Origin of the sequence: Leucobacter viscericola (genome assembly GCF_011299575.1) — a bacterium.
Taxonomy (GTDB): Bacteria; Actinomycetota; Actinomycetes; order Actinomycetales; family Microbacteriaceae; genus Leucobacter; species Leucobacter viscericola.
This window is the reverse complement of record NZ_CP049863.1, coordinates 801,152-1,262,524: the sequence shown is the minus strand read 5'-3', so window position 1 is coordinate 1,262,524 and position 461,373 is coordinate 801,152. Positions and strand designations below refer to the sequence as shown.

Here is a 461,373-nt window from a genome sequence, read left to right as displayed (position 1 = left end):
CCGCGCGCACGTAGTCGGTAATGGTGCGCTCGATGTCTTCGGGGGAGAGCTCGCGCGGCACCAGAGGCGAGATCGGCGCCTTCACCGGACTGGGGGCGACAAGGCCCGGGTGTGCGGCGTAACGACCGGCGTGCAGAATCTGCAGCGCGATCCTGCCGCCCGCCCCGTGCACGGCCTCGGTGATCACGCGGTGCTCGTTGGCCTCAGCCTCGGTTGTCAGCATCGCGGCCCCGGGGGTGAGCTGCCCCTCTTCGTTCGGAGAGATGCCACCCGTCACGATGAGCGCGGCTCCGCCCGCCGCGCGCTCGCGATAGAAGGCGGCCATGCGCTCGAAACCACCCGGTATCTCTTCGAGTCCGAGGTGCATGGATCCCATGAGGATCCGGTTTGGAAGTGTTACGAAGCCCAGGTCGAGCGGAGTGAAAAGCTGCGGGTAAGTCTGCGCTGACATGGTTCCCTTGCTGGTTCGGGTCACGGTTGGTGATCCCGAACCTAGCGGGGAATCGCGGCGGCTGTCGAGCGCCTAGTGGTGAGCCTACAAAATCTCACCCGACGCCTCAATGCGCGGTGAACGCATCGTGGCCTTATGAACGCGCAAAAGGTCACGATGCGTTCACCGCATAAGGGTGAGGAGTGTTTAATGCCCGGGCGTGGAGGTTGAAGTGGGGGCTGCGCCAACGGCTGAACGATCGGCGGCCACCCGCTCGGCCTCGACAATCGGCGCCGGGGCACCGTGGTCGAGAGCCGTCATCATGGACTCGTCGAAGGGAGCGCGGCCCGCGAGCACCTCGACGAGTTGCTGTTTGTCGACACTCTTGGTCCAGGTGCCAACGAGCACGGTCGCGACGGCGTTGCCGGTGAAGTTGGTGAGCGCACGGGCCTCCGACATAAAGCGATCAATGCCGACGATCAGGCCGACGCCGTCCACGAGGTCGGGTCGGTGTGACTGCAGTCCACCAGCCAGCGTCGCGATCCCGGCTCCCGTGACACCGGCGGCGCCCTTCGACGCGATGATCATGAAGACAAGCAGCGAGATCTGTTCGCCGAGTTCCAGCGGCTTGCCCATGGCGGTTGCCACGAACAACGCGGCCATCGTCAGGTAGATCGCGGTGCCGTCGAGGTTGAAGGAATACCCGGTCGGCACGGTCACACCGACGACGGGCTTGGAGACCCCGAGGTGCTCCATCTTGGCGATGAGGCGCGGCAGGGCCGGCTCAGAAGACGAGGTCGAGAAGATGAGCAGGTACTCGCGGGCGAGGTACTTCATGAGGCGGAAGATGCTGACGCGAGACACGGTCCACAGCAGCGAGCCAAGCACCACCACGATAAACAGGATGCAGGTGATGTAGAAGGCGATCATGAGCGTTGCCATGCTCACGATGGCCTGGAAGCCAGTGGAGCCGACCACGGCCGCAATCGCGCCGAACGCGCCCACCGGGGCCACCCACATGATCATGGTGAGCAGGCGGAACACAAGCACCTGAATCTGGCCGATGGCGGTCAGGATCGGCTTACCAGCCTCGCCCATCTTCTGGAGGGCAAAGCCGGTCAGCAGCGCCACAAACAGGGTCTGCAGAATGTTGCCCGCCGTCAGTGAGGAGAGCAGGGAGGTCGGGATGATCCCCATGAGAAATGACTGCGTGCCGCTCTCAGCCGCGCCAGCGGTTGCCGGAGCGTCGTAGTGCATGTTGCTCAGGTCGAGGCCAGCACCCGGGTGGATGAGGTTACCAACGAACAGGCCGATCCCGAGCGCAAACGTCGACATGACCACAAAGTAGCCGAGCGCAAGACCGCCGACCTTACCGATGGTGGCGGCCTTTGCGACCGAGCCAACACCGAGGGCGATCGTGCAGAAGATGACGGGCGCGATCATCATCTTGATGAGGGCCACGAAGGCGTCGCCGAGCGGTTTGAGAGACTTCGCGAACTCCGGAACCGTGAGGCCAACGATCGCGCCACCGACGACCGCAATGATCACTGCGATGTAGAGATAGTGGGATCTGTCGATCCCTCTGCGCTTTTTGACGTTGCCTGCTGGCTGGATTGCGGGCGCTTGTGCCACGACGACTCCTTTGTGGGAATGGCTGGTTGCTGTTGTTAGTTTGCGGGTGCGCGGGTGCCAGGGACGTGTTGTGGTCATAGTGTTCGCAACGGGTGTGAGTTAGTTGAGGTGGCGGTGGCGATGACAGAATGAAGCAATGCGGGAATGGAGCGTTGCCACACGGTTTTTTATGGGAGTGTTATCGCTGACCCTGCTGGCTGTTGTGGCGCTCACGCTCGCGCTCTATCTGGACGCAACCAGGCAGGCGGTGCACACCGCACAGGAGCGCACCGCCTCACTCTCGGCGGCGCTCGCGGTTGATCCCTTTGTGATCGAGGCAGTGCAGGCCCCGCACCCGACTGAGCTGTTGCAGCCCTTCGCAGAGGCAGTCATGTCGGCGAGCAGCGTTGATTTTGTGACGTTCATGGACACCGACCGCACCCGCTACACGCACCGGTACAAGTCGGAGATCGGCGGCACCTTTGCGGGCCCCATCGACGAGGCACTCAAGCACGGTACGGTCAATCAAACGAATAATGGCCCGCTTGGGGTGACGATCCGCGGCATCACGCCAATCTATGGCGAGAGCGGCGCTGTTGTCGCGCTCGTTTCAACCGGGGTGACCGTTGAGCACAGCAACCTCTTATTGCTGCAACGAATCCCGCTCATTCTTGGGATCGCGGGCACGATGCTCGTGGCTGGCGCCATCATGGCGTTCGGGATCCGCCGCTATCTGCGGCGTGTGACCTTCGGGCGTGGACCCGAGCAGATCGGCCAAATGTACGCCTTCTACGACGCAGTGTTGCACACCGTTGATGATGGCATGCTGCTGCTCGGGCGCAGTGGTGATCTGGTGCTGTACAACGATCGAGCGCGAGAGCTACTGGGCTCTGCGCTGCGCGTCTCTCAGGTTGCTACCAAAGCCAGATCGCGCAGGCGTGCGCCGGTAGGGGAGTTGCCCGTCGAGCTGCGTGAGGTGCTTGCGAGCGGTGAAACCGTTGAGGACGAGGTCGTCACACTCGGCGACCGGGTGCTGCTCGTGAGTCACCGGCCGGTTGTTGGTGACGAGTCGACCGGCGGCTCGGCCCGCTCGCTTGGCACGCTGGTTGTGCTGCGGGATCGCACGGAACTCTTGAAGCTCACCTCTGAGCTGGACTCGCTGCACACGATGTCGGATGCCCTCCGCTCGCAAACGCACGAGCATGCCAACCGTCTGCACACGATGGTGACGCTGTTCGAACTCGGGCGGGGCGAGGAAGCGGTTCGATTCGCGGCTGCTGATGTGAAGGTGGATCAAGAGCTCACCGATCGGGTGCTGGAATCCATCGATGAGCCCGTGCTCGCCGCGTTGCTGCTTGGCAAGAGCGCTCAGGCCTCTGAGAGGGGAATTGAGCTCAGCATTGTTGCGGATGGCCGCATTGCCGCCGGGAGTTTTGATGTGCAGGACGCGGTGACGATCCTCGGCAACCTCATCGACAACGCGATGGATGCGGCGGGTGAGCAAGAGATGGCCGAGCGCCGCTGGGTCGAGATTGAGATGCTCGCGTCACCCGAAGAACTTGTAGTGAGAGTCACCGATGGTGGGGCCGGGTTGGGTGGCGTCGCGCCTGAACAGGTGCTGCGGCGCGGATACACCAAAAAGAGTGACGGGAGCGGGGGCGCGTCTGTTCGGGGCGTCGGTCTCGCGCTTGTGCACCAGGCAGTGCGCCGTTCCGGGGGAACACTGCAGCTGGAGGACGGGGTAGCTGCCAATGAGGGCGCCCGATTTACCGTTGTGCTGCCCACCAGTGCAGCCGATCTTGTCGAGGATGACATGAGTAGTGAACGAAGGGATCAACGCTGATGCGAACACTGCGCGTACTGATTGTTGAAGATGAAGCGATGACCGCCGAAGCGCACGCGGCCTATGTTGGGCGCGTCGAAGGTTTTGAGGTTGCAGGCATCGCGGGCTCGGGGGCGGAGGCCCTCAGATTGCTCGCTCCCGGAGCTGGTGCGGACGTCGACGTTGTGTTGCTCGACATGAATCTGCCTGACTTTAACGGGATGGAACTTGCGCGCCGCATTCGGGCCGCTTCGCTTCGAGTTGACATCATCGCGGTCACGGCCGTGCGCGAGCTCGAGACCGTGCGCGAGGCGATCTCGTTTGGTGTTGTGCAGTACATTCTGAAGCCGTTTAGCTTTGTGATGTTTGCTGACAAGCTCGCGAGCTATCGTCGTTTTGCTGCCGAGCTGAGCGGCGACTCGTTAGAAACCGGATCGCAGCAGTCGGTGCTGCAGGGTGACATCGACGCGGCCCTGTCGGGGCTTCGCGGGACTGCCGGTGGTGATCTGCCGAAGGGGCTCTCGCCAGAGACGCTCGGTGCCGTGGTCGGTTACCTGCAGTCAGTTGAGGCTGCGGTCTCTGCCGGAGAACTAACCGAGGGGCTCGGGATCTCGCGCATTACCGCACGACGCTACCTGGAGTACCTCACCAGCACGCGTCAGGTTTCGCGGGAGCCGCGCTACGGCACCCCTGGTCGCCCCGAGCTTGAGTACCGCTGGACGCCCTCGACCCTGCAGTGACGGACGTACCCCTCCCGGCCCGCCCTCCCGCCCTTGCCAAATGGGGGTCAGTTTCTGGCACTAAGGCCGGGTTTTCTACCAGAAACTGACCCGAACTTTGGGGGTGCAGGGTAAGCCTGGGGTAGAGAAAACAAAAGAGGGGGTGGGGCCGAAGCCCCACCCCCTCTTTCACATCTGCGACTTAGAGAGCGCGGATGTTGGTTGCCTGCAGGCCCTTCTGGCCCTGCTCGACATCAAATTCTACGCGCTGCTCTTCGAACAGGTCGCGGCGGCCGTTGCCAGCAATCGCGCTGAAGTGCGCGAAAACGTCGGCTGAGCCATCATCGGGGGCGATGAATCCAAAGCCCTTTTCGGAGTTGAACCATTTCACAGTGCCAGTGGCCATCTGTATTTCCTTCGTGTTGCTGACCGCGATGCGGTCTTTGTGTGCCACGGCGACGGTGCCGACGTGGAGACTGGTAGCGTGCTGCTCAATGGCAACAAATAAAACGTGCTTTGGTTTCCCAACGTTCGGCATTACTGGTCTTACGGCCTGAGCCTACCCTATGCCGGAGCGGCGCGACAGGATCGTGACCTTCTTGTGTCATTTGAGTGTCACATTGTTTCACTTCCGCGGTTTGACAGTCCGTAAAGTAGGCGTATGCTGACTTATGGTCAAGGTGACTATAAGTGTCAGTCGGGTTGAGCGAGGGAGCGCCGTGCAGTACGAGAGTGCAAGTGTGAGCGAGCGTCGTACGCTGCCGCCCGCCGTTGCGGTCTCGACCGTGGCCTTTGCCCTCACCCCACCCGCGGGGGCGGCCCTTGACTCATCTATGTCACGGGGATCTGATTCCACCTCGCTGTGGATCCCGCTAGTTCGGCGCACCCGTGCCCCATTCCACGGGATGTGGGCATTGCCCGGCGGGCCAACTCGCTGGGACGAGACCCTCGCGGGTACCGCGCTCCGCACCCTTCACGACGCGGTGCTGAGGGCCCCCGGGTACCTCGAACAGCTCTACTCGTTCGGCGGGGTCGAACGTTCGGCGCAAGCGCAGCGTTTGGTTACGATCGCCTACTGGGCGCTTTACGGAGAGGGCGATCTCGCCGCCGATCCCGTCGTCGCGCCTGCAAGTGAGAAAAGCGGTGCACAGGTGGGGCGCTGGGACGATCCGAGTGGCGACCCCGCGCAGCTCCCCGGGGCGGACCGCGCGGAGCCGGACTCGAACGTGGCCTGGTTCTCAGCAGACCACCTGCCTGAACTGGCCTTTGACCACGGAGACATCGTTGCCTACGCGCTCTCACGATTGCGTTCCAAGACCGAGTACTCAACGGTCGCACACCGCTTTCTTGGACGGGAGTTTACGCTCGCCCAACTGCGCCAGGTGCACGAGGCCGTGCGCGGGCAGACCGTTGATCCCGCGAATTTTCGCAGGCAGGCACTCGCGCAGGGGTACCTCGTGGATACGGGCGAGCGCGAAACCGGCACCCACTATCGGCCGGCCAGGCTGTACCGATTCGCGGCGGAGGTTGATCCTTCAGCAGGCACACCAGACGCGTTGTTCCCGCAGCAAGCGACTCAAACTCAAGCACCCCAAAATCAAGCACCCCAAAATCAAGCATCCCCAAACCAATCATCCTCGAGGAGCAGGCCATGACGAGCGTGCACGAACTCATCCGCACCGCCGCGCAGCAGGAGGCATCGAGAAACAACACCGTGTCTCGAAAACCAATCGCGCTGCGAGCGACGGGGGTCTCCAGCTGTGATTCTGGGCTGGTTCGGGATCCCTGGGCGATTGACCGCGCGCCCGGATATGGGCCGGGGGCGTCACTCGACGACACCGTTCCCGGGAGTGCACCGCGGCAAGGGCCGCTGCCCGAGCGGTACACGAGCGCCTCGGATGACGAGCTGCGGCAGTGGATCGTCGCGGCGAAAGAGCAGCTGGGCGATCGCGTCCAGATTCTCGGCCACTTCTACCAGCGCGACGAGATCATCGAGCACGCCGACTTCGTGGGTGACTCATTCATGCTTGCTCAGGCCGCAAAAGATCACCCCGAAGCCGAGGCGTTTGTGTTCTGCGGGGTGCACTTTATGGCCGAGACCGCAGACATACTTTCTGGCCCAGAGCAAGCGGTGATCCTGCCCAACCTCGCGGCCGGCTGTTCAATGGCAGATATGGCGACGATCGACCAGGTTGAGGACTGCTGGCGAGACCTGATGGCCGCGCTCGATGAACCGTCGCGGGAAGACGGGTTGCAGCCCGTGATCCCGGTGACCTACATGAACTCCTCAGCCGCGATCAAGGCGTTCTGCGGGCGTAACGGCGGTATTGTCTGCACCTCCTCGAACGCGCGCACGGTGCTCGAGTGGGCGTTCGAACGCGGGCAGCGGGTGGTGTTTTTCCCGGATCAGCACCTGGGCCGTAACACGGCGAAAGACATGGGGATAGCTGAAGAGCTGATGCCGCTGTGGCGCCCACACCTTGCCCTCGGCGGTAACACCGCCCAGCAGCTGCGTGATGCGCGGGTGATCCTGTGGAACGGATTTTGCTCCGTGCACAAACGCTTCACCGTCGCGCAGATCGAAAAGGCGCGTGCTGACTACCCGGGGGTGCGGGTCATCGTGCACCCTGAGTGCCCGGCAGCGGTGGTTGAAGCCGCCGATGGCGCAGGATCGACCGAGTACATTCGCAAGCAGATCGAGGCGGCAGCACCCGGAGACGTGATTGCGGTCGGCACCGAGATCAACCTCGTCAACCGGCTACAACAGCAGCACCCGGAACTCACTGTATTCTGCCTTGACCCGGTTGTCTGCCCCTGTTCGACGATGTATCGGATCCACCCGGCCTACCTTGCCTGGACACTCGAGGGGTTGCTCGCGGGAGAGCAGCCCAATCGGGTGTCTGTGTCAGACGAAGTTTCTCGAGACTCGCGGGTGGCTCTCGAGCGGATGCTTGCGGCCCGCCCGTGATACTGGTTCTCGGGTCTGGCGTGGCAGGACTCTCCTGCGCGCTTGAGGCCGCGCGTTCTGGCGCGCACGTCACACTCGTCACGCCGGGGAGGGTTCTCGGGGATTCGGGTTCTCTCGCTCGCGAGCTTGCGGGCGGTAACACGGCGCTCGCGCAGGGTGGGATCGCCGCCGCCATCGGTGTCGGTGACAGTGTTGCTGACCACGTGACCGATACCGTGGCCGCCGGTGCGGGGCTTGTGGATCTGCAAGCGACCGAGGTTCTCGCGCTTGAGGGTGTGGGTGCGGTGCGTGCGCTGCTCGCCGAGGGTTTTGACGTTGACCGTGAGGCGAACGGTGCACCGCGGCTGGGGTTGGAGGGGGCGCACGGCGCCTCGCGCATTGTGCACGCTGGCGGTGACCGCACGGGCGCGATCCTGCACGCATTTTTGACAGCGCAAGTGCTTAAGGCCGTGGCCGACGGGCAGATCGAGCTGGTGGAGGCACACCGCGTGGTATCGCTTCTGAAACACGACGGTGTTGTCTCGGGCGCGGTACTTGAACCGGTTGACGGGGGTGAGGATCGCGGACCCCGAATGACCCTCACCGCTGACGCGGTGGTGATTGCGACAGGCGGGTACGCCGCTCTGTATCCGCGCACCTCGAACCACGCGGGGGCACGAGGCGAGGGAATTGTGCTCGCGGCTCGCGCCGGAGCGGTGGTCGCGGATCTTGAGTTTGTGCAGTTTCACCCGACAGTTCTTGCCGGTACCGGGAGTCTCGTTTCTGAGGCGGTTCGCGGAGCGGGTGCGCTGCTTCTTGACGGCTCGGGGAAGCGGTTTATGCCGGGGGTGCACCCGGGCGCCGAACTTGCTCCGCGTGATGTTGTTTCGCGTGAAATACACCGTGTGTTGCGGGGCCGCGGAGACTCCGCGGTGTGGCTCGACGCGACCAACATCGAGCGTGAGGGCGGCACCGGAACACTGTCGCGTCGTTTCCCCGGGATCTCGGCGGCGGTCGCCGATCAGGGTTTCGACTGGGCCCACGAGCCGATCCCCGTTTCTCCAGCGGCGCACTACACGATGGGAGGTGTGTTGAGTGACCTTTACGGACGCAGCAGCCTGCCTGGGCTGTATGTTGTGGGTGAGGCCGCCTCGACCGGGGTGCACGGCGCAAATCGTCTTGCCTCGAACTCGCTCCTTGAGGGGCTCGTGTTTGGGGCACGCGCTGGTCGTGAAGCGAGCCGGGCAGGGCTTGGGTCGTGGGAGCTGAGCGGTGAGGGTGCCCGAAGCCTGGTGAGTGCGTCGCAGTTGGCGCTGATTGGTGTCCCGTCCGACGGCGAAGGAACACCAGGCCGCCTTTCGCTAGAGTGCGAGTCGCCGGAACACCCCTGCACGAACCGCGACTCCTGCCTGGAGACGGCCCTTACCAACGGACTCGGCATCGAACGCGACGCAGAGGGGCTGGCAGAGGCGGGGAAGCTTATTGGGCTGCATCGCGGGCCCGACGCGGAACTCGCGGCGATGATCCACACCGCGGCGAGCGCGCGCACCGAGTCTCGCGGAGCCCACCAGCGCCGAGACTTCCCCGGTTCTGACCCGGAACAGGCATCCCGCCGCGCATTTCGTTTCGTTCAGTCATCGTCCCTACACACCACCGGCGTCCCCGAGCTGAGGAGCTTTTCATCGTGCTGACCCGTCACACTATTGAGTCTGTTGTGAGCACCGCGCTCGCGGAGGATGCTCCCTGGGGAGACCTCACGGCAGAGCTCGCGATTCCCGCGGATGCTCTCATCGAAGCACGCCTGGTCGCACGCGAACCCGGAGTGTTTGCGGGTGGCGCGCTGGTTGCCGAGTCGTTCCGGCAGGTCGACCCGCGTATTCGGGTGACGGCGCTCGCCGCCGACGGGATTTCGTTTGCGGCGGGGGATGTGCTCGCTCGGGTTGCGGGCCCCGCGCGCGGAGTGCTCACGGGGGAGCGAGTCGCCCTCAACTTTTCTCAGCGCATGAGTGGTGTTGCAACTTTGACCGCCCAGTTTGTCGAGGCGGTGGCTGGCACTCGCGCGCGAATAGCCGACACGCGAAAGACCACCCCGGGCCTGCGCGCCCTGGAGAAACACGCGGTGCTTGTAGGGGGCGGAACAAACCACCGCTTCAGTCTCTCTGACGCGATCATGGTGAAAGACAACCACCTGATCGCGCTCGGCGCTGTCGATGCCGAGACAACCACTGCCGCGCTACGGGGACTTCGTGAACGTGCAGGGCACACGACCGCGGTGATCGTTGAGGTGGATCGCCTTGATCAGATTGAACCGGTGCTCGCGGCGAACGTCACTGGTGTGCTGCTCGATAACTTCTCCACTTCTGACCTTGAGGCCGGTGTTCGGATGATCGGTGGTCGTGCCATTGCCGAGGCAAGCGGCGGTGTTTCGCTTGCGACGGTCGCCGCCATCGCGGCGACCGGAGTGGACGTGATTTCCGTAGGCCAGCTGACCCACGGCGCCCGTGCGCTTGACCTCGGTCTCGACGCCGATTGAGTGGAGGTGCGAGATGACGGGGCAAACGTTGCGGTCTTCTGAGATTGCAGTTGGCGAGAAAACTGCCGGATCTGGCTATCTCGATGCGGCGGCGACTGCTCCGCTGCGGATTGAAGCTCGCTCCGCCATGATCGCCGCGTTTGATGACGCGGTGAACCCATCCAGTGTGCACTCACCTGGCTCCCGCGCTCGCCAGCTCGTCGAACAGGCCCGCTCTGAGATCGCAGACGCGCTCGGGGCAAGAGCAAACGAAGTCGTTTTCACCTCGGGTGGAACCGAAGCGAATAACCTCGCCGTGATCGGGCTCGCTCTTGCGAGCCCGCGAGGTCGACACATCGTCACCACATCAATCGAGCACCCCTCAGTGCTTGAAAGCTGTCGCTATCTGGAACGGGTGTTCGGCTTCGAGCTCACACTGCTGCCAATCGACGCCACGGGCAGGGTTGACCCGGGGGAGGTGGCCTCGGCGCTGCGCGCAGACACGACCCTGCTATCGGTCGGTCTCGCCAACGCAGAAATCGGCACGGTTCAAGCAATCCAGGAGATCGCAGAGCACGCTCGACTTCTCGGGGTTCCAGTGCACACGGATGCAGTGCAGGCGGCCGCCTCACTCCCCGTGTCTTTCGCACCGACAGCTGGCTCATGGCCAGGTGCCTCGGTCGGCGCGATGACCATCGCCTCCCACAAGTTCGGTGGCCCTCAGGGGATGGGGGCGCTGCTCGTGCGTCGAAACCTTCCCTTGGAGCCGATCCTGCACGGTGGCGGCCAGGAGGGCGGAGCCCGCTCGGGCACCGAGAACGTCGTCGGCATCGTCGGTTTCGCGGCTGCCCTGACCGCGAGCCGTAAAGATGTCGGCACCCGAGCCCTCGCGCTTGCCGAGTGCCGAGACGAGCTTCTTGAGAGGGTACTCGCTGAAGTGCCGGGAGTGCGGCTGACGGGGGACCCGATCGAGCGTCTGCCGGGCCACGCCTCCTTTGTCGTGCCGGGGGTCAGCGGTGAGTCGCTGCTTGTAGCGCTCGACGTTGCAGGCTTTGCCGTGTCCTCTGGCTCTGCGTGTGCTGCCGGGAAGGACGAACCGTCGCCGGTGCTGTTGGCGCTCGGTATGGAGCCGACCCTCGCCCAAACCGCAATTCGATTTACACTCCCGAACCCCCTCAGCAGCCAGGCGATCGAGAGGATCGTGGAGATTCTGGGAGCTGAAGTGATGGCCGCGCGCGGGACGAGAACACCTGGCATGTGAGCAGTCCCGTCGCTAAGCGGCATGAGCTGACTCGAGAAACCTTGTGTAGAGGGGCATCTCGCTCAGCCTCCGAACCATGAGGGTGAGTTCGTGGTCCGGGTCGATGCTGAGTGCCTCCGCGATGTGTTTGCGCGAAACCGTTTGTGTGCCTGTGAGCCACCACACCCAAGCGCTCAGGGCAAGGAGGCCTGGTCGATCCTGCCGGGGTGTTTCCGAGATGAGGGTGAGCAGTCGGCTGCGAATGATCGCGAGGCGCTCTCGGTCGCTGAAATCTGGGCAGATGCTGCTGAGCATGCGCCGAATCGACCACCCGACCCGCGGCACGGTGTGTTCTCCCGTGTCGAGATCAATGGCGATGCCAGTGAACGCTTCGGGTGACATGTCTTGTGCGAGCTCACACGGAAACTCCGGACGGGTGAGTATGCCGAGTGTAAGCAGCAGCCAGCGATCGGGGGTGTTCGCGGTTCGAATAAGGCGCGCTTTCAACTCTGAACTCAGGGGAACACTCTCGTTTCTGAGCGCACGAGTCACCTCTGCGGTGTCGCGAAACCAGGAGGGGAATGGTGCGGCGGTGGAGACGTTATGCTGCTCTGCCGTGCGTGGAGGTGCGCTCGTTCCCTGCTCATGCACAACAAACCGCTCGAGCGCGTCAAGCGCGGTTGCAACCGCAGTTATCTGGGCAGCGCTGGCCTCTGGTATCACTCCCATGTCGGCCAGTTTGGGTTGAGACACGCCCCTCACCCTGGCCTCCAGAGTAATCGGGCTCTCCTCTATTGCGCTGAGCGGATGGCCCGCGCGAGGGGCCGCAGAATCTCGGTAGCTGGCCCAACCGTCTGGGGCGACGCAGCACAGCTCACGCAGCCGAATATCATCGCGACCAAGATGCTGCTCTAACCGACGGGCGAACTTGCGCCACGGCGTGCCACCTGAACTGACAAACGTCTGTTCAGAGGCAATGGCAATGCCTGGGGACGCATCGGAGTTGCCCACCGCGCCCGCTGATTGGAGCACGGAACTGATGAACTCGAGGAGCGAAGGGACATCGTCTGCATCTTCGTTGGTGGGGAGGTCAATGCGTGCAGCACTGCCCGAACGCTTCCCTGAAAAGAACACAATAAAAATGCTGTTGGTCGCTGTAAACCCCGCAAGCTGTGGCAGGGCAGCAAGAAAGTCTGCTGTCGTTTCGCACTTCAAGACACGAGGGGAAGTGGTGGGATCGGTGAGGGTTGGTTCGTTCATGCTTCGATCCTGCGCTGTCGGAAGAGCCTAAAAGAGGTTGTCCACAGCGAGAGGGTCGAATCGTGTCAAAACTGCCTGATCCGGGTATCTGTGAGCGAAGGTCGAAACCAAAAGAACGCAACGGATCCGCAAGCAAAAACGTGGTGGTGGCGCGTTTAGCAACCACCACCACGTCATTCCTGGCCTAGGCCCGAGTGCGTCGGCGCTTCAGCGCCAGCAACGCTGCACCGGAAGCCAGCGCAAGCACTGCCAACGCCGGAGCGAATAGGTCGTTTCCACTTGCACCGGTCACAGACAGACCCTTTTTCGGAGGGATCACATTGCTCACGTTGTGGGTCGTTGAAGACGGCGGAGTCTCGTAGCTCGGGTCTCCGGGAACTTCGCTTCGTGCGACGACAACGTTGTTGATCGTTGCACCTGAAGCGGCATCCTGGTTCACCACAACCGAGTAAGTGATTGAAGCGGCGGCCCCTGCCGCGAGGCTGCCATTCCAGGTAAGTGTGTTCCCACTCATCTCAGGTGCCTCTCCCGCTGAAGAGCTTGGAGATCCAGACAGGGTGGTGCTTTGCAGGACTGACTCGAGATTGTCCTCCACTGTCACGTCGTCAAGTTCAACGCCGGTGATGTTGGTTACAACGAGCGTGTACTTGACCTTATCGCCGGGTTTGACCGTTGATCCTGAAACAGGATCGGAGAATTTCTCGACCTTAATTTGGGCGACCGGGTTTTCGGTCACTGAGCAGAGCCCCGGCACACAATTAGGCTGTTCTTCACCAGCAGCGTAAGCGGTATTGGCAAGCTTGAGGTCGCCGAGCGGAGCCTCCATGACGCTGGTCGAATACGTCAGATCCACGGGGGAGCCGAGCGGAAGGTCGGCGCCTGTCCACGTCCAGCCGGTCGAGCCCGGCGAGAAGGTGCCGAGGTTGCCCGTTGCCTGTAGATCTGTGAGCGGTGCGGATGCATCATCGGTCACGTTCGAGAGATCATCGAACACAACAGCCGACCACGTGCTCGCTGCTAACCCCGCCGTGATCTCTTGGGGTGCCGAGTAGGGCACGGGAGTCACCTTGATCGTGTAATCGACCTTTTCACCGGGATTGAGTGTTGCCCCGGCGGCGTGATCCGTCTGCTTCAGAATTTGATATCCCGGAACGTCGGTGGTCGCTGCCACGTTTGCGTCGATGTACGTCCAGTTATCAATCATGCGGTTATTGCCCCAGGTGCCACCGTTAGTGGTGTCGCCGGGGCCGGGGTTCGCGAGAGTTGCATTGGCGCAAGTGCCAACACCCCAGGCGTGAACACCACCCGTGGAATCGGTGCCGCCAGCAGCAGAGGTGAGCGCCGGGGTTGCAGAACAGCTGAGGAGGGCCTGAGTGTTGTACTGCGGATCGTTGATCAGTTCATCGTTCCAGAAAATTCGGGTGCGGTTCTCGGCAGGTCCGTTGAGCCTCGTGATTTCGATTCCGCCGGTGAGAAACTCAAGGTCACCGTCGATAAAGTGCACCTCGCCAACCCGGTCAATGCTGAGGCGAACGGCAAGGGGAGTGTTCACCGGAATGGTTGCGCCGAGCCCATCCAGCCCATCGAAGTCGACCGTGGTTGCCCCACTCGTTGTGGCGACAGCCGGGATCTCGCGATCGACGTCATCCGTGAAGACACCGTTGTTGTTCGTGTCAACCTGCAGCTTGACGGGTCCCTCATAGTTCTGCATGTCGAATACAATCTGGCCGTTGCGAGACCCCGGTGAGGAGTGCTGAAAGGACAGCGATGCAACCTGAGGATCAAGAATCGGGCGAATCATCCAGGTCGTCTGCCCGGTATCCGGGAGCGTGACGGTTGCTGGGAGGTCTGCGGCGGGCTGCTCAAAGAAAACCTTGTACGGCTGGTAGCTGCAGCCTGAGTCCTCAACAAACGCAACCGGTGGCGGATCAGCCGGAAGTACACCGATGCTGCGGTAGATCGGTTGGCAGGTCTCAGTATTGACCATGCCAAACGCGTTCGCGAGGTACACAGAGTCGATGCCGTTGAGCTGGCGCCGATCCACTTTGTACTGGTAGCCGTACTCGGTCTGGTACCAGAGGCTGAGGATCGGCACTCCAAGGGTCTGCGGAACGCGCAACTCGTCGCGCATATGAAACTTGTCGCTCCACGTGCGTCCCTCAATCGGGGTCGCACCGTTGAGTGCTTGGATGGTCCAGCGCATCGTGACTCGCGTCTGGAACACCGTGGAAGTCGGGTCAGAAGAGCTGATAGTGGTCGCGTACACGCCGTCCACCGGGGCGACCTCGGTGAAGAGGCACGAAGAGTTGTTCGGGGGAACCTGCTTGATGTTGGTGCACTCGGTCGAGGCGCCGGACGGCGTGATCACGGTTATGACAGGATCGCCAATTCCGGCGAACACCGTTTCGCGCTTGACGAAGCTGGAGGAGTAGGTCTCACCGGCTTTTACATACGTGTAAAAGGTCTGTTTTGACTTCACCGTCGCGTTGGTCGCGTTTTGTGCGGCGTGAGCGGGTGCGCCCGGCAGAATAACCGCCAGCAACGCACAAATGACCACGCACACGATGCCCAGCATCGCTGCTGATCCCGTTGCGCTTTTTGTGGTGTCCACTTGTAAGGTCCCTTCGAACGTCTTTGGTCATCCATGCATTGGGGAGAACCAGACTCAGGGATCAAGGAGTGCCAAGGGTTGCGAGCAAATTCAAGTTTGCTCGCAACCCAGACAATTCCCCGAACATTCCAACAGGCAAGAAGTCCCCCAACTTCTGACCAGCAAGCGAACTGTTTGTGTCGCCGACACGATCTTATCGCGATTTTGAGAGGGCACAGAAGAATTTCATCGGGCTTACTTCTGGAAAGGAAAAGTAATAAAATCGCGGCGCATAAAACTGGGCCACTTAACTTACGTGATTCACGGGCACCACTTACGAGCGCTGCGCCTCCACCTGCTTCAGGTCAGCTTCGAGGGCGACCCAGCCGAGCATGGCGCACTTCACCCGCATCACAAACTTCGAAACACCCTGCAAAGCGACGGCGTCGCCGAGCAGATCCTCGTCGGGCTCACCCTCTCCGCGGGCCTGAATCATCTCGCGAAACGCGTCGATCCTGAGCTGCGCATCGGCCAGCGAAAGCTTCTCGTCGCGAACAAGCTGCGCGAGAATCGACGCGGAGGCCATCGAGATTGAGCAGCCCTGCCCCTCCCACGCGAGCCCGGTTACGAGTCCCGATTCCGGGTCGACGGCGATCGACAGATCGATCTCATCGCCGCAGCTCGGGTTGAACTCGTGGTGTGAAGCCGTGATGTCTTCAGCACCGGCAGCAAGTTCACCCTTGCCGATGGGGCGTTTCGAGTGATCGAGAATAACCTCTTGGTACAGTCCATCAAGTGCGCTCACGCCGCCACCTCCACGCCAAAGTACCGCTGGGCGCCGCGGAGCGCGTCGAGAAAACGATCAACCTCGTCCTCGGTAGTGGTCAGGTGCACACTTGCTCGTGTGCTTGATGTGATGCCGAGCGCGCGGTGCAGCGGTTGGGCACAGTGGTGACCGACACGCACGAGCACCCCCTGCTCATCCAAAAACTGCCCAACGTCGTGCGCATGCAGGCCGTCAACGGACACGGCAGCGAGCGCCACGCGCTGCGCGGGATCTGCCGAACCAAGCAAACGCAAACCGGGGGTGGCGAGGATCCCCTCAACCAATCTCGTTACCAGCTCGTGCTCGCGAGCAGCCGCGCGCTGCATGCCAACCGCCTCAGAGAACGCAACGGCTGCCCCGAGGCCAACAACCTGAGACACCGGCTGTGTGCCGGGCTCAAAGCGCAGCGGGGGAGGCATGAACTCTGCGGTCTCCATCGTGACGCGGGTGATCGCGGATCCGCCGGTGCGCGACGGGGGCAGCGCCTCGAGGGCCTCGGGGCGACCGTAGAGCACGCCGATCCCGTTTGGTCCCAGCATCTTGTGACCTGAGAACGCGGCAAAATCGACGCCGAGCGCCTCGAAATCGACTGGAATGTGCGGCACCGACTGGCACGCATCGAGCACGGTGATCGCACCAACCGCGCGAGCCAACTCGGCGAGTTCGGCGACGGGGGCGACGTAACCCGTCACGTTTGAGACGTGCGCAAACGCAAAAATGCGGGTGCGCGAGCTGAGCGCCTCGCGCGCGTCGTCGAGGGTCCAGGTGCCGTCCTCGCGCACCGGAATGTAGCGGAGCGTGGCACCCGTTTTTACGGCCAGTCGCTGCCAGGGGATCAAATTAGCGTGGTGCTCGGCCTCGGTGATGAGGATCTCATCTCCCGCGCCAAGTCGATACCGCTCGCTGCCCGCAACGCCCAGCCCCAGGTTCGCCTCGCCGATCCCGAGCGCGACAATGTTGAGGGCGTCAGTCGCGTTCTCTGCCCACACGATCTGCTCGGGGGTCGAAGCTCCGACAAAGGAGGCAACGGCCGCGCGAGCGCCCTCAAAAGCCGCCGTTGCTGCGCCGACCGCACCGCTTGTGCCGCGATGCACGGCAGAGTTTGCGGTCTCAAGAAACACGCGCTCGGCATCAAGCACCGCACCCGGCCGTTGCGAAGTCGCCGCGGCGTCAAGATAGGCGACGGTTCGCCCATCTTCGCGGGGTGGTGCGTTGAAATAAGGAAAGGCCGCGCGCAGTTCGGCGACCTCAGCGGGGCTGAGCGAAGGCATAACTCCCATTCTTTCACCTGGCGGTGATACCGGGAAGTGTAACGGCCTGGGAATCGCGTCTATTCCGGAGGGGGATCCCGCGCTATTCAGCCCAGCGGGGTCACTTGCACACAGTGCGCGGCGAAAACACTATGCCGAAGTGACCCGCGTCGAGGGGGCCGCTACACTCAAGCTCTGTGATGGCCTCGATTGTGTATGAAGTGTTGCAGCTTGCCGGGATCCTGGCCTTCGCCATCTCTGGAGCCCTGGTTGGGGTGCGACGCCGACTCGACATTCTTGGGGTAGTGGTCGTTGGCGCGTCGACGGGTGTTGGCGGCGGGATCCTGCGCGACATGCTGCTCGGGGTGCATCCGCCGTTGTCGTTTTTGCACTGGCAGAATCTGACGGTCGCGATTGTGGGCTCGCTCGTGGTGTTCTACCTGCACCCGAGTGTGACGCGCATTCGCCACTTCGAGGTTGTGTTTGACGCCTTCGGCCTGGGGCTGTTCTCGGCAAACGGTGCGGCGGTCGCCTACATCTCGGGGCAGAGCACACTTACGTCGATCCTCGTTGGCGTCATTACCGCGATTGGCGGAGGAGTGATTCGTGACGTGCTCGTGAACACGGTGCCGGGTGTGCTCACCCGCGAGCTCTATGCGGTCTCCGCGCTGCTCGGCGCGGGAGCAGCCGTCGCGGTTCTGGCGCTCGGCGGCGACGCGACACTCGCCTCATTGATCGGTGGCGCACTCGCGATCACGCTGCGCCTCACCTCGGTGGCACGCGGCTGGCACCTGCCGAGACCTAAAATGAGCGGCGGCTCGAAGGCGTAAGCAGCCAGTTTGTGGCGCCAGCGAGAGTCACGAGGATCGCGGCCCCCAGCGGCAGCAGCATGGCGGTCGGCACGTCTACGTTTTCAGCGACGGCACCCGTGATTGCGGCCGCAAGCGACTGGCCGAGCATGATGCCGGAACCGAGCATCGTCATGACGGTTGCGGATCGCCCGATCGGGCTGCGCTCCGCCCCAAAACTGTAGAGCGTCACGAGCAGCGGGCCGATCCCGATTCCCGTGAGTGCGAGGCTCATAAGAACCGTGCCGATGCTGTCGGCTGTCGCGAGCAGAGACTCGCCCGCCAGCAAGAACAGCGCGAACCCCAGCCAGCGGTGCCGCAGCGTGAACTTGGGGGAGAAGAGCGCCACGCAGAGGGCGAGGATCGCCGACCCGACCCCCATCACACCGTAAAGCAGACCCGCCGACTCGGCTGATCCGCGCTCCTGCATAAACGCGGTGAGCGAGGTGAACGTCGACCCAAAGACCAGGCCGACCGCAAAGATGCCGAGCACCACAACGAGCAGCGTGGGGCGCACGAGCTCGGAAGCCGGTGCGAGTGTTGCCGCCCGCTCCGCCCGCGAACGAGCGGGGGCACTCGTGTGGTGCAGGGCAAACGCCACAACAAACACGAGGGTCAGGATCGCGGCGCCCGCGACCGGGGCCCACGCGCCAACCGTGGTTGCGAGCAACCCAACAACCACCGGGCCGAAGACAAACACCATCTCGTCGGCGGCCGATTCGTAGGCGAGCACGGTCGAGATGGTGCGCGGTCGGCGCTCGGCCGGCAGGGCCGTCTGGATGATCGACACCAGACGCGACCGCGACATTGGCGAAGTCTGCGGGCCCGAAGCGCCGGTGACGAACGCGACCGCAAGCATGACCCAGTTGGGCGAGTCGCTGTAGGCCACCCAGGCGAGTGTGCCGAGGGCTGCGCTGTTGACCACGGCCGCAAGCAGCAGCGTCGGCCGCTGCCCAAAGCGGTCTGCGGCCGCCCCGATCAGTGGGCCGATGAGCGCGGCGCCAATACCAACGAGCGCCGAGCTGAGCCCCGCCAGCTCAACAGAGCCGCGCACCGACACCACCAGCGTCAGCACGCCGATCACCATCATGGCGAACGGCAGTCGCGAGACGAATGCAAGCGGGAAGTAGCCCAGGCCCGTCTTCGAAAGAAGGGTGACGGGAGCGGGATCGCCTTGAGCGCTGGATTGGTTACGGGGCATAGCCGACCAAGCCTAGCAGCGTGCCTACTTCAGCGTGACGCCCTGATCCGTCAAGAACTTCTTAAACTCCGCAGCATCGGTGATGCTGCCCGAGTAGCGGGTGCCGTTCACGACGACCGTTGGTGTGCCAGAGACTGTGAGGGTGGGATCCTGCGCGTTTGGCACCGGGTTGCTCAGAAGCCACGAGCTCAGCCCCTTGGCGAAGGGCACGTAGGTCTCTTTGGTGATGCAGGACTGTGTCGTGTCGCTGAGACCACCCGTGGCCTTGTTCAGCGTTGAAATGAGCTGTTTGTTGTCGGGGCCAGTGGTGCCTTCTTCGGGCTGGTTGTTGGCGTCGAGCAGCGTGGTGTGGGTTTTCCACGCGAGTTCTGGCTGCGTGTCAACAACACAGGCGAGCGCTGCTGAGGCGCGGGAGGAGTAGTAGCTGCCCTGCGAAGCACCGTCAAGGAACGTCAACGGGCGTAGTTCGAGACTTGTGTCTCCACCCGCAAGCGCCGACTCAATGGTGTCGAGGTTGGTGGCTTCGAATGCCCCGCACGCTGGGCACATGTAGTCGACGTAGAGCTGAATCTGGTTCTTCGGGGCAGCGCTTCCACCTGTCAGGCTGGTGTCGGGAGTAGCGCCGTTAGAGGGCGCAGCAGAGGTCGCCACTTCGCCGCCACCGGCCGAGCCGCCAAGAAATAGAACGCCACCGCTCGCCATGTTCGACGGCCACTTCGCGTCGATTCCTTGGGACGACGTTGCGCCGTTTGAGCTGCCGGCCTCCTGCTTGACGGTGTCCACGATGGTTCCTCCGAGAACAAGCAATCCGACAACAACCGCCGCCAAAATCGACAGGACGCCGGAACCGAGCCCAACGATGCTGGGCGCTAGGGGACGCTGCTTCAAGATGAGGGCCGTGATGCCGAGTCCGATCGCAATGATTGCGAGTCCGATTCCCAAAATCACAAACGCGGCACCGTAAAAAATACCAACCACTGTTGACAGCAGCGAGAGCAGCCCCGCGGCCATGGCCGAAATCGCGAATCCGCGGCCATTGTTGCTGCTCGGCGCTGTCGCATACGGGTGCGGCGGCGGGGTGGACACTGTGGGCATCTCCGGGGTGCTCATAACAAGACATTGTGTCAGGGCAACCGCACCGGCACCTGGCAACTCCCGGCTGCGCGTACCATTGAACTATGCTTCTGCTCGCTGCGACCCCAATCGGAAACCTGGGGGACGCCTCACTTCGCCTCCGCGAAACACTGGCCGAGGCCAAAGTTATTGCGGCCGAAGACACCCGCCACACGATTCAGTTGATGCGGCTGCTCGGCATCGAAAATCGCCCCGAACTCATCGCTCTCCACGATCACAACGAACACGAGCGTGCTGCGGCCCTGGTTGATCGCGCGGCGACCGAAGACATTGTGCTTGTGAGTGATGCAGGCATGCCAACCGTGTCGGATCCCGGATTTCGAGTCGTGCAACTCGCTGCTGAGCGTGGTGTTGAGGTAACCGTGATCCCCGGGCCAAGCGCCGTCGTGACCGCTCTCGCGGTGGCGGGGCTGCCAACGGATCGTTTTGCCTTCGAAGGATTTTTGCCACGCAAGTCGGGGGAGCGATCCCGAACCCTGCGCGACCTCGCAACGGAGCGCCGCACCCTCGTCTTTTTTGAGGCCCCGGCAAGACTCGCGGCTAGCCTAAGCGACCTCGCGGTCGCATTCGGTGAGGATCGGCCAGCCGCGGTCTGCCGCGAACTCACAAAAATGCACGAAGAGGTTCGACGCGGCCCACTCGCTGAGCTTGCAGGCTGGGCGAGCGAGGGTGTGCGCGGCGAGATTGTGCTCGTTGTGGGTGGAGCGCCCGAGACCGTGGTGTCTGCCGACGATGCCCTTTCAGAGGTACAGCGGCTCGTTGAAGCGGGGGAGCGCCTGAAAGACGCCGCCCGAACTGTTGCTGAAGCAACGGGCCTGTCGTCGCGGGAATTGTACGCGGCTGCCCTTGCGGCACGCGACGCTTGAGACCTCATGAACACCCACGTGAAACAAGGAGTACTGGCGTGAATCGTGCAGCTACAACCCCCAACGCAGAACTCGCACGGACGCGGATCAAGATTGAGCTCTGGCGGGTAGCCCTGCCCGTGCTCTGGTTCGGCATGATCGCGGCGATCTCGTTTATCGAGGCCCCGCTGAAATTTCAGGCACCCGGAATCACGATCCCGCTTGGGCTCGGGATCGGCCGCCTCGTGTTTGCGACCCTCAACATCGTGGAGGGAGTGATTCTGTTGGCGCTCACCCTGCTCTCGTTCTGGCCCGAGAGTGCCCGCATCGCGGGGTCGCGACTGCTCGTCTGGTTCGGACTTGTGTTCGTGTTCGCGGCGAAGGTCGCGTTTGTGCGACCACCCCTGAACGCCCGCACTGATGAGGTGCTCGCGGGAGCCGCACCGGGGCAATCGCCGTGGCACTACATCTATATCGCCTGCGACGTGGCCACGATGGTGCTCGTGCTGGTGCTCGCGGTGATGGCGGCGCGGTCGATTCTGCGGACCGTCGCGCCCGCAAAAAAGTGAGCGTTACCGTGGCTGTACCCAGCCTGTCCTCAGGCAAATGATAAGCAAATGCGAGAGACTTGGTGACGACCTGCGCTTCTCGCGCAAGCTATCTACGTTAGGACTCCCGTGAAGCGCACGCGCACACTGATCCCCGTCGCACTTGTCGCAGCTCTGCTTTTGAGCGGTTGCGCGGCTGGCGGCACCACCAAAGACGCTAGCGGCAAGGAATGTCTGCCGAGCGGCGAAGCGAGCAACGCCGTTAAGGTGTCTGGCGAGGTCGGTAAAGACCTGAAGCTCACCTCCAAGACTCCGGTGAAGTCTAAGGAGAGCCAGCGCACGGTCATGGAAGAGGGCAAGGGCGACCTTCCTAAGTCGACCGAGTCGATCAACGTGGCCATGACTATCTTCAGCGGTGTTGACGGCAAGGTTATTCAGCAGGCTCCGGAGAGCGCAGTGCCGGTCGCGAAAGACGGCCTGAGTGCATGGGCATACGACGCATTCCGCTGCGCTATTCCCGGCCAGGAGATCGCGCTTGTAACTCCGGTGAAGGAAGTTACTGGCGGCCAGGATCCCGCAAACGCAGGTCTTGAGGGTGTCAAGAACACCGACTCGCTCGTGATGGTCATGAAGTTTGGCAAGATCGCTAAGGCTGAGGGCACCGAGAAGACTGCCGAGACCTGCGACAAGCTGAAGCCGCGTGACAAGAAGTACCCCGAGGTTGATCTGGGCGACGGTAAGTCGGAGCCCAAGATCACGATCCCCAAGTGCATCGAGCCTCCGAAGGACCTTGAGATCAAGGTTTTGAAAGAGGGCAAGGGCGCCACAATTAAAGAGGGCGACAAGGTCATGACCAACTACGTTGGTGTTGACTGGAACGGTGCAGTGCGCTTCGACGGCAACTGGACCGCAACGGGAGTCGAGTTCGACACCACCAAGGGTGCACTCATCGAAGGCTTCACCGCCGCGATGGTCGGACAGAAGATTGGTTCTATCGTTCAGGTGACCGTGCCGCCTGAGCAGGGTTACAAGGACGGAATGACCCGCACCTTCGTTCTGGAGCTTGTCTCCGAAGCGAAGTAATACAGCTGGTTGATTGAGTGCCCGGGAGTGAAAACTCCCGGGCTTTTTTTTGTCGGTGGTGCCACGCAGAAGCCTGACAGAATGGAGCTATGAAGCGTGTTGTGATTCTGGGGTCCACCGGTTCGATTGGCGAGCAGGCCCTCGATGTGATTCGCAAGAACCCCTCGAAGTTTCAGATCGTGGGACTCGTCGCAGGCAGCCAAGCTGATCGCATGCAGCAGCAGGCTGAAGAGTTTAATGTCGAGCACACGGCGCTCGGAGCGGTCGATGCTGAGGCGCTGATCCGCGACGTGCCCGCCGACGTCGTGCTGAACGGGATCACTGGCTCCATCGGACTTGGTCCCACGATCGCTGCGCTCAAGGCCGGGCGCACGCTCGCTCTCGCCAACAAAGAATCGCTGATCGTTGGTGGCGACCTGGTCACGGGCCTTGCTGCCCCGGGCCAGATCGTGGCGGTTGACTCCGAGCACTCCGCGATCGCTCAGGCCCTTCGATCCGGGCAGAGCGACGAAGTGCGCAGGCTTGTGCTGACCGCGTCGGGCGGGCCGTTCCGCGGCCGATCCCGGGACTCGCTGCGCGAGGTGACTCCCGCCGAGGCGCTGAATCATCCCACCTGGAACATGGGCCGGGTGGTCACGACGAACTCTGCGACCCTCATCAATAAGGGGCTAGAGGTGATTGAGGCCCACCTGCTGTTTGGGGTGTCGTACTCGAGCATCGACGTGGTTGTTCACCCACAGTCCATCGTGCACTCGATGGTTGAATTTATCGACGGATCCACGATCCTGCAGGCATCCCGACCCGACATGCGGCTTCCCATCGCCCTCGGGCTGAGCTGGCCCGAGCGAATTGCCGGGGCCGTTGAACCGCTCGACTGGTCGACGGCCGCGACCTGGGAGTTCGCGCCGCTTGATTCCGAGGCGTTTCCCGCGGTTGATCTCGCGAAGGCCGTGGGACGCGCGAGGCAGACCTTCCCCGCCGTCTACAACGCGGCGAACGAGGAGGCCGTTGACGCTTTCCACGAGGGGCGCATCGGATTTCTCGACATCGTTGACACCGTGCAAGACGTGTTAGAGACGCACTCGGCACCAGACACGCTCACTCTTGAGACTCTGCTTGACGCCGAGCGCTGGGCGCGTGAGGCGGCGCAGAAAGTAATTGCCGCGCGGACGAGCTAAGCCACTGCAACCACACAGCAGCAAGGGCTAATCTAAGACAGTGATTGAAGTGCTGCTCTATGTGTTCGGGATCCTGATCATCGTGATCGGGCTCGCCGTTTCGATCGCCCTGCACGAGATCGGACACCTAGTGCCGGCCAAACTCTTCGGAGTAAAGGTCACGCAGTACATGGTTGGTTTCGGTAAGACCATCTGGTCGAAGCGCAAGGGCGAAACCGAGTACGGGGTCAAGCTGATCCCGCTCGGCGGTTACGTTGCCATGACCGGCATGTACCCGCCTAAAAAGCCCGGGGAGGCTGCACGCGCGTCAACAACCGGGTTCTTAAACTCCGTTGTGCAGGAGGGCGCAACCCGCGCACGCGGGTCTGTCGAGCACGCCGACATCGTGTCTGAGCTCGAGCGCATCGGCGACGTTGAGCCGACCGAGCTGCGTCACGGCCTCGCTGGCATGGTCGACGACGCGCGCGAGGCAAGCGCGGAGACCATCGCGGAGGGTGAGGATCACCGCACGTTCTACCGGCTTCCAGTCTGGAAAAAGATCGTCGTGATGCTCGGCGGGCCGGTCATGAACCTGATCCTTGCGTTTGTGTTCTTCGGAATCGTACTCGTTGGATTTGGTGTGCCACAGAACAGCACAACCCTCGGCGCGATTAACGAGTGCCTGGTGCCCGCGTCAAGCACCGCCACGAAGTGTGGCAGCGGCGATCCTGCTGCCCCCGCCGCGGAGGCTGGGCTGCTGCCGGGCGACAAGCTGATTTCGGTGGACGGTGCTCCGGTTGAGAACTGGGAAGCGTTCCGCACGCTCGTGAGTGAGTCTCCGGGTAAAGACCTCAGCGTGATCGTCGAGCGTACCGACAAAGCGGGGGAGACCTCGAAGGTTGAGCTTCAGCTCACGCCCGTCGCAAACGAGCGCCAGGCGACCGACGCCGACGGTAATGTCAAGGTCGACGCAGACGGCAAGCCCGTTTACGAAACGGTCGGCATGATTGGCGCGACTCCCGCCTCAGAGATGGTGCCGCAGTCGATCGCTGAGGTCGGGCCGTACGTTGGCGACAACATCTCTCGAGTCGTGGGTATGGTGCTGCACCTGCCGCAGCGCATGGTCGACATTTGGAACGCGGCCTTCGGCAGTGAAGCGCGTGATCCTAACGGGCCGATGAGCGTCGTCGGAGTGGGGCGCCTCGCGGGCGAGATCGTGAGCGTCGACGACGCGCCTGTCGCCGCACGCGCGCAGGTGATGTTCAGCCTGCTGGGATCACTGAACGTGGCACTGTTTGTGTTCAACCTGATCCCGCTGATGCCGCTCGACGGTGGGCACATCGCCGGTGCACTCTATGAGGGCCTGAAGCGAGGGATCGCGCGGCTGCGCCGCAAGCCCGATCCCGGCCCCATCGACACCGCCAAGATGGTGCCAATCACCTTCGCGGTTGTGGTGGTCGGCGGATTTATGACGCTGCTGCTTGTGTACGCAGACCTGGTGAAGCCGGTCTCGTTCTTCGAGTAGCCCGGGGTTCTAGCGGTTCTGGCGGCTATTTCGGCAGGACGGTGACGTCCGGGCCGAGGATCGCTGACGACGCCTCGACCTGCTGGGCCGCAGAGACCCCGAAGGTCGTGCGGGCGAGCAACTCGTCGGCTCCTGCCAGCGGTGTGATGCTCAGATTGTTGCGCGCGAGTAGGTCGTTCGCCGCTTCTTGGGCGGGTGTCCAGTCGTAGTGCATGTAGGTGAGCACCGCGGTGGGCTTTGTTACCTGCACGGTGTCGCCGTCTTTGGTGAGTTCAAACCCCGCGATCACACCGGTGCGCTGATCGAGCGTGAGCTGTGTGTTCAGCATGTTGCCGATTGAGTACCAGACGAGCGTTTTGCCGCCGTCCGCGCGGTTGAGCCAGGTGGTCGGCTGCAGCACGTGCGGTCCGGTGCCGATGATCACGTCGGCCCCGAGGTCTGCCACTTTTTGGGCAAAGCCGCGCTGCTGGTCGTTGACCTCGTGCGAATCCTCGGTGCCCCAGTGCGCAGACACGATGACCACGTCGGCCGTCTCGCGCGCCTTCGCCATGAGCTGCTGCACGAGGGCGTCGTTGCTCATGAGATTGAGCGAAACATCGTCGATCGGCGCGTTTGAGTACTCCGCAAACGAGACGAGCGCGATCCTGATGCCGTCTTTTTCAACGACGGGGACGACCTGCTGCTCCTCCGCGCTGCGGTTTGCTCCCGACACAAACGAGGGTTGCAGAGCGTCCCAGGCGTTTCTTGTCGCGGCGATGCCGGCGGTTCCCTTGTCTGCCGTGTGGTTCGTGGCCGTGTTGACCAGGTCGCAGCCCGCGGCGCCGTGCAGGTCTCGTGCGAACTCTGTTGGTGCGTTGAACGTGGGGTATCCGCTGATTCCGAAATCGACGCCCGCCGTTGGCACCTCGAGGTTGCAGAAGGTGAGGTCTGCCGCGTCGAGCTCTGGTTTGATGCCCTCAAAGAACGGGGCGTAGTTGTAGCTGCCGTCTGCCTGGAGCGCATTTGCGTTGACCGAGTCGTGCGGCAGCATGTCGCCCATCGCGATGACCTTCACCGGTTTGGGGCCTGCGGGCGTGGTGGGAGTTGGGGTTGGGGTTGTGGCCGGTTTTGGGGATGGCGATTTCGTCGCGGCCGTTGTGGTGGGCTCGGAGGTGCCGGTGTTGAGCAGGGCGAAGGCGGTGCCTCCTGCGGCCAAAATCAGCACAAGCGCTGCGCCCGCGCCGATGAGGATCTTGGTGCGGCGCGACATTCTTGAGGGTTTTGTTTGGGGGTGAGGATCCGGCGCGCCCTCTGCGGGAGTGTTGTTTGCGCCGGGCTGATCCTGATCCACCATGTTGACCAGGATAGCTGGCGGGGTGTGCGCACCAACTCATCAGCCGGTGCTGACATCTCAGCCGGATGGAAAGGGGCTGTTTGAGCCGGTAGGTGTGCGAGTGCCGGCTGACATGCTGCGGCTAGCGCTCTTCGTGTGGAACTGGCACTCGGTGAAGCACGTAGGGGCCGGGTAACATCGGGGACGTGGCTTATTCAGAACGTTTTCCGGTGACGCGGGTCTCGCTCGCCGTGGCACTCATAGTGGGAGTCACCGCGGGTCTTACCGCGTGCGCGGCGGAGCCCGCAAAGACCGCGAAACCCACGTCACAGGCGCCGGATCCTGAACCAACTCGTACTGCGGAGCCAACGAAGCCGGCCGAGCCCGCCTTCGACAAGACGGCGCATTCTGTTGACGATCCGATGTCGATCTGGGTAGTCAGCAACAAACTGCGGCCGCTGAACCCTATTGATTTTGAGGCCAGTGACCTCGTCATACCTGCGGGGGTTGAGAACGAGTTCAACCAACCGCTGCGGGAGCCCGCCGCGCGTGCCGCCGAGGCGATGACGGCTGCCGCGGCAGATGCTGGGGTGCCGGTGCGGATCATCAGCGCCTACCGCGACTACGGCACGCAGGTTGCGCTCTACAACAGTTACGTGGCGCGTGACGGCCAGGCCGCCGCCGACACGTATTCGGCCCGGCCGGGACACTCCGAACACCAGACTGGACTGGTCATCGACCTCGACGACCACGGCTCTTGTTATCTGATGGGCTGCTTTGGCGAGACCCCTGCTGGCAAGTGGCTCGCCGAACATGCGGCCGAATACGGCTTCATCGTGAGGTATCCAGAAGGTAAAGAAGCAATCACGGGATTTATGCCCGAACCCTGGCACTTCCGTTACGTGGGGCCAGAACTCGCAGCCGAAATGCGCTCTACCGGCATCGTTACCCTGGAGGAATTCTTCGACCTGCCAGCGGCCCCAGGTTACGCCGAGTAGAATTGCGGGCGTGGCAGCAGTCAATTTAGGAATGCCGAAGGTCCCCGAAGTTCTTGCGCCGCGGCGCAAGTCGCGTGAGATCAAAGTCGGTTCAGTTATGGTCGGCGGCAACGCGCCGGTGTCGGTGCAGTCGATGACCACCACTCCAACGACCGATATTAACGCGACCCTGCAGCAAATTGCAGAGCTCACGGCGTCGGGATGCGACATCGTGCGTGTCGCCTGTCCGTCGCGAGACGACGCCGAGGCGCTCCCCATCATCGCGATGAAGAGCCAGATTCCGGTGATCGCCGACATCCACTTCCAGCCGAACTACGTGTTCGCGGCGATCGACGCCGGCTGCGCGGCTGTGCGCGTGAACCCGGGCAACATTCGCAAGTTCGATGACCAGATCGCGGAGATCGCCAAGCGCGCCAAGGCCGCGGGCACGTCGATCAGGATCGGCGTGAACGCCGGATCGCTCGATCCTCGTCTGCTGCAGAAGTACGGCAAGGCCACCCCCGAAGCGCTCGTGGAGAGTGCTGTGTGGGAGGCGTCGCTGTTCGAAGAGCACGACTTCCACGACTTCAAGATTTCGGTGAAGCACAACGATCCGATCGTGATGGTGAAGGCGTACCGCCTGCTCGCTGAGCGCGGCGACTGGCCGCTGCACCTCGGTGTGACCGAGGCGGGCCCCGCGTTCCAGGGCACGATCAAGAGTGCAACCGCGTTTGGCATCTTGCTTTCTGAAGGTATTGGCGACACGATTCGTGTCTCGCTTTCGGCCCCGCCGGTCGAAGAGGTGAAGGTCGGCCTGCAGATCCTGCAGTCCCTGAATCTGCGCGAGCGCAAGCTCGAGATCGTGTCGTGCCCGTCGTGTGGGCGTGCACAGGTCGACGTGTACACGCTCGCCGAAGAGGTCACGAAGGGCCTCGAAGGCATGAGCGTGCCGCTGCGCGTTGCTGTGATGGGCTGTGTCGTGAACGGACCGGGCGAGGCTCGCGAGGCTGACCTCGGTGTCGCATCAGGCAACGGCAAGGGACAGATCTTTGTGAAGGGTGAGGTCATCAAGACCGTGCCCGAGAGCGAGATTGTCGCGACGCTGATCGAAGAGGCGAACCGTATCGCCGCAGAGATGCCCGCGTCTGAGTCGGGCACACCCGACGTGTACACGCCGTAGCTCTACGGGGCCTGATCGATTCTTGCAAGGCTGAGTCGGCCTTGCAGCCTCGAGTCTACACTTCACCGCCGAGCCTGCGCTTCACCGCCGAACCTGCGGTTAGGAACTGCAAGCTCGGCCGTGAGCTGCCGGCTCGGCTACGGGGTGCGGGCTCGGAGGTGAGGTGCAGGCTCAGCCATGAGCGGCAGGCTCGGCAAATTGTGTCCTGAGTTTGGTGGAGTCGAACGATACGTGGATTCTGTTGACCTTCGGGCTGGTATAGGCTGGCAGCACTCTTGAATATAGGCCGCTGAGCTGTGGCGGGAGAGTCCGGGGCTTGTACCCGGCGCCGAAGGAGCAACACCTCCCCGGGAATCTCTCAGGCACCCGTACCGCTATGGCAAGGCAACTCTGGAAAGTAGCTTGCGTCATCCGTGACGCTGGCTCACCGACGGTGCAAGGAAGCTCCGAACAACATCGAAGCTTTCGAATCTCTCAGGTTCCCAACAGAGTGGGGAGGATCACCATCAGTCGCGCCCGCGCGACGCTACCACTGGAGATCCTTTGAGCATCACGCCCACCACTCGCACCTTCGCCGATCGACACATCGGCGTCACCGAGGTGAACGACACCGCCACCATGCTGGCTCGGCTCGGCTACGGCAGCCTCGAAGAGCTCGTTGATGCGGCAGTGCCGGGATCGATCCGGCGCGACGACGCGCTCCAACTCGACGATGGGCTGAGTGAAGAGCAGATCCTCGCCCGGCTTCGTGGGTTCGCGGATCGCAATACCGTGCACACCCAGATGATCGGCCAGGGCTTCTACGACACCCACACACCGCCCGTGATTCGGCGCAACGTGCTAGAGAGCCCGGCCTGGTACACGGCCTACACGCCCTACCAGCCCGAGATCTCGCAGGGCCGCCTCGAAGCACTGCTGAACTTCCAAACGATGGTTTCCGACCTCACCGGGCTCAAGATTGCCAACGCCTCGATGCTCGACGAATCCTCCGCGACCGCCGAGGCCGTGCTGCTCATGCGGCGGGCGAACAAAAAAGCACCCGCGACGGCGAAGACGGTGCTCGACGCGAACCTCTTTCCGCAGACCATCGCGGTTGTGCTCGGCCGGGCTGAGGCGCTGGGTATCGAGGTTGAGGTCGCGGACCTCACCCAGGGGTTGCCCGACGGAGACATCAGCGGAATTGTGCTGCAGCAGCCCGGCAACGATGGTGCGGTGGTGGATCACGCCGCGGTGATTGCGGCGGCGAAGGATCGCGGCGCCATGGTGACCGTGGTCGCGGATCTGCTCGCTCTCACACTCATCACGCCTCCCGGCGAGCAGGGTGCTGATGTGGCGGTCGGCAACACGCAGCGATTCGGAGTGCCGCTCTTCTTTGGCGGGCCGCACGCGGCATATCTCGCGATTCGCGAGGGGCTCGAGCGCTCGCTGCCAGGGCGACTGGTCGGCGTCTCGAAAGACTCAGCCGGTGCCCCCGCGTACCGCCTCGCACTGCAGACCCGCGAGCAGCACATCCGCCGTGAGCGCGCGACGAGTAACATCTGCACCGCGCAGGCGCTGCTCGCGATCACCGCCTCGATGTACGCCGTTTACCACGGTGCAGACGGGCTGAAGGGGATCGCCGAGCGGGCCCACGCGCACGCCCGCACACTGGCTGACGCACTCAGCGCGGCGGGGATCCCGCTCGCCTCCGGCTCCTTTTTCGACACCGTGCTCGCAACGGTGCCCGGTCGCGCAGACGAGATCATCGCACGCGCGGCGGCTTCGGGGATCAACCTGCGTCGCGTCGACGCGGACACCGTTGGCATCTCGACCGACGAGACCACCACCGACGCACACATCGACGCGGTCGCTGAGGCGTTTGGGGTGACGGTCACTGTGCGCGCAACCCCCGGCGACTACGGCTTCGACCCCGCGCTCGTGCGCACGAGTGACTACCTGACCCACCCGATCTTCCACTCGATCCGCTCCGAGACGCAGATGATGCGCTACCTGCGCAGACTCGCGGATCGTGATCTCGCGCTGGACCGCACGATGATCCCGCTCGGATCCTGCACCATGAAACTCAACTCCGCAGCCGAGATGGAGTCGATCTCGTGGCCGGAGTTTGCGGGGATCCACCCCTACGTGCCGGCCGAGCAGAGCGCGGGGTGGCGCGAGCTGATTGCCGAGCTCGAAGCTTGGCTCGTTGAGATCACGGGGTACGCCGGAGTTTCGGTGCAGCCCAACTCGGGCGCCCAGGGTGAGTACGCCGGGCTGCACGCGATTCGCGGGTACCACCTCGCAAACGGCGATGCGGGGCGCGACGTCTGCCTGATCCCGGCTTCCGCCCACGGCACCAACGCCGCCTCGGCGGTACTCGCAGGCATGCGGGTGGTTGTCGTGAAGAACACGGAGACCGGCCTGATCGACATCGCAGACCTCACCGAAAAGATCGAGGCGAACCGCGACGCGCTCGCTGCGATCATGATTACCTACCCCTCGACCTACGGGGTGTACGACGCTGACGTGCGTGATGTCTGCGAACTGGTGCACGCCGCGGGCGGGCAGGTCTACATTGACGGCGCCAACATGAACGCGCTGGTGGGGCTCGCGCAGCCCGGACGCTTCGGTGGCGACGTGTCTCACCTCAACCTGCACAAGACGTTTGCGATCCCGCACGGTGGTGGCGGGCCGGGTGTCGGGCCGATCGGTGTGGCCGAGCACCTGCTGCCGTTCCTGCCGTCTGACCCGACAGTCGCCGAACAGGCGGGCGGCGCCCCCGTTGTGGCGACGCTCTTCGGCTCGGCGGGAGTGCTGCCGATCTCGTACGCGTACATCGCGATGATGGGCGGCGCGGGGCTGACGCAGGCGACCGAGACCGCGCTGCTGAACGCGAACTACATTGCCTCCCGACTCACGGACGTGTTCCCCGTGCTGTTCACCGGCAACCACGGACTCGTCGCTCACGAGTGCATCCTCGATCTGCGGGAGCTCACCGCCCAGTCGGGGGTGACCGCCGAGGACGTCGCGAAGCGCCTCATCGACTTCGGATTCCATGCGCCGACGCTCGCGTTCCCGGTGCCGGGCACGCTGATGGTGGAACCTACGGAATCGGAGGATCTCGGCGAGATCGAGCGGTTTATCGAGGCGATGCGCACGATCCGCGCCGAAATCGATCAGGTGATCGCGGGCGACCTCACGCTTGAGGCCTCGCCGCTGCGGAACGCACCGCACACCGCCGCTGCGGTCACCGCGAACGACTGGGATCGTGCTTACTCGCGCGAGCAGGCCGCGTACCCAGTGGCGCGGCTGCGCGCTGACAAGTATTTTCCGCCGGTGGGCAGGATCGACAACGCGCACGGCGACCGCAACCTCGTGTGTTCGTGCCCACCGCCAGAGGCTTTTGAAGGGACCGCATCATGACTGACTCGACTTCACCAGCGACCGCCACGTTGAAGACCACTGCGTTGCACGCCGAGCACCAGAAGCTCGACGCGCACTTCACCGACTTTGGTGGCTGGGACATGCCCCTGCGTTACGGTTCGGAGCTCGCCGAGCACCGCGCCGTGCGCGAGGCTGCTGGCCTGTTCGATCTCTCGCACATGGGCGAGGTGTGGGTCGAGGGCCCCGACGCCGTGGCGTTTATGAACACCGCGCTTGTGGGAAACTTTGCCGTGGTCGCGGTTGGGCGAGCGAAGTACTCGCTGCTCTGCGCCGAGGACGGCGGCATCATCGACGATCTCATCTGCTATCGACGTGCCGACGACAAGTTCTTGGTTGTGCCTAACGCGGGCAACGCTTTGGTTGTGGCGGCGGCGCTTGTCGAACGAGCTGCCGGTTTTGACGTGGAGGTGCGCGATGTCTCTGCCGAGACCAGCCTGATCGCGGTGCAGGGGTCGAACGCGGTGGTGATCCTGCGGGGGCTCATTGCGGCTGAGCAGCAGACTGCCCTCGACATGAAGTACTACTCCGCCGAAGACGCCAACGTTGCTGGCATTGACGTGCTGCTCGCCCGCACTGGTTACACGGGCGAAGACGGCTTCGAGCTGTACGTGCCGAACGCGCGGGCCGTCGAGCTGTGGCAAGCGTTGCTCTCGGCTGGTGAGCCGATTGGGCTGATCCCAGCGGGACTCGCGACGCGGGACTCCCTGCGGCTTGAGGCAGGCATGCCGCTGTACGGCAACGAACTTAACCTCACGATCAACCCGTTTGAGGCTGGTCTCGGGGAGTGGTCTCGTTCAAAAAGCCCGAGCAGTTTGTGGGGCGCGCGGCGCTGGAAGCCGTGCAAGAGGCCGGGCCCGAGCGGGTACTCGTGGGGCTGCGCGGCTCCGGGCGGCGCGCCGGCCGCGGGGGTTACGCGGTGGTCTCGGGCGACGAGGTCGTTGGCGAGATTACGAGCGGCCTGCTGAGCCCGACCCTTGAGTATCCGATCGCGCTCGCCTATGTAAAGCCCGAGTTCGCGGAGCCGGGCACCGCACTCGACGTCGATCTGCGCGGTAAGCCGCAGCCCTTTGAGGTCGTCACACTGCCGTTCTACACGCGGTCGGCGTAACAACGCCGCGCCGATCCTCACCCCTTCTTCATCAACCCAAACCACACAGAAAAGAGCAACACATGAGCACGGTACGCAGCGGACTGAAGTACTCCGTCGAGCACGAGTGGATCAACGACGAGAGCCCCGCCGTGGTGGGTGTCTCGGAGGTCGCGGTCGACGCGCTTGGTGAGGTCGTCTACGTCGAACTGCCCGAGGTTGGCGCCACTGTCACCGCGGGCGAGGTCTGCGGCGAGATCGAGTCGACCAAGTCGACCTCAGAGCTGTATTCGCCCGCAACGGGTGAGGTTATCGAGGTGAACGACGCGGCCGTCGCTGACCCGGCGATGATCAACGCGGAGCCCTACGGCACCGGCTGGCTGTTCAAAGTCGCCGTTACCGAGCTGGGTCCGCTGCAGACGCCAGAGGAATATGCCGCGGCGAACGACGCCGAGGTTTCGTAGACCAAGATAGGGCGGTGAAGCGCTGTGGCAATCAGCACGTTTGACCTATTCAGTGTGGGGATCGGTCCTTCCAGCTCCCACACGGTGGGGCCGATGCGTGCGGCCCAGCGGTTTGTCGCGGAGCTGCAGCGTGCGGGCAAGCTGGGCTTGGCCGCCGCGCTCGAGGTCGACCTCTACGGATCGCTCGCGGCGACGGGGCAGGGGCACGGCACGTTTCCTGCGGTATTGCTTGGGCTCGAGGGGTTTGATCCCGCGCTGATTCTGCCGGAGGAAGTTGAGAGCGCAACCGCTCGAATTGAAGCGGAAGGCACCCTGCGGCTGGGGGCTCAGCTGGCTGCCGGGGATCCTGCCCCCGAAATCACCTTTGGCATGAACGACCTGGTGCTTCGCCCGCTCACCGTGTTGCCGCGGCACACAAACGGTATGCGATTTCGCGTGAGTGATGCGGCGGGCGAGGTTCTCGACGAGCAGACGTACTTCTCGGTCGGCGGCGGGTTTGTGATCCGGGAGGGCGAAGAAACCGAGGCCGAAACGGAGCTCGCTTCGCGCAACGCCGAGCAGCCGTACCCGTTCACCACGGGTGCCGAGTTGCTGTCGCACGCTGAGGGGAGTGGGCTGTCGATCGCCGAGATCATGCTCGCGAACGAGTTGGTGGTGCGCAGCGAAAATGAGGTGCGTGCGGGGCTGGCTCACATCTGGGACGTGATGGAGCAGTGCAAGGACAACGCGCTGCTGCGAACCGGGGTGCTGCCTGGAGGGCTGAACGTGCGGCGTCGCGCGCCCGAGTGGCATCGACGGTTGCGGGAGCAGGATCCGGATCGAGATCCGCGATTCTGGCAGGAGTGGGCGAACCTCGTGGCGCTCGCCGTCAACGAGGAGAACGCTTCGGGCGGGCGCGTGGTGACGGCTCCCACGAACGGAGCCGCGGGGATCATTCCGGCCGTGCTGTTTTACGCGACGCACTACGTGCCCTTTGCCGAGGGAGGCAAGGCGCGAGTTGTTGCCGACTTTTTGCTCACCGCGGCTGCCATCGGGGTGCTGTACAAGGAGCAGGCCTCGATCTCCGGAGCCGAGGTCGGTTGCCAGGGAGAGGTGGGATCGGCCTCGTCTATGGCCGCCGCGGGGCTCGCCCACGCACTCGGTGGGACTCCCGCGCAGGTCGAGAACGCGGCCGAGATCGCGATGGAGCACAACCTCGGGCTCACCTGCGACCCGGTGGGAGGGCTCGTGCAGATCCCGTGCATTGAACGGAACGCAATTGCCGCTTCGAAGGCGATCAACGCCGCCAAGATGGCGCTCATGGGTGACGGCACGCATCACGTCAGCCTTGATCAGGCGATCGTGACCATGCGCGAAACCGGGCGCGACATGAGTGACATGTACAAGGAGACCGCGCGGGGTGGACTCGCGGTGAACGTCGTGGAGTGTTAGCGGGGTGTGGCGCGATCGCTTGCCTAGACTGAGAGCGTGGAGAAGCTGACGAACGAAACCCTGACTGAAGAGCTGAACGAGGCCATCACCTCACTAATGACCGAGGCTGGCATCACGGAGCAGCGCGGCCTGATCCGGCGCATTCTGGCGGCGGGAATCGGGCTTGGCCAAGATGACGCTGGTCGACTCGATCTCAAGATCACTTCGGCCGCGATCGAAGAGATGCGTGCGGCTTTTCGGCTGTTTGCGCCGCACCACGGCGTGCCCAAGGTCTCCATATTCGGATCGGCGCGCACGCACTCCAACGACCCGTTGTGGCTGAGCGCTGAGGCAACCGCGCGGGGGCTCGCCGACCAGGGCTGGTTTGTGGTGACCGGGGCCGGCCCTGGCATCATGGAGGCTGCCGCCACCGGCGCGGGTTCTGAGCACTCACTTGGTGTGTCGATCCGGCTGCCATTTGAGGAGCACCCCAACGCGACCGTGGCCGAGAAGGATCGCCTTGTTTCGATGAAGTACTTCTTCACCCGCAAGCTGATGCTGGTGAAAGAGTCGAGTGGGTTCGTCTGCCTGCCCGGCGGCTTTGGCACACTGGACGAGACCCTGGAACTGCTGACGCTGCAGCAGACCGGCAAGATGATCCCTGTCCCAATTGTGCTGCTTGATCGGCCCGGCGGGAGCTTCTGGCGGGGCTTCGCGCAGTTTGCAATGAAAGAAATGGCCGGAACCGGCATGATCTCCATCGACGATCTTGACCGTGTGCTCATCACCGATTCGGTTGAGGAGGCCATCGCCGAGATCACCGGCTTCTGGCGCAACTATGACTCGCTGCGCTGGGCGGGGGATCGCCTGATCCTTCGGTTGCACAGAGAACTGAATGACGCAGAAATGGCTAGTTTGAATGAACACTTCTCAGGCCTGTGCCTTGATGGTGGCATCGAACGAACCGAGCCGCTTGAGGTGGAGCACGACGAGCGCGATTTGCTGGGCCTCCCGCGCATCATCCTCACTCCGCGCCCCAGGGCGGTCGGCGAACTGCACCGCCTCATCCGCGCGATCAACCAGTTTGGGTAGTGGCGCCCACCCTCCCTCGCCTCGAAAAGCCATGAACTCGTCGAGAAGCCATCACGCACGATGGCCTCTCGACGAGTTCATGGCTTCTCAGCGGGAGCGGGAGCGGGAGCGGGGCGGGGCGGGGAACCGCTAGTTCTTCTTAAGCCACTCGTCGGCGATCGCGCCGAAATCGTCTCCCGCTGCAATGCGGCCATTCATGTGCATCAGGTCTTCGGTTGTGAGCGAAGCCGAAACCTCATTGAGCGTTTTGACGACCTCTTTGTTCGCGGAGTCCTTGCGAATGACCGGAAGAATGTTCGCGGGCAAAAACAGGCCCTTGTCGTCGACAAGTGTGACGAACTTTGACTTCTCGATCGCGGGGTCGGTGCTGAACAGATCGCCAACCTGAGCTTGCCCGTTCTGCAGCGCCGAGAGCGTGAGCGGGCCGCCGGCGTCGAGCACCTTGAACTCCTTGAACGAGAGGCCGTACTCCTTTTCGAGCCCGGGAAGTCCGACGTAACGCGACTTCCACTCGGCAGGCCCCGCGAGCACCAGCTCGCCCGCAACTGGTTTGAGGTCTGAAATGTTCACCAGCTTGTGCTGCTTCGCAACCTTTTGGTCCACGACCAGAACGTCGGTGTTTTCTGCCTTGGAGGCGTCAAGCACCTCAATGCCCTCGGGGGAGAGCAGCTTTTCGAGTTGAGAGTCGATGGTGGATCGGTCTGAGGCGTCAGCGTCTGCGTCAAGTTCGCCCAGCAGGTACCCGTTGTACTCGGGGAGCAGGCTGATGGAGCCATCGCGCAGTGCCTCCATGTATACCTCGCGGCTGCCAATGTTGAGTTTTTCTTCGACCTTGATACCGGCGTTCTGCAGCGCGTGTGAGTAGATCGTGGCGATCAGCTGGCTCTCTGCGAAATCTGCTGAGCCGACGACAACGGTGTCGCCGTTTGCTGAGCCGCCACCGCTCGTCGCCATTGGATCGCTGCCGCTGCACGACGTCAGCATCAGCGCGGCCGAGACCACGGCGATGGTGGTGAGGGTTCTCTTCTTCAAAGTGTTCATGCTGTTTCCTTGTATGTGAGGGGAGGGATGGTTAGACAACCTGAATCGCCGTCGTCGCCGACTCGAACTGAACCGCCGCTGTTGGTCGTTTCTGTTTGCGTGTGAGCCCGGGAGAGATGAAGAACTTACCGATGACTGAGAACGAGAGCTCTAAGAGGATCGCCAGCGCCGCGAGCAGGATCGCGCCGCTTGCCATCTCGGCGTAGTCGTTGGCTGCGCGCCCATCGATAATGAACCGCCCGAGACCGTCGAGCGAGACGTACGCTGCGACCGTGGCCGTGGATACAACCTGCAGGGTCGCACCGCGAACACCGGAGAGCGCGAGGGGAAGCGCGCAGGGCATCTCGATCTTCCAGATGATTTCGCTCGTTGAGTAGCCCATGCCCCTGGCTGCGTCGATGACCGAGCGGTCGATCGCGCGGATCCCGCTCGCGACCCCACTGAGAATCGGAGGAACCGCGAGCAGCACCAACACGACAAGAGACGGAATGACAAACGCGAGGCTGTTGCTGATCTTGGGCGCGAGCAGCAGCACGAGCAAGATCAACAGGCCGAGTGTGGGGAGCGCGCGCATCGCGTTGACCGACCCCATGATGAGGCTCTCGCCCTTGCCGGTATGGCCAACATACATGCCGAGCGGCACCGCTATGAGTATGGCAATGACGAGCGTGATGGCCGAGTACACCAGGTGCATGAGCGTCTGAAACGGGATCGATCCCGGTCCCGACCAGTGCGCCGGATCTGTGAGCCAAGCAAAGATGTCCATCGTTACAGAGCTCCTTTCTGACCCCAGGGGGTCATCACCTTGCCGAGCAGCACCAGCAGTCGGTCAAGCACAAGCGCAAGGAGTAGACACGCGACGAGCCCCACGACGATCGGCACGTACAGGTGTCGGGTGAATCCCATGGTGAAGAGTGACCCCAGCTGCGCAATGCCGATGACCGCCGCCATCGTGACGATCGAGATGTTCGACACCACCACCACTCGCAAGCCGCTCAACACAGCCGGAATGGCAATGGGAAGCTGGATTTTGAAGAAGGTCTGCGCGCGAGTGAAGCCAATGCCGGTGGCGGCCTGCACCGCGTCGGGTGACACCGAGTCGAGCCCATCCGCGACCACTCTGGCGAGAAGCGCAACCGTGTAGATGACCAGCGCAACGACAATGTTCATCGGGTTGAGCACCTGCGTGCCCAGCAGCTTCGGCAGCAAGATGAAGAGCGCGAGCGAGGGGATCGTATAGAACAACCCCGTGCCACCAATGATGGTCGGGTACCACCTGCGATGTGTGAAGGCGAGGTAGCCCAGCGGGATCGATAGTACGAGGCCGATCACGGTGGGGAGCAGCGTGAGCCAGAGATGCGCGAGCGTGAGATCACCAATGAGCGTGAGGTTGTTTGTGATCCAATCAAGGTTCATGCGAGGGTTTCTTCCACCCGGAGCGATTGTGTCGCGCGCTGCACCACAAACTCGGAGGTGAGGGTTCCGAGGTACTGCTCGTTGCTGTCGATAACGATCGCTCGCCCATTGGGGCTCGCCAGTGAAGCGTCAAGAAGCTCCCGGAAGTTGCCGGTGGCCTGTTGCACCGTCACGGAGAGATCGATGTCTTCTACCCGAAGGTGTCGTTCTCCGGCGAGCGTCCACCCGAGCGGGCGATCACTGTCGTCGCAGGCAACCACCCATGAGTCGTGCAGGTGGGTCGGCGCGAGATCCCCGAGCCGCAGTGAGGGAGAGCTGTCGAGCAGAAGTGTCGAGATTTCCTCGAAGTTCAACGCGTGGTATCCGCGTGACTCCCCGAGGAAATCTGCCACAAACTGGCTTGCGGGGTGAGCGAGGATCTCCGAAGGGGAGCCGATCTGAGCCAGAACACCACCCTCTTGCAGCACCACGATCTGGTCGCCCAGCTTCAGCGCCTCGTCGATGTCGTGGGTCACCATCACAATGGTCTTCGCGAGGTTGGCCTGAATCTTGAGAAACTCCGCCTGGAGCTGCTTGCGCACAATTGGATCAACGGCGCTGAATGGTTCGTCCATCAGCATGAACGGAGGATCTGCTGCGAGGGCTCGGGCGACCCCGACCCTCTGCTGCTGGCCTCCCGACAGCTGCCAGGGGTAACGGTTGGCGTAACTTTCATCGAGGCCCACGAGGGTCAGCAGCTCAAGTGCACGCTCGCGGCTGGCCTTCTTCTCGCGTTTCTCAAGAAAGGGAACCGCGCAGACGTTGTCGAGCACCGTCTGGTGCGGGAAGAGCCCCGCATTCTGAATGACGTACCCGATCTTGCGCCGCATGCGAATTGTGTCTGTCTTGGCGTTGTCTTCGCCGTCGAGCAGGATCGATCCCGAACTCTGTTCGATGAGGCGATTCACCATGCGGAGGGTGGTCGTCTTTCCGCAGCCCGAAGGGCCAACTAGCACCGTGATTTTGCCGGTGGGGGCGGTGAACGACAGATTCGAAACTGCGGTGTGGCCGTTGTCGTAGGTCTTCACGACGTTCTTGAACTCAATCATGCTGACATCTTTGTCTTTCTATTTCACTGAACGATTTTTGCGTCTGGCTATCGTGCTTCTCGTATGCAAGTATTGCACCTAGCGAAAAAGTACATTTTCATAATGTAGCAAATGCTGGCGCTCGTCAAGCGATCCAGACATGTCTGAACAGGAAGCAACATGATCACCCTCCCCACACAGTTGACCGCGGAAGACGTGGTTTCGATCGCCAAGGGCGCACGAGTGCAGGTGTCAGCTCAGGCAAGAAAAAACATCGAAGCGCACTACGAAACAGCCAATAGGATCGCCGAGCAGCAACCCGTGTACGGCCGTTCAACCGGGGTTGGGGCGAACCGAACCGCATCCGCGGCAGCGGATCCTGAAACCCACGGCATGAACCTTTTGCGCAGCCATGCGGTAGATGCGGGACCGGCAGTCGGAGAAGAGCGAACTCGCGCGATGCTTGCGGTTCGGCTGAACCAGCTCTTGTACCCCGGTTCGGGCATAGCGCCCTCTGTGATTGACGGCCTCGAACGTATGCTCTCGGCCAATGCCCTGCCCGAAATTCGAAGGTACGGGGGCATCGGAACAGGCGACCTCCCCGCGCTGGCGAGCACCGCGCTCGCGCTGGCGGGAGAGCGCCCCACCAGTGCGACGTTTGAGCCGATTGGCCCGATACGTTCAGACAGTGCGCTTCCGTTCATGAGTTCCAGCGCTTTCACGCTCGGCGGTGCGGCTCTGATTTCAGCTCGCCTTGCGCGTGTGGTCAACGCCGCAATCGCTGCGTTTGTGCTTTCCGCCTGGGCGATTCAGGCCAACCCGTCCGCCTTTTCGCGGCAGGCAGCGACCGCCGTTGCGAGTCCCGACTCTGCGGAGAATGCGGCCCTTATCGCGGCTCTGCTCGGAGATACGGCGTGGGATCCCGCTCGCATTCAAGACCCGTTTGCGTTCAGGGGATTTCTGCCCATCATCAGCGTGCTTTCGAGCAGTGTTCACCGGCTATCGCAGGCGACAGAGACGTTGATGAATAGCGCTCAAGAGAACCCGCGCTTCTTCGAGGAGTCTGGCAGTGCGGTTCACCACGGCGCCTTTTTCGAGGCGTGGCTTGCGCACGAGCTTGACGCGACCGCGATGGGGCTTGCTCAGTCGGCACCCATGGTGCTCGCCAGACTGCGGTTTCTTAACGATGACGCCTTCACTGGGCTACCGAGATTCCTGGCACCGAGCCGTGGTGGTTCGTCGGGAACCATGGTGCTTGAGTATCTTGCGGCAAGCGCGATGGGGGAGGTGCTGGTCGGCGCAACTCCGGCGTCGACGCACAGCGCGGTGCTGTCTTGCGGCGTTGAAGAGGACGCCACCTTTGCGCCAACCGCGCTCGGCAAGCTTGAGCGGGCGGTTGAGGGGTACGAGGTGATGGTGGCGGCTGAGATTGTCACTGCGGTGCGCGCGCTCCGCCTCAAGGGGGTCACTGACGCCGCCGAATCGCAGGCGCTTGCCGCGCTGATGGAGCTTGTGCGGCAGCTGCCGTCGGGCGCCGAGGATCGGGATCTTCGAGTGGACATGGACGCTGCCAGAACACTGATCCCGGCGTTCGCCCGGGTGGTTTCGGGCCTTGCTGCCGACGTGCTGCCAGCTGATTGAACCCTAGAATGGGGAACCGGGGAGTCTCGATCGGTTCCCTCATGATGAGGAGGTCGGCGGTGCCCGAAGAAAATGAAGTCGCTTCGGTGGCTTCAGCCACAGCGCACGGACCCCAGTCGGTGCATCGTGCACTTGAGATTCTGACTCTGGTGGCCGAGCGTGAGCCCATTGGCCTGAGCGATCTCGCTCGCGCGAGCCAGTTGCCGGCTAGCACCGCAATGAGAATGCTGCGTGCGCTCGAGCAGTGGTCGTATGTCTGGCGCACCGACGATGGCAGGTACGCCCTCGGGTCGCGCTTTATTGACTCGCGCGTTCCCGCGGTGACCAGTCGCGACTCGAACCTTCTTGATCTCTCCGGGCCGGTTATGGCGAAGCTCACCGAAGAGACTCTGGAGTCGAGCTACCTCGCTATTCCCACTCCCTCGAACACCTGCACCTTTTTGCGAGAGGTGCAGAGCCCCCTACCGATTCGTCACGTTGGGTTCGACGGCTGGGTCGGGCGGACCGCGTCACTTGACCGTTCGGCGGCGGGAGAAGTGTTTGCCGAGCGGACACCCGAGACCGGATACGTCGTACGAGAAGCTGTTGATGACCCGGACGCGACGGTTGTTGCCGCCCCCGTGTTTGGCGAGGGCGGCACTATCATCGCAGCGCTGAGTGTTGCGGGCCCGACGTTTCGTATGAGTCCCGAGCGAGTCGAGCTGGCGGGTCGCGCCGTGACGCGGGCCGCCGATGCCCTCGCCGCTCTGGTCTCAGCCTAGGCCGGAACCTTCGCCGCCCCCACATACTCGGCGAGGTGCTCGCCGGTGATGGTGGACTTCGACGCAACGAGATCTTGCGGGGTGCCCTCGAAGACGACCGCGCCACCCTGCTGACCGGCACCCGGGCCGATGTCGATGATCCAGTCGGCGTGGGCCATGACGGCCTGGTGGTGCTCGATGACGATGACACTCTTGCCCGCATCGACCAGGCGGTCGAGCAGGCCGAGCAGCTGCTCGACGTCTGCGAGGTGCAGGCCCGTGGTGGGCTCGTCGAGCACGTAGACCTCGGCATCGTCGAGCATGTGGATCGCAAGCTTGAGGCGCTGGCGCTCACCGCCCGAGAGGGTCGAGAGGGGCTGCCCGAGGGTGAGGTATCCGAGCCCCACGTCGACGAGGCCGCTGAGAATCTTTACTGCCTTGGGAACCTTGGACTCTGCTGCGGCAAAGAAGTCGCGCGCGTCGGCCATGCTGAGGTCGAGCACCTCGGCGATGTTCTTGCCGCCGAGCTTGTACTCAAGCACCTCTGCCGCGAAGCGCTTGCCCTCGCAGACCTCGCAGGGGCTTTCCATCGTGGCCATCATGCCGAGGTCGGTGAAGATGATTCCCGCGCCCTTGCACTCGGGGCAGGCGCCCTCAGAGTTTGCGCTGAACAGAGCGGGCTTCACCCCGTTTGCCTTCGCAAATGCCGTGCGCACGGGGTCAAGCAGGCCCGTATAGGTTGCTGGATTCGAGCGGCGCGAACCCTTGATTGCGCCCTGGTCTACCGCGACAACCTCTTCTCGGCCCGACACGTTGCCGTGAATGAGCGAGCTCTTGCCCGAGCCGGCAACGCCGGTGATGACACACAGCACACCGAGCGGAATGTCGACGTCAACGTTCTTGAGGTTGTGCTGCTGTGCCCCGCGCACCTCGATCGTTCCGGTCGCGGCGCGTGTGCTGCTCTTCAGCTGTGCCCGATCGTCGAGGTGTTTGCCGGTGAGGGTGTCTGAGGCGCGCAGGTCTTCGACCGTGCCCTCAAAACAGATCTCTCCACCGTTGGCTCCGGCACGAGGTCCCAGATCTACAACGTGGTCGCCGATCGCGATCATCTCGGGTTTGTGCTCGACCACCAGCACGGTGTTGCCCTTGTCGCGCAGCTTGAGCAGCAGCTGGTTCATGCGCTGGATGTCGTGCGGGTGCAGGCCAATCGAGGGCTCATCGAACACGTAGGTTGCGTCGGTGATGCTTGAGCCCAGGTGGCGGATCATCTTTGTGCGCTGGGACTCACCACCCGACAGGGTGCCGGTCGGGCGATCGAGGCTCAGGTAGCCGAGACCGATCTGCACGAAGGAGTCGAGGGTGTCGAGCAGCTTCGCGATCAGCGGGGCCAGACCGGGATCTTCAATGCCACGAACCCACTCGGCGAGGTCTGAGATCTGCATCGCGCAGGCATCGGCGATGCTGACACCCTCGATCTTCGAGGATCGTGCGGTTTCGTTCAGGCGAGTGCCATCGCACCCGGGGCAGGCAGTGAACACAATCGCGCGATCCACAAAGGCGCGAATGTGGGACTGCATTGCCTCTTTGTCTTTCGACAGCATCGACTTCTGAATTCTGGGAATCAGGCCCTCGTAGGTGACGTTGACCCCGTCGGCTTTTACCTTGGTGGGTTCCTTATGAAGCAGTGTCTCAAGCTCGTCGGCGGTGAAGTCGCGGATCGCCTTGTCCATGGGCAGCATCACCGCAAAGATGCGACCGTACCAGCCGTCCATACTGAAGCCCGGCACCTTGAGAGCACCATCGGAGAGGGACTTCTCTGCGTCATACAGCTCGTCGAGGGCGAAGTCGCTGACGGTGCCGCGCCCCTCACACTCCGGGCACATTCCGCCCAGAATCTCGAAGCTGCGACGCTCCTTGATGGTCTTGCCGCCCTTCTCAAGGGTGACGGCACCGGCACCGCTGATCGAGGCCACGTTAAATGAGAACGCGTTGGGGGAGCCAATGCGAGGCGAGCCCAGCCGCGAGAACACGATGCGCAGCATGGCGTTCACATCGGTAGCGGTGCCGACCGTTGAGCGCGGGTTTGCCCCCATGCGCTCTTGATCCACAATGATTGCCGTGGTGAGCCCCTCGAGCACGTCGACGTCTGGTCGACTTTGGCTCGGCATGAAGCCCTGTACAAAGGCGCTGTAGGTCTCGTTAATCAGACGCTGCGATTCGGCCGCGATGGTCGCAAACACGAGAGAGCTCTTGCCCGATCCTGACACCCCGGTGAACACCGTGAGGCGCCGTTTGGGCAGATCGACGCTCACGTTTTTGAGATTGTGTTCGCGGGCGCCCTGCACGCGAATCCGGTCGTGGGAATCGGCGGGGTGGAGTGCAGCGACACCGGATGCCTGCTCGTGATTGCTCATGAGAAATAGGGTATCGCGGGCCACCGACAAAGGGGATTTGAACGGGCCGGAAAGACCCCGAATTGCTAGGCTCATGACATGGGTGAATCGGGGGTTCGGGCTCGAGTGAGCGAAGTGCGCCCGCTGCAGTTCGCCTCGGCACTCATCGTGTGTCTGGCCGCGCCCGCGTGGTTTGTGCTGCACTTGATCTGGCTCGGGATTGCGCTCGCCGCAGCCGGGCTGCTGCTTGCCTGGCTCTCAGTGCGTCGGGGCACGCCGCGCGAGTCTCAACACGAGCACCACATGGCAGAGGGAAAGCGGCCGCCCTCGCTGCTGCGGGACCTCTCGCTGATTGTGGTGGGGCTCGCCATCGTGCGACTCATTCCGCTCGCGGCGCACCTCGACAACTGGTCAATGGTGAAGTTCACGCTTGCGCTGGGCGGGGCTGTTATTGTGCCCTACCTGATCTCTCGATACATCTACAGGGATCGCGCGACGGGTTTTCCGTGGCGTGCCGGCGGGAAGTGGGGTCGGCTGCACTGGAGCTGGCTGCTGGCCGTGCTGGTTCTGGGGTGGCTGATTCTGCCCAGTTACTTTATTGGCTCGGGGGTCTATCAAAACTGGCCGGAGGTCACGAGCCCTGACCTTATTGCCCGGCTCTTTGTGGGAGTTGGTGCGGTCGGGATCTGGGACGAACTCTTTTTCATTTGCACGGTGTTTGCCCTGCTGCTGCGCCATTTTCCGGTGTGGCTCGCAAACGCGCTGCAGGCGGTCGTATTTGTGTCGTTTTTGTGGGAGCTCGGATACCGCGCGTGGGGTCCGCTGCTCACGATCCCATTCGCGCTCGTGCAGGGATACATTTTTCTGCGAACCCGCTCGCTCGGCTACGTCGTGACCGTGCACCTGCTCTTTGACGCCGTCGTGTTTGCGGTGCTTGTCCACGCCCACAACCCGGACCTGTTCAACATATTTCCGCTGCTCCCATAATCCACACTCGAATAGTCAAGCCCCAAAATCTAGCTAGCTTATCTAGTGAGTCTTCGATACGCTCGTTGCGTGACGAGCCACCCAGAATCCAGCAGCCAGACTCTTACGAGGCACGCCTCTGCCCCGCAGAGCGTTGACATTGAAGTCATCTCAAATGTCACCGATTTGCTGGTGCAGCGAGGCAACGATGCCCCGAATCACATCGCATTTGAACGACGCGAGCGAGAGGCGCCGCTCGACGAGCCGTGGACGCAGGTCACCACCCGGGAGTTCATGAACGAGGTGATGGCCCTTGCTAAGGGCATCATCGCCAGCGGTATAGATGCCGGTGACACCGTCGTAATTATGGCTCCTACGCAGTACCTGTGGGCCGTCGCCGACCAGGCCGCTCTGTTCGCCGGGGCTGTTGTTGTGCCGGTGTACGACACCGCTACCGTCCAACAGCTCAGTGTGATCGTTGCAGACGCACAGCCGAAACTGGCTTTTGTTGGGGCGGAGACTCACCGCGAGCGACTCACTCGGGCGATGACAGCGGCTGGGTTGGAACAAGATCCGTCTGCCCCCAACCAGGTGTGGGTCATGGATGACCGATCCGAACACTCGTTGCAGGGGCTGATCGAACGAGGGACCGACATCTCAGACCTCGAGCTGCAGGGCAGACGAGAGCACGCAACCCTCGACGATGTCGCAACCATCGTTTACACCTCGGGCACGACGGGAGACCCAAAGGGTGCCGTCATTACCCACCGCAACCTGGTGGGGCAGGTGATGAACACCGCTGCCGCCTACTCAGAGGTCGTCAAAGAGACCGGAAACACGATCCTCTTTTTGCCGCTCACTCACGTGCTGGGGCGAGCGCTTCAGCTCATCTGCATTGCGAACGGCATGCGGATCGCGCACCTTTCAGACCCCAAAGAGGTGGTGCAGGCGCTCGCGATCCTGAAGCCAACCTTTCTTGTTGTTGTGCCGAGGGTGCTCGAGAAGATCGAGGGGGCAGCGGCTGCCGCGGCCCGTGAGAAGCGAGTGCAGCCGCTGTGGCGGGCCGCGCATCGCGCCGCCGTCGCCTGGGGTGAGTTTCTCGAGGCGGCGGATCGGGATCACACGCTTCGGCCCCCGCTGTCGCTGCGTCTGCGTCGAGCAGCATTTGACCGCATCTTCTATCAGCGTCTTCGTGCGGTAATGGGTGGCCGCATCGAATACCTGCTCTCGGGAGCCGCGACCCTTCGCCCGGAACTCGCGCGGTTTTTCCGCGGCATTGGGGTGCCCGTGATCGAGGGATACGGCCTCACCGAAACCACCGCGCCACTCACGGGAGGGCGCCCGGGGTCTCTCGTTGCCGGATCTGTTGGCCCGCCGCTGCCGGGCAACTCGGTCAGGATCGCCGAGAACGGTGAGGTGCTCGCGCAGGGAGTGGGTGTGTTCGCCGGATACCGCAACCCCGCGCACAACGCTGACGCTTTTGTCGACGGTTACTTCCGCACCGGCGACCTCGGGTGGTTGAGCACCGACGGTTCGCTCACGCTGGTCGGTCGTTTGAAGCACGTGATCGTCACCTCCACCGGGCGAACCATCTCACCCGAGCACTGGGAGCAGGCGGTCGAAACACATCCGCTCGTGGCTCACGCCGTTCTTGTTGGCACTGATCGCCCGTTTCTCACCGGGCTGCTTGTTGTTGATGCGGAGGCGGTGACCGAGTGGTTTAGGGATCGCGGAGACGCCCCGCCCGCTGCCCTGCAACAGGCGGGGATAACGATCTGCCGGGACGGGCGCCTCACCGAGCAGCTCTCGGCCGCGGTTGACGCGGCCAACGCGGGCAGCCAGCCCTCGGAGCGGGTGAGCACGTGGGCCGCGATCTTTGTGGGGGAGAATCAACTCGCCGAGTTTGTCACCCCCACAATGAAGCTGAAACGGCAGGCGCTGCTGCAGCAAACAGGCGAAGTGATCGAAGAGTTGTATGCCTCACAGGGACACCGGGGATGAGGTCAGGGGAAATGGGGGAGAACGCTGTGACGCAAAAAGCTTTGGCGCAGAACAAAGAAATAAAGCGCTCGTTGGTGCTCATCGTGATCGCCATTGTGCTGGGGGTGCTGCTTGGGTTTGCGGGTAGCCATCACGGCTGGACGCTCGGCGGATCCAGTGCGCTCCCCGGCTTTGCGCTCGCCGTGATCGCCGCGTTTGTGGTGCAGTGGCTCGCCTACATTCCGGCGGCAATTGCCCAGACCGACCGCTACTTCGACGCGACGGGTGCACTCACCTATATCTCGGTCACGATTTTGCTGCTGGTGCTCTCGCCGGGACTGGATCCGCGCAGCATTATTCTCGGCGCTCTTGTGATTGTGTGGGCCGCTCGCCTTGGCAGCTTCTTGTTCATGCGCAATCGACGCTCGGGGCGCGACGATCGCTTCGACGAGATCAAGACCTCGAAGATTCGGTTCTTGGGTGTCTGGACCGTGCAGGGGTTGTGGGTAAGCCTCACGGCCGCCGCCGCGTGGATCTCCATCACGTCGTCTGAACGCGCCCCGCTCGACTGGACGACCTGGGTAGGGCTCGCCATCTGGGTGGTCGGTTTCGGCATTGAGGTGACGGCTGATCTGCAAAAGAACCGCTTCAAGGCCGATCCCGGAAACAAGGGTAAATTCATCCAGTCGGGGCTGTGGTCGGTCTCACGGCACCCCAATTACTTTGGTGAGATCTTGCTGTGGGTTGGAGTGCTCGTCATCGCGCTGCCAGCGCTGCAGGGTTGGCAGTGGATCGCACTGCTGTCGCCCGTGTTTGTGATCGTGCTGCTGACCAGGGTGAGCGGGATCCCGCTGCTCGAAGAGAAGGCGCAGCGAAAGTGGGGCGACGATCCCGAATACCAGGCCTATCGAGCCAGTACGTCGGTTCTTGTGCCTCTGCCGAAGTCGCGGCGAGGATCGCCGAGCCCCTCGAACACGAACTAACCTGCGAGCAGCGCGGCGATCCTGCGCACGGCGAACTCGTAACCCTGCACGCCGCAGCCAACGATGACGCAGCTCGCGATACCCGAAACGTAGGAGTGGTGGCGGAACTCTTCGCGCGCGTGCACGTTTGAGATGTGCACCTCGGCAACGGGCAGCGCTGCGGCAGAGAGGGCATCGCGCAGCACAACGGAGGTGTGTGTGAGCCCACCCGGGTTGATGATGATCGCGGCGCAGTCCTCACGCGCAGCGTGGATCGCGTCGATAAGCACACCCTCGTGGTTGCTCTGCACCGCACGCACTGACAGGCCAAACTCAGCGGCGACACGAGCGGTAAGCGCTTCGACGTCAGCGAGGGTTTCGGAACCGTACACCTCGGGCTCGCGGGTTCCGAGCATGTTGAGGTTCGGGCCATTCACCAACAGGATCTGCCTGGTCATTGTTTCGCCCCTACTCGTCTGTGCGCGGATACATCTAAGCGTATCCTCTTGGAGATGAGAAGAACCGCCAATACGGCGCTCATAGCTGTGGCCGCAAGATGATTCCGCTTAAGGGTTGACAGCCATGGTTATGATGCCGGGAGTCGACATATTTCCGAGCGAGTCCGAGACAACGTAGCTTCTGCTCCAGTCGACTGCCGTCGAGTAGGGTAACCAAACTGACAGTACGTGTGTGCTTGTGTCGAACGACATCGTAAGATCAACGTCTGACCCAAGAGGCCCTGCCGCTGGGAAGACAACCGAACTCTGAACGCCTGGGGTGCCTGGATCCAGGTCGAAAGTGGACCAATCGACAACTGCGTTCGGTGCAGTAGGTGTGAGACCGACGGTGTTCATGTCGAGAAAAAGGCGGTATCCGTCTGGGTCAAACTCGGCCTGAGTCATCACAACATCGACGCCCTGGAAAGGTGGAACTGGAATTGTGGGCAGACCAATCGATGCAACGTTTGATTCCTGTCCCGTGCTATCGCGAAGTGTGTAACTTGGTAATGCGCTAGGGGGAGAAGTGGTACTGACCGTTACAGTTAGCACCCCAGTGGAGGTCGGTGTGCCAAAGGAGTAGCCGCTCGGAACATTGGTCACAGCAAAAGTCGACCAGTCGATAACCGCGTCTTTATTGGTTGTCGAGATGGCGAGCTTTGAGAGATCTACCGTCAACTCGCATGAAGTGGCCCCGGCCTCGCAGGAACCAGTCCAGTCGGCGCCTGTGATATCGACGGCTGTTACCACGCCGGGTGTCGTAGGAGGTGGCGTAGTTGGCGGTGGCGTCGTTGATGGAGGTGTCGTTGGTGTCGCCGTTGGAGGGCACTGAGTCGCGGCGTTCGCCGCGGGAGGCGGTGTCATGATAGTGACTCCTCCTGCCAGTAGGCAGAGGGTTAGCAGTGCGATTCCGCCCTTAAGTTTGTGACGCGACACAATCACGTAGGCAGCGATACCTGCAATAACGAAAAGTATTCCTGCGGCGATGAGGGGCGAACCAGAAGAGCCTGTTTCTGCAAGCTGAGGGCAGTCCAAAATGGGCCTCCTTGACCATGAGACAAGCGAAGCCAGTGCTCCGTTGTGCGAACCGTTTGGGTAACTATACTTCAGTTAAACCTGGAAGTTTACATGTTAGGTAAATTTTAGGCTTTGCGATGTAAGCTCAGCAAGCTTGACATTTCTCGTCAATGCCTAGTGGGGACTGGGCTGAGAAATGCTGCGTGAGTGAGATCGGGGAATCTCACTTATTTCTAGGGGAATGTACGCTTCTGTCGAACTTGGGGAGTTCGACGGTGAGCAGCATGCAATGAAGGGTTTGGAACTCAATGACCGCTGCCTATTCGCGGCCTAAAAACACTCGTTTCTGGGCGGGAGTCTGTGCGATTCTCGTTGCGGTTGCGGGTCTAAATATCGGAACATCGGCGGCGTTCGCGGCCGATCCCGCGTCTCTGACGGTATCCATTACCGCTGATACGCCCAGCGCTCAGACCGGCACCAACGCGAGCTTCACCATCGGATACTCGTGTGTTGGCACGGTCCCCTGTGAGGGAGCGGTCATCAAGGTACCGCTACCGCAGTACGTTGATGCGAGCGCACCTTCCTGGGGATACAACTGGTGGCATACTCCCGCACTCACCAACTCACCCGATGTTGCCTCGTCGAGCGTCGACTTCGACGGAACCGCTCAGTTCACGATGAAGGCGTCCTTGCCCGCGGGTTCTACAGGGTCGTTGGGCATCAGAATGACCCCCACGACACAGACGACACCAGACGGCGCAACCCTGAACGTTCAGGTGAACGGGAGCGGCAGCAATCTGGCGCCCAGCACTGCCAGTGCAGCAATGACCCTCAGCGCTCCCGAACACACGCTGTCGGCTCAGCTCTATGGAAGTAGTTTCTTCTATTACCTGGACCAGGATGTCACTTTCAACGGCTACATTGGGCTTCAGGATCCCTCTGCCGTAGGTGTCGAAGGACTTGACACACTCTCGACCTACAAAATGACGCTGCCCGCAGGCGCGCAGTTTGTCTCTGCGGAGCCCGCGGCAAGTAACGTCACCGGCAACGTCGTGACGTGGGAAAATCTGCCGGGAAACAACAATAGCTTTCAACCGGGCCAGCGAAGCGTCAGTATGAAGGTGCGGTTTCCCTCTACCGTGTTCAACGATCGCCAGAACATCCAAATTCTGACCGAGGGTGCAGGTACGTCCGTGTCGGGTAAGCCGATGACAGTGTCGCGCAATGACAGCTTTATGCTCGAGACCTTCGTCGAGAAGATTCAGCCCTACTTGCAGGTATCCACCTCGAGCTACAGCTACATTGATAACAGCGTAGCGAGGGGTGTGCCGTACTCGTTCAGCCTCTACCTGAACAACTACAACAGCACAACGGCTGCGGCGAACGCCTATGTTGCCGCTGACTTGCCCGCGGCCTTTATCTTCACGAGCACGTACATGAACGCTGGCGAAACGTTGCGCTGGAAGGCCGCTTCGGGCGCGACTGGAAGCTACACCGCCTCAGACTCCGAGCAGGTGACGCTGCAGACACTGGGTCTGCCGGAAGACGCGAAACTCACCCACGTCGAGATTGACTATGGTGCGCTCGAACCGGTGTCGAGCCGCTCGACCGGGTTGAACGGGGTCACAACAGACCCTGCTGTGACGAGCGTGCAACTGTGTGCAACGGCGACGCTCACCTCAGCAAGTGGCACAACGTACCCGGCTTCGGGTTGCGGCAGCTACAAGGTTGTTGATCCCTTCATCTACGCGAGTGTGTATCTGCAGGGGCCCTCGGGGTCGACCGTGTACCGGCCCGGTGACACCGTGGAGTGGAACTCGTACATTGGCAATGGTTCGCCCGGGGGTAAGGCCCTTCAGCCCGTCGTTGCCTTCGTTATTCCCAAGGGCACAAAGCTCGCCGACAACCCAGTCAAGTGGGGCAGTTCTGAGTGGGGATGCACCCCCACGGCGGGTTATGAGAACCCGACCACCTCGGTTGAAAAGAACGCCGTCGACGGTCAAGACGTGCTGACCATCACTTGGCCGGGAGCACCGGCGCTTGAGCCAAACGCCTCTCTCAACTGTGGTCTTGTTATAAGCACCGTGGTTACCACGGCTCCCGCTGGCCAAATCTCAGCGGGTTTGTACCTTGGTGATGCAGGTGGACCCATTAGCACCACTCCGTTCGCGAGCTACGTGCCGCTCGACTCCGCTGCATCCCAGTGGGACGGCATTGTGCGCGATGATCGCGGTGTGCTGCCCGGCGGTAGCGCAAACTCCATCGCCTTCCGTGGGGCCGCGACAGCTCCCACGGGTACCGGCGCTTCGTTGAGTTCCACCCTCTCGGTAAAGGGCTCGCTCGATACCGACTTTGTCACCGCGCCGATCGTCGGAAAGACCGAGGCCGGTAGCGACGTAACCTACCGCCTGCCGATCTCGAACACCGGTAACGTGGCGCTCAACGGGGTCGTGCTCTACGACATTCTGCCCTTCGTTGGTGACACCGGCGTCAGCGCGGCTGCTGCATCGATTCCGCGCGGGTCGCAGTTCGCCCCGGTGCTGCAGGGTGCCGTGACGGTTCCCGCTGGGTTCAGTGTTGAGTACTCTGAGTCAACGAACCCGTGCCGCCCCGAGGTGAACCCAACGGCGATCAACTGCGTAGACGATTGGACGGCGACCCCGAGCGACTTCGGCACCGTGCGTGCGCTGAAATTTGTGCAAGACACTGGCACCTCACTTCCCGCGGGGGAGCAGGCGACCTTTGACTGGTCCATGCAGATTGGCCAGGACGTGCCCGCCGCACAGACCGCCTTCAACTCCGTCGCCTTCTCGGCGGTGCGTGAAGACACGGGCGCCGCGTTTGTTGCCGAGCCAACACCGGTGGGTGTGACCCTCAGCGTGTCGGATCTGGCGGTTAGCATGACCGGTAAGACCGGCACTCCAGACTCTGAGATTCCGCTCCCGCTGACCGTGACCAACAACGGTCCGAGTGATTCTCCGGCAACCGTGAAGGTGACCTCGACCCCTGAGTTCCCACTCAGCATCGACGGGGCGACCACTCGCGACGCGAACGTCCCTGCGGCCGCCGCGGCGCCGGAGTGGAACTGTGAAGCTCAGGGTGATGACGTGACCTGCACCTCAACCGGTCCGCTCGCCTCGGGAAGCTCGGCAACACTGCCACTGCACCTCACTCTTGGGGCAGACGGCGAGACCGGCACGGTAAGCGCTTCTGTTACGGGCCCCGTGCCCGATCCCGCGCTCGACAACAACTCGACCGAGGCAGAGTTCATCGCGGCCGAAGAGCCGCCAATTCCGCCGACGGACCCGCCCACGACGCCTCCGACGAACCCGCCGACGAACCCGCCAACAGTGCCCCCGACCGGTGGCCCGGGCGCGTCGACGGGGCCGGGAGCGACTCCCGGAACCGGTGGGCTCTCCGTTACGGGCGGCGCACCGCTCTGGGGCAGCGTGATTGCCGGGGCCGTTCTTCTCGGTGTCGGCGCGACGCTCGTGCTGTTGCGGCGCCGTCGGAGTTCAAACGAGCCAAGCAACGCTCAGGACTGACCCTTCGCGGCAGCGCACACTTTGCGCTGCCGCGAAGGCCCAGTTAGCGTTGTGGGGTGACTGAACAGCCCATGCAGCCCTTGACACAGAAGAACTCTGATTCGAGCACGTTTCGAGACAAACCGGTGTCGTTTGTGCGTCGAAGCGGTCGGATGACCCCGTCGCAGGAGCGCGCGTGGGCAGAACACCACAGCAAGTACGTGATCGACGTGCCGCGGGGACTTGCCGCGACCAGCGTCGCTGAGGGATCCACGCTCGATCTTGAAGCGCTGTACGGTCGTGAGGCCCCGCTTGTTGTTGAGGTGGGATCTGGTCAGGGGCACGCGATCCTGCACGCATCCACGGAACACCCCGAGAAGAATTTTCTCGCTGTTGAGGTGTTTCGGGCCGGCCTCGCACGCACGATCATTCGCGCGGAGGCTGCGGAGCTGACGAACCTCCGGCTGGCCGAGGTGAATGCTCCCGAGCTCCTTGAGAAAGGATTGCCAGCAGGTTCCGTCGACGAGCTGTGGGTGTTCTTCCCTGACCCGTGGGCAAAGGTGCGGCACCAGAAGCGTCGCCTGGTGAACTCGGATTTTGCGAGGATCGCGGCGCAGGCGTTGCGCCCCGGCGGCATGCTGCGGCTCGCAACCGACTGGGAAGACTACGCCGAGCAGATGCGTGAGGTGCTCGACGCGGCCCCCGATTTTGCGCGCGACTTCTCGGGAGACTGGGCCGAACGATTCGACGGCCGGGTGCTTACCGCCTTCGAACAAAAGGGTGCGGCGAAGGGGCGCGCGATCCGCGATCTCGCTTACCGTCGGGCGTAGTTCTGGCCTTCGCCGCTAGGCAGCGCGTCTGACGACCTGCGCTGTGGGCAGATCGCCCGAGAACTTGTCGCCGAGATCGACATAGAACTGCCACTTGAAGAGGTCAGTCGGCACCAGATTGTCGGGCGGATCGCAGCGAACCGTTGAACCGTTTGCTGTACAGCCGGCCGAGGCGCGATCCAGGCGTACTCCGGCCGGAAGGGTGACGAGAACGTCGTAGTTTCCCGGGTTTCCTGAGCGGTCAAACCCGACGGAGAGCAGCAGGCGTGCCCCCGTGTTTCCGGCTGCGTAGTTGTCAGGAGTGTCGCTCCACTCGACGCTGTGGATGCCGTCTGGAAGACCCGCTTGGTTGTTCTCTGTTGACTCTGCAGTGCCAGGTGTCTGAGGTGATGCCTCGCGGGGACTCGCATCGGAGTCAGCTTGGTTGTCGCTGGGCGGTCGTGTCTGGTCAGGGCCTGCTGATGGACTCTGCTGCGAAGCCGCCTGCGGTGGGGCTTGCGACTCACCAGTGTTCGGTTGCAGAAACACAAGGAGGAACGCCGCGGCCGCGAGGAGTGCCACGATCGAAGCACCTCCCGTGATGGTGCGCGCTGAAACAGCTGGCCCGCGACGAACCACGTCGGCAGCCTGGTTCTTGGGCGTGAGCTCGGCCGCTTGCGCCGACCCGGCTTGGTCAGTCAGCGCAGCCCCGCCGGTTGCCGCGATCCCAATGATGACCAGTGACGGCAGCCTGAGGGCTCGCATGCGTCGAAGTGTCTGGTCACACGATGCACAGTGCTGCAGGTGGGCCGAGATTTTGCCTTCCCGTCGCGCTGAGATCTGCTCTCTCGCATAACTCGCGAGGTAATCAATGCGGGTGTCGCTGCAGGTGTGTGACTCCTTGGTGACCTCAACGAGGTACCGGGTGCGCAGCCCCTGGCGCGCGCGAAAAGCGGCGCTCACCACAGCGCGCTCGCTGATCCCGAGCCGCGTTGCAATCTCTGTGACGCGGCAACCCTCTATTGTTGTCAGGCGCAGGATCGACTGCGACCGAGCGCTCAGCGATTGGAAGGCGCGAGCGGCGGCGTCTTCGTCCCACGTGCCGTCGTGATCCGGGCTGCTCACTGCCTCGAGCATCTCATCCGCGAGTTCTTCGATGAAGGGGGTGGGGACCTCGGTTGAGTGGCGTTTTGCCTGACGGAATGCCTCGTTTCTGATGCACACCTTGGCGTATGACTCGAGCTTTTCGGGGGCTGGCCCTTTGCCCCTTCGAATCATTCCGACCACCTGCACGTACGCCTCGGCGACGATGTCTTCGGAGCGATCCCGATCGTGCGTGAGTGACACGGCAAAGTTCACGAGCCCGGCCCGCGACGTCGTAAAAAACGCGGTGAGTTGCTCTTCAGTAGCAAGCACAATGTTGGCTTCTGACACGATCATTCGCCCCCCGGCAATGGTAAAACTTGCCCCAGAACGGGGCATCGAAGTTTTCTCTGCAAGCGAGGTCAGGCTATACGACCGGATAATGAGAGGCAAACTCGCCTATTGTGGCAGTGGGGTACTGGCCGGGGAGGCCAAAACTTTTCCTGCAAAAAATCGGAACCAAACGGTTTATGCGAACTCTTGTGTGTGAGGGGCTTTGTGGAGCGCGCAGATTTGCGGCTCAGCGAGTTGCCCCAGCAAGAACCCCTAAGTCGTGGATCCAAGGAAAGGCAGCCATGAAGTTTGAACGATCGAGGCGCAAACCCTCCAGCTTACGTAAGGGCGTTGGGCGAGCCGCGATGGGCGTGCTGGTAGCGACTGTGATGTTTGCGGGCGCGCTCCTTCCCAGCGCATCGGCCGAAGCTGCCGAAGTCCACGCGATTGACCCGGCCTCCGTCGTCATCACTAACGTGACAACTCCGGGATCCCCGCTGCTCGTGCGCCAGGTCACACAGATCGACCTCGACTGGAGCTTGCAGGGGCTGAACGCCACCGCGGGTGATACTTTCTCGATGCAGCTGCCGAAAACCTTCCAGGCAACCGCCGGTGTCATCGACCTGAAGGTTGCCGGTGGCACCGAGTCTGCTGGCACCTGCACCCTGTCGCCGATCACCAGCACCGCCGGCCCCAAGCTCGTGTGTGTGCTGAGCGACTACGTCGACACACACGATAACGTGCACGGTTCGCTGTGGGTTCGTGTTGACGCGGTGGCTGAGACCACGGAGTCGAACGTGAGCATTCTTGTTGATGGAAATCCCGTGGTTGTGGCGTTGCCAGAGGGCTCAGCAATCGGGCCGCAGGATTTTGGTCCCGTTCCCTCAGATCCTGCAAAGCGTGGCTATTTTGCAAACCCCGAACGCTCGGCTATCAAGTGGGTCATTGAGGTTCCCGGGTCGTTTGCTGGCCAGGTAAACCCGCTTATTGTTCAAGACACGTTTGCGAACGGGTTGACCCTCGTCACCTCGGGCGCGCAGGCTCCGAAGCTAGAGAGCATCGAGGCAAGCCAGGCGGGCTGGAACGCCCAGAACTGGGTCGGAGTGGCGGCGAGCCAGTGGGCGCTGGTGCCGCAGGATGCGCACTCATTTACGGCCACCCTGCAGCAGCCGATCCAGCAGGATCGTGTTTACCGACTCTCGTACGTGACGGCAGTGGATCACCCCGGCAACCTTGTTCTGGGGGATGTGTTTGACAACTCAGCAACGCTCAACGGCGTCACTCGAAGCACGTCGGTTGAATACAAAACCGTTGGCGGCGGCAACGCGCAGGGCAGCGGACGAGGCGGATTTGTGATCGCAAAACAAAACCTCGCCGGAAACGGTGCCGCTGAGGTGCCCTCCACAACGACCTATCGGGTGACCGCAACCATTACGGAGCCGGGCGGCGCTCCCCACGACGTCGACATCAACCTGAGCGCCGGGGGATCCGCCGAGGGCGTGAGCGATCTGCCCGAGGGCACCACGGTTCATCTGGAAGAGGTCGTGCCGACAAACACGCCCGATTACGTGTGGGAAGCACCGAAGTTCTCATCTACCACGAACCCGAACGTCGTCATTTCTGCGGACGGTACCTCCGTTGATTTCCAGGTCGTCAGCGACGGCACGTTCCGCTTCTCGCTGGTGAACACCGTCACAAAGGTCACCAAACCCGAGAGCTTCGCTATCGGTGACTACACGTGGATCGACGCGAATCGCGACGGCCTGCAAGACCCGAGCGAAAAGGTGCTTCCGGGGGTCACAGTTACCCTCGCTGACGCGAACGGGGATCCGGTTACCGATCTTGCCGGAGAAAAAGTGCAGCCAACGCTGACCGATGCGAACGGCTACTACCACTTCGATAATCTCCCCGCGGGGCAATACACGGTTCACTTTGCCGCTCCAGAGGGGTATACAACCACCACTCAAGCGGCGGGAACCGACCCCAAGATTGATTCAAACGCGGATCAGAAGACCGGCTGGACATCGGCCTTCGAACTCGGGGTGGCGCAGGGCAACACCACCCCGGCAGAGCCGAGTGACGGTGTCACCGCTCACTACATCGACCGCACCATCGACGCTGGGTTTTTTGTCAAAGACAAGCAAGAACCCGGCAACGGCTGGGTTGAGATCGTCAAAGACGATGGGCGAGTTGTCGTGAAACCCGGAGAGCTGCTCAATTACTCTCTCATTGTTTCCAACAAGAGTGGGCTCACCGCGAAGCAGGTTCAGGTTCGTGACGTGTTGCCCGCAAACGTCGACCTGATCTCGACCTCAATCGTCGGGGTGGTTTCGGTCGACAATCCGCTTGCGCTTGAGTGGGATCTGGGCGACGTCGCTGCCGGTGAAACCCGAACGATTGTTGTGACGGTGCGAGTTCACGCGGGGCTGCCCGGAGACACCCGGATCGTCAACACGGCAACCGTTACCACCCAGGGCGAGTGTGTGGACCGTCCCGAAACCCCAACCAACGAGTGCAAATCGACCGACATTGACCGCACGGCGGCCGGGGTGTGGATCTTGAAGACGGACAACTCCGACACGGTTCGCCCGGGCGGCAACCTCACCTACGACATCACGGTCGGAAACTCGTCTGACGCGAGTAGCGTGAGCGACGCAACGGTCACCGACAAGCTGCCCGCGAACGTCAGTTTTGTTTCGGCGACGGACGGCGGAACATACAACGCCACTACCCGTGGTGTGACCTGGACCGGAGTCAATCTGCAGCCCAGCGAGTCACGGGTGATGCACGTGACGGTTCGAGTGAATGACGCAGCACACGGTTCCGTGGTCAACACGGCCAAGGTGAAAGCGGCTGAGTGCGATGGTGCCGGTGGTGACGAGGCTTGCTCCTCGACCGACCGCACGACGGTAAAAGACGCTCCTCTCGCGATGACCGGCTCGTCAGACCTGGCGGGAATGCTGGTGTCAGTGCTGCTCATGTGCGTAGCCGGTGGGGCAGCGCTAGTGATCGGGAAATCCCGTCGCAGGATGGCTATTCGCTCGCGCGTTTGATGGTGGTGAGGCGCAACTCAACACGGGGAGGGAAACATGACCAGGGTCAATCACAATCAACTCGCCTACCTGCGGCGGGCAGAGCGGGCCCGTGAGGGACTGCAACTCATCCCTGAGAGCGCCAACCAGCTTGGGTTTGTCGGGCGGCACGATCGGCTTGTTGCCGATAGTGTGCCGCTCGACGAAATTCCCTCGCGCATGGAAGACCTGGAACCAACTGGCACCTCAGCCGTCGACTTTGCCGTGCCGAGGTTTCTGCTCTCGTTATATAACGTGGTTCGTGACGACCGACACTCCCAGCCAGCGGCGGGTGGCGACGATCCAACACCGAAGCGACTGTGGAAAGCCGCGATGGCGGAGGCCGAGTGGGACGTTGACGCGTATCACCAGCACCAGGAGTTGCTTGCGCACCTGCAACAACGACGGCTCGGTCCCGGTGCGCTAGCGCTCGTGTCAGATCCGATAGAAGTGCGTTCGTAGCCGAACACAAGGGAGGGCGCTTGGGCGGCGCGCACTCTACGATAAACCCATGACCGAAAACGCAGCAGGGTCGGGTCGGAGCATCGCACAGCGCCTGGATGCTCTCCCGTTTACGCGCAAACACGGTCGAGTGCTCACCGGATCAGGGATCGGGTGGGCGCTCGACGCCATGGATGTCGGCCTCATCTCCTTTATTCTTGCCGCTCTCACGCAGCAGTGGGGCATCACAAAGGGAGAGGGCGGCCTGATCGCCTCGATCGGATTCGCAGGCATGGCCGTGGGGGCAAGCCTTGGCGGGTTACTCGCGGATCGGATCGGCCGCCGCCAGGTGTTTGCGCTCACCCTGCTTGTTTACGGTGTCGCGACAGGGGCGAGTGCCCTTGCGGGTGGCATCGTCGCGCTGCTGGTTCTGCGCTTTTTCGTTGGGCTCGGGCTGGGAGCCGAGCTTCCCGTCGCCTCAACGTACGTGAGCGAGTTCGCGCCCGCGCGCATGCGGGGCAGGCTCATCGTAATTCTCGAGGCGTTCTGGGCCGTTGGGTGGACCGCCGCGGCCGTGATCGGCTACTTCGTTGTCCCGGTGTCTGATGACGGTTGGCGCTGGGCCTTCGCGATCGGCGCCGTTCCCGCGATGTACGCGCTCGCGGTGCGCTGGGGGTTGCCGGAGTCGCCGCGCTGGTTGCTCGGCAAAGGACGCGCAGCGGAGGCCGAGCGGATCGTCGCCTCGTTTGAGCAGCAGGCGGCGGTTCGGGATCACGCGGCAAGTCTCGGCCCGAAGGATGCTGAGCCCGCCCCCGCTCTGGCTCCTCTAGCCAAGGGCGGCAGGATCGCTGCCCTCTGGGCAACCGAGTTCCGATCCCGCACCATCTCGATTTGGGTGGTCTGGTTCTGTGTGAACTTCGCGTACTACGGTGCGTTCATCTGGATCCCGAGCATTCTCGTCGATGCCGGGTTCAGCCTCGTGCGCTCATTCGGGTTCACCCTGATCATTACGCTCGCGCAGCTGCCGGGGTACGCCGTTGCGGCCTGGCTCATTGAAAGATGGGGGCGGCGACTCACGCTGTCGGTGTTCTTGATGGGGTCCGCGGTGTCTGCGGTCGTGTTTGGCACCGTGCACGCGGAGGCAGCGATCATCGCCTCGGGCATGGCACTCTCGTTCTTCAACCTTGGCGCCTGGGGTGCGCTTTACGCGGTTACCCCCGAACTGTATCCGACCTCTTTGCGGGCAACCGGTGCGGGCTGGGCAGCCGGGATCGGCAGGATCGCTTCGATCATTGCTCCCTTGCTCGTGCCGGTGCTGCTGCTCGCTGGGGGAGCCGGTCTCACCTTTGTGGTGTTCGCGGTGTTCTTCTTGATCGCCGCCACCGCGACCTGGGGACTCGTGGATCGCGGCGGAAAGGCCCTCGACGACCGGTAGGGGCGCCTGTGCTTGTGCTCCCTCTCCCTCTCCCATCCTGTCAGCCGGTACTCACACATCAGCCGGATCTGGAGGGGCAAGTCTGACCGGTTGAGATGCCAGTACCGGCTGGAATGCGCACATCCATGGATTTGCGGCCGAGCGCCGTCGAGTCACCGCGGGGGATCGGCGGCGAGTAGGCTTCTAGGAATAGCTCCACCGCGTGACCCCCGCGCGACTGATCCTTGAAGGTGAGGAAACAAGCGTGACGGCAGTGCGTTCTTTTCCCGTGGCCGGGTTTTTGCTCGCTTTGGGATCGGCCGCGAGTTTTGCGCTGTCGGGTACCTTCGCGAGTGCCCTCATGTCTGCCGGGTGGAGCCCGGGAGCCGCGGTGACCCTGCGGATCGCCTTCGCCGCGCTAGTGCTCGCGGTGCCCACGATCCTGATGCTGCGCGGCAAGTGGGGCAGTGTGCGTCGTGCGTGGGCGCCCCTTCTGCTCTTTGGGTTGCTCGCTGTAGTCGCCTGCCAGCTCGCGTTTTTTATGGCGGTGGAGTTCATTCCACCGAGCCTCGCGCTGCTGATTGAATTTCTGGGACCCGTGATGCTCGTGTTCTGGTTCTGGGCGCGCACGCGGGTGCGGCCATCGAGCATTACACTGCTCGGCGCGGGCATCGCGGTTCTTGGTCTCGTCGCGGTTTCTGGAGTGGCAACGGGTGGTGGGCTTCACCCGCTCGGCATCCTGTTCGCCCTTATCGCGGCGGTGGGCAACGCGGCCTACTTCGCTGCGGCGGCATCTGCTGACCACGGGATCCCGCCGCTCCCGTTCGTTGGACTCGGACTCGGTATCGGGGCAATCGGCCTGATCGTGGTGAGCGCGACTGGGCTGCTTCCCTTTACCGTGACGAGCAACCCTGCGGTGCTCCTTAATGTTGAGGTCTCGCCGCTCCTCGTGGTTGCGGGACTTGTGCTGATCTCGACCGTCGTCTCGTATGTGCTGGGGGTTGCCGCCGCCCGCCGTCTCGGGGCGACCGTTGCGAGTTTTGCCGGCTATTCAGAGCCGCTGTTCGGGATCGTGTGGCCCATCGTGCTGCTCGCGATTGTGCCGACGGGCCTGCAATGGTTTGGAGCCGGGCTTGTGATCCTCGGCGTGGTGGCGGTGAAGCTGGGGGAGTTGCGGCCGGTTGAAAAGCGGGTTGTGGCTCAGTCGAACTGAAGAACCGCCATGACGGCCTTGTGGTCACTGTTCCCTGCAGAAAAGACGCGATTCTCCAGGGGAGTGAAACCCCGCTTAAGGATGTGGTCGATCCTCGCCAGGGGAACATCCGTTGGCCAGGTGAATCCCCACGATAGATCGGACTGGTGCGGCTCATCCACGGTGTCAAGGATCGCTGTCATCGCCGGGTCAAAGCTTGTGGCGTTGAAGTCGCCCATCACGATGACACGTTCGGCCTGATCCTTCGGAATCAGGTCACCCAGGTTTTGCAGCATGGTGTCGCGCTCCTGCTGGTCTCCCGGTCGGAATGAGGCAGCGTGGATGACGTAGACACTTACTGCCCCGGACGGGGTGATGACGTCTGCTGACAGTGCTCGTTTCCACCCGAGGCCCAGCTCAAGAGGCTGCTCGAGTTCTAAGGGGTAGACGCTCCATAGCCCCACGGTGCCGACCGTGTACGAATATGGGTGAGACTCCGCGAGCTCTTCGGCCGCGGCTTCGCGATCGTCTCCGGCAAGCTCGACGAGCGCGATGATCTGGGCCCCCGTAGCGGCGAGATCTCGCGCCGACTGTGCGGCTGAACTTGATGACCCCTCCACGTTGTGCGAGGCGACAGTGAGTTGACGCTCAGCGGGGGCGGAGGCCGTGTTGTTTCCGAGGGGGATCAGCACGGATCCGACCAGGATGCCCCACACGACGGTTGGTAGTAGAACAAAGACCCAGGCTCGTTTGTTTCTCGCGAGAAGCGCACCAACTCCAAGGAGCGGGAGAAACCAGCCGAGCCAGGGCAGGGATGTCGCGACAATGGTGCCGACGGAGCCCGGAAGCGCCGAGTGCAGCGCAATCAACAGAGTGAGCACACCGGACACGATCGCAATGGTCCACGTCAGCGCTACGCGTGGACGGCGGGAACCGGGGCCGGAGCTGCCCGTGGGTGGAGGTGCGACTACCAACGACCGTGCACAGAACTTCGAATGAGGCGGTCATAGATGTCGCGCACACCCGCGGTGAACTGGTCACCGAGCTCGGGCACAAACCCCGCTTGCGCGTTGTTTCGCGACTGCTCTGCGTTGCGTGCACCGGGAATGACGGTGGTGATGCCGGGCTGCTGCCAGAGCCATGCAATAGCTGCTTGAGCCGGTGAGGTGCCCCGCGGGGCTAGTTCATTTACCAGAGAGGTGAACTCGCCCGCGGCCGCGATCCCCGTTGCGAATTCAACCCCCGAGAAGGTTTCGCCAACGTCAAACGCTTCTCCTGCGCGGTTATAGGTGCGGTGATCATTCGCGGCGAAGGTCGTGTCTGCGGTGTAGCGTCCTGACAGCAAGCCAGAGGCGAGAGGAACGCGGGCGATGACCCCAACACCCGCTGCTGCTGCGACGGGGAGAACCTCGTCGATTGGCTTAAGCCTGAAGGCGTTCGCGATCAACTGCACGGTCGCGACACCCGGGTGCTTGATCGCCTCAAGTGCCTCGGCGGTGGTTTCAACGCTCACGCCGTAGTTGGCGATCGCACCCTCGTCGACCAGGGTGTCGAGTGCGTCATAGACGGCGGGGGTGGAGTACACCGGCGTCGGTGGGCAGTGCAGCTGCACGAGGTCAAGCTGATCCACCCCGAGATTGGCGCGGGAGCGATCGATCCACTGCCTGAAATTCGCCAGCTTGTAGTTCTCCGGGACCTGATCCTGTCGGCGGCCCATTTTTGTTGCGACGGTGATGCGCCCGCGCAGATCGTTGCTGTCGAGAAAACGGCTGATGAGCTGTTCGCTGCGACCATCACCGTAGACGTCAGCGGTATCGAAGAAGGTGACGCCGTTTTCAACCGCCGCTGCGAGCACGGCGAAGGCGTCGGCTTCCGACACATCACCCCAGTCTGCACCGAGCTGCCAGGTGCCGAGACCCACTACCGAGGCCAGCTTTGGTGAACGACCGAGTCGTCGCTGTTCCATGTCGGTCATGTCCATCCTCCGTCGAGAGTCGCCGTGTTTTGGGTGCTCCGCGTCGGTTGGGCCCCTTCTCAACCGTACTCCTCGCTAGCTCCTAGTTCGTTGTGGCTCAACGCCCGGTTACCCTGCGTGACCGCCACCGTGCCCCGAGCACCACAGCAGCTGAGGCAAAGAGGGCAACTCCTGCCCCCAGTAAGGGTGACATGTTGGTGCCTGTATCGGAGAGCCTGCCCGTTCCAGTGTTTTGGCCGGGATTCGGGGGCTCGTTGGAGGGCGGGGGCGGTGTGGGGCGTGGCGAGGGTGGCGGAGGTGTCTCGATTGTGGCCAACAAGAAGTCTTGGCCGGTCAAAACTTCGCCCGCGGCGGTAAGGATCACGGAGCGAGTCGCGCTGCCAGAGACCCGATAGCCCGGAAGCGGTGTCGCCGTGATGGTGTAGTTGCCCGGCTGCAGATGACCAAAATCGTATTCCCCGGCCTGATTCGTCGTTGCCGTGGAAGTGTCGTTCGGGCCAGATAGCGTGAGTTTCGCTTCGCCGATCGGTTTGCCGTCGGCCGTGACCTTGCCACTGACGAGGCCCAGACGGGCGAGTTCGAAGTTCACGTCGTTGACATCGCTGCCCTCCACCGCGTGTGTGCGCGTTGATGGGCCGACCGGTACCCATCCCTCGGGAGATTGAATGCTAACCACGTAGCTTCCGCTCGAAAGACCTGGAAATTCATAACCGCCAGATCCATTGGTCACCGTGGTTGCCGTGTAGCCGCCGGGCCCGGTCACCATGACGTGAACACCGGGTGTCCCCGTCCCCGCCGTGGTGACTGTGCCAGACAGGGTTGGTAGGGCCACAGCGATGAAGTCGGCGTTGGTGACCGGATCCTCAGAGGAACCGTCAATCACGATAGGTGAGGGATTCGACACAATCGAGTAGCCGTCCGGCAGATCCACTGTCAGCTGATGCGTGCCGACCGGCACCTCGTCAAAGAGGTAGCTTCCGTCGGGCCCTGTGACCACAGAACTGCCTCCCGGAAAGGTCACCGTCGCGCCAGAAATGGGTTTCCCGTCGGTGTCTTGCACCGTTCCTGAGACCGCGACCGGAATAATGTCGCGCACTGCAAAGTCGACAACTGCGTCACTGGTCGAGAGATCTGCTGGCTTATTGGTTGCGCCGTCAACAATCATGCCGTCTGGAGCGGTCACGTATACCGTGTACCCGGCGCTTGCTTGCACCCCGGGGAAGGCGTAAGTGCCGCCTGGACCGGTCGTTGTTGTGCCGACCACGGTCCCGTTCCCGTCGGTGAGGGTCAGCGTCACACCACTGCCATCGCCGCTCTGGGTTGAAACCGTTCCCGTAACATCTCGCGCGAGTGAGGCGAACCAGGTCTGATACACCGGCAGTCCGCTGCGGCGCTGGAAAACGAACGTCAATACGCTCACCGGGGTACTCGGCTCAAACCAGGCAGCGGACCCCTCCGTGTCTTGGGAGGCAGCGTTTCCCGTGAGGGTAAGTGTTGCCGGATCCCAGCTGGGCACATCACTTGCGCTACCCGTACAGGAGGGCTTGCCCGTCACCCCTGGTGCGCAGTAGTTAAAACCGCCCCTGAATCCGAGCTGTGCGGCATTGAGGGTATTGCCATCCGGGCCGATCGCGCGAATCTGCACCTGATCGGCATCGATGTCGCCAAGCACAAAGGTCCAGTTGCTCGTTGGGGTCGGTTGGGCGAAGGTGTACGTCGTCGTAGAAGCTCCGGCTGGTGTGTCGGCTTTTGGCCGCAGATTGAGGTAGGGGCGGTCGCGGCTCGTTCCGTACTTGGCGCCAACGGGGGTGCCCTGGGCCAACCAGGTGCTTGCTCCCGAGATCACCCCCACCTGGCCACTGCGCGAATCAGTGTTCATCTGAGCTGAGATGTCTGGTGTGCTCGAGATCTGTACCGAGGACGTGTAGTTGCCGCCGGATCCCGTTAGCGCGGTCCAATCGGCCCAGCGGCTCGTTGTTGCTGCTGAGGCTGAGGTTCCGCTCGCACTCAGAACCAGCCCGGTCACCGCGAGCAGAGCACTCCATCGTCTCCCCAAAGACTTCATAGCGACATAGTATGCGCGAGAAACAAATAATCGCAATTGCTATATTTATCGCCGTATTGTGCGGGGCTGGCGGTTGCCGTACCTGCTCACGTACGGGGCGCGAAACCCCTAGCGCTTACGCTGGTGCCGTGTAAAGATAGCGCCATGCCAGCCACTGTGAACTCAGACAACTTTGTCCGTGCCGAAAACGATCGCATGCTTCACGACCTGCAGCGCGACTCGGGAGGGGCGAATCTCTTCCTGCACAATCGTCAACCGGCCGCGATCGACAAGCAGACCGTCATACGACTGAATCGTGACACGCTTTACAGCTTCGCGGTGGTCGATATCTCGCAGGGGGCGACGTTCACGATCCCTGAATACGGGGACCGGTATCTTTCGGCCATGGTGGTGAACCAAGACCACCTCATTAACAAAACCTTTCACGCTCCCGGAACACACGAGCTGACGGTTGAGCAGTTTGATTCGCCCTATGTTGTGCTGGCGGTGCGAACACTTGTGGATCCGAATGATCCTGCTGACCTGGCCGCCGTTGCCGAGATTCAGGATCAACTAGAGCTCAGCAGCAATTCCGCGATTCCGTTTGAGATGCCAGACTACGACGAGAAATCGTTCACCGAGACGCGCAATGCGCTCTTGAGTCTTGCGAGCAACCTCACCGGGTTCGACCGCACATTCGGATCCCGCGACGAGGTTGATCCGGTCAGGCATCTCATCGGCACCGCGGCCGGATGGGGCGGATTGCCGTCGAGTGAAGCAAGCTACATCGGAGTGAACCCCAAGCTGCCGCCCGGCAAGTACGAACTCACCGTTGCCGATGTGCCCGTCGACGGCTTCTGGTCGATCTCCGTCTACAACGCAGCTGGCTATTTTGAGCCCAATGAAACCGGGGTCTACACGATCAATAACATCACGGGCGAGCACAACGCGGACGGCTCCGTTACCGTGCGATTCGGCGATTGGCCGTCCGGCACCGCCAATGCTATTCCGACGCCGGACGGCTGGAATTACCTGGTGCGGCTGTATCGCCCGCGTGCAGAGATTCTCGACGGCAGTTGGGTTTTTCCGTCGATCCAGCCGGGATAACCACTGGGCTACGCGTACAACGGTGAAACATTCACATGGAGGTGCTCGTGACGGGCCCGCCGGATCTCAGCGAACGTACTCGCGCCCATAATCGCTAGACACTTGAGACAAATAGTCGGTGTAACGACGATTCCCAATGGCCGGGCCGTCACACGACACCAAGCCCTTAATCAGAGAATCGAGCTCTTCCGCGTCCACCGGCGCTTCGGGGGCCAGAAAGCGCAGGGACTTCGTAAGGGGGAGCACAAGCCCACGTGGTGCGTTGACAACCGCGGCACGCACGCCGATCGCGTCACGGATCCTGCGTATGAGCGTCCCAAACTCGAATGTCTCGGGGCCGCCAGCGTCGTGAACACCGTCCTCATTGCTGCTGGCGAGACGCACCATGAGGTCGGCAACGTCTTCAACGTGGGTCGGTCTGATCGGGTACTTCCCGTCACCCGGCACCGTGAACACATGCAGTCGGCGCAATAGCCAGGCGATGTTGTTCAGCAGCACTTCTTTCCCGCCGAACATCACTGCGGGCCGCACGATCGCGTAGCTCAGGCCGCTCGACCGCACCAGCTCTTCCATTTCTGCTTTGCCGCGATGATACGAATACGGGGAGTCGAGTGCGGGGTGCATCACACTCACTTGCACGATACGGCGAACCCCTGCCGCGGCCGCGGCGCTGATGAGCGCAGAGCTGCGCGCCACAGCGATGTCGTGCCCGCCGTGCGCGGCGGGATGGCGCTCCCAATAAGTGTTGTAGAACGTGTCTACACCTTTGAAGGCGGCGGCGAGAAGGTCGGGATCGCTGAACGCGTAGGGGAACGCCTCGATCGGATCGGCAATCGCTTCGGGATTGCGGGTGATGGTGCGTACCTGCCGCCCGTTCTGAAGCAGGCGCTGTGCGATGTAAGAGCCCGAGTTTCCACCGGCTCCGGTGACGAGGTCAATGGCCATGTTCCTCCGTAGCGCTGCTGCGTCTACAGAGTAGCAAGGCATACTGGATGGCATGCCTCAAGTTGTCGCTCGTGCGTGGGTTCCCGTCGAGCCGCAGGTCGCGTTTATGGTGTCTCAGATGACGGGGGAGCCTCGCCTGCGTTGGGATCCGTTCATCAGAAAGCAGTACCTGATTGATGCAGATAAGCCGGGCAAAGGCGTGAAAACCTACACCCGAGCCAGGGTCGGGCTGCGCATGGTCAGCGAGTACTCTTCGTTCCGGTTCCCGGTGAGCGTCGGGATGACGATGGTGGAAGGGCCCTGGTTTTTCTCGGTGTTCGGTGGTGGCTGGCGATTCACCCCGGAAACTCGCGACGGGATACCCGGAACCGCGACCGTCTGGAAGTACACGTTCACTATTCGGCCGGCCTGGCTGCGACCCATCGCAGACCGCATCGGCAAGGTGGTGCTCGGACGCGAGATCGAGGCGCGCATTCAGGCATTCGCGAGGGCCTGTGAGGATCCGCGGGTGCTCGACACCCTCTAGAACGTAGCTGGGTCTATCCGACGCCGCCAGTGTCGACGGAAAGCAAAAGCGGGAGCCAGGCCACTGGCCTAACTCCCGCTGAAAGTGTTGCATCTTGCGACTGACTCGAAACAAACGCCTCGACTCATCGCAATGGTGCCCCCGGAGGGATTCGAACCCCCGACCTACGGTACCGGAAACCGGCGCTCTATCCCCTGAGCTACGGAGGCGAGCATTGCAACCCGTCCAGCCTAGCGCAAGTAGACTGGACGATTGTGACGCCACAAGAACTCGCCGAAGCCCTTGCCCAGATCCTCAATGACATCATCGCCGCACGCGGTGGTGACGACGCGAGCGACATCGTCGTAACCGCGCAGGACACGGCAGTTGACCGACCCAAGAACCGTGAGCACGGCGATTGGGCATCGAACGCCGCGATGAAGTTCGCGAAGCGTCTCGGCCAGAACCCGCGCGAACTCGCGACCGAAATCGCAGAGCGTGCCGCCGCGATTGAGGGTGTTGCGAAGGCCGAGATCGCTGGCCCCGGCTTTATTAACATCACCCTCGATGCCGCGAGCGCTGGTGAGACCGCGCGTCGCGTCGTCGAGCAGGGTGAGCAGTACGGCCGCAGTGACACGCTCGCTGGCCAGCACATCAACCTCGAGTTTGTTTCGGCCAACCCCACGGGTCCTCTGCACATGGGGCACACCCGCTGGGCGGCGCTCGGCGATTCGACCGCACGCGTGCTGCGCGCTGCCGGTGCTGACGTGACCACCGAGTACTACATCAATGACGCGGGCGCCCAGATGAACAAGTTTGGGCGTTCGGTACTCGCTGCCGCCCTCGGCGAAGAGGCTCCGGAAGACGCTTACCCGGGCGCCTACATCGGTGAGCTCGGTCGCCAGGTGCGCGAGCAGATCCCGAACCTGCCTGAAATCGCAGCGCAGGATCGCGACGAAGCCCTTGAGCAGGCGCAGGAGCTCGGCTACCAGCTGCAGCTTGCCGAGATCAAGGACTCCCTCGAGCGCTTCAACGTGCACTTCGACGTCTACTTCTCCGAGCGCTCGCTGCACGCACCCGGAGCAAATGGCGAGCTCAGCCCGATTGAGGCCGCGATCGGCCGCCTGCGCGAGCAGGGCCACGTCTTCGAAGAAGACGACGCTATCTGGGTGCGCACGACAGATTTTGGCGACGACAAAGACCGTGTCTTCACCCGCGGCAACGGCATCTTCACCTACTTCGCGGCAGACGCTGCCTACTATCTCTCCAAGAAGGATCGTGGCTTCGGCGAAAAGATCTACCTCTTGGGAGCAGATCACCACGGTTACATCGGTCGCCTCACCGCAATCGCGGGCGCCGCAGGCGACAACACCGAAACCGACATCTCGGTGCTCATCGGTCAGCTGGTGAACCTCAACGGCGCAAAGCTCTCGAAGCGCGCGGGCAACATTATCGAGCTCAACGATCTGCTCGAGTGGCTCGGCAGTGACGCGCTGCGCTACTGGCTCGCCCGTTACCCGGCAGATTCGCCGCTCTCGCTCGACGGTGAGAAAGTTCGCAGCCGCACCAACGATAACCCGGTCTTCTACGTGCAGTACGCCCACGCGCGCACCTGCGCTGTTGACCGCAATGCGGCCGCGGCGGGCATCGACCGCTCGGCCTTTGCGCCCGAGCTTCTCACGCACCCGACCGAGGCTGAACTGCTCGGCAAGCTGCAGCAGTACCCCGGCATTGTCGCTGGTGCCGCCGAGCTGCGCGAACCGCACCGCATCGCGCGCTTCCTTGAAGAGCTTTCCGCCTCATACCACCGCTGGTACGACAACTGCCGGGTGATCCCGCTCGGTGATGCTCCCGTTGAGGACTTGCACCGGACTCGCCTCTGGCTGAACGATGCCGCCGGTCAGGTGCTGCGCAACGGACTCGATCTTCTCGGGGTTTCCGCACCCGAGCGTCTGTAGACTGCCTGGTCAGAGCACACAGTCAAGGCACGAAGGAGAGCACGATGGCCGAGCGCAAACCGCGGTGGTGGCTGCGAATCTTGAGTGTGGTTGTGGTGCTCGGGGTGCTGATCGGTGGTGCAGAGTTTGCTCTGCGCATGATCATCCCCGGAGTCATCGAGGGGGTCGTGCGCGGGCAGCTGCACCTCACCGCCGACCATCCTGTGGAGGTTGAGCTGGGCGGATCCGCGTTGCTCAGCGCGGTGCAAGGGGGAGTTGGAGACGTCACGATCAACATCGACAAGGTCCCGCTTCTCGACGGGGTCGAGACCGACGCCACCTTCCACGCCGCGAAGGTTCCGTTTAATCCGCTGTCCGGCAAGATCAGCGATGGAACCGTCGAGCTCGTTGTGCCAAAAGATCAGCTGGGCAACGTTGTGAAGATGGTCACGAGTGGTGTCGCGCAGACGGGTGAGGTGCAGGGCGGATCGCTGGCGGTCGGCCGCTCGGTCGAACTGTTTGGCCAGCAGGTTGGCCTGACAGCAAAGATCGGCCTCAAGGTGAAAGATGGGGCGGTCGAGATTGAGCCTCAAGGGGTGAACGCGGCAGGATTCGACCTGAACGCTGAGCAGCTTGCTGCCGCAACGGGCACGCTGCTTGACCCGATCCTGAAACCACAAACGGTGTGCGTGAAGGATCAACTTCCAGCGGGCGTCACTCTGACTGACATTACGCTTTCGAGCACGGGTTCCGCGCGCATCACCGCGGACCTCAGCCCCGGTATCTTCTCCGACCCCAAGCAGCAGGCGAAGGGGAGTTGCGGGTAAGGATCCCTTCGCGTCATGAGGCCGCGGTGGGGTAGGAGTTATGCTCCCTGAACCGGCCCCGAGCTTTTGTTCATTAGCCGGACGATCCATTTCGTTTTGGCAAGAATGAGAAGTCCGATGCTCACCGAAATAATGGATCCAACGACTGCATTTGCCACTAATTCAAGCATCCAGAATCCATAAGAATCTATGCCGGTGAAGCTAATCGGGGCAACGATATTCAGCACCACGACAACGGAGCACATCCAGGCATACGTTCGTCTCGGATTCAGTGTGACTTCGGTGCGGGACTTGATCACCCTGAAAGTCAGAAATCCAGCGGAGGGAATCAGTGCGCTGAGAAAGACGATGAGTGGGTTGCCAAAGAAACGAAAGGCAAAGTGGCCGTAGGGGTCGTTTCCAAACACCAGATAATGCAGGAGCAGGTTTGCCGCGAGCGATGTTACGGCGGCAACCGCTATCCCTAGTGGCGCCGTGATACTGTTCTTCACTTGATGCGTTCACTCCTCGGCAGGTTGCGGGCGCGGTCCGCTCTCGTGTAGCTATCCCAGGCGCTCGATAATTTTAGCTAACCCCGTGCTTATGGAACGCTGAAGAACCCACGATTCTCCGTCTTGCCTCACAACCCCGCGACCCGCAGCGCCAACCAGGCCGTCGCCCGGTCGTCGGCCTGGTCCATCGACAGGCCGGTGAGTTCCTCGACGCGCCTGATTCGCGCCACGAGCGTCTGCCGGTGCACGCCGAGCCGCTCTGCGCTGCGCCGGTGAGCGCCGTGCTCGGCCAGAAACACGCGCAGTGTTTGGGCAAGTTCACCGGGCTCTCCAGCGTCGTCAAACAGGGGCGAAAGCACACGCGCCAGCTGATCCCGCGGTGAACCGTTGAGTGCCCGCAGCACAAGGTCAACCGTGGGCAGGCGCGAGAAGCTGAGCACCCGCTGCCCCTCTTCGAGCGCCGTGTCGAGTGCCTGCCTGGCCTGCACCGCGCTGCGGTTCAGCTGTTCAGTCGGTGCAGGATCACCGAGCCCCAGGGCCACCAGCCCGCCCATGGATTCGAACGCCTGCACCCGTGAGGCGAGTTCCGCAGCCAGATCGTCGCGCACGAACCCTCGAATGCCGTCGGACTCCGCCGCGAAGATGTGCTCAGCTCCAAGCTCATCGAACCACCTGCGCAGCGCTCGTTCGAGGTCAACCGTGCGGGTGCGTGCACCAAGAGAGAAGCCGGTCAGGCTGCGTTCGTGAACACCCCAGCGGCGCAGCAGTGCCTGCGCCGAGTCGCCGCCGCCGATCAGGATCTCGTAGAGCGCCCCGCGACCCAGGCGCTCTGTGCGCGAGGGATCGTGGGTTCGCAGCAGCAGGTCGAATAGTGCCGCGGCCTGTGTCGCGAGGTCGCGGGATCGGCTGGTTGAGCTGGAGCGAGTCGCGATGACGAGGTAACCGGCCAGATCCCGATCCGATCCGACCTGATGCACCTGCAAGCCCTCGTGCCGCACACGAACGGGGCGGCCAAGTGCCACCGCGACGGCGTCAGAGATGTGCAACCGCCCGGCCCCTGCGCTCGCGATGAGCTGCCCCTGTGCGTCCAAGAGCACCGCCCAACCGTCGATTCGACGGGCAAGTTCGGCGATAACGGCGGTCACACCACCTCTACGGGCGACCTGAGTGAGCACGTTCATTCCGGCCGCGACGAGGCGATCGGAGGCGGCCCGATCCTCTGCGATGAGGGCAGCGAGTGTTGCGTGTAGTGCGACCTGATCGACCCTCGCGCCGAGTATCCCGGTCATGCGGTGCTCAGCTAATAATGCACGCAGTGCAGCGGAATTCTCGTGGCTCACAAAAACGGCGTTGACCAGGGGATCCTCGACCGAGTTTGTGTACTCAAGGCGGCGCTGCAGCTCGGTGGTCGATCCCGTCACGAGCGTCACGTAGTCGGGGTTTCCCACCACAACAAACGCTTCGATGTGAGCGACGCCGTCAATGCGCGTGCGGTCCGTGACACGATGCTGCAGACACTCGCCCCCGACCGCCCGAACGATGGCCTGCAGATCAAGTGACATGCAGTGAGTGTACCAGCTGGCGAACTTGGTTCTAAAAAATAGACATTTGGCACAGTGACAATGTGCGAATTTGCTACGTAACATCATCCTCGTCACCGCTCGTGGCGAGAACATGCCATGTGGCTCGCCACGAGTGGGTGCTCACGTAACAGCGCTCTGCCGCAGCGAGGTCTGTAGCAACGCACTCAGTAACAAAGGAGTTCCCATGAAAGCCGTGATCTTCCGCGATCCCGCAACCCGCGCCGAAATCGCCGACGTCACCCTCGCCGCCCCCAAGGCTGGTGAGGTGCGAGTGAAGATCGCGGCGGCGGGTGTCTGCCACTCCGATCTGCACGTCAAGCGCGGTGAGTGGGACGCCCCAGCGCCGATGGTGATGGGCCACGAGGGCTCGGGGGTTGTCACCGAACTCGGTGAGGGTGTCACCTCACTCGCGGTTGGCGATCACGTTGTGCTGAGCTGGGTGCCGCCGTGCGGGGAATGTCGCTACTGCCTGCAGGGACACGAAGCGCGTTGCCAGAAGGTGGCGACCGTGGTCGCGCCGAAGGGTGTGCTCTTCGACGGCACCTCGCGGCTGAGCCTGGGAGAGGAGCCACTGCACCACTACCTCGGCGTTTCCTCGTTTGCTGAAGAAACGATTGTGCCTGCATCCGGCGCCATCAAGGTTCGTGACGACGCTCCGCTCGACGTCATCGCCGTGGTTGGTTGCGCGGTCGCCACTGGTGTTGGTGCCGTGCTCAACACCGCCGCCGTCGAGCCCGGCGCGACAGTCGTTGTGATCGGTTGCGGCGGAGTCGGCCTCAACGTTGTGCAGGGTGCGAAGCTTGCGGGTGCCGAGCGCATCATCGCTGTCGATGTTGTCCCAGAGAAGACCACGATGGCGCTGCAGTTCGGCGCAACCGACCGCATCGACGCCTCTGAACGCGACGCGGTTGAGCAGCTCTTTGAGATCCTGCCAGACGGCGCCGACTATGTGTTTGACGCCATCGGGCGCACCTCAACCACCGAACAGGCCATTCAGATGCTCGGTCTCGGTGGTGCGGCTGTGATTGTGGGCCTGCCCCCGACCGGCGCCAAGGCCTCGTTTGAGCCGCTTGTGCTCGCCGAAGCGGATCAGCGGATCCTCGGCTCGAACTACGGTTCGGTGCGTCCCTCCATCGATATTCCGGCCCTGGTCGACCGTTACATGGACGGGCAGCTGATGCTTGATCCACTCATCTCGGGCCGCCGCCCGCTCGATGAGGCGGCCGAAGCGCTCGACGACCTTGAAGCTGGCGGCGTACTGCGCACGTTGCTGATTCCATAACAGACCCCACACTATTCACGTCACTCAAAGGAGAGATGTCATGACTCAAACAACCGAACGAAAGGTCGATGCCGGCCTGCGGGAAGGGGTGATGTCGGGCCCCGAACTCGCGGCCCAGGCCATCGCCAGCATCGCCCCCAGTGCCGTCATCGCCTTTACGGCGGCTGCGATCTTCCTCGGCGCAGGCAACGGCACCATGTCGGCCTTCTTGCTCGCCACGATCGTGATCCTCTGCGTGGGCTACATCGTGTCGATGTTTGCGCGCCAGCACGCCTCGGCGGGATCGCTTTACACCTACGTCGCAAAGGGCCTCGGCCCGACCGGCGCGTTTGCGGCCGGTGTTGCGCTGCTCATCGGTTCGTGGGGGATCGCGGCCGGCTCGCTCGGTGGAGCGGTTTCGTATGCCTCAGACCTGCTGCAGATCTTCGGGGTTCCGGCCACCGGAACCGTGTGGTTGATTGTGCTCGCCATTGTGATCGGTGGGCTCGCCACGTTCTTCACGATCCGCGGCATTCGCATCTCGGCCCGCATCTCGCTCGTGCTTGAGCTCGTCTCCGTGTTCATCATCATGGTGCTGCTCATCTGCTCGCTCGTGTGGCTCGGGCCTGACGCGTGGGATCCCTCGCAGTTCTCGTTCGAGGGTGTGCCGTTCCAGGGCGTCGCCGCAGGCATGGTGCTGGGCATCCTCGGGTTTGTCGGTTTCTCTTCTGCCGATGCGCTGGGTCGCGAAGCCCGCAACCCGCACACCGCGATCCCGCGCGCGATCATGTGGAGCGCCGTGGTTGTTGGTGTGCTCTACGTGTTCGCCGCCTACACGCAGATCGCGGTGCTCGGTGACGAACTGGGCGAGGTCGCGAGCCCGCTGCAGGCGATCAACGAGCGGATTGGCATGCCGGCGTGGTTCGCACCGATCCTGGTCTTTGGTGTTGCCGCCTCGTTCTTCGCGGTTGTTGTCGCTCCGCTGAACGTGGTTGGGCGCATCGTCTACGTCATGGGCAAGGAAGGCGTCGTGCCCGAGCGCTTCGGTCGCACCCACGAGACACACCTCACGCCGCACCGCGTGCTGCTCATTGCCGGGCCGGCGGCGATCCTGCTCGACGTTATTCTGCTACTCATGGGAACGCACCCCATGGACATCACCGTGTGGGTCGACACCTACGGCACCTACGGGTACATGGTCGCGTACGCACTCGTGGCGATTGCCGGGGTTGTGTACACGAGGCGCAAGGGCATGAAGAACACACTCGTGTGGATCTGCGCCGTTGTGGCGGTCGTCGCGATGGCGTACGTGTTTGTCGCCAACGTGTACCCCGTTCCAGCGTTTCCAATCAACGTGATTCCCTACCTCTTTGTTGCGACCATGCTGATCGCGTTTGCGCGATTCTGGTGGATCAAGGCGAATCGTCCCGAGGTTCTCAATAACGTCGGCAATACGCACACCGAGATGCTTGAGGGTGTGGGCTAGTCATTTTCTTGCACGACCCCATCGCGCCCGCTGGACTTCGGTCTGGCGGGCGCGTTTGCAAGCCGGATAGATCACCCACAATTCACCCTCAGATCACCTTTTTCCTCCTTCAAGTGCGAAGTGCGTCGGAGTAGAGTCGGGGGACCCAGTGGTAACCCGGTGGGTCGGAACGAGAGAACGGATGCGATCGATGTGCACACGAGTTGTATGGCCAGACGCTAACGGATCGGTGATTGTCGGACGAAACATGGACTTCCACATGGATCTCCTGACGAACCTCTGGAAGATGCCTCGAGGAATGAAGCGCACGGACGGCGCCAATGGCACCCTCACCTGGACTTCGAAGTACGGCAGTATCATCGCGACCGCGTTTGATCTCATCGCGACTGACGGAATGAACGAGGAAGGCTTCGCCGGACACATCCTGTGGCTCGTTGAGTCGGACTATGGCAAGCCAGATGCCAACGCCACTCAGCTGAGCCAGGCCGTCTGGCTGCAGTACTACCTTGACAACTTCGCTACCGTCGCCGAGGCCGTCGAATGGACAAAGAGCTCGCAGGTTGAGATTGCGCAGCTCTTCGATCCCACCGGCCATCTCGTCCCTACGCTCCACCTCGCCATCAACGATGCAACCGGGGACTCTGCGATCATCGAGTACGTCGAGGGTAAGCCCAAGGTCTACCACAGCCGCGACTATCAGGTCATGACCAACTCCCCGACGTTCGATAAGCAGCTCGAGCTCGTGAAGCAGGTCGAGGGCCTCGGTGGTGACAAACCACTCCCCGGGTCGACACTCGCGAGCGATCGCTTCGCGCGGGCCTCGTACTATGTCGCGCACCAGGTGCAGCCGAAGACGCAGATCGATGCGATGTCGGCCATGTTCAGCATTATCCGCAACGCTGCGCAGCCATTCCGCACCCCAGAACCGGGCAAGCCTGACGCGTCGCAAACGATCTGGCAGGTCGTGCTTGACCTCACCAATAAGCGCTACGCATTCGAGTCAACGACGCGGCCAAACATCGTCTGGGTCGACCTCGACAAAGTGAGCTTCAATGAGGGTACGAAGGTGCTCAAGCTCGACCTGGTGGGTCGGCTCGCTCTCGAGGGGGGTGTCACGGGTGACGCCAGTCACAAGTTCACCGACCCGGGGGAGCTGACCGAGGATCTCCTCGCTGTCGGCCTCGATGCGCTTGAGCTGGTGGCGCGGAAGCAGGATGAGTTCGCCAAGGTAAAGAAAGCCGTGCAAGAGCTGGTCGGTACGCACACGCCCGCGTAGAGACGGGCCACGCGGCTCTCTCACACAACCCATCGCGCCCGCTGGACTTCGGTCTAGCGGGCGCGTTTGTATTATGCTGAAAGTTCGTAATATGAATACATACTTACATTAGGAGAATCGATGAAGATTCAACACCTCTTGCCCGTCGCTGCCATCGTCGCAGCGCTTGCCTTGAGCGGTTGTGTTACGAACACTGAGGGCGAAGTTCAGGGAGGTACTGAACGCGTCAGTGTTGAGGTTGATAAAGCGGCGAGCGAGTTGGTGCCGGCCGACATCAAAAAGAGCGGCGAGATTGTGATCGGTACTCACACGCCATACCCGCCGAACGAGTACCGCGATGAAAAGAACAACTACGCGGGGTGGGCCGTGATCCTCACCGAGGCCGTCGTGTCGAAGCTGGGACTGAAGCCCGTGTGGCAAGAATCGTCGTTCGAGACGATCATCCCCAACATTCAAGAGGGCGCCATGGATATGGGATCGGCCTCGTTTACCGACAACAAGGAACGGCAGAAGGTCGTCGACTTTGTGAACTACTACGAGGCCGGTGTGCTCTGGGTGGCGCCCACGGGAGAGCCGGTCGACCCGAATGACGCATGCGGCCACGTGATTGCCGTCAAACAGGGTTCGTTCCAGCACCTCGACGAACTGCCGGCAAAGTCAAAGAAGTGCGAGTCAGAGGGTAAAAAGCCCATTGAAATGGTGCCGTTTGACGATCAAGCCCAGGTCACCAATGCGGTGCGACTGGGCAAGGCCGAGGCTTTCTCTGCCGATTCGCCCGTCTCCCTCGACGCGATCGCACAGAGCAACGACCAGCTTGAGCCGTCTGGCGAGGCGTTCGACATGACACCCTACGGTTTTGTGGTCGACAAGGGTTCACCCATGGGCGAGGCTCTGCAGAAGGCGCTGCAATCGCTCATCGACGACGGCACCTACACGAAGATCCTCAAAGACGCGGGTGTCGAAGCCGGCGGGGTGACAAAAGCGACGATCAACGCGGGGTAGTTACGCGTTCCAGAGATCGCGGTAGTAATTGAGCCGATCTCGGTCAGGATCGCAGCCGTACGTGCTCCAAAAAAGATCCTCGTTGTGGGTGGCGTAGTTCCACCCCAGCGACATCGTCGCTGCGGCGAGATCGGCCCAGCGATCCGCAAGACCCAGGCGGGCGAGGTCAACATGCGCAGCGAACTCGCCTGCGTTTCCAATCAGCGTGTTGGGGGCGCAGGCGTCGCCGTGGCACACCACGAGCTTGTCTATCGAGGGCGCCTGCTGGAGTGACTCCGGCACGTCGGCTCCCGTTGCGATGACCTCCGCGATCCTGGTCTCGACGCCCCAGTCAAACGGGCACGATGCTGTCGGCAGTGAGTGCAGGGCGCGAAGCCCCTCGGCAATCGTCCTCACGGCGTCATCGGGTCGGGCGAGCCACACCGAATCAACGGCAGAGCGGCCTGGAAGAGCTTGTGTGATCAGTAATTCGGAGCCGTCGTTCTCAATGAGATCAAGGACCTCGGGGGCAGGATGTCTGCCGCGAAGCCACTCGAGCCGTTCTGCCTCGGCTGCCAGCGACTCACCGGATCCCGCCGGGTTCCACTTGATGAACCGAGGCTGCCCACTCTCAACTCGCCCAGTGAGCCCGCCGGCCCTGTTGAGCCACACCAGAGTGACCGGAGCGCCCGCCGCATCCAGCATTGCCTGCGGCACAGGGTGGCCGGGGGCAGGGGCACTCGCGAGGCTCATGGCAGGAGCGTATCATCGCGGTTTATACGTAACAAAAGCTGGCGATTCCGCGAGGGCAACGCTAGCCTTCATATATGAGTAATGGTGCTGATACGAAACGTAATAGAGGAATCTTGACCCCCGAGCAGCTGCGGCAGTGGGACGAGGAGCTTGCGTCGGATCCCGCCGCGCGTCTGGCAATGAACGCCGTGACGCGCACCGCGATCGACGAGGTGGCGCTCGACCGCGAGCGTTTGCTGAACGTGCCGCTCAGCATGTCACACCGCCTCGACAATTGGGAGGCGTCAGACCAGAAGCGTTCTGGGCGCTGCTGGCTGTTCGCTGCGCTCAACCTGCTGCGCTCCGACGCCCGCAAGAAGCTCAACGTGAAGAACTTCGAGTTCAGCCAGAACCACGCGATGTACTGGGACAAGATCGAACGGGCGAACTACTTTCTCGAAGACATGATTGGCCTGGCCGAAACTGCGCCCGATGATCGTGTCACCATGTTTTTGCTCGGCAACGTGCTCGACGACGGTGGCCAGTGGAACATGGAGGTTGCCGTCTTCGAGAAGCACGGTGTTGTGCCGAAGGCGCTGATGCCCGAGACTGAGTCCTCCTCGAACACCTCCCGCATGAACGACTCGCTGCGCACGCTGCTGCGTAAAGGCGCCCGCCTGCTGCGCGAGGCCGTCGCGGCCGGGCAAACCGAAGCCGAAGTGACCGCGCTGAAGCAGTCGATCCTGCGCGACGCCCACCGCGTGCTCACGATCCACCTCGGAGTGCCACCGCAGAACTTCGAGTGGCGCTGGAACGACGACGACACCTTCCACGAGGGCGGCAACTTCACGCCGCAGAGTTTCTTGGCAGAGTTCACCGACATCACACTCAGCGACTACGTCTGCCTCATCGACGATCCCCGCGCGGAGCACCCCAAGGGCCGCGGTTACACCGTTGCGCACCTCGGCAACGTGGTGGGTGGGGATCCCGTGCTCTACCTCAACACCGACACTGACACGATGAAGCGTCTCGCGGCCGAGACGATCGTCGCGGGGGAGCCCGTTTGGTTTGGCTGCGACGTGGATCCGCAGATGGAATCGAAGCAGGGCGTGTGGTCTGCGAACCTCATCGACTACTCCGCTGTCTACGGCGTCGACCTCGCCACCACAAAGGAAGATCGTGTGCGCTACGGCGACTCGGCGATGACCCACGCCATGCTCTTCACCGGCGTTGACCTTGTCGACAGCACACCCCGCCGCTGGCGCGTCGAGAACAGTTGGGGCATCGAGAAGTTCGACAAGGGATTCTGCACGATGGACGACTCATGGTTCGACGAGTACGTGTTCGAGGTTGTCGTCCACAAGGATCGCCTGCCCGCCGAGCTGCGCGAGGCGCTGACGGCGACTCCCACGGCGCTCGATCCGTGGGACCCGATGGGGGCGCTGGCCTAGAGCGACTCGCGTATCAGGGATCCGATGTCGCGCATCGAGGCGAGCACCCCGTCGCGGGCATCGGATCCCGAACGCCAGTTTGCGATAGCGGCGTAGGCGATGCGGCGGTCGCGCGACATCACGAGCCCCATATCGGCCCGCACAGTCGAGATGGTGCCGGTTTTGTTCCACAGCCACACGTCGCGGTCGTACTCGTAGTGGGCGAGCGGATCGAGCCCAAACGCCGAGGCCACCATCGACAGATCCATGCCCGCGCCGAGCCAGCGCTGCAGCGTATCGCTTGAGGTGGGGGAGAGATCCTCACCCCGCACCGTGCGAGCCACAAACCGCACCAACTCGGACGCGTTTGCGCGGGAGAGTGTGGTCGGCGAGCCGACCGGGTGCGGCCAGCGCACGATGTCGTCGAGCGACGAGTGCGCGTAGCCCAGCGCGCGGGTGTGCGCCTGCACTACTGGCAATCCGATCACCCGGCAGAGCGTGTTGGTGGCGGCATTGTCGCTGACCGCGCCGATCAGCGCGGCAACGTCGTAGAGCGAGAGGGCGTCGGCCTGCAGCAGGTACCAGAGCCCCGAGTTGTCCATCCACTCGACGGGCCGCCGCGTGACACGCTCTTCGAGGGAGCGTGTGCCTGCGTCGGCCTCAGTGAGCAGCCGGTGTAGCAGAAAGACCTTGCCGATGCTGGCGGTGTTCAGCACACGCTCGGGTTCGACACGAAGCAGTTCCTCGCCCGAGTCGATGTCGAGGGCGAGCACCGACCACTGTGTTTCGTGGTCGGAGAACAGGTCAACGCTCACGCGGCCGCATCCTCGCGAGCACGACCGGTCACCGCGAAGCGAATTTGCTCGCCAATCTCACGCATGGTGTCAATCACAGGCACACGCAGATCGGTGTCGAGGCCCTTCCAGTTTGCGGCGACCGCGTAGGCGACCGATCCGCGCGGCCCCGAAACAAAGCCGATGTCGACCCGTGCGAAGTCGGTGCTGCCGGTTTTGTTGCGAAGCTGCACACCCTGATAATCGGGGCCGAGGTGCGCGAGGGAATCGACGGAGAACGCGTCCGCGACGAGGGTGGTGTCGGCGTTCGAGCCGAGCCACTCGAGTACGCGGGCGCTCACCGCTGCGGAGACCACGTCTCCTGCCGCGAGCCGTCGCATGACATCGGCGAGTTCGCGGGCGGTTCCGTAGGAGGGTGTCCACGGCAACTCGGGTGTGCGCTCGTCGCGCAGGTAGTCGTGCAGCGCGGTGTCGCGGTACCCGAGATCGGGTGCCACCTGACGAACGGTCTCCAGACCGCACAGGTGGATCAGTGCGTTTGTCGCGAGGTTGTCACTGAACGCGCCAACGAGCAGCGCCATGTCAGCAACACACAGGTCTTTGTCGCGCATCAGGTACAGCAGTCCAGAGTCTGCGACCCCGTACTCGTCAGGTACGGCGACTCGCTGGTCAAGGCTCAGCGTTCCCGCTTCGATTCGCCGCGCGACCTCGACAAGCAGAAACACCTTGCCGATGCTCGCCGTCTCGCACTGCGTGTCCGGTTCGTACTCGAGCAGCGGATCCCCACTCGTTCCGTGCACTACTCGGATACTCCACTTTGCGCGAGGATCGAGGGGCGGCAGCACCATCTCGGGAGTCACGCGTGGCCCCCTGCGACGGTGAGCCGCGGGCTATCGCCGCTCGCGTCGAGTCTGCCATCCACGTTCAACGGAACGGTGAGTGCCTCGGGATCGTGACCGAACCCCTGCTCCCACAACACCGGGATGCCTCGGTCGCCCAGGTACTCGTGCATGAGGTCACGGATCTCGTCTGACTCGCCGCACTCGTACCAGGAGCCGAGCACGATGCCCTCGGCCGCAGCGAGGCGCCCAGCGCGCTCCAGCTGAATCAGCAGGTTGTCGAGTCTGTAGACCTCCTCGCTGATGTCCTCCAGAAACAGGATTCCGGGCGCCTTTTCCGGTGTGAGAAGTGCGCCGATCCCTGCCCCGAGCAGACTGAGATTGCCTCCGGTGAAGCGAGCCTCCGCAACACCCGGCGCGAGAATCTCGGTCTTTGGGCCGATGATTTCGCGGCCGCCCCAGGGTTCGAACAGCCAGCGGTGCACGTCTTCGCGAACAAACTCAGAGTTGCGAAACACATCCGTGCCAGCCATCGGGCAGAAGAGGCCGGCTACATCGAGGTGCGCGCTGAACGCCTCGTGCAGCGCTGTGACGTCCGAAGAACCGGTGAGTAACTTCGGTCGCCCGTCGCGCCGCGTAGCTCCGGCCGCCATGTCGTCCCAGTTGATGCCGTCGAGCAGCCGCATGGCGCCGTAACCGCCGCGCAGGCAGACCACGGCGTCGATATTGGGATCGCACCAGGCGTTCACCAGGTCGGCCCTGCGGTTGGCGTCGGTGCCCGCGAGGTGCCGCGAGCGCGGGTGCCGGTCGAGCACGTGCTCGCCGACAACCACGTTGAGTCCCCACGCTTCGTGGTACTTGACCGTGCGGTTGAGGCTCGTTCGGGTGCTGGGGCCCGAGGCGCCGATGATGGCGACCGTGTCGCCCGCTTGAAGCGGAGCGGACTCGAGGTAGGCGTGGCGGTCTAGGGTCATGACACCTTCTCCAAAACGCTGGGGCAGCGGCGAGTAGTTCGCGAGTGTACGGGTGCTTCGGGCTCAGCAGCACCTCTTCCGTGGTGCCCTGCTCCACGATTTCGCCGTGATACATCACCGCAACACGGTCCGCGATGTTCCACGCGAGACCGAGGTCGTGGGTGATGACGAGCGCGGAGAGCCCGAGTCGCTTCTTGAGTGAGAGCAGCAGGCCGAGAATCTCGCCGCGCACCGAAGCGTCAAGCGACGCCACGGGTTCGTCGGCGATGAGCATCTCGGGGTGCAGCGCGAGCGCACCGGCGATGACCACACGCTGCCGCTGCCCACCCGAGAGCTCTTGCGGGATCGCCCCAAAGTACTGTTCGGGTGGCGATAACTCCGCATCAACGAGGCTCTGCGCGACGCGTGCCTTTTCGTCGGTGGTCAGGCCCTGAACTCGCAGACCCTCTGCCACCGACTCGTAGACGCTGAGCTTCGGGTTGAGCGCGGCAGAGGGATCCTGCAGCACGAGCTGCACACTGCGGCGGAAGAGCTTCAGCGCCTTCCCCTTCTCGGGCAGGGGTTTGCCCAGGAAGCGAATGTCGCTGCCCTGGTCTGTCGGTTGCAGGCCCATGAGCGCGCGGGCGAGCGTGGTCTTGCCCGATCCTGACTGACCAACGAGCACCACAATCTCACCGCGGTGCACCTCAAGATCAACGTCGCGCACCGCGTGATGGCCGCCCGAACCGTGGTAGGTGACGTTCACGCCCTTGGCAGAGAGCAGCACCTCGTCGCTGGGTTTCGATTCGCCCGGTTCCTCTGCCCCGGCACCGTGTCGAGTGACCGGCCGCAAGCGCGAGGCGGGATCACCGATCGTCGGGAACGCGTCCGCGAGTTTGCGGGTGTACGGCTCGTTGGGCTCCGTACAGATCATGCGCGCCTCGCCCACCTCAACGAGCTCACCGTTGCGCATGACCGCGATGCGGTCGCAGGCGGTGGCGAGCACCGAGAGATCGTGGCTGATCATGAGCAGCGAGATGCCGCGCTCGGCAACGAGCCGCGAGATCATATCGAGGATCTGCTTCTGCACGATCACGTCGAGCGCCGTCGTTGGCTCGTCGGCGATGATGATCTCGGGTTCGCAGGCGAGCGCCATCGCGATCATGATGCGCTGTTTTTGGCCGCCCGAGAGCTCGTGCGGGTACGACTTCATCTTCTGCGTTGGCAGATCGACGATCTCGAGGAGCTCGCGCACCCGGGACTCGCGCGCCTGCGAGGTGCGCCAACGGTCGGTGACGTGGGTCTCGAGAGCCTCAAGAATCTGATCGCCAACGGTGTGCACCGGGTTGAGCGAGTGCATGGCGCCCTGGAACACGATGGAGGCCTGCGCCCAGCGCACGGCGCGCAGTTCGCCAAAGTTGAGCTTGGCCACGTCGGTGTCGCCGATGAGCACACGACCGTCGAGGCGCGCATTCTTTGGCAGCAGGCGCAGCGCGCTCATCGCGAGCGTTGACTTGCCCGACCCAGATTCGCCCGCGATCCCGAGTGTGCCACCAGCGGGCAACTCAAGCGACACCGACTTTACTGCGGAAACCTCACCGCGGCCGTTCTCGCCGGAGGTGCGATAGGTGATCGAAACGTCTTCAAATGTGAGCTTCGGCATGGCTTAGCGGCTCCTCAGCGTTGGGTTGACGATGTTCTCGACCGCGCGCCCCATGAGGGTAAACGCGAGCACAACCAGCACAATGGCGATACCGGGGGTCAGCACGTACCACCAGTAGCCGCTTGTTGCAGCTGAGACATCCATCGAGTTTTTCAGGATCGAGCCCCACGACTGCACGGTGGGATCGCCGAGTCCCAGGAATGACAGCGTTGACTCTGCGATGATTGCGGAACCCACGGTCAGCGTCGTGTTTGCCAGAACCAGCGGCAGCACACCGGGCAGGAGGTGCTTCACGATGATGTGCCAGTGGCCCGCGCCCAGTGCCCGGGATCGCTCGATGTAATCTCGGGACTCGACCGTAAGGGTCTGCGAGCGCACCACACGCGCGGTGCCCGCCCACGAGGTGAGGCCAATCGCGATGATGATGGTGAGCACACCCCGGCTCAGCACGGAAGAAAGCACAATCGCGAGGATCAGTGCGGGCAGCACGAGGAAGAAGTCGATGCCGCGCATCAGCACGCTCCCAGTGAAGCCGGTGAAGTGACCGGCGGCGATGCCCACGAGTGTGCCGATGAGCATTGACATCGCGGTAGCTGCGAGGCCAACCAGCAGCGAGACGCGAGCGCCCCACACCATGCGCACCCAGAGCTCGCGCCCCTGGTGGTCGGTGCCGAGCAGGTGCTCCCACGACGGGGGAGCGAAGCGCTCCTGGTCAACAAGCTTCGTGACATCGAGCATCTGCACGGGTGCGATGACTGGTGCGAGAATGGCGATGAGCGCCACGAGCACAAGGAAGCCGAGGCCAATCATGCCGGCGCGGTGGTGCCGAAATTGCCGCCAGAAGTTGAGGAGCGCATCTCGGCGCCTGGCCCAGGTGATCTGCCGTGGGGAGCGCTGTCGCGAGGAGCGCTGCTGAGGTGACCCCTCGGGGGCGGAGGGTTCTGGTTTAGTGGCGATGATGGTCATGCTCGCCTCACTCTCGGGTCAAGCTGACGGTAAATGAGATCAGCAATGAAATTCATGGCGATGATGATGGTTGAGAACACAACAAAGGTGCCCTGCAGCAGTGGCAGGTCGGGGCCGGTTATGGCCTCAAACGTGAGCTTGCCAAGGCCGGGCCACGAGAAGACGGTCTCAACGGTCACCGCCCCGGCAATGAGGCCACCTAAATGCATGAAGATGAGGGTCACCGTTGGCAGCATGGCGTTGGGCACCGCGTGGCGGCGACGAACCTGCACGTCACGCAGGCCCTTTGCGCGTGCGGTCGTGAGGTAGTCGGCGCTCATCTCTTCCACGAGCGAGCTGCGCATCACCATCAGGTACTGCGCGTAAACCACCGCGACCATCGTGATGACCGGCAGCACCATGTGCGATGCGATGTCGATGCTCGCACCCAAAAAGTCGGTTGGCGGGTTTGGGGATCGCATGCCGCCGGTTGGGAACCAGTGCAGGGTGCCACCAAACACCATGAGCAGGATCAGACCGAGCCAGAACGTCGGAACCGACCACAGCACGAGTGAGCTTGACGAGACGAACTTGTCGAAGCGCGAGCCGTGCTTCCACGCGGCCTTCTGGCCAAGCCAGAGACCAAGTACAATCGCGAGGATCGCGGCGGTGCCGGTGAGCAGAATCGTTGGCCAGAAGTATTGAGCAATGAGGCTCGAGACCGAGGTCTTGTAGACGTAGCTCTCACCAAAGTTGAGAGTGAACACGTTGACGAGGTAGTCGATGAACTGCTGCCAGAGCGGTTTGTTCAGACCAAACTGCTCGCGCAGCATGTCCATCTGTTCCGGTGACATCGAACGCTGTTTTGCGATCGACGCGACGGGATCACCCGGCAAGATTTTGAACGCGAAGAACCCGAGGACGATAACCATTCCCAGGCTGATTGCTGCTCCGCCCAGCTTCGAAAACAGGTAGCGGATCGCAGATGTGTCGCGGGTGTGCTCTTCTGCGTGAGCGCTGGTGGCTATGGCCGTTGTGGAGGGCGGCACTGAGTTTGACATGTGAGGGCTCCTGAAAGAGTGGTGGCGGAGGGGCCGCAGCTTGTCTGCCGCGACCCCACCGCTGAATTACTCGACGTCTGCGCTGTTCTTGCGACGGACGAGGTAGAAGATGACACCGCCGATGACGACGACGAGAACGACTCCGCCGGCGATCAGAAGCCCGGTGGTGGCGCCCTGACCGGAGGTCGAGGAGCTGCCCTCAACCGGAGCAACCGTCAAGAAGCCCCAGTAGCCAGCCTGGTTTGCGATGATGCCGCCGTCCTTTGGCTGCGTCGTGAACCCATCGAAACGGTCGGAGCGGTAGGCCTCAAGCCCGTTCTTGTACCAGGTCGCAATCTGCACCGTGTCGGTGTAGTTCATCGCGAGCATGTCGTGCACAATCTTCTGGCGCTTGCCCTCGTCGAGCTCGGAACGCTGCTCCTTGTAGAGCTTGTCGAACTCGGGATTGCAGTAGCCGTCCTGCGTGGTGCCGCCGGTGCCGTCTTCGTTGGTCGGCAGGTTCATGCAGGTGTTGATGCCGAGCTGGTAATCGGGATCGGGGTTCACGGACCAGCCGGTAAACATCATGTCGAAGTCGGCCTTCATCGATCGCGTGCTTGAGGTGTCGCTGTCGGTGGACTCGACGTTCAGCTTGATGCCAATGTCTTTCATCCACGGCACGAGGAACTCTGCGGTGGCCTGCTCGACCGGTTCGGTCGCGGTGACGAGGAAGTTAATCTCGAGCTTCTTGCCGTCCTTTTCCCGGATGCCGTCGGAACCGACAACCCAGCCGGCCTTGTCGAGCTTTGCCTTGGCGGCTGCGGGATCGAACTTCACGATTGCCGGATCATCGTCGGAAAGGTGCCACTTTGGGAACGATGACGGAATGAAGCTGGTTGCGCTGACGCCCTGCCCATCCAACACCTTGTCGAGCAGCGTTTTGGTGTCGGTGCCGAGGCGGATGGCCTGGCGAACTTCGACGTCGCGCAGTGCCGGATTGCCGGTGCCGTACTCCTTGCCATCACGAGTCTTGTAGCCGGGGTTGATGGTGAGGGAAGCGTAGCGGCGGCCAAGACCCGAGTGTGTTGTGATGCCGTCGACACCCTCGAGTGCCTTGAACTGAGTCGGTTCGAGATCGGAGACGAAGTCGACGTCGCCCGCCTTGAGCGCCTGCACCTTCGCGTCAGAGCTCGTGTAATAGACGTACTGCAGCTTGTCGACCTTGGGGGCGCCGCGCCAGAAGTTGGGGTTGGCCTTCAGTGTGATCGACTCGTTTGCCTTGTAGCTCTCAAGCAGGAATGATCCTGAGCCAACTACATCGGAATCGTTCATAAACTCTGCGGGCTTATCGATCTTCTCCCAGACGTGCTTTGGCACGATCGGGATCTCGGAACCCGGGTTGGGGGCCTGGGGCTCCTTCATGTTGATAACGACGGTCAAGTCGTCGGGGGCCTCAACGGAGGCGAAGTTTGTGACGAGGTTGCCGTTTGCGGTGCCGAGCTCGGGCACGTTCATCATCTGCTCGTAGGTGTACTTGACGTCGGCCGAGGTGATGGGCTTGCCGTCCGACCACTTCATGTCTTTGTGGAGGGTGTAGACCCACTTCTTGCCGCCGTCTTCGGTGGACCATTTTTCGGCGAGGCCCTCGGTGGGGGAGCCGTCTTCCGCGCTGTTCTGCACGAGCGACTCGTACATGTAGCGGATCGTGTTTGTGGGGAGGAGGTAGATCGAAATGAACGGGTTGAAGGAGTCGACAAACCCGGAGGTCGCGATACGGAACGTTGAGGCGTCCGCGTCTGATGTTGTTTCAGCCTGAACCACGGGCGAGGCGAAGGCCGTTGCTGGTGCGACTGCCAGGGCCCCGCATGCGATTGCTGCACCAGCGGCGAGCAAGCGGAGCCGTTTTTTCTTTAGAGGAGTGTGCATTCGTTGCATCCCTTCGGTTTCGACCGCATTCGACATTGATGTGGGGCCGGTGGACACCATGCAACCCTAAAAATTCGAAATGGTCAAGTTATTTGAGTCGTATCTTGTTGGTTTGATGAAGTTGTTGCGGGTATGGGTATTGGTCTTATCTTGTGAAGAGCAGGTGCGAGAAATTGTTTAAAAAGCTGGGTTGTCTAACAAAATGGCCACAAAGAAACATGTGCGATTGATTTCGAGTTGGCCTGTATGTTGCGCGAAATAATGTGCATGATGCGTTACGTATGATGCTTCATGTGTTTGCTTTTATGTTTCGTATAAAAACACCGACCGTCAGTATTCGGTCAGAGGGGAGCGCAGCACCTCCGTGAGCAGTTTGATTCGCTGGGGCAAAGACTCCGTGACAATGTGCTCGTTGAGTGCGTGGGCGCCGCCGCCGAGCGGGCCAAAGCCGTCAACGGTGGGGACTCCGAGACTGCCAATGAGATTTGTGTCGCCAGCGCCCGCGGCCGGGCGCCCTTCGACTGTCTGCCCGATCCTCTCGCCAGCCGTGTGGATGGCGCCAAGGAGCGCTTGATCTTCTAGAGAAGCGCTCCACGCCGGTCGACTACTCAGGGTTTCGACCTCGATGCGTGTGTGTGCTCGAATGGTCGGGAGGGTTCTGATGGCTGTCAGCACCTGGGCTTCCGTGGCGGCGTCGACAAACCTGAGCCCGATCTCAGCGCGCGCCTCCTCCGGAACGACGTTTGCGAGGCGGCCCCCCTGTATCGTGCCGACGTTGCAGAGCACTGGAGTATCGAGCGTGGGGTCTGCGGTGAGCGCGCGGATCGCGAGTAGCTGGTCAACTAGTTCATCGATGGCCGAAGCCCCGAGCTCCGGGTTGAGCGCGGCGTGTGCGGATCGCCCGAACACTCGCAGCATCAGTCGTGTGCTCCCGCGTCTTCCCACCTTGAGTGCCCCGTCGGGGTGGGGCGACTCAAAGCCGATTGCCGCCCGTGCGTCGGCGACGTGCTCTCGAATAAAGTGCTGCGAGGTGGGGGAGCCCACCTCCTCATCGCAGGTGAGAATGATTCTGACGGGGTGTTTGGGCCTGCCGCCGACGTGTTCGAGTGCCGCACACATGACGGCGATCCCGCTCTTCATGTCGTAGATCCCGGGGCCCGTGATGGTGCCCTCACCCACGTGCCACGGGATCTGGGAATCCAGGGTTCCCACCGGCCAGACCGTGTCGGTGTGCCCAACGAGCAGAAGGGGGCGGCCCTCGCCCGGAAAATCGGCGACCAGGTTGGTGCCCGCCTCGGTTTCCAGGAGTCGCACTGAGCCTCCGATGCGACGGAGGCGTTCGGCGATGGGGGCCGTGACCTGAGCGCTGCGCTCCCGGTCGTAAGAGGGCGACTCGATCTCTACGAGGGTTCGGAGAAACTCGAACTCGGAAGTAACTGCGGCCACCATTGCCTGCATTGTGCTCATGGTTATGAAACGTATCTTAGGCTTGCTTGTGGTGCAACTCCCTTATAGCATCGACATATTCACTGAAGAATCTGGATGTATAGGAAACGTATGTTGTTACCAGCAGTAGCCAATTTCGCATCTGAAGCATCGGCTGTGGGTGACTCTGCGGGTGCTCTTGTGAGTCGCGAACTGCGCGGTCACGAGGAGTTTCGAGCTGCTGCGGAGCTGTACGTCAGAGTATTCCAGTACCGCGCTCCCGAGTTCGCCCTGAATCCAAATCTCTTGAGCGCGATTGCCCAAAACGGCGGGTCAGCCGTGGGTGTCTTCACCCCGCGGGACGAGATGATCGGCTTCGCATACGGCTTTGCCGGGCGAGACGCGCATCAGAACGACTTTCATTATTCGCAGGCCGCGACCGTAGATCCCCGTTTCCAGGGAAAGGGTGTGGGGCGCCTGCTCAAACTTCAGCAGGCTCGAGTTGCTGAGCGGTGGGGCCATCAGACAATGCGCTGGACGTTCGACCCGACGCTGGCCCGAAATGCTCACTTTAATTTTGACTCGCTCGGTGCAGTGGGCATCGATTTTCTGCCGAGCTATTACTCGCGGCCGGGTTCTGACCGCATTCTTGTTGAGTGGACGCTCGCCGGGCGCCAGACACTGCGTGTGCCCGCGCAGGCACCGGGAGCACACGTTGCGCCCTCCCTCGGAGCAGCTGATTGGGGATTTGTTCGCGAGGACGGCGAGGCTCAGTGGATCGCCTTTCCCGCTGTTCCCGTGCAGAATGAGGCTGAGGCTGCCCGCGTGAGTGAACGGCTGGCAAAGGCGCTTCAGCAGGCATTTTTATCGGGTCGAGTGCTGATCCGATGCGCTCGACTCAACGACGATACCGCAGCGTACCTCGCTGTGCCAGGAACACGGGAGGAAACCGTATGACTGAAAAAACACCCGGCGCAGGTGCAGCCGCCCCGGGCAAGGTAGGCCGATCGCTCAGCTCCCCGGGGGATCGGTTCGGGGAGCAGTTTCGCGCGAATCTCTCGGCTGAGAATATTCAGTCGCGGGTCATCGAAAGCGAGCTGCGATCGCTCAAACTCACGCTTGAAGAACTGGCGGCGACCGGAGAAGTGCCGCGAGCCGCCGCGCTCATACTGGGGGCTCGACGCCGCTACATCGGCGGAGAGGGAAAGGGTGCGGCGTACGCGCAGCTCCTCAACGCTGACCTGTCGGCGACGCTGTCGAACGTGTTTGTGATTGACAATAGAGGCCTCACCCCCCTCACCGTGCTGACCGATGTGCGCGCGAGTGATGTGCTCGTGGTCTTTTCAATGAGGCGCTATCGCAAAGAAACCGTGCGTCTCGGCCGCCTCTTTCACGAGGCAGGCGGGCAGCTTGTGGTGATCACCGATAGCGACGACGCTCCGCTTGCAGGTCTCGCGAGCGCACTGATCCGCGTGCACACCGAGTCGGCATCCTACGCCGACTCGCCAACCGCAGTCGCAGCTGTCTGCCACCTGCTCAGCACACTCACGACGGCAAGCGCAAAGGGTGCGCGCCGCCGACTCGCTGATCGTGACCGCTACGCAGCTGATCTCGCGCTGTACCTGCCCGAAGACGACCAGGAGGGTAAATAAATGCGAATTGAACGAGTCCGGCTGCTGAAGCTCCGAATTCCGCTGCTGCACAGCTTCGAGACCAGTTCCCACCGGAAATCGGGCATCGAACACATTCTTGTTGAGTTCAGTGACGCCGACGGAACGATCGGGTGGGGTGAGATCGCCTCTCCCAACGATCCATTCTTCTGTTCCGAAACGACCGAGACTACCTGGTTTGTCGCTGAGCGCTACCTTGTGCCCCTCGTTCTTGGAGTCGAGTGGGATCACCCCGAGCAGCTCGAGGCCGCCTGGTCGAAGGTGCGCGGGCACGAGTTTGCGAAGGCGGGCTTTTCGGGGGCCGCCTGGGATCTCGTTGCGAAGCGCGACGGTGTTTCGCTGTCGAAGGCGCTCGGGGGCACACGCAGCGAGGTTGTTGCCGGGGTGTCGCTCGGGATCGAAAAAACGATCGATGAACTGCTCGCCCAGGTTCAGGCGCAGTTGGACGCGGGATACGGTCGGGTGAAGCTCAAGATCGCGCCCGGGTGGGACGTCGATGTCATCACCGCCGTGCGTTCTGCTTTTCCCGATGTTGATCTCCACGTTGACGCAAACGCGGCGTACCCGAGCACGGAGCAATCATTCCAGACCTTCCAAGCGCTTGATGCGTTTGGTCTCACCATGTTTGAACAGCCCTTTGCGATGCGTGACTTTCTTGCGCATGCGGAACTGCAGCAGCGGGTGGAGACACCAATCTGCCTTGATGAGTCGATTGTGACCATCGAAGATATTGAAACGATGCTTCGGCTCGATGCGGGGCGCGTTGTGAACATCAAAGTGTCGCGTATGGCTGGGCTCACCCAGGCGCGACGGGCGCACGACGTCACCGCTAACGCCGGGATACCCGTGTGGTGCGGAGGCATGCACGAATTTGGGATCGGGCGCTCGGCCAACCTCGCCATCTCCTCCCTGCCTAACTTTCTGTTTCCATCTGACGTGTCTGGTTCCGACAAGTATTTTGCTCGCGACATCGTGGAGCCTCCCATCCGAGCGAGCGAGGGGGTTGTGCCCGTGCCAACGAATCCAGGGATCGGCCTCACCGTTGACAGCGAGTGGATGCTCGAAAACGCTGGCTGGGTGTTCGACTCGGCGGATGCAGCCGAAACAAAGAACGCGGCACTGCTGATCGGAGTGGCCTCATGACCCGCTATCCCGTTATCGATGGCCACAACGACCTCGCCTGGGCCTGCCGAGAGACGCGCGATTACGCGGTCGCAGGTCTTGACGGTGCGGTACCAACACTCCATACCGACCTGCCGCGCCTCCGCGCAGGCAACGTCGCGGGCCAGTTCTGGTCGGTGTGGGTGGATCCGGTGCTTGAGGGCGCCGAGCAGGTTGTTGCGACGCTCGAACAGATCGACTTCGTGCAGCGCTTCGTCAATGCCTACCCCGACCAGCTGCGGCTGGTGAACACGGCTGCCGAGGCGCGGGAGGCGATGTCAAGCCGACGGATCGCGTCTTTGATCGGTGTCGAAGGCGGTGCGCAGCTTGGTGGATCGCTCGCCACGCTTCGCCAGTACGCTCGTCTCGGTGCGAGGTACCTCACACTCACGTGGTCCCGCACAATCGACTGGGCGGACTCCGCGACCGATACCGCTCAGCACGAGGGCCTCACGGATTTCGGGCGAGGTGTGGTTCGCGAGATGAACCGCATCGGCATGCTCGTCGATCTTGCTCACGTTGCTCCCGCAACCATGCGCGACGCGCTTGAGGTCAGCGAGCGCCCCGTCATGGTGAGTCACTCTGCGGCCTGGGCGCTGTGCAAACACAATCGAAACGTTCCCGATGACGTGTTGACCAGCATTGGTGAGCGCGACGGAGTCGTGATGGTTGCCTTTGTTCCCTCGTTCCTCTCTGAAGAACGCCGACTGTGGGTGGAGGCGGGCCAAGAGGGCGCCGCACCGCCCGTCGGCATCTCTGATCTCGCCGACCACATTGACCACGTGCGTGAGGTCGCTGGCGTGCACGCCGTGGGTCTCGGCGCCGATTACGACGGAACCGACGCGATGCCGGTTGGTCTCGAAGACGTTTCGGGGTACCCGCGACTCTTTGCGGAGCTTGAACGCCGTGGCTGGAACGAGAGCGAACTTCTCGGGCTGGGCCGCGACAACGTGTTGCGGGTCCTCGAAGCTTCTGACGGCGACTATCGAGACTTCATTGCCGGTAACGCGGGTGATCCTGAACCTCTCGTGATTGCGCCCGCGATCGACACAACAACTTTGAAAGAAGGATGACCGTGGTAACTGCACCCCGAGTGCTCGTTGTAGTGAACTCTCCGGGATCGGGGCCGCGGCGCCTCGCTACCTGGTTGACGGAAGCCGGCATCGAGATTGTCACGGAGGTGGGCAAAGACGGGCTCTCTGAAACCCTCAGCGGTGTGCACGGCCTCGTGCTTCTTGGTGGTGGCCTCATGCCCGACGACTACGAACAGGCGCCGTGGTTGCACACCGAGCGAAAACTGGTTGACGAGGCTATCGCTCGGGATCTGCCAACCCTCGGCATTTGCCTGGGCGCGCAGGTGATCGCCGACGTAGCCGGGGGAGAAGTGCGCGCCAACTTCGGGCCAAAGGAGCGCGGCAGCACCATGATCTACACAAACGCTGCGGGCGCGAGTGATCCGCTGCTCCGCTCGCTTGGCAGTGGCGCGCCGATGATCGAGAATCACCAAGACATGATCACGCGTCTGCCCGAGACCGCGACCCTGCTGGCCTCGAGCGACGCCATCGAGAACCAGGCGTTTGTTATTGGCGAGCACGTGCGAGGGGTGCAGTACCACCCGGAGGCTGCCGCGGCGGATCTCGCGAACTGGGACGACGCAGCACTGAGCGAGGAGGGCTACGATCCCGCCCAGCTCGCCGCGCTCGCACAGGCAAACGACGCCGCCAACACCGCTGCCAGCCGCGAGATGATCGACGCGTTTGCTCGCGAGGTACACGAGTGGGCTCGGAGCCAAGCGTGACGGCGACCCAGCTCGATCGAACGATTGCCCCTCAGCTGGCCGAGTCTGCTCTTCTTGCGGCCTTCGAAGCGCACAATCTGCGTTCTTCTCCAGCTGCGCTCGCCGCCGTGTTCGACGAGAGCGGCGTCATCGCCTGGAAGGCTTCGGGATCACCACGAAACGACGGTGTGCCAACCTCGCGCGACACGGTTTTTCGAATCGCCTCGATGTCGAAGAGTTTTCTCGCCGCGGCGCTGCTCGCGCTTCGTGATGAGGGGGCGTTGGATCTCGATCGCGCCGTGACCGATTACGTCCCGGGAATCCGATGTGTGCTGAACGGAAACGAGGAATCGGTTTCGCTTAGGCAGCTCATCACCAACTGCTCGGGGCTTGCCGAAGACAATGCCTGGGGCGACCGTATGCTCGGCGCGCGTCGGGAAGACATCGCTGCGCTCGCCGCCGAAGGACTGCTGCTGACGGCGGAGCCAGGGGAGAAGTATCAGTATTCCAACCTTGGAATGTCTTTTGTCGCGCGGGCGATCGAAACGGTGAGTGGCCAGACGCTTGAACAGTTTGTAGAGTCGCGGTTTCTCGAGCCGCTGGGGCTTTCCAACACGAGATATGACGTCGAGGCTTACGTGGACGGCACATCGGTTGCCGCGGGATTTCGCAACTTCGATGACGGCGAGACCTATATAGAGGAGCCGTTTGTCGGATCGGGGGCCCTTGCCTGCATCGGTGGGCTCTTCAGCACTGTCGACGACGTTGCTCGGTGGGCGGCTTTTGTGGCGTCAGCGTTCACCGATCGGCCGCAGCACACCGAGGTGCTTTCTGCGCGCAGCCGCCGCGAGATGCAGCGCATCGCAACGGTCATTCCTGACGGCGAGGATCGGCCGGATCGCCAGCTCGAGGCAGTCGGTTACGGCATGGGGCTCGTTATTGAGCACGACCGGCGCTTTGGGCGAATCGTGCAGCACTCCGGCGGTCTACCGGGTTTTTCCTCGCACATGCGGTGGCATCTCGCAACTGGTCTCGGAGTGGTGGCGTTTGGCAACTCGGATCGTTTCGAAGCCTGGGGCCTCGCCACTCGTGCGCTCACTGAGACGCTCACGAGCGCGGACGCACCCGCCGACACCGTGCAACCCTGGGCGGCCACACTCGAGGCCGCCGCACGCATTGACCGCGCACTGCAGGCGGGGTCGTCGTTCTCCGAGGTCGGCGAAGTCTTCGCCGAGAACGTGATGCGAGACCTGCCCCCTGAGGTGCGCGAGCGGCAGCTGAGCGAGGCTCTCGAACAGCTCGGTGCGGTCTTGCCGGCGCAGAACGAACTCAGCGCGAGAGCGCGAAGCTCGGCGATGCCCGCTGAACTGCGCTGGGTCATCGCGTGTGAGCGCGGCAATCTTGAGTGCTTCATCCGACTCGTTGGCCTGAGTAACCCACTCGTGCAAACGCTCACCGTCGCTGCCCAAAGCCAACCACTCCCGAAGGAGAATGCAACGATATGAAGACTCAACACGTAGTTGTGGTTGGCGGAGGGCTCATCGGTCTGAGCACTGCGTATGCCCTGCTGAGGGACGGGCACCGCGTCACCATCATTGATAGGGACAGGCTCGGCAGTGGCGCCGCGAAGGGCAACGCCGGTGAACTCACACCGCAGCAGGTGGGGCCGCTCGCCTCACCCCACACCGCAAAAGACATCATCCGTGGGGTGTTTACTCGCACCTCGTATCTCTCTATTGAGCCCCTGCAACTGCCGCGCCTAGCGCTCTTCGGTCTGGGGTTCCTTCGTGCCTCCGGCGCCACCCGATCGGCGAGGGGTGCCGCCGCGCTCGCCCAGTTCTCGGGCGAAATTCTCCCTTCACTGCAGCGCATGGCCGCGGACGGGATCGACGTTTCTGGCGGTGGTGACGGCTACCTCATGACCAGCTCGGTCGAGGCAGAGCTGCAGGCGGCGCACGCCTCCTACCGTCGTCGCGCAGAAAAAGGCTGGGGCGAGGCGCCCGGCGCGATTCTTCGCGGCACACAACTCGCGGATCAAGAACCCGCGCTCGCATCAGGCGTTGCTGCCGGATTCATGCTGCCGGGCGAGTTCTCGCTCGATCCGATCACGTTTGTTGAGAGCCTCATCGCGCACCTCAAAACCAACGGCGCTGAGATTCGTGAGGGGCTCACTGCCGAGCGACTCGGTGATGGTGCCAGTGTTGTGTGCCGGGCCTTTGACGGCAGCAAAACAACCATCCGCGGAGACAAGCTTGTGCTCGCTGCGGGCGCCTGGACGACCCCGATCCTGCGCAAATCACGCGTGCGCTCGGCCCCGGTGGTTTCGGGCAAGGGCTACAGCTTCACGGTTCCGGTTGAGCAGATGCCAAACACGCTCGTGCACTCAATGGATCGCCACTGCGTTGCGATTCCGATGCACGGTCGCCTGCGCATCGTCGGCATGATGGAGTTCGGCAGCCACCCCGAACACCTGAACCGCCAAAAACTTGAGGTGCTCACCCGGGCGGCCTCGGGTGTTATCTCCGGTGCCGATTGGCAGAACCGCACGGAGGAGTGGGTCGGTGCTCGCCCAATGACCGCCGACGGGATGCCGCTGCTTGGCGCGATCCCCAACCGCCACGAGGTGCTGGTGGCCGCCGGACACAACATGCACGGCCTCTCGCTCGGACCTGTCACGGGAGAGGTGCTCGCTGACCTCGTCGCAGGCCGAGAACCGGTTGTCGCGGGCAAGCCACTCGACCTGCGTCCGTTCGCCATTAACCGCTAGCCATACCCACACCGATTCATATTCCCAGCTCCGGGCGCGGCATCCACTAGAATTATTTCGTTCGACCGCGGGTGAACCCCGCTGCCGCACGGCTTCAGGGGCCAATCCGGGTCCGCTCGCCAATTTCTGCGCCGCACAAACAGTGCGTCAGGCGCGTTGCCTTGCCGAGACTATGGGAACCCACCCAAGGAAACTCAGACTCATGACTCTTGAAGCGAATCCGGTCCAGCTTGTGACTGACCCCAACGCCATTGACCCGCGCGTATTCCCGCCGACCGCGCGTCGTGGCCGTGAGTGCCAGCAGCTGAAGCTCGGTGGCATCCGCGCAACCGAGCTGACCCAGCAGTTTGGCTCGCCGCTCTATGTGGTCGACGAAGACGCCGCCCGCGCTCGTGCTCGCGAAATTCGTGAGGCGTTGCAGTCCGAGGCCCGTCGTGTCGGCACCGAGGCCACTGTCTACTACGCCAGCAAGGCATTCTTGTGCGTTGAGGTTGCCCGCTGGATGGCTGAGGAAGGCCTCGCCATCGACGTTGCGAGCGGCGGCGAACTCGCAGTTGCGCTCAAAGCGGGGGTTGATCCCGCGAGGATCGGCTTCCACGGCAACAACAAGTCGGTCGACGAGATCGTGCGCGCTGTCAACGCCGGCGTCGGCACGATTGTGATCGACAGCGAGATCGAGACCGAGCGCGTTGCAGAGGCAGCTGCCGCGGCTGGCCGTGTGCAGCGAGTCCGCCTGCGTGTGAACAGCGGTGTGCACGCGTCAACCCACGCGTTCCTCGCGACCTCTCACGAGGACCAGAAGTTTGGTCAGCCGCTCGCCGAAGCCCCGCGTCTGGTGAGTGCGATCCTGAACCACAGCAGCCTCGACTTTGTTGGCCTGCACTGCCACATCGGCTCCCAGATTTTCGCGACGGAGGGGTTCAGAGAATCCGCCCGTCGCCTGCTCAGCGTCTACGGCGAACTCGCCGAGATTGCGGGCCGCCCGATCCCCGAACTCAACCTGGGTGGCGGCTTTGGCATCGCCTACACCAGCGACGAAGCAGACAACGCCCCCGAGGTAGCCGTGATCGCGCGCGAGCTCGCTGACATCGTGGCGCAGAGCGCGCAGGATCTCGGTATTGCTCTGCCGAAGCTCGCGTTTGAGCCGGGCCGCGCCGTCATCGGCCAGGCTGGCGTCACGCTCTACACGGTCGGCACGACAAAGCCGGTGCAGCTTGCCGGCAGCGACGCCGAACAAGATCCCGCCGACGCGGGTTACGAGCAACGACTGTACGTGAGTGTCGACGGCGGCATGAGCGACAACGCCCGCCCCGCTCTCTACGGTGCCGACTACCAGGTGCGCATCGCGAACCGGGTCAGCGACGCCGCTCCCGCGCTCGTGCGGGTTGTCGGAAAGCACTGCGAGTCCGGCGATGTTGTGGTGCAGCGTGATGTGCTTCCCGGTGATGTGCAGCCCGGAGACGTCCTCGCGGTTGCCGCGACCGGCGCCTACTGCTGGTCACTCGCGAGCAACTACAACTACGTGCCTCGCCCCCGGTTGTTGCACTGCGTGACGGCGAAGCCCGCGTGATCGTGCGCGGCGAGACCGAAGACGATTTACTTGCACGGAGCGTCTGAGTTCAGATGCTGGTGAAGAACGGAGAAACGAATTGAACGGATACCGCGATCTTCGCGTGGCACTGCTGGGCTGTGGCTCGGTCGGAGCCCAGGTAGCCAGGCTGATCCTAGAGCACGGTGATGAGCTTGCCGCTCGTGCCGGGGCTCGGCTGACGCTCGCCGGAATCGCGGTGCGCAATATCGATTCTCCGCGTGACGTGGACCTGCCGCGGGAGCTCTTCACAACCGACGCTGAGAGGCTCGTGCAGAGCGCCGACATCGTGATCGAGCTGATGGGCGGCATTGAGCCCGCCAAGACGCTGATCCTTGAGGCGCTGCAGGGCGGTGCCGATGTGGTCACGGCGAACAAGGCGCTGCTTGCCGCGCACGGCCGCGAACTCGCGGACGCCGCAGAGCAGGTCGGTGCCCAGCTCTCCTACGAGGCCGCGGTCGCCGCAGCGATCCCGATCCTGCGCCCACTGCGCGAGAGCCTCGCTGGTGACCACATCACCCGGCTGCTCGGCATCGTCAACGGCTCCACCAACTACATTCTCGACCGCATGGATCGCTTCGGTGACAGCGCCGAAGACGCGATGCGGGTGGCTGCTGAGCTCGGTTACCTCGAGGCGGATCCCACCCTCGACGTCGAGGGCTACGACGCTGCGCAGAAGGCGACGATCCTCGCGAGCATCGCGTTCCACACCGAGGTTCCTGTTGAGGCCGTGTACCGCGAGGGCATCGCCGACATCACCCTGGCGCAGATCGAGACCGCAAAGCAGGCGGGCTACGTGATCAAGCTGCTCGCGATCGCCGAGCGCATCACCTCCGCTGACGGCACCGACGGAGTCTCCGCTCGGGTCTACCCGGCGCTGATCAACCGCGATCACCCGCTCGCTGCCGTGCACGGCGGCAAAAACGCGGTGTTCGTTGAGGCCGAGGCCGCTGGAGAGCTGATGTTCTACGGTGCCGGCGCCGGTGGCGCCGAGACCGCATCGGCCGTGATGGGCGATCTGGTTTCAGCCGCGCGACGCCACGTGATTGGTGGCCCAGGGCTGCCCGGATCGCTGCACGCCGAACTGCCGATCCTTCCGGTTGGCGAGGTGAGTACCGCCTACCAGATCATGCTTGATGTTCAGGATCAGCCGGGTGTGCTCGCGGCAATCGCCGGCATCTTGGCCGAGCACGGCGTCTCCGCGGCGAGCGTGACCCAGTCCGTCGCCGAAGACGCCGCTGGCCAGGCAACCCTGGTGATCGGCACGCACGTCGCACGCGAGGCTGACCTCGCTGCCACCGTTGAAGCGCTGCGCGCAAGCAGCTTTGTTGTAGGTGTGACCAGCATGCTGCGTCTCGAGGGCCAGGCATGAGCGCCCCCCGCACGGTAAAGACCTACGTTCCCGCGACGAGCGCGAACCTCGGGCCCGGTTTCGACACACTCGGTATCGCGCTCGCGTACGGCGACGAGCTGACCGCGGTGACCCGCGACACTCCCGGTGCAACCGTCACCGTAACGGGGGTAGGGGAGGGCGAGGTGCCCACCGACGAGACGAACCTTGTGGTGCGTGCCGTGGCTCACGTCTTCGAAAGCCTGGGGCGCGACATGCCCGGGCTCAACATCTCGGCCCACAATCGCATTCCGCACGGCCGCGGCATGGGATCCTCGGGTTCCGCCATCGTCTCCGGTGTGATGATCGCGAAGGGTTTGCTCGAGAGCGACCCGGATCAGCCGCTCGTGCTGAGCGAGGAAGAGCTGTTGGCGTTCGCGACGGAGCTTGAGGGGCACCCAGACAACGTCGCCCCGGCACTCTTCGGCGGGCTGACTATTGCCTGGACAAACGAAACCGGTCCGAAGTTCAAGCGACTCATGGTGCATCGCGGGGTCTTCCCACTTGTGCTCGTTCCCAGCTTCACCATGTCGACAGCCCTCGCGCGCAGCCTGCAGCCAAAGCAGGTGCCTCACGAGGACGCGGTGTTTAACGTGTCGCGATCCGCGCTGCTGATCGCCGCACTCACGCAGAGCCCCGAATTGCTGCTTGAAGCAACCGAGGATCGCCTGCATCAGAACTACCGCGGCGAGGCCATGCCGCAGACGCGTGACCTTATTTCTGAGTTGCGCGCGGCAGGGTATCCGGCGGTTGTGTCTGGTGCCGGTCCGTCAGTGCTGGTGCTGGCGAACGGGCCCGCTGAGCGACTTGCCGCCGCCGACCTGGTGGCCGCACGTGGAGACGATTGGCGGGTTTTGCTCCTTGCGGTTGACTCCAAGGGTGCTACAGTGGAGACGATTCCCGCGTAGCTGCGCACTCACGATGAGTTGTGTGCCAACCCTTCTTGGGGCGGCGTCAGCGAGAGTGAAGAACTCCATGTATGTGGTGTTTGTTTGACACTCAGGGTGGTGAATCGTTTTCCTCACCGACTATTAGCTCGGTGATCCCGACGCACATCTGTGCACCCCCGTCTGGAGGAGAAGCCAAGTGAGTGCTTTCTTCTGGCGGCGTTCCGAGAGGAAGAAAACCATGGAACAAACTACCGAAGACACAAACTCCACTCCCGCGGCTGAGCCTGCAGAGGCAACGGAGGCCGCGCCCGTGCGTCGTCGCACGTCGCGTCGCGCAACGGCATCCGCGGGAACCCCCGCTGCCGATGCGGCCGCTGAGGCTCAGGCAGCTCCCGCTGCTGAGGCTGCGCCCGCTGAGGAGGCTCCGAAGAAGCGTGTGACTCGCACTCGCAAGAAGGCTGTTGAGGCTCCTGCTGAGGACGCGGCTCCCGCCGCCGAGGCTGCTGCGACCGAGGCACCTGCTGCTGAGGCTGCGCCCGCTGAGGAGGCTCCGAAGAAGCGCGTGACTCGCACTCGCAAGAAAGCCGTTGAGGCTCCTGCTGAGGATGCGGCTCCCGCCGCTGAGGCTGCTGCGACTGAGGCGCCTGCTGCTGAGGCTGCGCCCGCCGCCGAGACCGCGGAGGCTCCCGCCGCACCCGCGCGCCGCACCCGTGGCCGCCGTGTTCAGGCTGAGGCTCCCGCGGCTGAGGCCGCTGCCGCAGAAGAGGCCGCGAAGAACGAAGACGCTTCAGACAAGGAGCAGGCCGCTTCCTCTGACACCGAGGGCGAAGCCGCCGCTTCGAAGAACGCCGCGAACGAGTCCGAGTCCGGCTCCGATGGTGGTCGCACACGCAACCGTCGTGGACGCGGGCAGAAGGCCGAGGCTGAGGCCCCCGCCGCAGACTCCGAGCAGGCTTCGGGTGATTCCGACGACAGCAAGAATCGCAACCAGGGCCAGAACGGTAACCGCAACGGCAACGCGGGTCGCAACAGCGATAAGGCTGCGGACGAAAGCGCGACGCGCTCCAGCCGCACCCGTCAGCGTGACCGCAAGCGCCGTGGCCAGGGCGACGACTTCGAGCCCGAGATCGCAGAAGACGACGTGCTGCTGCCCATCGCGGGCATTCTTGACGTGCTCGATAACTACGCGTTTGTGCGCACGAGCGGCTACCTGCCCGGCACGAGCGACGTCTACGTCTCGCTTGGTCAGGTGAAGAAGTACAGCCTGCGCCGCGGTGATGCAGTGGTCGGCTCGATCCGCCAGCCCCGCGAGGGCGAGGGCAGCAGCCGCCAGAAGTACAACGCGATCGTTAAGGTCGACTCGATCAACGGTCGTGCCGTTGACGAGGACGAGAAGCGCGTCGACATTGCCGACATGACGCCGATCTTCCCGCAGGAGCGCCTGCGCATGGAGCTGGCTCCGCACCAGATGATCGGCCGCAGCGTTGATCTCGTTGCGCCGATCGGCCTCGGCCAGCGCGGAGTGCTCATTCTGCCGGCGCAGATCCCGGCAACCCGCGTCTTCGACGAGATCGCAGCAGCGGTCACCGAAAACAAGCCGGATGCTCACCTGATGATGGTGCTCTCCAACGCTCTGCCCGAAGAGGTCACGCAGCTGCAGCGCACGATCCGCGGCGAGGTTATCGCGGCAACGTTCGACCGCTCGGCTGAAGACCACACCACGATCGCCGAGCTCGCTGTAGATCGCGCGCGTCGACTCGTGGAGCTTGGGCACGACGTTGTTATTCTGCTCGACTCGCTCAACCGTCTGGCCCGCGCCTACGCGCAGACCCAGCCCGGTGGCGGACGCGGAACCAGCGAGTCCGCCGATGAGTACGCACTCGCACAGATCAAGCGCCTGCTCTCCGCTGCTCGCAACGTTGAGAACGGTGGGTCACTCACCATCCTCGCGACCGCGCTCACCAAGACGAAGGTCGACTCCGACAAGGTGCTGTTGCGTGAGGTTCGCCAGGTGGTCAACAGCGAGGTTCGTTTCGTTGAGACTGCCATCGGCCAGACCCCGATGGTTGACATCGCTGCGTCACACACCCAGCACGCGAGCGCGATGCTCGGCGAGGACGAGGCAAAGGCCCTCGGCACGGTGAGGATCGCTCTCGCTGAGAACGGTGCCTCCGCCAAGGTGCTTGAGCGCGTTCGTGCGGCGTCTTCAAACGCTGCGCTGCTCGCCGATATTCAGCGCTCCGGGCGACTCTCTTAGTTCTTTCCCTGGCCCTGGGCAGCTCACGCGAGCTGCCCAGGGCCATCCTGCATGAAGTCGCAGGATTAACGGTAGAGAATAGAAACATAATTGGTTCTGCGCCCGCCGCTGCAGAATGATGAGAGGCCACCAATGTTTGAACAGGTCGAAACGCTGCTCGCTGAACACGCTCAGCTGCAGGAAGAACTTGCCGATCCCGCGCTGCACGCTGACGCAGCGCGCGCGAAGAAGGTCAACCGCCGCTACGCCGAGCTGAGCAAGATCAAGGCTGCGCACGAGAGCTGGCAGCAGCTTGGTGAGGACCTTGAGGCAGCGCGCGAGCTCGCGAAGGAAGACGAGGCGTTTGCCGAAGAGATTCCTGAGCTGGAGACGTCGCTTGCTGAGGCCCAAGAGAAGGTCCGCCGCCTCCTCATTCCGCGCGACCCCGACGACGCCCGCGACGTGATCCTCGAGATCAAGGGTGGCGAGGGCGGCGCCGAGTCGGCGCTGTTCGGCGCTGACCTGCTGCGTATGTACATGTACTACGCGGAGTCCAAGGGCTGGAAAACCGAGATGCTCGAGAAAGATGAGAGCGATCTTGGTGGTTACAAGAACGTGCAGATCGCGATCAAGTCGAACGCGACCGACCCGTCGCAGGGCGTGTGGGCTCACCTGAAGTACGAGGGTGGTGTGCACCGCGTGCAGCGTGTGCCCGTCACTGAGTCGCAGGGACGCATTCACACCTCTACGACCGGTGTGCTGGTCTACCCCGAGGTTGACGCTCCCGAAGAGGTCGAGATTAGCCAGAACGATCTGAAGATCGATGTCTACCGCTCGAGCGGCCCTGGTGGCCAGTCCGTGAACACGACGGACTCAGCCGTGCGCATCACCCACGTCCCGACCGGCATCGTTGTCGCAATGCAGAACGAAAAGTCGCAGCTGCAGAACCGTGAAGCCGGCATGCGCGTGCTCCGCGCCCGCCTGCTCGCCCGCAAGCAGGAAGAGGCTGCGGCAGAGGCAAGCGCACACCGCTCGAGCCAGATCCGCACCATGGATCGTTCTGAGCGCATTCGCACCTACAACTTCCCGGAGAACCGCATCGCGGATCACCGCACCGGATTCAAGGCCTACAACCTTGACGCGGTCATGGACGGCGCCCTTGGCCCCGTCATCGACTCCTGCATTCAGGCCGACGAAGAGGCGCGCCTGGCGGACCTGGGTTCGTAGCGCGTTTTCGCCGCACCTCAGCCGGTGCTCACATCTCAGCCGGTCAGAATCGCTCGATTCTGACCGGCTGACGTGTCTGTACCGGCTGGGGTGCCTAGCTGTAGTCGGCGGTCACTGCTTTGGTGACCCCATCTAAGGTGATCCTGCCACCGTGCGGCACGATCCACTGGGGCCTCGTGTGCCCAAACGGCACTCCAACACAGATCACTGCCTCGGAGTTGTACCTCGCCACCTGATCGATGATGGTGTCGCGCTGTGCTGCGCGCAGCTGATTCCGCTGCTGTCTGGCGCCACGAGCCGCGTCTAGACCTGCCACCGGAGGTCGTGCCACCATGACTCCGGCGACAACCTCGAGAATGCCACGTTCGCCGAGCGCGCGAACCCAACGCATGACCTGGTCGGCATCGGGGAGCACCTCGCTTGTCTCGAGCAGCAGGATTGTGCCCTCGAGATCGGCTGCGGAAGGTAAGCGACCCGCAATTGCGATCTGATCAATAACCTCGATGCAGCCACCCCAGGTCGAACCCTCCACGACGCGTTGGGGTCCAGCCCACACCCACGGCTCAGTTGCCTCGCGAGTGCCGCTCTCTCGGAGCGCTCGGGGATCCGCCCAGTCAATGCCAAAGTCTTCGGAATCGCCCGGTTCGGTCAGGTCAATGCTTCCGCCGTCGAGCAGCGCCGCGCGCAACGAACGCAGATGCACCTCATCGATCCTGGGCCCTGCACCGAGATGCACCTGCGTGGACCCGCCGTAGTAGCTGGGCACCCCGAGTTGCCAGAGCAAGTTGTGCAGGTTTGTGTTGTCGCTGTACCCAAGAAAAGGTTTGGGGTTCTCTGCGAGTACCCGAGTGTCGAGATGTGGGATCACCGTGATCTGGTCGTCACCGCCAATCGTCGCGAGTACCGCCTTGATACTGGTGTCCGCAAAGGCAGCGGTGAAGTCGGCGGCCCGAGCCTCGGCGCTCGCGCCCAGTTGACGGGTCGTGGGGTACTCGACCGGGATCAGTCCGGTCGCCTCGCGAAGGCGCGTCATTGCTTGCTCGTGCACGGCTTCTGAAACTGCTGGGGCGGCAAACGCGGGGGAAAGGATCGCGACTCGATCTCCGGGGGAGGCCTTTGGGAGAGAGGCAAACTGTTGAGGGGCCATAGTGTCACCATATTGGCTTCTGAGGATGGGGTGTCTAGTTCTCGCAGAATTGGTCTGGTCGGTGTCTGACCCACCCGCTACGCTGAATCCATGTCAGACGCATCCTCAACGACCAAGGCCCCGCTCGTGGGCCCACTCGTCACGCTTCGCGCACCACAAAGCAGCGACCTCGCGCCGCTCACCGCGATCCTCGCCGAGCCCGAGGTGTCGCTGTGGTGGGTCGGCTACAACCCGGAGCGGGTGCAAGCGGAGTTCATCGACGAGCCCGAAATCTCCCGCATCATCGAGGTCGAGGGGGAGTGCGCGGGCGCCATGTTTGTGCTTCGGGGAGATGATCCCGAGTACCCGACGACGGTCATGCACCTGTTCATCGGAACCCGCTTCCGCGGCCGCCGCATCGGCGAGGAAGCCCTCGCGCTCGCGATCCGCAGCGAGTTTGCCGACGGGATCACGCGCGTCACCCTCGATCCAAACGCCAACAACGCGGGGGCCATTCGCAGTTACGAGCGGCTCGGATTCCAGCGCATCGGCATTCTGCGCGACTATCAGGTGCGGCCCGGCGGGCACCTCGAAGACGCGCTCTTCATGGACCTGACCCGCAGCGACTTTCCCCAGGGGCCGCCAATGCCACCGCGCGATTGAAACATTCCGACCGAGAGGTCACGCTAGCCCCGCACCGCCACCGACCGGAGTAAGATAGCCAGAATGCGAACCGCCACCCGACCCCTGCTCCCGTGGGTGGTCTGGGGTGTTGCGGCGATCGCATACGCGGTTGCGATCATCAACCGTTCCTCGCTCGCGGCCCTTGGCCCGGCGGCTCAGGATCACTTCGGCATCGACGCCACGACACTCGCGGCGTTCCCCGTCATCCAGCTGATTGTGTATGCGGGATTGCAGATCCCTGTCGGCGTGATGCTCGATCGCTGGGGTTCGACGGTGTTGATCCTGTCGGGTGGTGTGCTCATGATCGTCGGCCAGGTCGTCATGGCGACCGTTGCCGATGTGCGCCTTGCGATCCTCGCCCGCGTGCTCGTCGGAGCGGGGGATGCGTGCACGTTTATCAGCGTGATGCGGTTGTTGCCGGAGTGGTTTGCGCTGCGCCAGCTTGCAACGCTCGGGCAGCTCACGGGTCTCATCGGGCAGGCGGGGCAGCTTATTTCGGTGATCCCACTCGCGTGGGCGGTCAGCACCTTTGGCTGGGTGACAGGCTTTGGTGGGATCGCGGCGACTGGCCTGTTGGTCACTCTGCTTGCCACTGTCGTGCTGCGGGATCGGCCCGGTGAAGGAACCGCGTTTGAACGAATGACAGGGCGCCGAGGGCGACTCACCAATGAGGCGCGCTCGCTGGCCAACTCGCCGACCACGGGCACCTCGCTCATCGGCCCTCCCGCCACAGAAATGATGGCGATTCAGACCGCTGACGCCGCCAACCCCAAACCGAAGCGCATCTGGGACGGTCCCGTGCGGTTCTGGGTGAAGACCCGCCGGCTGCTGAGCCTGCCCGGAGTGCGGCTGTCGTATTGGGTTCACTTCACCTCACCGTTCGCCGCCAACGTGTTTCTGCTGCTGTGGGGCACCCCGTTCCTGACGGGCGGTGTGGGGCTCAGCCCCGCCGCGGCGAGTGGTTTGCTCTCGCTGACGGTGCTGTCATCGATGTTCGCGGGGCTGCTCCTCGGCCCGATTAGCTCCCGCTTTATCGAGCGCAGAGTGTGGATCAACGTCGGCATCACACTCGCCATCGCAGCAGTGTGGATCACCGTCATCCTGTGGGATGGTGCCCCGCCCGTCTGGGTCTTGATTGTGCTGCTCGTGGTGATGCCACTGGGCGGGCCTGCCTCGATGATCGCGTTCGAGGTGTCGCGATCCCACACACCTCGCAGCTTTATCGGGTTCGGTACCGGCCTCGTCAACACGGCCGGTTTCACCGCCTCGCTGCTTGTGATTCTGTTCATCGGTCTGGTGCTCGACTGGCAGGGGGCAGGATCACCCGAGAACTACTCGCTCGGCGCGTTTAAGGTCGCGTTCGCCGTGCAGATCCCTCTCTGGGCGCTGGGCCTCACGATGATTGTTGTGGAGCAGCGAAAAACCAAACGCTGGATGCAGGAGCACGGCCGCAAGCTGCGCTAGCTCACGAGTTCAACGACTGTTCATTATTCGTTCTATTCCGAGTATGCCGTTCTCGTAATTGCCGGACACCTTCACCTGGTGTGCTGTGAGTGTCGCAAATTTCGACACCGCAGCGGGACAACCCGCCTCCCCCGAAAGGCACACCTATGCGTATCCGTTTCACGAGCGCCCTCGGAATCCTCGCCATTGGCGCCCTCGCACTCACCGCGTGTTCAACTCCCGCCGAGGCAGACCCGTCAGCCTCCGATCCGAACGCTCCCATCACCTTTGCCGCGACGCCGCTGGGCGACGATCCAACAGCGGAGAACCCCATTCAGGCGTTCGCTGCACTCGTCGAGGAGGAGACCGGGCGCAAGGTCGAAATCGTTGACGTGCCCGACTACACCGCGGTTGTTGAGGCCATCCGCAACCACCACGTTGACATCGGTTTCATGAGCGGCTTTCCCTCTGCTCTCGCCGTCAACACCGGTGAAGTCGACGCGCTCATTGCCTGGCCCGGCAATGACGAACCGGTGTCAACCTGTCTGGTGCTCGATAACTCAAAACTGAAGACGCTCAAGGACATCACCCCAGAAACGGTGGTTGCGTTCGCGGATCCCGCGTCAAGCTCGGGCTACTTCATGCCGGTGGCGATGCTGCACGAGGCGGGCCTGGAAAAAGACAAAGACTACAAGGCGATGTTCTCCGGCGGACACGACATGAGCTTTACCGCGCTCAAAGAGGGCCAGGCTGACGTTGCCTGCACCTCGACGATCTTCCCGAAGATGGCGGGGCAGGGTAACGCGATGTTCCCCTTTGCAAAGGGAGAGACTCGGTCCATCGGTGAGAGCGCCTCGATGCCCGTTTCGGTGGCGGTGCTCGCCGACCAAAACCTCGCGAGCGACAAGCGCGAACTGCTGCTCAAGTCCCTGCCCGATGTCTTTACCACAAAAAACAGCAAGCGTCTCGGCGCGATGATGGAGGCCATGCAGGGTACAAAGCCTGTGCTCGAGCCGAAGAAAGAGATGTTCCAGCCGTTCGTTGACATCGCCGCAATCGCCGGCGTAGATATCTCGGACCTCGGATAGGTCGAGGGATCCACAATGTCTATGACACTCAGCAAGCCCGTGGCTAACGACGTGCACGCCCCAAACCCCAACACCGATGAGATCAGGCAGCAGCTTCCGCTGGTTTCCGTGCGCAACCTCAAGGTTGCCTACAACGAAGACGCTGTGGTGCTTGACGGCGTCGACCTCGAACTGTTTCCCGGTGAGATGGTCGCCCTGTTGGGCTCTTCGGGATCCGGCAAGTCAACCCTGATGAAGAGCCTCACCGGATTCGCACCCGTCAGTGGTGGCGAAGCGCGGGTCGTGGGGTTTGACCTCAAGAACCTGCAGCGTGGACAGTTGCGCGACGTGCGGGCCTCGGTCGGACAGGTGTTCCAGCAATTCAATCTCGTCGGTCGGCTGAGTGTGCTCACGAACGTGCTGACGGGTGCACTGCACAACGCGGGTCCGCTGAACCTCGTCGGTGGTTTTACGAGCGCACACCGTAAGCGGGCGCTGGAACTGTTGGATCGGGTCGGGATCGCACACAAAGCAAAGGATCAGGCCCGAACGCTCTCGGGAGGCCAGCAGCAGCGGGTCGCCATCGCTCGAGCCCTCATGCAGAGCCCGAAGCTCATTCTTGCTGATGAGCCGGTCGCCTCGCTCGATCCGAAGATGTCCCACTCGGTGCTCGAGCTGTTACAGCAGATCGCCCGTGAAGACGGCATCCCCGTGCTGGTGAGCCTCCACGTGCTGCCGCTCGCGCTGCAGCACTCGGACCGCATCATCGGCCTCCGGCACGGCGAGGTGCTCGTCTCGGCCCCTACCCGTCAGCTCGACGCAGCGGCACTCCAGCCGCTCTACGAGCACGATGCTGAGGAGGGTGACGCTGATGGTGCTCTCGCCGCCTGACACGGATCGTAAGAACAAATCCCAGCGCCCGCAGCTTGATGCTGCCAAGCGTGTGCGCCTCGAGCGCGCCTTCCGGGTGCCGCGCGCTCGCTTTATGCTCGGGCTGCCACTGGTTGTGCTGATCCTCATCTGGTCGTTCGTCGGAGCAAAGTTCGACTTCGCCAAGCTCGGTGAGGGCTCCGTGAACATGGTGACGTTCATCTCGCGCATGTTTCCGCCGACGTGGGAGAAATTCGGCACGATCGTGTCGCTGCTCATTGAGACCCTGCAGATGGCGGTTGTGGGCACTGCGCTCGGAGCCGTGCTGTCTTTGGTGGTCGCATTTGGGGCGGCCTCCAACATCGCACCCAAGTGGCTGTACTACCCAACACGCTGGTTAATGAACGTCATCCGCTCCCTGCCAGACCTGGTGTTTGCGCTGATGTTCGTCTCGGCGGTCGGGCTCGGCCCGTTCGCGGGCATTCTCGCAATGACCGTTGGATCGATCGGATCGATCGGCAAGGTTTTCGCCGAAGCGATGGAATCCGTTGACGACGGACCGATGACCGCGATGCGCGCGGTGGGAGCCTCACAGCGTCAGATCACCCAGTACGGTGTGCTGCCGCAGGCGGCCCCGCTTCTGGTCTCCTACACACTCCTGCTCTTTGAGGGCAACGTGCGCGGCGCGACGATCCTCGGCATGGTGGGCGCCGGAGGCATCGGCCTCGAACTCACCACGGCGATGAAGATGTATGACTACGGTCACCTCAGCGCCATCGTTATCTGCATCATCGTGCTCGTGACGGTCATCGACCAGCTGAGCGCCATCATTCGAAGGAAGATCACATGACACTCATCGACAACACCACTGCTCACTCTCTGCTCAAAAGCTCGGAGACGGGATCGCGCGAGATCCCACTCACCCCGCCCGTCAACCTGCGTGATCTGGGAGGGATTCCGGTACTGGGAGGCCGAGTCCGTGAAGGGTTCGCGATCCGCGCCGATGACCTCGCAACAGCAAGCGCGGGTTACGTTGACGGGCTCGTAAACGGTGGGTTGCGGGCCGTGATCGATCTGCGCTCGCAGGACGAGCTTGACATTACCGGGCGCGGCCCGCTTGGCGCGCAGAGCGCGGTGAGCCACCACCACGTGCCACTGATGGCGAACATCGGAAGCGCCGCGGGTGGCGTGGGCGGCTCCAACAGCACTGATGCTCACAAAAACATGATGGATCAAAGCACCTACGGATCCATGTACCTGCGAATGTTTGAGACCGCCGCACCGCAGATCGTGACCGCACTCGCGGTCATCGCTCATGCGCCGGGGGCCGTCGCGTTCCACTGCGCCGCAGGTCAGGATCGCACGGGTGTGCTGGCAGCTTCGCTGTTGCTGGCGCTCGGCGCGAGCCGGGAAAGTGTGGTTGCCGACTATGTGGTAACCGGTCAGAATTCCGAGGCGATCCAGCAGCGCATCTCGCCCGTGCTTGCGCCGCTTATTCAGCGGATGGGGTTTGACCTGAATGAGGCCGTTCGCGCGGCAACCCGTAAGGCTTTCTCGGAGGCTCCCATGCACGAGGCGCTCGACACACTCACCGAGCGCTACGGGGATCCGCTTCAGCCGCTGCGAGCAGAGGGTCTCACTGACACGCTGGTTGAGGCCCTGCGTGCACGAGCACTCGCGCCAGCGCGTGGCTGACACGGCTGTTGAGCGTCGCCCGGGACGGCCTCGAACGCAGACGCTCGACGAGCGTGTGCTGGAGGGCGTCTCGGCCTTGCTCGAATCGGGCGAGACGCTATCTGTGCGAAGAGTAGTTGAGGCGAGCGGAGTGAGTAAAGCGGCGATCTATCGCAGGTGGCCGGGAATCACAGAGCTGATCGCGGCGGCACTGGATCGTGGCCGCACGCCCTACGGCATCAGTCTTTCGGGAGACCTCCTCGAGAATCTGCTTGAGGCGTTTTCAAGCGATGGCGCCGAGGTTGGCTACTCCGAGGAGAGGCTGCGCACAAGGCTACGGCTTTCGCTCGCGGATCGGGATCTGCAGCAGACCTATTGGAACTCTCACATCACTCGACGACGGGCGGGCCTGCTGGAACTGCTGCAGCTCGGCGTCGCGAGAGGGGAGCTGCGAGCGGATCTCGATTTCGACGCGTGCTGCGACCTGATCACCGGCGTGTTTTACTACCAGGTCGTGGTGCGGGGCGACTCGCTCAGTGACCCCGCGACCCGCGACCGCTGCCGAGCGGCCCTGAGAGTCGCCTGGCGCGGCATGCTGAACCCGGGCTAGGGCGCGCTAGATTACGTAAAAGTCCGCGGCGTCGGGCATCTCGGCCGGGGCGCCGCGGCGCGGGCGACCGTGGGCCGGGATCCCTACGAGCGTCGTCCATGGGGGAGCCGAGTGCACCACAACCGCGTTGGCGCCCACAGCGCTGTCGTGGCCGAGCTCGATATTGCCGAGTAGCTTTGCGCCAGCCCCGAGGATCACGCGATCCCCAATTGTGGGGTGGCGTTTGCCGCCGTGGTGGCCCGTTCCGCCGAGTGTGACCCCGTGGTAAATGAGTACGTCGTCGCCAACAACCGCGGTCTCGCCGATAACAACACCCATGCCGTGGTCGATGAACAGTCGGCGACCGATCGTGGCACCGGGGTGAATTTCAATCCCGGTAAAGAATCTTGTGACCTGCGAGATCGCTCGCGGCAAGAACCGACGGCCGCGGTTCCAGAGCTTGTGCGACACCCGGTGCCACCACACGGCGTGCAACCCGGAGTACACAAAAAACACCTCAAGCGACCCGCGCGCTGCAGGATCGTGCGCGCGGGCCGCCGAGATGTCTTCGCGAATGCGAGAAAAAATGCTCACATGGTCCTTTTCAAATGCTTCCGTCATCCTGCGCGAGCTTGCGAGTCGCAGGATCTACCACCTGATTCTGCGACTCGTCCCTCGCGCAGAATGACAAGCGGTTAAACCGCGAGATCCTCGAAGAGTACCGTCGAGAAGTAGCGCTCGCCAAAGTCTGGCACAACCACAACGATCTTCTTGCCAGCATTCTCGGGGCGCTTTGCGACCTCGGTCGCAGCCCACACCGCGGCACCACCCGAGATGCCCGCGAGGATGCCCTCATCGGTACCGAGTGCACGAGCCTTCGCGATTGAATCGGCGAGTGTCACATCGATGACCTCGTCGTACACGTCGCGATCCAGAATGTCGGGCACAAAGTTCGCGCCCAGCCCCTGAATCTTGTGGGGCCGGCCTTGCCCTCGGTCAGCAGGGGCGAGTCGATGGGCTCAACCGCGATCACCTTGACGTTCGGGTTCTGCTCCTTGAGATACCCACCCGCTCCGGTAATGGTGCCACCGGTGCCGATGCCTGCAACAAAGATGTCGACGCTGCCGTCGGTGTCGTTCCAGATCTCTGGGCCAGTGGTGGCGCGGTGGATCGCGGGGTTCGCCGGGTTGCCAAACTGCTTCGCGAGCACTGCGCCCGGAGTGTTCGCCGCGATCTCCTCGGCCTTCGCAACCGCGCCCTTCATGCCGAGGGGGCCCTCGGTGAGCACAATCTCGGCGCCGTACGCTGCGAGCAGCTTGCGGCGCTCAACGCTCATGGTCTCGGGCATGGTCAGGATCACGCGGTAACCGCGGGCGGCTCCGACAAACGCGAGCGCGATTCCGGTGTTGCCACTCGTGCCCTCGACGATCGTGCCGCCGGGCTTCAACTCGCCCGAGGCCTCGGCCGCATCAATAATTGCGATGCCGATGCGATCCTTCACGCTGCCCGCCGGGTTGTAGAACTCGAGCTTTGCGTAGACGTCAGCGGCCGCGCCGTCGGTGACGCGGTTCAGCCGCACCAGTGGGGTGTTGCCGAATGCCTGCGTAATGTTTTCGTACGTCCGTGCCATGAGAGGCTCCTTCGAGTGCTCGACCAAAAATCCTTCACAAACTATAGCGTCAGCTTATCTGAGGATTATTCCCACGTTATGTACTGTGACGAAGCATGACCTGGGATATGGCAGAGTGGAGCGGTGACACACGACCTGAACACGCTGCTCGAAGAAATCCGTGCTGAACTGGCCGAAGCCGGCATCGAGGATCCGGTAGCCGACGCCGAGCTCATCGTCGGACACGTGCTGCAAGAATCTCGCGGTCGTGTGCAGGCGCTCGCCGTGATGGGGTCCGCAGTGACTGCCCAGCAGGCGGACGCGATCCGCGATCTCGCAGGGGAGCGCGCTTACCGCGTGCCGCTCCAGCACCTCACTGGAAAGGCGCCGTTCCGCGGTATCGAGCTGGCGGTTGGGCCAGGGGTGTTTATCCCGAGGCCAGAAACGGAGTCTGTCGCGCAGTTCGCCATCGATGCGCTGCAGCAGGTTCCAAGCGCTGAACCCATCGCCGTGGACCTCTGCACCGGCAGCGGCGCGATCGCGCTCTCACTCGCGAACGAGGTGCCCACCGCTCGAGTGTGGGCAGTCGAGAAGAGCGTCGAAGCGCACGCCTGGGCCAGTCGCAACGTGACCGCGCTCGGTGGGGGCCGCGTCGAACTGACGCTGGGCGACATTGCGGATCTCGACCGCCGAGACTGGGAATCCACGCAGCTTAGTCGATCCTTCGCGCCGCTGCGGGGTCGAGTCAATGTGCTCGTTTCGAACCCGCCATACGTGCCGGCAGACATGGTGCCCCGGGATCCTGAAGTTCGGGATCACGACCCCGAGCTCGCGCTCTACGGAGGCGCCGACGGCCTCGATATTGTGCGCATTATTAGTCGTGTAGCGCGGGATCTGCTCGTGCCGGGAGGCCTGCTCGTGCTTGAGCACGCTGAACTGCAGGGGCGCATGATCCGGGATCTGCTTACCGCTGATGGCTGGCGCGCGGCCGCGACCCACCAGGACCTCACCGGCCGCGATCGCACCACTACTGCAATTGCAAACGACGACTAAAGGGATTTGCATAAGCAACGTGCCCTAAACTTGCGAGTTATGGCCGAGGTCTTTGACTGCTCTGATAGTTCCCAGCTGCTTTCGGGTACCCGCACTGCGCGGCACGCCCTTGGGCGGGGTGAACTTGTTGTTCTCCCCACCGACACTGTGTACGGGGTCGCGGCTGACGCGTTCAGTCCCGACGCCGTGCAGCGGCTGCTCGACGCGAAGGGGCGCGGCAGGCAGTCGCCGCCGCCGGTACTGATCCCGAACTCTGCGACGCTCGCAGCGCTCGCGGCAGAGGTGACAACTCCTCTGAGTCAGCTGGCCGAGGCCTTCTGGCCCGGTGCGCTCACCATCATTACGCAGGCAAACCCATCGCTGAGCTGGGATCTCGGTGACACGGGCGGCACGGTGGCGCTGCGGATCCCGAACCACCCCCTCGCGCTTGAGCTGCTGCGGGAAACCGGGCCTCTCGCGGTCTCGTCCGCAAACAAAAACGGCGAACCGGCCGGGCGCACCGCCGAGGCCGCGCGCGAAATGCTCGGAGATTCGGTTGCGGTCTACCTCGAAGCTGGTGAGAGCGACGGCGACGGTCTCGCCTCGACGATCATCGATGCAACCAAGCTCACTGAAGAGGGCGGTAGTCTGCGCGTCTTGCGCCAAGGGGCCGTCAGTCGCGAGGCGATCGCTGAGCTGCTGCCAAAGGTGACGATCGAAGAGTAACCATGGCGTACCTCATCGCGTTTTTGATAGCGGCGGCTGTGACCGCGGTGGCATCCTTTGTGGTGCTCCGCCTCAGCCGACGCTTCAAGCTCGCGCCCGAGGTGAGGGCCCGCGACGTACACAGCACTCCCACGCCCCGGCTCGGCGGCATCGCCATGCTGCTCGGAGTCTTCGCCGCGTTCGGGATCGCTGGAACGCAGAGCGAATTCGCCTCTCTCTTCGAGGGAAGCAGCGAGGTCTGGGCGCTCATGGGCGCCTGCGCCATTGTTGCCGGGGTCGGAATTCTCGACGACTTGCTTGACCTCGACTGGATGATCAAGCTTGCGGCCCAGCTTGCGGCCACGGGGTTGCTTGCCGTGAACGGCTTGCAGATCATCTCGCTGCCGTTTGGCGACACGAGGGTTGTCGCGTCCCCTGCCGTGAACTTTGTGCTCACAGTTTTCTTGATGACGCTCGTCATGAACGCGGTGAACTTTGTTGATGGCCTTGACGGTTTAGTGGCGGGCGTCGCGATCATCGCAAACTCGGTCTTCTTTATCTACACGAGGCTGCTGACCCAGCAGGTTGGGGCTGACGAGTCCGTCACGTTTGCCAGCCTTATCGCCGCCGTACTGGTCGGAATCTGCGTTGGTTTCATCCCCTTCAATTGGCACCGGGCGCGCATGTTTATGGGAGACACCGGTGCGCTCCTCGTTGGCCTGCTCATGGCGACCTCGACAGTCTCAGTTACGGGACAGCTCACCCCCGGCGTTCTCGATATGAATCTGGTGCTCGCGAGCTACGTGCCGATCATTCTTCCGATTGCCGTACTCGCGCTGCCTCTCATCGACTTCTCGCTCGCTGTGATCCGGCGCCTGAAGGCGGGCAAGAGCCCGTTCACCGCGGATCGCCTTCACCTGCACCACCGATTGCTCGATATGGGTCACTCGCCGCTGCAAGCGGTGCTGATCTTCTACCTCGGCACTGCGGCTCTCTCCGTGGCCATGTTGCTCGTGTTTACGACGCAGGCCTTCCTCTGGCCGATTATTGTGCTCGTCGTTGGGGGAGTGGCGACTCTGCTGATGCTGCTGTTCCCCGCCGAGCGAGTGCGTGACGCAGCTGCTCAGCGGGGCTTGATAACGTTGAAGCGCACAAAACCACAGAAGCTCGCGAAGCCCGCACCCGGCTCCGCAAACGAAAGGACCGTCGAGTGACTACTCCCGCGCTGCCCGAGTCGAATGAGTCGGGAACCGGGACGATGCCCACCTCCCAGCCGATCCTGTTGCGCGCGCTGCGCTGGGGCATCATTGCCACCGTTGCGCTCATCGTAATTTTTGCTGTGATTGGGTGGCTCGTGGCCGACTCCCGAGGACTTATCGGTGGGGTGCTCGGTGCCGCCATCGGAGGTGTGCTGCTTGGCATTACGGTCGGCAGCATCGCATTCGCGAATCGGTTTATCGAGAGCCCCTCGTACATCATCATTTTCTTCAGCATTGTGCTGGGCTCGTGGGTCGTGAAGTTTATTGGATTTATCGTCGCAGCCGTTCTTCTGCGCGATCAGCCCTGGCTTGATCCGACGATTATGTTCTTTGGAATCATCTCCGGAGTGCTTGTTTCGGTCATCATTGACGTGCTCGTGGTGACGAAATCACGCATTCCTTACGTTTCTGACGCACCCGAATCCTGATTTCGGTTTCGTTTGACCTCAAAACATTGTTAGGATTGTGCTTGTCCCTGCCAGGCCGCTGAATAGTGGTGTGTCTAGAAGTGCCGGGGGCACGACCATCGTTCGACGAAGTGCAGACTTGAGCTGTACCCCGAATCAGGAGAATGGCGCTGTTCGCAAACGCTACGCAATTCGTGACCTCCAGTCTGCTGGCCTCTGGGGATGGTGAGTTCCATCCGCCGTCTCTGAGCGAGTTCTACCCCGAGGCGCTTTGGTTCGAGGGCACCCCCTTTGAAATCAACCGGATCATGCTGATCCGCATCATCATGACAGTGGTGCTGCTCGTGCTGTTCTGGCTCGGAACCCGCCGCATGCGCGTGATTCCGACCCGCGGCCAGTCGCTCACCGAAATGGCGATGGACTTCGTGCGCATCAATATTGCAGAGGATCTCCTCGGCAAGAAAGATGGCCGCCGCTTCCTGCCGCTCTTGATGACGATGTTCTTCCTGATCCTGGCGTTCAACATCACGGGCATCATCCCGTTCATGAATATCGCCGGTTCTTCGGTCGTTGGCTTCCCGATCGTGCTTGCCGTGATCTCTTACGTCATGTTCATTTATGCAGGCGTCAAGAAGAGCCCCGGCAAGTTCTTCAAGAACTCGCTGTTCCCGGCCGGTGTGCCATGGGTCATGTACATCATCGTGACCCCGATCGAGCTGCTGTCGACGTTCATTATGCGTCCAATCACGCTCGCACTGCGACTCCTCATGAACATGCTCGTCGGCCACCTCCTGCTGGTGCTGTTCTTCGCGGCGACGCAGTTCTTCCTCTTCAGCGCAGACGGGCTCTTCAAGCTGTTCGGTGTTGGCACCTTCGCCTTTGGGTTTGCCTTCACCCTCTTTGAGATCCTGGTTGCCGCGCTGCAGGCCTACGTCTTTACACTTCTCACCGCTGTCTACATCCAGCTCGCGCTGGCTGAAGAGCACTAACCAATCGGGTTCGGCCTCCGCCGCACTCAAATACGGAAGGAAACACACACTGTGTCTGTTCTCGCTGAAATCAATGGCAACATCGCAACCGTCGGTTACGGTCTCGCTGCTATCGGCCCCGCTATCGGCGTGGGTATCGTTGTTGGCAAGACGATCGAGGGTGTTGCTCGTCAGCCCGAGCTCGCTGGCCGTCTCCAGGTCCTGATGTGGATCGGTATCGCCTTCACCGAGATGCTCGCGCTGATCGGTATCGCTACTTACTTCATCTTCCAGGGCTAATCCACCTCCTCAAGTCTCGAAAGGGAGGCACTGATGCTCAACGCAGTGATCTTTGCCGCTGCTGAGGAAGGCGCGGCTCAAAACCCGCTGCTTCCGGCTACATACGACATCGTCTGGTCGGCAGTCTGCTTCGTCATCATTCTCGTTGCGTTCTGGAAGATCTTCCTTCCGAAGCTCACGGCGATGCTCGACGCACGCGCAGAAGCCATCGAAGGTAACATCGCTAAGGCAGACGAGGCACAGGCTAAGGCCGAAGCCGCGCTGCAGGAGTACACCGCGCAGCTCGCAGGTGCTCGCCAGGAAGCTGGCGAGATCCGCGATTCAGCTCGCTCCGACGCCACCAAGATCGTGGCAAAGGCCAAGGAAGATGCGACTGTCGAGCAGGCACGCATCACCCAGGCCGCCCAGGCTCAGATTGAGGCAGAGCGCCAGAGCGCCGCTGTCTCGCTGCGCAAGGACGTCGGATCGCTCGCAATCGACCTCGCCTCCGGCGTTGTCGGCGTGTCTCTCTCGGACGATCAGAAGGCCTCCGCGCTGGTTGATCGCTTCCTCGCTGATCTCGAAGCTTCAGAGAAGGCAGCCAAGTAATGGGCAGCGCGTCACGCGAGGCTCTCGCCAAGGCCCGGGCCTCGCTGCAGGGGCGGCTCAGCAAGACTGCCGGCAGCGAATTGCTCGAGGCTGCCGACCGTATCGCTCAGGCACCCGCTCTCGTAGCTGTGCTGGGTGATGCTTCGGCAACGACCGAGAGCAAGACCCAGCTTGTAGAGCGCCTCTTTGGGTCGCTCTCAGCTGGCGCGCGTGGCGTTCTCGTCGCTGCGGTCACTGAAGCCTGGTCAAACACTGATGAGTTCGTCGCCGGTGTCGAAGAGCTTGGCCTTCGCGCCGAGGCTCTCACCAACGCCGAACTTCCTGAAGAGTTGCTCGCGGTTGCCGATCTGGTTGATCGCAGCCACGAGCTCCAGCTCAGCCTCGGCAGCAAGCTGATCGAAGCAGAAGGCAAGGTCAGCCTCGTACAGCGTCTGCTCGCGGGCAAGGCTTCTGCCTCCGCAATCTCGGTGGTAAGTCACCTTGCAGCCAACCCGCGTGGTCGTCGTCTCGACGTAGCACTGCGCCAGGCTGCTCGTGTCGCGGCGGATCAGGAGGGCTTCGAGCTCGCCACCGTCACCGTTGCAGCCCCGCTTTCAGCTGAGCAGCAGGAGCGTCTCGCACGTCTTCTGCAGCAATCTGCAGGTCGCCCGGTTAAGGTCACCACTGTGATCGAACCCGATCTTCTTGGCGGTGTGCGTATTCAGCTCGCTGACGACATCATCGACGGCAGCGTCCGGGCACGCTTGGACGACCTCCGACAGCAGCTCGCGGCTTAGGCCTTTACTTCAATTACCGGGGGCGAAACCTCCGGAACAGACAGAGGAAACGAAATGGCAGAACTCTCAATCAGCCCGGACGAGATCCGCGACGCGCTGAAAGACTTCGCAGCGTCATACGAACCGGCTCAGGCTGACAAGACCGAGGTCGGAACAGTCGTAGACGCTGCCGACGGCATTGCACACGTTGCAGGCCTTCCCGGCGTCATGGCCAACGAGCTCGTCCGCTTTGCAGACGGCACGCTTGGCCTTGCGCAGAACCTTGACGAAGACGAAATCGGCGTTGTTGTACTCGGTGAGTTCACCGACGTCGCCGAGGGACAGCCGGTCACCCGCACCGGTGAGGTGCTCTCGGTTCCCGTGGGCGAGGGTTACCTCGGCCGCGTGGTTGACCCCCTCGGCAAGCCGATTGACGGCCTTGGCGAGATCGCAAACATCGAGGGCCGTCGTGCACTCGAGCTGCAGGCGCCCGGCGTTATGCAGCGTAAGTCGGTTCACGAGCCGCTGCAGACCGGTATCAAGGCAATCGACGCCATGATCCCCGTCGGCCGCGGTCAGCGTCAGCTGATCATTGGTGACCGCCAGACCGGTAAGACCGCTATCGCGATCGACACCATCATCAACCAGAAGGCGAACTGGGAGTCGGGCGACGTCACCAAGCAGGTACGTTGCATCTACGTTGCGATCGGCCAGAAGGGCTCGACCATTGCTTCCGTAAAGGGCGCACTGGAAGACGCAGGCGCCATGGAGTACACCACGATCGTGGCTTCTCCCGCGTCAGACCCCGCAGGCTTCAAGTACCTTGCTCCCTACACCGGCTCGGCTATCGGCCAGCACTGGATGTACGACGGCAAGCACGTACTCATCATTTTTGATGATCTCTCCAAGCAGGCTGAGGCCTACCGTGCGGTATCGCTTCTGCTGCGTCGTCCGCCGGGCCGCGAGGCTTACCCCGGTGACGTCTTCTACTTGCACTCGCGCCTGCTGGAGCGTTGTGCAAAGCTCTCCGACGAGCTCGGTGCAGGCTCGATGACGGGACTCCCAATCATCGAGACCAAGGCAAACGACGTTTCTGCGTACATTCCGACCAACGTGATCTCGATCACCGACGGCCAGATCTTCCTGCAGTCGGACCTCTTCAACGCGAACCAGCGCCCCGCCGTTGACGTTGGCATCTCGGTGTCTCGTGTTGGTGGCGACGCTCAGGTGAAGTCGATCAAGAAGGTATCCGGCACGCTCAAGCTTGAGCTCGCTCAGTACCGTTCGCTCGAGGCCTTCGCGATGTTCGCATCCGACCTTGACCCGACGAGCCGTCGCCAGCTTGCACGCGGTGCTCGCCTCACCGAGCTACTCAAGCAGCCGCAGTACACTCCGTACCCGGTTGAAGAGCAGACTGTGTCGATCTGGGCTGGCACCAAGGGCTTCCTTGATGACGTCCCAGTGGAAGATATTCTCCGCTTCGAGCGTGAGTTCCTCGACTACCTGTCGCGCAACTCAGAAGCGCTGAACACGCTGCGTAAGACCAACGTGCTCGACGACGACATCGTCGCTGAGCTCGAGGCAAAGATCGAGAAGTTCAAGAGCGAGTTCCGCACCTCGGCAGGTCAGTCGCTTGCTGAGCAGTTCGACACGCTCGATGAGGCCGAGATCAAGCAGGAGCAGCTGGTCGTTTCCAAGAAGTAGGGAATCTCGGTGGGGGTGAAAGCCCCCACCGATCCCGAACCTTTGATTACCAGCCAGCCCCGACCGAAACAGGAGAGACATGGGAGCGCAACTTCGGGTCTACCGGCAGAAGATTCGTTCTGCCCAGACGACCAAGAAGATTACCCGTGCGATGGAGCTGATCGCGGCATCTCGCATTCAAAAGGCGAAGGCGCGTGTTGAGGCTTCGACGCCGTACGCGACCGCGATCACTCGCGCCGTCTCGGCCGTCGCCACACACTCGAACACGGATCATCCTCTACTCGTTGAGGCAGAGAAGGTCGAGCGGGCAGCCGTCGTTATTTTCACCTCGGATCGCGGCCTCGCCGGCGCCTTCAACTCGCAGGTTCTGCGGGAAGCAGAGGAGCTCAGCGAGCTGCTTCGCGAAGAGGGCAAAGACGTGGTGTACTACCTGATCGGCCGTAAGGCTCAGGGGTACTTCTCGTTCCGCCGTCGCGCTTCCGAGCGTGTATGGACGGGTGACACCGAGAACCCGGGCTTCGAGACAGGTAAAGAGGTTGCTGACGCGCTTCTTGACGTCTTTGCGCGTTCGGCTGAAGAAGGCGGTGCACAAGAGATTCACCTCGTGTACAACCGCCTCATCAGCATGGTCACCCAGCTGCCTCAGGTGCACCGACTTCTGCCCCTGCAGATCGTCGAGGGTGTTGCCGAGGCCACTGACGCGCCCGAGCCGCTGTACGAGTTCGAGCCAGACGCGGACGCGGTTCTTGGGCAGCTTCTGCCCGCCTACATCGAGTCGCGCGTGTTCAACGCGATGCTCGAGTCGGCTGCCGCAAAGCACGCTGCAACGCAGAAGGCGATGAAGTCCGCGAGCGACAACGCAGACACGCTTATTCGCGACTACACTCGCCTCGCAAACAACGCGCGCCAGGCAGAGATCACCCAGCAGATTTCCGAGATTGTGGGCGGCGCTGACGCGCTGTCCGGCTAAACGCTACGAAGAGAGAGAATCATGACCGAAACCGCCGCAGTGGCGACACAGGTTGTCGGGCGGATCGCTCGAGTAACCGGGCCCGTCGTCGATATTGAGTTCCCGCACGATGCGATTCCCGCCGTGTACAACAAGCTCGAGACCTCCATCAGCCTTGGTGAGGGCCAGGAGTCGTTCACGCTTGTGCTCGAGGTTGCACAGCACCTCGGTGACAACCTTGTTCGCGCGATCGCGCTGAAGCCGACTGACGGACTTGTCCGCGGCCAGGACGTCGTCGACACCGGTGGCCCCATCACGGTGCCCGTTGGCGACATCACCAAGGGCAAGGTATTCGACGTTGCAGGCAACGTACTGAACCTGCCTGACGGCGAGAAGATCGAGGTTTCCGAGCGCTGGAGCATCCACCGCACGCCCCCGGCCTTCGATCAGCTTGAGTCGAAGACTCAGCTCTTCGAAACCGGCATCAAGGTCATCGACCTCTTGACCCCCTACGTACAGGGTGGCAAGATTGGTCTGTTCGGTGGTGCCGGTGTTGGCAAGACCGTTCTGATCCAGGAGATGATCCAGCGTGTTGCGCAGGATCACGGTGGTGTGTCGGTGTTCGCCGGTGTTGGTGAGCGTACCCGTGAGGGTAACGACCTGATCCACGAGATGGAAGAAGCGGGCGTCTTCGACAAGACCGCGCTTGTGTTCGGCCAGATGGATGAGCCGCCGGGAACGCGTCTTCGCGTCGCTCTGTCGGCACTGACCATGGCGGAGTACTTCCGTGATGTTCAGAAGCAGGACGTGTTGCTCTTCATCGACAACATCTTCCGCTTCACGCAGGCCGGTTCAGAGGTTTCGACGCTGCTCGGCCGTATGCCCTCCGCTGTGGGCTATCAGCCGAACCTCGCCGACGAGATGGGCATCCTCCAGGAGCGCATCACCTCGACCCGCGGTCACTCGATCACCTCGCTGCAGGCGATCTACGTTCCCGCCGATGACTACACCGACCCGGCTCCCGCCACGACGTTCGCGCACCTTGATGCAACGACCGAGCTGTCGCGTGAGATCGCGTCGAAGGGTCTGTACCCGGCTGTGGATCCGCTGACCTCAACCTCGCGTATTCTTGATCCCCGCTACTTGGGCGAGGACCACTACCGCGTGGCCACCACGGTCAAGCAGATTCTGCAGAAGAACAAGGAACTCCAGGAGATCATCGCGATCCTCGGTGTCGATGAGCTTTCTGAAGAAGACAAGATCACCGTAGCGCGCGCACGTCGCATCCAGCAGTTCCTCTCGCAGAACACCTACATGGCGAAGAAGTTCACCGGTGTTGAGGGTTCGACCGTTCCGCTCAAGGACACGATCGAGTCGTTCGACGCTATTGCCAAGGGTGAGTTCGACCACGTTGCTGAGCAGGCGTTCTTCAACGTCGGTGGCATCAGCGATGTCGAAGAGAACTGGGCAAAGATGCAGAAAGAACTGGGCTAATCATGGCCGAACTCAACGTGAGTGTCGTCTCAGCTGAGCGACGTGTCTGGGAGGGCGCTGCCACCCAGATCATTGCGAAGACCACTGAAGGCGAGATCGGTATTCTTGCGGGGCACCAGCCCATGCTTGCGATCCTCGCCGAGGGTGAGATTCGTGTGACCACTGCCAGCGGAGAGAAGATCGCCGTGGACGCAGCGGGAGGATTCCTCTCGGTTGACCACAACACAGTGACTATTGTCGCCGGTAAGGCAGCTGTCGCTTAGAGCAAAACGCGCCAGCGTTTTGCTGCGACAGCTGGTGGCGCCACTGCGCCAGGTCGCGGCTTAAAGCCGTCGATGGTGGTGAAGGCCGCACGCTCCTCGGAGCGTGCGGCCTTTCGTCTTTGACTCAGCAGTTGCCGATAGCCTGGAGGCACCATGCAGATTCTTCTCCCGCCCTCTGAGACTAAGCGCCCCGGGGGAGTAGGGATCCTGAACCTCAGTGACCTGCGCGCCGCCGGTGTGCTGGGTGACGCTCGTGAGAGTGTTCGCGCCGCACTTGAGGCCCTCAGCTCAGACGCAGAGGCCGCTGTGAAGCCACTCAAGCTCGGGGTGAAGAACCGCGATGAACTCGAGCACAATCTCAGGCTGCGGGAGAGCGGGGTGATGCCCGCCATCGAGCGTTACACGGGCGTACTCTATGACGCCCTCGATGTGTCGAGTCTCGAAGCTGACGCCCGTGGCTGGCTGAACGCGCACGTTTTCGTGCAGTCCGCGCTCTTCGGGCTTGTTGGTGCGGGGGATCCGATTCCCGCGTACCGGCTTTCCGCGAGCTCGCGGCTGCCAGGCCTGGACACTAGTCTGAAGGCCGCCTGGCGCGTTGCTCATCAGGGAATCGATTGGGCTGCGCAGGGCTGGATCCTTGACCTGCGTTCCAAAGACTACGCGGAACTCGCGCCGCTGCCCGAGGGAGCCGGCGCTGCGCTGCACGTGGCTCAGCGTGGTGCGGACGGAGAGGTGCGCGCCCTGAATCACTTCAATAAGGCAGCGAAGGGGGATCTGGTGCGTCGGCTCGCGCTTGCCCGGCCTGAGATTGCGGGAGAGGACGACCTCGTCGCCTGGGCTGTGGAAGCTGGAATAGATCTGACGAGAAGCGGACTCGACGGCCAGCTCACCCTGTTAACCGACCTCGGGGCCCCTGTTTCAGGGTCGAATGACCGGGCAACGACCGGGTCGCGATAGGATACTCGGGTGCCTAAGGGGAATCTACTGTGACTGCGCGGGGTGAGAACGCCACCCGTAAGCGGCTGCGCTATCGCGAAAACTGCGATCTTGAGATCGAGCTTTCGTGGTTTGGGCTCACCGACGTAGGCCTCCGTCGCGAGACGAACCAAGACAGCTTCGTGACCATTCCGCCGATTTTTGCGGTAGCCGATGGTATGGGCGGCCACTCCGCGGGCGAGATTGCGTCGGCCGCGGTCGTTCGGCGCCTCGCTGAGCTCGGTGGGAGCAGAACCGTATCCGAAAAGGATATTGATGGTGTGCTCGGTGACGCGGTAGACGACATCGAACTCGACGCGGGCGAGACCGAGCTGGGTGCGGGAACGACCGTTACGGGCGTTGTTATCGGCACCGAGGCCAGTGAGCCGACGTGGAAGGTCTTCAATATCGGAGACTCGCGTGTGTACCAGTACTTTAAGGGCGCGCTGAGCCAGGTCACTGTTGACCACTCGGTCGTCCAGCACCTCATCGACACCGGTGCGATCACCGAAGAAGAGGCAGAGGTTCACCCGCACGCCAACGTGATTACCCGCGCAGTCGGGTTTAATGAGGCTCCCGTGCCCGATTACACCTCGCTTGCACTGATCCCTGGCCAGCGGATCCTCATCTGCTCAGACGGGCTCACCAAAGAGCTCACCGATATCGGGATCCAGCACTTTCTCGCGAACGCGCGTACCGCTGAGGGGGCTGCTCGGTCCCTCGTGAAGCAGGCGCTTGACAACGCTGGGCGCGACAACGTGACCGTGATTGTGATCGACGTGCACGCGGTGGGTGACGTGATCGATACCGGCAGCATTGAGGCTGCGGGGATCGAGCTCGACTAGCTGGAGACCCAGCGCTGGTTTCATGTCAGCCGGTACAGACACGTCAGCCGGTTGGGATCCCAGGATCCCAACCGGCTGAGCTGTCAGTACCGGCTGACGTGCCGAGAGTGCATCGCGTGGACTACGCGCTAGCGGCAAACGCTTCGTCGAGCACTGAGATGACATCGTGGATCAGCTCGTCGCTCATCTTGAGCGAGGGCAAGAAGCGGATGCCCTGGTTGTAAGCGCCCGTGCTGAGCAGCAGTACGCCACGTTGGGCGGCAGCGTTGATCACGCTGGCAACCATGTCAGGATCGGCCTCGAGTGTGCCGGGCTTTACGATTTCGACGGCGAGCATTGCGCCCTTGCCGCGGACCTCTGCGATGCAGCTGTATTTTGCCTGCAGCTGCTTCAGCCCGGCGCCGAAGGTAGCCTCGATGCGCTTCGCCTCTTCAAGCAGATTCAGCTCCTCGATCTGTTCAAACACCGCGACAGCCGCGGCGCACGAGACCGGGTTGCCACCGAAGGTGCCGCCCAGACCGCCGGGCTGCGACTTGTCCATGATCTCGGCGCGACCGGTGATGCCTGCGAGGGGAGTCCACCCGCGATGCCCTTTGCCGAGAGCACGATGTCTGGGGTGACACCAAACTGCTCGATCGAGAACATGGTGCCGGTGCGAGCCATGCCAGCCTGCACCTCGTCTGCGATGAACACGATGCCGTTTGCGCGGCACCACTCGGCGAGCGCCGGAAGGTAACCGTCTGCGGGAACAATGAAGCCGCCCTCGCCCTGGATCGGTTCGACGACGAGGCAGGCGAGATCCTCAGCCCCTGCTGTCTTTTCGAGGTAGGCAATCGTGCGTGCAGCGGCCTCTGCGCCGCTCAGCCCGTCGTGCAGCGGGTACGAGTTCGGGGCCTTGTAGACGTCGCTCGCGCGGGGGCCATAGCCGAGTGCGTAGGGGGCTGCCTTGAAGTTCATGGTTGAGGTCAGCATGGTGCGGCCGTGGTAGGCCTGCTCGAGCACGGCAACACCGGGACGGCCGGTGTACTTGCGGGCGATCTTGACGCCGTTCTCGACGGCCTCGGCGCCCGAGTTCATGAGGAGCGTTTTGTAGCCCTCGCCGCCGGCCACACTCGCGGCGAGGTGCTCGGCGACCTGCACGTAGGGCTCGTAGGGGGTCATCGTAAACAGGGTGTGGGTGACCTTGTTGAGCTGCGCTGTAGCTGCTGCAACCACCGCGTCGTCGGTGTGGCCGATAGTGGTGACGCCGATCCCGCCGCACACATCGATGATGTGGTTACCGTCAACGTCGACGATGATCGAGTCGTGCGCGCGGTCGATGTACACCGGCAGCACACTGTGCACACCCGGTGGCACAACGGCCTTGCGGCGTTCCTGGAGCTCGCGAGAGCGAGGCCCGGGAATCTCGGTGACCAGACGACGCTCCTGTGGGATCGAGTCTTGGTCGGTAGGAACTGTAGGGCTTAGGGTCGCTTCAGTCATGAGATCGATCCTACTCCGGGAGTACAGGGGCAACGGTGAGTTTGTTCCTACAAAGTTCTGTTCGCCGCTGAATCTCTAGACTGTGAGCATGAACGGGCTGCACGAGTACAGGGTCGGCGTTGAGTGGCGTGGCAATCGTGGCACCGGCACAAGCGGGTATCGGGATTACGGTCGCGAGTTGTTGATCCACGCCGCGAACAAAGAGCCGCTGGAAGGATCGGCCGATCCCACCTTTCACGGGAACGCCGAGCGGTGGAATCCCGAGGAACTGCTCGTGGCCGCGCTCGCCCAGTGCCACATGCTATCTTACCTGCACATGGCCGTGCGCGAGGGAGTTGTGGTGACCGGTTACACCGACGAGGCAACGGGAACCATGCAGCAGCGAGGCCTGGGTGGTGCCTTTACCGAGGTGGTGCTTCGGCCACGGGTCACGGTTGCAGACGTGTCGATGGTGGAAGCAGCGCGTGCCGCCCATGCCGAAGCCCGCGAGCACTGCTTCATTGCAAACTCCGTAAACTTTCCGGTGCGTCACGAGCCCGAGATCGTGGTGGCGGGCCCAGAAAACGACTCAGATTCCAGCCCGCTGTAACACGGAGCGTCTGTGTCGGTGGTTCCCAATACAATGGACCCCATGGCCAAGCCCGATTCGTTCTTCCTCACCACGCCCATCTTCTACGTGAATGATGCCCCGCACATTGGGCACGCCTACACGGAGGTCGCGGCAGACGTGCTCGCACGCTGGCACCGTCAGGCGGGTGACGACACCTGGTTCTTGACCGGCACTGACGAGCACGGGCAGAAGATCCTGCGCACGGCAACGGCAAACGGTGTTGAGCCGAAGGAGTGGGCGGATCGCCTCGTCGAGTCATCGTGGAAACCCCTGCTGAACACGATCAACATCTCGAACGACGACTTCATTCGCACGACAGAGCCGCGGCACGAGGCCGGCGTTGCCAAGTTCCTGCAGAAGCTCTACGACGACGGGCACGTGTACGCGGGCGAGTTCGAGGCGCTGTACTGCGTCGGCTGTGAGGAATTCAAGCCGAAGAGTGAGATCGTCGACGGCACAGGAGAATTCGAAGGCCAGAAGGTCTGCGCGATCCACTCGAAGCCTCTCGAACTGCTGCAGGAGAAGAACTACTTCTTCAAGATGAGCGCGTTTCAGGATCGGCTGCTCGCGCTTTACGAAGAGCGCCCTGACTTCGTGCAGCCCGCGAGCGCGCGCAACGAGGTTGTCGCGTTTGTGCAGCAGGGCCTTGAAGATCTCTCGATCTCACGCACCTCGTTCGACTGGGGAATTCCGATTCCGTGGGACGACGCCCACGTCACCTATGTCTGGTTCGACGCGCTGCTCAACTACGTCACCGCGACCGGTTACGGTGCCAACGACGAAGAGTTTGCGAGGCGCTGGCCAGGCACCCACATCGTGGGCAAAGACATCCTGCGCTTCCACGCGGTCATCTGGCCTGCGATGCTGATGGCTGCGGGGCTTGAGGTGCCGGATCACGTCTTCGCTCATGGCTGGCTGCTCGTTGGCGGCGAGAAGATGTCGAAGTCGAAGCTCACGGGTATTGCTCCCAACGAGATCACCGACACATTCGGGGCAGACGCGTTCCGCTACTACTTCATGCGCGCGATCTCGTTTGGTCACGACGGCTCGTTCAGTTGGGAAGACCTTGCTGCTCGCTACCAGGCAGAACTCGCGAACGGTTTCGGCAACCTTGCCAGTCGTGTGCTCGCGATGAACGCGAAGTACTTCGAGGGTCGTGTGCCCGAGCCGGGCGAAGAGCTCGCGGCAGACGCGGCGATTCGGGAGCTCGCGGCCTCCGCGGCCACCCGGGCCGACGCGCACATCGAGGCGTTTGCGATCCACGAGTCCATTGCGGCCGTGTGGGAGCTGGTCGATGCACTCAACGGGTACATCACCGAGCAAGAGCCGTGGGTGCTCGCTAAAGATCCCGCGCAGCGTGATCGTCTGGCCCGCGTGCTGTACACGACCACCGAGGGGCTTCGTGCGCTTGCCGTGCTGCTCTCGCCCGTGCTGCCCGAGGCAACGGCGAAGCTGTGGTTCGCGCTTGGGGCTAAAGAGACCCTGGGCGCACTGTCTGCGCAGCCGATTCGCGAGGCAGGAGTCTGGGGCAAGCTTGTGCCGGGCACCACTCAGCACTCGCTTGCCGTGCTCTTCCCGCGCATCGAGACCGAGGCAAAAGAGTGAGTAGCGAGATGCCTCCCGCGGGGCTGCGCAAGCGACACCAGACGGAAGGCCGAGATTTGACTCGGCCCGCCAGCCCTGAGCCCTTGCCCTTTGCGGTCTACGACAACCACGCTCACCTCGAGTTCGAGGACGGTTTCGACCAGCTTGACCCAACGGAGTCGCTGGACCTGGCGGCTGCCGTTGGAGTGCGCGGCGTCGTACAGGTCGGTACAGACCTGGAGACGAGCCGATGGAGCGCTGCGCTCGCGCAGCACGACCCGCGAGTGCTCGCCGCGGTTGCGCTGCACCCGAACGAGGCGCCAAAGCTCTTTGAGCAGGGGCAACTGAGCGCGCACCTTTCCGAGATCTCTCGTCTTGCAGCACAGCCGCGCGTGCGAGCTGTTGGCGAGACGGGACTCGATTTCTTCCGCACGGGAGAAGACGGTCGTGCCGCGCAGATCGAGTCCTTCGAGACCCACATCGAGATTGCGAAGGCCAACAAGATTGCGCTGCAGATTCACGACCGTGATGCGCACGACGAGGTTGTGGCGACGCTGAAGCGTGTTGGTGCCCCCGAAAAGACGGTGTTCCACTGCTTCTCGGGTGATGCCAAACTCGCCCGCATCTGCAACGACAACGGCTGGTACATGTCGTTTGCGGGAACCATGACCTTCAAGAACGCACCGACGCTGCGCGAAGCGCTCAGCGTTGCAAAACCCGAGCTGACCCTCACTGAGACCGACTCGCCGTTCTTGACGCCAGAACCGTTCCGCGGCCGGCCAAATGCCCCCTACCTGTTGCCGCACACCGTCAGGCGCATGGCCGACACCCTCGACGAAGACCTTGAGGCCGTGTGCGCGCGCGTCGCGGCCAACACCGAGCGCGTGTATGGCAGCTGGGATCCCGCGGAGGCGGGGGAGGTCGCCGCATGAGCGATGAGCCGAGCGTAGCCGCCAGCCAGGAGGGGGCTGACAGCGCTGCCGCGTTGCTGGGTCCCCGCGAGGTTCGCGAACTTGCAGAGCGCCTCGGCGTTTCGCCGACCAAAAAACTCGGTCAGAACTTCGTCATCGACCCCAACACTGTCCGCAAAATCGTGCGGCTTGCGGGGGTACAGGCTGGTGACCAGGTCATTGAGGTTGGTCCGGGACTCGGATCGCTCACACTCGGGATCACCGAGGCCGGCGCCAACGTAACAGCGGTAGAGATCGATCACCGTCTGGCCGCCGAACTGCCCACAACCGTGAGTCAGATGCAGCCGGACGCTGCGAAGCGACTGCGGGTCATCCGCAGTGATGCGCTGGAAGTCACCGCTGAACAGCTGGAACTGGCAGGCACGGGTGAGGCGGCCCAGGCGGGCCCCGAGATTCTCGTCGCTAACCTGCCCTACAACGTCTCGGTGCCGATTCTGATGCACCTGCTCGAACTGATCCCCGCGCTTCGCGGCGGACTCGTGATGGTGCAGGCCGAAGTCGGGCATCGCATCGCCGCCGGCCCGGGCTCAAAGGAGTACGGATCGCCCAGCGCCAAAGCGGCGTGGTACGGCGAGTGGCGGATCGCCGGAACGGTCAGCAGGCGCATCTTCTGGCCGGTGCCCGGCGTCGACTCGGTTCTGGTCTCGTATGAGCGGCGTGGCGAGCCGCGGGGCACGAAAGCGGAGCGTCAGCTCACGTTCGAGCTCGTCAACGCAGCTTTTGCGCAGCGTCGCAAAATGTTGAGGCAGGCGCTGCAGCCCGTGCTCGGTCAACTGGAGCAAACCGTTTCGGTACTAGAGGCCGCGGGGGTTGAGCCGACTGCCCGCGCGGAGCAACTCAGCATCGTCGAGTTTCTAGCAATCGCCCGAGCGCACGCTCTGGTCATTTAGGCAGTCAGCATTGCGCTAGCGTGGTAGCTATGGGGACAAAACAGCGACGATCAGTGACCGTGAGGGCACCGGGCAAGATCAATGTGTTTTTTCGAGTGGGGGCCCTGCAAGACGACGGCTACCACGATGTCGCTTCCCTGTATCAGGCTGTCTCGCTGTTCGAAGAGGTCACCGCGACCGAGTCGAATGAGTTCTCGGTTCGGTTCGGTGGCCCCGTAGACGTGAGCGGGATCCCACTCGACGATTCCAACCTGGCGCTTCGCGCGGCCAAAATGCTTGCCGCGCACACCGGTTACACCGGGGGAGTCGAATTGAGTGTACTCAAACGAGTCCCCGTCGCTGGCGGCATGGGGGGTGGATCCGCTGACGCAGCAGCTGCGCTGCTTGCCTGCGACGAGCTGTGGGGTACGGGGGTCGGCCGATCCACGCTGCATGCTCTGGCCGCGAAGCTCGGAGCCGACGTGCCGTTTGCGCTCGAGGGCGGCACCGCCGTCGGAACCGGTCGCGGTGATGAGCTGAGCCCGGCGCTCGCAAAGGGCAGCTTTCACTGGGTACTTGCGCTTCCCGACACGGGTCTCAGCACGCCGGTCGTGTACCGCACGCTCGACCAGCACCGCGAAGATCACTATGGCGACCTGGGCCCGCAGCCCGAGTACGTGAAGGTCGACACCGAGGTGCTGCAGGCCGTGCGTGTTGGCGATGCCGCGACGCTCGCCGAGGCGATGCACAACGACCTGCAGGTTGCCGCGCTGCGGCTGGCCCCTGAACTGATCGAAGTGCTCGAACTGGGGGAGTCGCGCGGGGCGCTCTCTGGCATTGTGTCTGGATCCGGGCCGACCCTGGCCTTTCTCGTGAGTGACGCGCAAGAGGCAGCAGAACTTAAGGGAGTGCTGACCCGTGCCGGTCACCGCGCACTCACCGTCACGGGCCCCGTCGTGGGTGCTCGGGTGCTCGACACTCACTGAGAAACCCGGGAATAGTGACACGCGCCAGGTGGTTGCACCTGGCGTGAGTGAAACGATCCGCGTTGATATCTGGTCCGACATTGCCTGCCCCTGGTGCTACCTGGGCAAGCACCGCTTTGAGAACGGCGTAGCTGCGTTCCAAGAGCAGCACCCCGACGTCAACGTTGTGGTTGAAAGCCACAGCTTCGAGCTGGCACCCGATACGCCGCTCGACTTCGCGGGGAGTGAGGTCGACTTCCTTGTGAAGCACAAGGGCATGCCCGCCGCGCAGGTCGAGCAGATGCTCACTCAGATGACCGAGATGGCTGCCAGCGAAGAGACCGTCTTTGACTTCAGTAAAGTGAAGCACGCGAACACCAGGCGTGCCCACCGGGTGCTGCATCTCGCGAAGGATCGTGGGCTGCAGGAGCCGATGAAGGAGCGCCTCTTCCGCGCCTATTTTGAGCAGGGCGAAGACATGTCGGATCCCGACTCGCTTGCCCGTCTTGGTGCAGAGGTTGGACTTGATCCAGAAGAGGTACGCGCTGCGCTCGACAGCGAGGAATACGGTGAGGCCGTTGACCGCGACATCACTCGGGCCCAGATGCTCGGGGTAACCGGGGTGCCCTTCTTTCTGATCGAGGAAAAGTACGGTGTGTCTGGCGCGCAGTCAGCGGAAGCTTTTGCGGGAGCATTCGAGCAGGTGCTCGGACTCGTGCGCGGCGAAGAAACAGTTCAGAAGTAAGTTGATACGGGAGTTCAATATGACAAATCAGGATAGTGCGGTTGATACCAAGGCTGCTGCAGCAGCGGCTCCGGTTTTGGACGCGGAGGCCGGTCTTGCCTCGGCGGCGGCCTTCGCGAGTGCAGAGAGCCAGGAGATCTTGAACCTGCTGAGTGACAGCGAGGGCGGATCCTGCTGCGGTGGGGGCTGCTGCAGCGTCTAGCGAATAGGGTTCTGCTGGGTGGCACCCTGAATGTCCGAGGGTATGGATAGGCTGAGCACATCACTCTTCCAAACCCGGAGGTCAGAAGCCGATGCAGTCGTCTGGTCTAACTCAACCGACCGATTCACCCGAGCTCGAAGACGCGAGCCGCAACCCCAAAGCCAAAAAACGACCGCGACGAAGGCTTCGGCGCGCACTGCTGATTGTGCTGAGCACCGTTGTGGTGATCGCACTTGCCGCCATCGGGTTTGGAACGTGGACGGTCACGCGATCCTTTCCGCAGGTATCGGGCGAAATCGCGGTCGCCGCTGCACAGGGCGGTGAGGGACTCCGATCTGATGTCACCGTGCAGAGGGACGAGCGCGGCATTGCCACGATCACTGCAGAAAACACGGGTGACCTGTTCTTTGCGCAGGGATTTGTGCACGCGCAGGATAGGTTCTGGGAGATGGACTTCCGGAGGCACATGACCGCTGGGCGGCTCTCGGAGCTGTTTGGTGAGTCCCAACTCGGCACTGACAAGTTTCTGCGCACGCTTGGCTGGCATCGCATCGCCGAAAAAGAGGTTGATGCGCTGCCCGCCGAAACACGCGCCTTCTATCAGTCATACGCAGACGGGGTGAACGCCTACCTGAAGGAACGGCAAGGTTCGGGGTTGTCTCTCGAGTACGCGGTTCTCGGGCTGCAGAACGCAGATTACACACCCGAACCGTGGACACCGGCGGACTCCGTCGCCTGGTTTAAGGCGATGGCTTGGGATCTGCGCACAAACATCGAAGACGAAACCGAACGCGCGCTGCTGGCCCAGAAGCTGGACACTCCAACGCTCAAGCAGCTGTATCCGGAGTACCCGTTTGGCGAGCACCCCGTTATCCTTGCGGATGACCCGGCGGGCGCCGCGGTCATGTCGGAAGCCAAAAAGGAGCCCTCCGGGGTTGAAACGGTGGCGGCCGCAGACGTCAGCTCGCTGACCGACGCAGTCGATCAGGTTGACGAGATGGTGGCCGACCAGGGCGAAGGGGTGGGTTCGAACTCCTGGGTCGTCGCCGGGGAGCACACCGCAACCGGTAAACCCCTGCTGGCGAACGATCCCCACCTCGGGGCCGCCCTCCCATCGGTCTGGACGCAGATGCAGCTTCGGTGCAAAACCGTCACCGCGGAATGCCCCTTCGACGTTGCAGGGTTTAGTTTCTCGGGTCTGCCCGGAATCGTGATTGGGCACAACCAGCACGTTGCCTGGGGCTTCACGAACCTCACCACGGACGTCGCCGACCTATATGTCGAGAGGGTGTCGGGCGAGAACTATTTGCAAGACGGCAAACAGCACCCAATCGAAACTCGCGAGGAAACGATCAAGGTGGCCGGCGGCAAAGATGTGCCGTTGACGGTGCGCTCGACAGGGCACGGACCCATCGTGTCGGGGCTGACACCTGATTTCACGGCGATCGCTGACAACCCGCGTGTGGGGGATGGTGTGGGTGCGGCGGAGAAAGCCGTGGAACCGTCAGCTGGGGCGCAGTCGGAGGGCGACGAATACGCGCTCAGCCTTCGCTGGACGGCTCTCGACGTGACCACCACCCCTGAAGCGATCTTTAAGCTCAACACCGCCACGAACTTCACTCAATTTCGGGCCGCCGCGAAGCTCTTTGACGTACCAGCGCAGAATCTCATCTACGCGGACCTAGAGGGCAACATCGGTTACCAGGCTCCGGGCAAGCTGCCAATACGCGGAGCCGGGGACGGCTGGCTGCCGCAACCCGGTTGGGACAGTGCCTACGACTGGCAGGGGTTCATCCCGTTTGAGGATCAACCGACCACCTACAACCCCAAGTCGGGGTATGTCGTCACCGCAAACAATGCGATCGTGAACGACAACTACCCGTACTTCCTCAGCCGTGACTGGGACTACGGCTACCGGGCCGCGCGCATCGTGGAACTCCTTGAAAACAAGATCGACAAGGGGCCAGTGACCGCAAAAGACATGGCGCAGATCCAGATGGATAACCAGTTCCCGGCAGCGAAATCCCTGCAACAGGCCTACGCGAATGTCTCGGTTGACGATGGTGACGTGAACAAGGCCCTCAGCATGTTGAAAGACTGGAACGGGCAGAACGATCCTGATTCCGCCGCTGCCGCATTTGCGAACGTTCTCTGGCGGCACGTGACCGCGCAGATGGTCGATGAGTTTGACGTGGATGTGCCGCGAAGCAGCCAATCGAGGTTTGCGGTTGTGTTCGAGCAACAACTGAACGATCCCGAATCGAAGTGGTGGCAGAGCGCAAAGAATGGCAACGCAAGCAACCGGCAAGAGTTCTTTGAACTCGCCGCGAAGCAGGCGTATAAAGAGCTCGTCAAGCTACAGGGCGACAACCCCAAAAACTGGAACTGGGGCAAACTCCACGCTCTGTCGCTGACGAGCGGAACCTTCGGGCAGAGCGGTATCGCTCCGATCGAGTGGCTGTTCAACCGCGGCCCCTACTCCGTCGGCGGAGGATCGGGTGTGGTGAATGCGACGGGCTGGTCGCTCGATGACGGCTACGAGACGACCACCGTGCCGTCGATGCGAACCGTTATGGATCCGAGTGACTGGGACGCCTCGACCTGGCAAAATCTCACCGGGCAGAGCGGCCACGCCTTCAGCTCGAACTACACCGATCAGACGGAGGGCTGGGCCAAGGGAGAACAATACGGGTGGGCCTTCTCGCCAGGAGCGGTGAAGGCCACGACCACAAACACGCTCGTGCTTCGCCCAGCAACTGATTAGGGAGAGCTACTGCGGCCCAAACAGCCCCTTACTGTACTTGGTGAGCACTTTGTAAGCTTCGGCGAAGGTCTGGGGCGGGTGCGCCTTTTCTGCGGGGGTGCCAAACATCTCGACGAGTAACCCAATGAGTCCGCGGGCAGGCGGGCTCAACGGGCGATCGGGGGAGGCGTCAGCCGGATGCGGGCCAACCTCGGGGTTCGGTGGCACGTACGCGGGGTGCGTCTGCGGCCAGTCTGCGATGTGACGGGGCACCTTTCGATTGAACGCCCCGAACAGTGAGGGAGCCCCGTTGTCTCGCCGGGTGAGCGGCTCGAGCCCAAAACGCTCGGAGAGCGTTGCGGCGAGAGCGCCGTGGTGCATCGGCTCAGAAAACACGGTGCCGCGCTCGGTGTGCGCTGACACAAATATCGCTGGCACACGGCAGCCGAGCCGATCGAAAGTGAACCCCATTTCGCCCGCCCCGCTGCTGTCGGGTGGCGTTGCCTCTGGTGGCGGAATGTGGTCGTAGGTGCCACCGTGCTCATCAAAGGTAATGAGAAGCGCAGTATTGAGGTAGTTCGAGCCGACCTCGGCAGTTGAGGAGCGAATTGCAGAGTAGATCTCGTGAATGAGTGCGTCACCCGCGCGCACATCTGACACTGCCCCGTTGTAGATCTCGTGCCCGTCGACGCCGTCTTCGCGAATGCGCCCCACGGGCGGGTGAAAATCGTTGTGGTCGAAGATCATGCGCGGCTCAACAAAGGCATACGCGGGCAGGTTGCCGGACTTCACATCCTCATGAAACTGCCGCATCGTTGCGAAGTGCTCGGTGTTCCAGAACTCGCGCAGTGCGGGCGCGTGAATAAAGCCGGTGAATGAGACGAGCTGCATCTCGTCGAAGTAGATCCGCCAGGTGAGTCCGGCTTCTTCAAGCCGGTTGAAGACGGTGGGGGTTGGGGGCGCGTCTAGCCATTTCCGGTAGCCGCCGCCACCCATGTTGGTGACAAAGCCGTGCGAGGTCGACGCGTGAAAGAAACTGCGATTGCAGAACGTCTGGCTTGGCACGGCACAGTGCCAGTGGTCGTAGACACCAAACTCGCGGGCGAGCGTAGAAATTACGGGCAGCATCTCGGGTGTGAAGGATCCCATGATCTGATCGCGCTCACGCGCTGACGGTTTTCGCCGCTCGCGCCCCTCGAAATCGACCTCGTAGTCGAGCACAAAGCCCCGCATGTCGGGCTTCGCGCCGGGCTTTGGTGCGTTGAAGGGCGCGGTCATATCGACGACCTCTTTGCCGCGATTGTGCTCGTCGAGGCGACCGAAGAGTTGCGTGTTGACGTGAGGGTACTCTTCGCCGGGATCGGGATCCGGCAACCCCATAATTACATCGGTCGGCCCGCGATAGGTGTGCGCGGGCACCACTGTGCCGTCTGCGGCGGTGTTGGAGTAATTGCCAAAGGCCAGCCCCTCAAAACCGCCGCTCTTCGGGGGATCGTCTGGGGTGTACAGGTGACCGAGCAGGTTATCGAAGGATCGATTCTCGCCCATCACAACGACAAGATGGTCAAACCCTGGCTCGCTGCGGGGCTTAGGGATCGCGAACTCTTCAGGAATGTAGGGAGATCCGCCGGACTGGCGCTGGGACGCGAGAACAGCTGCGCCGCCGATCCCACCACCCACTGCGATTCCCGCGGCGAGGATCCCGCCGGTCTTCAGGAACCCGCGTCGGCTGGGGGAAGCCGCTTGTGGTTGCTCCGGGGGAGCGTCGGCAAGAGTTTGTTGCGGCTCATCCTCGTGCTCCGATGCGCTCACGATCCCCCCCCCTACCTTCGATCAGCCAACGCTCTTCACTCTTCCATATTTTCCGCCAGCTGTGTCGGGCAGATTTCGAAGTCAGCCGCGTGAACTACGCTTGAGACGTTATGGCACATCTTCTTGGGGCAGAGTCCCTACATCTCGAGGTTCCGACGAAGGTCGTGTTCGACTCAGTGACGCTTGGCGTTGCCGAGGGCGATCGCATCGGCATTGTGGGCCGCAACGGCGACGGCAAATCTAGCCTGCTCATGATGCTGGCCGGGAGGCGCGATCCCGACGGCGGCAAGGTGACTATGCGCGGTGGCACCACGATCGGGGTGCTCGACCAGGCCGATGTGTTCGCGGGCGGTGAGACCGTCGGGAACGCCATCGTTGGCGACCGTCCCGAATACGAGTGGGCCGGAGATTCGCGCACCCGCGAGGTGATCGCTGGACTCGTAAAAGATCTCGCCTGGGACGCACCCGTCGACTCGCTCTCCGGCGGGCAGCGCCGCCGTGTTGCCCTCGCACGCCTGTTGGTGGGGGACTGGGAGATTCTTGCTCTTGACGAGCCCACGAACCACCTCGACGTTGAGGCGATTGCGTGGCTCGCGAACCACCTGAAGCGCCGCTGGCCAAACGGGCAGGGTGCACTGTTGGTCGTCACTCACGATCGCTGGTTTCTCGACGAGGTCTGCAACGCAACCTGGGAGGTGCACGACCGCATCGTCGAGCCGTTTGAGGGCGGCTACGCGGCGTATATTCTGCAGCGGGTCGAGCGGGATCGCCAGGCCGCGACCATCGAGCAGAAGCGACAGAACCTTGCTCGGAAGGAGCTAGCTTGGCTGCGCCGTGGCGCTCCGGCACGCACGGCCAAGCCGAAATTCCGTATCGACGCGGCAAACGAGCTCATCGCCGATGTGCCCGAGATTCGGGATCGTGTTTCTCTGCAGTCGATGGCCGTTGCGCGCCTCGGCAAAGAGGTGGTGAACATTGTGGACGCGGGTGTCGCCTACGGTGAGCGGCAGGTGCTCGAAGACGTGACCTGGCTACTCGCGCCGGGTGAGCGCACCGGAATTCTCGGGGTCAACGGTGCCGGCAAATCAACGCTGCTCGGGCTGATTTCGGGCGATGTTGAGCCGACTTCCGGTCGAGTAAAGCGCGGCAAGACCGTAAAGATCGCGACGCTCACGCAGCAGCTTGATGAGCTCGAAGAACACCTGAACGATCCCGTGCGCGTGGTGATCTCGCGACTGCGCACGAGCTTTACCGTTGGCACCGGCTCGAAAGCTCAGGAGCTCACCCCCGGTCAGCTGCTTGAACAGATGGGCTTCGCGAGCGCACAGCTGTCGACCCCGGTGAAGGATCTCTCGGGTGGCCAGAAGCGACGCCTGCAGCTGCTGCTGATCCTGCTCGATCAACCCAACGTGCTCATTCTCGATGAGCCAACCAACGACCTCGACACCGACATGCTCGCGGCGATGGAGGATCTGCTCGACTCTTGGCCCGGCACCCTGATCGTGGTGTCGCACGACCGTTACTTCTTGGAGCGTGTCACTGATCAGCAGTACGCGATCCTGCAGCATCACCTGCGGCACTTGCCCGGTGGCGTCGACGAATACTTGAAGCTGCGGAATGCTGAAGAGCGGGCGAACGAGGCCTCGGGCCAGGTCGCCGCGCCCACAGCAGCGGCAGCAACAGCGACAGCGGGATCCGCGAGCCTCGCACTTGGCGGATCAGAGCGCCGCGCCGTCGAGAAAGAACAGCAGGCGGTAGAGCGTCGACTCGCGAAACTTGACGGCGAGATCAAGAAGCTGCACGCGCGCATGGCCGATCACGACCAGAGCGACTACGCGGGCCTCGGCGCGATTGGTGACGAGCTGCGAGCGACCGAGACTGAGGTCGGCGAGCTTGAAGAGCGCTGGCTGGAGATTTCGGAACAGCTTTCCTGACTCCTCACGTCTCACACCTCCCGCGGAACGGGGAGGTGGCGGTACAGTGAACGCAACGCTCCACAACAGGGGTGGCGAGCGCTGAGGGGGAGCATCGTGTTGATCGCAGCAATGATTTTGGCGGGGATCGCCGCACTCTTGCACGTCTACATCTTTGTGATGGAGTCGATCACCTGGACGAGCCGCAAGACCCGGGCGACCTTCGGCATCAGCGAGCAAGAGGCCGAGGCCACCCGCGAGATGGCCTTCAACCAGGGGTTCTACAACCTGTTTCTCGCTATCGTGACCGCGGTCGGGGTGATCCTGCTCGCCATCGGACAGGTGCCTGCGGGCGCAGCACTCACTTTTGCCGGTGTTGGGTCGATGGCCGCGGCGGCGACAGTGCTCCTGCTGTCATCGCCAGACAAACGGGGAGCGGCCCTCAAACAGGGCACGATTCCGCTCGTAGCGGTTATTCTGCTCATCATCGCCGTTGCGATGTAGGCTCGAAATGATCTCGCGGGCGGCACCGCGCCACGTCGAAACAGAGGTTTTTATGCAGCCCATGACCAGCACCGAAATCCAGCTTGCAGCGCGTCCCACCGGGTGGCCGACGCACGACAACTTTCACGTCGCGACCGTTGAACTCGGCGATCTGAAACCCGGCGAGGTGCGTGTTGCCAACGCGTACGTCTCCGTTGATCCTTACATGCGTGGCCGCATGAACGACGTGCGCAGCTACGTCGCCCCGTACGCGATTGGCGAGCGGATCACCGGGGGAGCAATCGGCCGGGTCATCGCGTCTGCCGCAGACACCCTTCCAGTGGGAACCGTGGTGTTGCACCAGCACGGTTGGTCCGACGTGATCCAGGCCGATGCGGCAACGTTCCGCGCGGTGCCCGAGCTAGAGGGTGTGCCCCTTTCGCTCTACCTACACATCTTAGGGATGACGGGGCTGACGGCGTACGTTGGTCTCACTCGGATCGCGCAGATGCGCGAGGGCGACACCGTGTTTATCTCGGGGGCTGCCGGTGCGGTCGGCACTGCCGCTGGACAGATTGCGCGGTTGCTGGGCGCGAAGCGGGTCATCGGATCAGCGGGCAGCCCCGAAAAGGTGCGGCTACTCACCGAGAAGTACGGCTACGACACGGCCCTGAACTACAGGGACGCGCCGATCCGCAAGCAGCTTGCTGAGGCGGTACCCGAGGGCATCGACGTGTACTTCGACAACGTCGGTGGAGACCACCTCGAGGCGGCGCTCGACATGATGAACGACGGCGGACGACTCGCGCTCTGCGGTGCAATCACCGCCTACAACTCGACCGAGCGTGTGCCGGGCCCCGACAACATGGCAAACATCATCACCCGTGCACTTTCGATTCGCGGTTTCACGCTCTCGGCGCACCTCGACCTGTCCGCCGAGTTCAACGCTCGCATGACCGAGTGGTTTGCTGCAGGCAAGATTGCCTACGATGAGACCGTTGTCGACGGCATTGAGCACACGGTCGACGCGTTTATCGACATGATGCGCGGGGCCAACACGGGCAAGATGCTCGTGCGAACAGGTGAGTAACACGAAGCCGCAGACCTGGGCGTCGCGCCTGCTCGGCAAGCCCGGGTCCGTCTCGTTCAAGCGCTTCGCCAAGGCGACACCGTTCACCACCGAAGCGAGTCAGGTTGCGGCCGAAGCACTCGGTCTGCAGCCCTTCTCCGAGCAGCAGTTGGCAACCCGGGCCCTGCTCGCGGGTCACGCGATCGAGATGGACACGGGCGAGGGCAAGACCCTGGTCGGTGCGCTCGCCGCGGCCGGTCACGTTCAAAACGGGCGTAGCGTGCACGTGCTGTCCGTCAACGACTACCTCGCGCGGCGAGATGCGGAGTGGATGGGGCCGTTCTACGCGGCCCTCAATATGACGGTCGCGTGGATCGGGCAACAGACGAGCCACGCAGAACGCCAGCGGGCCTACCAGTGCGACGTTGTGTACGCACCGGTCAGCGAGATCGGGTTCGACGTGCTGCGTGACAGGTTCGCCGTCTCGCAGGCAGCTCGTGTGAACCCGACCCGAGACGTTGCGATCGTTGACGAGGCCGACGCCGTGATGATCGACGAGGCGATGGTTCCGCTGGTGCTTGCCGGAAGCAGCGGGCACGTCGCTGAGGAGTTCACCGAGGCAACCCACCTGGTCGCTGGTTTGGAGCAGGACACACACTTTGTGGTCAGCTCAGACAGGGCGGTTGCGACTCTCACGGACGAGGGGCTCGAACACCTCGAGGGTGCCCTCGGTGGCATTAGCCTGTACGCTGCGGCCCACATGGATCGGCTAACCGCCATTAATCTCGCTCTGCACGCGCGAGTTGCCCTGATTCGCGACGTCGATTACCTCGTGGAGAACGGCAGCATCCGACTTATCAACGCGAGCAGAGGCCGTGTCTCCGAGCTGCAGCGCTGGCCAGACGGGTTACACGCGGCACTCGAAGCGAAGGAGGGCCTCGCCGCCACCCCCGCCGGAGTGGTGCTCGACACCATGACCGTGCACGAACTACTGCGTGGCTACGAGACCCTCTCGGGCATGAGCGGCACGATCCTCGCCGTTGCGGAAGAGCTCGAAGATTCTTATGGACTCAAATCTGGCAGGATCGAGCGGCACGTTCCCAACCAGCGCGTTGACGAGCCAGACCGCGTGTTTTTGACGGAGGCCGAAAAGTGGGCGGCTCTGGTCGACGAGATCAGCCGCAGGCACGGTACCGGCCAGCCGATTCTCGTCGGCACCCGAAGTGTCGCCGAGTCGGAGCAGCTCGCCGAGCGGCTCCGCGAGGCCGCGATCCCGAACCGACTTCTCAACGCGAAGAACGACGCAGAAGAGGCGACGGTCATTGCGAAAGCGGGTGAATACGGTGCCGTGACCATTTCAACCCAGATGTCTGGCCGCGGAACCGACATCCGTTTGGGTGGGCCAGATGAGCACGACCGCGATCGTGTTGTCAGCCTCGGCGGTCTTGCGGTGCTGGCCGCGGGGCGCGATGAGTCCGGGCGGCTCGATGCTCAGTTGCGCGGGCGCTCGGGCAGGCAGGGCGATCCCGGATCGAGCACGGTCTTTGTGTCGCTCGAAGATGATCTCGTGCAGCACAACGCTCCAGATCACCTGCTCAAGCAGGTGGAGGCTCAGGGAGATGCGCTTGCCCCGCGGGATCGGCGGCAGATCGTCGACACCGCCCAGCGGATCGCAGAGGGCATTCGCCAGGATCGCCACAGGGCAACCCAGGAGTACAACCGGGCGATATCGGAGCAGCGAGCCACCGTGCTCGCGGTGCGCGACAGGGTCGAGCATCACGGACTTGGGCTGACAAAGCTCGGTGAGTTGATCCCGGAGCACCTCGCCGAGCTTGATGCTGCTCGCGGCGAGCAGGCCGTTGCGGAGACCACGCGGCTCGCCACACTGCATTTTCTCGACAGCGAGTGGACCCGGCACCTAGCCGAGCTGCAAGAGGTTCGCGACGGTATTCACCTGCGTTCGCTCGGCGGGCAGGATCCGGTGCAGGAGTTTCACATCACAGCGCTTCGGGCGTTCGAGGGATTCTTTGACGCCGCGTTCGAACGAGCCGCCGAATTTATGCTCGGGCTGAGCGCGGAAGACGTCGGAAAAGATGTCGAAGAGCTTGGGCTGATCCGCCCCTCAGCAACCTGGACCTACATGACCCACGATGATCCCTTTGGCAGCACGGGAGACCGTTTTGCCAGGAACCTTGGGCGGCTGTGGCGTACCCGGGTGATGGGTGCCGAGTAGTCCCACAAAGCAAGGAATCTCGATAGCCTGAGGTGAGTGTGCCGCCGCGCACAGATCTGCCCGAAAGGAATCCCTATGGTGTATCGAGTTCAAGGTGTTGTTGTTCGCGAGAAAAACGCGCCCGCGACCATCGAAACGGTGTTGGTGCCGGATCCGGGCCCGGGGGAGGCCGTCGTTGACATCATCACGAGCGGCGTCTGCCACACCGACCTGCACTACAAGCAGGGCGGCATCAACGACGAGTTCCCGTTTCTGCTGGGCCACGAGGCCACCGGCCGGGTTGCGGCGGTTGGCGAGGGTGTGACCGAGGTCGCGGTGGGGGATCGCGTGATCCTCAACTGGCGTGCCGTGTGTGGGCAGTGCCGCGCGTGTGCCAAGGGCCAGCCGCAGTACTGCTTCGCAACGCACAACGCTAAGCAGAAGATGACGCTCGAAGACGGCACGGAATTGTCTGCCGCACTCGGCATTGGTGCGTTCATCGAGAAGACGCTTGTCGCGGCGGGTCAGTGCACGAAGATCGATGAGGAGTCGGACGCCGCGGCAGTCGGGCTGCTCGGCTGCGGTGTGATGGCCGGGATCGGCGCTGCGATGAACACGGGCGAGATCAAGCGAGGCGAGTCCGTCGCTGTGATCGGCTGCGGTGGTGTGGGTACGGCCGCGATTGCGGGCGCTCAGCTCGCAGGGGCCACGACCATCATCGCTGTTGACATCGACGACGCAAAGCTTGAGCAGGCGAAGCGCTTTGGCGCGACGCACACCGTCAACTCGCGCTCGCTAGACGCGGTTGAGGCGATCCGGGAGCACACCGGCGGGTTCGGTGCCGACGTGGTGATTGACGCGGTCGGTCGCCCTGAAACCTACAAGCAGGCGTTCTACGCGCGGGATCTTGCGGGGCGGGTGGTGCTGGTCGGCGTGCCAACCCCAGAGATGCAGCTTGAGCTGCCGCTGCTTGATGTGTTTGGTCGTGGCGGATCGCTGAAGTCGTCGTGGTACGGCGATTGCCTGCCGAGTCGGGACTTCGCCATGCTGATTGATCAGTACAAGCTGGGTCGCCTCGACCTCGATGGGTTTGTGACCGAGCGCATTGGTCTTGGTGATGTTGAAGCTGCCTTCGCCCGCATGGGCGACGGCACCGTACTGCGATCGGTGGTGGAGCTGTAATGGCGGCACGAATTGAGGGCCACGTTACGAGCGGCACGTTCTCGCTCGACGGTGGCACCTGGGACGTTGACAATAACGTTTGGATCGTCGGCGACGACTCCGAGGTCGTAGTTATCGACCCCGCGCACGATGCCGCGGAGATCGCCGACGCGGTTGGCACACGTCGTGTTGCCGCGATCCTACTGACGCACGGGCACGACGACCACATTCGTGCCGCGCGCGAGGCTGCAGAGCTGCTGCGGGCACCGATCTACCTGCACCCCGCTGACCGGATGCTGTGGGACGCCGTCTACGAGGAAGCTCCCGACGCCGAGCTCGCCGACGGTCAGGTCATTCCGATCGCGGGGATCGAACTGACTGCCGTGCACACGCCGGGGCACTCGCCGGGCTCGACGAGTTTCGTTGCGCCGGCGCTCGGCGCGGTGTTTACCGGAGACACCCTGTTTCAGGGCGGGCCGGGCGCGACGGGTCGCTCGTACAGCGATTTCCCGACGATCATCGATTCGATTCGGGATCGGCTGCTCGTGCTGGCGCCCGAGACCGTCGTGCACACGGGCCACGGCGACACGACCACGATTGGGGCGGAGGCTCCGCACCTAGCGGAGTGGATCGCGCGGGGTCACTGAGCGGCGCTTCTGTGCGGTGGGTGGTCTACGCCCCGAGCTTGGCGGCTATCGAGGAAAGTACTTCCTCGGGTGAAGCCGCCGTGTCGTAGACCGCCACCATGACCCGGTTGGCGCCGGGGGTAGTGCCGGGCTTCGCAAGCCACGGCGTAAACGACGACACGAGCTGGCGGAGGTCCCTGCAGAGCAGCGGCACCACATCGGGGTGGGGATCGCGCAGCCACTGGCGCAGCGTCGTGTTGTGCACGGCGACAAGACCCGCTGCCAGAGCTGGGGTCGCCCATGCTGCTGCCTCGGCGGGTAGCGCTGCCTGCAGGTAGCGGGCAAACACCCGCTCGTAGCGGTGCGTTATGACAAGCTCGCGGTCGCGCAGCGAGGGGGTGAGACGCATGAGTTCGAAGCGGAGCCGCGCGGCCTCTGGATCCCGAACCAAAAGGCGAAGCACGTCGGCGGTTCCCTCCACCACCGCCTCTGCTGGCGGCAGCGTGGTCGAATCGAGAAAGCGCTCGAGCTGGGTGAGCGCGTGGTCGTGATCCGCGAACACCACGTCGTCCTTGCTGCCAAAGCGGCGAAAGAACGTGCTGCGACTCATGCCGACGGCTTCGGCGAGGTCTTCGGCAGTTGTGCTGTCGTATCCCTTCTCGGTGAGGCGGCGGATCGCGGCGACCGAGTTCTCGGGAGCATTGTCTTTTGCTGACGCTGCGGGCGGCTGGTTTGTGACCATACGGTGAAGTTAGCACAGTGGTGAATTTGGGACTTGGTTTCACGCAATATTTCACAAAATTAGCCACTATTTAACCTCAAACAACTTGACCTGACACCGAGTCTCAGGCATTCTCAAGGGAGGAACCGCTATCGATCAGCGGGATCACCGAGAGAGGATCACCTGTGTTGCACGCGAAGACAGAATCGATTGCCCCCGGCACCCTGGAACCCGAATACGAGCTCTGGGAGCCGATTGATGCGGACGTAGCGGGCAGCTTCAGTGGTATTTCGAGCGAGGATCGCGCCTACCGCGACAGGGCTCGCGCGTTTGTGCAGCAAGAGGTGAAACCCGTGATTGCGGGGTACTGGGATCGCGCGGAGTACCCGCTGAACCTCGCGAAGCGGCTTGGCGATCTCGACCTGCTGCGTGACGGTATCGACGTGCCGGGGTTTCCGAAGCAGAGCCTGCTCGCCGCCGGGCTCACCACCATGGAGCTAGCAAGGGGAGACGGTTCGATCGCGACCATCGTCGCCGTGCAGGGCGCGCTGGCCCTGCGGTCAATCGCCGCCTGCGGTTCTGAGGAGCAGCGGAGCCGCTGGCTTGAGCCCCTTGCTCGCGGACAAGAACTGGGCGCCTTTGCGCTCACCGAGCCCACTCACGGTTCGGACTCGGTATCGCTCGAGACAACCGCCGAGACCACAAGCGATGGTTTTGTGATCAACGGCCACAAGAAGTGGATCGGCTCGGGCAGCGTCGGGCAGATAACGGTGGTCTGGGCTCGTGGCGATGACGGCCAGGTGCAGGGATTCCTGGTGCCCCAGGATGCGCCCGGCTATAACGCAACGACCATCGAGGGCAAAGCCTCACTGCGTGCAATCTGGCAGGCGGAGATTGAGCTCGACAACGTGCGCGTCGCTGCAGACGCGAAGATGCCCGGTGCGAACTCCTTTAAGGACACCTCGCGGATCCTGCGGGCCACCCGCCTCGGCGTTGCCTGGGCGGCGCTCGGCCACGCAACCGCGGTCTACGAAACCTCCGTGCACTACGCGAAGCAGCGTGTGCAGTTCGGGCGCCCGCTCGCGGCATCACAGATTGTGCAGGCCCGACTCGCTGAGATGCTGAGCCAGCTCACCTCGGTGCAAACGCTGCTGATGCAGTTGACCCGCGCAGAAGACGCGGGCGAGCTGACCGGGCCCGGCGCATCGCTCGGTAAGTACACGGCGACCCGCACCGCGCGCGCCATGTGCGCCAACGCGAGAGACCTGCTCGGGGGCAACGGGATCCTGCTCGAAAATCGCGTGGCCAGACACTTTGCAGACATCGAGTCGATCCACACCTACGAGGGCACTGAAACCGTTCAGGCTCTCATTATCGGCCGCGAGATCACGGGTGTCTCGGCGTTTGTGTAGGAGCCTCCCGCTTACTTCGTAGAGAGGTCCTCGGCATCTTCGCCCATGCCGGGCAGCTCTACGGCACTTGTGATCGGTTGACCCTCACGAATCAGGGCGCGCTTGCGCAACTGCCAGGCAATGGCGAGGATAGCGAACCAGATGGGCGTGTAGAGCAGCGGTTCGCGGGTGTCTTGGGCCTGCAACATTGTGAAGATGATGAAGGCGAAGAACGCGAGCACTATCCACGGGGCAATTTTCGGGAGCGGAGCCTTGAATGTAGAGGAGGCGTGCCGCTCCGGGAACTTGCGGATGTAGCTCAGGTAGCTGACCAGAATCATGCTCCAGACAAACAGGATCAGGGCAGAAGCCACCGAGCTCACGAAGGTAAAGGCCTCGATGGCGCTTTCGCCCGCGAGCAAGATAGGTGTGGCCGAGAAGAGAAACACGCATGAAAAGAAGACCGCGCGGCGAGGCACCCCTCGAGCATCGGTCAGCGCAAACTTATGCGGTGCGTGGCCGTCTTGTGCAAGCGCGTGCATCATGCGGGTGCCCGAGTAAAAGCCTGAGTTGGCACTTGAAGCGGCCGAAGTGAGTACAACAAAGTTGATCGCGAGTGCTGCAGCACCGAGACCCGCGTAAGCGAGGGTGGTGACGAAGGGGCTGGCTTCGGGGTCGAGATCACGCCAGGGTGTGATTGCCATGATCACGGTGAGTGCACCGATGTAGAAAATGATCACGCGCAGCACGATCGAGTTGACGGCCTTCGGCAGGTTGCGGTGCGGATCCTTCGTTTCGGCCGCCGCTGTGCCAATCAGCTCAACGCCGATGAACGAGAAAATACCGAGTTGGAAACCGAGCAAAAAGCCGCCTACCCCGAACGGAAACAGCCCACCGTCGTTGAAGAGGTTTGCGAGAGAGGCACTCGTGCCGGTATCGGGATTGCGGAACCCTGAGACAAGAAGCACAACGCCGGTAACGATAAGTCCCAAAATCGCCACAATCTTGATGAGAGCAAACCAGAACTCGAATTCGCCGAAGAACTTCACCGGCTGCAAATTCAGAATGGTGAGAAAGGCGGCGGCGATAACGGCGGGAAGCCAGCTCGGTATCGCGGCATTGAACGTGGACACGTAGACAGTGATCGCGATGATGTCAGCGACACAGATCGTCACCCAGGTGAACCAGTAGGTCCAGGAGACGAAGAATCCTGCCCAGGGGCCGATGAGGTCTTTCGCAATGTCACCGAAGGTCTTGTAATTCAGATTCGACAGCAGGATCTCGCCGAGCGCGCGCATGACAAAAAACATCATGCAGCCGATCACCGCGTAGATGAACAGGACCGAGGGGCCAGTGAGGCTGATGATCTTGCCGGAGCCGAGGAAGAGCCCGGTGCCGATCGCACCACCGATGGCGATGAGCTGGAGATGGCGGTTTGAGAGACCTCGCTCTAGCTTTACATGCTCTTTTTGCGGGGTTGAGTTCGACACGTCAGACTCTGCTTCCTGTGCATGCGGCGGGATATGCCTACGTGTTTCGGGCGTTGTGTGCCGCTAATAGATAGTCTGCATCTTCAGGTAAAAAGACGCACTAGAAATCATCTTATCGGCCAGATGTTGCTTAACGAACTTGAGCTGCGGTCCAGTAGGCTTTCGACTCGCTGCGTCAGTTCAGGTTTGGCACCTGTCTCGTGGCGTAATCTCAAGGGCATGAAAAGCGAGGGCAATATGGGCGAGCAGGGCGCGGGTTTTGATCTCATCGAAGCGAGCATTGAGGAAGTGCTTGACGCGTTTCGTCGAGGCGAAATTACGAGCAGCTGGCTGACTGAGGCGTATCTCGAGCGCATCGAGGCCTACGACCGTGGCGAGCAGGGGCTCAACGCGATCCCCGTGCCGAACCCCGACGCACTCGCGCAGGCGGCCGAATCCGATCGTCATTGGCGTGAGGGAACCGCCCGTCCGCTCGAGGGAGTGCCCTTCACCGTCAAGGATTCCTACATGGTCAAGGGCCTGACCGTTGCTTCGGGATCACCGGCCTTCAAGAACCTGGTCGCCCAGTGGGACGCATTCTCCGTCGAAAAACTGCGCGAGGCAGGTGCCGTGCTGATCGGCAAAACCAACATGCCTCCCATGGCTGATGGCGGCATGCAGCGTGGTGTGTACGGCCGTGCCGAAAGCCCCTACAACCGCGATTTCCTCGCCGCAGCCTACGCATCGGGATCGTCGAACGGTTCCGGCGTCTCGACCGCAGCAAACCTCGCCGTGTTTGGCATGGGGGAGGAGACCGTGTCTTCGGGCCGCAGCCCCGCCTCAAACAACGGTCTGTGCGCGTACACACCCTCGTGGGGTGTCCTGTCGATCCGTGGCAACTGGCCGCTGTTCCCCGCCCGCGATGTGGTCGTGCCGCACACCCGCTCGGTGCCAGACATGCTGCGCCTGCTCGACGTGCTCGTGCAAGACGACGAAGTGACTCGCGGAGATTTCTGGCGCAACCAGTCGGTCGTGGAGCTGCCGAAGCCGAGCGCGCACAGGCCTGCTTCTTACCTCGATGTCGTGGATCCTGACCAGCTGCGCGGCAAGCGCTTCGCTGTGCCCGCGATGTACCTGGGGCAGGATCCGAACTTCCCGATCGAGGTGCGACCGTCGGTGCTCGAGCAATTCGCGCTTGCGAAAGCAAGGCTCGAGGAGCTCGGCGCCGAGGTTGTGGTGACCGACTTCCCCCTCATCGAACAGTACGAGGGTGATCGTCCCGGGCAAGAGAACGTCGGCGAGCTCGGTGTGCTGCCCGAGGGGTGGATGGATACCGAGTTCACCCACTTCCTTGGTTTCGGGTGGGACGACTTCTTGCGGGCGAACGGCGATCCCGCGATCCCGAACCTGGGGGTTGTGGATCCGGATCAAATCTTCCCGCAGCCTCCCGGTGCGCTGCCCGACCGCTACGAAGAGGTTGAGGACTACGAGAACCGCTACCGCGCGACCGTGGCTGCCGCGCGCGAGGGCATCTCGGATCCGCGCGAGCGCTCCGATTTTGCTGCCGGGCTGCGGGCGCTCGTGCAACTGCGCGAGGACCTGTTCGAGTCCTGGCTGAAAGAGCGCGGCTTCGACGCTGTGGTGTTCCCGGCGAACGCCGATGTTGGAGCCGCGAACGCTGATGTTGATCAGGCAGCTGCGGATCGTGCCTGGGCGAACGGTGTGTTCTTCTCAAACGGCAACTACGCTCTGCGTCACCTCGGTATTCCGTCCATCACTGTGTCGATGGGATTGATGAGCGACATCGGCATGCCGGTCGGGCTTACGTTTGCCGGTGCTGCCTATTCGGACCCAACGCTGCTCGGGTACGCCGCGGCGTTTGAGTCGGGCGGGTCGGGATCGATGCGCGTCGCGCCGGAGCAGTATTCATAGATTTCCGGCGAGTGCGAAGCAAGGGCCAATCACAATGAGCCATGACGCGGCGGCAGCGATGAGGATGCCGATGCCCCATTGCCGAAGAGCGGGAATGAACGCAAGTACGAGTCCGATGACTGCCGGGATTGCGAAGTAGAAAACAAACCCGACTGTTCCTCCGGAGAACGGGAATCCTAAGGTTGAAGAAATCATGAGCAACCCGAAAAGCACTGCGTAACCACCGCAGCCGATCCCCACGCCACCCCCGACAGAGCCGCCTCCTGGTTTTCCAGGGTCTGGACGCGGAAACTCCGGGTGCGTTGGAGGCACCTCAGGAGGCTGGGAATTCAAAGGCCTCCCATGAAAGCAAGGCAGGGCCCAAGCGCAATCAACCAGGATGCGGCTGAAACGATAAGTAGACCGATACCCCACCGCCGTGAGGTCGGAATAATCGCGAGCACGAGCCCGATAACGGCTGGGATCGCGAAGTAGAGAATGTATCCCGTGTTGGTGCTGGTAAATATCATTCCCGAAACCCCGGGGGCAAAAATGAGCAGAAACAGCAGTACGTAGCTACCGCAGCCAACTCCCATACCGCCAAGAATCGAGCCGCCTCCGGGTTTACCGGGCTCAGGCGTTGGGGACACTGGAGGGGTTGGGGGCACCTCAGGCGGATAGAAGCTCATGCTCGGTCCTTTCAGTTGAGAATCGAAGTTTGCCGCGCTTCGCAAGCAACACAACTCGCACGAGCAAGATCGGGATCGTCACCAGCAAAAACAGCTGCGGTCTCGTCAGGCCGATCCAGGCAACCTCGTTGCCGCGCACAAACTCTACGAAGAATCGGAAGATCGCGTACGCGCCGATGTAGAGCGTCAGAATCTCGCCCGGCGCGATGCTGAGACGCCGCAACCACCACCAGATCAGGGCGAAGGCAATCGCGTGAAACACGATCTCGTAGACAAAACTCGGGTGTAGGCCGACGCCCGCCGGTGAGCCCAACCTGGCGGCGGTTTCGGGATCCAACACGATGCCCCAGTCGCCGCCCGTGGGGCTGCCCGGCCGTTCGGTGAACAGGCACCCGATCCGGCCAATTGCGAGCGCTAGCGCTACGGCGGGTGCGAAGAGATCGCCGGTGCGCTCGCGATACCCGACGATTCGCTTGGCGATGTGGACTCCGAGCCAGGCGCCAACCAGGGCGCTCAAGATAGAGGCGTTGCCGCGCAGCAGCTGCTCACCCAGGTTGAGGTTTTGTGAGGGGTCGAGGTGCTGTGCCCAGGTGCCGAGCCGCGACAGCACCGCGGCTCCCAGCAGGGCACCGAGAACCAAGTAGGGGATCCTCGGATCACGCACGTGGCGGCGACGGGCCTCGATTAAGAACACCACACCACCCGCAAACAGCCCGAGCGCCACGAACGCACTGTGCGTGTCGAGGGGCGGTCCAAAACCGAGCAGGTCATCGAGATGTGGAAACACGCTGTCTTAGCCCCCGAGAATCCGCGCCCACAGCATGATCCAGAACGGGATCGCAACCGCGGCACCGACGGCCAGCACACTCAGGTAGGCCAGCACCAGCCTCGTGTCACCGAGCTTGCACTTCGAACGCATCAGCCCGCCGCGCCGTGCTCGCGTGTATCCCGCGATCGCGATGATTGCGAAACCGAGTAGCGCGACAGGGCCGAGCACACAGGTGATCAATGCGACGGTGGCGTGCACGCACAGTCGCAGCGGATCAAACGGGGGAGCAGGATCGCCGACGCTCTCGTCGTAACTGCCGAGAGGTGGCATGTGCGCGGTCATCGTTTGGTCTTCGACTTCACTGGGATGAGCCGAGAAGGATCCGATGTGAACGGTGGCGGCTGTATCGTTGCGGTTTCGTCGACTGCCCCCTTCACGCCCGTCGCGGTTGAGAGCCTGCGGGCACCGAGCGGGGCCCACGCCTGCACCGCGCAGAACGGTGCACACTGGTGCATGTTGGAGCCGTCGCTCGCCGCCTCCTCGTTCACCGTCGCGACGTGCACGCAACACTGAGTCAGGCGCTCCTCGATCATGGTGCTGATGTCCATGAACGGTTTCACCGTGATGCGCTTCACGCGCTCTCCCAAGAACTTGCGAAGGCGGCCGTGCTGGCCCGGAAGCGCCGAGGTTGCGAGGGCCGTGAGTGTGCCAATGCCGAGGTCGCAGGCCGTACACACGTCGCGCCAGATCCCCGCAATTGAAGGGTGCGACAGCGAAGACTGCTCGCTGAAGAGGTCAAGCAGCGACTGCTTCACATTCTCTTTGAGCTTTTTGTTGATGTCGCTGTCCGCGATGCGGTTCGCGATCAGATCGGGCTCTAGATCGAGAAACTGCTTGAGGCGGTCATGGCCCACGATCGCGGTGAGGGATCGCCACTCGTCAGAATCATCGCGCAGCATGTAGCCGACCGAGCAGCAGTGCGGGTGACTGCACGGCAACGCCGTGAGATCGCGCCAGGTGACCTTGCCGTTGGTCTGCGGTTCGAGGCGTGAGAGCACCCCGCCGTGTGTGAGCCGGTTCATGGGGTCCACACCGGCTGACCGACCCGAGCCAAAGACTGGCTGGATCGTGACCCCGCCCACGTACGGGGTCACCATTGCGCGCTCGATGACCGCACCGATCTCGTGGTCGTTGACGCCGAGCGTGGCGGTCATCGTCAGCGTCGTGAACACGCCCGCTGCGGAGAGGCGCTCAAGCGCGCGATCCTTGAACCGGCGAATGTCGGCACCGCGGTGAAACTTTGACGACTCCGGTTCTTCGCCGTCGAACTGCAGGTAGATTTCGACGCGCTCGCGGTGCTTCTTGAGAACCTCAACAAAAGCGTCGTCGTTCGCAATACGCAGACCGTTCGAGTTGATCAGGATCCTGACCACCGGGCGAGCGACGAGGTGATCGAGTAGTTGCTCTAACCAGGGGTACAGCGTTGGTTCGCCGCCTGAGAGCATCAACACATCGATGCGGTTGTTTTCGCGGGCCAAACGCTGATCGACCGAGGCGAGTACCTCGGCGAGTGGCGCGACGGCGCTCGCCGCCGGGCTCGACTCGGCGAAACAGGTGGGGCACTTGAGGTTGCAGTGATCTGTGATGTCTTGCAACAGGATGCAGGTGTGCTGCGTCTGCATCTCGGGCAGGCCGTCTTCGTAGGCCGAAGGCACTGGCTTGAAGTTGCCAGCCAGATCGGGAGTGTGCACCTTCGTTGGGGCAGTCCACTCTTCGAGATAGCTCAGGATCTCGGCTGACTCGTCGTACAGCGTTCGCTGCAGGCCGTGTGTGCGACAGCCACGCTCAAGCCAAATGACGCCGTCGCGATCCGCAAGCCAGCCGGAAAGCCGCTCGACTTCAGCAAGTGGCCGATCCGGATCTTCCTCGTGACAACGCGGGCAAAATGCGTTGACGTAGCGGTGGACTCGGTAGTCGCGGAGTGGCATTCCCGCAGTTTGCTGTGGCATACCTAAACGTTAGTCCAGAGTGGGCAGTGTGATCGGTTCTGTGCTCGGAGATTCGAAGCGGTCAACGCTCGCGGCAAGGCGGCGGAGCAGCGCGGCGAGTCTGTCTCGCTCGGAGCGGGGGAGGCCCGCGAGTAGCTGCTCTTCGGCGTCGCTGAGGCGCGTCATAGCCGCGTCGACGAGGGTTTGGCCCTGCTGGGTCATCTCAACGAGCACACCTCGCCCGTCGTTGGGGTCGGTAAGTCGCCGCACGAGATCGCGCGAGGCCATGCGGTCGATTCGGTTAGTCATGGTGCCGCTTGACACCATGGTTTGCTGCACGAGTGTCTTAGGGCTCTGCCGGTAGGGCTCACCGCCGCGTCTCAGCACCGCAAGCACGTCGAACTCCCAGGAACTCAAACCTGAGCGTTCGAACGCGTGCGCCCTGGCACGGTCGAGGTGCTTTGCGATGCGCGAAAGGCGCGAGAAAACCGAGAGCGGAGCAAGATCTAGGTCGGGGCGCGCCCTGCTCCAGTCGGCAATAATGCGGTCGACCTCGTCCTCGTGTTTCATTGTTCTATTATCGGGGTGCGGGGTGGTCCACGCGAGCCCCTGGAATCTGGCAGACTATACGAGTGCAATATCAGCACGATCCGCCTTGGTGTAATGGCAGCACGACAGCCTTTGGAGCTGTTAGGTCCAGGTTCGAGTCCTGGGGGCGGAGCTGTTAAAAAGGGCTCCGCCCTTTTTAACAGCTCCGTGCAGCGCTCACAAGCGCTGTCAGAACACTGTGAAGCACAGCTTCTCCGTGTGTCGGGAGCCGAGGAGCGGGAATTACGGGAGCTCCGGCAAGGTGTAGGACCCTAAGAGAGGCAAGCTCAAATGGCAGAACGCTCACTCGCGGTTGTGATCCTTGCAGCAGGGCAGGGAACACGCATGAAATCTTCGCTTCCGAAGGTGCTGCATCGCATCGGCGGACGCTCGCTCATCGCTCACGTGCTCGACACTGCGGCCGCGGTCTCACCGCAGCAGGTGATCGCGGTTGTGCGGCACGAGCGAGAGCGCGTTACCGAGGCGATCCTCGATCACGCACCAGACACCGTTATGGTCGGCCAAGACGAGGTGCCCGGCACCGGTCGCGCGGTTGAGCAGGCACTGGCCGCTCTCCCCGCCGATTTCGACGGTTCCGTCGTTGTGCTCTCGGGCGACGTTCCGCTCATTGACGCCGCAACGATCGATCGACTCGTGAAGGGCCACCTCGAAGACGGCAGGGCAATGACGATGCTCTCCGCGATCTACGACAACCCGACCGGGCTCGGACGCATTCTGCGCGACTCCGAGGGCGCCGTCACCGGCATCGTCGAGGAGAAGGACGCGAGTGAGGCGCAACGCCGCATCACCGAGATCAACGGCGGAATCTACGTTTTTGCGCGCCGCGACATTGAGCGTGCGCTCTCCGAGATCGACACGAACAACGCCCAGGCCGAAAAATACTTGACCGACGCAGCCGCGCGCATCCTTGCGAGTGGTGGCCGTGTTGAAGCGGTTGCGACGAACGATCCGTGGCTCATTGCAGGCGTAAACGATCGCGTGCAGCTTGCTGATGCGGGACGCGAGCTCAATGCACGAATCGTGCGCGATCACCAGCGCGCGGGCGTGACGATCCAGGATCCGACCACAACGTGGATCGACGCTGACGTTTCGATCCAACCCGATACCGAGATCCTGCCCGGCACCTATCTGCACGGTGCGACCTCGATTGCAACGGGAGCCATCATCGGGCCCGACACAACGCTGGTCGACTGCGAGGTCGGCGAGGGCGTGCACATTCGCCGCAGTGAGGCCACACTCGCGGTGTTCGCTGCAAACTCGCAGGTGGGGCCGTTCAGCTACATTCGCCCGGGCACCGAGCTCGGAGAGGGTGGCAAGCTGGGCGCCTTTGTCGAGGCAAAAAACGCAAAGATCGGCGACGGCAGCAAGGTGCCCCACCTTTCCTACGTTGGGGACGCTCAGATCGGTGCTGATGCCAATATCGGTGCGGGCACGATCTTTGCAAACTACGACGGTGTGAAGAAGCACCTGACCGTTGTCGGCGACGGAGTGCGCGTTGGGTCGAAAAATGTGCTCATCGCTCCGGTTACCATTGAAGATGGTGCATACACGGCGGCGGGCACGGTGGTTCGCAAGACGGTTCCGGCAGGATCCCTCGCCATGAGTGTTGCTCCGCAGCGCAATATTGAGGGTTGGGTCGCCGAGAATCGGCCCGGCACCAGCACCGCGGCCGCAGCCGAACGTGCACAACGAGCTAACAACGACGAACACTAATAACTCCACACAACCACGGTGAAAATAGCTGAGATGGGAAACGGGCGCCGATGAGCAACATCGAGATGACTGGGCAGAAGAAACTCGTGTTGATTACGGGCCGGGCGTACCCCGAGCTCGCCGAGCAGGTGGCCGCCGAACTCGGCGCCGAACTTGTTCCGACCGACGCGCGCACGTTTGCGAACGGTGAGCTGTACGCCCGCTTCGACGAGAGCGTACGCGGATCCGACGCTTTTGTGATCCAGTCGCACACCTTCCCGATCAATGAGTGGCTCATGGAGCAGCTCATTATGGTTGACGCGCTCAAGCGTGCCTCGGCAAAGCGCATCACCGTCGTGGCGCCGTTCTACCCCTACTCCCGCCAAGACAAGAAGGGTCGCGGCCGCGAGCCCATCTCTGCGCGCCTCATCGCTGACCTCTTCAAGGCAGCTGGCGCGCACCGCATCATGTCGGTAGACCTGCACGCATCGCAGATCCAGGGCTTCTTCGACGGCCCAGTCGACCACCTCTTTGCCATGCCCGTGCTGCTCGAGCACTTCCGCAAGACCATCGATCGCGACGACCTCACCGTTGTCTCGCCCGATATGGGCCGCGTGCGCGTTGCCGACATCTGGAGCGACAAGCTCGGCGCACCCCTTGCGATCATTCACAAGCGTCGCGATCCTCTCGTGCCGAACCAGGTTTCGGTTCACGAGATTGTTGGTGACGTGAAGGATCGCTGGTGCGTTGTTGTCGACGACATGATCGACACGGGCGGCACCATTGCGAAGGCAGCTGAGGCCCTGAAGAAGAGCGGAGCCCGCGGCGTAACAATCGCGTGCACCCACGCGATCTTCTCAGGCAAGGCAACCGAGTACCTCTCTCAGGACTTCATCGACCAGGTTGTTGTCACCGACACGCTGCCGGTTGGCCCCGAGAAGCGCTTCGAGAAGCTGACCGTGCTGCCGATCGCCCCGCTGCTCGCAAAGGCCATCCACGAGGTCTTCGAAGACGGCTCCGTGACCTCGATGTTTGAGGGCGCAGCTTAACCAGCTTTGAACTGCGAGCGTCCAGCTTAGCGACGAGAGGCCTCCAAAACCACGCGTTGGTTTGGGGGCCTTTCGTTATTTATCTGGGCACTCGTCGCAGCGGGATTCAAGGTCGCCCGCGTCTGGAAGGATAGACGAGTGGATGAGCTGCTGTTTGTACTTGTTTCGGCCCTGTTGGTCATTGCCGCTGCGACCGTGTTTGGCCCGCGGCTCGGTATCGCGGCGCCACTCATTCTGGTTGCGGTGGGGGTTGGCGCGAGTTTTCTGCCGTTATTCGCCGACGTCGAGATCGATCCCGAGTGGATCCTCGCGGGTGTACTGCCGCCGCTGCTCTACTCGGCGGCCGTGTCGATGCCGGCCATGAACTTCAGGCGAGAGTTCGCTGCGATCAGCGGACTCTCGATTGTGCTGGTTGTCGGCACCTCGCTGGTGCTCGGGCTCTTTTTTATGCTGGTGATCCCGGGCCTCGGCTTCGCCTGGGGAGTCGCGCTCGGCGCCATCGTCAGCCCGACCGACGCTGTGGCAACCTCGATCGTGAAGCGTACCTCGGTGTCGAAGCGTGTGGTCGCGATTCTTGAGGGCGAGAGCCTACTGAACGACGCGACTGCCCTGGTGCTGCTTCGCACCGCAATTGTGGCTGCCGCCGCATCATTCTCGTTCTGGGGCACAGTCGGTACCTTCTCCTACTCCGTCGTGGTCGCCGTGGTCATAGGTGGTGTGGCCGGTTGGCTGAATCTCGTCGTTCGCAAGCGCGTGACCGACGCGACCGTCAACACGGTCATTTCGTTTGCGGTGCCGTTTGTGGCTTCGGTGCCGACCGAACTGCTTGGCGGCTCGGGGCTGGTTGCGGCCGTTGTTGCCGGGCTGGTGACCGGGATCAGGGCACCACGCATCATCTCGGCGCAGAACCGCCTCTCCGATTCCCAAAACTGGCGAACGGTCGAGCTCGTGCTCGAGGGTGTCGTTTTTCTGACGATGGGCCTGCAGATTCGATCCATTGTGATGAGCGTGCAAGCGGATCACGCGGGTGTTGCCCCCGCCATTCTGATTGCGTTGGGCGCACTCCTGCTGACGATTATTGTCCGTGCGGCCTACGTTGCTCCGCTGCTCCAGGGGCTGTCGCGACGTGCCCGCAGGGGAGCGGAGCGTCAAGACCAGCTGCAGAGCTTCGGCCAGAAGGTTGAGACGAGTGAGGGTCGACAGGAGACGCTCGAGAAGTTTGCTGCGAAGGGGCGGCAGGTCTCGGAGAAGGACCTGGACAGGTTCATCCGTCGTGTTCGACGGGGCATCGCTGACATGGACTACTTCTTGCGCGCACCGCTTGGCTGGAGGGACGGCACTGCCGTCGTGTGGGCGGGCATGCGCGGTGCCGTTACCGTTGCCGCGGCGCAGACGCTCCCGCCAGAGACCCCGCAGCGCTCGGTACTCGTGCTTATTGCCTTTGCGGTCGCGCTGCTCTCGCTCCTCATTCAGGGCGGAACCGTGGGACCCCTGCTGCGAAAGATTGCTCCAGCAGTTGACGACTCGGCTACGAGTACCCAGCTGGACAGTGAGCGAACCGAGATTTACGAACTGATGCGATCCTGCGTGAGTGACATCCCGAAGCCGGTGCATTCCGAAGACAGTCCCAAGATGGAGCGGTTCTCTGCCGAAAAGCGGTACCGGCTCGAGGTGCTCAAAGCGCAGCGGGCGGCGCTTCTCGACGCGCGTGACAACGGTATCTTCGACGCTGAGGTGCTCGCCAAAGAACTCGCAAATCTTGACGCGTCACAGATCGCGATCGAAATGCGCGGCTGACTCGGCTCGAAACCCGAGCTGGCTAGACGGCGTAGAGCAACTGCAGTTCGTTCGAGGGACACTGCAGGGATACCCGCGCGAATCCCTCGGTGTCGGGTGACACCCAGTCGCCAGGCAAGAACTTCGAGGAGTTACTGCAGATGACGGTGCCGTGGCCGCTCACGAGCGCCACGTCAACCGCACAATCCACGAGGGTGGGGAGCAGTGCGCGCTCCAGATCTTCCACCTGGATGTCGTTGCCGACAACGCCCATGCGCTGCCCGTCAACCTCTGCCGGAACGGCAAAGGTCATCACGTACGATTCGACACCCAAATAATCGATGTAGGGGCCAACAAGCGCCGGCTCGCCCTCCTGGAACGCGCGAATGAACCACTGATGGTGGTCGTAGTCGTAGTACCTGTCGGCACCCGGCACCACCCCAAAGGAGTACCTCGCGAAACGGGATTCGTCTTCGCGAACCCACCACTCAAGGTGACCGTTTTCGGTGCCCAGGGCGGAGTGGGCAAGGATCAAACCGCAGCCGTCGATGGAGTCGTTTTCGGCGAGGAAGCGTGTTGCCACGGTCTTCAATTTGCGACGAACTGACTCACTGAGGTCAAGAATGCCCGCGGAATCGCGCCGCAGAAAACCGAGTAGCTCGTCGTGCAGTGCATCGAGGTGGCTAAAGCGCTCAGCGAACCAGCTCTCGAGCTGTTCGAGCGTGCGCTGCACGGCCATTGGCGCCGTCATAGTGCGGTCTCCATCGCTGCCGGGCGAGACCCTCGATGGAGCGCGAGCTTGCCATCAATAATCAGCCTCATGTTGCCCCTGACGTGCTCAACAGCGAGGCGCTGGGCCTCATCGGGTTGCTGCTGCTCGACCGCCATAACAATGGCGAGGTGCTGCGTGAAGGCGTGCTGCGGCGAAGCTGAGCAAATCGCGTCGCACCAGAGAAACGGCGAGAGCTCAGACTGCAGGCGCTGCTCGGAGGTCAGTAGGCGCTGCGATTGGCTGAGCACGGCGATCTCAAAGTGGAAGCGGCTGTCTGCCATCGATCGATCACGAACACTGCGAGCTTCGCGCGCCTGAAACGCGAACTCTGCCAAGCGAGTGCTGTTCGTTGGGGGAGTGCGCTCCGCCGCGAGGCGGGAGGCCATACCTGAAACGGCTGCGTGCTCATCAAAGAAGTCGCGCAGGGCGACCAGACTTGTGCGCTTGAGTGAAGCCTGCAGCTCGTCGTTGGAGGGGAACGGTGGCAGCACAACAAAGGTGCCACCGTTGCGGCCCCGTCGTGTCTCGACGATCCCCTCGGCCCGCAGCTCCGCGAGCGCCTTTCTGAGCGTCGCAACCGCGACCCCGAACTGATTCGCAAGTTCGGCCTCCGGTGGCAGCCGCTCGCCCACGCTGAGCATGCCCATCGAGATCGCTGAGGCAATGCGCTCGGCGATCCCCCCGATATTGGGGGCGTGCGATGGGCTCATGAGCGATGGCGGCTGCACCAGAGTCCTGGCCTACGCGCCGGTGTCGAAGTTGAGCGCCTCGGCAATGAGCGTCTCTTGCTCCACAGCGTGAACCTTTGCGGAACCGGTCGACGGAGCTGCAGAGGCCGCACGAGACACCACACGAATGCGATCGTTTGCGAGGTGCTTTGACAGCTCAAGTGAGATGAACGGCCAGGCTCCCTGGTTCTCCGGTTCGTCTTGCACCCAAACGAGTTCTGCACCCGAGTACTGTGCAAGCACTCGACCCAGCTGCGGAGCCGGGATCGGGTAGAACTGCTCGACCCGAACGAGGGCGATACGAGGATCCGGGTTCTTGTCGAGCGCAACCCGCAGATCGTAGTAGGTCTTGCCCGACACCAGGATCACGCGCTCAACGGCCGCTTGGTCGAGAACCTTCGGATCATCGAGCACCGGCTGGAAGGTGCCGTTGGTGAAGTCTTCGACGTTTGACGTTGCGCCGCGCAGGCGAAGCATCGACTTCGGTGTGAACACGATGAGCGGCTTGCGCGGGCGAGCGTAGGCCTGCCTGCGCAGCAGGTGGAAGTAGTTCGCCGGTGTCGAGGGACGGGCAACGATCATGTTGTCTTCGGCGCACATCTGCAGGAAACGCTCGATGCGTGCGGACGAGTGATCCGGACCCTGGCCCTCGTAGCCGTGCGGCAGCAGCATGACGACGGAGGACTGCTGACCCCACTTCTGTTCGGCCGCGGCGATGTACTCGTCAACGACCGCCTGCGCGGTGTTGGTGAAGTCACCGAACTGCGCTTCCCACAGCACCAGAGCGTCTTCACGCTGCAGCGAGTAGCCGTATTCGTAGGCGAGCGCAGCGTACTCGGAGAGCAGGGAATCATAGATCCAGAACCGCGCCTGCTCTTCAGAGAGGTTCAGCAGCGGGATCCACTCCTGGCCGTTCTTGCGGTCGTGGAAGACCGCGTGGCGCTGCGCGAAGGTGCCGCGGCGGGCATCTTGACCGGCGAAGCGAACAGCTGTGCCCTCCATGAGCAGCGAACCGAGTGCAAGGAGCTCGCCGAAGCCCCAGTCGATGCCACCCTCGCGGCTCATGTCTGCGCGCTTGTTGAGCAGCTGCTGCAGCTTGGGGTGAACCGTGAAGCCCTCGGGCTTGTTTGCAAAGGCATCGCCGATGCGCTCGATGACCGTCTGGTCAACGGCGGTGAGCAGGGGAGCGGGGCCAGGGCCACCGACCTCTTTGACCTCGCCGATGCCACTCTGATCGATGACGGGGATGGCGCCGGTCTGTGCGACGTGCGTCTCCTGGAACGCAACTTCAAGACGGGCCTGGAAATCCTGCTTGGACTTCTCGTACTCTTCCTCGGTGATGTCACCGCGTCCGACAAGGGAGCTGGTGAAGAGACGACGGGTGGAGCGCTTCGCCTCGATGAGGTCGGTCATCAGCGGCTGGGTCATCGAGGGATCGTCGCCCTCGTTGTGACCGCGACGACGGTAGCAAACCAGATCGACGATGACGTCGACGTGGAAGCGCTGGCGGAACTCGTACGCGAGACGAGCCACGCGCACGACGGACTCGGGATCGTCACCGTTCACGTGGAAGATCGGCGCCTGCACAACCTTGCCCACATCGGAGGAGTAGACAGCGGATCGCGAATCAGACGGCAGCGTGGTGAAGCCGACCTGGTTGTTGATGATGATGTGGATCGTGCCGCCGGTGCGGTAACCGCGCAGTTGAGACATCTGCATGGTCTCGTAGACAATGCCCTGGCCGGCCATTGCCGCGTCGCCGTGAATAAGAACGGGGAGCGTGGTGAACGAGCCAATGGGCTTCAGGTCTTGCTTCGCGCGCACAATACCCTCGAGCACACCGTTGACGGTCTCAAGGTGCGAGGGGTTCGCTGCGAGGTGCACGGGAACCTGGGTGCCATTCGGGGCCGTGAAGACGCCCGTGGTGCCGAGGTGGTACTTGACGTCACCCGAGCCGGACTTGGTGGCCTGCGCGCCCTCAAACTCGCGGAAGATCTGACCGTAGGTCTTGCCCGCGATGTTGGAGAGCACGTTAAGGCGGCCGCGGTGGGCCATGCCGATATCGACGCTGTCGACACCGTCCTCAGCCGCATCGATCAGCATTGCATCGAGCAGCGGGATGACGGACTCGCCGCCCTCCAAGCTAAAGCGCTTCTGGCCGACGTACTTGGTCTGCAGGAAGGTCTCGAAGGCCTCCGCCTCGTTCAGCTTCTCGAGGATGCGCAGCTGCTCGTCGTGGCTGGGCTTCTGGTACGGCACCTCGAGCTGCTCGCGCATCCACTTGCGCTGCGCGGGATCTTGAATGTGCATGTACTCGACGCCGATCTTGCGGCAGTACGAGTCACGCAGCACACCGAGAATGTCGCGCAGCTTCATGGTGCGCTTTCCGCCGATGCCGCCGGTCACGAACTCGCGGTCGAGATCCCAGAAGGTGAGGCCGTGCGACTCGATCTCGAGGTCGGGGTGGGTGCGCTGGCGGTACTCAAGCGGATCGATGTCTGCCATGAGGTGGCCGCGCACGCGGAACGCGTTGATGAGCTCTTGTACACGAGCCGACTTGTCGATCGCGCCCGAGATGTCGACGTGAATATCGGAGGCCCACTGCACAGGCTTGTACGGGATGCGCAGCGCGGCGAAGATGTCTTCGTAGAAGTTGTGGCCGCCGATGAGGCGCTCGTGCACGTGCTTGAGGAACTCGCCCGAACCCGCGCCCTGGATCACACGGTGATCGTAGGTGCTGGTGAGCGTGATCGTTTTGCCAATGCCCAGGTTCGTGAGCACGTCATCAGAGGATCCCTGGAACTCAGCCGGATACTCAAGCGCGCCCGCACCGATGATGCTGCCCTGACCCTGCATGAGGCGGGGCACGGAGTGCACCGTGCCGATGCCACCCGGGTTGGTGAGCGAGATGGTGGTGCCCTGGAAGTCGTCGGCGCCGAGCTTGTTGTCGCGAGCGCGCTTTACGAGGTCTTCGTATGCGGCAAGGAACTCGTTGAAGTCGAGTGACTCCGCCTGCTTGATCGAGGGGACCAGCAGTGAGCGAGAACCGTCGGGCTTCGGAACGTCAATCGCGATCCCGAGTCCGATGCTCGCGTGCGCGATGATCGAGGGCTTGCCGTCGATGTCGGCGTACGACACGTTCTGGCTGGGGAACTCCTTGAGGGTCTGGATCAATGCCCAGCCGATCAGGTGCGTAAACGACACCTTGCCGCCGCGGCTGCGACGCAGGTGGTTGTTGATGACGATGCGGTTGTCGATGAGGAGCTTTGCCGGAACCGTGCGCACACTTGTCGCCGTGGGGACGGTGAGGCTCATGTCCATGTTCTTGGAGAGTGAGCGAGCCATTCCGCGGAGCGGGGTGACGCTGTCTTCGACGATCGAGATCGGAGCGGTCTCTGGCGCGGCGCGGCGCGGCGAACGGGGAGCGTCCGCGGGGATGGGTGCCGGTCGGGGGGCCACGTTGGTTGTGCGCGCAGGCTGAGCTGGCGTGGTGATGGGGGAAGTCGCGGGAGGAGCGGAAGCCGCCACCGGGGCCGAAGCGGACGTTGCGGGGGATGCTGGGAACGACGCGACGGGATCGGAGGGGCCGGGGGAGGCCGCGTATTGCTCAAGGATCGGCCACCACGACTGATCTACCGAATTCTTGTCGACTTGGTACTGTTTCCACAGATCATCGACAAGCCATGCGTTTGCACCGAAGTCTTCTGCGGAACCAGCCTGATCGCTGGTTTCCGTGCGCTCAGCCAAAGCGACTTCCTCTCGTTTCATGCCTTCATCGGCAAAGTGAATCTCAGGGGTAGCGACACCATAGCCGCACCGCGTTCAAGCCTACGCCTTTCGCGAGCTTCGTGCCTCTTTGCCGCTATCAGGGTTGCGTTTGTTGCGGCAATCTTGAGCTTTGTCAGCGAGCAAAAAATTACTGCGTAGATGACCGGGCGAACCTAAGTGCATAACGCCTCAGCCAATACTTACATGGGAGTAAATCCCTGCGTCAGCGCACGTAAGTTTGAGCAATACCGCACGTAGAACCCGTGAATTATCACGAACGGTAGCAGCAAATAAGGCAATATATTCCACAGATGTAATGCCGAGGAACGCCGAAAAGATACCCAAAAGGTTCCCGTGCGTTCGGCCCTTAGGGGGATTTCGCGGCCAGGACCGGCGTACATCTGTGCATGCGCACTCACTCGCATCCCATAAAGGGCTGCATGGGGTTGAGTGATCGAAGCTTTGACGAGCGTGAATTCTGCATTCCCGTTTCGTGATCACAACACTGACCTGTGCCCGTACATCTCGTTGGGGGAGCCGATGCGCTCTCAACCCAAGTATTCATGAGGGGTATCTACATTGGCGCTGACAGAGGGTCCGATTCGCGGACGAGCCAAAGAACTGAGCACAGCGATGGAACTGCTGCGCGCTCGCAGCAGCATCGACATCTTGGGTGTGCGCATGAGCGGACGTTCAACGTTCTTGCGTGAGATCGGTAAGCGCCTCGACAGTATCGGAGTTGACCACCTCTTGCTCTCGGGCGTGACGAGCCTCCGCAGCCACAACTTTGGCACGCTCATGGCCGCCGGCATCTTTCCGCACTATGACAAGAGCATCCCTGTGACCCGGGCTATTGATGCGCTGGCGGGCCAGCTGGGCGACGGGCACACCGCGATCCTGGTCGATAACTGGGACGCCATGGACGAGCTTTCCAAGGGGGTCATTCGTGTTGTCTCAGATCGCAAGGGCACTCCGATCGCGCGCACCCGTCTGAAGTCTCCCGCGTTTACCGCTCAAACCCAGCCAGAGTTTCCACCGACCATTGAGCCGAGCCTGCTCATCGAGGTGAAGCCCGTTTCGGCTGAGGATCTTGACCTCATTCTGCGCGACTACCTCGGAGCGCCGATCGATCCCGCAACCACCGCCCGAATCCTCTCAAAGTCAGGGGGCATTGTCGGTTTGGCGCTCAAGCTCACCGAGTCGGCCGTTGCGGCAAAACGCATTGTGCTCGAGGGTGGGGTCTGGAAAGCTCAGCGAAACCTCTGGAATTCGGGTCTGTACACCATCGTGGAAGAGCTTCTTGCCGGACTCAGCAAGGAGGCGAGGGGTGCACTTGAGGTGTTGGCGCTCTCGGGTGCGAGCGAACTCGGGACGGCGAAGGATCTTGTGCACTGGGACATGCTTGAGGAGCTGGAGGCGCACTCGCTCATCAAGATCTACGCGGCGAGGGGGCGCTACCTGATCACCATCTCTCCGCCGCTTGTCGTCGAGTACTTTCGCCGTTCTCCGGTTTCGCTGCGCCGCATACGCCACGACGACTTCATCGTTAAGAGTCTTGGCCTCGCGGAGGCCCCCGCCGTTCTGGGGAGCGCCCGCCAGGCAAACCCCGAGAGTGACGCGGAGCGTGACGCGGTGTTCGCGAGGATTGTGCGGGAGCAAGAGGAATCTCGTTCGCTAGATATTGCGGAGGCCTGGCGGCAGTCACCAACCGCAAAGAACCGGGTGGAGTACGCCCGATCCCTCGCGCGAATGGACGCCGCCCCGGTGACATCGAGACTGCGCTCTTTGGGTGTCAAACAGACGCGGCATCGGTACAGGGGGCGCCGGCCGAAAAGGCCCTGCTCGTGCAGCTTCGGGCCGAATGGAAGGCCTGTGTGCTCAACGACCTTGAGGGGGCTCTTCGCCACCTCGAAGCGAGTCGTGAAGAGCTGGGTGAGTATGGCCGGTGCGTTGACGCCTACTCGGTCGAGCTCCAAACCTATCTCGGAAAGGTGCCAGCAGATTTCGAAGCACGCCTGCGGGTCACCCCCGACCTCAGCGAGGCGGTCGCCAACACACTTCAGCGCACCTTGGCGCTCGTGCTGTCGATCACCGGGCGGCACGAGGAAGCCTCAGAAGCCTACGAGCAGTTACCGGAGTCCGGTCTCACGGAGGATGATCCTCTGCTCAGCTTCATCCTCTTTGGTCACGGGAGAGTGCAGGAGGCGTATGCAATCTCGAAGCGCGGATTTGAACGATCCAAGTCCAGCCTCGACGTTGTTCGTTGCCGCACGCACGCAGCGATTCTCTCGTGGATTCTCCTCTCAGACGGCAAACTCGATGAGGCTCGTCGCATCTTAGCGACGGGTTCTTCTATCGGGGGATCGCCGAGGTTCTTGAGGGAGATCAGTGCGCAGCAGGCCATCGAGGTGAGCTCGTCGGTTCTTGCGGTGCGACAGGGGCGCCCCGATGCGGCCCTGCTGCACGTGAGTAACGCGGAGAACCTCGGTATGCGAGGCCCCTTTCCGCTGCAATCGCCGTCGTGGGCACGCGCGGAATACGCTGCGTACCGGGGCGACAGCGACGGGGCCGCTGAACTTCTCTGGACGGAATCGCAGCGGCTGTGGAACTCGGGCGCCAAATTTGCCGGTGCGCTTGCGCTGCTTGACAGCATCGAGTTTGCACCATCGACGCAGCGGCTCTCCTACGCCCGCACGCAGTTGGAATCGGTCGAGACACCGTACCTCGGTGCCTACTACGACTACCTCGCGTTTCTGCAGAAGGAAGACTTTAGCTACACCGCACACATTGCGCAGAACCTCCAAGCAACAATGCACACGGGGCTGGCAATCAAGTCGTACCAGGCCGCGGTGGAGCACTTTGACTCGCGCGGCGATGAAAACAGCGCCAGCTCGTTCGAGTCCGCCATTGCAGAGCTGAAACAGAAACACCCTCACGTCTCCACGGGCTATTCAGAAAACGGTCTCCGGCCGAACCTGACAAAGCGGGAGCTGCAGATTGCGCGACTCGTTGCGTTTGGGCGGAGCAATCAAGACATCGCGAAGGAACTCACGCTCAGCATCCGAACCATTGAGACCTACGTGCATCGAATCATGAAAAAGACGAACTCTAAGAACCGCATGCAGGTCGCGGATCATCTTTAGATAACATGCCAAAAGGCCGGTGGTGACGAGAGTCACCACCGGCCTTTTGGGTTGCCGCTAGGCTGCGTGCCGGGGATCTGGCTTCGCAACCAGGCTCAGAGAGAGCCTGCCCGGGAAGAACCTTCTCACCACGAGCACCACGCTCACACCGAGCAGCAGCAGACCCGCGACCGAGATCCACCACCACGGAGCAGAACCAGACTCGGGGAGGGGCGTTGCGCCCGGATCCCGAACCACCAGCGTGTCGTAGTTGTACGCGGTGGGTTTCCAGTCGCTAGTCACCGTGGTGTAGCCGGACTGGCCGATCAGAACCCGCATGCTGCCGTCACTGAAGACCTGGAACTGCAGCGGTGTGGCCATCAGCTGGAAGCCCGCGGGGGCCTTGGTCTCAACGAGCCAGTAGATGCCCGGCTTGAGCTTGGCGGTAAACCAGCCCTTCTCGCGCTCGGGGTTGCCGGTGTTCGGGTTCGGAATCTCCATGTCAAAGCCAGCAACGGTCTTCGTTTTGTCGGGAGAGTTCGGCGAGGTCGCCGTGTTGTTCCCGTAGATCTGCCACTTGGAGCCCGACATACCAACGACGCGGCTAGTGGTGGACTCGCCCGTCTTCCAGAGGTAGACGTCAACGCCCTCGTCCTTGGGCGTGAACCACACCTCGGGAATGCTGTAGGGGTTATCTTTCGCCTTGTTGCTCACTACCTGCGCGGTCGGGTCGTTGGCGAGCGACGAAACAGGCGATTTTGTGGGGATCCAGGCAATTGCGTCGTCGGGGTACTTCCAGTCGCCGTTCAGCTCGGTCGGGTTGGGGAAGGGGTCGCGCAGTTTGACCTGAGTGGTTGCAATGCCTCCGGTAATCGTGAGGCCCGTGAGGCTCTGCCCGGCGACCAAACGCAGCTCATTTGTCGCGCCCGTCCCGAGGTTCGGAATGAAGATGTCAATGCGGGCGTTTCCGGTGAGTGACTCTTCCCCGGCTCCAACCTGCGCCGTCACGGTGACCGTGCCGCCGGCCTCTTCCGGGTACTTGAACGGCCAGATCTTCAGCGACAGCATGTAGTTGTAGCAGCCGATCATCTTGGGCTTGCCGACAGCACCCCAGTCGGTGTGTACCTCAACCTGGCCCACAACGTGTTTGGGAATCTGCACCACAAAATAGTCTTTGCCGTTTTCGGTCACGATGTTGCTCTGGTCCACCGACACGGGGATCGACTTAGCAAAGCCGATGCCCTGGGCCGGATCGCCGAAGTACACCGTGCCGGAAGTGATCTTCTGGCCGATGCCAATGTTCAGCGGCTTGGGAGAAGCAACACTCTCCGTATCGGAGGTAATGGCAGGGCCCATCTCGCCGGCGCGGTTACCGCCCCAGCCATACAGCCCGTCAGTGGTTGTTGCGATCACCGCGAGGCCAACAACCGGGTATGCGTATTGTGTTCCGGTCCAGCCGGCCTGAATGTCGGTGACACCCTTTCCGCTGAGAGCGGGCACCTTCGTAGGCACATTGGGCTCGGGGGTGTCCCAAGCGCTTTGATCGATGCCGAGATCACCGTAGAGCACCGACCCGTTCGGGCGGCGGTTGTTGCCGGCCGCGTAAACGTCACCGGATTCGGTCGTCATGTACACAATTGAGTGACCGGAATAGACCCCCGTGAACTTAATGCCGCTCGTGCCGTTGCCGATGCGCGGGGTTGTCTGGAGACTGTCGCTATTGAGCGTGTTCGGCCACACGTGGGTCATGAGCGCAGCGCCCCAACCGGTTGCTCCCCAGGCGTAGAGGGCGCCAGTGGTAGTGACCGCGTAAGCATTCTTATCGCCGGCTTCGATCTGTTTGATCTTGCCTGACACGCCGTTGTTCAACGTTGGGGATCCGATGCGGACTGCGTCTGCTGCACCCGCCCGAGTACCGGGCATCACTCCGGCTGTGTTACCACCCCACATGTAGAGCAGGTCATTTGGAGCACCAGCTACAACGGCCATGATGTACTCGCTGCCCACAGAGAGCTGCGTCACCGTTTTGCCCGCGAGGCTACCCTGAACCGGGTAGGGGGCAGCCTTCATAGTGGCACCCGAGGTGCCACCCTCACCCAGCTGGTACTTGTTGTTCTGGCCCCACACGTAAACAAGACCGTTGGACGACTGGTTGGAGATGATATTTCCGCCCGCGATTGCCGCACTAAAGTTCGTTCCGGCGTCAATCTCCGTGAACTTGATGGGTGAGGTCGACTTCTCGGGTGAAGAGATTGCCGTTGCGCTGGCGATCGCAACCTTTCCGAGCGATGCGCTTGATCCCCACTGGTAAATCTCGCCGTTCTCCGTGAGCGCGATTGAGTGGTCTGCTCCGGCCGCGATGTCTTTGATCTTTGCGGTCTTGGCGTTGCCGGTCGCGCCCGGGCCGAGCACCAGCACGGGAGTGGACACGTTCGCGGTGGAACCGTTGCCGACCTGCCCGAGATTGTTCTTTCCCGTACCCCAGACGTTGCCGTCTTTGTCGAGGTAGAGCGCGTGAGCACCGCTTGAGCGCTGCACGTAGAGCATTGAGTCTGTGCCAAACGGACGGTTGTTCGGGTCGGCTTCAAACTGTTTTGCCGGAGCGGTTGCGCCGAGCGACACCTTCACAATGCCAGCGCTCGTTGGCACCGGCACCTTGATGTAGTCGTCTTTTCGAGCCGCGGAGTCGTAGCCGAGTACGTTGCCGCTGACCTTCTCTTTGTTGACCCATTCTGGTTCGACGTCGCAGGTGTACTCGGGGTCGGGATCCGGGTCGGGATCGGGATCAACGACACCGTCCTTGACGAACTGAACGTCACCCGCCGGAGTGTTCCTGCTCACCACGAGGTTGCCCGCGGTTGGTGTGACCACCCTGGCGGTAGCGGTGGTCGGGTACTTCCACTTGTTTGCGCCGTTGTTGGCGGCGGGGTTCGGTACTGCAAGCTTGACCTTGCCCGCCGCGGTGCCTGACAGTGGCAGGCTCGTCACGGCTGATCCTGAAACCAGTGTCAACGGCGCGGGTGATCCGCTCAGGGCCGGAATCGAGATGTCTGCGAGCGCTGAACCCGCGTAGGGTGCCTCCTGCGGATCGTAGAACCCGGCGGTGACGTCGACGGTGCCATCGTGCGGTGACGGATTCGGTGTTGAACCGGTCTTCAACGCGATCGTGTACTTGTAACAACCCTTGAGCTGCCAAGACGTGTTGGGGCCTGCGTTCCACTTGAGATAAACGGGGGAGGATCCCGCAACGTGTGCTGGTACATCACCTCGCAGGTACTTCGTGCTGCCCACCGTGACCACCTGGGTGTTCTTGGCATACTGCCAGCCCGAGATTGATTGCGACTCCGTCTGCGGGTTGCCAAAGGTGATGAGGCCGCTGGTGTCGATAACGGTCGTCTCGCCCTCGGGGGAGGGGGAGACCGCGGTTGGCGATCCTGTGATGGTCAGATAGTTCGGCGTGGGTACGTTCGAGTTTGCGCCATGACCGACTTGGTAGCCAAAGCCCCAACCCACGGCGTGGTCGACCTGATGCACCGCCGCGAAGCTTGCGGTTCCCGTGCCTTTCGCACCGATCGCGTTAATGCCAACGGCGACCTGTTTGGCTTTGTACGTGCCGCCGAACGAGAGGTAGCCCCAGTTCTTATTGATAATCGACTCGCCGCCGGTGAGCCCCAGCTGAAGCCTGGCGTTTTTGCCGGCGACACGAACCGCGCCGTCGCTGGAGACCGCCGCCCCGACGTAGTTGTTTCCTGAGACCTGAACGATCCCGGTGAGGCCCGTGTCCGTCGGAATCTTTTTGTCGAGTCCGTCTGAAATGCCGAGCTGGAAGTGGCCGTTGTAGCCCCACGCGTAAAGTGCACCAGACGTGGTGACCGCCCAGGTGCTCGCGTTGCCCGCTGAAGCATGCTTCCACTTGAGACCGGCGGGGCCGGCGACCTTCTGGATCGCGACGCTCGTGTTGTTGGTGCCAAGCTGGCCGTTCGCGTTGAGGCCCCACATGTAGAGGTCGCCGTCGGCGGTGATGGCCCCCGAGTGGTGGTAGCCGGCGGTGACAAACTGCGCCTTTGGCAGGCCGGTGATGATGGTGGGATTCGGGCCACCAGCGTTGGCGAGAGAGTTGTCGGCACCGCGGCCCCAACCCCAGACCTGGCCCTTGGTGTCGACCGCGAGACTGTATTCCATGCCAGCGCTGATCTGCATGATCTTGGTTCCTGCTGGCAACTTGACCCGGGCTGCGTAGTGGTTGGCACCCGCGGTGCTGTCGGTTGTTCCTTGACCGAGCTGGCCTTTATCGTTCAGGCCCCACGCGTAGACATTGCCCGAAGCGGATAGTGCGATGGCGTGTGAGCCGCCGGCGCTGACCTGAACATAGCTTTCGTTTGTTGGGAGGGTGTCAACCGTGCCGCGCGCATTGACCGACTGTGATCCTATGGCAGACTCTCGCCCCAGCTGACCGTACTTGTTACCGCCCCAGGAGCCCACCGTGCCGTTTTTGTCGATGGAGAGCCCGAAGGTGCCCGTGGTTCCGTCGACGTACTTCGAGTAGGTCAGCGTCTCTGCGTAGTCAGTCTTCACCGTTGGCGTGGTGGTTGTGGTCGGCAGCGGGAAGTACGCGAAGTGCTGGTTGCTAGTACCGAGGTCGGTCGGTACGCCGTTGTAGCCGAGCACCGTGCCCTCACGTGCATCGGAGATGCCGTAGGTGTTGCCCTTACCAAAGCTGTACTCCTGCGCAGAAATGGCAGGGCAGGTGCCCGTCGCGTAGGGTTCTGCCGCCGGGGCGATGGTGTTTGCCTCGGGGGAGGCGGCCGCTTCGGCGGTCTCGCCGCTGAGTACCTGTAGAGGCTGGTCGTTCTCGGGTGTGGGGGCGGCAGGATCCTCGCCGCTCGGGACCTCGGGGGCTGGGGTTTCCGGCCGCGGGGTCTCGTCGGGGTTTGCGGTCTCGCCGGTGCCGGGATTCTCATCGCCGCCGGTATTACCGGGATCGGTCGGCTCAGTCTCGCCGGTCGGGTTTTCCGTCTGGGTCACAGGTGCCTCATTGGGCGCCTCTGCCAGCGCGGCTGAGGATCCTGCCCCGACTACACCAACCACGAGCGCTGCACTGACAATCGATGCCAGCAGCCTCTTGCGCCGCGCGATCCGACGGGCCTGTTCCATGCTGTTGTTCCTCTTCGCTTTCATCGGGCTGCCAGCTTGTTTGTTGTGTTCCGCCGGGTTCGCCCACCGCGTTTGTCGGCTGCCGCGAGCACAAACCACGCGGTGGTGGGCACACCAATAACCACCGGGATCCACCAGGGGAAGTCGGCTACATAGTCTTTGGCGCGCACTTCTTTTTCGGCAGACTCGCCCTCGGGGTTGTCGATGCGCACGCCTCGAACGAGGAGGCGGTGCGAGTTCACACCGGTCGGTGTGCAGGTCAAGAGTGTGAGGTGATCCTCGCCGGCGATCTGGCGAAGCTTGTCACCGGAGTAGAGGGGATCAACAACCTCAATGTTGTCGACCCGGTAGTAGAACCGCTCACCGAGAACCTCGGAGTAAAAGACGTCGCCTTTCTTGAGCTTGTCGAGATCGGTGAAAAGCTGTGAGGTGGCACGACCTGAGTGTGCGGTGACGACCGCGTGTGTTGACGTGCCGCCAACAGGCAGTGCGGAGCCGTGCAGGTGCCCAGCACCCAGCTCGAGCGTTTTAGCATCGGTGCCGTGGTGAATGGGAAGGGAAACGTGAATGTTCGGGATCTCGATCCATCCCATTTCTTTCCCCTTTCCGAGATTCAATTGGCTCAGGTAGTTTTCGTTGTCGTCACGAAGGTCGACCGTTTGTCCGGCGTCATCGAGCATGTAGGGATCGCGAAGCGGTCCGCTCGGCAGGTGCTTGTTGTAGTTGTGGGCAGCGAACAACAGACGGTCCCGCTCATCTGAAGAGAGGCTCTGGGTTAGTTCCGTGTATTTTTCGCGCTGCTCTTTGTAATCGAGGGAAGAAAACCAGTTCGCGATCGTGGGAAAAAGAAAGACCACTACCCCGATCAGGGCGATGCCGCAGATCAGGAGACGGTGCAGCCGCGCGCCCTTGGACGCACGCCCGGTTGCGTTTTTGTTTGCTGGTGCGCTGTTTGGTGTGCGCGCGCGTTCAGCGACTGCTGCCTTGCGAGGCATCCTTCTCCTTTTGCTTCCCGTATCCGAGTGCGGGTCGGTGCGAGGGATCACCCCGCACCGACCCTCACAGGTCACTGGCGTTGAGAGCCAGGGCCCGTGTTAGACCTCGGACTTGCGCTGACGCGACCGGATAACGGTCATCGCCGTTGCGCCAGCGAGAAGTGCCGCGCCAATCACAACGAACATGATCGTGCCTGCGCCACCGGTGAACGGAAGTTCAATTCCGCCGCCGTGCTTAACGTTGACCACGTCAATGGCGACCTTCTTGACGTAGTCACCGTCAACGTCGGACTGCTCAACAACAAACTTCCAGGGCTCGGCGAGTAGTTCGTAGTCGCCGGGTGCCTGGGTCTCGACCAGGAAGTAGTAGTTGTAGCGGCTATCGCCTGCAGTAACCGTCATGTTCTCTGCCCAGTCAGACAGACGCACGGAGAATTCGCAGAAGGTCTTTCCGGTCATGTCGCAGGTGACGGGAGTCTTCACGTAACCGACCGTCGGGTCGGTTTTGTTCGAGAAGTTGGGGCTCTCGAGGTGCGAGTAGTACACGTCAAACTTGGCGTCCTTCAGGGCAGCACCCTGAGCGTTGACCTTGTTGACACGCACCTTGCCGTACTTTGAGATCGACTCGGGGGGAGTCGCCTCTTCTTCGATGTTCGAGCCGGGCTTGTTGGTGATGATGCCAGCGTTGTTCAAAACCTCACCGTTGCCAGCGAACTTGTTGTTCACGGTGGTCTTGATGTGGGTGATGAGGGTCTGGCCCTTCTTACCGTTCACCTTGGTGAGGCCGGAGGGGGCCACGGTCGCGGTGATCTTGTCGTTCGAACCAGCGCCCGCGGAAGGAGCGACATTCACCGAGAAATCAAGACCCGGGGTCAGCCAGGTGTTGTTGTTCATCGTGTCTTCCCAGGTGGTGCCGATCTGCATCTGAAGTGCTGACGCATCTGCAGCGTTGAAGTCGAGAACCTCGCTGAGAATATCGGTGATCTTCAGGATGGTGAGGTTGTTGTTGTTCGGGATCGTGGTGCGGATCTCCCAGATGATCTCGTCGCCAACGACGTGCTTCTCGGCGTCGAGCGGAACCTTTGCGGTGTCATCCTTGATGTTCTTCGGGTAGACGTGGATGTCGTACATCCAGTCGTTAAGGTTCACCGGATCCGTCATCGGAATCGTGACGAAGAACGGCTGCGACGCCTTGTGGCCGGAGGGAACCTTGGTTTCCACAACGTAGTACAGACCAAGGGAGAGCGTCTCCCACTTCACGACACCCGAGGCGCCGGTTGTCTGCTCGCTCTCCAGTGCCAGACCGAGGTTCGGCTCCTTGAGTGCAATCTCAGCCGCGGTCGGGTTCTTGCCAACCTTGGTGATGAGCTTCTCAAGGTTCTGCCAACCCAGGTTGGTGGTCAGATCGATCTTGTCAGCCAGGTTGGCGTCATTGACCTTGTAGAGCTCGAAGGTAGCGCCCTCGAGCAGGGTGGAGTTTGATCCCGCCGGGGGAGTCCACGGCTTGCCGTCGCCCTCGGTTGTTGGACGCTCATCGTTCGGCGTCGAGTACTTCGTCAGCGTGATCGAGCCCTTGGCGTCTTTGTTGATCAGTGAGACGGGGTCGGCGGCCGAAGCGGGCATCGCGATACCGATGACACCGATTGTGGTGGCAGCGAGCAGCGCCATGGCGCCTCGCCATCGCCGTGCTGTGGGGGTGGTAGTCAACTAGGTTTCCCTTTCTGTGTTAAGCACGCAGCGCTTGCGAACTCATGAGTGCAGCAATCGAGACAGCCGAATCGTGCCGATTAAGGCGTGCGACCTCCGAAGAACCAATAAGGGAGGCCGCACGCCTCAACCGCGGTGTTCGATGCGTCCGAAGGGGGCACTGACTCTCAGAGATGCGGGAGTGATGACCACTCGGTGCGCATAGTGCGCCCTTCAGTGGGTCCGAGCCTATGTTTGGGGCTGGAAGCAATCGTGCGGATCTGGGCGATCTGTCGTGAACACGTGTAAATCTTCCGTGTGCCTCTCGCGTTCAGAATGTGCGTCTTGCGTGCTCGCGAAGAAAAAGACCGTGTTTGCGTGTCGCACTGGTCTTCTATCGAGCTGCACGGAACTTTGTCGTGCAGACACGGAACTTCGACCGTTACCCCGTTCGTGGGTGTTTTGAGTACCTAGCCTCTAAGTGTGCGGCCCCCGCTGGGGTGCGCTGACGCCGCCCGTCGATTGGATATTGCGCTGTGAGACGTTTGACTCGTTCCCTCGTTGCTTCTGCTGTGGTACTCGGTGCGACTGCGCTGGGAATAACCCCCGCGAGTGCGGCGCCGGGCGACCAGCTTCCCGAGTGGTCGGGAACGGTTCTTGGGGGCACCGAGATCACGCTTCCGGCCAAAGACCGCACGATCGAGTTTGAAAGCATCCACCCGGGCTCGAACTTCACGCTCGGGATCGACACGGAAGGTAACGCCTGGAGCTGGGGCATCAACGGGTTCGGGCAGCTTGGCAACAGCGAGTATCTCGGTCGTTTCATTTTCGCGCCGTACCCGGTGCCGATGCTCGACGTGAACGGCAAACAGTTGCGCGCAAAGGATCTCGCGGCCGACGGAAACTTCAGCATTGCGCTCGACAGCGCCGGTGCGGCCTGGACCTACGGTCGTAACAACTTCGCGCAGCTTGGCAACACCTCTGTTCCAGGAAACGTTGCGGGTACCGTAACTCCGGTCCCCGTGCTGAATGCGGCCGGCGACCAGATGAGCTTTGCCAAGGTATCAACCGGGATCAACTTTGGGTTTGGCCTCGAAGCAGACGGGAGCGCCTGGGCGTGGGGCCGCAATTACTACGGCCAGCTCGGCGGTATCTCCAACAGCTACGTCTTTGCTACCCCGGTTTCAACGGTCGCGACGCCCGTGCTCAATGCGGCGGGCGACCAGATGAAGTTTTCAGAGGTGATCGGCGGTGAAGACTTCTCCTTTGGCCTTGATCCTGATGGCTTTGCGTGGGCATGGGGGAGTAACAGCAACGGCCAGCTCGGGCTGCCCGCGGGTGATTCGCCACGCGCCCGCCCGCTGCTCGACACCAACGGCGATCAGGCGCGCTACGTGCAGATCAGCGCTGGTTACAACTCTGCGATTGCCCGCGACAGCGAGGGTCGGGTCTGGGGTTGGGGCAACAACCGAGCCGGGGTACTCGGCACCGCCGTGACCGGAGCGACCAGCGTCCCTGCTCCGATCCTCGGGGCTGACGGCTCACAGCTCGTTATGAAGTGGGTGGATCACGCCGCGTCGTCAGCATTTGGAGTTGACGCGACGGGACAGGTCTGGGCCTGGGGCAACAACGCATACGGTCAGTTGGGTCAGGATCCCGCGACCCTGGGTGATTCAAGTGCGGTTCCGGTGCGCGTTGAGCGCAGCCCGGGGGTGCCACTTATTGCAGACCGCGTGTACAGCGGAGACTCTCACGCAACCGCCATCGGTGACTTTCACGACGAGACCCGCACGAACGCCTGGGCCTGGGGTGCTTCCTGGTACGGCCAACTCGGCAACCCCGGTGTCGATACCTCCGCCGACGCCATGAGCCCAACACCCGTGCCCATTACGCTCGCTCAGCCCAGCACCAACAGCATTGTGTACTTCGGTGATGATGACACGGTCGGGGTGAGAGGCACCGTCGTTGACGGCAAGCTCGTCGTAAAGGCTCCCCGCCACATCTCGGGGCGGGTTCCGGTCTATGTTTCGTGGTTTGGCGATCAGCCAAGCACCGACCTTGTCGGTTACTTCACCTTTATGCTCGACCCAACGATCCAGATGGATCCGGCGAAGACAGACGTCGACAAACAGGCACTCGCTATCGTGGAGCTGCCCGAGGCGGAGATCCCGCTCGTTGGCGAAGCCGCGATGCAGTTCACGCTCGGCCAGGGGCTCAGTGTGACCGCGGGAGATATCGCGGACCCCGTGCGATTTGATGCTGAGGGCAGGGTGACCCTGCCGGTGACGTCGAAGACCGGCGGCGAGTACGCCGTTGAGGCGAAGGCATTTGTAGATCAGCGAAACGATACGCCCGCGGGCGACGGCCCCATCGTCGCTGTGAGCGGAAAGCTCACAACCGCGGTCACGTTTGTTGGTCCCAAGGTTCCGCCGACAAAAACGCCCACGCAGACTCCAGTCGTGACTGAGAAGGCGCCGACGTCACCGGCGCCTCCAGCGACGGGCCTCGCAAACACCGGCGCGAACCTCACGCCGCTGCTTGTGACTGGGATCGCGGTCGCCGTTTCGGGCGCGCTGCTCGCGCTTCGCCGCCGCCGAGTCGCAAGAGGCTAGTCGCAAATTTCTATGCGACACGGGTGTATCCCCAGGCACAAATGTGTAGGGTGGTTCTGATCATGAAATCAGATTCTCGAAGACAGTCGGACCCCCCGAGTACCTGCCGCGCTAAGGCGCGGCATCACATCCTCTTGCGAGGCCAGCTGTGAACGAGTGGGTAATGCTCGGGATCGGCGTGATCCTCACCGTGGGCACCGGTATCTTTGTTGCCTCCGAGTTCTCTCTTGTTGCGCTTGACCGGCAAGACCTTGAGCGGCGACGCTCGAGCGGCGAAACCGGGCTCGACCGAGTGATTCGTGGGCTCTCACGCACATCGACTCACCTCTCGAGTGCGCAGCTCGGCATCACGCTAACCACACTGCTCACCGGTTACACCCTTGAGCCCGCCATCAGCGGCTTCCTTGACGGGCCGCTTGGTGCGGTGGGGGTGCCCGAGGAATTTCGTCGAGCCATCAGCGCGCCGCTCGCGATCCTCATCGCCACGGTGTTCTCGATGATTGTTGGCGAACTCATCCCGAAAAACTTCGCTATTTCAAAGCCGCTCGCGACGGCGAAGGTGGTCATGCCTGCGCAGGCTGCCTTCACCACAACGTTCAAACCGGCCGTCGCGCTGCTCAACGGCAGCGCAAACGGGATTCTGCGCGGCATGGGAATCGAACCGAAAGAGGAACTGTCGGGCGCTCGCTCGGCCGAAGAGCTCTCCTCGCTGGTGCGCCACTCCGCGAATGCCGGCCTGCTTGAGGCCGATACCGCGACGCTGCTCGACCGCACGCTCCGTTTTGCCGAGCGCACCGCCGGTGACGTCATGACCCCGCGCCTCAAGATCGAAAGCCTGCAGCGCCTCGAGCCCGCACAGGCAGTGCTTGAACTCTCTGGCCGCACCGGCCTCTCGCGCTTTCCCGTTATCGACGAGGATCGCGACGACGTTATCGGTGTTGTGCACGTCAAGCAGGCAGTTGCCGTTCCCCGTGCGAAGCGCGCCGAGGTTCCCGTGGCTGCGCTTGCTGAAGACGTTGTGCGGGTGCCCGACACCCTTCGCCTCGACCAGCTGCTTGAAGAGCTACGCACCTCGGGCTTCCAGCTCGCGATTGTCGTGGACGAGTACGGCGGCACCGCGGGAATTGTGACCCTCGAAGACCTGGTCGAAGAGATCGTTGGTGAGGTTGCCGATGAGCACGACCGCGCCGCCGCTGGTGTTGTTGGTACCGCCGACGAAATGACCTTCCCTGCTGATTTGCGCCCCGACGAGGTGCTTGAGCAGACGGGCATCGTGATTCCCGAGGACGACGACTACGACACCGTTGCCGGATACGTGCTGCAAGAGCTTGGGCGCATCCCAGAGCAGGGTGATGAGGTCAAGCTGCCAGACGGCGGCACGCTGCGAGTTGAACGCATGGACGGGCGCAGGATCGCGCGCCTGCGCTTTAAGAGTGCTCCCCAGGAGGCACATCTCGCCGATCCTGAGAGTGCTGCCGCAGTCGACCCCGAAGGCCCGGCCGCGAACGAGGGGAGTGCCTCATGAGTGACTGGTTAGGCATCCTCTGGTTGGTGCTGCTGCTGATCGCAAACGCGTTCTTCGTTGGCGCGGAGTTTGCCGTGATCTCTGCTCGCCGCTCGCAGATCGAGCCCAAAGCCGAGGCCGGATCGAAGCGTGCGAAGACCGCGCTCTACGCGATGGAACACGCAACGCTCATGCTCGCGACCAGCCAGCTCGGCATCACCGTGTGCTCGCTGCTGATCCTGAATGTTTCAGAGCCCGCGATCCACCACCTGCTTGAGGGACCTCTCGCCTGGACTGGCATGTCAGCTGAGGTTGTGACCATTGTCGCCTTTGTGCTCACGCTGCTTGGTGTGTCGTATCTGCATGTGGTGTTCGGCGAGATGGTGCCAAAGAACGCGGCATTCTCGATGCCCGATCAGGCCGTGCTGCTGCTCGCGCCGCCGCTCGTGTGGATCTCTCGTGTGCTGCGCCACGTGATCGCCGCCCTAAACGCGATTGCGAACGGGGTGCTGCGACTGTTTAAGGTCGAGCCGAAATCTGAGACGACCAGCACGTACACGCTGGAAGAGGTCGCGGGGATCGTGAGCCACTCAACTCGCGAGGGTGTGCTTGAAGACCGCAGTGGTGCGTTGACGGCCGCGTTTGAGTTCACGACAAAGCAGGCGAAAGACTTGCTGGTTCCCCGTGATCGACTGGTGGTGCTGCCCGTTGGGGCGACGCCGGAAGACGTCGAAACTGCCGTCGCGAAACACGGCTTCTCACGCTACCCAATCGCCGGACCGAGCGATGAGCTTGCGGGATACGTGCACATCAAGGATCTTGTGCGTTTGAGCGAGGAGCGGATCACGCAGCCGATTCCAGCGAAGCGGATCCGCGAGATGGTGTCACTGCACGTCGACACCGAGCTTGAAGACGTACTCGCGCGCATGCAGGCGAAGGGGATTCACCTCGCGCGCATCTTCGACCGCGAGGGCACCGAAATTGGTGTGGTCTTCCTTGAAGACGTGATCGAAGAGCTGGTGGGTGAGGTGCACGACGCCACGAGGCGGCGGCGGTTCTCTTAGTTCTGGTCTTCCGCGGTGAGGGAGATGTGAGCTGAGACCTCACCGACACCGGCCGCGCCACCCGCGATGAGGAGGGCCTTCGGGAGGGCAAAGCTCACGTCGAACTCGGCCGCTTTGTCGCTGATCTGGCTCGGAGTGAGCTTGAGCTGGGTTGAACGCTGCTCGATACCCTCTACCGAGAGTGTGCCGGTTGCGTAGACGACCGAGTCGTCGCGGCCCTCTCGGCGAAGCACCGTCGGCTCGGTGAGCACAAACGAGGCCTCGTGAAGTCCTGCGAGGCTCACCGAGAGCTCGGCCTGTGTGATGACGCCGTCGTGCATCACCATAAACCCGGAGGGGTCGACATGATCTTGAACGGACTTCCCCAGCGCCGAGGTCGCTGCGGGCGCAAGCAGCTTCACGTCAGTCACCTCGTAGACGTGCTCCGCTGGCACCGTGAGCAAATTCGAGCCGGTGGCGGCCCGCAACTCGGCCGCGGGAGCACCGACACCCTGCGTGCTCGCGCACGACACGAGACACAACGGGAGTGTCACAATCGCGATCACACCAAGACTGCTTCGTGATGTGCGCGTCGCGAGAATGCTGAACAATTCTGCCTCTCAGAGCGGGGGAGCGGGAGCGTATAGCCCACACACTACGCCCGGAAATTGAGAGCCGGTTGGGAACGACGGGTGGTGAAGAAATCCCTACAGCTTGAGCAGCCGCTCGAGCTGCGCGCCAACCAGTGCAAACTCGATAAGAAACGCGTCGTGGCCGAACGGGGAGTCGATGCGGGTGGCTCGATCGCCGTCGAGACTGCCGGGCGTGTGCCGCGCAATTTCGTCCTGCCCCTCAAGGGTAAACAGGCGATCGCTCGGGATCCCGAGCACAAGTGTTGGTAGCTGCAGCGTGGAGAGTGCAGCGCGCACGCCGCCGCGTCCACGGCCCACGTCGTGCGAGTTCATCGCCTGCACGAGTGTGACGTAGCTGTTGGCATCGAAACGCCTCGTGAACTTGTTGCCGTGGAAATCGAGATAGGACTCAACCGCGAAACGGCCACCCTTGCCGAGGGGGCTCACCGCCGATTGCCAGGAGCGACCGAAACGATCGTCGAGTTCGGTGTTGCTGCGGTAATTGAGAAGCGCAAGGCGTCTCGCCGTTGCGAGGCCGTGGTGCGGGCCCGTGCCGTCTGGGGCGTCGTAGTAGTTACCGCCGTGGTAATAAGGATCGGATCGGATGGCCTCAAGCTGCACGAGGTTGAGGCCTATCTGGTCCGCGGTTGTGACCGGGGGCGCCGCGATGACGGCGAGGCGCTCGACACGATCCGGGTGTGAGATCGCCCATTCAAGGGCGTGCATGCCACCCATCGAGCCGCCGATGACGGTGTGGAAGCGGTCGATCCCGAGCTCAGTGGCAAATCGCGCTGCGGCCGCCACCTGGTCCCTGACGGTGAGGTACGGAAAACTCCCACCCCACTCGTGGCCGCCGGGGGAGAGTGACCCCGGTCCGGTTGATCCCTGACAGCCACCGAGCACGTTGGGGGCGACAATGCAGTACCGATCGGTGTCGAGCGGTTTGCCCGGCCCCACGATCTCGGTCCACCAGCCGTCGGTGGGGTGGCCCGGCCCCGCTGGGCCGATGAGGTGGCTGTCGCCGGTGAGTGCGTGGAAGACCAGGATGGCGTTATCACGCTGCTCGTTGAGTTCTCCGAAGGACTCGTACGCGATGCGGGTGTTGGGAATCTCTTCACCCTGCTCGGTTGTGACCGTGCCAATGTTCACGAACTTGCGCTCACCCACGGGGTCCCCGTCGCGCCACCCGCCCGAGATTGGCGGACGGCCCATGAGCGCGCGCAACTGCGCGTCAGTGATGAAATCGGTGGGGAACGAGTCCTCAGGGGTCTGCCAGTCCATAACTCCTCATTCTGCCGGGTTCTTGGAGCGGCCGGAGTTTTGTTACAGAAGTGCTGACTTATCTTGCCTCAGGTGCCGCGGTGAACGCGTCTCAACCTTATGGATTCTCATTTGGTTGAGATGCGTTCACCGCAGAGGTGGGCACGGGGTGCCTAGTGCCGGGCGCTGGTTAGGCGCTCGCCGACGAGGCCGCAACGACCTCGCGGGCCGCCGCGAACCCCTTCTCCAGGTCTGCCTTGATGTCGTCGATGTGCTCGAGGCCCACCGAGAGGCGCACCAGGCCAGGGGTGACACCCGCCGTGAGCTGCTGCTCAGGGGTGAGCTGTGAGTGGGTGGTCGAGGCCGGGTGAATGATGAGGCTGCGCACGTCACCGATGTTCGCGACGTGGCTGAAGAGCTCGACGTTCTCGACGACCGCGCGACCGGCGTCAACGCCACCCTTCAACTCGAATGACAGCACCGCACCGACACCCTTGGGGGTGTACTTGTTTGCTGCCGCGTACCAGGGGCTCGTGGGGAGTCCCGAGTAGTAAACGGTGGCGACGTCGTCGTGGGAATCAAGCCACTCGGCGACCTCCTGCGCGTTCTGCACGTGGCGCTCGATGCGCAGCGACAGTGTCTCGATGCCCTGCAAGAGCAACCACGCGCTGAGTGGGGCGATGGCCGAGCCGAGGTCGCGCAGCAACTGCACGCGCGCCTTGATGATGTAGGCGATGCCGTCGCCGACGGCGCCCGTGTAGCTGACACCGTTGTAAGAGGGATCGGGCTCGGTGAGTCCCGGGAACTTGTCGACGTGCTTCGACCACTCGAACTTGCCGCCGTCAACGATGACACCGCCGAGGGTCGTGCCGTGTCCGCCGAGGAACTTCGTGGCGGAGTGCAGCACGATGTCGGCGCCGTGCTCAAGTGGGCGTACGAGGTAGGGGCTCGCGACGGTGTTATCGACGATCAGGGGCAACCCGTTCTCGTGAGCAACGTCGGCGACGGCCCGAATGTCGAGAATGTTGGAGCGCGGGTTTGCGATGCTCTCAGCGAAGAAGAGCTTTGTGTTCGGGCGAACGGCGCGCTGCCAGGCAGAAGCATCATCCTGATCCTCCACAAACGTGACCTCAATACCGAGTTTCGCGAGTGTGTACTTAAACAGGTTGTAGGTTCCGCCGTAGATCGAGCTGGAGGAGACGATGTGGTCGCCCGCGTTTGCGATATTGAGCACGGCGAAGGTCGAGGCAGCCTGACCGCTCGCGAGAAGTAGTGCTGCCGTGCCGCCCTCGAGCGCGGCGATGCGCTCCTCGGCTACGGCCTGCGTGGGGTTGGTGATGCGGGTATAGATGGGGCCGAGCTCTGCGAGCGCAAAGCGGTTAGCGGCCTGATCCGTGTCATCAAACACAAAAGAAGAGGTCTGGTGGATCGGCAGTGCGCGCGACCCGGTGACGGGATCGGGCTGCTGCCCGGCGTGAATCTGCTTGGTCTCAAAACCCCATGCGGTCTGCTCGGTCATGGTAACTCCTTGGTGGTGTGGCGGCGGGTGCTGAGATCGAGAGTACGTAGCGCTTTCGACAATGGCAATGGTGCGCGACACGACGCGTAACTTTCTCGGAGACACTGTAGCCCCACAAATCGGGTGTAGCCATATGAACAGTTGGCGAGGGGTGAACTGTTCATATGGCTACACCCGATTTGTGGGGGAGGGAGGGGGAGCGCGGGATGGGGCACAGCATGCAGATGTACGGGGTCCCGTATGCTGAAATGCGTGAGCCACGCCCCTACCTCGGGCGCGGTTATGTAGAGCTCCAAGCTGAGCGGAAGGCGCAGAATGAAACGTGTAGTGGTGACCGGGGCGAGCTCTGGAATCGGAGCGGCAACAGTAAAGCGGTTTGCGGAGCTCGGGTGGCAGACGGTTGCGGTTGCGCGCCGCGAGGATCGGCTGCGGGCGCTCGCCGCCGAGACCGGTGCCCACATCATCGTCTGTGACGTGACCGACGAGGCCCAGGTTGCACGGATGGTCGCGGAAGTTGCTGAGACCGGCGGCGCCACGGGCCTCGTGAACAACGCGGGTGGAGCGGTCGGCGCGGACTCCGTGGAGCACTCGTCGAACGATGACTGGCGCAGAATGTTTGAGGTCAACGTCATCGGGCTGCGCACGGTCACGGCCGCGATGCTGCCCGTGCTGAGAGAGGGTGCTGGCCAGACCGGCTCAGCTTCGATCCTCAACCTGACCTCGACAGCCGGGCACGACGCTTACCCCGGCGGCGGAGGTTACAACGCCGCGAAGTTTGCCGCGCACGCTGTCACCAATGTGCTGCGGCTTGAGCTCGCGGGTGAGCCAATCCGTGTGATGGAGGTGGCCCCCGGGCTCGTGCACACGGAAGAGTTCACACTCAAACGGCTGCGCGGCGACGCGGAAGCCGCTGCGAAACCCTACGTCGACGTCACGCCCCTCACGGCAGAAGACGTGGCGACCGTGATCGCTGGCGCTTTCGAGCAGCCCGCACACGTGAACCAGGATCTGATCGTGCTGCGGCCAGTTGCCCAGTCGAGTGTGTTCCACACGCACCGCGGCCCGCTGGTGCCAAAGGCGTGACCGTGGCAATGACACTCGGCGAGATGGCCGAGAACGGAATCATCGCTGCCGACTGGGCAGAGGCACTCGCTCCCATGGGAGATCAGCTCGCGGCACTCGGCCAGTTTCTGAATAGTGAGCGCGCTTCGGGCCAGCAGATTTTGCCGGCGGGGGATCGGATCCTCGCCGCGTTTCAGCGGCCGCTCGCCGATGTGCGTGTGTTGATAGTGGGGCAGGATCCTTACCCCACCCCCGGGCACGCAATCGGACTTTCGTTTGCAACCTCGCCAGACGTGCGCCCGATCCCGCGCAGCCTGCAGAACATCTATCGCGAGCTGAACGACGACCTCGGCATTCCGCCTGCCCCGCACGGCGACCTCACCGCCTGGGCCGACCACGGTGTGATGCTGCTCAACAGGGTGTTGACCGTGCGTGCGGGTAATGCGGGATCGCACCGCGGTAAAGGGTGGGAAGCCTTCACCGAGTTAGCTATTCGCTCGCTCGTGGCCCGTGGGGGCCCGCTCGTTGCGATTCTGTGGGGCAACGACGCGCGATCCCTCGCGCCGATGCTGCGAGACCCTGCGACCGGCAACGAGATTCCACGCATTGAAAGCCCGCACCCCTCGCCACTTTCGGCATCGCGCGGCTTTTTCGGATCGCGTCCCTTCAGTCGCGCAAACTCGGCGCTTGAAGCACAGGGAGCCTCGCCGGTCGACTGGCGCGTGTAGCTCAGACCGCGTCCGAGAGCGGCGTCAGGCCGGGCAGGTGCTCGAACACGATCTGGGTCTGGGTTTGTGCGAGCGCTGAGTTGGATCCGAAGTGTTCGGCAATAAGAGTGCGTAGCGCAGGCACGCTCTCGCACGCGACGTGCACCACCAGGTCTTTGTCGCCACCGATGAGAAACACCTGCTGCACGCCGGGAATGTGCTGCAACTGCGAGGTGAGCGTCGGCACCCGATCCCGCTGGTGGCTGTGCACACGAAGCATGATGAGCGCGCTCACACTCTGCCCGATTGCCTCGGGTGAAATGTCAGCGCGGTACCCGCGGATCACACCGCGCTCCTCGAGCGCGCGCACGCGGCCGTGGCAGGTGGAGGTTGGAATACCAACCTCTGCGGCGAGTTCTTTGTAGGGAATGCGCCCGAACTGCGCGAGCGCGGCGACGATGCGGCGGTCGATGTCTGACAGCTGAAGTGTTTCCAAGGGAGACTCGTTTCAGGTCGAGGGTTTCGCTGAATATCCAGTTTTGGTGCATCTGTGCGTACTGAATCCGAAAAGATGCCTTCAGTCTCGACAATCTTGCCACAATGAACGCTGCATGCTTGTTCGCGACGAAGGGAAGCTTGGTGCGCTACATCGATATCAGCCCGCAGATTGAGGCTGGCACCGCCGTCTGGCCCGGAGACCAGGGGTTTCAGCGAGATCCCCGCTGGAACCTCTCTTCAGGCGACTCTGTCTCCGTAAGCACCGTCACAATAACAACGCACATCGGGGCGCACATCGACGCTCCCTCTCACGTGCGCGAGGGGGCTCCGAGCGTCGAGAGCACCCCGATCGATGCCTGCCTTGGCAAGTGTCTGGTTGTCGACGTGTCGGGGTTGCTTGAGCGCGGCTCTCAGCCCCACGGGTACGCGCCTGCTGCCGAGGTGTGGACGCGGATCGCGAAGCTGTCGGAGCAAGACCTTGAGTGCGGCCCAATTGAGCGCTTGTTGCTGCGCCACCGCGCGGCTCCAATGACGGTGTGGGATCCGCAGACGCCCGGCATTGATCCCGAACTCGTTCGCTGGTTCGGAGAACAGGGCGGCCGCCTCTTGGGCCTCGACCTTGCCTCCTTTGACCCCGAGCGCAGCACCGAGCTGCCAGCGCACCACGCCGCCATTGACGCGGGCGTTGTGATGCTGGAGGGCCTCGACCTCTCCCACGCCGAGGAGGGGATCGCCCAACTCACTGCGCTGCCGATCCCGTGGCGCGGAGCCGACGCGGCCCCTGTGCGCGCCGTGCTCGGCTATGCCGACTGACTTTTGCACTCACCTCACCCCGAATCGATTCGCAAGGAAACACCATGACCGAGACTCAAACCCAGACCCAGATCCAGAACCGCGAAGGCTGCGTAGCCGCAGACCGCAACGATCCGCTCGCGCAGTACCGCGACCGCTTCAGCCTGCCCGAGGGGGTCATCTACCTTGACGGCAACTCGCTCGGGGTGCTGCCGAAAGACGCGCCCGCTCGCGCGGCGCAGGTTATCGCGGAAGAGTGGGGCGAGGGCCTCGTGCGCAGCTGGAACACTTATCACTGGTTCGATCTGCCGGTGAGGATCGGCGACAAACTCGCCCGCCTCATCGGTGGAACCGCGGGGGAGTGCGTCGCGACCGACACCACCTCGATCAACGTGTTTAAGGCGCTCGGCGCCGCACTCGACATGCAGCGCGAGGATCACCCCGATCGCCGCGTGATCATCTCTGAGCGCGAGAACTTTCCGAGTGACCTCTACGTCGTTGAGGGCATGATCGAGCTGCTCGATCGCGGCTACGAGCTGCGGCTCATCGACGAGCAACTCACGCTCGAGGCCGCGCTCGGCGACGACGTTGCTGTCGTGCTGCTGACACACGCCAACTACCGCACAGGCCGCATCTGGGATCTGCCGACGGTGACCGCGCAGGTGCACGCCGCGGGTGCGCTCGTAATCTGGGATCTCTGCCACTCGGCGGGTGCCGTGCCCGTCGCCCTCGACGAGGCCAACGCCGACTTCGCGGTCGGCTGCACCTACAAGTACCTGAACGGAGGCCCCGGCTCGCCCGCGTTCGTGTGGGTGGCTGATCGTCACCTTGCGCGGGCAAAACAACCGCTTTCAGGCTGGTGGGGCCACGCCAGGCCCTTCGACATGGCCGAGAGTTTTGCGCCCGCCCAGACCGGCCGCAAGTTTCTGACGGGCACACAGCCGATCATCTCGCTCGCCACGATGGAGGTCGGCATCGACATCGCCCTCAGCGTCGACGAAGCGGCGCTGCGTGCAAAGTCGCTTGAGCTCACCTCGCTGTTCATTCAGCTGGTGGAGGAGCGGATCCCGAACAGCTCGCTCACCCTGATCACACCGCGCGACCACGCGGAGCGCGGCAGCCACGTGAGCTTCCAGCACCCCGAAGGTTACGCCGTGATGCAGGCGCTGATCGCGCGCGGTGTGATCGGTGACTACCGCGAGCCCGAGGTGCTGCGCTTCGGTGTCACGCCGCTCTATCTCGGTTACGCAGACATCTGGGACGCGGTTGAAACGCTCCGACAGGTGCTCGCTGAAGAACCCTGGAACAACCCCGAGTTCCAACTCCGCGGCGCGGTCACCTAGACCTGCCTCCCTTCCCACAACCCCCATTGCAAAGACGCAAACAGAGAGGACTCTGACATGGCTGAATTCTCAGACATTCAGACCCGAGAGATCGGTCTGAAGAAGACTCTGACCGCCGGACAGCTCGGCATGATCGCCCTGGGAGGTGCGATCGGCACGGGCCTGTTTCTCGGCAGCAAATTTGCGATTGGGTTCGCTGGCCCGAGTGTCATTATTAGCTACCTCATCGGCGGTGCGATCGCGCTCATGCTGATGGCGGCGCTCGCCGAGATGACCGTGCGGCACCCCATCTCGGGGTCATTCGGTGCCTACGCCGAGCACTACCTAGGGCCGCTCTACGGCTTCTTGACGCGCTACATGTACTGGATCTGCATCGTGCTCGCGGTTGGCACCGAGGTGACTGCCATCGGCGAGTACATGCAGTTCTGGTTCCCCGGAGTACCGCCCCTGGTGTGGGTGCTGTTCTTTGCGGGTGCGCTGATCGGCGTGAACGCGATGAACGTCAAGAGCTTCGGCACGCTCGAGTACTGGTTCTCGGCGACGAAGGTGTTTGCGATCCTCGCCTTTGTGGTGGTGGCCGCCTGGCTGGTGTTCTTCTCCGGAAACCAGGATTACGGGGTGAAGAACTGGACCGCCGAGGGTGGCTTCATGCCCAACGGGCTCTCCGGCATGTGGTTTGCCGTGATCGTCTCGATCTTCAGCTACCTCAGCATCGAGATGATCGCGATTGCTGCGGGCGAGGCGAAAGAGCCCGAGAAGGCCGTGAAGAAGGCGTTCAAGGCGACGATGTTCCGGCTGCTGGTGTTCTACTTCTTGACGCTGACGCTCATCGTTTCTATCGCACCGGTCTCTGAGATTCTCGCGGGCGGCAGCCCTTTTGTGACCGTGATGCAGGTGATCGGGATCCCATACGCTGACTCGATCCTCAACTTCGTGGTGATCGTCGCGGCGCTGTCGGCAATGAACAGTCAGCTCTACATCTCGACGCGCATGATGTTCTCGCTGTCGCGTGCTGGGGAGGCCCCGAAGGTCTTCGGCAAGGTGCGCGCGAACGGCGCCCCGCTGAACGCCCTCATCCTCTCAAGCGCGGGGATCGCGGTCGCGACCGTCGTCTACCTGCTGATTCCGGGTGATGCCTTCGCCATGATGCTCGCCATCTCGATGTTTGGGGCGCTCTTCACCTGGTTCATGATCTTTGTGACCCACATCTGGTTTCGCCGCAAAATCGCGGCCGACGGCGAGACCCTCGGCTACAAGATTCGGGGATCCCGCATCGGAGCAGTGCTCGGCGCAGTACTCATGATCGCGATTATGGTGTCGACACTGTTCACTGAGCAGTTTCGGGCGACGCTCATCTTTGGCCTCCCGTGCCTGCTACTGACGCTGATCGCGTACTTCATACTGCGCCGGCGCAAGGCTGCCGCACTTCAAGAAGTGGTGTGACGGGGAAGCCTTGTCGCTTGCTTGCTCGTTCGTTCGCTCGCTCACCCGCTCGAGTGAACGCAAATTGCCCTTATGTGCGACCATAAGGGCAATTTGCGTTCACCCCACGGGTGGCGGCGCGTGCGCGTGCGCGAACGCTTGCGCTTGGGGGTGCGGGTGCGGGGCGAGGGGAGAGATCAGCGGGCGGGCAGCACCGAGATCGGTTCCGTCTGGTCAACGAGGTAGTGCGGCTTGCGACCCTGGCCGCGAATAAGGCCGAAGTAACACAGGGTGAGAATCACGACCCAGATGAGTCCCACCCAGAGCGCGGGCCGGGAGTCTGGCACGATGCCCACCATCACAATCACAAAGAGAATGAAGCCGACGGTCAGGTACGAGGCAACAGGCCACAGTGGCACGGGGAACTCACTCGGCAGGCGCTGTTCGCGAGCAATCTCGCGCTTCATGCGAATGTGGGCGACCAAGATCACGAGCCACACCATCACGGTCGCAAACGTTGCGAGTGCACCGAGCAAAAAGAGCACCTGGTCGGGGTAGAAGAAGTTGAGCACTACCCCGATCAGGAGAGCAACGATCATGCTGATGACGGTCATGATTGGCACACCGTTGCGTGTTGTTTTGATGAACGACTTCGGAGCCTGGCCCTGCTCAGCGAGGCCGTGGATCATGCGACCTGCCCCGAAGATGTCGGCGTTCATGGCCGAGAGTGCGGCGGTGATGAGGATCACATTGAAGACCGCGGCTGCAGCCTGGAAGCCGAGCGACTCGAAGATCGACACAAACGGGCTTGTGGCGCCGGTAATGTCGGTCCACGGCTGAATCATCATGATGACACCGAGCGTGAGTACGTAGAAGAGCAGGATGCGGATCGGAACCGAGTTGATCGCCTTCGGGATGACCTTCTTGGGGTTTTGTGCCTCGCCTGCAGTCACGCCAATAATCTCGATGCCACCAAACGCAAACATGACGATGGTGAATGACGCGAGCAGACCCCAGATGCCGTTGGGCATGAAGCCACCGTGATCCACAAGGTTCTGCGGACCCATGTCCTCGTGACCGGCAATGCCAAAGCCAAAGAGGATGACCGCCACACCTGCGGCAATGAGCGCGATGATGGCGACGATTTTGATGAGGGCAAACCAGAACTCAAGTTCGCCGAACACCTTCACGCCGACCATATTGATGGCCGCGATGAAGAACACCACCGCTAGCACCCACACCCACTGCGACACCTGCGGAAACCAGAACCCCATGTAGACGCCGATGGCGGTCGCGTCGAACACAGCAACGAGAAACATCTCAAATGCGAAGGTCCAGCCGACCAGAAAGCCCGCGAAGGGGTGGATGTAGCGCGAGGCGTACTGCCCGAAAGAGCCAGACACCGGGTGACGCACGATCATTTCACCGAGCGCGCGCATCACCATAAAGACGGCGGCGCCGCCGATGATGTAGGCGAGCAGCACCGCGGGCCCCGCGGTCTGGATCGCCCCGGAGGAGCCCATGAACAGGCCCGTGCCGATGGCCGAGCCGAGCGCCATGAAGCGGATATGGCGTGAGGAGAGGCCCCGCTTGAGGCCGCCGTCTTGCGGGGCGTCAGAGGATCCTTGACCCTCGTGCGAGTCGGTATTGGGGGTTGCGATCGCGTCGTTGCGACCGGTGTTGGTCGTGGTCACTGCAGCACCTTTCGTCGTGCCGGAAGGGATGAGGGATCGTTCTAGCGGCCGAGCCGGTGGGCGAGGCCAGCTGCGGCCTCGAGAACACAGAGCGCAGCGAGTCGTACAGTGCGACCGTCAGGGGTGTCGGCGGTCGTATCAACCTCGGCGAGGTCGATGCCTCGCACACGGGCATCCTGTGCGAGTAGGCGGGTTATCGTGCGCAGTTCGTGCGCTTGGATTCCGCCCGGGATCGAGGCCGGACAGCCGGGGGCGACTGAACGGTCACAGACATCTACATCAAGATCAACGTGGATCGGGCCGCCCGCAGCACCCGCGACTTCGAGGGCCTCGGCCACGATCTCGCGCAGCGGTCGCTCGTGGAGTTCATCGCGGTGGATGACCGTGATGCCCCAGTCGCGGGCGCGCTGGCGGTAGGCGCGGGAGTTTGCGAAGTCCGCGATCCCGATTTGCACGATGCGGCGGGGATCGAGCCCGGCCTCAACGAGCCTGCGCACAGGTGAGCCGTTACTGCGGCCATCGCGTAGGTCGTGGTGTGCGTCGAGGGTGATGAGGCCCGCGGTCTTGAGTGTGTCGTTCTCCGTGCCGAAGCCCGCAATGCCGAGTGCTGCGGGCACGGTGAGGGCGTTGTCGCCGCCGAGTGCCACGACGAGCTCGGATCGACTCGAAAGCTCAACGATCCTCTTGGCAGCCGTCATTTCGCCCGCTTCAGTATCCGGTTCTACAACATCACCGGCATCGACGATGCGGAGTGCCTCGTCGAGCACAAGATCGGCCTCGCTGCCGCGGGTGCCAGCCTGGCCCGGCGCGACGATGTGGCTTGAGTACCGGCGGAGAGCTTCGCGAATGGCGGCCGGCGTCTCGTGCGCGTTGCTGGGGGAGAGGGACGTGCGAGAGGTTGGCACCCCAACGAGGGTGAGGTCCACCTGTTCGGACGGTGAGGGCGAACTCCAGCCTCCGGTGCGCGGCCACTCGGGATCGTGCGATAGCGCGGCGGGTGAAGTGGTGGACGCGGAAGCTGGGGCATCGGTGCTCATACCAGTGACGCTAGCAAGCGCGCGCGATGACGGGTTTGCAGAGCTCGCGCCTCCGTCTGTGATCCCGGACGTGATGGTGATCCTCCTATAGCCAGTCTGGTATCCCAGACGCATCGAGTCTACAGCCACTGCCGAGTTCGGCCCGGGTGCGCTGAGATCGATGTATGGAACATCACTCACAGTCTTCGCGCTCGCCCATCACCCTGGGCGAAGCCTCGCTCACCGTTGACGACGTTGTTGCCGTTGCGCGGGAGAACGCTGCGGTTGTGCTCGGCTCTGGTGCGCTCGACCGCATCGCAGCGAGCCAGCAGGTCATCGCAGACCTCGCCAACGACACTAAGCCGCACTATGGAGTCTCGACCGGTTTCGGGGCCCTCGCCAAAGTGCAGATTCCCGTCGAGAAGCGGCAGCAACTGCAGCGCAGCCTGATTCGCTCGCACGCCGCGGGAACCGGTCCCGAGGTCGAGCGGGAGGTCGTGCGTGCACTCATGCTGCTGCGCCTCAATACCCTCGCGAGCGGCCGCACCGGCGTGCGACCCATCGTCGCAGAGACCTACGCCGCGATCCTGAACGCGGGAATTACCCCCGTTGTGCACGAGTACGGTTCACTCGGCTGCTCCGGTGATTTGAGTCCGCTCGCACACTGCGCGCTCACCCTGTTGGGAGAGGGCGAAGTGCGGGTGAGTGAGGATCCGCACGCCGCACCCATTCCCGCGGCCGAGGCGCTCGCCGCAGCCGGAATCACACCCGTGGTGCTCGCCGAGAAGGAGGGGCTCGCCCTCATCAACGGCACCGACGGCATGCTCGGCATGCTCTGTCTGGCGCTGCACGACCTGACTGACCTGCTAAAGGTGGCCGACATTGCCGCCGCCGCGAGTGTCGAAGGGCTCACCGGAACCGATGCCGTGTTTGCCCCCGAGCTACAGGCGCTGCGCCCGCACCCGGGTCAGGCCGCCGCCGCCGCAAATATGCTGCGAGTGCTCGAGGGTTCGTCGCTCATTCAGCGGCCGCGCGAGGGTGAGTTCACCCGGGTGCAGGATGCCTACTCGCTGCGCTGCGCCCCGCAGGTGCACGGTGCCGCGCGCGATACCGTGGCCCACGCCGAGCGGGTCGCCTCGATCGAGCTTGTCTCCGCTATCGACAACCCGGTGGTGCTGCCCGACGGTCGTGTCGAGTCAAACGGCAACTTCCACGGCGCCCCCGTCGCGTACGTGCTCGACTTCCTCGCGATTGCCGTTGCCGACCTCGCGAGCATCTCTGAGCGCCGCACCGACCGCTTCCTCGACGTCGCGCGCAACCACGGTCTGCCGCCCTTCCTCGCGGCCGACGCTGGCCTCGACTCCGGCCTGATGATCGCCCAGTACACCGCAGCGGGCATCGTCTCTGAACTCAAGCGCCTCGCGGCCCCCGCCTCGGTCGACTCGATCCCGTCCTCAGCCATGCAGGAGGACCACGTATCGATGGGCTGGCACGCCGCTCGCAAACTGCGTCGTGGGCTCGACGGGCTCTCGCGAGTGCTCGGGATCGAGCTGCTCGCTTCAACCCGCGCCCTCGATTTCCGCGCCGCCGACGCCGAGCTGGGCGAGCCCGGCCCAGCAACCGCTGCGCTGCACGCACTTTTCCGCACCGAGATTGCCGCGCCCGACACCGATGCCTTCCTGTCACCGACTATTACGGCTGCCTACGAGTTTGTGGCTAGCGGTGCTGTGCGCGAGACCGTCGAGCGTGCCGTTGGAGCGCCGCTGGGCTAGCGGGTAGGCTGCGAGCATGAGTGACGTGAAAGTACCCGCTGCGGATCAGACGCTGCGGATACTGAGCTTGCTCGCTCGTTCGCGGGGCCCGCTTCCCGCGTCCATTATTGCCACTCAGCTTGAGCTGCCGCGATCCACGGTCTACCACCTGCTCGCGACGCTGCAGGAACACGGCTACGTGATGCACCTGCTCGAAGAGAAGCGATTCGGGCTCGGGATCGCGGCCGTGGAACTCAGCTCTGCGTATGCGAGGCAGGAGCCGCTCGCGCGCATCGGTCGGCCGTTGCTCGCGCAGCTGGTGGATCGTGTCCGTTGTAGTGGGCACCTGGCCGTGCCGCACGGTCGTGACGTGTTGTATGTGCTGGAGGAGCGGGCGCCGGGCTCACCAAGCCTCGTGACGGACGTAGACGTGCGCTTGCCCATGCAGGCGACCGCGAGCGGGCGGGCGATCCTCGCCGCACTTCCGAAGGCTCAGGCCCGTGCGCTGTTTCCGAACAAAGAAGCGTTTGTGCACCGCCTGGCGAGCTCCGACAGCATCGACCGTTACTCCCGACTGCGTTCGGTGCTTGACGAGACCCAGACCCGAGGCTTTTCGCTGGAGCGCGGCTCAGTGTCTGAGGGGTTCGCTTCCGTTGGGGTGCCCGTGCTCGATCATCGAGGGTGGCCCGTTGCCGCGATCGCGGTGACGTTTCTTGAGGATGCTGTGGCAGAGGAGCAGCTGCCCGAGCTCGCCGCGGCCGTGCGGGGAACTGCCGAGGCGCTGTCGTCGCGGATTCATGGGAAGGGCGTTTAGTTCTGGTGTGTTTCAGCCGGTACTAGCACGTCAGCCGGTTGAAGTTGGCCGTTTCTGACCGGCTGACATGTGAGTACCGGCCGATGAGAGGCGCGGGTACGCTGTGGGTATGACTCAGCCCAGTTTCGCGCTCAACTCATATGAGGGCCTCGACGCCTGCCTGCTGAGTTACGGCCGGGCCGAGGCGAGTTATCCCTTTGGTCCGGGCGCGCGCGTGTACAAGGTCGTCGGGAAAATGTTTGCGCTGATCGGTGAGCCCGAGCGCGAAGACGAAACGTTATCGCTCACGCTCAAGGGGCCGGTGCTGCAGAACGAACTGCTCGTGCGAGACTTCGCGGCGATCCGGCCCGGTTACCACATGAATAAACAGCACTGGATCACGATCACCATTGACGGCTCGGTCGCAGACAGCCTGCTTGAAGAACTGATCGCTGAGTCATACGAGCTCGTGTTTCGGCCGCTGCCGCGTGCTGTGCGGGATGCGCACGAGAGCTAACATAGGCACCATGAATCAGGTTCTGGAACGTATGGTCTCACCGGTGCGTTCTCGCTTGATCGAGACGCTTTCCGGCCACGCCAAGCAGGTTCCCGCCTGGTTGGTGCGGCTTGAGGACGGCGAAGACGAGGGATTTTTCGGCGAAGACAGCGCCGCCTGGATGGTGCATAGCAGCATGCCGACGCTGGTTGCGGGGGTGCGTGCACTTCTGCTGCAGGCGCTGCACCCGGGCGCCCTGGCGGGGGTTCGGGATCATTCCCGTTACCAGGAGGATCCGCTTGGGCGACTCGCCGGAACGATCCAGTGGATTCACACCGTCACATTCGGGAGCACTTCACAGGCCATCGCTGGCTCCCAGATGGTGCAGGCGATGCACGAACGGGTACGGGGAGAGTTCACTGACGGGCATGGTGTGGTGAGGAACTACTCAGCAAACGATCCTGAGCTCGCACAATGGGTTCATGTTGCCTTCACCGATGCGTTTCTTACTGCGCACGAGCACTGGGGACGTCCCATCCCCGGTGGTGCGGATGGCTACGTTGCCGAGTGGGCAAAGGCTGCCGAGCTGATGAACGTTGCCGATCCACCCCGAACCGCGGCTGCGTTGCGCGCCTGCATTGATAACGCGACCGACAGCGGGGAGCTTCGTGGTGGCCCCGAAGTCACTGAGATTGTGCGTTTTATTCGCCGCCCACCGCTGAGTCGAACGCTAAAGCCCTCTTACCGAGTCGTGTTTCGTGCGGCGGTATCGACTCTGCAGCCTCGGCATCGCGAAATGCTGGGGCTTTCGCAGCGTGACCTGCTGCCGATTCACGCGGCGACGAAGCTGGTGTTGAGCGGCGCTGAATATCTCATTGGACCAAAAAGCGCTGCCGAGCTTGCGGCGAGACGGCGTCTTGCGCGCCTCGCGGAGGTTGCTGAGTAGGGCGTGCTTTTCGAATTGTCCTGTGATGCTTACGCGCAGGGGGCTCGATATTTCACGATGATATAATCGACGTATGAGTTATCCGACACTGGACGCGGCTCCGCTCATCAAGCGCGCGCGTGCCGATCTCGGCATGACTCAAAAGGAACTTGCGTCCGCTTCCGGTGTGCAGCAGTCGAATCTCTCTCAGATTGAATCTGGCGCTAGAATTCCGAGCGCCGCAATGCTTGACCGCGTGTTAAAAGCAGCTCGACTTCGGCCCTCTATTCCGCTCGAGATCTATGCGCCGAGGGTCGTGGAAAAGGCCGCGGAGTACGGGCTTTCGAATGTGCGGGTTTTTGGGTCCGTGGTTGACGGTACCGATAACGAAGACAGCGATGTTGACCTGCTTGTCGCGCCAGGGGTGGGGTTTGACCTGCTGCAGTTTGCCGCCTTTCGGCAAGAAATCATCGACATTCTCGGTTTTGATACCGATGTGATCATCGATTACCCCGGAGATGCGTTCGTTGAGCAGATTCGGGAGCAGGCTGTCGCGTTATGAGTGGTTTTGTCGCTAGACAGCGTGTGCCGCAAGAGGCGGCCGAGAAGCAGATCCGCCTCGCAGACAATCTGCTGCACGAGGTCGTTCGGTTGCGTCGGCGTCTTGACCGTGTTCTGAGCCTGGGCTATGAGGCATTTGCCGAGCCTGATTCCGACAGCTATGACATCGGCAGTTACCTCGTCATCCAGCTTGCGCATCTTGTTACGCAAGAGCTCCCCGGTGAGATAACCGACCGGATCGCGGTTGATGACCAACAGGGACTGCGTGCCGTCAGAAACGTGGCCGCTCATGACTACATGCAGATGCGCCAGGCGCTTCTCTGGGAGACGCTGACCGTGCACGTGCCGAGGTTGCTTCAGGTTATTGAAGAGGCCCTCAAGAGTTAACTGAGGGTCGCGGAGCGCGAGCTGCGCCCCTCTGCTGGCTACAGGACCGACAGAATGAGCCCGGCGATTCCGAGGCCCAAACCGGTGCCGGTGTCTTTCGCGCGAACGATGCCGACGATCGAGAAAATAATGCCGGTAACCGAGAGCCCAGCGTAAATGAGCAACCCAATAAGCGGGATAAAGATAATCGGTGCGAGCAGAAACGACACGAGTCCGAGAACGAAACCAGCCGTGGCCGCGCCGTTGGGTTGTCCTATTGTCGGGGTGGCGTATCTCACGTGGGTTGCCGCCACGTACGTCACCTGCGGATGGGCGTAGTGCGGTTGGGAATACTGGGGCTGAGCGTACTGCTGCACCGATGCCTGCTGCGTTGCCGGAGCGTACAGCTCGACCTGGCTGGTGTGAGCGGGTGCGTGCGCGACTGCGGGTGAGGCGGCGGGCGCGTAAGCCACCGCGGGCTCTTGATAGGTGGCCGCTGCCGTCGCCTGCGGTGCCGTGTGTGCGGTCCAGGTAGAGCCGTCCCAGTATCGAGTGGTGCCGTTGGTGTCGGGGTACCACCCCGGGGGAGGGGAAGTATTCATAAGGTTGATACTAACTTATTGATAGCTTGCCCTATGTTCGGCCTCACAATACCTTGAGCCCTGCTCGCCACACAGCTGAGGTGAGGGGCATACCCGGGCGATACGCGAGGTGGGTTACCGAGGGCGCCTCGAGCAGTTGCAGGTCAGCTCGGGATCCCGGGGCGATCCTGCCCACGGCTGCCTGGGTGATGCCCCGCGGATCGAGCCACCCGTCTTCGTGCATACCGAGTGCGATCGCGCCGCCGAGCGTCGCGGCCAGCACGGCCTCCTGGATCGTGAGACCCATCTGCAGCACGGCGGTGGCAACGCAGAACCCCATCGACGAGGTGTACGAGGTACCAGGGTTACAGTTTGAGGCGATGGCGAGGATCGCGCCGGCGTCGAGCAAATCCCGCGCCGGTGCGAGGGGCATGCGTGTCGAGAGGTCGCACGCGGGCAGCACGGTCGCGACGGTGCCGCGAGTACCTTCACCATTCCACGATCCCGCAAGTGCCTCAATGTCTGCAGGCGTAAGAAACCCGAGGTGGTCGACGCTCAGCGAGCCGTACTCAACCGCGAGCTGTGCGCCAGGCCCGTGCCCGAGCTGATTGCCGTGCACGCGCGTCGCAAGGCCTGATGCGCGAGCGGTCTCGAGCACCCGACGGGTCGAAGCCTCATCGAAGGCTCCGGTCTCGCAGAACACATCGACCGCGCTGACATGCGGTGCCACAGCGCTGAGCATCGGCCCGGTGACGAGGCTGAGGTAGGCGTCGGGATCCTCGCCCGCTGGCACCACATGCGCCCCGAGGAATGTGACGGCGTCGACGTGATCGCCCGCAAGCTTTGCGGCCCGAACCTCATCATCAACGGTCAGTCCATACCCGGTCTTGGTCTCCATCGTCGTGGTGCCTCCACGCCGCGCCTCACCAACAAGCCGCGCGAGATTCGCGGCAAGCTCGGCATCACTAGCAGCCCGAGTGGCTTCCACGGTCACGTTGATGCCCCCGGCGGCATACGCTTCGCCAGCCATGCGGGCCTCAAACTCTGCGGTCCGATCCCCGGCAAACACCATGTGTGTGTGCGAGTCGACCCACCCCGGCAACACGGCCCGCCCGCCGGCGTCGACCCGTTCGTCACCGGCAGGCGCCTCTTTAGAGGGCCCCACCCAAACAACACGCTCCCCTTCAATAACGACGGCAGCATCACGCAGCCGCCCGCCACTCCCAACAGTGTCGTCGTTCGTAGTCAGTTCGCCGATGTTATCGATGAGAGTGGAGGTCATGGTCTAACTTTCGCATGTACGTAGGCGGTTTGCGCGTGCCGAAGGGTTTGCCTGAGGGAAAAGGGGCTGGGGGCGGCGTAGCGAATGCTGTCGCTTTTGCGGCTGAGCGGTGTGCGATTTTGCACACCGCGAAGACGCAACGTCGCGACGGCATACGCTACCCCACCCCCAGCCCCGGAGGATCACCAAGCAGTATCGGTGTTACGAATCACAGGTTCCATGGGCACCCGAACCCCACGCTCATTCGCCACATCAGCAGCCCGCTGATACCCAGCATCGACGTGACGAATCACACCCATGCCCGGATCGTTCGTCAGCAACCGCTGCAACTTCTCAGCAGCTAGCGCAGTCCCATCAGCAACAGAAACCTGACCCGAGTGGATCGAGCGGCCGATCCCGACGCCACCACCGTGATGCAAAGATACCCACGTCGCACCGGACGACGCCGCGGTAAGCGCGTTCAGCAGCGGCCAGTCGGCGACAGCATCTGATCCATCTGCCATCGCCTCAGTCTCGCGGTAGGGGGAGGCCACGGATCCCGAATCGAGATGATCGCGGCCGATGACGATCGGCGCCTTGAGCTTGCCCTCAGCGACGAGCTCGTTGAAGCGCACGGCGGCCTTTGCGCGGTCGCCGTAGCCGAGCCAGCAGATGCGGGCCGGCAGACCCTCGTACTCGACACGATCTTGCGCCGCGCGGATCCAGCGGCGCAGGTGATCGTTCTCGGGGAAGAGTTCGAGGATCGCCTCGTCGGTCACGCGGATGTCTTCAGGATCACCTGAGAGTGCCGCCCAGCGGAACGGCCCGAGGCCCTCGCAGAACAGCGGCCGGATGTAGGCCGGTACGAAGCCGGGGAACTCGAAGGCGCGGTCGTAGCCGCCCTTGCGGGCCTCGTCGCGGATGGAGTTACCGTAGTCGAAGACCTCGGATCCTGCATCTTGGAACTCAACCATTGCCTTGACGTGCGCGGCCATCGACGCCTGGGCGTCGCGGGTGAAGGCTTCGGGATCCTTCGCGGCGCGATCCTGCCACTCGTCGACCGAGTAGCCGACGGGCAGGTAGCTGAGCGGATCGTGGGCGCTGGTCTGGTCGGTGACGATGTCGATGTTGATCTCGCCCGCGAGCTGACGGCGCAGAATCTCGGGGAAGACCTCGGCAGCGTTGCCAACGAGGCCAACGGACCAGCCGCGGCGCTCATCCTTGGCCTGCTGCACCTTGGCGAGCGCCTCGTCGAGATCGGTGACGACCTCGTCGAGGTAGCGCTTGCCGGCGCGGCGATCGAGACGGGTCTTGTCGACGTCGACGATGAGGCAGGCACCGTCGTTCAGAGTGACCGCGAGGGGCTGGGCGCCGCCCATGCCGCCGCAGCCGCCGGTCAGGGTGATGGTGCCAGCGAGGGTGCCGTCGAGCCCCTTCTCGGCTGCGCCGGGCAGACCCGCGAGTTTGCGCCCGATCGCGGCGAAGGTTTCGAAGGTGCCCTGCAGAATGCCCTGGGTGCCGATGTAGATCCACGAGCCCGCGGTCATCTGGCCGTACATCATGAGGCCCTCGGCCTCGAGCTTGCGGAACTCGGGCCACGTCGCCCAGTCGCCAACGAGGTTGGAGTTTGCGAGCAGCACGCGCGGTGCCCAGGGGTTCGTGCGGAAGACGCCGACCGGCTTGCCCGACTGTACGAGCAAGGTTTCGTCATCTTCGAGGTCGCGCAGGGTATCGACGATGGCGTCGTAGGCCTCCCAGCTACGGGCCGCGCGGCCGGTTCCGCCGTAGACGACAAGGTCGTCGGGGCGCTCGGCGACCTCGGGGTCGAGGTTGTTCATGAGCATACGAAGCGGGGCCTCGGTCTGCCAGCTCTTCGCTGAGATTTCGGTGCCGCGGGGAGCGCGGACGGGGCGTGCGCCGGGGAGAGCCATGGGTGGTCCTTTCGCTGTGCGCGCTGTCGTAGCGCGTCGATACCTCTATCTCAGCGGTGCTTGGACCTTGCAACAACGAGGAACGCGGGCGTACTGTCTGGGGTGCCAGACAAGGGAAGGTGTGTCGGTGAAGGCGGCTTCAGGTTAATTGGACCTAATTGTACAAATTGGCCTAATGGTACAATTTATTCATGTCACTTACACTGCCGGTCTCCGTGGCGAAGCAGCAGTTGGGCTCTCTCGTGGATCGCGCCCATCTGGCTAATGAGGATGTCTATTTGACGAAGCATGGCCACAAATTTGCCGTGCTCGTTGATGCTGCCAAGTTTGAGCAGATGCTTGAGGAGCTTGAAGATTTTCAGGACGCGGAAGCTGCGCGTCGCGCTCGTAAGGAGATGGAGGCAACGGGGGCTGCCCCCATTCCCTGGGAAGAGGTCAAGGCTGACCTTGGTCTTGCGTGAGTTACCGGGTAGAAGTCTCGCCAGCCGCTGCTCGTGATCTGAAGAAACTTGATCCTCAGGCAAGGCGCCGCGTACAGGCGGCCATTGAACTTCTCGCAGAGACGCCTCGCCCGCCCGCGGCAAAACCTCTCGTAAATAGCGGCGGATCCTGGCGTGTACGCACGGGCGACTATCGAATTATTTATGACATTTACGATGACCGGGTTCTTGTGCTGATTCTCAGTGCCGGGCATCGTCGCGAGGTGTATCGCTAGATTTTGGCTACTCCACGGGCCGAAACGATGCGAGCGCGAGGTCGAGTAGCTCGTTGAGGCGTGTGTCGCCGTCGAGGGTGCGGGGCTCGTGCAGGTGGCCCGTGATCTGCAGGGCCGCAATGCCGTGCAGAAGGACCCACAAGACTGTCGCGAGCTCACGCGGTGCGCCGCCCCCGAGTTGGCCCGCGGTCTGCGCGCGCTCGATCAGGTGCTGCAGTGCTGCCATGGCCTCGTCGGCAGCCGCCTCAAGTTCTGGGGTGGGGGCAGAAAGTGGTGTTTCGCCAAAGATCAGCTGGTAGTGGTGCGGGTTTTGCAGGGCGTAATCGACGTAGGCGCCGCTACCGAGGCGAAGATTCACGCGGCTGTCGGTGTCGATTGCGGCCGCGCGAATACTCTCGGCCATCTCGGTGAGTGTGAGCCTGGCGAGTTCGCTAAGCAGGGCTGCCTTGTCGTCAAAGTGGCGGTACGCCGCGGATCGAGACACGCCTGCAGCCTCGCCGACCGCGCGCAGGGTGACCGCCTCGGGGCCGCCGGATTCGAGTAGTTGCGAGGCAGATAGCAAGACGGCGGCGCGGGTGGGGCCAGGATCGCGGGGGCTCATGGTGTCAGTTTATCGAGTTGAGTTGACAGTGTCCACAAACGTTGCATATGCTGACGCTGTCAACAATCAATCTTGAGACGAAGGATCACCCAATGACCACAACAATGACCGAGTTCGACGCCCGTTACCTTGACACCTGGATCGAGCTGGATCCCGCAACCCGCCGCGCAAACATCGAGCGGCTCTGGGCGGCTGATGGACGCCTTTCCGTCTCCTCGCTCGGTGTGACGCTGACCGGAGCGGACGAGATCGACGCGCACATTACCGGCGTGCACAACGACCTGATCGCTGAAAAGGGACTGCGTTTCAGCTACGACCAGCAGCTCGAATCGGGCGATGCGCTCATGCTTCGCTGGTCGATCACTGCGCCAAACGGAGACGTTGTTGGCCGCGGTGTCGACACGGTGTTCCGTGATGCCGACGGCCGGATCACCCGTGCATACATGTTTATGGGCGTGAACTAACCTCGCAACGCAACGCATTACATCGCAACACAACACTTCAGCCGGTACTCACACGCGGGCCGGATGGAAACTGGCGAATCCATCAGGCTGGCGTGTGAGTACCGGCTGACATGTTGGGCCGGGCAGGGCAGGGCCGGGCTGGGCTGGGCTGGGTTAGCCGGACCGGATTGTTTCAGGCTGGCCAGGCTAGCAGTTACCCCTTTACCTCCCGCCCACCATCAGACGGCGAGACAGGACGATTGCCCCACCGGCCAGCAGCAATGCACCAAAGCCCAGGGGGAGCAGTGGTGAAGGGGCGCCCGTCGTTGCCAGCGCCCGTGCCTGTGGTGGAGTCGCGGGATCCTTGACCGGGGTCTTCGGGTCTGGGTTCTCGGTAGCCGGTGGGCTCTTGGGGTCGACAGGCTTCGCCGCCCCGCTGAGCTCGACCGACACGGCCTGCGGCTCGGTCGTCATGTTCAGGTCGGCGCCGTTGGTGTCGACCGCGCTCGCGGTGACCGTTGCGGCAACGGTCTGCGGTCCCTCGGTCACGGTGTGCGTGATGGTCAGGATCGCCGAGGCTCCCGGCAGCACTGTCGTGGCTGCGGTGGGAACACCATTGATATTGAAGTTCGAGAGGGGAGTGCCTCCCGTGTTGGTGACCGAAACGGCGATGTTGGCGGTGTCGCCGATAGTGAGCTGCGCCGATCCTGAAACCGAAGCGGTCGCGGTAAACGAGGGAATCTCCGCGATCGACATGGCAACGTCCACGAAGCTGCCGTCGTCGCTCCAGCGTGTGCGGTCGTCGCGGTTGAAGGTGGTGCGGAACCGAGGTGACTCGACTGCGGCATCACAGCTGTCTCCAGAGGCGCGCGAGGCGCTCGACTTGACGAACGACTGCGTCAGACTCAGCGTGCCGAAAATGTAGGGGTTTGAGTCGCACTCGGACGACTTCCAGATGTCGGGCTCTGCTGCTGGTGCCGGTGCCGTCCCTGCGCCCGTGTGCTCAGCGCCGGCGAGCGTGATGGCTCCGGTTGCGAAATCGATCGTGGAGCCCGTCATGAAGTACGAGTAGCGCACCCCGGCGGTGCTCTTGCCGTCAAACGTCGCACCTGAGACGTCGAGCATGGTGGCGCCGAGCGCGCCGATCACCTTGCCGGTGCGGGCTCCGCGGTCAACCACAAGCGCGGTCTTCTCTTCGACGCCAAAGCCGCGCTCATGGTGGGTCTCGAGCGAGAGCTTGACGAGCCGAGGCTGGCGGTCGCGGCGGGCAAAGTGGGAGTCGAGCTGGCCCTCGGTGAAGAATCCGAGGCCACCCGCCGGAATGTAGGCGAGCGTTGAGGCGTCGGCACTGTTGTCGTCGAACCACCCTGTAACGGCCGGGTCTCGCCAGGACTGGTAGGGATCCCCACCCGAAATCATGTCGGCACCCTGCTGGATCGTGAGCCCCGCGCTCGTGCCCGCGGTCACCCCACCGCTCTCAACAACCTCGCGGATCGCGGCCATCGCGGGAGTATCGGTGCAGGCGGTGTACGCGAACTTGTCGGCGGCTGCCTGATCCGGAGCCGTGCAACTGAAGAGCGAGCGCACGTAGCGAGTTTGGTCGCCGCCACCAAAGTACACGGCATCAGAATTTCGGACTTCGTTGGCCACCGTCGTATCGAACGCATTTGCGGCGGTGTATGGGTCTCCGGGGTAGTCCTCGGCCTGATTGACGTCGATCGGCACCGGGTAGACCTCCGCGCCGTGCGCCTCGAACCAGCTCTTGTAATAGAGACCGTTTGCGGTGGCATTGTCGTAGGTGTTGCCGTCGGCTGCCTCGGTTGCGTTTGGGGCAACCGTCGAGGCGGCGGTCAGGATCGCAACGCGCGGTGTGTTGCCTGCACCCGCGTGGGCCTGTGCGAGATCTACGATCTCTTGGATGATCGCTTCGCTTGGGGCGTCACCCGGCTTAATGGCGCCGCCAATGAGCACAACGTGACCCTGGGTTGGGGCTGCATTTGCGGTTGCGGGAACCGTTGCGAGAGCGCCCAGGCTGAGTGCTGCGGTGAGTGCAACGGCGAATAGCTTGCGGCGTTTGTTTGTGAAGGAAGGCAAATCAATCTCCGGTCTCGGCGTTGAGGGGTACGCGCGAGAAGTCCGGCTTCGTCGCGCAGATTCAAGTGTTTCATGAATGTATAAAGCATTCAAGACGGAAATGTATGTTTCAGTCTAGGTGTCCGTGGATTGAGCTCTCAGCTGGGTCAAATGTGAGGCTTGTTCGCATTGATAGACTCGCGACAAGCGATGTCAGCGCGGTAAGCAGAGGAGCCTGCCGCGCCCAGGGTAGGACCTAGAACGAAGGGCTGAGATGCCGAAGAACACGCGCGAGCCGAGTTCGCCCAGTGAAGACGCTGCCGCTTCCATAGATGCTGCGGTTTCCATGGATACCGTGGCGTCCAGGATCCGCGAGCGCATGGGGGACTGTACCCCCTCGGAGCGCAAGGTTGCGCGGACCCTGCTTGCCGCCTATCCGGTTGCCGGTTTCGAAACTGTTGCGGGCCTCGCCGACCTCGCTGAGGTGAGTGGCGCCACCGTGGTGCGGTTCGCGACGCGGCTCGGGTACAGCGGGTTCCCTGACTTCCAGAAGGCGCTTCGCGGTGAGCTCGAACAGCGCAGTGCGTCGCCGACGACCCTCTACGAGCGCACCGGATCAAACCGTCTGGCACCCGCTGGCGATCTGGCCGCGTTTGTCGAGCCCTCGGTGGAGGATCTGCGGTCCACGTTTGCGGGTCTCTCTGAGCACGACTTCGAGACCACCATCGAAATGCTGGCGAATCCCAAGCGCCGCATCTGGCTTGTCGGGGGTCGCTACAGCGTATTTCTCGCGGAGTACCTCTCGGCCAGTCTCCAGCAGCTGCGCCCCAATGTGCAGATGGTGCCCGAGATGGCGAGCCTGCGGGGCGCGACCATGGCCGGCTTCGACGCAAAAGACGTGCTCGTTGCCTTCGACTTCAGGCGCTACGAGGCCGATACGCGTAACCTCGTGCACCACGCAAAGACCCGCAAAGCGGGGGTCGTTGTGATCACCGACAAATGGGTGTCGCCGTGCGCCTCTGACGCCGATGCCGTGCTCACGAGCATCGCCTCAGAGCGGGGGCCGTTCGACTCTGTTGTGCCCGTGATGGCGCTTGTTGAGGTGCTCTTCGAGACTCTCGTGCACAGGATCGGTGACCCCGCACGCCACCGCATCGAGCAGATCGAACAGACGGTGCAGCAGCTCGACCTGATCTGAGGTTCGCCTCAGCGCTCGCCGTTGCGCGGGTGCTGTCGGGCTGCGCGCTCGTTGCTGCGCTTGTAGTTTCCCGTGACGCGGGCCATGACGAGTTGTGGATCGTCGCGCCCGATGTACCCGTGCTTGTGCCCACCTAAATGACGAGAGGCAAGGAAAACCACGCGTGGGTTGGGTGGGCACTCGTCATTTAGGTGGGCACAAGTCAGAGGGGCGAGGTGAATTAGGGGCTAACCAGCCCAGCCTCAGCGCACCGCCGAGAGGAACGAGCGGGTGCGCTCGTGCTGCGGATCACCGAGTACCTCAGAGGGTGGTCCCTGCTCCACGATCTGACCGCCGTGCATAAACACGACCCGATCCGCGACCTCGCGTGCGAAGCCCATCTCGTGTGTCACAACGACCATGGTCATGCCGGAGTTCGCGAGATCCCGCATCACAGTCAGCACATCACCGACAAGCTCGGGGTCAAGCGCGCTCGTCGGCTCGTCGAACAACATCAGTTTCGGTTCCATGCAGAGTGCCCGCGCGATCGCGACGCGCTGCTGTTGGCCACCCGAGAGGTGTCGTGGGTAGGCCTTCGCCTTGTCGGCGAGCCCAACCTGCTCAAGCAGCGCCTTCGCGCGGGGGAGCACCTCGCTCGTTTTCTGCTTCAGTACGGTACGCGGCGCGAGCATGATGTTGTCGAGCACCGTCATGTGCGCGAACAGGTTGAAGTGCTGAAACACCATGCCGGTTTGCGTGCGGTCGCGGCAAATATCGTTGTAGCTCTTTTCGTGCAGAATATTGCCGCGCAGATCGTAACCAACGACCTTGTCGTCGACCCAGATGCGACCGCCGTTGAGTTGCTCGAGGTGGTTGATGCAGCGCAGCAGGGTACTCTTGCCCGATCCTGAAGCCCCAATGAGGCACACGACCTCACCCCGAGCCACGTCAAGATCGATGCCTTTCAAAACCTCGAGGGATCCGAAGCTCTTGCGCACGCCCTTCATGCGCACCATGGGATTCTGTGTTGCGTCGCTCATGGTTTGCTCACCTTTCCGGTCGCTACGGGATCGTGGGTGCGCATCGCCTTGCGAATACGCTCTGTCCAGCTGAGCTGCACCTCACGGGTTGATCCTCGAGAGAACCGCTTCTCAAGCCAGGACTGACCGATTGTAAAGACCGAGGTCATAATGATGTACCAGATGCTCGCGACGATCAGCATCGGGATCACCTGGAAGTTCTTTGCGTAGATCACCTGCGTCGAATACAGCAATTCTGATACCGCGAGCACACTCACAAGCGAGGTGTTCTTCAGCATGCCGATCGTCTCGTTGCCGGTTGGCGGGATGATCACACGCATGGCCTGCGGCAGTACAACCTTCACCATGGTCTGTAGACGGTTGAGACCGAGGGCGCCGGAGGCCTCCGCCTGGCCCGAGTCGACCGAGAGAATGCCAGCGCGCACAATCTCCGACATGTACGCGGCCTCATTGAGACCCAGGCCGAGGATCGCGGCCATGAGCGGGGTCACAATGTGGTTGGCATCAAGGTGCACCCCGGGGATCCCGAACGTGATGTCTGGGTACAGTGCTGCCAGGTTGTACCAGAGCAGCAGCTGCACGAGCACAGGGGTGCCCCTGAACGCAAACACGTAGAAGCCGGCCGCGCCCCGCACCACGGGGTTCACCGACAGGCGCATGACCGCGAGAATGACGCCGAGCACGATCCCGAGCAGCATGCACACAACGGTGAGCAGCAGGGTGATCTGAATGCCCTGCGCGATCGACGTGTCCCTCAGGTACAGGCCGATGGTGTCCCAGCGGAATCGAGGATTCGTTGCTGCCGAGTAGACCAGCATCCCGAAGAGAAACAGAATGATGGCACCTGAGATCCAGCGCCACGGGTGCTTCTTGTTTGCGATGGCGTAGTCGGCGTCGTCGAGAACTGGTTGAGTGAGCGTGGTGCTAGTCATGCTTGCGACTCTCGGATTGGAGTGGGCTGGGCCTGCGGATCAGGAGGTTACTTGACCGGAACCTGAGCCGGCGTGACCTCGTTGCTGTCGTTGATGCCCCACTTCTGGAAGGCCTCGTGGTACGGCTTCTCGGTGACGAGCTTCTCCATGGCCGCGGTGATCGCGGGGGTGAGGTCGGAGCCCTTGGGTAGAACCAGGCCGGTGGGCTTCGGCTCGTAGTCGCCGCCCTCTGCCAGGTCGAACGCACCGGTGATCTTGGCCTGGTAGCCGAGTCCGGTGGCGCCAGACACAACACCCTCTACGCGGCCCGAGGAGAGAGCCGTGATGGCCTTGTCGGTGCCGGGGAAGAGCTTGATGTCGATGGATTCTTTGCCCGCGGCCTCACACTGCTTGTTGAAGTCGGGCATAATCTCCATGCCCTGCGTGCTGCCCTTCTCCGCGCCAATCGTCTTGCCGCAGAGGGTCATCGGATCCATCGAGAGCTTCTTGGGGTTGCCTGTCGGCACGGCGACGCCGCTGCCCGACTGGTGGTAAACGACGAAGTCGGCGTTCTGCTTGCGCTCATCGGTGACGGAGAATGCAGACATGGCCATGTCGTACTTGCCAGACGACAGTCCCGGAATGATGTTGTCGAAACCCGAGGGTACGAAGGTGACCTTCAGCCCGAGCAACTGGCCGAGTGATTCAGCGAGGTCCGCGTCGAGGCCCACGACGGTCTTGTTGTCGTCGGCGTACACCTCGAACGGTGCGTAGGTCGGATCGGTGGCAACGTTGAGCGTGCCTGCCGTCTTGACGTTTGCGGGGAGAAGTGCCTCAAGTGCCGGATCAGCCTTGAGTGTTGAAATGGTCTCCGTGGGAAGCTTCGGGGATTCCGACGTCTTTGTGTCGTTGGCCGCTTCTTTTGACGCGTCGGTGCAACCCGTGAGGGTGAGGGCGAGCGCTGCGGAAGCGGCGATTGTGATGGAACCAAGTTTGATGAGGCGCATGAGAGATTCTCCTTTTCTCGTCGTTGAGCTGATCGAATCATTACACGACTTGCTCTTCTTTGCAAATTCTGAAACGTTTGATTCAGAAAGTGCTACGTTGTTGTTTCGCACGGGGACACTGTTGTAACTGGGATCGGAGACTCGCACATGATTGCGACTGAAATGCTGCGCCGCACCGAAGCTGCCAGCCAAGCTTATGAGAAAGATCTCGCACATCTTGTATCGATCGACTCGGGATCGCACGATGCCGCGGGAGTGAATCGTGTCGCCGACTGGGTGCAGCAGCGCCTCGAAGAGTTGGGGTTTGAAACGGAGCGCCGCACGCTCGATCCCGCCTACGGCGACCTGCTCGTGGGCCGCAAGCGGGGCAGCGGATCGCGCCGCATCGTGACGTTTGCGCACATGGATACGGTGTTTGAGCGCGGCGATGCCGCCGAGCGCCCGTTTTCGATCGACGCCAACGGCATGGCGCACGGCCCCGGGGTGACGGACGACAAGGCGGGGGTCATTGCGGGCCTGCACGCCGCGGCCCACCTTCTTGCAGCGGACGCCGACACCTATGGCGAACTCGTGCTGGTCTTCACCCCCGACGAAGAGATTGGGTCACCCGTTGGCGGCGCTGCGCTGCAACAGATTGCCGAGGGTGCCGATGCGGCTTTCTGTCTCGAGTGCGCCCGCGAAAACGGTGACCTGGTGGTCGCGCGCAAGGGCGCCGTTGACCTCGAAATCACGATCAATGGCGTAGCCGCGCACTCGGGCATCGAGCCCGAGCGCGGCGCACACGCCGGGCTCGAGGCCGCCCACCTCACCGTGTTTCTGCAGGCGCTCGCCGATCCCACCCAGCGGCTCACGGTGAACGTTGGCATGCTGCGCGCGGGCGAGCGGATCAATATCGTTCCGGATCGCGCGACCATGAACGTCGAGATGCGCGCGGTGCAGAAGGACGTGCTTGACGGGGCGCTCTCTCGGTTGCGCGAGCGTGCCGCTGTTCCTGCTGTGGCTGGCACCAGCATTGAGGTGCGCGAGGTTGATTACTGCGCGCCGATGGAGGAGAGTGTGGCGGGCAACGCCCTGGCTGCAACGGCGCTTGATCTGGCGAAGCAGCTCGGTTTTGAGCCTGGCCTTGCGCACACCGGCGGCGTTTCAGATGCGAACCGTGTGGCGGCACTGGGAGTGCCCACTCTTGACGGGCTGGGACCCGTTGGTGGTGGGGATCACAGTCCGACCGAGTGGCTTGACCTCGCCTCGGTGCCCCGCCGGGTGGCTCTGCTCGCCGCGCTGATTCACGAGGCAAGCAGGTAGCAGGGCTGCCGAAGCGCCAGATTCCACTTGTGGGCGACTTTGTCTTGCCTACCCAGAAAGCTGCAATGGTGTCCATTCGGTTCGGGTATGTGGAGTGGGAACGAGTCCCGTAGTGACTTGTCTAGCGCGCCCTGAATATGGACTGGATTCCTTGGGATTAACAAGTCATCAGATGTTCCTCTATAGATGCACCCTGATTACCGCCAATTCTGGCCGTTGTGTTTGCTGGTCTTTTGTTGGCAAGGAGCAGCATAATTCTCGTGTAGATTTAAGAAATACTTTTGTTTTCTTATATCAAACGAGAGCAATAGATTTTGACATTGAAGGGTGCAGTAGTTTATGTCAATTGAGTATGACGACGGGGCCGCCGCCACACTCTCTGCTGTCAGCACGAATGTTGCTGACGCGCTTCGAGCTCAGGCTTCTGGGCGCAGTCAGGCCGCGAGTGAGGCGGCGACTGATTTCTCTGGCGCGTATGCGAAGTTATTTACACAAGTGTGCTTTGCAGAGTCGCAGGATCGTGGTCGGCTCGCCGGAGTGCTTTACGGCCTCTCAGATCAATTAGCTGAAGTGCGGCAAAAAGCAAAAGAAGAAGTGGATCGACAGGCTTTGTTGTCAGCCTGGGAAGATCGTGAGGCTTTGCGTGTTGCGGAGCGTGACGCCGACCTGACAGATCCCTTGGCAGAAACGACGTATCGCGCAGCGGCTGCCAACGACTCCAAACCTTCTGAAATCCCGATTGCGGCGCCCGCGATCTCTGCCGCATTTGAGGTGCAGGAGCGTAAACACACCGGTGGAAAAGATGGCTCAGGTAAGACTTCCGCTGACCCAGCGCGACTGCGTCATTTTGTATCGCAGAGTCGAGGGTTCAACAACGCGCTCGAAGGGCAGCTCACGAGTTTGCAGAATGCCTGGGTATCGTTCACAAGCACTTGCTCTTGGGTATTGATCGGCAATTCGACGTTCTTGACGGGGTTTACGGGGTTGCTTCGAGAGAACCAATCTGATGTGGTCTGGGTTGAGCACTGTGCCCAGAGGTTTGAGGCCGCTGGCAGTGGCAAGTCACTCACCGACACCGAACTCACACGTTCTCTTAAGAAGCTCGACAAGAAGCTCGGTACCAATCGGACTCATCCATTGCTCGATAGCCTATTCGGCAATATCCTCAAACCGGGCGGACTCAAACCAACGCCGACGGCTCAAGAAGTTCTGTCGTGGTGGGAGGGGCTTAGCGAGGTTGAGCGCGAACAGCTGATTTCTGAGGCTCCGCTCGTGATCGGTAACCTCGACGGCATTCCGATAAAGTCCCGGGTCGAAGCGAATGCGTTGACCGCTGAGTATTTCGCTCAGGTGCCGGGAATCAGTGATTTGGAGAAGACCTACTGGGAGAGCGTCGCTAACGGAACAAGGTCCCTTGTGACAAGTGACCCTGAGAACTCCCGGATTGTTGAGATGATCGGCGTCATTACTCCGTCGACGAAACGCACGCTGACGTATGTTCCAGGCACCAGCGCGGGCATGAGGTCCTTTTTTGACCGCAGTATTCAAGAGGTTGCGAACCATATGGCGACTCAGACGATGGGGGAGACGGTTGCGTTTGTGTACAAGGATGGCCCCTGGGCAACCTGGGTGGGTGATCGTCGAAACTCGAGCCCAGACTTTACGCTCGCGAGGGGTGAAGAGCTAGCGAAGTTTCAGCGTGACGTGATCGGACTCGACACTACGATTGGTGGGATTCCCAAGAATGCGATCGCACACAGCGCCGGAATGACTATTCTGTCCGGGGCCGAATTAAGCGGGGCAGAGTTTGATCATGTGATTTCGATCGCGGGTTCGTATGTATTGAAGGACTGGAAACCAAACGAGGTCACCAACTACGACCATGTACAGTACGATCAAGATGCGATTAATGCGCTTGATGATCGGACTCAGTTTGATACCCCGCACACGCGTCCTGAGATATTCACGCCGCATATTTTTGATGGTGGTGGTCAGACTCCTGCAGACGCGCACAGTCGTATCGCTCAAGGGCCACAAACCAATGATGGGCCGCTCAAAAAGATACTTGAAATTTTGGAGAGTCCAAAATGAAAATGACAATTGTTGGAGTTTTGCTCGCGGCTGGGCTTGCGTTGACTCTCTCAGGTTGTACATCGAATTTGGGGAACCAGGAGGAAGTGATGCTCCCAGAGATCAGTATGGTCGAGGCGCGAACAACGCAGAACGATGAGCTGAGACAGATCATGACCCATGTACCAGACGAAATCATCGTCAAGAACTATGGTCTTGTCCCGCAAAGTAGAGCCATGTCGTGTAACTGGGCTGACGAAAAGCCTATGAATCCAGAGGAAGGGATCTTCCTCGCCGGACGCGCAAAGATAGATGCAAAGCCGGGCGCAGATCTTTTGGAAGTACTCAAAGAGATCCGTACTGCTTACGAAGGCAAATCGGGTTGGAAAGTTTCGCCTGCGGAGAAGGCGAATTTGGTTGGTACCGATGAGGGAATTGTTCTTGAATCATCTGAGGGATACAGATATCACGTAGATGTATCTACGGAGACTCGTGGAGATGGCATTCTTCGAATATCTGCGAGTAGTTTTAGTCCGTGTTTCCAAATCCCAGACGACTTCGACATTGATGCGGAGTATTAGAGCCAAGCGGCGGATCTAGGCGGCTTGAGTCGCACTGCGCGTTAAGGATGCGATTAATGCGCTTGATGATCGGACTCAGTTTGATACCCCGCACACGCGTCCTGAGATATTCACGCCGCATATTTTTGATGGTGGTGGTCAAACTCCTGCAGACGCGCACAGTCGTATCGCTCAAGGGCCCCAAACAAATGGTGGGCCGCTCAAGGAGATTCTGAAGATTTTGAGGAGTTCTAAGTGAGACACTCCCACAGGATTATTTCTCCGCTGTTGATCTGTGTGATCGCAGCCAGCGTGACAGGGTGCACTAACGGATCTAAGAACCAGGAGGAAGTGATGCTCCCAGAGATCAGTATGGTCGAGGCGCGAACGACACAGAACGATGAACTGAGACAGATCATGACCCATGTACCAGACGAAATCATCGTCAAGAACTATGGTCTTGTCCCGCAAAGTAGAGCCATGTCGTGTAACTGGGCTGACGAAAAGCCTATGAATCCAGAGGAAGGGATCTTCCTCGCCGGAACCGCACGAGCAGATATAACGGCGGAGGCCGACCTTCTCGGGGTACTTAGTCAGATCCGTGTTGCTTACGAGAGCAAGCCAGGATGGACAGTTAAGCCTGCTGAAAAGGCTTCCATGTTGGGTACCGATGAAGGCGTCCTTCTTGTATCTCCCGAGAACTACACGTATCACGTTGACGTGTCTACCGAAACTAGTAGTGACGGTGTTAAGGAGTTCACGGCGAGTAGTTTTAGTCCGTGTTTCCAAATCCCAGACGACTTCGACCGGTTCAAAGAGTATTAGAGCCAAGCCCTGGAGACTGCAAGAAGGTTGGTGATCGACGTAATTCGAGCCCTGATTTTACGCTCGCGAAGGGTGAGGTGCGGCCCCATCCCGACTACGGCGCCCCCACCTCTTCGACCCCGACCACGTCGATCATCGCGGTGCCGTAGGCGCCCGGCTCCGTGCCGTGGCCGATCTGGCTGTAGAGCTTGGGGCTCTTCGCGCGCAAGACCAAGGCCCAGACAACGCCGATGACAAAGGCTGCGATGATGAGGCCCGGCAGTAGGAACGTGGTGAGGTCAGGTTCCTTCTGGCCCAGCATCAGCGGGAAGTTGGCGAGGATCGCCACGAACATCGCGGCAAGCAGCACTCCCGAGAGCGCGGGGGCAATGACCGTGGTCCACACGCTCAGCTTGGCGGGACGCTTGCGGAAGAACCCAATGACCGCAAACGCGGTAAGTGACATGAGGAGCACGAGCCCAGCGGCACCCGTGTTTGTGAGCCAGGTGAACATGGTGAGCACCGGGAAAAGGAAGGCAGAGTCGCCAAACATGGCCTCGGCGCCTCCGAAGGCATCGCCGGCGAGAGCGAAACCAACAACGATGACGAGCGCGATTACGGACTGGGCGACGGAACCGGCCCAGGGTGCGCCCGCCTTGCTGGTGTGGCTGAACTTGTGGGAGACCACACCCTCGCGGCCCAGCGAGTAGAGGTAGCGCGCGACGGCGTTGTGGAACGCCTGCAGTGCGGCGAAAAGGCTCGTGATGAAGAGGATCGACATGATGTCGGAGATGATGACGCTCGTGCGGTCCGTCATGAAGACGAACATGAGGTCGGGGCCAGACTCCTGCGAAGCCGCGACGATCTGGGACGGGCCGATCCCGACCGAAAATGCCCACGCACTGAAGGCGTAGAACAGTCCGATGAGGGCTACAGCAAGGTAGGTCGCCCGCGGCACGGTGCGCTTTGGATCCTTCGCCTCTTCACCGTAAATTGCGCCGCTCTCGAATCCCATAAAGGCTGCGACACCAAACACAAGAATGATGCCGAGTGCCGGCCCGAAGAGTGCACTCGGGTTGAGCGCCGCGGTTGAGATGCCCTCGGGGGCGGTCTTGAACGAGACGATGTCGAACAGAATGACCGCAACAAACTCGAGTGCCACGAGTGTGCCGAGCACCTTTGCGGAGAGATCGACACGATTGACGCCGAGCACACCCACCACCACGATGCACAGCAGCACCCACACCCACCAGGGAGACGCGAAGCCGGTCTTTGCCTCGATGAACGCCGATAGCTGGAAGCCGAACAGGCCGTAGATGCCAACCTGCATCGCGTTGTACGCCACGAGCGCGACGAGGGAGCCGCCGACCCCGAGCGGGCGGCCGAGGCCCTGTGCCACGTAGGCGTAGAAGGCGCCGGCGTTGGTGATGAAGCGACCCATGGCGGTGTAGCCGACCGCGAAGACGGTCAGGATTACGGCGATCAGGAGGAAGCCGAGCGGCACACCCAGTGAGCCGGTGACAGCAAAGGAGGTGGTGACACCACCCGCAACAACGGTCAGTGGGGCGGACGCTGCAACGATCATCAGGGTAATCGAGGGCACTCCCAGCGTGCGTCGACTGAGTCCTGGATCGTGGGGAGCTTGCTGCGTGGTTTCGTGAGCGCTCATGACACTCGTCCTTTCAGAGCTGGCGACATTGCCGGTGCGCCCGCTGTACTTGGCGCGTTGTTCTCCGAGTTTAGATACGAAGTATTGCCGCGTGAAGGGCTGAGCTGTGCTGAGCGCGCACGGGGCGTGTGAATGCGTGCACGGCTGTCCATATGGATAGTTTCTTGTTTTTGAGGGCAGCCAGCGTGCGCGTTGGGCTCAGTTTCGTGCGCTGGCTGGAGAGCGCTGTCTAATAAGGTGAGGGCATGAGCATAGGTGCTGGGCTGGTGATGGCGGGCGCCGGTGCGCTGTGCCTGAGCGCAGCGCTCGCCTCCAAACGCTGGATCGCCGTCGCGGTGTCGGTGCTCATGCTGGCCGCGATGCTTGACTCTGCGTTTCTGTCGTTGGTCCCCGTGGTTGTTTGGGCAGCCGCGCTGCTCGCCGCGGGGATCGTGCTCGGGATCAACCTGCGGATCGGGCGAGGGGCGTTCGCCTGTGTGTCCCCCCTGTCGACGACAACCGGTCAGCCCAGGCGCCTCGAGCACTCAGTCTTGCTGACCGTTGCCCTCGCCTATCCGGCGACGGCCTGGCTGCTACTTGCCCATGGAGGCGGTGGCGCCAACGCTGCGGTCGCACTGACTGGGGAGGGTGATGCCCACCGCGCACACAGTGCGGCGATGCTCACAGGCTCCCTACCCGCGATCCTGATCGGTGCGCTCGCCGCCGTGCTTCTGACGCTCGCGGTGCTGGCCCTTCGGAGTCGCAGGAGGCTGCTCGCCACCGATGCAGGTGGCATGGGGCTGATGCTGGCGGCCATGCTGCTGATGCACTGAAGGGTCGCCACTGAATGGCGGGCGCGGCACAGGCCGCGCCGATCCCGAACACAACACAGCGGTGCGCGCCTCCCGCAGGAGAAGCGCACACCGCTGGAGTTTGCTCGAACTAACCCTGAATGACCTGCGGCTGCGACACCGACTTCAATCCGGCAGTCCCAAACTCTTGGCCGTAACCCGACTGCTTTGCGCCGCCGAACGGCACTGCGGGGTGGATGGTGCCGTGCGAGTTGATCCACACGGTGCCAGCCTCAACGCGGGCGGCGACCTCACGCGCGCGATCCCGATCCGACGACCACACCGAGCCGCCGAGGCCCACCTCAAGCTCGTTGGCGAGGCGGACCGCCTCGTCGACCGTCGAGTAGCGAATGATCGGCAGCGCGGGCCCAAACTGCTCCTCGACCACGAGCTCGTTGCTGGGGTCGATGTCTGCAATCAGCGTGGTGGGGTAGAAGTAACCGGCCGCGTCGCGATCCGGATTGCCGCCGAGCACAACCCGTGCACCCGAAGCCTTAGCTGCTTCGACAAGGCGATCCACCACGTTGAACTGCATCTCGTTCTGCAGCGGGCCGAGCGCGTTGTTCTCGTCGAGGCCGATGCCCATGGGAACCTTCGCGGCGAAGTCTGCGAGCGCCGACACGACGTCGTCGTAGATCGAGTCGGGCACGTAGAGCCGCTTGAGCGCGGCGCAGGTCTGCCCGGTGTTGATGAAGGCGCCCCAGAAGAGGCCTTCGGCGATGGCCTGCGGATCCACGTCGTCGAGCACGATGCCCGCGTCGTTGCCGCCGAGCTCCAGAGTCAGGCGCTTCAGGTTGCCCGAGCTCGCCTCGACGATTCGCTTACCTGTGCGGGTTGAACCCGTGAACATGATCTTGTCGATCTTCTCGCTCGCGACGATGTGGGCGCCGAGGTCGCCCGCCCCGACCACGGTGTTCAACACACCCTCGGGCAGGGCCGTGTTCAGAATGAAGTTGAGCGCGAGGCCCGAGAGTGTCGTGTACTCCGACGGCTTCTGCAGGACGGTATTGCCCATGCGCAGTGAGGGGGCGATCTGCCAGATGGCGATCATCATGGGCCAGTTCCAGGGGGTGATGGCACCGACCGTACCCAGCGGGCGGTAGTGCATCTCGGCGAAGGTCTGGCCGTCGTCGATGACGGTTTCAACCGGCAGGGGAGTGTCGGCGGTGACACGCAGCCAGGTGACACAGGCACCCACCTCGAAGCGGGCGTTTGGTCCGTTGAGCGGTTTGCCCTGCTCTCGAGAGAGGATAGCAACGAGTGCCTCGGAGTTCGCCTCCACGGCATCGGCGGCCTTGTGGAGGTAAGCGACGCGCTCGTCGTTGCTGAGCCCCGCCCAGCTCGCCTGGTGGGAGACCGCCGTGTCGATCGCGCGGTCAACGTCGGCGGTGGTGTTCACCGGTGCCTTGCCGATGAGTTCGCCCGTGGCCGGGTCAAAGACGTCGCGGGTCTCGCCCGACTTCGGGGTGATGGCCTCGAGGAGGCTGTCGTAGGTGTACATGCTTATTCCTTACGTTGTTCTGAATACGTTGGTCGTGCAGCTACTTGCCGCAGTCGCAGTTCGGATTGCTGCACTTGCACTCTTCACCGGAGCAGCAGCCGCAGGCTCCGGCGGAGCAGCAGCCGTCCTCTGACATGGCGCACGACGAGCGGGAGTCCTCTGGCAGATTCATCGTGGGGTTTTGGTCGAGAAAGCCGTGCGGCTTGAACCAGAATCCCGAGTAGTCGACGGGCATAACCGGCCAGTCTTCCGTGCGCGGAAAGTGTGTTGGCCCGAAGGAGTGCCAGAGCACGATGTCTTCGCCGTCGAGGCTGCGGTCCGCCTTGGTCCAGGTGGGAAGACCCGCCCATCCCGCGTTGGAGTTGGGGTACTGACCCGCGGGGTACAGCTCGTCCTCGGCAAACCGGGTGCCCCACAGGTGCTTCGTCGCGAAGTTGGCGCGCGCGTATACGGAGGAGTCGGGCTGCGCGAGCAGCGCGGACTTGCCCTCGGGAATCAACCAGTAGGCGGTTGGTTTGCCCACGTGGTTCTTGCGGTGTGCGCTGGCGACCTCCCACACTCGACTCATCGCGCCGTTTGCCATGCGTTGCGCTTGCTGCTCGGTCTTCAATTGGGTGTGCGACCAGGTGAACGCGTTGCCGCGCGGGTTGTCGGGGCCCGTCGGAATCTGCACAGCCTCGATCTCGTTAATCGTGTTGTCTTCGCCGTCGATCGCGACGTCGAGGCGGGCCGAGAAGATGTGCTGGTGCACGGGCGTGAAGATGCCGGGGGAGACCTCGGTGTTGTAGCGGTTGTCGCTGCCTGGAATGCCCGCTCCCGCAAACACAACACCGGTTGCCTTCGCCTCAAACTGGATCGAGCCGTCGAGGTACAGGTACCAGAAGAAGCCGTAGTCGTAGTTGCCGACCGTCGCGAAGTAGCTAATGACCAGGCGGCGGCTGCGGCGTGTGTCGGTCTTGCCGTCAAGATCCGTGTGCTTCCACTGGATGCCGTAGTCCTCCTCGTGCATGCAGATGACCTGGGGAATCTTGACAGCGTTGCCCAGGTCATCGTTGACGAACCCGTCGAAGTAGTGGATCACGCCGAGGCAGTCGCAACCCAGCGCGAGTGAGTTTGCGCTGCGACCGAGCAGGTACTCGCCGGCGTCGAAGTAGCTGATCCAGTAGCGAGTTTCGTCGGTGTCGCCGTAGGGCACCACCATCTCGGGCACGCTCGCCCGGGTGAGCACCGGGCGATCCTCACCGCCGTCTCGCCACGACACGTTATTGAGCACGAGACCCTCACGCGCGTTGAAGCCAACGTGCAGCTTCCAGCTTTCCCACTCGACGATGTTGCCGTCGACCGAAAAGCTCGGGCCCTCGGGCATCGTGATGTCGATCGGCTTCAGCGATGTGCGGGCGGGACCCTGGGCGTCGAGGTTGTAGTTGCCGTGCTGCATTGGGGTGGGCACGTCACCCTCGTCGTAGACATCGATGACGCTGTGGTTCGTGAGGTCGACACGTACGATGAGTCCCTCAACGGGGTGTGCCCACGGGCTGTCTCCCTCGTTTGGGATCAGGTACGTGAACGAGCGCACAAACCGACGCCCCATCTCGTCGTCCTTGCCGAAATAGCCCGGCGCGAGCGGTGAGCAGAAGCAACCGTCGATGAACTCGGAGAGCCCACGGCGCTCCATCGCTGCGCGCCACTCGGGTGACGCCTTGACGATCTCACCCACTTCATAGAACTCCTCCATGAGAATGGCCGCCTGGCCGTAGGGGGCCTCACCAGTGGGCAGCACGCGGTGGTCCTCAACACTGCCCTTGGTGATCGACACCTTCACCTCTGAGTGCTCGGCGTTCGAGCGATCGAGCAGTGTGACAACGGCTCGACGCTCGAGTGATGCACCGGGTTTCCACGAAGCGACCTCACTCTTCGGCGGATCGAGCGGAAGCAGCATCGCCATACGAACGTGCTCCGTCAGATAACCAGCGTTCTCAAGGATGCTGCGCACCCGAGTAATCTCTGCCTCGTTGAGCGGATCGAGCGGGTGCTGCGCCGAAATTGGCGTGCTCACACGCTTGCCGTGTGTGTGCGACGCATCTGGGGTGTGTGCCATGGGGAGTGTCCCTCACTCTTCGTTGAATTCGGTTACTTCACTTAAGTATCGGCGAGCGCGGGCCGAACGGCACCCGGAATGCCGAGTCGTGCACCCCCAGACAAGAGTTGAACATCTAGGGGTGATCCCGGGGGTGCCAAACCTTCAGCCCCGCTGGCGCAGCGCCGTCGGTGAGTCGCCGTAGGCCGCGCGAAAGTTGCGACTAAAGTGTGCGGCGTCGGTGAATCCCCAGTTGGCGGCTATCGCCGCAACGCCCCGGTGCGCGAGCGCGGGGTCGAGCAGGTCTGCGCGGCAGCGCTCGAGTCGACGCTCCTTGATCCAGGCCGAAACAGAGGTTCCGGTCTCTTGGAACAGTGCATGGAGGTGCCGCGTCGATATGTAGTTGGCGGCGGCGATGCTTCCCGGCGACAGGTCGTGCGAGGCCAGGTTGGTGCGAATGTAGTCGTAGATGCGTTGCCGCATGGCCTGGTGAGGATCCTGTGCGATCGTTTCGGAATCGAACACCGCGGAGAGCACAGAGGTAAAAAGTTCGATGCTGGTGTGCGCGAGCTTGTGGCGCGCAGCGGCGGGCAGCAGGTGCAGGTGGGGTGAGGACTTCGAGATGAAGTCGGCCACCACCTGCGCGAGCGGGTGCTCATCGCCCAGGGAGACAGCCGTGAGCGACGCCGTGAACTGTTCCGGAAACTCGAGGCGATCCTTCGGGAACATCATGATGAGATTGCGAAACTGCTCGCCGAACACCAGCGAGTACGGCTGTGAGGTGTCGTAGAACGAGATGTCGCCGGGGTTCATAATGACCTCGCGGCCGTCTTGAATGAGCATCCCCGAACCGGCCAGTAGCAGGCTCACCTTGTAGAAGCCGCTACCGCCGCGGGAGATGTTCTCCCGCGTGCGCTCGACCACCTGCGGCATCGAGTGCACCTCGGTGAAGGCAACATCACCCGCCCCAACACCTCTCAGAGACGCTGCAAACGGCCCATCGGGTTCGGGCGTGATCTTGAGCGGCACAAACGAGTTGTCGACGGTCTGTTGATACGTGCTGAGATCTTCGGTGCGCACCACCGCGGATGCTGCGTCGTGTGTGCGCTGCATGCCTATCACCTCTGTGCTGAGCCGTACTATAGCCGTGCTATGACTTCGTTGTCGTCGAGAGAATTTGTTGCTGAGGGGAGATCCTGAGCTTTCACCAGGATGCTATCCGATTGGCAAGCTCGCGGCAACGTTGGGGGCTCATCTTGTTGGGTGCTGTCTGGTTGTGGCGGGTGGCTTGTCTCTCCGCGCAGGATCGCCAGCGGCCGTAGATGCCTCGCCTCCCGCGTGCTAAAACTGCCCCAGAGCCCGCCGCTTCAGCGTCGACGCGATTGGCTCACCCTCGGTTCGGCAATGATGCTGCCCCGATACGCCTGAAACAGGAGATCTCATGACTGAAACCTCTCAGACTCAACTCGCGCGAAATCAATTGGGTGTCCCAGCGATCGTCTTTCTTGTGCTTGCCGCGGTTGCTCCGGTGACCGTCGGGATCGTGGTGCTGCCACTCGCGATCTCCCACGGCAATGGCGGTGGCACCCCCGTGGCCGTCATTATCGTGGCGCTCGCCCTGCTGCTCTTTGCCATCGGCTACGCCCAGATGACCAAGGAACTGACAAACGCTGGTGGCTTCTACGCGATTGTAGTGAAGGGACTCGGGCGGCCCGCGGGCCTTATCACCGGGCTCATCGCAACGATCGGCTACAACGTGTTTGTTGCGGGCGCTCTGGGAACCATCGGCTTCTTCACCGGGGCCGTGGCGCTGCCGATGATCTTCGGGATTGAGTTGAACTGGTACCTCTGCGGGTTTGTGCTGTTTACCGTGGTCTTTTTGCTTGCCCGATCCGGCATCCACGTGAGTGCGATTGTGCTCGGAGTCGCACTCGTGCTGGAGATCATCCTGCTGCTGTCGTTCGCGTTTTCGGTGTTGATTCAGACCGGATTCGACATGCAGGCGTTTACGCTGGCGTTCAGTCCGGAGGTGCTTGTGGGCGGATCTATCTGGATCGGCCTGCTGCTCGTGGCAACCGCGTTTATCGGCTTCGAGGCCACGGCGCTCTTTGGTGAGGAGGCGCGCGATCCTCGCAAAACCATTCCCCGCGCCACCTACGTCGCCATCATCGTTATTGGCCTGCTGCACGCGTTTGCAGGCTGGGCGATTGTGAGCGCACTCGGCGTAAAAGATGCGCAGGCGCAGGGTCTCGCCCACGAGGAAAACGGTGATCTCACCCTCATGCTGATCGAGAAGTATCTTGGGCCGGTGATGGGCATGATCGCGGTGATTCTGCTCGTTGTGAGCCTGTTCGCGGCGCAGCTCGCGTTCCACAACTCGGCCGCGCGGTACCTGTACGCCCTGGGACGCGCCAGGGTGCTGCCGCGCTGGCTCGCGACGACCAACGTGAAGGGAGCGCCACAGCGCGCCCTCGCGGTGAACTACCTGTTCGGGCTCGTGATCGCCGCGATCTTCGTAGTTGCGGTCGACACCGATATGCCGCCGATCTTCACGCTGGTGCCCGTCGGGCTTGGCTTTGGCACCCTCTCGATCATGATCGTGCAGGCAATCGCGGCGCTCGCCGTTGTTGTGTACTTCCGTCGCAAGCGGGATCCACGCTGGTGGAGCACTTTCATTGCGCCCGGCATTGGGTTCCTGGCGCTGCTCACCTTCAGCGTCATGGCCCTGCTGAACTTCGATCTGGTTGCCGGTTCCGACGCGATCTACGTTGTTGTGCTGCCGTGGGTGCTTGTGGCCGCGGTGGTTGGTGGGCTGCTGTATGCGCTGTATCTCAAGACGAAGCGGCCCAAGATCTACGAGGGGCTCGATGAAGATCTTGAGAGTTTCACGGAGCTGCCCGAGGACGCGCACATGTTTGTTGAGTAGCTAGCGAGTCTCCAGCTGCCAGAGCGTCGTGATCTCGGCCGATCGCTCGGCGTGAAAGGGGTCGCTGGGGTCGGCTGCGCGGGTGTGTGTTGGAATCGTTTCTTCGGTGCCAACGACGCGCAGGCCGGCCTCGGCAATCCATTTCAGCAGCTCTTCTCGGCTGCGCAGGCCCAGGCGCTCGGCCAGATCCGAGATCACGAGCCAGCCCTGGCCGCCGGGCGCGAGGTGGTCGGGCAAACCGCGTAAAAACGCGCGCAGCATTGCCGATTTCGGATCGTAGATCGCGTAGTCGAGCAGGGTCTGCGGGGTGCCGGGGAGCCAAGGGGGGTTGCACACGACGATGTCGGCGCGTCCCTCAGGAAACATGTCCTGCTGAATGGCTCGTGCGCGCTCCTGCAATCCGAGGTGGACGAGGTTTTCGTTCGCGCAGGCGACCGCTCGCTCCTGCGAATCGGTGCCGATGACCTCGGCCACACCGCGCTGCGCCAGGATCGCGGCGAGCACTCCGGTGCCGGTGCCAATGTCGAATGCCTTGTCGGTCGCGGGCAGCTCGGCCCGGGCAACCAGGTCAAGGTATTCGCCCCGCACGGGGGCGAAGGTGCCGTAGTGGGGGTGGATCCTCGCTCCAAGCGCGTCGACATAGACGCCCTTGCGGCGCCACTGCTCGGCCCCGATGGCCCCCAGGAGTTCCTGCAGGCTCACCACGGTGGGTGCTTCTAGCGGCCCGAACGCGTTGGTCCAGGCCTCCGTGATGTCGGGGGCACGCTTGAGATCGACTGCGGGACCGGGGATAAGAGGAACCAGCAGCATCGACAGCACTCGGGCGCGCTGCGTGCGGGCCTGTCGGTACTTATAGAAGCGCTCGGCCGTGGTGGGTTTGGTCGATCCCGAACCGCGTTTGCGAGAGCCCGTGCCGTCGGGAATGCGTCGAGCGATCGCGCTGAGCAGCTGCCGCGCGTTGTGGTAGTCGCCTCTGAACACCATGCGCGTGCCAGCCGTGGCCAAACGGTACGCCTCGTCGGCGGTCAACGTGTCGTCGACTGGTACCGGGGCTGCGGCTTGGAGCTTGCTCATCGACGTAAGCCTACCGTCACGGGTCTATGTCGAACTCGGGTGACACCCGGTCCCGTTAGGCTGGAGCGATGAGCCGTGATCTCCTCGCTGGGCTGCCCGAAACGCTGCAGGATGGCAACGTGCGGCTGCAGCGGATCGACAACCGTTTTGATGCCTCCGCCCTGTTTGAAGTTCTCGGTGAAAACGTCTGGGAGCATATTCCGGGAGGCCGACCTGCAGACCCGGGTGCGCTGAAAAGCTGGATGCTGGCAAAGATCGATCGTGACCCCTCGTGCGCAACGTGGTTGGTCTTTCTCGATGGAGCGGTTGTCGGTACGACCTCACATTTCGGGGTGGCAGAGAGAGATTCCGCTCTCGAAATCGGCGCGAGCTACATGGGGCAAACAACCTGGGGGACAGGCCTGAACGCGCGGGTCAAGACGCTTATGATCAACGCCGCGCGCGTCAGTGGCGCAGAGTGGGTCTTGTTTCAGACGGACGAGCGTAACGCTCGATCAGCTCAGGCGATTCTTAAGCTTGGTGCACAACCGTGCGGCAGCCGGGTGGAGAGCATTGTTCGCAAGGACGGTTCTCGCAGAACCAGTGTGCTCTTCGAACTCAAGCTGTAGGGCCTGGGACGCTCCGACTAGTTCTGCAACAGAAGAACGCGGCCCCGCCGAGGCGAGACCGCGTTCTTTCCTGGCTGCTTAGAGCGTGTTGCCGAGCTTGAAGCCCTTTTCGCCCTCTTCGTCACGCGTGTATGAGAAGCCGTCGGCGCCGATGGTCACGGCCATCTCCGACTCGTCGGTGCGCGCCACGATCGGCTGCAGGTTGCCGTCAAGGTCGAGCACACGCGAGGCGTCGGTGTACCACGACGGCACAACCGGGTTGCCCCACCAGTCGCGGCGCTGGTTGTCGTGCACGTCCCAGGTGACAACGGGGTTGTCGGGATCGCCGGTGTAGTAATCCTGGGTGTAGATCTCGACGCGGTGGCCGTCAGGATCGCGCAGGTACAGATAGAACGCGTTCGAGACGCCGTGGCGACCCGGGCCACGCTCGATCTTGTCGGAGAGGCGAAGCGCACCCAGCTTGTCGCAGATCGCGAGAATGTTGTGCTTCTCGTGGGTCGAGAATGCAACGTGGTGCATGCGGGGGCCGTCGCCACCGGTTGCCGCCGTGTCGTGCACGGTCGGCTTTGCGCGCAGCCAGGCCGCGTAGACGGTGCCGTCCTCGTCCTGAATGTCTTCGGTGACCCGGAAGCCCAGATCTTGGTAGTGACGCACCGCGCGGGGCACGTCAGGGGTGACCTGATTAAAGTGGTCGAGACGCACGAGCGCACCCGGCGTGTAGAGGTCGTAGCGCCAGGCGAGGCGCTCAACGTGCTCGACCTCGTAGAAGAACTCGAAGGGGAAACCGAGGGGATCCTCCACGCGCACCGAATCACCGATGCCCTTAACGAAGCCCTCCTTGCGGCGCTCAACGCGGCAGCCGAGTTCCGTGTAGAACGCAACTGCCTTGTCGATGTCTTCTGGCGTGCGCACGCGGTACGAGAACACGGCAACGGCGGCAACCGGCCCCTTGCGCAGCACGAGGTTGTGGTGGATGAACTCCTCGAGCGAGCGCAGGTAGATCGCGTTCTCGTCTTCCTCCGTCACCGTGAGGCCGAGCACGTCGACGTAGAACTCGCGCGACTTGGCGAGGTCAGTGACGACGATCTCCATATAGGCGCAGCGCAGAATGTCTGGTGCTGGCACACTCGGGGTCTTGATGGGGTTGTCAGTGTTGATCGGGGCTTCTTTGGTGACGTAGAAGCCAGAGGAGGTCTTTTCACGACCTTTGAGCTCAGACATAATTCGGTCCTTCCTTGGTCCTTATTTATTACTGCACTTTTGGGGGATGGTGGTGTGGATCCTGCGACTCGCTCCGCTCGCGCAGGATGACGGGGTGGTTAGCTGCCGGCGCCGAAGCGGGGGCTGTGGGCCTCGTTGAGCGTGATCTGGATCGACTGGGCCGTCGTGTAGAAATCGACCGAGCGGTAGCCGCCCTCGCGGCCGAGGCCCGACGCCTTTACGCCGCCAAACGGGGTGCGCAGGTCGCGCACGTTGTTTGAGTTCAGCCACACCATGCCCGACTCGATGCCGTGCGCGAAGTTGTGTGCGCGCTTCAGATTCGAGGTCCAGACGTAGGCTGCGAGGCCGTACTTGGTGTCGTTTGCGAGCTTGAGTGCCTCTTCGTCGGTGTCAAAGGGGGTGATTGCGACGACGGGGCCGAAGATCTCCTCCTGGAAGATGCGTGCCTCGGGCTTCACATCGGCGAACACCGTCGGGGCGACGTAGTTGCCCTCGGGGAAGCCCTCGGGGCGGCCGCCACCGGCGACGAGGCGGCCCTCGGACTTGCCGATCTCGACGTAGCTCATGACCTTTTCGAAGTGGCTCGGGTGCACGAGTGCGCCGACCTCGGTCTTTGGATCGTTGGGCAGGCCGATCACGATGTTCTTCGCGCGCTCAGCGTAGCGGGCAACAAAGTCGTCGTAGATCGAGCGCTCGACGAGTACACGGCTGCCCGCGGTGCAGCGCTCACCGTTCAGGCTGAACACGCTGAACACGGTGGCGTCGAGTGCCTCTTCGAGATCCGCATCGGCGAAGACAACCGATGGGCTCTTGCCGCCGAGCTCAAGTGAGAGGCCCTTGAGGAAGGGTGAGGCGTTGGTCGAGATCATCGCGCCGGTCGAGCTGTCGCCCGTGAAGGAGATGAGCGGCACATCGGGATGCTTCACGAGTGCGTCACCCGCGACACCGCCCGAGCCGAGGATCAGGTTGAAGACGCCGTCGGGCACGCCTGCCTCGCGGAAGATCTCGGGCCACAGTGCTGCCGACAGGGGAGTGTAGCTCGCGGGCTTGAGCACAACGGTGTTGCCAGTCGCGAGCGCGGGAGCGAGCTTCCACGACTCCTGCATGAACGGCACGTTCCAGGGAGTAATGAGGCCCGCGACACCCTTGGGCTTGCGGTTCACGTAGTTGATCTGGCGACCGGGAACCTTGGTGACGTTGTCGTGCTCGGCGACAATGAGGTCTGCGAAGAACCGGAAGTTTTCGGCGGCGCGGCGGGCCTGGCCCTTGGCCTGGGTGATCGGCAGACCCGAGTCCCAGCTCTCGATCAGTGCGAGGCGATCGTCGCGCGACTCGACGATGTCGGCAACCTTGTGCAGAATACGTGAGCGCTCGCGGGGGAGCATCTTGGGCCACGGGCCCTCATCGAAGGCGCGCTTCGCGGCCGCCACAGCGCGGTCGACGTCGGCCTTGCTCGCGGATGCGGCTCGGGTGTAGACCTCGTTCGACACCGGTTCGATCACGTCGAACTGTGCGCCGCCCTCGGCGTCGACGAACTCGCCGTCGATGAAGAGCTGGATCTTGTCTGGCAGGTCTGCTGGCTTTTCGTAGGTCATTATTCTCTCCAGGGTTGAACTAGGGATGTGTTGAGCTAGTGCTGTGAAAGTGTGTGTTTGTGTTCGTCAGGGTGTTTAAGCCCTTCTGTGTGTGCGAGCACAGCGTCGAGCGTGGCGGTGCGATGAGCCCGCGCCGTCATCTCGATCTCGACGGGGGAGGCGCCCTGCTCGATCAGGCGCAGGATCTGCTCGTGCTCCTCAACCGATTCCTGTGCGCGGCCCGGAACAAAGCTGAAGGAGGAATTGCGCAGCACCTTCATGCGATTCCAGCCGCGGTGCACGAGATCGAGAATGTGCGGGTTCGGGCAGCTCTCGAACAGCACACTGTGAAATTCGAGGTTGAGTGCCGTGAAGCGCTGCGGATCGAACGCGCTTAGCGTCTCGCGCATGGTCTGGTTGATGGCGCGGGCGCGCTGGATCTGATCCTGCGTGATGCCGGGCGCCGCCAGTGCCGTTGCAGATCCCTCAACCAGAGCGAGTGTCTGCATCGTGTGCAGATACTCGGTCTCTTTGATCAGCGCGACCTGCGCGCCGACGTTGCGCTCGAAGGTGACGAGCTGTTCGGCCTCAAGTCGCCGGATCGCCTCGCGCACGGGCACAACCGACATGCCGAGCTCGTTTGCGATGGGAGCGAGCACCAGGCGATAACCCGGCACGTATTGCCCGCCGTCGATCCGATCCCGGATCAGGCGGTAGGCGCGCTCGGACTTTGACTCTTCGGACACGTTTTAGGCCTTGTTCTCGGTGGCCGTGTTTGCCCCGGCTGTCTCGGCTTCATACTTCGCCCGCCACTCGGCGTTCATTGGGAAGAGTCCATCAACCGCGGCTCCCTTCGCGACCTGGTCGGCAACCCAGGCGTCGGCCTTTTCTTGAGCGGCGGCCTCGGCAGCCACCTCTTCAAGCAGGAACGGAGGGATCACAATGACCCCGTCGCGGTCGCCCATGATGATGTCGCCGGGCTGCACCGCTGCGCCGCCGCACGCGATGGTGACGTCGGTCTCCCACGGCACGTGGCGGCGGCCGAGCACGCTCGGGTGCGCGCCCTGCGAGAAGACGGGAATGTCGAACTCCTGCACGGCCGCGAAGTCGCGCACGCCGCCGTCGGTCACGATGCCCGCGGCCCCGCGCACCTGGGCGCGCAGCGCGAGCACGTCGCCGACTGTGCCGGTGCCGCGCACGCCGCGCGCGTCGACCACGAGCACCTCGCCGGGGTTGACCGTGTCGAAGGCGCGCTTCTGGGCGTTGAAGCCGCCAGCGTGCTCCTTGAAGAGGTCGGGGCGGAACGGAATGAAGCGCAGGGTCTTTGCGGTGCCGAGGATCGTGTCGCCCTCGTGGTTCGGGTGCACGCCATCAATAAAGATGTCGACGTAGCCGCGCTTGCGCAGTGCGGCCGAGACGGTCGCGACCGCGACGCCCTCAAGCTGCGCGCGGATGGCGTCGGTGAGGGGTGATCCTGAACCACCGTCGTTGCCCTCGTTACCATCGAGTGGGGTCGCGCGCCCGGCCGCCACGGCCGCCGCGTGTTCTTCTTCGCTGCCCCAGGCCTCGATGCGCTGCAGATCGTCGACCTTGGGCTTCGATCCGAAGTCGCCGAAGGGAACGGTGCCCTGCGTCACCGCGGTGACGAGGTGGCCCGTTGTGGGGGAGCCCGGTGCGTTCGGGGCATCAACCTCAACCTCGACGGTGTCACCGGGAATGACGACTGATGATCCGGCCGGAGTGCCCGTGAGGATCACGTCGCCGGTCTCGAGTGTCATGTGCTGGGAGAGATCGGCGACCAGACGACCGAAGGGAAACTTGAGCGTGTCGCTCGTGTCGTCTTGCACGAGCTCGCCGTTGACCCAGGTGCGCACGCGCCAATCGCCCTCGCCGAGGCCCTCGGTCGAGATCGCTTTTGGCCCGATCGGGGTAAACCCGTCGCCGCCCTTGTTGCGCACGTTCGACCCTTTGTCGGCCGCGCGCAGGTCGTACACGCCGAAGTCGTTGGCTGCCGTGATCTGAGCGACGTGCTTCCAGCCGTCCTCGGGGGAGACGTGGCGCGCGGGGGTGCCGATGACGAGGGCAATCTCGCCCTCGAAGGCGAGCAGCTCGGTGCCCGCTGGGCGCTCGATCGTGCCGCCGGTCGCTGCGAGTGAGGAAGCCGGCTTCAAGAAGTACGACGGTTGCGCCGGGGTGCGCCCGCGCTGCTGCATGCGGGAGGGGTAATTGAGATGAACGGCAATAATCTTGCCGGGGGTGTCGATCCCAAAGGCCTGCGCCGCAGAAGTGGGTCCTGTCTCAACCAAAGCAACCTCGCAATGTCTCGCCGTGTGCGCGGGTCTCGCGCGTCGTAATATTTGTTATCGTATACGATCCTGGGGGATTTGGGAAGGGTGGGAAACCTGCCAGTAGGTTTCGCTCCGGTGACTCCGGCCAACCCGCTTCCCAGGGCGTCCCTAGCGCCCGAGAGTGTGCCTCGGGTTTGAAAGGTGGATAGTGGCTAGTAACTCGCGCGCGGCGCGGATCCCTCGCCAGCGGTGAAGCGCTCCACCAGTGCCTCCGTCTGGCGGGCAAGGATCGCGACGTCGGCGCCCACCGCGACGAACGCGGCTCCCGCCTCGATGTAGCGATCGGCATCCGCGGGCACAAACGCATTCACGCCGACGGGTTTGCCTGCCGCCTGAGCAGCAGCGATCGTGCGCAGCACGGCCTCGACCACATCGGGGTGGTTTTGCTGGCCGAGATAGCCCATCGAGGCCGCGAGGTCGGAGGGGCCGACAAAGATGGCATCCACCCCGTCAACCGCGAGGATCCGCTCGACATCTGCGACCGCAGCCGCCGACTCAATCTGCACGGTCAAGCTGATGGTCTCGTTTGCGCGGCCGAGGTAGCCATCAACCCGGTTCCAGCGGGCGGACCTGGCGAGCGCGGATCCGACACCGCGAACCCCGCCACCTGCGCCATCGGGGTAGCGCACCGCGCGCACGATCTCGGCAGCCTGTTCGGCCGAGTCGACCATGGGAATCAGCAGGTTCTGCACGCCGAGATCGAGGTACTGCTTGATCGCAACGGTGTCACCGTAGGGCGGGCGTACAACGGGAGTCGTTGCATAACCCGACATCGCGTGCAGCTGAGCGAGTACCGATTCAAGGCCGTTGGGGGAGTGCTCGGCATCGAGCAGCACCCAGTCGCAGCCGCTGCCCGCGACAATCTCCGCGGTGATCGGGCTGCCCGCACACGCCCACAGTCCGATGAGCGGGCGTTCCGCCGCCGCGAGTCGATCGCGCAGCGTGGCAGGAAGTTCTAGGCGAATCGGCATGTCACCGATCCTAAGCCGTTGTAATCGGCGTGCACCGTGTCGCCGCGCTGCACCCACATGGGCTTCGTGAATGATCCCGCGAGAATAATCTCACCGGCATCGAGGGTCTGACCGTGCTGCGCCAGTTTGTTTGCGAGCCAGGCGACACCGAGGGCGGGGTGGCCCAGGATCGCGCCGGCCACTCCGGAATCCTCGATGGTTTCGTTGCGGTAGAGCAGTGCGGAGGCCCAGGTGAGATCGGTCTCGTCAACCTTGACGGGGCGGCCGCCGACGACCATCGCACCCATCGCGGCGTTGTCGCTGATCGTGTCAACGATTGTGCGGCCCTCGAGCTCGAGGTGCGAGTTCAGCACCTCAAGCGCTGGCACCACGTAGGCGGTGGCATCGAGCACGTCGAAGATCGTGACGTTCGGGCCGGTGAGGGGCTTCGCGAGCACAAAGGCCAGCTCGACCTCGATGCGCACGTTCGAGAACCGATCAAACTCGAGCACGGATCCGGATTCGAACACCATGTCGTCGTGGATCACGCCGTAGTCGGGTTCGGAGATGCCGGTCGCGAGCTGCATGACCTTGGAGGTGAGGCCGATCTTGTGCCCTACGAGCCGTGCGCCCGCCGCGATGCGTCGATCGGACCACACCTTCTGAATGGCGTACGAATCCTCGATCACCATGTCGGGGTAGCGCGAGGTGAGCTTCGGCAAAATCGTGCGGTCACGGTCCGCCTGCACCAGTTCGTCAGCGATAGATTCGATCGTTTTCTGGTCGAGCACGTGGTCTCCAAACTCCTATGTTGTGCTCAAATCGTATACGATCCGCCGGGGTCACGCCAGGTCGCGGAACTTCGCCCCGGATGGTTTTGGAAATTTCTACTTGTTTTTATTGTCAACGTGCGTAGAATGAAAAGTGACGGTACACCGACGTGACGTCCAACCCTCTTCCCTCTAACGAAGAACATCGTTCTTCTCGGCAAGTGTTTGGAACAGCAACGGAGCCTCACCCCAACAGACGTGTCCATTGATCGAGAGAAGCAGACATGATGAAGAGAACACTGACTGGCATCGCCGCCGTCATGGTTGCCGCACTGGCCTTGACCTCTTGCTCCAGTAGCGGCTCATCCGGGGGAGATGCCGCTGCGCCGGCGGGCAACGTCCCCCTAAAGATCGGCAACTTCCTTGACATCACATCATGGGATCCCGCGCTCGCTGACATCGGATTTGACGGCCCCTACCTGTCAGCCATCTACGATCCGCTCGTGGTTGTTGACGGTGAGGGAGTGCCGCAACCGGCGCTCGCCACAAAGTGGGAGGTCTCTGACGACTTCAAAACGATCACCATGGACCTGCGCGATGACGCTGTGTTCTCCGACGGTGAGAAGTTTGATGCGGCAGCCGCCGTGAAGAGTCTCGACTACCTGAAGGCCGGGGTGCGCTCGCAGGAGGCGTATCAAAACGTCGACAGTTTTGAGGCCGTCGACACCGACACAATCGCGATTCACCTCAAAAAACGCGACGACACGATTCTCTACTTCATGGGTCTCGGCCGCAGCTACATGATGGCCCCCAAAGCCATTGACGACGGGTCGCTCGCAAAAACCCCGGTGGGATCGGGCCCCTACATCCTTGGAAAAGACACGGTGGCGGGCGCCGAATACCACTTCGACAAGGTTGCGAAGCACTGGGACTCCAAAGACTTTCCCTTTGATCCTCTCGTCATCTCGCCCCTGAGTGACCCCACCGCAATGCTCAACGGCATGGAGGGTGGTCAGTTCAACGTGATTTACGGCGACCAGACCGCCATCGACACAGCCGCGGCTAACGACTGGAACGTGAGCTCAGGCCTCTCCGCCTGGGTCGGTCTGCAGTTCACCGACCGCACGGGCGCCACAGAAATGGGCAAACCACTGGGCGACGTGAAGGTGCGACAGGCGCTCAACCACGCGTTCAACGGACCGGAGATGCTGAAAGCGATCGCGCAGAACAACGGTGCTGCCACCAATCAGGTGTTCCCCGACGGCACCACTGGCAATCTGTCGAAGTTGAATGACCTGTACAAGCCGAGCATCGAGACCGCAAAGAAGATGCTCGCCGATGCCGGCTACGCCGATGGATTCACAGTCAAGATGCCGATGGCGCCGCCGTTCCAGCCCTATCAGGCCGCGGTCGAGCAGGTGTTTGGGGAGCTCGGCATCAAAGTGACCTGGGACGAGTACCAGTTCATGGACTACATGGCCAAAGCTCCGACGTACCCGGTCTTTGTTGGCGTCATTTCAATGGACGGCAACGCGGTTGCCACGGTCGAACGTCAGATCACGGAGCCGCAGTGGTACAACCCAACCACGAGTCTCGATGCGTTCCCCGACATCAAAGCGCAGGCCGACAAGGTCTTCAGCGCTGACCCCGGTGACGCTCAGAATAAGGAAATCGAAGCGCTCAACGAGATGGTGACGAAAGAAGCGTGGTTCGACGTCTGGTACCAGTCGAACAACTCCTACGTCTCCACGAAGGAATTCACGGTGACTCCCGTTACCGGCATGATGTTCCCGACACTGCGCCACATTCACCTCGAGGGCTAGACGCCGTGCTGACTTTCACGCTCAAGCGCCTGTTGTCGGGGGTGATCCTGCTGATCGCCGTGGCAACAGCCACGTTCTTCCTCGCACACGCAGCGATTCCCGATCCGACACTTGGGTTGCTCGGCAGCGCCGCTACGCCAGAGGCTCAGGCGGCGCTGGCACAGAAGATCGGTACGGATCGACCCGTGATCGTGCAGTTTGGCGACTGGATTACGCAGCTAGTGCAGGGCAACTTCGGCGATTCCTGGCGCAACTTCCAGCCGGTTTCTGAGCAGATCGCCACGAAGCTTCCAGTCACCCTTTCCGTCGTCACCGTCGGGATCTTGATCTCGGCGGTGCTCGGCGGGGTGCTGGGAGTGGTGGCGGGGCTGCGACCAAACACGTGGATCGATCGAGTCGTGAAGGCCGGCGCTGTGGTGCTGTTTGCGCTTCCCGGGTTCTGGGTTGCGCTGGTGCTCGTGATGCTGTTTGCGGTGCAGCTGAAGTGGTTTCCCGCGGTTGGCTACACAACCCCGGAGCAATCGTTTGGCGGCTGGGTGCAGTCAATAACCCTGCCAGCCATAGCGCTGGCGGTCGGGGCGGTCGTTATGATCGCCGAACAGCTGCGCAACGCGATCATTCAGGCGGATCGCCAAGATTACGTGCGAACGCTGCGCAGCAGGGGACTGCCGCAGTGGCGGATCACCGTTCATCTGCTGCGCAACGCGGCACCTGCCTCGCTCACCGTGCTGGCACTGATGTTTGTTGGGCTGCTCTCGGGAGCCATCGTCGTCGAGCAGATATTTGCCCTCCCCGGCATCGGTGCGCTTACCCAGGGATCCTCTCAGAACGGCGACATTCCTATGCTGCTCGGCATCACTGTCATCACCGTGGTGTTTGTTGTGATCGTGAACTTCCTGCTCGATATTCTGCTCGGCTGGATCAACCCGAAGGTGCGTGTGAAATGACCGCTCCGCTGCCAAACTCAGTCACGGGTCCGGCGACTGAGGCAGTTGACGCTGCGACCGCCACGGCCGTGACCACCGTTGACGCTCGCGGGGGCGCTCGCCAATTAACCCTGAGGCGCTTCTTGAGGCGGCCCGCCGGGGCAATATCCAGCGCGGTGTTGCTGCTTATTGTGCTCGTTGCCGTGTTTGCGCCCTGGATTTCACCCTACGACCCAAACGCCGTCGACCTCTCGTTGACGAGAGCCCTGCCGAGCCCCGAACACCTGCTCGGCGGCGACACCGCTGGGCGGGATGTGCTCAGCCGACTCATCTGGGGTGCCCAAGCCACGCTGTGGGGTGCGATTGTCGCAATCGCCACGGCGGTTGTGCTGGGTGTGCCCTCCGGCCTCGCAGCTGGTTACTTTGGTGGCACAGTCGACCGAATCGGGACCTGGATCAGCGACGCGCTCCAGGCGGTCCCGGGCATGATCATTCTGCTCATCGTTGCCGCGAGCACGCGCAACGATTTCACGCTGCTCATGATTACGGTCGGTGTGTTTATGGCACCCGGATACTTCCGCCTGACCCGATCGACCGTGCTGTCGGTGCGCCACGAGGCGTACATCGACGCGGCTCGAGTCGCGGGCCTCTCCAACACGCGCATTATGTCGCGCCACGTTGTTCGCGCGGTGATTTCGCCGATAGTGATTCAGACGGCGCTCACCGCCGGTATGGCGATGGGTATGCAGGCCGGACTGCAATTCCTGGGGATCGGGGGCGGCACGACTCCCGGCTGGGGTGCCGCTATGAACGAGGGCTTCCGGGTCATGCGCACGGATCCGCTGCTGTTGCTCTGGCCCTCGGTTGCACTCGGTGTGACGATCGCAGCGCTCGCGGTGCTGGGATCCGCGCTCGCAGACGTGATCAGCGTAAAAACGATGACACTCTCACGCCGTGAGCGCCGCAGGGTTGCGGCGCAGAACGCCGCGAAGCGATCGGTTTCTCGCGAGGACACCACAACAGGATCTACGTCTATCGCAGCGGTCGACTCGGCCGTGCGACTCGAAAACCTGCGTGTGAAGTACGAGACCCCGAGCGGTGAGGTCGAGGTGGTGCACGGCATCACACTCGACGTTGCCCCTGGTGAGGTGCTCGGCATTGTGGGGGAATCAGGTTCTGGTAAATCACAGACGGTGTTCTCGATGCTCGATCTGCTGCCCAAGTCGGGCTACTACACCGCGGACGCAATTTGGATCGGCGGCGAAGACGTCACGACCCTGTCGCGCGCCGACCGCGCGCAACTGCTTGGTCACGAGATCGGCTACATTCCCCAGGAGCCGATGACAAACCTCGACCCCTCGTACACGATCGGGTTTCAGCTGATCGAACCGCTGCGGGCGGTGCACGGCATGAGCAAGAGCCGTGCGCGAGACCGTGCGCTCGCGATGCTTGAGCGGGTCGGGATCGTGGACGCCGAGCGTGTCATGAAGTCGTACCCGCACGAGCTTTCCGGCGGTATGGCGCAGCGCGTGCTGATCGCGGGAGCGATCGCGGGCAAACCATCGGTGCTCGTGGCCGACGAACCCACAACGGCGCTCGACGTCACAGTGCAGGCCGAGGTGCTCGAACTGCTCCGCGAGCTGCAGCAGGAATACCAAATGTCGCTCGTGATCGTGACGCACAACTTTGGGGTGGTTGCAGACCTGTGTGACCGCGTTGTGGTGATGCGCTCGGGATCCATCGTTGAGATTGACGACGTCGAGCCGATCTTTGCTCACGCAGAGAACTCCTACACACGCGAGCTCATAGCTGCGTCTCTCGACGGAGTTGAGAGCCGCGGTGAGCTCGATGAACTTTTTACAGAGCGATTGAACAGCGATCCCTCAGCAGTGACGGAGGTCAACGCATGACTCATTTTGAGCCCCTGTTGCGGGCCGAAAATGTGGTGGTTGAGTACGGATCTCGCCGTAACACGAAGCGCGTGTTGCATGAGGTATCGCTCGATGTCGGCGACGGCGAGTGCGTTGGCCTTGTGGGGGAGTCCGGATCGGGCAAATCCACTCTCGGCAAAGCGATTCTTGGCCTCGTGCCCGTGGCCAGTGGCAGCATCACCTTCGACGGAAGAGACATTACGCGTCTTTCGGGGAGGGCCAGGCGGCAGCTTGCGGCGGACATTCAGGTGGTGTTCCAGGATCCTTATGGATCACTGAACCCGATGATGACGATAGGCGAGATCTTGGCAGAGCCGCTGTCGGCAGCGGGAACAAGTCGCGCAGAAGCCCGCAGAACCGTTGGCGAGATGCTCGAGCGGGTCAATCTGCCGGGCAGCGTGACCGACCGCTACCCGAGTGAGTTTTCGGGGGGACAGCGGCAGCGGATCGCTATCGCCCGCGCGCTCGTGCGAAAGCCTCGGCTGATCATTTGCGACGAACCGGTGAGTGCCCTAGATCTGACGACGCAGGCGACCGTGCTCGATCTGCTCATCGAGCTGCAGCGCGACACCGGGGTTTCGTACCTCTTCGTGTCCCACGACCTCGGTGTTGTGCGTCGCATTTGCCACCGGGTTGCCGTGATGTTTCGCGGAAATCTGGTGGAAATTGGTGACGGCGAGCGGGTAACCCGAGATCCACAGCACCTGTACAGTCAACGCCTGCTCGCTGCCTCCCCGGTGGCGGATCCGGTGCTGCAGGCTGAGCGCCGCGAGGCCTGGCTCGCGCTGCGGGCGGCTGACGAGCGTTGAGGGTTTCAAAGTGAGGTAGTTGCCTGCACGAGCTGGCGCCTGGCCGGGGTAGAATACTATGATGACCTCTTCTGAGAACACCGAGCCTACTGAGGCGACTGCGCCTACCGAGGCGCCCGAGACGACTGAAACACCTGAGACGACCGAGACACCCGCTGCCGACGAGGCCGCAGTGGAACGCGAAACCGCAATTGCAGCCGAGCCTGCCGCTGAGAATGAAGCCGCTGCGAACAGCGCGCCCGCGAACGATGACTCCGCAGCTGAGATCGTTGCTGAGACTGAGACTGAAACCGTAGCTGAGGCTCCGGCAAAGAAGAAGAAGGCCCCCGCAGAGGCCACGCGCACCACATTTGATGATCTGGGGCTGAGCGAGCCGATTCTGCGTGCTGTGAAGGGCCTCGGCTACGAGACCCCCTCAGCGATTCAAGAGGCTACGATCCCGACCCTGCTTTCTGGGCGCGATGTTGTTGGCCTTGCGCAGACCGGCACGGGTAAGACCGCTGCATTTGCGCTGCCGATTCTGTCGCGCTTGGAGCCGGGTAAGGGCAAGCCGCAGGCACTCGTGCTCGCGCCGACCCGCGAGCTTGCGTTGCAGGTGTGTGAGGCGTTCGAGAGCTACGCGGCTCACCTTCCCGAGGTTCACCTGCTGCCCGTTTACGGTGGCCAGGCGTACGGTCAGCAGCTTTCTGCACTGCGTCGTGGCGTCGACATTATTGTCGGCACCCCCGGCCGCATCATGGACCACATGAAGCGTGGCTCGCTCGACCTCAGCCAGATCAAGTACCTTGTGCTTGACGAGGCCGATGAGATGCTGAAGATGGGCTTCGCAGAAGACGTGGAGACGATCCTCGCGGATACGCCCACTGAGAAGCAGGTTGCGCTGTTCTCAGCGACGATGCCGGCTCAGATTCGCCGCATCTCGCAGCAGTACCTGAACGATCCCAATGAGATCAAGATTCAGAGCAAGACCCAGACCAGCGCGACGATCACGCAGCGCTACATCGTAGTTTCGTACACGCAGAAGGTCGACGCGCTGACCCGCATCCTCGAGGTGGAGAACTTCGACGGCATCATCGTCTTCACGCGCACGCGTAACGACACCGAGCAGGTGGCCGAGAAGTTGCGCGCCCGTGGTTACTCTGCCGCAGCCATTAATGGTGACGTGCAGCAGGCCCAGCGTGAGCGCACAGTCCAGGCGTTGAAGGACGGCAAGCTCGATATCCTCGTGGCGACCGACGTTGCCGCGCGTGGCCTTGACGTCGAGCGCATCAGCCACGTCATCAATTTTGACCTGCCGATCGACACCGAGTCGTACGTGCACCGCATCGGTCGTACCGGCCGCGCTGGTCGCACGGGCGACGCGATCAGCTTTGTGACCCCGCGCGAGCGCCGCATGCTGACCTCGATCGAGAAGGCCACCAAGCAGCCCCTTACCCAGATGGCGCTTCCCGGAGTTGAAGAGGTCAACGCGACCAGGCTTTCACGCTTCGACGACGCCATCACAGCTGCACTCGATGAGACCGCGCGCATCGATCGTTTCCGCGACATCATCGCTCACTACGTGCGCAACCACGACGTGCCCGAGGCCGACGTGGCCGCAGCGCTCGCCGTGGTTTCGCAGGGTGATACGCCGCTGCTGCTCGACGAGAACGACGACCGTAAGTTCGCTCGGGATCGCGCGCAGGCCGCGAAGTTCCTCGACGGAAGTGGCGACCGCGGCCGTGACTCAGACCGTGGTGAGCGTGCACCGCGCGGTGAGCGTCGCAGTGACCTGCGTATGTACCGCATCGAGGTCGGGCACCGCCAGAAGATCAACCCCGGCCAGATCATTGGCGCTATCGCCAACGAGGGCGGGTTGACTCGCGACGACTTCGGTCGCATCCAGGTACGCGATGACTTTTCGCTCGTCGAGCTGCCCACTTCGCTCTCGCCCTCTGCGCTGTCCGCTCTTGAGCAGACTCGCATCAGCGGCAAGCTGATCGAACTGAAGCCAGACAACGGCCCCGCCCTCGCGGCAAGGGCTGGGAGCCCCGCGGAGATCGCGGGGGTGACCGCCGTGGTGGCGGTGGCTACCGCGATGACCGTGGTTCGCGCGATGGCGGCGGCTACCGCGGCGATCGTGACAACCGTGGCGGCGGTGGTGGCGGGTACCGTGGTGACCGCGACAACCGTGGCGGTGACCGCGGCGGCTACGGTGGCGCCCGCGGGGGCGACCGGGATCGCGGCGGCTATGGCAATGACCGCGGTGGCTATGGCAACGACCGTGGCGGGTACGGCGGAGGCCGTGGCGGCGACCGCGACAACCGCGGTGGTGGCTACCGTGGTGATCGCGACAACCGTGGTCCTCGCGATGGTGGCGGCAACGACCGCGGCCCGCGTAAGCCACGCTGGTAGTTTTCTGCGCTGAGGCGTTGAACCGCTCCGCACCCCTAGACATTTTGCTTCGTGTTCGCGAGGCTTGGGGTGCGGGGCGGTTCTTTTATCTGGTGACGCCCTTGAAATGAAAGAGGGCGCACATGCGTATCGGCTTCATAATTGGCAGTTTGTCGGAGAAATCGATCAACCGGCGTTTGTTCTACGGGCTGCGAGAAGTGATCGGTGAGCGGGCCGAACTTGTCGAGCTGCCCATTGGTGAACTGCCGGTTTATAACCGTGACCTTGATGATCGGTTTCCGGATTCAGCCCTTGAGTTTAAGCGTGGGCTCGGTGATATAGATGGCCTGATCATTGCCACGCCGGAGTACAACCGATCGATGCCCGCGGCGCTCAAAAACGCACTCGAGTGGGGATCTCGCCCTGGCGGCCAGAACGCCTTTCCCGGAATCCCCGTGGGAATTATCGGCGCATCGAGCGGCAGGCTCGGCACCGCACTCTCCCAACACCAACTGCGCGAGGTGCTCGCTTACCTCGACATGCCCACCCTGGGGCAGCCCGAGTTCTATTACACATTTGATGCTGCCGACTTTGATCCAGAAACGGGAGCAGTCGGCAACGCAACACTTTACCGACGCCTGGGCGACTGGGCGACCGCGTTTTTTGACCACGTCGAGAAGAACGCCCGAGAGACGGAGCGGCCATGACAACCCCAATTCCCGAGGATATTCGCGCCTACCAAAACGGGCTAGACCCCGAGGCCCGTGTGATCTGTGACCTGCTCCTGGACGTCATCGAGCGCGAGTTGGCCGATGCGGATCGCAAGGTGTGGCACGCTCACCATGTCTGGTTTTTCGACGGCAACCCCGTGGTCGGCTACTCGCGGCTGAAAGCCTCGGTGCAGTTGCTGTTCTGGAGTGGGCAGGCGTTCGACGAACCCGGGCTCGCTGTTGAAGGGAGCTTCCAGGCCGCGCAGGCCAGGTACACGGACCCGGCGCAGGTCGACGTTGCTGCCCTGGCTCGCTGGCTGTCAAAGGCCCGCGATCTTCAGTGGAACTACCGCGACATCCGCCGCAACCAGGGCCTCGTGCCGTTGCGCGGGCTGCCGGGTGCTCCTGCCGAGCCTGCATGACGCACGAGCGCCCAGGCAATCGACGAGCGGCCCCCTTGCAAACGCGTTGGAAAAGGGTGCACTCGTCGGTAAGCGGTGCACTCGTCGGTAGGCGGCGCACTCGTGCCTAAGTGATCGATCCCTGGAGCACTTCTCAAGGAAGTCTGCCAAGAAAGGTTGCGATTTCCTTACCAAACTCCTTCGTTGGTTTGCCTGGTACTTCGATCCTGAACGCACGCAGCCGTCTTGCAAATACCGCTGCTGTCGTGACGTCCTTCGCTCCCCAATGAATTCCACGCATGTTTGTGGTGCCCACAATCCAATCGTGTCGAAGCTTTTCTTTGTGAACTACCTCTGCTGCACTCTCGCCGTTGAGCATCTCTGCATCGAAGTACTTCACCTTTCCGTCACACTCGCCGAATGCGTTGAAGTCAGGAAGCTTGAAATCTACGTGTAGCGTTCCGCCGTTCTCGGAAGGGACGGGTACCTGGAGTTCAACCCGAATTCCCAGTTGGTGCATGCGTAGTCGGCTCACGCTTTCCAGGGGTGACTCTGCACCCGGATTCGCGAGGATGGCGAGTTTACGCACTATTGCCATGCCACGTTGCCGAGGGCGGTCGTGTGTATAAGCGATGAGCTGAGTGCGCCACTCGTGCCAGGCTGCCTCGTCAATAACTCTGTTGGTACTAAAAAGCTGGTTGAGTAGCGAGTCGGTGCACGCGAGTGCGATTCCGAAGGGCTCCGTTCGCGCAAGGTCGATGATTGTTCGAACTGGTGAGGTGCACATGAACCCTGCAATGCTGCCGACCTCCTCGGGGTCGAGATCACTGCGGTGGATACTCAAAAAACCACCGACCGTTCCGTGCCTCGCGGATTTGGTGAGCGCCACGATTCTGGGGTCTGAGGCGGGCTTATGGAAGATGCGCTCCATCCATGGTGACCACACCGGCAGGCCGTGCAGCGTCGCGGCTGAGCGATGGGAAAACACTGGTGTGGTCTCCGCAGCACCTCGGACTGCGATCATGGCAAGCAGATGCTGATCTGCCATTGAGGGCGAAGTCCAAGCCTCTTTGCCGGTGTACCAACTGCGACGCAACCGTATGAGTTCGCCAGTTTTTACGTGGTGTGCGATATTTCGTTCGGTGAGCCCAGACCGCAACAATTCTTGCGTGCGCACAAGGCTGCGTTCGAGACCAGCGACCTGGGTGCGAGTGACGGGTTTGGCTTGTCGCATGACACCAGCGTTGCCGATTTGAAGCCTGGGCGTGACTGACTCAGGACATCTGTGGATAATTCACCCCTGTGAGCTAATCGACGGTGGTGAGTGTCGATCAGGCCTCTGCGCACGAGCGCCCAGGTAACCGACGAGCGGCCCCCTTGCCAACGCGTCGGAAAAGGGGCCGCTCGTCGGTTACCTGGGCGCTCGACGGAGCCGGGGTCGGGGCCGGCCGAGACCGGGCGGGATCAGGCGGGATCGGGCAGGGCCACCCCAGCCCGGAGCCGAGCGCGACTACCCGCTAATGACGTGGGGCTCGGCCACGGCCTTCAGGCCCTCGACGCCAAACTCCCGACCGTAGCCCGACTGCTTCGCCCCGCCGAACGGGATCATCGGGTGCAGGCCACCGTGTGAGTTGATCCAGGTGGTCCCGGCCTGCAGGCGAGCTGCCACCTCAAGAGCCTTCGCGCGATCCGACGACCACACCGACGAGCCAAGGCCGACCTCAAGCGCGTTCGCCTGGCGCACCGCCTCGTCGATGTCGGTGTAACGGATAATCGGCAGTGCGGGTCCAAACTGTTCCTCAAGCACGAGCTCGTTCTGCGGGTCGATATCTGCGATCAGGGTCGTCGGGTAGAAGTTGCCGACGGCAGTGCGGTCAGGATCGCCGCCGAGCACAACGCGCGCTCCCGATGCCTTCGCGGCCTCAACGAGTCGATCGACCACGTCGAACTGGGCGCGGTTCTGCAGCGGCCCGAGCACGTTCTGCTCCTCGAGCCCAACACCCATGGGAACCTTCGCGGCGACGTCGGCGAGTGCGGCAACGACCTCGTCGTAGACGGAATCGTGCACGTAGAGGCGCTTGAGCGCGGCACAGGTCTGGCCGGTATTGATGAACGCGCCCCAGAACAGGTCTTCTGCAATGGCCTTCGGATCCACATCGGGCAGCACGATCCCGGCGTCGTTGCCGCCGAGCTCAAGCGTGAGGCGCGTGACGTTGTTCGCGGATGCCTCGATAATGCGCTTGCCGACCGGGGTCGAGCCGGTGAACATGATCTTGTTGATCTTCGGACTGCGGGTCAGCGCGTCGCCGACCGTGCTGCCGGGGCCCGGCACGACGTTCAAGACGCCCTCGGGCAGTACCTGGTTCATGACGGCGATGAGCGCCACGACGGAAAGAGTGGTCGTCTCGGCCGGCTTCATGACGACGGTGTTGCCCATGCGAAGCGCGGGGGCGATCTGCCAGATGGAGATCATCATCGGCCAGTTCCAGGGCGAGATCGCCCCGACGACACCCAGCGGACGGTAGTGCATCTCCGCGTAGCCGGAGTCGTCGTCAACGAGCACCTCGACGGGCAGGGGAGTGTCGGCGGGGGTGCGTGTCCACACAACACAACCGCCAACCTCGAAGCGAGCGTTCGGCCCGTTCAGGGGCTTGCCCTGCTCGCGCGAGAGCAGTTCAGCGAGCGCCTCGGCAGAAGCCTCGATCGCGTCGGCGGCCTTGTGTAGGTACCCGCGTCGCTCGTCATCGCTGAGCGCGGCCCAAGACACCTGCGCCGCGACGGCCTTGTCGATGGTCGCTTCGAGAGCGGCGACATCTTGAACGGGCGCGGTGCCAATGAGTTCACCGGTTGCGGGATCAAACACCTCGCGGGTTTCGCCACTGGTTGGCGTAATTGCTGCGAGCAGGCTTTCGTAGGTATTCATAGGTCCTCCACTTCGAGTTATAGATCCACCCTATGCCGCGCCCATAACAATGGCTTGACTCGTGCGGAAGCTCGATTGACGATTCGAGCACACTCACGATTCGTCGCGTGCGCGGCGCCGCACGACCACAAGTCCCAGCGCCGCGGCGAGTATCGCACCCGCCGTGATGCTGGCCGCCATTGTGAGTGCAGAGGTGCCCGCAAGAGCGGATACCACCGGCGCCGCCACGGCTCCCGCGGTGAACATTGCCATGCCCAACAGCGCCGACGCGGTCCCAGCCCGCGCTCCGTGACTACCCAGCGCGAGGGTCGTGCCGTTGGGGCCTCCGAGGCCTGCGGCCCCGAGATACAGGGCCAGCAACACGATCACCACGAGACCGGGCGCTCCGAGCAGGGTCGCTCCGAGCAGACCAACCGCGGTCACGGCTCCCGCGACCTGCCCGGTCAAGTACATGCGCAGTGTGCCGAGGCGGGCAACCCAGAGTCGACTCACCTGCGCACCCCCGAGTTGCGCCAGCGCGTTAAACGCGAAGACCAGGCTGAAGAGCTGGGGTGTGAGCCCAAATTCTCCCTGCAGCACAAAACTCGACATCGACAGGTACGAGAAGAAGGCGACGCCGCTGAGGCAGGCCGCGATCATGAGTGCTACGAACAGGGGATCCCGCATCACGACGGCAATCTGACCGCCCGTTGTGCGAAGCACCCCGCCCGAGTGCCGCCCCTCAACGAGGGTCTCCCGGAGCCCGAATTGCGCAACCAACACCAGCACCACACCCACACCCGCGAGCACAAGAAAGATACCGCGCCAGTCCATCACTCGCGCCAACTGCCCGCCTATCACCGGCGCGATGATGGGCGTGAGTGACGTGACGAGCGCGAGGAGCGACAGCATCCGCGACAGTTCGATTCCGTGGAACAGATCCCGCGCCACGGCCATGCTGATAACAACACCCGCGGACCCGGCGAGCCCCTGCAGCAGACGCGCGATCAGCAGCACCTCAATCGTCGGGGCAAAGGCGCACACTGCCGAGAGCACCGCAAACAGCACCACACCGGTCACGAGTGGGGGCTTGCGCCCGAATCGATCGGAGAGCGGCCCGGCAATGAGCTGCCCGATCCCGAGCCCGATCATGCACACCGACATCGTTGCCTGGGCCAGCGCGTCCGAGGTGTCGAGGGTGCGCGCGAGCTGCGGTAGCTGTGGCATGTAGAGGTCCATCGAGAGCGGGCCAAATGCCTCCAGTGCGCCGAGCACGAGGGTGATGCGGAGTAGACCCATCGGCCTGCCTCCGGAGGGCGGGCGGCTGGCTGGCCCGGATCCACCGCGCCTCATGGGGTGAGGATCCGTCGCCACCAGCTGTCGCGCGCCTCTAGCGCTGCCCGAGAAACGACCGCGTCGGGGGAGAAACCGCTGAAGCCGTGATAGCCCCCGGACCAGACGTGCAATTCTGCCTCGCCTCCCGCGGCCCAGATGCGGCTGGCGTAGACAATGGTCTCCTCGCGAAACACCTCGGCGGCGCCGACCTCCAGAAAAGCGGCTGGTAGCCCGGAGAGATTCGAGGCCCGGGAGGGAGCCTGGTGCGGGTGCACACGGTCAGTGCCGCGGATTGAACCCAGCGCTGCATTCCACCCGGTGTCGTTGTTGTTCCGGTCCCACGCGCCCAGGCCGTCGTATTGCCAGCTCGATACCGATGAGTTTCGATCATCGATCATCGGGGCATTCAAGAGCTGACCGGCAAGGTGCGGCCCGCCCCGATCCCGCGACATCAGCGAGACCGCGGCCGCGAGCCCACCCCCGGCTGATGCCCCCGAGACCACTAGCCGTGCCGGATCGATGCCCAGCTCTGCGGCGTGCTCTGCCATCCAGCTCAGTGCCGCGTAGCAGTCCTCTGCCGCCGCGGGAGCCGGGTGCTCGGGGGCCAGTCGATACTCGACCGCAACGCCGATGACGCCGTAGCGCTCGGCGAGATCGATCAGTTCCGACGTCGCAAAGAAGCGCGTGCCGAGCACGTAACCACCACCGTGAATCCCGAGTACGGCGGGCTTCGGCGACGTAGCGGGGGTGCGCGAAGACGAGGGCGTAATGATGGTCACGGCGACATCGGGTGCACCCTCAGGCCCGGGGATCACGCGGTCTGACCAGCTCACCGCGCGCCCCTCGGTCTGTGCTTCGATCGAGGGAATGATCGTCTCAAAGTGGGCGCGGTTTTTGAGGATGGTGTGGGCGCGCAGCGGGATCTGCTCCACGAGGCCAATGAAGGCCTCCAAACCCGCAACGAGTTCGGGATCGTACGGGACCGGAGCCGGGCTGGTGGCGGGTTTAGCCGCGCGATAGCGGGTCCGCGACGAGGGATCCTCATGCATCGCCGACTCCCAACAGGATCCGGCGAAGCCATGAATCACGCGAGGCCAGCGCCGCGCGGGCAATCTCGCTCTCGGGGGCGTAGATGTCGAAGCCGTGGCAGCCGCCCGACCACACGTGCAGTTCGGCCTCGCCGCCCGTTGCCCAGAGACGGTTCGCGTAGTCGATGTCTTCATCGCGGAACATCTCGGCGGCTCCCACCTCGATAAACGCGGGTGGCAGACCTGCGAGGTCAGCGGCCCGTGACGGCGCCGCGTAGGCGGGGGCGTCGCTCGAATAAGCCAGCCGCTCTCCGAGCACACACTGCCAGGCGAGCAGGTTCGCGTCGCGCTGCCAGGTGCCGATGCCGTCGTACTGCTGCGACGCCACGGTTGTGTTGGTGTTGTCGAGCATCGGGCAGAGCAGCAGCTGCCCTGCAATCGCCGGGCCACCGAGGTCGCGCGCCATCAACGAAACGGCCGCCGCGAAACCACCGCCCGCGCTCCCGCCCATCACCACGAGTCGGTCGGGATCGCCGCCCAGCTCCGTTGCGTGGGCAGCAACCCAGCTCGTCGCGGCGTAGTTGTCTTCGACTCCCGCCGGAAACGGATGCTCTGGCGCAAGGCGATACTCAACGTTCACGCCGATGACGCCGTGCCTGGCGACTAGATCGATGACGCGACTGTGCTCCCAGCTTCTGTGGCCAACGATCATGCCGCCGCCGTGAAAGTTCACGAGGAGCGGTAGTGGACCCGGGTTCGGATCCCGCGGACGAAACACGGTGATTTCGAGGTCGGGAGCCCCGGCCGGGCCGGGAATGATCCGCTCCTCGGCGACGACGGAGGTGCCAGCGGTTGCCGCTGCGCTGTCGGGAAAACCCGGGCCACCGCTGCGCGCCAACTGCAGTGATTCAATGGTCAGTGGCGGCGAAACAGGCACGAGGCCGAGCGCAACGGTTACTTCGGGGTCGAACGGGACTGGTGTGATGCTCATGTTCATGGTCCTTCCGGGTTGACGAGGTCGCGATCGGCCCAGAACGGCTCGACGCGGGCCCTGATGGTGTCGGCTCCGATCCGATCGAGCAGCTCCAGGCTCGCGAGATTCGACTCCAGCTGCGCAACGCTCGACGCGCCAAAGAGGGTGTTGGCCGTGGCTGGATGGGTGAGCGTGAACGCGATCGCCAGCTGCGCCGGTGTGCCGCCCAGTTGCTCTGCCAGCGCCACAAAACCGGGCACGTCGTCGATGATGCGCTGCCGGATCCCGCCCGGGTCTCGCCCCACCTCACGCCCTGTGCTGACCTTACCCGCGAGATACCCACCCTCAAGCACGTCCGAGGCCTGCATTGAAAGCCCCCGCTGCCACAGCGCCGCAAACGGTTCACCGTCGGGAATCGAGCGCCGCGACACGCTGTACTTCAGCTGCGCGATCTCGGGCGCCGCGACCCCCTCGGCAGCGGCGATGTCGAGCAAGGCCGCGATGTTCGAGGCCGACCAGTTGTTGACGCCCCAGGCGCGAATGAGACCGGCACTCCGCAGCTCAGCGAGATTCAACACAATGTCGCGTAGGGCGACGTCATCCCGGCGGAGATCACCGAGAATCACGAGATCCGCGTGTGCACAGCCAATCCGAAACAGTGCCCGTTCAAGCTGCGGCCTGAACCCCGCGTCGTGATCCCACCCCTCCAACCACAGCTTTTCCGACAGCAGGTAGTCGCTTCGCCGTATGCCCGCGGCCCGCACAATGGCGGAGAACAACACGTCGGTGAATGCGGGCGGCCCCTCGGGTACCCCGTAAACGCCTACGTCGAAGAGATTGATGCCGCGCTCGACGGCGGTGCGCACGAGAGCGACGGCGTCTTCAAAGTGCATGCGATCGTAAACGTGCCAGGATCCGAGTGCGAAGACCGAGGCTTCGAGCGCGCTCTGGCCAATGCGGCGGCGGGGAACGGTGGCGGTGTGCATGGTTGTCCTTCCGATGATGGGGTTGGATGACGGTCTCGACGGGTTAGAGGCGCGAAGTGAGCCGCGGATCAATGACGGCCTTCACCTCACCGAGCCGGTGCATGTTCGCGATGCGATCGCTCGCCTGCTCAATGCCGCAGGGCTCCGAGAACAGCTCGTCCCAGGGAAAGCGCTCCGCGAAGACTCGAAAGAACTCGATTGAGCGGTAGTAGTCGGAAACGTCACCGTTGAGAGATCCGACGACCGTGAGTTCCTTGCCCATGATCGCAGACAGGGGGATCGGCTCACCCGTTGGCCCCGTCGAGCCGACGATCGTGATGGTTCCGCGCTGGGCAGCCATCGCGACTGCCTCGGGTCCGACGCTGGGCGCGCCCGCGAAGTCGAGCACGAGATCGGCACCGCGGTTGTCGGTGATCTGGGCAACTCGGGCGATGGTCGCCTCGGAGCCGTCCGCGATATCAACCGTGTGGGTCGCCCCAAACTGTTCCGCGAGCGCGAGGCGTGAGGGGGGTGCGCCGACGGTAATCACGTTGCCCGCGCCCGAAATGCTGGCGACTGCCGTGGCGAACAGCCCGAGGGCCCCGGAACCCTGCACCACAACGGTGGATCCGGCGCGAACCCCGCCTGCGCGGTCGAAGGCGCGCAGCACGGTTTTTGCCGCGCACCCGGCGGCCGAGGCCCAGGTGTCTTTCACCTCGTCGGGGAGACGCAGTTTCTGGGCGCCCGGGGTCACGTACGCGTACTCCGAGAGGCCCGCGGTGGCGAACGGAGCGCGATCAGAGCGCTGCAGAAAGCCGTAGCCGCGCTTGGTGCACGCGACGGGTTGGCGCAGCACCGTGCAGCCGAAGCACTCGCCGCACACCGACTCAGACCAGCCGATGCGATCGCCCAATCGAATTGGATCGCCGAGTGCATCGTTGGCACCGTCTCCGACGGCGATCACCTCACCCACCATCTCGTGGCCGAGCACCATCGGCAGCATGCCGGGGAAGGTCATCTTGCCCTCCCAGATCTCAATGTCGGTGCCGCACAGGGTGGTGCAGGTGATGCGCACGAGCACGGCTCCCGGCTCGACTGTTTGGGGGAGGGGGAGCTGCTGGAGTTCAAGGGCCTCACCGTGCTCGGTGAGTACGGCAGCGAGGGAAGAGGTAGGGATCGTCATTGAGGTTCCGTTCCTGGTCGATCCGGCTTGGCGTCGTTGCGTGGTGCCGGGATATGCTTTTATTCTACATACGTTGACCGAAAACGGAAGTGCCACTTCTGCGGTCGCACTGCCCAAAGGAGTAGCAATGACGCGGCGCGCAGAACACGCACTGGTTGACCAGGTAGAACCCAGCAATTCGGCGGAAACGACGGGGAGCGCAGACCTTGTGCTGCGCGGAGGATCGGTGCTTGTGCTCGACGCGGCTGATAGCCGCGCGGAGGCAGTTGCTGTGTGCGATGGGCGCATCGTTGCGGTTGGAAGCTCGCAAGATGTTGAGGTTTGGATTGGGGCTTCGACGCGGGTCATTGAGCTTGGCGGGCGAACGCTGATGCCCGGAATTAACGACTCGCACCTGCACGGCAGCTGGCTCGGCGCGCGCTGGCCGCACACCTTTTTTGGCGCGCCTGACCCCGAGGCAGCCGCCCAGGTCTCGGGGCCGCTCGTCAGCGACCGGGCCGGGCGCCGCGCCGCGATCCTCAGGGCTTCGCGGCTACTCACCGAACTCGGAATTACGAGTTACACCGAGCCCGGTATTGGTCCGGGGGAGAACCACGGTGAGACGGGGTGCTTTCACAGTGAAGTGATCGACGTGTATCGCGAACTCGCCGCCGAGGGGGCGCTGCTGCAGAGGGTGACCCTGCTCACGCTGTACGGAATTCTTGATGGTCCAAGTGACCTGGATGTGGTGTTGGCGGGGATTCGAGAGGAAGTGCGGCGTCGAGCGGAGTCTGACCCCAGGTGGCTGAACATCTCGGGGGTCAAAATATTCGGAGACCTTATTCCGCCCATGCGCCAGGCCTGGACCGATCACCCCTACGATGACGGCACACACGGTGATCTGCTCATCTCGGCGGACACGATCGAGCAAAAGGCCGCGGGCCTGAAGGCGATGGTTCGGGCGGCGCACCTGGCCGGGCTGCAGCTCGGGGTGCACGCCACGGGGGATCGCACGATCCAACTGGTGATCGACACGATTGCGGAGGCCGCCGCCGAACCGGGTGCGTTGAGTTCGGCCGAGCTCGCGCACACGGTCATTCATGGCGACCTCGCCACTTCGCAACAGATCGAGCGCATGGCCGAGCTTGGCATCTGGCTCAACGCCCAGTCGGGGGTTGCGGCCCAAACCGTGGGCTGGCTCGCGGCTGCCCTGGGCGATGACGTTGCCGCCGAGGCGTGGCGGTACGCCGATGCGCTCGCGGCCGGTGTGCTCGTGTTGTCATCAGACGCCCCCGTGCTGGGTTTCGATTGGCGGCGGGGAATCGCCGATGCTGAGGCGAGGATTGAGGCCTCGGGTGCTCTGTGTGATGCCGACTCCAGGCGAGCGCGCCTGCATCAACTGCTGCGCGCCTACACCGCGATCCCCGCCCAGCAGGATCGCGCGGCCGGTTGGAAGGGGACCGTGGAGGTTGGCAAGGTGGCTGACCTGGTGGTGCTCGCGGAGGATCCCTTTGCCGCGGGCGCTGCCGGGCTGCCGGAGGTTGCAGTTGACCTGACGGTGCTCGACGGGAGGGTGGTGTTCGAGCGGGGTTAGCGCGCCGCGGGGTGGGTTTACGTGAGCAGCTGCCCGCCGTCGACCGGCAGGCTGATCCCTGTGATGTGTTTGGCTCCTTGGCTGGCCAGGAAAACGACCGCGGGGGCGATGTCGCCCACCTCGGCGAGGCTGCCGAGCGGGATCCTGTTTGCCCACGCCGCGCGCTCGGCGGATCCCTCGGGCATGCCCTGCTGCAGCATTGGGGTGAGCACGGGACCAGGGGCGACCGCGTTCACCCGAATGCCGTGGGTGGCAAGCTCTATTGCGGCCCAGCGGGTGATTGAGTCGACCGCAGCCTTGCTTGACTCGTAGGCGCCCATGCCGGGAGTTGGTTGGCGGCCGCCGATCGAGGAGATGTTGACGATGGCGCCGCCGCCTCCCGCGGCGATGCGGTGCCTGGCAAACGCCTGCGTCATGGCAAACGTGCCGACGATGTTGACATCGAGAATTGCGCGGAAGGCGCTGGCCTCGAGGTCAGTTACGGCGCCGTGCACTGACAGGATGCCCGCGTTATTGACGAGCACGTCGATGCCACCCGAGGCCTCGAATGTCTTGAACGCCGCGGCAGCGGCTCGCTCGTCAGTGATGTTGAGGGGGAGCGCGGTGGCTCCGAGTGCGGCGGCGGCGCTGTGCACCGCTTCCGCGTTCGAGTCGGCGAGAACAACGCGGTTTCCGGTTTCGAGAAAGGCCTGGGCGATGCCCTGGCCGATTCCGCCTGCGCCGCCGGTGATGAGAATGGTGCGGGGTGTGGTCACGGTGACTCCAATGTCTGATGGTGAGATGCGCCTGGTGGTGAGAAGATCCTCACGGCTGATATTATACGAACGTAGAAAATAAAAGTCGATACTGCGGTTTGAGATCCACTCAAGCCGCGTCCCGTGCAAGGAGGCACCCGTGACACTCGCAGTAGAGGTTCCCGTTCGTCAGCTCGGGCCGGGAGGGCCCGTCGTTCCGGTTGTGGCTCTCGGGTCCTGGAATATCTGGGATCGAATGGAGTTCGAGGATCGCCTCGCGCTCATTCAACGCGCGGTTGATCTTGGTGCCGGGTTCTTTGACGTGGCCTACTACAACATGGGGCCGCACGCCGAGGCCTCGCGCACCGACCTGCTCTTTGGTGAAGCGATTCGCGAGATTGGCCTTGCCCGCGAGGCCTATCAGCTCTGCGGCAAGCTCTGGTTGTGGGAGTACCCGCAGACCGGTTTTGCCGAGCAGATGCGTGTTTCGCTGGACCGAATCGGAGCTGGCAGGGGAGGGCCGGAGTCGTTCGAAACCGTTGTGGTGGGCGATTTTGTGGGGGACGTCGACATCGCGCAGGTGGTGCGAGACGTGCAGGCGGAGATGGACGTCGGGAGTTTTACGAGCTGGGGCGTGAATAACTGGCCCGCTCAGGCCCTGCAGCTGGCGCTCGATACGGCTGAGAAGGAGTCGCTCACCCCGCCGAGTTTTGCGCAGCTGAAGTATGGCCTCGTGCGGCGGAGTATGGCGGAGGGTTCCTATTACGGCGAGTGGTTCGGCGATGGCACACTTGCGCTGCAGGCCTCTGATGCGTTCGAGGGGGAATTCTCGTTGGAAAGCTCCGCCCCGAACGAAAAATTGGTGCCGATGTCGGTGGGATTCGCGAGCGCATCGTTGCTGCGTATCCCCGGGTAAAGAGGATCGCCGATTCCCTCGGTGCGTCACCCGCGCAGCTCGGAATTGCGTTCTGTCTCGCCAATCCGGCAACCGCCAACGTGCTGTTTGGCGCGTCGAGCGTGCGGCAGCTCGAGGATAACCTCGGAGCAATAGCGCTGCTGGAGGCGGTTGGGGCGGAGCGACTTCGCGAGGTTACGGCCGAGCTCTGGTTAGACCGCGAGGTGCGCCCCGATGGAGTGTGGAACTCGTAGCGGTGTTATTCCGCGAGAAACTCGATTGCCGTCGAGCGAAACTCGGCGCTGTCGAGGGCCTCGCGGTGATCCCCGGGCACTCGGGTCACCGAGGCGCGGGGCAGCCCCGCGGCCAGGTCGTCAATGCCCTCCGTGAGTGCGTCGCTGCTGCCGGCTACGAAGAGGGTGGGGATCTGCGGGCCCCCGCGCTGCGGCGTGAAGGGCTCTGCGGCGAGCCCTTGAATGAGAAGTTCGAGTGATGCGGTGTCTTTCCCGGGGGTCGAGATGAGGTTGGCCATTATGCCGACGAGCGGGTTCTGGGGTGCGGTGCCGGTGAGTGCTCCCCGAAGTTCAGCCGGATCAATGGCTGAAAATGGCTCAATCGGACTCAGCCCACCCAGTGCGAGGCGACGCACGCGCGGAGTAGCCAGCGGGAGTTCCCAGGCCAGCCGCGCGCCGAGTGAATAGCCAATGACGTCAAACTCGGCTGTGCTGGACCCCGCGCCCTCGGATTCGGGTGAGATCGCGGCGTCGATTGTCTCGAGGATCGCGGAGACCGTGGCCGAGGTGGCTGCCTCGCTGGCGGAGGCTAGCGGGGGGTTGTTGCCGTGGGCGGGGAGGTCGATGGCGATGGCGGATCGGCCGGCCGCATTGAGTGACCTTGCCCAGCCTGTGGTGAGGTAATCCTCGCTCGCGCTCGATGCAAAACCGTGCAGCAGTATCACTGGCGGCCGATCCTGCTTGGCGGTGGGAAAGCGGCGGAAGCTGAGCGGCATGGTGGCCCTTTCTGCTGTGCGCTGGGGTGCGCAAAAGTGTTTTTATGTTCGGCGGAGAGCGATTAGCATGACTCTACTGCGCTGGACATTTATTGTCTACGGTTGTAGAGTTTCCCGCAAGTAGAGAAACCGGACATCGCTGTCCCGCATCTGCAGGGCGGCCCTACACCTCAAGGACACCCTCATGGCAGCTACCCCCGAACGTATCGTCGACATCGCAATTGGCTTCATGGGAGCCAAGCAGCTAGATGCTGCGGCTCGAATTGGCCTGTTTAAGGCTCTTGCCGACGGCCCCCAGACAGCAGCGCAGATCGCAAGCGCCACGCAGCGCGCTGAGCGCCAGGTCCGCACGCTCGCAGACGCCATGAACTCCTTCGGGTTGCTTGAGCGGGTGGACGGCAAGTACTCGCTAGCGGAAGATGCGGCGACCTATCTTGGCGGCGCGGGCGAGGTTGATCTCACGCCGTTCATCGGATTTCTCGGAGACATTAGCTTCAAGCAGTGGCTTGGCTACGACCACACCGTCGACACTGACAACGCTGGAGTGCTCGATCTCGACGAGGACGGGTGGGGCGACTTCATGAACGGCGTGATGACCTACAACGCCCTGCATGCCGAGCAGTTTGGCAGGGCTTTCGATTTTTCGGGTTACCGCAGCGCCCTCGACTTCGGCGGGTTGGCGGCCGGGTTCTCTCTGGCTGCAATGGCGCAAAACCCCGAGCTGCACACCCGCTTTGTGTATGCCGCCGACATGGCGGGATCAATTGCCGCTGACGCTGAGCAGGCGGGATTCGCGCACCGCACGACCATCGAGACGGCGGACACCGAAACCGCGGAACCCGGTGGTGAGCACGACCTCGTGCTGCTCACTCACGTGCTGCACCGTTTCGACGAGGTGCAGAACCGGCAGATCCTGCAGGCGGCCCGCGAGGCCGCAGCGCCGGGAGCTACGTTGATGCTGCTCGATTTTTTCCTCGACAACGACCCGGCTCAGCGTCGTATTGACGCGCTGCACGCGGGGGAGTACTTCAATATCGACGGGACCGTCGTGTACCCGGTCGATCAGGTTGAGGGGTGGCTCGAAGCGACAGGGTGGCAGGTGGAGCGCATGGTTGCACTGCCGGGAAGCCCACGTGTGCTTGTTGCCACCGCGGTCAGCGCGGGTTAGTCAACCCGCCGCAGCCGCGCGATAAAGTCGGTGACCTGGGCCTGGAGCAGGTCGGGGTTGAAAAGGCGAGGGCTGACGACGCGCATCACCGTGGCACCGATGTTCATCGTGATGATTTCGTTTGTCAGCTGCTCGTCGGGTGTCTTGGTGATGATGTCGCCGTCTTCGCGCCCCTCGCGCAGGTACTGCATCATTCCTTTTTTCCAGTCGATGAGGTGCTCGTCGTAGTCCTGATCGAGTTCGGTGCTGAACGCACAGCGTTCCCAGAACGAGATCAGCACCCGGGCCGCGATCGCATCCTCTTGGGCGATCGGGAGCGTGTATCGCACCGATCGCTCAAGCCCCTCGATGCCGCGCAGGCCCGCAACGTGAATCGCGTGCCGCTCATCGAGGCTCTTGAGAGACTTCTCGTAGGCGCCCCGAACGATGGCGTCTTTGCCCGGGAAGTAGTGTTTGAGTGCTCCATTAGCGAACCCCGCGCGAGAAGCAATTTCGCGCATTGTCGCGGCTTCGATTCCGCCTTCGACTATGAGCTTCCAGGTGACTTCGACAATATCGCGACGCCGCTGGTCGTGATCGATGATTTTTGGCACGGTCACATCCTTGGGAAAACGGTCCTTAATATCTGCAATTGTAGACGAAAAAACTAATAATTTTCGGATTCTTATTGCTTGTGTGCATATTGTTCACGGCAGTTAGGTGCAATAACTAACTGTTTAGTTCAAAAGCTCGTCTTGTTCCCGAGGGCTCTCTGCTTGGCTTACAGTGCACGCCCTGAAGCTGCGCTCGACCCTCGCGCGCGCGAGTGGAATTCTGGAAACAAGTGTGCGGCGATGGTGCCGCGCCCCGAAAGGAGATCTCGATGTCGGAGCAGTCTGAACAGGTGTCGGTGCCGAAGAGTGTCATCGTTGTTGGCGCAGGATCGGCCGGGGCCGTTGTCGCCCGCCGACTTGCTGACGCGGGTGTGAGCGTCACCGTGGTTGAAGCGGGTGGCGAGGACACGAATCCCGCGATCCACGACCCCGCTCGCATGCCCGAGCTGTGGCACAGCCCCGATGACTGGGACTACCGCACGGTTCCGCAGCCCGGCGCCAACGGCCACCGCATCCACCTGCCCCGCGGTCGAGTGCTCGGCGGATCCCACGCACTGAACGCCATGATCTGGGTGCGCTGCTCTCCCGTTGATTTTGACCACTGGGCCTCGCTCGGCAACGAAGGCTGGGCCTGGGAAGACGTGCTCCCCGTCTACAAGGCGATCGAGAACTTCCACGGCAACGGCGATCCCGCGCTGCGCGGCACCGACGGGCTGCTCGACGTGACGGACGAGTACGAGCTCACGCCGATCCAGCAGTCGATCATCGACGCCGGTGTGCAGGAGGGGCTGCCCCGCAACCCCGACTACAACGGTGCAACACTCGAGGGCATCTCGCAGCAGCAGATCACCGCGATCAATGGTCGGCGACTGAATACCTACATGGCGTATCTCAAGCCGGTGCGGGATCGCGTGACGGTTGAGACCGGGTGCTGGGTGCACGAGCTGATCTTCGCGGATCGCGCGGAGGGATCTGACGAGGCGCCCCGTGTGAGCGGCGTGCGCTTTGCCCAGAACGGCGAGACGCGTGAGCTGTTTGCCGACGAGGTGATTCTTGCAGCGGGTGCCCTCGACTCACCCCGTGTGCTGCTGCGCTCTGGCATCGGCCCGGCTGATGAGCTGAGCGAGATCGGGATCGAGTCCGTGGTTGACCTGCCGGGAGTGGGCAAGAACCTGCACGATCACTTCTTGGCCCCGGTTATCTTTGAGACGGAGAAGCCGGTTGGGGTGCCGCAGCCGTGGGTCTCGGTCACGCAGACCCACCATTTCTGGGAGAGCCGCGAGGGCCTCGACCGACCCGACACGCAGCCGATCCACTTTTCGGTGCCGATGTACGGCGAGTACCTTGAGCCGCGCTCGAGCGATGGCTTTTCGCTGCTCGGTGGTCTGGTCACCCCACAGGCCCGCGGTTCGCTCAAACTGTCGGGCCCGAACCCCGAGGACCCCACGCTCATCGACCTCAACGCACTCGGGCACGAGGACGACGTGGCCTCCCTCGTTGCCTCGGTCGAGCAGTGTCGGCGGATCGGTCGCCAGGAGGCGCTCGCAGGTGAGTGGGGTGCCAAAGAGGTCTACCCGGGCCCCGAAATTGGCGACGGGGAAGACCTCGTGAACTACGTGCGCGAAACCCTTGCGACCTACCACCACCAGGTTGGCACCTGCAAGATGGGCGTCGACGACCAGGCGGTCGTCTCACCGCGCCTCGCGGTGCACGGTGTTGATGGGCTGCGGGTCATTGATGCTTCGATCATGCCGCGCGTGACGACGGGCAACACCAACGCGCCCGCGATCCTGATCGGTGAGCTCGGCGCGAAGTTTGTGTTGGCGGGGGAGCGCTAGCGAGGTGTGGAAGTAGCAGTGCGCTAGCGCGGTGTGGAAGTAACAGTGCGCTAGCGGGACTCGGCAACGGGAGCCCGCAGACCAGCCAGCATCGCGTCGATGCTGGCCTGCAGGTTCTCGGTGGTGGCGGACTCGGGTACGAGAACCGCCATCATCTGCCAGCCCGCGTTTTGTGCGGCGACCTGATTGACCGCGGTTTCGATGTCGAGGTTGCCTGCGAGTTCGCCGTCCTCGTGTGCCTCGGTGAGAAACTGACGGATGAGTTCGCGACGCTGCACGATGTACTCGTGGTGCAGCTGCCACAGCTCGGCGTTTTGTGCGGCGCGATCCCAGAAGGAGAGCACCACGCGCGAGATCTCCGAGCCCATCTCCTCGAAGGGGAGCAGTTCGCGCGACATGAGGCCGAGGGCAGCGAGGCCGCGCGATCCGGCAGTGCGGGCGAGAATGCGGTCGTGGGCGCCGAGAAAAACGTGAAGGAAGGCTGCGGTTAAGAGGCTCTGTTTGTCGGGGAAGTAGCGGGCGATGGCGCCGTGGGCGTACCCAGCTTCGGCGGCGATTTCACGCATGGTGACACGATCGAAGCCGTCGCGAATGATGATGTTTGTGACGGCCTCGGTGATGTGCGCGCGACGCTCATCGTGGTCAACGATCTTCGGCATGCGTCTCCTAACTTCTTACTTGAGTGTAGGCATTTCGAGCGTGCGCTGAAGCTCATTTGGTTTTTCGTCACCAGTTGGTGATTAATCGTTATCTCTCCGTGATCTTTGCGGGCAGCGGAACGATTATTCTTTAGTCACCACTTGGTGATTAAACGAAGTGGTTGGGGATCCACGCCACCCCACCCCGACGAAGGAGTCGTTCATGCACAAACCCAAACGCCTTATCGCAGCGCTCGCGCTGATCCCCGCCGCGGCCCTCATGCTCTCCGCGTGCAGTTCGGGCGATACCGCCGCAGACACGAGTAAGTCTGCGTCAGGCAAAGAGCTCACCACCCTGAAGGTCGCAACGATCGGACTCACCTCCGACGGCAGCCTCATCACGGGCATCAAGCAGGGATTCTTCGAAGACGAGGGCCTCAAGATCGAGACCTCGATCGTTGCCAACCCCCCGGCCGGACTCGCGGCAGCGCAGAGTGGACAGGTCGACATCGCCTACTCGCCGAGCATTCCGCTGCTCAACGCACTCAGCCAGGGTGTGCCTCTCAAGGTTGTTGGTGCGGCTGACGGTTATGCTCCCGGTTCCGCTCAGGCAGCGAATCCCGCTGAACTGGACGACACCGGCCTGTTCGCGAGCGCCGCGAGCGGCATCACCGACGTCAAAGGGCTCGGGGGTAAAACGATCGCGATCCCCGCGCGCAAGGCTCAGCTTGAAGTTGTGATCGCGGACGAACTGGAGCGGGCCGGCATCGACCCGGCCACGGGTGTGAAGTGGGTCGTGCTCGATTTCACCTCGGCCGTGGCAGCGCTCAAGAGTGGCACAGTTGACGCGGCGGGCCTGGTGAACCCCTTCACCTCCGAGGCGGAAGACGCCGGCGCGGTGCAGCTCGCGGCGCCCTCGGTTGGCTTCTTTGAGGAGGGCGCAACGGGGCTGTGGGTCGCAGGCACCAGCACCATCGAGGCGAAACCCGACGCCATCGCCGCTTTCCAGCGGGCGATCGTGAAGTCGAACGAGTATGCCACGGCGCACGCCGACGAGGCGATCCAGGCGGGTCTCGACTACACCAAGTCGAAGCTGACCATCGACCAGGTCAAGCTGCCGGTGTGGCCGACAGAGGTTGTAATTGAAGACCTCAATCGTCCGAACGAAAAGATGGTGAAGCTCGGCTTCCTGGCAAAGCCCGTCGATCTCGACGGCGTCATTCTGAAGGACTAGCTCACAGCCATGCGAGAATCTCGACTGCTCCAGTACGGCATCGGCGCTCTCGGCGTCGTGGCGGCGATCTGCCTCTGGCAGTTCGCCGCCACGGTGGGCCCGCTGAGCGAGTCACCGCTGCCCTCTGCCACAGATGCCCTTGGTGCCCTCGCGAAGTTGCTTGCCACCCCCGCGATGTGGGCGGCAACGGGGGAGACCCTGTACATGGCACTGCTGGGACTCGTCATCGCGACGGTTGCCGGTGTGGCGTTGGGCATCGGGATCGGGGTCTCGCCGCTCGCCATGCACGCGACGCGGATCCCGCTCGAGTTCTTGAAGCCGATCCCGCCCATCGTTATTCTTCCCATCGTGGTGCTCGTACTTGGGCCAACCAGCGGCATGGGGGTGTTCCTCGTGTTTATGGGCTGCTTTGTGTCGATTGTGGTGCAGTCGTCGGCGGGCGTGTTCGACACGGATCCCGTCGCCACGGCAACCGCCCGCTCGTACGGGCTGAGCCGATCCGAAATTCTTGGCAGTGTAGTGCTGCCGAGCGCGCTGCCCTACATTGGCACGGCGGTGCGGGTGGCGGCCCCCACCGCGCTCATCGTGGCAGTGGTTGCCGGGTTGTTGGGTGGTGGCCCGGGGCTCGGTCAGAGCCTGCTGCTCGCGCAGATCACGGGTAACCAGGATCAACTCTTCGCGTACGTGCTGATCCTCGGCATTCTGGGGCTGATCGTGCAGGGCCTGAGCCAGTGGGGCGAGCGTCGCCTCTTGCACTGGCACCCCCAATATCGAAAGCAGGTTGTGTGATGTCGGTAACCTCAACCGTTCTTATTCGCACGCGTGAGGCGCGTCGCCAGCGGCGCAGTGGTCTGCCGCGGTGGCTGCTCATCGGGGCAGAGATACTAGTGCCGATCCTGCTGCTCGCTCTGTGGTGGATCGTTTCGGCCGGCTCGACGAACACATTCTTTCCGCCGCTGCAGGCGATCCTGAACCAGTTCGTCACGCTGCTCGGCACCCCCGCGTTCTGGGGAGATGTGGGATCCTCGGTTGGTAACCTGGCGCTCTCGTTTGCGCTCGCCTGCGTCATCGGGGTGCTGCTGGGCCTGTTGCTCGGCACTGTGCGCTGGCTGTCGTGGCTGCTCGAGCCGACGATCCATTTCTTTCGGGCCATCCCGCCCGTTGCGCTCGTGCCGATTTTTGTTGCGCTCATCGGATTCGGTAACGAGACGCGCATCCTCTCGATCACCCTGTCGGCGGTCTTTCCAGTGCTCATCTCGACCATCGACGGCATTCACGCCGTTGATCCCGATCGGCGCGCGGTGGGCAAGATTTACCGGCTCGGCTGGTGGGATCGCATCTTTTCGGTTGCACTGCCCGAGGCCAGCCCGCGCATCCTCTCGGGCATGCAGGTCAGCCTGATTACCGCGTTTGTTGTGATGGTGGCGAGCGAGATGCTCGGCTCGTCGGAGGGCCTTGGGGCTCGCACGTTGCTCGCACAGCAGTCATTCATGATCACAGACATGTGGGTGGGCATCTTGGTGCTCGGTGTGATCGGCTATGCCGCCACCGCACTGCTCTCACTCTTCCGGCGCCGCGTGCTGCGCTGGTACATCGCCATTCGACAGCAGGAGAAGAACCTATGAACGCATCCTCGTTCGCAGACGCCCCCGTGAGGTTGAGCGTCGCGGGGCTCGCAAAGACCTACGACACCAAAAAGGGGCCGGTTGAGGTCATCGCCGATCTCACCTTTGACGTGCGCACGGCGGAGATCGCCTGCATTGTGGGCCCCTCCGGCATCGGCAAAACGACGCTGCTGAAGTGTCTGACCGGACTGCAATCGATCACTTCAGGATCGGCCCGCATCGACGGCAAGCAGATCGACGGCCCGCCCGAAGAAATGGCGCTGGTGTTCCAGGAGTACACCCGCTCACTGATGCCCTGGCTGACCGTGGAGAAAAACGTGCGGCTGCCGCTGAAGCACCTGCGGCTGCCCGCGGCGGAACGCGAGGCGAGGATCACCGCGGCCCTCGAAGCGGTCGGACTCGCTGGGGCTGAAGCGAAGTACCCGTGGCAACTCTCCGGCGGCATGCAACAGCGTGTGGCGATCGCCCGCGCCATCGCGTATCGGCCGGAGGTGCTGATTATGGACGAGCCCTTCGCTTCGGTCGACGCGCAGACAAGGTTCGAGCTTGAGGATCTGTGCCTCAAAATTCGCGAAGAGTTCGGCATGACGATTGTCATCGTGACCCACGATATCGATGAGGCCGTCTACCTCTCGGATCGTGTTGTGGTGCTGGGGGAGCGGCCGGCTCGTGTCACCGAGATTATCGACATCGATTTTGGTGAACCGCGGGATCAGATTGTGACCCGCTCGCGGCCCGAGTTTGCCGAGCTACGCACCGCCGTGTTCGAGCTCATTCGGAAGGCGGGCTAGGTGGAAGCGCGGCGCGGCTACGAGTCGTTTGGGGGGCGCGCGGCCGAGTTTGTGTCGGAGTCGACACCCTGGTGGCCAGCTCGCGCGCAGGCCGCCCCGGGGGCTCCCAACGTCATCGTGATGCTGGTTGACGATCTCGGCTTCAGCGACCTGGGGCCGTTTGGCAGCGAGATTCCCACCCCAAACGTCGACCGTATTGCCGACGACGGCTGGGTGTTCACCAACTACCGAACGGCGCCCATGTGCTCGCCCGCGCGAGCGGCTCTGCTCACCGGGCTGAATCCGCACCGCGCGGGCTTCGGATACGTCGCCCACACGGATCCGGGTTACCCGGGATTCACGTGCGAGCTGCCCGCCGACGCCCCGACCCTCGCGGAGTCGCTGCGAGCGGGCGGCTACGCCACGTTTATGGTTGGCAAGTGGCACCTGACGCTTGAATCGCGACTGCACGACGCCGCGGATCGCTCGTCGTGGCCGCTGCAACGTGGCTTCGACCGCTACTTCGGCAGCATGGACGGCTTCACCTCGCTGCACCACCCGCACCGCCTCGTGCGAGACAACTCGGTGGTCGACGTGCAGGAGTTTGCCGAGGACTACTTTCTTACCGACCAGCTGGTCGAGGAGTCGCTCGGCATGATTGACGAGCTGCGGGTGAACGATACTCGCAAGCCGTTCTTTCTCTACTTCGCGCACACCTCGGTACACGGGCCGATTCAGGCGAAGCGTGTTGATATTGACAGGCACCGCGGACGCTACGAGGCCGGGTGGAATGCTCTGCGTGAGGCCCGCTTCGCACGGCAGCGCGAGCTTGGTATCGTGCCGCAGCATGCCTCCCTGCCGAGTGAGGCACTTTCAGACTGCGATCGGATCCCGGAGTGGGACAGCCTCGAGGCCGCAGAGCGGGAACTCTTCGCTCGGCACATGGAGGTCTACGCGGCCGCCGTCGATGAGGTCGATCAGAGCCTCGGTCGGCTCATGGCCCAGCTGGAGCAACTCGGTGAACTCGACAACACCATCATCGTGCTGACAAGCGACAACGGTGGTACCGCCGAGGGCGGGTCGAGCGGCACCCGCAGTTACTTTGCGCAGTTTGGTGTGAGCACCCACCTACCAAATGATTGGGTGCGAGACGTGCCGCGCGATCCCGAGCTCATTGGCGGTCCGCAGCTCTTCAGCCAGTACCCCGTTGGTTGGGCGCGCGTTTCGAACACACCCTTCCGCTCCTTCAAATCCTCGACCTACGAGGGCGGGGTCCACGCTCCGCTCATTGTGTCGTGGCCGTCTGCCCCGGCACGGGCGCGCGGGCTGCGCGATCAGTTTGTGTTTGTCTCAGACCTCGCACCGACCATTCTTGAGCTCGCCGGTGTTGCTCCGCTGACGCGGCGCGATGGAGTGCCCGCGCAGGATCCTGACGGACGCAGCGTGGTGGATGTCCTGGAGAACCCCTCGGCCGAGGGGCGCGAGACCCAGTACTTCGAGTGTGTGGGTCGCCGTGCGCTGGTCGACGGGGACTGGAAGGCTGTGTCTCCGGTGCCGCCAACCCGTGCCGAGGGCGGTGCTGGTGGCAGCTGGGAGCTCTACAACCTTGCGACCGACCCGACCGAGACGCAGGATCTCGCGGAGACCTACCCCGTGCGCACACTCGAGCTTGCCGAGAGATGGCGCGAGGAGGCCTGGCACAACGCGGTCTTTCCGCTGGATGATGACGGCTCGCTGCACACCACCCGCCCTGCGAGCGAGGCGGCGTTTGCGGAACCGGTGACGCTCGTGCCATTCCGACCGCCGCTTGAGCGCTTCCGTTCGGCGCAGCTGACCGTGCTGCGGTCGTTTCGGGTGGAGATTGATCTAACTGTGCGTGACGGCGGGGCGGGGGTGCTGCTTGCCCACGGCGATCAGGGCGGTGGGTATCTGCTCGCACTCGACGGCGGCAGCCTGCTGCTGAGCTACAACGCCTACGGTGACATGCACCGCGCTCGCGGTGCCGCGCTCGGATCAGGAGCGCACGAGATTACGCTGCGGGTCGACGAGCTCCCCGAGCTGCGATGGCGGCTCAGTCTTGAGGTCGATGGTGTGCCCGACGCGGTCATTGAGCGTGTGCCCATGCTGCTCGGCATGGCACCGTTTACCGGCATCAGCGTCGGCTACGACTACGGTGGTCCCGTCGACTGGGAGCTGCACCAGCGGCACCGCTCGTACCGGCTGACGGGTGCCGAGATCGAGCGGATCTGCGTGGTGCCGGGTGCGCGGTCGCGGCACGATACAACCGTGCTGCGCAGCATTGGCGAGGCTGTTGCGGAGATTGCGGACTAAGGACTGGGCTACTCGGGCGACTTTGCCTACCCGACAGGAAACGCCGTCGCGGGGTAGGTGATCACCGTCGCCCCACCGGTCGCGTAGTTCGCCACGTCGGCCTCGACGGCCCGGCCCTCGGGCGATGACATGGCCGCGCCCAGAGCGGCCCCGTCGGCAAAGCTGGCCTCGAACACTCCGAAGTAGGGGCCCTTGCCGGGCGGGGTGATCCCGAGCGAATAGCTGATGCTCTGCACACCCGGCAGTTTGGCGCACAGCGGTAGGTGTACCTCACGGTAGTAGGCCTCGAAGGCGGCGCGGTCGGTGGGCTCGGGGTAGAGCACGATGAGTTTGTGCATGTTGACTGCTCCTTTTGTGGCGGGGTGGGATCGCGGGGCTAGTCGCGCGAGAACACTCGGCGGCCCGCGAACCAGGTCTCGGTGACCGTCGTCTGCACGAGTTCAGTTTCGGGGTGCTCGAAAGGATCGCGATCCAGCAGCACGAAGTCAGCGGATTTGCCGACTTCAAGAGAGCCGGTCTCGTCGGCAAGCCCCATCGCCTCGGCGCCGTTGATGGTGAAGGCCGCGATGGCCTCGTCGAGTGTGATCGCCTGCTCAGGCCACAGGGTGCCGGGGTAGGCGCCGCTGGGATCCTCGCGGGTCACGAGGCCGTGGATGCCCTCCCACGCGTTAGGGGAAGGCGACACCGGCCAGTCGGAACCGCCGGCCACGACCGCTCCCGCTTCGATCAGCGCGCGGTTCGGCTGCATCTGGTCGGCGCGCTCGCGCGGCAGTACCTGGCGAATCGCCTCAACGATTGGGCCCGGCACCCAGATGAATGGCGAGATGTCGGCGGAGACCCCGAGCGGACCGAAGCGCGCGATGTCGTCGGGGTGCACAAACTGGCCGTGGGCCACCTGGTAGCGCGGTTCGGTGTAGCCCTCGTTTCGCAGCGTCTCGACGGCGTTGAGCACGGTGTGCACCGAGGCATCACCGGTGCAGTGCACCTTCGCGGATAGCCCGGCGTCCGCGACGCGGCGCAGCCAGTCGGTGAGTTCGGCCGGGTCGAGCAGCGTGTCACCGTGAAAGTGGGCGCCGTGCACGTCGTCGGACAGATACGGCTCGATGAACGCACCCGTGCGGGTTGGGGGCACCCCGTCGAGAAAGATCTTCACAAAGTCGGGGCGGTGGTGCTCGGTGCGAAAGCGCTCGCCGTCGAAGACGAGGTCGTCGCCGATGGCCTCAAACCCAAAGATCTCGTCGTTAATCAGCAGCGAACTGACCACCCAGGAGTTCATCTCGCCCGCCGCGTCGAGCGAGCGCAGCGCCTCAAGAATATGGGTGGAGACTCCGGCATCTTGAAACGCCGTGACCCCAAACGAATTGAGGATCTCGATGCCGCGCTGGGCGGATCGCCGCTCCTGCTCGGGGGTGAGCGCTCCGGCGGCCTGTTGCGCTTTCGCCACCGGCAGTCCCGCTGCTTCGAGCAGCACACCCGTCGCGTGGCCGTTTTCGTCAAGTACAACCCCGTGTTGCCCGGCCTCGACACCCGCGATTTCCATGGCGCGCGAGTTGACCCAGCGGTTGTGGTGCGAATCGTCGGAGAGCATGACCGGGCGGCCGCCAGCTGCTTCATCGAGTTGCTTGAGCGCTTCAACTGAGTTGATCTCGCCGATGCGATCGCTCGCCCACGGACCTCCCACAACCCAGGCGTCTGCTGGCAGAGACGCCGCGTGATCCTGAACCGCACTGAGAATGCCGTCGAGGTACGCACCAGCTGGCACATGCAGTTCGTACAGCTCCTCCTTGCCCGCGAGAAAGTGGTGGTTGTGCACGTCGATGAGGCCGGGCATGAGGAAGGCGCCGTTGAGATCGCGGATCTCGGTGTTGGCGCCAGCGAGCCCGGCGACCTCGGTGGCACTGCCGACGGCGGTTAGGCGACCATCTTTGAGCGCGATTGCCTCCGCCCAGGGCTGCGTCGCGTCGGCGGTGTAGACGCGGGCGTTGGTAAAGATGAGGTCTGCTGGGGTCTGGGTCATCGTTGACTCCGTTCAAAATGGGAAGTTGTCTGCGGAACGGTTGATCCTCAGTATTCCAGGGGCCTCAGCCCGGGTGTTGTGTGTGGGTGCTGCGCGCTTGATGCTCCGCGTTGATTCTGGGCGAAAGACGCTTCGCCGTGAGCGCTCGGCTGCTCGCCGTTGCGGTGGGATCGCGCGAAGATGAGGGGACGGGGCCTTACCGGCCGCGTATCCACAAAACCAAAGAGCAAGGATGCACATGGGTACTCAGAACAGCGACGTTCAGGGGCGAGTCGTGGTGATTACCGGTGGGGGAACCGGTATTGGAGCCGCAGTAGCAGAGCGCTACGCGAGCGAAGGGGCAACGGTTGTGGTGGTGGGCCGCAGACGTGAGCCGCTGGAAGAAGTCGCATCGCGGATCGGGGCAACCGCTGTTGTTGCGGACGCCTCGAACGGCGAGTCCGCGCGTGCCGCGGTGGCCGAAATCGTTGAGCGCTTCGGCACGATTGACGTGCTGGTCGCGAACGCGGGTGGCCACGGGTTTGCGGCCGTCGGCGACACGAGCGACGACGACTGGGATGCCGCTATCAAGGTGAACCTGTCGACGGCGTTTGTGATGGCGCGCGAGTCGTTACCTGCTCTGTTGAGCGACGCCGACGGGGGAGTCGGCGGGGGCGAGATCGTGATCGTGTCATCGCTCGCTGGTCTCTTTGCTGGGCCATCCGTGGCCGGGTACACCGTCGGCAAACACGCGCTGATCGGTCTGACCCGCTCGCTGGCGCGCGACTACGGTCGGCACGGAGTGCGGGTGAACGCCGTCTGCCCCGGCTGGGTGCGCACACCGATGGCCGATGCCGAGATGGACGAGTTTGCGAGCCACGCACCCGAGATTGCGGATCGGGCAGCCGGGTACGCCGCCGTGACCCGTGACGTGCCGCTGGGGCGTCCAGGTGAGCCAGCCGAGATCGCCTCGATCGTGCGGTTTCTTGGATCTCCGCAGTCGTCCTACATGAACGGCTCCGTGCTTGTCGCCGACGGCGGAGCGCACATCGTTGACCTGCCGACCGTGGCGTTTGAACACGCGGGCATGTAGTTTCCCCTCTTTCCCCCCACCTACTTGACGACGAAGTTAAGGAACTCCCAATGGAATTTCACCACCACGGATACGTCACGACGGATCCCCGTATCGAACCCGCCGCCGGTGTCGGCCTGAATCGCCCCCTCGACCTGCCGGATCAGGTCGACGTGTTGATTGTTGGATCCGGCCCGGCCGGCATCATGACCGCCGCGCAGCTCGCGCAGTTTCCGGGCGTGACGACGCGCATCATCGAGCGGAGGGCCAGCCGCCTTGAGATTGGCCAGGCCGACGGCATTCAGGCCCGCAGCGTCGAGACGTTTCAGGCGTTTGGCTTTGCCCAGCAGTTGATTCAAGAGGCCTACCAGCTCACTGACACTGAGTTCTGGACGCCCGATCCTGATCGCCCCGAAAACATCGTGCGAAGCTCCACGACACCCGACACGCTTGTGGGGATCAGCGAGTTTCCGCAGTTGATCGTGAACCAGACCCGCGTCGCCGACTACCTCGCGGAGTTCGCCGAGCGCTCGCCCGCGCGCGGCAAGGTCGACTACGGGTATGAGTTCGTCGACCTGCACGTTGAGGAATCGGGGGAGTATCCCGTTGTTGTGGAGCTGCGCCGGTCTGATGACTCCGGCTTGGGTGCTGTGCGCACGATCCGCGCCAAGACGGTTGTGGGCGCCGATGGCGCGCGTAGCCGTGTGCGGGCCTCGATCGGCGGGCACCTCGAGGGGGATCAGGCCTTTCACGCCTGGGGAGTGATGGATGCTCTGGTCGACACGAATTTTCCTGACATTCGCCGCAAGAGTGTGATTCAGTCGGAGGACGGCGGCAACATCTTGCTGATCCCGCGCGAGGGTAACCACCTGGTGCGCATGTACGTGGATCTCGGCGAGGTCGATCCTGATGATGGCGGCAGTGTGCGGGAGACCACGATCGAAGAGGTTATTGCGCACGCAGCCTCGATTCTGCACCCGTATAGCCTCGATGTGCGACACGTCTCGTGGAACAGCGTGTACGAGGTCGCGCACCGCCTCACTGACCGGTTCGACGACGCTGAGTCGCACCCCGGTGGGCGTCGTAGTCCGCGGGTGTTTTTGGCGGGGGATGCCTGCCACACCCATAGCGCGAAGGCCGGGCAGGGCATGAATGTGTCGCTGCAGGACGGCTGGAACCTGGCCTGGAAGCTGGGGTACGTGCTGTCGGGGCGTAGCGACTGGAAGCTGCTCGAGACGTATTCCGATGAGCGCCAGGTGATTGCGAAGAACTTGATCGATTTTGACAAGGAATGGTCGACCCTCATGGCGAAGCGGCCCGAGGAGTTCGATTCACCCTCGCAGCTTGAGGACTTCTATATTGCGACGGCGGAGTTTCCCGCCGGATTTATGACGCAGTATCAGCCTTCGATTCTGACCTCATCTTTTGCGCAGCAGGCGCTCGCCGCCGGGTTTCCGCTGGGCAAGCGCTTCAAGTCGGACGAGGTGATGCGGGTGAGTGATGCCGTGCCGATGCAGCTGGGGCACCAGCACCGGGCTGACGGACGCTATCGTGTGTAAGCGTTTGCGGATCCTTCCGGGGATCAGCTTGAGGCCTGGGCCTCGTGGATGCTGTCTGATCCGGAGTCGCCGCTGCAGTTGTTCACGCCTAATGATGTCGACGATGATGCATTGTTCGACGTGAAGGTTGTGTACCAGCAGGGGTACCGTGACGTTGATCTACTTTCCGTACCGCCACTGTTTTTCCCTCGGCGCGGGCCGTACCGCATGAAGAGCTACGAGAAGGTCTTCGCGGCGATCCCGGGCAACGACGTCTTCGATGAACGTGAGGTGAGTCGCTCGGGAGCTGTTGTGGTCGTGCGGCCGGATCACTACGTTGCGAGCATCTTGCCGCTGACGGCCAGGGTCGAGCTGAGCGAGCACTTCCGCGGGGTGCTGCGGGTGCGGGGGTAGGGCCCCGGCCCGGCCCCGCCCGGCCCGGCCCGGCCCGGCCCCGCCGACCCGGGCCCGCTCCCGCCCGCTCCCGCCCGGGCCGGCCGACCCGGCCCCGGCCCCAGCCCTAATCGAGTGTTGCCAAATGGCTAGTTGAACTCCATTCAACCCACCATTTGGCAACACTGTTTTGGTGCGGTGTGCAGTTTTGGGGTCATGTCGGATCCGAAACCCGTGAATGTCAGTGGTCCCTGGGATGCTTGAGGCATGTCCAGCAAAACGAGTCAGGCTATGGGATCGGCGAGGTCTGCGCGACGTGTATTCGACGCGCAGAGTCCCTACGTTCTTGCGCTTGGTGTGCTGATGAGCCGTCTCGAAACGACCGAACAAAAGTTGCGTGTGCTCGAGGCGGAGCGGGCCGTGATCCTCTCCGAGGCGTATCAACTTGCCGTTGCCGAGGGGGACGGCTTGGGAACGGATACGCCCTCCGGCAAGAACGGCGAACTCGCCTACCGCGCGGTGCGGGCGGAGGTCGCCACGGTGCTTGGTGTTGGAGAGCGAGCGGTGGACCGGCAGCTGAGCCAGGCCGAACTTTTGCACCGTGCGTACCCGATGGTGAGTCAGACGCTAGCGGACGCTCACATTTCTTACCGTCACGCCGAGGTGATTCTCGACGCCGGAAACGTGATCGGGTCGGGCGACGATGCCAGCACTGTTGCTCGGCGCATCGGCTACGAACAAGCGGTTCTTCTTTCGCCGTAGAAGAGACTCCCTCCAGGCTGAAGCCGATCGCGCGCAGGCTAGCTGAGCAATTCACTGAGGTGTCGCTTGACGAGCGGCACGCTGAGGCGCGCAAACGGCGTCGCGTGAGCTTGTGTCCACAAGACGACGGGATGGCTGACCTCATCGCGCACCTTCCGGCGTCCGAGGCGTATGCGATTTACGATCGGCTCACGCGCATGAGTCGCACGCTTGAAGGCCCGGGCGCATCGCCAGAAACGCAGGTTGAGGCAAAGTTTGAGGCGAAGCCGGCCCAGCGGTCGCGGGATGAAGTTCGGGCTGACATTCTGACAGACCTTATTCTTAGGGGGATTCCGAGCGAGGAGTTCGCGGCAGCCGCGGACGTGCGGGCTCAGGTGCAACTTGTGGTGCATGAGTCCGTGCTCAGAGACGAGCTGTCGCCGAGTCACGGAGGCTTTCCACCGGCGCTTGACGGTTATGGTCCCATCGACACCGATTCGGCACGGTGGCTGCTTGGCGCGGCGGATTTCTGGGATGTTGTGACTGTGCGGCAGGGAACTGCGCAACAGGAAACTGCCCAGCAGGGCACCGCGCGGCAAGACGCCACCGAGATCTTGTCCGTGGACCGCTACCGCCCTTCCGGGCAGATGCGAAGGCTCCTTCGGGTTCGGGATCAGCGCTGCCGATTCCCTGGTTGCCAGGTGCCAGCATCCCGGTGCGACATCGATCACACCATTGACGCCGCGCTCGGTGGCCCAACCGCAACCGATAATCTCGCACACCTGTGCCGCGGTCATCACATTCTCAAACACAACTCGGGGTGGCAGGTCACCCAGCGAAAAGAGGGGGAGCTGACCTGGATATCACCGACGGGGCGAGTGCGAATGAGTTCGCCTCCGAGCCGCGTCATGTTTGCAGCAGCCGTTCCGGCTATTGACGAACCCTTCTGAGAACTAAGCCAAAACTATCCAAACCGAATCTAGCCAAGCCAAGCCAAGCCAAGCAATAACCCTGACCTAAGGAGCCACCCATGCAACCCCGCACCATCGCCCTGTACGTAACCGAGACCATGGCGGACTGGGAGTACGCCTACCTCACCACACAAATCGCGCAGGCTGAGGCAGCCAAACCCGGGCGCTTCAACCTCATGCTTGTCGGTGACGGACTCGACGAGGTGAGGTCGCTCGGCGGGCTGCCCGTGCGACCAACGGCGGACCTCGCCGAGCTCCTGAAGCTTGTTGCACACACCGATGGCGACGATGGTGTGGACAACACCGCAGACCACCCCCTCGCCGCCCTGGTCATTCCCGGAGGCAACCACTACGACGCAAGCCACGACCGCCTACTCGAAACGGTGTCGCAGCTCGTGGACCGTTCGGTTCCTGTAGCCGCAATCTGCGGGGCAACGTTCCTGATGGCGCGGGGAGGATTCCTTGACGACCGAAAGCACACCTCGAACGCATCGGTCTACCTCGACATGTCGGATTATGCGGGCGGCGACAACTACGTCGCGGCCCCCGTGGTCACCGATCGGGGCATCACAACCGCAAGTGGCATCCATCCGGTTGCGTTCACCGCCGAGGTGATGCGCCTCGTAGAGCTCTACCCCGATAACATCATCAACGCGTGGGAGCAACTCAATCTCACGGGAGAAGAACCCTACTTCTACGAGCTGATGGAGGCCACCGGCGCCTGGCAGAACGCCTAAGAAGTGGGCTGGTAAATGGCATGCCGCCAGCCCAGCTACCCTCCCAGATATGCCTGCCGAAGCAGCTCAGCGTCGTCCTCGAGTGCCTTGGCCGGACCCTGCGGGTGACTCACGTGACCGCTCGACACGACCATCGCCTCGTCGGCGATGCCGAGTGCGAGGTGCGTGAACTGCTCGACCAACAGAACGCCCACGCCAGACGAAGCGATGCTCTGAATCACGGGCAAGATACGCATAAACACCACAGGAGCGAGCCCCAGTGACATCTCGTCGATCAACAGAAAGCGCGGCTTTGACGCGAACGCTCGCGCGAGCACCACCATCTGCTGTTCACCACCCGAGAGCAGGACCGCCTGCGCGTCGATCCGCTTCTCTAACTCGGGGAACGACGCGAGCACCTCCTGCAAAACCGCATCCGTGCGTGCGGTCAGCATGATGTTCTCGCGCACGGTGAGCGACGGGAAGATGGCGCGGCCCTGCTCAATGTGGGCAATGCCCGCGCGGGATCGCTGCACGCGACTCCACTTCGAGATCGACTCACCGTCGAGCAGAATGTCGCCGGCAGAGTTCGGGATCACACGCGACACCGACTCCAGCAAGCTCGTTTTGCCGGCGCCGTTTGGCCCGACGAGTGCGAGAATCTTGCCCTCCTCGAGCGACAGGCTCACGTCTGAAATGACGGGTCCTGCCCCGCGGCTCACACTCACACCTGAAAGCTGCAGTCCACTCATGAGCTCATCTCCGCGTCTCCCATGTAGGCCGCGATCACGGCCGGGTTTTCGAGTACTTCCTGCTGCGGCCCCTGCGCGAGCACCCTGCCAAAGTCGAGCACGGTGATCTCGGTGCACACCGTGCGCACGAGATCGAGGTCGTGCTCGATGATGACGATCGCGGTGTCAAAGCGCGACGGGATCCGCGAGAGCCGCTGCCCGAACAGCAGGTGCTCCTCGTGCGACAGTCCGGCGGCGGGCTCGTCGAGGATCAGCACCTTGGGTCCGGCCAAGACGGCGGCCGCGACTTCAATGAGCCGGCGGGTGCCGACATCAACGTTGCTGAGTCGCTCTTCAGGAGAGGGGCAACCCAAAAACGTGAGCGCATCGCTCAGTTCGTCGTAGTCAATGCGGGTGCGCGTTACGAAGTGCACGTACGACTCGACGGTGAGCTGCGGCGGCACACGATCCTGCTGGAACGTGCGGCGCAGCCCGTGGCGAGCCCGCGCGGCGGGGTTCATATGGGTGATGTCCTCACCCTCAAGTAGTACCTTGCCGGTGTGCTGCGGTAGAAAACCGCTGACCGCGTCGACGAAGGTGGACTTGCCCGCACCGTTTGGTCCGATCAGGCCCATGATGGATCGTGGGCGCACCCGCAGCGAAACGTCATCGAGGGCCTTGAGAGCGCCAAACTGTACGCCAAGACTGGCCACCTCAAGCACCGGCGGTGCATCGGCGGGAACCGGCTCGGCTGCCTCTGGCACGGCAAACACATCGAGCACACTCGTGCCAACGTCACCGGCGATGAGCGCCGACTCGGCTTCCTTGCGCTTCTTGGTGCGCGCACGGAAGATACCGCGAATGCCCTCGCCGAGGTTTGAGCCACTGGTGAGTGCCTGGATCCCGAGCAACCCGAACACCACAAAACCCCAGTCCTGCGGCACACCCCACTTCTTGAGAAGCTCGGGAACGAGTACCCAGAGGATGCCACCAAAGATGGCCATGTCGATCAGGTAGGCCCCGCTCATCACCGCGAGGATGTAGAGCGCAAGTGACTGAATAGGGGAGAAGCTCGAGGCAAAGGGTAGCTGCACCTGACCCGCGAGCAGGCCGCCCGAAACACCGCCCAGCGCTGCGCTGACGGCAAACGCCGAGAGCTTCGCCATGCTGACGCTCTGCCCGACCGCTGCGGTGCCGCGCTCGGAGAACGCCACGGCCTTCCAGCTGCTGCCAATACGGCTGCGCTGCAGCCACGACACCACGAGGGCGCAGATCACCAACACGATGATGGCAAAGAAGAAGTACTCGCGGTCGCTCGAGAAAAGTGCGGGGCGTTCGACGGCCACACCGTCGACCGACCCCGGGAACTGGACCTGCACAAGCATCACATCAAACGCGGCCGCGAAGCCGAGCGTCACAACGGCGAGGTTCACTCCTCGTAGGCGCAGGGCTGGCAGTCCGATCAGGATCCCAGCGAGCCCTCCTGCGATCCCGCCCGCGAGTAGCCAGACGGCGAAGCCACCGGGCACTTCGTTGTAGCTCATCCACGAGACGACCCACGCGCCAATGGCTGCGAAGGTCAACTGCGAGAGCGCGATGATCCCGGCGGATCCCGTCACAACTCCGAGACCGAGAACCGCGATGATCGCGGTGATCGCGCTGATGCCGAGGAAGACGTAGTAGCCGGAGAGCCCGACGCTGAGCGCCCAACCGATGCCGAGCCCAACAACCGCGATGATGATGGGGAGCGTCGCGCGAAGACGACGATTAGCGAGCAGCATCCCACACCTCCTTACGCTGCGACCACAGCAGCAAGATGACAATGAAGAAGAACGGGATGAAGTTGCGGATGAACGAAACATCGGGAATCTGGGCGACGATGCCCGTGATCATGCCGAGCGCGAGACCGCCGACCACAGCCAGATCGAGTCGTTTGAAGCCACCGAGCAGTGCGGCTGCCGAGGCTGGAATGATGAGCATCGACAGGCTGATCGCGTCGTTCGACTGCGATGGTGCGATGACCATGATGGTGATCGCAGAAATCGCGCCGGTGACGGCCCACACCCCGATCGAGAGGGGCTTTGCCGCGATGCCGATCAGCTCGGCGGTTGTGGGGCGCTCTGAGAGTGCGCGCAGTTTGGTGCCGATGGTGGTGCGGCGCAGTAGCAGTGAACAGGCAACGGCCACGAGGATCGCAAGAACCACCATCACAACGGTGACCCAGCTCACCACAACACCAGCAACCTTAAACGCCGGGCCCGAGAGCACCGGAGCAAACGGCTGCGGTTTGTTGCCGAAGATAATGAACGACAGCGAGATCAGTAGCAGCAGCGGTGCAACCGTCATCGCGGAACGCAGCGTGACCGTCGCCTCCGCGAGCCAGGTGGCTGCGATCCAGCCGATAATGCCGCTGAGCAGCGCGCCGACCAGCACACCAATAATGGTGGCGAGCCAGGTTGGCAGCCCGAGCTCACTCGCGAACCAGACGGCGGAAAACGCGGCGAACATGCCGGTTGCGGCCTGCGCGAAGTTGACGACGCGCACGAGCCGAGACATCAGCGTGAGCGTGACAGCGAGAACCGCGTAGAGTCCGCCTGCCGCGAGCCCGGCAAGAGCGCCCTGCAGAAGCGCGCCGCCGCTCACAGCAGTGCCTCACTGCATGAGCGAGAGTGATGAGGTGAAAGCATGGTGGTCCTTGGTCGAGCTGCCGAATGATGTCGTTGGCGGGCACAGCCGCCGAGTAGTGAAACGGAGTGTGGAAGAAGCGGGTCGAAACCCAGAACTACTGAGATCTCGACCCGCCTCGCCCACGAGCGCTTACTTTGAGGGAACCATCAGCCAGTCTTCGGCTGACTTCTTCCAGGCGTTTGTGCCCGACTTCAGCACAACGGGCCACGCACCGGGCTCGAAGTCTTGAGCCGCGACCTTCGAGAACTGGTAGGGGCTCGCGACCATGTCGTTATCGATCGGGGCCATGTCGTCCAGCGCCTTGGCAACGGACTCGCGAGTGATGTCACCCTTCATGCCTTCAACCACCTTCAAGAAGTTAGTTGCCGCGAGGTAACCACCCTGGCTGAAGGAGGTCAGCGGAATCTTGTTCTCCTCCATCAACGACTTCCAGTCGGCGTTGATTTCGCTCTCCTCAGTGAAGGGGTAGAACTCGGCGGGAATGTGCGCGCCGGCGCCGGTCCAATCGAGTGCCTTCGCGAAGTTATCGCTGTAGACGCTTGTCAGGAAGAGGAAGGTGACGTCGTCCCAGCCCTGCGCCTGTGCCGCTTTGACCTGGCCGATGGCGTCGGGCTCGATCGCGTTGACCGCGATAGCCTTGCAGCCCGCTTCCTTCGCCTTCACGATGTACGGCGTGTAATCGGAGCCGCCGTAGGGAACCGTGTCATCAACGAGCAGCGGCTTCTTGCCGGTGATCTTGGTCCAGCGATCAACGCCTGCCATGTAGGCGGGCTTCGTTGATCCTGCAATCTCCAGCATCACGCAGATGTTGTCGAGTTTCAGGTTCTCCGAGCCGTTCAGCAGCGTGAGCGTCATGTCGTTGAATGGGCCGATGTTAACCGGGGCGATATTGGGCGAGTCAAAGCAGCCGGTGTCAACGCCGATGCCGGGAATCGAGTAGACACCCTCCTGCTTGTAGTAATCCTTGTTGATCTCGCACTCGATGAGTGAGGCGCCACCGACAAGCGCAACAACCTCGTCGCTGCCAACGAGCTCGCGCGCGGCGGCGGTTGCCGATGCCGGGTCACCCTTGTCATCGACGGTGTTGTACTCGATCTTGTGACCGTTTACGCCGCCCTTGGCGTTCACGCGGTCAAACACGGCCTTCGCCGCGGCTGATGCCTCGGGGAATGTTGCCGCGCCGCTCAGTGTGTTCACGGAGCCGATCTTGATGGGGCTGCCCTCGCCGCCACCACCGTCGTCTCCACCGGCACAGCCGGTGAGTGCAAGAGCCGCGACCGCGGCCATCGCGGCGAAGCTAACAATTCGTTTTTTCATGGTGTTGCCTCTCAGATGATTCAGCGGTGAATCGTGTTGGTTTGTTGGGGTCTTGAAAAAGCTAGACCGGCTGCACGTCGGGATAGTCGACTGATCCGATGGGGTAGATGTGTCCACCGGCGCGCGAGTGCTCGGCCTGGCCGTCGCCGTTGATCCCGAGGAAGATGCCCGTGGTCATGAGCTGGTAGCCGAGGTCGTGCAACCACACACTCGCGACGGCGATGCGGAACTCGCGGAAGCAGAACAGGTAGAGACCGTCTGCAAATTTCCACACGGTCGACATATCCATGTCGCCGTGCCCGCGCTGCACACCCTGCACGCACTGCCAGGCGTAGCGCTCGCTCGAAATGTAGACGTGCTCGTAGAGGTGGTGCGGGCTGTAGCGGTACAGATTCCGCTTGCCGATCAGGTCGCGGGAGGGGCCGGGTACCTCGCCGGTGGCCTCACCGCGGTCGGTCACACCCGACCAGAAAGTCTGGCCGACCTGGGGCTCACCCTCAACCGCCACCTCAGCAATCTCCGAGCGTGAAACGAGTGCACGGTGTGTTGATTCCGAGTACACAATTGTGATGGCCTCGCGCTCGCGCGACTCGATCGGCAGGTTGATGAACACAACGTCGCCGCGAACGCGCACGGCGTCGTAGGGGTCGCTGAGCTCACCATTGGTAGAAATGCTGCCGCGTGCGCTCCAGCGAACGGTTTCGGCGTCGAAGGCCAGATCGATCCAGGTGTCATCATCGAGCGTGAGTGCGAGTGTTGATCCGGCAAGATCCACGTTGGGAAGGCGGAACGTGTCGATGCCAGCAGCGAACTCGTCGTAGCTGCGCCACTCGTTGGGGTCGGCCGCCACAGTGTCAGCTGCGATGGAATCAGCAGTGGGGGTGTCAATGTTCAGGGTCGTCATTGGCCCAGATCCTCTCGGAGTTTGAAGGGATGACACCCGAACTCCGAAGATTCTTGCGTGGCAAGCACCGGTGCTTGAGCGTCACTCCTCACTGTAAGGAGTTGTGCGCCCGAGTGGAGTGCTCAGTTCCGTCTGAGACAAGGGTCGTGCCCTACTCGTCAATCAGTGTTACGGAAGGGTCACTTATGCGCGTCGAATCTCGCTGGGGGAGACGCCGTAGGCCGACTTGAACACACGACTAAAGTGCGCCGCGTCGGTGAAGCCCCAGCGGGCAGCGATCGAAGAAATCGCGCGGTCCGCGAGAACCGGATCCAGCAGGTCCGTGCGACAACGGTCGAGTCGTCGCTCGCGAATCCAGGTTGAGACGGTGGTGTCTGCCTGGCGGAAGAGCGCGTGCAGGTGCCGCGTCGAGATGTAGTGCGCAGCGGCGATGCTGCCCGGCGACAGGGTTGGTGACGAGAGGTTCTGGTCAACGTAGGAGTAGATCTTCTGCAGCAGCACCTGGTGAGGATCACGCTGCACGGGGTCGGCATCGAGAATGCTCGACAGCATGGTGCCCAACAAGTCAAGGCTGGTGTGCGCGAGTTTCGTGCGCACGCGGGTGTCGAGCGCCGTGAGCTGCGCGGGAAACTGCGACAAAAACGCGGTCAGGATCGGCGCCAGCCCGCTGTGCTGCTGCCCGAGTGACACGGCGGTGAGCTGTTCCGTGAACGGGATCGGCAGCTCCAGCCGATCCTTCGGGAACATCATGATGAGGTTGCGGAACTCCTCACCGAACAGGAGCGAGTAGGGGCGCGAGGTGTCGTAGATCGAGAGATCTCCCGGCCGCATGATGAGTTCTTTGCCGTCTTGAACAAGAATGCTGCTGCCCGACAGCAGCAGACTCACCTTGTAGTAGCCGCTGCCCCCGCTCGCGATCGTCTCGGGGGTACGCTCAACGAGGTGCGGGCGTGCCACAACTTCAGTGAAGACCACACTGTCGGCGTCTGCGGACGACATGCGGGCCGCAAACGGCTCCGGCCGTTCGGTGCTAATACGAAGCGGCACAAAGGATGCGGAGACCTGGCTGCGAAACGCGGCGAGGCTGTCGGCCTGCGCAGGGGGAGATGCCAGGCGTGAAAGGTTCTGGAACTGTGCTGATTGCATGCATATCACCTCGAATTGTGATCCCTCACCGCTTCAATGCGGAGATGGCCAAGAATTGTGCTCGAAAATAAGCCCACACCTTTGCCGAGAGACTACACCTAAACTTCTGAGAGTGCGTTGTCAAGCGCTTCGAGTAGCACGGGAAGCTCCTGCGGGCCGAAGGCGAGTGGGGGCCGTACTTTGAGTACACTCTCGTCGCGCCCAATCCGAGAAATGAGCACCTTCCGCTGCTTCATCGCCTCAACGACCTGCTTGGCGAGCTGGGGAGCGGGCTTGCCATCGATCGCAAAATCAAGGCCAAGAAACAGCCCGGAGCCCTTCGCCGTGCGCACGAAGTCATGACGATCCGCGAACTCCCGGAACGACACCAGTGCGCGCTCGCCCAGAGTGGCGGCCCGCTGCATGAGCTGTTCTTCCTCCATCTCGAGCAGCACTGCTTCGCCGACCGCGGCCGAGACCGGGTTGCCAGCAAAGGTGTTGAAAAACTCGTTGTGCGAACCGAACTCGTCGAGCATGGCCTCGCTGGTGACGACCGCTGACATGGGATGGCCATTGCCCATCGGTTTGCCCATCGTCACGAGATCCGGGACCATCCCGGCGTAGTCGTGCCCCCACATGTGGGTACCCGTGCGGCCAAACCCGCTCTGCACCTCGTCGGCGATCACAAGACCGCCTGCGGCGCGAACCCGCGCGACGATCGCCGCGACCAGGCCCTCGGGCAACCGCGGCATGCCCTCCGTCGAGAACAGCGGGTCGAAGAGGCACGCCGAGACACCAAAACCGGCTTCCTGTAGCGACTCGATTGCGGCGTCGAGCTGGGCGAGGGTGTCGGCGAGTACCTCCGCCTCGGGGCGCTCGTCGCGGTCGAGGTCCGGGATCCTGAGCGTGCGCACGTGGGCTCCGAGCGGTTCGCGGGTTTTGAGCCCGGTAGTCATCTCTGCGAGCGAGATGGTGGTGCCGTGGTAGCTGTAGTCGGAGACGATCAGACCGGTCGCGCCGGTGTGCTGCCTGGCGATCCGGAGCGCAAGCTCGTTGGCTTCGGATCCCGAGTTGCCGTAGAACACCCGGTCAAGACCGTGGCCAAACGTGCTGAGGAGCCGCTCGGAGTAGTCGACGACGCGCTCGTTGAGATAGCGCGTGTTGATGTTGAGGGTCGCCGCCTGCTCGCACAGGGCGCGAACAACCCGCTCGTTGCTGTGGCCCACGTGAGGCACGTTGTTGTAGCCGTCGAGGTAACGGTCACCGTTGGCCTCGGTGATCCACACCCCCTTAGCCGACACCATCTGCAGCGGTTCGTTGTAGAAGAGCGGGGAGTACGGGCCGATTGTGGTGTTGCGACGGGCGATCAGTTCGGCGTTGGAGGTCATGTGTGATCCTTCGGGCTAAGCGTTCCGGGTGAGCTCGCGGGCGAGGCGGACGGTGTGGGGGAGGACGTCAGAGGCAAGCCATTCCGCGGTGGGCTCGCCGCGGCGATCCGAGGCCCAGCCAAGGTAGGTGAGGCTGCGGGCGAGCAGGATCGCCGGGAAGACCTCGTGGTCGGCCGGGTCGAGGGGGCGGATCGCCTCGTAGCCCGCAAAGAGGGCCTCGCGATACCTCTCGTAACTGGGGTGCGGCACAAAAAAGTGCAGCGCCGTGGCGAGGTCGAAGAGGTGCCAGCCCGCCGCGAAATCATCGAAGTCGATGAGCACGAGGCCGTTTGCGGTGCGCAGCACGTTCTCGGGGGTGAGGTCTGAGTGGATCGGCCCGAAGCGGTTCGCCGGGGTGCCGTAGGCGCCGAGCGCCTCGCGAACCCGGGCGATGCCGGCTTGAACGGCCCGGCGATCCTCCCCGGCGAGTTCTGGCAGTTGCAGCGGGTCGCCCCAGGCCGGCGCAACGCCCACGAGGCCGTCGAGATCCCAGTCGTCGCGCGGCACGGCCATTTGGTAGCCCGAGCGCTCGGTGGCGTTGTGCACCTCGGCGACGAGCCGACCGAGCGCTACGAAGTCGGCGGGGTCAATGGTGGCGGTCCCATCGACGGCAGTGCGCTCGTCACCGAAATTGCCCTGGTTGGTGATCAGCAATTGCAGGTCGACCTGGTGCACTCCGGCCGGGTGGTTGTGCCCGACAGTGCAGAACCCGCGGCCATCGGGTGCTTCGAAGAACCGGGGCACCGCAACGCCCTCGCCGTGCAGCGCACGCACAAAATCGAGTTCGCAGCCGAGCTCGGCGTCTGAGTGGTACCCCTGGCGGTGTACGCGCAGCACGTACTGGGTGCCGCCATCGCTGAGTGAAAAGACGAAGTTCTCGCGGTTCTTGAGGAGTTCGAGCGGGGTGTCTGCGGCGATACCGTACGTGGTGAGTGCCTCTCGGGCGAGCTCTTCTGCGGCTGCGAGATCTACGTTGACCATGCCGTTCCTTTCGGTCGATCTTCATACGGTAACACGCATCGAGGGCAAAACCTATACTCAAAGTATAGAAAATGAACTTGCAGTGTAGCTTTCGTGTCGATGCCCGTACACTGAGTTCATGACCACCGCCACCGAACGCGCTGAGCCCCTCAGCCTGCGTGATCGCAGACGGCAGCGCACCCAAACCGAGCTGGTCGACGCGGTGCTCGTAGCGATTCGTGATGTTGGGCTTACCGACACCACCATCGAGCGAGTTTCTGCCGTCTCCGGTATCTCCCGCGGCACCATCTACGCGCACTTTCCCGGCGGCAGGGACGAACTGCTGCGGGCCGCCTACGCGCGTCTCGGCAGTGAACTCGCGGAGCGTACTCGTGCCGAGGTGTCAGCCGCGGAGGGGTGGGAAGCGCGGCTTGCCGCTCACGCGCGCGAGATGTTTCAGCTGGCCGCTGATCCGAATATCGGTCACTTCTACAACGTGTCGGGCCCAACGTTGATCGTGTCGGGAGCCGAGCGCGGCATTGGCTCGGGCGCGAGCGCAGCCATGATTCGAGAGACCCTGGTTGAGGCGCAGCGCAGTGGGCTAGTGGACCCGGCGATCGACGCGGCTGCGGTCGCGCTCCTTTTAGTGGGTGCGCTGCGCGAAGCCGCAATGGGAGTGTCGGCGGGCCAGCAAGACCCTCACCAGGCACACGCCGCCTTCGGAATCCTGCTGCGAGGCCTGGCTGCCTGATCCGTCACCGCGGGCTTCGCGGTACGCTGGGGCCATGGAGACTGAAGAGCTGTTTGCAGGCGTCGTCTCGGTGATCGAAATTATCGGGGTCGTCGTTGTGATCGTCGGGTTCGGGATCGCGGCCGTGCTTGCTGTGCGCGCGCTGAGTCGTGGGAAGGGTGGCCATGCGGCCTACCAAACTCTCCGCACGTCAATCGGTGGCTCGATCCTGCTCGGCCTTGAAATCTTTGTCGCGGCCGACATCATCCACACGCTCTCCGCCCCGAGCCTCGAAGTCGCGGCAGTGCTGGGTCTCATCGTGATCATCCGAACGATTCTGAGCATGTCAATCCAGATTGAGATTGACGGGGTGCTGCCGTGGCGCCGCGCGCTCCTCACGAGTGGCGGCCAGGTGCTCGCGGGCGCCATCGCCGATGACGCCCGCGCGGCGAAATAGCCGGTTACTCGGTTTCTGATTCAGTCTCAGCGTCAGGGCCCGAGACCTCAACGCCGTTGACGCGCTGAATCTCGCGCTGGTACTCGGCTACGACGCTGCGCGAGATGCGGCAGTCGAGCAGGATCGTGCCGCTCGATCCTGAGCCCACCCACTCTTCGAGCGCATCGAGATCCGCAAGCGAACGCACCGCGACGCCGCGAGCGCCGAGCGCTGAGGCCATGCCAGCAAAGTCGACGTCGGGGATCAGCATGGGGGCTTCGTCGAGCCCCATCGCGCCGTAGAGGTGCACCTCGGCCCCGTAGGCGCCGTCGTTCCAGACGACAATCACGCAGCTGGGGGCCGTGCGGATTGCGGTCTCGAGATCTGCGAGTGCCATGAGACCACCGCCGTCGCCCGTGCTCAGTACGACGGTCGTGCCTGCCGCCGCGGCAGCCACACCCGCGATCGTCGGGAACCCGAGACCGATCGTCTGGTAGGCCGTGCCAACCATAATCATGCGCTCGGGGGAGGCAACCGGCCAGTACATGTTTGCCCAGCCGATGAAGTGTCCGCCATCGGTCGTCACGTGGCGATCCGCAGGCAAAAGCTCGCCGATGCGGGTGGCGACACTGCGCGGATCGAGACGGCCGTCAGCGCAGAGGCCGTCCGGGTGCTGCTCGAGTCCGTTGCTGCGTGTGCGCAGGGCGCCTCCGGGTTCCAGGCCGGCTACGCGCTCGCGCCAGCCGCTGGACGCCACGTCTGATTCGGTGAGCGGGTCGAGTAGCGACCCCAGCAGCTCCTTCGCGTCACCCTGCAGCAAGATGTGGGTGATCGGAGTTTTTGATTTCGGTGGGTTCACCTGGTCGTCGTCGATGCGAATGACGGTCGTTCCCGGCCCAAACAGGTCGCCGAAGCGCATGGTGAACTGGTTGAGGCTGGCACCGACAACAACCACAACGTCAGCCTCTGTGATCACTGCCATTGCTCGGTCCTGACCAAAACCGCCGGTGATCCCCAGATCGTACTGCTCGGCAGAGAAGATGCCGCGCGCGAGGGCTGTCGTGGCGGTGACTGCGCCGAGGGTGTCTGCGAGTTCATTCAACTCAGCGGACGCACCGGAAATGTGGGCACCGCGACCCGCGAGGATCAGCGGGCGCTCGGCCTCCTTGAGCGCAGTGATCGCGGATTTCAGTTGGTGGCCCGCCACACCAGACGGGCGTGGGGTGCGAGGAGTCGCTGTGGCAGCAGGTGCTACCGGGTTCGGAATATCTGCAACCGAGGCGCTGAGCGCCGCCATGGTGGCCGGGTCGTTGAGGTCGATCCCACCCTGTGTGCTGGCATCGCCAGATCCCGCCGTGCTGATCGCACCCGTTGTAACGACGGGGGTCACGACCTCGGCGGAAACGAGGTCGTAGGGGATGCCGAGCACCACCGGGCGACGCCTGCGCAGCGCGTACGACACGGCACGATCCACCGTGCGATCGATGTTGGTCACAGAGAGCATGTGGGTGCGCACCCCGATGGCCGCGGCGAGCAGCTCTTGGTCGACGTCCCAGGGGCGCGGGCCGTCGCTGGGTGCCTCACCGACCACCACCAGCATGGGGGTGCGGGCCTGTGCGGCCTCGGCGAGGGCGGTCAGCGTGTTGGTGAATCCGGCGCCGTAGGTGGTTGTCGCAATGGCGAGCTGGCCCGAAACGCGAGTGAAGGCGTCTGCCGCGGCAACCGTGCCAGCTTCGTGGCGCACGGCCGTATATGAGACGCCGGCTTCTGCGAGGTGCTCGATGAGGTGGGCGTTGCCGTTGCCCATGAGGCCGAAGCTGCGCTTCGTGTGTCGGGCGAGCGCTTGTGCGAGTGCAAACGTGAGGGTTGAAGGCGTAGACATCACAGGTCCTTTGTGAATCAAAGTGGTCGGGATCCGTGTATGTCTCGCTGGGCATCACCACCCAAGCAGCATCGCCCCTTTTTCGAGCGCCTTTGCCGGCCAGATCGGGCGCGAACCGACCGTGCTGGACGATTCCATCTTACGGGTTTCGGGCCGCGAAGGTGGCCGCTTTAGCGGTAGTTCTGCGCGATCCGCTCGGCAGCGTTTTTGAGGCGGGCGACAACCTCGTCGAGTGGGTCGGGCAGGTTGAAGTGCACGATCGCGATTGCCGCGGGTGGCTCACCCTGAATGCGGATCGGAACCGCCACGCTGCTGACGCCATTCACAACCTCGTGGCGGCTCACGGCGTAACCCTGCTGCTTCGCATCGAGTACGGCCTCGCCAAATTCGGGGCTGCCGAGCAGGGTTTCACGCTCGGCGGCGCTGAGCGAAGACTCGATGGCTCGTCCGGGAGCGCCGCGGTCGACCGTGTGGCTGACTCCGGGATCGCGCGCAATTGTCGCCTCGACGTTGGTCGGCTCGACGGTCATGAGGGTGACAACCTCGTTGGCATCGAGCACGGTGAGGAAAGCTGTCATGCCGACCGCATACGCGAGTTCGGTGACGGCGGGCATTGCGGCGGTGTGTAGTGCGGGGGCGACGCCGCGGGCGAGCGCCGTGATCTTGGGGCCGAGGCGGATGAGGCCAGCGCTATCGCGAAGAACGAAGCGGTGCTGTTCGAGGGTGCGCAGGATCCTGTAGGCGTTTGAACGATGCACTCCGAGTCGTTCTGCGAACACGCTGATTGAGATGGGGGATTCCGCATCGGCAAGCAGTTCCAGCGCCTGGAGTCCGCGGGAAAGCGTCTGGGAGCCGGCGGTGGCTTGTCCCTCAGCGCGAGATTCGGTCATGAGACTATTCTTCCCGATACCAGGAGCAGAATGGGTGTTGTGAGATCGCGCGCCGCCGTTTATGCTGAGTGTGCGATATTCAGACTTGCTGTTCAAATAATGAACATCCCCGCGTGAAGGAGTAACAATGCAGTTCCACCACCACGGTTATGTGTCGACCGATCCCCGAATTGAGCCCGCTGCGGGTGTGGGGCTTGATCGGCCGAGTGATCTGCCCTCGGAAATCGACGTGCTCATCGTCGGATCGGGCCCGGCGGGCATTGTGGCGGCGGCGCAGCTTGCCCAGTTTCCGAACATCGTAACGCGCGTTGTTGAGCGCCGCGACGGTCGCCTGGTGCTGGGCCAGGCCGACGGCATCCAGGCGCGCAGTGTGGAGACCTTTCAGGCCTTTGGTTTTGCTGAAGAGATCATCAAAGAGGCGTACCAGATTACGGAGACCTCCTTCTGGAGCCCCGATCCTGCCCGCCCCGAGAACATCGTGCGCAGCTCGGTGACCCCCGATGATCCGGCCGGGATCAGCGAGTTCCCTCACCTCATCGTGAACCAGGCTCGTGTGATCGACTACTTCGCTCAGTACGCGCGGTACTCGCCCGCGCGCGGTGAGGTCGACTACGGCTACGAGTTTGTTGGTCTCAACGTGACGGGTGAGGGGGAGTACCCCGTTGAGGTGACCCTGCGTAAGGTCTCCGGTTACAGCGGCGCTGGCATCAACACCGAGCGCGCCGCGGGAAGCGACGACGCTGAAGAAATCACCGTGCGGGCGAAGTACGTGATCGGCGCTGATGGCGCGCGCTCGGCCGTGCGCCACTCGATCGGGGGCGCGCTCGAGGGCGACCAGTCCTTCCACGCGTGGGGTGTCATGGATGTGCTCTCCGTGACCGACTTCCCCGATATTCGCAAGAAGTGCATCATCCACTCCGAGGCGGGCAGCATCCTGCACATCCCGCGCGAGGGTAACCACCTCTGCCGCATCTACGTTGACCTCGGTGAGGTTGACGAAAATGACGGTGGCAAGGTGCGCGAGACCTCGCTCGAAGAGGTTATTCAGCAAGCGAACGCGATCCTGCACCCCTACACGATCGACGTGCGCAACGTGCCCTGGCACAGTGTCTACGAGGTGGCTCACCGCGTGACCAACCGCTTCGATGACGCGGCAACCTCGCCCGACGGCAAGCCGCGCGTCTTCCTGATGGGCGACGCCTGCCACACGCACAGCGCGAAAGCCGGTCAGGGCATGAACGTGTCTATGCAGGACGGCTGGAACCTCGGCTGGAAGCTCGGCTATGTGTTGGAGGGGCGCAGCCCGGAGTCGCTGCTGCAGACCTACTCTGACGAGCGTCGCGTGACCGCCCAGAACCTCATCGATTTTGACCGCGAGTGGTCAGGTCTCATGGCGCGCAAGCCCGAGGAGTTTGACTCGCCCAAGCAGCTGGAGGAGTTCTACGTGCAGACGGCGGAGTTCCCCGCCGGGTTTATGACCGAGTACACCGAGTCGATGCTGACGCGCCCCGGTGCGCACCAGGAGCTCGCCGCGGGCTTCCCGATTGGCAAGCGCTTCAAATCGGTGAATACAACCCGCGTGGCCGACGCCGTTGACGTGCACCTGGGCCACCACCATCGTGCTGACGGTCGCTACCGCGTCTATGCCTTTGCAGATGCGAGTGGTGTCGCACTCGACCAGTGGGCCGAATGGATGCTCGGCTCGAAGGACTCGCCACTGCAGCGCTTCACGCCGCTCGGTGCAGACGTTGACTCGGTCTTTGACGTGAAGGCCGTCTACCAGCAGGATCACCACTCCGTTGATATCTCGAGGGTCTCGAAGGTGTTCCTGCCGCTGTCGGGCCCGTTCCAGCTTGTTGACTACGAAAAGATCTACGCGGCGAAGGCTGACGACGACATCTTCGAGCAGCGCGGCGTGAGCCGCGACGGTGTCGTTGTGGTGGTTCGTCCCGACCACTACGTCGCGGGCATCTTCCCGCTGTCGGCGACGCAGGAGCTGTCGGACTTTTTTGCTCAGGTGTTCCTGGAGCGCTAGAGCCTGCCCGCCCCAGGGCCCACCCCACTGCACCCGGCACCGTCGAGAAGCTATCGATTCGTCGAGAAGCCATGAAAACTGATGGCCACTCGACGAATTGATGGCCAGTCGGGGGCATCAGCTGTCACGAACAGTAGTGCTTTGGTTACGCAAAAGGCTGAGGCCCGAGATCCACACGGATCCCGGGCCTCAGCCTTATGCGGTTAGTGCTTAGCCAGCGAAGCGGAAGAGCTTCTTGTTGGCGAACTCAAGCATGCCAACCTTGCCAAGCTCGCGGCCGTAGCCCGACTTTTTGACGCCACCGAAGGGCACGTCAGCACCCTCGAGGCCTGCGCCGCCGATGAAGACCATGCCCACGTCGAGCTGGTTGCCGACCTGCTCGGCGCGCTCCAGGTCGTCGCAGATCACAACGGATCCGAGACCGTAAGGCGAGGAGTTCGCGAGCTCAATAGCCTCGGCATCACTCGATACCTTGTAGAGCTGCGCAACGGGGCCGAAGAGCTCCTGGCTGTAGACGTCCATTGCCGGGGTGATGTTCGTGATCACCGAGGGGGTGTAGAGGTTGCCCTCGGGGGTGTTGTTGCCCACGAGAACCTCGGCACCCTGGTCGAGCGCACCCTGCACCTGACCCGCGAGGGTCTTGGTTGCAGCGTCCGACGACATCGGACCGAAGTCGCCATCCGCGTATGACTGGCCTGCGATTGCAGCGGTGAACTTCTTCGAGAACTCGTCGAAGTACTTGTCCATGACAACGATGCGCTTGGAACCGTTGCAGGCCTGGCCCGTGTTCTCCATGCGGCCGCCAACGGCGTGCTCAACGGCGTGGTCGATGTCGTTCGTGTCGAGCACGAGGAAGACGTCGGATCCACCCAGCTCAAGCACGCACTTCTTGAGTGCGCGGCCGGCCTTCTCTGCGACGATTGCGCCAGCGCGCTCGGATCCGGTGAGCGAGATGCCCTGGATGCGGTCGTCAGCGATGATGTCGGAGATCTGATCGTGCGTTGCAAACACGTTGACGTAGGCGCCCTTCGGGAAGCCTGCGTCAAGGAACAGCTTCTCGAGAGCGAGAGCCGACTCAGGGCACTGTGCGGCGTGCTTCAGCACGACGGTGTTGCCCAAGATCAGGTTCGGAACCGCGAAGCGAGCGACCTGGTAGTAGGGGTAGTTCCAAGGCATGATGCCGAGGATCACGCCGGTGCCCTGGAAGCGGAAGAAGCTCTTCAGCCCGTCTTCCACCTCAAGCTGCTCGTCAGCAAGCCACTTCTCAGCGTTCTTCGCGAAGGCTGCGGTGATCGCACCAGAGAACTCGGCCTCGCCGATCGACTGATCGAGGGGCTTGCCCATCTCGCGGTTGATGATCGCACCGAGCTCATCTTTACGCTCATCGAAGAGCTCCGCTGCGCGCTGCGCGAGCGCTGCACGCTGTGCAACGGTCGTGGTGCGCGACCACTCTTTGTAGGTCTTCTGAGCCGAGGCTAGTGCGTCCTCGATCTCTGCCGCTGTGGCATCGGGGTACTCGGCTACGGTCTCACCCGTGGCCGGGTTAATAACGGCAAACGTGCCCATAAATGACTCACTCCTTAGTGACTTCGTCTGGTGGTGGGTACAGCAAGTCTCCCACACCTCGGATCACAGCACTAGCGTCTGGATCGCGTGTATTTCTGGAGGGGAGCAGTCCATATCAGCCGTCAAGCGACGGCGATTCTGCGAAATCCGTTGCAATCCTCGCCATCGCGCGGATCGGTGAGCCGTCGACCCCCGCAAGTCGCAGTGGGGCGAGGATCACCTCCACCTTTGCTGGGAGTTCGGTGAGTCGGGTGAGGTTCTCCACGATCACACCGTCGCGTCCAAGCCACAGCTCGTGAACCGGCAGTGTTGCGCTGTCAGGATCGCTGCTCGAGTCGGGGCTGAGTGCATCGATCCCGAGCACCCTGCCGCCACGTTCCCACAGCTCTGCCGCGAGCTCGAGCGAGAGGAACGGGTGCATCACGGCCTGGTCGTCGGCGAAGTGGCGATCCCAGCCGGTTGCGATGCAAACGATGGCTGGCACGCGCTCTGGGAGTTCTTCAGTAAGGTCCGCGGCCGTGATGCGGTGGCTCGAGCCGACGCGCGCCCGCAGAATGAGGGCCTCTCCCTGTAGGAGCTCGAGCGGAATGCTGTCTACCGTTCGTCCGCCCTCGATGGAGTGTGACGGTGCGTCGAGGTGCGTGCCTGAGTGGGAGCCCAGCACGAGATGTGCCACCGCGACGGTGTCTTCGGCAACGCTCAGCGCTGGGGTGATGCTGACTTCGGGGTCGCCCGGGTAAACGGGCATGCCTGTTGTGATGGGGTGGCTGAGATCGATGATGCGCATGGGGTTACATATTCTCCGTTGTTGGGGTGGTGTGTTCTGCGGGAGGGATTGCTGTCGGCTGAGCCTCACCGCGACGCGTCTTGGCCCGCCGCCGCGATCGCACGATCGCAATGACAATCAGCGCGATGATACCGCCGAGCACAAGCCAGGGGAGCAAGATCCCAAGCACAACCAGTGCCCCCGCACCAGCTGCACCGAGCGACGCAATGCCCGCGAGCAGCCCGTCCCAGAAGTTTGAGGGGCCACCCGGAATCACACTGTCTGTTGTGAGAGATACCCAGATGGTTGCCTCGTCTACCTGGTCCTCAAGCGCCTTCAGCTGGGCTTTCAGCCCGTCCAATTCTTGCTGCCGCTGCGAGAGTGCCGTCTCGGCCTCGATCAGTTCTCCCGTCGTGGCTGCGCCCGACATGAGCTCTTTGAGGCGCGTCACCGAGTCTTCGAGCGCGGCCACGCGGGCCTTGAGATCAACGTGCTGGGCAGTGACATCGGTTGCGCTGCGATTCTGCGAGGTTACGTTGCCGACCTCGGCGAGTGCATCAAACGCCTCATCGACCTTCGCGGAGGGGACGCGCAGGCTCAGCGAGGCTGAGGCAGGGTCGCTGCCGGAGGCCTTGGATATTGTTTGAGACTCTACGTAGCCGCCAAGTTTCTCGGCGACCGCGGTCACCCTGTCTGCGGACTTCGTGGGGTCTGCCACCACAATCGTGAGATCACCGTTCTGAATGACCGACTGACCTGCCTCTGGGGCAGAGTCGGTCATCTTCTGCGACGCGTCTAACGGTGCACCCGATTCCGCCGTGGATTCCGATGCTGGCCTGCCGCCACCAGTATCGCCAATCGAACTCGGGTTCGCGGCGCACGCAGAAAGCGGCGCTATAAGCAAGGCAGCAGCGACGAGCGCGAGGAGGGAGCCGTGTCGTTTCATGGCCTTATTGTATTTGGGGCCACTGACACTGACGCTAAACGTCCTGCAATCGTTAGGGGAGCGGAATTGAGAGTGTTCCAGTCTCGGGCAGCGGCTCGATGTGACCGTCTTTGAGATCCGGAACCCAACGCATCGTGCAGGCGGCAACGATCACACAGATCACCAGAAGCCCGGCAGAAACGAGGATCGCGCCGTGCGCGCCTGCGGCGTCAATGGCGATACCCGCGAACGCGGAGCCGACGGCCACTCCCACGAGCTGACCGGTGCCGATCCAGCCGAACGCCTCAGCGGTCTCTGAGAACTTCACCGTCGAACTGACCATGCTTGAGACCGCGGCGAACGCGGGTGCCGTGCCGATCCCGCCCAAAAATAGAACCGCGCCGAGCCACCAGATGTTCAAGCTGACGAGGCACAGGGCCGTACCGATCAGCACGATCGTGATCCTGAGGAGGAGCGACCAGGGGCGCAGTGGACGGTGACCGATGAGCAAACCACCCACGAGGGAGCCGCCTGCAAACAGGGCGAGCACGATCCCGGACTCGATGCTGCCGTGCCCAGCACCGTCACCCGCTGGCGTAAAGGCAGAGACGATTCCGGCCTCAATCGCCGCGAACGAGGCGACGAAGAAGAACCCGATGGTCGTGGAAATGATGACGGTTGGGCGCCGCAAGATCGCGCCGAGGCCGCGCCGCGAACGGGGGATCTTCACCGTTCCAACCGACGGACTCAGGATGAACCAGGCGCCACCAAGCAGCATGAACGCCGCAGCAACACACAGACCAACCAGGGTGCCAAACTGCGAAGAAACGAGCACGGCAACGACCGGGCCAACGACCCAGATGAGTTCCTGCGCGGCGGCATCGAGTGAGAAAAGAGCGGTGAGCTGATTGCCCGGTACTAGCTTCGGGTACAGCGTGCGCACGGCGGGGGTGACGGGCGGTGTCGTGAGGCCAACGAGGAAGGCCAGTCCAGCAACGATCACCAAGGGGAGATGTACCACCGCAATGGCGACAAGCAGGCCTGAGCACAGGATCGCGGTGAGCGTCAGTACTGGGCGCATGCCCCAGCGGCCCATGAGCCTGCTGGCAACCGGACCCGAGATTGCCTGGCCCGCACTCTGCGTTGCGAGCACGATGCCGGCAGAGGTGTAGTCGCCGTAAGCGAGCTGGACGTGCAGAAGCAGAATGATCGAGAGCATCCCGAAGGGGAAGCGGGCGGTGAGCTGCGAGGCAAGAACGCGAAAGACTCCTGGATTTCGCCCCAGCTCACGATAAATGCCCATCAGACGAGTATATGGGCGCGGCGGGGGTGAAAGACAGCGTTGGCAGACGCTAGGAGCTTTTGTGTTGCATGGTTGGAATGATCGACTTAGGTGGGGCTTGCACTGGACCAACCCCGCACGTGGCATTGTCTAAGTCCAAAGCGCCGATTTTGGAGGAAGTTTTACCTGCAACATTGCCTTGTTCAAGTTTCTCTTTAGCGCTCCAACGGGCTCTCGTATTGTTATTTCGAATACCGGTAGCTCTTTCGGCGTTGCGCTTTTGGGGCAATGTGACTTGCGGAGCGTGTTTGCTGCTACCGGCCTCTGAGGTGAGGCTGCACCGAGCTGAATCCAAAGTCGTAGTCGACCCAAGCTCTTAATGAGCCGGTTACCAAGGTGAGAAGTGGCGTATCGCGAGACATTGCTTCCACGAAACCGGCAGCTACCAGGTTCGGGATGTCCCCTTCCCCTTCGTTTAAGCCCCTATTGAGCTCGGAGATGATTTGATGAACATCCTCTTCGTGCTCGATCGCGTTCGCCTCAGCCCAACGGGCGACATTCGCCAAGAATATGTAAGAAAGTATTTCCCCAAACTCATCCTCCAGATGTTCCTGCATCAGAGGGCCAAGGGCAGGTACTGCGTTAACCAGGGCAACGCAGAAATCTTTGTTCTCTGGTGGAGGCAAATAGTCATCACTTTTCATTCTGTCCCTCCTCGGCCAACTTTACCCAAAGCTTTACCTCTGCCTCGTCGGTTGACAGCACTGCGAACGGCATCGATGAACGGGATCACTGCCGTTTGATCCGTGTCGAAACTAAGCTGTGCTTGATCTGCCCATGGGCCTCCCACTTGAACTGTCACCTTGAAATGGCCGAGTTGGTCGATCGTCTCCAACAAGATTCTGCCGTCACCATTGACATCCAGAAGTTCAGCCTTTTTGTTGGCATGCCAGGCATCCTGAAAGGCTGAAAGTCCTGCCGGAGAAATTTGGAACGGGCCGCTCGCTTGAACGGTTGCAGAAGCAACATCGATTCTGAAGCAAAGGTCCCCTGTATACGGATCGGGAGCTTTCTGCTGAAGCAAGAGTTGCTTAGAGTTGTCGTTGGTTTCCAGCTTTATCGCGCTCGGTGCATCATGGCTGGTCTTTGAACTTGAAGTCATCGACTGCTCCCGTCTCTTTGTTCCTCTGATAGGCAAATTGCTTTACTCGATGATTCGTTCAATACGGGGTGTGGTCTGGAAGTAGTTCGGGTGCGCCTTCCAGAATGCTGAGGCTTCCTCTTCTGATGAAAAATCATCTAGATGAAGGCGCCCTGGAGTGAATTTCCAGTGCGACCATTCCGGATCAATCCGACCATCCCAGTATGCGCGCGGCTCGATATAGTCATACCTCGGATTGTGGCCAGGAAACAATGGTTCGGGATCACGGCCTGGCCAACGCCAGACAACATCTATCGGACACGTCGTGATGAACCAGAGCGGGTTGCCGTCATAGAGGATTTCTTCGTCGCTGTCCGGCATAGCGTCGCGCAGTACTCGTATCTGCTCAGCAATCCTGCCGTTCAGAAATGGCTCACCTTCCTCCCATTGCCACGCAAATCGGAGGTAGCCCTTCTCAAGAAAAACCGTAAGGAGGTCCAAAAATGCTTCCCGGCGCTCTTCAAAGGTGACGGGCGGATTGATAAGTGGCGGCTCTATTCCAGATGTATCACCGTTAAATCTGAACCAGATGCCATAAAGATCGCCGTCGTCTTCTCCTTCGTGTAACCAGAGCAACTGCTCGGCGGTAAAACGTGTCATTTGCTACCCCATCCAAGTTTCAGCTCAAGTCTCCCGTTCGCCCAGCCTTTGTCTTTCCACCCCGTCTTATCTTTATCCATAATCTCAAGTGTCAGACCTGCGTCAGTATCGTTGCGGTCGGCGCTCTTTGATTTCTCGCACACATTGATGATATTGGCCACTGCTCGGGAGCAGTGAAGACGGTCGACTTTCACTGCCTACAAGTCTGATAGGTCAGCCATTGGTCGCTTCATGAGGAGTTACCCTTGCCTTTGCCGGCAGAGGATGGGTCCATTTTGGGTGGCGACTTGACTATGTCTATGACTGTGTTGCCGATACTGTTCCCCGAGAACAAAGTTATTAGTTGGTTAACCCAAAATCGAGATTGTGCCACTTTCGTAACTCGCCAGTAAGCAGCGGAACCAACGGCGTATCAATCAAGATAGATTCCCCGAAACCGACCCGAATGAGGTTGGGAACATCACCTTGACCATGAAGGTAACCATCATTAAGTATGGAGAGGATTTGGAGAACAGTATCTTCGTGCTCGACAGCGTTCGCTTCCGCCCACCGAGCCACATCTGACAGGAAAATGTAAGGAAGTGCTTCGTCGATAGGGTCGTTCATGTGTTCCTCCCAAAGCGGGGTTAAATCATGAACGCTGTCAGCCAGGGCTGCAGAAAAATCGTTGTCTTCCGGGGTTGTAGGTGAGAAGTTATTTTCCATTTAGTTCACCCCGATCTCCTTCAATACTCGCTGAACTTTTGCTCATGCGAATACGGGTGAGCGATCAGGGAACATACTTAGAAATACGCTGTGGAGATTGTGTACAACGTTCAAATGTTGACACTACTGACCCCGAAGCAGCGGTTGCACTTTGCTTATCCCAAAAATAAAGTCGACCCAACCCTTCAGGGAGCCATTTATTAGAGGGTAGATAGGGGTGGGTTGAGGCAGAGACTCGACGAAACCCACCACGACTAGGTTCGGAACATCTCCGTCTCCTTTATCAATGCCGTTGTTGAGTGCGTCAACAAGTCCCGTAACGATTGCTGGGTTAGCGGCTGCATTTGCTTCGGCCCATCTGGCAACGTCGGACATGAATACGTAGGATTCAATTTTTCCGAATTCGTCTTCCAGATGCTTTCTCATCAGTGAGGCGAGGGCAGGAACCTCCTCAACCAAGGCAACGCAAAAATCATTATCTTCTGGAATCGCAAAATGGTCATCGTCCTCTGGCGAATGCACGTTCAACCTCCTTCAGTTCCTGTTGCGCAGTTTATGGGCAAAGTGGGTAGCGAAATGTGTTTGCCGCTATTGGCCTCTGAGCTGGGGTTGTACCGAACTGAATCCAAAGTCGTAGTCGACCCAAGCTTTTAAGGAACCGGTTACCAAAGCGAGAAATGGTGTATCGCGAGACATTGCTTCCACGAAACCAGCCGCTATGAGGTTGGGGACGTCCCCTTCACCTTCATCTAGGCCCTCGTTAAGCACCGAGATCATTCGGTGGACATCCTCTTCGTGTTCCAGTGCATTTGCCTCGGCCCACTGAGCTGCATCCGCCATGAACATGTATGGGAGGCGCTCATCAGTTGGGTGATTCATGTATTTGTTCCACAATGACACTAAAGCGGGAACTGTCTTGGCTAAGACTGCACAAAAGTTATCGTCTTCTGATGTTGTCAATGACATGTTATTTTCCATTGAGTGCATCCAATTTTGCGGAGCGCGAGTTCCGTTGATTAAGTGCCACGATGGAACCGGATCAGCCTTACTCCCTGCTTTGCGGCGGGGGAGGAGGTGGTAAATTCACGTGAGACAGGGCAGTTTCCAGGCCGTCTTGAATCGCCAAGGCTTGTGAGCCGACGCCCTGTCGTTTCCACCAATCTATATTGTGGGAGCTTAAGCTTCGGAGCTCCACGATAGGGTCCTCGACCGCGTTCTCGAAATATGTGCGAACAAACGCAGCGGATCCTGCAACAAGCTTATATTCATATTCCGGTGAATAAAGGATCACCGCATCATTCTCCATGCTGAAAAGCATGAATCCACGACCGTTATAATGACTAGCAAGTTGGATGCCTGTGGGGTCAAATATTGTCTGAAATGCTGGACTTGGCACTTCAAGAGGATCCAATATTCTGTTCCGATTAACAATTTCTGCGGTGCGCCAATTGTCATCTGGAAAGCACTCTAGTGCGCCCTTCAAACTTCCATCATCGTGGTGCACTCCGTGATTTTCGTTTTCTTCAGCAAGACAAAAGACTTCTGGCTGACCGAGCCAATCAGTGGCTAAAAGATGCTCGTCATCGCCAACAAATCGTTTGGCCCTGGCAAACGCTCTATTTTGTTCTTCGGGATCAGTGATTACTCGAATCAATGTTCAACGCCAAGATTTCGTACTAGTGCTAGTTGTTGGGTGCATTTCTCGAGAGTTGGTTGACACTGGCCACTACTTACTTATTGGGATTTTGGATCGTACGGCCGCGCAACATATGCCGAAAACTCAGTTGCCTGTTGGAACAAATCGCGGATCACTTTTACTGTTACTGACTTCTGAGTCTAGGAGGAGTACTGGTAATCCCGGAATCGTAGTCGTACCATTCTCTTAGTTCACCGGTGAGTAGGGGAATGACCGCCCCCTTTAGACCTGGAGACTCCCCAAAGCCAACCGCAATTAGATTCGGAACGTCACCCTCTCCTGTTTCGAGACCTTCGTTGAGCGCATCGATGACGAGTCGGACATCCTCGGTGTTTGTGAGGGCATTTTCTTCAGCCCACCGAGCAACTTCTGACAGGAACATGTAGGAAAGCAGTTCGCCTTCCTCCATCTCTAGATGCTTCTTCATGAGCGGAGCAAGGGCGGGCACTGCCTTAACTAATGCTATGCAGAATTCGTTGTCCTCTGGCGGGATGAAGGCATCGTCCTCAGGCGCGATGAAATCGTTATCGTCCGGCAAGCGCATTTTCGATCTCCTTCAATACTCGCTGAGCTGTTTGAATATCCGTGGGGTCCGCGTTTTTATTCATGCGCAGCCATTTTCGCAGGCTATTTCTTACAATTTTTCCCTTTACCAGGTGACCCTTGTTTCCAACTTTTCCTCCTGTTGGAAGTTCGTACCTGATCGCCGTAACGAGTGACCCGTCACCTGGGATCTGTGACTTTACTCCTGGTCGTATGTACGCATCTTTGATCTTATTCCGCAGGTCCGCATCTTTGACCGCAGGGGGAGTTGCCATTTTTGCCGGGCGGGGATTTGGCTTCCACCAGTTGGTGCCCTTTCCGCCAGCTGAGCTCGCATTCTTGCCACCACCCTTGGTGACAGGTGGTTGTGGCGCCTTGGGCGGCTTCTTGACGGTGTTCTTTGCAACACCTGCGGCCCGTGATCCCTTGCTAGCCCAGCCCGCTCCCGGGGATCTTCATCGATCCCCACGCAGTCTGGACGTGTCGTGCGGGATCAACCCCGGACGTGACGGTGTCTAACGCGTGTTGGATGTGGGCCGGGTTTCCCGGGATCAACGCTTCCGCGGACGCGGCACCCGAGATGCTCATTTTTTGTTACCGATACGGGCGGCAGCGTTCGCGAGGAGGGTATCGACGCGTTCGGTATCGGTCGCGGCTTTTTTGCGGAGCGCGAGTTCCGTGACCCAGGCGTCTCGGAACCCGGTGAGAGCTGCGGCGACGCCTGCGTGGCCGAGATCACCATTGTTGAGGTGGCGGACGGGAAGGCTCGTGATCGCGGACCCGATGGTCGACGCGTTCGTCGCACCATTACGAAAGTGTTGAGGAGAGAGCTGGAGAGAAGCCATAACCTAAGACACATCCTCTCGAAGGTGGGCGTTAAGTGTGTTGCCGTCCGGATTAACTTCGCGGAGAAATCAAGCGAGAGTCTTACTCGATGATTCGTTCAATGAGGGGTGTGTCTTGGAGGTAGTTCGGGTGCGCTTTCCAGAATGCTGACGCTACTTCCTCTGACGAAAAGTCATCTAGACGCAAACGCCCTGGAGTGAATTTCCAGTGCGACCATTCCGGATCAATCCGACCATCCCAAGACGCTCGAGGATCTATGTATGTGTACCTCGGATTGTGGCCAGGGAACAATGGTTCAGGATTGCGGCCCGGCCAAGCCCACACAACGTCTATCGGACACCTTGAAAAAAACCAGACAGGGAGATCGTTCAAGAGGAGCCCTTCGTCATTGCTGGGGAGAGCCTCGCGCAGCGCCTGAATCTGCTCAGGAATGGAACCGGTCAGGTATGGTTCCCCTTCTTTCCACTGCCACGCAAAACGGATGTACCCCTTCTCGAGTAAAAATGAGAGCAGTTCTAAGAACGCTTCACGGCGCTCCTCAAATGGCAACGACACGATCTCCATCGGCGGTTCAATTGCTGTTGGCTCGGCATCAAAATAATCCCAGATACTGTCCAGATTGCTATCGTCTGCACCTTCGAGCATCCAAAGCAACTGCTCAGTAGTAAAACGTGTCACTTTGTACCTCATCCGAACTTCAACTCAAATCGTTCGTCGGGCCAACCGGACCAGCTTCGTGGAGAAAACAAGCGGAAGTCTTACTCGATGATTCGTTCAATACGGGGCGTGTCTTGGAAATAGTTCGGGTGCGCTTTCCAGAATGCTGAGGCTTCTTCTTCTGATGAAAAGTCATCTAGACGCAGGCGCCCTTGAGTGAATTTCCAGTTCGACCATTCCGGATCAATCCGACCATCCCAAGATGCGTAGTCATCAATGTATGAAAAGCGGGGATTATGGCCTGGAAACAGCGGTTCAGGATTGCGTCCTGGCCAAGACCAGACAATGTCCACCGGGCATCTCGCAATAAACCAGATGTCATCATGACCATCGACTTTGAGTTCTTCTCTACTGTGAGGCAGGGAAGCGTTTAGTACCTCAATCTGCTCGGAAATCGATCCAGCAAGCTCTGGTTCGCCTTCCTCCCATTGCTGCACAAAACGGATGTAACCCTTATGAAGTAAAACTGTCAGTAGATCTATGAACGCTCCGCGGCGCTCCTCAAACGACATCGAAGGAATGCCCAGCGGTGGTCTTATATCGGAAGAATCGGAGTCAAAATAAATCCAGATTCCGTTAAGATCGTCTTCTTCAGTGACTTCGAATATCCAAAGCAACTGCTCGACACTGAAATTCATTGTTTTGTACCCCATCCGAACTTCAACTCAAGTTGTGCTTTAGGCCAGCCGTTTGCCTGCCAATGGTCTTTATCAATAATTTCTAGTGTGAGTCCCACGTCGGCATCATTTTTGTTCTTGGTCGTTGATTTCTCACGCACGTTGACGACCACTTGCGTTCCGTCAGGGCGTTCAACCTTGACATTCCACAAATCTGAGCCGTCAGGCATATCCACTTTGTTGAGTGGTTTCCCTGCGATCTCCTCAGCATAATCGAGAACTGCTTCCTTCAATTTTGCTTGCGTTTTGAATGGTGTCGCATCCATCACCCGAACCTTTTCGGGCTTATTTGCAAGGTTAAGATCCTTGATGGTCTTGTCGCCAATCTTGATTGGTTTCCCGGCGTTATTCTTACCAAAGAAATTCAACGCGAGATCATCCACGCTCTTGAAGACGTTTTCAACCTTCGAAGCAACTTTCCCGACTTTTCCGAGTTTGGCGAGTTTTGCTGGTGCCACAACGATCGAAGCGACATTGAAGAACACTCGGCCGACGCCTTCTCCGGCGTATCCGTTCCAATGATCGGCAGCGAAGAAGTCTAGAACAATCTCTCGAGGAATACTCCATGGGTCGGCGGCAATCGCTTTGCCGATATTGCCCCAAAACTCGCCGTAGCGATCCATCCAGCTCTCACCACCAAAGAGCTCATCGATCATGTACGTAAACGGCAGCATCTGCCACATGCCAATAGCGGTTTCAGTGCCTTGCAGCAGAAAGCCTTCAACGAGACGGCCAGGAAACTCGAGGATCTGATCCCACCACTCAATAGCTGGAGCAGAAGACTTCGATGCTGCAGCCGGCCTGATTGTGGGTTTCACGTGTCCGGCGCCGGTGATGGTGGGCTTCACGTTAGAGGTTTTGAGGGCGGCTTGTTGGATCGTTGCCGCGGTCGTGTTGCCTGCATTGTTGAGTGTGGTGCGGGCGGTATCGAGCCTGGTTTGCGCGTTCTGCAGCGGGACCGCTCCGGGATCTGTGTACGGGGCAACTTTCGCGTCGGGAGTGCCAGGTTTCGCGGTAGCGGCTTTCCGGATCGCGTCACGGTAACTGGTTTGTGCGTCACTGGTGAGGCGTTCAGCGGCCTGCGCGTCCATGATCGCGGCTTGTGCTTCTGCCCGTGCGGTGTTGAACGCGGTCTGGTAGTCGGCAAGCGCAGACGCAACCATTCCCATCGCAGTGGGGGCTTTCCCCATGTAGGTCGCTTCGCGAGGGGTGAACGGCTTCCACGCGTTCGCGGCTTTGCCTTGCCAGCCCGGGATCCGCATCTGCCCCCACGCAGTCTGGATATGTCGTGCGGGATCAACCCCGGACGTGACGGTGTCTAACGCGAGTTGGATGTGGGCCGGGTTTCCCGGGATCAACGCTTCCGCGGACGCGGCACCCGAGATGCTCATTTTTTGTTACCGATACGGGCGGCAGCGTTCGCGGCATTGATGAGGAGGGGACTGTTGCCCTTGCCGACAGAGGAATAGGTCCGGTTTGGGTGGTGGCTTGAGTATGTCCACGTCTGCGTTGCCGATACTGATCCCCGAGAGCAAAGCTGTTAGTTGTTTAACCCAAAATCGAGGTTGTGCCACTTTCGTAACTCGCCAGTAAGCAGCGGAACCAACGGCGTATCAATCAAGATAGATTCCCCGAAACCGACCCGAATGAGGTTGGGAACATCACCTTGACCATGAAGGTAACCATCATTAAGTATGGAGAGGATTTGGAGAACAGTATCTTCGTGCTCGACAGCGTTCGCTTCCGCCCACCGAGCCACATCTGACATGAATATGTAAGGGAGTGGTTCGTCGATAGGGTCGTTCATGTGTTCCTCCCAAAGCGGGGTTAAATCATGAACTCTGTTAGCTAGGGCTGCACAAAAATCGTTATCCTCTGGGGTTGTGGGCGAGTCGTTATTTTCCATTAAGAGCGTCCTCGATTTCCTTCAATATTCGTTGAGCGGTCTGAATGTCAAGCGGGTCACCTTGTGGATTTAAACGCAACCATTTCTTGATGCTGTTGCTGACATTTATACCCTTCTTAACGTGATCACTTCCACCGACTTTTTCTCCGGTTCGTAATTCGTACCTGATTGCCGTAGTAAGGGATCCATCACCCGCGATCTGCGAAGTCTCTCCGGGGCGTATGTAAGCTTGGTTGAGTCGATTCTGTAGATCCGCGTTGTTGACTTTCGGGGGTTGCGCCATGGTGTAGGGCTTATCCTTTGGCGATTTTATGGTGTTTTTACCTCCGCCAGAGTTGCTTTTCTTCCCGCTTCCTTTGTTGACGGGTGGTAGGTCGGGTTTGGGTGGTTTCTTGAAGGTGTTTTTGGCCGCACCTGCGGCCCGTGATCCCTTGCTAGCCCAGCCCGCTGCCGGGATCGCGAACAAGAGCGCGTCGAACATCAAGCGTCCCTGCGCTTCGCCCGGGTTCTTATCCCATAGATCTTTGCGGATCAAACTGTCCCAGTATGCTTTTAGTCCGTACTTGAACACGCCGAGCGGATCGGCCGCAAACGCATCCATCAATAGTTTTCGCGCGGCCTCATACTTTTTTATTTCTTCAGGCGTTTTCGGTATCGCCATGAACTGCTCATACAGTTGCTTAGGCGTAAAGTTATCCCAGATTAAATCCCATAATCCAAGCGCGATCCCTCGCAGGACTTCAAAACCGTGCGACAAATCAGGGGCTGTGTTGGGGCTCACCGGGATGTTTGCGGTGGGTCGTATGTGTCCGGCGCCGGTGATGGTGGGCTTCACGTTGGAGGTTTTGAGGGCGGCTTGTTGGATCGTTGCCGCGGTCGTGTTGCCTGCATTGTTGAGTGTGGTGCGGGCGGTATCGAGCCTGGTTTGCGCGTTCTGCAGCGGGACCGCTCCGGGATCTGTGTACGGGGCAACTTTCGCGTCGGGAGTGCCAGGTTTCGCGGTAGCGGCTTTCCGGATCGCGTCACGGTAACTGGTTTGTGCGTCACTGGTGAGGCGTTCAGCGGCCTGCGCGTCCATGATCGCGGCTTGTGCTTCTGCCCGTGCGGTGTTGAACGCGGTCTGGTAGTCGGCAAGCGCAGACGCAACCATTCCCATCGCAGTGGGGGCTTTCCCCATGTAGGTCGCTTCGCGAGGGGTGAACGGCTTCCACGCGTTCGCGGCTTTGCCTTGCCAGCCCGGGATCCGCATCTGCCCCCACGCAGTCTGGATATGTCGTGCGGGATCAACCCCGGACGTGACGGTGTCTAACGCGTGTTGGATGTGGGCCGGGTTTCCCGGGATCAACGCTTCCGCGGACGCGGCACCCGAGATGCTCATTTTTTGTTACCGATACGGGCGGCAGCGTTCGCGAGAAGGGTATCGACGCGTTCGGTATCGGTCGCGGCGTTGATGAGGAGTTGTTTCGCTTCGGTCGCAGCTTTTTTACGGAGTGCGAGTTCCGTGATCCAGGCGTCTCGGAACCCGGTGAGTGCGGCGGCGACGCCTGCGTGGCCGAGGTCACCATTGTTGAGGTGGCGGACGGGAAGGTTCGTGATCGCGGACCCGATGGTCGACGCGTTCGTCGCACCATTACGAAAGTGTTGAGGAGAGAGCTGGAGAGAAGCCATAACCTAAGACACATCCTCTCGAAGGTGGGCGTTAAGTGTGTTGCCGTCCGGACCGATCTCAAGATTGATACCAAACGGGGGAGCATTATTCGCGAGCGGAGGAGGATCTTGCCGAGCCGCAAGATCCAACACGACACCGTGCTCGAGCCCGAGGTCGATGCCGAGGTAACGAGCACGGATCGGAAGCCCAAACAGTTGGGCGCCCGTAATGCGTACCCAGTCAAACCCCTCAGCACCACTCTCGACGCCGAGTGCAGGGGACGCAGCGACGAATTCGCCGAGGAGATCTTCCGTGGAGAACACCGGAGTCATCAGCACATTTTCGTTCTGAAACACGGGTGCTCCGAAGTAGTCGGGGCGATACATGTACATCTCGCACACATCGAAGAGTTGCCAAAGCTTCTCTTCGTCTGCGAGGCCTCGCGACCATAACTCAGCGAACTCGACAAGCAGCGGCCGTTCTGTCTCGGTGCCCGCGTTTGACACAGGTATTGAGGCAGAATGGACCGCTGCTTCGTGATCCGAGGTGTTGCTCGGGTGCAAAATGGTTAGGAGTTAATCTTGCTTGCGATCTGAGTATCGAGATCCTGCATCGCGGACGCAGTGCCGGTGAGGAAGTTCTGAATCTCAGTCAGCTGAGCGATCAACGTGTTCGCGCTCGTGGTGTACGTCGTGTAAGCGGTGTTGAACTTTTTTGACGCGACATCTGTTACGAAGCCTGATGTTACGAGGTTCTGGATCTGGGTCTGCATGGAGCGCAGCTTCTCTGTAATTTCGGTCTTGCCGTTACCGAGATTGCTCGCTGCGGTCTGAATCTCCGTGTAACTAACCTTGACGTTTGTTGCAGCCATTGCCCACTCCTAATGTCTAATAAATCAGAGTCATGGCAGACCTATACTCTTATCTAGGCCACCACGAGATATCAATATTCAAAGAGATCTCTGAATGTTCACAATTTACCCCCACCTAATTCAAGTGTGCAAGTTCATAACGGCCTAATATGTCTTGACCGCCACGATTGCCCTTTTGATTCCTGGCAGGAACGGATTTTTGAATGAAACTCCGAGTCACCCTCACCCGTCTTGCAGACCACGCGCAACGACAGAATCGAGACGTCACCTTAACGGCTGATGTGACCGCTACGGTCGGAGAAGTCGCAAGCGGCCTCGCTCGAGCGGGTGCTGGTGATCCTCAGCTGCTGCCGTTTGCGATGCATCGGCAGGCCCCACTAACGCTCAAAGCGAGGTTTGCTGATAGGGGGCCGTTGATCCTTGATTCGGGGGACCCGATTGGGGAATCGGGGTTGCAGCCCGGCAGTGGCGTGGAGCCGGTGTTTGAAGCGGCACCGGGAGAGGGAGCCCGCGCGAAAGTTCCCGTAGCTATCTTGACCGTTCTTGAAGGAGTGCAAAAGGGAATCTCTTTCGTTGCGGTGCAGGGGGAGAACCCGATTGGTAGGGACCGATCGAATCGTATTGAGCTCCACGAGCGAAGCGTTTCCAGGCGACATGCTGTGTTGCGAACCACCAGCACGGGCTTGGATCTTGAAGATCTTGGCTCGGCAAACGGGATCGGCATTCTCAACGAACAAGGGTTGCGGGAAGAACAACGATCGCGGGTACTACGTATTGATCGCTCGTGCGTAGTAGAAATTGGAACGGTAAAGATTCGGATTGATGTGGGGCCGCCCGCGAAACCCCAAACGCCGTTGAGCAGCTCGGTGTTGCATCTCCAATCGCCTCAAGTCGACCCGGTTTTCACTCCCGACCCGATCGAACTCCCTGCGCCTCCGGATCCTCCGGATCCCGGACGTTTTCCAATCATCGCAATGATTTCCCCGCTGCTTATGGGGGTCGTCTTGTATTTCGTTACGCAGTCAATGATGAGCTTGGTGTTTATTGCGCTCTCGCCGCTCATCATGCTGAGCACCTGGGTCGATACCCGTCTGACACAGCGGAAGACACTGAAACGGAAGAAGCTGGAGTTTGAAGAGGGGATCGCTCTCGCTCGTGAGGAACTTGCACTCAATTTTGAGGAGGAGCAGAAAGCACGCAACGCTGAAACTCCCACGCCAGAAGAATTATTGCCGCTGCCAAGCAGTCGGTCCCGGCAGCTCTGGACTCGCCGGGCAGAGCATCGAGCATTTCTCGAACTGCGCCTCGGGAAAGCGACGCTTCCGAGCAGGAAAGAAATCAAACTTCCGCCGCGAGGCAAGATCACCGCGAATGATTGGTCGGACCTCACTGATCTTCACGACAAATACAACACCGTACCGAACGTGCCCGTGCTTGAGCGGCTCGATAGGTGTGGGTCTTTGGCAGTTGCGGGGCCGCCCCTCTGGGCGGGGTCTGTGACGCGTTCGTTGCTGATCCAGCTCCTCGCGTTACACTCGCCGGCCGACCTCGTCTTCACCGCATTCGCGAGCGAATCGCAGGCAAATGACGAATGGGCCTGGCTGAAGTGGATCCCTCATGTCGATTCTGCATATAGTCCATTGAATGCTCCGCACTTGGTAGCAGACGAACGTAGCGCCGGCGCGCTTCTCACCTCTCTTGAGGGCTTGATTATGCAGCGAGCTGAGTCTGCGAAATCGAGTTCACTGCGCTCCCGAATCGAGGGGAGTGCCTCTGATGTGAGTGAACGGCTTGCTCCCGCCTCGAACGTTGCCCCAACTCCCGCTGTGATCGTTCTAGTGCTTTCCGACACCATCGTGGACCGGACTCGCCTCGTTGGGCTCGCCGAAGACGGTGCTGACGTCGGTGTCCACGTTCTTTGGCTGGCCCCCCACATCGGTGCGGTACCGGCAGCGTGCCGAACTATTGTTGAAGTGCAAGAGCACTCGTGGCAAGCGCACTTCGTACGTCAGGGGGAATCTGTGCCCCTCACCCACCTCGACTTTATAGATTCACCCCTTGCCGAAACCTTTGCGCGTGCCCTTGCTCCCGTTGTGGACGCGGGAGCACGTGTGCTTGACGAGAGTGATTTTCCGCGCAGCGTTGCACTCGGACAGATTGTTTCAGAAGATATTCTCGGTTCGCGAGACGCGGTGCTGCGGAATTGGGAACACAGCGACAGCCTTGTTGCTGATTGGACACCTGGTGCCGAACGAGACTCGGGACAGCTCTCCGCGATCGTAGGGCAGGGGAGTGCCGGACCCGTGGAGATTGATCTCCGTACACACGGCCCACACGCTCTTGTTGGTGGTACCACGGGGTCAGGCAAGTCAGAGTTTCTGCAAACCTGGATACTTTCACTTGCCGCGAACTACGCGCCTGACCGTCTCACCTTTCTGCTTGTTGACTACAAGGGTGGGGCCGCGTTCGCCGATTGTGTCGACCTTCCGCATACGGTGGGGCTCGTCACAGACCTCAACACTCACTTGGTGAGGCGTGCACTCACCTCACTGCGCGCTGAGCTGCGGTACCGAGAAGAACTGCTCGCAGAGAAGAGCGCGAAGGATCTCATCGCGCTTGAACGTCGTGGCGATCCCGATGCCCCCCCAACTCTCATTATCGTGATTGACGAATTTGCGGCGCTTGTCAACGAAATCCCCGACTTTGTTGACGGCGTTATCGACGTCGCGCAGCGAGGGCGGTCGCTCGGGCTTCACCTGGTCATGGCGACGCAGCGACCCGCCGGAGTAATCAAGGATAATCTGCGTGCGAACACGAACTTGCGTATTGGGCTTCGTATGGCGGATCCCGCGGACAGCAGCGACGTGCTAGGTGTGAAGGACGCTGCGTTCTTCGCTCCTGAAACGCCGGGGCGTGCTGCTGTCAAGGTGGGAGCCGGGCGCCTCACTCACTTTCAGGCCGCGTATCTGGGTGGTCGAGCGGAGTCAGACCATCAAGAAGCAGTGGAGATTCGCGATCTCGTTTTCGGCGAACATGCACCCTGGGCACTTCAGCCCGAAATTCGTCAAGCCGCACAACAAGTAAAAAAGGGGCCGCGCGACATTGAGCTGCTTGCCGAGAATATTCGCGCAGCTTCTCACCAGGCCGCGCTGAAACAGCCGAGAAGGCCCTGGGTAGATCAACTGCCAGAGGTGTTGCCGCTAACTTCGCTCCAGAATAAACGTGAGCGGTCCGGGACCGCTTCTGAAGGGTTTATGTTCACGCTCGGGCTCATTGATGAACCACACCTGCAGCGACAGTCGCCATACCGGATCAACTTCTCAGACGTCGGAAATATGGCAATATTTGGCGGCTCGGGGTCTGGCAAGACTTCTGCACTCATCACCACGGCGGTGTCCGCGATCGAGCGTGATAGCGCAACGCGAGTGTTTGGGCTCGACATGGGTGGTGGTCGGCTTTCGGCGCTCACTCAACTTCCCAACACCGGAGACGTTGTTCCCGCGGACGAGAAGGATCGGGTTGCGAGACTGCTAGGAATGCTTGCACGTACGGCCGCGAGTCGGGTGGCGGGACAAGAAGAGAGCGCCCCGCCGATCCTGCTGCTACTAGATGGTTTTGCAACGTTCAGGGACGTCTATGAGCATGCAAGCGGTGGGGTTACAGCGTTCCAAGATCTCGTGGAGATCGCACGTTCTGGCAGGAACGTCGGTATCCATGTTGTACTTGCGTCCGAAAGGTCTGCGAATTTGCCCGCTGCTCTGGCCGCGAGCGTTCCTGAAAGGCTTACGTTCTTCCACCCTTCAGAAGCGGACTACCAGCTTCTCGGTGTGCCCGCCGCGGCACTCGAAGATGCTCCTCCTGGGCGAGCTATCCGTATCGGCTCAGACGAGGAAATACAGTTCGCACTTCCGAGTGAAACGAGCGACCCGTCAGATATTGACGTGGAGCTTGGAAACTTTGCGCACGCGTTGCGCGAAGAAGGGGTTGCGGAAGTCGAAGGAATCCCGGAAATTCCATTGCACATCGCCCGATCTGAGATCGTAGCTCAGGGAGGCAGCATGCACTCCTTTGCGATCGACACCGTTCAGATGGATCCCGTTGATATTCCTGAAAGCGGGATGCTGCTCGTTACGGGCCCAGCTGGATCAGGGCGAACAACTACAATTCGCACGCTGATTGAAACCTGCGCTCACCGGGCGAATGCGACAGGACAGCGTCTTGAAGCGGTGCTCATCTCTCCCAGACGCTCGAAACTTCGTGACCTTGCGATCTGGTCGAGCGTCGCGGATACGCCCGACACGCGTGAGGCGGTCATTGAACGGCTTACGCTTGCCCTTGGCGGCAGAAAAGCTGACCCGGTCGGGTTGGCGATGCTGCCACTCATAGGTGATTTCTCGTCTCCCGATCCGGTAGAAGTTCCGGAGCCCTTGGCTCCCGTTCCCTTCCCATTGCCAGGGGCGGAGGGACTCGTCGTGATTGAAGATATTGGGGGATTCGATGGCTCGGGCAACGAAGATACTCTCGCAACCCTTCTGAAGTTACTTCGTCGAAGCGAGCACACCGTCATCGTGGAGGGTGAAAACGCGACCCTCAGTACCGTTTGGGAACTCGCGACCCCGCTCAGGGGTGCGCGCTGGGCGATCGCCCTGCAACCGGATGCGAACGACGCGCCAAGTATTTTTACTACGCCGTTTACCTACGCGAAGAGGGCAGATTATCCTCCTGGGCGTGGACTGCTTGCTCGAAACGGAACACTCACTGGGATCCACGTTGGAGCACCCGTCGAGTAGAAGGGCGCGAACGATGGTTGTCGTTGATCGAGATGCCGAAGCGACTTTGTAAATCTCGTGTAAGATATGTAGCTGTACTTCGGCGAGGGGCCTTGAGCCCGTTATCGACGCGGGACGGAACGCCTCAGCGGGCCATCTTGCTGCGTTTCTACGCAAGTGCGAGACACCAATCCTGGCGGCTATGCCGCCCTCATTGGGCGAGAGCCCGTCAAGGAGATTCAACATGAGCCAGACCAACAAGTTGGCAGCTGCCAACCGCGATGCTTTCGGTAAGGGCGTTGCTCGTAAGCTGCGCGCTGCGGGCCGCACCCCCGCCGTTGTGTACGGACACGGCACCGATCCCGTACATGTTTCGGTAGAGACTCACCCGCTGAGCCTCATCATTCGCCAGGCAAACGCGATCATCGAACTCGACATCGAGGGCCGCAAGGAGCTCGTGCTCGTGAAGGATGTGCAGAAGGATCCGGTTCGCCAGATCATCGAGCACCTCGACCTGATCGTTGTGAAGAAGGGCGAGCTCGTTGACGTTGAGGTTCCCGTGCACGTTGAGGGCGAGTCGTTCTCTGGCACCAACGCGCTGCTCGAGCTCAACACGCTGCGCCTGAGCGCTCCCGCAACCTCGATCCCCGAGAATGTTGTTGTCAACATCGAGGGTGCTGAAGAGGGCACCCAGGTGCTCGCTGGCGACATCAAGCTCCCCAAGGGGGCTGTGCTGCTCGACGACGCTGAGCAGCTCGTGGTTCACGTTGTTGTGCCGCGTGGTTCCTCTGCAGACGAAGAGGCAGAAGCAGCCGAAGAGGCCGCTGCCGAGTAATCTACTCGAACACTTTCTGGCCCGTCGGGTTGGCGCTTCAACGCCGACACGGCGGGCCGTTTGTCTGCTCGGAGAGAATGCTCATCGTCAATGTCGGTGGCTGCTGCGATCATGATTACTAAGGAATCAGATGTTCTGGCGAAAGAAAAAGAAAGCAGAGGATCGCGTGGCGAGTGACAGCTGGCTGATTGTTGGCCTCGGCAACCCCGGTGCCAAGTACGAGGCGACCAGGCATAACGTAGGCCAGATGGCGCTCGATGTGCTTGCTGAACGCATGGGCGCTCGGTTTTCTTCTCACCGCACGAACTCCCGGGTCGCAGAGGGGCGATTGGTGCCCGGCGGCCCAAAACTGATTCTTGCGAAGTCAAACGGGTACATGAATACTTCCGGTGGTCCCGTTTCGGCGCTTGCCCGCTATTTTGAAGTGCCGCCCGAGCGTGTGGTTGTGATCCATGACGAACTCGACTTGCCTTTTGACAGCATCAAATTGAAGCAGGGCGGTGGCCACGGTGGCCACAACGGCCTGCGCGACATCGCGAAGGCACTGGGAACCCCCGAGTTTCTGCGCGTGCGAGTCGGCATTGGGCGACCGCCGGGCCAGCAAGATCCAGCTGACTACGTGCTGCGCCCGTTCGCAACCTCCGAGCGTGATGCGCTCGCGGTGTTGCTCGAAGACGCTGCCGACGCGGCCGAGGCGCTCACCACGGAAGGCCTGCTCGCCGCTCAGCAGCGCTTTCACGGGCGGAGCACAAAATGACACTGCGTGGCATCGACCGACTCCTTGAAACCTCAGAGTCGTTTGCCCGAGCGCTCGACGCGAGTGCAAGGGACGCGGAGTTCGCCGTCACCGAGGGCCTTCGGGCACCGCTCATCGCGGGTCTCGTGCGCAGACGCAGGGAAAATGGGGATCGCGGACCACTCCTCGTCATCGCCGCGACCAGCCGCGAGGCCGATTCGCTGCGCAGCGCTCTCGCTTCGCTCATGCCAGAGGCCACCACCGTCGAGTTTCCAGCGTGGGAGACACTGCCACACGAGCGTCTCAGCCCCAGCGCTGAGACCGTGGGGCGACGAGCGGACGCTCTACGAGTTTTGCGTGAGTCCGTAAACCACGCGGAGAACGGCCCGCTGATCCTGGTCGCATCGGTGCGCGCAGCGCTGCAGCCAGTATCGCCCCACGCGGTTGAAGCCCGCTCGATTGTGCTGCGAGCTGGGGAGGCTTCTGACCCGCTCGAAACCGTTGCGCGGGAGCTTGTTGAACTCGCTTACACCCGCGTCGATATGGTCACTCGCCGCGGAGAGTTCGCCGTGCGCGGCGGCATTCTTGACGTTTTCCCGCCAACTGAAGACCACGCGGCTCGCGTTGATTTTTTTGGTGACGAAGTAGACCAGATCAGGCACTTTGCGGTCTCAGATCAGCGCAGCGCGGGGGATCCCCTCACTGAGCTGGAGCTGTGGCCCGCTCGCGAGCTGCTGTTGACCCCCGAGGTGCGCGAGAAAGCGGCAGAGTTGCTGCCCCGATACCCGGCACTCAGCACTCTGCTCGAAAAGATGAGCCAGGGGATTCCTGTTGAGGGCATGGAGAGTCTGCTGCCGCAGCTCGTGCCGGGGCTCAAGCCCCTCACCTCTCTGCTCCCTGAGGGTGGTGCCGTGCTCGTTGCCTCGCCTGAACGTGTTGCCAGCAGGGCGGTCAGCCTGTCGGAAACGAACCGCGAATTTTTGGAGGCCGCCTGGCACGCGGCAACGGCCGGAGCGGATGCGCCGATCCCCGTCGACGACAGCGGGATGCTCTCGATGTCGCAACTGCGCAAAGCGTCGAAGGGGCGACCGTGGTGGTCGGTTTCGAGTTTTGTGCGCGATGAAGACGACACCGAAGACGCTGACGAGCATGTGCACTACGCCGACTTCGTCACCATCAACGTGCACGGCGGCCCCGTACTGAAATCGTCGAGTGCAGAGGCCACAGGGGCAACGATTAACCTGCTGAGTGAGCGACTGGCCGCCGGGTGGCACGCCATCGTTACGGCACGGGGGATCGGGCTGGTTGAGCGTGCCCGTGACGTGCTCTCGGAAGCGGGAGCCGCAGCTCGGCTGGTTGAAGAACTGCCAGAGGTACTTGAAGACGGTGTGGTCTACCTCGTGCCCGGAGACGCATCGAGCGGCTTCGAGAGCGAGGAAGCGAAGCTGCTGCTGGTATCGGAGGCGGAGTTCTTCGGTCGCGCGGTTTCGAGCCAGGCCGCGAGCGGGCAGAAGCTTGCGAAGCGCCGTGGCAAAAACGTGGTGGATCCGCTGAAGCTCGTGAACGGCGACTATGTTGTGCACGAGACGCACGGCATCGGGCGTTTTGTTGAACTGACCCAGCGTATGGTGCCCACTGGTATCGGTCGAGACGCGACAAAAGCGCTGCGTGAGTACCTGGTGCTGGAGTACGCGTCAACCAAACGTGGCATGCCCAAAGACAAACTCTACGTGCCGACGGATCAGCTCGACCAGCTCTCCCGCTACGTGGGTGGTGAGGCTCCGGCCCTCTCAAAGATGGGCGGCAACGACTGGTCAAACGCGAAAAAGAAGGCCCGCAAAGCGGTGCGCGACATCGCCGTCGAACTGGTCAAACTCTACTCCGCTCGTGTTGCTTCCAAGGGCTTTGCCTTCTCGTCAGACACTCCCTGGCAGCACGAACTCGAAGAAGCCTTTCCGTTCGCCGAGACGCTCGACCAGCTCACCACCATTGACGAGGTGAAGCGCGACATGGAGAAGTCGATCCCCATGGACCGGCTCGTCGCGGGCGACGTGGGATTCGGTAAGACCGAGGTGGCCGTGCGGGCGGCGTTCAAGGCGGTGCAAGACGGCAAACAGGTAGCCATGCTCGTGCCGACCACACTGCTGGTCAACCAGCACCTCGAGACTTTTCAGGATCGCTTCGCCGGATTCCCGGTGCAGCTCAGGCCGCTCAGCCGGTTCCAGACCGACAAAGAGTCGAAAGAGACCATCGAGGGGCTCGCTGCTGGCACTGTCGACGTTGTCATCGGCACACACCGTCTGCTGTCCGAAAACGTGCTCTACAAAGACCTCGGACTTGTCATCATTGACGAGGAGCAGCGCTTTGGCGTCGAGCACAAGGACAAGCTCAAGAAACTGAAGACGAACGTCGACATCCTTGCGATGAGCGCAACGCCCATCCCGCGCACACTCGAGATGGCGGTCACCGGCATTCGCGAAATGTCGACACTCGCAACTGCCCCGGAGGATCGTCACCCGATCCTCACGTTTGTCGGCCCTCGAAGCGATAAGCAGATCGGTGCCGCGATCCGGCGCGAGATGCTGCGCGAGGGGCAGGTGTTCTTTGTGCACAATCGGGTTTCTTCGATTTCTCGGGTTGCCGCGCAAATTGCTGAACTTGTGCCCGAGGCCCGCGTTGCCGTTGCCCACGGCAAACTGAGCGAGCATCAGCTTGAACAGGTCGTGCAAGACTTCTGGGAGCGCAAGTACGACGTGCTCGTCTCGACAACCATCATCGAGACCGGCCTCGACATCGCAAACGCCAACACGATCATCATCGACGCCGCCGACAAATACGGACTGAGCCAGCTCCACCAGCTGCGTGGCCGTGTCGGGCGAAGCCGCGAGCGCGCCTACGCCTACTTCCTTTACGACCCCGAGCGGCCGCTCACCGAACACGCGCACGAGCGCCTCGAAACGCTCGCCACGAATAACGAGCTCGGTGCGGGTATGCAGGTCGCCCTCAAAGACCTTGAGCTGCGTGGCGCGGGCAACCTGCTCGGTGGGGAACAGTCGGGCCACATCGCAGGCGTGGGATTCGATCTCTACCTGCGTATGATCGGCGAGGCCGTGAACACGTTCAAGGGTGAAGACGTGCAGAGCAACACCGAGTTGGTGCTTGAGCTGCCCGTCGATGCGCATATTCCTGAGGAGTATGTTGAGAGCGAGCGGCTGCGGCTTGAGGCCTACCAGAAGTTCTCGGCCGCATCACACCCGCAGGCGCCAGAGGACCACGTTGCGCTGGTGCTCGAAGAGCTCACCGACCGCTACGGCGAACCGCCTGAAGAGGTGCAGCGTCTCGCCGCAGTCTCGGCGCTGCGTCGCCGTGCGTCACGGCTTGGCCTTACCAAGGTGGTCGCTGCTGGTCCCGCGCTGCGCCTCGAACCGGTGAAACTGCTCGACTCGCGCAAAATGCGCATGAACCGCATGTATCCCGGGTCTCGCTACACCGAGGCGAGCCAGAACCTGCAGATTCCGCTGCCCGGCGGCACAGCGTCATCACGCAGCCCGCTCGCGGGGGTCGGCCAGCGGCACGTCGGAGACGAGGGGGACGTGGTCGCCTGGACCGGTCGTGTGCTCGCCACGCTACTCGAGGAGGACGCTGCGGCTGCGTGAACCCTTGCTGAGTGAACGCGTCTCAACAGTATGAGTGAACTTTATGTTGAGACGCGTTCACCGCAGATGGGTGCGGGCCTGCCACTCGGTGGCGGTGATGGCGTAGACCACTGTGTCTGACCAGCGGCCGCCATCCTCCGGCCAGTCCAGACGGCTGTGCTGTTCCAAGCGCATGCCAAGTCGGGTCGCCAGCGTCGCAGAAGCTCGGTTTTCGGGGTCCAGGTACGCGATCACACGGTGTGCACCGACACCCTCGACGGCCAACTTGAGTACGGCAGAGGCCGCCTCAAACGCAATCCCTCGGCCCTGGGACGCGGTAGCCAGGGTCCAGCCAATCTCGAGCACGTGGTTATCAACCGAAGACACCTCAAGCTTGGTCTGCCCAGCAAACTGGCCGTCGACCGAGATAACAAGCTTCACCGCGTCGCCGTTCTGCGCGAGGGTCGTGCTGCTCGCGTTCTTCTCAGCCGCGGCAAGTGCTTCGGGTTCCGTCAGCGCCGACATCGGCAGATAACGAATAACCTCGGGATCACTGAGCAGCGACCACAATTCGGGGCCGTCTGACTCTCGGTACCCGCGCAGTGAAAGTCGTTCGGTGCGCAGCGGCAGAACATCTCTCGCCGCCACGTCGTAGGGGAGAAGGAACGGGGCGGGAGCGCCCTCGCTGGCAACAGTGGGAGGCACCGGTACGGGGGAGGCCTCACGCGGCGCGGGTGATCCCGAATTAAGGGCCGTCCATTCCTCGTGGTCGAGACCATAGGTTTTGAGATTGACCCAGCCGCCTGGCTCCCACTCCTGCTCAAACGCGGTGCCCTCGTGGCGCATGCCAAGTCGGGCGCAGAGAGCTGACGAGGCCGTGTTGCGGTCGTCGAGTTGCGCGACCACCCGGTGCGCCTCAAGAAGCTCGAAGGCAATACGAACGGCCTCCGCCGAAGCTTCGGAAGCGTAGCCCTTCCCGTGCTGGTCAGCAGCGAACACCCACCCGACCTCAATCTCGGCCTTCATGGTGCTGGAGACCATCAGCATGAGATCACCGATGACCCGACCGGCCTCGGGCCCACTCGCGAGCTCCACTGCCAGAAACACGTGGTCACCGTCTTTGGTGAGTGTCTCGCCGGCTGCCGCCCTGCGCTCGGTGTGCTCGCGAGCTTCTTCGCGCGTCCGCTCAGGCCAGGGGATATAGCGCAAGATGTCGGCATCTTTTTGATAGAGCCAGACATCGTCGGCATCTGAAGCCTTGAGCGGGCGCAGCACCAGGCGTGCGGTGCGGCGCGGGTTGTGAACGAGCAACTCGCGCGACCACGATGTTGGGGGCCAAGTCGCGGGATCCTGAACCGTCACGCTGCTGTTTGAGAGCTCACTCATAAAAACGAGGCTACCGCAGCACAAATGCCGCGATAGCCTCGTTGTGGTTCAACGACCGAATTTAGCCGGCGTTGCAGACCTTCTGCAGGTCGGTGCCTGCCTTCTGCAGGGACTCCGAGCGCTTCTGGAGCTTGGCCGAGACCGCCTCGGACTCCTTGGACATAGCCTCGAGCTTTTCGCTTGCGTCGGGTGCTGTCATGTCGATGCTGCTGACATCAGGGACCTTGTAGCCCTTGAGGTCTTCGCCCATTGCAGAGAACTCGTCGGCAACGGTCTTCAGGGACTTGGAAACCTTCTCGTTGGTGACCTTCGACTGGGCCTCGTCGAGTGCCTTGTTGATCGGGTCAAACACCTTCGAGAAGTCGCCGTTGCCAGACATTGCGTCCTGCAGCAACGTGTTCATGTCGCTGGTTGCCTCATTGACGGTAGAGTTTGCAACCTTGCAGGCTTCGGTGACGCTCTGGCCGCCGGAGCAAGCGCTCAGGGTTGAAGCGAGTGCGATGGCCGCGACGACGGCACCGATGCGAAGAGTTGACTTCATGTGGAGATTCTCCTTGGATTGTGCGAGCTATTTTTTCGGCGCCTACAAAGCTGAGACCCCCCTCGCGCCGTAGAAATCCTAGTACCGCCGGGGCTCAGAACCGAATTGGGCGGCGGATCAGGGCCGGTGAGTAGGCTTGCGGCATGGAAATCGATGACGGTCAGCAGATCATGCGCGCATACGAAACGGTGCGCACGATGGTTTCGCCCGGAGGGTGCGCCTGGCACGAGGTGCAGACCCACGAGTCGCTCGTGCCGTTTCTGGTTGAGGAATCGGCAGAGTTTGTCGACGCGGTTGAGCGCGAGCTTCCTGCCAGCGAGGTGCAATCTGAACTCGGCGATGTGCTGTACCAGGTGCTCTTTCACGCGGCGATTGCCGAGCGTGATGGCGAGGGCTACAACCTGCAGAGTGTCGCTGAGTCTCTGAACACAAAACTCATTGCGCGTCACCCCCACGTGTTTGGTGATCGTGGGTACATGACCGTTGAAGAGCTTCACGCTGAGTGGGAGCGACTGAAAGAAGACGCGGCGGGTGAGGTGCGAGGATCGCGCGGCCCGCTCGAGGGGATCCCCGCGGGAATGCCAGCGCTCGCACGTGCCGCGAAGGTGGTCGAACGCCTCAAGCGAGCAAACCTTCTCGACCCGTCAGAGGGGACCGACGCCAACTCCGCGCCGGCAACCGAGGCGCAACTCGGCGATGCAATTCTGGCGCTGGTGACTCAAGCAAATGCGGCGGGGGTGGATCCGGATCGTGCGCTGCGACGGGCCGTTGACCGTATGGCGGCAGGTCTCACCGAAACGGAGTAACCGCCTACGGAAGCAGGCCGGCCTTGCGAGCCGCTGTCACGGCAGCGTGCCTGCTCGAACAGCCAAGCTTCGTTGTTGCGGTCTTGAGGTAGCTCTTGATCGTGGCCTCGGTGAGACCGAGGGTCTGCCCGATCTCAACGTTGCTGCCGCCAAGCGCCACGTGCGCCAATACGTCGAGCTCTCTGGGTGAGAGCTGCACACCCTCAGTTTCTGCGTCGACGGTTGTCTGCGATCCTGATCCGCTGCTGATCCGTGCCAGACGGTGTTCGAGAGCAGCAAGCTTTGCGCGCAGGGCGGGATCGGACACCTCAGCCGAAATGCCGCGCAATTCGGCGTAGCTCTCGCGCAGTTCTTCGAGGGTTGTGGCGGGCATTTCGCGGTGCTCAACGACGCGCGTTGGCATGGCGGCGAGGCGTCGGTTGACCTCGTCGTGAACGCGGATATCGCGAGCGAAGAGTCCCGTCACAGCCGAGGCCGAGTTTACGAGTGCGTTGCCGGGAGCCGATGGGGTGCGAGAGCCACCGTAGAGAACCGCACGAACGCAGCCGTCAACGATAACTGGCACCGCAAACAGCATCCGGATGCCCTCGGTAAGTACCTGGGTGTCGTAGTCGTGGGTGATCTTGGATGATCGCGCGTAGTCAGAAGTGAGCCGTGGACGGCTCTCGCGCATGGCGCGGCCGCCAAGACCTAGCCCGACTGCAACCTCAAGGCCACTCAAACTCTGGGTGTGGTTACCAAAAAGCGAGGTGACGGTAGCCACTCCGCGGTTCTCAAACCCGCCGAAGGCGACATCGAATCCCGTGGCTCGTGCGAATGACTGCACTGCAGCGTCGAGACTCGACTGCTCTGCGGTCATTGTGTCTTGCTTCATCGCAATACCTACTTTCGGGGGTATCACGATGGTAGCCGAAATCTCTAGCTTTGAAACGCAAGACATTGACATTGGTGTCAAACGGTATTTCAAAGGAGAAATGCATGCTTAATCACGCACACCCGGCTGCGCAGGGGAGTTATCGCGAGGTTTGGGATCGCAGCCAAGACGATCGCGCGGGGTTTTGGCTCGAGGCAGCGGAAGCTGTCGAGTGGGTTGTCGCGCCGAAAGACGCGATCGAAGAGCGCAGTCTGACGGAGTGGCGATGGTTTCCGGGTGGCGAGCTCAACATGTCCGCCAACGCACTCGATCGTCACGTCGACGCGGGCCGCGGCGACAATGCTGCCCTCATTTACGACTCGGCGATGACGGGCACACGCGCCAGCATCAGTTACTCCGAGTTACGGGACCGTGTCGCGCGTTTCGCAGGCGCACTTCGGGCGCAGGGAGTTGAAGCGGGCGATCGTGTACTCATTTATTTGCCGATGACCCCCGAAGCGGTCACGGCGATGCTCGCCTGTGCGCGCATCGGTGCGATCCACTCGGTTGTGTTTGGCGGGTTCGCCGCGAGCGAGTTGGCCGTGCGCATTCAGGACGCAAAGCCGAAGGTCATCGTGACGGCCTCGGGCGGTCTCGAGCCCAACCGGGCAGTTGAATATCTGCCGCTTGTGCAGCGCGCAATCGAGATTTGCGGGGGCGCCGCGGCCGGGGTGCAGGCGGTGATCGTTCGGGATCGCGACGCGGTCCCGGGATCCGCGGCTGACTACGCGAGTGAGACGAGTGCACGCTGGATCGACTGGGACGATGCCGAGCATGATGTGACTCCCGCAGACCCCGTGGCGCTGCCCTCTGATCACCCGCTCTATATTCTCTACACCTCGGGCACGACCGGAAACCCGAAGGGGGTTGTACGCGACACTGGTGGCTACGCTGTGGGGCTCTCGTGGGCTATGCGTGGCATCTACGACTTCGGGCCGGGGGACACTATCTTTACGGCCTCCGATGTTGGCTGGGTGGTGGGACACTCCTTCATCGTTTATGGTCCGTTGCTCGCTGGCGGCACCACGGTGCTCTACGAGGGCAAACCGGTTGGCACGCCTGACGCGGGTGCGTTCTGGCGCATCCTGTCGTCGTACGGTGCGAAGATCCTCTCCACGGCACCGACGGCGCTGCGGGCGATCAAGCGCGAGGATCCTGAGCTGCGAGAACTCACAAAGTACGACTTGTCATCGCTCAAGGCGGTTTACCTCGCGGGGGAGCGGATGGATCCCGAGACCTGGCACTGGATTAACGACGGGCTGGGAGTGCCGGTCGTTGACCACTGGTGGCAGACAGAGACCGGTTGGCCGATCTGCGCGAACCCGCTCGGCATCGAGCAGTTGCAGACAAAGGCAGGATCCACGACCGTACCGATGCCCGGCTTTGAGGTGTGCATCGTTGACGCCGACGGCAACGACATCACCGCGCCAGGGGTCGAAGGGAACATCGCCATCCGACTTCCACTCGCGCCGGGCGCGCTGCTCGATATTTGGGGAGGCCACGAGCGGTTCATCAGCTCGTACCTCGCGGCCTTCCCCGGGTACTACGCCTCGGGCGACGCTGGCCACTTTGACGAGGACGGATACCTGTTTGTAATGGGCCGCACCGATGACGTGATCAATGTTGCGGGGCACCGGCTCTCCACGGGTTCTCTCGAAGAGGTGCTCACGATGCACCCCGCCGTCGCGGAGTGCGCCGTCATCGGTGTGCACGACGAACTCAAGGGGCAGCACGCTGCGGGGTTTGTAGCTCTGAAGCACGGTGAGCAGGTGCACCGTGAAGAACTGGCAGCCGAGCTCGTGAGCCTGGTGCGCGAGCACGTCGGGCCTGTGGCTGCCTTCCGCGACGTGACGATCGTCGAACGGCTACCCAAAACGCGCTCGGGCAAGATCCTGCGCAAAACGATTCGGCAGATTGTTGACGGTGAACCGTACAAGATTCCGGCGACTATTGAAGATCCGTCGGTGATTGATGCGCTGATCGAAGCGCTCGGTCGCACGGTTCATGCCCCTGCAACCACGCAGATTCAGGTTGCCGCTGGCTGATCCCGAGCGAACGTTTTTTCCTATCCACTCCCGTGCGGCAAGGAGGCCACATGACACACAACACCGAGGGTGCACCGAGTCACCCCATCGATTACGAAGCATTCCAAGAGAGGCCCGAGTTTCAGGCCTATAAGCGGCGATTCCGTCGCTTTGTCTTTCCCATTGCGGCTGCCTTTATGGTGTGGTTTCTGGGCTACGTGATCCTCGCCGCGTACGCGCACGACTTTATGGCGCAGCCGCTTTTCGGCATGAACGTGGGGCTTGTTCTTGGCCTCGCACAGTTCGTGACCACGTTCGGAATCACCATGTGGTACGTCTGGTTCGCGAATCGAAACCTGGATCCCGCCTCAACCGAGCTGCGGGCAAAACTTGAGCTGCTGGAGCGCGACGGATCGCTTGAGCACGCAACAGATGGAGGCGCACGATGAACACCGCAACGATCCTGCACCTCGCTCCGAAAACGGCGGAGCAGAACCCGGTTCTCAACATCTCAATCTTCTTGGCGTTTGTCGCGGTGACGATGGTGATCGTGATTCGAGCGAGTCGCAATAACCGCACCGCGGCTGACTACTACGCGGGTGGACGCTCGTTCACGGGCACCCAGAACGGCATTGCGATCGCGGGCGATTACCTATCGGCGGCCTCGTTCCTCGGCATCTGCGGAGCGATTGCCATCAATGGTTACGACGGCTTCCTCTACTCAATCGGGTTTCTCGTCGCCTGGCTCGTCGCCCTGCTGCTCGTCGCTGAGCTGATGCGCAACACCGCGAAGTTCACGATGGCGGACGTGCTGTCGTTCAGGCTCAAGCAGCGACCCGTGCGCATGGCCGCAGCGGCAACGACTCTCGTGGTCTCTTTCTTCTACCTGCTCGCACAAATGGCCGGTGCCGGTGGTCTCGTGTCACTGCTGCTCGGGCTTGAAGATAAAACGGCACAGTCGCTGGTGATCGCGGTGGTCGGTGTTGTCATGATCATGTACGTGCTGATTGGCGGCATGAAGGGCACCACCTGGGTGCAGATCATTAAGGCTGTCCTGCTGATCGCGGGTGCAGGTGTGATGACGTTCTGGGTGCTGGCGCTCAACGGCTTCAATTTCCATGCGCTGCTTGAGGCAGCGGTTGCGAACCCCGAGAACGTGAACGGGGCCGCGATCCTGGTTCCCGGCCTGCAGTACGGTTCGAACCCGCTCGACTTTGTCTCGTTGGCGCTCGCGCTGGTGCTTGGAACCGCGGGGCTGCCGCACGTACTGATGCGGTTCTACACCGTGCCTACGGCGAAGGAAGCCCGCAAATCCGTGGTGTGGGCAATCTGGCTGATCGGTATCTTCTACCTGTTCACGCTCGTACTCGGTTTTGGTGCCGCGGCACTCGTTGGGCCCGAGACGATTGCTGCTGCTCCAGGCGGGCAGAACTCGGCAGCGCCGCTTGTTGCGCTTGCTCTGGGCGGGCCTCTGCTCCTCGGGTTCATCTCGGCGGTTGCGTTCGCAACGATCCTCGCGGTTGTCGCCGGGCTCACGATTACGGCCTCGGCGTCGTACGCCCACGACATCTACAACAGTGTGATCAAGAAGGGGAAGGCGACACCCAAGCAGGAGGTGAAGGTTGCGAAGATCACGACCCTCGTGATCGGTGGAGTCGCGATCCTCGGCGGCATCGGTGTGCAGGGTCAGAACATTGCTTTCCTCGTGGCGCTCGCGTTTGCGGTGGCCGCATCCGCGAACCTGCCGACGATCCTGTATTCGCTCTTCTGGAGTAAGTTCACGACCCGCGGCGCCGTGTGGAGCATGGTCGGTGGGCTTAGCTCAGCGATCATTCTGATCGCGCTCTCGCCGGTGGTGTCGGGCAACGAGACCGCGATGCTCGGTGAGGGTGTCGACTTCGCGATATTCCCACTGAAGAACCCCGGCATCATCTCGATCCCGCTCGGATTCTTCCTCGGCTGGCTGGGCTCGGTCACCGACCCCGGCACCGAGTCAAAGAAGCTGGCCGCCGAGATGGAGGTGCGTGAGCTCACCGGCTTCGGCGCCGAGCCGCCCGTGGTGCACTAGTCGGACGCGCTACCGCCGCAGCGATAAGGCCGCTGCCGCCCAGCTCAGAGCTGGTGCGGTGGCGGCCTTACTGATGCTCGATTTGGCATAGGCTTAAGGCAGAAGTGGAGCAATCCCGCAATGCCACATCCCGAGAGGAATCCCTTCGTGTTCAGTGACGCACGCTTTCGAAAGTTCATCGGATCTGTTGCCGCCATCGGTGCCGCAGCGTTAGTTCTGGTCGGGTGTTCACCGTCGACGGATCAGGGTGGCACGTTTGCCGATGACGGCTGCACCTCGGTAGTTGTGGCAACCTCCTCTGAAAAAGTGAACCTCATGGAAGACCTGGGGGCCGCCTTCAAGGACTCTGCAGAACACAAGGGACTCGAGAAGTGTGCCACGGTGCACGCCGTGAACGTGGCCTCGGGTAAAGCAGCGCAGTACCTGTCCGACTCCACGACCGAGTGGGCGCTCGGCGCTGACACGGCGCCATCGGTGTGGTCACCCGCCTCAACCGTGTGGACCAACCGTGTCGCCTCGATCGCCGGTGACAAGGTTGTTGCCGGAGCCGAGAGCTTCGCGAAGACCCCCGTTGTATTCGGTATGCCGGAGTCGATGGCGAAGGCGCTCGGGTACCCGGGCAAACCCATCAGCCTGAAGCAGATACACGATCTGATCGCGAATCCCGACGGGTGGGGAGCCGCGGGTAAGTCGATGTGGGGATCGTTCAAGATCGCAAAGACCAACCCCAACAGTTCCACCACGGGCATGTCGATGCTGCTGATGCAGGCCTATGCCGCTTCCGGCAAGGCTCAGGATTTGACGGTTGCCGATGTGAAAGCCGCCGAAGAATTCTCCCGGGTGTTCGAGTCCGGCGCGATCCACTATGGCGACACCACCGGCAAGGTGCTGCAGAACCTCGCCGATCGCACCTCGGGTAAGGGATCCTCATACGTGAGTGCCATCGCGCTCGAAGAGACCTCGCTCTACAACTACAACATCGGCAACCCCGACTCGCACACGGTGCAGCCGGGGGAGACGCTCACCCCGCCCGACGAGAAGCTCGTTGCGGTCTACCCCAGCGAGGGGTCGATGTGGAGCGACAACCCCGCGGTTGTGCTCGATGCGAAGTGGGTCACACCCGAGCAGAAGACCGCCTCGGCGGCGTTCGTGAAGTTCTTGCACACGAAAAAGGCGCAGGAACTGCTGCCAAAGTACGGTTTCCGTCCCACCGATGACTCGGTTGACGTCAGCAAGTACCTGAACGCAGACGTTGGGGTCGATCCCAAACAGCCCGCCGTCACACTCCCGCAGCCTGAGCCCGAGGTGGTCTCAGCTGCAATCGACCAGTGGGCGGCGATTCGTAAGCCCTCGGCGATCCTGCAGCTCATCGATATCTCGGGATCCATGGACGAGAGCATCGGTGACGGGCGTACACGACTCGACGGTGCGATCGAGGGATCGACCGCCACGCTCGGGCAGATCCGACCAACGGATGAGATCGGCGTGTGGGCCTTTACCACGGGCCTTTCCTCGAACATCGACGGCACCCGTGTGAATGGCATCGGGGTTGTGCGCCCGTTCGGAGTGCTGGGTGGCGACAAAGAAGGGCTGCAGAGCGACATCGAAGATCTCGCAAACAGTCAGCGAGCCGGCACCCCGCTGTACGACTCGATCTCTTCCGCGTACGACTACATGAAGACGCACGCCGAAGCGGGCCGCATCAACGCGATCGTGGTGCTTTCCGACGGCGAAGACACCGATTCAGCGACGCGCCTTGACACCCTCATTCAGAAGATCAACGCTGATCAGAAAGAGGGCGGCAACGACAAGCCCGTGCGCATCTTCGCGATTGCCTACTCGAAGGCCGCAGATGTTGAGTCCCTCGAAAAGCTGGCCCGCGCGTCTGGCGGCCAGGTGTTTGACGCGACGGATCCCGCCAAGATCACCGAGACCTTCCAATCGGTCATGAACAACTTCTAGCGAGAGACACTAAGCTACGATCGTGCGATCTCTGAAAGCGATGCTGGCGGTAGGGGCATCCGGTTTATTACTTGCCGGAGCCGCATCGGCGGCGACCCCTGCGCTCGCGGTGACCGATGTCGGCGAGATTATTGACTCGTGCGGATCGCAGACCGTATGCCAGTTTGACGGGGCCTCGATTACGAACGCGCAAGCGCTGGAGGGGTCGCTGCCCGACGGTGTGCGAGTTGTGGTCATCCCCGCGCCCGATCAGGCCGAGACCGTGCCCTCGAGCACAATCGCTTCGCAATTCAAGAGTGCTACCGGCGCGAAGACCGTCATTGTGATTGAGGATCGCTCAAAGGATCGATTTGCTGTCGCTTCTGACGGCGATGCCAAGGCGATCACCGAGGAGCTGTACTCGCAGAGCCAGACCGACGGTGGTCTGGCGGTTGCTGCGGTTGAAGACACGCTCGCATCTGGTGACGCCTCGCCGGGTGCAGACGACGACGGCGGATTTGGTGGCGCGTTGCTGGGCGGCATCCTGGTGATTGCCGCTTGCCTCGTTGGAGCTGGAGCCGTGTACGTGCTGATGCGGCGACGCAAGGGCCGCAGCAACTCCGAACACGTCGCGGCTATGCGACTTGAGAAGGAACTGGCGGCCGCCCTCGATGGCGAAGACGGCAAATTCATCGAAGACGCTCTTGAAAAGCTGGAGCGCAGCGCCGCGAAGTATCCCGATCTTGGGCCACTGTTGATGGCGATGACGCAGCACGTGTCAGAACTCTTCGTTCGCGTGCACAACCGCGGTACCGACCAGCAGCTTCGCCTGCTGCAGGCGAAGTACAAGGACACCCTGTCGAAGTTGCTCAAAGCGATGAACGACGACTATTACGGCGATATCTTGGCGAACCCGCAGTACTGGAGCAACCCGGAGCAGCGGCTCGCTGAAGTTGGAATGGCCATTGCTTCAGTGGACCAGCAGGCCGTCGAGAATATTCGACAGGTCAATGAGTCACGTGACCTTGAGTTTAAGGTTGCGCTCGACTCGCTCATTAAGACCGTAAACGAAGCCAAGCTGTCGGATGTTTATACCGACCGCGAAGAGTAGCCTGCTACCCCAATCAGGAGGAAACATGTCAGAGGAACAACCGACCGTCGCCGTCGATTTTGCCGCGCTGATTGAGCCCGACGATGCCAAAGCGTCTGAGGCACAGGCGACGCCGCTTGAGCGCGCAATCGCGGAGGTGCCCGAAACAGGAGCCGCGGTCGCTCGGCCCGAGGACTCAGCTTTTAAGTTCCGTAGCCTACTCACGGCGCAGCAGCTTGCAGACCTGGAGCGCGGGGCGCCGGTGCTCGCCCGCAAATTCGTCGATGACGTGAACCAGATCGTCTCGTTTGGCGGCCCGGTTATGGAGAAGATGAACTCCGCGTCCGTGCAGCTACTTGAGGCGCAGCGCGACATCAAGATTCCCGAGGCTGACGCGGTTGTCAACGACATGCTGCGCACGATGGACGGCTTCGAGAAGAAGTGGCGTTCGCAGAAGGTCGAAGACGCGGTGAACACCGTTGTCGGCTGGTTCAAAAAGACCAAGTACACACTCGCCACGATGGTGCGCGAGTCGAAGCCGATCTCAGACAAGATCGATCTGGCCGAGGTCAAGCTGCAGGAGATGGAGTCTGCCCTCGCCGACAACATTGCTCGCGGTGAGCTGCTCCACAAGCAGACGCTCTCCCACATGGACGATGTTGTTGCGGTGCTCGCGGCACTTGAGCAGGTAATTGTTGAACTGCGAAAGGAGTTTGACGAGGCCGACGGAATCTTGCGCGAGGCAGAGGCCTCGAAGTCTGAATCGGTGAGCTACAAGGGCGAGACAATCTCGGTCGACGAGCTGCGCGAGGTCCACAGCAAGCTGTCGTTTGTGCTCTCGGAGACCGAGAAGAGCTGGGCCGACTGGCGCACGCAGTTCTTCCTGGGCTTCGCGCACGCACCGGCCACTCGCAACCTCATCGTGACCACCTTTGCGCTGCGTCGCCGCCTCGCGACGTTCCGCACGATGGGTCTGCCGTCGGCACGCCAGTCGCTCGTGATGTGGCAGCAGGCTGCCTTCGCACGTGAGGGTGCCGAGCTCGGCGAGTCCGTGCAAGAGGGCACCAACAAGCTGATCCAGGGCGCCTTCGCTGAAACCGCGAAGTCTGTTGAAGCTGTTGCCAACGCCTCCCAGGCCCCGGTTATCACCGAGGACACCATCTGGGCCGTCATCGACTCGGTGAAGGCGCAGTGCGCTGCGATTGTCACCGCGGATCGTGCTGGGCGTGCGTTGCGCGCGCGCAACCTGCAGGCGCTTGAGCAGGGCGAGACCACGATCGAGGACGCGGTGATTGCCTCGCAGCGTGCCGTTGCTGATGCGAGCCGAAAGCCCTCGGCAGTTGAGGCTGCTCCTAGTGCTTCTCCCGCGTCGAATACCGCAGACCCGGGCAGCGACCTGCTGAACAAGCTCACTAGCTGAGCTGGATCCTGCTCTACACGCCAGCCGGTGCTGACACCTCAGCTGGCGGAAACCTCGCGTTTCTGTCCGGCAGTTGTGTGAGCACCGGCTGATGTGTTGCATTAACCCGCCCGCACCCATGAAAGAATGGCCTGCATGGCAAACCCCGTAAATCCTCCGCGCGGCATGCGCGACTTCCTGCCCGCTGACAAAGCCCGCCGCGAGCACGCGCTCGGGATCATCAAAGGTGTGTACCGCGCGCACGGTTTCGACGAGATCGAGACCCCCACGGTTGAGGATTACGCAAGACTGCACGCTGGCCTCGGGGGAGACAACGAGAAGCTTTCATTCTCGATCCTGAAGCGCGGTATCAAGCCGGAGGCACTCGCCGCAGCGGTCGAGGCGGGCAACCCCGAGCAGCTCGCCGACCTCGGTCTGCGCTTCGACCTGACCGTGCCGCTCACCAGGTTCTACGCGAGCCACCGCGCTGAGCTGCCGCCCGTGTTTCGCTCGATCCAGATCGGGCCAGTGTGGCGCGCCGAGCGTCCACAAAAGGGCCGCTACCGCCAGTTTGTGCAGGCCGATATCGACATCATCGGTGAGCCCGGATTGCTTGCCGAGATCGAGCTGGTCACCGCTACCTCGCAGGCGCTCGCTGAGCTTGGTCTGAACGGTTGCGTGATCCGCGTCAACGATCGCCGCATCCTGTTTGGCCTGCTCGACCACTGCGGTTTTGTGCCAGAGACTCACGATGGTGCGCTCATCACGATCGATAAGCTCGACAAGATCGGTGCCGAGGGAGTTGTTGAGGAGCTGCGCGGGATCGACGCGGTGGCCGCCGAGAAGCTCGGAGCCGTGCTCGCAGCAGTTGAACCCGCTCTCGCGGGAACGGAAGACGGCACGGGTGGGATCCCGCTCAGTCGCGACGCAATTGAGGCTGTACTGCCAGCAGGTGCCGCCACTGAGGGCGTAGAGAACCTCGCGGCACTCGGTGCTGCGCTTGAGGGCGCGCTGCCCGACGGTGTCAGCGTGCGCTTCGATCCGACTCTCGTGCGCGGCATGGGCTACTACACCGGCACGATCTTCGAGGTGGCCCACCCGGGTTCCGGCAGCTCGGTTGGTGGCGGTGGCCGATATGACGGCATGGTCGGACGTTTCCTGGGACAGGACGTGCCCGCCGTTGGATTCTCAATCGGGTTCGAGCGCGTTGTGGATCTGCTGACCCTGCCTGAGGGCACCGGCCCAGAGGCAGTTGCGCTGGTCTACGAAGCTGACGGTGACTTCACAAACCTGCTGACCCTGAAGCGTGAACTGGTGGCACGAGGCCACCGGGTGCGCCTCGAGAAGCGGCAGAAGAACATGAAGATGTTGCTTGCGAGGGTTGCTGCAGAGGGTTTCACCAGTTTTGCCGCGGTCCGTGCCGACACAAAGACCGCCGACGACCTCGAGTTTCGCCCGCTTAGCGATTAGCTGCGAAGGCGGTCGTGACCCGTTGACGTGGGGCTGAAGCGGTGGCACCATTTCACCATGGAAACTCAAATCTTTGTCAACGTCACCACGACCGATCTTGATCGCTCAAAAGCGTTCTATACGGCGCTTGGGTGTGAGATCAATCCGCTGTTCACAGACGAGAACGCGGCCTGCATCGTCTGGAATGAGCACATCTATTTCATGGTGCTCACGCACGAGCACTTCGGTGGTTTCACCGACAAGAAGCTCGCTGATCCCCGCTCCACGGCGCAGGTGATCCTGGCCATGTCTCGCGAGTCACGCGAAGACGTCGACAGCGTCCTCGCCGCTGGACTCGCCGCTGGTGGCAGTGAACCACGCGAACCCTCGGACTACGGGTTCATGTACTCGCGCACCATGGAAGATCCTGACGGCAACATCCTTGAGTTCCTCTACATGGATCCCGTAGCGTCCGAGGAAGGCCCGGCTGTCTGGGAGTCGCAACTGCCCTGAGTCTTTGGTGCCCGCTAAACTGTTGATCGGTGCGACGCAAGCGCACCGATCAACAGGCTTAGAACACACAGGCACAGACACTTAGGAGCGCACCTTGGCATTTATCGACGCAGTGATCGCCCGCGAGATTCTTGATTCACGGGGTAACCCAACCGTTGAGGTTGAGGTTGGCCTAACAGATGACTCGGTTGGGCGGGCGGCGGTGCCGTCCGGTGCTTCCACCGGAGCATTCGAGGCCTACGAGCTGCGCGACGGCGACAAGGATCGCTACCTCGGCAAGGGTGTTACCAAGGCCGTAGACGCGGTATTCGAGGAGCTCGCGCCGGCTATTGAGGGTTTTGCCGCTGACGATCAGCGCATCATCGACCAGATTCTTATGGAGGTCGACGGGACCGACAACAAGCAGCGCGTCGGGGCGAACTCGATCCTCGGCGTAAGCCTCGCAGTTGCGCACGCCGCAGCAGCCTCGGCCGAGCTGCCCCTCTACCGCTACCTCGGTGGCCCCAACGCGAGCACCCTGCCCGTGCCGCTCATGAACATCATTAACGGTGGCGCACACGCCGACACCGGCGTCGACATTCAGGAGTTTATGGCGGTGCCACTCGGTGCCGAGAGCTTCTCCGAGGGTCTGCGCTGGGGCGTAGAGGTGTACCACGCGCTCAAGGCGCTGCTAAACGAAAAGGGCCTGTCAACCGGCCTCGGCGACGAGGGTGGTTTCGCACCGGACCTGCCGCACAACGCTGAAGCTCTCGACCTGATCGTTGAGGCGATCAAGCGCGCCGGGTTCGAGCCGGGCCGCGACGTCGCCGTTGCGCTCGACGTTGCCTCGTCTGAGTTCTACTCAGACGGTGCCTACAACTTCGAGGGCCAGAAGCGTACGGCTGAAGAGATGACCGCGTACTACGAGGATCTGCTGAACCGCTACCCGCTCGTTTCGATCGAGGATCCCCTCGACGAGAGCGACTGGGACGGTTGGAAGCACCTCACCGACAAGCTTGGCAGCCGCGTGCAGCTCGTTGGCGACGACCTCTTCGTCACCAACCCGGAGCGCCTCGCTGACGGCATCGAAAAGGGTGTCGCGAACTCGATCCTCGTGAAGGTCAACCAGATCGGCACTCTCACCGAGACGTTCGACGCCGTGCAGCTCGCGCAGCGCTCCGGCTACACCGCCGTCATGTCGCACCGCTCGGGTGAGACCGAAGACGTGACGATCGCCGACCTCGCCGTTGCGACCGATTGCGGTCAGATCAAGACCGGTGCTCCGGCTCGCTCCGATCGTGTCGCAAAGTACAACCAGCTGCTCCGCATCGAAGAAGAACTCGGTGGCGCCGCAAAGTACGCCGGACGCAGCGCGTTCCCGCGTTTCTCGGCGTAAGCACTAGGCGGTAAGTAGCGCGCATGGCAAACGACAGCACGGTGAAACGCTGGAGAGAAGATCTCGGGACCTGGTTTTCGAGTCTGCGCTTCAGTGGTTTCACCGTGCTCGTTGTGATCCTGGTGGTCGCGGGGGTCGTGATTGTCAGCCCGAGCCTGTCGACCTTTGTGCAGCAGCAGCGCGAGCTCTCTGACCTGCGCGATAACGTCAAGCAGGGCCAAGAGTCGGTCGACAAGATGGATGCTGAGCGCGCCAAGTGGAAAGACCCCGTTTACGTCCGTTCCCAAGCACGTGATCGTTTGTTTTACGTGCTACCGGGGGAGACGCAGCTGAACGTGATCGATGACACGGTGTTGCCAGTCGAGTCAACCGAAAAGACCGAAGCCAAGCTCTCGCGCATGCAGAGCAACTGGGCGCAGGGGCTCGCCGGTTCGTTCCTCACAGCTGGAACCACCAAAGCCACGCCTGAACAACTGAAATCTGACAAAACTGCTGCGCAAGATCCTGCGCCCACACAGAGCACGACCGACGCTAACCCCGAGGAGTCCCAACAATGAGCCGGCCCCCTACGCCGAACCCACCCAGGCTGATATTGCAGCCGTGAGTGAGCAGCTTGGCCGTGAAGCCCGAGGTGTTGTTGGGATCGCAGCTCGCACCACAGACGGGGCTCCCGCAGTCGTGGCAACGGCCTCACGCCTGCCCGACGGATCGCCCTTCCCGACGTTTTACTACCTCTGCCATCCCGAGGCTGTCGCTGCAGCGTCGCGCCTTGAAGCCGTCGGCATGATGGCCGAGTTTAACGAGATGCTCGCCGAAGACGAAGAGATGCGCGCGCAGTACCAGCGTGCACACGAGCAGTACATCGCGGATCGCGACACCGTGGGCGAGGTTCCCGAGCTTGCCGGTGTGAGCGCGGGCGGAATGCCGACCCGCGTAAAGTGCTTGCACGCGCTCATGGGTCACGCTTTGGCGGCGGGCCCGGGAGTGAACCCCATCGGAGATATTGCGCTCGAACGAAGTGGCTGGAGCCTCTAAAGCGCAGAAACCTCGGGTTCTGCAAGAAACTCGGTTGAAATTTTCGGTTTTTTGGATGCAGGCCGCGGAAAACGCAAGTTCCACCTGAAAGTCAGTCTAGAATGAGTGGGTTGGGCGAATTGCGTCCATCATTTGCCGTGTCCCCGTTCTAGGCGCGGGACCATTTCTGCTCATATGCATCAAGGAGACCGCTTCGTGGCGAAGAAGATTCTGATCGTTGGTGGTGGCTACGCTGGCTTCTACACTGCTTGGAAGCTGGAGAAGCTTCTTCGTGCTGGCGAAGCTGAGGTGACGATCGTTGATCCGTTGCCCTACATGGCCTACCTGCCGTTCCTTCCCGAGGTTGCCGCTGGCTCGATTGAGCCGCGTCACGCAGTTGTAGCGCGCCGCCGTCACCTCAAGAAGACCGCGAACATCGCGGGCAAGGTGACCGGCATTTCGCACGACACCAAAACCGCGACCATCACCCCCAACGTGGGCGAGGCGTTCGACTTCGAGTACGACCAGATCGTTGTGACGACCGGATCCGTCTCGCGTACCTTCCCGATCGCTGGCATCGCCGATAACGCAATCGGCATGAAGACCATCGAAGAGGCCGTTGCAGTGCGCGACCGCATGGTCGGCAACTTCGAGCGCGCGGCTTCACTGCCCGCAGGATCGGCCGAGCGTGCACGCCTGCTCACCGTTACCGTGGTCGGTGGCGGCTTTGCTGGCATCGAGACGATCTCAGAGCTGCGATCCTTCGCAACTGCTCTGCTGCGTCGTTACCCCGAGATCAACTTCGACGAGACGGTGTTCCACCTCGTTGAGGCCATGGGCCGCATCATGCCCGAGGTCGCGCAGAAGACCGCCGACTGGGTTGTGAAGGATCAGACCCGTCGTGGCGTCAACATCCACCTCGACACCCAGCTCTCGTCTGCGGTCGACGGCAAGATCGAGCTCTCCACCGGCGAGAACTACGAGTCCGACCTGATCGTGTGGACGGCTGGCGTTATGCCCCGCCCGTTCCTGCGTGGCACCGACCTGCCGATTGGCCCGCGTGGCCACGTGGTCGCAAGCCCGAACCTGCGCATCACCACCGAAGACGGCAAAGAGCTCGCTGGGGCGTGGACCGCGGGTGACACCTCGCAGGTTCCCGATATCTCTGCGACCCCCGGCCCCGGTGGATTCTGCGTTCCCAACGCGCAGCACGCCGTTCGTCAGGGCCGTCTGCTCGCGAAGAACATCGTCGCGGATCTGCGCGGCGAGGGTGCACGCGAGTACAACCACAAGAACCAGGGTGCGGTTGCCGGTCTCGGCCTCAACACCGGTGTGTTCCAGTCGGGCAACTTCGCTCTGCGCGGTTACCTCGCATGGCTCGCGCACCGCTTCTACCACGGCCTCGCGATCCCCACGTGGGAGCGCAAGTGGCGCGTGTTCGGCGGCTGGGTTGGTCACTTCTTCCTCGCACGCGACGTCGTGAACATCGAGGCAGTGCAAGAGCCCCGCGCGATCTTCGAGGAATTCGCGAGCCGCCCCAAGGCGTAAGCGATCCTGAACCGCTAAAAACCCCGCTGACCACTATGGTTGGCGGGGTTTTTGCGTTCTGGGTGTTGTTTGCCACCCTGCTCGCTTCACTCGCCCAGCCACCCCGCTCACCCGTCGAGAAGCCATCGTCTCGTCGAGAAGCCATCGTATGTGATGGCGAGTCGACGAAATGATGGCCAGTCGGCGGGATGGGGAGCAGGTTAGGCCGCGAGGGAAGCAGCGGGTCAGTTCTCCTGGGGCGCGTGCCGCGACAAAAACTCGTACATATCCGTGTCGTCGACCCCCGGGAAGGTGCCCGTCGGCAGTGGTGTGAGCACGTGCGCGTGCATGCGCGCGCTCGGCCACGCCTTGCCAGACCAGCGCGTCAGCAACTCGGGGCGCGCCATGCGGCAGCAGGATTCGTCAGGGCAGGTCGACACCGCTCGCACGCTGGTGTCGCGGCCGCGGAACCAGCGTGTGTCGTCAAACGAGACACCACAGGCAATCGCGAACGGGCCCTGCTCCGCGTCGCCCGTCTGCACGCTCGACCAGAAGGTACCCGACGGGGTGTCGGTGTATTGATAGAACTCACTCGTGCGGTTGGTTCGATTGAACGCGGATCGGCCACCCCACTTGTGGCAGAGCACCTCGCCCTCGATCGAGCCTGAGGTATCGGCCGGGAACGGCAGCCCATCGTTTGCGTAGCCGCGCACCAGGGATCCCGCGCCGTCCGCGCGATAGTGGTGCACCCGCAGATCGAGGTGTCTCGTGGCGAGGTTGGTGAATCGGTGGGCCGCGGCCTCGTGAGTGACCCCGAATGCGTCGCGAAGATCTTCAATTGCGAGGTTACGGTTGCGCTTTGCCTGCTGCAAGAACTCGACCGCGCGGGCCTCTGGCAGCAGGCAGGCTGCCGCGAAGTAGTTGATCTGAAGCCGCTGTTCGAGAAATTCTGCATAACTTGCCGGTTCGGAGTGGCCGAGCACGCGGTGAGCCATTGCCTGCAGTGCGAGGGATCGCAGGCCGTGGCCACCAGGGATCGATGCGGGCGGCAAATAAATGCGACCGTTCTCAAGATCTGTAATACTTCGTGTGTTTGAGGGCAGATCGTCAACGAAGATGAGTGTGAAGCCGAGCATCTCCGCCAGCATCGCGACCTGGCGGTGCGTGACGGCTCCCGTGCCGTGACCGATGCGCCGCATGAGGTCGGAAGCCAAAACCTCGACCTCGGGCATGTAGTTGTCGCGCTCCTGCATTTGCATGCGGATGGCGGTGTTTGCCCGGCGGGCTTCCTCTGAGGTTGTTGCAGCGGCTCGGGATCGACGCGCGAGTTCACGATGCAGTCCCACGATGGCCTCGAGGGTGTCGTCACTCAGCGTTCGTGGTGTACGCACGTGGGGGAGGCCCAGGCGGGAGTAACCGGGGGCTGACTGCGCACGTTCGAGCTCGATCTCCAGGGCGCTGCGATGATCCGGAGCCTCGTGTTTCAGTAGCTCAGAGGGGTCGATGCCAAACTCGCGGGCGAGCCCCTGAAGCAGACCGAGTCGCGGTTCGCGCTTGCCGTTCTCGATGAGGGAGAGCTGGCTCGCGACAACACCGACCTTTTCGCCGAGTTGATCGAGGGTGAGGCCCGAGCGTGTTCTGAAGTGTCGCAGCCGCTTTCCGAGCAGGAGACGATCAACTTCTGCCTCGCTAATAGAGGGGGTCGCTTCAGGTGCCATAAATTGACTATATGTCAAAAAGCTAAAATCTTTACACCCGAATCGGTAAACTTGCAGCTTCGGGAGTACCGAGAATGGATATGACACCGATTCTTACCACTCAAGGTTCACACCCGAGGAGAACGTCAATGGGTACCAACCAGGTCATCGAGATCGCAGATCTCGTGCGCGCCGAAGCCACCACCACCAAACCGGAGATTCTGGAGTGGGTGACCACCGTTGCCGAGCTCGTAAAGCCCGACGCAATTGTGTGGTGCGACGGCTCACAAGACGAATGGAACCGCATCACCACGGAGATGGTCGAGGCCGGTACCCTCGTTCCACTCAATAAGGATCTGCGCCCCGGCAGCTTCCTCGCTCGCTCGCACCCCGCCGACGTGGCGCGCGTTGAGGATCGCACATTCATCTGCTCCGAGAGCGAAGCCGATGCAGGCCCGACCAACAACTGGGTTGCTCCCGAGGCCATGAAGGCCGAGCTCAACCCCTACTTCGACGGCGCTATGCGCGGTCGCACCATGTACATCGTTCCGTTCTCGATGGGGCCCGTTGGCGGCGCCATCACACAGCTCGGCATCGAGATCACCGATTCGCCCTACGCAGTGCTGAACATGCGAATCATGACCCGCATGGGCCAGACCGCACTCGACGGCATCACTCCCGGCAGCGAGTGGGTGCGCACCGTTCACTCGGTCGGCATGCCCCTCGAGTACGGGCAGGAAGACGTTGCATGGCCGTGCAATGACACGAAGTACATCACACACTTCCCTGACACGCTTGAGGTGTGGTCGTACGGCTCCGGCTACGGCGGCAACGCGCTGCTCTCGAAGAAGTGCTTTGCGCTGCGTATCGCCAGCGTAATGGGCAAAAACGAGGGCTGGCTCGCTGAGCACATGCTGCTGCTGAAGCTGACCAACACCGATTCCGGCAAGTCGTACCACCTCTCGGCGGCGTTCCCGTCTGCCTGCGGCAAGACGAACCTCGCCATGCTGCAGCCAACCATCCCCGGATGGAAGGTCGAGACCATCGGTGACGACATTGCGTGGCTGCGCCCCGGCAAAGACGGCCGCCTGTACGCGATCAACCCCGAGGCGGGTTTCTTCGGCGTGGCACCCGGCACCGGCGAGACGACCAACCCCGTCGCGATGGAGACCCTGTGGGGCAACACCATCTACACCAACGTCGCACTGACCGACGAGGGTGACGTGTGGTGGGAGGGCAAGACCGATGAGGTCCCTGCGCACCTGATCGACTGGGAGGGCAACGACTGGACCCCCGAGTCGGGTCGCGTCGCCGCACACCCGAACTCGCGCTTCACGGTGCCGATTCAGCAGACCCCGACGCTCGCGCAGGACTGGTACGAGCAGGATGGTGTGCCACTCGACGCAATCTTGTTCGGTGGACGCCGCGCGACCAACGTGCCGCTCGTGGCCCAGTCGCTCTCTTGGAACCACGGCGTCTTTGTTGGCGCGACGATCTCCTCCGAAAAGACCGCGGCCCAGGAAGGCACCGTTGGCGAGCTGCGCCGCGATCCCTTCGCGATGCTGCCGTTCTGCGGCTACAACATGGCCGACTACTGGGGCCACTGGCTCGAGATGGGCGAGATTCTTGGTGACAAGGCTCCGAAGATCTTCCAGGTCAACTGGTTCCGTAAGGGTGCCGACGGTCGCTTCCTGTGGCCAGGCTTCGGCGACAACTCGCGCGTGATCGACTGGGTGATTCGCCGGGTCGAGGGTGACGTCACCGGTCGCGAGACCGCGATTGGCACCGTTCCCGCCGCTGGCGAGCTGAACCTCAACGGCATCGAGGTGCCAGAGGCCGATCTCGAAGAGCTGTTCTCGGTGCACGCCGACTCCTGGCTCGCAGAGGCCGACCTCACCGAAGAGTTCTTCGCACAGTTTGGCGATCGTACGCCTGCAGCCCTGCAGGAGCAGCTCGCGAGCCTCCGCGCTCGTTTGAGTAAGTAGTAAGCCTGAGTGCCTAGCGCTCACACAAGCCGTAGGCCCCGTCGTTCTGCCCAACGACGGGGCCTACTATTTTGTCGGGATCGGTCACGGCAGGTCCTGAACATCTGGCAGAATCAATAGGGCCCCCCATAGCCCAACCGGCAGAGGCAGTCGACTTAAAATCGATCCAGTCTGGGTTCGAATCCCAGTGGGGGACGTGCTTGTTGCGAAAGTAGTGCTGATCGTCGCGATCCTCATTGCGATCACCCTCGGGGTGTTCATGAGGGTGCGCGCTTGGCGGCGACGGCGCGCCCAGGCAAAAGCGCAGTGGCAGGCCGAGCTTGATCGGGATCTGCGCGAATAGCTACAACCTCTAGCAGCGAGCATGGTCTGCGTTCTACACTTCGACTATGACTCTCGACGCGGCGCTCGACCTCACAGCGGTAGACCTTCGAGCGCGGGCTGAGCGGCAGCCCTGGCACAACCCGGAGAGCTACTGGGGTGCATTTACAGCGGCAACACAAGACCGGTCAGCACCCGTCGTCGCGCTGAGCGTCGAGGCGCTGCATCACAACGCGCACGACCTCATGCGTCGCGCGGGTGGGCTCCCGATTCGTGTCGCTAGTAAGTCTGTTCGTGCGAGGGGTGTGCTTGACGCCGTGCTCGCGCTGCCCGGGTTTCGAGGAATCCTCGCCTACACCCTTGCCGAGGCGCTGTGGCTGGCCGAGACGATCGACGACGTTGTTGTCGGGTATCCGACGGCAGACTTCGCCGCGCTCAAACGATTGGGGGAGAGCGCGCGGGCGAGTGAACGCGTCACCGTGATGATCGACAGCGAGGATCAGTTGGACCTCATCGATGCCGCGATCCCTCCCGCTAAACGAAGCACAATCCGAGTCTGCCTCGATCTTGATGCCTCCTGGCGTAACCCGGTGCTCGGGCACATCGGCGTTCGGCGTTCGGCGCTGCGACAGCCCCACGAGCTGCAGGCTCTCGCGGCCCGCGTCGAGCGGCGCGACGGGTTTACGCTCGTCGGTGTGATGGCGTATGAGGCGCAGATCGCGGGGGTGGGTGACCGACCCGCGGGAAAGCCCGCCGAGGCCGTACTCTTGCGCACGATTCAGCGGGCGAGCGGGGCAGAACTCGCGGAGCGCCGGGCCGCCGCCATCGCTGCGGTGAGCGAGGTTGCAGAACTGGAGTTCGTCAACGGTGGTGGTACGGGATCGGTTGAGCGCACGGCGTCTGAATCGGTCATTACCGAGGTTGCCGCGGGCAGCGGTCTCTATGGGCCCCACCTGTTTGACCACTACTCGGTGTTCACGCCCGCGCCAGCACTGGCGTTTGCGCTTGACGTGGTGCGCAAGCCGACACAGGATCGCGCCACGCTGCTCGGGGGCGGCTGGATCGCCTCGGGGCCGGCAGCGCCAGACCGCCTGCCCCTGCCGGTATGGCCGGAGGGACTGAAGTATGAGCCGCGTGAGGGGGCCGGTGAAGTGCAAACCCCGCTGCGAGGTGAGGCCGCACGGCAAATGAAGCCGGGGGACCGAGTGTGGCTGCGGCACACAAAGGCCGGAGAACCGCTTGAGCACACAAACGAGATCGTGCCGGTGACCGCGGACGGCTCGGCGCTGCCCGCGATCCCAAGCTATCGAGGAGAAGGGCAGTGCTTCCTATGACCACACGCTGGCAGAACTGGGCGAGAACAGAGTCGTCGCAACCGGTACTCGCAATTGCCCCAAAGAGCATCGAACAGATTGTGCTCGCAGTGAACCGGGCCGCAGAGACAGGCCACACGGTGAAGCCCATCGGCGCCTCCCACAGCTTCACGGGTGTTGGCGCGACCGACGGCGTGCGTCTTGACATGAGCAAACTGCGCGGGCTGGTTTCTGCTGATCGGGATCGTGGGCGGGTCACCCTCTGGGGAGGTACCCACCTCTGGGAACTCCCGGCGATCCTCACCCCGCTCGGCCTTGCACTGCACAACATGGGTGACATTGACCGGCAGACCATCACCGGCGCCACTCAGACGGGTACACACGGCACCGGACTGGGCCTCGGCGGGCTCGCAACCGCCATTGTTGCTGCGACGCTCGTGACGGGAACCGGCGAGATCCTCACCGTGAGTGAAGACGAGAATGCTGAACTGCTGCCCGCGGTTGCGCTCGGGATCGGGGCACTCGGTGTGCTCGCCACCGTCACGGTGCAGTGTGTGCCGAGATACCTCTTGCACGCTGAAGAGGCGCCGATGCCGCTTGAGGAGGTGCTCGATACGTTCGTAGAGCGATCCCGCACAACCGACCACTACGAGTTTTACTGGTTTCCGCACACCCGCGGCGCACGCACAAAAAACAACACCCGCCTGGCCCCGGAAGCCCAGGCCGAACCGCTCGGACGCTTCAAGCGCTTCGCCGATGAGGAACTCGCCAACAACGCTGCCTTCGGGGCCGTCACCGCTGTCGGCGGTGCGCTGCCGCGGGCGGTGCCGCGCCTCAACCGGCTTGTCAGCTCGGTATCGAGTAAGCGCAGCTACAGCGACGAATCTCACCGGGTGTTTGTGACGCAGCGCCGGGTGCACTTCCGAGAGATGGAGTACGGGGTGCCACTCGAAGCGGTACCCGACGCAGTGCGGGAGCTTCGCCGCATGATTGGCAAGCGGCGGTATCGGGTTTCGTTTCCGATCGAGGTGCGGTCGGCCGCGGCCGACGATCTGCTGCTGTCGACCGCAAACGGACGCGAGACCGGATACATCGCCGTGCATCGATACTGGCGTGAGCGAGATCGCAGCTATTTCCGGGAGGCCGAGGCGATTTTGGCTGACCACGAGGGGCGACCGCACTGGGGCAAGATGCACACACAAAACGCCCGCTCACTGCGAGAGCTGTACCCCGGTTTTGAGCGCTTTTTGGCGGCTCGGGATCGGCTCGATCCTGAACGGGTATTTGCGAATGCATATTTGACGCGTGTGCTGGGGGATTGAGTCGTTGATCCCCAGCGAGTTCAGGGGATTGTTCCGTTAGGATCAAACCATGACTGGTGGATTAATTGCTACGCTCATCGTGGCTGGCGTACTTGTCCTGCTGATCGCATACGTGTGGATCACCTACAACTCGCTCGTGACGCTTCGCGTGCGTGTGGACGAGGCGTGGAGCGACATTACGGTGCAGCTCAAGCGTCGAGCTGATTTGATCCCGAGCCTGGTCGAGACGGTGAAGGGTTACGCCGAACACGAGAAGGGTGTGTTCGAGGCTGTCACCCAGGCGCGAGCCGAAACCGTTTCAGCGCAGGGGCCGGCTGAGGCCTCTGCCGCCGAGAACCACATGCAGCAAGCGCTGAAGAGCATCTTCGCCGTCGCTGAGGCATACCCGCAGCTGCAGGCCAGCACTAACTTCCTTCAGCTGCAGAGCGAACTCGTCGACACCGAGAACAAGATTCAGGCCTCGCGCCGTTTCTACAACGGTGGCGTGCGCGAGTTCAACACAAAGATCCAGGTCTTTCCGAACACCATCTTCGTGCGTGGCATGGGCTTCAAGGAGCGCGAGTTCTTCGAGGTTGAAGACGTGGCAGCGATCTCAGAGCCGCCGCGCATTCAGTTCTAGCGGGGTAGGCCGTGTACAGCGCGATACGTCGCAACAAGGTCAATAGTTTCTTCATCATCCTGCTGTTCATCGTTATCGTCGGTGGACTCGGGTGGCTTGCTGCGTACATCTATCGGTCTCCAGGGATCGTCATCACCGTTGTGGTGATCTCGGTCGTGTACGCCGCGATTCAGTACTTCGCGGCGGGGCGTCAGGCCATCTCGATGAGCGGGGCCAGGCGCATCACCGAGGCCGACAACCCACGGTTGTACCGGATCGTCGAGAACCTCGCGATCACAACAGGTTCGCCGATGCCCGAGGTCTACATCGTGAATGATCCCGCGCCCAACGCGTTTGCGACGGGTCGCGATCCCGAGCACGCCATGGTGGCCGCGACAACCGGGCTGCTCGACATCATGACCGATTCCGAGCTTGAGGGTGTCATGGCCCACGAGCTCGGCCACGTGCGCAACTACGACATCCGCGTCTCGATGATCGTGTACGGCCTCGTCGTCGCGATCGGCATGATCGCCGATGTGATGATGCGCGTTGCGTTCTTCGGGCGCAACAACAACGGCAACCCGGTCGTGTTGATCTTTGGTCTCGTCGCCATGATTGTCGCGCCGATCATCGCGACGATCGTGCAGCTGGCCGTTTCGCGGCAGCGTGAGTACCTGGCGGACGCCACCGGAGCGCTGACCACCAGGCACCCGGAAGCACTCGCGAGTGCCCTGCACAAGCTTTCCGAGTACGGCGCGCCACTGCAGAAGCAGAGCTCAAGCATGGCTCACCTGTGGATCGCTGACCCGCTGAAGCCCGGCATGGTGCAGAAACTCTTCGCGACACACCCGCCTATCCCGGATCGAATCCGCCGCCTGCTTGACATGGGCGGCAAGTTTTAATCGACACGGCGTAAGGTTGATGGGTAGCCAAGGAGGTCGCCCCGCCAGTGTCGAATATGTTCCGATCCCTCGCCGTACGTAATTACCGCATCTGGTTCTTCGGAGCGCTTGTATCGAACATTGGTGCCTGGATGCAGGCAACCACCCAGAACTGGGTGGTGCTGACCGAGCTCACCACCAATAACGCCTCGGCCGTTGGTGTGACGATGGCACTGCAGTTTGGTCCGCAGCTGCTGCTTGTGCCTTTCAGTGGGGCCGTGGCTGACCGTTTCGAGCGTCGCCATGTGCTGCTTGTGACCCAGTCGCTGCTCATGCTGTTTGCGGCGGGTCTCGGCGCGCTCCTTATTACCGGCCAGGCAGAGCTGTGGCACCTGTACGCGTTTGCGCTGGGTCTTGGCGTTGTCAACGCGTTCGACACCACGGCACGACAGGCGTTTGTCTCTGACCTCGTGGGCCCCGCGAACCTCTCCAACGCGGTTGCGTTGAACTCCGCCTCCTTCAACTCCGCCAGACTGGTCGGGCCCGCCGTGGCGGGTGTGCTGATCGCGGTTGTCGGATCCGGCTGGGTGTTTATGATCAACGCCGTCTCGTTTCTCGGGGTGCTCGGGGCGCTGTTGCTGATCCGTACGGCGGCAAAAGCCACGCCAAAGAAAGGGCAGCGCGAATCTCAGTTGCGGCAGCTCTCCGCTGGTTTGCGATACGTGCGCTCACGACATGACATGATCGTTGTGTTTGTGATGGTGTTTCTGCTTGGCACGTTCAGCATGAACTTTCCCGTCATGTCTTCGACCATGGCGGTCGAGTTTGGGCGAGGCGCGGGCGACTACGGGCTGCTCTCGTCGATTCTCGCCATCGGCTCGCTCACCGGGGCGCTGCTTGTGGCGAGGCGACCCGCGGCTCGCATGCGAGTTGTGATTATTGCGGCGGGTGGGATCGGTGCCGTCAGTGTGCTTGCCGCCGTGATGCCCACGTTCTGGACCTTCGCCCTCACGCTCATCTTCCTCGGGTTCGCCATTTCAACCCTGCTCACGACTGCAAACGGGTTTGTGCAGACCACCACCGACCCGGCCGTTCGCGGCGGGTGCTGGCCCTATACGTGGCCGTGCTGATGGGAGGCACTCCCATTGGTGCACCACTTGTGGGTGCGGCCGCCGATGTGCTGGGCGCACGATCCACACTTGTGATCAGCGCCGTCGCGGCGTTCCTCGCGTTTGGAATTGGCATCACCTGGCTGATGGTTGAGCGGCAACTGCGCTTCCACCGTGACGAGGGCCTACGGTTCACCGTGACGCACGTTGGGCGGCCCGGCGTTGACGATGATCACGCCCATCAGACCGAAACCCTCACCGCTCCGATCTCCGTGCTGCGGCGGGAGGAGGGGCTGCTTGTGCCGGGGGATTCCGCTCCGCAAGACGGCGCAGTTGCCGATGCTACGACCGGCGCGATTCGGATCGACGGCATCGCAGCGGAGATCGAAAATGACGGTCCAGAAAACGAGGCTGACGGAACCTCGCGGCGCATTGGCCGATAACGGAGTTCGGGGATAGGCTTGTGGTCGTTCATGCGGCATCATCCGCACCCTTTGACTATGGAGCAAAGATAACTGGTGACTGACTACCTGGCGGCTCAGACTCGCACGGAGACGGACTCGATTGGCAGCCTGGAGATCCCAGCAACTGCGTACTGGGGTGTCCACACGGCTCGAGCACACGAGAACTTCCCGATCGCTCGTCGTCCAATCTCGGTGTACCCCGACTTCATTCGCGCGTTCGCGTGTGTGAAGCAGGCTGCAGCGCGTGCCAACCTTGAGATCGGCGCGCTCGATGAGCAGCGTGCGATCCTGATCGATCGTGCCTGCGAAGAGATCAAAACGGGCATGCTGCACGATCAGTTTGTTGTTGGGGTGGTGCAGGGCGGTGCCGGCACCTCAACCAACATGAATGCAAACGAGGTCATCACGAACCGTGCGCTTGAGCTCGCGGGGCACCCCAAGGGTGACTACGCGTTCATCAACCCGAACGATCACACAAACCACAGCCAGTCGACCAACGATACCTACCCGACCGCAATCAAAATTGCGCTCGCGTTTTCGCTCGACAGCCTGCTCGAAGAACTGAAGCTGCTCTCGGAGTCCTTCGCCGCCAAGGGCCGCGAGTTCTCGCACATCGTCAAGGTTGGCCGCACACAGTTGCAGGACGCCGTGCCGATGACACTCGGCCAGGAGTTCAACGCGTTTGCGGTTACGCTGCGCGAAGACATCGAGCGCCTGCAGGAGGCCGTGACCCTGCTGCGCGAGGTCAACATGGGTGCCACCGCCATCGGCACCGGCATCAACGCCCCCAAGGGCTACAAAGAAGCCGTCATCAAGCACCTGCGCGAGATCACCGATCTTGAGCTGGTGACCGCGGGTGACCTCGTGGAGTCCACGAGCGACACCGGCGTGTTCATTACGTTCTCGGGTGCCCTCAAGCGCAGCGCGCTGAAGCTCTCCAAGATCTCGAACGACCTGCGTCTGCTGTCATCGGGACCGCAGGCTGGCCTCGGTGAGATCAACCTGCCCGCGCGCCAGGCCGGATCCTCGATCATGCCTGGCAAGGTCAACCCGGTGATTCCGGAGGCCGTCTCGCAGGTTGCGTACGCCGTTGCGGGATCTGACGTCACCGTGTCGATGGCTGTGGAAGCCGGTCAGCTGCAGTTGAACGCGTTTGAGCCGATCATCGCTCACTCGATCTTCCAGTCGATCACCTGGCTTGAGCGCGCCTGCCAGACGCTGCGCGTCAACTGCGTCGACGGCATCACGGCAAACGAGGATCGCCTCGAAGACATGGTGTCGCGCTCCGTGACCGTCATCACGGCGCTCGCGCCCGTGATCGGCTACTCCGAGGCAGCCAAGCTCGCGAAGGAAGCGCTCGCAACGAACGCCAAGATCTCCGATCTGGTCGTGTCTCGTGGACTGCTCGGCGAAGAAGAGCTCTCTGACCTGCTGCAGCCGCTGAAGCTCGCGGGTCTCGCTCCCGAGACCGGCGCGATTGATGTCGTGCCCGGTAACCCCGAAAAGACCGAGCCTGCGCCCGCAAAGGCGCAGCCGGCAAAGAAGTAGTACTTTCACACAGAAGGGCGGTGGGGATCTTGGATCCTCACCGCCCTTCTGTGTTTGGGAGACAGCCCCGAGGCACGCCTCGAAGGAAACGAACCGGCAAAACGTGCACCCGCAGCACTGACTTGTTCTGCCCCATCCCGCAAAGGCGACTGTACCGGTACTGAGATACCCGGTTGCTAACTGCAAGTCGCATGTTTCAGGCATAGCGTTTACGGAGTCCGGTTGACGCTGTTGTACACCGGATCGCGGGGCCCCGGTTTCCCTATATTCCCCCCAATAGAAACGGTGGCCCCGCGCACCACCCGGATCCCGGCACTATAGCCTACGTTGAGCGCCGTTGCGCTGGGTTCTGTGTGTTCTCGTGGTAGTTCAGAGCCCCGGCTGAGGTGACGCCAGCTAAGAACTGAGGTAAGAATTTGAGTTGCTGCGCGACGAGTTTTCACGTGTAAAAGACTGGTGTCGGAAGGCTAGTAGCCTTCCGAGGTACACATTTTTTGCAGGGGTGAGGGAAACGATGTCGTTCGTAGTGCGCACGGAAGAGTTACTTGCTTGCAGGTCTTCAATCCTGCAAGGTATTTCCGTAGAAATCGTCGGCCGATCTGGGAGCGGTCGCTCTGCTTTGCTGAGAGGGGCAGCGACTTCACTGGCAGAGGCGGGGCTACAAACTATTTCATTTGCGGGTTCTCCGGCCTCGGCCGAACGGCCGTTCCTGGCACTCCAACTTGCCGGGTTTGACGTGCCAGGGGCCATCGACAAACCCTCAAATCGGACAGACGCTATTTCGGCACTGCGCGACATGGTGCTGCGCAGGCCCAGCGTGATTCTGATTGATAATGCTCACCTTCTCGACAGCGAATCGTGGGCGGTGTTGGCCGCGGTGCACGGCACAACTTCAGTTCCGCTCGTGGTGGCACGGAACGAACGGCCCTCAGGTAGCTCTCCCGATCGCTCGGTGCGATCGCTCGCTTCGGCCTCAATCATGGTGCGGCTCAAACCGCTCACCTTCGGTGCAACAACCGAGCTTCTACTCAACCGACTCGGTGATCCTGCGAGTCTTGACGTGCTCACACGGGTGTATCGCAAGTCTGGAGGATTACCGAGCCTCATCGTCGCGATTATTGATGTGGCGAAGCTGTCGGGGCGACTCACCCTGCTTGACGGGGTGTGGACCATGTCGGGGAAGTTTTGGGACGACAACCTCTCTGGGGTGATTGAACACCTGCTCGGCGATGTGACGCGCCCCCAGATGGATCTCATCGAGGCAATCGGCATACTTGGGGCAGTCGACCTAGAGACCGCCATCGAGCTGGTGGGAGAAGAAGAGCTCGAGACGCTTGAGGCCGCAAAGATTGTTGCGGTTGTCTCTACCGGCAGTCGACCGAGCGTTGTGCTCGACCCTCCTCTGATTGGTGAGTGGGTGCGGCACGGGTCGCCGTCAGTGAGGCGACGACGCGTCGAAGCGACTCTGCGTGAGCGGGTGCCAGAGGCTCTGCACTCCCAGGCCCCCTCCGCACTGAGTCGTGCCCTTTCGATGGCCAACCCAGCTCTTGGTGGTGCCGTCGATCATGAGCGAGTGAACCGTCTGGAAGCCGCACGAGAAGCATGGGATCAAAATCCCTCATTTGCTTCGGGGGTGGCCTACCTCGACGAGCTTCAATCCACACCCACTGATCCTGATGCTATTGAAAACCTCTACGCTGCGCTCGAAGACGCGGGCGGTGCTCCGTGTGATCGCGCGCGTTTCAGGCGTCTCCGCATGAACTGGCTCGCCTTCCGTCTCGGACGGACCCAGGATGCTCTTGCACTCGCCTTCAAGCTTGATCCCGATCTGGAGCCCTACTCCGAGTATCTCGAGGCTATTGCGGTGAGGATCGCGGTCGAAATTGATGGGGTTCCCGCCGACATCGAAGAGCGACTTGCGCAGTTGCGTCGGCCTCGCACGGTCGAGACCGGGTGGGGGACTGTGGCCGAAGCCTACGTTCGCCTCGTGCAGGGACGAGCGATAAGCGCACTGGAACTTCTCTCGAATCTCCAGCCCGAACCCGGCAGTGAGCTTTCGTCGTTCAGTGATGTCGTGCGAATGTGGTCGCGAATGAGCAGCGGAGATATCAAGGGAGCCTTCGAGGAATCGACCGAGTATCTCAACGATTCGCTCTCCCGGCTCGACCTTCGAATGACTCGCGAGTACGCTCTCATCGCGGTGTCTTGTCTTCTTGCAATTGGCCAGTACGGAGTTGGCTGTTCGCTGATGGAGGCTGTGCTGACTCTGGGAGTGCCGGCGGTTGGCCAGGAACGAACCCAGGCTGGGCTGCTGAGTTACGCCGCCGTATTTAATGCACTCAGTGGGAAACTGCCGCTGGCAGAGTCCTTAACGCTTGAGGCTGAGCGGGCAAATCTCCCGCCAGGGCCCCTCTCAGGCGCGAACGCCGGGTCTGCACGCGCGGCAATGCATAACCTGACGGGAGACCGGGCGTCAGCGATCACCTCAATGGTCGCGTTGTTTGAGCAGCTCAGGTCGCGTGGATACCTTCTCTCCGCTGTCGACGGGGGCATGGTTGGTGGGTTGATGTTCGGGATGAGTGAACTGCTGCCCGAAATTGCTCCGCTCCTCAACCTGCTTGAGGGGGAGTGGCGTGTGCGTTATCTCGCATACATCCACGCACTGTCGGCTGAGGACACCGAAGCTATAGAGTCATGCGCTGAACAGCTCATTCGTGAGGGTCGACTGGCTGCTGCACACTACGCCGCGACCGAGCTGCGGCGCCTGTACAGTGCCGCGCAGGATCCCGCTGGGGTCGCACGATCCGAGCGATTGTTTGCGAGGGTGACCGACCTCCGCGATGAGATCGATGTCGCGGCAGCGGGCTGGCTGTATGGCAAACACTACGAGGTTGTCGCTGACCTCACCGTGCGCGAGAGAGAACTCGTGTATCTCGCGTTGCGGGGGCACAGCAACAAGCAGATCGCCGAGCAGCTTCACCTCAGTCTGCGCACGGTGGAAACGCACCTTTCGGCGGCCTACCAAAAGCTCGGGGTGCGCAATCGTGTGGGGCTCCTGGAACTGCAGTGGGACTGGCAAGAGAGCATCTAGTGCGCTGAGCGCAGGACTAACCGCAAAACCGTTCGAACCACCACTGAGATTGTTCTGAAGCGACCGCATTTGCGCATATCGCGTGGAAAACTTCTCGTGCCTGGCAGGCCACTTGGGCCGCTGATGTCTAATTCCGCGCAGTCTTATCGCGGGGTCAGTTCATTCCGCGAGGGAGGCAAGGTTGTGGAATCGAAGGAATGTGAATGCAGGTTAGAAGAAAGTTTTCTTTGCGAGCTGTGAGACGAAGCTCGCAGTTGCGAGTTGGTAAAAAGGGGCTCGCAGTTGGGGTTGCTGCCGGACTGCTCTCGAGCATGTTTGCCGGGCTCCCGGCGAGCGCGATGTCTGACGGATTGACCGCTTCTGTCGGATCCGCAATTACCGTGCGCAGTTCCTCAGCTGATCCCGGGTTTACACTCACCGCGGCAGACAACAATGACTCAGGGGCATCATTTAGCAGCTACCTGCTGGGAGGCCTCCCCACTGACTGGGTCGTGAAGAATGGTGGGGCTACTGTGCAGCCTGCGTCTCCTGACCCGGTGTTGTACTCCCTGCCGAAGAGCGCAGTTCTCTCCGGCCAAGTCTCGATCATTCCTCCCGTTGGATACATCGGAACGCTCTCGGGGCTGTCGCTCTCGAGGGAAGCCCTGTCGCCCAATCTCATCACTGATTTCGACGGTGGCACGTTTGACTACATTGGAACGGCTAAACCTCAGCTCACCGCAGGCAACACAAACTATGAATACCACGACCCAACGGTGGGCGAACCGGGGGATTGTAATCCTGCCGGGCAGTACGGGCCCTGTGACGGCCAGTACTCGATCTGGCCCACCGCGGGAATTAACGGGCCACGAGAGGGGCACTACAACAACCTCTGGGCAGATCTGCGCAGTGTTGATAACCCGATGCCACTCAGTCCCGTGACAACCAGCTCACTGTGTGATGCTCCCTGGAATACCGGGGTCTCGGAGGCTGACTCGGCGCCCTCAGGAAAGCTGCTGATCGTCAACGGTTCGTCGACAATGCCGGTTCCGAATGACCTGATCAAAACCACTGTGACGGGACTCCAGCCCGATACCTTCTACTCCTTCTCCGGCTACATCGCCAACGTGAGTTACAGCCAGAGCGGAAAAGTTGCTCCCGTACGCAGCGCCTTCTTTGCGGGCGATAACCTCATCGGTTCGAGCCAGCCTTCGCCCGTGCAAGCTTCCTGCTACAACGGTGACACGGCGTGGGTTCACACAACATCGCTCGTGAACACCGGCTCCGCAACGTCGTTGACCATTGGCGTGAGGAACTACGGTTCTGAGAGTTTTGGCAATGACCTCGCGATTGACAACATCAGCCTGTTTCCGATGGCATCGGTAGTATTCGACGCAACTGTGCTGGCTGAGCCTGTTCCCGGGCTGCACGTGGTGAAAACCGCTGACCCAGTGTCGGGCACCTCGGTGGCGCGTGGTGACACGGTCACCTATTCGGTGGTTGCTGAGAACACGGGTGAGACTCCGTTGCGACTTGTGACGGTCACAGATGATCTTGCCGGGGTGCTGGATGATGCTGACCTGGTGGCGGGATCGCTGACCTCGTCTGCCGGTGCGGCCCCGACGGTGTCGGGGAACACGCTCTCGTGGACGGGGAACCTTGCTGTTGGGGAAAAGGTGACGCTGTCGTACAAGGTAAAGGTGAAGACGGATTCGATTGCGGCAGCGACGCTGGTGAATCATGTCGTCGCTGCGGGCGAGGTACCTGGTGGGCCTAAGGTGCCGTCGAACTGTGTTGACGGGACCGAAGCCGAGTGCACAACCACGCACCCAGTGCCCGCTTTGACACCGGGACTGCACGTTGCGAAGACGGCTGATCCGGTCTCGAACACGGTCGTGGGCCGTGGTGACACGGTTACGTACTCGGTGGTCGCTGAGAACACGGGCGATACAGCCCTCTCGAATGTTGCTGTGACGGACGACCTGTCTGGTGTGTTTGATGATGCTGACCTGGTTGCTGGATCGCTGACCTCGTCTGCTGGTGTGGCTCCGACGGTGTCGGGAAACACGCTGTCGTGGACTGGGGACCTGGCCGTGGGCGGCAAGGTGACGCTTTCCTACAGGGTGACCGTGCACGGGAACGCTGCTAACGGGGCTGCCCTGTTGAATCATGTGGTTGCTGCGGGCGAGGGCCCCGGCGGGGTCGACGTGCCTTCGAACTGTGTCGCGGGCACCGAGCCCGAGTGCACGACAACACATCCCCTCGCGCAAACATCGGTGAAGATCGAGAAGACCGACGGCAAGACCATCGTCGGTGCTGGCGAGTCCCTCACGTATGACGTGACGGTTACTAACACCGGTGCGGATCGGGCTACGGGGGTCACCGCGACCGACGTGCTTCCTGCCGGGGTGACGTTTGTATCGGCAACTGACGGAGGCTCGTACGATCCTGCACTGCGTCGGGTGACCTGGAACGTTGGAACGCTTGCTGCGGGCGCTGCGCAGACTGTGCATGTGACGGTCACGGTTGACGCGGACGTGAAGCCGGGCCAGCAGATCCGGAACGTCGCGATCATTGATACCGATCAGGGCTGCACGGATGATCCCGCCACACCTGTGAATGAATGTGAAGCGGTCGATATTGACGAGACGCCCGCGATTAGGATCGTGAAGACCGACAACAAAGAAACCGTGGTGCCGGGCGAAGCCCTCACCTACACCTTGACGGTGACCAACGCGGGCACGGTTGCTGCGGACAACGTGACGGTGACCGACGCGTTGCCCGCCGAGCTGGAGTTTGTGTCGGCCGGTCAGGACGGCACGTACGATCCGGCAACCGGCAAGGTGTCGTGGACGATCCCGTCGCTCGCAGCTGGAAGCTCGACCACGGTCGAGGTGACCGCGAACGTTGCGGCCACGGTTGGTGCTGGCGTTGATATCGCGAACGTCGCGACAGTGGATCTGCCGCAGGGCTGCATCGACGATCCTGCAACCGAAACCAACGAGTGTGAGTCGATTGACGTCGATCACACACCGGCGATCTCGATCGAGAAGGATGATCACGAGACGATCGTTCAGCCGGGGGAGCAGCTCACGTATGACCTCGTGGTGACGAACAAGTCGCAGTACGCTGCGAAGGACGTGACGGTGTCTGATGTGTTGCCGCAGAATCTGGTGTTTGTGTCTGCCACGAACGGTGGCACGTATGACGCTGCGACGCGTGCGGTGTCGTGGAGCCTCGGTGACATGGACGCGAATAGCACGCAGACAATCCAGGTCGTCACGACAGTGGCTGATTCGGTGCTCGGGAACGAGATCGTGAGCAACACGGCGCGTGTGTTGACCGAAAACGTGTGTGTGGATGATCCCACGACCGATGTGGACGAGTGTGAGTCGACCGATATTGATCGGGTGCCTGCGGTCTCAATGACGAAGGATGACGGCAAGACGATTGTGCGGTCGGGCGAGACCCTCGACTACGTGCTGACCGCCAAAAACATTGGTGACGTGGATGCCCCCGACGTGGTTGTGACCGACATACTGCCCGCAAACGTCGACTTCGTGAGCGCATCAGTTGAGGGGACCCGCACCGACAACCGGATTGAGTGGAACATCGGGACGCTTGAGCCGGGTGAGGCGCGTGAGATTGTGGTCACGGTGAAGGTACACGAGAAGCTTGCCCCGGATACCGAGATTGCGAACACGGCAACGATCACCACGGACGGGGTTTGTATTGATGATCCCGCGACCGGTGTGGACGAGTGTGAAGCGACCGATATCGATGTCACCCCGTCAGATGTGTGGATTCTGAAGGACGATCACAAGACCGAGGTGAAGGCCGGGGAAGAACTCACTTACGATCTCACCGTTGGCAACAACTCGACTACCAAGACGATCACGGATGCCGTTGTGACGGACTCGCTGCCGAAGAATGCGGTGTTTGTGTCCGCGACTGATGGTGGTGTGGTGTCGGCTGATGGCAAGACGGTCACCTGGAAACTGGGCGAGCTCGCGCCGGGCGCAACAACGGTTGTGAAGGTGACCGTGAAGGTCGCAGCTGATGCGAAGCCGGGTGATGAGGTGCTCAACACGGCAGTCGTTGATATTCCGGGTGGCTGCATTCAGGAAGACGCGTGCGAGTCGACGGATCGTGACGTGCTGCCGAAACTGTCAATTGTGAAGACCGACCACAAGGAGAGCACACAGCCGGGTGGAAAACTCACGTATGACGTGACCGTCACCAACGAGACCAGTGTGGATGCGGAAAAGGCGGTTGTCACGGACCGTCTCCCGCAGAACGTCACGTATGTGTCGTCGAGTGATGGTGGCGTGTACAACACGGCGACACACACGGTGACGTGGTCGCTGGGCACCCTTGCTGGGAAAGCCGTGAAGACGGTGAAGGTGACGGTCACGGTGAATGCGGACGCGACTCGCGAGGTCGTGAACGTTGCGACGGTGAAGACCCCGGTCGCGTGCAGCAAGGATGGCGAATGTGAAGCGGAAGACGTGACCGTGATCGATCCGCCACTGGAACTGTCGCCACTGATCCCGCTCGCGGTCACCGGCGGGACAGGGGTCGGGATCCTGGCTGGCGCAGCCGTGCTGCTGCTCCTGGGCGCCGGAACCGCACTAGTCGTCGCACACCGCCGCAAGGCAAACGCGTAACGGTCACGACCCCACGGAAGTGAACAACGGGGTGTTGAGAGAGTCGCAACTTGCGGCCACCTCAACACCCCTCTGGCGCGCTGCAGAACCATGCGCGTGCTCCTCCTCATACGTACAACACGCATCACAGAACAAAGGAAACAATTGATGTATCGCATGACACGATCGATTTCGACGAACGGTGGCGGGGGTGGTTCCCAAAGAACCCTCAAGCCCGGGCGAAACAGACTGCTTGCCGGGCTCGCCATAACCGCCATGCTTGGCGCGTCGCTCGTTGGAGCCAGCTCATCCACCCCAGCACACGCAGCGGGCGGTTCGCTGCTGCTTGACGAGACCTTTACCGGTGCGAGCGTGAACGACGCGCGCGCGATTGGGCTGAGTGAGGCCTGCCTAACCGGTGCTTCTGCGGCCCCAGGCCCTACACAGTCAAATCTGGGTCCCTGCACTGAGACCGTTGGAACACCGACCCCCGGAGTGCTTCCCGGTTTTCTGCAGCTTACTGACAACACCCAGTACGGGACCGGCGGCATGGTGTTCGACCGCGCGCTGCCGTCGAGCGCGGGCATGATCCTGAACTTTGACCAGGCACAGTACGGTGGCGCTGCCGCCGACGGTATCGGGTTCTTCCTCTCAGATGGGTCTCGTGTCCTCGACCGAGTCGGTGCCGAGGGCGGTTCGCTCGGGTACGGGCAAAACAACACCACCCCCGGGGTGGCGGGTGGCTACGTTGGAGTTGGCCTTGATAGCTGGGGCAACTTTATCGGAGACTTTGGTGGCCTCGGCAGAGGGTGCGCGACCCCCTCTCCCTTTGCCACGCGGGTCTCAAACACCGTGTCTCTCCGCGGACCGGGAGAGGGGCAAACGGGTTACTGCTTGCTGGCGCACTCCGCAATTGGGCCGAGCAATAATTCACTTCTGCCCGGCAACCTGCACTCTGCTACCGGTCCAGATAACGCGATCCGAAACGTGCGTATTACGGTGAGCCCTGGCACCTTCCCCACTGTGACGGTAGACATCGACTTCTCCGGGACAAGCACTAATTACCAGAACGTGCTGACTTACACGATGACGGACCCTGCGCCCGCGACGTACAAGTTCGGAATCTCGGGATCAACCGGATCGATTACGGATGTGCACCTGATCCGGAACCTCCGCATTGAAACGGTTGACCTCCTGGGGCAGCTCGACATCACCAAGCAGGTTGACCGTACGACCCCGCAGCCGGATACTTACACGCTTGGCGACACCATTCCGTACCAGTTTGTCGTGACGAACACCGGGGCTGAGCCGCTTTCCGACGTCACAGTTGCCGATCCGCTGATCAGCAACGTTGTCTGCCCGGTCAATGAGCTCGGTGCAGCCGGCGGCCCGACCGCTTCAATGGTGTGCACCGGATCCCTCGTTGTAACCGCAGCCCAGGCAAATGATCCGTCTGGCACCCTCGTGAATACAGCAACAGCATCCGCACTCACCTCAACACTCGAACCGCTCACCGACACCTCCTCCGCGACCGTCGATGTGGACCCCACCGCTGCCTCCCTCACACTCGAGAAGTCTGCATCAGTGAACGATGACAATGGAAACGGTCTTGCAGATGTGGGAGAGACAATTGACTACTCGTTCGTGTTGACGAATACCGGAAGCGTGACTCTGACCGGTGTTGGTGTCAACGATCCAAAAGCCGGTGCTGTGTCGTGCCCGCAAACAACGCTGGCCCCGGGAGCAACCGTCACGTGCACGGCTGATGCCGCGTACACGGTGGCGGAGCAGGACGTGATCGACGGAGGCGTTGTGAACACCGCTACGGGCAACGCATCGGTGCCCGAGGGAGTGGAACCAATCACACCTCCGACGGACACCGTGACGACTCCGACCGCGGCGGTGGCAGCAGGCCTCGCGATTGCGAAGTCAGGATCACTGAACGATACCAACGGCAATGGCCTCGCGGACGCGGGTGAAACGATCGATTACTCGTTTGTCTTGACGAACACGGGCAACGTGACGCTCACGGGAGTGGGCGTTGACGACACAAAAGCAGGCGCCGTCACGTGTCCTCAAACGACTCTCGCCCCGGGCGCCAGTGTGACGTGCACTGCAGACGCCTCTTACGTGGTGACTGAAGACGATGTACTCGCGCGCGGTGTGTTTAACACGGCAACGGGGATCGCGACCCCTCCGCCGGGGGTCGCGCCGATCGAGCCGCCGACCGACACCATCGTCACACCAGCCGCAGTGCCCGGACCGAGCCTGGCCCTGGAGAAAATCGCCGATCTTGACGATGCAAACGGTAACGGACTCGCGGACGCTGGCGAACGTATCGCTTACTCGTTTCGAGTTGTGAACAATGGCAACGTGACGCTTACCGATGTGAGCGTAGACGATCCGAAAGCCGGAGCAGTGACCTGCCCCCAGGCCGTTCTTGCTCCCGGAGAGCAGATGATGTGTACTGCAGATGCGCCCTACACCGTGACGGAACAGGACGTTATTGCGGGTGGAGTTGTGAACACGGCTACGGGGAACGCAACCCCGCCGGAGGGCGTGGATCCCATCGTGCCGCCGACCGACACGGTAACCACACCAACCCCGAGCGCTGCTGGTGGACTATCCATCGAAAAAGCCGCGAAGCTCGATGACAAAAATGCCAACGGCGTCGCCGACCTCGGCGAGACCATCAGCTACTCGTTTGTGCTCAAGAACACCGGGAATGTGACCCTTACGGGGGTTGGTGTGGAAGATCCGCAGGCCGGCGCGGTCACCTGCCCCCAGGAGAACCTCTCTCCAGGAGAGACCATCACCTGTACTGCGGATGCGGCGTATGTCGTGACAGAACACGACCTGATCAAGGGCAAGGTTCTGAACACTGCAACGGGCAAGGCCGTGACCCCGGAGGGGATTGACCCGGTTGTGCCACCGATTGATACGGTGACCACTCCGACCGCGGCGGCTGTCGCAGCCATGACGCTCGCCAAGAGCGCGGCACTGAATGACAAGAACGGCAACGGTCTTGCCGACCCAGACGAGACGATTGACTACTCATTTGTGCTCATGAACACCGGAAATATGACCCTCACCGATGTTGGAGTTGATGATCCAAAAGCGGGCCGGGTGAATTGCCCGAGAACAACACTGCTGCCGGGTGAGACGATGACCTGCGTCACCGCAACCTCTTACAGAGTGACCGCCAAAGATATTGCATCTGGTGGGGTCGTGAATGTGGCCACGGGACACGCAACTGCTCCCGAGGGAGTCGACGCGATTGTGCCGCCTACTGACACGGTCACGACGGCGACAGCTCCGGCTGCATCGAAGCCGGGTGAGAGTCTTGCACAGACGGGATCAAACCCGACCGCTGTGTTGCTCTCAGGGTTCGTGCTGCTTCTGAGCGGCGCTGGCATCGTTCTGTGGCGCCGCCGCAAAATCGCAACAAGCCGCGGCTAACTCGCATTAATGATTGGCTGGTCTTGAGCGCACTGCGTTCAAGACCAGCCTTCGTGTTTGAGGGGCTCGCTATGCGTCCCAATCCCAGTTGAGCTCAAGAAGGTCAGCGCGGTTGCGAATGCCGAGTTTGCGGTAGGCCGATGAGAGGTGGGTCTCGACGGTGCGGAGACTCACGGTCAGGTGATCCGCAATTGCCTGATTGCTGAGCCCCTTGGCGGCGAGACGGGCCATCTCTTGCTCTCTGCCGGTGAGGTCGGCCGTGATCCTAAAATGCTTGCCGTAGAGCCAGGCGGCTGCAGAGACGTCAATATCGTCTCGAAGTCGGACCACACGCTCGATGAGTTTGTCGGCGCGCTCGACGCCGGATTTGTCTTGGTTTGCGACGTACAGTCGACGCAGCTCTGTCGCGCCGAACTGCGCGGCGGCTAGCCGCCCCGCCTCAATGAGGTGCGCCGTGCTGGATTCCAATGCCGCCGCATCGGATTTCGCCACGGCCATGATGTAACCGAGGTAGCGCGGGCGCCACTCTCCCTCCATGGAACCGATCATGGGGTAAATGGTGGGGAGCAGGTCGCCTATTCCCATCATCGCGCCGCTGATGAGGCCGCCGTCGACCGCGGAGAGTAGGTATCCGCGGTCTTTCAACTCTTCGAAAGACTCAACGAGTGAGCGCACCGCGCCCGCTCGGTCGCCCGCGAGGTTCTGTAGTGACGCACGTGCCTGGCCCGCGGTCGCCGCAGGAAACGGGCTCGGCGGAAGCGCTGGCCGTTCAGCCTCTCGAGTGAGGGAGTCTGCCAGGGTGAAGTGCCCACCGAGGCAACTAAAGGCGGCCGCATAGCTCAGCAGGGCGACGTGTGTGCGTTCTTGCCCGACCGCGGGTGGGCCGAGTGTGAGCACCGCCCCGAGTAGAGATTCGCCGGCTCCGTAGTGCCCGACGGCGTGAAGGCAAGTTGCCGCGGGAAGTGCATACGCCCTGGTGAGCGGCAGATCAAACCGCTCAAGCGCGGCGTTGAGAAGCTTCATGGAGGCTTCGAACCCCCAGGCGACCTCACCGTTGCCCATACGCGCCCAGAGATACAAGAGCTCGTGCATCGAGGCAAGCTCGCCCTCTGGCGTCGGGGTAACTCGACTCAACACGTTGAGTGCGGAGACCGGCTTTCCCTGCACGATACGAACAAACGCCTCAGAAATATCGACCCATCCTGAATCGCGTTGGTCAGGCTGGCGCATTTGCTCGAGTTGATCGTCAACATCGTTTGGCACTCCGAAGGCGTCGATCTGAATGCGCAGCGCTACTGCGCACAAGTACTCGGAGAAGGGGAGAAGCTCGGACGGCAGGTTTTGCGCAAGCCCGATTGCTTCCTGTGGACGGTCCAGGCCGTAAGCAAGCCAGTGCATGCGAAGCTGACGGAACTCAGCCCGCTCGGAGGGGGCACCCTCGTCTTCGCGCAGCTTTTCATACACGTCCTCGATCTCTTCGGGATTCGAAGGTGAGGCGTGGAGCTGCTTGAGAAGGGTAAGGCCACTCGAAAAGCCTCCGCTGAGTTTCCAAGCGTCGCGAGCGATTCTCAGTCGGTTTGCGCGCTCGTGTGCCACCGTGCCGCCCAATGCTGAGTTTGCCGTTGACAGTGCGCCGTCAACGCGCGAGGTTGCGGTCGGCGCGAGCGGCCTGGACTCGGGAAATTTCTCCTTGAGTGCCTCAGTAACACGTCTGCGCCGCAACGAAGACGGTTCGTGCCGGACCCACTCGCCTATGAGTGGGGGATCGAGCGCGACTTTTGCCTGCGCATCGGTTGAAACGATGGCGATGACTTCTGAGGCCTCAAGCGATTCGAGCGCCTCTTCTCCGACGAGCTCAAGGGCGACATCTAAGCTCAGCGATCCAAAGACCCCGAGCGCCTCGATGAGATCCATCTGGCTTCGGGTCATGCCTGAAAGCAGATGCTTAACGGAGCCGGTCAGATTGCTGTCCCAAAACTCACCGGACATCGACCAGACCTGATCCTTTTGTGTCAGACGGCCGGAGAGGATCGCTGTGTCGGCGATGGCAGTAACGAGACCTGGTAGCCCACCCGACTTGCGAAACACTCTCGACAGAACGTCCAGTTCGGCTGGTCCACCGAGGCGATCGAGCAGCAGTTCAGTGGTCGCCTCGAAGGTGAGCGGTCCGAGTTTGAGCATCATCGTTGAAGACGCGAGCGACCTTACCGAGCGGTCTGATTCACCCTCTGCGGTCAATGTTTGGGCGCGGGAGATGACGAACGGCGTTCCTGTTTCAGTGTGCACGGCAGCGAGTGCTGCCCAGGAGTCATCGTCAAGGAGATGAGCATCGTCGACCGTGATGACGCTGGGCCGCTCAGAAGCTGCCCTGAGAAGCGCGGTTGTGGGGGAGTTGCGCTCAGCTGAAGCGCGCTCAGATCCTGCGCCAAATCCAGCGAGCTCAAGGGCCCTGAACGGCTTGTTGGCGGCCGCTGAGTAGCCGGCAATCGTGATGACTTTGCGTCCGGCCTCGAGCAGCTCCGCGGTGAGGGCCTTAATGAGTTCGGAGCGGCCACTCCCTACTCGTCCAACAATATCTATAGAAAGGCACTGTAAAACAGCGGTCCTACAGGCCGCCAGTTCTTCTGAACGCGCAACGTACACCACAAGAACCCCCACTTTTGAGCTTGAGAAGAGCTAGGGCCTCCCGGCAACGCCCCAAGCAGAAAAAGGCTACTACATTTCAGTGGAGCTTCCCTCAGGGAGCCGCCCTTTTATGCTTGTACGCAGTGTGAGGTAAGTGCGCCGATGTTCTCAATCGTCACGGTAACCTCGGTGCCGGGGCGAAGGTACAGCGGGGGCTTACGCGAGCGTCCAGCGCCCCCTGGAGAACCTGTAGAGATGACCGTGCCCGGGAGTAGCGTGAGTGACTGCGAGATCGACGCGATGAGTTGCGCCACCGTGCGGATCATGAAACCGGTTGAGGAGTCCTGCACACGAAGCCCGTCCACGTCGGTCGTGAGGTGCAGCGCCTGCGGATCTGGAATCTGATCTGCGGTCACAACAACCGGGCCAACGGGGGTGAAGCCGTCGAACGACTTGCAGCGCGACCACTGTGGCTCTTGGAACTGGATGTTGCGCGCCGTGATGTCGTTGATGACGGTGTACCCGAACACGTAGTCGAGCGCTTCCTCGGCCGAGACGTTCTTTGCCGCCTTGCCAATGACCACACCGAGTTCACCCTCGTAGTCCACTTCCTCGCTGATGTGGGTTGGGATGGGGACCTCGGCGTTGTGTCCGTTGAGCGAGTTGGGGAACAGCGAAAACAGCACGGGGCCGGAGTCGTTGTCGAGGTTGAGCTCGCTCGCGTGTTCGTCGTAGTTGAGGCCGACAGCCAAAACGATGGGGGGATCGACGATGGCCGGGCCGAAGCTGGTGCCGTCGATTGTTTGCCCCGCGTCTTCGGGGAGCGCGGCCAGCGCGGCGCGCACACGATCCTGGGCTTCGGGGCCAGCCTCAATAAACTGCTGCAGCGAGCTTGCGATCACACCGAGGCTGCTGACAGGGATGTATCGATCCCCTCGAACCACAACAAGTTCGGGGGATTTTCCTGGGGAGCTGATTAAGTGTGCAAATCTCACTTCCCCAGGGTATCGGAACCGCCGGGCTCTTGGTGGTGACCTCTAAACTTCTGACCGTTCTTCGGTAGCTTTGCTATGGAATTTGCTCGGCTGAGGGGGAGGCTCGCGACACCGGGTTCGGTTGCCGCCGTAAATGACGGAGTTTCCTCTGAGCGAACTCTGAGGTGAAATTGCCTCAGAATCCGAGAGAATGAGGTTATGACTGAAACTGCGAACACCAAGCCCGAGATCGATGCCCCCGAGGGGCCCGCACCAACCGAGCTTGAGATCGTTGATCTCATCGAGGGAACCGGCGAGGAGGCTCTCGCGAGTTCGACCGTCGACGTGCACTATCTCGGAGTCGAGTTTGATTCCGGCGAAGAGTTTGATTCCTCGTGGAGCCGTGGTGAGTCAATCAACTTCCCGCTGCGCTCGCTGATTCAGGGGTGGCAGACCGGCATCCCTGGAATGAAGGTTGGCGGCCGCCGCAAGCTCATCGTGCCGCCCGCACAGGCTTACGGCACTGCTGGCGGACACCCGCTCTCGGGCAAGACGCTGATCTTCGTGATTGATCTGCAGGGCGTGAGCTAACGCCTCGACAACTTCGGCCCCCGGACACTGTCCGGGGGCCTTTGTTTTTGTGAGACGCAGCCAAGTTATTGCACCGCTCTCCAGGGTGTTAGGGTTTTCCTGTTCAGGAAACACCCAGGATCTAGGATCGGAGCAGCCTGTGGCAGAGGCGAACCAGACGGAAGCTGTAGCGCGGGGAGCGGTTGACCGCTACTTCCAGATCACCGAGCGGGGGTCGAGCTTCGCGACTGAGATTCGTGGTGGCCTGGTTACCTTCGTGACGATGGCCTACATCGTGATCCTTAACCCGATCATCCTCACCACCACCTCCGACGTCGATGGAAACCAGCTCTCCTTCGCTGCGGTGAGCGCGGTGACGGCGCTGACCGCCGGTGTGATGACGATCCTGTTTGGTCTTGTCTCTCGTTTGCCATTTAGCTTTGCTGCAGGGCTCGGGATCAACGCCTTCCTCGCCTTCTCCGTTGTTGGTCAGGTGACCTGGCCTGAAGCCATGGCGCTTGTGGTTATCAACGGTGTGTTGATTGTGCTGCTCGCTGCCACTGGCCTTCGCCGCATGATCTTTGATGCGGTTCCCGTTGAGCTCAAGCTTGCAATCACGGTTGGTATCGGGCTGTTTATCGCCTTCATCGGGTTTGTGAACGCTGGGTTTGTTACGGCAACAGGAAACCCCTCGCCTCCTGTTGGGCTGGGCATCGGGGGATCCGTTGTTACGATTCCGACTCTCATCTTTGTGGTCACGCTGATTCTCACGGGTGTTCTCGTCGCGGCCAAGGTGAAGGGCGGCCTGCTGATCGGCCTCGTTTCGGGCACCGTGATCTCCGTGATCGTTGAATCGATCTGGCATCTTGGATCGAGCCAGGAGCACGCTGGCGGCTGGGGACTCACCGTGCCGAGCCTCACTGGGGCGCCATTTAGTATTCCGGATCTGAGCCTGGTTGGAGCGGTGAGCTTTGACCTTGGGCGGGTCGGGATCGTGACCGTCATCATGCTGGTCTTCACGCTGCTGTTCACGAACTTCTTCGACGCGATGGGCACCTTTACAGGGCTGTCTCGTGAGGCCGGTTTGGCCGATGAGAAGGGCAACTTCCCGCGCCTAAAGTCTGCGCTGGTTGTTGAGGGTGTTGGTGCGATTGCCGGCGGCCTCACCTCGTCGTCCTCGAACACCGTCTTTATTGAGTCGGGTGCGGGTATCGGCGAGGGGGCGCGCACGGGCTTCGCTAACATCATGACCGGCGCGATGTTTTTACTCGCGATGTTCTTCACGCCCCTTACGCAGATTGTGCCCACCGAGGTTGCTGCGGCCGCGCTGGTGATCGTTGGTGCGCTGATGATGGCGCAGATCAAAAACATCAACTTCACTGACTTCCGTGTGCTGCTGCCCGTCTTCTTGACGGTCACGGTGATGCCGATGACCTACTCAATCGCCAACGGCATCGGTGCGGGTTTTGTGGCCTGGGTGCTCGTTCATGCCCTCAGTGGTCAAGCAAAGCGTGTCCACTGGCTGCTGTGGGTTGTGGCGGTCGGTTTTGTGGTGTTCTTCGCGCGCGGGCCGATTGAAGCGATGCTCGGGGTCTAGCTGTCTTTTTGGCGGGTTGAACTTCGCTAACAGGCGGTCGTATTTAGAAGGATCCCGCAACTTATCCACAGATTGCGTTTTTGCGCCTTGATCAGAGGTTTAGCTCTGGCATTCTTGTCTGAAATCAGTCAGAATGAAAGGCATGATCGAGATGAATGAACCGCAGGTGTGGACCCTGATCGGGGTGTTCGGTGCGACGATGATTGGGCTGGTCGGAGTCATTACGCAGTTGTTCATGCGTACGATTTCGGCAAAGTTTGACTCCGTGACGTCGGAGTTCAAGGCGGTGGGCGAACAGTTTAAGGCCATGGGTTCGAGGTTCGACTCGGTGGAGTCGCGGTTTGACTCGGTGGAGTCGAGGTTTGACGGTGTGAATTCGCGGATTGATGCAATGGATCTGAAGCTCACTGCCGTAAACGAGCGCGTTGACGGACTCAGAACCGAGATGGTACTGCGCTTTGACGATGTCGATCGACGCTTCGGTAGTCTCGAGAAGCAAATGAACAATCTTGACGGTGACGTGCAAGCGATCTCGAAACGGGTGTTCCCTGAGATAGGAGAGCGCTAGCAGCGTCCGTGCGCTAGTGGTTACCGGATGCTGACCCCATACGCTGGCCGAGTAGGTGTTCCAGCACTGAGTCGAGCACGGCCAGGCCATCGCGCACTCCTCCCGGTGATCCCGGCAGAGTTACCAGAAAGGTGTCGCCTGAGAAACCGGCGACACCGCGGGTGACGATTGCGGTGGCGACCACGGCAGCGCCACGGCGGCGAATTTCTTCGATGATCCCGGGAAGCTGTACATCAAGCAGGGGCGCGATCTGTTCGGGTGTTGCATCGCTCGGCGAGATGCCGGTGCCGCCGGTCGTGATGATGACTGTTGGTTGCGTCTTCAACACTGTGCGGGCTGCGTCGCCGACAGGGGAGCCATCAGCGACTATGACGGGCGAGTTTGTCTCAAACCCCCGGGCCTCAAGCCAGTCGCGGATCACGGGTCCGGTCCGGTCCTCCGCCTGCTCCGCTGCGGCGCGGGTGGAGGCAACGATGACAACCGCGCGCCGGGTCACTCGACCGACCAATCGCCGCTCTTGCCGCCCGATTTCGCCAGCACACGCGTGTCGGTGATCGCAGCGTGTTTGTCCACGGCCTTAATCATGTCGTAGAGCGTGAGAGCGGCGACGCTCGCGGCCGTCAGCGCTTCCATCTCGACGCCGGTGACTCCTCGGGTGGTGACGGTCGCGAGGATCCGCACGCGATCACCCTGCGGTTCAAAATCCACGGCGAGTTTTGTGAGTGGCAGCGGGTGACAAAGCGGAATCAACTCCGAGGTGCGCTTGGCAGCCATGATCCCCGCGATACGTGCGGTGCCGAGTGCCTCGCCCTTGGGCAGTTCACCAGAAACGAGTAGCTCGACGACGTCTGCGCGGGTGACCAGGGTTGCCTCGGCGCGTGCCGTGCGTTTCGTCACGGGCTTCTCCGTGACATCGACCATGTGCGCGCTGCCGTCGCCGCGCAGGTGAGTGAGCTGCTGGGATTCGGGCGTAGTCGTGTCAGTCATTGATCCTCCAGGTTTCGACCGGGGTGTTTTCGAGAAATGAGTCTTGGCCCAGTGGTAGTTGCACCAGCACGTCGGCGAGCGCGAGCTCGCTGAGCAGGTGTGACCCGGGGCCGCTCAGCGACACGCGGCCATCCGCTTCAATGCGCCCGCGGCGCACCTGATGCTTCTCAAGAGGTGAGCTCGTGTCGTGGGCGAGCTGTCGTTGCACCCGTGGGCGTTCCGCAGGTAGGCCTGCGTACTCGCGAAGCAGCGGAAGTACAAAGCACTCGGCCGAGATAAACGCGCTGACGGGGTTGCCTGGAAAACACACCGCGGGGACTGCGCCCCCGGGAAGTACGATCTCGCCTAGGCCCTGTGGTCCACCAGGTTGCATGGCAACCGACAAGAACTCGGCCCCGAGCGGTGCGAATGCCTCACGTACCACCTCAAACGCACCGGCGCTGATGCCGCCCGAGGTGATGATCAGGTCGTAGCTGGCGGAGACTGACGCAAGGGCCTCTTGCAGGGCTCCTGCCTGATCTCCGCAGCGCAGAGTGTCCACTTCGGCACCCGCCTCCCGCAGGGCAGCGGCGAGCATCGGTGTGTTGGCGTCGTGAATCTTTCCGATCTCAAGCTGGCTCGGTTCACTGGCCTGAGTCGGCTCAGAAACCTGACTAATTTCATCACCGGTTGAACAGAGCAGCACGCGCAGCCGCGGAAGAACCTGGACGGTGGTGCATCCGGCTGCGGCGAGCGCACCAACGCGGGTCGGTGTCAACCGGGTGCCCGCGGGAAGGATCGGTGCGCCGCTTGGGGCGTCTTCGCCGCGCTTGCGCACGAATTGGCCCGCGGGTGCGGCCGATGCAATATCCACGTTACCGGTGGGATCCGGCTCGCCCCTGCGGTTCAGTTTTGGAAACCGCGGGGGAAGTGTGAGTTCGACTGGCACGACGGCATCGGCACCGAGCGGAATGACGGCTCCCGTCATGACGGGAGAAGCGGTTCCTGGAACGTGCGTGAGTTGCGAGTCGCCGGCCGCCGTTGTGAAGCCGAGCGTCAGCGTCACGGGGAGGGAAGGGCTCGCAGTGGCTACGTCTTCAGCTCTGACCGCGTACCCGTCCATTTGAGAATTATCGAAGGGAGGCAGCGGAATTGCGGTTGTGACTTCCATCGCTACGACTCGGCCTAGCAGCTCGGGAGAGTCAACCGCGACGGAGTCGGGGGTCGCCGCCCGAAGCCTCTTGAACACCGGGGTGAGAAGTGAGCGGACCGCTTGCTGGTGCGTCTCAATCAGACGCCTGTTCGTGCTCATCCGCCCGCAAACGGTGGGAGTACGTCGACCGTGATGCCTCGAATTTCACTGCCGACCGCCGTAATGGCGCCCTCACGGCGCACGACACCGTCAACCAGGAAGGATCCGGATCGCAGCACCTTGCGCATGGGCTCGCCGTAGCGCTCGCCGAGTGCGCCTTTCAGCGATTCGAGTGTGTCGGCCGCGTCGAGGTCCCAGGGTTCTTCTTCGCGACCGGCGGCCTCCGCGGCCGCGGCAAAGTAGCGAACGGTAATCTGCGCCATACCGACATGCTACCCGGTGAGGTTCGGGGGTTCCCGGCCTGCAGATCGTGAATAATAACGGTGAAGCTTGTCTGGGCCACAATCTAGACTTGCCGCATGGAAGCTATGCGGGATGAAGGCCCGGAACTGACTGCGGAGCAGCGCTCGCGCGCACAGCGCCAGATGCTGTTGCCAGGATTCGGGGAACAGGCTCAGCGCAGGATCGCAGCAGCGCGGGTGCTCGTTGTCGGGGCAGGCGGGCTGGGCAGCGCGAGTGTGCCCTATCTCGCGGGGGCGGGAGTCGGCACGATCGGGATCGTCGATGATGACCGTGTTGAGCTCTCCAACCTGCACCGGCAGGTATCGCACGGCACCGCAGATATTGGTAGGGCCAAGGTGGACTCGCTCGCCGACTCCGTCCGTGCCATCGATCCCTCGATTCACGTTGTGACGCACAACACGAGACTCACCATTGAAAACGCTCTCGACATCTTTCGTGATTACGACCTGATCGTCGACGGCAGCGATAACTTTCCGACCCGCTACCTCGTCGCCGATGCCGCCGAGCTGCTCGGTTTGCCGCTCGTGTGGGGATCGATCCTGCAGTTTCACGGCCAGGTGGGGGTTTCGTGGCGCCCCCGGTACCCCGGGTATCGCGACCTGTTTCCGAGCCCGCCAGCCCCCGAAGACGTTGTTGACTGCGGCACGGGCGGGGTGCTGCCCGGACTGTGCGGCACGATCGGTTCGTTGCTCGCGACGGAGACCCTCAAACTCCTCACCGGAATCGGTGATCCGCTGCTCGGCAGAGTGCTGATCTATGACTCGCTGCGGGCAGCGACCCGAGAGCTGGCCTTCAGGCAGGATCCCGCGGCGAAGCCGGTCACCGAGCTGATCGACTACGAGCTCTTCTGTGCCGGGCCCGATCCCGAACCACCCTCCGTAACGGCTGCCGAGCTTCTCGCGTTGCTGGGTGCTGGCGGGGTGCCAACGCTCCTCGACGTTCGCACGGTTGAGGAACGAGAGCGGCTGTGGATCACCGGCTCTGAGTCGCTTCCCCTGGACGAACTCGAGGCCGGATCCTCACCGCTCACAACCCCCGCTATTGTGTACTGCGAGCGAGACCCGCGATCGATCCGCGCTGCAAAGCTTCTCATCGCGCGCGGCGGCGGCGAGGTGCGCTTCTTGCGTGGCGGGGTACAAGAGCTCGCGCGGATCGCTCCACAGCTACTTGAAGGAAGTGCACGATGACCGAGGTCTATGCCAAGATCACCGACCAGCCAATTGACGAGGCCGCCGTGCGGGCCGCCGTTGACTCACCCGAGTGCGGGGCAACGGTGGTGTTCTATGGCGTGATTCGGAACCACGACGGGGGAGAGGGCGTGAGCGCCCTCGACTACAGCGCGCACCCCGAGGCCGAACGATTTTTGCGGGAACTTGTCGCTGCGGAGCAGGCGAGCACGGGGCTGCGGTTGGCCGCGGTGCACCGGATCGGTTCGCTCGAAATAGGCGACGCCGCCCTCGTCGCCGCGGCCTCCGCTGCGCACCGCGCTGAGGCGTTTGCGGCGATCGAACGCCTGGTCGAACGGATCAAACACGAGGTGCCCATTTGGAAACGGCAGCACTTCGCGGCCGGAACCTCGGAGTGGGTTGGGATCGATTCGTAGCCCGAGGCGTTCTCTGAATCGTCAGTTAGAATGAGCCCGGATAAGGGTGCAGGGGCCTCATCTCGCGCCTCGAACGTCAGAAATCGGGTGCGTTCACCGTTCCACGAATTGACCGAGGTTTTTTACGACCATGTCGCTTGACCATATGAGCACCTACCGCACGTTGTCTTCCCTGAGCCGAGTGCAGCTACTTTTTGTGCTGCAGAGACAGGGGGAGTGCACGGCCGATGAACTTGCTGCTGAAGTCGAACTGCACCACAACACCGTGCGCGAGCACCTGCAGCGACTCGTTGAAGACGGTTTTGTGTTAGCACGCAGTGAGGATCGCAAAACTCGGGGTCGTCCGAAGATGTTTTACTCTGCCAGAACCGGGCACGAAGACCTTGACGATATTGGTGAGCGCAAACTTGAATCAGCGCAAAGTAGAGCTGATCTTTTCAAACGGATCCTGATGGAGCAGAACATCAATGAACCGCTTGGCGAAACTGTTGACGATGAGATCACTCAGCAACTTGAAATCCTTGAAGATCACCTCGAGCAGGTGGGATTCGATCCTGAAATCGATCACACCAACCTTGAAGTAAATCTCTTCTCGTGCCCCTTCAAATCGATGGTTTCAGATCATCAAGAGATGGTGTGCGCGGTTCACCTCGGTCTGATCGACATGATGCTCGCCATTACTCAGGGACCGCTTAAGGCGGATCAGCTTCACCCGTTTGCGACCCCCGGAGTCTGCAAGCTTCACCTCAAGCAGGTTGAGCAGAAACGACAGGCCGAACAAGCCTCTGCCGCCCTTCCGTTTCCTGCTGTGCGCGCCAGCGAATAATTGCGCTGACCTCAGACAACCGGTTATTTCCGGTTTTTGAGCCAGCCATTCGTCGCCGTCAAACCATAACCTGAAGTCACCTAAAGGCGGGCGGTCCCGCCGCCCAATCTCATCGAGGTGGGCTTCATGGCACAGACGTTATCTGACACTTCTTCGACCGTAGTTCAGCGATCTCGGTCGACGCGAGATCGCAGCAAAGTGCTTTGGATCGGTACCATCGGCTTCACGCTCATGTTTGCGGTGTGGCTGCAATTTGGTGTGCTCTCCGTACCGATCGCGGAGGAATTTGGGCTCACAAACTCCCAGGTCGCCTGGCTTATTTCGGTCGCGGCGCTGAACGGGTCGCTGTGGCGGCTCATCACAGGAATCATGGCGGACCGCTGGGGCGGCCGCAGTGTGATGGCCGCACTCATGGTGGTCAGCGCGATCCCGACGTACTTCGTTATCTACGCTGACTCTTATACACAACTGCTCATCTTCGCGTTTCTCATTGGTTTGGCGGGCAACAGCTTCACCATCGGTGTCTCGTGGGTGAGCGCGTGGTACCCAAAGTCGCAGCAGGGGCTCGCGCTCGGCATCTTTGGCGCTGGCAACGTGGGCGCTTCGGTGACCAAACTGGTGGCGCCGCTGTTGCTCGCGGTATTGCCTGCAGGAGGGTTTCTTGGCGGGTTGATTCCGGGCGGCTGGCGATTTATTCCGGTCATGTATGCGTTACTGCTTCTGGTTATGGCCGCGATTACTTGGTATGGCTCCCCGCGACCCGACATCACACCCGGCGCGGGAGTGCCGCTGGCGCAACAGTTTCGGGTGCTTAAGAAGGTGCGCGTGTGGCGGTTCTCGCTTTACTACGTCGTCGTCTTTGGTGCGTACGTCGCGCTCTCAGGATGGATGCCCACTTTTTACGTCAAGAACTTCGGTCTGAACCTGGGGTTGGCTGCACTCCTCACAGCGCTATTCATCTTTCCAGCGTCACTGCTTCGCCCAGTCGGGGGCTGGCTCTCTGACAAGCACGGTGCCAGGCCAATCATGTACATCTCGCTGTGCACCATGGTGCTCGCGACTGGCGCGATGATGGTGCCGAGCAACGTGTGGGTATTCACAGTATTGCTCTTTGTAGTGGGGATCGCCATGGGGGTGGGTAAGGCAGCCGTCTTCAAGCACATCCCCGAGTACTTCCCTAAAGACGTTGGTGCGGTCGGTGGGCTTGTCGGCCTGATCGGTGGGCTCGGCGCTGTGGCGCTACCGCCATTATTCGCCTACGCGCAGGAGTGGACCGGTTTGAGCATGCAGAGCGCAACGTTCGGGGTGCTGTTTGGCATTGCGCTCATCTCTTTGGTGTGGATGCAGGTGGTTGTCTCACACGACCATCGCGACCGCGCACACCCGGCCACCGCGGACCGTGATGCCGGGTAGCCCCCGAGGGTCCAAACCTTATTTCCGGCCTTTGCTCGTTGAGTGAGCCGGGGCTCTTCGCTTGACTGAATACAGAGTTCGGGGCTTCTTAGAGGGTCGCCGAAGAATCGCACGAGGAGACAGCATGTCGACCGAAACCATGTCAACCACGCTCAAAAAGGATCTCTCGAACTGGGATCCAGAAAACGCCGCTACCTGGGACAGCAAGCTTGCCTGGCGTACCCTGTCGATCACGACGTACGCGCTCATGCTCGGCTTCTCCACCTGGTACCTGGTGAGTGCTATCGCACCGCGATTGAACGAGATCGGCTTCAACCTCACCGACGGACAGCTGTACTGGCTCGCGGCGATGCCGGGCCTGGCAGCCGGAGTGAGCCGCTTCCTTCTCCTGTTTCTGCCGCCCATCATCGGTACCCGAAACCTCGTGGTCTACAACACCCTCTTTTTGCTCATTCCGATGGGCGGCTGGGCAATGGCGGTACAGGATTCCACAACCTCGTACTCCGTTCTGATCATGTTGGCGATCGCCTCGGGCATCGCAGGTGGTAGCTTCTCAGGATTTATGGCCTCGACGAGCTACTTCTTTCCGAAGCGCCTACAGGGCACCGCTCTCGGCCTGCAGGCCGGAATCGGCAACTTCGGCATCGGGCTCGTTCAATTTCTCATCCCGTGGGTCATTGGCTTTGGGCTCCTCGGCACCTCCTACCTCGCACCGCAGCAGAAGAACGACGGTGCGCTGATCTGGCTGCACAACGCGGGTCTCGTGCTGATCCCGTGGGCTGTGCTCGCCGTAGTGCTCGCGGTTGTGTACCTGCGGCGAGTGCCGGTCAAGGCTAATTTCCGCGAGCAGTTCGACATCTTCCGGCTGAAGCACACCTGGATTATGACGGCGCTCTACATGATGTCGTTTGGCCTCTACAGTGGCCTTGCGGCGCAGATGGGGCTCATCATTCGTAGTGTCTACGGCGGCTTCGAAGACGGACCCAACCCGCTCGCCTTTGCGTTCATCGGCCCGCTGCTGGGCGCACTGGTTCGTGCGCTCTGTGGTCCTCTCTGCGACAAGTTTGGTGGCGCGGTCTTCACCTTCGTTGGTGGCATCGGTATGACCGCAGGCACCGTCGTTACAGCCTTCTTCCTCTCGCCGTCATCGGTGGACGAGTTCTGGGGCTTTTTGACTGGCATGCTCATCATTTTCTTCTTCGCGGGGTTCACGAACGCTGGCACGTTCAAACAGATGCCCATGATCTTCCCGAAACGCCAGGCAGGCGGAGCCATCGGCTGGACCGCGGCGCTCGCCGCCTTCGGGCCCTTCATTGTTGGCGTCTCGCTTTCGTTCATCGACCCGACCTCTTTCTTCATCGGTTGTGCCGTGTTCTGTGCGATCTGCACCTGGCTCGCCTGGCACTACTACACCCGCCGCAATGCTGAGATGCCGAGCTAAGGACAGGAAACGACATGTCACGCGACACCAAACCAGTACCCCCAGCAACCGACGGTCCTCTTGAGGACTCGCTCCTATCGCTTGGACGATTCCTGCACCGCGGTGAAACCTCCAAAGACCTCCGTTCCCTTTTTCTCGAGGGTGGCCGCAAGGGCGACTCCTTCTACCGTGACCGCTGGTCGCACGACAAAGTTGTGCGCTCAACCCACGGTGTGAACTGCACAGGATCCTGCTCGTGGAAGGTGTACGTCAAAGACGGCATCATCACGTGGGAGACCCAGCAGACGGATTATCCGACTGTCGGGCCGGACTCACCGGAGTACGAGCCCCGCGGCTGCCCACGTGGTGCGGCCTTCAGCTGGTACACCTACTCGCCAACCCGCGTGCGCTATCCCTACGTGCGGGGTGTGCTACTTTCCGCCTACCGCGAGGCAAAGGCGCGCCTCGGCGATCCCGTGCTTGCCTGGGCTGCGGTGACCGAAGATCCCGAGACCAGCCGCAGCTACAAGCGCGCCCGCGGCAAGGGTGGCCTTGTGCGCGCAACGTGGGACGAGGCGAACGAGATGGTCGCCGCCGCGCACGTGCACACGATCAAGAAGTACGGCCCCGACCGCGTCGCGGGTTTCTCACCGATTCCCGCGATGTCGATGGTGTCGCACGGCGCCGGTGCGCGCTTTATCAATTTGCTCGGCGGTACCATGCAGTCGTTCTACGACTGGTACGCGGACCTGCCGGTCGCAAGCCCGCAGGTGTTTGGCGACCAGACCGACGTGCCTGAGTCGGCTGACTGGTGGAACTCCTCGTACCTGATGATGTGGGGATCGAACGTTCCGGTCACCCGCACACCGGACGCTCACTTCATGACCGAGGCCCGCTACAAGGGTCAGAAAGTCATTACGGTCTCGCCCGACTACGCCGACAACACAAAATTTGCTGACGAGTGGCTCGCGCCGCACCCCGGCACGGACGGGGCGCTCGCGATGGCGATGGGCCACGTGATCCTCAAAGAATTCTTCGTGGATCGCCGCACCCCGTACTTCGAGCACTACATGAAGACCTACGCCGATGCGCCCTACCTCGTGGCGCTCGAGCGCCGCGGTGATGCGTGGGTGCCCGGCAAGTTCTTAACTGCCTCAGACCTGGCTGACACGGACGAGCACACCACGAACGACAAGTTCAAGACCGTGCTGCTCGACCAGCAGGGTCTTCCCGTTGTGCCCAACGGCTCACTCGGCCACCGATTCAGCGCTGAAGACGAGGGCAAGTGGAACCTCGATCTCGGCGATACCGATCCCCGGCTGTCCATCATGGATTCGCCGAAGTGGAGCGGCGAGGCCGCACCGCTCGACCTGCCCCGCTTCGATGTTGCTCCCGACGCGGGTAACGAGCAGGCGGGCGGTGCGGGCATCGTGCGTCGTGGCGTGCCAATTACGGTTGTTGACGGCCATACAGTCACGACCGTGTTCGACCTGATGCTCGCGCAGTACGGCATTGGCCGCGAGGGCCTGCCCGGCGTATGGGCGCAGGGCTACGACGATGCGAGCTCACCCGGAACGCCCGCCTGGCAGGAGGAGATCACCTCCGTTCCCGCCGAGAAGGCTGAGCGGATCGGCCGCGAGTTTGCGCAGAATGCCGAGCAGTCGAAGGGCCGCTCGATGATTCTGATGGGGGCAGGCACGAACCACTGGTTCCACTCCGACACCATTTACCGCACCTTCCTCGCGCTCACCACCATGACGGGTTGCCAGGGCGTGAACGGCGGTGGCTGGGCCCACTACGTCGGCCAAGAGAAGGTGCGCCCGGTCACGGGGTACACACAGTACGGCACCGCGGGGGACTGGGTGCGCCCGGGTCGCGCCATGATCGGCACCGCGTTCTGGTACATGGCTACCGACCAGTGGCGCTACGACGGCCTGCCGGCCGACCAGCTCGCCTCCCCGCTCGCCAAAGGTGACTTCGCCGACCGCACTACCGCCGACTGCCTCGTAGATTCGGCCAAGCGCGGTTGGATGCCAAGCTACCCGACATACGACCGTAACCCGCTCGACCTTGTCGACGATGCGGATGCCGCGGACATGGAGCCCGCCGACTACGTTGTGCAGAGCTTGCAAGACGGTAGCCTGAAGTACGCGTGCGAGGATCCCGATTCACCCGAGAATTTTCCGCGCGTGCTGAACGTGTGGCGCGCAAACATTCTCGGATCCTCGGGTAAGGGCAACGAGTACTTCCTGAAGCACCTGCTTGGCACCGACTCGGCGATTCGCGCGAGCGAGGCCGACGAGGCACGCAGACCGCGCTCGATCAAGTGGCATGACGAAGCCCCCGAGGGCAAACTCGACTTGCTCGTCACAACCGACTTCCGTATGACCAGCACCACGCTGTTCTCGGACATCGTGTTCCCTGCGGCCACCTGGTACGAAAAGCACGATCTGTCGTCGACGGACATGCACCCGTTCATCCATTCCTTCAACCCGGCGATCAAACCACCGTGGCAAACGAAGACCGACTTTGAGATCTTCAACAATCTCGCCGATTCGATCAGTGAGATGGCGGTCGAACACCTCGGCACACGTAAGGATCTGATTGCGGCCCCGCTGCTGCACGATACACCCGACGCGCTCGCCACCCCACACGGTACGGTGCTGCACGACCAACCACTCGTGCCCGGTGTCACCATGCCGAAGCTGATCGTGGTTGAGCGTGACTACACCGCGATCGGTGCGAAAATGAAGGCGCTCGGGCCGCTCGCGACCAAACTCGGCATGATTACCAAGGGGATCAAGTACGACCCAACCCCAGAGGTCGAGAAGCTGAAGCGCCTGAACGGCACGGCGAAGCACCCGGTAACTGAAGGGCTACCGCTGCTCGATACCGACGTGAAAGTGTGTGACACGATCCTCGCCCTCTCCGGCACTAGCAACGGTCGCCTTGCAACCGAGGGCTTCCGCGCCCTCGAGAAGCACACTGGTCAGAAGTTCACGCAGCTCTCGGAAGATCACGAGGGCAACCGGATCACATTTGCCGATGTGCAGGCGCGCCCCATGAGTGTGATCACCTCGCCCGAGTGGTCGGGATCCGAGCACGGTGGCCGCCGCTACAGTGCGTTCACCGTCAACGTCGAGCACCTGAAGCCGTGGCACACGCTGACCGGTCGCATGCATTTCTTCCTCGACCACGACTGGATGAGTGAGCTCGGTGAGGGACTGCCGATCTACCGGCCGCCGCTCGACATGCACCGGTTGTTCGGTGATTCGATTGTCGGATCGCAGGAAGCCACGGGGGCACCGGGCTCCGAGGGCCGTGCCGAGGTTGCAGTTCGATACCTCACCCCGCACTCCAAGTGGTCGATTCACTCGGAGTACCAGGACAACCTGTTTATGCTGTCGCTCTCGCGAGGCGGCCCCACGATCTGGATGAGCCCGCAGGACGCCGACAAGATCGGTGTGCGCGACAACGACTGGATTGAGTCTTACAACCGCAACGGAGTTGTGGTGGCCCGCGCGATCGTTTCGCACCGTATGCCCGAGGGCACCGTGTACATGTACCACGCGAAGGACCGCACGGTCGATGTGCCCCGCACCGAGACCAGCGGCCTGCGCGGTGGCATTCACAACTCGCTTACGCGGGTGCTTCTCAAACCCAGCCACCTGATTGGTGGATATGCCCAGCTCTCGTTCGCCTTCAACTACCTGGGGCCGACGGGAAACCAACGTGATGAGGTCACCGTGATCCGTCGCCGCAGCCAGGAGGTCGATTACTGATGAAGGTCATGGCTCAGATGTCGATGATCATGAATCTCGACAAGTGCATCGGGTGCCACACCTGCAGCGTCACCTGCAAGCAAGCTTGGACGAACCGCAGCGGCGTTGAGTACGTCTGGTTCAACAATGTTGAGACCCGCCCGGGAGTTGGTTACCCGCGCGGCTACGAAGACCAGGAGAAGTGGGGCGGCGGCTGGGTGCGCAATAAGCGCGGCCGGTTGAAACTGCGCTCGGGCGGGCGCTTGAAGAAGCTCTCAAGTATCTTCTCGAACCCGAAGCTGCCGGAGGTGCACGACTACTACGAGCCGTGGACCTACGACTACGACAACCTGCTGAACGCACCGCAGGGCGCGCACACCCCGGTGGCCCGGCCCAAGAGCCTGCTCACGGGCGAAGACATGAAGATCAAGTGGTCGGCGAACTGGGACGACAACCTCGGTGGCTCGCCCGAGACTATCGCCGATGATCCGATCCTTAAACACATGAGCGAGCACGTGGCGATGGAGTTCGAGCAGAGCTTCATGTTCTACCTGCCGCGCATCTGCGAGCACTGCCTGAACCCCTCGTGTGTCGCTTCGTGCCCCTCGGGCGCGATGTACAAACGCAGCGAAGACGGCATCGTGCTGGTGGATCAGGACGCGTGCCGCGGCTGGCGCATGTGCGTCTCGGGTTGCCCCTACAAGAAGGTCTACTTCAACCACAAGACGGGCAAGGCCGAGAAGTGCACGCTGTGCTATCCGCGGCTCGAGGTCGGCCTGCCGACCGTGTGCTCGGAGACCTGCGTTGGGCGCCTGCGGTATCTAGGCCTCGTGCTCTACGACGCAGACCGCGTTGCCGAGGCCGCCTCCGTTGAAAACGAGCAGGACCTGCTCGAGGCACAGCGCGACATTATTCTCGACCCGAACGACCCCGCGGTTGTTGAGGCGGCGCGGGCCGAGGGGATACCCGAGGACTGGATCGAGGCCGCACAGAACAGCCCGATCTGGAAGCTCATCAACGACTACCGGGTGGCTCTGCCGCTGCATCCCGAATACCGCACCATGCCGATGGTTTGGTACATCCCGCCGCTGTCACCCGTTGTTGATGTGGTCGCCAGTTCGGGTAACGACGGTGAAGACGCACGGACACTCTTCGCCGCCATTGACAAGCTGCGGATCCCGATCGAGTACCTCGCGGGACTGTTTACCGCGGGGGATATCGACCCGGTGAACGAATCGCTGAAGAAGCTCGCGGCGATGCGCTCGTATATGCGACGCATCAACCTGGAGGAGGAGCGTGACGAGCGCATCGCGTCTGCCGTTGGTATGACCGGCGAGAAGATCGAAGAGATGTACCGTTTGCTCGCGATCGCGAAATACGAGGATCGCAACGTGATCCCGGCCGCGCACGCCGAGCAAGCAAAGGATCTCGAAGAGATGGGCTGCTCGCTCGACGTGGATGGTGGCCCCGGCATGGGCGGACCCAACCCCTTCGGTGGCGGCAGCGGACCGCAGGTGTCGGCCTCGGCTGAGACCTTCCAACTCACAAAGAAGCGGCAGACAGACGCTCGGTTGCCGTCGACCCGTGGTCGCGTCAACCTGCTGAACTGGAACGGAGACGGGGACGGCACGAAGGGCATGTTCCCACCGGAGAAGACTGAGGGCGGCGAGAACAATGAGTAGCACCCGGGTCTTGGGGCCGCTGCGGCAGAAGATTGCGCCGGAGCGACTTGAAATCGTGGCAATGGATCAGGCGCAGCGATCCATCGCCCACATTGTCGCCTCGCATCTGCTCGACTATCCGAGTGCGGAGTACGAGCAGCAGCTGCCGCGACTGGAGAAGCTGGTTGCTCAGCTGCCAGAACCGGTGGCAGCTGCCTTCCAGCGTTACTTCGACGCGCAGGTGGTGAAGGATACTGTGCAGCGGCAGAAGGAGTACGTCACCACCTTCGACCTGAAGCGTAAGTGCTGCCTGTACCTAAGTTACTACGCGGCTGGCGACACTCGCCGTCGAGGCATGGCGCTCGTCACGTTTCAGGAGGCGTATCGGGCTGCAGGCTGGGAGTTCGATGCCCCTGAGCTGCCCGACTTTCTGCCGGTTGTGCTTGAGTTCTCGGCTCTGAGCGATTCTCCGATTGCGCAGGAGCTGCTTGCCGCGCACCGTGAGGGCATCGAGGTGCTGCGGGCGGGCCTGCGAGAGTACGAGAGCCCGTACGCCTTCGTAGTTGAGGCGATCTGCCTGACCCTGCCCGAGATGGACCCCGGTACGCGCGAGCGCTATCTCGACCTGATCAATGAGGGACCGCCGACCGAGACTGTTGGTGTGAGTTTTCTCGGGGCTTTGAAACCGTTTTCCCAAACCGATCCAAATCGCGAGGAGGTCCTGCGATGACTCCCGTCGGAGTGCTGCTGTGGGTTGCCGTTCCGTACGCCGCTGCCGCCGCCTTTGTCGTCGGCCACATCTGGCGGTACCGCTACGATAAGTTCGGGTGGACCACCCGGTCGAGCCAGATCTACGAGAGTAAGTTGCTGCGCTGGGGATCACCGATGTTCCATATCGGGATCTTGATGGTGATCGCCGGTCACGTGGTGGGGCTTTTGATCCCGCGCGAGTGGCTCTACGCCATCGGCATCAGCGAGCACATCTATCACCTCGGGGCCACTTGGATGGGGTCGATTGCCGCCGTTCTCACACTTGTGGGGCTTGTGATTCTGGTCTACCGCCGCCGCATGACTGGTGCCGTGTTGCTCGCAACCACCGCGATGGACAAGGTGATGTACGCCTTTCTCGGTGCGACGCTGCTGTTTGGCACGATCGCGACGTTCATGTTTCAGGTGCTTGGCCCCGGATATGAGTACCGCGGCACGATTTCGCCGTGGCTGCGCAGCCTCATCGTGTTCCAGCCGCAGCCCGAGCTGATGGAAGCGGTGCCGGTCATGTTCCAGCTGCACGTACTGTGTGCGATGGCGCTGTTTATGCTGTGGCCGTTCACCCGGCTGGTGCACGTGTTCTCTGCGCCGGTTGGTTACCTGTTCCGCCCCTACATCGTGTACCGCTCGCGCGACGAGCAGCAGGGGTCGCGGCAGAAGCGTCGCGGTTGGGAAAGTATCGAAACGCCGGACCCAGACAAGCTTCGGCGGCTGTAACTATTCGCTTGAGTTTTCTCCTGAAGGGAGAATTGTATGTCTGTGCAACCCGTTGAGATCGGTGCCAATCCCGCTGGGGCGCAGGGCGGTTGCGGATCCGGGCACGTCTGCACGTGTCAGGAGAATGACGCGGATCGAATTGTGCTTGATGCTCGGGAGATTCCGCACGCGATCCGGCACGCAACCATTCTTGGGGCACTCGGTTCTATTCGGCCCGGATTCTCGATGGATCTGATCGCGCCGCACGATCCGCTGCCCCTGCTCGCCCAGGTTGACCGCGAGTTTGATGACGGTTTCGAGCAGGCCTATGTGGAGCGTGCGCCCGAGAAATGTATTGTGCGGTTCACACGGAAGTAGTGTTTTGGTGCGTTAGTGGAGTCTTCGACCTTCGCTAACAGGCACCCCATTTTGGTGGATCTTCGGTACTTATCCACAGATTCCATTTTTGCGCCTTGATCAGCGCTTTGGCCTGGCATTCTGGTCTGAAATCAGTCAGAATGAGAGGCATGATCCCGATGAATGAACCACAAGTTTGGACCCTTATTGGGGTGTTTGCAGCGATCATGATTGGGCTGATCACGATTATCACCCAGCTATTTATGCGAACCCTGTCGTCGAAGTTTGATGGTGTGACAGTGCAGTTTTCTGCGCAGATCTCCGCGCTTACTCAGACCATGGAATCGAAGTTCGACTCGATGGACACTAAGTTCAACTCCGTAAATGAGCGAATTGATGGACTCAAAACAGAGATGGTGTTGCGCTTCAATGAAGTGGACCGGCGTTTTGAAGAGGTCGATCGGCGTTTCGAGCAGGTCGACCAACGCTTCGAACAGGTCGACCAGCGCTTCGAGCAGGTCGATAAGCGCTTTGACCGATTGCAAAAACAGGTGGACGGACTCGATGGAGATGTACAGGCAATCTCTCGTAAGGTCATGCCTGACTAGGCCGCGGTTCGCGAGATAGGTCTATTTCGAGATCTTGAATAATCCATTTGCGCCGCGCTCAGCGTCGACCATGGCGTGGTTTACGAAGGAGTAGTTGCCCGCCTCTGGGAAGGCGAGCTCGACGAAGCCACCCTGGGCAGCCTGCAGCCCAAGGGCCTGCGATCCACCCACGCCCGTGCTGCCGCCTTGTTTCAGCTGGTAATCGCCCTCAAAGAAAACAGTGTCGAACTGCCCGCCCACGATGTGAAATGAAGTTGGACGCGAGGGGCCAACATCGAGAACCCAGACCCGTACACGCTCGCCAACCTTCGCCGTTAGCGGGGCGAAGCGGTACTGGTTAGCGTAGCCGTTGAACACCACCAGGTCCGGTGCTTCAGCCGCGATCTTGGCCGCGTTCGCAACCCCGCCCTGTTCCCCGAGATAGAGCTCGCTCTGCACCACCAGGTATTCGTGGTCGACGGGACTGAGGTCCGGGGGATCAATGACGACCGCTCCAAACATGCCGTTCGCGATGTGCAGCGACATGGGCATGGTTGAGCAGTGATACATCCAGATGCCAGCGCGTGTCGCCGTGAAAGTGTACTCAAGGGATTCGCCGGGTTGGATCGTGCGCATTGGTTTGTCGGGGGCGAGCGCGCCAGCGTGGAAATCGATCGAGTGGCCAATCGAGCCGTCATTCTGAAGGGTGATGATGAAGGTGTCACCGATCTTGCCGCGCAAAGCGGGCCCGGGCGTTTGGCCACCGAACGACCACAGCGTTTGTGTCACGCCCGGTGCGACCTCTTGTACGTTCTCTGACACCTTGAGTGTGACGCGGTGAACCGTCTCGGCGCTGGCCGGGGGCAACGCCGCATCCCACGGTTTGAACTTTTTGCCTGGCGCATGCTCAAGATCAATGTCGGTGGCTGCACCTGCTGCCGGGACTGCTGAGGCAGAGTCACCTTCGTGGTGCGCTGTGCTTGATTCCGATCCTGAACCGGATTCCGAGCCGGCTTCGGCGCCCGCGCCCAGCCCGGTCGCCACGATATCGAGCACCATGCCCATCTGGCGGTGTCCGGCGATTGAGCACCAGCCCTCGACGTTGCCGCCGATCACTCCGGCTTCGATCGTGGCACTCTGACCAGGAGCGAGTCGAGGTGTGCTGAGCCCGGTTGCGAGGGTGAGGTCGTGCGTGTCGGTGCCGGTGTTCGTGAGGTTGATGACAAGTTCATTGCCCGCTGGCACCTCAATCGTGGCCGGTACAAACCGCATGCCCTCGACGGACACCTCTGCCACAGTGGTCTGCCCTGTGGGTGTGACCCGAGTGTTCGCAGCAAAGGTGCCGATGCCGGCGGAGGCTGGATCGAGCGCAACGCCCCCGCAAACCACCAGTGCGAGCACGCCGATCGCCGCGGTGATCGCGCCGTAGAAGCGAGGCCGAGGCGCAGGAGCCTGCGTAAGGGTGAGGGGCACACCGCCGCCCGGCTGAACCGGCTCCGGCTGCTGCTTCTTGTGCGTGCGCGCGGCGACCACAGCTCGAACTGCCAACACGCCCCAGGTGATCAGCACACCGAACACAAATCCCGAGAGCAGCACTTTTACCAGGCTCGGCAGCGGCAGCAAATACAAGAGCAGCCCGCCGTTGAACGCGACCACACGGAACGCGGAGTGCCGATCCAACATCTCGGCGGCAACCTTGCCCGCCTGCGGGCTGCCACCAATAACGACCGATAACAGGTAGCTGAGCGCCCCAATCACGATCTGCACAGCCGCCCCCGCCACAAACGGGATCAGGAACCACATCAGCGCACCGACCATGCGCACCCAATCCGGGTTCAAGGCGACAACAACGAGGTACCCTGCCACTGAGAGAACCAGCCATGAAATTCCGGCGCCCACGCTCCAACCGGCGAATGTTCCGGGCGGCATTTCGCGCGCCTGCTGCGCACCGTAGTACAAGGGGAACGCAATGCCAACGAGCCAGACCGCAAGACCAACCGCGACCAGCAGAGGCGCATCGACGGCCGCCGCAAGGGCAACGATCAGGATGCCTGCTGAAAGTAGCGGGAGCGCGCGGCGGATCCCCGTGTCGGCATTGTCTTTCATTCGGGCGTGCAGGATCGTTGGCCACAGCAGAATCGCCGTTCCGGTGACAGTGAGGCCGATCCACCCCAAGAAATTGAAGGCGACATGGCCCACCAGCAGTCGCACGTGCTCGGACCCACCCTCCGCGCTCGCGAGCAGAATGCCGAGCGTCACGCCGCCGATCAGCATGAGCGACGCCACAATGTAGTAGCGAACGAGCGGCCTGAATCGTGAAGGGAGCGCACCGCGCAACTGTCGCCACAGCAAGAAGGCGTGTGTGAACGCAGCCAGCCCAACGAGCACTCCACCGGCCGCCACCAGCATCCACTGGCTGGCGAGCATGCCGATGACCACGAGCACGGCACCCACGGTGTGGGTGGCGAGCCGCAGCCCGAGTGATACCCGGCCGCCCAGCCCCGGGCGACGCAGCAGGGTGTCTGCGAAGTGCTGACTCCAAATGTAGATCGCGGTCGAGACTGTGCCGAGCAGCGCAAGGTGCACCATCAGCCAAACCTGGTGCGGCACGAAGCGATGCACGCCAACACCTACCGCGGCCGCCGCGAGCCACAGCCCGACCAGGCTGTTCATCAGGAGGTACCAGTTACGTCTCTGCATCGGGGACTTTCTGCGATTGCGGTTGGATTTGAGCGTGTGAGGCGCGAGCGCGTCGCATGCGGATCGCGGCAAAAATGACAGTTGCGGCGAACAGGATCACTGCCAACACGTTGAGGGTGCCGCCGATTTGCACCGCAAGCTCAATGTCGTAGAAATCACCAAGGCCCACACGAATCGCGAGCCCCAGCTGCAGCAGCGCCGCAGGGCCGTACATGAGCGGGGTATAGGGGAGCGAAACGCGCAGCACGGCGGGCAGAATCACGGGCGCGTGCGCCATGATCATCGACAGCACAAAACCGATAAAAGCGGTGTGGATCGCGGCGTCGTAGAAGCGACCGGAGAGTGCCGAAGCGGGGCCGACCCAGATGGGCCCCGACACCGCGAGCCAGATGTAACCGCTGAGTAGGCAGAATGCCATGTAGCGAGTGATACCGGTGCCTCGAATGGTGTTGCGGGCGATGTCGTAGCGCCACAGCCAGGCCACCTGAGCGATCAGCGCAGCTCCAAACACAGGCTGGCCAGCTAGCGGCGCGAGGACCGGCACGATGGCGGCGGCCAGCATTACGCCAGCGATCCAGATCGCGAGAGTCTCAGCCAGGCCAGTCTTGATCGCGGCCCGTGCAAGTTCGAGTCGCTCACCGGCGATGGTCAAGACTAGAAACGTCACCATGAGCGGGAGTTGTTGAGGGACACCAGATCCACCCAGCCACAGCAGCACCGCACACAGCGCGGCCACGGCCCCGAGAGCTTGGATCGCGGTTGCTGCGGTGTGCTGTCGCTGCCAGATGACTCGGTACACCGCAAGAAACACAACGAGTCCAAGAGTGAGCAAGAGCTGCCCGGCGCGGTGATTGAGCCCGATGGCGAGCACGATTCCGCCAGATCCAAGAAACGCAGGCGAAGCGTAACCCCACCAGCGGCGGATCGCAACGGCGCGCTCGAGCGCGATAAGTGTGCCGATAAACCCGAATACCATCAGGGGGCCGTGAACCCCGGTATAGACGTCGGGCTGATCCTCGGGGAACAGCTTGAGAAGTCTGAGCCCGGCAACGAGACCGAGGATCAGCGCGATTGCTGCGGGGGCGAAAAAGAGAATTCGCCAGAACGGGTTCCGAGTGGTGGTGGCACCCTGGTTCACGATCCGCTCAACCGCCAATGTACGACATTTCGATGCGTTGGCGAGCGGGAGAGCCCGGGATAGACAGCCGCGCGCGCAGCTCGGAGTAGCGATCATCGCGGGCATTCCAGATGCCAGTGAGCGCTGCGGCGAGCGCCTCGTCGTCTGCGCCACCCCTGAGCAGTGCTCGCAGGTCGGTGCCCTCGGTCGCGAACAGGCAGGTGAAGAGTTTGCCCTCGACCGAGATACGGGCGCGGGTGCAGGTGCCGCAGAATGCCCCCGTTACGCTCGAGATCACACCGATCTCACCGCCACCGTCGACGTAGCGCCACCGCTTTGCGGTCTCGCCCGGGTGGCTGGGGGTGAGCGGTTCGAGGGGGTGTGCCGCGTTGATGGTGCTCAGAATTTCGGCAGACGGCACCACGTCGGCCATCTCCCAACCGTTTGAAGTGCCAACGTCCATGTACTCGATGAAGCGCAGTGTGTGACCGGTGCCGCGGAAGTGTTCGGCGAGGGCTAGGACCTCGTCGTCATTGACGCCGCGCTTGATCACCGCGTTGATCTTGATCGGGCCGAGCCCCGCGGCTTCCGCGGCGGCGATGCCGTCGAATACCCGGGCAAGCGGGAAGCGCACGTCGTTGATCGCCTGAAAACGGTCCTCTTTGAGCGAGTCGACCGAAATGGTCACCCGTTGCAGACCGGCCTCGCGCAGAGCCTGAGCCTTGACCGGCAACGCCGAGCCGTTTGTGGTGAGGGCCAGGTCGACGCGCTCGCCGTCGGGAGTGCGCAGCGCCGCAAGCTTGGAGACGAGGTCTTCGATGCCGCGCCGCAGCAGCGGTTCACCACCGGTCAATCGGAGCTTGCGCACGCCCAAGCCCACCGAGACTCGGGCGATGCGCTCAATCTCCTCGAAGGTGAGCAGCTCACTGCGCTCGAGAAACTGGTAGTCACGCCCGAACAATTCCTTTGGCATGCAGTAGACGCAGCGGAAGTTGCAGCGGTCGGTCACGGAGATGCGCAGGTCTTGTAGCTGTCGCTGCCTGGCGTCCAAGAGACCCGTCGAAGGGAGTTGCCGTGACCGGGGGGTGGGAACGGAATTCTTCGACACTCACGCACCTCCCGAGGGTTTCGCCGCGCATTTGCGCCTGCCCCACGACCATAACACTGCGAACCGACGCTGTCGTTGGCTCCTGCCCGTTTTTAATCAGTGCGGTGTGCCAAAACGTACTGCCTCCGTGGGCAACTCCCAGCGTGCGCTCGCACCCACTGTTATCCACGGTTCGAAGGCGCGGGAAAGCGGTAGCTCCGCATAGATTCCTGGCCACTCGGCGCACTCGAGTCGTACCCCGGCAGGCCCCGCCGAAATGGCGCTGATCGTGCCGCTCCATGAATTCTCTGTCGCTGATGAGGGCGCGGGATCCGGAACCACCCGCACCGCCGCAGCCTCAAAACTCGCGCTGGCCGCTGTGCCGGGACTGGGTAGCTTCCCGACCCCGTGGAGTTCCCGCAGCGGGGCGTCAGGTGTCAGCACTCCGCTATCTGAGGCAGTGCCCCTCAGTAGCACGCGCCCGGTGAATGCCGCTGCGAACGGCGTCTCGGGTGACCCGAGTACCTCCGCCACTGTTCCCGACTGAGTGACCGCGCCAGCCTCAAGTACCACAACACGAGAGGCAAGCGAGATCAGGTCGATTGGATCGTGGCTGACGAGCACCACGGGAATCTGCATGCGGCGCGCTTCCGTCGCGATCAGTTCTCGCAACTCGCCGCTGCTCGTTACGTCGAGCGCCGCAAAGGGCTCGTCGATCAGCAGCAGTGCGGGATCGGCCGCGAGCGTGCGGGCAATAGCCACTCGTTGCTGTTGGCCGCCGGAGAGTTGGCTCGACCTGGCATCACCACGACCGGACAGTCCGACTCGCACCAGCCACTCCTCGGCTGTCGCCTCGGCGGTGCGTCGGCTTTCGCCCTGCGCCCGAGGTCCGAAGGCAATGTTGGCGCGGGCGCTGAGATGAGGAAACAGCCGGGCCCGCTGATCGAGGAAGCCCACGCGACGAGCCGAGCGGCGCAGCGAAACCGTGGGGGCCTGGCCTCCCCGGGAACACAAAACACGCGAACCAAGGCGCACCGAGCCGTTAGCAATCGGGTGAGTGCCGGCGATGGCCCCGAGCAGCGTCGACTTGCCCGAGCCGTTCGCTCCGATCACGGCGAGCACCTCGCCGGGTGCGGCCCGCACAGCAGCGTTGAGCTCAAAGTCTCCGCGCTGCACCTGAACTGCGCAGTCGAGCCCGCTCATGCTGCGATTCCGCTCGGTCGTATTCGCATGAGAATGAGCGCGACAATCGCCACGAGAACCAGCAGTAGCGAGAGCGTGAGGGCTGTGTCTTGGGTCACACCGGCCCCATTGAACGCTGTGTAGATGGCGAGGGGCATGGTGCGAGTGGTGCCGGGGGAGTTCCCCGCAAAAAGGGCGGTGGCCCCAAACTCGCCGAGCGCTCGGGTGAAGCACAGGATCGCCCCTGCCGTCAGACTGGGCGCGAGCAGCGGAAGGGTGACCCGGCGCAGCACTGTCCAGGGCCGTGCCCCCAGGCTCTCGGCCGCGTGCTCGTATCCGCTGTCGAGGCTGCGCAGTGCGCCCTCGACAGCGATCACCAAAAACGGCAGTGCCACGAAGGTCTGCGCGATCACTACGGCTGCGGTGGTGAAGGGGATCCTGATCCCGAACTCTGCAAGCCAATCGCCGAGCACACCGCCCCGCCCGAGTAGTGACAGCAGCGCGAGCCCCCAACGAGCGGTGGGAGCACGAGCGGAAGTGTCGTGAGCGCGCGCAGAGCGGTTGCAATTGGGCCCGGCGCACGCGCGATGACGAAGGCGAGTGGGAGCCCGAGCAGCACGCAGAGCACCGTCGCAATACTGGCTGTGAAGAGTGAGAGCCCGAGCGCCCCAAGCGCCTCGGGAGAGGCGAGCGTTGCGGGCACCCGGGCCCAATCGACCCGAATACAGAGTGCGGCCAGCGGCAGCAGCAGAACGGCAACGGCCAACCCTGCCGGCGCCCAGAGCGTGGCCGGCAGGGTGGTCTGCGTGGTGGTGCGGATCACGGCGCTCGGAACCCGAGCTTCAGGAGTAGCGAGCGAGCTTCCTCGGACTTCAAGAAGTCGACGAAGGCCGCGGCCTCTTCTGACAGCTTTGAGCCCTGCAGCGGCACTGCAAGGTAGCTGCCGGCTGCGTCTTCAGAACCCTTGATCGGAATGCCCTCAACCTCGCCGTTCGAGCGTTGCACGTCGGAGGCGTAGACGAGACCCGCATCGGCTTCTCCCTCCCGCACCCGGGTCAACACCGCGGTCACGTTTTGCTCTTCGCTGGCGGGCGAGAGCGCGACCTTGTCTCGGTCGAGAAGTGTGTGCGAAGCTGCGCCACACGGAACCTCGGCCGCGCAGATCACCACGGTAGGATCGGCGCCGTCTTTGGTGGGCTTCGCGAGATCCGCGAGCGAGGTGATCCCGAGTGGATTTCCGGGGGCTACCGCAATCACAAGCTCGCTGGTGGCAAAGAGTGTGGGAACGCCGGTGTTCAAACCGCCTTCCTCGACCTTCTTCATATTTGCCTCGTCGGCGGAAGCAAACACGTCGGCTGGCGCTCCGCTCAAGATCTGCGTGGCGAGTGCCGAGGAACCGTCAAAGCTGAAGGAGAAGGTCACTCCGGGGTGCTTCTTCGTGAACTCCTTACTGAGTGGCTCAAACGCCGGCTGCAGCGAAGCGGCAGCGAAGACGGAAAGTTCGCCGCTGAGCTCGCTGCTTGCGGAAGGCTCCGGATGTTTCGCATCTGGGGTGGCCGCTGATGAGCACCCCGAAAGCATGAGCGCAGCGGCTCCTGCAAGCGCGACTGTTTTCAGGATCGTGCGAACCGGGTGTCGGGGGAAGTCCGTTTGATTCACTGTGTTCCTATCTCTGCTCAGTTTCGATAATGACCATGGTGGCCTTGACGACCGCGGTGGCTCGGGATCCCACCTCAAGATTGAGGTCAACCGCGGCTTCTGAGGTCATGAGTGACACAACACGATTCGGCCCGCACTGCAGCTCGACCTGAGCGATGAGCCCAGAAATCTCGATGGCCGTGACGATACCGGTGAAGCGGTTGCGGGCACTACGGCGCACCACGGCATCGTCGTCTACCGACGGCGCGAGTGCGATGGCCCGGGCTGCCAACGAGCGGCCCGAAACCACTTGGCGACCCGAGGCGTCGGTGGACGACTCGAGGTGCCCGTCCGTGACCCAACGGCGAACGGTGTCATTACTCACGCCAACCAGGGCTGCGGCCTCACGGATCCTGAAATGCGTCATAAATATCAGCATAGAGCCGCATCTGCGGAGTTGCCGACCTGAGGGCCGTGAAAAATCGTTGACTTCTCTTTTGAAGCTCGATAGCGTCCCAGGTAGTGCTCGATCAGCTCAACGGCGAGATGGTCAAGTACTGCACGCGACGGAGCGAGGACGGAGCACAAATGCCCAGTTACACATTCCGGTGCTCCGAGGGCTGTCACTTTGACGCCCTATTTTCAATGGCGGATGTGCCGACAACGACCGAGTGCCGAGCCTGTGGTGGCCTGGCGAAGCGAGTGATTACCGCACCGCATCTGTCTGCCGCGGGGAACGCGGCTTTTCAGCTGCTCGACCACTCGGCGCGGAGCGCCCACGAGCCCGCCGTGGTCGACCGCTTGCCATCGCGTGGATCGGCGCGACCCCAGCGAGTCACCCAGAACCCCCTTCACGCGAAGCTGCCACGGGCATAGGCGCCCACCCCTCACGATCAAAGGAGTACCCGCGATGCCAAAGAACCTCTTTCCGCTCGATTCCGCGAAGAAGTTTACGGAACAGGAGAAACTCGGGCACAACCGCTGGCACCCCGAGATTCCGCCCGTGGCCACGGTCAAACCGGGGGAAAGTTTTCGCGTTGACTGCCGCGAGTGGTTCGATGGTGCGATCCACAACGATGACTCAGCGCTAGACATCCTTGAGGCACCCCTGCTCACGGTGCACACCCTGAGCGGCCCCTTTCGAGTGGAGGGTGCAAAACCTGGTGACCTGCTCATCGTCGACATCCTCGATGTTGGACCCATTCCGCAGGAGGACTCTGGACCGCTTGCCGGGCAGGGCTGGGGCTACACCGGCATCTTCTCCCGCAACAACGGTGGCGGCTTTCTCACCGAGCAGTTTCCCGACGCCTATAAGGCGGTCTGGGATTTTGCGGGTCAAACCGCAACGTCGCGGCACGTGCCGGGGGTCTCGTTCACCGGCATCATCCACCCTGGACTCATGGGTACCGCACCCTCGGAGGGCCTGCTCGCCACCTGGAACAACCGCGAGGGTGCTCTGATCGCTACGGATCCGGATCGTGTGCCCCCGCTCGCGCTGCCACCCGAGGCAGAGCACGCGATCCTGGGCGGAGTGCCGCGTGACCAGTGGGCGCGCGTTGGCGCCGAGGCGGCTCGTACGGCACCACCACGCGAGAACGGCGGCAACCAAGACATCAAAAACTTCACGAAGGGATCCCGCGTTTTCTACCCGGTGTTTGTCGACGGCGCCAACCTGTCGATGGGTGATCTGCACTTCTCGCAGGGCGACGGCGAGATCACCTTCTGCGGTGCTATCGAAATGGGCGGGTTCATTGACCTGCGCGTCGACATCATCAAGGGCGGCATGGAGACCTACGGCGTGAGCGAAAACGCCATCTTCATGCCCGGCAATGTCGAGCCAAACTACAGTCACTGGTTGGCGTTCTCGGGTACCTCGGTCACGCTCGACGGTGAGCAGAAATACCTGGACTCGCACCTGTCATACCAGCGCGCCTGCCTGCACGCGATCGACTACCTCACCAAGTTTGGCTACAGTCCAGAGCAGGCGTACCTGCTGCTGGGCGCTGCCCCGATCGAGGGGCGGCTCTCGGGCGTCGTGGACATTCCGAACTCGTGTTCGACGGTGTACCTGCCCACGGAGATCTTCGACTTCGACGTGCGGCCCTCGGCCGCGGGCCCCACGCAAATTGATCCTGGGATTGGGGCACCGGTGGCTGCCAATCGCTAGGGCTTCAGCCGGTGCACACAACTCAGCCGGTTGGAAATCCAGGTTTCCAACCGGCTGAGTTGTGTGCACCGGCTGACGGGTCGGCGCTGAGGTGTGCAGACCGGATCTATACCGGGTTTTGCGCCCAGAGGTCGGGCCCGAACACCTCGTAGTGAATGTTCTCGCTCGGAATGCCCTTTGCGATCAGCTCGTGGCGTGCGATCTGCATGAACGGCAGCGGGCCGCACATGAAGGCGTGGGCCTCGGCGGGCACCTCGACATCGGAGAGATCCATGAAGCCGCTGCGCGCCGGGTGCAGGGTCGGGGCAGAGTCTGCACCGTCTTCGTACCAGTTCTGCGCCTTCGCGTCCTTCATTGCGAGCACCTGACGGCGGAGGCCGTCATAGAGCGCGTGCTGCTTGTGCGACTTGTCGGCGTGGAACATACGAACCTTGCGGTCGGGCTGCCGACGCGACAGATCCTCCATGATTGCGGCCACCGGGGTGATCCCGATGCCGGCGGACACAAACACGAGGGGAGTGTCTGACTCGTCGAGCACGACGTCACCGGCTGGCTGCGACACGTCGAGGATCGTGCCGGGCTTCGCGTTTTCGTACAGCCAGCCCGAAACCTGGCCGTCGGGGTTGCCGTCGACGCCCCGCACACGCTTGATGGTCACGCGCAGCGAATCACCGCGCGGGCCCGACGAGATCGTGTACTGACGCGGCTGGCGTGCGCCACCCGGCAGGTCAACCGCGATCGCCACGTACTGACCGGTGCGGTGCGCTGGCACCTCGCCCGACACTGGAGCGAGCAGCAGTGAAAAGACCTCGTCGGCCTCTTCGAAGCGCTCGACAACGCGGTACTGCCGCCACGGGTGCTCGGGATCGGTGCCGCCGAGTGCGTACAGCTTCGCTTCTTCAGCGATGAGCGCGGTGCCGAAGAGCCAGTACACCTCGTCCCACGCATTGTGCACCTCGGGGGTGATGGCGTCGCCGAGCACGGTCTTCACTGCTTTCAACAGGTGGTGGCCGACGATCGTGTACTCGGGTGCCTTGATACCGAGCGACACGTGCTTGTGCGCGATGCGCTGCATCACGGGTGTGAAGTCAGGTGCGTTCGGATCGATCAGCTGCACGGCAAAGGCCACGACCGAGGCCGCGAGCGCCTGCGGTTGCTCACCGATCGCCTGATTGGCGACGTTGAAGATGCGAAGCAGCTCGGGGTGCGCCGCAAACATATCGGGGTAGAACACCTTGGTGATCGCGTTTGCGTGCTCTGCGACGACCCCCGCTGTCGCAGCAACAATTTCTCTTGATTGTGGTGTTAGTTCCATGTGTAGATGCCTCCTGATGGCGAGTTGAACATAACCTTCGCCATCGTCTCGCAGACCACACAACTGCGCTCGCGGATCCGCCGGAAATAATCACCGGCGAAAGATTTTTGAGTACCTACACCGCCACATACCTACACCGTGACCGGGCGCCCCACACCCGCGGGGGTCGCTGAGGGCTCAAGCCGAACAACAACGGCCTTGGATACGGGGGTATTACTCTCAAGCGCCGTGTTATCGAGCGGGATCAGCACGTTCGCCTCGGGAAAGTACGCCGCAGCACAGCCGCGGGCCGTCGGAAACGCGACCACCCGGAATCCACGCAGCACCCGGTCCGGCTGGTCTTTCCACTCACTGAAGATATCGACCGTCTGGCCGTCGGTGAGCCCGAGGTCCGTGATGTCGTCGGGGTGCACAAACACGACGTAGCGGCCCTTTTTGATGCCGCGGTAACGGTCGTTCAGACTGTAGATGGTCGTGTTGAACTGGTCGTGTGAGCGCACGGTCTGCAGAATGAGGCGCCCCGGTGGGCACTCGACGTGCTCGAGCTCGTTCACGGTGATGCGCGCCTTGCCTGTTTCCGTTGGGAAGGTGCGCGAGTCGCGCGGGCCGTTTGGCAGCACAAAACCATCGCGGGTGCGGGTCTTTTCGTTGTAGCTCTCGCAGCCGGGCACAACACGCGAGATGTGATCCCGAATCACGTCGTAGTTGCGAATCATGGCGGGCCAGTCGATACCGTGGCGATCCCCAAACGTGGCGTGCGCGATGCCGGCCACAATCGCGGTCTCTGAGCGCATCTGGTCTGAGATGGGCGCGACCTGACCGTGCGACGCGTGCACCGCGCACACCGAGTCCTCGACCGTGATGTATTGCGGCCCTGAGGCCTGCTCGTCGACCTCGGTGCGGCCGAGCACGGGCAAAATGAGTGCTTCCTCGCCGGTCACAACGTGCGAGCGATTGAGCTTGGTCGACAGCTGCACACTCAGCGCGGTCTTGCGCATAGCCGATTCGGCGAGGTGGGTGTCAGAGATCGCGCCGAGCAGGTTGCCACCAAGGCTCATCCACACTTTGATCTTGCCCTCGTCGAGGGCGCGAATGCCGTGCACGGCGTCAACACCGTGATCGCGCGGGGGCTCAAAGTTGAACTCCTTGCCGAGGGCGTCGAGAAACGAGTCGGGCATCTGCTCCCACACGCCCATCGTGCGGTCACCCTGCACGTTGCTGTGGCCGCGAATGGGGGAGGCTCCGGCACCCGGCTTGCCGATGTTTCCGCGCAGCAGCAACAGATTGATAATCTCGCGGATCGTATCGACGCCCTTGCGGTGTTGCGTGATCCCCATCGCCCAGCAAATAATGACGCGCTCGGAACTCAGGTAGTGATCGGCTAGCTCGTCGATCTCGGTCGTCGACAGGCCCGTAGCCCGCTCAACCTCGCGCTCGTCAACCTTCGCCATGTGCTCGGCGAACGCGTCAAAGCCATCGCAGTGCCGCTCGATGAAGTCGTGATCCAGCACCTCACCGGGGTACTCAGCCTCGGCCTCAAGCACCCGCTTCGAGATCGCCTGCAGCAGTGCCATGTCTCCGCCCGAGCGGATCTTCAAGAACTGATCCGCGATCTGCGTCGCCTTGCCGAGATACCCCTTGACACTCTGCGGATCCTTGTAGCCAATCAGCCCGGCCTCTGGCAGCGGATTCACCGCGACGATTCGTGCACCGTGCTGCTTCGCCTCGTGCAGTGCCGTGAGCATACGCGGGTGATTGGTGCCGGGGTTCTGGCCCATCACAATAATCAGGTCGGCCTCGCCGAAATCCTTGTACGAGACGGTTGACTTGCCGATGCCGACCGTGTGCAGCATCGCGGTGCCGGTCGACTCGTGACACATGTTGGAGCAGTCCGGCAGGTTGTTCGTGCCGAGCACCCGCGCGAGGAGCTGGTAAACAAACGCGGCCTCGTTCGAGGCGCGGCCGCTTGTGTAAAACGCGGCCTCGTTGGGATCGGCGAGTTCATTGAGATGCTTTGCGACCACAGCGTAGGCGTCGTCCCAGCTGATGGGCTCGTAGTGGTCTGATCCCTTGGCCTTGTAGACGGGCTCGATCAGCCGCCCCTGCATGCCGAGCCAGTACTCGGTTTTGTCTTCCAGCGACGAGATCGAGTGCTCTTGCCAGAAGGATCGCTCAACCTTGAGCGGGGTTGCCTCCCACGTCACGGCCTTCGCGCCGTTCTCGCAGAACTCGGCTGTCTTGCGGTGATCAGGATCGGGCCACGCACAGCTCATGCAGTCGAAGCCGTCTTTGTGGTTGATCTTTGTCATGAGCTTCGCGGTGCGCGCGAGACCCATCTGCTTGATCGCTGGTTCCATCGAGTGATAAACCCCCTCGATGCCCACGGCGTGGGTTTTGGGCGCAGACACCTCGATGTCGGCGTCAGAAAAGTCGTTCTCGAGGGGTTTGGGGGTCATGAGAGAGCTGCCTTCTGAGGGGAGGGGGTTGGGTCAGGATCGGCGAAGCCGGTCTCGTTGGTGATGCGGTCTGCGCGGCTGTAGACGACCATTGACGGGCCTCGCAAGAACCCAACGAGCGTCATGCCGACATCGTTCGCGAGGTCAGCGGCAAGCGAGGAAGGTGCCGAGACCGCGGCGAGCATCGGAATCCCCGCCATGAGGGCCTTCTGCGTGAGTTCGAAGCTCGCGCGACCTGACACCATGAGCACGCAGTTGCGGGCGGGAAGCCGATCGTGCATCAGCGCCCAACCCACAACCTTGTCGACGGCATTGTGGCGGCCCACATCTTCGCGCAGCACCAGCATCTCGCCCGTGGTGCCGTCGAAGAGGGCGGCCGCGTGGAGGCCACCGGTGCGATCGAACACCGCCTGTTCTGCTCGAAGTAGGTCAGGAAACGTCTCGAGCTTCGCGGCATCAATCGAGAGCGGATCCTTATCAACCGTGTAGTGCGAGGCCGTGTGGACCGCGTCGATGCTGGCCTTGCCGCAGAGCCCACACGAGCTGGTGGTGTAGAAATTGCGTTCCAAGCTCGGATCCGGGGGTGCAACCCCCGGTGCCAGCGTCACGTCGAGCACGTTGTAGGTGTTGCCATCGTCGACAGTGGCTCCCGCGCAATACCGAGCGGTCGAGTAGTGCTCAGCGTGATGAATCACACCCTCTGACACGAGAAAACCGGCTGCGAGCTCCACGTCGTGCCCCGGGGTACGCATGGTCACCGCCAACGACTTACCGAACACACGAATCTCCAACGGCTCTTCAACCGTGAGAAAATCGGCGCGCTGAGAAACTGGTCCACCCACGGTCATACGGGTGACTCTGCGACGTGCGGCTATGCGAGACACACTCCTTGGATAGCATTGATACACACTGAGAGCAAGACCACACGCGTAAACCGGCAGTGGCCCTGCAGAAAAGAGGCGGTGCTGTGCGGACCACAGTGCGTGAACATCTGAGCTGGATTCTGGAGCGCGTTGGAGTCCTGCCCGCTGAGGAGGTCTCCCTTCGCGAGGCCCACGGGCTCACCCTCGCCGCGGATGTGCGGGCCCGATTCTCGCTGCCCCTCTGGGATAACTCGGCGATGGACGGCTATGCGGTTCGCGCCGCGGACGTTGCGGGCGCGAATGCCGACAGCCCGGTGGCATTGCGGATCGTCGGAGAGGTGCTCGCCGGAAGCGCCTCGGATCCGCACCTGGGCCATGGAGACGCCGTCCGCATCATGACCGGCGCGCCAGTGCCAAGCGCCGCAGACGCGGTAATCCCGGTAGAAAACACCCGGGGCGACAGGGACGACGGATCCTGGGCCACCGATTCCGTTCTTGTGCAGGCCGCGGTTGCAGCGGGCGTGAACGTTCGACGCAGGGGCGAAGACATCGCAGAGGGGAGTGTGCTTGCGACGGCGGGCGAACTGCTCGGGGCGGCTCGGCTCGCGGCGCTCGCCGCAGCCGGGGTGGAGCGTGTGCTGGTGCGCACGGTGCCGTGTGTGGCTGTCGTAGTGACCGGATCGGAGCTGCGCGGCTTGGGGGAGTCGCTTGAGCGTGGCCAGATCCCGGAGTCCAACTCCGTGCTCATCACCGGTCTGCTGCGCGAGTGCGGCATTCAGACCACTGAAGTGCATCACAGCAGCGACGAGGCCGTCTCGCTGGCAGACCTGCTGCGTGAACTGGGTGAGCGCTTCGACGCGGTTATTACAACGGGTGGGATCGGGCCGGGCACACACGACGTCGTGCGTATCGCGCTCGAGGCCGAGCCCGAGGTGCTGGCGACGCGAGTCGCGGTGCGCCCGGCGAAGTTGCAGTGCGCGGGCCGGCTCAGCGGGGGTGCGTTCTTGTTCGCCCTGTCGGGCAACCCGGTCAGCGCGGCCGTGAGCTTCGAGCTGTTTGTGCGCCCGGCACTGCTCGCGATGCAGGGGCGAGGTGAGGTGCGCAGGATCACCGTGCCCGCTGTAGCCGCGGCCGATTGGCGGGGGGCGGAGGGGGTTTTGCAGGTGCTGCCCGTCGTTGTTCGATCTCAGGCCGGGCCTGACGGAGAGGCCGTGCTGAGCTGCGCTCCCGCGGTGAACCCGCGTGGCATCTCGCACGCGGTCGGCGGACACGGTGCCGCGAACGGGTACGCCCTGGTCGACGCCGATCGCGGCGACGTCGTTACGGGGGAGACTGTGCCCGTGATCCTGGTGGCACCGTGAACCGGCTTGCATTCGACGCGGTGGTGCTCGCCGGAGGGCGAGGGAGCCGACTCGGCGGCGTCGACAAGGCCACGCTGACGCTCGGCGGCGAGCGCCTGGTCGATCGCGCGGTAGCTGCTGTGCGTGCTGCCGGTGCCGAACACGTTGTTGTTGTCGGTCCGGATCACGCAGGTGGAGACGGGGTAATCGTTGTGCGCGAAGATCCGCCGTTCGCGGGTCCTCTGGCCGCGCTCGCCGCAGCCCTGCCGGCGCTGCACTCGGAATGGGTGCTGCTGCTCTCCTGCGATCTGGTGCGGCCGGATCGTGTGTGTGAGGCCTTGGTGGGGACGACTGCCCCTGTCATCCTGCGTGAGCTTGCGAATCGCAGGATCTCCCCTGAGGAAACCGATACCGGTCTTCAAAGTACAGGTAGTTTCGACGGCTGCGCACTTCGAGATAGTGAAGGCCGCCCCCAATGGTTGGCTGGACTCTATCGAGTGACCTCACTTCGTACGGGAGCCCAGCGTCTCGGAACCGACCTTGAAAACGCCCCCCTGCGCCGACTGCTCGGCACGCTAGACCTGCACTGGATCGACGCCCTACCCGAGGTGACAGCCGACATCGACAACCCCGACGACCTTGAGCGGGCACGAACCCTCAACGCACAAAGGAGAACACCATGAGCAACCCCAAGCACCTGCCTCCTGAGGCACTCGACTCCTGGCTCGCCGCGGCGGCAGCGGAACTCGGTCTCGATCCCGACACCATCAACATCGCCACGCTGCTCGACGTCGCCCGTGACGTTGCGCACGACGTTGCCCGCCCCGCCGCACCCCTGAGTACGTTCCTGCTCGGGGTCGCGGTCGGGCGAGCCGAGGATCCCGCTGCCGCGCTCGCGCAGCACGCGAAGTCACTGACCGCGCTCGCGGCGAGCTGGGAAGGCTAGCTGCGGAGCACCTTCTGGTGCGCTCGCGTGAGCCTGCTAATCGTGCGGGTGGCCCAGTACCACCGCGCGCAGCTCGCTCGCGAGGTGCGGGTCCGCCACGAAAATGAGGGGTTCACCGGGTGGAGTCGCATCATCGCGGCCCAGGATCGTGGCACCCGCCTCGCGGGCAATCAGTGCTGCCGCCGCGTAATCCCAGGGCTGCAAGCCCTTCTCAAAGAACGCGTCGAGGCGCCCGGCCGCAACGAGGCACAGGTCGTAGGCGGCCGATCCGAGTCGGCGAATGTCGCGAATGAGCGGCAGGATCCTGCCGAGCATTTCCAGTTGTTCGCGCTTGCGCTCGACCGTGTAGCCAAATCCCGTGCCAATCAGTGCCGTCGCGAGCTCGCGCTTTTCGGAGATGCGGATCGGTGCTCCGTTGAGGCGCGCGCCGCCGCCCTCGTGGGCCTCAAAGAGTTCATCGTTGCACGGGTTGTAGACGGCTCCGGCGATGGCGCGGCGACCATCCGCAAACGCAGTGGTATCGGGCACTGTGGCCGCGATGCTCACCGAGTACACGGGCAGGTCGTAGAGGTAGTTCGTGGTGCCATCGATCGGGTCGATCACCCAGGTGATTCCGCTCGATCCCTCGATGGCCGCACCCTCTTCACCGACGATGCTATCGTCGGGCCGGGCCTCCCGGAGGGCTGCGACAACCAGTCGCTCGCACTCACGGTCGGCCTCGGTCACCATGTCGACGATGCTTGATTTGGTGGCGGCAACTGTGACCCCGGCACTGCGCAGTTCGAGGATCCGCTTGCCTGCAGTGCGCGCGATCCTGCTGGCGATTGTTGCGAGTTCTTTGGGGTCTGCGTGAGTCGTTGCCGTCATGGTTCGACCTTACCGGGCGCCACCGACAGGCTCGGGCTGCCGTGCCGGGGTGACATCGGGAAGGTAGTCGTAGGCTTCCTCGCCGTGTGCGAAGGTGTCGATCCCCGCCTCCTCGACCTCGCGTGGCACCCGTAGCCCGGTGAGGGCTTTCACGACTCGCGCGATGATCATCGAGACCACGAAGGAATAGGTGGCGACGCCAACTACCGAGATTGCCTGCACGAGCAACAGTCCGCCATTGCCACCGGTGAACAGGCCGTCTTTGAAAGCGAAGAAGCCGAGGTAGAGGGTGCCAATCACACCCGCGACGAGGTGCAGGCCAACCACATCGAGTGAGTCGTCGTAGCCCAGGCGGTACTTGAGTTCGATAGCGAACGCGCAAGCCGCACCCGCAATGAGGCCGAGCAGGAGCGCCCACAGTGGCGAGAGGTTCGCGGCGGCGGGAGTGATGGCCACGAGACCCGCGATGGCTCCGGAGGAGGCGCCGACCACACCGGGCTTCTTGCCGCGGGCAACGTCGGTGATGATCCAGCCGATAATGCCGGCCGCGGGAGCGGCGAGGGTGTTGACCAGGATCAGGCCGGCCTCACCAATCTCGGTCGCGAGTCCGGCGTTGAAGCCGATCCACCCGAACCACAGCAGTGCAGCGCCGATGGTCACGAGCGGAATGCTGTGGGGCTTGTGTGATCCCTGCGCGAAGTTGCGGCGCTTGCCCACGACGATCGCGAGGGCGAGCGCTGCCGCGCCAGCGTTGATGTGGATCGCCGTGCCGCCCGCGAGGTCAATGACGTCGGGGGTGCCGAGCCAGGTGCCGAGCTGCATGATCCAGCCACCGCCCCACACCCAGGCTGCCACTGGGAAGTAGACCAGCGTCGCCCAGACGCCCGAGAACAGGACCCAGGAGCCGAGGCCGACACGATCCGCGATGGCTCCCGAAATGAGTGCCGTCGTGATCATCGCGAAGACGGCGCCAAAACCGACCCCGATGAAGGAGGCCGGATCCGTATTGACCAGCCCGAAGTCCTTGAACGGGCTGCCCGCGAAGCCGCTCTCACCATCGGAGAAGTAGCTCATGCTGTAGCCGATCAGGATCCACAGGACCCCGACTACACCCATAGCGCTGACGCTGAAGAGCATCATGTTGACGACCGAGCGGACCCGCACGAGCCCGCCGTAGAAGAGCGCGAGCCCCGGTGTCATGATGAGTACGAGCGCGGTGCTCGCGAGTGTCCAAACATCTGTGGCTTCCATGGTGGTGCCTCCCTCTAGTCTCCCCGGGCGAGTGGATCGTCCCTGCGAACAGTTTCTGTCGCGGCTGTTTCGAGTCCGTCACCGCGGTGTGAAGCGGGCATCACAACTGTGTTTCGGGTTGATGTCGGGATTGCGGGTGCTAGTATGTACAGGTTGCCGTTAGAACGGCCGCGGATAAAGAGAGCTCCAGCACCCTGCTGATAGCGCCGCGCAGCAACTGAAAGGGGACCTACTATGGCATTGCCCGCAGAGGTCAAGAAAGCAATCATCGACGAGTATGCAACCAAGCCTGGTGACACCGGTTCCCCAGAGGTTCAGGTTGCAATGCTCACCCGCCGGATCAAGGATCTGACCGAGCACCTCAAGGATCACAAGCACGATCACCACTCGCGCCGTGGCCTGCTGCTGCTCGTCGGCCAGCGCCGCCGCCTCCTGGGTTACCTCCAGGACGTGGACATCACGCGTTACCGCTCGCTCATCGAGCGCCTTGGTCTGCGTCGATAGGTTCGCCTACTCAGACCAACTGCGAAGCGCCCCCGCCTTTTGGCGGGGGCGCTTCTGCGTTTGGGGCGCTGCGCGCCCCTGGCATGCCCCTTTTGCCGAGCCCGCGCTTCACCGCTGAGCTAGCGCTTCCCCGCCGAGCTAGTGCTTCCCCGCTGAGCTAGCGCTCCAGCGCCGAGCCTGCGTTCCAGCGTCGAGCCTGCGTTCCGGCGCCGAGCCTGCGGCTCCAAACCGCGGGCTCGGCGATGAGGTGCAATCTCGACAAAAATGGGTGCTGGGTCGAGCTTTCAGGATCGTGCAAATTGAGCGAAATTGAGCTCCGACGAGCGTCGCTCACATTCTGAAGAGACGTTCACATGCGTCGTAGTTATCCACATTTGGCATATTCGAAAGCAGCGAGGGGCATCGAGTTGTCAGACTAGGGATATGGATCCCGCGCAACGCATTACAAAGATTCGCGCGATGATTCGTTATTGGGACCAGCTCTCGAGCGCGGAGCAAAATGATCTGCGCACTAATCGAAGAAGGCAGCGGGTGATCGTCCTGTCAAGAGGCTGCTACATCTTGAGTAGGGATTGGGAGGGGCTTTATAACGAGGGGCGTCAAATTGCGGTGGCTCTCGCCCATAGTGATAGGGAGGTTCGGACCCCTGTGTTCTCGCATTACACGGCAGCGGCGCTTCTCGGTCTTCCCTTGTATCGGTTTAGCGGGATCCGCGTGCACGAAACCTATCCTCAGAACGATGTGAGGCGGAGCACAGCTCGAGTCATGCGCCACGAGGGAACACTTGCCGAGCACGAGATCACAGAGATTGCTGGTGTGCGCGTTACAAATGTGAATCGGACCGTGCTGGACCTAGCTCGTCTTGCAAGCGCTGAACTGGCGCTTGGGTGCATGGACGCTGCGCTGAACCTTGAATTCTTTGCAGATAGAGAAAGTTCTGTTGATGCTCAGGAAATCTGGCGAGAGACGGCAATTGCAAAGCTCGACGGTATGCCAGGAGCGAGAGGGGTTCGCCGGGCTCGACGGGTGCTTGAGTTCGCGGACGGCCGGGCAGAATCGGTGCTTGAGAGCGTTGGGCGCCTCAGGTTTGCGCGAGCGGGGATTCTCGTTGAGATTCAGGTGCGGGTGCCGGGTCCGAACGGGCACAACTTGCGCCCAGATTTTGAGTTACTAGACCACGGAGCCTTCGCTGAGGCCGATGGAGTAGGGAAATACTTCGAAAAAGAAATGGCAAGTGGTAAAGACGCGAAACAACTGCTGCGTGAAGAGAAAGCTCGTGAAGATTGGATTCGCGGGACCACGAAGAAAATGATGTATCGCTTTGGAATCGATGATGTCGAAACACAAGAGAGATTCGAGGCGCGGTTCGCGTCATTTGGGGTCTTTGGTGATCCGAAGCTGCGCAATGCCAGGAATCGGTTGCCCTAGTGAGCGCTGCGATACCCCGAGCCTGCAGCTCACCGCTGAGCCCGCGGCTCCCAACTGCAAGTTCGGCGCTGAGAGGCAAGCTCGGCGCTGAGGGGCAAGCTCGGCGCCAAGGAGCAAGTTCGGGACTGAGATGCCAGTTCGGCGCTGAGGTGCAAGCTCGAGAGCGAAATGCTGGCTCTGCAACGAAATGGCGCACCCCCAGAAACGACCGTGGCCCGCCCTGCCGAAGCAGAGCGGGCCACGAAGTCGGCGCAAAAAGCGTCAGACTAGATCTTCGACGAAGCGTCCTTCAGAACGCTGCGCAGGATGCCGCCGATCTCAGCGAACTCCGACGGACCAATGGTCAGCGGCGGTGCAAGCTGGATAACGGGGTCTCCACGGTCGTCAGCGCGGCAGTAGAGGCCGGCCTCCCACAGTGCGGGGGAGAGGTAATCGCGCAGCAGGCGATCCGACTCTTCCTCGTTGAAGGTCTCCTTGGTTGCCTTGTCCTTGACAAGCTCAATACCGAAGAAGTAGCCCTCACCGCGCACGTCACCGACGATGTCGATGTCGAGCAGCTTCTCGAGCTCGGCGCGGAACAGCGGGCTGTTCTCGCGCACGCGGCCGTTGAGATCCTCTTCCTCAAAGATGTCGAGGTTCTCAAGTGCCGCAGCTGCCGCCGCCGGGTGACCAGCGAAGGTGAAGCCGTGGTAGAAGGTGTTCTCGGTCGAGTTGAACGGCTCCGAAACCTTGTCGGAGACGATCATGGCACCGAGGGGCACATAGCCCGAGGTGATGCCCTTGGCCGAGGTGATGATGTCGGGCTCGTAGCCGAGTGCCTTCGAAGCGAAGAACTCGCCAACGCGGCCGTAGGCGCAGATGACCTCGTCCGAGACGAGCAGCACGTCGTACTTGTCGCAGATCTCGCGAACGCGCTTGAAGTAACCGGGGGGAGGCGGGAAGCAGCCACCCGAGTTCTGTACCGGCTCAAGGAAGACGGCCGCAACGGTGTCTTCGCCCTCGAACAGGATCGCTTCTTCAATGCGGTTTGCAGCCCACTGACCGAACGCCTCGAGGTCGTTCGACGGTGCGCCCATCTCTTCTGCACGGTAGAAGTTGGTGTTCGGCACGCGGTGGCCGCCCGGGGTAAGAGGCTCGTAGAACTTCTTCATGTCGGGGATACCGGTGATGGCCAGGGCACCCTGCGGGGTGCCGTGGTAGGCAACCGAGCGCGAGATGACCTTGTGCTTCATCGGCTTGCCCTTGATCTTCCAGAAGTGCTTGGCAAGCTTGAACGCAGACTCAACGGCTTCGCCGCCGCCGGTGGTGAAGAACACCTTGTTCATCTGGCCAGGCGCGTATCCGGAGAGGCGCTCGGAGAGCTCAATCGCTGCCGGGTGGCCGTAAGACCAGATCGGCATGAAGTCGAGCTGCTTCATCTGCTTCGCTGCAGCCTGCACGATGCGGTCGCGGCCGTGGCCAGCGTTCACAACGAAGAGGCCCGCGAGGCCGTCGATGTACTGCTTGCCAGCCGCATCGTAGATGTGGTGACCTTCAGCACGGGTGATGACGGGAATGCCGTCATTCAGAACCTTGCGGTTCGTGAAGTGTGGCCACATGTGGCGCTTAGCCGAGGCCTGAAGGGCAGCAGTATCAACTGCCGCAGTGGGATCGTAGGACATGGTTATCTTGTTCCCCAGTCGTATTTTTGTTTTTTGAGTTGGAGGTAGACGAATGTCTCCGTAGAGGCGACACCGTCGAGAGTGCGGATCTTTTCGTTCAGCACCTCGATGAGGGCATCGTCGTCTTCGCAGACAATCTCGACCATGATGTCAAAGGACCCCGCGCTGAGCACGACGTAGCTGATCTCTGGCATCCCGGCAAGGCTGTCTGCAACGACTCTGGTGTCACCAGAAACGCGAATGCCGAGCATGGCTTGTCTGCTGAAACCGAGCCGCATGGGATCGGTCACCGCAACAATCTGCATGACACCGGCATCCGTGAGCTTCTGCACACGCTGACGCACGGCGGCCTCACTGAGGCCGACCGCTTTCCCGATTTCCGCGTACGATCGGCGCCCATCGAGCTGGAGTTGCTCGATGATCGCTTTCGACGTGGAGTCGAGCGCTAACGTGTTTCGCTTGCTGCTCACACATGCGATTCTGGCAGCGAAATGCTGAAAAGGCAAAGGAATCCGAAGATTTGCCCCTCCAAAACGGAGTTTTCCGGCACTGTGCCCCGGGATGGAGTGGCAAAACATAACTGTTGAGTGACGAAAAACTCGATTTGGCGTGGCCCCTTTGCAAGGTCATGAGGTCTGTGCCATATTCGAGTCACAACCCGGCGCCGTTGCCGTTTGCGTGCTGCGCCGGTTTTTACCATTGAAATTCAAGGGAGAGTTCTCATGGCCCAGCAATTGCCCGAAGATCCGATTGTTCGAAACATCGTCAGTATGCTTCGTGGCGCTCAGTTCAATCGTCGCCAGCTACTCAGGGGCGCCGCTATTGGCGCCGCTGGACTTGGCACAGCGGCCCTTGCCTCGTGCGCTCCGAGCAGCGGGGGTGGATCCAGCAAAGACGAAATCATCTGGGGCAACTGGACCTACTACCTCGACTTTGATGAGTCGAGTAGTACAAACCCCACGCTGGAAGCCTTCATGAAGAAGACCGGTATCCAGGTGAACTACGCCGAAGATATCGATGACAACAACACCTTCTACGGCAAAATCAAGGATGCTCTGAAGCTCGACCAGTTCACGGGTTACGACGTCATCACGATGACGGATTGGATGGACGCCCGTCTCATCCTGGCCGATCAAGTCCAAGAGTTTGACTACGCAAACCTTCCGAACGTCAAGAGCAACCTGCTCGATACTGAGTGGGACGCGTTGGCAGAGGATCCGGGCCGCAAACACTCCATCCCCTGGCAGCTGCCGACAACGGGATGGGCATGGAACAAGAAGGCCCTGCCTAAAGGTCTTCACGAACTGGACGATCTGCTGCAGCCAGAACTCAAGGGCAAGGTTCAGGTGCTCAGTGAGATGAGGGACACCATCGGCCTGATCCTGTCGGGACAGGGTGTCGATCCCAGCGGAAAATGGGGCGACGCTGAGTTCGACAAAGCCATGGAGTGGCTGGTTGATGCACTCGACAGCGGACAGATTAGCAATGTGAAGGGCAACGACTACACGCAGGATCTGGAAACGGGCACGATGCTCGCAGGGTTCGTGTGGACCGGTGACGTCGTGATGATGAACGTTGAGCTCGATAAGCAGTGGGGTGTCGATCTGCCCGAGTTTGGTGGCCTCATCGCTCGCGACTCCTTTACCGTGCCCAATGGCACCTCGGCCGCCAATAAAAAGAAGGTCGAAGAGCTGATCAATTACTACTACCAGCCTGAAATCGCGGCAGAGGTAGCCGCCTATGTTGCCTATGTCACCCCGGTGAAGGGGGCGCAGGAGGCCATGAAGAAGGTTGATCCGTCGCAGGTCGACAACCCGGCCATCTTCCCGACTGAAGCCGACATGAAAAAGCTTCGCACCTTCCGCATCTTGACTCCGGAGGAAGACAACCGCTACTCCAAGACATTCCAGAAGGCATTGGGGCTATAACGCTATGAACGTGCATTCTTTTGCTGAATCCGGTGCAGATCTTGAGCTGGTCGGGATTCAGAAGCGTTTTCCGGGGTTCACCGCCGTGGAACGAATGGATCTTCTCATTCCTGCCGGGTCCTTTTTCGCGCTACTTGGGCCTTCCGGTTGCGGGAAGACGACGACCCTGAGGCTCGTGGCGGGGCTCGAAGAGCCGACGACCGGGAGCATCAAGATTGGTGGCCGCGACGTGACCGCCCTCGGGCCGCACAAGCGCCCCGTGAACACGGTGTTCCAGTCGTACGCGCTTTTCCCTCACATGACGGTGGTTGAGAACGTGGCATTTGGACTGCGGCGGCGGGGGATCGCCGATCCTCTCGGCAAGGCTCACGCTGCACTGCAGCTCGTCGAACTCGATAATCTCGCCGCGCGCAAACCCGTGCAACTCTCGGGCGGTCAGCAGCAGCGTGTGGCACTTGCCCGCGCGATTGTGAACAGGCCCGCGCTGCTGCTTCTCGATGAGCCGCTTGGGGCACTCGACCTGAAACTGCGCCGCCAGATGCAGCAGGAACTCAAACAGATCCAGCAGGAGGTCGGACTGACCTTCTTGCATGTCACTCACGACCAGGAGGAAGCCATGACTATGGCCGACACCGTGGCGGTCATGAACAAGGGCAGGATCGAGCAGCAGGGTGCTCCCGAAGAGCTGTACGACCTGCCGCGCACGGTGTTTGTAGCGAGTTTTCTGGGGCAGTCCAACCTGTTTGAGGTTGAGGTTGTGGGCACCACCGACCAGGCGATCACCACGAGCCATGAAAACGGCACGCGGATTACGGTGCCGCGAGCGCGCAGCGTGCGCGAGAGCGGCTCGATAACCGTAGGTGTGCGACCCGAGAAGCTCCGACTGCACAGTGAGGCCCCTGTGGCGGATGCCGCTGTGAACGTGGTGGGCCCCGGGCGCGTCACCGATGTCTCGTTTATCGGTGTGAGTACGCAGTACACCGTGGAGGTGCCCGGTGCGGGTGAGGTGCAAGTATTCGCCCAGAACGTTGAGGTTGGTCCGTCGGTGCAGCTGGGGGACGAGGTCTGGCTGAGCTGGCAGGTTTCGCACACCTTTGGCCTTGCTGACGACCGCCTAGAGACCGGTGCGCTGACCGCTGATCTCTCGACCCGCACCATTGCCGCGCAGTCGAAGATCTCAGGGTAGGAGACGCTCATGGCATTTACCGCGTTCGCGGCCAATACCGAGGTCGTTGAGCAAGCCCCAAAGAAGGGGCGCTGGATCGTACTTCTTTTGCTCGCACCGGGCATCATGTACATGCTGCTCTTCTTCGTGACGCCGTTTATCCAACTCATCATCACGTCGCTCCAGGTTCCCGCTGAGGGGCAGGGGATCGGTGACTACGTTGCAGCGTTGCAGTTCACAAACTACTGGGCGGCCATTCAGGAGTATTGGCCACAGATTCTCCGCTCCTTTGTCTATGCGCTGATCGGCACCGTCGTGGGGTTGCTGATCAGCTACCCGCTTGCATACCTGATCGGGGTTCGCGTCCGCTCGAAGCCGATGCTGCAGGGCATCCTGCTGATCTTGGTGATCGCGCCCTTCTTCATCAGCTTCCTGCTGCGAACGCTGTCGTGGAAGCAGATTCTGCCAACCGAGTGGATGGGGACCGACTTCTCCGTGGTGTTTGGTCTCGTCTACAACTTCATCCCGTTTATGGTGTTGCCGATTTTCGCCTCGCTGCAGTCGCTCGACATGCGATTGCTCGAAGCAGGATCGGACCTGTACGCGTCTCCGGCCACCGTGTTTCGGAAGGTGACACTGCCGCTGTCAATGCCGGGTGTGGTTTCCGGCACGCTGCTCAGCTTCATTCCGATGTCGGGCGACTACGTCAATGCCTCGCGGCAGTTCCTCGGCAGTATCGATACGGCAATGGTCGGTAACGTCATCGAGTCCAACTTTCTGCAGACTCAGAATTACCCCCTGGCAGCGTCTCTCTCGATTGTGCTCATGGTAGTCATCCTGGTGCTCATCATCGCGTACGTGCGCCGTAGCGGGACGGAGGACCTCCTGTGAAAAAGTGGAGCCTTGGCCGGGCCTTTGTGCCGGTCGCCAGCATTATTGTCTTGATTTACCTGCTGCTGCCAATCGTGAACGTGATCATCTTCTCCTTCAACGAGAAGCGAGGCCGCAACAACATTAAGTGGAACGGCTTTACGCTCGACAACTGGCAGAACATTTGTGGGGCACCAGAAGTGTGTACCGCGTTTAGCAACAGCATTATCGTTGGTGTGGTGTCCACCGTCGTTGCAACGGTACTGGGAACCCTCATTGCCATCGCGCTCGTGCGGTATCGCTTCCGGTTTCGCAGCACGATCTCTTTACTGCTGTTTACGCCGATGGCGACCCCTGAGGTTGTTCTGGGCGCGGGGCTGGCGTATCAGTTCTTGACGATGGGCGTGGAGAAGGGGCTCGGCACAATCATCCTGGCCCACATCATGTTCTGCATCTCGTACGTGGTTGTTGTTGTGAAAGCGCGGGTTGCGAGTCTGGACCCGGCCATTGAAGAGGCAGGGCGGGATCTCTATGCCTCTCCGGGGCAGGTGTTCTTCAGGATCACGCTTCCGACGCTCATGCCGGGAATTATCGGTGCGGCGCTCTTGAGCTTCGCGCTCTCGTTCGATGATTTCATTATCACAAACTTCAACTCGGGTGCCGTGAGTACCTTCCCGAAGTTCATCTATACCGCGGCCGCAAAGGGCGTCCCTGCGCAGGCAAACGTACTCGCCTCGATCGTTTTTGTGGGCGCGCTGCTGCTGGTAATCATCGTGCAGGTAGTGCGTATCAACAATCAGAAACGCCTGGCAAGCAAGTAACACCAAAAGCACAGGGTGTGGCGCAGGATCTACGGCATTTGGATCCTGCGCCACACTTCGTTTTGCGCGAGCGGGCTCATGGGTGCAAGATTGACCCGGTGGGCAACAGCGCCCATTGATTTAATGTTGCAACGGGGCGCTGATACCTCCTCGTGTGTGAACTCCAAATCGAGGAGAGAACTATGACTGCACCCGCCAAAGCAAAGGGTGGCACCCTCAAACGAAATCTAGGACTCTGGGCCATCGTCGGTCTCGGGCTTGGATACATGACCCCCACCGTGGTGTTTGACACCTTTGGCATTGTCTCGCAGGAGACCAACAATGTTGTGCCCCTGGCCTATCTTGTGGCGCTCATCGTCATGATGTTCACCGCGGTGAGCTACGGCAAGATGTCGGGGGCGATCCCGAGCGCGGGATCCGCCTACACCTACGTAAAAGAATCTATTCACCCGAACCTTGGTTTTATGGTGGGTTGGACCTCACTCATTGACTACGTCTTGCTGCCAATGGTGAACGCGCTCATCATTCGTAACTACCTCGAGCAGTTGTTCCCGGGCATCTGGTCGGGCATCTGGGTGATCCTGTACTGCATCCTCGTGACCTCGGTCATCTACCTGACCATGCGCGGCACCTCGAACATGAACATGATTCTCTTGGTGTTCTCGATCGTCGTGATGATCGTATTTGTGGTGCTCGTGTGGGCGCAGCTCTCTGCTGGCGATGGAGCTGGCACCGTCGCTTCGATCAAGCCGTTCTTCCACAGTGGGGTGGAAATGGGCGCGGTCTTGGCCGGGGCTACCGTGGTCTGCTTCTCGTTCATCGGTTTTGACGCGGTGACCATGTACACCGAAGAGGCGAAGCACCCCCGCATCATGCCGAAGGCGATTCTGTTCACCGTGATTCTCGGTGGTGCAATCTTCTTGATCGCCGGTTACTTCACACAGCTGCGATTCCCGGACTTCAACGAGTTCAACGAGGCTTCGCTGAGTGACAGCGCGCTCACTCAGATCGGTGAGGTTGTCGGCGGCAAGGGCTTCCAGGCAGTGCTCACCTCGGCCGGGTTCGCCGCCACCCTCGCGTCGGGGCTCGCCTCGCACGCTTCCGTGTCTCGTATGCTGCTGGTGATGGGTCGCAACAATGTTTTGCCCAAGAAGTTCTTTGGCTACATCAACCCCAAGACTCACACCCCGACACTCAACATCATCCTCGTTGGTGTGATCTGCTTGCTGGCGATGTCGTTCAACCTCGACCTCATCGCGTCGTTCATCAACTACGGTGCGCTCATCGCCTTCACCTTTGTCAACATCTCAGTGATTGCGCTGTTTGCCGTGCGGAGGGGGCGTCACAAGAAGCTGAAGGACATCTTCAACTACATCGTGATGCCGGCCATCGGTATGTTGCTCACCGGCCTGCTGTGGGTCAACCTGAGCCTCGACGCACTCGTCGGCGGCATTATCTGGACGGTTCTCGGCTTCGGGTATCTGGTCTACATCACCAAGGGATTCAAGCGTAAGGTCGCTGGCTTCGACGAGTCCCAGCCGGTCACCGGCTACAACAAGGTTCCGGAGGGTGCAGAGATCGATTGATCCTCGTCTGATTGCTGTGTGGCGGAGTGGCCCTCTGGGTCATTCCGCCAGCGGCGGTCAAACAGCGGCAGCGTAATGCCGCACAGCGGGCCGATGAGCAGGGCGAAGGCAAGAGTGCCGAAGCCCACGTTGCCACCGAGCAGCCAGCCCACAAGCAGTACCGTGAGTTCAACGCCGGTGCGGCCGATCCAGATGGGCGTACCAAAGCGCAGGTGAATGCCGGTCATCAGGCCGTCGCGCGGGCCGGGGCCCAGGCGGGCGCCGATGTAGATGCCACTCGCTAATGCGAGAAGCAGCATTCCCAAGACGAAGTAGGCGATGCGCAGCCACATCTCCTCGGGCGTCGGCAGCAACCACAGCCCCAGCTCGATGCCCGGGCCGACCAGCAAGATGTTCAGAATCGTGCCGAGGCCGGGTTTCTGCCGCAGCGGCCACCACAGTAGCAGCACGATGAGGCCGGTGACGTTGGTGATGATCCCGATGCCAAAGCCCGAGTGGACCGCCAACCCCTGAGCAAACACGGTCCATGAGTCGACGCCGATGGCCGCGCGGATCATAAAGGCGTCCGCGATGCCGTAGAGGATCAGGCCGGGGATGAGTTGCAGGAGTTTTCGGGGCATAGAAGCAGTCCACTTTAAATTGGCCTTGTGTGCAAGATGCCAATCCGCTTACAGTGGCCTTATGATCGTGCAGCGAATCTCAGCCCGCAGGCTCACCGAGCTGCTCGGAAGCTGGCGTGGGGATGGCCACAGCTACCTAGAACTCAGCGAGTCAATCAGCATGCTGGTGCGCGACGGGCGCATTGTGCCCGGGGCGGCGCTTCCCGCCGAGCGGCCGCTGTCTGAAGCGCTCGGGGTGAGCCGCACGACCGTCAGCGCGAGTTATCAGCGCCTGCGCGAGACGGGGGTGGCCGCGTCTCGACAGGGTTCGGGAACCGTGGTGCGGACGCCGCGTCGCGAGAACTCCGAGCTGTGGTCTTCGGCTGCGAACACAGACATTGACTTCTCTGGGGCCTGCCCCGAGCCCTGGCGGGGCATTGAAGAGCTCAGCGCTCGTGCCCTCGCGGAGCACCCCGAGGTGTTTCGGCTCAGTGGCTATGACACCATCGGTTTGCCGATGCTGCGCGCCGCGATTGCGGATCGTTACACGTCTCGTGGACTACCCACCTCTCCCGAGCAGATCATGGTGACACTCGGGGCTCAGCACGCGATCTTTTTGATCGCGCGCACGCTGCTGCGTCGCGGTGACCGCAGCCTCATCGAGTCGCCGAGTTACCCCCACGCGCGTGAAGCTCTCGCCGCCGCGGGCGCACTAGTCGCCGAGCTCCCGGTCGATATTGGTGGCTACGACGCCGCGGCAATGCTCGACATTGCCGCCCGCACATCGCCGAGGTTGGCGTACCTGATCCCGGACCACCACAACCCAACCGGCCTGTCTATGCCACCCGAGCTGCGCGCCAAACTCATCGCGACACTGTCTGCTCAGGGCACCTACGTGATTGCCGACGAGACAACCGCAGAGCTCACGCTGCGCGAACCGCGAACGATCATTCCCTTTGCCGCCTCAGCAGAGCAGGCCCACCAGCAAGACAACGTCATCACGGTTGGTTCGCTCGGCAAAACCGTGTGGGGTGGATTGCGGGTGGGGTGGATCCGGGCGGCACCCGACCTGATCGGCCAGTTGGAGACCGCTCGACGCGTTGGAGATCTCGGCACAGGGACGTGGGAGCAGGTCGTTGCCACGCTGGCTATGGAACGGTATGACGAGATACTCGCGCTACGAACGCGGCAGCTCACGAGCCGACACCGTGTTTTGACCGAGCAGCTGGGGGCGCTGCTGCCGAGCTGGTCGCTCTCGCCGGCTGAGGGCGGGGCGTGTGTGTGGGTGGATCTTGGCGAGGCGGTCAGTTCGCGGCTGGGCAGGCACAGCGCGCGTCTTGGGTTGCGGCTGGTGCCCGGTCCACGTTTCGGGAGCCCCGGAACGTTTGAGCGCTACGTGCGGCTGCCGTTCACGGAACCCGAAGACAGGCTGCTTGAAGGCGTTGGTCTGTTGCACGAGGCGTGGCAGTGCATCGGGGAACCGGCCGGATCGCAGGTGCTCGAGGGATCGGTGATTTAGCGAACGGGCTCGTTACAGGGATCGGGCGCGAAGCATTGCGCGGTAAGGTATGAGGATCATGCTCGAACTTGATTTCAACTCACGCATCCGCGCACTTCGCGCCACCTACGCCGACATCGCCGCGGTGATGGATCTGCCGAAGCTTGATCGCGAGATCGCTGAGCTGGAGGAGCAGGCCGCGGCGCCAGACCTCTGGGACGATCCCGCAGCGGCGCAGCAGGTGACCAGTGGCCTGAGCCACCGCCAGGCGCGGGTGAAGCGACTGCGCAGCCTGGCCGACCGCCTCGATGACCTTGAGGTGCTGGTCGAGCTGGCCCTTGAGGCTGAGGACGAAGACTCTGCAGCCGAGGCGACCGCGGAGATTGCCGCGATCGAGGGGCTCGTGCAAGAGCTTGAAGTGCAGACGATGCTGTCGGGGGAGTACGACGAGTACCCCGCCGTCATGACGATCCGCGCGGGCGCGGGTGGTGTCGACGCCGCCGACTTCGCCGAGATGCTGCAGCGTATGTACCTGCGCTGGGGCGAACACCACGACTACAAGGTCACTGTCATGGAGACGAGCTACGCCGAAGAAGCGGGCATCAAATCGACCACGATCGAGTTCGACGCACCCTATGCGTTCGGTTCGCTCTCGGTCGAGGCGGGCACCCATCGCCTCGTGCGCATGAGCCCGTTCAACTCGGCGGGCAAGCGCCAGACCAGTTTCGCCGCGGTCGAGGTCATCCCGCTGATGCCCGAGGCTGAATCTGTCGATATTCCCGAGAGCGACATTCGCGTCGACGTCTATCGCTCGAGCGGCCCGGGCGGCCAGTCGGTGAACACCACCGACTCGGCGGTGCGGATCACTCACCTTCCGACGGGCACGGTCGTTTCGATGCAGAACGAAAAGAGCCAGATCCAAAACCGCGCTGCCGCCATGCGTGTGCTGCAGTCGCGCCTGCTCATTCTGCAGCGCGAGGCGGAGGCCGCCAAAAAGAAGGAACTCGCCGGCAACATTACGGCGAGCTGGGGCGATCAGATGCGCAGCTACGTGCTCGCGCCCTATCAAATGGTGAAGGATCTTCGCACCGAGTTTGAGGTCAACAACCCGCAGAACGTCTTTGACGGTGATCTTGACGGGTTTATCGCCGCTGGCATTCGCTGGCGCTCGCTCTCACAAAATCAGGATTAGCTGAGCTAGGCAAAAACGCCCGCGCGCCTGAGCAGACGATCCAGCGTTCGGGCGTATTGTCGAGGCGTCATGATTCTCTTTGAAAACGTCACCAAGAAGTACCGGGGCACCGCAAAACCCGCACTCGACGGCATCGATCTTAAGATCGACCGTGGTGAGTTCGTGTTTATTGTCGGGGCTTCCGGATCCGGCAAGTCGAGCTGCCTGCGCTTAATTTTGCGCGAGGATCAGCCCAGCGTTGGCAAGATCCACGTGCTGGGGCAAGACCTCAGCAAGATCTCTTCGCGTAAGGTCCCATACTTTCGCCGCAGCCTCGGCACGGTGTTCCAGGACTTCCGTCTGCTGACCAATAAGACGGTCTACGACAATGTCGCCTTCACTCTGCAGGTGATCGGCAAGTCGCGCGGCTTCATTCAGGAGGCCGTGCCCGACACGCTTGAGATGGTCGGGCTCGCGAATAAGGCGAAGCGCTTTCCGCACGAGCTCTCGGGTGGTGAGCAGCAGCGCGTGGCTATTGCGCGCGCGATCGTCAACAAGCCCGCGATCCTGCTTGCCGACGAGCCAACCGGTAACCTCGACCCCGCAACCAGCCTCGGCATTATGCAGCTGCTGCGCTCGATTAACGCGGCCGGCACGACCGTGGTGATGGCGACCCACGAGGCGACCTTCGTTGACATCATGCAGCAGCGTGTGGTTGAGCTCTCGCAGGGTGTCATCGTGCGCGACGAGCAGGGCGGCGGCTACGGCGAGACCGCGTCGATCCCGATTGCGGATCTGTCAGAAGCCGGTGCGCAGGTGCTGCGCACGAGCGAGGCCGTGGTGCGGGCTGCGCTGCAGCCCGACGGGACGCCGGTGGTGGCGGATCCTGCGCCCGTTGTATTGCCTGAGGCGACTCCGGAACCACCCGCAGCGCCCGAGGCGTCGGTATTTGAAGAGCCTCGCCCGTTTGAGGGTGAGGGTGATGACGACGAGGATCTCGATGTGACGCGGCGCGCTGGCGAAGAGCCCGCGATCCCGAGTTTCTTGCAGCAGGGGCAGCCGATGGATCCCGTGCAGATGTCGGAGACCGGCAATCTTGCACAGCACCTCGGGCTGGACCGAAAAGACGATGACGAGCAGACGGATGTGGGGCCCGTACGATGAGGGTTGGGCTAGTACTTGGCGAGGTCTGGAGTGGCCTGCGTCGAAACATGTCGGTGGTCATCTCAGTGATCCTGGTGACGTTTGTGTCGCTCACGTTTGTGGGCGCGGCGATCATCATGCAGCTGCAGGTGCAGCAGATGAAGACGTTCTGGTACGACCGCGCGCAGGTGGCGGTGTATCTCTGCACCAACTCTGAGCAGAGCCAGACGTGCTCTGGCAAGGACGCTGACAAGGAACAGATTGCCGCTGTCGAAGCTGCGCTGAAGTCTGACGAGCTCAAGCCTTTTATTGATGACTTCTTCTTCATGACGCACGATCAGGCGTACAAGGAGTTCACGAAGCAGTTCAAGGGCAACCCGATCGTGGACATCACGAAGCCCGAGCAGCTGAACCAGACGTTCTGGATCAAGCTCAAGGATCCTTCGAAGTCCGAGATTATTCAGGAGGCATTCTCAGGGATTCCGGGCGTGCAGAGCGTCGTGGATCAGCGAAGTTTGCTCGACCGCATCTTCCTGTTTTTGGGGGTCGCAAGCTACACGGCCATCGCGATTGCGGGTCTGATGCTCGTGGCGGCCATGCTGCTGATCTCGACGACGATTCGACTTTCGGCGTTCTCGCGGCGGCGTGAGATCGGGATCATGCGTCTCGTTGGTGCCTCAAACCGCTTCATTCAGACGCCGTTTATCTTGGAGGGTGTGATCGCCGCGCTTATCGGGGCGGTGCTTGCGGGCGGTGCCTCGGTGGCGATCGTGAAGTTCTTTGTGCAGGACTTCCTGGCAAAGGAAGTGCCGTTTACGAGTTACATCACGGTGGATCAGTCGCTGATAGTGCCGCCGATCCTGATCCTGGTGGGAGCGATCCTCTCGTCCATTGCGGCAAAGATCGCGATTACCAGGTACCTGCGGGTCTAGCACCTAAGTTCTGCACGCCAGCCGGTGCTGGTGGATCAGCCGGATGGAAACCGCGGTTTCTGTCCGGCTGACGTGTCTGTGCCGGTTGATGTGTCTGTGCCGGCTGATATGTTGGCGGTGGTTGAAATCAGATAGTCTGGGGCATTGCGCCCGCGCGAGTAGGAAAGGATGTGGGGATGGCCAAGGAAACTGGCGAGAAGCTGATTGCTTCGAACAAGAAGGCTCGGCACGAGTACCTCATCATCGACACCTACGAGGCGGGAATGGTGCTCACGGGCAGCGAGGTGAAATCGCTGCGCATGGGGCGTGCCTCGCTCGTCGACGGGTACGTGTTCATCGAGCGCGGTGAGGCCTGGCTTGATGCCGCCTACATTCCCGAGTACCTCAACGGATCGTGGACGAACCATGCTCCGCGTCGCAAGCGCAAGCTGCTGTTGCACCGGCACGAGATTGACAAGTTGTACCAGAAGACCCGCGAGGGTGGCATGACAATTGTGCCGCTGCGCATGTACTTCTTGGATGGCCGCGCAAAGGTTGAGATCGCACTCGCCCGCGGCAAAAAGGAATACGACAAGCGTCAGACGCTGCGCGAGCGCCAGGACCGTCGTGAGGCGGAGCGCGCCATTTCTGCGCGCAAGCACCTGGGGGAGTAGCGCGCAAAGTTTCGGGCGCGGTGTCGTGCTTTGGGCCTATGGCTGATGCTTGGGAGCTGATGGCTGCCGCCTGGTGTCGAGGTCGAGTTTCGGTGCCGAGCGTGCAGTCTGATGTCGAGGTTGCGTTTCGGTGCCGAGCGTGCGGTCTGGTGTCGAGGTTGCGTTTCGGTGCCGAGCGTGCGGTCTGGTGCCGAGATTGCGTTCCGGTGCCGAGACCGCGGTTCAGAACTGCAGGCTCGGCGCTGAAGTGCACTTTCGGCGAGGGCGTCAGCCTGGGATGGCGGAGCGCCTTCTTGGTGGGGCTTGGATCGGGGAGTCTGCGCCACTAAGACTTGGCTCGTGCCCACGTAAGTGACTAGTGCCCACATATGATGCGGGTGGTTTAGGTGGGTACTTGCTGTTTAGGTGGGCACTCGCCGGGGGAGGGTGCGGGGCCAGACCGCGTGCGATTATTGCTGGGGATTAGCGCTCAGACGGACGAGTGAATCCGCCCAGCTCCGTCAGCGATTGCCGAGTGTCGAGGCCCGCGCGATGAGCTCGGGCTGGAACACGATCTGTTCACGCTCGGAGGCTCCCGCGGTCTCGCGCAGCAGCAGCTCAACGGCGGTTGCCCCGATCTCGGATGACGGCTGCCGCACCGACGTGATTGGCACAACCGCGGCACTGGCAAAATCGATGTCGTCGTAGCCGACAAGCGCGATGTCTTCGGGCACGCGGAGCGATCCTGACATGACCAGCGCCTGAATGACGCCCATCGCGAGCAGATCGTTGGCGGCGAAGATTGCGTCGGGTCGCTTCGCGGGTGGCAGAGCCGAGATCTGCTCAGCGATGCGCCGCCCCTCGAGCACGGTGAGTGCCTCGGTCGGGTAGATGGTGAGGGCTGCATCGGCGTATCGCGCAACAACCGACTGGGCGCCCTCGAGGCGCTGGCCGACCTGCTCGATATCGACCGGCCCGCCGATAAACGCGATGCGTCGACGACCGATGTCGATGAGGTGCTGCGCCGCGGCGCTGCCGCCCTTGACGTCGTCGACCGACACGGAAGAGAACGAGTGGTCTGAGCTGCCGCGGTCAACAAGCACCACCTGGGTGCCCGCCTCGCGCAGTCGCCACAGGCGGCTGAGGTCGGTGCGCACGGGGGAGATGAGCACACCCGCTACGCGCTGCTCCTCGAAAAGATCGAGCAGTGTTGATTCGCGGTCGCTCGACTCGTCGCTGCCGCCGAGCAGCACGGTGTAGCCCTCGGTTAGCGCGCGGTTTTGGGCCCCGTGCGCGAGGTCGGTGAAAAACGGGTTGCGGGTGTCGAGCACAACGAGCCCAATAGTGTGACTGCGCCCAGCGCGAAGCTGGCGGGCGGCATCGTTGCGCACAAAACCGAGGTGCTCGATGGCGAGGGTGACCCGCTCGACGGTGGCGGGAGAAACGATGTCGGGGCGATTCAACACATTGGAGACGGTTCCGACCGATACCCCTGCTTCGCGGGCAACATCTCGCACACTCACGCTCATGGCGGTCGCCTCCTTGCAGTCGTGGGTTCGCTTACAGTTATGTATCTTACCGGCACTCTTTGAAACGCTTCAATAACGGTTAGCGTATGTCGAAGGCAATCACTTGACAAGCAAACCGGTCAAATAATAGTCTTGCCCCAGTCGAAAATGAATCGTTTCATTTTCCTCAATGGAGAGGACGCACATGAATCTGGCACCCAGTCAGACGGAACACCCGGGCGAAGCACTACTTTCGCTGCGAGGGGCCGTTAAGACATTTGGGCCGGTGGTTGCGCTCGCTGACGGCACGATCGAGCTGCACGCAGGTGAGATTCACGCCCTCGTTGGCGAAAACGGCGCGGGCAAGTCCACGCTTGTGAAGGTCATGGCGGGGCTCTACACACCCGATGCTGGTGACTTCCGCATCGAAGGTGAACCGCAGAGCTTCCGAACGGTCGGCGATAGCAAAAACGCGGGGATCTCGGTTATCTACCAAGAGCCAACGCTCTTCCCCGATCTCACCGTCGCAGAAAACATCTTTATCGGCCGCCAGCCCAAGGGTGCGCTCGGTCTCATTAGCCGCGCCACGATGCGCGCAAAGGCCGAGGAGCTGTTCGCACAGTTAGGGGTGCCCATCGATCCTGATCGCGTTGCTGAGGGGCTTTCGATCGCGGATCAGCAGATCATCGAGATCGCCAAGGCCATCTCCATCGACGCGCGTGTGCTCATCATGGACGAACCAACTGCCGCACTGAGCGGTGTTGAGGTCGAGCGGCTCTTTACGGTGGCCCGCGCGCTGCGCGACCGCGGTGCCGCCATCATGTTCATCTCCCACCGCTTCGAAGAGGTGTTTGCGCTCACCGACCGCATCACCGTCATGCGCGACGGTCGGTACATCTCGACCGTTATGACACGCGACGCGACCATCGAGGGCATCGTGAAAGAAATGGTCGGTCGCGACATCGACCAGCTGTTCCCGAAGGAAGACGCGCCCATCGGCGACGTTGTGCTCAAGGTTGAGAACCTCACCAGCGCGGGTGTCTTCAGTAACGTGAGTTTTGAGGTGCGAGCGGGCGAGATCCTCGGCCTTTCCGGTCTCGTTGGCGCCGGTCGTTCCGAGGTCGCCAGGGCGGTCTTTGGTGTCGACGGCTACGATTCCGGTTCCGTTCAGATGCTGGGGGAGAAGCTGCCCAAGCGCAAAGTGCAGCACGCAATCACCGCCGGCATCGGCTTTGTGCCCGAGGATCGCCGCAAGCAGGGGCTGGTCATGGATCTCTCCGTGGGGCGCAACGCAACGCTCGCGCTTCGCAAGCGCCTGGCTCGGTTTGGGTTGATCAGCGGATCGCGCGAGCGTGCGGTTGCCCAGGAATGGACCCAGCGCTTGCAGGTGAAGACGGGGTCTATCGACTACGCGGCCTCGACGCTCTCGGGCGGTAACCAGCAGAAAGTGGTGCTGGCCAAGTGGCTCTCCATGCACCCGCGCCTGCTGATCGTCGACGAACCAACACGCGGCATCGACGTCGGCACGAAGTCTGAGGTGCACCGCCTGCTCTCCGACCTCGCGAACGAGGGCATCGCCATCATCATGATCTCGAGCGAACTTCCCGAGGTGCTCGGCATGGCCGATCGAGTCGTTGTGATGTGTGAGGGCCAAGTCACCGCCACCATCGACCGTGCTGATGCCACCCCCGAAAACGTCATGTACGCCGCCACCCACAACCTTGCCCAGGCAACGCAGGGAGCCCCCGAATGAGTACCGCACAAGTCACGCCGGTGAAGGCGCCGGCAAAACCGAACTCCCGCGTGGGATCAATCCTGCGCGCCAGAGAGCTCCCCGTTACCATCGCGCTGATCGCGCTGATCGGTCTCACGTACGCAGCGAACCCGCTGTTCCTGTCACCGCAGGGCACAAAGGATCTGCTGCTCAACGCGACCATCATGATCATTTTGGCGGCGGGCCAAACCCTGCTGATCATCACGCGAAACATCGACCTGTCGGTCGGGTCAATGCTAGGGCTCGTCGCCTACGGCACCGGCACGCTGTTTGTGATGGCCGAGGGGATCCCGATCTGGATCGTGTTTGTGATTGGGATCCTGTTTGGGGCGCTACTGGGACTCGTCAATGGCCTGCTGGTCACGGTCGCGAAGGTCCCCGCGCTGGTCATCACGCTGGGTACCCTCTACGTGTTCCGCGGCATCAACAACTGGTGGGCGGGCGGCACGCAGTACTTTGCCGATGATCGTCCCGATGAGTTCGGCAATCTTGCCGTAGACAGCTTCCTGGGTTTTCCGATCATCACACTGATTGCGATCCTTGTTGTTGCGGTCATCGCCGTGATTCTCATTGGCACCCGACCGGGGCGCGATCTCTACGCGATCGGATCGGATCCCGACGCTGCGATCCTGTTTGGCATCAAGGTACAGAAGCGTGTGCTTGTGGCCTTTCTCGCCAACGGAGCGCTCGCGGGCCTCGCGGGTGTGCTGTACGCGGCTCGCTTCAACTCGGTCGGTGCGACCACTGGAACCGGCATGGAACTGAACGTGGTCGCCGCGGCGGTGGTCGGTGGTGTTGCGATCTTCGGTGGCAGCGGATCCGTGATCGGAGCTGGTCTCGGTGCGTTGCTCCTGACGACAATCACGGGGGCGCTCACGGCGCTGCGGGTCGACAAGTTCTGGCAGCAGGCGATCGTCGGCATTCTGATTCTCGCTGCGATCCTGATCGATCGACTCGCATCGCTCCGCACCGCACGAAAACTTAAAGTCAGCAACTCGGTCGAGGGTGCCAAGCAGGAGGAAACAAAATGACGAGCACCGAGACCTCGGCATCGCTGACGATCGCGAGCACCTCAAAAACGCTGAGCGGTGAGCCAAAGGGGCGCACCGGCATCGCACGCTGGCTGTTGAGCCGCGACGCGATCATGATCGGCATTCTGCTTGCAACGATCCTGCTGTTTTCGCTCACGATCCCGCGCTTCGCTTCGCCGGTCACGGTTGGGTTTCTGCTGCTCGACGTGATCCCGGTTCTGCTCATCGCGATGCCGATGACGCTGATCATCATCACCGGTGAGATTGACCTGTCAGTGGCCTCGATCGCGGGTCTCACAAGCGCCTCACTCGGTGTCATGTGGGCCGCAGGATTCGACATGGGCACGGCGATCGCGATTTCGATTGGAATCGGGATCGTGGCTGGCGCTTTCAACGGCTTCCTCGTGAGTGTGGTGGGACTGCCGTCACTCGCGGTCACGATCGGCACGCTCGCACTGTTCCGTGGGCTCGCGCTCGTGGTGATCGGTGACAACGCCGTGGCGAACTTTCCGCCCGAGTTCACCGCCTTCTTCACGTCGAAGATTGGATCGACCGGCATCCCAACCGTCATGATCGGGGTGCTGCTGATCGTGGTGATCTTCGGCATGCTGCTGCACTTCACACCGTTCGGTCGCGGCCTGTACGCGATGGGCTACTCAAAGGAAGCGGCTCGCTTCGTGGGTATCGACATCGTGAAGTCGAAGTTTTGGCTCTACGTTGCGAGCGGTGGTGTCTCGGCACTCGCTGGCATCTACTGGACACTTCGCTATTCGAGCGCTCGCTCTGATAACGCCTCGGGCCTCGAACTCACTGTCGTTGCCGCGGTGCTGCTCGGCGGCGTCTCGATCTTCGGCGGTAAGGGATCGATCCCCGGTGTCTTCGCGGGTGTGCTGCTGATCGGTACGATCAACTACGCGCTGCGCCTCGGTCGAGTCTCTGACGTGGTGCTCATCATAGTCACCGGCACACTGCTGATCGTCTCGGTCATCACCCCCAGCATCGGGGCGGCGTTTAAGCGCTGGGCGCACGATCGCCGAATACGAAAAGAACTTCCGGAGCCCTCCGGTTCAGGAACACCCGGCGTCTGACGCCAACTTGAAAGGAACGCAGAATGAAACTCTCAATGACGCGGCGGGGTCGAAGTGGACTCGCGCTCACAGCATCAATGATTGCCGTCGCAGCGATCGCCCTGACCGGGTGTTCATCGTCCGGCTCCGGAGACAAGGCTGACTCCGGCAGCGGCGATGGAGGCGGCAAAAGCGATCAGACCATCACCTTCATCCCGAAGCAGCTGAACAACCCGTACACCGATGTAGTGCTTGGCGGCGGCGAAAAGGGAGCAAAAGCAGCTGGCTTCAAGTCAAGCCAGGTCGTCGGACCGCTCGACGCGAGCGCTTCGAGCCAGGTCTCGTTCATCAACGCAGAGACGCAGGCCGGAACCAACGTGATCGTGATCGCTGCAAACGATCCCGATGCCGTCTGCCCGTCGCTGAAGGAAGCCCGTGATGGCGGCGCAAAGATTGTCGCCTTCGACTCCGACACCAACAAGGACTGCCGCGACATCTTCGTCAGCCAGGTCGTTGCAAAGGATGTCGCGCTGATTCAGCTCAAGCTGATCTCGGAGCAGATCGGTGGCGAGGGTGACATCGCGATCCTCTCGGCAACCGCAAATGCTACGAACCAGAACGAGTGGATCAAGTACATGGAGGAGGAGCTGAAGTCGAACCCTGACTACTCCAAGATCAAGCTCGTCACGAAGGTGTACGGCGACGATGACGACACCAAGTCGTTCCAGGAGGCCCAGGGCCTGATGCAGGCATACCCGAACCTGAAGGGCATCATCTCGCCGACCACGGTTGGCATCGCTGCCACGGCTCGGTACCTCTCGACCTCTGAGTACAAGGGCAAGGTTGCACTTACCGGTCTTGGACTGCCGAACGAGATGCGTCCGTTCGTGAAGGACGGCACCGTCACCGAGTTTGCGCTCTGGGATCCGGCTCAGCTGGGTTACGTTGCAGCTTTCGCGGGTATGGCCCTCGACGATGGCTCGATCACCGGCAAGGAAGGCGACACGTTCAAGGCCGGGGATCTTGGCGAGCGCAAGGTTGGCGCCGACGGTCTTGTGATCGTGGGACCGCCGACGGTCTTCAACAAAGACAACATCGACGACTACGACTTCTAGATCGCAGCTCGTTTGACGTGCGGGGCCGGACCTCCGGTCCCGCACACCCCAAGCACTTCTTTTACCCAGGAACGGTTTCACCATGCACTCCGCACCCGATCGCAACATCTCCGAGTTGCTTCCCATGAAGACCCGCCGCAAGCCCCGTATTGGGCTGGTGGCCGGTGGCCTCGGTACCTACTGGCCGCAGTTTCCGGCGCTGTTGCCGCAGCTGCAGGAATCATCGCGGTACGTATCGGATCGTTTCGCCGAGATGGACGCCGAGGTGACCGATGTCGGTTTCATCTCGGACGCGCAGGAGGGGGCGGCCGCAGCAGAGGAGCTGCGCCGTGCTGACTGTGACCTCATCGTGCTGTTCCTCACGACCTATCTGACCGCTTCGATGGTGCTTCCGATTGCGCAGCGATCTGGGGCGCCGGTGCTGGTCATCGACCTGCAGCCCACCGAAAAGATGGATCACGCGAGCTTCACGACGGGGGAGTGGCTCGCCTACTGCGGCCAGTGCCCGGTGCCGGAAGTTGGCAACGTGTTTCGCCGGGCGGGGATCCCGTTCCGCTCGGTGTCCGGCTGGCTGCGGCAAGAGAGCGCGTGGCATCGCATCGAACAGTGGATCGCGGCGGCGCACGTGCGGGCCGCGCTTCGTCACGCTAGGCACGGCCTCATGGGACACCTGTACCCGGGCATGCTCGACGTCTCGACCGACCTCACGCTGCTGCCCGCAACCTTCGGCTCGCACGTGGAGGTGCTCGAGTTTGACGATCTGCGGGTGCGCATCGACGCGGTTTCGGAAGCAGAAACGGCCGAGAGGATCGGTCTCGCCCGAGAACTCTTCACCGTTGATGACTCCGTGAAAGAAGAGGACTTCGCCTGGGGTGCCCGGGTGTCGGTCGCGCTCGACCGCCTCATCGACGACTTCGACCTCGACTCGCTCGCGTACTACCACCGCGGGCTCGACGGCGAACTGCACGAGCGCATCGGGGCGGGCATGATTCTCGGCGCCTCGCTGCTGACCGCACGCGGCATCCCGGCAACCGGCGAGTTCGAGCTGCGCACCACCGTCGCCCAGCTCGCATCACAGGTGATCGGCGCGGGCGGCTCGTTCTGCGAGATTCAGGCCCTGAACTTTGAAGACAACGTTGTTGAGATGGGGCACGACGGACCGGCGCACCTCGCGGTGTCGGCCCGCGATCCGCTGCTGCGCGGCCTCGGTGTTTACCACGGTAAGCGCGGCTGGGGTGTCTCGGTCGAGTTCGACGTGCAGCAGGGGCCGGTGACCCTGCTCGGCCTCGGGCAAGACGCTGACGGCACGCTTTCCTTTGTTGTATCGGAGGGCACCGCGGTGCCGGGGCCACTCCTGCAGATTGGCAACACCACAACCCGCGTCGACTTCGCCCGGGATCCGGGCGAGTGGGTTGACGCGTGGTCGGCGACCGGCGTGGGCCACCACTGGAGCCTCTCGACGGGAAGCCGGGCAGAAACCTATCGTGCCGCAGCATCGCTGCTCGGCATCGACTACCGGGAGGTGTGACCGTGCGACGCTACTGCTTCCAGCTCCGGCTGCGGCCTGAGCGCATGGCCGAGTATCGCGAGCGCCACGCAGCCGTGTGGCCCGAGATGCTGCAGGCACTCGCCGATACCGGATGGCAGAACTACTCGCTTTTTGTGAGCGAAGACGGTCTGCTGATCGGCTACCTCGAAGCAGAGAAGCCGCTCAACGAATTACAAGCCGCGATGGCCGCCACCGATGTGAACGCGAAGTGGCAGGCCGAGATGGCGCCATTCTTCGCCGATCTTGATGGCGCACCAGACGACGGATTTCTTGAACTGACCGAGGTGTTCCACCTCGAAGACCAGCTGACTCAGCGCGACAACGCTAGAAAGTGACCATCATGAGCAACACACTGACTCCCGACATGCTCGCCGTGCTTGAGCGGCAAGCGATCGAGGTTCCCTCGTGGGCCTACGGCAACTCGGGCACACGCTTCAAAGTGTTCTCGACCCCGGGCACACCACGCGATCCCTACGAGAAAATCGCGGATGCCGCGCAGGTGAACCGGGTGACCGGGCTCGCGCCCATTGTTGCGCTGCACATTCCGTGGGATCGTGTGGACGACTACGCCGCGCTTGGTCGCTTCGCGGCAGACCAGGGAGTGTCTCTCGGCACGATCAACTCCAACACCTTTCAAGACGACGACTACAAGTTTGGGGCGTTGACCCACGAGGACGCCGCGATCCGCCGCAAGGCGATCGACCATCACCTCGCCTGCATCGACGTGATGGACGAGACGGGATCGCGCGACCTCAAGATCTGGCTTGCCGAGGGATCGAATTACCCGGGCCAGGCCGACATGCGGGGCCGACAGGATCGTCTCCATGAATCGCTGCAGCAGATCTACGCGAGACTGTCGGGCGAGCAGCGCCTCGTGCTCGAGTACAAGTTCTTCGAGCCCGCTTTTTACCACACCGACGTGCCCGACTGGGGTACCTCGTACGTGCAGGTGGCGGCGCTGGGGAGCGCGCGATGGTGTGCCTCGACACCGGCCACCATGCCCCGGGCACAAACATCGAGTTCATCGTGATGCAGCTGCTGCGTCTCGGCAAGCTCGGCTCTTTCGACTTCAACTCGCGCTTCTACGCAGACGACGACCTGATCGTGGGTGCCGCCGATCCCTTCCAGCTGTTCCGCATTCTGTTCGAGGTGCTGCGCGGAGGTGGGCTTGATGTCGACAGCCCGGTCGCCTTTATGCTCGACCAGTGCCACAACATCGAAGATAAGATTCCGGGCCAGATCCGCTCCGTGCTCAACGTGCAAGAGATGACCGCGCGGGCGTTGCTTGTGGATCGCGAGGCGCTTGCCGTGGCACAGCAGTCTGGCGATGTGCTCGGCGCTAGCGGCCTCTTCATGGACGCGTTCTACACCGACGTGCGGCCGGCTCTCGCCGAGTGGCGCGAGTCGCGGGGGCTGCCCGCGGATCCGATGGCCGCCTACGCCGCCTCCGGCTATTTCGAGAAGATCTCTGCCGAGCGCGTCGGCGGCACACAGGCAAGCTGGGGGGCCTAGGCCGTCTGCTGCGGTGCGGGGGCTTACGGCGACGGTAGCCCCCGCATGGCTATGTCTGCGTACGTGACGCTTCAATGTTGAATCGTTTCAAGTAAAGGGAGTCTGCAAAGATGGAGAAAACCACGCGGGACCGATGGCGAGCAAAGCGCGCCGCGGCAGTATTACTATCGATCGCCCTCGTTTCGACGGGCAATTTTGCTGCGACGGCTGCGGCCTCGGCGGCGCCCCCAGCGACAATGAGCGCTGTTGGACTGCAAGCCAATGCTCGAACAAAGCCGCTCGGCATTGCGGTTGAGGCGCCAACGCTCAGTTGGAAGTCGGAGGCCGAGGGGCGCGGAGTCGTGCAGAGCGCCTACGAGGTGCGTGTCGGCACGAGCTCGGGCAGTGACGACATGTGGAGTACCGGCAAGGTCATGTCGGACGATCAGCTCAATGTTGTGTACGGTGGCTCCGCGCTGCAGAGTCAGACGCGGTACTACTGGCAGGTTCGGCTCTGGGACGGAAACGACCAGCAGGGCGAATGGTCGAAGACCAGCTGGTTTGAGACGGGCCTCAAGACGAGCGACTGGAAAGCCGATTGGATCGGCAAATCGGGCAGTGGTGAGGTCGATAAGTGGGCCGATTACACCGCCGATATTGACTTTGATATTGACCGGCTCGCGATAGGAACGTTCTTCCGCGCCGCAAGCACAAGCAACGCCTACATGTGGCAGATCTCTACCGCAGACGGCAGCGGGATCCCCAAGTTTCGCCCGCACAAGCGTGTCAACAACACCTACACGCTGCTCGATAACAAACCCATCCCCGGCATCACCTCGGACGAGCTGCTTACTGGCACGCACCGGCTCTCGGTGACCGTCGACGGCAACACCATCACAACGAAGCTCGATAACACCAAGATCGACGAGCGCACCGATGCCTCGTTTGCGAAGGGGTTCATCGGGTTTCGCCAGGACTACGCGAACAATATTGACGAATCCGCCGATATCAAGGCTGTTAAGGTGACCGCGAAAAACGGCGACGTGCTGCTAGACACTGACTTTTCGAACGGCAACCCTTTCAACGGGGGCACCATCACCCCCGCGGGTCTGCGCGTCGGCAATCGAAGTGACGTGTTGTTCGTGAGCAAAGACGCGAACAAACCCCTCATGCGCACAGAATTCAACACCGAGTCGGGCAAGACGGTCGCTTCTGCGCGCGCCTATGCCTCTGCACACGGGGTGTACGAACTGCAGCTCAACGGCTCCCCAGTTGGCGATCAAAAACTCGCACCGGGGTCAACCGACTACACAAAACGAATCCAGTACCAGACGTACGACGTCACCGACCAGATTAAGGACGGCGCGAATGCGTTTGGTGCCGAACTCGGTGCGGGCTGGTGGGCCGGTAAAAACGGCATGTGGGGCCCCGGCACCTTCGGCCAAGACGTCGGCCTAATCGCCCAGCTGCGCATCGATTACACCGACGGCAGTCACCAGACCGTCAAGACCGACGACTCCTGGAAGAGCCACTTTGGTCCTTACGCCGCAGCCGACAATATTGACGGCGAACACTACGATGCCAACGCCGAGCAGAACGGCTGGGATCGCTCGGGCTACGACGACGGTGCCTGGAGCCCCGTCGTCATTGGCGCTTCTGATACCGCAAAGCTCGTGGCTCAGCCTGACGAGCCCGTGCGCGTGACCCAGGAGCTTCCCGTGCAGAAACGCACTGACTCACCTGGAGTCGAGAACGGCTACATCTACGACCTTGGGCAGAACATGGTCGGCGTCGCTCGCATGAAGATTCAGGGCAAGGCTGGCGACACCGTCAAGATCCGCTACGCAGAAGAGCTGTACTCAGACGGTCGCTTCTACGTTGGCAACCTGCGCGCCGCGAAGGTGACTGACTACTACACGTTTAAGAGCGATGGTGTCGTCGAGTACACACCAAAGTTCACGCAGCACGGGTTCCGCTACATTGAGATTTCTGGTGCTGTGTCTGCTCCCGCCGCTGAAGACGTGACGGGTGTGGTGTGGGGATCGGACCTCGCAAGTACAGGATCACTCGACACCTCTGACGCCATGCTGAATCAGCTCGCAAGCAACATCTCGTGGGGCCAGCGGGGTAACTTCCTGTCGATCCCGACCGATACTCCCGCACGTGACGAGCGCCTCGGCTGGACGGGTGACATCAACGTGTTCGCTCCCACCGCGAGCTACCTGCGAGACACCAGGGCATTCCTGCAAAAGTGGATGGGGGATCTGACGGATTCCGCGCGACCGAACGGCGACCTGCCGGGCATCGCACCATCTGTTCCCGGGGTCGATCTCGGCACCGGTGTCGGCTGGTCTGACTCGGGCATCACGGTGCCCTACGCGGTGTGGCACGCGCAGGGCAGCGACACGATCATCAAGCAGAACTACGAGCTGATGAAGAAGTACCTTGAGCTGGTGAAGAGTGGCGCCGGTGACGACCTCATCGACACTGAACGCGGTAACTGGAACGACTGGCTCAATCTCGACGACAATACCGGCACGGCAGTGCTGAGCACCGCCTACTACGCCGAAGACGCACGCATGCTCTCCGAGATGGCTGCGGCCATTGGTGAAGACGCAGACGCGGCAGCCTACGCGCAGCTTTCCAAAGATGTGCGTGCGGCGTTCACGGCGCAGCTCATCGCCCCTGACGGCACCGTGCAGGGAGGCAGCCAGACCGCGTATGCGATGGCGCTCGGCATGGATCTGGTGACAGATCCCGAGCTCCGGGTAAAGGTCGGTCAAAAATACATCGAGAAGCTTGCAAAGAGCGACAACCACCTGACGACCGGGTTCCTTGGCACGCCGTGGTTGCTTCCCGCGCTGAGCAGCATTGGGCGCAACGACATCGCCTACACCGTGCTGTCGAAGAAGGACTACCCTTCCTGGGGCTACGAGATCGAGAACGGTGCCACCACCATGTGGGAGCGCTGGAACTCGATTAAGCCCGACGGCAGTTTTGGTGACGAGGGAATGAACTCCTTCAACCACTACGCCTACGGCGCGGTTGGTGATTGGATGTATCGCAACATCGGCGGCATCTCGCCGATTGAGCCCGGGTATCACAGCTTTAAAGTGGCGCCCTCTCTCGGTGGCGGTCTGACCCACGGGTCCGGCAAGTACGAGTCGGTCTACGGCACGATCGCGTCGGACTGGAAGCTCGACGGCGGCAACCTGGCGCTCGACGTGACTGTGCCCGTAAACACCACGGCTCAGGTTGTGGTGCCGGCGCAGCATCAGATCGCTGTTGTTGAGGGTGGCAAAGCACTGTCTGAGGTTGACGGTGTGAGTGGCATCAAAGCTGCGGACGGATCTGTAACGTTCACCATCGGGTCTGGTAAGTACAAATTCGTGGTGGATCCTGATCTCGCGACCTTTGGGGGCGTGCTTGACGCGCTGAAGAACGTCGAGGATCGGGCCGGCGAGCTGGCCCAAAAGGGTGACCTGTCTGCGGCAGACCGTGGCCACATCGCCGACGAGATCGGTGCGGCCAAGGATGCGGTGCAAGAGGCGCTAGAAGCCGTGAGGAGCGACAACTGCGAAGCAGCACAGGCTGGTCTGGCGAAGGGCGCGAAGCGGGTAACAGAGCTGCGAAGCTGGCTCGATGAGTCGAGTGTCGATGGGCCGGTAAAGCGGGACTTGAAGACCCGACTAGACGCGGCAGAGTCACAATTCGGCAGCGCGATGGCGAGTGTGCTCAAGCTGAAGGTTGTATTGCCACCAGCGACAACGGCGGCTCGACCCGGTGCTTCAGTTGACGGCGCGCTCGAGATTGTGCACAACGGTTCGGTTGAACTTACTAACCTGCAGGCCACCGTGAGTGTGGTCGGTTGGAAGGCCGATCCGGTGAAACTCAAATTCGATAAGCTCGCCGGTGGTGACCAGGCACAGCTGCCGTTTACGACGAGTGTGCCGCAGCACCAGAATCCGGCAAACTATCCGGCGCGAGTGAAATTCAGTTTCACGACGCCAGAGGGCACCTTTACGCTCAACAACGAAACCGCTTGGGTTCAGGTTGACTCCGCTGTGCAGATTGGTGATGTGACCGCGTCGGCGAACCTCGATGACGGGCAGGCCACCGCGGCCGTCACCATTGTCAACGACGGAACCTCGAGCGTGTCCGGTCAGGTTGTGCTGACCCCTACAGGTGGCCCGGTCGCGGCGCCAGCCTCCGAGCGAATCACGATTCCCGCGGCAGAATCTCGGGTGGTTGAGGTTCCTATGCTCGCGGGGCTCGAGGGCATCTCGGGTGATGCGCCGCTCTCGGTCTCCTTTGTGGATCGAGGGGTGAGCCTCGCGAAGAAAGATGCAGCGCTCACAATCGGCATGGCGGCACCCGGCGCGATGGATCTGCCGGGGCAACTCGATCACGTCGATTTTGGGAACACCGTGTCTGAAACGGCGCACGCCGTGCAGGCGGCCGCCGCGAGTGGCACCGCTCCCAATGAGGCTGGTCTGACCCGCCGCTACGCAAACACCAACAACCCGGGATCGTGGTTCTCTGCGGAATACACCGTTGAGGCCGGAAAGCCCTTCCTGCTGCGAACCCTCGAAACGTATGACGGGGCTCACACCAAGAAGTACAACATCTGGGTCGACGGGGTGCTCGTGCGAAAGGTCGAGATCCCGCGTAGCGAGGGCGGCCAGGGCACAAAGGCGCATCAGGTGCTGATCGACGACCCGAGTGTGCTCCAGAACACCGGAAAAGTGCGGATCAAGTTCGAGTACCCAAGTGACGCGAGTGGGTTCTGGGATCCTTCGATTGCCGACAGCTGGGTTCTGCCGGTGCAAGCCGACACAACACCCCCGCTTGTCGCTGCGACAGTCGACAGTGCTGTGCCGGGTGATAACGGATGGTTCCGCGGAGATTCGAGTGTCACGCTGAGCGCGACCGACGACCGTGCCGGAACTCCCGCTGTTCAGTTTGGTGGGGCGCAGGGCTGGGAAGACTACACGGCTCCCATTCCGGTCACTGGTGAGGGGCAGCATGAGCTGTCTTACCGCGCGAACGACGTAGCGGGTAATTCGTCGGGTGAACAGAAGGTGCAGGTCTGGATCGACAGCACTGCGCCCGTAAGCTCCGTGAAAACAATTCGCGGATCGGAAGCGGCGAATCTCAACATCGCGAGCGTCTCGTTCAGTGCAACTGACGAGCTGAGTGGGGTTGCAGCTGTGCGCTATCGCGTTGACGGCGGACAGTGGCAGCTCGCTGGCGCTGATGCCGTTCCGGTTGTCGGATACGGCTCGCACCTCGTGGAGTACTTTGCCGCGGATGTGGCGGGAAACACCGAGGCCCTGCGCAGCACTGAAATCGAGCTCACGGCACCCAGCCAGAAATTTACGGTGTCATTTGACAGCGCTGGCGGTTCTGCCGTCGCTTCGGTGCCGAACGTTGCTTCGGGATCGAAGGTGTCTCGGCCAAGCGATCCGAAGCGTAAGGGATACGTGTTCGCCGGCTGGTTTGTCGGCAGCAAGGCCTACGATTTCTCGGCCCCGGTTACCGCCAATCTCAAACTCACTGCGAAGTGGGAGAAAGATAACTCTGGCACGACCCCTCGTGACAAGCCCGTCTTCAAAGATGTGCCCAAGCAGCAGCAGTTTTACACTGAGATCGACTGGATGCATCAGATGAAGTACACAACCGGATTCAAGCGGTCGGACGGCCTTTACTACGAGCCAAAGCAGGAGCTCACTCGTGAGGCGATGGCAGCGTTTATGTACCGGCTGAAGGGTTCACCTGCGGTCAAGCTGCCAGCCGCGTCACCGTTTGCCGATGTGAAACCGAGCGATAAGTTCTATCGTGAGATCGTGTGGATGTACCAGCAGAAGCTCGCAAAGGGCACCAAGCAGGCGACCGGCAAACCGCTGTACGGTCCGAAGCAGGCGCTCACTCGCGAGGCTATGGCTGCGTTCATGTACCGCTTTGAGGGGTCGCCGAAGTTCACGGCTCCAAAGCAGTCGCCGTTTGCCGACATGAAGCCCGGATCGGACTTCTATACCGAGATTTCGTGGATGCAAGCGAGCAAACTCACGACCGGCTTTAAGCAGGGCTCGGTTCGGAACTACGAACCGAAGCGCGCGCTGAGTCGTGAGGCGATGGCTGCGTTTATCTACCGATTGGAGACGCAGTACCGCAAGTAGCGTTGCGGTGCTCTCCCCGCGGGTGCGGTCCGGGCTTGTAAAGTCGGGCTGCACCCGCGGTGGGTGAAGTCGCTAGGCTCAATGACATGGCTGTGAGCGGGAGTATCGACGCAGAGCGTCGCAGAAAAGATCTTGCCGATCTCATCGCGCGCGGTGAAGAGATTTCCATCGACGAAGCGCGCCTGAAGTTTAACGTCTCCGCAATGACGATTCGGCGAGACATAGAGGCCCTTGAAAATGAGGGGGTTGTGCGACGCGTGCGGGGCGGGGCGGTATCCGCGCCGGCTCCGCGCAGCTACGACGATCGTTTGGCGACCCGATCAGCGGCGAAGCTTGCGATTGCCAGGAAAGCACTCGCGCTTGTGCCGCATCGCGGAGCAATCGCACTGGATGCCTCGACCACGGTGCACGCACTCGCAGAAATTCTCGGCGGTGACCGTGAACTGACGGTGTGCACAAACTCTGTGCAGACGTTTGAGGTGTTGACGCGGCTGAACGGAATAGATGCGCAGCTGACCGGCGGGAGTTACGAGCGGGTCACCGGGAGCCTCGTCGGCCCAATCGCAAATGCGGGCGCTCGCCTGTTGTTCACGCAGGTCTTTTTTACGTCGGCCGCGGCGCTTCACCCCGAGGGTGGCACGTCTGAGTCTTCGCTTGCGGAGGCCGAGGTCAAGCGGCACCTGGCGGAGTCGGCCGAGCGCACCGTCTTGTGTGTCGACTCGTCCAAGCTTGGTGGACGGTCGGTGGGCGCAGCTCTCGAGCTTGCTTCAGTCTCGACCCTGATCACAGAGCTGCCAGCAGACGATCCGCGGCTCGATCCTTACCGTCACAGCGTCGACGTGCTCTGACCCTTGTCCTCGATGTTGTTTCGTGTTACATTCACATCAAGCAACATTTCTCTTACAGGAGCCTCATGAACGGTCATGTCACTGCCGACACCCTCATCGCCCGCTCAAACCGCCTGGGCGCAGACAAAAAGAACACGAACTTTGCTGGGGGCAACACCTCGGCCAAGGGGCAGGCTCAGGATCCAGTAACGGGCGAACCCGTCGAACTGATGTGGGTGAAGGGCTCGGGCGGCGACCTCGGCACACTTCGCGAAACCGGACTGTCGGTGCTGCGCCTCGACCGCATGCGCGCGCTCGTTGACGTCTACCCGGGGCTCGACCGCGAGGACGAGATGGTCGCGGCCTTCGACTACTGCCTGCACGGCAAGGGAGGAGCGACCCCGTCGATCGACACTGCGATGCACGGACTCGTCAATGCGGCGCACGTTGACCACCTGCACCCCGACTCGGGCATCGCGATCGCGACAGCCGCAGACGGAGAGGCCCTGACCGCCAAGATCTTCGGCGGAAAAGTTGTGTGGGTACCGTGGCGCAGACCGGGCTTCCAGCTCGGACTCGATATCGCCGCGATCCAGCAGGCCAACCCCGAGGCCATCGGCTGCATCCTCGGTGGCCACGGCATCACCGCCTGGGGTGACACCAGCGAGGAGTGCGAGCGCAACTCACTCTGGATCATCGACACCGCAGCCGCCTACATCGCCGAGCACGGTGCCGCTGAGCCCTTCGGCGCAAAGGTAGAAGGTTTCGAAGCGCTGCCGGAGGCCGAACGCAGGGCCAGGGCCGCGGCGCTCGCTCCGACGATTCGTGGTCTCGCCTCGCACGATAAGCCGATGGTGGGGCACTTCACCGACAGTGAGGCGGTGCTCGAGTTCCTGTCACGCGAAAAGCTGGCGGCGCTCGCGGCGCTCGGCACGAGCTGCCCCGACCACTTCCTGCGCACCAAGGTGAAGCCGCTGGTGCTTGACCTGCCAGCCACGGCCAGCGTCGAAGACCAGATCAGTCGCCTCCACGAACTGCACGAGGCATACCGCGCAGACTACCGCGCCTACTATGAGGCGCACGCCGACGCTGACAGTCCGGCGATGCGCGGTGCGGATCCGCTCATCGTGCTGATCCCCGGCGTCGGCATGTTCAGCTACGGCGCGAACAAACAGACCGCGCGCGTGGCGGGTGAGTTCTACGTCAATGCGATCAACGTGATGCGCGGCGCCGAGGCGCTCTCCACCTACGCACCCATCAGCGACGCCGAGAAGTTCCGCATCGAGTACTGGGCGCTCGAAGAGGCGAAGCTGCAGCGCCTACCGAAGCCAAAGTCGCACCAGGGCCGCATCGCGTTTGTGACGGGTGCCGCCTCGGGCATCGGCAAAGCCATCGCCACGAGGCTCGCGGCCGAGGGCGCGTGTGTTGTCGTGGCCGACCTCGATCTCGAGAAGGCGCAGGCCGCAGCGGCCGAGCTTGGCTCGAGTGATGTTGCGGTGGGGATCGCCGCAAACGTTGCCGACGCGGAGGCCGTGCGGGCGGCGATGGACGCGGCCGTGCTCGCTTTCGGTGGAGTCGACCTCGTCGTGAACAACGCGGGCCTCTCGCTCTCGAAGCCGCTGCTTGAGACCACTGAGAAAGACTGGGATTTGCAGCACGACGTCATGGCGAAGGGATCCTTCCTCGTGTCGAAGGCTGCGGCCAAGGCGCTCATCGAGCAGGGCATGGGTGGCGACATCATTTATATCTCGTCTAAGAACAGCGTGTTCGCCGGCCCCAACAACATCGCGTACTCGGCGACCAAAGCCGACCAAGCCCACCAGGTGCGCCTGCTGGCGGTTGAGCTGGGGGAGTATGGCGTTCGCGTCAACGGCATCAACCCCGACGGTGTCGTGCGAGGATCCGGCATCTTTGCCTCGGGTTGGGGTGCCAACCGCGCCGCGACCTACGGGGTGAACGAAGAAGACCTCGGTCAGTTCTACGCCAATCGCACGATCCTGAAGCGCGAGGTCGTGCCCGAGAACGTCGCCGACGCGGTGTACGTGCTTACGGGTCCGGAACTCTCGCGCACAACCGGGCTGCACATTCCCGTTGACTCGGGTGTGGCAGCGGCGTTCTTGCGATGACTGCGATGACCTCGACTCGGGTGCCCGGAGAGCCGGGTGTTGTTACCGCTGTGGACCTCGGAGCCACGAGCGGCAGGGTGATCCTGGGCCGTATTGAACGGGGTGTGCTGCAGATGCGGCACGTTGCGCGCTTCGCCAATGATCCGGTGCATACCCGCGACGGCATGCACTGGAATCTGCTGGAGCTCTATCGCCAGGTTGTGATGGGGCTCGCCGCGGCCGAGCGTGAGGTGCCAGGCGAGATCGTGAGCGTCGGGATCGACTCCTGGGGTGTCGACTACGGGCTATTTCGCGGTGGGCGCCTGCTCGGTGTGCCCTACCACTACCGCGATGCCCGCAATGTGGCCGGGGTCGAAGCGGTGCACGCTCGGGTGGGCGCCGAGGAGCTGTTTGCGCGCAACGGGCTGCAGCACCTCGCGTTTAACACCGTGTTTCAGCTCGCAACTGAAGGTGAGATGCTGCCGTTCGCAGATCGCCTGCTGCTGATCCCAGATCTGCTGAACTTCTGGCTCACCGGTAAGGCCTTTGCCGAGCGCAGCAACGCCTCGACCACCGGACTGCTGGGGGCCGAGACGAGGGAGTGGGATCTTGATCTTGCGAAGCGCCTCGATATTCCTGAGGCGATACTGCCGCCGCTCATAGACGCGGGCACGTCACTGGGAAAACTCTCGCTCGACGTGGCGGAGCGGGTTGGTCGCGCGCTCAACGTGGTGGCCGTCGGCTCACACGACACTGCCTCGGCGGTCGTCGCGATCCCGAACCCCGGCCGCGACTTTGCCTTCATCTCTTGCGGCACCTGGGGCCTCGTCGGTCTCGAGCTCGACGCGCCAGTGCTGAGCGAAGAAGCCCGTCTCGCGAACTTCACCAACGAGGGCGGAGTTGACGGGCGCACTCGGTTCTTGCACAACGTGATGGGGTTGTGGCTGCTCTCCGAGTCGCTGCGGCACTGGGAGCCCGCCGCAACCGACGCGCAGCGCTCAAGCCTGCTGGGGGAGTTGCTGAGCGAGGCCGCTCGGGTGCCTGCCACCGCACCCGTGTTTGACGTGAACGACCCCGCGTTTGTGTCGGCGGGCGACATTCCGGTGCGGATTCGCAACTGGTATCGCTCGCGCGGTGAGCGCCCGCCCGAGACCCGCGCTGAGATCGTGCGCTGCATCATCGACAGTCTGGCGCAGGCGTTTGCCGATGCCGTGAGCGAGGCCGCGCGGCTCGCCAATCATGAGATTTCGGTGATTCACATCGTGGGCGGCGGGTCACAGAATGTGCTGCTGTGCCAGGCCACCGCCGACCGCTCAGGCCTGCGGGTTGTTGCGGGCCCGACCGAGGCCACCGCCATGGGAAACATGCTGATTCAGGCCCGCGTGCTCGGCCAGGTTGGCCCTGATCTCGAAGACCTTCGTGCGGTCGTTGCCCGATCCACACCCCTCACCGAGTACTTGCCAAGATAGGTTGTCAGTATGGTTAAACGCCAGGTTCCCAAACCAGCAGAGCTGCTGGATCTCATGCAGTTCAAGAAGCCGCAGTTCGACGGCAAAAAACGCCGTCTCGACAGTGCGCTCACGATCCAAGACCTGCGAAAGATTGCGAAGCGCCGCACACCCGCTGCAGCCTTCGACTACACCGACGGCTCGGCCGAGGGGGAGCTGTCGCTGGCGCGCGCCAGGCAGGCCTTTGAAGACGTCGAGTTTCACCCGTCGATTTTGCGTGACGTGTCGACCGTCGACACAACAGCTACCGTGTTTGGTGGCACCTCGGCGATGCCGTTTGGTATCGCGCCGACGGGCTTCACTCGTCTGATGCAGACGGAGGGTGAGATTGTCGGAGCCGGTGCCGCGGGCGCCGCGGGCATTCCGTTCACCCTCTCAACGCTCGGCACCACCTCGATCGAAGAGGTCAAGGCCGCGAACCCCAACGGTCGCAACTGGTTTCAGCTCTACGTGATGCGGCAGCGCGAGATTAGCTACGGCCTGGTCGAGCGCGCCGCCGCTGCCGGGTTCGACACCCTCATGTTCACGGTTGACACCCCGGTCGCAGGGGCACGACTGCGCGACAAGCGCAACGGGTTTTCGATCCCACCCCAGCTGAGCCTCGGCACGATCGCCAACGCGATCCCGCGGCCCTGGTGGTGGTGGGATTTTCTCACCACACCGAAGCTGGAGTTCGCGTCGCTGTCGGCGACGGGCGGCACCGTGGGAGAGCTGCTCGACTCGGCGATGGATCCGTCGATCTCGTTTGAAGACCTCGACGTGATTCGCGGCATGTGGCCGGGCAAGCTTGTGGTCAAGGGTGTGCAGAACGTTGAAGACTCGCGCAAGCTGGTGGATCTGGGCGTCGACGGCATCATCCTCTCGAACCACGGTGGCAGGCAGCTCGATCGGGCGCCGATCCCGTTCCACCTGCTGCCCAAGGTGGTGCGCGAGGTCGGCAAAGACACGGAGATTGTCATCGACACCGGCATCATGAACGGTGCCGACATCGTCGCGTCGATCGCGCTCGGCGCGAAGTTCACGCTGATCGGCCGGGCCTACCTGTACGGGCTCATGGCCGGTGGGCGGGCCGGGGTGGATCGTGCGATCGAGATCCTGTCCGATCAGGTGGTGCGCACGATGAAGCTGCTCGAGGTTGCCTCGCTTGAGGAGCTGACGCCCGAGCACGTGACGCAGCTGGAGCGGTTGGTACCGCGGCGTGGTAACCTGTAGGACCCGGGTCTCCCGGGGATTGATAATTCAACAGTGTGTGATGTGAACGCCCCGTACGCTAGGGGCCGATCGGTTTCGACACGTCGATTTGAGACTGTGAGAAGCGGGTCGAGGACGCGGAGTTATCTCGTAAACGCCCTTCGCAAACTATAGGTGCCAACGCTAAGCGCACCGACTTCGCTCTCGCTGCCTAAGCACGAGACCGAGTCCGTCAGGCCGGGTATGCCTCCGCCCCGGTTTTCCTGACGTCATCTAGGAGGCTTGCTGGTGTGTTGTGTCTCAGGGCACACCGGGACTTTTGCTGAGACTGGGCCTGTCGCACTAGGTGTTCGTGGCAAAGGGTGGGGCCAAGTAGAACGTTTTCACGAACTACACCCGTAGAAGGCATGGAATCGTCGAAGTGGACCGGGGTTCAATTCCCCGCGGCTCCACCGGGCACATCGCACACAGAATTGTCAGCAAGAAGGCCGCCCGAGAGGGTGGCCTTCTTGTGTTTTCTGCACTCGAGAGGGCGGCCTTGTCGCATAGGGTTGGATCATGAAGAAGGTCGCGGTTGTGGTGCGCGAGGGTGCGAAGCCGCTCGACGTGGGAATCCCGGCCCAGGTGTTTACAACCCGCGCAAGCATGCCCTACGAGGTGCAGGTGTGCGGGATCGAGCCTGGCCTGATTCCTGGCGGCGACGGCCTCTCGTACTCCGTCGATAAGGGGCTCGAGGCACTCGACGATGCCGATCTCGTTTTCTTGCCGGGCACAAGACATCCGGATCGGGAGCCGCCTCCCGAAAAGTTGCTTGATGCCCTCGTGCGAGCTCACGAGCGCGGCGTGCGCCTCGCCGCCATCTCGACGGGCGCATTCGCGCTGGCTGCGACGGGCCTGCTCGACGGCAAACGAGCCACCACACACTGGCACTACGCCCAGATCTTTGCCGCGCAATTCCCGCGGGTGAACGTCGACGAGAGTGTCCTCTTTGTCGACGAGGGCTTCGTGCTGACCTCCGCTGGAGCCGCGTCCGGCATCGATCTCTGCCTGCACATCCTGCGGGCGGATCTCGGCATGGCCGCCGCGAACCACGCGGCCAGACGGCTTGTTGCGGCGCCGTATCGCAGCGGCGGGCAGGGCCAGTTTGTGCGTCGCTCCGTGCCCGAAACCTATGGCGAGCGCCTTGCCAGTACACGCGAGTGGGCCTTGCACCGGTTGCACGAGCCACTCACGATCCAAACCCTAGCCGCCCACGCTCGAGTGTCGGAGCGCACCCTGTCGCGGCGCTTCACTGAAGAGACCGGCTACACGCCGATGCGGTGGGTCATGCGGGCGCGTCTGGACCTCGCGCGCGAGCTGCTTGAGCGCACGGAGCTGGGCATTGACGCGATCGCAACGCAGGTCGGGCTGGGCACCGCGGTGAACCTGCGCCTTCATTTTCGGAGGGTGCTTGGCACGACCCCGTCGGAGTATCGCCGCACTTTCACTCGGGGGGAGTAACCTTGGCGAGATCCTTTCTGTAGGTGGCATTGATGCCACTGGTGTGAGGTGCTTACAACGCGGGATCCTTAGCTGTACAAGAAAGGACAGCCATGAGTGGTCGTATTGCAATCAACGGTTTCGGGCGAATTGGTAGGGGGGTGCTGCGCGCGTTACTGGAGCAGTCGAGTGACTTAGATCTGGTCGCGATCAACGACCTCACCGACGCGAAGACGATCGCGCAGCTGTATAACTTTGACTCCGTCTACGGGCGCGCTGCAACACGCATGCGCGCTGAGGGCGACGAACTTGTGGTGGGGGATCGGCGCATCAAACTTCTCGCCCAGCGTGATCCGGCGCAGTTGCCGTGGGGTGACCTCGGCATCGACGTTGTGCTTGAGTCGACGGGGCGCTTCACTAAAGCTAAGGACGCCCACCTGCACCTCGATGCCGGTGCGAAGCGAGTGCTCGTGAGCGCACCCTCTTCGGGCTCCGACGTGACGCTGGTACGAGGTGTGAACGAGGACGCCTACGATCCTGACAGCCACTTTGTGATCTCGAACGCGTCCTGCACGACGAACGCGCTCGCTCCGCTGGCCCAGGTGTTGCACCAGCTCGCGGGTATCGAGCAGGGGTTCATGATGACGGTGCACGCGTACACGCAAGATCAGAACCTGGTCGATAGCCCGCACTCGGATCCGCGCCGTGCCCGCGCTGCCGCGCTCAACATCGTGCCTTCGTCGACCGGCGCTGCACGTGCGATCGGCAAGGTGCTGCCCGAGCTTGACGGCAAGCTCAGCGGGGATGCGATCCGCGTGCCGGTGCCTGTCGGGTCAATCGTTGAGCTCACCGCGATGGTAGAGCGTGATGTGACGGAAGACGAGGTGCTCGCTGCTTACCGCGAGGCTGCTGAGGGGCGGCTGAAGGGCATTCTCGAATACTCCGAGGATCCGCTCGTGTCTTCGGACATCGTTGGCAACCCGGCATCGTCGATTTTCGACTCGGGGCTTGTGCGCGTGGTTGGCCGCCACATCAAGGTGTCCTCCTGGTACGACAACGAGTGGGGATTCTCCAACCGCGTCGCTGAAACGCTGTCGCGGCTCGCGGACTAACTCGCGCGCTGTTTTCGCGCCAAATGTGCCGGGCATGTCAGCCGGTATTCACAAGCCAGCCGGTGGAAACCGCCCGCTTCCATCCGGCAGGTCTGTGAGTACCGGCTGACATGCCCGGCGCTATCATGTTGAGCATGGTGGCACAGCAGACTGCGGCCCGGTCGCGCAAGCCACCGGCAGAGCGTCGCGCCGAGATCCTTGCTCAGGCCTCGTTCATAGCGCTCGCTGACGGGCTGGAGCGCGTGACGCTGCGGGCGGTTGCCGACCGGCTGGGTGTGAGGCCCGGCCTGATCAGCCACTACTTCCCGGCGGTTGAGGAGCTGGTTGCCGAGGCTTTTGCGCTCGCGGTCTCTGGTGAGCGCGAGCAGATGTTTGCTGGGGCAGGATCCCCAGCATCGCGTCTCGCTGCGCTCGTGCGCCGCGTGACGAGTGGCGAGGCCGACGGCCTCGCTCGGCTGTGGCTGAATGCGCGTCACCTGGGACGCTTCAGCGAGGTGCTGGCCACGGCGATTGCGGCGCAAGAGGTGCAGGATCGGGAACGGATGCTTGCACTGATTCGGGACGGTGTTGCGGTGGGGGAGTTTCGCACCGACGATCCCTTTGCCGCCTGCGTGCGCATTTTTATCGCGATCGACGGCTACTCCGTCTACGTCAATTCCGTCGATGAGTTTGAGGTCACTGCGTACACCCGCTTTGTGAGTGACGTGTGCGAGTGGACGCTGGGGTTGGGATCGGGTTTCTGTAGTTAGCGCCGCCCCGCAGCAACCCTACGAATGAGCTGCGCAATCAATCGCCAGCCGACGAGAAACACCGCGATGGAAACGGTGGCCACGATCACAAACGGTAGAGCCGTGCCAGCGCCGGTGAGCGCGCGCAGGATCATGCCGAGCGCCACAGTGCCGATCCATACAGGGATACCCGACTTTACGGGAGACAGCGGGTGCTTCGAGACGCGGGCAGATACCCACATGATTGCGAGGCCCGCGAGAAAAGGCCACGCTGTTGTCCACAGGCCAAAGAGCGTCGCCTCACGCGAGTGGCTGCTGCGACCGAGCGCCGCGAAGAGCACAACAAGCACAACGTCGATGCCCAGTGCGAGCAGAACAATCTTCCAGCTTGGCTGCACGTGTTTTGCGGTAGGGGAAGAAGTCTGTGATTCGCTCACGCTGAGACCTCCGATCCTGATCCTGCGCCCGCAACGACCGCAATCACCGCGTCGTGCAGTGCGCCGTTTGTCGCCAGTGAACTGCCGTTCCACGCGCTCTCTGCGCCGTCGATGTCGGTGAACTTGCCCCCGGCCTCGCGCACAATCGGCACGAGCGCTGCGAGATCGTAGGGCTTCACATCGAACTCGGCCACAATGTCAACGAGACCCTCGGCGAGCAGCATGTACGACCACATGTCGCCGTACGCACGATCCCGCCACACGGCACGGCTGAGCGCGATGAGTGGCTGCAGGTAGCCTGCAAGATCCCACTGCTCAATGCTCTGGAAGCTGAGTGAGGCGTGCTCGAGGTCGGTCACACCAGAAACACGCAGTGGGCGAGGATCGGTGCCCTCTTGCTGCCCCCACGCTCCGGATCCCGTCTCGGCCCACCAGCGGCCGCCGAAGCCAGGAGCGGACACAACACCGACAGTTGGTTCGCCGGCAACCTCGAGGGCGATGAGCGTGGCCCAGTTGGGCACACCGCGCAAGAAATTTGAGGTGCCGTCAATGGGATCGAGGATCCAGCGCCGTTCACCGCGCTCCGCTCGACCTGATTCCTCGCCAAAGAAGCTGTCGCCTGGGCGCTCCGCCTCGATCCGCTCGCGCAGAGCGAGCTCGACCGCCTTGTCCGCGTCCGTTACGAAGGTGCGATCCGGTTTCGTTTCAATCGTGAGATCGGCCGAACGAAAGCGGGGGAGCGAGATGGAATCGGCGAGATCCGCGAGCTCTAAAGCAAACGCAAGATCGGCGGATGGAGCGGGGGGCTGTGACATGTGGCCTCCTAGCCAGAAACGAAAAAGGCTCTTCTTCTAAGTGAACTTAGAAGAAGAGCCTGAGCCGTACACCCCCCGGGACTCGAACCCGGAACCCATTGATTAAGAGTCAATTGCTCTACCATTGAGCTAGAGGTGCCTGCCGCTCCGTGAGCAACATAGATACGTTAGCACGCTCGCCGGGTTGCTCCAAACTCAATCGGTATTCCGGGCATTTCGGGTGGTTCGGTCCAGGGAATTCCCACCTGGGCGAGGCGCTCGTTTCGTAGGCTTCCAAGTGCGCGTACTTAACATGCGTAAAGTAAGTCCCGCCAATGACGGCGGCAATCGAGCCCCACCTAACCCCCAAGTAATGAGGCCCTGATGAATCTCAAACCGATCACCCGCTTCGCTGCGCCAGCAGTGCTCGTCGCTGCCGCGCTTGCGCTGAGCGGCTGCAGTAGCGGAGACAGCAAAGCGAAGACACCGGAAGAGGGGCCGCTGCAGAAATATATGTCGGCGTTGTACGGCAGCGAACAATACAACCAGGAGTTCTACGACAAACAGCACGCGAAAGCTGAAGAATCGATAGCGAAGTGCATGGCGAAGGAAGGGTTTGAATATAAGCCGAACCCTCAGGGCGGTAGCGTCTTCATCCCGAGTGGCGATGAGGAAGAAGGCAGTGAAGAGGAGCAGTGGGGCACTCTGAAGTTTGCCGAGACCTACGGATACGGAATTGTCGATTCATCGTTTATGAACGGGCTGATGGGTGGTGGTGAAGAAGGCGGCGAGGAGCAGTGGGTGGACCCGAATCAGAAGTACATTGAATCGCTTTCGGAGTCAGAGCAGAGCGCGTACTACGAGACGCTGCTTGGTGCCCAGCAGTCCTCGGTAGAGATAGTGGAAGCGGGTCAGGAGTCTGGCTGGGACTCGAATGTAGTCGGATGTCAAGCCGCGGCTCAGCACGAGACTGAGGGTGAAGACGCCTACCGTGCGGCATCCGAAGATCCTGAGTTTGCTGACCTGTTTGTAAAGATGCAGGACGTTTACTCCACGATGCTCGGTGAAGACGGAAAGCCCAGCAACGATGTCCTGATAAAGCTTGACCGCGACTGGGCAGCATGCATGGTGAAAGACGGGTATGACTTCGAGAACCCGATGGCAGCGAACAACTTCATGCAAGATGAGTGGGGCAGGACGCAGGGCTTCTCTGTCGAGCGCTCTGCCAGCGGGAGCAGTTCCACGATTGAGGAGGGTGACGAGCCCAAAGAGCTGAGCAAAAAGGAAAAGGAAAAATTTCAGGAAAAGGAAATCAACACCGCTGTCGCCGACTGGAGGTGCCAGGACAAAGTGGACTACAAGGGCACTCAGCAGAGGTTGAGTAACGAGGTTGAGCAGAAGTTCGTAGATGAGAACAAGGCGAAACTCGACGCCATGCTGGCCAAGTACGGCACGAAGAAACAAGAGAAGTAGGCGTCGCGGCATTGAGCGTCATTGCCCCAGAGTCAGGTTCTTTACACCAAATTACCGATTCCGTGACGTATGATTCTAAAAATCCATTCTCAGAATGGTGTAGACGAATCCATCAGTGATGATGGAAATCGAGCCCCACCCCCGCTGTACCCCCAACCCCGAGGTTAAAGAGGCCCTGATGAAAACTCTGTCGATTTCCCGCTATGCCGTCCCCGCGGCGCTCGTTGTCGCCGCGCTTGCACTCACCGGATGTAGTTCCGGTGACGCTAAAAAGTCCAAAGACGAAGCGGGACCACTCCAGAAATACATGTCGGCTATGTGGGGCGATGAAGAGTTCACCCAGGAGAAGTTCGACAAGCAGCAGGAGAAGACCGAGGAGCTTGTTGCGGAGTGCATGGCGAAAGAGGGTTTTGACTACAAGCCGAATACCGAAAACGGCGGCATGGTCTACATGAGCGGCGACGACGGCGACGATGGTCCCGAGTGGGGCTCGGTCAAATTTGCGGAGACCTACGGCTACGGCTTCATCAACTCACCGGGTATGGACTCATCGAATGATTCCGGTGATGATGGCAAAGAGCCCGTCGATCCCAACCAGAAGTACATTGACTCGCTCTCAGAATCCGAGCAGCAGGCCTACAACGTAACGCTGTGGGGCCCGCCCATGAGCGAAGACCAAGTGAACCCGGACGACGAAGACGCGGCTGTCGAGTACGACTGGAAGCAGGGCGGTTGTTACGGAGCTGCTCAGCACAAGGCGCAGGGTAGCGCCGCTGAAGCCACCGACGATCCTGAGTTCAAGGATCTCTTTGAGCAAATCAACAACATGTACTCCGAGGTCTATGGAAATGGAAGTAGCGGCTCCACGAACGAAGACATGGTCAAGCTCGACCGCAAGTGGGCTGAGTGCATGACCGAGGCCGGCTACGACTTCCCGACTCCCATGCAGGCACAAAATTCCTTGCAAGATGAATGGATGAAGGTCCAGGACGCTGGCGCATCGGACTCCGGCGAGTACAAGGAGCCCAGCAAAGAAGAAAAGAAGAAGTTCCAGGACAAAGAGATCAAGACCGCCGTTGCTGACGCCAAATGCCAGGACAAGCTGAAGTACACGGATGAGCAGACCAAGATCACGAACAAGATTGAGCAGAAGTTCGTTGACGAGCACAAGGCAGAGCTTGACGCGATGATCGCGAAGTACGGTTCGAAGAAGAAGGAAAAGTAGCTCGTGGCTGCGCCGTTGAAGACGAAGCCGATTTCAGGGCTCGCCGCATCGGCGGCGCTCTGCATTGCTGCGCTCGCGCTGACGGGCTGCGCCGCAGAGGCCCCCGAGGGTCAGGCCGAGGGAAGCCCGCTCAACAAATACATGTATGCCGTGTGGGGGAGCCAGGAGCAGGACAACTCCAGCTTCTACAAGCAGCAGGTCAAGATCGAGGACCAGATCGCCAAGTGCATGGCAAAAGAGGGGTTTGACTACAAGCCGAACCTTCTCTCCGAAGAGTACTTAGCGGCACCTGCCATGGAAAGCGAAGACGGGCTTGAGATGGGGACGGTCGCGTACGCTGAAGCGCACGGCTACCGCATTTTCGACAGCATGTTTGGCCCCGAATCTAAGGGAGATGGGACCGCCGATGAAGGCGAGGTTGATGCTAACGCGGAATACGTAAGCTCACTCACGGATACGGAGCAGCAAGCCTATTACGAGGCGTTGAATGGCAATCCAGTTCAAGAAGACTCGATGGAAGACCTGGAAGACGGCGAGTTTCCTCAGATCGACTGGTCCAAAATGGGCTGCTACGGAGCGGCCCAAAATGACGCCCGAGGAAACGCAGGATTAGCTCGGGATGACCCGGAGTACCAGGAACTCTTCGAGCAGATGGACAAGATCTACGTTGAAACAAACGACAACGGTGAAGAGCCCATCATTAACGAAGACGTGCGTAAGCTCAACCAAAAATGGGCCGACTGCGTTTCAAAGGCCGGTTTCGATGTGCAGAGTCCGGGCCAAGCGCAAACGATGATGATGCAAGAGTCAGGCAAGCTGACAATGGGTGTGGACGCCGCTGGAGCAATGACGTATCGGGAACCCAGCACAGAAGAGACAGAAGCGTTCCACGCCAAAGAAATCAAGGTCGCGGTCGCCGATGTGAAGTGCCAGGAAAAAACTCACTACGAAGAAGAACGTCAAAAGATTGTGTATGGACTCGAACAAAAGTTCATCGATGAGCACAAGACCAAGCTCGACGCGATGCTCGTGAAGTACTCCTCGAAAAAGAAGGAAAAGTAGCCATGGCCGCATTGCGTCGCAATCGGAAGGATCGGGGATCCTCGGCTGAGGGGCCCCCAGCTTCAGAGACGAACATTGAAACCGAAGACGTTGAGACAGCAGTCCTGGTCGAGAGCGTAGTCACCGCCGAGACTGAAGCCGACGCTGACGCCGAACCAGTCAAGAAAAAGCGCGGCTGGAAGGGCGCTCGTCTCGTTGCGCTCATCGCTGGCGTCGCCGTTGTTTCGATGCTGATTGGTGTTGGTGTGATGCAGTTCATCGTGTCTCCCGCAGACGCGGCCTCGCGCACAAAAGCTCCCGACCCCGGCCCGGTGACGGCTCCCATCGAGAAACGTCAGATCGAAAACACCGTGGTGATTCGTGGCCAGGTGAGCTACGCCGATTCAGTTCAGGTTGCGATCGACTCACCAGGAGGAAGCGAGCGCGCCGTCATTACGGGGCGTGTACCCGAGGTAGGGGCGATCCTGAATACCGGCAACCTGGCTCTCGAAGTCGCGGGACGCCCGGTTATCGTGCTGCCTGGGGAATTGCCGGCGTATCGCACACTGAGTATCGGCATGCGCGGACCCGACGTGGTCCAGCTGAAGGCGGCTCTCACCGCGATGGGGTTTGGTGTGGGCGACACGAGCTCTGATGTGTACGACGGCGACACCGCCGCTGCGGTCGGTGCGCTCTACGAGCAAGTCGGATACAGCGCACCAAACGGGGGCGACGAGGCGCAGAAGGCGCTTCGCGTCGCCGAGCGTGGCGTGCGTGACGCACAGCTTAGCCTCGCGCAGGCGCAAGCCCAGCTGAGTAATGCCATCGACATTGCCCAGCCCAACACCAATGCGGAACAGGCCGCGGTGAACGCCGCCAATGATGCTCTTGGCGATGCGCAGTCTACGCTCGTCACGGCGCAGGAGGCCGTGATGCCGACCCTGCCGTCGAGCGAGGTACTTTTTCTTACCGGGCTGCCGAGGCGAGTTGACGACGTGTCGGTAAACCGTGGTGATGTGTTGTCAGGATCACCGATGAGCGTTTCAGGGGCAACCCTGACGATCTCCGGGACCGTGTCGCAGCAGGACGCTGAGCTGCTCACGGACGGCGCGAAGGCGTTTTTCTCCGCTCCGAACGGTGATGAACTCACGGCAACCGTGAAGAAGATTCAGGCCCCCAAGTCGGGCGGAAAATCCGGTGACTCCGGCGGCTCGAAAGGCTCAGAGGGCCAGAGTAGCGGCTCAGGCGGTAGCGGTAGCGGGGGCAACTCCCAAGACTCGAGCCGCTACACCGTCACGATGGCACCGAGCGAGCTAAGTTCCGAGGAGATCGAAGCGCTGCGCGACACCAACGTGCGCGTGAAGATTCCGGTTGCTTCCACCAAGGGTGAAGTCATGGCAGTGCCGCTCGCGGCGCTTTCAGCTGGTTCTGGCGGTGAGGACCGTATCGAGCTGATGATCGATCCGAAGAGCGGACCAGATGCCGTGACGGAGAACGTAGTCGTGAAGGTGGGACTCGCCGCCGACGGATTTGTTGAGATTACGTCCGACGATCCACGCGTCAAAAAGGGCGCGAAAGTTGTGGTCGGCAGATGAGCGGCTTCACGGAACTGATCGAAGACCTCGACGGTCAGCTCCCGGACTCTGCGGCTGAAGCCTCAGCTGAACCCGCGGACCGCATGGAACGCAGGCGGGCCAAAAAGCTGGCTCGTGTGGGTGCACGTGAGGAAGTCGCCGCAAAGCGCCTGGCCGAACAGCACGCCGCGGGAGATCGCAACTTTGCGGGCCCTATCGTGCAGCTCGACGACGTGACGAGGTTCTTCCCTGGTCCGCCCAAGGTGTTTGCACTGCGGGGGATCGACCTGACGATCGAGCGCGGAGACTACCTGGCGATCATTGGACCATCAGGATCCGGCAAATCCACAATGTTGAACGCGCTTGGGCTGCTCGACCGCCCAAGCACGGGGCGTTTTCTGTTTGAGGGCATCGACACGGCGGATCTCAGCGACGACGAACGCGCAGCGCTTCGCGGTAACGCGATTGGGTTTGTGTTTCAGTCATTCCACCTGATGCCCACCCGAACCGTGCTCGAAAACGTGATGCTCGCGACAGCCTATGCCGGAGTTCCCAAAGCGGATCGAGAAGCCCTCGCGCGTGAATCGCTCCACAAAGTAGGCCTCGCGCACCGCATCGACTTTTTTCCCAATCGTCTCTCGGGCGGCGAGCGCCAGCGTGTTGCCATCGCCCGGGCTGTCTGCACCTCACCTCGTTTGCTGCTTGCTGATGAGCCCACCGGAAACTTGGATCGACAAAATTCCGAGATCGTCATGCGACTTTTCGAGGATCTTGGAAAAGAGGGCCTCACCATCGTCATGATTACCCACGACGAGACCGTAGCCGCGTCGGCGAAGCGACGCGTTCGTATGCAAGACGGAGAGCTCTCGGTGGTCGCATGATCGCGCGGTTCTGGAACAGGCTTCGCTCCCGCAAGCGCGCGGCGAAGATCCCGGGTCTGCCCATTCGGGATCTGACTCGGGAGGCGCTTGAGGGAGTGGGAGCGCGGCCCTCGCGGCTCGTCATTACGCTGCTCGGCACCGTGCTGGGAATCGCCTCGCTCGTCGCAACAATTGGCTTTGCGCAGACGGCAGCGGGCCAGATTTCCCAGCAGTTTGACGCGCTCGCCGCAACCAGAGTGTCGATCGAGCCGGGCAAGACCAAAGCCTCAGGGAACAAAGAGCGGGCAACCGCGAGGATTCCCTGGGATGCCGTTGAGCGCACAGAAGACCTTGTTGGTGTGAAGCACGCTGCCCTATACGCGAAAGTTCCCAACTCGCCAAAGGTTGAGACTGTTCAGGTGCAGGATCCCTCGCAGGTCGCAACGGCGCCTCCGCCCGTGGTCGCAGCTTCGCCCGAGATTATGCAGGCAGTGCAGGGAAAAATACAGACCGGACGCTTCTTCGATAGTGGGCACGACAGCCGCCGAGACCGCGTGGTGGTGCTCGGTAAAAATGCCGCAAAAAAGCTCGGGATCAACCGTGTGAGCGGACAACCCGCGATTTTCGTGAATGACCGTGCCTACACGGTGATCGGCATTCTCGACAAGGTCGGTACGCGTGAGGGGCTACTCGATTCCGTTATCGTGCCGATCAACACCGCGCGCTCCGAGCTTGACCTTGGCGCGCCTGATGCGCTCGATATTCGCATCGATATTGGCGCGGGTCCCGTTGTCGGTAAACAGGCTCCCATCGCACTGAACCCCAACGCCCCAGACGGGTTTAAGGTCTCAGCCCCGGGAGGGGCGAACGAGCTGCAAAAGAGTGTCGAGGCCGACGTCAACGTGCTGTTCATCGCGATTGGCATTGTTGCGCTTATCGGTGGTGGCATCGGGATCGCAAACGTCACCCTGCTCTCCGTATCGGAGCGGCGCGGTGAGATCGGCCTGCGTCGCGCGCTCGGCGCGCGCACTCGAGATATCTCGCGGCAGTTCATGCTTGAGTCCGTGACGACGGGTGTGCTCGGTGGGCTCATAGGTGTGGCCGTGGGGCTTTTTGGGCTGTTAGCAGTGTGTTTCACTCAACAGTGGACCCCGATGCTAGCCCCGTGGGCAGCCCCTGTCGGGGTCGTAGTGGGAGCCCTGGTTGGTCTCGCAGCCGGAACGTACCCCGCGATGAAGGCCGCCAGAATCGAACCTGTTGACGCCCTACGGGACTAGACCTGCTTACTTCTTTTTCCCCCACCTTTTCCCGAAGTTGGGGTCAGTTTCTGGCACTAAATCGTGTTTTGGTACCAGAAACTGACCCCGGAATCGGGTTGAGGCAGAGTCTTATCGCCGCCTGGCGAGAAACAGCGCAGCCACCGCGATGGCGAGCACCGAGGCAACCAACACGGCAAGACGAGCGGTGTCGGCCTCAGCCGGGTCGGAGAGGCTGAGTTCTGCGACGAGCAGTGAGACTGTGAACCCCACGCCGGCAAGCGCCCCGACACCGACGAGCTGTCGCCACCGGATAGCCGGATCGAGCTTCGCGCTCGTAAAGCGGGTGAGAAGCCAGGTCGTGAGGGTGATCCCAACCGGCTTACCAACAACAAGCCCGAGAATCACACCGATGGCGATGGGATCCAGCGGAAAATTCGAAGTTCCACTCACTGCGATGCCCGCGGCAAAAAACGCAAAGATCGGGATCGCAACGCCCGCCGAGAGGGGCGAATAGCGGTGCTCGAGAGTTTTTGCGAGTGGGGTACCGTCGCGGCCGCGTACCGGAATGAGGAACGCGAGGACCACACCGGCAACCGTTGGATGGATTCCCGAGGCCAGAAAGAGGGCCCACACCACGATCCCGAGTGGCAGCAGCGCCACCCACGGCCCCCACGCTGACCGCGCAAGCCAGGCGGGTGCGGTGCGTGCGATGACCGCGAACAGTGCGAGCGGTACAAGCGCGATGACGAGGGGGAGTAGCTGTAACTGCTCCGTGAAGAACACCGCGATGATGGTAATCGCGATCAGGTCGTCAACAACCGCGAGGGTGAGCAAAAAGATGCGAAGCGCGGGCGGAATGCCGGGGGCGATGAGGCCGAGGATCGCGACGGCAAACGCGATGTCGGTCGCTGTCGGGATCGCCCAACCCTCTGCTCCTGACGTGCCCGCATTGATGGCCAGGTAAATAACCGCGGGGATCGCAACCCCTCCGACGGCCGCCGCGACCGGAACGATTGCAGTTGAAACGCGGCGCAGCGCCCCCGTGATGAACTCCTGCTTGAGCTCGAGCCCGACCATAAAAAAGAAGATGGCGAGCAGGCCGTCGGAGGCCCAGTGCCCGAGGCTGAGCTGCAACCCGAGTCCCGCTGGACCGAGTTTTGTGTCGCGGAGCGCGAAGTACTGCTCTGCGAGGGGGCTGTTGGCGGCGATGAAACCGGCAGCCGCCGCGATGACGAGAATGACACCGCCGGTAATCTCGCCCCGTAAGAGGTGGCTAAGACGCGATGTTGCGGGAGTGTGGTTCATGCTGGGATCCATTTCGGTTCGGTCGATTATGTGTCGACCAGGCTTCCCGACTCACCACGTTCCAGTGTAGTCGTCTAGCGCTTGGGAAGATCCTCATCTTCCGAGCCCTGCATTGCAACACCGGCGATCGCAAGTGCCAGACCGGCGGCCCACACACCCCACACGACGTAGCGGCGCCAGTCCCTTGGCATGTGCTGGGTGCGCTTTGAAGTGCTGAGCGCGCCAAACGCGGCCCCGATAACCCCGGGGTTTGTCACATACTTGCCGATCGCCATGGCTCCTCCTTGCGGGCCGAACAGTGCAAAGCTAAGCCTAACGCCCGGGTGTCTCGCATGCGATACGCTTGCAGAAGGAGTTTGTCACGGCGTGGCAAATATATCGGCTCGTAAAACCTGGGCCCACAAGCTACGAAGGAGAACCGGCATGGCGAAGCAGAAGACCGAGACGCTGTTCGAAGAGAGCTCGCAGGGAGCCGTTGGCGCGATCACCGGTGTGCTGTTTATTCTTTCCGTTGTGCTGATTCTTGGTGGTTTTGTGCTGATGGGCTACGGCATCCAGCCCAGCCTTGGTGCGGCCGAAGTATGGACCTTTGTCGGTGGACTCGCCTCAACCATTCTTGGTTTCATGATTCCATTCGGCATTCTTCCCGCAACCGGGAAGTAACGAAACGAACGTTTAACGGCGTCGGGGAGCACAGCTCCTCGGCGCCGTTGCCGTTTCAGAACCGAGACAGAATACGTCTGTGCATAGAATAGGACAATGGCACAGACTGACATCAAGCCGCGTAGTCGCGACGTCACCGACGGGATCGAGAAGGCCGCAGCGCGAGGCATGCTTCGCGCCGTGGGTATGGGAGATGAGGACTGGGATAAGCCCCAGATCGGCATCGCCAGCTCCTGGAACGAGATCACCCCGTGTAACTTGAGCCTCGACCGGCTCGCACAGGGTGCCAAAGAGGGTGTGCACTCGGGTGGGGGATACCCGCTGCAGTTCGGCACCGTCTCGGTTTCCGATGGCATCTCGATGGGCCACGAGGGTATGCACTTCTCGCTCGTCTCGCGTGAGGTCATTGCTGACTCGGTTGAAACCGTCATGATGGCGGAGCGCCTCGATGGTTCGATCCTGCTCGCCGGTTGCGACAAGTCGCTGCCGGGCATGCTGATGGCGGCTGCCCGCCTCGACCTTGCCTCGGTCTTCCTCTATGCAGGTTCGATTGCCCCCGGCTGGGTCAAGCTCACCGACGGCACGGAGAAGGAAGTCACCATCATCGACGCCTTCGAGGCCGTTGGTGCGTGCAAGGCCGGCACCATGAGCGAAGAAGACCTGAAGCGCATCGAGTGTGCGATCGCTCCCGGTGAGGGCGCCTGCGGTGGCATGTACACCGCCAACACGATGGCCTCGATTGCCGAGGCCCTCGGCATGAGCCTTCCCGGCTCTGCCGCTCCGCCCAGCGCGGATCGTCGCCGTGACTACTACGCCCACCGCTCGGGTGAGGCTGTTGTCAACATGCTGCGTCTCGGCATCACCGCTCGTGACATCCTCACGAAGAAGGCGTTCGAGAACGCGATCACGCTGCTCATGGCCTACGGCGGCTCGACCAACGCCGTGTTGCACCTGCTCGCAATTGCGCGCGAGGCCGAGGTGGATCTGACGCTCGAGGACTTCAACCGCATCGGCGCAAAGGTGCCGCACCTCGCCGACATGAAGCCGTTCGGCAAGTACGTGATGGCCGACATCGATCGCCACGGTGGTGTTCCGGTGATCCTCAAGGCCCTGCTCGACGCTGGCCTGCTGCACGGCGACGTGTTGACTGTGACCGGCAAGACCATGGCTGAGAACCTCGCCGAGCTGAACCCGGACCCGGTTGACGGCAAGGTGATCCACAACCTTGATGATCCGATTCACGCGACCGGTGGCCTCACGATCCTGCACGGCTCGCTGGCACCGGACGGGGCCGTGGTGAAGACCGCCGGCTTCGACGCCGAGGTGTTTGAAGGCCCCGCGCGCGTGTTCGAGCGTGAACGCGCCGCGATGGACGCGCTCACTGAGGGCAAGATCGGCAAGGGTGACATCGTTGTGATCCGCTACGAGGGACCCAAGGGTGGCCCCGGCATGCGCGAGATGCTTGCGATCACCGGTGCCATCAAGGGCGCTGGGCTCGGAAAAGATGTACTACTATTGACGGACGGGCGATTCTCAGGCGGCACAACCGGACTGTGTATCGGCCATATTGCACCGGAAGCATCGGACGGAGGTCCAGTTGCCCTGGTGCGCGACGGTGACCTGATTCGGGTCGATATCGCCGCTCAAACGCTCGACTTGCTGGTGGATCCCACTGAGCTTGAGGCCCGACGAGAGAACTGGGCCCCGCTTCCCCCGCGATACACCCGCGGCGTACTCGCGAAGTACACCAAGCTTGTGCATTCTGCCTCTGAGGGCGCAATCACGGGTTAGTTTGCGCCTCACGCGCCGGTGCTTCCACACGGAGACGCCCTTGTTTGTATTGCATGACACCTTCAATCGAGAAAGCAAGACATGACCTCGGAATCGAGTGCAGTGCCACATCAACCAGACCCGGATCATTCCGGCGGCGAACGGATGACCGGAGCGCAGGCTGTTGTTCGCAGCCTGGAAGCGCTCGGCGTGCGTGACGTCTTCGGGCTTCCCGGCGGCGCAGTGTTGCCGCTGTACGACGCACTGATGGACGCGGCAGAGCTGCGCCACATCCTTGTTCGTCATGAGCAGGGCGGCGGCCACGCGGCTGAGGGATTCGCCTCGGCCAAGGGAGAGGTCGGCGTGTGCATCGCGACCTCGGGCCCCGGCGCCACGAACCTCGTCACCGCGATTGCGGATGCCTACATGGACTCCGTGCCGATGCTCGCGATTACCGGTCAGGTGTTTTCGCACCTTATGGGATCCGACGCGTTCCAGGAAGCCGACATCATCGGCATCACGATGCCGATCACGAAGCACTCCTTCCTCGTGAAGAAGCCTGAGGACGTGCCCGGCGCGATTGCCGCCGCGTACCACCTCGCTTCGACCGGTCGCCCCGGCCCAGTGCTGGTCGACATCACGAAGGATGCCCAGGAGGGCCTCGTCGATTTTGTGTGGGATCCGCGGGTTGATCTCGCGGGCTACCGCCCGATCACCAAGGCCAACAGCAAGCAGATTCAGGCGGCAGCGGATCTCATCGCGCAGGCCGAGCGTCCCGTGTTCTACGTGGGCGGTGGTGTTGGCCGTGCCGGTGCATCCGCCGAGCTGCTACAGCTTGCTGAGCTCGTTGGTGCGCCCGTCGTGACGACCCTCATGGCCCGCGGTGTGTTCCCTGATTCGCACCCGCAGCACCTCGGCATGCCGGGTATGCACGGCACGGTTCCGGCGGTGCTCGCGCTGCAGGAGTCCGATCTGCTGATCGCGCTTGGTGCGCGCTTCGACGACCGCGTGACCGGCAAGGCCGCGCAGTTCGCGCCCGACGCGAAGGTGATCCACGCGGATATTGACCCGGCAGAGATCGGCAAGATCCGCGCCGCAGACGTGCCGATCGTGGGCGACGCAGCCGAGGTTATTTCCGACCTCATTGCCGCGGTGTCGACGTGCAAGCTGAGCCGTGAGTGCGCCGACACCTCAGCCTGGTGGGAGCGCCTGCGCATGCTGCAGGAGAAGTTTCCGCTCGGATACCAGGAGACCACCGACGGTCTGCTCTCACCGCAGCACATCATTCAGCGCATCGGTGAGATCACCGGACCCGAGGGCATCTACGCGGCGGGAGTTGGTCAGCACCAGATGTGGGCGGCGCAGTTCATCAAGTATGAGCGCCCGAACGCCTGGTTGAACTCGGGCGGTGCCGGCACCATGGGTTACTCCGTGCCCGCTGCTATGGGTGCCAAGGTCGCCGAGCCCGACCGCGTGGTCTGGGCGATCGACGGCGACGGCTGCTTCCAGATGACGAACCAAGAGCTGGCCACCTGCATGGTGAACAACATCCCCATCAAGGTTGCCATCATCAACAACTCGTCGCTCGGCATGGTGCGACAGTGGCAGACGCTGATTTACAACGGCCGCTACTCGAACACCGAACTGAACACGGGTCACGGCAGCGCGCGCATTCCCGACTTTGTGAAGCTGGGCGAGGCGTACGGTTGCCTCGCCATTCGGGTTGAGCGCGAGGACCAGGTTGACGACGCGATCAAGCTCGCACTCGAGACGAATGATCGCCCCGTGGTGATCGACTTCGTTGTGAGCTCGGACGCGATGGTGTGGCCGATGGTTCGCCAGGGCACCTCCAACAGCGACATTCAGTATGCGCTTGAGCACGCCCCCGAGTGGGAGGAAGAGTAAAAATGAGCCGTCACGTACTCAGCCTCCTCGTAGAGGATAAGCCCGGTCTGTTGACCCGTGTTGCGGGGCTCTTTGCCCGCCGCGGTTTTAACATCGAATCGCTCGCTGTGGGCCCCACCGAGATGCGTGGACTGTCGCGCATCACCGTTGTGGTCGACGAAGACGAGATCCTGCTCGAGCAGGTGACCAAACAGCTGAACAAGCTTGTCAACGTCATCAAGATCGTGGAGCTGGAGGAATCCAACTCCGTGCAGCGCGAGCACGTGCTCATCAAGGTGCGCGCTGACAACCAAACTCGTTCACACGTGCTGGAGGCCGTGAGCCTCTTCCGTGCGCGGGTGGTCGACGTGGTGCCTGACGCGCTCACCATCGAGGTGACGGGCGACAGTGGCAAGATCGACGCCTTCCTGAAGGTGCTTGAGCCCTACGGAATCAAGGAGATCGCGCAGTCCGGGCTTATTGCCATGGGGCGCGGATCCAAGTCGATTACCGAGCGCGTCTTCAAAAACTGACCCCGCTGTCATCCTGCGCGAGCTTGCGAGTCGCAGGATCCATCCAAACCAGATTTACCGAAATCACACAACGAAAGAGAGTCACAAGTGGCTGAGATGTACTACGACGCAGATGCAGATCTGTCGATCATCCAGGGCAAGAAGGTTGCCATTGTCGGCTACGGCTCACAGGGGCACGCGCACGCAATGAACCTGCGCGACTCGGGTGTTGAGGTCGTCATCGCCCTCAAGGAGGGCTCGAAGTCGATCCAGAAGGCTGAAGAAGCCGGCTTCACCGTGAAGACCGTTGCTGACGCTGCTGAGTGGGCCGACCTGATCATGGTGCTTGCACCGGATCAGTACCAGCGCACAATCTACAACGAGTCGATCAAGCAGCACCTGACCGCTGGCAAGACGCTCGCGTTTGCTCACGGCTTCAACATTCGCTTCGGCTACATCGAGACCCCCGAGGGTGTCGACGTGATCCTCGTCGCTCCGAAGGCTCCGGGCCACACCGTGCGCCGCGAGTTCGAGGCCGGCCGCGGCATCCCCGACATCATCGCCGTCGAGGTTGACGCTTCGGGCTCCGCTTGGGAGACCGCGAAGTCGTACGCCAAGGCAATCGGTGGCACCCGCGCCGGTGTTATCAAGACCACCTTCACCGAAGAGACCGAGACGGACCTCTTCGGCGAGCAGGCAGTGCTCTGCGGTGGCACCTCGCAGCTCGTGCAGTACGGCTTCGAGACGCTGACCGAGGCTGGCTACCAGCCCGAGATCGCCTACTTCGAGGTGCTCCACGAGCTCAAGCTGATCGTCGACCTGATGTGGGAGGGCGGCATCGCCAAGCAGCGCTGGTCCGTCTCCGACACCGCTGAGTACGGCGACTACGTCTCGGGCCCGCGCGTCATCGACGCGAGCGTCAAGGAGAACATGAAGGCTGTGCTCGCAGACATCCAGTCGGGTGCCTTCGCAAAGCGCTTCATCGAGGATCAGGACAACGGTGGCAAGGAGTTCATCGAGCTCCGCACCAAGGCTGAGAAGCACCCGATCGAGACCACCGGTCGCGAGCTGCGCAAGCTCTTCGCTTGGAAGCAGACCGACACCGACTACGTCGACGGCAGCGCCGCGCGCTAGTCGCGTACTGCCCTTCATTCGGGGGTCAGTTTCTGGTAGTAAAACACTGTTTTCTACCAGAAACTGACCCCCGAATTGTTTATACGGGTGCCTTATGTGCGCGGGCGTGTCACGCGGGCCGTGGCTTGGGCCGCCCAGGGGTCCTCGGGCCAGGGGTGCTTCGGGTAGCGGCCGCGCATCTCACGGCGCACCTCTTGGTATGGGCCGTTCCAGAACGAGGAGAGATCGTCGGTGACCGCGAGCGGGCGGCGCGCGGGAGAGAGCAGATGCACTTGCACGGGTACCCTGCCCTCCACGAGTCGCGGTGTCTGCGCAAGGCCAAACATCTCCTGCAGCTTGACTGAGATCACGGGAGGGGCGGCAGGATCGGCGGGATCCGGGTAACGAATGCCCACTGTTGAGCCCGAGGGCACCGCCAGCCGCTCCGGGACCAACTCTTCGAGCCGCGCCGCCTCGGGCCAGGGGAGTAGCCGACGCAGCGCCGAGGCCACATCGATGCGGTGCAGCGAAGATGCCGCGCCGAGCCGATCAAGGTCGGGCCCGAGCCACTGCTCGAGGGGAGTCAGCAGCGCCTCGTCGCTCATTGCAGGCCAGGGTTCGCCGAGTTCCCTATGAAGCAGTGCGAGTCGGGCTCGCAGCCCGATTGCCGCCTCCGACCAGTTGAGCGCAGCAAGACCCCGCTCGCGCAGGTGGGCTGCGAAGGCTGGCCCGGTATCGGCATCGCTTGGTGCGGTGGGGGTCGAGGAGAGCAGGATCGCGCCGAACCGGTGTTCCTCTCGCACCCGCACCCGGCCATCCTCCACCCGAGCTAGGCGCTTGCGGGCGAGAAGGGTATCGCCGATCCTCAGTGCATCGGCCTCCGCGATTGGTGCGGCGAGACGGATCACCGCTCCCGCACCGTCGGCGGCGCGTCCCTCGGCACGCTGCACTTCGCGCACGGCGATCCATTCACTTCCAATCAGCCCGCTGTTCTCGGGGAGGGCAGCTCTGGTACCGCTTGCTAGCAGGTAGCCACGGGACCCCTCGGAGACGCGGTGCGCGATCCACTCGGGTCGACCAAGCGCCGCCACGATGCCGGGTGCGTCACCGGCTGCGCCGGGCGCGCTGGCCGAGAACGCCTCAGCGGGTGCGGCAACGGTCGAGAGCTCTGCCGCAGCGATCCGCTCGAGTCGCTGGCTCTCGCGGCGCCACCGCTCGGCGCCGGGTGCTCGACCGGTGCGCAGTTCGCGAAGGAGCCGCGGCAGATCGGCACCCGAGTCGCGGTGGTCGTCTGAGATTGCGGCGACCACCTCTGCGGCGAGACGGACATCGCCGAGCTCAATGGCCCCGGCGAGCAGCGCCCGCGCGTCCCGCACCCCGATTGGCAGTCGAGCCACGCGGGTTCCTTGCAAAGTGGGGTGTCCCGTCTCGTCGGTCAGGTGCAGGGCGCGAAGTTCCTCAACGGCCTCGTCCATTGCCGCGGCCGGGGGAGCGCTGGGGAGCGCCAAACCGACACCTCCCGGGGTGCCCCAGGCGGCCAGGAGCAGCGCGGTATCGGTGAGGTCGGCCGAGGCGATTTCCGGCGCCGACTCGGCGGGCATCCGCGCGAAGTCGGCCTCTGAATACGCGCGCACGACTCGGCCCGGCCCCTGACGCGCTGCTCGACCAGCGCGCTGCTCGGCGCTCGCCCGAGACGCGCTTACGGTAACGAGGCCAGTCATGCTGCGTGCGCGGTCGCGCCGTGCCTCTCGGGAGAGCCCGGAATCGACCACGAGATGCACTCCCGGCACAGTGAGCGAACTTTCGGCGAGTGAAGTACTGACAACGACCCGCGGCGGGTCACCCGGACCTCGTCCGCGCACCGCGCGATCCTGATCCCGTGCTGGCACCCTGCCGTGTAATGGAAGTATCTCGAGTGGACCGCGCGCGTTTGTGCGCAGCCGGCGCACGAGTTCATCGACCTCACGAGCGCCGGGAACAAAAACGAGCGTGTCGCAGGCTTCGGCCTGCTGCGCTTCGAGTGTCACAGCGGCGAGATGATCGAGGTAATTCCTGGTGACACCACGATCATCGAGGCGGGTTCCCGCGAAGGGAGCGTGGTCTTTTCGGAGCGGGTGCAGGGCAGAAGGGATATCGACAATCGGGGCCGCTCCGGCGTCTCCGGCCAACAGTTCCGCGACGCGGGAAGCATCGAGTGTTGCCGACATGGCAACCACGAGGAGGTCGTCGCGCAGCGTACGAACTTCCGCGATCATGCCGAGCAACAGATCGCTGTCAACCGAGCGCTCGTGTACCTCGTCGAGAATCACGGCCCCGATGCCGTCGAGGCCCGGGTCAGCGAGCAGGCGTCGCAGCAGCACACCCGGCGTGAGGACCTCAAGACGCGTGTGGTTTGAGGTGCGCCGTTCGCCGCGAACGGTAAAGCCGACTCCATCACCAACGGCAGTGCCGTCAAGCATCGCGATTCGGTTCGCGGCGGCTCGCACCGCAACACGCCGGGGCTGGGTGAGGAGGGTCGTGCCACGATCACGAACCAGGTTTGCGACCAGTGGTGGCACGAAGGTTGTCTTGCCGGTTCCCGGCGGGGCCGTCACGACCATAACGCCGAACTTCGCGGCCGATTCGAGCTCGTCTTGATGCTCCGCGACGGGAAGTCCAACTCCTATGGAGGTGAGGTTGAAGACCGGCGTAATCACGCTGCCAAGTCTAGGCTGGCCACCCGCTCACCGGATGCTCAAAGCACCGCGGCTATAAGGTTGAGGAATGCGGAAAAAGAAGGAACAAGCGGCGCGTGAGAGCACGCTTGCGAGCGGCTGGAAGGTCGAGGGTGAGGATCCGGTAGTTTCCGTCGAGGAAGACACTGTCGCGCCGGAAAGCACTGTTACGTCAGAAAACACCGTTGCGCTCGAAAGCACTGTTGCGCCGGAAGAACAAGTGACTGAGGTTGCCACGGATGCTGAATCCGCCGCGCCGGGGCTCAGCAACGGTGCCCTCGTAACCCTGGGTGTGTTTGGTGGTCTGTACCTGCTGTATGTCTGGGGCTGGTTCGTTATTGCGCAGGCCTACGCGTCAGTGAATGCTATGGCGGCCGCCGGCAGCGGCACGATCGGTGGGGTGCTGCAGCAGATCGTCTTCTGGGCAGCGCCACTTGCGCCCCTGCTCTGGTTCGGCGTCTCACTCTTCTTCAGCCGCGGCGGGCGAACGAAACGTCTTGTGTTGTTCTTGTTTATCGGGGCGATTGTGCTGTTGCCGTTGCCCATGCTCATCGCGAGGATTAGCTAGGTTATGGTCAAAGTAGTTTCGGCTTGGGTCGTCGGCTTTTTGTTGGCGGTGCTGTACCTGTATGCGGCCACAGCCGCGATTGGCAACCTCATCGGCATGTCCGGTCTCGCTGGTGCTCTTGGCACCGGGCTGAGCGCTGTCGGCTGGATCTGGTTGATTACCGGCATCGTTATGCCGGTGGTGCTGCTCTCGCTCGCGTTGATTCTCGGTAGAAAACGCAAAGCGGGGATTCGGATCCTGCTGCTGGCAGTAGGGATCACGGTTGTTGCAGTGTTGCAGATTGACCTGATGCACCTGATTCCTGAGTCGTCATATTTCGCGTAGCGTACGGAAGGCCGGTCTCGCGCCACTAGACTGGAAATCCGCGCGCCCAGGGCGCGCATTGTTTCTGTCGTTTATCCCCGAAGGAACCGCCTGATGCCTGCGCCAATCGTGCTGATCGCTGAACAACTCTCACCCGCCACGATCGCCGCTCTCGGCCCCGACTTCGAGGTGGTGCACGTCGACGGTACTGATCGCGACGCGCTGCGCTCGGCGCTCGCGACCGCTGACGCTGTGCTGGTGCGTTCGGCCACGCAGATTGATGCCGAAGCGCTGAGCTGGGCACCGAAGCTGAAGGTTGTTGCCCGGGCCGGTGTTGGTCTCGACAACGTCGACATTAAGGCCGCAACGCAGGCTGGTGTCATGGTTGTGAACGCACCGACCTCAAACATTATTAGTGCGGCCGAGCTGACTGTGGCCCACATCCTCGGCCTCGCACGCCACCTGCCGCGTGCACACTCATCACTGTCGGCGGGGGAGTGGAAGCGCTCCTCGTTCACCGGCATTGAGCTGTACGAAAAGACAGTCGGCATTATCGGCCTCGGCCGCATTGGCGCGCTCATTGCTGAGCGCCTGCGCGGTTTTGGCGTGGAACTCATCGCCTTTGATCCCTACGTCACCGCCGCGCGTGCGCAGCAGCTTGGTGTGCAGCTAGTGTCACTCGAGGAGCTCATCGAGCGCGTTGACTTCCTCACGATCCACATGCCTCGTACGCCCGAGACGCTCGGCATGATTGGCGCAGAGCAGCTCAAGGCGATGAAATCGACCGCCTACGTCGTGAACGTTGCCCGTGGCGGGCTCATTGACGAGGAAGCGCTCATCGCTGCGCTCGATGCCGGCGAGATCGCCGGTGCCGCGCTCGACGTCTTTGTGCAGGAGCCGCCAGCAGACACGACGCTCACCGGTCTGCCGAACGTCAACGTGACCCCTCACCTGGGGGCCTCCACCGAGGAAGCTCAAGAGAAAGCCGGAGTGTCGGTCGCGAAGTCGGTACGACTCGCTCTTGCCGGCGACCTGGTGCCCGACGCGGTGAACGTCGCCGGCGGCGTGATCGATGAGTACGTGCGCCCCGGTCTGCCCCTCACGGAGAAGCTCGGTCAGGTCTTCGCCGGACTCGCAGACGGTCCCATTGCTTCCCTCGACATCGAGGTGCACGGCGAGCTTGCCGAGCGCAACGTTGAAGCGCTGCGCCTTGCGGCTCTGAAGGGGCTGTTCTCCAAGGTTGTGAGCGATCCCGTGTCGTACGTCAACGCACCACTGCTCGCGGAACAGCGCAACATTGAGGTGCGGTTCAGCGTCGATGGAATTTCTGAGAGCTACCGAAACGTCATCACCCTGAGCGGTGCGCTGACCGACGGCACTCCCGTGTCCGTTTCGGGCACCCTCACTGGCCCCAAGCAGGTCGAGAAGATCGTTGAGGTCAACGGCTACGAGGTCGAGCTGCCGATTCCCGAGCACCTGATTGTATTCAGCTACACGGATCGCCCCGGCATCGTTGCAAGCTATGGCAACCTGCTGGGTGACGCGGGTGTGAACATTGCCGGTCTGCAGATCGCTCGTGATGAAAAGAAGGGCACAGCGCTCTCGGTGCTATCAGTTGATTCACCCGTAGATGAATCACTGATCGAGGCCTTGCGCGTCGCGATCGGTGCTGAGAAGATCAGCACAATCGATATCGACGTTCAGTAGGTCTGCCAGCCCGAGCGGGCTACCTAATGTAGTGGGCTACCAAATTTAGTACTCACAGCGCTACCCCCTTTTTCTGCACGCCTCCCGTGTGTATTTTTTACCTACAAGCATTACCGGGGAGTAATTGTAGTTAAAAGGGGACCACGATGTCGTGGAAAAAGTTTGTTACGTTGGCGATCGCAATTCCGCTCGTTGTGGTGTCTGCACAGCCCGCTTTTGCCGATAACGGAGCAACCGATGATCCCCTCGTGCAGGCGGGGATGAGTGCCCAGGCGAAGCCTGCACCGGGCACTACGACCGCTGACCCATCTGCGCCCACGACCGATCAACAAGATCAGAGTGGAACCGCAGATGAGCCCGGCACCGACCCCGGAACGAATGGTGGGTCGGGCCAGGGGGCCGATCCCGAAGCTCCGAACGGGGGAGAATCTGAGCAACCGACACCGGGCAGTGAACCTCCCAGCACCGAATCACCACAACCAGAGGCACCTCCGACCCCTGCCCCACAGCCCAAAACAGGGGCAACAAAGCAGAGCCCCAAACCGATAACTGCGCAGGCTGCAGAGCCAGTTGAGTCACTCAAGGTCTCCGGAGTGTTGCATGTTGCCCCAGGTGAGCCCACACAGGGATCGGTTGCGGCATCTGATGCGGGTGGAGCTGTAGACATGCTGCCTGACCAGGTCAAGCTTGAAACGGCGGAGGGCACAACACTTCCCCTTGATCCTGAATCTCTGGGAGAAGACGTATCAGGGGGAGAAGCGTTTTCTGGAACGGTGAGCCTGGACGACGCCGCTCAGCAGGCAGTGCAAGAGGTGGTTGAGGATTCCACAGCAACCGCTCAGAAAGCTCCAGACCTGGCGGTCGTTGTCGAGGCTGCGGCAACAGCAACGATTGCTGCAGGCGAGACGTTCGACGCAAAGGAGGTCGAGATCACACCGGCCCCGGCGCAGACAAAGGGCCCGGCTGCCATGCAGCACTCCGCAGACGTTGTGCTCATTACGAGCGCGACGGCATCTCAAGAATCTGCGGTGCGTGATCTCATGACACTGACGTCAAACTACTGGAAAAAAGAGTCAGAGGGGCTCATCACCGGCATCTCCGTGAACGCGGTAAAGCAGCTGTCGTCAGCAGGGATGGACGTGTGTGATCCGAACGCGGCCTGGGAAGCTGCGCGAGATCAGTTCCCGGGCGTTGACCACTACGAGAACGCGCGGCACCTCGTGGTGCTTGTCGACAAGAACTGTGGCCCGGGAGCAGCGGCTGGCTGGGGAGACATCTACACACTGCACGGCGGTGGTGAAATCTACGCCAACCTGGGGGCGAGGTACTCCGGGACCTCATTCAGGGATGCCCTCGGCATCGTCGCCCACGAGTTTGGCCACAACTTTGGGCTTGATCACAGCGGATCGCGCACCTGCAACGCCGATGCGTACGATGCGGCGCTCTCCAACGTGTGGATCTTCGATCCACAAACCCGGGCTTCGGGGCAGCTCTGCACCGACGACGAGTACCGCGATTCGTGGAGTGTCATGGGGTACTACCGGCCTGATCTTGGTCCGGTGTTGCCCTCACTGCCGATCAGCCAAAAAGCCGACATTGAGCTTCTCCCGGCAACTGCCATTCCGAAGGTCACACAGGCCGCAGGCAAAACTCAGCGCTTCACGATTAAAGCGCTCAGCTCAGGATCGGGGCTCCGCGGGATCCAGGTGCAGCAGTCGGGGAGCAGTGAACCCTTCTACGTCGAGTACCGCAGTGGAACGGGGCAGGACTCGGGCGCGAACTTTATGGATCCGAGCCAGCGGGGCGTCCGCATTCTGAAGCAGTACGACCGAGGCAGCATCGTGATTTCGAAGGCCGACGGGTACTCTCTGGGCAAGGGGGATTTCCTGCAGCCCTACGGTGGACGGGCACGGGTCATCGTGGAATCGGAAACGAGCGCCTCGGCGAACGTGCGCGTTGACTTCTACACCTCGTTTAGAGATGTGCCAGCGAGCCACAAGTTTGCGGGACCCATCCAGTGGATGTACGACACCAAGACCTCAACGGGAACTCGGCAGGTCGACGGATCCGCAGTCTATGGGCCCTCAGAGAACGTGACTCGAGGTGCTATCGCGGCCTTCCTGTTCCGAAGCGAGGCGCCGAGCGGTTACAAGCCTGGTTCAAAAGGAAAGCTGCCGTTCACCGACGTGTCGACGGGTCACAAATTCTACAAAGAGATCTATTGGATGTGGGAGAAGGGCATTACCACCGGCACGAGGCAAGCGAACGGTACCGTCAAGTTTTTGCCCAACGATTCGCTCACGCGCGAGGCTATGGCGGCCTTTCTCTACCGGGTGAACGGCGCGAAGTATTCGCCACCCGCAAAGTCCCCGTTCAAAGACGTATCCACCAAACAGCAGTTCTATAGGCAGATCACCTGGATGTACTCCAAGCAGATCACCACAGGGACGGCAACGAGCAGGGGTCTTGAGTATCAGCCCAAGAACCTGACTAGTCGCGCGGCCATGGCAGCGTTCATGCAGCGCTCGTCAAAGCTGTAGCGTGCGGATCCGGCGTTCAGGTAGGCGGCGGTGCTATCCTGAACGAGCGGGCGTCTGCCCGCATCAACGAAGAACCGAGCTCGTCGGCTGGCGGGCTGGTCTTCGGTGGTGGATCCCTCTCGATCTACGGGGTAAATAGTGAGGGTGGTCTTCTACTGTTGATCAGCGCCTGCGGTTGCCGCAGCGTCCTAGGCTGTCTGCCACGCGCTCACGTATGTAAGGAGTTCCCGTGGAGGGTCCTGAAATCAAGTTTGCGGAGGCCGTGCTCGATAACGGCAAGTTCGGCAAGCGCACCATCCGTTTTGAAACCGGCCGTCTCGCGCAGCAGGCACAGGGTGCCGTCGCCGCGTACCTCGACGAAGAGACCATGCTTCTCTCGGCCACCAGCGCATCAAAGAACCCGAAGGATCACTTCGACTTCTTCCCGCTGACCGTCGATGTTGAAGAGCGCTCGTACGCCGCGGGCAAGATCCCCGGCTCGTTCTTCCGTCGTGAGGGACGCCCCTCGACCGAGGCGATCCTGGTTTGCCGTCTCATCGACCGCCCGCTGCGCCCGTCGTTCGTTGACGGTCTCCGCAACGAGGTCCAGATCGTTGTCACCGTGCTCTCAATCGCGCCGGGTGAGTTCTACGATGCTCTCGCGATCAACGCGGCGAGCGCCTCGACCCAGATCTCGGGTCTGCCGTTCTCAGGCCCCATTGCTGGTGTGCGCCTCGCGCTCATCGGCGACCAGTGGGTTGCGTTCCCGAACGAGGCACAGCTTGCTGACGCCGTCTTCGACCTGATGGTTGCCGGTCGTGTGATCGTTGACAAGAACGGCAAGGAAGACGTCGCGATCATGATGGTCGAGGCTGAGGCCACTGAGGATTCTTGGAACCTCATCAAGGCTGGCGCCACGAAGCCCGACGAGGCAGTTGTTGCGCAGGGTCTTGAGGCCGCAAAGCCGTTCCTGTCGCAGCTCGTGAAGGCTCAGGAGCAGCTCGCCGCACAGTCGGCGAAGGAGATCCAGGAGTATCCGGTCTTCCTGCCCTACACCGACGAGGTCTACGCCGCTGTCGCTGAGCTCGCAGAGGCTGAGCTCGCTGGCATCTACCAGATCGCTGACAAGCAGGAGCGTCAGGACGCTGATGACGCACTGAAGGCTCGCGTCAAGGAAGCCATCGTGGCCAAGGTTGAGGCAGGCGCACTTGACGCTTCCGCCGAGGGCCAGGTTTCGGGCGCGTACAAGTCCGTCACCAAGAAGATCGTTCGCGGCCGGATCCTCGCAGAGGGTGCGCGCATCGACGGTCGTGGTCTGCGCGACATTCGTGCACTCGACGCCGAGGTTCAGGTCATCCCGCGCGTGCACGGTTCCGCGATCTTCCAGCGCGGCGAGACCCAGATCATGGGTGTCACCACACTGAACATGCTGAAGATGGAGCAGCAGATCGACTCGCTGTCGCCCACGACCAGCAAGCGTTACATGCATCACTACAACTTCCCGCCATACTCGACCGGTGAGACCGGCCGCGTTGGCAGCCCGAAGCGCCGCGAGATTGGCCACGGCTTCCTCGCGGAGCGCGCGTTGGTTCCGGTTCTGCCGGCCCGCGACGAGTTCCCCTACGCAATCCGCCAGGTATCTGAGGCGCTGAGCTCAAACGGCTCGACCTCGATGGGCTCCGTCTGCGCTTCGACGCTGTCGCTGCTCAACGCCGGTGTGCCGCTGCGCGCCGCCGTTGCTGGCATCGCGATGGGTCTTGTCAGCGACCAGGTTGACGGCGAGACGCGCTACGCGACCCTCACCGACATCCTCGGTGCAGAGGACGCACTCGGCGATATGGACTTCAAGGTCGCAGGTACCTCGGAGTTCATCACTGCACTGCAGCTCGACACCAAGCTCGACGGCATCCCGTCAGACGTGCTCGCTGGCGCACTGACGCAGGCCAAGGAAGCACGCACCACGATCCTGGGTGTGCTCAACCAGGCAATCGACACGCCCGACGAGATGGCGCCCACCGCGCCTCGCGTTATCAGCGTGAAGATTCCCGTCGACAAGATCGGCGAGCTGATCGGGCCCAAGGGCAAGACGATCAACGGTATCCAGGACACCACTGGTGCCGACATCTCGATCGACGACGACGGCACCGTGTACATCGGTGCGGTTGACGGTCCGTCGGCTGAGGCCGCTCGCGCGCAGGTCAACGCGATCGCGAACCCGCAGAACCCCGAGGTCGGCGAGCAGTACCTCGGTACCGTCGTGAAGAACGCCGCCTTTGGCGCGTTCGTCTCGCTGCTTCCCGGCAAGGATGGCCTGCTGCACATCTCTGAGGTGCGCAAGCTCGCCGGTGGCAAGCGAATCGACAGCGTTGATGACGTGCTCTCGATCGGTCAGAAGATCCTCGTGAAGATCACGAAGGTTGACGATCGTGGCAAGCTCTCACTCGAGCCCGTGCTCGAGGAAGGCGCTGCTGAGGCAGAGGCAGCTCCTGCCGAGGCCGCTGCAGAGTAACTCTCGCACGTAGAAATGCCCGCCACCCCGTCAGGGGTGGCGGGCATTTTTGATCCCGCCCGCGCTGCCCATGCTGTCCGCGCTGCCCGCACCGCCCTTCCCTCAAGCGGGTGTAGCCATATTGCTAGTTGAGGCCCGCTCAACCCGCAATACGGCTACACCCGATTTGAGAAGGACGTTGCCAGCGCGGATCGAATAGGCTGAGGGGATGCTTGAACCTATCGCCCTTCCGCTGGATCTGCCAGAACTCGCCGTTGACCTGAGCGGGGGGCTCGTTCGCCGCTCGGTGCACCCGAGTGGGCTGCGGGTTCTCACGGAGTTCATGCCCGGCGCGCGCAGCGCGGCGATTGGGTTCTGGGTGGGCGTTGGATCGCGTGACGAGCAGAGCGAGCGCGGTGACGCTCCCGGAAGCCTCGGATCCACGCACTTTCTCGAGCACCTGCTGTTCAAAGGCACCCCTACGCGCGACGCCTATTCCATCGCCACGAGCTTCGACCGCATCGGTGCCGAGCACAACGCACTGACCGCGAAGGAGTACACCTGCTACTACGCAAAGGTGCGCGACGCTGACCTTGAGGGTGCGGTGACGGTGCTCGCAGACATGGTGGCGAACTCGGTGCTCGATCCCGAAGAGTTCGAAAACGAGCGGGGCGTGATCCTCGAAGAGATCGCAATGGCCGCCGACGACCTCACCGATGTGGCTAATGAACGCTTCTTCGAAGAGGTGATGGGGGATCACCCGCTGGGGCGCCCAATCGGTGGCAGCCCCGAGACAATTAACCAGGCGCAGCGCGGCGACGTGGATCGCCACTACCGCGACCAGTACGACCCTTCGACGCTGGTTGTCACTGCCGCGGGAGCTGTGGACCACGACAAGCTGCTTGAGCAGG

At 62.2% G+C, this 461,373-nt stretch carries 377 protein-coding genes, 4 tRNA genes, 1 other RNA gene, 11 pseudogenes and 2 riboswitches (2 of these 395 only partly in view); of the genes and pseudogenes, 239 read left to right on the top strand and 154 right to left on the bottom strand.

Going from position 1 to position 461,373, the window contains the following annotated elements; all coding sequences use genetic code 11:
* Both G7068_RS05810 and G7068_RS05805 read right to left on the bottom strand, forming a co-directional pair.
* Positions 1-451, bottom strand: the beginning of a protein-coding gene (locus G7068_RS05810; RefSeq protein ID WP_166290157.1) for an oxidoreductase. It extends 1,592 nt beyond the left edge of the window; the window shows 451 of its 2,043 coding nt (coding positions 1-451); the start codon lies at positions 449-451; the stop codon falls past the left edge of the window.
* A 186-nt stretch (positions 452-637) separates the two neighbouring features.
* Entirely contained in the window at positions 638-2,062 is a 1,425-nt protein-coding gene (locus tag G7068_RS05805) for a cation:dicarboxylate symporter family transporter (protein ID WP_244304722.1), read from the bottom strand.
* Between the two features lie 136 nt (positions 2,063-2,198).
* Between G7068_RS05805 and G7068_RS05800 the strand changes: the two genes are divergently transcribed.
* Positions 2,199-3,884 carry a sensor histidine kinase gene (locus G7068_RS05800; RefSeq protein WP_166290153.1) on the top strand — a complete coding sequence of 562 codons (1,686 nt, stop codon included), beginning with the start codon at positions 2,199-2,201 and terminating at the stop codon, positions 3,882-3,884.
* Positions 3,884-4,603 (top strand): response regulator, encoded by a 720-nt coding sequence (locus G7068_RS05795; protein ID WP_166290151.1) that lies wholly within the window; start codon positions 3,884-3,886, stop codon positions 4,601-4,603. Before G7068_RS05800 ends, G7068_RS05795 begins: the two co-directional genes overlap by 1 nt.
* Positions 4,604-4,784: 181 nt before the next feature.
* Here the strand turns inward: G7068_RS05795 and G7068_RS05790 are convergent, their stop codons facing one another.
* A complete protein-coding gene (locus G7068_RS05790; RefSeq protein WP_166290149.1) occupies positions 4,785-4,988 on the bottom strand; it encodes a cold-shock protein in 204 nt (67 codons plus the stop codon).
* 334 nt (positions 4,989-5,322) lie between these two features.
* On the opposite strand from G7068_RS05790, the gene G7068_RS05785 reads away from it, so the two are divergent.
* From G7068_RS05785 to G7068_RS05765, 5 genes are read left to right on the top strand one after another with little or no spacing between them, the layout of a single operon-like run.
* Positions 5,323-6,237: an NUDIX hydrolase gene (locus tag G7068_RS05785; protein WP_425280495.1), complete on the top strand. Its 915-nt coding sequence runs from the start codon at positions 5,323-5,325 to the stop codon at positions 6,235-6,237.
* Positions 6,234-7,550, top strand: a complete 1,317-nt coding sequence (gene nadA / locus G7068_RS05780) for a quinolinate synthase NadA (protein ID WP_166290147.1) — start codon at positions 6,234-6,236, stop codon at positions 7,548-7,550. The genes G7068_RS05785 and nadA overlap by 4 nt, the downstream gene beginning before the upstream one ends.
* Positions 7,547-9,220 carry an L-aspartate oxidase gene (locus tag G7068_RS05775; RefSeq protein ID WP_166290145.1) on the top strand — a complete coding sequence of 558 codons (1,674 nt, stop codon included), beginning with the start codon at positions 7,547-7,549 and terminating at the stop codon, positions 9,218-9,220. Before nadA ends, G7068_RS05775 begins: the two co-directional genes overlap by 4 nt.
* Positions 9,214-10,062 carry a carboxylating nicotinate-nucleotide diphosphorylase gene (nadC, locus tag G7068_RS05770; RefSeq protein WP_166290143.1) on the top strand — a complete coding sequence of 283 codons (849 nt, stop codon included), beginning with the start codon at positions 9,214-9,216 and terminating at the stop codon, positions 10,060-10,062. Before G7068_RS05775 ends, nadC begins: the two co-directional genes overlap by 7 nt.
* A 13-nt stretch (positions 10,063-10,075) precedes the next feature.
* The gene (locus tag G7068_RS05765; RefSeq protein ID WP_166290141.1) at positions 10,076-11,302 is read left to right on the top strand and encodes a cysteine desulfurase family protein; all 1,227 of its coding nucleotides are present in this window, start codon (positions 10,076-10,078) and stop codon (positions 11,300-11,302) included.
* Between the two features lie 12 nt (positions 11,303-11,314).
* Here G7068_RS05765 and G7068_RS05760 read toward each other — a convergent pair whose 3' ends face one another.
* The 4 genes from G7068_RS05760 to G7068_RS05745 all read right to left on the bottom strand — a co-directional run bounded on the left by G7068_RS05760 (position 11,315) and on the right by G7068_RS05745 (position 17,228).
* Positions 11,315-12,541: a DUF4192 family protein gene (locus G7068_RS05760; protein WP_166290139.1), complete on the bottom strand. Its 1,227-nt coding sequence runs from the start codon at positions 12,539-12,541 to the stop codon at positions 11,315-11,317.
* A 184-nt stretch (positions 12,542-12,725) separates the two neighbouring features.
* Positions 12,726-15,152 carry an isopeptide-forming domain-containing fimbrial protein gene (locus tag G7068_RS05755; RefSeq protein ID WP_166290137.1) on the bottom strand — a complete coding sequence of 809 codons (2,427 nt, stop codon included), beginning with the start codon at positions 15,150-15,152 and terminating at the stop codon, positions 12,726-12,728.
* Positions 15,153-15,465: 313 nt separating this feature from the next.
* A complete protein-coding gene (sufU, locus tag G7068_RS05750) occupies positions 15,466-15,936 on the bottom strand; it encodes a Fe-S cluster assembly sulfur transfer protein SufU (protein ID WP_166290135.1) in 471 nt (156 codons plus the stop codon).
* On the bottom strand, positions 15,933-17,228 hold the full coding sequence (locus G7068_RS05745) for an aminotransferase class V-fold PLP-dependent enzyme (RefSeq protein ID WP_425280494.1): 1,296 nt from the start codon (positions 17,226-17,228) through the stop codon (positions 15,933-15,935). The genes sufU and G7068_RS05745 overlap by 4 nt, the downstream gene beginning before the upstream one ends.
* Positions 17,229-17,407: 179 nt before the next feature.
* Here G7068_RS05745 and G7068_RS05740 point away from each other — a divergent pair, with 179 nt between their 5' ends.
* The gene (locus G7068_RS05740) at positions 17,408-18,037 is read left to right on the top strand and encodes a trimeric intracellular cation channel family protein (RefSeq protein WP_244304716.1); all 630 of its coding nucleotides are present in this window, start codon (positions 17,408-17,410) and stop codon (positions 18,035-18,037) included.
* On the opposite strand, the gene G7068_RS05735 is transcribed toward G7068_RS05740, so the two are convergent.
* On the bottom strand, positions 18,009-19,256 hold the full coding sequence (locus G7068_RS05735) for an MFS transporter (RefSeq protein ID WP_166290131.1): 1,248 nt from the start codon (positions 19,254-19,256) through the stop codon (positions 18,009-18,011). The two genes, G7068_RS05740 and G7068_RS05735, sit on opposite strands and share 29 nt — an antisense overlap.
* A 24-nt stretch (positions 19,257-19,280) precedes the next feature.
* Positions 19,281-20,366, bottom strand: coding sequence for a DsbA family protein (locus tag G7068_RS05730; RefSeq protein ID WP_166290098.1), 1,086 nt, complete (start codon positions 20,364-20,366; stop codon positions 19,281-19,283).
* 68 nt (positions 20,367-20,434) lie between these two features.
* On the opposite strand from G7068_RS05730, the gene rsmI reads away from it, so the two are divergent.
* The 5 genes from rsmI to G7068_RS05705 all read left to right on the top strand — a co-directional run bounded on the left by rsmI (position 20,435) and on the right by G7068_RS05705 (position 25,548).
* Positions 20,435-21,256: a 16S rRNA (cytidine(1402)-2'-O)-methyltransferase gene (rsmI, locus tag G7068_RS05725; RefSeq protein ID WP_166290095.1), complete on the top strand. Its 822-nt coding sequence runs from the start codon at positions 20,435-20,437 to the stop codon at positions 21,254-21,256.
* A gap of 38 nt (positions 21,257-21,294) precedes the next feature.
* The gene (locus G7068_RS05720) at positions 21,295-21,804 is read left to right on the top strand and encodes a hypothetical protein (protein WP_244304714.1); all 510 of its coding nucleotides are present in this window, start codon (positions 21,295-21,297) and stop codon (positions 21,802-21,804) included.
* Between the two features lie 108 nt (positions 21,805-21,912).
* The gene (locus G7068_RS05715) at positions 21,913-22,866 is read left to right on the top strand and encodes an FKBP-type peptidyl-prolyl cis-trans isomerase (protein ID WP_166290092.1); all 954 of its coding nucleotides are present in this window, start codon (positions 21,913-21,915) and stop codon (positions 22,864-22,866) included.
* Positions 22,867-22,955: 89 nt separating this feature from the next.
* On the top strand, positions 22,956-24,044 hold the full coding sequence (gene dxr / locus G7068_RS05710; protein ID WP_166290089.1) for a 1-deoxy-D-xylulose-5-phosphate reductoisomerase: 1,089 nt from the start codon (positions 22,956-22,958) through the stop codon (positions 24,042-24,044).
* Positions 24,045-24,084: 40 nt separating this feature from the next.
* On the top strand, positions 24,085-25,548 hold the full coding sequence (locus G7068_RS05705; RefSeq protein WP_244304712.1) for a M50 family metallopeptidase: 1,464 nt from the start codon (positions 24,085-24,087) through the stop codon (positions 25,546-25,548).
* Between the two features lie 25 nt (positions 25,549-25,573).
* Here G7068_RS05705 and G7068_RS05700 read toward each other — a convergent pair whose 3' ends face one another.
* Complete coding sequence (locus G7068_RS05700; RefSeq protein WP_166290086.1) at positions 25,574-26,881, bottom strand: CapA family protein; 1,308 nt, start codon at positions 26,879-26,881, stop codon at positions 25,574-25,576.
* Positions 26,882-27,066: 185 nt separating this feature from the next.
* Here G7068_RS05700 and G7068_RS05695 point away from each other — a divergent pair, with 185 nt between their 5' ends.
* The 7 genes and pseudogenes from G7068_RS05695 (at position 27,067) to G7068_RS05665 (ending at position 36,493) form a co-directional block, all read left to right on the top strand.
* The gene (locus G7068_RS05695; RefSeq protein WP_244304711.1) at positions 27,067-27,858 is read left to right on the top strand and encodes a M15 family metallopeptidase; all 792 of its coding nucleotides are present in this window, start codon (positions 27,067-27,069) and stop codon (positions 27,856-27,858) included.
* Between the two features lie 10 nt (positions 27,859-27,868).
* Entirely contained in the window at positions 27,869-29,017 is a 1,149-nt protein-coding gene (ispG, locus tag G7068_RS05690; RefSeq protein ID WP_205881359.1) for a flavodoxin-dependent (E)-4-hydroxy-3-methylbut-2-enyl-diphosphate synthase, read from the top strand.
* 290 nt (positions 29,018-29,307) lie between these two features.
* Positions 29,308-29,401, top strand: a riboswitch (glycine riboswitch).
* Between the two features lies 1 nt (position 29,402).
* Positions 29,403-29,516, top strand: a riboswitch (glycine riboswitch).
* A 44-nt stretch (positions 29,517-29,560) separates the two neighbouring features.
* Positions 29,561-32,419, top strand: coding sequence for an aminomethyl-transferring glycine dehydrogenase (gcvP, locus tag G7068_RS05685; protein ID WP_166290083.1), 2,859 nt, complete (start codon positions 29,561-29,563; stop codon positions 32,417-32,419).
* A pseudogene (gene gcvT / locus G7068_RS05680) lies at positions 32,416-33,548 on the top strand (glycine cleavage system aminomethyltransferase GcvT). The gene gcvP and the pseudogene gcvT overlap by 4 nt, the downstream one beginning before the upstream one ends.
* 62 nt (positions 33,549-33,610) lie before the next feature.
* Positions 33,611-33,991 carry a glycine cleavage system protein GcvH gene (gene gcvH / locus G7068_RS05675; protein WP_166290081.1) on the top strand — a complete coding sequence of 127 codons (381 nt, stop codon included), beginning with the start codon at positions 33,611-33,613 and terminating at the stop codon, positions 33,989-33,991.
* 24 nt (positions 33,992-34,015) lie between these two features.
* Positions 34,016-35,422, top strand: a complete 1,407-nt coding sequence (locus G7068_RS05670) for an L-serine ammonia-lyase (RefSeq protein WP_166290078.1) — start codon at positions 34,016-34,018, stop codon at positions 35,420-35,422.
* Positions 35,423-35,458: 36 nt separating this feature from the next.
* Positions 35,459-36,493 carry an LOG family protein gene (locus tag G7068_RS05665; protein WP_425280493.1) on the top strand — a complete coding sequence of 345 codons (1,035 nt, stop codon included), beginning with the start codon at positions 35,459-35,461 and terminating at the stop codon, positions 36,491-36,493.
* A 129-nt stretch (positions 36,494-36,622) separates the two neighbouring features.
* Here the strand turns inward: G7068_RS05665 and G7068_RS05660 are convergent, their stop codons facing one another.
* Genes G7068_RS05660 through G7068_RS05645 form a run of 4 tightly spaced genes read right to left on the bottom strand, consistent with a single transcriptional unit; the run spans position 36,623 to position 40,038 of the window.
* A complete protein-coding gene (locus G7068_RS05660; RefSeq protein ID WP_205881358.1) occupies positions 36,623-37,534 on the bottom strand; it encodes an ABC transporter substrate-binding protein in 912 nt (303 codons plus the stop codon).
* 31 nt (positions 37,535-37,565) lie between these two features.
* Positions 37,566-38,300, bottom strand: a complete 735-nt coding sequence (locus tag G7068_RS05655) for an ABC transporter permease (RefSeq protein WP_205881357.1) — start codon at positions 38,298-38,300, stop codon at positions 37,566-37,568.
* A 2-nt stretch (positions 38,301-38,302) separates the two neighbouring features.
* Positions 38,303-38,950, bottom strand: a complete 648-nt coding sequence (locus G7068_RS05650) for an ABC transporter permease (RefSeq protein WP_166290075.1) — start codon at positions 38,948-38,950, stop codon at positions 38,303-38,305.
* On the bottom strand, positions 38,947-40,038 hold the full coding sequence (locus G7068_RS05645; protein ID WP_166290072.1) for an ABC transporter ATP-binding protein: 1,092 nt from the start codon (positions 40,036-40,038) through the stop codon (positions 38,947-38,949). Before G7068_RS05645 ends, G7068_RS05650 begins: the two co-directional genes overlap by 4 nt.
* A gap of 159 nt (positions 40,039-40,197) precedes the next feature.
* On the opposite strand from G7068_RS05645, the gene G7068_RS05640 reads away from it, so the two are divergent.
* Entirely contained in the window at positions 40,198-41,658 is a 1,461-nt protein-coding gene (locus G7068_RS05640) for an aromatic amino acid ammonia-lyase (RefSeq protein WP_166290069.1), read from the top strand.
* Positions 41,659-41,717: 59 nt separating this feature from the next.
* The gene (locus G7068_RS05635) at positions 41,718-42,419 is read left to right on the top strand and encodes an IclR family transcriptional regulator (protein WP_166290066.1); all 702 of its coding nucleotides are present in this window, start codon (positions 41,718-41,720) and stop codon (positions 42,417-42,419) included.
* On the opposite strand, the gene G7068_RS05630 is transcribed toward G7068_RS05635, so the two are convergent.
* Positions 42,416-44,812, bottom strand: coding sequence for an ATP-binding cassette domain-containing protein (locus G7068_RS05630; RefSeq protein ID WP_166290063.1), 2,397 nt, complete (start codon positions 44,810-44,812; stop codon positions 42,416-42,418). The genes G7068_RS05635 and G7068_RS05630 overlap by 4 nt on opposite strands.
* A gap of 78 nt (positions 44,813-44,890) precedes the next feature.
* On the opposite strand from G7068_RS05630, the gene G7068_RS05625 reads away from it, so the two are divergent.
* The 3 genes from G7068_RS05625 (at position 44,891) to G7068_RS05615 (ending at position 48,720) form a co-directional block, all read left to right on the top strand.
* Positions 44,891-45,778: a CPBP family intramembrane glutamic endopeptidase gene (locus G7068_RS05625; RefSeq protein ID WP_166290060.1), complete on the top strand. Its 888-nt coding sequence runs from the start codon at positions 44,891-44,893 to the stop codon at positions 45,776-45,778.
* 69 nt (positions 45,779-45,847) lie between these two features.
* The gene (locus G7068_RS05620; RefSeq protein ID WP_244304709.1) at positions 45,848-47,758 is read left to right on the top strand and encodes an AMP-dependent synthetase/ligase; all 1,911 of its coding nucleotides are present in this window, start codon (positions 45,848-45,850) and stop codon (positions 47,756-47,758) included.
* A gap of 26 nt (positions 47,759-47,784) precedes the next feature.
* A complete protein-coding gene (locus tag G7068_RS05615; RefSeq protein ID WP_244304707.1) occupies positions 47,785-48,720 on the top strand; it encodes a DUF1295 domain-containing protein in 936 nt (311 codons plus the stop codon).
* On the opposite strand, the gene aroQ is transcribed toward G7068_RS05615, so the two are convergent.
* Positions 48,717-49,157: a type II 3-dehydroquinate dehydratase gene (aroQ, locus tag G7068_RS05610; protein ID WP_166290054.1), complete on the bottom strand. Its 441-nt coding sequence runs from the start codon at positions 49,155-49,157 to the stop codon at positions 48,717-48,719. The two genes, G7068_RS05615 and aroQ, sit on opposite strands and share 4 nt — an antisense overlap.
* A gap of 108 nt (positions 49,158-49,265) precedes the next feature.
* Positions 49,266-50,060, bottom strand: coding sequence for a hypothetical protein (locus G7068_RS05605; RefSeq protein ID WP_166287118.1), 795 nt, complete (start codon positions 50,058-50,060; stop codon positions 49,266-49,268).
* 461 nt (positions 50,061-50,521) lie between these two features.
* On the opposite strand from G7068_RS05605, the gene G7068_RS05600 reads away from it, so the two are divergent.
* Positions 50,522-53,758 (top strand): DUF11 domain-containing protein, encoded by a 3,237-nt coding sequence (locus tag G7068_RS05600; protein WP_166290051.1) that lies wholly within the window; start codon positions 50,522-50,524, stop codon positions 53,756-53,758.
* A 71-nt stretch (positions 53,759-53,829) separates the two neighbouring features.
* Positions 53,830-54,567: a tRNA (guanosine(46)-N7)-methyltransferase TrmB gene (trmB, locus tag G7068_RS05595; RefSeq protein ID WP_166293017.1), complete on the top strand. Its 738-nt coding sequence runs from the start codon at positions 53,830-53,832 to the stop codon at positions 54,565-54,567.
* A gap of 15 nt (positions 54,568-54,582) precedes the next feature.
* On the opposite strand, the gene G7068_RS05590 is transcribed toward trmB, so the two are convergent.
* Positions 54,583-55,980, bottom strand: coding sequence for an RNA polymerase sigma factor (locus tag G7068_RS05590; RefSeq protein ID WP_166290048.1), 1,398 nt, complete (start codon positions 55,978-55,980; stop codon positions 54,583-54,585).
* A 284-nt stretch (positions 55,981-56,264) separates the two neighbouring features.
* Between G7068_RS05590 and G7068_RS05585 the strand changes: the two genes are divergently transcribed.
* The 4 genes from G7068_RS05585 to G7068_RS05570 all read left to right on the top strand — a co-directional run bounded on the left by G7068_RS05585 (position 56,265) and on the right by G7068_RS05570 (position 62,101).
* Positions 56,265-59,015 (top strand): SdrD B-like domain-containing protein, encoded by a 2,751-nt coding sequence (locus tag G7068_RS05585; RefSeq protein ID WP_166290045.1) that lies wholly within the window; start codon positions 56,265-56,267, stop codon positions 59,013-59,015.
* 36 nt (positions 59,016-59,051) lie between these two features.
* A complete protein-coding gene (locus tag G7068_RS05580; protein WP_166290043.1) occupies positions 59,052-59,495 on the top strand; it encodes a hypothetical protein in 444 nt (147 codons plus the stop codon).
* Between the two features lie 49 nt (positions 59,496-59,544).
* Positions 59,545-60,909 carry an MFS transporter gene (locus G7068_RS05575; RefSeq protein WP_166290040.1) on the top strand — a complete coding sequence of 455 codons (1,365 nt, stop codon included), beginning with the start codon at positions 59,545-59,547 and terminating at the stop codon, positions 60,907-60,909.
* 202 nt (positions 60,910-61,111) lie between these two features.
* Entirely contained in the window at positions 61,112-62,101 is a 990-nt protein-coding gene (locus G7068_RS05570; RefSeq protein ID WP_244304705.1) for an EamA family transporter, read from the top strand.
* Here G7068_RS05570 and G7068_RS05565 read toward each other — a convergent pair.
* The 3 genes from G7068_RS05565 to G7068_RS05555 all read right to left on the bottom strand — a co-directional run bounded on the left by G7068_RS05565 (position 62,089) and on the right by G7068_RS05555 (position 66,120).
* The gene (locus tag G7068_RS05565; protein ID WP_166290038.1) at positions 62,089-62,970 is read right to left on the bottom strand and encodes an endonuclease/exonuclease/phosphatase family protein; all 882 of its coding nucleotides are present in this window, start codon (positions 62,968-62,970) and stop codon (positions 62,089-62,091) included. The two genes, G7068_RS05570 and G7068_RS05565, sit on opposite strands and share 13 nt — an antisense overlap.
* Positions 62,971-63,047: 77 nt before the next feature.
* Positions 63,048-64,046, bottom strand: coding sequence for an aldo/keto reductase (locus G7068_RS05560; protein WP_166293015.1), 999 nt, complete (start codon positions 64,044-64,046; stop codon positions 63,048-63,050).
* A 106-nt stretch (positions 64,047-64,152) separates the two neighbouring features.
* Positions 64,153-66,120: an MSCRAMM family protein gene (locus G7068_RS05555; RefSeq protein WP_166290035.1), complete on the bottom strand. Its 1,968-nt coding sequence runs from the start codon at positions 66,118-66,120 to the stop codon at positions 64,153-64,155.
* A 144-nt stretch (positions 66,121-66,264) separates the two neighbouring features.
* Between G7068_RS05555 and G7068_RS05550 the strand changes: the two genes are divergently transcribed.
* Positions 66,265-67,206 (top strand): DUF1214 domain-containing protein, encoded by a 942-nt coding sequence (locus G7068_RS05550; protein ID WP_166290032.1) that lies wholly within the window; start codon positions 66,265-66,267, stop codon positions 67,204-67,206.
* Positions 67,207-67,272: 66 nt separating this feature from the next.
* On the opposite strand, the gene G7068_RS05545 is transcribed toward G7068_RS05550, so the two are convergent.
* Positions 67,273-68,151 carry an SDR family oxidoreductase gene (locus G7068_RS05545; RefSeq protein WP_166290030.1) on the bottom strand — a complete coding sequence of 293 codons (879 nt, stop codon included), beginning with the start codon at positions 68,149-68,151 and terminating at the stop codon, positions 67,273-67,275.
* 52 nt (positions 68,152-68,203) lie between these two features.
* On the opposite strand from G7068_RS05545, the gene G7068_RS05540 reads away from it, so the two are divergent.
* Positions 68,204-68,677, top strand: a complete 474-nt coding sequence (locus G7068_RS05540; protein ID WP_166290027.1) for an SRPBCC family protein — start codon at positions 68,204-68,206, stop codon at positions 68,675-68,677.
* 133 nt (positions 68,678-68,810) lie between these two features.
* Here the strand turns inward: G7068_RS05540 and G7068_RS05535 are convergent.
* Positions 68,811-68,886: transfer RNA gene (locus tag G7068_RS05535), tRNA-Arg, on the bottom strand.
* A gap of 45 nt (positions 68,887-68,931) precedes the next feature.
* On the opposite strand from G7068_RS05535, the gene argS reads away from it, so the two are divergent.
* The gene (gene argS, locus G7068_RS05530; protein ID WP_166290024.1) at positions 68,932-70,614 is read left to right on the top strand and encodes an arginine--tRNA ligase; all 1,683 of its coding nucleotides are present in this window, start codon (positions 68,932-68,934) and stop codon (positions 70,612-70,614) included.
* Between the two features lie 44 nt (positions 70,615-70,658).
* Positions 70,659-71,420 carry a DUF2993 domain-containing protein gene (locus G7068_RS05525; RefSeq protein ID WP_166290021.1) on the top strand — a complete coding sequence of 254 codons (762 nt, stop codon included), beginning with the start codon at positions 70,659-70,661 and terminating at the stop codon, positions 71,418-71,420.
* Between the two features lie 38 nt (positions 71,421-71,458).
* Here the strand turns inward: G7068_RS05525 and G7068_RS05520 are convergent, their stop codons facing one another.
* Complete coding sequence (locus G7068_RS05520) at positions 71,459-71,911, bottom strand: hypothetical protein (RefSeq protein WP_166290018.1); 453 nt, start codon at positions 71,909-71,911, stop codon at positions 71,459-71,461.
* Positions 71,912-72,039: 128 nt separating this feature from the next.
* Complete coding sequence (locus tag G7068_RS05515) at positions 72,040-73,473, bottom strand: PucR family transcriptional regulator (protein WP_166290015.1); 1,434 nt, start codon at positions 73,471-73,473, stop codon at positions 72,040-72,042.
* 205 nt (positions 73,474-73,678) lie between these two features.
* Here G7068_RS05515 and G7068_RS05510 point away from each other — a divergent pair, with 205 nt between their 5' ends.
* The 4 genes from G7068_RS05510 to G7068_RS05495 all read left to right on the top strand — a co-directional run bounded on the left by G7068_RS05510 (position 73,679) and on the right by G7068_RS05495 (position 78,519).
* A complete protein-coding gene (locus G7068_RS05510) occupies positions 73,679-74,776 on the top strand; it encodes an alcohol dehydrogenase catalytic domain-containing protein (RefSeq protein WP_166290012.1) in 1,098 nt (365 codons plus the stop codon).
* Between the two features lie 40 nt (positions 74,777-74,816).
* Complete coding sequence (locus G7068_RS05505; protein ID WP_166290009.1) at positions 74,817-76,241, top strand: APC family permease; 1,425 nt, start codon at positions 74,817-74,819, stop codon at positions 76,239-76,241.
* Positions 76,242-76,422: 181 nt separating this feature from the next.
* Entirely contained in the window at positions 76,423-77,517 is a 1,095-nt protein-coding gene (locus G7068_RS05500; protein ID WP_341873765.1) for a linear amide C-N hydrolase, read from the top strand.
* A gap of 120 nt (positions 77,518-77,637) precedes the next feature.
* Entirely contained in the window at positions 77,638-78,519 is an 882-nt protein-coding gene (locus G7068_RS05495) for an ABC transporter substrate-binding protein (RefSeq protein ID WP_166290003.1), read from the top strand.
* Here G7068_RS05495 and G7068_RS05490 read toward each other — a convergent pair whose 3' ends face one another.
* Positions 78,520-79,251, bottom strand: a complete 732-nt coding sequence (locus G7068_RS05490) for an aminoglycoside 3'-phosphotransferase (RefSeq protein ID WP_166290000.1) — start codon at positions 79,249-79,251, stop codon at positions 78,520-78,522. It lies immediately after the preceding gene.
* A 74-nt stretch (positions 79,252-79,325) separates the two neighbouring features.
* Here G7068_RS05490 and G7068_RS05485 point away from each other — a divergent pair, with 74 nt between their 5' ends.
* Positions 79,326-80,681 (top strand): C1 family peptidase, encoded by a 1,356-nt coding sequence (locus G7068_RS05485; protein WP_166289997.1) that lies wholly within the window; start codon positions 79,326-79,328, stop codon positions 80,679-80,681.
* Here the strand turns inward: G7068_RS05485 and G7068_RS05480 are convergent.
* The 9 genes and pseudogenes from G7068_RS05480 to G7068_RS05445 all read right to left on the bottom strand — a co-directional run bounded on the left by G7068_RS05480 (position 80,678) and on the right by G7068_RS05445 (position 90,287).
* Positions 80,678-81,475: a serine hydrolase gene (locus tag G7068_RS05480; protein ID WP_166289994.1), complete on the bottom strand. Its 798-nt coding sequence runs from the start codon at positions 81,473-81,475 to the stop codon at positions 80,678-80,680. The two genes, G7068_RS05485 and G7068_RS05480, sit on opposite strands and share 4 nt — an antisense overlap.
* Complete coding sequence (locus tag G7068_RS05475; RefSeq protein WP_244304703.1) at positions 81,472-82,314, bottom strand: serine hydrolase; 843 nt, start codon at positions 82,312-82,314, stop codon at positions 81,472-81,474. Before G7068_RS05475 ends, G7068_RS05480 begins: the two co-directional genes overlap by 4 nt.
* On the bottom strand, positions 82,311-82,826 hold the full coding sequence (locus G7068_RS05470; protein ID WP_166289991.1) for an LD-carboxypeptidase: 516 nt from the start codon (positions 82,824-82,826) through the stop codon (positions 82,311-82,313). The genes G7068_RS05475 and G7068_RS05470 overlap by 4 nt, the downstream gene beginning before the upstream one ends.
* 75 nt (positions 82,827-82,901) lie before the next feature.
* Positions 82,902-83,267, bottom strand: a pseudogene (locus G7068_RS16400) (LD-carboxypeptidase); the annotation flags it as partial.
* A gap of 34 nt (positions 83,268-83,301) precedes the next feature.
* Positions 83,302-84,909, bottom strand: a pseudogene (locus G7068_RS05465) (ATP-binding cassette domain-containing protein); the annotation flags it as partial.
* A gap of 3 nt (positions 84,910-84,912) precedes the next feature.
* Positions 84,913-85,875, bottom strand: a complete 963-nt coding sequence (locus G7068_RS05460; protein WP_166289985.1) for an ABC transporter permease — start codon at positions 85,873-85,875, stop codon at positions 84,913-84,915.
* Positions 85,872-86,915, bottom strand: coding sequence for an ABC transporter permease (locus G7068_RS05455; protein ID WP_166289982.1), 1,044 nt, complete (start codon positions 86,913-86,915; stop codon positions 85,872-85,874). The genes G7068_RS05460 and G7068_RS05455 overlap by 4 nt, the downstream gene beginning before the upstream one ends.
* Positions 86,916-86,981: 66 nt before the next feature.
* Positions 86,982-88,820: an ABC transporter substrate-binding protein gene (locus G7068_RS05450; protein WP_166289980.1), complete on the bottom strand. Its 1,839-nt coding sequence runs from the start codon at positions 88,818-88,820 to the stop codon at positions 86,982-86,984.
* Positions 88,821-89,150: 330 nt separating this feature from the next.
* Positions 89,151-90,287, bottom strand: a complete 1,137-nt coding sequence (locus G7068_RS05445; RefSeq protein ID WP_244304702.1) for a M20 family metallopeptidase — start codon at positions 90,285-90,287, stop codon at positions 89,151-89,153.
* Positions 90,288-90,422: 135 nt separating this feature from the next.
* Between G7068_RS05445 and G7068_RS05440 the strand changes: the two genes are divergently transcribed.
* From G7068_RS05440 to prfA, 12 genes and pseudogenes are all read left to right on the top strand, one after another.
* Positions 90,423-91,202 carry a GNAT family N-acetyltransferase gene (locus tag G7068_RS05440; protein ID WP_166289977.1) on the top strand — a complete coding sequence of 260 codons (780 nt, stop codon included), beginning with the start codon at positions 90,423-90,425 and terminating at the stop codon, positions 91,200-91,202.
* Entirely contained in the window at positions 91,199-91,897 is a 699-nt protein-coding gene (locus tag G7068_RS05435; protein WP_166289975.1) for a MurR/RpiR family transcriptional regulator, read from the top strand. Before G7068_RS05440 ends, G7068_RS05435 begins: the two co-directional genes overlap by 4 nt.
* The gene (menC, locus tag G7068_RS05430) at positions 91,898-93,058 is read left to right on the top strand and encodes an o-succinylbenzoate synthase (RefSeq protein ID WP_166289972.1); all 1,161 of its coding nucleotides are present in this window, start codon (positions 91,898-91,900) and stop codon (positions 93,056-93,058) included.
* Positions 93,055-94,149 (top strand): dipeptidase, encoded by a 1,095-nt coding sequence (locus G7068_RS05425; RefSeq protein WP_166289969.1) that lies wholly within the window; start codon positions 93,055-93,057, stop codon positions 94,147-94,149. Before menC ends, G7068_RS05425 begins: the two co-directional genes overlap by 4 nt.
* A gap of 2 nt (positions 94,150-94,151) precedes the next feature.
* Positions 94,152-94,874, top strand: a complete 723-nt coding sequence (locus tag G7068_RS05420) for a type 1 glutamine amidotransferase (protein WP_244304701.1) — start codon at positions 94,152-94,154, stop codon at positions 94,872-94,874.
* The gene (locus G7068_RS05415) at positions 94,871-96,358 is read left to right on the top strand and encodes a serine hydrolase domain-containing protein (protein WP_244304700.1); all 1,488 of its coding nucleotides are present in this window, start codon (positions 94,871-94,873) and stop codon (positions 96,356-96,358) included. Before G7068_RS05420 ends, G7068_RS05415 begins: the two co-directional genes overlap by 4 nt.
* A complete protein-coding gene (locus tag G7068_RS05410) occupies positions 96,355-97,620 on the top strand; it encodes an NAD(P)/FAD-dependent oxidoreductase (protein ID WP_166289963.1) in 1,266 nt (421 codons plus the stop codon). Before G7068_RS05415 ends, G7068_RS05410 begins: the two co-directional genes overlap by 4 nt.
* A gap of 202 nt (positions 97,621-97,822) precedes the next feature.
* Positions 97,823-99,237: pseudogene (gene lysA / locus G7068_RS05405) on the top strand (diaminopimelate decarboxylase).
* A 32-nt stretch (positions 99,238-99,269) separates the two neighbouring features.
* On the top strand, positions 99,270-100,580 hold the full coding sequence (locus G7068_RS05400; RefSeq protein WP_166289960.1) for a homoserine dehydrogenase: 1,311 nt from the start codon (positions 99,270-99,272) through the stop codon (positions 100,578-100,580).
* Complete coding sequence (gene thrB, locus G7068_RS05395) at positions 100,577-101,506, top strand: homoserine kinase (RefSeq protein ID WP_166289956.1); 930 nt, start codon at positions 100,577-100,579, stop codon at positions 101,504-101,506. Before G7068_RS05400 ends, thrB begins: the two co-directional genes overlap by 4 nt.
* Before the next feature lie 220 nt (positions 101,507-101,726).
* Entirely contained in the window at positions 101,727-103,745 is a 2,019-nt protein-coding gene (rho, locus tag G7068_RS05390) for a transcription termination factor Rho (RefSeq protein ID WP_166289953.1), read from the top strand.
* A gap of 132 nt (positions 103,746-103,877) precedes the next feature.
* Positions 103,878-104,951, top strand: a complete 1,074-nt coding sequence (gene prfA / locus G7068_RS05385) for a peptide chain release factor 1 (RefSeq protein ID WP_166289950.1) — start codon at positions 103,878-103,880, stop codon at positions 104,949-104,951.
* 94 nt (positions 104,952-105,045) lie between these two features.
* On the opposite strand, the gene G7068_RS05380 is transcribed toward prfA, so the two are convergent.
* Positions 105,046-106,098 (bottom strand): S66 family peptidase, encoded by a 1,053-nt coding sequence (locus G7068_RS05380; protein WP_166289947.1) that lies wholly within the window; start codon positions 106,096-106,098, stop codon positions 105,046-105,048.
* A gap of 90 nt (positions 106,099-106,188) precedes the next feature.
* Here G7068_RS05380 and G7068_RS05375 point away from each other — a divergent pair, with 90 nt between their 5' ends.
* The 7 genes from G7068_RS05375 (at position 106,189) to G7068_RS05345 (ending at position 112,425) form a co-directional block, all read left to right on the top strand.
* Positions 106,189-106,740, top strand: coding sequence for a GNAT family N-acetyltransferase (locus tag G7068_RS05375; protein ID WP_166289944.1), 552 nt, complete (start codon positions 106,189-106,191; stop codon positions 106,738-106,740).
* Positions 106,741-106,803: 63 nt separating this feature from the next.
* Positions 106,804-108,225: an MFS transporter gene (locus tag G7068_RS05370; RefSeq protein WP_166289941.1), complete on the top strand. Its 1,422-nt coding sequence runs from the start codon at positions 106,804-106,806 to the stop codon at positions 108,223-108,225.
* Positions 108,226-108,371: 146 nt separating this feature from the next.
* The gene (gene phnD, locus G7068_RS05365; protein ID WP_166289938.1) at positions 108,372-109,292 is read left to right on the top strand and encodes a phosphate/phosphite/phosphonate ABC transporter substrate-binding protein; all 921 of its coding nucleotides are present in this window, start codon (positions 108,372-108,374) and stop codon (positions 109,290-109,292) included.
* 15 nt (positions 109,293-109,307) lie between these two features.
* The gene (gene phnC, locus G7068_RS05360) at positions 109,308-110,162 is read left to right on the top strand and encodes a phosphonate ABC transporter ATP-binding protein (RefSeq protein WP_205881356.1); all 855 of its coding nucleotides are present in this window, start codon (positions 109,308-109,310) and stop codon (positions 110,160-110,162) included.
* A complete protein-coding gene (gene phnE, locus G7068_RS05355; protein WP_166289935.1) occupies positions 110,143-110,991 on the top strand; it encodes a phosphonate ABC transporter, permease protein PhnE in 849 nt (282 codons plus the stop codon). The genes phnC and phnE overlap by 20 nt, the downstream gene beginning before the upstream one ends.
* On the top strand, positions 110,988-111,836 hold the full coding sequence (locus G7068_RS05350) for a tyrosine-protein phosphatase (protein ID WP_166289932.1): 849 nt from the start codon (positions 110,988-110,990) through the stop codon (positions 111,834-111,836). Before phnE ends, G7068_RS05350 begins: the two co-directional genes overlap by 4 nt.
* Positions 111,829-112,425 (top strand): TetR/AcrR family transcriptional regulator, encoded by a 597-nt coding sequence (locus G7068_RS05345; RefSeq protein WP_166289929.1) that lies wholly within the window; start codon positions 111,829-111,831, stop codon positions 112,423-112,425. The genes G7068_RS05350 and G7068_RS05345 overlap by 8 nt, the downstream gene beginning before the upstream one ends.
* Positions 112,426-112,431: 6 nt before the next feature.
* On the opposite strand, the gene cysE is transcribed toward G7068_RS05345, so the two are convergent.
* On the bottom strand, positions 112,432-113,025 hold the full coding sequence (cysE, locus tag G7068_RS05340) for a serine O-acetyltransferase (protein WP_166289926.1): 594 nt from the start codon (positions 113,023-113,025) through the stop codon (positions 112,432-112,434).
* A 74-nt stretch (positions 113,026-113,099) separates the two neighbouring features.
* Positions 113,100-114,034, bottom strand: a pseudogene (gene cysK / locus G7068_RS05335) (cysteine synthase A).
* Between the two features lie 123 nt (positions 114,035-114,157).
* On the opposite strand from cysK, the gene prmC reads away from it, so the two are divergent.
* From prmC to G7068_RS05265, 14 genes are all read left to right on the top strand, one after another.
* The gene (gene prmC / locus G7068_RS05330) at positions 114,158-115,066 is read left to right on the top strand and encodes a peptide chain release factor N(5)-glutamine methyltransferase (protein ID WP_244304696.1); all 909 of its coding nucleotides are present in this window, start codon (positions 114,158-114,160) and stop codon (positions 115,064-115,066) included.
* Positions 115,067-115,105: 39 nt separating this feature from the next.
* Positions 115,106-115,771, top strand: coding sequence for an L-threonylcarbamoyladenylate synthase (locus tag G7068_RS05325; protein ID WP_166289923.1), 666 nt, complete (start codon positions 115,106-115,108; stop codon positions 115,769-115,771).
* Between the two features lie 2 nt (positions 115,772-115,773).
* Positions 115,774-116,964, top strand: coding sequence for a glycosyltransferase family 4 protein (locus G7068_RS05320; protein WP_166289920.1), 1,191 nt, complete (start codon positions 115,774-115,776; stop codon positions 116,962-116,964).
* Positions 116,961-117,437: a Cg1360 family ATP-synthase-associated protein gene (locus G7068_RS05315; RefSeq protein ID WP_244304694.1), complete on the top strand. Its 477-nt coding sequence runs from the start codon at positions 116,961-116,963 to the stop codon at positions 117,435-117,437. The genes G7068_RS05320 and G7068_RS05315 overlap by 4 nt, the downstream gene beginning before the upstream one ends.
* Before the next feature lie 143 nt (positions 117,438-117,580).
* On the top strand, positions 117,581-118,405 hold the full coding sequence (gene atpB, locus G7068_RS05310; RefSeq protein ID WP_166289917.1) for a F0F1 ATP synthase subunit A: 825 nt from the start codon (positions 117,581-117,583) through the stop codon (positions 118,403-118,405).
* Positions 118,406-118,456: 51 nt separating this feature from the next.
* Positions 118,457-118,684: an ATP synthase F0 subunit C gene (gene atpE / locus G7068_RS05305; RefSeq protein ID WP_166289914.1), complete on the top strand. Its 228-nt coding sequence runs from the start codon at positions 118,457-118,459 to the stop codon at positions 118,682-118,684.
* A 33-nt stretch (positions 118,685-118,717) separates the two neighbouring features.
* Positions 118,718-119,272 (top strand): F0F1 ATP synthase subunit B, encoded by a 555-nt coding sequence (locus G7068_RS05300; RefSeq protein ID WP_166289911.1) that lies wholly within the window; start codon positions 118,718-118,720, stop codon positions 119,270-119,272.
* Positions 119,272-120,048 (top strand): ATP synthase F1 subunit delta, encoded by a 777-nt coding sequence (gene atpH, locus G7068_RS05295; RefSeq protein ID WP_166289908.1) that lies wholly within the window; start codon positions 119,272-119,274, stop codon positions 120,046-120,048. The genes G7068_RS05300 and atpH overlap by 1 nt, the downstream gene beginning before the upstream one ends.
* 54 nt (positions 120,049-120,102) lie before the next feature.
* Complete coding sequence (gene atpA, locus G7068_RS05290; RefSeq protein WP_166289905.1) at positions 120,103-121,731, top strand: F0F1 ATP synthase subunit alpha; 1,629 nt, start codon at positions 120,103-120,105, stop codon at positions 121,729-121,731.
* 79 nt (positions 121,732-121,810) lie between these two features.
* Positions 121,811-122,701, top strand: coding sequence for a F0F1 ATP synthase subunit gamma (locus G7068_RS05285; RefSeq protein WP_166289902.1), 891 nt, complete (start codon positions 121,811-121,813; stop codon positions 122,699-122,701).
* A 21-nt stretch (positions 122,702-122,722) separates the two neighbouring features.
* The gene (gene atpD, locus G7068_RS05280; RefSeq protein ID WP_166289899.1) at positions 122,723-124,174 is read left to right on the top strand and encodes a F0F1 ATP synthase subunit beta; all 1,452 of its coding nucleotides are present in this window, start codon (positions 122,723-122,725) and stop codon (positions 124,172-124,174) included.
* Positions 124,175-124,176: 2 nt separating this feature from the next.
* Entirely contained in the window at positions 124,177-124,437 is a 261-nt protein-coding gene (locus G7068_RS05275; protein WP_166289896.1) for a F0F1 ATP synthase subunit epsilon, read from the top strand.
* A gap of 153 nt (positions 124,438-124,590) precedes the next feature.
* Positions 124,591-125,394 (top strand): YaaA family protein, encoded by an 804-nt coding sequence (locus G7068_RS05270; RefSeq protein ID WP_166289893.1) that lies wholly within the window; start codon positions 124,591-124,593, stop codon positions 125,392-125,394.
* Between the two features lie 29 nt (positions 125,395-125,423).
* Complete coding sequence (locus tag G7068_RS05265) at positions 125,424-126,257, top strand: PP2C family protein-serine/threonine phosphatase (RefSeq protein ID WP_166289890.1); 834 nt, start codon at positions 125,424-125,426, stop codon at positions 126,255-126,257.
* A gap of 121 nt (positions 126,258-126,378) precedes the next feature.
* Here the strand turns inward: G7068_RS05265 and G7068_RS05260 are convergent.
* Positions 126,379-127,739 (bottom strand): annotated as a pseudogene (locus tag G7068_RS05260) (aminotransferase class III-fold pyridoxal phosphate-dependent enzyme).
* A gap of 88 nt (positions 127,740-127,827) precedes the next feature.
* Here G7068_RS05260 and G7068_RS05255 point away from each other — a divergent pair.
* The 8 genes from G7068_RS05255 to G7068_RS05220 all read left to right on the top strand — a co-directional run bounded on the left by G7068_RS05255 (position 127,828) and on the right by G7068_RS05220 (position 136,449).
* Positions 127,828-128,328, top strand: a complete 501-nt coding sequence (locus tag G7068_RS05255) for an OsmC family protein (protein ID WP_166289887.1) — start codon at positions 127,828-127,830, stop codon at positions 128,326-128,328.
* 42 nt (positions 128,329-128,370) lie between these two features.
* Entirely contained in the window at positions 128,371-129,954 is a 1,584-nt protein-coding gene (gene metG, locus G7068_RS05250) for a methionine--tRNA ligase (protein WP_166289884.1), read from the top strand.
* An 8-nt stretch (positions 129,955-129,962) separates the two neighbouring features.
* Positions 129,963-130,865, top strand: coding sequence for a TatD family hydrolase (locus tag G7068_RS05245; RefSeq protein ID WP_166293008.1), 903 nt, complete (start codon positions 129,963-129,965; stop codon positions 130,863-130,865).
* A complete protein-coding gene (gene rsmA, locus G7068_RS05240; RefSeq protein ID WP_166289881.1) occupies positions 130,862-131,794 on the top strand; it encodes a 16S rRNA (adenine(1518)-N(6)/adenine(1519)-N(6))-dimethyltransferase RsmA in 933 nt (310 codons plus the stop codon). Before G7068_RS05245 ends, rsmA begins: the two co-directional genes overlap by 4 nt.
* A gap of 29 nt (positions 131,795-131,823) precedes the next feature.
* Entirely contained in the window at positions 131,824-132,759 is a 936-nt protein-coding gene (locus G7068_RS05235) for a 4-(cytidine 5'-diphospho)-2-C-methyl-D-erythritol kinase (RefSeq protein ID WP_166289878.1), read from the top strand.
* 43 nt (positions 132,760-132,802) lie between these two features.
* Positions 132,803-133,483, top strand: a complete 681-nt coding sequence (locus G7068_RS05230; RefSeq protein WP_166289875.1) for a DsbA family oxidoreductase — start codon at positions 132,803-132,805, stop codon at positions 133,481-133,483.
* Positions 133,484-133,502: 19 nt separating this feature from the next.
* A complete protein-coding gene (locus G7068_RS05225; protein ID WP_166289872.1) occupies positions 133,503-133,685 on the top strand; it encodes a hypothetical protein in 183 nt (60 codons plus the stop codon).
* A 91-nt stretch (positions 133,686-133,776) separates the two neighbouring features.
* A complete protein-coding gene (locus tag G7068_RS05220) occupies positions 133,777-136,449 on the top strand; it encodes a penicillin acylase family protein (RefSeq protein WP_166289870.1) in 2,673 nt (890 codons plus the stop codon).
* Positions 136,450-136,455: 6 nt separating this feature from the next.
* Here G7068_RS05220 and G7068_RS05215 read toward each other — a convergent pair whose 3' ends face one another.
* Positions 136,456-138,240, bottom strand: coding sequence for an alkaline phosphatase family protein (locus tag G7068_RS05215; RefSeq protein ID WP_166289867.1), 1,785 nt, complete (start codon positions 138,238-138,240; stop codon positions 136,456-136,458).
* A 110-nt stretch (positions 138,241-138,350) separates the two neighbouring features.
* On the opposite strand from G7068_RS05215, the gene G7068_RS05210 reads away from it, so the two are divergent.
* The 6 genes from G7068_RS05210 to G7068_RS05185 all read left to right on the top strand — a co-directional run bounded on the left by G7068_RS05210 (position 138,351) and on the right by G7068_RS05185 (position 145,725).
* Positions 138,351-140,174, top strand: a complete 1,824-nt coding sequence (locus G7068_RS05210; protein ID WP_166289864.1) for an ABC-F family ATP-binding cassette domain-containing protein — start codon at positions 138,351-138,353, stop codon at positions 140,172-140,174.
* 96 nt (positions 140,175-140,270) lie between these two features.
* On the top strand, positions 140,271-140,657 hold the full coding sequence (locus G7068_RS05205; RefSeq protein ID WP_166289862.1) for a DUF1304 domain-containing protein: 387 nt from the start codon (positions 140,271-140,273) through the stop codon (positions 140,655-140,657).
* A gap of 52 nt (positions 140,658-140,709) precedes the next feature.
* A complete protein-coding gene (locus tag G7068_RS05200; protein ID WP_166293007.1) occupies positions 140,710-141,726 on the top strand; it encodes an NADP-dependent oxidoreductase in 1,017 nt (338 codons plus the stop codon).
* Positions 141,719-143,938 (top strand): accessory Sec system translocase SecA2, encoded by a 2,220-nt coding sequence (secA2, locus tag G7068_RS05195; protein ID WP_166289859.1) that lies wholly within the window; start codon positions 141,719-141,721, stop codon positions 143,936-143,938. Before G7068_RS05200 ends, secA2 begins: the two co-directional genes overlap by 8 nt.
* A 75-nt stretch (positions 143,939-144,013) precedes the next feature.
* Positions 144,014-145,099, top strand: a complete 1,086-nt coding sequence (locus tag G7068_RS05190) for an S-(hydroxymethyl)mycothiol dehydrogenase (RefSeq protein ID WP_205881355.1) — start codon at positions 144,014-144,016, stop codon at positions 145,097-145,099.
* Entirely contained in the window at positions 145,099-145,725 is a 627-nt protein-coding gene (locus G7068_RS05185) for an MBL fold metallo-hydrolase (RefSeq protein WP_166289853.1), read from the top strand. Before G7068_RS05190 ends, G7068_RS05185 begins: the two co-directional genes overlap by 1 nt.
* Positions 145,726-145,750: 25 nt before the next feature.
* On the opposite strand, the gene G7068_RS05180 is transcribed toward G7068_RS05185, so the two are convergent.
* Complete coding sequence (locus G7068_RS05180; RefSeq protein WP_166289850.1) at positions 145,751-146,446, bottom strand: TetR/AcrR family transcriptional regulator; 696 nt, start codon at positions 146,444-146,446, stop codon at positions 145,751-145,753.
* 164 nt (positions 146,447-146,610) lie between these two features.
* Between G7068_RS05180 and G7068_RS05175 the strand changes: the two genes are divergently transcribed.
* On the top strand, positions 146,611-147,837 hold the full coding sequence (locus G7068_RS05175; RefSeq protein ID WP_205881354.1) for an acyl-CoA dehydrogenase family protein: 1,227 nt from the start codon (positions 146,611-146,613) through the stop codon (positions 147,835-147,837).
* Positions 147,838-147,848: 11 nt separating this feature from the next.
* Here G7068_RS05175 and G7068_RS05170 read toward each other — a convergent pair whose 3' ends face one another.
* Positions 147,849-149,306 carry an amino acid permease gene (locus G7068_RS05170; RefSeq protein WP_244304692.1) on the bottom strand — a complete coding sequence of 486 codons (1,458 nt, stop codon included), beginning with the start codon at positions 149,304-149,306 and terminating at the stop codon, positions 147,849-147,851.
* Between the two features lie 219 nt (positions 149,307-149,525).
* Between G7068_RS05170 and G7068_RS05165 the strand changes: the two genes are divergently transcribed.
* A complete protein-coding gene (locus tag G7068_RS05165; RefSeq protein ID WP_244304689.1) occupies positions 149,526-151,217 on the top strand; it encodes an amidase in 1,692 nt (563 codons plus the stop codon).
* A 329-nt stretch (positions 151,218-151,546) separates the two neighbouring features.
* Here the strand turns inward: G7068_RS05165 and G7068_RS05160 are convergent, their stop codons facing one another.
* From G7068_RS05160 to G7068_RS05140, 5 genes are read right to left on the bottom strand one after another with little or no spacing between them, the layout of a single operon-like run.
* Entirely contained in the window at positions 151,547-151,885 is a 339-nt protein-coding gene (locus G7068_RS05160) for a hypothetical protein (protein ID WP_166289847.1), read from the bottom strand.
* A complete protein-coding gene (locus tag G7068_RS05155) occupies positions 151,866-152,672 on the bottom strand; it encodes a prolipoprotein diacylglyceryl transferase (protein WP_166289844.1) in 807 nt (268 codons plus the stop codon). Before G7068_RS05155 ends, G7068_RS05160 begins: the two co-directional genes overlap by 20 nt.
* A 6-nt stretch (positions 152,673-152,678) precedes the next feature.
* Complete coding sequence (locus G7068_RS05150; protein WP_244304687.1) at positions 152,679-152,996, bottom strand: hypothetical protein; 318 nt, start codon at positions 152,994-152,996, stop codon at positions 152,679-152,681.
* Positions 152,993-154,663 carry a radical SAM protein gene (locus G7068_RS05145; RefSeq protein WP_244304685.1) on the bottom strand — a complete coding sequence of 557 codons (1,671 nt, stop codon included), beginning with the start codon at positions 154,661-154,663 and terminating at the stop codon, positions 152,993-152,995. Before G7068_RS05145 ends, G7068_RS05150 begins: the two co-directional genes overlap by 4 nt.
* Before the next feature lie 9 nt (positions 154,664-154,672).
* Entirely contained in the window at positions 154,673-155,212 is a 540-nt protein-coding gene (locus G7068_RS05140; protein WP_166289841.1) for a MarR family winged helix-turn-helix transcriptional regulator, read from the bottom strand.
* A gap of 79 nt (positions 155,213-155,291) precedes the next feature.
* On the opposite strand from G7068_RS05140, the gene G7068_RS05135 reads away from it, so the two are divergent.
* The 4 genes from G7068_RS05135 (at position 155,292) to G7068_RS05120 (ending at position 159,789) form a co-directional block, all read left to right on the top strand.
* A tRNA-Gln gene (locus G7068_RS05135) sits at positions 155,292-155,363 on the top strand.
* Between the two features lie 158 nt (positions 155,364-155,521).
* Positions 155,522-156,964, top strand: a complete 1,443-nt coding sequence (gene glmU, locus G7068_RS05130) for a bifunctional UDP-N-acetylglucosamine diphosphorylase/glucosamine-1-phosphate N-acetyltransferase GlmU (protein ID WP_166289838.1) — start codon at positions 155,522-155,524, stop codon at positions 156,962-156,964.
* 50 nt (positions 156,965-157,014) lie between these two features.
* Positions 157,015-157,992 carry a ribose-phosphate diphosphokinase gene (locus G7068_RS05125; protein WP_166289835.1) on the top strand — a complete coding sequence of 326 codons (978 nt, stop codon included), beginning with the start codon at positions 157,015-157,017 and terminating at the stop codon, positions 157,990-157,992.
* A gap of 138 nt (positions 157,993-158,130) precedes the next feature.
* Positions 158,131-159,789 carry a cation:proton antiporter gene (locus G7068_RS05120; RefSeq protein ID WP_166289832.1) on the top strand — a complete coding sequence of 553 codons (1,659 nt, stop codon included), beginning with the start codon at positions 158,131-158,133 and terminating at the stop codon, positions 159,787-159,789.
* A gap of 22 nt (positions 159,790-159,811) precedes the next feature.
* Here the strand turns inward: G7068_RS05120 and G7068_RS05115 are convergent, their stop codons facing one another.
* The 3 genes from G7068_RS05115 to G7068_RS05105 are packed head-to-tail and all read right to left on the bottom strand — an operon-like array spanning position 159,812 to position 165,015.
* Positions 159,812-160,519, bottom strand: coding sequence for a cache domain-containing protein (locus G7068_RS05115; protein WP_166289829.1), 708 nt, complete (start codon positions 160,517-160,519; stop codon positions 159,812-159,814).
* Positions 160,516-161,250 (bottom strand): FadR/GntR family transcriptional regulator, encoded by a 735-nt coding sequence (locus G7068_RS05110; RefSeq protein ID WP_166289826.1) that lies wholly within the window; start codon positions 161,248-161,250, stop codon positions 160,516-160,518. The genes G7068_RS05115 and G7068_RS05110 overlap by 4 nt, the downstream gene beginning before the upstream one ends.
* Before the next feature lie 30 nt (positions 161,251-161,280).
* Positions 161,281-165,015: a multifunctional oxoglutarate decarboxylase/oxoglutarate dehydrogenase thiamine pyrophosphate-binding subunit/dihydrolipoyllysine-residue succinyltransferase subunit gene (locus tag G7068_RS05105; RefSeq protein WP_244304684.1), complete on the bottom strand. Its 3,735-nt coding sequence runs from the start codon at positions 165,013-165,015 to the stop codon at positions 161,281-161,283.
* A gap of 600 nt (positions 165,016-165,615) precedes the next feature.
* On the opposite strand from G7068_RS05105, the gene G7068_RS05100 reads away from it, so the two are divergent.
* Positions 165,616-167,376 carry a hypothetical protein gene (locus tag G7068_RS05100; protein WP_166289820.1) on the top strand — a complete coding sequence of 587 codons (1,761 nt, stop codon included), beginning with the start codon at positions 165,616-165,618 and terminating at the stop codon, positions 167,374-167,376.
* A gap of 35 nt (positions 167,377-167,411) precedes the next feature.
* Complete coding sequence (locus G7068_RS05095; RefSeq protein ID WP_166289817.1) at positions 167,412-168,179, top strand: response regulator transcription factor; 768 nt, start codon at positions 167,412-167,414, stop codon at positions 168,177-168,179.
* Between the two features lie 57 nt (positions 168,180-168,236).
* Here G7068_RS05095 and G7068_RS05090 read toward each other — a convergent pair whose 3' ends face one another.
* The 3 genes from G7068_RS05090 to G7068_RS05080 all read right to left on the bottom strand — a co-directional run bounded on the left by G7068_RS05090 (position 168,237) and on the right by G7068_RS05080 (position 176,014).
* On the bottom strand, positions 168,237-173,312 hold the full coding sequence (locus tag G7068_RS05090; protein ID WP_166289814.1) for an RCC1 domain-containing protein: 5,076 nt from the start codon (positions 173,310-173,312) through the stop codon (positions 168,237-168,239).
* 20 nt (positions 173,313-173,332) lie between these two features.
* Complete coding sequence (locus tag G7068_RS05085) at positions 173,333-174,307, bottom strand: class C sortase (RefSeq protein WP_166289811.1); 975 nt, start codon at positions 174,305-174,307, stop codon at positions 173,333-173,335.
* A 99-nt stretch (positions 174,308-174,406) separates the two neighbouring features.
* Positions 174,407-176,014 carry a SpaH/EbpB family LPXTG-anchored major pilin gene (locus G7068_RS05080; protein ID WP_166289808.1) on the bottom strand — a complete coding sequence of 536 codons (1,608 nt, stop codon included), beginning with the start codon at positions 176,012-176,014 and terminating at the stop codon, positions 174,407-174,409.
* A gap of 515 nt (positions 176,015-176,529) precedes the next feature.
* On the opposite strand from G7068_RS05080, the gene G7068_RS05075 reads away from it, so the two are divergent.
* From G7068_RS05075 to G7068_RS05065, 3 genes are all read left to right on the top strand, one after another.
* Positions 176,530-178,605 carry an RCC1 domain-containing protein gene (locus G7068_RS05075; RefSeq protein WP_166289806.1) on the top strand — a complete coding sequence of 692 codons (2,076 nt, stop codon included), beginning with the start codon at positions 176,530-176,532 and terminating at the stop codon, positions 178,603-178,605.
* Between the two features lie 148 nt (positions 178,606-178,753).
* Positions 178,754-180,130 (top strand): hemolysin family protein, encoded by a 1,377-nt coding sequence (locus G7068_RS05070; RefSeq protein ID WP_244304683.1) that lies wholly within the window; start codon positions 178,754-178,756, stop codon positions 180,128-180,130.
* Positions 180,127-181,173, top strand: a complete 1,047-nt coding sequence (locus tag G7068_RS05065) for a hemolysin family protein (RefSeq protein ID WP_166289803.1) — start codon at positions 180,127-180,129, stop codon at positions 181,171-181,173. Before G7068_RS05070 ends, G7068_RS05065 begins: the two co-directional genes overlap by 4 nt.
* Here G7068_RS05065 and G7068_RS05060 read toward each other — a convergent pair.
* From G7068_RS05060 to G7068_RS05050, 3 genes are all read right to left on the bottom strand, one after another.
* On the bottom strand, positions 181,170-181,763 hold the full coding sequence (locus G7068_RS05060) for a hypothetical protein (RefSeq protein WP_166289800.1): 594 nt from the start codon (positions 181,761-181,763) through the stop codon (positions 181,170-181,172). The genes G7068_RS05065 and G7068_RS05060 overlap by 4 nt on opposite strands.
* A 96-nt stretch (positions 181,764-181,859) precedes the next feature.
* Positions 181,860-183,065, bottom strand: a complete 1,206-nt coding sequence (gene metX, locus G7068_RS05055) for a homoserine O-acetyltransferase MetX (RefSeq protein WP_166289797.1) — start codon at positions 183,063-183,065, stop codon at positions 181,860-181,862.
* A 169-nt stretch (positions 183,066-183,234) separates the two neighbouring features.
* A complete protein-coding gene (locus tag G7068_RS05050) occupies positions 183,235-184,563 on the bottom strand; it encodes a bifunctional o-acetylhomoserine/o-acetylserine sulfhydrylase (RefSeq protein WP_166289793.1) in 1,329 nt (442 codons plus the stop codon).
* Between the two features lie 315 nt (positions 184,564-184,878).
* Between G7068_RS05050 and G7068_RS05045 the strand changes: the two genes are divergently transcribed.
* Together G7068_RS05045 and G7068_RS05040 are read left to right on the top strand one after the other, a co-directional pair.
* Positions 184,879-185,646 (top strand): SDR family oxidoreductase, encoded by a 768-nt coding sequence (locus tag G7068_RS05045; RefSeq protein ID WP_166289790.1) that lies wholly within the window; start codon positions 184,879-184,881, stop codon positions 185,644-185,646.
* 2 nt (positions 185,647-185,648) lie between these two features.
* A complete protein-coding gene (locus tag G7068_RS05040; protein ID WP_205881353.1) occupies positions 185,649-186,353 on the top strand; it encodes a uracil-DNA glycosylase in 705 nt (234 codons plus the stop codon).
* Position 186,354: 1 nt separating this feature from the next.
* On the opposite strand, the gene G7068_RS05035 is transcribed toward G7068_RS05040, so the two are convergent.
* The gene (locus tag G7068_RS05035) at positions 186,355-186,828 is read right to left on the bottom strand and encodes an Lrp/AsnC family transcriptional regulator (RefSeq protein ID WP_166289787.1); all 474 of its coding nucleotides are present in this window, start codon (positions 186,826-186,828) and stop codon (positions 186,355-186,357) included.
* A gap of 104 nt (positions 186,829-186,932) precedes the next feature.
* On the opposite strand from G7068_RS05035, the gene G7068_RS05030 reads away from it, so the two are divergent.
* From G7068_RS05030 to G7068_RS05020, 3 genes are read left to right on the top strand one after another with little or no spacing between them, the layout of a single operon-like run.
* The gene (locus G7068_RS05030; RefSeq protein ID WP_166289784.1) at positions 186,933-187,643 is read left to right on the top strand and encodes a cyclase family protein; all 711 of its coding nucleotides are present in this window, start codon (positions 186,933-186,935) and stop codon (positions 187,641-187,643) included.
* A gap of 44 nt (positions 187,644-187,687) precedes the next feature.
* Positions 187,688-188,965: a kynureninase gene (gene kynU / locus G7068_RS05025; RefSeq protein ID WP_205881352.1), complete on the top strand. Its 1,278-nt coding sequence runs from the start codon at positions 187,688-187,690 to the stop codon at positions 188,963-188,965.
* Positions 188,966-189,022: 57 nt separating this feature from the next.
* Positions 189,023-190,408 carry an amino acid permease gene (locus tag G7068_RS05020; RefSeq protein ID WP_166289781.1) on the top strand — a complete coding sequence of 462 codons (1,386 nt, stop codon included), beginning with the start codon at positions 189,023-189,025 and terminating at the stop codon, positions 190,406-190,408.
* A gap of 176 nt (positions 190,409-190,584) precedes the next feature.
* On the opposite strand, the gene G7068_RS05015 is transcribed toward G7068_RS05020, so the two are convergent.
* Both G7068_RS05015 and G7068_RS05010 read right to left on the bottom strand, forming a co-directional pair.
* Positions 190,585-191,946 carry an amino acid permease gene (locus G7068_RS05015; protein ID WP_166292998.1) on the bottom strand — a complete coding sequence of 454 codons (1,362 nt, stop codon included), beginning with the start codon at positions 191,944-191,946 and terminating at the stop codon, positions 190,585-190,587.
* Positions 191,947-192,122: 176 nt separating this feature from the next.
* Positions 192,123-193,118, bottom strand: coding sequence for an agmatinase family protein (locus G7068_RS05010; RefSeq protein WP_166289778.1), 996 nt, complete (start codon positions 193,116-193,118; stop codon positions 192,123-192,125).
* Positions 193,119-193,282: 164 nt separating this feature from the next.
* On the opposite strand from G7068_RS05010, the gene hutH reads away from it, so the two are divergent.
* The 6 genes from hutH (at position 193,283) to G7068_RS04980 (ending at position 198,010) form a co-directional block, all read left to right on the top strand.
* Complete coding sequence (gene hutH / locus G7068_RS05005) at positions 193,283-194,869, top strand: histidine ammonia-lyase (protein WP_166289775.1); 1,587 nt, start codon at positions 193,283-193,285, stop codon at positions 194,867-194,869.
* A 16-nt stretch (positions 194,870-194,885) separates the two neighbouring features.
* Positions 194,886-195,662: an IclR family transcriptional regulator gene (locus G7068_RS05000; protein WP_166289772.1), complete on the top strand. Its 777-nt coding sequence runs from the start codon at positions 194,886-194,888 to the stop codon at positions 195,660-195,662.
* 109 nt (positions 195,663-195,771) lie between these two features.
* Entirely contained in the window at positions 195,772-196,158 is a 387-nt protein-coding gene (locus tag G7068_RS04995; RefSeq protein ID WP_166289769.1) for an MmcQ/YjbR family DNA-binding protein, read from the top strand.
* Positions 196,159-196,168: 10 nt separating this feature from the next.
* A complete protein-coding gene (locus G7068_RS04990) occupies positions 196,169-197,083 on the top strand; it encodes an oxygenase MpaB family protein (protein ID WP_166289766.1) in 915 nt (304 codons plus the stop codon).
* A 73-nt stretch (positions 197,084-197,156) separates the two neighbouring features.
* Positions 197,157-197,624, top strand: coding sequence for an XRE family transcriptional regulator (locus G7068_RS04985; protein ID WP_166289763.1), 468 nt, complete (start codon positions 197,157-197,159; stop codon positions 197,622-197,624).
* Positions 197,621-198,010 carry a HepT-like ribonuclease domain-containing protein gene (locus G7068_RS04980; RefSeq protein ID WP_166289760.1) on the top strand — a complete coding sequence of 130 codons (390 nt, stop codon included), beginning with the start codon at positions 197,621-197,623 and terminating at the stop codon, positions 198,008-198,010. The genes G7068_RS04985 and G7068_RS04980 overlap by 4 nt, the downstream gene beginning before the upstream one ends.
* Positions 198,011-198,048: 38 nt before the next feature.
* Here G7068_RS04980 and G7068_RS04975 read toward each other — a convergent pair whose 3' ends face one another.
* From G7068_RS04975 to hutU, 3 genes are all read right to left on the bottom strand, one after another.
* Positions 198,049-198,591: a DUF2510 domain-containing protein gene (locus tag G7068_RS04975; RefSeq protein WP_166289757.1), complete on the bottom strand. Its 543-nt coding sequence runs from the start codon at positions 198,589-198,591 to the stop codon at positions 198,049-198,051.
* Between the two features lie 43 nt (positions 198,592-198,634).
* Entirely contained in the window at positions 198,635-199,852 is a 1,218-nt protein-coding gene (gene hutI, locus G7068_RS04970; protein WP_166289754.1) for an imidazolonepropionase, read from the bottom strand.
* A 182-nt stretch (positions 199,853-200,034) separates the two neighbouring features.
* Positions 200,035-201,762, bottom strand: a complete 1,728-nt coding sequence (gene hutU, locus G7068_RS04965; protein ID WP_166289751.1) for a urocanate hydratase — start codon at positions 201,760-201,762, stop codon at positions 200,035-200,037.
* A gap of 191 nt (positions 201,763-201,953) precedes the next feature.
* Between hutU and G7068_RS04960 the strand changes: the two genes are divergently transcribed.
* Together G7068_RS04960 and G7068_RS04955 are read left to right on the top strand one after the other, a co-directional pair.
* A complete protein-coding gene (locus G7068_RS04960; RefSeq protein ID WP_166289748.1) occupies positions 201,954-202,223 on the top strand; it encodes a type II toxin-antitoxin system Phd/YefM family antitoxin in 270 nt (89 codons plus the stop codon).
* Positions 202,220-202,477 carry a type II toxin-antitoxin system RelE family toxin gene (locus tag G7068_RS04955; protein WP_166289745.1) on the top strand — a complete coding sequence of 86 codons (258 nt, stop codon included), beginning with the start codon at positions 202,220-202,222 and terminating at the stop codon, positions 202,475-202,477. Before G7068_RS04960 ends, G7068_RS04955 begins: the two co-directional genes overlap by 4 nt.
* 7 nt (positions 202,478-202,484) lie before the next feature.
* Here the strand turns inward: G7068_RS04955 and G7068_RS04950 are convergent, their stop codons facing one another.
* A complete protein-coding gene (locus G7068_RS04950; protein ID WP_166289742.1) occupies positions 202,485-203,078 on the bottom strand; it encodes a TetR/AcrR family transcriptional regulator in 594 nt (197 codons plus the stop codon).
* 92 nt (positions 203,079-203,170) lie between these two features.
* Between G7068_RS04950 and G7068_RS04945 the strand changes: the two genes are divergently transcribed.
* Positions 203,171-203,542, top strand: coding sequence for a nuclear transport factor 2 family protein (locus tag G7068_RS04945; RefSeq protein ID WP_166289739.1), 372 nt, complete (start codon positions 203,171-203,173; stop codon positions 203,540-203,542).
* A 201-nt stretch (positions 203,543-203,743) separates the two neighbouring features.
* On the opposite strand, the gene G7068_RS04940 is transcribed toward G7068_RS04945, so the two are convergent.
* Positions 203,744-205,615 carry a cyanophycinase gene (locus G7068_RS04940; protein WP_166289736.1) on the bottom strand — a complete coding sequence of 624 codons (1,872 nt, stop codon included), beginning with the start codon at positions 205,613-205,615 and terminating at the stop codon, positions 203,744-203,746.
* 253 nt (positions 205,616-205,868) lie between these two features.
* Between G7068_RS04940 and G7068_RS04935 the strand changes: the two genes are divergently transcribed.
* Positions 205,869-206,792: a MurR/RpiR family transcriptional regulator gene (locus G7068_RS04935; RefSeq protein WP_166289733.1), complete on the top strand. Its 924-nt coding sequence runs from the start codon at positions 205,869-205,871 to the stop codon at positions 206,790-206,792.
* A gap of 242 nt (positions 206,793-207,034) precedes the next feature.
* On the opposite strand, the gene G7068_RS04930 is transcribed toward G7068_RS04935, so the two are convergent.
* The 3 genes from G7068_RS04930 to G7068_RS04920 are packed head-to-tail and all read right to left on the bottom strand — an operon-like array spanning position 207,035 to position 209,729.
* Positions 207,035-207,811 (bottom strand): amino acid ABC transporter ATP-binding protein, encoded by a 777-nt coding sequence (locus G7068_RS04930; RefSeq protein WP_280116215.1) that lies wholly within the window; start codon positions 207,809-207,811, stop codon positions 207,035-207,037.
* A complete protein-coding gene (locus tag G7068_RS04925) occupies positions 207,808-208,743 on the bottom strand; it encodes an amino acid ABC transporter permease (protein ID WP_166289730.1) in 936 nt (311 codons plus the stop codon). Before G7068_RS04925 ends, G7068_RS04930 begins: the two co-directional genes overlap by 4 nt.
* Positions 208,744-208,790: 47 nt before the next feature.
* The gene (locus tag G7068_RS04920) at positions 208,791-209,729 is read right to left on the bottom strand and encodes an ABC transporter substrate-binding protein (protein ID WP_166289727.1); all 939 of its coding nucleotides are present in this window, start codon (positions 209,727-209,729) and stop codon (positions 208,791-208,793) included.
* Between the two features lie 147 nt (positions 209,730-209,876).
* Between G7068_RS04920 and G7068_RS04915 the strand changes: the two genes are divergently transcribed.
* From G7068_RS04915 to G7068_RS04900, 4 genes are all read left to right on the top strand, one after another.
* On the top strand, positions 209,877-211,031 hold the full coding sequence (locus G7068_RS04915) for a M20/M25/M40 family metallo-hydrolase (protein WP_166289724.1): 1,155 nt from the start codon (positions 209,877-209,879) through the stop codon (positions 211,029-211,031).
* 339 nt (positions 211,032-211,370) lie between these two features.
* Positions 211,371-213,122 carry a hypothetical protein gene (locus tag G7068_RS04910; RefSeq protein WP_166289721.1) on the top strand — a complete coding sequence of 584 codons (1,752 nt, stop codon included), beginning with the start codon at positions 211,371-211,373 and terminating at the stop codon, positions 213,120-213,122.
* Positions 213,119-213,682, top strand: coding sequence for a hypothetical protein (locus G7068_RS04905; RefSeq protein ID WP_166289718.1), 564 nt, complete (start codon positions 213,119-213,121; stop codon positions 213,680-213,682). Before G7068_RS04910 ends, G7068_RS04905 begins: the two co-directional genes overlap by 4 nt.
* A 234-nt stretch (positions 213,683-213,916) precedes the next feature.
* Entirely contained in the window at positions 213,917-214,486 is a 570-nt protein-coding gene (locus G7068_RS04900) for a hypothetical protein (RefSeq protein WP_166289715.1), read from the top strand.
* 94 nt (positions 214,487-214,580) lie between these two features.
* Here G7068_RS04900 and G7068_RS04895 read toward each other — a convergent pair whose 3' ends face one another.
* The gene (locus tag G7068_RS04895; RefSeq protein WP_244304681.1) at positions 214,581-216,134 is read right to left on the bottom strand and encodes an APC family permease; all 1,554 of its coding nucleotides are present in this window, start codon (positions 216,132-216,134) and stop codon (positions 214,581-214,583) included.
* 245 nt (positions 216,135-216,379) lie between these two features.
* On the opposite strand from G7068_RS04895, the gene G7068_RS04890 reads away from it, so the two are divergent.
* Positions 216,380-216,946, top strand: coding sequence for a hypothetical protein (locus G7068_RS04890; protein ID WP_166289712.1), 567 nt, complete (start codon positions 216,380-216,382; stop codon positions 216,944-216,946).
* 109 nt (positions 216,947-217,055) lie between these two features.
* Here G7068_RS04890 and G7068_RS04885 read toward each other — a convergent pair whose 3' ends face one another.
* The 3 genes from G7068_RS04885 to G7068_RS04875 all read right to left on the bottom strand — a co-directional run bounded on the left by G7068_RS04885 (position 217,056) and on the right by G7068_RS04875 (position 221,655).
* The gene (locus G7068_RS04885) at positions 217,056-218,465 is read right to left on the bottom strand and encodes an aldehyde dehydrogenase family protein (protein ID WP_166289709.1); all 1,410 of its coding nucleotides are present in this window, start codon (positions 218,463-218,465) and stop codon (positions 217,056-217,058) included.
* A gap of 40 nt (positions 218,466-218,505) precedes the next feature.
* Complete coding sequence (locus tag G7068_RS04880; RefSeq protein ID WP_205881351.1) at positions 218,506-220,563, bottom strand: primary-amine oxidase; 2,058 nt, start codon at positions 220,561-220,563, stop codon at positions 218,506-218,508.
* A gap of 144 nt (positions 220,564-220,707) precedes the next feature.
* Positions 220,708-221,655, bottom strand: coding sequence for an AraC-like ligand-binding domain-containing protein (locus G7068_RS04875; RefSeq protein WP_166289706.1), 948 nt, complete (start codon positions 221,653-221,655; stop codon positions 220,708-220,710).
* Between the two features lie 328 nt (positions 221,656-221,983).
* On the opposite strand from G7068_RS04875, the gene G7068_RS04870 reads away from it, so the two are divergent.
* Positions 221,984-223,468 carry an APC family permease gene (locus G7068_RS04870; protein WP_166289704.1) on the top strand — a complete coding sequence of 495 codons (1,485 nt, stop codon included), beginning with the start codon at positions 221,984-221,986 and terminating at the stop codon, positions 223,466-223,468.
* Here the strand turns inward: G7068_RS04870 and G7068_RS04865 are convergent, their stop codons facing one another.
* Positions 223,469-224,542 (bottom strand): methyltransferase, encoded by a 1,074-nt coding sequence (locus tag G7068_RS04865; protein WP_166289701.1) that lies wholly within the window; start codon positions 224,540-224,542, stop codon positions 223,469-223,471.
* A gap of 68 nt (positions 224,543-224,610) precedes the next feature.
* Here G7068_RS04865 and G7068_RS04860 point away from each other — a divergent pair, with 68 nt between their 5' ends.
* Positions 224,611-225,150 (top strand): GNAT family N-acetyltransferase, encoded by a 540-nt coding sequence (locus G7068_RS04860; protein ID WP_166289697.1) that lies wholly within the window; start codon positions 224,611-224,613, stop codon positions 225,148-225,150.
* Positions 225,151-225,228: 78 nt separating this feature from the next.
* On the opposite strand, the gene hpaD is transcribed toward G7068_RS04860, so the two are convergent.
* The 6 genes from hpaD to G7068_RS04830 form a co-directional block, all read right to left on the bottom strand.
* Positions 225,229-226,371: a 3,4-dihydroxyphenylacetate 2,3-dioxygenase gene (gene hpaD, locus G7068_RS04855; protein ID WP_166289694.1), complete on the bottom strand. Its 1,143-nt coding sequence runs from the start codon at positions 226,369-226,371 to the stop codon at positions 225,229-225,231.
* Between the two features lie 98 nt (positions 226,372-226,469).
* Entirely contained in the window at positions 226,470-227,966 is a 1,497-nt protein-coding gene (gene hpaE / locus G7068_RS04850; protein ID WP_166289691.1) for a 5-carboxymethyl-2-hydroxymuconate semialdehyde dehydrogenase, read from the bottom strand.
* 35 nt (positions 227,967-228,001) lie between these two features.
* A complete protein-coding gene (locus tag G7068_RS04845) occupies positions 228,002-228,691 on the bottom strand; it encodes a GntR family transcriptional regulator (protein WP_166289688.1) in 690 nt (229 codons plus the stop codon).
* A 3-nt stretch (positions 228,692-228,694) separates the two neighbouring features.
* Complete coding sequence (locus tag G7068_RS04840) at positions 228,695-230,158, bottom strand: fumarylacetoacetate hydrolase family protein (RefSeq protein ID WP_244304800.1); 1,464 nt, start codon at positions 230,156-230,158, stop codon at positions 228,695-228,697.
* 287 nt (positions 230,159-230,445) lie between these two features.
* Positions 230,446-231,264, bottom strand: a complete 819-nt coding sequence (locus G7068_RS04835; protein ID WP_166289685.1) for an HpcH/HpaI aldolase family protein — start codon at positions 231,262-231,264, stop codon at positions 230,446-230,448.
* A complete protein-coding gene (locus tag G7068_RS04830) occupies positions 231,249-232,034 on the bottom strand; it encodes a fumarylacetoacetate hydrolase family protein (protein WP_166289682.1) in 786 nt (261 codons plus the stop codon). The genes G7068_RS04835 and G7068_RS04830 overlap by 16 nt, the downstream gene beginning before the upstream one ends.
* A 263-nt stretch (positions 232,035-232,297) precedes the next feature.
* Here G7068_RS04830 and G7068_RS04825 point away from each other — a divergent pair, with 263 nt between their 5' ends.
* From G7068_RS04825 to G7068_RS04795, 7 genes are all read left to right on the top strand, one after another.
* A complete protein-coding gene (locus G7068_RS04825) occupies positions 232,298-233,836 on the top strand; it encodes an ABC transporter substrate-binding protein (RefSeq protein WP_166289679.1) in 1,539 nt (512 codons plus the stop codon).
* A gap of 5 nt (positions 233,837-233,841) precedes the next feature.
* The gene (locus G7068_RS04820; protein ID WP_166289676.1) at positions 233,842-234,783 is read left to right on the top strand and encodes an ABC transporter permease; all 942 of its coding nucleotides are present in this window, start codon (positions 233,842-233,844) and stop codon (positions 234,781-234,783) included.
* Positions 234,780-236,672, top strand: coding sequence for a dipeptide/oligopeptide/nickel ABC transporter permease/ATP-binding protein (locus G7068_RS04815; protein WP_166289673.1), 1,893 nt, complete (start codon positions 234,780-234,782; stop codon positions 236,670-236,672). Before G7068_RS04820 ends, G7068_RS04815 begins: the two co-directional genes overlap by 4 nt.
* Entirely contained in the window at positions 236,669-237,502 is an 834-nt protein-coding gene (locus tag G7068_RS04810; RefSeq protein WP_166289670.1) for an ABC transporter ATP-binding protein, read from the top strand. Before G7068_RS04815 ends, G7068_RS04810 begins: the two co-directional genes overlap by 4 nt.
* A 61-nt stretch (positions 237,503-237,563) precedes the next feature.
* Complete coding sequence (locus G7068_RS04805; RefSeq protein ID WP_205881349.1) at positions 237,564-239,909, top strand: DEAD/DEAH box helicase; 2,346 nt, start codon at positions 237,564-237,566, stop codon at positions 239,907-239,909.
* 109 nt (positions 239,910-240,018) lie between these two features.
* Positions 240,019-240,582 carry an NADPH-dependent FMN reductase gene (locus G7068_RS04800; RefSeq protein ID WP_166289667.1) on the top strand — a complete coding sequence of 188 codons (564 nt, stop codon included), beginning with the start codon at positions 240,019-240,021 and terminating at the stop codon, positions 240,580-240,582.
* Entirely contained in the window at positions 240,579-241,007 is a 429-nt protein-coding gene (locus G7068_RS04795) for a DUF1801 domain-containing protein (protein ID WP_205881348.1), read from the top strand. Before G7068_RS04800 ends, G7068_RS04795 begins: the two co-directional genes overlap by 4 nt.
* Before the next feature lie 133 nt (positions 241,008-241,140).
* On the opposite strand, the gene G7068_RS04790 is transcribed toward G7068_RS04795, so the two are convergent.
* The 7 genes from G7068_RS04790 to G7068_RS04760 all read right to left on the bottom strand — a co-directional run bounded on the left by G7068_RS04790 (position 241,141) and on the right by G7068_RS04760 (position 249,372).
* The gene (locus G7068_RS04790; RefSeq protein ID WP_166289664.1) at positions 241,141-242,220 is read right to left on the bottom strand and encodes a type IV toxin-antitoxin system AbiEi family antitoxin domain-containing protein; all 1,080 of its coding nucleotides are present in this window, start codon (positions 242,218-242,220) and stop codon (positions 241,141-241,143) included.
* Positions 242,221-242,496: 276 nt separating this feature from the next.
* Positions 242,497-243,909, bottom strand: coding sequence for an aldehyde dehydrogenase family protein (locus G7068_RS04785; RefSeq protein WP_166289661.1), 1,413 nt, complete (start codon positions 243,907-243,909; stop codon positions 242,497-242,499).
* A 93-nt stretch (positions 243,910-244,002) separates the two neighbouring features.
* Positions 244,003-245,241 carry a multidrug effflux MFS transporter gene (locus G7068_RS04780; RefSeq protein ID WP_244304679.1) on the bottom strand — a complete coding sequence of 413 codons (1,239 nt, stop codon included), beginning with the start codon at positions 245,239-245,241 and terminating at the stop codon, positions 244,003-244,005.
* Positions 245,238-246,272, bottom strand: a complete 1,035-nt coding sequence (locus G7068_RS04775; RefSeq protein WP_166289658.1) for an alpha/beta hydrolase — start codon at positions 246,270-246,272, stop codon at positions 245,238-245,240. The genes G7068_RS04780 and G7068_RS04775 overlap by 4 nt, the downstream gene beginning before the upstream one ends.
* Positions 246,265-247,242, bottom strand: coding sequence for an alpha/beta hydrolase (locus G7068_RS04770; RefSeq protein ID WP_166289655.1), 978 nt, complete (start codon positions 247,240-247,242; stop codon positions 246,265-246,267). Before G7068_RS04770 ends, G7068_RS04775 begins: the two co-directional genes overlap by 8 nt.
* Before the next feature lie 2 nt (positions 247,243-247,244).
* Positions 247,245-248,210, bottom strand: a complete 966-nt coding sequence (locus tag G7068_RS04765) for an aldo/keto reductase (RefSeq protein ID WP_166289652.1) — start codon at positions 248,208-248,210, stop codon at positions 247,245-247,247.
* 43 nt (positions 248,211-248,253) lie between these two features.
* On the bottom strand, positions 248,254-249,372 hold the full coding sequence (locus tag G7068_RS04760; RefSeq protein ID WP_205881347.1) for a zinc-binding dehydrogenase: 1,119 nt from the start codon (positions 249,370-249,372) through the stop codon (positions 248,254-248,256).
* Positions 249,373-249,499: 127 nt separating this feature from the next.
* Between G7068_RS04760 and G7068_RS04755 the strand changes: the two genes are divergently transcribed.
* Entirely contained in the window at positions 249,500-250,945 is a 1,446-nt protein-coding gene (locus tag G7068_RS04755) for an amidohydrolase (protein ID WP_166289649.1), read from the top strand.
* 17 nt (positions 250,946-250,962) lie between these two features.
* Here the strand turns inward: G7068_RS04755 and G7068_RS04750 are convergent, their stop codons facing one another.
* On the bottom strand, positions 250,963-251,700 hold the full coding sequence (locus G7068_RS04750) for an SDR family NAD(P)-dependent oxidoreductase (RefSeq protein ID WP_166289646.1): 738 nt from the start codon (positions 251,698-251,700) through the stop codon (positions 250,963-250,965).
* 139 nt (positions 251,701-251,839) lie between these two features.
* On the opposite strand from G7068_RS04750, the gene G7068_RS04745 reads away from it, so the two are divergent.
* The 3 genes and pseudogenes from G7068_RS04745 to G7068_RS16575 all read left to right on the top strand — a co-directional run bounded on the left by G7068_RS04745 (position 251,840) and on the right by G7068_RS16575 (position 252,828).
* The gene (locus G7068_RS04745; protein WP_280116214.1) at positions 251,840-252,595 is read left to right on the top strand and encodes an aldo/keto reductase; all 756 of its coding nucleotides are present in this window, start codon (positions 251,840-251,842) and stop codon (positions 252,593-252,595) included.
* Positions 252,538-252,675, top strand: a pseudogene (locus G7068_RS16580) (aldo/keto reductase); the annotation flags it as partial. The gene G7068_RS04745 and the pseudogene G7068_RS16580, both read left to right, overlap by 58 nt.
* 21 nt (positions 252,676-252,696) lie before the next feature.
* Complete coding sequence (locus G7068_RS16575; protein WP_280116213.1) at positions 252,697-252,828, top strand: hypothetical protein; 132 nt, start codon at positions 252,697-252,699, stop codon at positions 252,826-252,828.
* A gap of 5 nt (positions 252,829-252,833) precedes the next feature.
* On the opposite strand, the gene G7068_RS04740 is transcribed toward G7068_RS16575, so the two are convergent.
* Positions 252,834-253,583 carry an alpha/beta fold hydrolase gene (locus G7068_RS04740; RefSeq protein WP_166289643.1) on the bottom strand — a complete coding sequence of 250 codons (750 nt, stop codon included), beginning with the start codon at positions 253,581-253,583 and terminating at the stop codon, positions 252,834-252,836.
* 184 nt (positions 253,584-253,767) lie between these two features.
* Here G7068_RS04740 and G7068_RS04735 point away from each other — a divergent pair, with 184 nt between their 5' ends.
* Positions 253,768-254,751, top strand: a complete 984-nt coding sequence (locus G7068_RS04735) for a methyltransferase (protein WP_166289640.1) — start codon at positions 253,768-253,770, stop codon at positions 254,749-254,751.
* Here the strand turns inward: G7068_RS04735 and G7068_RS04730 are convergent.
* Positions 254,748-255,344, bottom strand: a complete 597-nt coding sequence (locus tag G7068_RS04730; RefSeq protein WP_166289637.1) for a TetR/AcrR family transcriptional regulator — start codon at positions 255,342-255,344, stop codon at positions 254,748-254,750. The genes G7068_RS04735 and G7068_RS04730 overlap by 4 nt on opposite strands.
* Before the next feature lie 269 nt (positions 255,345-255,613).
* Between G7068_RS04730 and G7068_RS04725 the strand changes: the two genes are divergently transcribed.
* Positions 255,614-257,182, top strand: coding sequence for a GMC family oxidoreductase (locus G7068_RS04725; protein ID WP_166289634.1), 1,569 nt, complete (start codon positions 255,614-255,616; stop codon positions 257,180-257,182).
* 50 nt (positions 257,183-257,232) lie between these two features.
* On the opposite strand, the gene G7068_RS04720 is transcribed toward G7068_RS04725, so the two are convergent.
* On the bottom strand, positions 257,233-257,841 hold the full coding sequence (locus tag G7068_RS04720; protein ID WP_166289631.1) for a TetR/AcrR family transcriptional regulator: 609 nt from the start codon (positions 257,839-257,841) through the stop codon (positions 257,233-257,235).
* A 202-nt stretch (positions 257,842-258,043) separates the two neighbouring features.
* On the opposite strand from G7068_RS04720, the gene G7068_RS04715 reads away from it, so the two are divergent.
* The 5 genes from G7068_RS04715 to G7068_RS04695 are packed head-to-tail and all read left to right on the top strand — an operon-like array spanning position 258,044 to position 263,780.
* Positions 258,044-259,054 (top strand): ABC transporter substrate-binding protein, encoded by a 1,011-nt coding sequence (locus G7068_RS04715; protein ID WP_166289628.1) that lies wholly within the window; start codon positions 258,044-258,046, stop codon positions 259,052-259,054.
* Positions 259,055-259,063: 9 nt separating this feature from the next.
* Positions 259,064-259,843: an ABC transporter permease gene (locus G7068_RS04710; protein WP_166289625.1), complete on the top strand. Its 780-nt coding sequence runs from the start codon at positions 259,064-259,066 to the stop codon at positions 259,841-259,843.
* Positions 259,843-260,679, top strand: a complete 837-nt coding sequence (locus G7068_RS04705) for an ABC transporter permease (protein WP_166289622.1) — start codon at positions 259,843-259,845, stop codon at positions 260,677-260,679. The genes G7068_RS04710 and G7068_RS04705 overlap by 1 nt, the downstream gene beginning before the upstream one ends.
* Positions 260,676-261,470 (top strand): ABC transporter ATP-binding protein, encoded by a 795-nt coding sequence (locus tag G7068_RS04700; RefSeq protein WP_166289618.1) that lies wholly within the window; start codon positions 260,676-260,678, stop codon positions 261,468-261,470. The genes G7068_RS04705 and G7068_RS04700 overlap by 4 nt, the downstream gene beginning before the upstream one ends.
* On the top strand, positions 261,471-263,780 hold the full coding sequence (locus G7068_RS04695; RefSeq protein WP_166289615.1) for an arylsulfatase: 2,310 nt from the start codon (positions 261,471-261,473) through the stop codon (positions 263,778-263,780).
* A gap of 26 nt (positions 263,781-263,806) precedes the next feature.
* Here the strand turns inward: G7068_RS04695 and G7068_RS04690 are convergent, their stop codons facing one another.
* Together G7068_RS04690 and G7068_RS04685 are read right to left on the bottom strand one after the other, a co-directional pair.
* Positions 263,807-264,118, bottom strand: a complete 312-nt coding sequence (locus G7068_RS04690) for an EthD family reductase (protein WP_166289612.1) — start codon at positions 264,116-264,118, stop codon at positions 263,807-263,809.
* Between the two features lie 38 nt (positions 264,119-264,156).
* Positions 264,157-265,797 carry an amidohydrolase gene (locus tag G7068_RS04685; RefSeq protein ID WP_166289609.1) on the bottom strand — a complete coding sequence of 547 codons (1,641 nt, stop codon included), beginning with the start codon at positions 265,795-265,797 and terminating at the stop codon, positions 264,157-264,159.
* Positions 265,798-266,035: 238 nt separating this feature from the next.
* Here G7068_RS04685 and G7068_RS04680 point away from each other — a divergent pair, with 238 nt between their 5' ends.
* The 5 genes and pseudogenes from G7068_RS04680 (at position 266,036) to G7068_RS04665 (ending at position 271,228) form a co-directional block, all read left to right on the top strand.
* Positions 266,036-266,869 carry an SDR family NAD(P)-dependent oxidoreductase gene (locus G7068_RS04680; protein WP_205881346.1) on the top strand — a complete coding sequence of 278 codons (834 nt, stop codon included), beginning with the start codon at positions 266,036-266,038 and terminating at the stop codon, positions 266,867-266,869.
* 50 nt (positions 266,870-266,919) lie between these two features.
* Positions 266,920-268,800 (top strand): annotated as a pseudogene (locus G7068_RS04675) (FAD-dependent monooxygenase).
* Positions 268,801-269,046: 246 nt separating this feature from the next.
* Entirely contained in the window at positions 269,047-269,541 is a 495-nt protein-coding gene (locus G7068_RS16395) for a 13E12 repeat family protein (protein WP_244304839.1), read from the top strand.
* 131 nt (positions 269,542-269,672) lie between these two features.
* On the top strand, positions 269,673-270,470 hold the full coding sequence (locus tag G7068_RS16390) for an HNH endonuclease signature motif containing protein (RefSeq protein WP_425280492.1): 798 nt from the start codon (positions 269,673-269,675) through the stop codon (positions 270,468-270,470).
* Positions 270,471-270,550: 80 nt separating this feature from the next.
* Positions 270,551-271,228, top strand: coding sequence for a DJ-1/PfpI family protein (locus G7068_RS04665; RefSeq protein ID WP_166289600.1), 678 nt, complete (start codon positions 270,551-270,553; stop codon positions 271,226-271,228).
* A 35-nt stretch (positions 271,229-271,263) separates the two neighbouring features.
* Here the strand turns inward: G7068_RS04665 and G7068_RS04660 are convergent, their stop codons facing one another.
* The 8 genes from G7068_RS04660 to G7068_RS04625 all read right to left on the bottom strand — a co-directional run bounded on the left by G7068_RS04660 (position 271,264) and on the right by G7068_RS04625 (position 280,380).
* The gene (locus tag G7068_RS04660) at positions 271,264-271,959 is read right to left on the bottom strand and encodes an ABC transporter ATP-binding protein (RefSeq protein WP_166289597.1); all 696 of its coding nucleotides are present in this window, start codon (positions 271,957-271,959) and stop codon (positions 271,264-271,266) included.
* Positions 271,956-273,719 carry a branched-chain amino acid ABC transporter ATP-binding protein/permease gene (locus tag G7068_RS04655; protein WP_166289594.1) on the bottom strand — a complete coding sequence of 588 codons (1,764 nt, stop codon included), beginning with the start codon at positions 273,717-273,719 and terminating at the stop codon, positions 271,956-271,958. Before G7068_RS04655 ends, G7068_RS04660 begins: the two co-directional genes overlap by 4 nt.
* Entirely contained in the window at positions 273,706-274,581 is an 876-nt protein-coding gene (locus G7068_RS04650; RefSeq protein ID WP_166289591.1) for a branched-chain amino acid ABC transporter permease, read from the bottom strand. The genes G7068_RS04655 and G7068_RS04650 overlap by 14 nt, the downstream gene beginning before the upstream one ends.
* A 174-nt stretch (positions 274,582-274,755) precedes the next feature.
* Positions 274,756-275,943, bottom strand: a complete 1,188-nt coding sequence (locus G7068_RS04645) for an ABC transporter substrate-binding protein (RefSeq protein WP_166289588.1) — start codon at positions 275,941-275,943, stop codon at positions 274,756-274,758.
* Positions 275,944-276,004: 61 nt separating this feature from the next.
* Positions 276,005-276,847 carry a MoaF C-terminal domain-containing protein gene (locus G7068_RS04640; RefSeq protein ID WP_166289585.1) on the bottom strand — a complete coding sequence of 281 codons (843 nt, stop codon included), beginning with the start codon at positions 276,845-276,847 and terminating at the stop codon, positions 276,005-276,007.
* Between the two features lie 183 nt (positions 276,848-277,030).
* Positions 277,031-277,993 (bottom strand): AraC-like ligand-binding domain-containing protein, encoded by a 963-nt coding sequence (locus G7068_RS04635; RefSeq protein WP_166289582.1) that lies wholly within the window; start codon positions 277,991-277,993, stop codon positions 277,031-277,033.
* Positions 277,994-278,091: 98 nt separating this feature from the next.
* Positions 278,092-279,360, bottom strand: a complete 1,269-nt coding sequence (locus tag G7068_RS04630) for an aspartate aminotransferase family protein (RefSeq protein ID WP_166289579.1) — start codon at positions 279,358-279,360, stop codon at positions 278,092-278,094.
* Positions 279,361-279,375: 15 nt separating this feature from the next.
* Positions 279,376-280,380, bottom strand: a complete 1,005-nt coding sequence (locus G7068_RS04625) for a phosphotransferase enzyme family protein (RefSeq protein ID WP_166289576.1) — start codon at positions 280,378-280,380, stop codon at positions 279,376-279,378.
* A 118-nt stretch (positions 280,381-280,498) separates the two neighbouring features.
* On the opposite strand from G7068_RS04625, the gene G7068_RS04620 reads away from it, so the two are divergent.
* Positions 280,499-281,110, top strand: a complete 612-nt coding sequence (locus G7068_RS04620; RefSeq protein ID WP_166289573.1) for a TetR/AcrR family transcriptional regulator — start codon at positions 280,499-280,501, stop codon at positions 281,108-281,110.
* 34 nt (positions 281,111-281,144) lie between these two features.
* Positions 281,145-281,546: a DUF1622 domain-containing protein gene (locus G7068_RS04615; RefSeq protein WP_166289570.1), complete on the top strand. Its 402-nt coding sequence runs from the start codon at positions 281,145-281,147 to the stop codon at positions 281,544-281,546.
* A gap of 4 nt (positions 281,547-281,550) precedes the next feature.
* Here G7068_RS04615 and G7068_RS04610 read toward each other — a convergent pair whose 3' ends face one another.
* Positions 281,551-283,407 (bottom strand): thiamine pyrophosphate-binding protein, encoded by a 1,857-nt coding sequence (locus tag G7068_RS04610; protein WP_166289567.1) that lies wholly within the window; start codon positions 283,405-283,407, stop codon positions 281,551-281,553.
* A 170-nt stretch (positions 283,408-283,577) separates the two neighbouring features.
* A complete protein-coding gene (locus tag G7068_RS04605) occupies positions 283,578-284,297 on the bottom strand; it encodes an IclR family transcriptional regulator (protein ID WP_166289564.1) in 720 nt (239 codons plus the stop codon).
* 127 nt (positions 284,298-284,424) lie between these two features.
* Here G7068_RS04605 and G7068_RS04600 point away from each other — a divergent pair, with 127 nt between their 5' ends.
* Complete coding sequence (locus G7068_RS04600) at positions 284,425-286,332, top strand: FAD-dependent monooxygenase (protein WP_166289561.1); 1,908 nt, start codon at positions 284,425-284,427, stop codon at positions 286,330-286,332.
* A 210-nt stretch (positions 286,333-286,542) separates the two neighbouring features.
* Here the strand turns inward: G7068_RS04600 and G7068_RS04595 are convergent, their stop codons facing one another.
* From G7068_RS04595 to G7068_RS04495, 21 genes are all read right to left on the bottom strand, one after another.
* Positions 286,543-287,898, bottom strand: a complete 1,356-nt coding sequence (locus G7068_RS04595) for an aldehyde dehydrogenase family protein (protein WP_166289558.1) — start codon at positions 287,896-287,898, stop codon at positions 286,543-286,545.
* A gap of 115 nt (positions 287,899-288,013) precedes the next feature.
* A complete protein-coding gene (locus tag G7068_RS04590; protein WP_166289555.1) occupies positions 288,014-288,685 on the bottom strand; it encodes a cyclase family protein in 672 nt (223 codons plus the stop codon).
* 4 nt (positions 288,686-288,689) lie between these two features.
* A complete protein-coding gene (locus G7068_RS04585; protein WP_166289552.1) occupies positions 288,690-289,610 on the bottom strand; it encodes a DUF4349 domain-containing protein in 921 nt (306 codons plus the stop codon).
* 52 nt (positions 289,611-289,662) lie between these two features.
* Positions 289,663-290,892: an MFS transporter gene (locus tag G7068_RS04580; RefSeq protein WP_166289549.1), complete on the bottom strand. Its 1,230-nt coding sequence runs from the start codon at positions 290,890-290,892 to the stop codon at positions 289,663-289,665.
* A 293-nt stretch (positions 290,893-291,185) separates the two neighbouring features.
* Positions 291,186-291,575 (bottom strand): DUF7674 family protein, encoded by a 390-nt coding sequence (locus G7068_RS04575; protein WP_166289546.1) that lies wholly within the window; start codon positions 291,573-291,575, stop codon positions 291,186-291,188.
* Positions 291,572-292,033 (bottom strand): hypothetical protein, encoded by a 462-nt coding sequence (locus G7068_RS04570; RefSeq protein WP_166289543.1) that lies wholly within the window; start codon positions 292,031-292,033, stop codon positions 291,572-291,574. Before G7068_RS04570 ends, G7068_RS04575 begins: the two co-directional genes overlap by 4 nt.
* Positions 292,034-292,075: 42 nt before the next feature.
* Entirely contained in the window at positions 292,076-292,672 is a 597-nt protein-coding gene (locus tag G7068_RS04565) for a DUF596 domain-containing protein (RefSeq protein ID WP_166289540.1), read from the bottom strand.
* Positions 292,673-293,011: 339 nt separating this feature from the next.
* The gene (locus G7068_RS04560) at positions 293,012-293,377 is read right to left on the bottom strand and encodes a DUF7674 family protein (protein WP_166289537.1); all 366 of its coding nucleotides are present in this window, start codon (positions 293,375-293,377) and stop codon (positions 293,012-293,014) included.
* A gap of 123 nt (positions 293,378-293,500) precedes the next feature.
* Positions 293,501-293,899: a DUF7674 family protein gene (locus G7068_RS04555; RefSeq protein ID WP_166289534.1), complete on the bottom strand. Its 399-nt coding sequence runs from the start codon at positions 293,897-293,899 to the stop codon at positions 293,501-293,503.
* 66 nt (positions 293,900-293,965) lie between these two features.
* Positions 293,966-294,355 carry a DUF7674 family protein gene (locus G7068_RS04550; RefSeq protein WP_166289531.1) on the bottom strand — a complete coding sequence of 130 codons (390 nt, stop codon included), beginning with the start codon at positions 294,353-294,355 and terminating at the stop codon, positions 293,966-293,968.
* A 67-nt stretch (positions 294,356-294,422) separates the two neighbouring features.
* Positions 294,423-295,031: a hypothetical protein gene (locus G7068_RS04545; protein ID WP_166289528.1), complete on the bottom strand. Its 609-nt coding sequence runs from the start codon at positions 295,029-295,031 to the stop codon at positions 294,423-294,425.
* Positions 295,032-295,197: 166 nt separating this feature from the next.
* Positions 295,198-295,617: a DUF7674 family protein gene (locus G7068_RS04540; RefSeq protein ID WP_166289525.1), complete on the bottom strand. Its 420-nt coding sequence runs from the start codon at positions 295,615-295,617 to the stop codon at positions 295,198-295,200.
* Positions 295,618-296,200: 583 nt separating this feature from the next.
* Positions 296,201-296,461: a hypothetical protein gene (locus G7068_RS04535; RefSeq protein ID WP_166289522.1), complete on the bottom strand. Its 261-nt coding sequence runs from the start codon at positions 296,459-296,461 to the stop codon at positions 296,201-296,203.
* A gap of 82 nt (positions 296,462-296,543) precedes the next feature.
* Positions 296,544-297,140 (bottom strand): DUF596 domain-containing protein, encoded by a 597-nt coding sequence (locus tag G7068_RS04530; protein WP_166289519.1) that lies wholly within the window; start codon positions 297,138-297,140, stop codon positions 296,544-296,546.
* Between the two features lie 80 nt (positions 297,141-297,220).
* Entirely contained in the window at positions 297,221-297,817 is a 597-nt protein-coding gene (locus G7068_RS04525; protein WP_166289516.1) for a DUF596 domain-containing protein, read from the bottom strand.
* Positions 297,814-299,247: a putative T7SS-secreted protein gene (locus tag G7068_RS04520; RefSeq protein WP_341873764.1), complete on the bottom strand. Its 1,434-nt coding sequence runs from the start codon at positions 299,245-299,247 to the stop codon at positions 297,814-297,816. The genes G7068_RS04525 and G7068_RS04520 overlap by 4 nt, the downstream gene beginning before the upstream one ends.
* A 149-nt stretch (positions 299,248-299,396) precedes the next feature.
* Complete coding sequence (locus G7068_RS04515) at positions 299,397-299,762, bottom strand: DUF7674 family protein (RefSeq protein ID WP_166289510.1); 366 nt, start codon at positions 299,760-299,762, stop codon at positions 299,397-299,399.
* On the bottom strand, positions 299,752-301,140 hold the full coding sequence (locus tag G7068_RS04510; protein WP_166289507.1) for a putative T7SS-secreted protein: 1,389 nt from the start codon (positions 301,138-301,140) through the stop codon (positions 299,752-299,754). The genes G7068_RS04515 and G7068_RS04510 overlap by 11 nt, the downstream gene beginning before the upstream one ends.
* Positions 301,137-301,430: a hypothetical protein gene (locus G7068_RS04505; protein ID WP_166289504.1), complete on the bottom strand. Its 294-nt coding sequence runs from the start codon at positions 301,428-301,430 to the stop codon at positions 301,137-301,139. The genes G7068_RS04510 and G7068_RS04505 overlap by 4 nt, the downstream gene beginning before the upstream one ends.
* Before the next feature lie 3 nt (positions 301,431-301,433).
* The gene (locus G7068_RS04500) at positions 301,434-301,916 is read right to left on the bottom strand and encodes a hypothetical protein (RefSeq protein ID WP_166289501.1); all 483 of its coding nucleotides are present in this window, start codon (positions 301,914-301,916) and stop codon (positions 301,434-301,436) included.
* A gap of 62 nt (positions 301,917-301,978) precedes the next feature.
* Positions 301,979-302,281 carry a WXG100 family type VII secretion target gene (locus G7068_RS04495; RefSeq protein WP_166289499.1) on the bottom strand — a complete coding sequence of 101 codons (303 nt, stop codon included), beginning with the start codon at positions 302,279-302,281 and terminating at the stop codon, positions 301,979-301,981.
* 203 nt (positions 302,282-302,484) lie between these two features.
* On the opposite strand from G7068_RS04495, the gene G7068_RS04490 reads away from it, so the two are divergent.
* The 4 genes from G7068_RS04490 to mfd all read left to right on the top strand — a co-directional run bounded on the left by G7068_RS04490 (position 302,485) and on the right by mfd (position 312,277).
* On the top strand, positions 302,485-307,071 hold the full coding sequence (locus G7068_RS04490) for an FtsK/SpoIIIE domain-containing protein (RefSeq protein WP_166289496.1): 4,587 nt from the start codon (positions 302,485-302,487) through the stop codon (positions 307,069-307,071).
* Between the two features lie 223 nt (positions 307,072-307,294).
* Complete coding sequence (locus G7068_RS04485) at positions 307,295-307,885, top strand: 50S ribosomal protein L25/general stress protein Ctc (RefSeq protein ID WP_166289494.1); 591 nt, start codon at positions 307,295-307,297, stop codon at positions 307,883-307,885.
* A 130-nt stretch (positions 307,886-308,015) separates the two neighbouring features.
* Positions 308,016-308,642 (top strand): aminoacyl-tRNA hydrolase, encoded by a 627-nt coding sequence (gene pth / locus G7068_RS04480; RefSeq protein WP_166289491.1) that lies wholly within the window; start codon positions 308,016-308,018, stop codon positions 308,640-308,642.
* Entirely contained in the window at positions 308,639-312,277 is a 3,639-nt protein-coding gene (mfd, locus tag G7068_RS04475; RefSeq protein WP_166289488.1) for a transcription-repair coupling factor, read from the top strand. Before pth ends, mfd begins: the two co-directional genes overlap by 4 nt.
* 57 nt (positions 312,278-312,334) lie before the next feature.
* Here mfd and G7068_RS04470 read toward each other — a convergent pair whose 3' ends face one another.
* Both G7068_RS04470 and G7068_RS04465 read right to left on the bottom strand, forming a co-directional pair.
* Positions 312,335-313,642, bottom strand: coding sequence for a GNAT family N-acetyltransferase (locus G7068_RS04470; protein ID WP_166289485.1), 1,308 nt, complete (start codon positions 313,640-313,642; stop codon positions 312,335-312,337).
* Between the two features lie 61 nt (positions 313,643-313,703).
* On the bottom strand, positions 313,704-314,183 hold the full coding sequence (locus G7068_RS04465; RefSeq protein WP_166289482.1) for a hypothetical protein: 480 nt from the start codon (positions 314,181-314,183) through the stop codon (positions 313,704-313,706).
* A 143-nt stretch (positions 314,184-314,326) separates the two neighbouring features.
* Here G7068_RS04465 and G7068_RS04460 point away from each other — a divergent pair, with 143 nt between their 5' ends.
* Positions 314,327-314,989, top strand: a complete 663-nt coding sequence (locus G7068_RS04460) for a MazG nucleotide pyrophosphohydrolase domain-containing protein (protein WP_166289479.1) — start codon at positions 314,327-314,329, stop codon at positions 314,987-314,989.
* 4 nt (positions 314,990-314,993) lie between these two features.
* Here G7068_RS04460 and G7068_RS04455 read toward each other — a convergent pair whose 3' ends face one another.
* Positions 314,994-315,863 (bottom strand): helix-turn-helix transcriptional regulator, encoded by an 870-nt coding sequence (locus G7068_RS04455; RefSeq protein ID WP_166289476.1) that lies wholly within the window; start codon positions 315,861-315,863, stop codon positions 314,994-314,996.
* A 104-nt stretch (positions 315,864-315,967) separates the two neighbouring features.
* Between G7068_RS04455 and G7068_RS04450 the strand changes: the two genes are divergently transcribed.
* From G7068_RS04450 to G7068_RS04395, 12 genes are all read left to right on the top strand, one after another.
* Positions 315,968-317,947, top strand: coding sequence for an AMP-binding protein (locus G7068_RS04450; RefSeq protein ID WP_166289473.1), 1,980 nt, complete (start codon positions 315,968-315,970; stop codon positions 317,945-317,947).
* Positions 317,948-317,997: 50 nt separating this feature from the next.
* Positions 317,998-318,375 (top strand): DUF485 domain-containing protein, encoded by a 378-nt coding sequence (locus G7068_RS04445; RefSeq protein ID WP_166289470.1) that lies wholly within the window; start codon positions 317,998-318,000, stop codon positions 318,373-318,375.
* Positions 318,372-319,994 (top strand): solute symporter family protein, encoded by a 1,623-nt coding sequence (locus tag G7068_RS04440; protein WP_166289467.1) that lies wholly within the window; start codon positions 318,372-318,374, stop codon positions 319,992-319,994. Before G7068_RS04445 ends, G7068_RS04440 begins: the two co-directional genes overlap by 4 nt.
* Before the next feature lie 147 nt (positions 319,995-320,141).
* The gene (locus G7068_RS04435) at positions 320,142-321,956 is read left to right on the top strand and encodes a substrate-binding and VWA domain-containing protein (RefSeq protein WP_244304676.1); all 1,815 of its coding nucleotides are present in this window, start codon (positions 320,142-320,144) and stop codon (positions 321,954-321,956) included.
* Between the two features lie 22 nt (positions 321,957-321,978).
* Positions 321,979-323,046 carry a hypothetical protein gene (locus tag G7068_RS04430; protein ID WP_166289461.1) on the top strand — a complete coding sequence of 356 codons (1,068 nt, stop codon included), beginning with the start codon at positions 321,979-321,981 and terminating at the stop codon, positions 323,044-323,046.
* A 25-nt stretch (positions 323,047-323,071) separates the two neighbouring features.
* Positions 323,072-324,445, top strand: coding sequence for a toxic anion resistance protein (locus G7068_RS04425; protein WP_166289458.1), 1,374 nt, complete (start codon positions 323,072-323,074; stop codon positions 324,443-324,445).
* A 135-nt stretch (positions 324,446-324,580) separates the two neighbouring features.
* Positions 324,581-325,894: a histidine--tRNA ligase gene (gene hisS / locus G7068_RS04420; protein WP_166289454.1), complete on the top strand. Its 1,314-nt coding sequence runs from the start codon at positions 324,581-324,583 to the stop codon at positions 325,892-325,894.
* Positions 325,895-325,951: 57 nt separating this feature from the next.
* The gene (locus tag G7068_RS04415) at positions 325,952-326,386 is read left to right on the top strand and encodes a VOC family protein (protein ID WP_166289451.1); all 435 of its coding nucleotides are present in this window, start codon (positions 325,952-325,954) and stop codon (positions 326,384-326,386) included.
* A 94-nt stretch (positions 326,387-326,480) separates the two neighbouring features.
* Entirely contained in the window at positions 326,481-327,761 is a 1,281-nt protein-coding gene (gene eno / locus G7068_RS04410) for a phosphopyruvate hydratase (protein ID WP_166289448.1), read from the top strand.
* A 23-nt stretch (positions 327,762-327,784) separates the two neighbouring features.
* Complete coding sequence (locus G7068_RS04405) at positions 327,785-328,318, top strand: FtsB family cell division protein (protein WP_244304675.1); 534 nt, start codon at positions 327,785-327,787, stop codon at positions 328,316-328,318.
* 43 nt (positions 328,319-328,361) lie between these two features.
* Positions 328,362-328,796, top strand: a complete 435-nt coding sequence (locus tag G7068_RS04400; protein ID WP_244304673.1) for a DUF501 domain-containing protein — start codon at positions 328,362-328,364, stop codon at positions 328,794-328,796.
* Positions 328,797-328,991: 195 nt separating this feature from the next.
* Complete coding sequence (locus G7068_RS04395; RefSeq protein ID WP_166289445.1) at positions 328,992-330,323, top strand: NAD(P)/FAD-dependent oxidoreductase; 1,332 nt, start codon at positions 328,992-328,994, stop codon at positions 330,321-330,323.
* 224 nt (positions 330,324-330,547) lie between these two features.
* Here the strand turns inward: G7068_RS04395 and G7068_RS04390 are convergent, their stop codons facing one another.
* A complete protein-coding gene (locus G7068_RS04390; protein WP_166289442.1) occupies positions 330,548-332,020 on the bottom strand; it encodes a helix-turn-helix domain-containing protein in 1,473 nt (490 codons plus the stop codon).
* Positions 332,021-332,148: 128 nt separating this feature from the next.
* Here G7068_RS04390 and G7068_RS04385 point away from each other — a divergent pair, with 128 nt between their 5' ends.
* From G7068_RS04385 to G7068_RS04330, 12 genes and pseudogenes are all read left to right on the top strand, one after another.
* Positions 332,149-333,984: a phosphoenolpyruvate carboxykinase (GTP) gene (locus G7068_RS04385; protein WP_166289439.1), complete on the top strand. Its 1,836-nt coding sequence runs from the start codon at positions 332,149-332,151 to the stop codon at positions 333,982-333,984.
* 122 nt (positions 333,985-334,106) lie between these two features.
* A tRNA-Leu gene (locus G7068_RS04380) sits at positions 334,107-334,180 on the top strand.
* Complete coding sequence (locus G7068_RS04375) at positions 334,172-334,327, top strand: hypothetical protein (RefSeq protein ID WP_166287115.1); 156 nt, start codon at positions 334,172-334,174, stop codon at positions 334,325-334,327. The genes G7068_RS04380 and G7068_RS04375 overlap by 9 nt, the downstream gene beginning before the upstream one ends.
* 46 nt (positions 334,328-334,373) lie before the next feature.
* Complete coding sequence (locus G7068_RS04370; RefSeq protein WP_166289436.1) at positions 334,374-335,639, top strand: alanine racemase; 1,266 nt, start codon at positions 334,374-334,376, stop codon at positions 335,637-335,639.
* Positions 335,636-336,940 carry a D-arabinono-1,4-lactone oxidase gene (locus G7068_RS04365; RefSeq protein WP_166292988.1) on the top strand — a complete coding sequence of 435 codons (1,305 nt, stop codon included), beginning with the start codon at positions 335,636-335,638 and terminating at the stop codon, positions 336,938-336,940. The genes G7068_RS04370 and G7068_RS04365 overlap by 4 nt, the downstream gene beginning before the upstream one ends.
* A gap of 49 nt (positions 336,941-336,989) precedes the next feature.
* A complete protein-coding gene (locus tag G7068_RS04360) occupies positions 336,990-337,559 on the top strand; it encodes a LemA family protein (RefSeq protein WP_166289433.1) in 570 nt (189 codons plus the stop codon).
* A gap of 11 nt (positions 337,560-337,570) precedes the next feature.
* Positions 337,571-338,440, top strand: coding sequence for a M48 family metallopeptidase (locus G7068_RS04355; protein ID WP_166289430.1), 870 nt, complete (start codon positions 337,571-337,573; stop codon positions 338,438-338,440).
* 56 nt (positions 338,441-338,496) lie between these two features.
* Positions 338,497-339,971, top strand: a pseudogene (locus tag G7068_RS04350) (MFS transporter).
* Between the two features lie 75 nt (positions 339,972-340,046).
* Positions 340,047-341,540 (top strand): aspartate ammonia-lyase, encoded by a 1,494-nt coding sequence (locus tag G7068_RS04345; protein WP_205881345.1) that lies wholly within the window; start codon positions 340,047-340,049, stop codon positions 341,538-341,540.
* A gap of 796 nt (positions 341,541-342,336) precedes the next feature.
* Complete coding sequence (locus G7068_RS04340; RefSeq protein ID WP_166289428.1) at positions 342,337-344,631, top strand: LuxR family transcriptional regulator; 2,295 nt, start codon at positions 342,337-342,339, stop codon at positions 344,629-344,631.
* 236 nt (positions 344,632-344,867) lie between these two features.
* Complete coding sequence (locus G7068_RS04335; RefSeq protein ID WP_244304797.1) at positions 344,868-349,277, top strand: DUF11 domain-containing protein; 4,410 nt, start codon at positions 344,868-344,870, stop codon at positions 349,275-349,277.
* Between the two features lie 156 nt (positions 349,278-349,433).
* A complete protein-coding gene (locus G7068_RS04330) occupies positions 349,434-352,715 on the top strand; it encodes a DUF7507 domain-containing protein (RefSeq protein WP_166289422.1) in 3,282 nt (1,093 codons plus the stop codon).
* Positions 352,716-352,784: 69 nt separating this feature from the next.
* Here G7068_RS04330 and G7068_RS04325 read toward each other — a convergent pair whose 3' ends face one another.
* Positions 352,785-355,373, bottom strand: coding sequence for a helix-turn-helix transcriptional regulator (locus G7068_RS04325; protein WP_166289419.1), 2,589 nt, complete (start codon positions 355,371-355,373; stop codon positions 352,785-352,787).
* A gap of 95 nt (positions 355,374-355,468) precedes the next feature.
* Complete coding sequence (locus G7068_RS04320) at positions 355,469-356,335, bottom strand: fumarylacetoacetate hydrolase family protein (protein WP_166289416.1); 867 nt, start codon at positions 356,333-356,335, stop codon at positions 355,469-355,471.
* 198 nt (positions 356,336-356,533) lie between these two features.
* On the opposite strand from G7068_RS04320, the gene G7068_RS04315 reads away from it, so the two are divergent.
* From G7068_RS04315 to G7068_RS04305, 3 genes are all read left to right on the top strand, one after another.
* A complete protein-coding gene (locus G7068_RS04315; RefSeq protein WP_166289413.1) occupies positions 356,534-356,905 on the top strand; it encodes an FKBP-type peptidyl-prolyl cis-trans isomerase in 372 nt (123 codons plus the stop codon).
* 139 nt (positions 356,906-357,044) lie between these two features.
* Positions 357,045-358,481: an NCS2 family permease gene (locus G7068_RS04310; protein ID WP_166289410.1), complete on the top strand. Its 1,437-nt coding sequence runs from the start codon at positions 357,045-357,047 to the stop codon at positions 358,479-358,481.
* 142 nt (positions 358,482-358,623) lie between these two features.
* Positions 358,624-359,049: a hypothetical protein gene (locus tag G7068_RS04305; protein ID WP_166289407.1), complete on the top strand. Its 426-nt coding sequence runs from the start codon at positions 358,624-358,626 to the stop codon at positions 359,047-359,049.
* A gap of 13 nt (positions 359,050-359,062) precedes the next feature.
* Here G7068_RS04305 and G7068_RS04300 read toward each other — a convergent pair whose 3' ends face one another.
* From G7068_RS04300 to G7068_RS04285, 4 genes are read right to left on the bottom strand one after another with little or no spacing between them, the layout of a single operon-like run.
* Positions 359,063-359,545 carry a MogA/MoaB family molybdenum cofactor biosynthesis protein gene (locus G7068_RS04300; protein WP_166289404.1) on the bottom strand — a complete coding sequence of 161 codons (483 nt, stop codon included), beginning with the start codon at positions 359,543-359,545 and terminating at the stop codon, positions 359,063-359,065.
* Positions 359,542-360,036 (bottom strand): cyclic pyranopterin monophosphate synthase MoaC, encoded by a 495-nt coding sequence (moaC, locus tag G7068_RS04295; protein ID WP_166289401.1) that lies wholly within the window; start codon positions 360,034-360,036, stop codon positions 359,542-359,544. Before moaC ends, G7068_RS04300 begins: the two co-directional genes overlap by 4 nt.
* Positions 360,029-361,327 (bottom strand): molybdopterin molybdotransferase MoeA, encoded by a 1,299-nt coding sequence (locus G7068_RS04290; RefSeq protein WP_166289398.1) that lies wholly within the window; start codon positions 361,325-361,327, stop codon positions 360,029-360,031. Before G7068_RS04290 ends, moaC begins: the two co-directional genes overlap by 8 nt.
* Positions 361,324-361,590, bottom strand: coding sequence for a MoaD/ThiS family protein (locus G7068_RS04285; protein WP_166289395.1), 267 nt, complete (start codon positions 361,588-361,590; stop codon positions 361,324-361,326). The genes G7068_RS04290 and G7068_RS04285 overlap by 4 nt, the downstream gene beginning before the upstream one ends.
* A gap of 96 nt (positions 361,591-361,686) precedes the next feature.
* On the opposite strand from G7068_RS04285, the gene G7068_RS04280 reads away from it, so the two are divergent.
* The 11 genes from G7068_RS04280 (at position 361,687) to G7068_RS04230 (ending at position 374,743) form a co-directional block, all read left to right on the top strand.
* Complete coding sequence (locus tag G7068_RS04280; RefSeq protein WP_166289392.1) at positions 361,687-362,817, top strand: ThiF family adenylyltransferase; 1,131 nt, start codon at positions 361,687-361,689, stop codon at positions 362,815-362,817.
* Positions 362,814-363,233, top strand: a complete 420-nt coding sequence (locus G7068_RS04275) for a molybdenum cofactor biosynthesis protein MoaE (RefSeq protein WP_166289389.1) — start codon at positions 362,814-362,816, stop codon at positions 363,231-363,233. The genes G7068_RS04280 and G7068_RS04275 overlap by 4 nt, the downstream gene beginning before the upstream one ends.
* A 130-nt stretch (positions 363,234-363,363) precedes the next feature.
* On the top strand, positions 363,364-364,059 hold the full coding sequence (locus tag G7068_RS04270) for a helix-turn-helix transcriptional regulator (protein ID WP_166289386.1): 696 nt from the start codon (positions 363,364-363,366) through the stop codon (positions 364,057-364,059).
* Positions 364,060-364,185: 126 nt separating this feature from the next.
* Positions 364,186-365,472 carry an MFS transporter gene (locus G7068_RS04265; protein ID WP_166289383.1) on the top strand — a complete coding sequence of 429 codons (1,287 nt, stop codon included), beginning with the start codon at positions 364,186-364,188 and terminating at the stop codon, positions 365,470-365,472.
* 124 nt (positions 365,473-365,596) lie between these two features.
* Positions 365,597-366,913 carry an MFS transporter gene (locus G7068_RS04260; RefSeq protein WP_205881343.1) on the top strand — a complete coding sequence of 439 codons (1,317 nt, stop codon included), beginning with the start codon at positions 365,597-365,599 and terminating at the stop codon, positions 366,911-366,913.
* Between the two features lie 14 nt (positions 366,914-366,927).
* Positions 366,928-370,674, top strand: a complete 3,747-nt coding sequence (locus G7068_RS04255) for a nitrate reductase subunit alpha (RefSeq protein WP_166289380.1) — start codon at positions 366,928-366,930, stop codon at positions 370,672-370,674.
* A complete protein-coding gene (gene narH, locus G7068_RS04250; protein ID WP_166289377.1) occupies positions 370,674-372,335 on the top strand; it encodes a nitrate reductase subunit beta in 1,662 nt (553 codons plus the stop codon). The genes G7068_RS04255 and narH overlap by 1 nt, the downstream gene beginning before the upstream one ends.
* Positions 372,328-373,044 carry a nitrate reductase molybdenum cofactor assembly chaperone gene (gene narJ, locus G7068_RS04245; protein ID WP_166289374.1) on the top strand — a complete coding sequence of 239 codons (717 nt, stop codon included), beginning with the start codon at positions 372,328-372,330 and terminating at the stop codon, positions 373,042-373,044. The genes narH and narJ overlap by 8 nt, the downstream gene beginning before the upstream one ends.
* On the top strand, positions 373,041-373,799 hold the full coding sequence (gene narI, locus G7068_RS04240) for a respiratory nitrate reductase subunit gamma (protein ID WP_166289371.1): 759 nt from the start codon (positions 373,041-373,043) through the stop codon (positions 373,797-373,799). Before narJ ends, narI begins: the two co-directional genes overlap by 4 nt.
* A gap of 36 nt (positions 373,800-373,835) precedes the next feature.
* Complete coding sequence (locus tag G7068_RS04235) at positions 373,836-374,156, top strand: DUF2249 domain-containing protein (protein ID WP_166289368.1); 321 nt, start codon at positions 373,836-373,838, stop codon at positions 374,154-374,156.
* Between the two features lie 158 nt (positions 374,157-374,314).
* Positions 374,315-374,743 (top strand): hypothetical protein, encoded by a 429-nt coding sequence (locus G7068_RS04230; RefSeq protein WP_166289365.1) that lies wholly within the window; start codon positions 374,315-374,317, stop codon positions 374,741-374,743.
* A gap of 21 nt (positions 374,744-374,764) precedes the next feature.
* Here the strand turns inward: G7068_RS04230 and G7068_RS04225 are convergent, their stop codons facing one another.
* The 7 genes and pseudogenes from G7068_RS04225 to G7068_RS04195 all read right to left on the bottom strand — a co-directional run bounded on the left by G7068_RS04225 (position 374,765) and on the right by G7068_RS04195 (position 382,873).
* On the bottom strand, positions 374,765-377,422 hold the full coding sequence (locus tag G7068_RS04225) for a multicopper oxidase domain-containing protein (protein ID WP_166289362.1): 2,658 nt from the start codon (positions 377,420-377,422) through the stop codon (positions 374,765-374,767).
* Positions 377,409-378,578, bottom strand: coding sequence for a hypothetical protein (locus tag G7068_RS04220; RefSeq protein ID WP_205881342.1), 1,170 nt, complete (start codon positions 378,576-378,578; stop codon positions 377,409-377,411). The genes G7068_RS04225 and G7068_RS04220 overlap by 14 nt, the downstream gene beginning before the upstream one ends.
* Positions 378,568-379,647 (bottom strand): GTP 3',8-cyclase MoaA, encoded by a 1,080-nt coding sequence (moaA, locus tag G7068_RS04215; RefSeq protein ID WP_166289359.1) that lies wholly within the window; start codon positions 379,645-379,647, stop codon positions 378,568-378,570. Before moaA ends, G7068_RS04220 begins: the two co-directional genes overlap by 11 nt.
* A 96-nt stretch (positions 379,648-379,743) precedes the next feature.
* On the bottom strand, positions 379,744-380,829 hold the full coding sequence (locus G7068_RS04210; protein WP_166289356.1) for a sulfate/molybdate ABC transporter ATP-binding protein: 1,086 nt from the start codon (positions 380,827-380,829) through the stop codon (positions 379,744-379,746).
* Positions 380,826-381,628, bottom strand: a pseudogene (locus tag G7068_RS04205) (ABC transporter permease). Before G7068_RS04205 ends, G7068_RS04210 begins: the two are co-directional and overlap by 4 nt.
* Positions 381,628-382,467 carry a molybdate ABC transporter substrate-binding protein gene (modA, locus tag G7068_RS04200; RefSeq protein ID WP_244304669.1) on the bottom strand — a complete coding sequence of 280 codons (840 nt, stop codon included), beginning with the start codon at positions 382,465-382,467 and terminating at the stop codon, positions 381,628-381,630. The pseudogene G7068_RS04205 and the gene modA overlap by 1 nt, the downstream one beginning before the upstream one ends.
* A gap of 7 nt (positions 382,468-382,474) precedes the next feature.
* The gene (locus G7068_RS04195; protein ID WP_166289353.1) at positions 382,475-382,873 is read right to left on the bottom strand and encodes a TOBE domain-containing protein; all 399 of its coding nucleotides are present in this window, start codon (positions 382,871-382,873) and stop codon (positions 382,475-382,477) included.
* A gap of 119 nt (positions 382,874-382,992) precedes the next feature.
* On the opposite strand from G7068_RS04195, the gene G7068_RS04190 reads away from it, so the two are divergent.
* Both G7068_RS04190 and fmdA read left to right on the top strand, forming a co-directional pair.
* A complete protein-coding gene (locus tag G7068_RS04190; RefSeq protein ID WP_341873769.1) occupies positions 382,993-383,322 on the top strand; it encodes an FmdB family zinc ribbon protein in 330 nt (109 codons plus the stop codon).
* A 34-nt stretch (positions 383,323-383,356) separates the two neighbouring features.
* Positions 383,357-384,613, top strand: a complete 1,257-nt coding sequence (gene fmdA / locus G7068_RS04185) for a formamidase (protein ID WP_166289350.1) — start codon at positions 383,357-383,359, stop codon at positions 384,611-384,613.
* Positions 384,614-384,719: 106 nt separating this feature from the next.
* On the opposite strand, the gene G7068_RS04180 is transcribed toward fmdA, so the two are convergent.
* The 3 genes from G7068_RS04180 to fdhD form a co-directional block, all read right to left on the bottom strand.
* On the bottom strand, positions 384,720-385,928 hold the full coding sequence (locus G7068_RS04180) for a globin domain-containing protein (protein WP_166289347.1): 1,209 nt from the start codon (positions 385,926-385,928) through the stop codon (positions 384,720-384,722).
* Between the two features lie 131 nt (positions 385,929-386,059).
* Positions 386,060-388,384 carry an FdhF/YdeP family oxidoreductase gene (locus tag G7068_RS04175; protein WP_166289344.1) on the bottom strand — a complete coding sequence of 775 codons (2,325 nt, stop codon included), beginning with the start codon at positions 388,382-388,384 and terminating at the stop codon, positions 386,060-386,062.
* Complete coding sequence (gene fdhD / locus G7068_RS04170) at positions 388,381-389,268, bottom strand: formate dehydrogenase accessory sulfurtransferase FdhD (RefSeq protein ID WP_166289341.1); 888 nt, start codon at positions 389,266-389,268, stop codon at positions 388,381-388,383. Before fdhD ends, G7068_RS04175 begins: the two co-directional genes overlap by 4 nt.
* An 83-nt stretch (positions 389,269-389,351) precedes the next feature.
* On the opposite strand from fdhD, the gene G7068_RS04165 reads away from it, so the two are divergent.
* From G7068_RS04165 to G7068_RS04155, 3 genes are read left to right on the top strand one after another with little or no spacing between them, the layout of a single operon-like run.
* The gene (locus tag G7068_RS04165; RefSeq protein ID WP_166289338.1) at positions 389,352-390,608 is read left to right on the top strand and encodes a molybdopterin molybdotransferase MoeA; all 1,257 of its coding nucleotides are present in this window, start codon (positions 389,352-389,354) and stop codon (positions 390,606-390,608) included.
* A complete protein-coding gene (mobA, locus tag G7068_RS04160; protein ID WP_166289335.1) occupies positions 390,605-391,270 on the top strand; it encodes a molybdenum cofactor guanylyltransferase in 666 nt (221 codons plus the stop codon). The genes G7068_RS04165 and mobA overlap by 4 nt, the downstream gene beginning before the upstream one ends.
* Complete coding sequence (locus G7068_RS04155) at positions 391,267-391,533, top strand: DUF6457 domain-containing protein (RefSeq protein WP_166289332.1); 267 nt, start codon at positions 391,267-391,269, stop codon at positions 391,531-391,533. Before mobA ends, G7068_RS04155 begins: the two co-directional genes overlap by 4 nt.
* Positions 391,534-391,569: 36 nt before the next feature.
* On the opposite strand, the gene G7068_RS04150 is transcribed toward G7068_RS04155, so the two are convergent.
* Positions 391,570-392,400, bottom strand: coding sequence for an inositol monophosphatase family protein (locus G7068_RS04150; protein WP_166289329.1), 831 nt, complete (start codon positions 392,398-392,400; stop codon positions 391,570-391,572).
* Between the two features lie 9 nt (positions 392,401-392,409).
* A complete protein-coding gene (locus G7068_RS04145; RefSeq protein WP_166289326.1) occupies positions 392,410-393,651 on the bottom strand; it encodes an ammonium transporter in 1,242 nt (413 codons plus the stop codon).
* Between the two features lie 234 nt (positions 393,652-393,885).
* On the opposite strand from G7068_RS04145, the gene rpsO reads away from it, so the two are divergent.
* Together rpsO and G7068_RS04135 are read left to right on the top strand one after the other, a co-directional pair.
* Positions 393,886-394,155: a 30S ribosomal protein S15 gene (rpsO, locus tag G7068_RS04140; RefSeq protein WP_166289323.1), complete on the top strand. Its 270-nt coding sequence runs from the start codon at positions 393,886-393,888 to the stop codon at positions 394,153-394,155.
* A 423-nt stretch (positions 394,156-394,578) separates the two neighbouring features.
* Positions 394,579-395,583 carry a hypothetical protein gene (locus G7068_RS04135; RefSeq protein ID WP_166289320.1) on the top strand — a complete coding sequence of 335 codons (1,005 nt, stop codon included), beginning with the start codon at positions 394,579-394,581 and terminating at the stop codon, positions 395,581-395,583.
* A gap of 266 nt (positions 395,584-395,849) precedes the next feature.
* Here the strand turns inward: G7068_RS04135 and G7068_RS04130 are convergent, their stop codons facing one another.
* Both G7068_RS04130 and G7068_RS04125 read right to left on the bottom strand, forming a co-directional pair.
* Positions 395,850-397,244: an aspartate aminotransferase family protein gene (locus tag G7068_RS04130; RefSeq protein WP_166289317.1), complete on the bottom strand. Its 1,395-nt coding sequence runs from the start codon at positions 397,242-397,244 to the stop codon at positions 395,850-395,852.
* Positions 397,245-397,246: 2 nt separating this feature from the next.
* Positions 397,247-397,714, bottom strand: a complete 468-nt coding sequence (locus G7068_RS04125; protein WP_244304667.1) for an Lrp/AsnC family transcriptional regulator — start codon at positions 397,712-397,714, stop codon at positions 397,247-397,249.
* A 252-nt stretch (positions 397,715-397,966) separates the two neighbouring features.
* On the opposite strand from G7068_RS04125, the gene G7068_RS04120 reads away from it, so the two are divergent.
* From G7068_RS04120 to G7068_RS04100, 5 genes are all read left to right on the top strand, one after another.
* Positions 397,967-399,172: an ABC transporter substrate-binding protein gene (locus G7068_RS04120; protein WP_166289311.1), complete on the top strand. Its 1,206-nt coding sequence runs from the start codon at positions 397,967-397,969 to the stop codon at positions 399,170-399,172.
* Positions 399,173-399,176: 4 nt separating this feature from the next.
* Entirely contained in the window at positions 399,177-400,358 is a 1,182-nt protein-coding gene (locus G7068_RS04115) for an ABC transporter ATP-binding protein (protein ID WP_166289308.1), read from the top strand.
* Between the two features lie 9 nt (positions 400,359-400,367).
* Entirely contained in the window at positions 400,368-401,228 is an 861-nt protein-coding gene (locus G7068_RS04110; RefSeq protein WP_166289305.1) for an ABC transporter permease, read from the top strand.
* The gene (locus G7068_RS04105; protein ID WP_166289302.1) at positions 401,225-402,028 is read left to right on the top strand and encodes an ABC transporter permease; all 804 of its coding nucleotides are present in this window, start codon (positions 401,225-401,227) and stop codon (positions 402,026-402,028) included. The genes G7068_RS04110 and G7068_RS04105 overlap by 4 nt, the downstream gene beginning before the upstream one ends.
* A gap of 182 nt (positions 402,029-402,210) precedes the next feature.
* On the top strand, positions 402,211-403,614 hold the full coding sequence (locus tag G7068_RS04100; protein ID WP_166289299.1) for an APC family permease: 1,404 nt from the start codon (positions 402,211-402,213) through the stop codon (positions 403,612-403,614).
* Here G7068_RS04100 and yczE read toward each other — a convergent pair.
* The gene (gene yczE, locus G7068_RS04095; RefSeq protein ID WP_244304665.1) at positions 403,578-404,234 is read right to left on the bottom strand and encodes a membrane protein YczE; all 657 of its coding nucleotides are present in this window, start codon (positions 404,232-404,234) and stop codon (positions 403,578-403,580) included. The two genes, G7068_RS04100 and yczE, sit on opposite strands and share 37 nt — an antisense overlap.
* Before the next feature lie 61 nt (positions 404,235-404,295).
* On the opposite strand from yczE, the gene yczR reads away from it, so the two are divergent.
* The 5 genes from yczR to smpB all read left to right on the top strand — a co-directional run bounded on the left by yczR (position 404,296) and on the right by smpB (position 409,610).
* Complete coding sequence (gene yczR / locus G7068_RS04090; protein WP_166289296.1) at positions 404,296-405,732, top strand: MocR-like transcription factor YczR; 1,437 nt, start codon at positions 404,296-404,298, stop codon at positions 405,730-405,732.
* A gap of 58 nt (positions 405,733-405,790) precedes the next feature.
* Positions 405,791-406,903: a peptide chain release factor 2 gene (gene prfB / locus G7068_RS04085; protein ID WP_166289293.1), complete on the top strand. Its 1,113-nt coding sequence runs from the start codon at positions 405,791-405,793 to the stop codon at positions 406,901-406,903.
* A gap of 69 nt (positions 406,904-406,972) precedes the next feature.
* Positions 406,973-408,046, top strand: coding sequence for a cell division ATP-binding protein FtsE (gene ftsE / locus G7068_RS04080; RefSeq protein WP_166289290.1), 1,074 nt, complete (start codon positions 406,973-406,975; stop codon positions 408,044-408,046).
* Positions 408,043-408,957 carry a permease-like cell division protein FtsX gene (gene ftsX / locus G7068_RS04075; RefSeq protein ID WP_166289287.1) on the top strand — a complete coding sequence of 305 codons (915 nt, stop codon included), beginning with the start codon at positions 408,043-408,045 and terminating at the stop codon, positions 408,955-408,957. The genes ftsE and ftsX overlap by 4 nt, the downstream gene beginning before the upstream one ends.
* 176 nt (positions 408,958-409,133) lie before the next feature.
* Positions 409,134-409,610: an SsrA-binding protein SmpB gene (gene smpB, locus G7068_RS04070; protein ID WP_166289284.1), complete on the top strand. Its 477-nt coding sequence runs from the start codon at positions 409,134-409,136 to the stop codon at positions 409,608-409,610.
* A 500-nt stretch (positions 409,611-410,110) separates the two neighbouring features.
* On the opposite strand, the gene G7068_RS04065 is transcribed toward smpB, so the two are convergent.
* Complete coding sequence (locus G7068_RS04065; RefSeq protein ID WP_166289281.1) at positions 410,111-411,118, bottom strand: LacI family DNA-binding transcriptional regulator; 1,008 nt, start codon at positions 411,116-411,118, stop codon at positions 410,111-410,113.
* 184 nt (positions 411,119-411,302) lie between these two features.
* Here G7068_RS04065 and G7068_RS04060 point away from each other — a divergent pair, with 184 nt between their 5' ends.
* The 16 genes and pseudogenes from G7068_RS04060 to G7068_RS03985 all read left to right on the top strand — a co-directional run bounded on the left by G7068_RS04060 (position 411,303) and on the right by G7068_RS03985 (position 434,274).
* Complete coding sequence (locus tag G7068_RS04060) at positions 411,303-412,850, top strand: sugar ABC transporter ATP-binding protein (protein ID WP_244304663.1); 1,548 nt, start codon at positions 411,303-411,305, stop codon at positions 412,848-412,850.
* Positions 412,847-413,902, top strand: a complete 1,056-nt coding sequence (locus G7068_RS04055) for an ABC transporter permease (protein ID WP_166289275.1) — start codon at positions 412,847-412,849, stop codon at positions 413,900-413,902. The genes G7068_RS04060 and G7068_RS04055 overlap by 4 nt, the downstream gene beginning before the upstream one ends.
* The gene (locus G7068_RS04050; RefSeq protein WP_166289272.1) at positions 413,899-414,990 is read left to right on the top strand and encodes an ABC transporter permease; all 1,092 of its coding nucleotides are present in this window, start codon (positions 413,899-413,901) and stop codon (positions 414,988-414,990) included. The genes G7068_RS04055 and G7068_RS04050 overlap by 4 nt, the downstream gene beginning before the upstream one ends.
* 23 nt (positions 414,991-415,013) lie before the next feature.
* Positions 415,014-416,084, top strand: coding sequence for a rhamnose ABC transporter substrate-binding protein (gene rhaS, locus G7068_RS04045; RefSeq protein ID WP_205881341.1), 1,071 nt, complete (start codon positions 415,014-415,016; stop codon positions 416,082-416,084).
* 82 nt (positions 416,085-416,166) lie between these two features.
* Positions 416,167-417,612 carry an L-fucose/L-arabinose isomerase family protein gene (locus tag G7068_RS04040; protein WP_166289269.1) on the top strand — a complete coding sequence of 482 codons (1,446 nt, stop codon included), beginning with the start codon at positions 416,167-416,169 and terminating at the stop codon, positions 417,610-417,612.
* Positions 417,613-417,614: 2 nt separating this feature from the next.
* A complete protein-coding gene (locus G7068_RS04035; RefSeq protein WP_166289266.1) occupies positions 417,615-417,968 on the top strand; it encodes an L-rhamnose mutarotase in 354 nt (117 codons plus the stop codon).
* A gap of 5 nt (positions 417,969-417,973) precedes the next feature.
* Positions 417,974-419,145, top strand: a pseudogene (rhaI, locus tag G7068_RS04030) (L-rhamnose isomerase).
* 110 nt (positions 419,146-419,255) lie between these two features.
* Positions 419,256-425,303 (top strand): family 78 glycoside hydrolase catalytic domain, encoded by a 6,048-nt coding sequence (locus G7068_RS04025; RefSeq protein ID WP_166289263.1) that lies wholly within the window; start codon positions 419,256-419,258, stop codon positions 425,301-425,303.
* A gap of 86 nt (positions 425,304-425,389) precedes the next feature.
* Positions 425,390-426,151: a DeoR/GlpR family DNA-binding transcription regulator gene (locus G7068_RS04020; protein ID WP_166289260.1), complete on the top strand. Its 762-nt coding sequence runs from the start codon at positions 425,390-425,392 to the stop codon at positions 426,149-426,151.
* Positions 426,152-426,216: 65 nt separating this feature from the next.
* Positions 426,217-428,256, top strand: a complete 2,040-nt coding sequence (locus tag G7068_RS04015) for a bifunctional aldolase/short-chain dehydrogenase (RefSeq protein ID WP_166289257.1) — start codon at positions 426,217-426,219, stop codon at positions 428,254-428,256.
* Positions 428,253-429,704 (top strand): rhamnulokinase, encoded by a 1,452-nt coding sequence (locus G7068_RS04010; protein WP_244304662.1) that lies wholly within the window; start codon positions 428,253-428,255, stop codon positions 429,702-429,704. Before G7068_RS04015 ends, G7068_RS04010 begins: the two co-directional genes overlap by 4 nt.
* 9 nt (positions 429,705-429,713) lie before the next feature.
* On the top strand, positions 429,714-430,955 hold the full coding sequence (locus tag G7068_RS04005; protein ID WP_166289254.1) for an alpha-hydroxy acid oxidase: 1,242 nt from the start codon (positions 429,714-429,716) through the stop codon (positions 430,953-430,955).
* Positions 430,956-431,016: 61 nt separating this feature from the next.
* Positions 431,017-431,389, top strand: a transfer-messenger RNA (tmRNA) gene (gene ssrA / locus G7068_RS04000).
* A gap of 103 nt (positions 431,390-431,492) precedes the next feature.
* Positions 431,493-432,434: a GlxA family transcriptional regulator gene (locus G7068_RS03995; protein WP_166289251.1), complete on the top strand. Its 942-nt coding sequence runs from the start codon at positions 431,493-431,495 to the stop codon at positions 432,432-432,434.
* Positions 432,435-432,526: 92 nt separating this feature from the next.
* Positions 432,527-433,525 (top strand): type I glyceraldehyde-3-phosphate dehydrogenase, encoded by a 999-nt coding sequence (gene gap, locus G7068_RS03990; protein WP_166289248.1) that lies wholly within the window; start codon positions 432,527-432,529, stop codon positions 433,523-433,525.
* 134 nt (positions 433,526-433,659) lie between these two features.
* Positions 433,660-434,274 (top strand): TetR/AcrR family transcriptional regulator, encoded by a 615-nt coding sequence (locus G7068_RS03985; protein WP_166289245.1) that lies wholly within the window; start codon positions 433,660-433,662, stop codon positions 434,272-434,274.
* Here the strand turns inward: G7068_RS03985 and G7068_RS03980 are convergent.
* The 3 genes from G7068_RS03980 to G7068_RS03970 all read right to left on the bottom strand — a co-directional run bounded on the left by G7068_RS03980 (position 434,271) and on the right by G7068_RS03970 (position 435,644).
* Positions 434,271-434,690, bottom strand: a complete 420-nt coding sequence (locus G7068_RS03980; protein WP_244304661.1) for a DUF3054 domain-containing protein — start codon at positions 434,688-434,690, stop codon at positions 434,271-434,273. The genes G7068_RS03985 and G7068_RS03980 overlap by 4 nt on opposite strands.
* Positions 434,687-435,505, bottom strand: coding sequence for an inositol monophosphatase family protein (locus tag G7068_RS03975; RefSeq protein WP_166289242.1), 819 nt, complete (start codon positions 435,503-435,505; stop codon positions 434,687-434,689). The genes G7068_RS03980 and G7068_RS03975 overlap by 4 nt, the downstream gene beginning before the upstream one ends.
* A 67-nt stretch (positions 435,506-435,572) precedes the next feature.
* Positions 435,573-435,644: transfer RNA gene (locus tag G7068_RS03970), tRNA-Lys, on the bottom strand.
* Positions 435,645-435,868: 224 nt separating this feature from the next.
* On the opposite strand from G7068_RS03970, the gene G7068_RS03965 reads away from it, so the two are divergent.
* The 6 genes from G7068_RS03965 (at position 435,869) to G7068_RS03940 (ending at position 442,934) form a co-directional block, all read left to right on the top strand.
* Positions 435,869-436,957: a hypothetical protein gene (locus G7068_RS03965; protein ID WP_166289239.1), complete on the top strand. Its 1,089-nt coding sequence runs from the start codon at positions 435,869-435,871 to the stop codon at positions 436,955-436,957.
* 178 nt (positions 436,958-437,135) lie between these two features.
* Complete coding sequence (locus G7068_RS03960; RefSeq protein ID WP_166289236.1) at positions 437,136-438,182, top strand: hypothetical protein; 1,047 nt, start codon at positions 437,136-437,138, stop codon at positions 438,180-438,182.
* Between the two features lie 3 nt (positions 438,183-438,185).
* Complete coding sequence (locus G7068_RS03955) at positions 438,186-439,244, top strand: hypothetical protein (RefSeq protein ID WP_166289233.1); 1,059 nt, start codon at positions 438,186-438,188, stop codon at positions 439,242-439,244.
* Between the two features lie 2 nt (positions 439,245-439,246).
* Positions 439,247-440,818 carry a hypothetical protein gene (locus tag G7068_RS03950; protein ID WP_166289230.1) on the top strand — a complete coding sequence of 524 codons (1,572 nt, stop codon included), beginning with the start codon at positions 439,247-439,249 and terminating at the stop codon, positions 440,816-440,818.
* Positions 440,815-441,678, top strand: a complete 864-nt coding sequence (locus G7068_RS03945) for an ABC transporter ATP-binding protein (RefSeq protein WP_341873763.1) — start codon at positions 440,815-440,817, stop codon at positions 441,676-441,678. The genes G7068_RS03950 and G7068_RS03945 overlap by 4 nt, the downstream gene beginning before the upstream one ends.
* Positions 441,675-442,934, top strand: coding sequence for an ABC transporter permease (locus G7068_RS03940; RefSeq protein WP_166289227.1), 1,260 nt, complete (start codon positions 441,675-441,677; stop codon positions 442,932-442,934). Before G7068_RS03945 ends, G7068_RS03940 begins: the two co-directional genes overlap by 4 nt.
* A gap of 111 nt (positions 442,935-443,045) precedes the next feature.
* Here G7068_RS03940 and nhaA read toward each other — a convergent pair whose 3' ends face one another.
* Together nhaA and G7068_RS03930 are read right to left on the bottom strand one after the other, a co-directional pair.
* Positions 443,046-444,221, bottom strand: a complete 1,176-nt coding sequence (nhaA, locus tag G7068_RS03935; protein WP_244304660.1) for a Na+/H+ antiporter NhaA — start codon at positions 444,219-444,221, stop codon at positions 443,046-443,048.
* Positions 444,222-444,295: 74 nt separating this feature from the next.
* Positions 444,296-444,496, bottom strand: a complete 201-nt coding sequence (locus G7068_RS03930; RefSeq protein WP_166289221.1) for a hypothetical protein — start codon at positions 444,494-444,496, stop codon at positions 444,296-444,298.
* Positions 444,497-444,644: 148 nt separating this feature from the next.
* Between G7068_RS03930 and G7068_RS03925 the strand changes: the two genes are divergently transcribed.
* The 5 genes from G7068_RS03925 to ilvC all read left to right on the top strand — a co-directional run bounded on the left by G7068_RS03925 (position 444,645) and on the right by ilvC (position 450,184).
* Complete coding sequence (locus G7068_RS03925) at positions 444,645-444,884, top strand: hypothetical protein (RefSeq protein WP_166289218.1); 240 nt, start codon at positions 444,645-444,647, stop codon at positions 444,882-444,884.
* Positions 444,885-444,980: 96 nt separating this feature from the next.
* Entirely contained in the window at positions 444,981-446,675 is a 1,695-nt protein-coding gene (gene ilvD / locus G7068_RS03920) for a dihydroxy-acid dehydratase (protein WP_166289215.1), read from the top strand.
* Between the two features lie 81 nt (positions 446,676-446,756).
* On the top strand, positions 446,757-448,559 hold the full coding sequence (locus G7068_RS03915) for an acetolactate synthase large subunit (protein WP_166289212.1): 1,803 nt from the start codon (positions 446,757-446,759) through the stop codon (positions 448,557-448,559).
* Between the two features lie 2 nt (positions 448,560-448,561).
* Positions 448,562-449,071 carry an acetolactate synthase small subunit gene (ilvN, locus tag G7068_RS03910; protein ID WP_166289208.1) on the top strand — a complete coding sequence of 170 codons (510 nt, stop codon included), beginning with the start codon at positions 448,562-448,564 and terminating at the stop codon, positions 449,069-449,071.
* A gap of 87 nt (positions 449,072-449,158) precedes the next feature.
* The gene (gene ilvC, locus G7068_RS03905; RefSeq protein WP_166289205.1) at positions 449,159-450,184 is read left to right on the top strand and encodes a ketol-acid reductoisomerase; all 1,026 of its coding nucleotides are present in this window, start codon (positions 449,159-449,161) and stop codon (positions 450,182-450,184) included.
* Positions 450,185-450,276: 92 nt separating this feature from the next.
* Here the strand turns inward: ilvC and hrpB are convergent, their stop codons facing one another.
* Positions 450,277-452,856: an ATP-dependent helicase HrpB gene (gene hrpB / locus G7068_RS03900; RefSeq protein WP_166292979.1), complete on the bottom strand. Its 2,580-nt coding sequence runs from the start codon at positions 452,854-452,856 to the stop codon at positions 450,277-450,279.
* A 70-nt stretch (positions 452,857-452,926) separates the two neighbouring features.
* Here hrpB and G7068_RS03895 point away from each other — a divergent pair, with 70 nt between their 5' ends.
* From G7068_RS03895 to G7068_RS03870, 6 genes are all read left to right on the top strand, one after another.
* Positions 452,927-453,445: a hypothetical protein gene (locus tag G7068_RS03895; protein ID WP_166289202.1), complete on the top strand. Its 519-nt coding sequence runs from the start codon at positions 452,927-452,929 to the stop codon at positions 453,443-453,445.
* Between the two features lie 3 nt (positions 453,446-453,448).
* Positions 453,449-453,769 (top strand): DUF3422 domain-containing protein, encoded by a 321-nt coding sequence (locus G7068_RS03890; protein ID WP_166289199.1) that lies wholly within the window; start codon positions 453,449-453,451, stop codon positions 453,767-453,769.
* 93 nt (positions 453,770-453,862) lie between these two features.
* Complete coding sequence (serA, locus tag G7068_RS03885) at positions 453,863-455,455, top strand: phosphoglycerate dehydrogenase (protein ID WP_166289196.1); 1,593 nt, start codon at positions 453,863-453,865, stop codon at positions 455,453-455,455.
* Positions 455,456-455,601: 146 nt separating this feature from the next.
* Entirely contained in the window at positions 455,602-457,995 is a 2,394-nt protein-coding gene (locus tag G7068_RS03880) for an S-layer homology domain-containing protein (RefSeq protein WP_166289193.1), read from the top strand.
* A gap of 229 nt (positions 457,996-458,224) precedes the next feature.
* Positions 458,225-460,483 carry a polyribonucleotide nucleotidyltransferase gene (locus tag G7068_RS03875; RefSeq protein ID WP_166289190.1) on the top strand — a complete coding sequence of 753 codons (2,259 nt, stop codon included), beginning with the start codon at positions 458,225-458,227 and terminating at the stop codon, positions 460,481-460,483.
* A gap of 208 nt (positions 460,484-460,691) precedes the next feature.
* Positions 460,692-461,373, top strand: partial view of a M16 family metallopeptidase gene (locus tag G7068_RS03870; protein WP_166289187.1) — the beginning only. Its footprint extends 695 nt past the window's final position; only the first 682 of its 1,377 coding nucleotides appear in the window; it begins with the start codon at positions 460,692-460,694; its stop codon lies off the right edge, out of view.

Excerpts from the sequence above, each read along its gene's own strand:
- G7068_RS05800 (WP_166290153.1), top strand. The coding sequence starts at position 2,199 with ATGCGGGAATGGAGCGTTGCCACACGGTTTTTTATGGGAGTGTTATCG.
- G7068_RS05795 (WP_166290151.1), top strand. The coding sequence starts at position 3,884 with ATGCGAACACTGCGCGTACTGATTGTTGAAGATGAAGCGATGACCGCC.
- G7068_RS05790 (WP_166290149.1), bottom strand. The coding sequence starts at position 4,988 with ATGGCCACTGGCACTGTGAAATGGTTCAACTCCGAAAAGGGCTTTGGA.
- nadA (WP_166290147.1), top strand. The coding sequence starts at position 6,234 with ATGACGAGCGTGCACGAACTCATCCGCACCGCCGCGCAGCAGGAGGCA.
- G7068_RS05765 (WP_166290141.1), top strand. The coding sequence starts at position 10,076 with ATGACGGGGCAAACGTTGCGGTCTTCTGAGATTGCAGTTGGCGAGAAA.
- G7068_RS05760 (WP_166290139.1), bottom strand. The coding sequence starts at position 12,541 with ATGAACGAACCAACCCTCACCGATCCCACCACTTCCCCTCGTGTCTTG.
- G7068_RS05745 (WP_425280494.1), bottom strand. The coding sequence starts at position 17,228 with ATGCCTTCGCTCAGCCCCGCTGAGGTCGCCGAACTGCGCGCGGCCTTT.
- G7068_RS05740 (WP_244304716.1), top strand. The coding sequence starts at position 17,408 with ATGGCCTCGATTGTGTATGAAGTGTTGCAGCTTGCCGGGATCCTGGCC.
- G7068_RS05735 (WP_166290131.1), bottom strand. The coding sequence starts at position 19,256 with ATGCCCCGTAACCAATCCAGCGCTCAAGGCGATCCCGCTCCCGTCACC.
- G7068_RS05730 (WP_166290098.1), bottom strand. The coding sequence starts at position 20,366 with ATGAGCACCCCGGAGATGCCCACAGTGTCCACCCCGCCGCCGCACCCG.
- rsmI (WP_166290095.1), top strand. The coding sequence starts at position 20,435 with ATGCTTCTGCTCGCTGCGACCCCAATCGGAAACCTGGGGGACGCCTCA.
- dxr (WP_166290089.1), top strand. The coding sequence starts at position 22,956 with ATGAAGCGTGTTGTGATTCTGGGGTCCACCGGTTCGATTGGCGAGCAG.
- G7068_RS05700 (WP_166290086.1), bottom strand. The coding sequence starts at position 26,881 with ATGGTGGATCAGGATCAGCCCGGCGCAAACAACACTCCCGCAGAGGGC.
- gcvH (WP_166290081.1), top strand. The coding sequence starts at position 33,611 with ATGAGCACGGTACGCAGCGGACTGAAGTACTCCGTCGAGCACGAGTGG.
- G7068_RS05660 (WP_205881358.1), bottom strand. The coding sequence starts at position 37,534 with ATGAACACTTTGAAGAAGAGAACCCTCACCACCATCGCCGTGGTCTCG.
- G7068_RS05655 (WP_205881357.1), bottom strand. The coding sequence starts at position 38,300 with ATGGACATCTTTGCTTGGCTCACAGATCCGGCGCACTGGTCGGGACCG.
- G7068_RS05650 (WP_166290075.1), bottom strand. The coding sequence starts at position 38,950 with ATGAACCTTGATTGGATCACAAACAACCTCACGCTCATTGGTGATCTC.
- G7068_RS05645 (WP_166290072.1), bottom strand. The coding sequence starts at position 40,038 with ATGATTGAGTTCAAGAACGTCGTGAAGACCTACGACAACGGCCACACC.
- G7068_RS05640 (WP_166290069.1), top strand. The coding sequence starts at position 40,198 with ATGATCACCCTCCCCACACAGTTGACCGCGGAAGACGTGGTTTCGATC.
- G7068_RS05630 (WP_166290063.1), bottom strand. The coding sequence starts at position 44,812 with ATGAGCAATCACGAGCAGGCATCCGGTGTCGCTGCACTCCACCCCGCC.
- G7068_RS05625 (WP_166290060.1), top strand. The coding sequence starts at position 44,891 with ATGGGTGAATCGGGGGTTCGGGCTCGAGTGAGCGAAGTGCGCCCGCTG.
- aroQ (WP_166290054.1), bottom strand. The coding sequence starts at position 49,157 with ATGACCAGGCAGATCCTGTTGGTGAATGGCCCGAACCTCAACATGCTC.
- G7068_RS05605 (WP_166287118.1), bottom strand. The coding sequence starts at position 50,060 with ATGACACCGCCTCCCGCGGCGAACGCCGCGACTCAGTGCCCTCCAACG.
- G7068_RS05600 (WP_166290051.1), top strand. The coding sequence starts at position 50,522 with ATGACCGCTGCCTATTCGCGGCCTAAAAACACTCGTTTCTGGGCGGGA.
- trmB (WP_166293017.1), top strand. The coding sequence starts at position 53,830 with ATGCAGCCCTTGACACAGAAGAACTCTGATTCGAGCACGTTTCGAGAC.
- G7068_RS05585 (WP_166290045.1), top strand. The coding sequence starts at position 56,265 with ATGAAGTTTGAACGATCGAGGCGCAAACCCTCCAGCTTACGTAAGGGC.
- G7068_RS05580 (WP_166290043.1), top strand. The coding sequence starts at position 59,052 with ATGACCAGGGTCAATCACAATCAACTCGCCTACCTGCGGCGGGCAGAG.
- G7068_RS05575 (WP_166290040.1), top strand. The coding sequence starts at position 59,545 with ATGACCGAAAACGCAGCAGGGTCGGGTCGGAGCATCGCACAGCGCCTG.
- G7068_RS05560 (WP_166293015.1), bottom strand. The coding sequence starts at position 64,046 with ATGGAACAGCGACGACTCGGTCGTTCACCAAAGCTGGCCTCGGTAGTG.
- G7068_RS05555 (WP_166290035.1), bottom strand. The coding sequence starts at position 66,120 with ATGAAGTCTTTGGGGAGACGATGGAGTGCTCTGCTCGCGGTGACCGGG.
- G7068_RS05550 (WP_166290032.1), top strand. The coding sequence starts at position 66,265 with ATGCCAGCCACTGTGAACTCAGACAACTTTGTCCGTGCCGAAAACGAT.
- G7068_RS05545 (WP_166290030.1), bottom strand. The coding sequence starts at position 68,151 with ATGGCCATTGACCTCGTCACCGGAGCCGGTGGAAACTCGGGCTCTTAC.
- G7068_RS05540 (WP_166290027.1), top strand. The coding sequence starts at position 68,204 with ATGCCTCAAGTTGTCGCTCGTGCGTGGGTTCCCGTCGAGCCGCAGGTC.
- G7068_RS05525 (WP_166290021.1), top strand. The coding sequence starts at position 70,659 with ATGGCCGAGCGCAAACCGCGGTGGTGGCTGCGAATCTTGAGTGTGGTT.
- G7068_RS05515 (WP_166290015.1), bottom strand. The coding sequence starts at position 73,473 with ATGTCACTTGATCTGCAGGCCATCGTTCGGGCGGTCGGGGGCGAGTGT.
- G7068_RS05510 (WP_166290012.1), top strand. The coding sequence starts at position 73,679 with ATGAAAGCCGTGATCTTCCGCGATCCCGCAACCCGCGCCGAAATCGCC.
- G7068_RS05505 (WP_166290009.1), top strand. The coding sequence starts at position 74,817 with ATGACTCAAACAACCGAACGAAAGGTCGATGCCGGCCTGCGGGAAGGG.
- G7068_RS05500 (WP_341873765.1), top strand. The coding sequence starts at position 76,423 with ATGCGATCGATGTGCACACGAGTTGTATGGCCAGACGCTAACGGATCG.
- G7068_RS05495 (WP_166290003.1), top strand. The coding sequence starts at position 77,638 with ATGAAGATTCAACACCTCTTGCCCGTCGCTGCCATCGTCGCAGCGCTT.
- G7068_RS05490 (WP_166290000.1), bottom strand. The coding sequence starts at position 79,251 with ATGAGCCTCGCGAGTGCCCCTGCCCCCGGCCACCCTGTGCCGCAGGCA.
- G7068_RS05485 (WP_166289997.1), top strand. The coding sequence starts at position 79,326 with ATGAGTAATGGTGCTGATACGAAACGTAATAGAGGAATCTTGACCCCC.
- G7068_RS05470 (WP_166289991.1), bottom strand. The coding sequence starts at position 82,826 with ATGGCTGGCACGGATGTGTTTCGCAACTCTGAGTTTGTTCGCGAAGAC.
- G7068_RS05460 (WP_166289985.1), bottom strand. The coding sequence starts at position 85,875 with ATGACCATCATCGCCACTAAACCAGAACCCTCCGCCCCCGAGGGGTCA.
- G7068_RS05455 (WP_166289982.1), bottom strand. The coding sequence starts at position 86,915 with ATGTCAAACTCAGTGCCGCCCTCCACAACGGCCATAGCCACCAGCGCT.
- G7068_RS05450 (WP_166289980.1), bottom strand. The coding sequence starts at position 88,820 with ATGCACACTCCTCTAAAGAAAAAACGGCTCCGCTTGCTCGCCGCTGGT.
- G7068_RS05445 (WP_244304702.1), bottom strand. The coding sequence starts at position 90,287 with ATGAGCACAATGCAGGCAATGGTGGCCGCAGTTACTTCCGAGTTCGAG.
- G7068_RS05435 (WP_166289975.1), top strand. The coding sequence starts at position 91,199 with ATGACTGAAAAAACACCCGGCGCAGGTGCAGCCGCCCCGGGCAAGGTA.
- menC (WP_166289972.1), top strand. The coding sequence starts at position 91,898 with ATGCGAATTGAACGAGTCCGGCTGCTGAAGCTCCGAATTCCGCTGCTG.
- G7068_RS05425 (WP_166289969.1), top strand. The coding sequence starts at position 93,055 with ATGACCCGCTATCCCGTTATCGATGGCCACAACGACCTCGCCTGGGCC.
- G7068_RS05410 (WP_166289963.1), top strand. The coding sequence starts at position 96,355 with ATGAAGACTCAACACGTAGTTGTGGTTGGCGGAGGGCTCATCGGTCTG.
- thrB (WP_166289956.1), top strand. The coding sequence starts at position 100,577 with ATGAGCGCCCCCCGCACGGTAAAGACCTACGTTCCCGCGACGAGCGCG.
- rho (WP_166289953.1), top strand. The coding sequence starts at position 101,727 with ATGGAACAAACTACCGAAGACACAAACTCCACTCCCGCGGCTGAGCCT.
- prfA (WP_166289950.1), top strand. The coding sequence starts at position 103,878 with ATGTTTGAACAGGTCGAAACGCTGCTCGCTGAACACGCTCAGCTGCAG.
- G7068_RS05380 (WP_166289947.1), bottom strand. The coding sequence starts at position 106,098 with ATGGCCCCTCAACAGTTTGCCTCTCTCCCAAAGGCCTCCCCCGGAGAT.
- G7068_RS05375 (WP_166289944.1), top strand. The coding sequence starts at position 106,189 with ATGTCAGACGCATCCTCAACGACCAAGGCCCCGCTCGTGGGCCCACTC.
- G7068_RS05370 (WP_166289941.1), top strand. The coding sequence starts at position 106,804 with ATGCGAACCGCCACCCGACCCCTGCTCCCGTGGGTGGTCTGGGGTGTT.
- phnD (WP_166289938.1), top strand. The coding sequence starts at position 108,372 with ATGCGTATCCGTTTCACGAGCGCCCTCGGAATCCTCGCCATTGGCGCC.
- phnC (WP_205881356.1), top strand. The coding sequence starts at position 109,308 with ATGTCTATGACACTCAGCAAGCCCGTGGCTAACGACGTGCACGCCCCA.
- phnE (WP_166289935.1), top strand. The coding sequence starts at position 110,143 with ATGGTGCTCTCGCCGCCTGACACGGATCGTAAGAACAAATCCCAGCGC.
- G7068_RS05350 (WP_166289932.1), top strand. The coding sequence starts at position 110,988 with ATGACACTCATCGACAACACCACTGCTCACTCTCTGCTCAAAAGCTCG.
- cysE (WP_166289926.1), bottom strand. The coding sequence starts at position 113,025 with ATGACGGAAGCATTTGAAAAGGACCATGTGAGCATTTTTTCTCGCATT.
- G7068_RS05325 (WP_166289923.1), top strand. The coding sequence starts at position 115,106 with ATGGCCGAGGTCTTTGACTGCTCTGATAGTTCCCAGCTGCTTTCGGGT.
- G7068_RS05320 (WP_166289920.1), top strand. The coding sequence starts at position 115,774 with ATGGCGTACCTCATCGCGTTTTTGATAGCGGCGGCTGTGACCGCGGTG.
- atpB (WP_166289917.1), top strand. The coding sequence starts at position 117,581 with ATGGCGCTGTTCGCAAACGCTACGCAATTCGTGACCTCCAGTCTGCTG.
- G7068_RS05300 (WP_166289911.1), top strand. The coding sequence starts at position 118,718 with ATGCTCAACGCAGTGATCTTTGCCGCTGCTGAGGAAGGCGCGGCTCAA.
- atpH (WP_166289908.1), top strand. The coding sequence starts at position 119,272 with ATGGGCAGCGCGTCACGCGAGGCTCTCGCCAAGGCCCGGGCCTCGCTG.
- atpA (WP_166289905.1), top strand. The coding sequence starts at position 120,103 with ATGGCAGAACTCTCAATCAGCCCGGACGAGATCCGCGACGCGCTGAAA.
- G7068_RS05285 (WP_166289902.1), top strand. The coding sequence starts at position 121,811 with ATGGGAGCGCAACTTCGGGTCTACCGGCAGAAGATTCGTTCTGCCCAG.
- atpD (WP_166289899.1), top strand. The coding sequence starts at position 122,723 with ATGACCGAAACCGCCGCAGTGGCGACACAGGTTGTCGGGCGGATCGCT.
- G7068_RS05275 (WP_166289896.1), top strand. The coding sequence starts at position 124,177 with ATGGCCGAACTCAACGTGAGTGTCGTCTCAGCTGAGCGACGTGTCTGG.
- G7068_RS05270 (WP_166289893.1), top strand. The coding sequence starts at position 124,591 with ATGCAGATTCTTCTCCCGCCCTCTGAGACTAAGCGCCCCGGGGGAGTA.
- G7068_RS05255 (WP_166289887.1), top strand. The coding sequence starts at position 127,828 with ATGAACGGGCTGCACGAGTACAGGGTCGGCGTTGAGTGGCGTGGCAAT.
- metG (WP_166289884.1), top strand. The coding sequence starts at position 128,371 with ATGGCCAAGCCCGATTCGTTCTTCCTCACCACGCCCATCTTCTACGTG.
- G7068_RS05245 (WP_166293008.1), top strand. The coding sequence starts at position 129,963 with ATGCCTCCCGCGGGGCTGCGCAAGCGACACCAGACGGAAGGCCGAGAT.
- rsmA (WP_166289881.1), top strand. The coding sequence starts at position 130,862 with ATGAGCGATGAGCCGAGCGTAGCCGCCAGCCAGGAGGGGGCTGACAGC.
- G7068_RS05235 (WP_166289878.1), top strand. The coding sequence starts at position 131,824 with ATGGGGACAAAACAGCGACGATCAGTGACCGTGAGGGCACCGGGCAAG.
- G7068_RS05225 (WP_166289872.1), top strand. The coding sequence starts at position 133,503 with ATGACAAATCAGGATAGTGCGGTTGATACCAAGGCTGCTGCAGCAGCG.
- G7068_RS05220 (WP_166289870.1), top strand. The coding sequence starts at position 133,777 with ATGCAGTCGTCTGGTCTAACTCAACCGACCGATTCACCCGAGCTCGAA.
- G7068_RS05210 (WP_166289864.1), top strand. The coding sequence starts at position 138,351 with ATGGCACATCTTCTTGGGGCAGAGTCCCTACATCTCGAGGTTCCGACG.
- G7068_RS05200 (WP_166293007.1), top strand. The coding sequence starts at position 140,710 with ATGCAGCCCATGACCAGCACCGAAATCCAGCTTGCAGCGCGTCCCACC.
- G7068_RS05190 (WP_205881355.1), top strand. The coding sequence starts at position 144,014 with ATGGTGTATCGAGTTCAAGGTGTTGTTGTTCGCGAGAAAAACGCGCCC.
- G7068_RS05185 (WP_166289853.1), top strand. The coding sequence starts at position 145,099 with ATGGCGGCACGAATTGAGGGCCACGTTACGAGCGGCACGTTCTCGCTC.
- G7068_RS05180 (WP_166289850.1), bottom strand. The coding sequence starts at position 146,446 with ATGGTCACAAACCAGCCGCCCGCAGCGTCAGCAAAAGACAATGCTCCC.
- G7068_RS05165 (WP_244304689.1), top strand. The coding sequence starts at position 149,526 with ATGAAAAGCGAGGGCAATATGGGCGAGCAGGGCGCGGGTTTTGATCTC.
- G7068_RS05160 (WP_166289847.1), bottom strand. The coding sequence starts at position 151,885 with ATGAGCTTCTATCCGCCTGAGGTGCCCCCAACCCCTCCAGTGTCCCCA.
- G7068_RS05150 (WP_244304687.1), bottom strand. The coding sequence starts at position 152,996 with ATGACCGCGCACATGCCACCTCTCGGCAGTTACGACGAGAGCGTCGGC.
- G7068_RS05145 (WP_244304685.1), bottom strand. The coding sequence starts at position 154,663 with ATGCCACAGCAAACTGCGGGAATGCCACTCCGCGACTACCGAGTCCAC.
- G7068_RS05140 (WP_166289841.1), bottom strand. The coding sequence starts at position 155,212 with ATGAAACACGAGGACGAGGTCGACCGCATTATTGCCGACTGGAGCAGG.
- glmU (WP_166289838.1), top strand. The coding sequence starts at position 155,522 with ATGGCAGAACGCTCACTCGCGGTTGTGATCCTTGCAGCAGGGCAGGGA.
- G7068_RS05125 (WP_166289835.1), top strand. The coding sequence starts at position 157,015 with ATGAGCAACATCGAGATGACTGGGCAGAAGAAACTCGTGTTGATTACG.
- G7068_RS05115 (WP_166289829.1), bottom strand. The coding sequence starts at position 160,519 with ATGACGGCGCCAATGGCCGTGCAGCGCACGCTCGAACAGCTCGAGAGC.
- G7068_RS05110 (WP_166289826.1), bottom strand. The coding sequence starts at position 161,250 with ATGAGCCCATCGCACGCCCCCAATATCGGGGGGATCGCCGAGCGCATT.
- G7068_RS05090 (WP_166289814.1), bottom strand. The coding sequence starts at position 173,312 with ATGGAACAGGCCCGTCGGATCGCGCGGCGCAAGAGGCTGCTGGCATCG.
- G7068_RS05085 (WP_166289811.1), bottom strand. The coding sequence starts at position 174,307 with ATGCCTCGCAAGGCAGCAGTCGCTGAACGCGCGCGCACACCAAACAGC.
- G7068_RS05065 (WP_166289803.1), top strand. The coding sequence starts at position 180,127 with ATGAGTGACTGGTTAGGCATCCTCTGGTTGGTGCTGCTGCTGATCGCA.
- metX (WP_166289797.1), bottom strand. The coding sequence starts at position 183,065 with ATGGACTGGCAGACCCCTGAGGACTCGTTCCCCACCGATTTCATCACT.
- G7068_RS05050 (WP_166289793.1), bottom strand. The coding sequence starts at position 184,563 with ATGACCGAGCAGACCGCATGGGGTTTTGAGACCAAGCAGATTCACGCC.
- G7068_RS05045 (WP_166289790.1), top strand. The coding sequence starts at position 184,879 with ATGAAACGTGTAGTGGTGACCGGGGCGAGCTCTGGAATCGGAGCGGCA.
- G7068_RS05030 (WP_166289784.1), top strand. The coding sequence starts at position 186,933 with ATGAACGCTGCATGCTTGTTCGCGACGAAGGGAAGCTTGGTGCGCTAC.
- kynU (WP_205881352.1), top strand. The coding sequence starts at position 187,688 with ATGACCGAGACTCAAACCCAGACCCAGATCCAGAACCGCGAAGGCTGC.
- G7068_RS05020 (WP_166289781.1), top strand. The coding sequence starts at position 189,023 with ATGGCTGAATTCTCAGACATTCAGACCCGAGAGATCGGTCTGAAGAAG.
- G7068_RS05015 (WP_166292998.1), bottom strand. The coding sequence starts at position 191,946 with ATGGCGCTCGGCTCGGCCATCGGCACGGGCCTGTTCATGGGCTCCTCC.
- G7068_RS05010 (WP_166289778.1), bottom strand. The coding sequence starts at position 193,118 with ATGAGCACCGATGCCCCAGCTTCCGCGTCCACCACTTCACCCGCCGCG.
- hutH (WP_166289775.1), top strand. The coding sequence starts at position 193,283 with ATGGAACATCACTCACAGTCTTCGCGCTCGCCCATCACCCTGGGCGAA.
- G7068_RS05000 (WP_166289772.1), top strand. The coding sequence starts at position 194,886 with ATGAGTGACGTGAAAGTACCCGCTGCGGATCAGACGCTGCGGATACTG.
- G7068_RS04995 (WP_166289769.1), top strand. The coding sequence starts at position 195,772 with ATGACTCAGCCCAGTTTCGCGCTCAACTCATATGAGGGCCTCGACGCC.
- G7068_RS04990 (WP_166289766.1), top strand. The coding sequence starts at position 196,169 with ATGAATCAGGTTCTGGAACGTATGGTCTCACCGGTGCGTTCTCGCTTG.
- G7068_RS04985 (WP_166289763.1), top strand. The coding sequence starts at position 197,157 with ATGAGTTATCCGACACTGGACGCGGCTCCGCTCATCAAGCGCGCGCGT.
- G7068_RS04980 (WP_166289760.1), top strand. The coding sequence starts at position 197,621 with ATGAGTGGTTTTGTCGCTAGACAGCGTGTGCCGCAAGAGGCGGCCGAG.
- G7068_RS04975 (WP_166289757.1), bottom strand. The coding sequence starts at position 198,591 with ATGAATACTTCCCCTCCCCCGGGGTGGTACCCCGACACCAACGGCACC.
- hutI (WP_166289754.1), bottom strand. The coding sequence starts at position 199,852 with ATGACCTCCACTCTCATCGATAACATCGGCGAACTGACTACGAACGAC.
- hutU (WP_166289751.1), bottom strand. The coding sequence starts at position 201,762 with ATGGCTCTCCCCGGCGCACGCCCCGTCCGCGCTCCCCGCGGCACCGAA.
- G7068_RS04960 (WP_166289748.1), top strand. The coding sequence starts at position 201,954 with ATGTCACTTACACTGCCGGTCTCCGTGGCGAAGCAGCAGTTGGGCTCT.
- G7068_RS04950 (WP_166289742.1), bottom strand. The coding sequence starts at position 203,078 with ATGAGCCCCCGCGATCCTGGCCCCACCCGCGCCGCCGTCTTGCTATCT.
- G7068_RS04945 (WP_166289739.1), top strand. The coding sequence starts at position 203,171 with ATGACCACAACAATGACCGAGTTCGACGCCCGTTACCTTGACACCTGG.
- G7068_RS04935 (WP_166289733.1), top strand. The coding sequence starts at position 205,869 with ATGCCGAAGAACACGCGCGAGCCGAGTTCGCCCAGTGAAGACGCTGCC.
- G7068_RS04930 (WP_280116215.1), bottom strand. The coding sequence starts at position 207,811 with ATGAGCGACGCAACACAGAATCCCATGGTGCGCATGAAGGGCGTGCGC.
- G7068_RS04925 (WP_166289730.1), bottom strand. The coding sequence starts at position 208,743 with ATGACTAGCACCACGCTCACTCAACCAGTTCTCGACGACGCCGACTAC.
- G7068_RS04920 (WP_166289727.1), bottom strand. The coding sequence starts at position 209,729 with ATGCGCCTCATCAAACTTGGTTCCATCACAATCGCCGCTTCCGCAGCG.
- G7068_RS04915 (WP_166289724.1), top strand. The coding sequence starts at position 209,877 with ATGATTGCGACTGAAATGCTGCGCCGCACCGAAGCTGCCAGCCAAGCT.
- G7068_RS04910 (WP_166289721.1), top strand. The coding sequence starts at position 211,371 with ATGTCAATTGAGTATGACGACGGGGCCGCCGCCACACTCTCTGCTGTC.
- G7068_RS04905 (WP_166289718.1), top strand. The coding sequence starts at position 213,119 with ATGAAAATGACAATTGTTGGAGTTTTGCTCGCGGCTGGGCTTGCGTTG.
- G7068_RS04895 (WP_244304681.1), bottom strand. The coding sequence starts at position 216,134 with ATGAGCGCTCACGAAACCACGCAGCAAGCTCCCCACGATCCAGGACTC.
- G7068_RS04890 (WP_166289712.1), top strand. The coding sequence starts at position 216,380 with ATGAGCATAGGTGCTGGGCTGGTGATGGCGGGCGCCGGTGCGCTGTGC.
- G7068_RS04885 (WP_166289709.1), bottom strand. The coding sequence starts at position 218,465 with ATGTACACCTACGACAGCCTCCTCGAGGCCATCACCCCGAAGTCGGGC.
- G7068_RS04880 (WP_205881351.1), bottom strand. The coding sequence starts at position 220,563 with ATGGCACACACCCCAGATGCGTCGCACACACACGGCAAGCGTGTGAGC.
- G7068_RS04875 (WP_166289706.1), bottom strand. The coding sequence starts at position 221,655 with ATGCAGCGCACACACGACGCAGCATCCGCGGTGGTGCGCACCGAAGAT.
- G7068_RS04870 (WP_166289704.1), top strand. The coding sequence starts at position 221,984 with ATGACTGAAACCTCTCAGACTCAACTCGCGCGAAATCAATTGGGTGTC.
- G7068_RS04865 (WP_166289701.1), bottom strand. The coding sequence starts at position 224,542 with ATGAGCAAGCTCCAAGCCGCAGCCCCGGTACCAGTCGACGACACGTTG.
- G7068_RS04860 (WP_166289697.1), top strand. The coding sequence starts at position 224,611 with ATGAGCCGTGATCTCCTCGCTGGGCTGCCCGAAACGCTGCAGGATGGC.
- hpaD (WP_166289694.1), bottom strand. The coding sequence starts at position 226,371 with ATGTCTGAGCTCAAAGGTCGTGAAAAGACCTCCTCTGGCTTCTACGTC.
- hpaE (WP_166289691.1), bottom strand. The coding sequence starts at position 227,966 with ATGACCTACGAAAAGCCAGCAGACCTGCCAGACAAGATCCAGCTCTTC.
- G7068_RS04840 (WP_244304800.1), bottom strand. The coding sequence starts at position 230,158 with ATGCAGCAGCGCGGGCGCACCCCGGCGCAACCGTCGTACTTCTTGAAG.
- G7068_RS04835 (WP_166289685.1), bottom strand. The coding sequence starts at position 231,264 with ATGCCGATTCGCCTAGAACTTCCTGCCACGCTGCGCGATCGACTCGCG.
- G7068_RS04825 (WP_166289679.1), top strand. The coding sequence starts at position 232,298 with ATGATGAAGAGAACACTGACTGGCATCGCCGCCGTCATGGTTGCCGCA.
- G7068_RS04815 (WP_166289673.1), top strand. The coding sequence starts at position 234,780 with ATGACCGCTCCGCTGCCAAACTCAGTCACGGGTCCGGCGACTGAGGCA.
- G7068_RS04810 (WP_166289670.1), top strand. The coding sequence starts at position 236,669 with ATGACTCATTTTGAGCCCCTGTTGCGGGCCGAAAATGTGGTGGTTGAG.
- G7068_RS04805 (WP_205881349.1), top strand. The coding sequence starts at position 237,564 with ATGACCTCTTCTGAGAACACCGAGCCTACTGAGGCGACTGCGCCTACC.
- G7068_RS04800 (WP_166289667.1), top strand. The coding sequence starts at position 240,019 with ATGCGTATCGGCTTCATAATTGGCAGTTTGTCGGAGAAATCGATCAAC.
- G7068_RS04795 (WP_205881348.1), top strand. The coding sequence starts at position 240,579 with ATGACAACCCCAATTCCCGAGGATATTCGCGCCTACCAAAACGGGCTA.
- G7068_RS04790 (WP_166289664.1), bottom strand. The coding sequence starts at position 242,220 with ATGCGACAAGCCAAACCCGTCACTCGCACCCAGGTCGCTGGTCTCGAA.
- G7068_RS04785 (WP_166289661.1), bottom strand. The coding sequence starts at position 243,909 with ATGAATACCTACGAAAGCCTGCTCGCAGCAATTACGCCAACCAGTGGC.
- G7068_RS04780 (WP_244304679.1), bottom strand. The coding sequence starts at position 245,241 with ATGAGGCGCGGTGGATCCGGGCCAGCCAGCCGCCCGCCCTCCGGAGGC.
- G7068_RS04775 (WP_166289658.1), bottom strand. The coding sequence starts at position 246,272 with ATGCATGAGGATCCCTCGTCGCGGACCCGCTATCGCGCGGCTAAACCC.
- G7068_RS04770 (WP_166289655.1), bottom strand. The coding sequence starts at position 247,242 with ATGAGCATCACACCAGTCCCGTTCGACCCCGAAGTAACCGTTGCGCTC.
- G7068_RS04765 (WP_166289652.1), bottom strand. The coding sequence starts at position 248,210 with ATGCACACCGCCACCGTTCCCCGCCGCCGCATTGGCCAGAGCGCGCTC.
- G7068_RS04760 (WP_205881347.1), bottom strand. The coding sequence starts at position 249,372 with ATGACGATCCCTACCTCTTCCCTCGCTGCCGTACTCACCGAGCACGGT.
- G7068_RS04755 (WP_166289649.1), top strand. The coding sequence starts at position 249,500 with ATGACGCGGCGCGCAGAACACGCACTGGTTGACCAGGTAGAACCCAGC.
- G7068_RS04740 (WP_166289643.1), bottom strand. The coding sequence starts at position 253,583 with ATGCCGCTCAGCTTCCGCCGCTTTCCCACCGCCAAGCAGGATCGGCCG.
- G7068_RS04735 (WP_166289640.1), top strand. The coding sequence starts at position 253,768 with ATGGCAGCTACCCCCGAACGTATCGTCGACATCGCAATTGGCTTCATG.
- G7068_RS04725 (WP_166289634.1), top strand. The coding sequence starts at position 255,614 with ATGTCGGAGCAGTCTGAACAGGTGTCGGTGCCGAAGAGTGTCATCGTT.
- G7068_RS04720 (WP_166289631.1), bottom strand. The coding sequence starts at position 257,841 with ATGCCGAAGATCGTTGACCACGATGAGCGTCGCGCGCACATCACCGAG.
- G7068_RS04715 (WP_166289628.1), top strand. The coding sequence starts at position 258,044 with ATGCACAAACCCAAACGCCTTATCGCAGCGCTCGCGCTGATCCCCGCC.
- G7068_RS04710 (WP_166289625.1), top strand. The coding sequence starts at position 259,064 with ATGCGAGAATCTCGACTGCTCCAGTACGGCATCGGCGCTCTCGGCGTC.
- G7068_RS04705 (WP_166289622.1), top strand. The coding sequence starts at position 259,843 with ATGTCGGTAACCTCAACCGTTCTTATTCGCACGCGTGAGGCGCGTCGC.
- G7068_RS04700 (WP_166289618.1), top strand. The coding sequence starts at position 260,676 with ATGAACGCATCCTCGTTCGCAGACGCCCCCGTGAGGTTGAGCGTCGCG.
- G7068_RS04690 (WP_166289612.1), bottom strand. The coding sequence starts at position 264,118 with ATGCACAAACTCATCGTGCTCTACCCCGAGCCCACCGACCGCGCCGCC.
- G7068_RS04685 (WP_166289609.1), bottom strand. The coding sequence starts at position 265,797 with ATGACCCAGACCCCAGCAGACCTCATCTTTACCAACGCCCGCGTCTAC.
- G7068_RS04680 (WP_205881346.1), top strand. The coding sequence starts at position 266,036 with ATGGGTACTCAGAACAGCGACGTTCAGGGGCGAGTCGTGGTGATTACC.
- G7068_RS16395 (WP_244304839.1), top strand. The coding sequence starts at position 269,047 with ATGTCCAGCAAAACGAGTCAGGCTATGGGATCGGCGAGGTCTGCGCGA.
- G7068_RS16390 (WP_425280492.1), top strand. The coding sequence starts at position 269,673 with ATGGCTGACCTCATCGCGCACCTTCCGGCGTCCGAGGCGTATGCGATT.
- G7068_RS04665 (WP_166289600.1), top strand. The coding sequence starts at position 270,551 with ATGCAACCCCGCACCATCGCCCTGTACGTAACCGAGACCATGGCGGAC.
- G7068_RS04660 (WP_166289597.1), bottom strand. The coding sequence starts at position 271,959 with ATGAGTGGACTGCAGCTTTCAGGTGTGAGTGTGAGCCGCGGGGCAGGA.
- G7068_RS04655 (WP_166289594.1), bottom strand. The coding sequence starts at position 273,719 with ATGCTGCTCGCTAATCGTCGTCTTCGCGCGACGCTCCCCATCATCATC.
- G7068_RS04645 (WP_166289588.1), bottom strand. The coding sequence starts at position 275,943 with ATGAAAAAACGAATTGTTAGCTTCGCCGCGATGGCCGCGGTCGCGGCT.
- G7068_RS04640 (WP_166289585.1), bottom strand. The coding sequence starts at position 276,847 with ATGACGACCCTGAACATTGACACCCCCACTGCTGATTCCATCGCAGCT.
- G7068_RS04635 (WP_166289582.1), bottom strand. The coding sequence starts at position 277,993 with ATGCAATCAGCACAGTTCCAGAACCTTTCACGCCTGGCATCTCCCCCT.
- G7068_RS04630 (WP_166289579.1), bottom strand. The coding sequence starts at position 279,360 with ATGACCTCCAACGCCGAACTGATCGCCCGTCGCAACACCACAATCGGC.
- G7068_RS04625 (WP_166289576.1), bottom strand. The coding sequence starts at position 280,380 with ATGGTCAACGTAGATCTCGCAGCCGCAGAAGAGCTCGCCCGAGAGGCA.
- G7068_RS04620 (WP_166289573.1), top strand. The coding sequence starts at position 280,499 with ATGACCACCGCCACCGAACGCGCTGAGCCCCTCAGCCTGCGTGATCGC.
- G7068_RS04615 (WP_166289570.1), top strand. The coding sequence starts at position 281,145 with ATGGAGACTGAAGAGCTGTTTGCAGGCGTCGTCTCGGTGATCGAAATT.
- G7068_RS04610 (WP_166289567.1), bottom strand. The coding sequence starts at position 283,407 with ATGTCTACGCCTTCAACCCTCACGTTTGCACTCGCACAAGCGCTCGCC.
- G7068_RS04605 (WP_166289564.1), bottom strand. The coding sequence starts at position 284,297 with ATGACCGAATCTCGCGCTGAGGGACAAGCCACCGCCGGCTCCCAGACG.
- G7068_RS04600 (WP_166289561.1), top strand. The coding sequence starts at position 284,425 with ATGCAGTTCCACCACCACGGTTATGTGTCGACCGATCCCCGAATTGAG.
- G7068_RS04595 (WP_166289558.1), bottom strand. The coding sequence starts at position 287,898 with ATGGGCACGTTTGCCGTTATTAACCCGGCCACGGGTGAGACCGTAGCC.
- G7068_RS04590 (WP_166289555.1), bottom strand. The coding sequence starts at position 288,685 with ATGCGCATCATCGATCTCAGCCACCCCATCACAACAGGCATGCCCGTT.
- G7068_RS04585 (WP_166289552.1), bottom strand. The coding sequence starts at position 289,610 with ATGAAACGACACGGCTCCCTCCTCGCGCTCGTCGCTGCTGCCTTGCTT.
- G7068_RS04580 (WP_166289549.1), bottom strand. The coding sequence starts at position 290,892 with ATGGGCATTTATCGTGAGCTGGGGCGAAATCCAGGAGTCTTTCGCGTT.
- G7068_RS04575 (WP_166289546.1), bottom strand. The coding sequence starts at position 291,575 with ATGAAAAGTGATGACTATTTGCCTCCACCAGAGAACAAAGATTTCTGC.
- G7068_RS04570 (WP_166289543.1), bottom strand. The coding sequence starts at position 292,033 with ATGACTTCAAGTTCAAAGACCAGCCATGATGCACCGAGCGCGATAAAG.
- G7068_RS04565 (WP_166289540.1), bottom strand. The coding sequence starts at position 292,672 with ATGACACGTTTTACCGCCGAGCAGTTGCTCTGGTTACACGAAGGAGAA.
- G7068_RS04560 (WP_166289537.1), bottom strand. The coding sequence starts at position 293,377 with ATGGAAAATAACTTCTCACCTACAACCCCGGAAGACAACGATTTTTCT.
- G7068_RS04550 (WP_166289531.1), bottom strand. The coding sequence starts at position 294,355 with ATGGAAAATAACATGTCATTGACAACATCAGAAGACGATAACTTTTGT.
- G7068_RS04540 (WP_166289525.1), bottom strand. The coding sequence starts at position 295,617 with ATGCGCTTGCCGGACGATAACGATTTCATCGCGCCTGAGGACGATGCC.
- G7068_RS04535 (WP_166289522.1), bottom strand. The coding sequence starts at position 296,461 with ATGGCTTCTCTCCAGCTCTCTCCTCAACACTTTCGTAATGGTGCGACG.
- G7068_RS04525 (WP_166289516.1), bottom strand. The coding sequence starts at position 297,817 with ATGAATTTCAGTGTCGAGCAGTTGCTTTGGATATTCGAAGTCACTGAA.
- G7068_RS04520 (WP_341873764.1), bottom strand. The coding sequence starts at position 299,247 with ATGAGCATCTCGGGTGCCGCGTCCGCGGAAGCGTTGATCCCGGGAAAC.
- G7068_RS04515 (WP_166289510.1), bottom strand. The coding sequence starts at position 299,762 with ATGGAAAATAACGACTCGCCCACAACCCCAGAGGATAACGATTTTTGT.
- G7068_RS04510 (WP_166289507.1), bottom strand. The coding sequence starts at position 301,140 with ATGAGCATCTCGGGTGCCGCGTCCGCGGAAGCGTTGATCCCGGGAAAC.
- G7068_RS04505 (WP_166289504.1), bottom strand. The coding sequence starts at position 301,430 with ATGGCTTCTCTCCAGCTCTCTCCTCAACACTTTCGTAATGGTGCGACG.
- G7068_RS04495 (WP_166289499.1), bottom strand. The coding sequence starts at position 302,281 with ATGGCTGCAACAAACGTCAAGGTTAGTTACACGGAGATTCAGACCGCA.
- G7068_RS04490 (WP_166289496.1), top strand. The coding sequence starts at position 302,485 with ATGAAACTCCGAGTCACCCTCACCCGTCTTGCAGACCACGCGCAACGA.
- G7068_RS04485 (WP_166289494.1), top strand. The coding sequence starts at position 307,295 with ATGAGCCAGACCAACAAGTTGGCAGCTGCCAACCGCGATGCTTTCGGT.
- pth (WP_166289491.1), top strand. The coding sequence starts at position 308,016 with ATGTTCTGGCGAAAGAAAAAGAAAGCAGAGGATCGCGTGGCGAGTGAC.
- mfd (WP_166289488.1), top strand. The coding sequence starts at position 308,639 with ATGACACTGCGTGGCATCGACCGACTCCTTGAAACCTCAGAGTCGTTT.
- G7068_RS04470 (WP_166289485.1), bottom strand. The coding sequence starts at position 313,642 with ATGAGTGAGCTCTCAAACAGCAGCGTGACGGTTCAGGATCCCGCGACT.
- G7068_RS04465 (WP_166289482.1), bottom strand. The coding sequence starts at position 314,183 with ATGAAGTCAACTCTTCGCATCGGTGCCGTCGTCGCGGCCATCGCACTC.
- G7068_RS04460 (WP_166289479.1), top strand. The coding sequence starts at position 314,327 with ATGGAAATCGATGACGGTCAGCAGATCATGCGCGCATACGAAACGGTG.
- G7068_RS04455 (WP_166289476.1), bottom strand. The coding sequence starts at position 315,863 with ATGAAGCAAGACACAATGACCGCAGAGCAGTCGAGTCTCGACGCTGCA.
- G7068_RS04450 (WP_166289473.1), top strand. The coding sequence starts at position 315,968 with ATGCTTAATCACGCACACCCGGCTGCGCAGGGGAGTTATCGCGAGGTT.
- G7068_RS04445 (WP_166289470.1), top strand. The coding sequence starts at position 317,998 with ATGACACACAACACCGAGGGTGCACCGAGTCACCCCATCGATTACGAA.
- G7068_RS04440 (WP_166289467.1), top strand. The coding sequence starts at position 318,372 with ATGAACACCGCAACGATCCTGCACCTCGCTCCGAAAACGGCGGAGCAG.
- G7068_RS04425 (WP_166289458.1), top strand. The coding sequence starts at position 323,072 with ATGTCAGAGGAACAACCGACCGTCGCCGTCGATTTTGCCGCGCTGATT.
- hisS (WP_166289454.1), top strand. The coding sequence starts at position 324,581 with ATGGCAAACCCCGTAAATCCTCCGCGCGGCATGCGCGACTTCCTGCCC.
- G7068_RS04415 (WP_166289451.1), top strand. The coding sequence starts at position 325,952 with ATGGAAACTCAAATCTTTGTCAACGTCACCACGACCGATCTTGATCGC.
- G7068_RS04405 (WP_244304675.1), top strand. The coding sequence starts at position 327,785 with ATGGCAAACGACAGCACGGTGAAACGCTGGAGAGAAGATCTCGGGACC.
- G7068_RS04390 (WP_166289442.1), bottom strand. The coding sequence starts at position 332,020 with ATGGCACCTGAAGCGACCCCCTCTATTAGCGAGGCAGAAGTTGATCGT.
- G7068_RS04385 (WP_166289439.1), top strand. The coding sequence starts at position 332,149 with ATGGGTACCAACCAGGTCATCGAGATCGCAGATCTCGTGCGCGCCGAA.
- G7068_RS04370 (WP_166289436.1), top strand. The coding sequence starts at position 334,374 with ATGACTCTCGACGCGGCGCTCGACCTCACAGCGGTAGACCTTCGAGCG.
- G7068_RS04365 (WP_166292988.1), top strand. The coding sequence starts at position 335,636 with ATGACCACACGCTGGCAGAACTGGGCGAGAACAGAGTCGTCGCAACCG.
- G7068_RS04360 (WP_166289433.1), top strand. The coding sequence starts at position 336,990 with ATGACTGGTGGATTAATTGCTACGCTCATCGTGGCTGGCGTACTTGTC.
- G7068_RS04340 (WP_166289428.1), top strand. The coding sequence starts at position 342,337 with ATGGTGCTGCGCAGGCCCAGCGTGATTCTGATTGATAATGCTCACCTT.
- G7068_RS04330 (WP_166289422.1), top strand. The coding sequence starts at position 349,434 with ATGACACGATCGATTTCGACGAACGGTGGCGGGGGTGGTTCCCAAAGA.
- G7068_RS04315 (WP_166289413.1), top strand. The coding sequence starts at position 356,534 with ATGACTGAAACTGCGAACACCAAGCCCGAGATCGATGCCCCCGAGGGG.
- G7068_RS04305 (WP_166289407.1), top strand. The coding sequence starts at position 358,624 with ATGATCGAGATGAATGAACCGCAGGTGTGGACCCTGATCGGGGTGTTC.
- moaC (WP_166289401.1), bottom strand. The coding sequence starts at position 360,036 with ATGACTGACACGACTACGCCCGAATCCCAGCAGCTCACTCACCTGCGC.
- G7068_RS04290 (WP_166289398.1), bottom strand. The coding sequence starts at position 361,327 with ATGAGCACGAACAGGCGTCTGATTGAGACGCACCAGCAAGCGGTCCGC.
- G7068_RS04285 (WP_166289395.1), bottom strand. The coding sequence starts at position 361,590 with ATGGCGCAGATTACCGTTCGCTACTTTGCCGCGGCCGCGGAGGCCGCC.
- G7068_RS04280 (WP_166289392.1), top strand. The coding sequence starts at position 361,687 with ATGGAAGCTATGCGGGATGAAGGCCCGGAACTGACTGCGGAGCAGCGC.
- G7068_RS04275 (WP_166289389.1), top strand. The coding sequence starts at position 362,814 with ATGACCGAGGTCTATGCCAAGATCACCGACCAGCCAATTGACGAGGCC.
- G7068_RS04270 (WP_166289386.1), top strand. The coding sequence starts at position 363,364 with ATGTCGCTTGACCATATGAGCACCTACCGCACGTTGTCTTCCCTGAGC.
- G7068_RS04265 (WP_166289383.1), top strand. The coding sequence starts at position 364,186 with ATGGCACAGACGTTATCTGACACTTCTTCGACCGTAGTTCAGCGATCT.
- G7068_RS04260 (WP_205881343.1), top strand. The coding sequence starts at position 365,597 with ATGTCGACCGAAACCATGTCAACCACGCTCAAAAAGGATCTCTCGAAC.
- G7068_RS04255 (WP_166289380.1), top strand. The coding sequence starts at position 366,928 with ATGTCACGCGACACCAAACCAGTACCCCCAGCAACCGACGGTCCTCTT.
- narH (WP_166289377.1), top strand. The coding sequence starts at position 370,674 with ATGAAGGTCATGGCTCAGATGTCGATGATCATGAATCTCGACAAGTGC.
- narJ (WP_166289374.1), top strand. The coding sequence starts at position 372,328 with ATGAGTAGCACCCGGGTCTTGGGGCCGCTGCGGCAGAAGATTGCGCCG.
- narI (WP_166289371.1), top strand. The coding sequence starts at position 373,041 with ATGACTCCCGTCGGAGTGCTGCTGTGGGTTGCCGTTCCGTACGCCGCT.
- G7068_RS04235 (WP_166289368.1), top strand. The coding sequence starts at position 373,836 with ATGTCTGTGCAACCCGTTGAGATCGGTGCCAATCCCGCTGGGGCGCAG.
- G7068_RS04230 (WP_166289365.1), top strand. The coding sequence starts at position 374,315 with ATGAATGAACCACAAGTTTGGACCCTTATTGGGGTGTTTGCAGCGATC.
- G7068_RS04225 (WP_166289362.1), bottom strand. The coding sequence starts at position 377,422 with ATGCAGAGACGTAACTGGTACCTCCTGATGAACAGCCTGGTCGGGCTG.
- G7068_RS04210 (WP_166289356.1), bottom strand. The coding sequence starts at position 380,829 with ATGAGCGGGCTCGACTGCGCAGTTCAGGTGCAGCGCGGAGACTTTGAG.
- G7068_RS04195 (WP_166289353.1), bottom strand. The coding sequence starts at position 382,873 with ATGACGCATTTCAGGATCCGTGAGGCCGCAGCCCTGGTTGGCGTGAGT.
- G7068_RS04190 (WP_341873769.1), top strand. The coding sequence starts at position 382,993 with ATGGTCAAGTACTGCACGCGACGGAGCGAGGACGGAGCACAAATGCCC.
- fmdA (WP_166289350.1), top strand. The coding sequence starts at position 383,357 with ATGCCAAAGAACCTCTTTCCGCTCGATTCCGCGAAGAAGTTTACGGAA.
- G7068_RS04180 (WP_166289347.1), bottom strand. The coding sequence starts at position 385,928 with ATGGAACTAACACCACAATCAAGAGAAATTGTTGCTGCGACAGCGGGG.
- G7068_RS04175 (WP_166289344.1), bottom strand. The coding sequence starts at position 388,384 with ATGACCCCCAAACCCCTCGAGAACGACTTTTCTGACGCCGACATCGAG.
- G7068_RS04155 (WP_166289332.1), top strand. The coding sequence starts at position 391,267 with ATGAGCAACCCCAAGCACCTGCCTCCTGAGGCACTCGACTCCTGGCTC.
- G7068_RS04150 (WP_166289329.1), bottom strand. The coding sequence starts at position 392,400 with ATGACGGCAACGACTCACGCAGACCCCAAAGAACTCGCAACAATCGCC.
- G7068_RS04145 (WP_166289326.1), bottom strand. The coding sequence starts at position 393,651 with ATGGAAGCCACAGATGTTTGGACACTCGCGAGCACCGCGCTCGTACTC.
- rpsO (WP_166289323.1), top strand. The coding sequence starts at position 393,886 with ATGGCATTGCCCGCAGAGGTCAAGAAAGCAATCATCGACGAGTATGCA.
- G7068_RS04135 (WP_166289320.1), top strand. The coding sequence starts at position 394,579 with ATGGATCCCGCGCAACGCATTACAAAGATTCGCGCGATGATTCGTTAT.
- G7068_RS04130 (WP_166289317.1), bottom strand. The coding sequence starts at position 397,244 with ATGTCCTACGATCCCACTGCGGCAGTTGATACTGCTGCCCTTCAGGCC.
- G7068_RS04120 (WP_166289311.1), top strand. The coding sequence starts at position 397,967 with ATGGCCCAGCAATTGCCCGAAGATCCGATTGTTCGAAACATCGTCAGT.
- G7068_RS04115 (WP_166289308.1), top strand. The coding sequence starts at position 399,177 with ATGAACGTGCATTCTTTTGCTGAATCCGGTGCAGATCTTGAGCTGGTC.
- G7068_RS04110 (WP_166289305.1), top strand. The coding sequence starts at position 400,368 with ATGGCATTTACCGCGTTCGCGGCCAATACCGAGGTCGTTGAGCAAGCC.
- G7068_RS04100 (WP_166289299.1), top strand. The coding sequence starts at position 402,211 with ATGACTGCACCCGCCAAAGCAAAGGGTGGCACCCTCAAACGAAATCTA.
- yczE (WP_244304665.1), bottom strand. The coding sequence starts at position 404,234 with ATGCCCCGAAAACTCCTGCAACTCATCCCCGGCCTGATCCTCTACGGC.
- yczR (WP_166289296.1), top strand. The coding sequence starts at position 404,296 with ATGATCGTGCAGCGAATCTCAGCCCGCAGGCTCACCGAGCTGCTCGGA.
- prfB (WP_166289293.1), top strand. The coding sequence starts at position 405,791 with ATGCTCGAACTTGATTTCAACTCACGCATCCGCGCACTTCGCGCCACC.
- ftsE (WP_166289290.1), top strand. The coding sequence starts at position 406,973 with ATGATTCTCTTTGAAAACGTCACCAAGAAGTACCGGGGCACCGCAAAA.
- ftsX (WP_166289287.1), top strand. The coding sequence starts at position 408,043 with ATGAGGGTTGGGCTAGTACTTGGCGAGGTCTGGAGTGGCCTGCGTCGA.
- smpB (WP_166289284.1), top strand. The coding sequence starts at position 409,134 with ATGGCCAAGGAAACTGGCGAGAAGCTGATTGCTTCGAACAAGAAGGCT.
- G7068_RS04065 (WP_166289281.1), bottom strand. The coding sequence starts at position 411,118 with ATGAGCGTGAGTGTGCGAGATGTTGCCCGCGAAGCAGGGGTATCGGTC.
- G7068_RS04060 (WP_244304663.1), top strand. The coding sequence starts at position 411,303 with ATGAATCTGGCACCCAGTCAGACGGAACACCCGGGCGAAGCACTACTT.
- G7068_RS04055 (WP_166289275.1), top strand. The coding sequence starts at position 412,847 with ATGAGTACCGCACAAGTCACGCCGGTGAAGGCGCCGGCAAAACCGAAC.
- G7068_RS04050 (WP_166289272.1), top strand. The coding sequence starts at position 413,899 with ATGACGAGCACCGAGACCTCGGCATCGCTGACGATCGCGAGCACCTCA.
- rhaS (WP_205881341.1), top strand. The coding sequence starts at position 415,014 with ATGAAACTCTCAATGACGCGGCGGGGTCGAAGTGGACTCGCGCTCACA.
- G7068_RS04040 (WP_166289269.1), top strand. The coding sequence starts at position 416,167 with ATGCACTCCGCACCCGATCGCAACATCTCCGAGTTGCTTCCCATGAAG.
- G7068_RS04025 (WP_166289263.1), top strand. The coding sequence starts at position 419,256 with ATGGAGAAAACCACGCGGGACCGATGGCGAGCAAAGCGCGCCGCGGCA.
- G7068_RS04020 (WP_166289260.1), top strand. The coding sequence starts at position 425,390 with ATGGCTGTGAGCGGGAGTATCGACGCAGAGCGTCGCAGAAAAGATCTT.
- G7068_RS04015 (WP_166289257.1), top strand. The coding sequence starts at position 426,217 with ATGAACGGTCATGTCACTGCCGACACCCTCATCGCCCGCTCAAACCGC.
- G7068_RS04010 (WP_244304662.1), top strand. The coding sequence starts at position 428,253 with ATGACTGCGATGACCTCGACTCGGGTGCCCGGAGAGCCGGGTGTTGTT.
- G7068_RS04005 (WP_166289254.1), top strand. The coding sequence starts at position 429,714 with ATGGTTAAACGCCAGGTTCCCAAACCAGCAGAGCTGCTGGATCTCATG.
- G7068_RS03995 (WP_166289251.1), top strand. The coding sequence starts at position 431,493 with ATGAAGAAGGTCGCGGTTGTGGTGCGCGAGGGTGCGAAGCCGCTCGAC.
- gap (WP_166289248.1), top strand. The coding sequence starts at position 432,527 with ATGAGTGGTCGTATTGCAATCAACGGTTTCGGGCGAATTGGTAGGGGG.
- G7068_RS03985 (WP_166289245.1), top strand. The coding sequence starts at position 433,660 with ATGGTGGCACAGCAGACTGCGGCCCGGTCGCGCAAGCCACCGGCAGAG.
- G7068_RS03975 (WP_166289242.1), bottom strand. The coding sequence starts at position 435,505 with ATGTCACAGCCCCCCGCTCCATCCGCCGATCTTGCGTTTGCTTTAGAG.
- G7068_RS03965 (WP_166289239.1), top strand. The coding sequence starts at position 435,869 with ATGAATCTCAAACCGATCACCCGCTTCGCTGCGCCAGCAGTGCTCGTC.
- G7068_RS03960 (WP_166289236.1), top strand. The coding sequence starts at position 437,136 with ATGAAAACTCTGTCGATTTCCCGCTATGCCGTCCCCGCGGCGCTCGTT.
- G7068_RS03950 (WP_166289230.1), top strand. The coding sequence starts at position 439,247 with ATGGCCGCATTGCGTCGCAATCGGAAGGATCGGGGATCCTCGGCTGAG.
- G7068_RS03945 (WP_341873763.1), top strand. The coding sequence starts at position 440,815 with ATGAGCGGCTTCACGGAACTGATCGAAGACCTCGACGGTCAGCTCCCG.
- G7068_RS03940 (WP_166289227.1), top strand. The coding sequence starts at position 441,675 with ATGATCGCGCGGTTCTGGAACAGGCTTCGCTCCCGCAAGCGCGCGGCG.
- nhaA (WP_244304660.1), bottom strand. The coding sequence starts at position 444,221 with ATGAACCACACTCCCGCAACATCGCGTCTTAGCCACCTCTTACGGGGC.
- G7068_RS03930 (WP_166289221.1), bottom strand. The coding sequence starts at position 444,496 with ATGGCGATCGGCAAGTATGTGACAAACCCCGGGGTTATCGGGGCCGCG.
- G7068_RS03925 (WP_166289218.1), top strand. The coding sequence starts at position 444,645 with ATGGCGAAGCAGAAGACCGAGACGCTGTTCGAAGAGAGCTCGCAGGGA.
- ilvD (WP_166289215.1), top strand. The coding sequence starts at position 444,981 with ATGGCACAGACTGACATCAAGCCGCGTAGTCGCGACGTCACCGACGGG.
- G7068_RS03915 (WP_166289212.1), top strand. The coding sequence starts at position 446,757 with ATGACCTCGGAATCGAGTGCAGTGCCACATCAACCAGACCCGGATCAT.
- ilvN (WP_166289208.1), top strand. The coding sequence starts at position 448,562 with ATGAGCCGTCACGTACTCAGCCTCCTCGTAGAGGATAAGCCCGGTCTG.
- G7068_RS03895 (WP_166289202.1), top strand. The coding sequence starts at position 452,927 with ATGCGGAAAAAGAAGGAACAAGCGGCGCGTGAGAGCACGCTTGCGAGC.
- G7068_RS03890 (WP_166289199.1), top strand. The coding sequence starts at position 453,449 with ATGGTCAAAGTAGTTTCGGCTTGGGTCGTCGGCTTTTTGTTGGCGGTG.
- serA (WP_166289196.1), top strand. The coding sequence starts at position 453,863 with ATGCCTGCGCCAATCGTGCTGATCGCTGAACAACTCTCACCCGCCACG.
- G7068_RS03880 (WP_166289193.1), top strand. The coding sequence starts at position 455,602 with ATGTCGTGGAAAAAGTTTGTTACGTTGGCGATCGCAATTCCGCTCGTT.